This window comes from Trinickia sp. HAY1-2D, assembly GCF_056754935.1.
Window position 1 is genome coordinate 1,700,516 of record NZ_JBPGWX010000002.1, and the last position, 455,022, is coordinate 2,155,537.

The 455,022-nt window shown below is 63.2% G+C and carries 403 protein-coding genes, 8 tRNA genes and 17 pseudogenes (2 of these 428 only partly in view); 275 read left to right on the top strand and 153 right to left on the bottom strand.

Features of this window, described 5'->3' with window-relative positions:
- Window positions 1-140 (bottom strand): annotated as a pseudogene (locus tag ACR9ZC_RS15075) (lysophospholipid transporter LplT) (its annotated part extends 23 nt beyond the left edge of the window); the annotation flags it as partial.
- A gap of 31 nt (window positions 141-171) precedes the next feature.
- A complete protein-coding gene (locus ACR9ZC_RS15080; protein ID WP_331574198.1) occupies window positions 172-972 on the bottom strand; it encodes an inositol monophosphatase family protein in 801 nt (266 codons plus the stop codon).
- 345 nt (window positions 973-1,317) lie between these two features.
- Between ACR9ZC_RS15080 and ACR9ZC_RS15085 the strand changes: the two genes are divergently transcribed.
- Window positions 1,318-2,130 (top strand): RNA methyltransferase, encoded by an 813-nt coding sequence (locus ACR9ZC_RS15085; RefSeq protein ID WP_481580919.1) that lies wholly within the window; start codon window positions 1,318-1,320, stop codon window positions 2,128-2,130.
- 225 nt (window positions 2,131-2,355) lie between these two features.
- On the top strand, window positions 2,356-3,135 hold the full coding sequence (cysE, locus tag ACR9ZC_RS15090) for a serine O-acetyltransferase (RefSeq protein WP_481580920.1): 780 nt from the start codon (window positions 2,356-2,358) through the stop codon (window positions 3,133-3,135).
- A gap of 27 nt (window positions 3,136-3,162) precedes the next feature.
- Here cysE and ACR9ZC_RS15095 read toward each other — a convergent pair whose 3' ends face one another.
- The 4 genes from ACR9ZC_RS15095 to ACR9ZC_RS15110 are packed head-to-tail and all read right to left on the bottom strand — an operon-like array spanning window position 3,163 to window position 5,867.
- Window positions 3,163-4,002: a UDP-2,3-diacylglucosamine diphosphatase gene (locus ACR9ZC_RS15095; protein WP_481580921.1), complete on the bottom strand. Its 840-nt coding sequence runs from the start codon at window positions 4,000-4,002 to the stop codon at window positions 3,163-3,165.
- A complete protein-coding gene (locus ACR9ZC_RS15100) occupies window positions 3,999-4,493 on the bottom strand; it encodes a peptidylprolyl isomerase (RefSeq protein ID WP_331574201.1) in 495 nt (164 codons plus the stop codon). The genes ACR9ZC_RS15095 and ACR9ZC_RS15100 overlap by 4 nt, the downstream gene beginning before the upstream one ends.
- 58 nt (window positions 4,494-4,551) lie before the next feature.
- Window positions 4,552-5,133 carry a peptidylprolyl isomerase gene (locus tag ACR9ZC_RS15105; RefSeq protein WP_481580922.1) on the bottom strand — a complete coding sequence of 194 codons (582 nt, stop codon included), beginning with the start codon at window positions 5,131-5,133 and terminating at the stop codon, window positions 4,552-4,554.
- A gap of 35 nt (window positions 5,134-5,168) precedes the next feature.
- Window positions 5,169-5,867 (bottom strand): tetratricopeptide repeat protein, encoded by a 699-nt coding sequence (locus ACR9ZC_RS15110; RefSeq protein ID WP_331574204.1) that lies wholly within the window; start codon window positions 5,865-5,867, stop codon window positions 5,169-5,171.
- 204 nt (window positions 5,868-6,071) lie between these two features.
- On the opposite strand from ACR9ZC_RS15110, the gene cysS reads away from it, so the two are divergent.
- The 10 genes from cysS to ACR9ZC_RS15160 all read left to right on the top strand — a co-directional run bounded on the left by cysS (window position 6,072) and on the right by ACR9ZC_RS15160 (window position 14,934).
- Window positions 6,072-7,466, top strand: coding sequence for a cysteine--tRNA ligase (gene cysS / locus ACR9ZC_RS15115; protein ID WP_481580923.1), 1,395 nt, complete (start codon window positions 6,072-6,074; stop codon window positions 7,464-7,466).
- A 44-nt stretch (window positions 7,467-7,510) separates the two neighbouring features.
- Complete coding sequence (locus tag ACR9ZC_RS15120; protein WP_440562646.1) at window positions 7,511-8,395, top strand: DNA-3-methyladenine glycosylase family protein; 885 nt, start codon at window positions 7,511-7,513, stop codon at window positions 8,393-8,395.
- 99 nt (window positions 8,396-8,494) lie between these two features.
- The gene (locus ACR9ZC_RS15125) at window positions 8,495-9,466 is read left to right on the top strand and encodes an acetyl-CoA carboxylase carboxyltransferase subunit alpha (RefSeq protein WP_331574208.1); all 972 of its coding nucleotides are present in this window, start codon (window positions 8,495-8,497) and stop codon (window positions 9,464-9,466) included.
- A 65-nt stretch (window positions 9,467-9,531) separates the two neighbouring features.
- Window positions 9,532-10,983 carry a tRNA lysidine(34) synthetase TilS gene (tilS, locus tag ACR9ZC_RS15130; RefSeq protein WP_481580924.1) on the top strand — a complete coding sequence of 484 codons (1,452 nt, stop codon included), beginning with the start codon at window positions 9,532-9,534 and terminating at the stop codon, window positions 10,981-10,983.
- 337 nt (window positions 10,984-11,320) lie between these two features.
- Entirely contained in the window at window positions 11,321-12,571 is a 1,251-nt protein-coding gene (locus tag ACR9ZC_RS15135; protein ID WP_481580925.1) for an aspartate kinase, read from the top strand.
- Window positions 12,572-12,756: 185 nt separating this feature from the next.
- A tRNA-Ser gene (locus ACR9ZC_RS15140) sits at window positions 12,757-12,850 on the top strand.
- A 490-nt stretch (window positions 12,851-13,340) separates the two neighbouring features.
- Window positions 13,341-14,180: a hypothetical protein gene (locus ACR9ZC_RS15145; RefSeq protein WP_481580926.1), complete on the top strand. Its 840-nt coding sequence runs from the start codon at window positions 13,341-13,343 to the stop codon at window positions 14,178-14,180.
- Window positions 14,177-14,368, top strand: coding sequence for a hypothetical protein (locus tag ACR9ZC_RS15150; RefSeq protein ID WP_481580927.1), 192 nt, complete (start codon window positions 14,177-14,179; stop codon window positions 14,366-14,368). The genes ACR9ZC_RS15145 and ACR9ZC_RS15150 overlap by 4 nt, the downstream gene beginning before the upstream one ends.
- On the top strand, window positions 14,358-14,687 hold the full coding sequence (locus ACR9ZC_RS15155) for a hypothetical protein (protein WP_481580928.1): 330 nt from the start codon (window positions 14,358-14,360) through the stop codon (window positions 14,685-14,687). Before ACR9ZC_RS15150 ends, ACR9ZC_RS15155 begins: the two co-directional genes overlap by 11 nt.
- Window positions 14,677-14,934, top strand: a complete 258-nt coding sequence (locus ACR9ZC_RS15160; RefSeq protein ID WP_481580929.1) for a hypothetical protein — start codon at window positions 14,677-14,679, stop codon at window positions 14,932-14,934. The genes ACR9ZC_RS15155 and ACR9ZC_RS15160 overlap by 11 nt, the downstream gene beginning before the upstream one ends.
- Before the next feature lie 165 nt (window positions 14,935-15,099).
- Here the strand turns inward: ACR9ZC_RS15160 and ACR9ZC_RS15165 are convergent, their stop codons facing one another.
- Window positions 15,100-15,921, bottom strand: coding sequence for a helix-turn-helix transcriptional regulator (locus ACR9ZC_RS15165; protein ID WP_481580930.1), 822 nt, complete (start codon window positions 15,919-15,921; stop codon window positions 15,100-15,102).
- A 216-nt stretch (window positions 15,922-16,137) separates the two neighbouring features.
- Here ACR9ZC_RS15165 and ACR9ZC_RS15170 point away from each other — a divergent pair, with 216 nt between their 5' ends.
- The 4 genes from ACR9ZC_RS15170 to ACR9ZC_RS15185 are packed head-to-tail and all read left to right on the top strand — an operon-like array spanning window position 16,138 to window position 22,560.
- On the top strand, window positions 16,138-19,857 hold the full coding sequence (locus ACR9ZC_RS15170) for an ATP-binding protein (protein WP_481580931.1): 3,720 nt from the start codon (window positions 16,138-16,140) through the stop codon (window positions 19,855-19,857).
- Window positions 19,847-20,473 carry a condensin complex protein MksE gene (locus ACR9ZC_RS15175; RefSeq protein ID WP_481580932.1) on the top strand — a complete coding sequence of 209 codons (627 nt, stop codon included), beginning with the start codon at window positions 19,847-19,849 and terminating at the stop codon, window positions 20,471-20,473. Before ACR9ZC_RS15170 ends, ACR9ZC_RS15175 begins: the two co-directional genes overlap by 11 nt.
- 9 nt (window positions 20,474-20,482) lie before the next feature.
- Window positions 20,483-21,718, top strand: coding sequence for a hypothetical protein (locus tag ACR9ZC_RS15180; RefSeq protein WP_481580933.1), 1,236 nt, complete (start codon window positions 20,483-20,485; stop codon window positions 21,716-21,718).
- Window positions 21,715-22,560, top strand: coding sequence for a DUF7281 domain-containing protein (locus ACR9ZC_RS15185; protein ID WP_481580934.1), 846 nt, complete (start codon window positions 21,715-21,717; stop codon window positions 22,558-22,560). Before ACR9ZC_RS15180 ends, ACR9ZC_RS15185 begins: the two co-directional genes overlap by 4 nt.
- 410 nt (window positions 22,561-22,970) lie before the next feature.
- Here the strand turns inward: ACR9ZC_RS15185 and ACR9ZC_RS15190 are convergent.
- From ACR9ZC_RS15190 to ACR9ZC_RS15200, 3 genes and pseudogenes are all read right to left on the bottom strand, one after another.
- A pseudogene (locus ACR9ZC_RS15190) lies at window positions 22,971-23,228 on the bottom strand (nucleotidyl transferase AbiEii/AbiGii toxin family protein); the annotation flags it as partial.
- Window positions 23,221-23,817 carry a DUF6088 family protein gene (locus ACR9ZC_RS15195; protein WP_481580935.1) on the bottom strand — a complete coding sequence of 199 codons (597 nt, stop codon included), beginning with the start codon at window positions 23,815-23,817 and terminating at the stop codon, window positions 23,221-23,223. The pseudogene ACR9ZC_RS15190 and the gene ACR9ZC_RS15195, both read right to left, overlap by 8 nt.
- Before the next feature lie 346 nt (window positions 23,818-24,163).
- Window positions 24,164-25,624: an efflux transporter outer membrane subunit gene (locus ACR9ZC_RS15200; protein ID WP_481580936.1), complete on the bottom strand. Its 1,461-nt coding sequence runs from the start codon at window positions 25,622-25,624 to the stop codon at window positions 24,164-24,166.
- Window positions 25,625-25,713: 89 nt separating this feature from the next.
- Here ACR9ZC_RS15200 and ACR9ZC_RS15205 point away from each other — a divergent pair, with 89 nt between their 5' ends.
- The 5 genes from ACR9ZC_RS15205 (at window position 25,714) to ACR9ZC_RS15225 (ending at window position 32,549) form a co-directional block, all read left to right on the top strand.
- On the top strand, window positions 25,714-26,325 hold the full coding sequence (locus ACR9ZC_RS15205) for a TetR/AcrR family transcriptional regulator (RefSeq protein ID WP_481580937.1): 612 nt from the start codon (window positions 25,714-25,716) through the stop codon (window positions 26,323-26,325).
- A 78-nt stretch (window positions 26,326-26,403) separates the two neighbouring features.
- Window positions 26,404-27,516 carry an efflux RND transporter periplasmic adaptor subunit gene (locus ACR9ZC_RS15210; protein WP_481580938.1) on the top strand — a complete coding sequence of 371 codons (1,113 nt, stop codon included), beginning with the start codon at window positions 26,404-26,406 and terminating at the stop codon, window positions 27,514-27,516.
- Window positions 27,513-30,653, top strand: coding sequence for an efflux RND transporter permease subunit (locus ACR9ZC_RS15215; RefSeq protein WP_481580939.1), 3,141 nt, complete (start codon window positions 27,513-27,515; stop codon window positions 30,651-30,653). The genes ACR9ZC_RS15210 and ACR9ZC_RS15215 overlap by 4 nt, the downstream gene beginning before the upstream one ends.
- Before the next feature lie 73 nt (window positions 30,654-30,726).
- Window positions 30,727-31,530 (top strand): oxidoreductase, encoded by an 804-nt coding sequence (locus ACR9ZC_RS15220; protein WP_481580940.1) that lies wholly within the window; start codon window positions 30,727-30,729, stop codon window positions 31,528-31,530.
- A 266-nt stretch (window positions 31,531-31,796) separates the two neighbouring features.
- Window positions 31,797-32,549 carry an FRG domain-containing protein gene (locus ACR9ZC_RS15225; protein ID WP_481580941.1) on the top strand — a complete coding sequence of 251 codons (753 nt, stop codon included), beginning with the start codon at window positions 31,797-31,799 and terminating at the stop codon, window positions 32,547-32,549.
- A 60-nt stretch (window positions 32,550-32,609) separates the two neighbouring features.
- On the opposite strand, the gene ACR9ZC_RS15230 is transcribed toward ACR9ZC_RS15225, so the two are convergent.
- Entirely contained in the window at window positions 32,610-32,891 is a 282-nt protein-coding gene (locus ACR9ZC_RS15230; RefSeq protein ID WP_481580942.1) for a DUF3303 domain-containing protein, read from the bottom strand.
- A 313-nt stretch (window positions 32,892-33,204) separates the two neighbouring features.
- The gene (locus tag ACR9ZC_RS15235; RefSeq protein WP_481580943.1) at window positions 33,205-33,867 is read right to left on the bottom strand and encodes a DUF3313 domain-containing protein; all 663 of its coding nucleotides are present in this window, start codon (window positions 33,865-33,867) and stop codon (window positions 33,205-33,207) included.
- A 205-nt stretch (window positions 33,868-34,072) separates the two neighbouring features.
- On the opposite strand from ACR9ZC_RS15235, the gene ACR9ZC_RS15240 reads away from it, so the two are divergent.
- Window positions 34,073-34,672 carry a TetR/AcrR family transcriptional regulator gene (locus tag ACR9ZC_RS15240; RefSeq protein WP_481580944.1) on the top strand — a complete coding sequence of 200 codons (600 nt, stop codon included), beginning with the start codon at window positions 34,073-34,075 and terminating at the stop codon, window positions 34,670-34,672.
- On the opposite strand, the gene ACR9ZC_RS15245 is transcribed toward ACR9ZC_RS15240, so the two are convergent.
- Both ACR9ZC_RS15245 and ACR9ZC_RS15250 read right to left on the bottom strand, forming a co-directional pair.
- Complete coding sequence (locus tag ACR9ZC_RS15245) at window positions 34,664-35,980, bottom strand: MFS transporter (protein WP_481580945.1); 1,317 nt, start codon at window positions 35,978-35,980, stop codon at window positions 34,664-34,666. The genes ACR9ZC_RS15240 and ACR9ZC_RS15245 overlap by 9 nt on opposite strands.
- Window positions 35,981-36,062: 82 nt before the next feature.
- Window positions 36,063-37,145: a tartrate dehydrogenase gene (locus ACR9ZC_RS15250; RefSeq protein ID WP_481580946.1), complete on the bottom strand. Its 1,083-nt coding sequence runs from the start codon at window positions 37,143-37,145 to the stop codon at window positions 36,063-36,065.
- Between the two features lie 109 nt (window positions 37,146-37,254).
- On the opposite strand from ACR9ZC_RS15250, the gene ACR9ZC_RS15255 reads away from it, so the two are divergent.
- Window positions 37,255-38,181 (top strand): LysR substrate-binding domain-containing protein, encoded by a 927-nt coding sequence (locus ACR9ZC_RS15255; RefSeq protein WP_481580947.1) that lies wholly within the window; start codon window positions 37,255-37,257, stop codon window positions 38,179-38,181.
- 128 nt (window positions 38,182-38,309) lie between these two features.
- Here ACR9ZC_RS15255 and ACR9ZC_RS15260 read toward each other — a convergent pair whose 3' ends face one another.
- Together ACR9ZC_RS15260 and ACR9ZC_RS15265 are read right to left on the bottom strand one after the other, a co-directional pair.
- Window positions 38,310-38,594 carry an XRE family transcriptional regulator gene (locus tag ACR9ZC_RS15260; protein ID WP_107151575.1) on the bottom strand — a complete coding sequence of 95 codons (285 nt, stop codon included), beginning with the start codon at window positions 38,592-38,594 and terminating at the stop codon, window positions 38,310-38,312.
- Window positions 38,569-39,120, bottom strand: coding sequence for a type II toxin-antitoxin system RelE/ParE family toxin (locus ACR9ZC_RS15265; RefSeq protein ID WP_481580948.1), 552 nt, complete (start codon window positions 39,118-39,120; stop codon window positions 38,569-38,571). Before ACR9ZC_RS15265 ends, ACR9ZC_RS15260 begins: the two co-directional genes overlap by 26 nt.
- A gap of 203 nt (window positions 39,121-39,323) precedes the next feature.
- On the opposite strand from ACR9ZC_RS15265, the gene ACR9ZC_RS15270 reads away from it, so the two are divergent.
- The 3 genes and pseudogenes from ACR9ZC_RS15270 (at window position 39,324) to ACR9ZC_RS15280 (ending at window position 42,157) form a co-directional block, all read left to right on the top strand.
- Complete coding sequence (locus ACR9ZC_RS15270; RefSeq protein WP_481580949.1) at window positions 39,324-40,958, top strand: DUF4236 domain-containing protein; 1,635 nt, start codon at window positions 39,324-39,326, stop codon at window positions 40,956-40,958.
- A 33-nt stretch (window positions 40,959-40,991) separates the two neighbouring features.
- Window positions 40,992-41,383 (top strand): annotated as a pseudogene (locus tag ACR9ZC_RS15275) (NAD(P)/FAD-dependent oxidoreductase); the annotation flags it as partial.
- A gap of 171 nt (window positions 41,384-41,554) precedes the next feature.
- Entirely contained in the window at window positions 41,555-42,157 is a 603-nt protein-coding gene (locus ACR9ZC_RS15280; protein WP_481580950.1) for a dimethylsulfonioproprionate lyase family protein, read from the top strand.
- A gap of 1 nt (window position 42,158) precedes the next feature.
- On the opposite strand, the gene ACR9ZC_RS15285 is transcribed toward ACR9ZC_RS15280, so the two are convergent.
- Window positions 42,159-42,848: a TetR family transcriptional regulator C-terminal domain-containing protein gene (locus ACR9ZC_RS15285; RefSeq protein WP_481582676.1), complete on the bottom strand. Its 690-nt coding sequence runs from the start codon at window positions 42,846-42,848 to the stop codon at window positions 42,159-42,161.
- Between the two features lie 244 nt (window positions 42,849-43,092).
- Here ACR9ZC_RS15285 and ACR9ZC_RS15290 point away from each other — a divergent pair, with 244 nt between their 5' ends.
- From ACR9ZC_RS15290 to hydA, 5 genes are all read left to right on the top strand, one after another.
- A complete protein-coding gene (locus ACR9ZC_RS15290) occupies window positions 43,093-44,364 on the top strand; it encodes an allantoate amidohydrolase (RefSeq protein WP_481580951.1) in 1,272 nt (423 codons plus the stop codon).
- Between the two features lie 69 nt (window positions 44,365-44,433).
- Window positions 44,434-45,807 (top strand): NAD(P)-dependent oxidoreductase, encoded by a 1,374-nt coding sequence (locus ACR9ZC_RS15295; RefSeq protein ID WP_481580952.1) that lies wholly within the window; start codon window positions 44,434-44,436, stop codon window positions 45,805-45,807.
- 47 nt (window positions 45,808-45,854) lie between these two features.
- Entirely contained in the window at window positions 45,855-47,147 is a 1,293-nt protein-coding gene (preA, locus tag ACR9ZC_RS15300; protein WP_481580953.1) for an NAD-dependent dihydropyrimidine dehydrogenase subunit PreA, read from the top strand.
- Window positions 47,148-47,238: 91 nt separating this feature from the next.
- Window positions 47,239-48,750 (top strand): NCS1 family nucleobase:cation symporter-1, encoded by a 1,512-nt coding sequence (locus ACR9ZC_RS15305; protein WP_481580954.1) that lies wholly within the window; start codon window positions 47,239-47,241, stop codon window positions 48,748-48,750.
- A 62-nt stretch (window positions 48,751-48,812) separates the two neighbouring features.
- Window positions 48,813-50,264 carry a dihydropyrimidinase gene (hydA, locus tag ACR9ZC_RS15310; RefSeq protein ID WP_481580955.1) on the top strand — a complete coding sequence of 484 codons (1,452 nt, stop codon included), beginning with the start codon at window positions 48,813-48,815 and terminating at the stop codon, window positions 50,262-50,264.
- A 75-nt stretch (window positions 50,265-50,339) separates the two neighbouring features.
- On the opposite strand, the gene ACR9ZC_RS15315 is transcribed toward hydA, so the two are convergent.
- Window positions 50,340-51,236, bottom strand: a complete 897-nt coding sequence (locus ACR9ZC_RS15315; protein ID WP_481580956.1) for a LysR family transcriptional regulator — start codon at window positions 51,234-51,236, stop codon at window positions 50,340-50,342.
- Between the two features lie 124 nt (window positions 51,237-51,360).
- On the opposite strand from ACR9ZC_RS15315, the pseudogene ACR9ZC_RS15320 reads away from it, so the two are divergent.
- Both ACR9ZC_RS15320 and ACR9ZC_RS15325 read left to right on the top strand, forming a co-directional pair.
- Window positions 51,361-52,107, top strand: a pseudogene (locus tag ACR9ZC_RS15320) (MalY/PatB family protein); the annotation flags it as partial.
- A gap of 79 nt (window positions 52,108-52,186) precedes the next feature.
- The gene (locus ACR9ZC_RS15325; protein WP_481580957.1) at window positions 52,187-52,882 is read left to right on the top strand and encodes an amino acid ABC transporter ATP-binding protein; all 696 of its coding nucleotides are present in this window, start codon (window positions 52,187-52,189) and stop codon (window positions 52,880-52,882) included.
- A gap of 57 nt (window positions 52,883-52,939) precedes the next feature.
- On the opposite strand, the gene ACR9ZC_RS15330 is transcribed toward ACR9ZC_RS15325, so the two are convergent.
- Together ACR9ZC_RS15330 and ACR9ZC_RS15335 are read right to left on the bottom strand one after the other, a co-directional pair.
- The gene (locus ACR9ZC_RS15330) at window positions 52,940-55,672 is read right to left on the bottom strand and encodes a hypothetical protein (RefSeq protein WP_481580958.1); all 2,733 of its coding nucleotides are present in this window, start codon (window positions 55,670-55,672) and stop codon (window positions 52,940-52,942) included.
- Window positions 55,673-56,271: 599 nt separating this feature from the next.
- The gene (locus ACR9ZC_RS15335; protein WP_481580959.1) at window positions 56,272-57,837 is read right to left on the bottom strand and encodes a Na+/H+ antiporter; all 1,566 of its coding nucleotides are present in this window, start codon (window positions 57,835-57,837) and stop codon (window positions 56,272-56,274) included.
- A gap of 432 nt (window positions 57,838-58,269) precedes the next feature.
- On the opposite strand from ACR9ZC_RS15335, the gene ACR9ZC_RS15340 reads away from it, so the two are divergent.
- On the top strand, window positions 58,270-58,575 hold the full coding sequence (locus tag ACR9ZC_RS15340; protein WP_481582677.1) for a YcgJ family protein: 306 nt from the start codon (window positions 58,270-58,272) through the stop codon (window positions 58,573-58,575).
- Window positions 58,576-58,652: 77 nt separating this feature from the next.
- Here the strand turns inward: ACR9ZC_RS15340 and ACR9ZC_RS15345 are convergent, their stop codons facing one another.
- From ACR9ZC_RS15345 to ACR9ZC_RS15360, 4 genes are read right to left on the bottom strand one after another with little or no spacing between them, the layout of a single operon-like run.
- A complete protein-coding gene (locus ACR9ZC_RS15345) occupies window positions 58,653-59,309 on the bottom strand; it encodes a hypothetical protein (protein ID WP_481580960.1) in 657 nt (218 codons plus the stop codon).
- A 29-nt stretch (window positions 59,310-59,338) separates the two neighbouring features.
- Window positions 59,339-61,600, bottom strand: a complete 2,262-nt coding sequence (locus ACR9ZC_RS15350; RefSeq protein WP_481580961.1) for a xanthine dehydrogenase family protein molybdopterin-binding subunit — start codon at window positions 61,598-61,600, stop codon at window positions 59,339-59,341.
- Window positions 61,597-62,052 (bottom strand): (2Fe-2S)-binding protein, encoded by a 456-nt coding sequence (locus tag ACR9ZC_RS15355; RefSeq protein ID WP_481580962.1) that lies wholly within the window; start codon window positions 62,050-62,052, stop codon window positions 61,597-61,599. The genes ACR9ZC_RS15350 and ACR9ZC_RS15355 overlap by 4 nt, the downstream gene beginning before the upstream one ends.
- Entirely contained in the window at window positions 62,049-63,317 is a 1,269-nt protein-coding gene (locus ACR9ZC_RS15360) for a c-type cytochrome (protein ID WP_481580963.1), read from the bottom strand. Before ACR9ZC_RS15360 ends, ACR9ZC_RS15355 begins: the two co-directional genes overlap by 4 nt.
- 245 nt (window positions 63,318-63,562) lie before the next feature.
- Between ACR9ZC_RS15360 and ACR9ZC_RS15365 the strand changes: the two genes are divergently transcribed.
- Together ACR9ZC_RS15365 and ACR9ZC_RS15370 are read left to right on the top strand one after the other, a co-directional pair.
- Window positions 63,563-64,498 carry a hypothetical protein gene (locus ACR9ZC_RS15365; protein WP_481580964.1) on the top strand — a complete coding sequence of 312 codons (936 nt, stop codon included), beginning with the start codon at window positions 63,563-63,565 and terminating at the stop codon, window positions 64,496-64,498.
- A gap of 112 nt (window positions 64,499-64,610) precedes the next feature.
- Window positions 64,611-64,958 carry a hypothetical protein gene (locus ACR9ZC_RS15370; RefSeq protein ID WP_481580965.1) on the top strand — a complete coding sequence of 116 codons (348 nt, stop codon included), beginning with the start codon at window positions 64,611-64,613 and terminating at the stop codon, window positions 64,956-64,958.
- A gap of 132 nt (window positions 64,959-65,090) precedes the next feature.
- Here ACR9ZC_RS15370 and fabI read toward each other — a convergent pair whose 3' ends face one another.
- Window positions 65,091-65,885 (bottom strand): enoyl-ACP reductase FabI, encoded by a 795-nt coding sequence (gene fabI / locus ACR9ZC_RS15375; protein ID WP_481580966.1) that lies wholly within the window; start codon window positions 65,883-65,885, stop codon window positions 65,091-65,093.
- Window positions 65,886-66,011: 126 nt separating this feature from the next.
- Between fabI and ACR9ZC_RS15380 the strand changes: the two genes are divergently transcribed.
- The 5 genes from ACR9ZC_RS15380 (at window position 66,012) to ACR9ZC_RS15400 (ending at window position 72,567) form a co-directional block, all read left to right on the top strand.
- Window positions 66,012-67,901: an extracellular solute-binding protein gene (locus ACR9ZC_RS15380; protein ID WP_481580967.1), complete on the top strand. Its 1,890-nt coding sequence runs from the start codon at window positions 66,012-66,014 to the stop codon at window positions 67,899-67,901.
- A 51-nt stretch (window positions 67,902-67,952) separates the two neighbouring features.
- The gene (locus ACR9ZC_RS15385; protein WP_331566124.1) at window positions 67,953-68,999 is read left to right on the top strand and encodes a microcin C ABC transporter permease YejB; all 1,047 of its coding nucleotides are present in this window, start codon (window positions 67,953-67,955) and stop codon (window positions 68,997-68,999) included.
- Window positions 69,000-69,081: 82 nt separating this feature from the next.
- Window positions 69,082-70,113, top strand: coding sequence for an ABC transporter permease (locus ACR9ZC_RS15390; RefSeq protein ID WP_481582678.1), 1,032 nt, complete (start codon window positions 69,082-69,084; stop codon window positions 70,111-70,113).
- Window positions 70,110-71,744, top strand: coding sequence for an ABC transporter ATP-binding protein (locus ACR9ZC_RS15395; RefSeq protein WP_481580968.1), 1,635 nt, complete (start codon window positions 70,110-70,112; stop codon window positions 71,742-71,744). The genes ACR9ZC_RS15390 and ACR9ZC_RS15395 overlap by 4 nt, the downstream gene beginning before the upstream one ends.
- A gap of 136 nt (window positions 71,745-71,880) precedes the next feature.
- The gene (locus ACR9ZC_RS15400; protein WP_331566120.1) at window positions 71,881-72,567 is read left to right on the top strand and encodes a C40 family peptidase; all 687 of its coding nucleotides are present in this window, start codon (window positions 71,881-71,883) and stop codon (window positions 72,565-72,567) included.
- A 123-nt stretch (window positions 72,568-72,690) separates the two neighbouring features.
- Here the strand turns inward: ACR9ZC_RS15400 and ACR9ZC_RS15405 are convergent, their stop codons facing one another.
- Window positions 72,691-73,662, bottom strand: a complete 972-nt coding sequence (locus tag ACR9ZC_RS15405) for a patatin-like phospholipase family protein (protein WP_481580969.1) — start codon at window positions 73,660-73,662, stop codon at window positions 72,691-72,693.
- Window positions 73,663-73,872: 210 nt separating this feature from the next.
- Here ACR9ZC_RS15405 and gltX point away from each other — a divergent pair, with 210 nt between their 5' ends.
- The 4 genes from gltX to ACR9ZC_RS15425 all read left to right on the top strand — a co-directional run bounded on the left by gltX (window position 73,873) and on the right by ACR9ZC_RS15425 (window position 77,940).
- Window positions 73,873-75,276, top strand: a complete 1,404-nt coding sequence (gltX, locus tag ACR9ZC_RS15410; protein WP_481580970.1) for a glutamate--tRNA ligase — start codon at window positions 73,873-73,875, stop codon at window positions 75,274-75,276.
- A gap of 113 nt (window positions 75,277-75,389) precedes the next feature.
- Window positions 75,390-75,465: transfer RNA gene (locus ACR9ZC_RS15415), tRNA-Ala, on the top strand.
- 365 nt (window positions 75,466-75,830) lie between these two features.
- Window positions 75,831-77,132, top strand: a complete 1,302-nt coding sequence (gene tcuC, locus ACR9ZC_RS15420) for a tricarballylate/proton symporter TcuC (protein ID WP_481580971.1) — start codon at window positions 75,831-75,833, stop codon at window positions 77,130-77,132.
- Between the two features lie 16 nt (window positions 77,133-77,148).
- Window positions 77,149-77,940, top strand: coding sequence for a substrate-binding domain-containing protein (locus ACR9ZC_RS15425; RefSeq protein WP_481580972.1), 792 nt, complete (start codon window positions 77,149-77,151; stop codon window positions 77,938-77,940).
- 36 nt (window positions 77,941-77,976) lie between these two features.
- Here ACR9ZC_RS15425 and ACR9ZC_RS15430 read toward each other — a convergent pair whose 3' ends face one another.
- From ACR9ZC_RS15430 to ACR9ZC_RS15445, 4 genes are all read right to left on the bottom strand, one after another.
- Window positions 77,977-78,918: a LysR family transcriptional regulator gene (locus tag ACR9ZC_RS15430; protein ID WP_481580973.1), complete on the bottom strand. Its 942-nt coding sequence runs from the start codon at window positions 78,916-78,918 to the stop codon at window positions 77,977-77,979.
- A 138-nt stretch (window positions 78,919-79,056) separates the two neighbouring features.
- Window positions 79,057-80,373 (bottom strand): aspartate aminotransferase family protein, encoded by a 1,317-nt coding sequence (locus tag ACR9ZC_RS15435; protein ID WP_481582679.1) that lies wholly within the window; start codon window positions 80,371-80,373, stop codon window positions 79,057-79,059.
- Window positions 80,374-80,499: 126 nt separating this feature from the next.
- Entirely contained in the window at window positions 80,500-81,714 is a 1,215-nt protein-coding gene (locus ACR9ZC_RS15440; RefSeq protein WP_481582680.1) for a phosphotransferase, read from the bottom strand.
- 22 nt (window positions 81,715-81,736) lie between these two features.
- On the bottom strand, window positions 81,737-82,405 hold the full coding sequence (locus ACR9ZC_RS15445; protein WP_481580974.1) for a haloacid dehalogenase type II: 669 nt from the start codon (window positions 82,403-82,405) through the stop codon (window positions 81,737-81,739).
- Between the two features lie 320 nt (window positions 82,406-82,725).
- On the opposite strand from ACR9ZC_RS15445, the gene ACR9ZC_RS15450 reads away from it, so the two are divergent.
- Window positions 82,726-83,217 (top strand): Lrp/AsnC family transcriptional regulator, encoded by a 492-nt coding sequence (locus tag ACR9ZC_RS15450; RefSeq protein ID WP_481580975.1) that lies wholly within the window; start codon window positions 82,726-82,728, stop codon window positions 83,215-83,217.
- Between the two features lie 33 nt (window positions 83,218-83,250).
- Here ACR9ZC_RS15450 and ACR9ZC_RS15455 read toward each other — a convergent pair.
- The 4 genes and pseudogenes from ACR9ZC_RS15455 to ACR9ZC_RS15470 all read right to left on the bottom strand — a co-directional run bounded on the left by ACR9ZC_RS15455 (window position 83,251) and on the right by ACR9ZC_RS15470 (window position 86,754).
- Window positions 83,251-84,557: pseudogene (locus ACR9ZC_RS15455) on the bottom strand (NAD(P)/FAD-dependent oxidoreductase).
- Entirely contained in the window at window positions 84,554-85,315 is a 762-nt protein-coding gene (locus ACR9ZC_RS15460; protein ID WP_481580976.1) for an amino acid ABC transporter ATP-binding protein, read from the bottom strand. Before ACR9ZC_RS15460 ends, ACR9ZC_RS15455 begins: the two are co-directional and overlap by 4 nt.
- Complete coding sequence (ehuD, locus tag ACR9ZC_RS15465) at window positions 85,312-85,983, bottom strand: ectoine/hydroxyectoine ABC transporter permease subunit EhuD (RefSeq protein WP_481580977.1); 672 nt, start codon at window positions 85,981-85,983, stop codon at window positions 85,312-85,314. The genes ACR9ZC_RS15460 and ehuD overlap by 4 nt, the downstream gene beginning before the upstream one ends.
- Before the next feature lie 6 nt (window positions 85,984-85,989).
- Window positions 85,990-86,754: an ABC transporter substrate-binding protein gene (locus ACR9ZC_RS15470; RefSeq protein ID WP_481580978.1), complete on the bottom strand. Its 765-nt coding sequence runs from the start codon at window positions 86,752-86,754 to the stop codon at window positions 85,990-85,992.
- 156 nt (window positions 86,755-86,910) lie between these two features.
- On the opposite strand from ACR9ZC_RS15470, the gene ACR9ZC_RS15475 reads away from it, so the two are divergent.
- The gene (locus ACR9ZC_RS15475; RefSeq protein WP_481580979.1) at window positions 86,911-87,699 is read left to right on the top strand and encodes an IclR family transcriptional regulator; all 789 of its coding nucleotides are present in this window, start codon (window positions 86,911-86,913) and stop codon (window positions 87,697-87,699) included.
- A gap of 64 nt (window positions 87,700-87,763) precedes the next feature.
- Here ACR9ZC_RS15475 and ACR9ZC_RS15480 read toward each other — a convergent pair whose 3' ends face one another.
- Window positions 87,764-89,077, bottom strand: a complete 1,314-nt coding sequence (locus tag ACR9ZC_RS15480; RefSeq protein ID WP_481580980.1) for an MFS transporter — start codon at window positions 89,075-89,077, stop codon at window positions 87,764-87,766.
- Entirely contained in the window at window positions 89,074-90,273 is a 1,200-nt protein-coding gene (locus ACR9ZC_RS15485) for a M20 aminoacylase family protein (RefSeq protein ID WP_481580981.1), read from the bottom strand. The genes ACR9ZC_RS15480 and ACR9ZC_RS15485 overlap by 4 nt, the downstream gene beginning before the upstream one ends.
- Before the next feature lie 175 nt (window positions 90,274-90,448).
- Between ACR9ZC_RS15485 and ACR9ZC_RS15490 the strand changes: the two genes are divergently transcribed.
- The gene (locus ACR9ZC_RS15490) at window positions 90,449-91,363 is read left to right on the top strand and encodes a LysR family transcriptional regulator (RefSeq protein WP_481580982.1); all 915 of its coding nucleotides are present in this window, start codon (window positions 90,449-90,451) and stop codon (window positions 91,361-91,363) included.
- A gap of 16 nt (window positions 91,364-91,379) precedes the next feature.
- On the opposite strand, the pseudogene ACR9ZC_RS15495 reads toward ACR9ZC_RS15490, so the two are convergent.
- Window positions 91,380-92,372: pseudogene (locus tag ACR9ZC_RS15495) on the bottom strand (pyridoxamine 5'-phosphate oxidase family protein); the annotation flags it as partial.
- Window positions 92,373-92,390: 18 nt separating this feature from the next.
- Window positions 92,391-93,056, bottom strand: coding sequence for a glutathione S-transferase family protein (locus ACR9ZC_RS15500; protein ID WP_481580983.1), 666 nt, complete (start codon window positions 93,054-93,056; stop codon window positions 92,391-92,393).
- A gap of 121 nt (window positions 93,057-93,177) precedes the next feature.
- Here ACR9ZC_RS15500 and ACR9ZC_RS15505 point away from each other — a divergent pair, with 121 nt between their 5' ends.
- Entirely contained in the window at window positions 93,178-94,080 is a 903-nt protein-coding gene (locus ACR9ZC_RS15505) for a LysR family transcriptional regulator (RefSeq protein WP_481580984.1), read from the top strand.
- Between the two features lie 3 nt (window positions 94,081-94,083).
- On the opposite strand, the gene ACR9ZC_RS15510 is transcribed toward ACR9ZC_RS15505, so the two are convergent.
- The gene (locus ACR9ZC_RS15510; RefSeq protein ID WP_481580985.1) at window positions 94,084-95,088 is read right to left on the bottom strand and encodes a LysR substrate-binding domain-containing protein; all 1,005 of its coding nucleotides are present in this window, start codon (window positions 95,086-95,088) and stop codon (window positions 94,084-94,086) included.
- 193 nt (window positions 95,089-95,281) lie between these two features.
- Here ACR9ZC_RS15510 and ACR9ZC_RS15515 point away from each other — a divergent pair, with 193 nt between their 5' ends.
- The 7 genes from ACR9ZC_RS15515 (at window position 95,282) to benD (ending at window position 101,450) form a co-directional block, all read left to right on the top strand.
- Complete coding sequence (locus tag ACR9ZC_RS15515) at window positions 95,282-96,424, top strand: muconate/chloromuconate family cycloisomerase (protein WP_481580986.1); 1,143 nt, start codon at window positions 95,282-95,284, stop codon at window positions 96,422-96,424.
- 30 nt (window positions 96,425-96,454) lie between these two features.
- Window positions 96,455-96,745: a muconolactone Delta-isomerase gene (gene catC, locus ACR9ZC_RS15520; RefSeq protein WP_331574290.1), complete on the top strand. Its 291-nt coding sequence runs from the start codon at window positions 96,455-96,457 to the stop codon at window positions 96,743-96,745.
- 70 nt (window positions 96,746-96,815) lie between these two features.
- Window positions 96,816-97,751 carry a catechol 1,2-dioxygenase gene (gene catA, locus ACR9ZC_RS15525; protein ID WP_481580987.1) on the top strand — a complete coding sequence of 312 codons (936 nt, stop codon included), beginning with the start codon at window positions 96,816-96,818 and terminating at the stop codon, window positions 97,749-97,751.
- 17 nt (window positions 97,752-97,768) lie between these two features.
- Entirely contained in the window at window positions 97,769-99,127 is a 1,359-nt protein-coding gene (locus tag ACR9ZC_RS15530; protein ID WP_481580988.1) for a Rieske 2Fe-2S domain-containing protein, read from the top strand.
- Window positions 99,124-99,612: a benzoate 1,2-dioxygenase small subunit gene (gene benB / locus ACR9ZC_RS15535; RefSeq protein ID WP_481580989.1), complete on the top strand. Its 489-nt coding sequence runs from the start codon at window positions 99,124-99,126 to the stop codon at window positions 99,610-99,612. The genes ACR9ZC_RS15530 and benB overlap by 4 nt, the downstream gene beginning before the upstream one ends.
- A gap of 42 nt (window positions 99,613-99,654) precedes the next feature.
- On the top strand, window positions 99,655-100,677 hold the full coding sequence (gene benC / locus ACR9ZC_RS15540; protein WP_481580990.1) for a benzoate 1,2-dioxygenase electron transfer component BenC: 1,023 nt from the start codon (window positions 99,655-99,657) through the stop codon (window positions 100,675-100,677).
- The gene (gene benD, locus ACR9ZC_RS15545; RefSeq protein ID WP_331574280.1) at window positions 100,674-101,450 is read left to right on the top strand and encodes a benzoate diol dehydrogenase BenD; all 777 of its coding nucleotides are present in this window, start codon (window positions 100,674-100,676) and stop codon (window positions 101,448-101,450) included. The genes benC and benD overlap by 4 nt, the downstream gene beginning before the upstream one ends.
- A gap of 23 nt (window positions 101,451-101,473) precedes the next feature.
- Here benD and ACR9ZC_RS15550 read toward each other — a convergent pair whose 3' ends face one another.
- The gene (locus tag ACR9ZC_RS15550) at window positions 101,474-101,776 is read right to left on the bottom strand and encodes a hypothetical protein (RefSeq protein WP_440561512.1); all 303 of its coding nucleotides are present in this window, start codon (window positions 101,774-101,776) and stop codon (window positions 101,474-101,476) included.
- Between the two features lie 292 nt (window positions 101,777-102,068).
- On the opposite strand from ACR9ZC_RS15550, the gene ACR9ZC_RS15555 reads away from it, so the two are divergent.
- From ACR9ZC_RS15555 to ACR9ZC_RS15590, 8 genes are all read left to right on the top strand, one after another.
- Complete coding sequence (locus tag ACR9ZC_RS15555) at window positions 102,069-103,001, top strand: HPP family protein (RefSeq protein WP_481580991.1); 933 nt, start codon at window positions 102,069-102,071, stop codon at window positions 102,999-103,001.
- Between the two features lie 204 nt (window positions 103,002-103,205).
- The gene (locus ACR9ZC_RS15560) at window positions 103,206-103,736 is read left to right on the top strand and encodes an NAD(P)H-dependent oxidoreductase subunit E (protein ID WP_481580992.1); all 531 of its coding nucleotides are present in this window, start codon (window positions 103,206-103,208) and stop codon (window positions 103,734-103,736) included.
- The gene (locus ACR9ZC_RS15565; RefSeq protein ID WP_481580993.1) at window positions 103,733-105,322 is read left to right on the top strand and encodes a formate dehydrogenase beta subunit; all 1,590 of its coding nucleotides are present in this window, start codon (window positions 103,733-103,735) and stop codon (window positions 105,320-105,322) included. Before ACR9ZC_RS15560 ends, ACR9ZC_RS15565 begins: the two co-directional genes overlap by 4 nt.
- Before the next feature lie 38 nt (window positions 105,323-105,360).
- Complete coding sequence (gene fdhF, locus ACR9ZC_RS15570) at window positions 105,361-108,306, top strand: formate dehydrogenase subunit alpha (RefSeq protein WP_481580994.1); 2,946 nt, start codon at window positions 105,361-105,363, stop codon at window positions 108,304-108,306.
- 19 nt (window positions 108,307-108,325) lie between these two features.
- Window positions 108,326-108,580: a formate dehydrogenase subunit delta gene (locus ACR9ZC_RS15575; RefSeq protein WP_481580995.1), complete on the top strand. Its 255-nt coding sequence runs from the start codon at window positions 108,326-108,328 to the stop codon at window positions 108,578-108,580.
- Between the two features lie 9 nt (window positions 108,581-108,589).
- Window positions 108,590-109,630, top strand: coding sequence for a 2-dehydropantoate 2-reductase (locus tag ACR9ZC_RS15580; RefSeq protein ID WP_331572698.1), 1,041 nt, complete (start codon window positions 108,590-108,592; stop codon window positions 109,628-109,630).
- A 337-nt stretch (window positions 109,631-109,967) separates the two neighbouring features.
- A complete protein-coding gene (locus tag ACR9ZC_RS15585; RefSeq protein ID WP_414720315.1) occupies window positions 109,968-110,198 on the top strand; it encodes a hypothetical protein in 231 nt (76 codons plus the stop codon).
- A complete protein-coding gene (locus ACR9ZC_RS15590; protein WP_331572700.1) occupies window positions 110,176-110,895 on the top strand; it encodes a GntR family transcriptional regulator in 720 nt (239 codons plus the stop codon). The genes ACR9ZC_RS15585 and ACR9ZC_RS15590 overlap by 23 nt, the downstream gene beginning before the upstream one ends.
- 15 nt (window positions 110,896-110,910) lie before the next feature.
- Here ACR9ZC_RS15590 and ACR9ZC_RS15595 read toward each other — a convergent pair whose 3' ends face one another.
- Complete coding sequence (locus ACR9ZC_RS15595) at window positions 110,911-111,858, bottom strand: LysR family transcriptional regulator (RefSeq protein WP_331572702.1); 948 nt, start codon at window positions 111,856-111,858, stop codon at window positions 110,911-110,913.
- A gap of 543 nt (window positions 111,859-112,401) precedes the next feature.
- Between ACR9ZC_RS15595 and oxlT the strand changes: the two genes are divergently transcribed.
- The gene (gene oxlT, locus ACR9ZC_RS15600) at window positions 112,402-113,700 is read left to right on the top strand and encodes an oxalate/formate MFS antiporter (protein WP_481580996.1); all 1,299 of its coding nucleotides are present in this window, start codon (window positions 112,402-112,404) and stop codon (window positions 113,698-113,700) included.
- A 246-nt stretch (window positions 113,701-113,946) separates the two neighbouring features.
- On the opposite strand, the gene ACR9ZC_RS15605 is transcribed toward oxlT, so the two are convergent.
- Entirely contained in the window at window positions 113,947-114,330 is a 384-nt protein-coding gene (locus tag ACR9ZC_RS15605) for a hypothetical protein (protein ID WP_331572706.1), read from the bottom strand.
- Between the two features lie 263 nt (window positions 114,331-114,593).
- Here ACR9ZC_RS15605 and ACR9ZC_RS15610 point away from each other — a divergent pair, with 263 nt between their 5' ends.
- The 14 genes from ACR9ZC_RS15610 to ACR9ZC_RS15675 all read left to right on the top strand — a co-directional run bounded on the left by ACR9ZC_RS15610 (window position 114,594) and on the right by ACR9ZC_RS15675 (window position 125,954).
- Window positions 114,594-115,307: a GntR family transcriptional regulator gene (locus ACR9ZC_RS15610; protein ID WP_331572708.1), complete on the top strand. Its 714-nt coding sequence runs from the start codon at window positions 114,594-114,596 to the stop codon at window positions 115,305-115,307.
- Window positions 115,308-115,527: 220 nt separating this feature from the next.
- Window positions 115,528-117,270 carry an oxalyl-CoA decarboxylase gene (gene oxc, locus ACR9ZC_RS15615; RefSeq protein WP_481580997.1) on the top strand — a complete coding sequence of 581 codons (1,743 nt, stop codon included), beginning with the start codon at window positions 115,528-115,530 and terminating at the stop codon, window positions 117,268-117,270.
- A gap of 32 nt (window positions 117,271-117,302) precedes the next feature.
- Window positions 117,303-118,553 carry a formyl-CoA transferase gene (frc, locus tag ACR9ZC_RS15620; RefSeq protein ID WP_331572712.1) on the top strand — a complete coding sequence of 417 codons (1,251 nt, stop codon included), beginning with the start codon at window positions 117,303-117,305 and terminating at the stop codon, window positions 118,551-118,553.
- A 67-nt stretch (window positions 118,554-118,620) separates the two neighbouring features.
- Entirely contained in the window at window positions 118,621-119,052 is a 432-nt protein-coding gene (locus ACR9ZC_RS15625; protein ID WP_331572714.1) for a PAS domain-containing protein, read from the top strand.
- Between the two features lie 29 nt (window positions 119,053-119,081).
- Window positions 119,082-119,357 (top strand): hypothetical protein, encoded by a 276-nt coding sequence (locus ACR9ZC_RS15630; RefSeq protein ID WP_481580998.1) that lies wholly within the window; start codon window positions 119,082-119,084, stop codon window positions 119,355-119,357.
- Between the two features lie 92 nt (window positions 119,358-119,449).
- Complete coding sequence (frc, locus tag ACR9ZC_RS15635; RefSeq protein WP_331572830.1) at window positions 119,450-120,697, top strand: formyl-CoA transferase; 1,248 nt, start codon at window positions 119,450-119,452, stop codon at window positions 120,695-120,697.
- A gap of 128 nt (window positions 120,698-120,825) precedes the next feature.
- Window positions 120,826-121,605: a fumarylacetoacetate hydrolase family protein gene (locus ACR9ZC_RS15640; protein WP_481580999.1), complete on the top strand. Its 780-nt coding sequence runs from the start codon at window positions 120,826-120,828 to the stop codon at window positions 121,603-121,605.
- A 1-nt stretch (window position 121,606) separates the two neighbouring features.
- Window positions 121,607-123,202, top strand: a complete 1,596-nt coding sequence (locus ACR9ZC_RS15645; RefSeq protein WP_481581000.1) for a Re/Si-specific NAD(P)(+) transhydrogenase subunit alpha — start codon at window positions 121,607-121,609, stop codon at window positions 123,200-123,202.
- A gap of 13 nt (window positions 123,203-123,215) precedes the next feature.
- Window positions 123,216-124,607 carry an NAD(P)(+) transhydrogenase (Re/Si-specific) subunit beta gene (locus ACR9ZC_RS15650; protein WP_481581001.1) on the top strand — a complete coding sequence of 464 codons (1,392 nt, stop codon included), beginning with the start codon at window positions 123,216-123,218 and terminating at the stop codon, window positions 124,605-124,607.
- 204 nt (window positions 124,608-124,811) lie between these two features.
- Window positions 124,812-124,887 (top strand) — tRNA-Glu (locus ACR9ZC_RS15655).
- 77 nt (window positions 124,888-124,964) lie between these two features.
- A tRNA-Asp gene (locus ACR9ZC_RS15660) sits at window positions 124,965-125,041 on the top strand.
- A 62-nt stretch (window positions 125,042-125,103) separates the two neighbouring features.
- A tRNA-Glu gene (locus tag ACR9ZC_RS15665) sits at window positions 125,104-125,179 on the top strand.
- A gap of 77 nt (window positions 125,180-125,256) precedes the next feature.
- A tRNA-Asp gene (locus tag ACR9ZC_RS15670) sits at window positions 125,257-125,333 on the top strand.
- Between the two features lie 156 nt (window positions 125,334-125,489).
- Window positions 125,490-125,954, top strand: a complete 465-nt coding sequence (locus ACR9ZC_RS15675; RefSeq protein WP_440563483.1) for a GNAT family N-acetyltransferase — start codon at window positions 125,490-125,492, stop codon at window positions 125,952-125,954.
- Window positions 125,955-125,984: 30 nt separating this feature from the next.
- Here ACR9ZC_RS15675 and ACR9ZC_RS15680 read toward each other — a convergent pair whose 3' ends face one another.
- Window positions 125,985-126,863 (bottom strand): AraC family transcriptional regulator, encoded by an 879-nt coding sequence (locus ACR9ZC_RS15680; RefSeq protein ID WP_481581002.1) that lies wholly within the window; start codon window positions 126,861-126,863, stop codon window positions 125,985-125,987.
- 117 nt (window positions 126,864-126,980) lie between these two features.
- On the opposite strand from ACR9ZC_RS15680, the gene ACR9ZC_RS15685 reads away from it, so the two are divergent.
- Window positions 126,981-127,412, top strand: coding sequence for a gamma-glutamylcyclotransferase family protein (locus ACR9ZC_RS15685; protein WP_481582681.1), 432 nt, complete (start codon window positions 126,981-126,983; stop codon window positions 127,410-127,412).
- Between the two features lie 44 nt (window positions 127,413-127,456).
- Here ACR9ZC_RS15685 and aceB read toward each other — a convergent pair whose 3' ends face one another.
- Window positions 127,457-129,049 carry a malate synthase A gene (aceB, locus tag ACR9ZC_RS15690; RefSeq protein WP_481581003.1) on the bottom strand — a complete coding sequence of 531 codons (1,593 nt, stop codon included), beginning with the start codon at window positions 129,047-129,049 and terminating at the stop codon, window positions 127,457-127,459.
- Between the two features lie 141 nt (window positions 129,050-129,190).
- Here aceB and ACR9ZC_RS15695 point away from each other — a divergent pair, with 141 nt between their 5' ends.
- Together ACR9ZC_RS15695 and ACR9ZC_RS15700 are read left to right on the top strand one after the other, a co-directional pair.
- Window positions 129,191-130,093 carry a LysR family transcriptional regulator gene (locus ACR9ZC_RS15695; RefSeq protein WP_481581004.1) on the top strand — a complete coding sequence of 301 codons (903 nt, stop codon included), beginning with the start codon at window positions 129,191-129,193 and terminating at the stop codon, window positions 130,091-130,093.
- 151 nt (window positions 130,094-130,244) lie between these two features.
- Window positions 130,245-130,679 carry a universal stress protein gene (locus ACR9ZC_RS15700; RefSeq protein WP_331572731.1) on the top strand — a complete coding sequence of 145 codons (435 nt, stop codon included), beginning with the start codon at window positions 130,245-130,247 and terminating at the stop codon, window positions 130,677-130,679.
- A gap of 94 nt (window positions 130,680-130,773) precedes the next feature.
- Here ACR9ZC_RS15700 and aceA read toward each other — a convergent pair whose 3' ends face one another.
- From aceA to ACR9ZC_RS15715, 3 genes are all read right to left on the bottom strand, one after another.
- Window positions 130,774-132,081: an isocitrate lyase gene (gene aceA, locus ACR9ZC_RS15705; protein ID WP_481581005.1), complete on the bottom strand. Its 1,308-nt coding sequence runs from the start codon at window positions 132,079-132,081 to the stop codon at window positions 130,774-130,776.
- A gap of 410 nt (window positions 132,082-132,491) precedes the next feature.
- Window positions 132,492-134,033 carry a DEAD/DEAH box helicase gene (locus tag ACR9ZC_RS15710; RefSeq protein WP_481581006.1) on the bottom strand — a complete coding sequence of 514 codons (1,542 nt, stop codon included), beginning with the start codon at window positions 134,031-134,033 and terminating at the stop codon, window positions 132,492-132,494.
- Between the two features lie 375 nt (window positions 134,034-134,408).
- Window positions 134,409-134,678, bottom strand: a complete 270-nt coding sequence (locus ACR9ZC_RS15715; RefSeq protein ID WP_331572737.1) for an acyl-CoA-binding protein — start codon at window positions 134,676-134,678, stop codon at window positions 134,409-134,411.
- A 173-nt stretch (window positions 134,679-134,851) separates the two neighbouring features.
- On the opposite strand from ACR9ZC_RS15715, the gene tsaB reads away from it, so the two are divergent.
- The 4 genes and pseudogenes from tsaB (at window position 134,852) to ACR9ZC_RS15735 (ending at window position 137,859) form a co-directional block, all read left to right on the top strand.
- The gene (gene tsaB / locus ACR9ZC_RS15720) at window positions 134,852-135,616 is read left to right on the top strand and encodes a tRNA (adenosine(37)-N6)-threonylcarbamoyltransferase complex dimerization subunit type 1 TsaB (RefSeq protein WP_481581007.1); all 765 of its coding nucleotides are present in this window, start codon (window positions 134,852-134,854) and stop codon (window positions 135,614-135,616) included.
- The gene (rimI, locus tag ACR9ZC_RS15725; protein ID WP_481581008.1) at window positions 135,613-136,107 is read left to right on the top strand and encodes a ribosomal protein S18-alanine N-acetyltransferase; all 495 of its coding nucleotides are present in this window, start codon (window positions 135,613-135,615) and stop codon (window positions 136,105-136,107) included. The genes tsaB and rimI overlap by 4 nt, the downstream gene beginning before the upstream one ends.
- Before the next feature lie 130 nt (window positions 136,108-136,237).
- Window positions 136,238-136,864, top strand: a pseudogene (locus ACR9ZC_RS15730) (uracil-DNA glycosylase); the annotation flags it as partial.
- A complete protein-coding gene (locus ACR9ZC_RS15735) occupies window positions 136,861-137,859 on the top strand; it encodes a DUF1853 family protein (RefSeq protein ID WP_481581009.1) in 999 nt (332 codons plus the stop codon). The pseudogene ACR9ZC_RS15730 and the gene ACR9ZC_RS15735, both read left to right, overlap by 4 nt.
- On the opposite strand, the gene thiD is transcribed toward ACR9ZC_RS15735, so the two are convergent.
- Complete coding sequence (gene thiD, locus ACR9ZC_RS15740) at window positions 137,844-138,650, bottom strand: bifunctional hydroxymethylpyrimidine kinase/phosphomethylpyrimidine kinase (RefSeq protein WP_481581010.1); 807 nt, start codon at window positions 138,648-138,650, stop codon at window positions 137,844-137,846. The two genes, ACR9ZC_RS15735 and thiD, sit on opposite strands and share 16 nt — an antisense overlap.
- Before the next feature lie 37 nt (window positions 138,651-138,687).
- Entirely contained in the window at window positions 138,688-139,995 is a 1,308-nt protein-coding gene (gene lplT / locus ACR9ZC_RS15745) for a lysophospholipid transporter LplT (protein WP_331572747.1), read from the bottom strand.
- A gap of 236 nt (window positions 139,996-140,231) precedes the next feature.
- On the opposite strand from lplT, the gene alr reads away from it, so the two are divergent.
- Together alr and radA are read left to right on the top strand one after the other, a co-directional pair.
- Window positions 140,232-141,302: an alanine racemase gene (gene alr / locus ACR9ZC_RS15750; protein ID WP_481581011.1), complete on the top strand. Its 1,071-nt coding sequence runs from the start codon at window positions 140,232-140,234 to the stop codon at window positions 141,300-141,302.
- A gap of 90 nt (window positions 141,303-141,392) precedes the next feature.
- On the top strand, window positions 141,393-142,769 hold the full coding sequence (radA, locus tag ACR9ZC_RS15755) for a DNA repair protein RadA (RefSeq protein WP_481581012.1): 1,377 nt from the start codon (window positions 141,393-141,395) through the stop codon (window positions 142,767-142,769).
- A gap of 65 nt (window positions 142,770-142,834) precedes the next feature.
- On the opposite strand, the gene ACR9ZC_RS15760 is transcribed toward radA, so the two are convergent.
- Window positions 142,835-143,887, bottom strand: coding sequence for a CaiB/BaiF CoA transferase family protein (locus tag ACR9ZC_RS15760; RefSeq protein WP_481581013.1), 1,053 nt, complete (start codon window positions 143,885-143,887; stop codon window positions 142,835-142,837).
- Window positions 143,888-143,924: 37 nt separating this feature from the next.
- On the bottom strand, window positions 143,925-145,883 hold the full coding sequence (locus ACR9ZC_RS15765) for an ATP-binding cassette domain-containing protein (RefSeq protein ID WP_481581014.1): 1,959 nt from the start codon (window positions 145,881-145,883) through the stop codon (window positions 143,925-143,927).
- 126 nt (window positions 145,884-146,009) lie between these two features.
- Between ACR9ZC_RS15765 and ACR9ZC_RS15770 the strand changes: the two genes are divergently transcribed.
- The gene (locus ACR9ZC_RS15770; RefSeq protein WP_440558701.1) at window positions 146,010-146,489 is read left to right on the top strand and encodes a glutathione peroxidase; all 480 of its coding nucleotides are present in this window, start codon (window positions 146,010-146,012) and stop codon (window positions 146,487-146,489) included.
- A gap of 32 nt (window positions 146,490-146,521) precedes the next feature.
- On the opposite strand, the gene cls is transcribed toward ACR9ZC_RS15770, so the two are convergent.
- From cls to dapC, 6 genes and pseudogenes are all read right to left on the bottom strand, one after another.
- Complete coding sequence (cls, locus tag ACR9ZC_RS15775; protein WP_481581015.1) at window positions 146,522-147,973, bottom strand: cardiolipin synthase; 1,452 nt, start codon at window positions 147,971-147,973, stop codon at window positions 146,522-146,524.
- Window positions 147,974-148,064: 91 nt separating this feature from the next.
- Window positions 148,065-148,952, bottom strand: coding sequence for a 50S ribosomal protein L3 N(5)-glutamine methyltransferase (prmB, locus tag ACR9ZC_RS15780; protein ID WP_481581016.1), 888 nt, complete (start codon window positions 148,950-148,952; stop codon window positions 148,065-148,067).
- A gap of 20 nt (window positions 148,953-148,972) precedes the next feature.
- Window positions 148,973-150,111, bottom strand: a pseudogene (dapE, locus tag ACR9ZC_RS15785) (succinyl-diaminopimelate desuccinylase).
- 123 nt (window positions 150,112-150,234) lie between these two features.
- Window positions 150,235-150,597: a Spx/MgsR family RNA polymerase-binding regulatory protein gene (locus tag ACR9ZC_RS15790; RefSeq protein WP_481581017.1), complete on the bottom strand. Its 363-nt coding sequence runs from the start codon at window positions 150,595-150,597 to the stop codon at window positions 150,235-150,237.
- The gene (gene dapD, locus ACR9ZC_RS15795) at window positions 150,597-151,424 is read right to left on the bottom strand and encodes a 2,3,4,5-tetrahydropyridine-2,6-dicarboxylate N-succinyltransferase (RefSeq protein ID WP_331572767.1); all 828 of its coding nucleotides are present in this window, start codon (window positions 151,422-151,424) and stop codon (window positions 150,597-150,599) included. Before dapD ends, ACR9ZC_RS15790 begins: the two co-directional genes overlap by 1 nt.
- Before the next feature lie 98 nt (window positions 151,425-151,522).
- Entirely contained in the window at window positions 151,523-152,728 is a 1,206-nt protein-coding gene (gene dapC, locus ACR9ZC_RS15800; protein ID WP_481581018.1) for a succinyldiaminopimelate transaminase, read from the bottom strand.
- A 284-nt stretch (window positions 152,729-153,012) separates the two neighbouring features.
- Between dapC and smc the strand changes: the two genes are divergently transcribed.
- The 4 genes from smc to def all read left to right on the top strand — a co-directional run bounded on the left by smc (window position 153,013) and on the right by def (window position 160,490).
- Window positions 153,013-156,531, top strand: a complete 3,519-nt coding sequence (gene smc, locus ACR9ZC_RS15805; RefSeq protein ID WP_481582682.1) for a chromosome segregation protein SMC — start codon at window positions 153,013-153,015, stop codon at window positions 156,529-156,531.
- 70 nt (window positions 156,532-156,601) lie between these two features.
- Window positions 156,602-157,834 carry a cell division protein ZipA C-terminal FtsZ-binding domain-containing protein gene (locus tag ACR9ZC_RS15810; RefSeq protein ID WP_481581019.1) on the top strand — a complete coding sequence of 411 codons (1,233 nt, stop codon included), beginning with the start codon at window positions 156,602-156,604 and terminating at the stop codon, window positions 157,832-157,834.
- 77 nt (window positions 157,835-157,911) lie between these two features.
- Window positions 157,912-159,960, top strand: coding sequence for an NAD-dependent DNA ligase LigA (gene ligA / locus ACR9ZC_RS15815; RefSeq protein ID WP_440558707.1), 2,049 nt, complete (start codon window positions 157,912-157,914; stop codon window positions 159,958-159,960).
- Window positions 159,957-160,490 (top strand): peptide deformylase, encoded by a 534-nt coding sequence (gene def, locus ACR9ZC_RS15820; RefSeq protein ID WP_173259048.1) that lies wholly within the window; start codon window positions 159,957-159,959, stop codon window positions 160,488-160,490. The genes ligA and def overlap by 4 nt, the downstream gene beginning before the upstream one ends.
- A gap of 60 nt (window positions 160,491-160,550) precedes the next feature.
- On the opposite strand, the gene ACR9ZC_RS15825 is transcribed toward def, so the two are convergent.
- From ACR9ZC_RS15825 to map, 3 genes are all read right to left on the bottom strand, one after another.
- Window positions 160,551-161,597: a pseudouridine synthase gene (locus tag ACR9ZC_RS15825; RefSeq protein WP_481581020.1), complete on the bottom strand. Its 1,047-nt coding sequence runs from the start codon at window positions 161,595-161,597 to the stop codon at window positions 160,551-160,553.
- Between the two features lie 678 nt (window positions 161,598-162,275).
- Window positions 162,276-164,846 (bottom strand): [protein-PII] uridylyltransferase, encoded by a 2,571-nt coding sequence (locus ACR9ZC_RS15830; protein ID WP_481581021.1) that lies wholly within the window; start codon window positions 164,844-164,846, stop codon window positions 162,276-162,278.
- Window positions 164,847-164,959: 113 nt separating this feature from the next.
- Window positions 164,960-165,766: a type I methionyl aminopeptidase gene (map, locus tag ACR9ZC_RS15835; protein WP_331572781.1), complete on the bottom strand. Its 807-nt coding sequence runs from the start codon at window positions 165,764-165,766 to the stop codon at window positions 164,960-164,962.
- A 339-nt stretch (window positions 165,767-166,105) separates the two neighbouring features.
- Between map and rpsB the strand changes: the two genes are divergently transcribed.
- The 16 genes from rpsB to ACR9ZC_RS15915 all read left to right on the top strand — a co-directional run bounded on the left by rpsB (window position 166,106) and on the right by ACR9ZC_RS15915 (window position 182,078).
- Window positions 166,106-166,861, top strand: coding sequence for a 30S ribosomal protein S2 (rpsB, locus tag ACR9ZC_RS15840; protein WP_481581022.1), 756 nt, complete (start codon window positions 166,106-166,108; stop codon window positions 166,859-166,861).
- 173 nt (window positions 166,862-167,034) lie between these two features.
- Window positions 167,035-167,916 (top strand): translation elongation factor Ts, encoded by an 882-nt coding sequence (gene tsf, locus ACR9ZC_RS15845; RefSeq protein ID WP_481582683.1) that lies wholly within the window; start codon window positions 167,035-167,037, stop codon window positions 167,914-167,916.
- A 275-nt stretch (window positions 167,917-168,191) separates the two neighbouring features.
- Window positions 168,192-168,905, top strand: coding sequence for a UMP kinase (pyrH, locus tag ACR9ZC_RS15850; RefSeq protein ID WP_173259036.1), 714 nt, complete (start codon window positions 168,192-168,194; stop codon window positions 168,903-168,905).
- Window positions 168,906-169,007: 102 nt separating this feature from the next.
- On the top strand, window positions 169,008-169,568 hold the full coding sequence (frr, locus tag ACR9ZC_RS15855) for a ribosome recycling factor (RefSeq protein ID WP_331572785.1): 561 nt from the start codon (window positions 169,008-169,010) through the stop codon (window positions 169,566-169,568).
- Window positions 169,569-169,634: 66 nt separating this feature from the next.
- Window positions 169,635-170,417 (top strand): polyprenyl diphosphate synthase, encoded by a 783-nt coding sequence (uppS, locus tag ACR9ZC_RS15860; protein WP_481581023.1) that lies wholly within the window; start codon window positions 169,635-169,637, stop codon window positions 170,415-170,417.
- Window positions 170,411-171,232, top strand: coding sequence for a phosphatidate cytidylyltransferase (locus ACR9ZC_RS15865; protein WP_481581024.1), 822 nt, complete (start codon window positions 170,411-170,413; stop codon window positions 171,230-171,232). The genes uppS and ACR9ZC_RS15865 overlap by 7 nt, the downstream gene beginning before the upstream one ends.
- Before the next feature lie 29 nt (window positions 171,233-171,261).
- The gene (locus ACR9ZC_RS15870) at window positions 171,262-172,485 is read left to right on the top strand and encodes a 1-deoxy-D-xylulose-5-phosphate reductoisomerase (RefSeq protein WP_440563779.1); all 1,224 of its coding nucleotides are present in this window, start codon (window positions 171,262-171,264) and stop codon (window positions 172,483-172,485) included.
- 7 nt (window positions 172,486-172,492) lie between these two features.
- Window positions 172,493-173,869 carry an RIP metalloprotease RseP gene (rseP, locus tag ACR9ZC_RS15875; RefSeq protein WP_481581025.1) on the top strand — a complete coding sequence of 459 codons (1,377 nt, stop codon included), beginning with the start codon at window positions 172,493-172,495 and terminating at the stop codon, window positions 173,867-173,869.
- 68 nt (window positions 173,870-173,937) lie between these two features.
- On the top strand, window positions 173,938-176,241 hold the full coding sequence (bamA, locus tag ACR9ZC_RS15880) for an outer membrane protein assembly factor BamA (RefSeq protein ID WP_481581026.1): 2,304 nt from the start codon (window positions 173,938-173,940) through the stop codon (window positions 176,239-176,241).
- 34 nt (window positions 176,242-176,275) lie between these two features.
- On the top strand, window positions 176,276-176,806 hold the full coding sequence (locus ACR9ZC_RS15885; protein ID WP_173259022.1) for an OmpH/Skp family outer membrane protein: 531 nt from the start codon (window positions 176,276-176,278) through the stop codon (window positions 176,804-176,806).
- Between the two features lie 20 nt (window positions 176,807-176,826).
- Entirely contained in the window at window positions 176,827-177,900 is a 1,074-nt protein-coding gene (gene lpxD, locus ACR9ZC_RS15890; RefSeq protein WP_481581027.1) for a UDP-3-O-(3-hydroxymyristoyl)glucosamine N-acyltransferase, read from the top strand.
- A 130-nt stretch (window positions 177,901-178,030) separates the two neighbouring features.
- On the top strand, window positions 178,031-178,489 hold the full coding sequence (gene fabZ / locus ACR9ZC_RS15895) for a 3-hydroxyacyl-ACP dehydratase FabZ (RefSeq protein ID WP_440563773.1): 459 nt from the start codon (window positions 178,031-178,033) through the stop codon (window positions 178,487-178,489).
- 33 nt (window positions 178,490-178,522) lie between these two features.
- Window positions 178,523-179,311: an acyl-ACP--UDP-N-acetylglucosamine O-acyltransferase gene (gene lpxA, locus ACR9ZC_RS15900; protein WP_331572803.1), complete on the top strand. Its 789-nt coding sequence runs from the start codon at window positions 178,523-178,525 to the stop codon at window positions 179,309-179,311.
- Window positions 179,312-180,481: a lipid-A-disaccharide synthase gene (gene lpxB / locus ACR9ZC_RS15905; protein ID WP_481581028.1), complete on the top strand. Its 1,170-nt coding sequence runs from the start codon at window positions 179,312-179,314 to the stop codon at window positions 180,479-180,481. It begins immediately after the preceding gene.
- On the top strand, window positions 180,478-181,302 hold the full coding sequence (gene rnhB / locus ACR9ZC_RS15910) for a ribonuclease HII (protein WP_481581029.1): 825 nt from the start codon (window positions 180,478-180,480) through the stop codon (window positions 181,300-181,302). Before lpxB ends, rnhB begins: the two co-directional genes overlap by 4 nt.
- Window positions 181,299-182,078, top strand: a complete 780-nt coding sequence (locus ACR9ZC_RS15915) for a TrmH family RNA methyltransferase (RefSeq protein ID WP_481581030.1) — start codon at window positions 181,299-181,301, stop codon at window positions 182,076-182,078. The genes rnhB and ACR9ZC_RS15915 overlap by 4 nt, the downstream gene beginning before the upstream one ends.
- Before the next feature lie 69 nt (window positions 182,079-182,147).
- Here ACR9ZC_RS15915 and ppsR read toward each other — a convergent pair whose 3' ends face one another.
- Entirely contained in the window at window positions 182,148-182,963 is an 816-nt protein-coding gene (gene ppsR / locus ACR9ZC_RS15920; protein ID WP_331572811.1) for a posphoenolpyruvate synthetase regulatory kinase/phosphorylase PpsR, read from the bottom strand.
- A 344-nt stretch (window positions 182,964-183,307) separates the two neighbouring features.
- On the opposite strand from ppsR, the gene ppsA reads away from it, so the two are divergent.
- The 3 genes from ppsA to ACR9ZC_RS15935 all read left to right on the top strand — a co-directional run bounded on the left by ppsA (window position 183,308) and on the right by ACR9ZC_RS15935 (window position 187,299).
- Window positions 183,308-185,713 carry a phosphoenolpyruvate synthase gene (gene ppsA / locus ACR9ZC_RS15925; RefSeq protein ID WP_440563767.1) on the top strand — a complete coding sequence of 802 codons (2,406 nt, stop codon included), beginning with the start codon at window positions 183,308-183,310 and terminating at the stop codon, window positions 185,711-185,713.
- Between the two features lie 164 nt (window positions 185,714-185,877).
- Window positions 185,878-186,357, top strand: coding sequence for an NfeD family protein (locus ACR9ZC_RS15930; protein ID WP_481581031.1), 480 nt, complete (start codon window positions 185,878-185,880; stop codon window positions 186,355-186,357).
- Window positions 186,358-186,360: 3 nt separating this feature from the next.
- Window positions 186,361-187,299, top strand: coding sequence for an SPFH domain-containing protein (locus ACR9ZC_RS15935; RefSeq protein WP_173259002.1), 939 nt, complete (start codon window positions 186,361-186,363; stop codon window positions 187,297-187,299).
- A gap of 102 nt (window positions 187,300-187,401) precedes the next feature.
- On the opposite strand, the gene smpB is transcribed toward ACR9ZC_RS15935, so the two are convergent.
- Entirely contained in the window at window positions 187,402-187,848 is a 447-nt protein-coding gene (smpB, locus tag ACR9ZC_RS15940) for an SsrA-binding protein SmpB (protein ID WP_331572817.1), read from the bottom strand.
- Between the two features lie 99 nt (window positions 187,849-187,947).
- Between smpB and ACR9ZC_RS15945 the strand changes: the two genes are divergently transcribed.
- Both ACR9ZC_RS15945 and ACR9ZC_RS15950 read left to right on the top strand, forming a co-directional pair.
- Complete coding sequence (locus ACR9ZC_RS15945; protein WP_331572818.1) at window positions 187,948-188,385, top strand: type II toxin-antitoxin system RatA family toxin; 438 nt, start codon at window positions 187,948-187,950, stop codon at window positions 188,383-188,385.
- A complete protein-coding gene (locus ACR9ZC_RS15950; protein ID WP_481581032.1) occupies window positions 188,382-188,714 on the top strand; it encodes an RnfH family protein in 333 nt (110 codons plus the stop codon). The genes ACR9ZC_RS15945 and ACR9ZC_RS15950 overlap by 4 nt, the downstream gene beginning before the upstream one ends.
- On the opposite strand, the gene ACR9ZC_RS15955 is transcribed toward ACR9ZC_RS15950, so the two are convergent.
- On the bottom strand, window positions 188,614-189,684 hold the full coding sequence (locus ACR9ZC_RS15955; RefSeq protein WP_481581033.1) for a DMT family transporter: 1,071 nt from the start codon (window positions 189,682-189,684) through the stop codon (window positions 188,614-188,616). The genes ACR9ZC_RS15950 and ACR9ZC_RS15955 overlap by 101 nt on opposite strands.
- Window positions 189,685-189,972: 288 nt before the next feature.
- Between ACR9ZC_RS15955 and guaB the strand changes: the two genes are divergently transcribed.
- The 13 genes from guaB to ACR9ZC_RS16020 all read left to right on the top strand — a co-directional run bounded on the left by guaB (window position 189,973) and on the right by ACR9ZC_RS16020 (window position 202,283).
- Window positions 189,973-191,433, top strand: coding sequence for an IMP dehydrogenase (guaB, locus tag ACR9ZC_RS15960; RefSeq protein WP_331572822.1), 1,461 nt, complete (start codon window positions 189,973-189,975; stop codon window positions 191,431-191,433).
- A gap of 246 nt (window positions 191,434-191,679) precedes the next feature.
- The gene (gene guaA / locus ACR9ZC_RS15965) at window positions 191,680-193,263 is read left to right on the top strand and encodes a glutamine-hydrolyzing GMP synthase (protein WP_481581034.1); all 1,584 of its coding nucleotides are present in this window, start codon (window positions 191,680-191,682) and stop codon (window positions 193,261-193,263) included.
- A gap of 220 nt (window positions 193,264-193,483) precedes the next feature.
- Window positions 193,484-194,827, top strand: a complete 1,344-nt coding sequence (locus ACR9ZC_RS15970; RefSeq protein ID WP_481581035.1) for a tyrosine-type recombinase/integrase — start codon at window positions 193,484-193,486, stop codon at window positions 194,825-194,827.
- 424 nt (window positions 194,828-195,251) lie between these two features.
- A complete protein-coding gene (locus ACR9ZC_RS15975; protein WP_481581036.1) occupies window positions 195,252-195,557 on the top strand; it encodes a hypothetical protein in 306 nt (101 codons plus the stop codon).
- 119 nt (window positions 195,558-195,676) lie between these two features.
- Entirely contained in the window at window positions 195,677-197,710 is a 2,034-nt protein-coding gene (locus ACR9ZC_RS15980; RefSeq protein WP_481581037.1) for a phage/plasmid primase, P4 family, read from the top strand.
- A 791-nt stretch (window positions 197,711-198,501) separates the two neighbouring features.
- Entirely contained in the window at window positions 198,502-199,422 is a 921-nt protein-coding gene (locus tag ACR9ZC_RS15985) for a hypothetical protein (RefSeq protein ID WP_481581038.1), read from the top strand.
- Window positions 199,422-199,775, top strand: coding sequence for a hypothetical protein (locus tag ACR9ZC_RS15990; protein ID WP_481581039.1), 354 nt, complete (start codon window positions 199,422-199,424; stop codon window positions 199,773-199,775). Before ACR9ZC_RS15985 ends, ACR9ZC_RS15990 begins: the two co-directional genes overlap by 1 nt.
- A gap of 2 nt (window positions 199,776-199,777) precedes the next feature.
- Window positions 199,778-199,957, top strand: a complete 180-nt coding sequence (locus ACR9ZC_RS15995) for a hypothetical protein (protein WP_481581040.1) — start codon at window positions 199,778-199,780, stop codon at window positions 199,955-199,957.
- Window positions 199,958-200,540: 583 nt separating this feature from the next.
- A complete protein-coding gene (locus tag ACR9ZC_RS16000; protein ID WP_481581041.1) occupies window positions 200,541-200,735 on the top strand; it encodes a hypothetical protein in 195 nt (64 codons plus the stop codon).
- A 4-nt stretch (window positions 200,736-200,739) separates the two neighbouring features.
- Window positions 200,740-201,240 (top strand): hypothetical protein, encoded by a 501-nt coding sequence (locus ACR9ZC_RS16005; RefSeq protein ID WP_481581042.1) that lies wholly within the window; start codon window positions 200,740-200,742, stop codon window positions 201,238-201,240.
- Window positions 201,218-201,424, top strand: coding sequence for a hypothetical protein (locus ACR9ZC_RS16010; protein WP_481581043.1), 207 nt, complete (start codon window positions 201,218-201,220; stop codon window positions 201,422-201,424). The genes ACR9ZC_RS16005 and ACR9ZC_RS16010 overlap by 23 nt, the downstream gene beginning before the upstream one ends.
- Window positions 201,421-201,624, top strand: coding sequence for a hypothetical protein (locus ACR9ZC_RS16015; protein ID WP_481581044.1), 204 nt, complete (start codon window positions 201,421-201,423; stop codon window positions 201,622-201,624). The genes ACR9ZC_RS16010 and ACR9ZC_RS16015 overlap by 4 nt, the downstream gene beginning before the upstream one ends.
- 50 nt (window positions 201,625-201,674) lie before the next feature.
- On the top strand, window positions 201,675-202,283 hold the full coding sequence (locus ACR9ZC_RS16020) for a hypothetical protein (RefSeq protein ID WP_481581045.1): 609 nt from the start codon (window positions 201,675-201,677) through the stop codon (window positions 202,281-202,283).
- Here ACR9ZC_RS16020 and ACR9ZC_RS16025 read toward each other — a convergent pair.
- A complete protein-coding gene (locus ACR9ZC_RS16025; RefSeq protein ID WP_481581046.1) occupies window positions 202,280-202,612 on the bottom strand; it encodes a helix-turn-helix domain-containing protein in 333 nt (110 codons plus the stop codon). The two genes, ACR9ZC_RS16020 and ACR9ZC_RS16025, sit on opposite strands and share 4 nt — an antisense overlap.
- 102 nt (window positions 202,613-202,714) lie before the next feature.
- On the opposite strand from ACR9ZC_RS16025, the gene ACR9ZC_RS16030 reads away from it, so the two are divergent.
- From ACR9ZC_RS16030 to ACR9ZC_RS16100, 15 genes and pseudogenes are all read left to right on the top strand, one after another.
- Window positions 202,715-203,170: a hypothetical protein gene (locus ACR9ZC_RS16030; RefSeq protein ID WP_481581047.1), complete on the top strand. Its 456-nt coding sequence runs from the start codon at window positions 202,715-202,717 to the stop codon at window positions 203,168-203,170.
- A 718-nt stretch (window positions 203,171-203,888) separates the two neighbouring features.
- A complete protein-coding gene (locus ACR9ZC_RS16035; RefSeq protein ID WP_481581048.1) occupies window positions 203,889-204,971 on the top strand; it encodes a RelA/SpoT domain-containing protein in 1,083 nt (360 codons plus the stop codon).
- A 176-nt stretch (window positions 204,972-205,147) separates the two neighbouring features.
- A complete protein-coding gene (locus ACR9ZC_RS16040; RefSeq protein WP_481581049.1) occupies window positions 205,148-206,020 on the top strand; it encodes a hypothetical protein in 873 nt (290 codons plus the stop codon).
- Between the two features lie 679 nt (window positions 206,021-206,699).
- Window positions 206,700-207,035, top strand: a complete 336-nt coding sequence (locus ACR9ZC_RS16045) for a helix-turn-helix domain-containing protein (RefSeq protein WP_481581050.1) — start codon at window positions 206,700-206,702, stop codon at window positions 207,033-207,035.
- A complete protein-coding gene (locus ACR9ZC_RS16050; RefSeq protein WP_481581051.1) occupies window positions 207,028-208,275 on the top strand; it encodes a type II toxin-antitoxin system HipA family toxin in 1,248 nt (415 codons plus the stop codon). Before ACR9ZC_RS16045 ends, ACR9ZC_RS16050 begins: the two co-directional genes overlap by 8 nt.
- A 207-nt stretch (window positions 208,276-208,482) precedes the next feature.
- A complete protein-coding gene (locus ACR9ZC_RS16055; protein ID WP_481581052.1) occupies window positions 208,483-208,905 on the top strand; it encodes an Arm DNA-binding domain-containing protein in 423 nt (140 codons plus the stop codon).
- A 110-nt stretch (window positions 208,906-209,015) separates the two neighbouring features.
- Window positions 209,016-209,579: pseudogene (locus ACR9ZC_RS16060) on the top strand (nucleotidyl transferase AbiEii/AbiGii toxin family protein); the annotation flags it as partial.
- A gap of 289 nt (window positions 209,580-209,868) precedes the next feature.
- Window positions 209,869-210,507, top strand: a complete 639-nt coding sequence (locus ACR9ZC_RS16065; RefSeq protein WP_481581053.1) for a cytochrome b/b6 domain-containing protein — start codon at window positions 209,869-209,871, stop codon at window positions 210,505-210,507.
- Window positions 210,508-210,545: 38 nt separating this feature from the next.
- On the top strand, window positions 210,546-211,340 hold the full coding sequence (locus ACR9ZC_RS16070; RefSeq protein ID WP_481581054.1) for a molybdopterin-dependent oxidoreductase: 795 nt from the start codon (window positions 210,546-210,548) through the stop codon (window positions 211,338-211,340).
- A 140-nt stretch (window positions 211,341-211,480) separates the two neighbouring features.
- Window positions 211,481-211,699, top strand: coding sequence for a pentapeptide MXKDX repeat protein (locus ACR9ZC_RS16075; protein WP_481581055.1), 219 nt, complete (start codon window positions 211,481-211,483; stop codon window positions 211,697-211,699).
- A gap of 170 nt (window positions 211,700-211,869) precedes the next feature.
- Entirely contained in the window at window positions 211,870-215,325 is a 3,456-nt protein-coding gene (locus ACR9ZC_RS16080) for an AAA family ATPase (protein ID WP_481581056.1), read from the top strand.
- Window positions 215,326-215,417: 92 nt separating this feature from the next.
- On the top strand, window positions 215,418-216,467 hold the full coding sequence (locus ACR9ZC_RS16085; protein WP_481581057.1) for a patatin-like phospholipase family protein: 1,050 nt from the start codon (window positions 215,418-215,420) through the stop codon (window positions 216,465-216,467).
- 136 nt (window positions 216,468-216,603) lie between these two features.
- Window positions 216,604-217,143, top strand: coding sequence for an HD domain-containing protein (locus ACR9ZC_RS16090; RefSeq protein WP_481582684.1), 540 nt, complete (start codon window positions 216,604-216,606; stop codon window positions 217,141-217,143).
- Window positions 217,144-217,337: 194 nt separating this feature from the next.
- A pseudogene (locus tag ACR9ZC_RS16095) lies at window positions 217,338-217,583 on the top strand (hydroxymethylglutaryl-CoA lyase); the annotation flags it as partial.
- A pseudogene (locus ACR9ZC_RS16100) lies at window positions 217,569-217,751 on the top strand (CoA transferase); the annotation flags it as partial. The pseudogenes ACR9ZC_RS16095 and ACR9ZC_RS16100, both read left to right, overlap by 15 nt.
- A 141-nt stretch (window positions 217,752-217,892) precedes the next feature.
- Here the strand turns inward: ACR9ZC_RS16100 and ACR9ZC_RS16105 are convergent.
- Window positions 217,893-219,023 (bottom strand): DSD1 family PLP-dependent enzyme, encoded by a 1,131-nt coding sequence (locus ACR9ZC_RS16105; RefSeq protein WP_481581058.1) that lies wholly within the window; start codon window positions 219,021-219,023, stop codon window positions 217,893-217,895.
- A 179-nt stretch (window positions 219,024-219,202) separates the two neighbouring features.
- A complete protein-coding gene (locus ACR9ZC_RS16110) occupies window positions 219,203-220,123 on the bottom strand; it encodes a LysR substrate-binding domain-containing protein (RefSeq protein WP_481581059.1) in 921 nt (306 codons plus the stop codon).
- A gap of 265 nt (window positions 220,124-220,388) precedes the next feature.
- On the opposite strand from ACR9ZC_RS16110, the gene ACR9ZC_RS16115 reads away from it, so the two are divergent.
- The 4 genes from ACR9ZC_RS16115 (at window position 220,389) to ACR9ZC_RS16130 (ending at window position 225,168) form a co-directional block, all read left to right on the top strand.
- Window positions 220,389-221,192 (top strand): GNAT family N-acetyltransferase, encoded by an 804-nt coding sequence (locus ACR9ZC_RS16115; RefSeq protein WP_481582685.1) that lies wholly within the window; start codon window positions 220,389-220,391, stop codon window positions 221,190-221,192.
- An 83-nt stretch (window positions 221,193-221,275) separates the two neighbouring features.
- Window positions 221,276-222,550, top strand: coding sequence for an NAD(P)/FAD-dependent oxidoreductase (locus ACR9ZC_RS16120; protein WP_481581060.1), 1,275 nt, complete (start codon window positions 221,276-221,278; stop codon window positions 222,548-222,550).
- On the top strand, window positions 222,547-224,004 hold the full coding sequence (locus ACR9ZC_RS16125) for an aldehyde dehydrogenase family protein (protein ID WP_481581061.1): 1,458 nt from the start codon (window positions 222,547-222,549) through the stop codon (window positions 224,002-224,004). The genes ACR9ZC_RS16120 and ACR9ZC_RS16125 overlap by 4 nt, the downstream gene beginning before the upstream one ends.
- Before the next feature lie 69 nt (window positions 224,005-224,073).
- A complete protein-coding gene (locus tag ACR9ZC_RS16130; protein WP_481581062.1) occupies window positions 224,074-225,168 on the top strand; it encodes an amidohydrolase in 1,095 nt (364 codons plus the stop codon).
- On the opposite strand, the gene ACR9ZC_RS16135 is transcribed toward ACR9ZC_RS16130, so the two are convergent.
- A complete protein-coding gene (locus ACR9ZC_RS16135) occupies window positions 225,150-225,845 on the bottom strand; it encodes an aminotransferase-like domain-containing protein (protein ID WP_481581063.1) in 696 nt (231 codons plus the stop codon). The two genes, ACR9ZC_RS16130 and ACR9ZC_RS16135, sit on opposite strands and share 19 nt — an antisense overlap.
- A 61-nt stretch (window positions 225,846-225,906) precedes the next feature.
- Here ACR9ZC_RS16135 and ACR9ZC_RS16140 point away from each other — a divergent pair.
- Together ACR9ZC_RS16140 and ACR9ZC_RS16145 are read left to right on the top strand one after the other, a co-directional pair.
- A pseudogene (locus ACR9ZC_RS16140) lies at window positions 225,907-226,443 on the top strand (PdxA family dehydrogenase); the annotation flags it as partial.
- A 1-nt stretch (window position 226,444) separates the two neighbouring features.
- Window positions 226,445-227,122, top strand: coding sequence for a 4-hydroxythreonine-4-phosphate dehydrogenase (locus tag ACR9ZC_RS16145; RefSeq protein WP_481581064.1), 678 nt, complete (start codon window positions 226,445-226,447; stop codon window positions 227,120-227,122).
- A 23-nt stretch (window positions 227,123-227,145) separates the two neighbouring features.
- On the opposite strand, the gene ACR9ZC_RS16150 is transcribed toward ACR9ZC_RS16145, so the two are convergent.
- On the bottom strand, window positions 227,146-228,393 hold the full coding sequence (locus tag ACR9ZC_RS16150; RefSeq protein WP_481581065.1) for a citrate/2-methylcitrate synthase: 1,248 nt from the start codon (window positions 228,391-228,393) through the stop codon (window positions 227,146-227,148).
- A gap of 85 nt (window positions 228,394-228,478) precedes the next feature.
- Window positions 228,479-229,765, bottom strand: coding sequence for an MFS transporter (locus ACR9ZC_RS16155; RefSeq protein WP_481582686.1), 1,287 nt, complete (start codon window positions 229,763-229,765; stop codon window positions 228,479-228,481).
- A gap of 462 nt (window positions 229,766-230,227) precedes the next feature.
- On the opposite strand from ACR9ZC_RS16155, the gene ACR9ZC_RS16160 reads away from it, so the two are divergent.
- The 3 genes from ACR9ZC_RS16160 (at window position 230,228) to ACR9ZC_RS16170 (ending at window position 233,001) form a co-directional block, all read left to right on the top strand.
- Window positions 230,228-231,190: a 2-hydroxyacid dehydrogenase gene (locus ACR9ZC_RS16160; protein WP_481581066.1), complete on the top strand. Its 963-nt coding sequence runs from the start codon at window positions 230,228-230,230 to the stop codon at window positions 231,188-231,190.
- A gap of 591 nt (window positions 231,191-231,781) precedes the next feature.
- Window positions 231,782-232,228 (top strand): NlpC/P60 family protein, encoded by a 447-nt coding sequence (locus ACR9ZC_RS16165; RefSeq protein WP_481581067.1) that lies wholly within the window; start codon window positions 231,782-231,784, stop codon window positions 232,226-232,228.
- A gap of 215 nt (window positions 232,229-232,443) precedes the next feature.
- Window positions 232,444-233,001, top strand: a complete 558-nt coding sequence (locus ACR9ZC_RS16170) for a sugar O-acetyltransferase (protein ID WP_481581068.1) — start codon at window positions 232,444-232,446, stop codon at window positions 232,999-233,001.
- A gap of 375 nt (window positions 233,002-233,376) precedes the next feature.
- Here ACR9ZC_RS16170 and ACR9ZC_RS16175 read toward each other — a convergent pair whose 3' ends face one another.
- The gene (locus ACR9ZC_RS16175; protein WP_481581069.1) at window positions 233,377-233,718 is read right to left on the bottom strand and encodes a hypothetical protein; all 342 of its coding nucleotides are present in this window, start codon (window positions 233,716-233,718) and stop codon (window positions 233,377-233,379) included.
- 3 nt (window positions 233,719-233,721) lie between these two features.
- Window positions 233,722-234,519 carry an alpha/beta hydrolase gene (locus tag ACR9ZC_RS16180; RefSeq protein ID WP_481581070.1) on the bottom strand — a complete coding sequence of 266 codons (798 nt, stop codon included), beginning with the start codon at window positions 234,517-234,519 and terminating at the stop codon, window positions 233,722-233,724.
- A 213-nt stretch (window positions 234,520-234,732) separates the two neighbouring features.
- Between ACR9ZC_RS16180 and ACR9ZC_RS16185 the strand changes: the two genes are divergently transcribed.
- Window positions 234,733-235,680 carry a pseudouridine-5'-phosphate glycosidase gene (locus ACR9ZC_RS16185; protein WP_481581071.1) on the top strand — a complete coding sequence of 316 codons (948 nt, stop codon included), beginning with the start codon at window positions 234,733-234,735 and terminating at the stop codon, window positions 235,678-235,680.
- Between the two features lie 1,021 nt (window positions 235,681-236,701).
- Here ACR9ZC_RS16185 and ACR9ZC_RS16190 read toward each other — a convergent pair.
- Complete coding sequence (locus tag ACR9ZC_RS16190) at window positions 236,702-237,241, bottom strand: STM3941 family protein (RefSeq protein ID WP_481581072.1); 540 nt, start codon at window positions 237,239-237,241, stop codon at window positions 236,702-236,704.
- Between the two features lie 467 nt (window positions 237,242-237,708).
- Here ACR9ZC_RS16190 and ACR9ZC_RS16195 point away from each other — a divergent pair, with 467 nt between their 5' ends.
- Entirely contained in the window at window positions 237,709-238,299 is a 591-nt protein-coding gene (locus tag ACR9ZC_RS16195; protein ID WP_481581073.1) for a class I SAM-dependent methyltransferase, read from the top strand.
- A gap of 91 nt (window positions 238,300-238,390) precedes the next feature.
- Here the strand turns inward: ACR9ZC_RS16195 and ACR9ZC_RS16200 are convergent, their stop codons facing one another.
- Window positions 238,391-239,296: a LysR family transcriptional regulator gene (locus tag ACR9ZC_RS16200; protein WP_331568977.1), complete on the bottom strand. Its 906-nt coding sequence runs from the start codon at window positions 239,294-239,296 to the stop codon at window positions 238,391-238,393.
- A gap of 109 nt (window positions 239,297-239,405) precedes the next feature.
- Between ACR9ZC_RS16200 and ACR9ZC_RS16205 the strand changes: the two genes are divergently transcribed.
- Window positions 239,406-240,140, top strand: a complete 735-nt coding sequence (locus ACR9ZC_RS16205; protein ID WP_481581074.1) for an SDR family oxidoreductase — start codon at window positions 239,406-239,408, stop codon at window positions 240,138-240,140.
- A gap of 220 nt (window positions 240,141-240,360) precedes the next feature.
- On the opposite strand, the gene ACR9ZC_RS16210 is transcribed toward ACR9ZC_RS16205, so the two are convergent.
- The 3 genes and pseudogenes from ACR9ZC_RS16210 to ACR9ZC_RS16220 all read right to left on the bottom strand — a co-directional run.
- Window positions 240,361-240,960, bottom strand: coding sequence for an NADPH-dependent F420 reductase (locus ACR9ZC_RS16210; RefSeq protein WP_481581075.1), 600 nt, complete (start codon window positions 240,958-240,960; stop codon window positions 240,361-240,363).
- Between the two features lie 27 nt (window positions 240,961-240,987).
- Window positions 240,988-241,104 (bottom strand): annotated as a pseudogene (locus ACR9ZC_RS16215) (SDR family oxidoreductase); the annotation flags it as partial.
- Between the two features lie 40 nt (window positions 241,105-241,144).
- Window positions 241,145-241,276 (bottom strand): annotated as a pseudogene (locus ACR9ZC_RS16220) (SDR family NAD(P)-dependent oxidoreductase); the annotation flags it as partial.
- A gap of 106 nt (window positions 241,277-241,382) precedes the next feature.
- Between ACR9ZC_RS16220 and ACR9ZC_RS16225 the strand changes: the two are divergent.
- On the top strand, window positions 241,383-242,309 hold the full coding sequence (locus ACR9ZC_RS16225) for a LysR family transcriptional regulator (protein ID WP_481581076.1): 927 nt from the start codon (window positions 241,383-241,385) through the stop codon (window positions 242,307-242,309).
- Between the two features lie 85 nt (window positions 242,310-242,394).
- Here ACR9ZC_RS16225 and ACR9ZC_RS16230 read toward each other — a convergent pair whose 3' ends face one another.
- Entirely contained in the window at window positions 242,395-243,327 is a 933-nt protein-coding gene (locus ACR9ZC_RS16230) for a LysR family transcriptional regulator (protein ID WP_481581077.1), read from the bottom strand.
- A gap of 158 nt (window positions 243,328-243,485) precedes the next feature.
- Here ACR9ZC_RS16230 and ACR9ZC_RS16235 point away from each other — a divergent pair, with 158 nt between their 5' ends.
- The 3 genes from ACR9ZC_RS16235 to ACR9ZC_RS16245 all read left to right on the top strand — a co-directional run bounded on the left by ACR9ZC_RS16235 (window position 243,486) and on the right by ACR9ZC_RS16245 (window position 245,442).
- Complete coding sequence (locus ACR9ZC_RS16235) at window positions 243,486-243,989, top strand: SRPBCC domain-containing protein (RefSeq protein ID WP_481581078.1); 504 nt, start codon at window positions 243,486-243,488, stop codon at window positions 243,987-243,989.
- A 76-nt stretch (window positions 243,990-244,065) separates the two neighbouring features.
- Window positions 244,066-244,860 (top strand): SDR family NAD(P)-dependent oxidoreductase, encoded by a 795-nt coding sequence (locus tag ACR9ZC_RS16240; protein WP_481582687.1) that lies wholly within the window; start codon window positions 244,066-244,068, stop codon window positions 244,858-244,860.
- 42 nt (window positions 244,861-244,902) lie between these two features.
- Complete coding sequence (locus ACR9ZC_RS16245; RefSeq protein ID WP_481581079.1) at window positions 244,903-245,442, top strand: SRPBCC domain-containing protein; 540 nt, start codon at window positions 244,903-244,905, stop codon at window positions 245,440-245,442.
- 144 nt (window positions 245,443-245,586) lie between these two features.
- On the opposite strand, the gene ACR9ZC_RS16250 is transcribed toward ACR9ZC_RS16245, so the two are convergent.
- Complete coding sequence (locus ACR9ZC_RS16250) at window positions 245,587-246,468, bottom strand: LysR family transcriptional regulator (RefSeq protein ID WP_481581080.1); 882 nt, start codon at window positions 246,466-246,468, stop codon at window positions 245,587-245,589.
- 113 nt (window positions 246,469-246,581) lie between these two features.
- On the opposite strand from ACR9ZC_RS16250, the gene ACR9ZC_RS16255 reads away from it, so the two are divergent.
- Entirely contained in the window at window positions 246,582-247,460 is an 879-nt protein-coding gene (locus tag ACR9ZC_RS16255) for an SDR family oxidoreductase (RefSeq protein WP_481581081.1), read from the top strand.
- Window position 247,461: 1 nt separating this feature from the next.
- Here ACR9ZC_RS16255 and ACR9ZC_RS16260 read toward each other — a convergent pair whose 3' ends face one another.
- Window positions 247,462-248,391: a LysR family transcriptional regulator gene (locus ACR9ZC_RS16260; RefSeq protein WP_481582688.1), complete on the bottom strand. Its 930-nt coding sequence runs from the start codon at window positions 248,389-248,391 to the stop codon at window positions 247,462-247,464.
- A 97-nt stretch (window positions 248,392-248,488) separates the two neighbouring features.
- Here ACR9ZC_RS16260 and ACR9ZC_RS16265 point away from each other — a divergent pair, with 97 nt between their 5' ends.
- Entirely contained in the window at window positions 248,489-249,502 is a 1,014-nt protein-coding gene (locus tag ACR9ZC_RS16265; RefSeq protein WP_481581082.1) for a zinc-binding alcohol dehydrogenase family protein, read from the top strand.
- 28 nt (window positions 249,503-249,530) lie between these two features.
- Window positions 249,531-249,956, top strand: coding sequence for a GlcG/HbpS family heme-binding protein (locus ACR9ZC_RS16270; protein WP_440563512.1), 426 nt, complete (start codon window positions 249,531-249,533; stop codon window positions 249,954-249,956).
- Window positions 249,957-250,014: 58 nt separating this feature from the next.
- On the opposite strand, the gene ACR9ZC_RS16275 is transcribed toward ACR9ZC_RS16270, so the two are convergent.
- Together ACR9ZC_RS16275 and ACR9ZC_RS16280 are read right to left on the bottom strand one after the other, a co-directional pair.
- Window positions 250,015-251,016 (bottom strand): NADP-dependent oxidoreductase, encoded by a 1,002-nt coding sequence (locus ACR9ZC_RS16275; protein WP_481581083.1) that lies wholly within the window; start codon window positions 251,014-251,016, stop codon window positions 250,015-250,017.
- 54 nt (window positions 251,017-251,070) lie between these two features.
- A complete protein-coding gene (locus ACR9ZC_RS16280) occupies window positions 251,071-251,859 on the bottom strand; it encodes an SDR family NAD(P)-dependent oxidoreductase (RefSeq protein ID WP_481581084.1) in 789 nt (262 codons plus the stop codon).
- Window positions 251,860-252,023: 164 nt separating this feature from the next.
- On the opposite strand from ACR9ZC_RS16280, the gene ACR9ZC_RS16285 reads away from it, so the two are divergent.
- From ACR9ZC_RS16285 to ACR9ZC_RS16295, 3 genes are all read left to right on the top strand, one after another.
- The gene (locus ACR9ZC_RS16285) at window positions 252,024-252,716 is read left to right on the top strand and encodes a TetR/AcrR family transcriptional regulator (RefSeq protein WP_481581085.1); all 693 of its coding nucleotides are present in this window, start codon (window positions 252,024-252,026) and stop codon (window positions 252,714-252,716) included.
- Window positions 252,717-253,170: 454 nt separating this feature from the next.
- On the top strand, window positions 253,171-254,844 hold the full coding sequence (pgm, locus tag ACR9ZC_RS16290; protein WP_481581086.1) for a phosphoglucomutase (alpha-D-glucose-1,6-bisphosphate-dependent): 1,674 nt from the start codon (window positions 253,171-253,173) through the stop codon (window positions 254,842-254,844).
- Window positions 254,845-254,917: 73 nt separating this feature from the next.
- Window positions 254,918-263,665, top strand: coding sequence for a glycoside hydrolase family 94 protein (locus tag ACR9ZC_RS16295; RefSeq protein WP_481581087.1), 8,748 nt, complete (start codon window positions 254,918-254,920; stop codon window positions 263,663-263,665).
- A 25-nt stretch (window positions 263,666-263,690) separates the two neighbouring features.
- Here ACR9ZC_RS16295 and ACR9ZC_RS16300 read toward each other — a convergent pair whose 3' ends face one another.
- Together ACR9ZC_RS16300 and ACR9ZC_RS16305 are read right to left on the bottom strand one after the other, a co-directional pair.
- Window positions 263,691-263,846, bottom strand: coding sequence for a DUF3309 family protein (locus tag ACR9ZC_RS16300; protein WP_173260446.1), 156 nt, complete (start codon window positions 263,844-263,846; stop codon window positions 263,691-263,693).
- 279 nt (window positions 263,847-264,125) lie between these two features.
- Window positions 264,126-266,138 (bottom strand): AI-2E family transporter, encoded by a 2,013-nt coding sequence (locus tag ACR9ZC_RS16305; protein ID WP_481582689.1) that lies wholly within the window; start codon window positions 266,136-266,138, stop codon window positions 264,126-264,128.
- 276 nt (window positions 266,139-266,414) lie between these two features.
- Here ACR9ZC_RS16305 and ACR9ZC_RS16310 point away from each other — a divergent pair, with 276 nt between their 5' ends.
- The 5 genes from ACR9ZC_RS16310 (at window position 266,415) to ACR9ZC_RS16330 (ending at window position 268,887) form a co-directional block, all read left to right on the top strand.
- Window positions 266,415-267,134 carry a Crp/Fnr family transcriptional regulator gene (locus tag ACR9ZC_RS16310; protein ID WP_481581088.1) on the top strand — a complete coding sequence of 240 codons (720 nt, stop codon included), beginning with the start codon at window positions 266,415-266,417 and terminating at the stop codon, window positions 267,132-267,134.
- Window positions 267,135-267,209: 75 nt separating this feature from the next.
- Window positions 267,210-267,662 (top strand): hypothetical protein, encoded by a 453-nt coding sequence (locus ACR9ZC_RS16315; RefSeq protein WP_481581089.1) that lies wholly within the window; start codon window positions 267,210-267,212, stop codon window positions 267,660-267,662.
- A 253-nt stretch (window positions 267,663-267,915) separates the two neighbouring features.
- Entirely contained in the window at window positions 267,916-268,188 is a 273-nt protein-coding gene (locus ACR9ZC_RS16320; protein WP_481581090.1) for a hypothetical protein, read from the top strand.
- 47 nt (window positions 268,189-268,235) lie between these two features.
- Window positions 268,236-268,631 (top strand): type II toxin-antitoxin system HicB family antitoxin, encoded by a 396-nt coding sequence (locus ACR9ZC_RS16325; RefSeq protein WP_481581091.1) that lies wholly within the window; start codon window positions 268,236-268,238, stop codon window positions 268,629-268,631.
- Between the two features lie 49 nt (window positions 268,632-268,680).
- Complete coding sequence (locus ACR9ZC_RS16330; protein ID WP_481581092.1) at window positions 268,681-268,887, top strand: hypothetical protein; 207 nt, start codon at window positions 268,681-268,683, stop codon at window positions 268,885-268,887.
- Between the two features lie 33 nt (window positions 268,888-268,920).
- On the opposite strand, the gene ACR9ZC_RS16335 is transcribed toward ACR9ZC_RS16330, so the two are convergent.
- The gene (locus ACR9ZC_RS16335; protein ID WP_173260452.1) at window positions 268,921-269,640 is read right to left on the bottom strand and encodes a Crp/Fnr family transcriptional regulator; all 720 of its coding nucleotides are present in this window, start codon (window positions 269,638-269,640) and stop codon (window positions 268,921-268,923) included.
- 149 nt (window positions 269,641-269,789) lie between these two features.
- On the opposite strand from ACR9ZC_RS16335, the pseudogene ACR9ZC_RS16340 reads away from it, so the two are divergent.
- A pseudogene (locus ACR9ZC_RS16340) lies at window positions 269,790-270,086 on the top strand (SPFH domain-containing protein); the annotation flags it as partial.
- A gap of 19 nt (window positions 270,087-270,105) precedes the next feature.
- On the opposite strand, the gene ACR9ZC_RS16345 reads toward ACR9ZC_RS16340, so the two are convergent.
- The gene (locus tag ACR9ZC_RS16345; RefSeq protein ID WP_481581093.1) at window positions 270,106-270,342 is read right to left on the bottom strand and encodes a hypothetical protein; all 237 of its coding nucleotides are present in this window, start codon (window positions 270,340-270,342) and stop codon (window positions 270,106-270,108) included.
- A 221-nt stretch (window positions 270,343-270,563) separates the two neighbouring features.
- A complete protein-coding gene (locus tag ACR9ZC_RS16350; RefSeq protein WP_481581094.1) occupies window positions 270,564-271,295 on the bottom strand; it encodes a GntR family transcriptional regulator in 732 nt (243 codons plus the stop codon).
- Between the two features lie 383 nt (window positions 271,296-271,678).
- Here ACR9ZC_RS16350 and ACR9ZC_RS16355 point away from each other — a divergent pair, with 383 nt between their 5' ends.
- From ACR9ZC_RS16355 to ACR9ZC_RS16380, 6 genes are all read left to right on the top strand, one after another.
- A complete protein-coding gene (locus tag ACR9ZC_RS16355) occupies window positions 271,679-272,995 on the top strand; it encodes a Rieske 2Fe-2S domain-containing protein (protein WP_481581095.1) in 1,317 nt (438 codons plus the stop codon).
- A gap of 58 nt (window positions 272,996-273,053) precedes the next feature.
- Entirely contained in the window at window positions 273,054-274,490 is a 1,437-nt protein-coding gene (locus ACR9ZC_RS16360; RefSeq protein ID WP_481581096.1) for a glutamine synthetase family protein, read from the top strand.
- Window positions 274,491-274,516: 26 nt separating this feature from the next.
- Window positions 274,517-274,840 (top strand): 2Fe-2S iron-sulfur cluster-binding protein, encoded by a 324-nt coding sequence (locus tag ACR9ZC_RS16365; RefSeq protein WP_481581097.1) that lies wholly within the window; start codon window positions 274,517-274,519, stop codon window positions 274,838-274,840.
- 4 nt (window positions 274,841-274,844) lie between these two features.
- The gene (locus ACR9ZC_RS16370) at window positions 274,845-276,104 is read left to right on the top strand and encodes an NAD(P)/FAD-dependent oxidoreductase (RefSeq protein WP_481581098.1); all 1,260 of its coding nucleotides are present in this window, start codon (window positions 274,845-274,847) and stop codon (window positions 276,102-276,104) included.
- A 73-nt stretch (window positions 276,105-276,177) separates the two neighbouring features.
- A complete protein-coding gene (locus tag ACR9ZC_RS16375) occupies window positions 276,178-277,539 on the top strand; it encodes an MFS transporter (protein WP_481581099.1) in 1,362 nt (453 codons plus the stop codon).
- Between the two features lie 350 nt (window positions 277,540-277,889).
- Complete coding sequence (locus ACR9ZC_RS16380; RefSeq protein ID WP_481581100.1) at window positions 277,890-278,612, top strand: hypothetical protein; 723 nt, start codon at window positions 277,890-277,892, stop codon at window positions 278,610-278,612.
- A 46-nt stretch (window positions 278,613-278,658) separates the two neighbouring features.
- Here ACR9ZC_RS16380 and ACR9ZC_RS16385 read toward each other — a convergent pair whose 3' ends face one another.
- The 4 genes from ACR9ZC_RS16385 to ACR9ZC_RS16400 form a co-directional block, all read right to left on the bottom strand.
- Complete coding sequence (locus ACR9ZC_RS16385) at window positions 278,659-278,952, bottom strand: DUF971 domain-containing protein (RefSeq protein WP_481581101.1); 294 nt, start codon at window positions 278,950-278,952, stop codon at window positions 278,659-278,661.
- A 6-nt stretch (window positions 278,953-278,958) separates the two neighbouring features.
- Entirely contained in the window at window positions 278,959-279,204 is a 246-nt protein-coding gene (locus ACR9ZC_RS16390) for a 4Fe-4S dicluster domain-containing protein (RefSeq protein WP_331572109.1), read from the bottom strand.
- A gap of 15 nt (window positions 279,205-279,219) precedes the next feature.
- The gene (locus ACR9ZC_RS16395) at window positions 279,220-280,986 is read right to left on the bottom strand and encodes a fumarate reductase/succinate dehydrogenase flavoprotein subunit (RefSeq protein ID WP_481581102.1); all 1,767 of its coding nucleotides are present in this window, start codon (window positions 280,984-280,986) and stop codon (window positions 279,220-279,222) included.
- Between the two features lie 111 nt (window positions 280,987-281,097).
- Window positions 281,098-282,762, bottom strand: a complete 1,665-nt coding sequence (locus ACR9ZC_RS16400) for an alpha-amylase family protein (RefSeq protein WP_481581103.1) — start codon at window positions 282,760-282,762, stop codon at window positions 281,098-281,100.
- A gap of 39 nt (window positions 282,763-282,801) precedes the next feature.
- On the opposite strand from ACR9ZC_RS16400, the gene ACR9ZC_RS16405 reads away from it, so the two are divergent.
- The gene (locus ACR9ZC_RS16405) at window positions 282,802-284,376 is read left to right on the top strand and encodes an alpha-amylase family glycosyl hydrolase (protein WP_481581104.1); all 1,575 of its coding nucleotides are present in this window, start codon (window positions 282,802-282,804) and stop codon (window positions 284,374-284,376) included.
- A gap of 97 nt (window positions 284,377-284,473) precedes the next feature.
- The gene (locus tag ACR9ZC_RS16410) at window positions 284,474-284,956 is read left to right on the top strand and encodes an NUDIX domain-containing protein (protein WP_481581105.1); all 483 of its coding nucleotides are present in this window, start codon (window positions 284,474-284,476) and stop codon (window positions 284,954-284,956) included.
- Window positions 284,957-285,030: 74 nt separating this feature from the next.
- Here ACR9ZC_RS16410 and ACR9ZC_RS16415 read toward each other — a convergent pair whose 3' ends face one another.
- From ACR9ZC_RS16415 to ACR9ZC_RS16435, 5 genes are all read right to left on the bottom strand, one after another.
- On the bottom strand, window positions 285,031-286,029 hold the full coding sequence (locus tag ACR9ZC_RS16415) for a transketolase family protein (protein WP_481581106.1): 999 nt from the start codon (window positions 286,027-286,029) through the stop codon (window positions 285,031-285,033).
- A complete protein-coding gene (locus ACR9ZC_RS16420; RefSeq protein WP_481581107.1) occupies window positions 286,026-286,871 on the bottom strand; it encodes a transketolase in 846 nt (281 codons plus the stop codon). The genes ACR9ZC_RS16415 and ACR9ZC_RS16420 overlap by 4 nt, the downstream gene beginning before the upstream one ends.
- A 39-nt stretch (window positions 286,872-286,910) precedes the next feature.
- A complete protein-coding gene (locus ACR9ZC_RS16425) occupies window positions 286,911-288,236 on the bottom strand; it encodes an MFS transporter (protein ID WP_481581108.1) in 1,326 nt (441 codons plus the stop codon).
- Between the two features lie 61 nt (window positions 288,237-288,297).
- The gene (locus ACR9ZC_RS16430) at window positions 288,298-289,047 is read right to left on the bottom strand and encodes an SDR family NAD(P)-dependent oxidoreductase (RefSeq protein WP_481581109.1); all 750 of its coding nucleotides are present in this window, start codon (window positions 289,045-289,047) and stop codon (window positions 288,298-288,300) included.
- 179 nt (window positions 289,048-289,226) lie between these two features.
- Entirely contained in the window at window positions 289,227-290,135 is a 909-nt protein-coding gene (locus ACR9ZC_RS16435; RefSeq protein WP_481581110.1) for a LysR substrate-binding domain-containing protein, read from the bottom strand.
- 173 nt (window positions 290,136-290,308) lie between these two features.
- Here ACR9ZC_RS16435 and ACR9ZC_RS16440 point away from each other — a divergent pair, with 173 nt between their 5' ends.
- The 5 genes from ACR9ZC_RS16440 (at window position 290,309) to ACR9ZC_RS16460 (ending at window position 296,383) form a co-directional block, all read left to right on the top strand.
- Window positions 290,309-291,871, top strand: a complete 1,563-nt coding sequence (locus tag ACR9ZC_RS16440) for an ATP-binding cassette domain-containing protein (RefSeq protein WP_481581111.1) — start codon at window positions 290,309-290,311, stop codon at window positions 291,869-291,871.
- A 41-nt stretch (window positions 291,872-291,912) separates the two neighbouring features.
- The gene (locus ACR9ZC_RS16445; protein ID WP_481581112.1) at window positions 291,913-292,908 is read left to right on the top strand and encodes an ABC transporter permease; all 996 of its coding nucleotides are present in this window, start codon (window positions 291,913-291,915) and stop codon (window positions 292,906-292,908) included.
- A 26-nt stretch (window positions 292,909-292,934) separates the two neighbouring features.
- Complete coding sequence (locus tag ACR9ZC_RS16450) at window positions 292,935-293,960, top strand: substrate-binding domain-containing protein (RefSeq protein WP_481581113.1); 1,026 nt, start codon at window positions 292,935-292,937, stop codon at window positions 293,958-293,960.
- An 87-nt stretch (window positions 293,961-294,047) separates the two neighbouring features.
- Window positions 294,048-294,935 carry an amidohydrolase family protein gene (locus ACR9ZC_RS16455; protein ID WP_481582690.1) on the top strand — a complete coding sequence of 296 codons (888 nt, stop codon included), beginning with the start codon at window positions 294,048-294,050 and terminating at the stop codon, window positions 294,933-294,935.
- Between the two features lie 305 nt (window positions 294,936-295,240).
- Window positions 295,241-296,383 (top strand): sensor histidine kinase, encoded by a 1,143-nt coding sequence (locus ACR9ZC_RS16460; RefSeq protein ID WP_481582691.1) that lies wholly within the window; start codon window positions 295,241-295,243, stop codon window positions 296,381-296,383.
- 120 nt (window positions 296,384-296,503) lie between these two features.
- Here ACR9ZC_RS16460 and ACR9ZC_RS16465 read toward each other — a convergent pair whose 3' ends face one another.
- The 4 genes from ACR9ZC_RS16465 to ACR9ZC_RS16480 form a co-directional block, all read right to left on the bottom strand.
- Window positions 296,504-296,707 carry a LysR substrate-binding domain-containing protein gene (locus ACR9ZC_RS16465; protein WP_481581114.1) on the bottom strand — a complete coding sequence of 68 codons (204 nt, stop codon included), beginning with the start codon at window positions 296,705-296,707 and terminating at the stop codon, window positions 296,504-296,506.
- 319 nt (window positions 296,708-297,026) lie between these two features.
- The gene (gene flhC, locus ACR9ZC_RS16470; RefSeq protein ID WP_481581115.1) at window positions 297,027-297,551 is read right to left on the bottom strand and encodes a flagellar transcriptional regulator FlhC; all 525 of its coding nucleotides are present in this window, start codon (window positions 297,549-297,551) and stop codon (window positions 297,027-297,029) included.
- A 19-nt stretch (window positions 297,552-297,570) separates the two neighbouring features.
- A complete protein-coding gene (flhD, locus tag ACR9ZC_RS16475) occupies window positions 297,571-297,888 on the bottom strand; it encodes a flagellar transcriptional regulator FlhD (RefSeq protein ID WP_173258091.1) in 318 nt (105 codons plus the stop codon).
- Between the two features lie 186 nt (window positions 297,889-298,074).
- The gene (locus tag ACR9ZC_RS16480) at window positions 298,075-298,593 is read right to left on the bottom strand and encodes a metal-dependent hydrolase (protein ID WP_481581116.1); all 519 of its coding nucleotides are present in this window, start codon (window positions 298,591-298,593) and stop codon (window positions 298,075-298,077) included.
- Between the two features lie 164 nt (window positions 298,594-298,757).
- Here ACR9ZC_RS16480 and ACR9ZC_RS16485 point away from each other — a divergent pair, with 164 nt between their 5' ends.
- Window positions 298,758-299,852, top strand: coding sequence for a glycosyltransferase family 4 protein (locus ACR9ZC_RS16485; protein WP_481581117.1), 1,095 nt, complete (start codon window positions 298,758-298,760; stop codon window positions 299,850-299,852).
- 12 nt (window positions 299,853-299,864) lie between these two features.
- Here ACR9ZC_RS16485 and ACR9ZC_RS16490 read toward each other — a convergent pair whose 3' ends face one another.
- The gene (locus ACR9ZC_RS16490) at window positions 299,865-300,734 is read right to left on the bottom strand and encodes a manganese catalase family protein (RefSeq protein ID WP_481581118.1); all 870 of its coding nucleotides are present in this window, start codon (window positions 300,732-300,734) and stop codon (window positions 299,865-299,867) included.
- Between the two features lie 157 nt (window positions 300,735-300,891).
- On the opposite strand from ACR9ZC_RS16490, the gene ACR9ZC_RS16495 reads away from it, so the two are divergent.
- From ACR9ZC_RS16495 to ACR9ZC_RS16575, 17 genes and pseudogenes are all read left to right on the top strand, one after another.
- The gene (locus ACR9ZC_RS16495; RefSeq protein ID WP_481581119.1) at window positions 300,892-302,166 is read left to right on the top strand and encodes a phophatidylserine decarboxylase associated domain-containing protein; all 1,275 of its coding nucleotides are present in this window, start codon (window positions 300,892-300,894) and stop codon (window positions 302,164-302,166) included.
- Window positions 302,167-302,374: 208 nt separating this feature from the next.
- Complete coding sequence (locus tag ACR9ZC_RS16500) at window positions 302,375-302,641, top strand: hypothetical protein (RefSeq protein ID WP_173258101.1); 267 nt, start codon at window positions 302,375-302,377, stop codon at window positions 302,639-302,641.
- A gap of 124 nt (window positions 302,642-302,765) precedes the next feature.
- Window positions 302,766-303,182 carry a DnaJ family domain-containing protein gene (locus tag ACR9ZC_RS16505; RefSeq protein ID WP_331572148.1) on the top strand — a complete coding sequence of 139 codons (417 nt, stop codon included), beginning with the start codon at window positions 302,766-302,768 and terminating at the stop codon, window positions 303,180-303,182.
- Window positions 303,179-303,808 (top strand): tRNA adenosine(34) deaminase TadA, encoded by a 630-nt coding sequence (gene tadA, locus ACR9ZC_RS16510; protein ID WP_481581120.1) that lies wholly within the window; start codon window positions 303,179-303,181, stop codon window positions 303,806-303,808. Before ACR9ZC_RS16505 ends, tadA begins: the two co-directional genes overlap by 4 nt.
- A 44-nt stretch (window positions 303,809-303,852) precedes the next feature.
- Window positions 303,853-304,779, top strand: a complete 927-nt coding sequence (gene ldcA, locus ACR9ZC_RS16515) for a muramoyltetrapeptide carboxypeptidase (protein ID WP_481581121.1) — start codon at window positions 303,853-303,855, stop codon at window positions 304,777-304,779.
- A 215-nt stretch (window positions 304,780-304,994) separates the two neighbouring features.
- Window positions 304,995-305,687 carry a GntR family transcriptional regulator gene (locus ACR9ZC_RS16520; protein ID WP_481581122.1) on the top strand — a complete coding sequence of 231 codons (693 nt, stop codon included), beginning with the start codon at window positions 304,995-304,997 and terminating at the stop codon, window positions 305,685-305,687.
- A gap of 173 nt (window positions 305,688-305,860) precedes the next feature.
- Window positions 305,861-307,345, top strand: a complete 1,485-nt coding sequence (locus ACR9ZC_RS16525; protein ID WP_481581123.1) for an NCS1 family nucleobase:cation symporter-1 — start codon at window positions 305,861-305,863, stop codon at window positions 307,343-307,345.
- Between the two features lie 42 nt (window positions 307,346-307,387).
- The gene (locus tag ACR9ZC_RS16530) at window positions 307,388-308,131 is read left to right on the top strand and encodes an aspartate/glutamate racemase family protein (RefSeq protein ID WP_331572158.1); all 744 of its coding nucleotides are present in this window, start codon (window positions 307,388-307,390) and stop codon (window positions 308,129-308,131) included.
- A gap of 202 nt (window positions 308,132-308,333) precedes the next feature.
- Complete coding sequence (gene puuE, locus ACR9ZC_RS16535) at window positions 308,334-309,284, top strand: allantoinase PuuE (protein WP_481581124.1); 951 nt, start codon at window positions 308,334-308,336, stop codon at window positions 309,282-309,284.
- Window positions 309,281-309,808, top strand: coding sequence for a 2-oxo-4-hydroxy-4-carboxy-5-ureidoimidazoline decarboxylase (gene uraD, locus ACR9ZC_RS16540; protein WP_481581125.1), 528 nt, complete (start codon window positions 309,281-309,283; stop codon window positions 309,806-309,808). Before puuE ends, uraD begins: the two co-directional genes overlap by 4 nt.
- Window positions 309,809-309,862: 54 nt before the next feature.
- A pseudogene (gene alc, locus ACR9ZC_RS16545) lies at window positions 309,863-310,875 on the top strand (allantoicase).
- Between the two features lie 7 nt (window positions 310,876-310,882).
- Window positions 310,883-311,395 (top strand): ureidoglycolate lyase, encoded by a 513-nt coding sequence (locus ACR9ZC_RS16550; RefSeq protein ID WP_481581126.1) that lies wholly within the window; start codon window positions 310,883-310,885, stop codon window positions 311,393-311,395.
- A 211-nt stretch (window positions 311,396-311,606) separates the two neighbouring features.
- A complete protein-coding gene (locus ACR9ZC_RS16555) occupies window positions 311,607-312,851 on the top strand; it encodes a Crp/Fnr family transcriptional regulator (RefSeq protein WP_331572168.1) in 1,245 nt (414 codons plus the stop codon).
- A 92-nt stretch (window positions 312,852-312,943) separates the two neighbouring features.
- Window positions 312,944-313,707, top strand: a pseudogene (locus ACR9ZC_RS16560) (flagellar motor protein).
- Window positions 313,708-313,774: 67 nt separating this feature from the next.
- Window positions 313,775-314,476, top strand: coding sequence for an OmpA/MotB family protein (locus ACR9ZC_RS16565; protein WP_481581127.1), 702 nt, complete (start codon window positions 313,775-313,777; stop codon window positions 314,474-314,476).
- A 252-nt stretch (window positions 314,477-314,728) separates the two neighbouring features.
- Window positions 314,729-314,869, top strand: a complete 141-nt coding sequence (locus ACR9ZC_RS16570; protein WP_481581128.1) for a hypothetical protein — start codon at window positions 314,729-314,731, stop codon at window positions 314,867-314,869.
- Between the two features lie 148 nt (window positions 314,870-315,017).
- Window positions 315,018-315,311 carry a flagellar transcriptional regulator FlhD gene (locus tag ACR9ZC_RS16575; RefSeq protein WP_481581129.1) on the top strand — a complete coding sequence of 98 codons (294 nt, stop codon included), beginning with the start codon at window positions 315,018-315,020 and terminating at the stop codon, window positions 315,309-315,311.
- 132 nt (window positions 315,312-315,443) lie between these two features.
- Here the strand turns inward: ACR9ZC_RS16575 and ACR9ZC_RS16580 are convergent, their stop codons facing one another.
- Entirely contained in the window at window positions 315,444-316,637 is a 1,194-nt protein-coding gene (locus ACR9ZC_RS16580; protein WP_481581130.1) for a urate hydroxylase PuuD, read from the bottom strand.
- 39 nt (window positions 316,638-316,676) lie between these two features.
- A complete protein-coding gene (gene uraH, locus ACR9ZC_RS16585) occupies window positions 316,677-317,033 on the bottom strand; it encodes a hydroxyisourate hydrolase (RefSeq protein ID WP_481581131.1) in 357 nt (118 codons plus the stop codon).
- Window positions 317,034-317,262: 229 nt separating this feature from the next.
- Here uraH and ACR9ZC_RS16590 point away from each other — a divergent pair, with 229 nt between their 5' ends.
- Window positions 317,263-318,660 carry an 8-oxoguanine deaminase gene (locus ACR9ZC_RS16590; protein ID WP_481581132.1) on the top strand — a complete coding sequence of 466 codons (1,398 nt, stop codon included), beginning with the start codon at window positions 317,263-317,265 and terminating at the stop codon, window positions 318,658-318,660.
- Between the two features lie 37 nt (window positions 318,661-318,697).
- Here the strand turns inward: ACR9ZC_RS16590 and ACR9ZC_RS16595 are convergent, their stop codons facing one another.
- Window positions 318,698-319,633, bottom strand: a complete 936-nt coding sequence (locus ACR9ZC_RS16595; RefSeq protein WP_331572182.1) for a LysR substrate-binding domain-containing protein — start codon at window positions 319,631-319,633, stop codon at window positions 318,698-318,700.
- A gap of 200 nt (window positions 319,634-319,833) precedes the next feature.
- Between ACR9ZC_RS16595 and ACR9ZC_RS16600 the strand changes: the two genes are divergently transcribed.
- The 4 genes from ACR9ZC_RS16600 to ACR9ZC_RS16615 all read left to right on the top strand — a co-directional run bounded on the left by ACR9ZC_RS16600 (window position 319,834) and on the right by ACR9ZC_RS16615 (window position 324,743).
- Window positions 319,834-321,429: an ABC transporter ATP-binding protein gene (locus tag ACR9ZC_RS16600; RefSeq protein WP_481581133.1), complete on the top strand. Its 1,596-nt coding sequence runs from the start codon at window positions 319,834-319,836 to the stop codon at window positions 321,427-321,429.
- Between the two features lie 73 nt (window positions 321,430-321,502).
- Window positions 321,503-322,606 (top strand): ABC transporter permease, encoded by a 1,104-nt coding sequence (locus tag ACR9ZC_RS16605; protein ID WP_331572186.1) that lies wholly within the window; start codon window positions 321,503-321,505, stop codon window positions 322,604-322,606.
- A gap of 46 nt (window positions 322,607-322,652) precedes the next feature.
- A complete protein-coding gene (locus ACR9ZC_RS16610) occupies window positions 322,653-323,582 on the top strand; it encodes an ABC transporter permease (protein WP_440559370.1) in 930 nt (309 codons plus the stop codon).
- A gap of 72 nt (window positions 323,583-323,654) precedes the next feature.
- Window positions 323,655-324,743, top strand: a complete 1,089-nt coding sequence (locus tag ACR9ZC_RS16615) for a BMP family ABC transporter substrate-binding protein (RefSeq protein WP_481581134.1) — start codon at window positions 323,655-323,657, stop codon at window positions 324,741-324,743.
- Window positions 324,744-324,818: 75 nt separating this feature from the next.
- On the opposite strand, the gene ACR9ZC_RS16620 is transcribed toward ACR9ZC_RS16615, so the two are convergent.
- Window positions 324,819-325,028 (bottom strand): dodecin, encoded by a 210-nt coding sequence (locus ACR9ZC_RS16620; protein WP_173258142.1) that lies wholly within the window; start codon window positions 325,026-325,028, stop codon window positions 324,819-324,821.
- Window positions 325,029-325,209: 181 nt separating this feature from the next.
- Between ACR9ZC_RS16620 and ACR9ZC_RS16625 the strand changes: the two genes are divergently transcribed.
- On the top strand, window positions 325,210-326,097 hold the full coding sequence (locus ACR9ZC_RS16625) for an NAD(P)-dependent oxidoreductase (protein WP_481581135.1): 888 nt from the start codon (window positions 325,210-325,212) through the stop codon (window positions 326,095-326,097).
- Window positions 326,098-326,132: 35 nt separating this feature from the next.
- Here the strand turns inward: ACR9ZC_RS16625 and ACR9ZC_RS16630 are convergent, their stop codons facing one another.
- Window positions 326,133-326,615: a hypothetical protein gene (locus ACR9ZC_RS16630; protein ID WP_331572195.1), complete on the bottom strand. Its 483-nt coding sequence runs from the start codon at window positions 326,613-326,615 to the stop codon at window positions 326,133-326,135.
- Window positions 326,616-326,999: 384 nt separating this feature from the next.
- Between ACR9ZC_RS16630 and ACR9ZC_RS16635 the strand changes: the two genes are divergently transcribed.
- Complete coding sequence (locus ACR9ZC_RS16635; RefSeq protein WP_481581136.1) at window positions 327,000-328,604, top strand: sensor histidine kinase; 1,605 nt, start codon at window positions 327,000-327,002, stop codon at window positions 328,602-328,604.
- A 44-nt stretch (window positions 328,605-328,648) separates the two neighbouring features.
- Window positions 328,649-330,640: a hybrid sensor histidine kinase/response regulator gene (locus ACR9ZC_RS16640; protein ID WP_481581137.1), complete on the top strand. Its 1,992-nt coding sequence runs from the start codon at window positions 328,649-328,651 to the stop codon at window positions 330,638-330,640.
- Window positions 330,641-330,708: 68 nt separating this feature from the next.
- Here the strand turns inward: ACR9ZC_RS16640 and mscL are convergent, their stop codons facing one another.
- Both mscL and ACR9ZC_RS16650 read right to left on the bottom strand, forming a co-directional pair.
- Entirely contained in the window at window positions 330,709-331,155 is a 447-nt protein-coding gene (mscL, locus tag ACR9ZC_RS16645; protein WP_481581138.1) for a large conductance mechanosensitive channel protein MscL, read from the bottom strand.
- Window positions 331,156-331,295: 140 nt separating this feature from the next.
- Window positions 331,296-332,702, bottom strand: coding sequence for a methyl-accepting chemotaxis protein (locus ACR9ZC_RS16650; protein WP_481581139.1), 1,407 nt, complete (start codon window positions 332,700-332,702; stop codon window positions 331,296-331,298).
- A 392-nt stretch (window positions 332,703-333,094) separates the two neighbouring features.
- Between ACR9ZC_RS16650 and ACR9ZC_RS16655 the strand changes: the two genes are divergently transcribed.
- Entirely contained in the window at window positions 333,095-334,747 is a 1,653-nt protein-coding gene (locus ACR9ZC_RS16655; protein ID WP_481581140.1) for a methyl-accepting chemotaxis protein, read from the top strand.
- An 11-nt stretch (window positions 334,748-334,758) separates the two neighbouring features.
- Here ACR9ZC_RS16655 and ACR9ZC_RS16660 read toward each other — a convergent pair whose 3' ends face one another.
- From ACR9ZC_RS16660 to ACR9ZC_RS16675, 4 genes are all read right to left on the bottom strand, one after another.
- Complete coding sequence (locus ACR9ZC_RS16660) at window positions 334,759-336,240, bottom strand: flavin-containing monooxygenase (protein ID WP_481581141.1); 1,482 nt, start codon at window positions 336,238-336,240, stop codon at window positions 334,759-334,761.
- 76 nt (window positions 336,241-336,316) lie between these two features.
- Window positions 336,317-337,477, bottom strand: coding sequence for a tetratricopeptide repeat protein (locus ACR9ZC_RS16665; protein WP_481581142.1), 1,161 nt, complete (start codon window positions 337,475-337,477; stop codon window positions 336,317-336,319).
- A gap of 142 nt (window positions 337,478-337,619) precedes the next feature.
- Window positions 337,620-338,300: a PspA/IM30 family protein gene (locus ACR9ZC_RS16670; protein WP_481581143.1), complete on the bottom strand. Its 681-nt coding sequence runs from the start codon at window positions 338,298-338,300 to the stop codon at window positions 337,620-337,622.
- A gap of 244 nt (window positions 338,301-338,544) precedes the next feature.
- A complete protein-coding gene (locus ACR9ZC_RS16675) occupies window positions 338,545-339,111 on the bottom strand; it encodes a plasmid mobilization protein (protein WP_481581144.1) in 567 nt (188 codons plus the stop codon).
- Window positions 339,112-339,506: 395 nt separating this feature from the next.
- On the opposite strand from ACR9ZC_RS16675, the gene ACR9ZC_RS16680 reads away from it, so the two are divergent.
- The gene (locus ACR9ZC_RS16680) at window positions 339,507-341,990 is read left to right on the top strand and encodes a penicillin-binding protein 1A (protein ID WP_481581145.1); all 2,484 of its coding nucleotides are present in this window, start codon (window positions 339,507-339,509) and stop codon (window positions 341,988-341,990) included.
- Window positions 341,991-342,050: 60 nt separating this feature from the next.
- Here ACR9ZC_RS16680 and ACR9ZC_RS16685 read toward each other — a convergent pair whose 3' ends face one another.
- The 3 genes from ACR9ZC_RS16685 to mfd all read right to left on the bottom strand — a co-directional run bounded on the left by ACR9ZC_RS16685 (window position 342,051) and on the right by mfd (window position 347,986).
- Window positions 342,051-343,070, bottom strand: a complete 1,020-nt coding sequence (locus tag ACR9ZC_RS16685) for a threonine/serine dehydratase family protein (RefSeq protein WP_331572215.1) — start codon at window positions 343,068-343,070, stop codon at window positions 342,051-342,053.
- A gap of 47 nt (window positions 343,071-343,117) precedes the next feature.
- Window positions 343,118-344,392: an acetylornithine deacetylase gene (argE, locus tag ACR9ZC_RS16690; RefSeq protein ID WP_481581146.1), complete on the bottom strand. Its 1,275-nt coding sequence runs from the start codon at window positions 344,390-344,392 to the stop codon at window positions 343,118-343,120.
- 117 nt (window positions 344,393-344,509) lie between these two features.
- Window positions 344,510-347,986 carry a transcription-repair coupling factor gene (gene mfd / locus ACR9ZC_RS16695; protein WP_440562467.1) on the bottom strand — a complete coding sequence of 1,159 codons (3,477 nt, stop codon included), beginning with the start codon at window positions 347,984-347,986 and terminating at the stop codon, window positions 344,510-344,512.
- A 169-nt stretch (window positions 347,987-348,155) separates the two neighbouring features.
- On the opposite strand from mfd, the gene ispD reads away from it, so the two are divergent.
- Together ispD and ispF are read left to right on the top strand one after the other, a co-directional pair.
- Complete coding sequence (gene ispD / locus ACR9ZC_RS16700; protein ID WP_440562463.1) at window positions 348,156-348,866, top strand: 2-C-methyl-D-erythritol 4-phosphate cytidylyltransferase; 711 nt, start codon at window positions 348,156-348,158, stop codon at window positions 348,864-348,866.
- An 85-nt stretch (window positions 348,867-348,951) separates the two neighbouring features.
- Complete coding sequence (ispF, locus tag ACR9ZC_RS16705) at window positions 348,952-349,431, top strand: 2-C-methyl-D-erythritol 2,4-cyclodiphosphate synthase (RefSeq protein ID WP_481581147.1); 480 nt, start codon at window positions 348,952-348,954, stop codon at window positions 349,429-349,431.
- Between the two features lie 22 nt (window positions 349,432-349,453).
- Here the strand turns inward: ispF and ACR9ZC_RS16710 are convergent, their stop codons facing one another.
- From ACR9ZC_RS16710 to ompR, 4 genes are all read right to left on the bottom strand, one after another.
- Entirely contained in the window at window positions 349,454-349,981 is a 528-nt protein-coding gene (locus ACR9ZC_RS16710) for a carboxymuconolactone decarboxylase family protein (protein ID WP_481581148.1), read from the bottom strand.
- Between the two features lie 90 nt (window positions 349,982-350,071).
- Window positions 350,072-350,620 carry a peroxiredoxin gene (locus tag ACR9ZC_RS16715; protein ID WP_440562461.1) on the bottom strand — a complete coding sequence of 183 codons (549 nt, stop codon included), beginning with the start codon at window positions 350,618-350,620 and terminating at the stop codon, window positions 350,072-350,074.
- A 196-nt stretch (window positions 350,621-350,816) separates the two neighbouring features.
- Window positions 350,817-352,166, bottom strand: a complete 1,350-nt coding sequence (locus ACR9ZC_RS16720; RefSeq protein ID WP_331572226.1) for an ATP-binding protein — start codon at window positions 352,164-352,166, stop codon at window positions 350,817-350,819.
- A 49-nt stretch (window positions 352,167-352,215) separates the two neighbouring features.
- Window positions 352,216-352,950 (bottom strand): osmolarity response regulator transcription factor OmpR, encoded by a 735-nt coding sequence (gene ompR / locus ACR9ZC_RS16725; protein ID WP_481581149.1) that lies wholly within the window; start codon window positions 352,948-352,950, stop codon window positions 352,216-352,218.
- Window positions 352,951-353,180: 230 nt separating this feature from the next.
- On the opposite strand from ompR, the gene ACR9ZC_RS16730 reads away from it, so the two are divergent.
- Window positions 353,181-353,510 carry a hypothetical protein gene (locus ACR9ZC_RS16730; RefSeq protein ID WP_481581150.1) on the top strand — a complete coding sequence of 110 codons (330 nt, stop codon included), beginning with the start codon at window positions 353,181-353,183 and terminating at the stop codon, window positions 353,508-353,510.
- Window positions 353,511-353,551: 41 nt separating this feature from the next.
- On the opposite strand, the gene ACR9ZC_RS16735 is transcribed toward ACR9ZC_RS16730, so the two are convergent.
- Window positions 353,552-354,412: a squalene/phytoene synthase family protein gene (locus ACR9ZC_RS16735; protein WP_481581151.1), complete on the bottom strand. Its 861-nt coding sequence runs from the start codon at window positions 354,410-354,412 to the stop codon at window positions 353,552-353,554.
- Between the two features lie 68 nt (window positions 354,413-354,480).
- The gene (locus tag ACR9ZC_RS16740) at window positions 354,481-355,335 is read right to left on the bottom strand and encodes an alpha/beta hydrolase (RefSeq protein ID WP_481581152.1); all 855 of its coding nucleotides are present in this window, start codon (window positions 355,333-355,335) and stop codon (window positions 354,481-354,483) included.
- Between the two features lie 422 nt (window positions 355,336-355,757).
- On the opposite strand from ACR9ZC_RS16740, the gene ACR9ZC_RS16745 reads away from it, so the two are divergent.
- The 12 genes from ACR9ZC_RS16745 to ACR9ZC_RS16800 all read left to right on the top strand — a co-directional run bounded on the left by ACR9ZC_RS16745 (window position 355,758) and on the right by ACR9ZC_RS16800 (window position 364,734).
- Window positions 355,758-356,969 carry an NnrS family protein gene (locus tag ACR9ZC_RS16745; protein ID WP_481581153.1) on the top strand — a complete coding sequence of 404 codons (1,212 nt, stop codon included), beginning with the start codon at window positions 355,758-355,760 and terminating at the stop codon, window positions 356,967-356,969.
- Between the two features lie 93 nt (window positions 356,970-357,062).
- Window positions 357,063-357,485 (top strand): hypothetical protein, encoded by a 423-nt coding sequence (locus ACR9ZC_RS16750; protein ID WP_481581154.1) that lies wholly within the window; start codon window positions 357,063-357,065, stop codon window positions 357,483-357,485.
- Window positions 357,482-357,985, top strand: coding sequence for an OsmC family protein (locus tag ACR9ZC_RS16755; RefSeq protein ID WP_481582692.1), 504 nt, complete (start codon window positions 357,482-357,484; stop codon window positions 357,983-357,985). Before ACR9ZC_RS16750 ends, ACR9ZC_RS16755 begins: the two co-directional genes overlap by 4 nt.
- Before the next feature lie 79 nt (window positions 357,986-358,064).
- Window positions 358,065-358,676, top strand: a complete 612-nt coding sequence (locus tag ACR9ZC_RS16760) for a LysE family translocator (protein ID WP_481581155.1) — start codon at window positions 358,065-358,067, stop codon at window positions 358,674-358,676.
- A 328-nt stretch (window positions 358,677-359,004) separates the two neighbouring features.
- The gene (locus ACR9ZC_RS16765; RefSeq protein ID WP_481581156.1) at window positions 359,005-359,271 is read left to right on the top strand and encodes a phosphopantetheine-binding protein; all 267 of its coding nucleotides are present in this window, start codon (window positions 359,005-359,007) and stop codon (window positions 359,269-359,271) included.
- A 29-nt stretch (window positions 359,272-359,300) separates the two neighbouring features.
- Window positions 359,301-359,627, top strand: coding sequence for an ApeI family dehydratase (locus ACR9ZC_RS16770; protein ID WP_481581157.1), 327 nt, complete (start codon window positions 359,301-359,303; stop codon window positions 359,625-359,627).
- Window positions 359,628-359,644: 17 nt separating this feature from the next.
- Complete coding sequence (locus tag ACR9ZC_RS16775; protein ID WP_481582693.1) at window positions 359,645-360,832, top strand: beta-ketoacyl-ACP synthase; 1,188 nt, start codon at window positions 359,645-359,647, stop codon at window positions 360,830-360,832.
- Window positions 360,829-361,632, top strand: a complete 804-nt coding sequence (locus ACR9ZC_RS16780; protein WP_481581158.1) for a beta-ketoacyl synthase chain length factor — start codon at window positions 360,829-360,831, stop codon at window positions 361,630-361,632. Before ACR9ZC_RS16775 ends, ACR9ZC_RS16780 begins: the two co-directional genes overlap by 4 nt.
- Window positions 361,616-362,083 carry an ApeP family dehydratase gene (locus tag ACR9ZC_RS16785; protein WP_481581159.1) on the top strand — a complete coding sequence of 156 codons (468 nt, stop codon included), beginning with the start codon at window positions 361,616-361,618 and terminating at the stop codon, window positions 362,081-362,083. The genes ACR9ZC_RS16780 and ACR9ZC_RS16785 overlap by 17 nt, the downstream gene beginning before the upstream one ends.
- A 23-nt stretch (window positions 362,084-362,106) precedes the next feature.
- Complete coding sequence (locus ACR9ZC_RS16790) at window positions 362,107-362,931, top strand: ferritin-like domain-containing protein (RefSeq protein WP_481581160.1); 825 nt, start codon at window positions 362,107-362,109, stop codon at window positions 362,929-362,931.
- Window positions 362,921-364,324, top strand: coding sequence for a carotenoid oxygenase family protein (locus ACR9ZC_RS16795; RefSeq protein WP_481581161.1), 1,404 nt, complete (start codon window positions 362,921-362,923; stop codon window positions 364,322-364,324). Before ACR9ZC_RS16790 ends, ACR9ZC_RS16795 begins: the two co-directional genes overlap by 11 nt.
- Complete coding sequence (locus ACR9ZC_RS16800; protein ID WP_481581162.1) at window positions 364,315-364,734, top strand: DUF3291 domain-containing protein; 420 nt, start codon at window positions 364,315-364,317, stop codon at window positions 364,732-364,734. The genes ACR9ZC_RS16795 and ACR9ZC_RS16800 overlap by 10 nt, the downstream gene beginning before the upstream one ends.
- Here ACR9ZC_RS16800 and ACR9ZC_RS16805 read toward each other — a convergent pair.
- Window positions 364,727-365,410, bottom strand: coding sequence for an alpha/beta fold hydrolase (locus ACR9ZC_RS16805; protein ID WP_481581163.1), 684 nt, complete (start codon window positions 365,408-365,410; stop codon window positions 364,727-364,729). The genes ACR9ZC_RS16800 and ACR9ZC_RS16805 overlap by 8 nt on opposite strands.
- 319 nt (window positions 365,411-365,729) lie before the next feature.
- Between ACR9ZC_RS16805 and ACR9ZC_RS16810 the strand changes: the two genes are divergently transcribed.
- Window positions 365,730-367,022, top strand: a complete 1,293-nt coding sequence (locus ACR9ZC_RS16810) for a hypothetical protein (RefSeq protein WP_481581164.1) — start codon at window positions 365,730-365,732, stop codon at window positions 367,020-367,022.
- On the opposite strand, the gene ACR9ZC_RS16815 is transcribed toward ACR9ZC_RS16810, so the two are convergent.
- From ACR9ZC_RS16815 to ACR9ZC_RS16845, 7 genes are all read right to left on the bottom strand, one after another.
- Window positions 367,023-369,299: an ATP-dependent DNA helicase gene (locus ACR9ZC_RS16815; protein ID WP_481581165.1), complete on the bottom strand. Its 2,277-nt coding sequence runs from the start codon at window positions 369,297-369,299 to the stop codon at window positions 367,023-367,025.
- Complete coding sequence (locus ACR9ZC_RS16820) at window positions 369,296-371,083, bottom strand: VRR-NUC domain-containing protein (protein ID WP_481581166.1); 1,788 nt, start codon at window positions 371,081-371,083, stop codon at window positions 369,296-369,298. The genes ACR9ZC_RS16815 and ACR9ZC_RS16820 overlap by 4 nt, the downstream gene beginning before the upstream one ends.
- 28 nt (window positions 371,084-371,111) lie before the next feature.
- Complete coding sequence (gene uxuA, locus ACR9ZC_RS16825; RefSeq protein ID WP_481581167.1) at window positions 371,112-372,188, bottom strand: mannonate dehydratase; 1,077 nt, start codon at window positions 372,186-372,188, stop codon at window positions 371,112-371,114.
- 76 nt (window positions 372,189-372,264) lie between these two features.
- On the bottom strand, window positions 372,265-373,812 hold the full coding sequence (locus tag ACR9ZC_RS16830) for a UxaA family hydrolase (RefSeq protein ID WP_481581168.1): 1,548 nt from the start codon (window positions 373,810-373,812) through the stop codon (window positions 372,265-372,267).
- Between the two features lie 40 nt (window positions 373,813-373,852).
- Window positions 373,853-375,136 carry an MFS transporter gene (locus ACR9ZC_RS16835; RefSeq protein WP_481581169.1) on the bottom strand — a complete coding sequence of 428 codons (1,284 nt, stop codon included), beginning with the start codon at window positions 375,134-375,136 and terminating at the stop codon, window positions 373,853-373,855.
- A gap of 91 nt (window positions 375,137-375,227) precedes the next feature.
- Entirely contained in the window at window positions 375,228-376,358 is a 1,131-nt protein-coding gene (locus tag ACR9ZC_RS16840; protein WP_481581170.1) for a mannitol dehydrogenase family protein, read from the bottom strand.
- A 19-nt stretch (window positions 376,359-376,377) separates the two neighbouring features.
- Window positions 376,378-377,400, bottom strand: coding sequence for a zinc-binding alcohol dehydrogenase family protein (locus ACR9ZC_RS16845; RefSeq protein WP_481581171.1), 1,023 nt, complete (start codon window positions 377,398-377,400; stop codon window positions 376,378-376,380).
- Window positions 377,401-377,663: 263 nt separating this feature from the next.
- On the opposite strand from ACR9ZC_RS16845, the gene ACR9ZC_RS16850 reads away from it, so the two are divergent.
- Window positions 377,664-378,371, top strand: a complete 708-nt coding sequence (locus tag ACR9ZC_RS16850) for a FadR/GntR family transcriptional regulator (protein ID WP_481581172.1) — start codon at window positions 377,664-377,666, stop codon at window positions 378,369-378,371.
- 432 nt (window positions 378,372-378,803) lie between these two features.
- Window positions 378,804-379,340, top strand: a complete 537-nt coding sequence (locus ACR9ZC_RS16855; protein ID WP_481581173.1) for a hypothetical protein — start codon at window positions 378,804-378,806, stop codon at window positions 379,338-379,340.
- A 100-nt stretch (window positions 379,341-379,440) separates the two neighbouring features.
- On the opposite strand, the gene ACR9ZC_RS16860 is transcribed toward ACR9ZC_RS16855, so the two are convergent.
- Window positions 379,441-380,166: a pirin family protein gene (locus ACR9ZC_RS16860; RefSeq protein ID WP_481581174.1), complete on the bottom strand. Its 726-nt coding sequence runs from the start codon at window positions 380,164-380,166 to the stop codon at window positions 379,441-379,443.
- 134 nt (window positions 380,167-380,300) lie between these two features.
- Between ACR9ZC_RS16860 and ACR9ZC_RS16865 the strand changes: the two genes are divergently transcribed.
- The 4 genes from ACR9ZC_RS16865 to ACR9ZC_RS16880 all read left to right on the top strand — a co-directional run bounded on the left by ACR9ZC_RS16865 (window position 380,301) and on the right by ACR9ZC_RS16880 (window position 383,944).
- Window positions 380,301-381,194 carry a LysR family transcriptional regulator gene (locus tag ACR9ZC_RS16865; protein ID WP_481581175.1) on the top strand — a complete coding sequence of 298 codons (894 nt, stop codon included), beginning with the start codon at window positions 380,301-380,303 and terminating at the stop codon, window positions 381,192-381,194.
- Window positions 381,195-381,354: 160 nt separating this feature from the next.
- Window positions 381,355-382,509: a tRNA 2-selenouridine(34) synthase MnmH gene (mnmH, locus tag ACR9ZC_RS16870; protein ID WP_481581176.1), complete on the top strand. Its 1,155-nt coding sequence runs from the start codon at window positions 381,355-381,357 to the stop codon at window positions 382,507-382,509.
- 248 nt (window positions 382,510-382,757) lie between these two features.
- Window positions 382,758-382,844 (top strand) — tRNA-Leu (locus ACR9ZC_RS16875).
- 83 nt (window positions 382,845-382,927) lie between these two features.
- Window positions 382,928-383,944: a 2-dehydropantoate 2-reductase gene (locus ACR9ZC_RS16880; RefSeq protein WP_481582694.1), complete on the top strand. Its 1,017-nt coding sequence runs from the start codon at window positions 382,928-382,930 to the stop codon at window positions 383,942-383,944.
- A gap of 84 nt (window positions 383,945-384,028) precedes the next feature.
- On the opposite strand, the gene ACR9ZC_RS16885 is transcribed toward ACR9ZC_RS16880, so the two are convergent.
- Window positions 384,029-384,481, bottom strand: a complete 453-nt coding sequence (locus ACR9ZC_RS16885) for a MarR family winged helix-turn-helix transcriptional regulator (protein WP_331572286.1) — start codon at window positions 384,479-384,481, stop codon at window positions 384,029-384,031.
- Window positions 384,482-384,542: 61 nt separating this feature from the next.
- Window positions 384,543-385,685, bottom strand: a complete 1,143-nt coding sequence (locus ACR9ZC_RS16890) for a glycerate kinase (RefSeq protein WP_481581177.1) — start codon at window positions 385,683-385,685, stop codon at window positions 384,543-384,545.
- Between the two features lie 383 nt (window positions 385,686-386,068).
- Here ACR9ZC_RS16890 and tig point away from each other — a divergent pair, with 383 nt between their 5' ends.
- From tig to ACR9ZC_RS16925, 7 genes are all read left to right on the top strand, one after another.
- Window positions 386,069-387,415: a trigger factor gene (gene tig, locus ACR9ZC_RS16895; RefSeq protein ID WP_331572290.1), complete on the top strand. Its 1,347-nt coding sequence runs from the start codon at window positions 386,069-386,071 to the stop codon at window positions 387,413-387,415.
- A 119-nt stretch (window positions 387,416-387,534) separates the two neighbouring features.
- Window positions 387,535-388,188, top strand: coding sequence for an ATP-dependent Clp endopeptidase proteolytic subunit ClpP (gene clpP / locus ACR9ZC_RS16900; RefSeq protein ID WP_173260088.1), 654 nt, complete (start codon window positions 387,535-387,537; stop codon window positions 388,186-388,188).
- A 210-nt stretch (window positions 388,189-388,398) separates the two neighbouring features.
- Window positions 388,399-389,670, top strand: a complete 1,272-nt coding sequence (gene clpX / locus ACR9ZC_RS16905; protein WP_481581178.1) for an ATP-dependent Clp protease ATP-binding subunit ClpX — start codon at window positions 388,399-388,401, stop codon at window positions 389,668-389,670.
- A gap of 199 nt (window positions 389,671-389,869) precedes the next feature.
- Entirely contained in the window at window positions 389,870-392,287 is a 2,418-nt protein-coding gene (gene lon / locus ACR9ZC_RS16910; RefSeq protein ID WP_481581179.1) for an endopeptidase La, read from the top strand.
- 109 nt (window positions 392,288-392,396) lie between these two features.
- Window positions 392,397-392,963, top strand: a complete 567-nt coding sequence (locus ACR9ZC_RS16915; protein WP_481581180.1) for a hypothetical protein — start codon at window positions 392,397-392,399, stop codon at window positions 392,961-392,963.
- Between the two features lie 147 nt (window positions 392,964-393,110).
- Complete coding sequence (locus tag ACR9ZC_RS16920; protein ID WP_173260119.1) at window positions 393,111-393,383, top strand: HU family DNA-binding protein; 273 nt, start codon at window positions 393,111-393,113, stop codon at window positions 393,381-393,383.
- A 62-nt stretch (window positions 393,384-393,445) separates the two neighbouring features.
- A tRNA-Val gene (locus tag ACR9ZC_RS16925) sits at window positions 393,446-393,521 on the top strand.
- A gap of 282 nt (window positions 393,522-393,803) precedes the next feature.
- Here ACR9ZC_RS16925 and ACR9ZC_RS16930 read toward each other — a convergent pair.
- From ACR9ZC_RS16930 to ACR9ZC_RS16950, 5 genes are all read right to left on the bottom strand, one after another.
- Window positions 393,804-396,005 carry an HrpF/NolX family T3SS translocon protein gene (locus tag ACR9ZC_RS16930; RefSeq protein ID WP_481581181.1) on the bottom strand — a complete coding sequence of 734 codons (2,202 nt, stop codon included), beginning with the start codon at window positions 396,003-396,005 and terminating at the stop codon, window positions 393,804-393,806.
- A 268-nt stretch (window positions 396,006-396,273) separates the two neighbouring features.
- A complete protein-coding gene (locus tag ACR9ZC_RS16935; protein WP_481581182.1) occupies window positions 396,274-396,918 on the bottom strand; it encodes a PqiC family protein in 645 nt (214 codons plus the stop codon).
- Window positions 396,915-398,210: an MlaD family protein gene (locus ACR9ZC_RS16940; protein ID WP_481581183.1), complete on the bottom strand. Its 1,296-nt coding sequence runs from the start codon at window positions 398,208-398,210 to the stop codon at window positions 396,915-396,917. Before ACR9ZC_RS16940 ends, ACR9ZC_RS16935 begins: the two co-directional genes overlap by 4 nt.
- Window positions 398,207-399,412 carry a paraquat-inducible protein A gene (locus ACR9ZC_RS16945; protein WP_481581184.1) on the bottom strand — a complete coding sequence of 402 codons (1,206 nt, stop codon included), beginning with the start codon at window positions 399,410-399,412 and terminating at the stop codon, window positions 398,207-398,209. The genes ACR9ZC_RS16940 and ACR9ZC_RS16945 overlap by 4 nt, the downstream gene beginning before the upstream one ends.
- Before the next feature lie 160 nt (window positions 399,413-399,572).
- On the bottom strand, window positions 399,573-400,517 hold the full coding sequence (locus tag ACR9ZC_RS16950) for a LysR family transcriptional regulator (RefSeq protein ID WP_331572318.1): 945 nt from the start codon (window positions 400,515-400,517) through the stop codon (window positions 399,573-399,575).
- Between the two features lie 187 nt (window positions 400,518-400,704).
- Here ACR9ZC_RS16950 and ACR9ZC_RS16955 point away from each other — a divergent pair, with 187 nt between their 5' ends.
- On the top strand, window positions 400,705-401,040 hold the full coding sequence (locus tag ACR9ZC_RS16955; RefSeq protein WP_481581185.1) for a DUF4148 domain-containing protein: 336 nt from the start codon (window positions 400,705-400,707) through the stop codon (window positions 401,038-401,040).
- Window positions 401,041-401,113: 73 nt separating this feature from the next.
- On the opposite strand, the gene ACR9ZC_RS16960 is transcribed toward ACR9ZC_RS16955, so the two are convergent.
- Window positions 401,114-401,977 carry an IclR family transcriptional regulator gene (locus ACR9ZC_RS16960; RefSeq protein WP_481582695.1) on the bottom strand — a complete coding sequence of 288 codons (864 nt, stop codon included), beginning with the start codon at window positions 401,975-401,977 and terminating at the stop codon, window positions 401,114-401,116.
- Window positions 401,978-402,162: 185 nt separating this feature from the next.
- On the opposite strand from ACR9ZC_RS16960, the gene ACR9ZC_RS16965 reads away from it, so the two are divergent.
- From ACR9ZC_RS16965 to ACR9ZC_RS17000, 8 genes are all read left to right on the top strand, one after another.
- Window positions 402,163-403,764: a sugar ABC transporter ATP-binding protein gene (locus tag ACR9ZC_RS16965; RefSeq protein ID WP_481581186.1), complete on the top strand. Its 1,602-nt coding sequence runs from the start codon at window positions 402,163-402,165 to the stop codon at window positions 403,762-403,764.
- The gene (locus tag ACR9ZC_RS16970) at window positions 403,754-404,794 is read left to right on the top strand and encodes an ABC transporter permease (protein ID WP_481581187.1); all 1,041 of its coding nucleotides are present in this window, start codon (window positions 403,754-403,756) and stop codon (window positions 404,792-404,794) included. The genes ACR9ZC_RS16965 and ACR9ZC_RS16970 overlap by 11 nt, the downstream gene beginning before the upstream one ends.
- A 5-nt stretch (window positions 404,795-404,799) precedes the next feature.
- Complete coding sequence (locus ACR9ZC_RS16975) at window positions 404,800-405,129, top strand: UxaA family hydrolase (RefSeq protein ID WP_481582696.1); 330 nt, start codon at window positions 404,800-404,802, stop codon at window positions 405,127-405,129.
- 29 nt (window positions 405,130-405,158) lie between these two features.
- The gene (locus ACR9ZC_RS16980; protein WP_481581188.1) at window positions 405,159-406,487 is read left to right on the top strand and encodes a UxaA family hydrolase; all 1,329 of its coding nucleotides are present in this window, start codon (window positions 405,159-405,161) and stop codon (window positions 406,485-406,487) included.
- Window positions 406,484-407,260, top strand: coding sequence for an SDR family oxidoreductase (locus tag ACR9ZC_RS16985; protein WP_331572589.1), 777 nt, complete (start codon window positions 406,484-406,486; stop codon window positions 407,258-407,260). The genes ACR9ZC_RS16980 and ACR9ZC_RS16985 overlap by 4 nt, the downstream gene beginning before the upstream one ends.
- A gap of 34 nt (window positions 407,261-407,294) precedes the next feature.
- On the top strand, window positions 407,295-408,143 hold the full coding sequence (locus ACR9ZC_RS16990; RefSeq protein WP_481581189.1) for an ureidoglycolate lyase: 849 nt from the start codon (window positions 407,295-407,297) through the stop codon (window positions 408,141-408,143).
- Window positions 408,144-408,292: 149 nt separating this feature from the next.
- Complete coding sequence (locus tag ACR9ZC_RS16995) at window positions 408,293-408,571, top strand: DUF1488 family protein (RefSeq protein WP_331572585.1); 279 nt, start codon at window positions 408,293-408,295, stop codon at window positions 408,569-408,571.
- 21 nt (window positions 408,572-408,592) lie between these two features.
- On the top strand, window positions 408,593-409,582 hold the full coding sequence (locus tag ACR9ZC_RS17000) for a zinc-dependent alcohol dehydrogenase family protein (RefSeq protein ID WP_481581190.1): 990 nt from the start codon (window positions 408,593-408,595) through the stop codon (window positions 409,580-409,582).
- Between the two features lie 28 nt (window positions 409,583-409,610).
- On the opposite strand, the gene fnr is transcribed toward ACR9ZC_RS17000, so the two are convergent.
- The gene (gene fnr, locus ACR9ZC_RS17005; RefSeq protein WP_481581191.1) at window positions 409,611-410,390 is read right to left on the bottom strand and encodes a fumarate/nitrate reduction transcriptional regulator Fnr; all 780 of its coding nucleotides are present in this window, start codon (window positions 410,388-410,390) and stop codon (window positions 409,611-409,613) included.
- Window positions 410,391-410,676: 286 nt separating this feature from the next.
- Here fnr and ACR9ZC_RS17010 point away from each other — a divergent pair, with 286 nt between their 5' ends.
- A complete protein-coding gene (locus tag ACR9ZC_RS17010; RefSeq protein ID WP_481581192.1) occupies window positions 410,677-411,153 on the top strand; it encodes a universal stress protein in 477 nt (158 codons plus the stop codon).
- 67 nt (window positions 411,154-411,220) lie between these two features.
- On the opposite strand, the gene ACR9ZC_RS17015 is transcribed toward ACR9ZC_RS17010, so the two are convergent.
- Together ACR9ZC_RS17015 and phaZ are read right to left on the bottom strand one after the other, a co-directional pair.
- Window positions 411,221-411,688, bottom strand: a complete 468-nt coding sequence (locus ACR9ZC_RS17015) for a universal stress protein (protein WP_481581193.1) — start codon at window positions 411,686-411,688, stop codon at window positions 411,221-411,223.
- Window positions 411,689-411,724: 36 nt separating this feature from the next.
- Window positions 411,725-413,029, bottom strand: a complete 1,305-nt coding sequence (gene phaZ, locus ACR9ZC_RS17020) for a polyhydroxyalkanoate depolymerase (RefSeq protein WP_481581194.1) — start codon at window positions 413,027-413,029, stop codon at window positions 411,725-411,727.
- Between the two features lie 183 nt (window positions 413,030-413,212).
- Between phaZ and ACR9ZC_RS17025 the strand changes: the two genes are divergently transcribed.
- The gene (locus ACR9ZC_RS17025) at window positions 413,213-415,147 is read left to right on the top strand and encodes a SurA N-terminal domain-containing protein (protein WP_481581195.1); all 1,935 of its coding nucleotides are present in this window, start codon (window positions 413,213-413,215) and stop codon (window positions 415,145-415,147) included.
- A gap of 21 nt (window positions 415,148-415,168) precedes the next feature.
- On the opposite strand, the gene ACR9ZC_RS17030 is transcribed toward ACR9ZC_RS17025, so the two are convergent.
- Window positions 415,169-415,858 (bottom strand): arylesterase, encoded by a 690-nt coding sequence (locus ACR9ZC_RS17030; protein WP_481581196.1) that lies wholly within the window; start codon window positions 415,856-415,858, stop codon window positions 415,169-415,171.
- Between ACR9ZC_RS17030 and ACR9ZC_RS17035 the strand changes: the two genes are divergently transcribed.
- On the top strand, window positions 415,857-416,549 hold the full coding sequence (locus ACR9ZC_RS17035; RefSeq protein WP_481581197.1) for an ABC transporter ATP-binding protein: 693 nt from the start codon (window positions 415,857-415,859) through the stop codon (window positions 416,547-416,549). The two genes, ACR9ZC_RS17030 and ACR9ZC_RS17035, sit on opposite strands and share 2 nt — an antisense overlap.
- Window positions 416,550-416,588: 39 nt before the next feature.
- Here ACR9ZC_RS17035 and pgi read toward each other — a convergent pair whose 3' ends face one another.
- The 3 genes from pgi to ACR9ZC_RS17050 all read right to left on the bottom strand — a co-directional run bounded on the left by pgi (window position 416,589) and on the right by ACR9ZC_RS17050 (window position 421,393).
- Window positions 416,589-418,205, bottom strand: coding sequence for a glucose-6-phosphate isomerase (gene pgi / locus ACR9ZC_RS17040; RefSeq protein WP_481581198.1), 1,617 nt, complete (start codon window positions 418,203-418,205; stop codon window positions 416,589-416,591).
- A gap of 183 nt (window positions 418,206-418,388) precedes the next feature.
- Window positions 418,389-419,975: an NAD(P)H-hydrate dehydratase gene (locus ACR9ZC_RS17045; RefSeq protein ID WP_481581199.1), complete on the bottom strand. Its 1,587-nt coding sequence runs from the start codon at window positions 419,973-419,975 to the stop codon at window positions 418,389-418,391.
- A 116-nt stretch (window positions 419,976-420,091) separates the two neighbouring features.
- A complete protein-coding gene (locus ACR9ZC_RS17050; RefSeq protein WP_481581200.1) occupies window positions 420,092-421,393 on the bottom strand; it encodes an FAD-dependent oxidoreductase in 1,302 nt (433 codons plus the stop codon).
- A gap of 293 nt (window positions 421,394-421,686) precedes the next feature.
- Between ACR9ZC_RS17050 and purL the strand changes: the two genes are divergently transcribed.
- Window positions 421,687-425,769, top strand: a complete 4,083-nt coding sequence (purL, locus tag ACR9ZC_RS17055; RefSeq protein WP_481581201.1) for a phosphoribosylformylglycinamidine synthase — start codon at window positions 421,687-421,689, stop codon at window positions 425,767-425,769.
- Window positions 425,770-425,874: 105 nt separating this feature from the next.
- Here the strand turns inward: purL and ACR9ZC_RS17060 are convergent, their stop codons facing one another.
- From ACR9ZC_RS17060 to ACR9ZC_RS17080, 5 genes are all read right to left on the bottom strand, one after another.
- Window positions 425,875-426,654: a peptidylprolyl isomerase gene (locus ACR9ZC_RS17060; protein WP_481581202.1), complete on the bottom strand. Its 780-nt coding sequence runs from the start codon at window positions 426,652-426,654 to the stop codon at window positions 425,875-425,877.
- Window positions 426,655-426,761: 107 nt separating this feature from the next.
- The gene (locus ACR9ZC_RS17065) at window positions 426,762-427,100 is read right to left on the bottom strand and encodes a BolA family protein (protein WP_331572559.1); all 339 of its coding nucleotides are present in this window, start codon (window positions 427,098-427,100) and stop codon (window positions 426,762-426,764) included.
- 3 nt (window positions 427,101-427,103) lie between these two features.
- Complete coding sequence (locus ACR9ZC_RS17070; protein WP_481581203.1) at window positions 427,104-427,634, bottom strand: septation protein A; 531 nt, start codon at window positions 427,632-427,634, stop codon at window positions 427,104-427,106.
- A 99-nt stretch (window positions 427,635-427,733) separates the two neighbouring features.
- Window positions 427,734-428,183 carry a peptide-methionine (R)-S-oxide reductase MsrB gene (gene msrB / locus ACR9ZC_RS17075; protein ID WP_440562111.1) on the bottom strand — a complete coding sequence of 150 codons (450 nt, stop codon included), beginning with the start codon at window positions 428,181-428,183 and terminating at the stop codon, window positions 427,734-427,736.
- A 62-nt stretch (window positions 428,184-428,245) separates the two neighbouring features.
- Window positions 428,246-429,802, bottom strand: a complete 1,557-nt coding sequence (locus tag ACR9ZC_RS17080) for a protein adenylyltransferase SelO (protein WP_481581204.1) — start codon at window positions 429,800-429,802, stop codon at window positions 428,246-428,248.
- A 138-nt stretch (window positions 429,803-429,940) separates the two neighbouring features.
- Between ACR9ZC_RS17080 and ACR9ZC_RS17085 the strand changes: the two genes are divergently transcribed.
- From ACR9ZC_RS17085 to ACR9ZC_RS17110, 6 genes are all read left to right on the top strand, one after another.
- Window positions 429,941-431,587 (top strand): 3-(methylthio)propionyl-CoA ligase, encoded by a 1,647-nt coding sequence (locus tag ACR9ZC_RS17085; RefSeq protein ID WP_481581205.1) that lies wholly within the window; start codon window positions 429,941-429,943, stop codon window positions 431,585-431,587.
- Window positions 431,584-432,210: a bifunctional nicotinamidase/pyrazinamidase gene (gene pncA, locus ACR9ZC_RS17090; RefSeq protein WP_481581206.1), complete on the top strand. Its 627-nt coding sequence runs from the start codon at window positions 431,584-431,586 to the stop codon at window positions 432,208-432,210. The genes ACR9ZC_RS17085 and pncA overlap by 4 nt, the downstream gene beginning before the upstream one ends.
- 107 nt (window positions 432,211-432,317) lie before the next feature.
- Entirely contained in the window at window positions 432,318-432,620 is a 303-nt protein-coding gene (locus tag ACR9ZC_RS17095; protein WP_481581207.1) for a Dabb family protein, read from the top strand.
- A gap of 28 nt (window positions 432,621-432,648) precedes the next feature.
- Window positions 432,649-433,131 (top strand): PaaI family thioesterase, encoded by a 483-nt coding sequence (locus ACR9ZC_RS17100; RefSeq protein ID WP_331572544.1) that lies wholly within the window; start codon window positions 432,649-432,651, stop codon window positions 433,129-433,131.
- Between the two features lie 112 nt (window positions 433,132-433,243).
- Window positions 433,244-434,242: an NADP-dependent oxidoreductase gene (locus ACR9ZC_RS17105; protein ID WP_481581208.1), complete on the top strand. Its 999-nt coding sequence runs from the start codon at window positions 433,244-433,246 to the stop codon at window positions 434,240-434,242.
- Window positions 434,243-434,258: 16 nt separating this feature from the next.
- Complete coding sequence (locus ACR9ZC_RS17110; protein ID WP_481581209.1) at window positions 434,259-435,107, top strand: SDR family oxidoreductase; 849 nt, start codon at window positions 434,259-434,261, stop codon at window positions 435,105-435,107.
- 4 nt (window positions 435,108-435,111) lie between these two features.
- On the opposite strand, the gene ACR9ZC_RS17115 is transcribed toward ACR9ZC_RS17110, so the two are convergent.
- Both ACR9ZC_RS17115 and ygfZ read right to left on the bottom strand, forming a co-directional pair.
- On the bottom strand, window positions 435,112-435,948 hold the full coding sequence (locus tag ACR9ZC_RS17115) for an NRDE family protein (RefSeq protein WP_481581210.1): 837 nt from the start codon (window positions 435,946-435,948) through the stop codon (window positions 435,112-435,114).
- 8 nt (window positions 435,949-435,956) lie between these two features.
- Window positions 435,957-436,994 carry a CAF17-like 4Fe-4S cluster assembly/insertion protein YgfZ gene (gene ygfZ, locus ACR9ZC_RS17120; RefSeq protein WP_481581211.1) on the bottom strand — a complete coding sequence of 346 codons (1,038 nt, stop codon included), beginning with the start codon at window positions 436,992-436,994 and terminating at the stop codon, window positions 435,957-435,959.
- Window positions 436,995-437,073: 79 nt separating this feature from the next.
- Between ygfZ and mltG the strand changes: the two genes are divergently transcribed.
- The 8 genes from mltG (at window position 437,074) to ACR9ZC_RS17160 (ending at window position 443,754) form a co-directional block, all read left to right on the top strand.
- Window positions 437,074-438,087, top strand: a complete 1,014-nt coding sequence (mltG, locus tag ACR9ZC_RS17125; RefSeq protein WP_481581212.1) for an endolytic transglycosylase MltG — start codon at window positions 437,074-437,076, stop codon at window positions 438,085-438,087.
- The gene (tmk, locus tag ACR9ZC_RS17130) at window positions 438,088-438,708 is read left to right on the top strand and encodes a dTMP kinase (protein ID WP_481581213.1); all 621 of its coding nucleotides are present in this window, start codon (window positions 438,088-438,090) and stop codon (window positions 438,706-438,708) included. It abuts the gene before it with no gap.
- 72 nt (window positions 438,709-438,780) lie between these two features.
- On the top strand, window positions 438,781-439,830 hold the full coding sequence (locus tag ACR9ZC_RS17135; RefSeq protein WP_481581214.1) for a DNA polymerase III subunit delta': 1,050 nt from the start codon (window positions 438,781-438,783) through the stop codon (window positions 439,828-439,830).
- A 14-nt stretch (window positions 439,831-439,844) separates the two neighbouring features.
- Entirely contained in the window at window positions 439,845-440,366 is a 522-nt protein-coding gene (locus ACR9ZC_RS17140; protein ID WP_481581215.1) for an N-acetyltransferase family protein, read from the top strand.
- Between the two features lie 35 nt (window positions 440,367-440,401).
- Window positions 440,402-441,193, top strand: a complete 792-nt coding sequence (locus ACR9ZC_RS17145; RefSeq protein ID WP_481581216.1) for a TatD family hydrolase — start codon at window positions 440,402-440,404, stop codon at window positions 441,191-441,193.
- 49 nt (window positions 441,194-441,242) lie between these two features.
- Window positions 441,243-442,016 (top strand): ankyrin repeat domain-containing protein, encoded by a 774-nt coding sequence (locus ACR9ZC_RS17150; protein WP_481581217.1) that lies wholly within the window; start codon window positions 441,243-441,245, stop codon window positions 442,014-442,016.
- 107 nt (window positions 442,017-442,123) lie between these two features.
- On the top strand, window positions 442,124-442,477 hold the full coding sequence (locus ACR9ZC_RS17155) for a Rap1a/Tai family immunity protein (protein WP_331572522.1): 354 nt from the start codon (window positions 442,124-442,126) through the stop codon (window positions 442,475-442,477).
- A gap of 209 nt (window positions 442,478-442,686) precedes the next feature.
- On the top strand, window positions 442,687-443,754 hold the full coding sequence (locus ACR9ZC_RS17160; protein WP_440560536.1) for a glycosyltransferase family 4 protein: 1,068 nt from the start codon (window positions 442,687-442,689) through the stop codon (window positions 443,752-443,754).
- Window positions 443,755-443,821: 67 nt separating this feature from the next.
- Here ACR9ZC_RS17160 and ACR9ZC_RS17165 read toward each other — a convergent pair whose 3' ends face one another.
- The gene (locus tag ACR9ZC_RS17165) at window positions 443,822-444,424 is read right to left on the bottom strand and encodes a BPSL1445 family SYLF domain-containing lipoprotein (protein WP_331572518.1); all 603 of its coding nucleotides are present in this window, start codon (window positions 444,422-444,424) and stop codon (window positions 443,822-443,824) included.
- Between the two features lie 130 nt (window positions 444,425-444,554).
- On the bottom strand, window positions 444,555-444,998 hold the full coding sequence (locus tag ACR9ZC_RS17170; protein ID WP_481581218.1) for a hypothetical protein: 444 nt from the start codon (window positions 444,996-444,998) through the stop codon (window positions 444,555-444,557).
- Between the two features lie 342 nt (window positions 444,999-445,340).
- Here ACR9ZC_RS17170 and ACR9ZC_RS17175 point away from each other — a divergent pair, with 342 nt between their 5' ends.
- The 8 genes from ACR9ZC_RS17175 to ACR9ZC_RS17210 form a co-directional block, all read left to right on the top strand.
- Window positions 445,341-445,622 (top strand): hypothetical protein, encoded by a 282-nt coding sequence (locus tag ACR9ZC_RS17175; protein WP_173258626.1) that lies wholly within the window; start codon window positions 445,341-445,343, stop codon window positions 445,620-445,622.
- Between the two features lie 222 nt (window positions 445,623-445,844).
- Entirely contained in the window at window positions 445,845-446,828 is a 984-nt protein-coding gene (locus tag ACR9ZC_RS17180; protein WP_440560534.1) for a sugar ABC transporter substrate-binding protein, read from the top strand.
- A gap of 170 nt (window positions 446,829-446,998) precedes the next feature.
- On the top strand, window positions 446,999-448,582 hold the full coding sequence (locus tag ACR9ZC_RS17185; RefSeq protein WP_481581219.1) for a sugar ABC transporter ATP-binding protein: 1,584 nt from the start codon (window positions 446,999-447,001) through the stop codon (window positions 448,580-448,582).
- Entirely contained in the window at window positions 448,579-449,586 is a 1,008-nt protein-coding gene (locus ACR9ZC_RS17190) for an ABC transporter permease (protein WP_331572510.1), read from the top strand. The genes ACR9ZC_RS17185 and ACR9ZC_RS17190 overlap by 4 nt, the downstream gene beginning before the upstream one ends.
- Window positions 449,587-449,692: 106 nt before the next feature.
- The gene (locus ACR9ZC_RS17195) at window positions 449,693-450,712 is read left to right on the top strand and encodes a LacI family DNA-binding transcriptional regulator (RefSeq protein WP_481581220.1); all 1,020 of its coding nucleotides are present in this window, start codon (window positions 449,693-449,695) and stop codon (window positions 450,710-450,712) included.
- A gap of 28 nt (window positions 450,713-450,740) precedes the next feature.
- A complete protein-coding gene (rbsK, locus tag ACR9ZC_RS17200) occupies window positions 450,741-451,715 on the top strand; it encodes a ribokinase (RefSeq protein WP_481581221.1) in 975 nt (324 codons plus the stop codon).
- Window positions 451,716-452,215: 500 nt separating this feature from the next.
- Window positions 452,216-454,138 carry a PrkA family serine protein kinase gene (locus ACR9ZC_RS17205; RefSeq protein WP_481581222.1) on the top strand — a complete coding sequence of 641 codons (1,923 nt, stop codon included), beginning with the start codon at window positions 452,216-452,218 and terminating at the stop codon, window positions 454,136-454,138.
- Window positions 454,139-454,263: 125 nt separating this feature from the next.
- Window positions 454,264-455,022 carry the 5' portion of a YeaH/YhbH family protein gene (locus ACR9ZC_RS17210; RefSeq protein WP_481581223.1) on the top strand. The gene runs 516 nt beyond the window's last position, so the window shows 759 of its 1,275 coding nt (coding positions 1-759); it begins with the start codon at window positions 454,264-454,266; its stop codon lies off the right edge, out of view.

Below are 455,022 nucleotides of genomic sequence, written 5' to 3' on the forward strand. Positions count from 1 at the left end.
ATGGCCTTGGCCGCATTGGCCGTGAACATGATATGGCGTTTTTGCAGGGCATCGGCGAATGCGCCGACGAACGGGGCAAGCAGCACGTAGGACGCCGTGAAGAAGATCTGCAGCAAAGGCGTGACCCAACTCGCGGCACGCATGGCGGCGGACCGGCGCCCTCCGTCGCCGTCAGTCTTGCTGTGCTCGCCGGCTATACGGCGAGAGAATGGGCACCATTTGAGCGTAGATCTTCGGGTTGCCCGCGACGATCTCGCCGACATGGAGGAACTCCGAATCGCCCGTGTAATTGCCGACGAGCCCGCCCGCCTCCGTGATGAGCAGGCTGCCTGCTGCCATGTCCCAGGCACTGATGCCCTGCTCGAAAAAGCCGTCCAGCCGACCCGCCGCGACGTTCGCGAGATCGAGCGCTGCCGCGCCCGGCCGGCGCAGCCCCGTGCACGAGCGCGTCATTTCCGCGAACAGGCGGCAGTAGGCTTCGAGCCGATCGTTCTCGCGAAACGGGAACCCCGTACCGATCAACGCATCGGCGAGCCGGTCGCGGCGGCCGACGCGAATGCGCCGGTCGTTCAGATAGGCGCCGCGGCCGCGCGAGGCGGTGTAAAGATCGTTGCGAGTGGGGTCGTACACACACGCCTGTGTAACGATGCCCTTGTGGGCCAACGCGATCGATACACAGTAGTAGGGCAGCCCGTGAATGAAATTCGTCGTGCCGTCGAGCGGATCGATGATCCATTGGAAATCGGATTCGTTTTCCGAGCGGCCCGATTCCTCGGCGAGGATCGCGTGATCGGGGTAGGCGGTCTTCAGCGTATCGATGATCGCTGCTTCCGCCGCCTTGTCGACCTCCGTGACGAAATCGTTGTGCTGTTTTTTGCTGACCTGGATGAGGTCGAGATCGAGCGATGCCCGGTTGATGATCTGCCCGGCGCGGCGAGCGGCCTTGACAGCGATATTGAGCATAGGATGCATGAACAGATTCCTTTTACCGCGAGGCGCCGACGCCGCCGCGGATGGGGCCAAAACCGCCCGGAATGCGCGCCGGGCGCGGATTCCGTCGACGAAGACGAATTGAAGAAGAGCGGAGCGCACGCGGCCGATCGCACTATGTTCGGCCCGCCGCGCGCGAATGGACGTGATTTTACCAGGAAGCGGCCGCGGCGCGGCGCCCCGGCGAGGACAGCGAACGCGTGCACGGCCGTCTTGGGACATTCGCCGCGACCCGGGTCCTCACATGGCGATACCATATAGCGCATCTGTCGGGCGGGCACGATGCCGCGTGTGCCGCTCGTCTCACTGGGAATCGATCGACTCATCTTGAACTTATCCAATCATCGTTCGTTGCAGACGCCGGACATAGACCCCGCCACGGCGGGGCCGCACGGCGGCTTTACCTCTACTCTCTTCGTGCTCGTCGAGCCGAGCCATCCCGGTAACGTGGGCGCGGCGGCGCGCGCCCTGAAAACCATGGGTTTTTCGCGGCTGGTGCTCGTGGCGCCTCGCGTCGGTCACGTGAAGACGGATGCCGAAGCCATCGCGATGGCGAGCGGCGCGGACGACGTGCTCGCCTGCGCAACCATCGTTCCGACGCTTGGCGAGGCCTTGGCCGGCGTGCAGTGGTCGGTGGCGCTGACGGCGCGCATGCGCGAGTACGGACCGCCGCAGATGGCGCCGCGTATCGCGGCAAGCGAGGCATGTCGCCATACCGCGCAAGGCGATGTCGCATTCGTTTTCGGTAACGAGCGCACCGGGCTGTCGAACGAACACGTCGAGCGCTGCAGTGCGCTGGCACATATCCCGGCGAATCCCGCCTACAGCTCGCTCAATCTTGCCCAGGCGGTTCAGGTGCTCGCCTACGAGCTGCGGCTCGCCTATCTTGGCGAGACCGTCGACGTACCGTCGGGCGAGGGGCTCGGTCCGCGCGCGCCGAGCGAGGAAATCGAGCGGATGTTCGTGCATCTGGAGAATGCGCTGATTGCGCTGGAGTTTCTCGATCCGTCGAATCCCAAGAAGCTGATGTCGCGGCTGCGGCGGCTTTTTGCACGCGCAGGCCTCGAGCGCGAGGAGGTCAACATCGTGCGCGGCATCGCCAAACACATCTTGCTCAAGACGTCCGGCCCGGGCGACTGACAGCCGCGATCCGACGGGCTCGCGCGAGGCGAGCGTCTACCGGGGCGCCCCCGCGGGGCCCGCGGTGTTTCGACAATCCCCCTGAAACGAACAGGGCGAAAAAGCGCCTCGGGCAAAAAGCGTCGGTTCACTCTACAATCGGCCGGTCGGTCATATGCAAATCGCCGCCGGTCATATGCGCGCCTCCGCGCGCCGCAGCCGCGGCTTTTCGAGCGAGCCATTCATATGTTCACGAGACTTCGCGAAGACATTGCCTCCATTCGGGAGCGGGATCCGGCCGCGCGCAGTGCCTGGGAAGTCCTCACCTGTTATCCGGGCTTGCATGCGATCGTGCTGCACCGGGTCGCGCACGTCTGCTGGCAAGCGGGACGCCGCTGGCTCGCGCGCGCCATCTCGCAGTTCGCCCGCTTTCTGACCGGCATCGAGATTCATCCAGGTGCGACGATCGGTCGACGCGTTTTCATCGACCACGGGATGGGCGTCGTCATCGGCGAGACGGCCGAGGTAGGGGACGATTGCACGATCTATCAGGGCGTCACGCTCGGCGGCACGATGCTGACCCGCGGTGCAAAACGGCATCCGACGCTCGAGCGGGGCGTCATCGTGGGCGCCGGTGCCAAGGTGCTGGGTGGGTTCACCGTGGGTGCCGAAGCCAAGATCGGCTCGAATGCGGTCGTCGTCAAACCGGTGCCGGCCGGCGGTACGGCGGTTGGCAATCCGGCCCGCATCGTCGTGGCGGCCGATGCAAGACCTACGGGCGCAAGCACGCCTGAGCGCACCGCGTTTTGTGCCTACGGCATTACGCCGAACGCCGAGGATCCCTACTCGCTCGCGCTGCATGGGCTCATCGACCATGCCGCCAAAGAAAGCCAGCGCGTCGATGAAGTCGTCGCGGCGCTCGAACGTTTGGGCGAGCGTCTGCAAGCGCTCGATGGCGCCGATGGCGCGCTATCGGAACTGCGCCGCATCTCCGAGGCGATCGAAGGCAAGGTCGCCCAACCTTGAGCGAAAGGCGGGCGCGGCCGGACGGGGTCAGTCGAGCGGCAATGCCCGAATGCCCTCGGCGTCGACGCGCAGGTATCCGCCGCGCCGCTCGCCGTGGTCGAGATCCCAGTCGGGCAGCACCCAGCGGGTGCCTTCTGTTCCCTGATGGCACGCGGGCTTGTGCGTATGGCCATGGATCATCGTGGTTGTCCCGCTAGCCTTGAAAAGCGCCGCCACGCCCTTCGTCGTGACGTCGTAAAGCGGTGAGGGCGGGCGCGTGCGGCCTGCTTCGCTCGACACGCGCATCCGTTCGGCGAGCGCCTGCCGCCATCTGAGCGGCCAGGCCAGGAACAGCAATTGCGCGGCGCGCCAACGCGCGAGCCGACGGAACGTCTGATACTTGTGGTCGGCGGTGCACAGCGCATCGCCATGGGCGAGCACGATGCGCGCGCCGAAAGCCGTCATCACGAACGGATCGGGCAGCCAGATCGCGCCGGCGGCGCGCATGAAGCGCTTGCCGAGCAGAAAATCCCGATTCCCATGCATGATGTAAAGCGCGATCCCCCGCTCCGAGAGCGTATGCAGCACCTCGGCGATGCGCGCGGCGAAAGGATCGACCCTGAGCATATCGTCGCCAATCCAATACTCGAACAGATCGCCGAGCACGAAGACGGAATCCGCACTGTCCGCGGTCATGAGAATGAAGTGCTCGAAGGCGGCGACCGTACGCGGAATGTGCGGACTCAGATGCAGATCGGAGATGAACAGCAGCGGACGCGGCGCATGGCCGCGCGTATGCACGTGCTCGGCCGGCACGGTCGATTCATTGCTGCGGGGCGGCCCGTCTTGACGCGACGAAACGCCCGCACGGATGACGCTCGTGTTCAATCGACGACGACTGCTTTTTCGATGATGACATCGTCGACGGGGACGTCCTGATGGAAGCCCTTCGAACTCGTCTTCACCTTTTTGATCTTCTCGACGATGTCGAGTCCTTCGACCACCCGCCCGAACACCGCGTAACCCCAGCCTTGCGGCGTCGGCGACGAGTGGTTGAGGAAGTCGTTATCGTTGACGTTGATGAAGAACTGCGCAGTGGCTGAGTGCGGATCGTTCGTCCGAGCCATCGCGACGGACCCCGTCACGTTCTTCAGGCCGTTGTTCGCCTCGTTGGCGATCGGCGCATCGGTCGGCTTTTGCTTCATGCCCGGTTCGAAGCCGCCGCCCTGGATCATGAATCCGTCGATTACGCGGTGAAAGACCGTGTTGTCGTAGTGTCCCTTCTTCACGTAGTTGAGAAAGTTCTCGACACTCTTCGGCGCTTTTTCGGCATCGAGTTCGAGCTTGATGACGCCGTGGTTCGTATGCAGTTCGACCATGATGAATTCCTTCGCTTGAGAAATGCCGCGCGGCGACCTGCCGGCGGCGGGTGGAGCGTTATTTCGAAACGACGCTTGCCGATTCGATCACGATCGGTTTTTGCGGCACATCGGCCATCGGGCCTCGCGTCGTGGTGGGGGTGGCCTCGATTTTCTTCACGACATCCATGCCCGAGACGACCTTGCCAAAGACAGCGTAGCCGTTGCCATCCGGTTTCGGATAGTCGAGCCCGTCGTTGTCGACCGTATTGATGAAGAACTGGGCGGTAGCCGAGTTCGGATCGCTCGTGCGCGCCATCGCGATCGTTCCCGCTACGTTCTTCAGACCGTTGCGGCTTTCGAGCGGGATCGGCGCACGCGTCGGTTTTTCCTGATAGCCGGTGGTGAAGCCGCCGCCTTGAATCATGAAGCCGCGAATCACGCGGTGGAAGATCGTGCCGCTGTACTGGCCGGATTTGACGTAGTCGAGAAAGTTCGTGACCGTCTTCGGCGCTTTGTCGGGATAGAGCTCGACGCGGATATCGCCCTCGCTCGTCTTCAACAGCACTTGCGGGTGCGCGGCGGAAGAAGCCGTTTGCGCGAGCGCGGGCGCACTCGCGATCAGAGCGGCGCTGCCTAGCGCCAACCAGAAGCGTTTCATGAGCATCCTCATGCGTGGAAAAAGAAAAACCGCGCTCAGTTCGACGGCGCGATGTAAGGGGCGGGCGCAAACGGACTCGGGGAACCTGTCGTGAGCGGAGGGGCGTCGGGCGCCGCGACCGTCGACGCGGGGGCCGCCGTTGCCGCGGCGCGTGCTAGCGGCTTTTTCGCGGCGCGCGGGGCGACGATGCGTTCGATATCGGCAAGGCGCGCGTTCGTTGCGCCGCTCGTGCGGCCGAGCCGTTGCGCGCGCTTGTAGGCTTCGGCCGACATCCGCAGATAAAGATCGCCCAGATTCTCGTAGGCAAGGCCATACCCGGGATTCGCCTTGACCGCCGTTTCAAGCGCGACGCGCGCGTCGTCGTAGCGACCAGCTTTCGCGTAGAGCGCCGCGAGATTGTTGTAAGGCTCGGGCAGTTCGGGGTACGCCTGAGTGAGTTCGACGAATTGTTCGATGGCCTCGCTATCGCGATTCAAATGTGCGAGTACGGTGCCGCGTTTGAATTTTGCTTGCGCGTCGCGCGGGTTCGATGCGATTCGCGCATCGAGCTCGGAGAGGGCCGCATTCCAATTTTGCGCAGCGATGGACGAGTCGGCTTGCGGCGTCTCGTCGCGCGTCGCGTGCGTGGTTTGCGCATGCGACGCCGTGGCCGGCAATACCGCGAGAGCAACGCCGAAGAGGGCGATGGCGGCGAGGGCCGCGATGCGCTCGGTGCGGCCGCTTGAAGGTTTCATAGGCTGAGGTCGAGATGTTATACTCCGGCCCATTCTAACAAAACGTTTGCTCGTTTCATCGAACGGGCGAACGGTCTTCCGCCAGTCGTGGTCGTCCTTGCCCCGATCGCAGTCTGATCGCGGCGCCGAGCGGTCACCCGCCCGCCGCGCCGCCTGCGCGTCGCCCATCTCGCGGGGATGGCTCGGGGCTCGCTCATCGTCTCTATGGAATCACTGCGCATCTACAACACGCTCGCGCGTGACAAGCAAGCTTTCGTGCCGCGCCGTGCAGGCGAAGTACGGATGTACGTCTGCGGGATGACGGTCTACGACTACTGTCATGTCGGACACGCGCGCGTGATGGTGGTGTTCGATATCGTGCAACGCTGGCTGCGCACGCTCGGATTTCGCGTGACTTATGTGCGCAACATCACCGACATCGACGACAAAATCATTCGGCGCGCAGTCGAAAACGGCGAACCGATCAAAGCATTGACCGACCGCTTCATCGCGGCGATGCACGAGGATGCCGATGCACTTGGCGTCGCGCGTCCCGATCTGGAGCCGCGCGCGACCGACCACATTGCGCAGATGCTCGGCATGATCGAGAAGCTCGAGGCCAATGGCTATGCTTATCGCGCGAAGGATGGCGACGTCAATTACGCGGTGCGCAAATTCGCACGTTACGGTGCGTTGTCGGGCAAGTCTCTCGAGGATCTGCGCGCGGGCGAGCGCGTTGCCGCGAACGAAGCGAAAGACGATCCGCTCGATTTCGCGCTGTGGAAACGTGCGAAGCCCGAAGAGCCGGCGGATTCCAGCTGGGATTCGGCGTACGGGCGCGGGCGCCCCGGCTGGCACATCGAATGTTCGGCCATGAGTTGCACGCTGCTCGGCGAACACTTCGATCTGCACGGCGGCGGTCAGGATCTGCAGTTTCCGCACCACGAGAACGAAATCGCACAAAGCGAGGGCGCGACGGGGCAGACGTTCGTCAACTACTGGATGCACAACGGGTTCGTTCAGATCGACAACGAGAAGATGTCGAAGTCCCTCGGCAACTTCTTTACGATTCGCGATGTTTTGGCGAAGTACGATCCCGAAGTCGTACGGTTTTTCATCGTGCGCGCGCACTATCGCTCGCCGCTGAATTACAGCGATGTCCACCTCGACGATGCGCGTGCCGCGCTCACGCGCCTTTACACAGCATTGAAGGACGTGGGTCCGGACGGGGCACCGCTCGACTGGCATGAAGATCATGCCGTGCGGTTCCGTGCGGCCATGAATGACGACTTCAATACGCCGGTGGCCGTTGCGGTGCTCTTCGAGCTTGCGAACGTCGTCAATCGCACGCGCGACGCGGCGCTTGCACGGCAATTGCGTGAGCTCGCGCAAACGGTCGGGCTGCTTGCCCGCGAACCGCGCGTGTTCCTGCAGCAGGCGCAGGGCGGTGTTGGACTTGATTTAGACGAAGCGGCAATCGCGGCGAAAATCGCCGAACGTGCCGCTGCGAAGCAGGCGAAAAAGTATGCCGAGGCAGACCGGATTCGGGCCGAGTTGCTCGACGCCGGCGTTGCGCTTGAGGACAAACCGGGCGGGATCACCGAGTGGCGCCGCGTATGAACGTGCATTGCGCGAAGCGCTAACCGACTCGTCAGGCAGGAGGCATGATGACAACGGCCAGGAAGGCGCCGGTCAAACGCGGCGTGACAGTGAAGCGCGCGTCGAAAGATGTGTCGAAGGCGGCGGCGAAGCCGAAGGCGCCCGCTGCGCGCGGCGCGCGCGCTAAACCGAACGGTGCGTTGACCGAGGAAGGCGGCATTCAGGCTTTCGAGCGTGGCATCGACGACGGCGGTGAGGTCGTGCGCAAGACGCGCGCGGGCACGAGCGCTCAGGCGTCGGTGCCGGTCCAGATAGCCGGGCTCGAACCCGCTGTGACTCGCCCCGCGTATTGGGACCGCGCGTGTGCCGATCTCGTCAAGCGCGATCGGATTCTCAAGCGCTTGATTCCGAAATTCGGTCCGGTGCATTTGATCAACGGCAGCGATCCGTTCGTCACGCTCGCACGTGCCGTCGTCGGGCAGCAAATTTCGGTGCCCGCCGCTCAAGCCGTGTGGCGACGCATCGAACTCGCATGCCCGAAACTCGCTCCGCAACAGTTCACCCGTCTCGGGCACGAAAAGCTGACCGGATGCGGGCTGTCGAAGCGCAAATCCGAATATCTGATCGACCTCGCTCAGCACTTCGTGTCCGGTGCCCTGCACGTCGACAAATGGATGTCGATGGAGGACGAAGCCGTCATTGCGGAGCTCACGCAGATCCGTGGCATCGGCCGATGGACCGCCGAGATGTTTCTCATCTTCAACTTATCGCGCCCGGACGTTTTGCCGCTCGACGACCTCGGGCTCATTCGCGCGATCAGCGTCAATTATTTCAGCGGCGAGCCCGTCACGCGCAGCGAAGCGCGCGAAGTGGCGGCCAATTGGGAGCCGTGGCGTACCGTCGCGACCTGGTACATGTGGCGCAGCCTCGATGCTACGCCTGAGTCATAAAAAAACTATCGACGGTTCATTTCGATAGATTCGAACGATTTTGACGTGGACGGTGGCGGTTAGAATACGCGCTGCCGAAAGCCCCCAGGATTGAGACCTATGAAAACGACGTTTCTGGATTTCGAACAGCCCATCGCAGAGCTCGAAGCCAAGATTGAAGAATTACGCTTCGTGCAGGACGATTCGGCTGTCGACATCTCGGAAGAAATCGAGCGGCTCTCGAAAAAGAGCCAGCAACTGACCAAAGACCTCTACGCCAATCTGACGCCCTGGCAGGTTTCGCAGATCGCGCGGCATCCGCAGCGTCCTTACACGCTCGATTACGTCAACGAGCTTTTCACCGATTTTCACGAACTGCACGGCGATCGCGCGTTCGCGGACGATCAATCGATCGTGGGTGGTCTGGCGCGTTTCAACGGTCACCCATGCATGATCATCGGCCATCAGAAGGGGCGCGATACGAAGGAGCGCGCCGCGCGCAACTTCGGTATGCCGCGGCCCGAAGGCTATCGCAAGGCCGAACGGCTGATGCGTCTTGCCGAGAAGTTCGGACTCCCGCTTTTCACGTTCATCGATACACCGGGCGCTTATCCCGGCGTCGGTGCCGAAGAGCGAGGACAGTCCGAAGCGATCGGCCGCAATCTGTATGTGATGGCGGAGCTGAAGGTGCCCGTGATCGCAACGGTGATTGGGGAAGGCGGCTCGGGCGGCGCGTTGGCGATCGCCGTTGCCGACAGCGTACTCATGCTGCAGTTCTCGACCTATTCCGTCATTTCGCCGGAAGGTTGCGCATCGATCCTGTGGAAGAGCGCGGCGAAGGCGCCCGAGGCGGCCGAAGCGCTCGGCTTGACGGCGCACCGGCTCAAAGCGCTCGGGCTCATCGACAAAATCGTCAACGAGCCGCTGGGCGGCGCGCATCGCGACGTGAAGGGCATGGCGGCATTCCTGCGCCGCGCGCTCGCCGATTCGCTGCGGCAGTTCCAGGGCATGAGCGTTCAGGACCTGCGCGAGCGCCGCTACGATCGGCTGATGGCGTATGGCAAATTCAAGGAGACGACGCCCGGCGCTTGAGTCGCGCATCGTCATGACATCCGATTTCGAGCGCGTGCGAGCCGCGCGCCTTTCCGACTGAGCCCGTGACTTCTCTCGTCGATCCCGCCGCCGAGCGCATCGTTCTGGATGCGCTCGGCGGTGTGCTTTCGACCGTGCCGGGCGATGCGGCGATCGGTATCGCATTCAGCGGAGGCCTCGATTCCACCGTACTGCTGGATGCGGCGGTGCGTGTGGCCGGTCCGCAGCGCTGCATTGCGTTGCATGTTCATCACGGCCTGAGCCCGAATGCGAATCGGTGGCTGGCACATTGCGAGAGCACCGCGCGCGCGCTCGGTGTCGGTTTCGACGCCACCTATGTCGAAGTGCGCCGGCGGCCCGGAGAGAGTCTCGAAGCGGCTGCGCGCGATGCGCGCTATCGCGCGCTCGACGCCCTGTGTGTGCTGCATCGCGTGTCCATGTTGTGGCTTGCGCATCATGCCGACGATCAGGCGGAGACGGTGCTGCTGCAGTTGTTGCGGGGCGCGGGAGTCGCGGGGCTGGCGGCGATGGCGCCGCATCGCCTTGAAGGGACGGCGACGATTGGGCGTGCGCGTCCTTTTCTTGCATTGCTGCGCGCGCAGCTCGAGCGCTATGCGCGTTCGCGCGAACTACGCTGGGTCGAGGACGAATCGAATGCGGACACCCGCTATGCGCGCAATGCGCTGCGTCACGATGTCATTCCCGCGCTGACCGTACATTTCCCGGGTTTTCGCGATGCGCTCGCGAGAACGGCTTCGCACGCGGCGAGTGCGCAACGTCTGCTCGACGATCTCGCGCAGATCGATCTGAAGACAATCGGAAAGGACGACGGGCGTTCGCTTTCGAGGCGCGCACTGCTGGCGCTCGACGGTGCCCGCGCAGCGAATGCGATGCGCTGGTGGATGCGTGCGAACGGGCTGCCGGTACCGTCGGCGGCGCGGTTGAGCGAAATGTTGCGGCAAGTGCGCGAGGCGCGTGCCGAGCATGCCATGCGCATCGACCATGCGGGCGCGCGATTGCGGCTTTACCGCGATGCCATCTACTGGGAAAGCGGCGAACCGGGCGTCCATGTCGAGGGGCAGGCGAGCGCATCGATCAAAGAGGCGTGCGAGCTCGTGTGGCGAAACGACGAAGTCTGGCGTTTGCCTCAGTGGCGGGGCTCGCTTGTTTTCGAGCCGGTTCCTGCGGGAGAGGCGGGAATCGACACCGTGCCCGAGGCGCTGCTCGCCAGCGCGCCGCTGACGGCCCGGCCGCGCACCGGTGGCGAGCGCATGCGCCGTGCACCCGGCGCGCCCGCCCGTACGCTCAAGAATCTCTTTCAAGAGGCGGGCGTGCCGGCCTGGCAACGCGACGTGCCGCTCATTTATCTCGGTGAGCGGCTGTTGTTCGTCCCGAACCTCGGCATCAACGGCGCATTCGCGACGGCGCCCGGCACGTCGGCGCCCGGCGCGTCGGCGAGCGAGCGCGGTGGGCCGCGCCGGCGGCTCGAGTGGCGCGCCGATCTGCTCATTGCCTAAGCGCAGCGGGCCGCCGCCGCGGTCGAGCTTGTCTTTTATGCCCTGATCTAGTACGCTCGAACGCTTGTCCGCCCCGCTTTTGCACCCGCTTTTTGCAGTCAGTGCGCTTTTACGCGAACGCTGCATTTTGCCGTGCGGCGGCGCGCGCGGCGCGTCGTGCCCCCCGTCCGGTGTGTGCACTTCGCGTCCGCCGCGCGGCCCGGCGTACAACAACGCCACTCTCCACCGCCATCTTTCGTCGTCGTCGAGCGCTCACGAGGCCGCGTGACCGAACGGCATGTTCGCGGATGCATTTTGGGGCGCGTCGGCGCGATTACTCTCCTAGTTCAGAACGACAATGGCACTCATCGTACATAAATACGGCGGCACTTCGATGGGCTCGGTGGAGCGCATCAAGAACGTTGCCAAGCGCGTCGCGAAATGGCGGCAGGCGGGCCACAAGTTGGTCGTCGTGCCTTCGGCCATGTCCGGCGAAACGAATCGCCTCCTTGGGCTTGCCAAGGAAATCTCGAGCCAGCCCGATCCGCGCGAGCTCGACGTCATCGCCGCGACTGGCGAGCAAGTCAGCGTGGGACTGTTGTCGATCGCGCTTCAGGACGCGGGCGTCGACGCCGTCAGTTATGCGGGCTGGCAGGTTCCTGTCAAAACGGACAGTGCGTTCACGAAGGCTCGCATCAGCGAGATCGACAGCGAGCGCATCATGCGCGATCTCGATGCCGGCAAGGTCGTCGTGATCACGGGCTTTCAGGGCGTCGATCCGGAAGGTCATATCACGACGCTCGGCCGTGGCGGTTCGGACACCTCGGCCGTGGCGATTGCCGCGGCGCTGGAAGCCGACGAGTGCCTGATTTTCACGGATGTGGACGGGGTCTATACGACGGATCCGCGCGTGGTCGAGGAAGCGCGCCGTCTCGACCGTGTGACGTTCGAAGAAATGCTGGAAATGGCGAGCCTGGGCTCGAAGGTGCTGCAGATCCGCTCGGTCGAGTTCGCCGGCAAGTACCGTGTCAAGACGCGCGTACTGTCCAGCCTGACCGATCCGATGATCGCGCTCGAAGAGGAAATGAACTCGGGCACGCTGATTACTTTTGAAGAAGACGAGACCATGGAAAAAGCAGTCATCTCCGGAATCGCGTTTCAGCGCGATGAGGCCCGCATTGCGGTGAGGGGTGTGCCCGACAAGCCGGGCATCGCGTATCAGATTCTCGGCCCGGTGGCGGATGCGAACATCGACGTCGACATGATCATTCAGAACCAGAGCGTGCAGGGCAAGACCGACTTCACGTTCACGGTGCCGCGCAACGAGTATCAACGCGCGATGGATATCCTCACCAATAGTGTGAAGGGACATATAAGCGCGGAGGAAGTCGTCGGCGATCCGAAGGTGTCGAAGGTTTCGGTGGTGGGCGTGGGCATGCGCTCGCACGTCGGCATCGCGAGCAAGATGTTCCGTACGCTGGCGGAAGAGGGCATCAATATCCAGATGATCGCGACGTCCGAAATCAAGATTTCGGTGCTCATCGACGAGAAGTACATGGAACTCGCCGTGCGCGCGCTTCATAAGGCGTTCGAACTCGATCAAGCCTGAGGGCGTGCTGTGCGAATGAGCCCGGTTGCGGCCGGGCGGCGACGCGTTGTTGGATCGTCATGGGCTGCGGTGGCAGGATCAAAAGCGATGCGGAAAAAAGTGCATCGTAAAAATTGACCGATTCCGCTGTTCCCGCTATCATCTTGGACTCGTTGCGCTGCCTCCCGGCGCTAACGAACAGTTTGGGAGACGTGGCCGAGAGGTCGAAGGCACTCCCCTGCTAAGGGAGCATCTGGGCTAAAACCTGGATCGAGGGTTCGAATCCCTCCGTCTCCGCCAGAAGTTTGGCGGAACAAAACCCCGTAAGTTCAAGGACTTACGGGGTTTTTCTTATTGTGTTTCGATCTCTCGGTGGACCGCCTCTACCCACGCGACTACCCACGGTAGCGGGGATTTTTGTTCCAAAAATAATCGCTGTCCACGGAACGTGGACAAATAGAATTCTTGGACAAGTACGGAGCTGGGAGGGGCGCTCTCTCGTTTCTATCTGTCGCAAGGAGGGGGTAGGCGATGCAGTTGCCTGCGCCGGACCCCGGTGTGAAGTGAATCGAGACTGGCAAAGCAGTAGTGGCCCGATCGCCGAGGCTATCGACGATCTCACGCGCGATCTGAGAGCGCTGATGGGGGACAAGCCGGCGCCGTAACGACAAGTCGGCGCGCCCCGAGGCAGCGGCGAGACTGACGATGTGCGGGACGCGTAAAGAACCCCTCGGTAAACCAACGCCTGCTATCGACGCAGCGCGGCGCGCACGTCCCCTCCGGCGCTAGAATGCGGTTCCCCCTGTCTATCGTGTTTCCCATGCCGCTCCCAACGACCGACTTCTTCGAGCGCGTCCTACGTGCACCATACGAAGCGCTGTGCCATACGCCGCAGGCAACGGCGTACATTTCTGGCGTCTTCCGCTACGACGGACAGGCGCTCGAAGAGGGCGACGCCTTTGATCTGGACGGGGTGACGATGACGAGCCAAGAGGCTGCGCAACTGCTCATGACATTCAACGGTTCACGCGTGCATGAACAGGCCCAGTATGAGTTCGGCGACGACGAGTCGCCCCCCGGCACCTACTTTACGACGGTTCACCCGGGGTTGATCCGCGAGGGCCACAAGAACCGAGTTGGCATCTACGAGGAAGAAGGTGAGGCGCAGGCGCTGTTTCTCGACGATGTGTCCGGGGACGACGCGCTCGAGGCCGATGTGGATCTGGAGGGCGAGGAGCGAGCGCGTGCGATGCACGTCGACCACTTTTTCCTGCGACGGCAGGCCCCGGATTGGCTCGGTACAGTCGCGTTCGCGCTCTGCGCGATGGTGGCGCACCGTCTCGCCTACTCACATATCTCGCTAGTGGCCGGTGGCGGCATCGGGCACGACGCCCACATGATTGGTTATTTCTTTTGGCCCAAGCTGGGTTTCGATGCGCAGCTCGGCGATGGCGAAGTCGATGGCTTTCCGCGCCTTGCTGCATGTCGGACCGTTCAGGACGTACTCGCGATTGACGAAGCCTGGTGGCGGCGGCACGGCTCGCAGCGCTGGATGGAATTCGACCTGGCAGGGGACAGCCCCGCGTGGGGAAAGCTGCTAGACTATCTGCGTGAGAAGGAGTTGATATGAGCCAGGCACTGAAAAAAGCGAAGGATCCGGCGGCGACCATCAAGTCGGCGAAGGTCGTCGTTCGCCTGACGCGCTCCAAGAAAGTGCCGGCAGTCACGCCGGCAATGAAAGAGAGGCTGCGCGCGAGGGCGAAAAACTCGAAACGGAGTGCGTTCCCCGAGCTGCCAGAGTGGCGGCTTGAGGGATAAACGCGACAGCGGGCCGCAAGGCCCGTTTTTCATTTTCGGATCGGGCAGTCGCGACGTCGGCCTGATTCGCCCGCGGTCTCAGCAATTGGAAGGCGCCGAAGAAACAAGTATAAAAATCGAGCGTATAGCTGATAAAAAGGGTCGCATCGTGATTTGGGCCTATGACTGGGATCTGTCGGTGAATCCGGCGGGAACGATGAGCCGCAAGGTTCTCGGCTACGAACACAGCCGGTCAAGCCCGATGCCGCAACTCAGCAATCGCGCGAGGCCATCTGCTGGTCGTACGGGCGGATGCTGGCGATATCGCTGTGTTCAGTGAAGCCGTGCTCGGGACGTTTCCGGATCAGAAGGGCGACGACGCGATCCTCGCTTGCGACATCGTGAGCCAAACTCAGTTCTCCCGCGTTCACTATGAACTGTGCACGCCGGTCAACACTCATTCGCTGATGCGCTGCTACGACGCAAAAATCGAGTGCCATAGGTTTTTGAAATCCAACGTACGGCTGGCGTTCTGGCTGCCGGTTGTTGTTGCTGTGATCGTGATCGCAAGTCCCGGAGAAGGCTAGCGCCGAAATCACGACGAATCCACTATGAAATCGTTTCGTTGCTTGCCGGCCATAACGGCAAGCGATGAATTCGAGTCAAGCGAGGATTTCAGCTTTATTGGCACTTAATCGGTAACGCCTCAATTTGATGCCGCTTCGCGCGAGACCATCGGCCAGGTAAGTTTTCTACCGCAACTGCGCGACGAATAGCTGGTGTGCGGCAGGATCGTCGTTGATCGGCGGGTCGAATTTCGCCTTCACATAGAACAGCATCGACTGTCTCAGGTTCAGCGTCGCTTCCATGGTCTTCGTCGGCAAATCGTATTCCGCCGCGATCGCCTGTCGCTTTTCCTCTTCCAGGCCGGGATTGGGTGTCACAAGTATCTTCACGACCGTATTCCAGTCGTGGTCGCTCGCTGAATCAATGTTGGATGCCTTGGCGTGGCGGGTCGCAAGGATCCGGCCCAGAACGAAGTCCCGAAATTCGGCGCGCGTGTGGCAGTACGCGCGAACGTGCCAGCGTTCACCATCGGATGCGAACGCGTGAGGCGAAAGCCACCGCCACGCTGGCTTCTCTCCCGTCATAGACTGGTATTGAACCTCGATCTTTTGCCGCTCACGTACAGCGGTCACCATCGCTTGTAGTACCTGCGGCGTAGCGCGGCGCTTTGGTAGCGGCCAGTTGGCGACAGGGACGAGTGGCGACGGAACGTCAGCGAATTCATCGAGCGTCGTCGGCTCAATCAGTTTGGGCATGAACCCAGACAACGGGAGATAGCGTCGACGTGACTTGCTGTACTCCATGTTGTTCGGATACCGCTCCATGTACAGGCGGAAGTCCTTCGCGGCCTGTATCGGGTTGATTCCGAATGCATCGATCAGGTCAGCTCGCTGCAACTCCCCTCGCCAAAACAGGCAGCGCTCAATGTGCATCAACCTCTGAATGACTGTCAGTGGCAGGTCATAGGGGGTGTTCGCGGAAACTGGTTTGGCGGTGTTCTGAGGCACGGGACTGTCCAACCCCTGTATGCCCGAGGCGCGGAGCCCCAGAATCCCCGAGGCGCGGGTGATGCGCTGGATTCACAGATTAGGAACCCCATGTGAATCTATCCACCATTGACAAATCCTAACACCAACCGTTACCTTATGCTATAGGTAGCAATACGCTACGTATAGCGATAGGCGATCTACGGCGTCAAACACGGGCGGCACGGAGGTTTCAAGTTGAGCGACCAAGCGAGTATTCACGGAGAACATTTAGTGCCACGCTTTGAACTGCAGCGGGTGATCCTGATCGACTCGTACACCGAGGGGCGAATCACAGAATTGCCGGTGGCCGGCGGCACGGCGATCACGGGTCGCAACGGCCGTGGCAAGACCACGTTGCTGCGCCTCATTCCGGCGTTCTATGGTGCACTCCCGAATCGGATCGTCAAGCCAGCTAGCAACCGCAAGAATTTCGCCCCGTACTACCTCCCGAGATCCACGTCGTATATCGTTTATGAATACCGACGCGGCGACGTTCTATGCTGCGCCATCCTGTCTTCGGACCAGTCCGGCGACGGCGTGGAGTATCGCTTCGTCCGAAGTGGCTACCAGCGCGCGTGGTTCGTGCACGATGACGAGCGCACGCTGGTCGCAAGCCAGAACCTGCCGGAGCGTCTCAAGTTGAGCGGCGTCCCCTGCACGGGCAAGATGCGGCTCGACCAGTACCGCGCGATCATCCAGGGCAAGCGAACGCACGGAACCGACCTAAAGCTGCACCGCCGATACGTCCAAGAATACGCGTGCTGCCCGCAGGGGCAGTCGCTGCTGCACATCGAGAGCATCGTGCTGGGCATGTTCATGCGCAAGACAAACTTCACGGATTTGCAGCGCATGATCGTTTCGAGCGTCGAAGGCGCGCGTGAGAATGCGGGCGGACAAATCGCACTCGGTGCGGAACGCAAGAAGATCGAGGACTGGCCCGACGCATTCGAGGGCTACTCGGCCGTGATGGAGGAGGAAAGCCGCATGGAGTCGGTCCAGAAGGCCTATGACGCGCTGCTCGCAGCTGAACAGGAGCTTCGGAGCATCCATGCGCGATTCCTGGCGTTTGACCGGGCGCTTGCCACCGAGGAGGCAAGCAAGAGCCAGGTTCGCGATACGGCCGAGCAGGATCTCAAGCGCGTCGAGCAGGAGCACGGAGACGCCAAGCGGGAACTGATCGCGAAGATCGGTAGCGCCAGTCGCGCCATAGCGGACACAGAGCGCGACCTCAAGCAGTTGACCGACACGCAGAGCGAGTTCCGGCGTAACGACGTCGAGAAGAAAGCCGCGCTGCAGGAGCGCGAACAGGAGATCGAGCAGGCCAAGAAGAATCTCGGCGATCGCCGGGTGGCAATGCTCAGCGAGCAGAAGAACATCGCGGACGAATACGACAAGCTCCTAGCCCAGTTGAGGCTTGAGCACGCCGAGCGCGTGCCGGAGTTCGCTCGTCAGCGCACGGAAGTCCACGAGGTATATCGCCAGCGCGGTGAAGAATTGACCGCCGAGTTCGAGCGGCAGGAGCGCGAGGCTCGGGCCGCATCCGATGCCTGCCTGCAACCCCTGCAGGACGCCCTGAGCCACGCCAACGAAGCGAAGGGCGCAGCCAATGCGCAGTTGGCGAATCCCCAGGCTGACGCCGCCGTTGTGGAAAAGCTCGAGCAGCAGCGGGTGGTGGTGCAAGAGGCTCATGCTCGATACGACGAAGCGAAGGAGCGAGAAATCGAGGCACGCAAGTCGCTCGATCAGGCCAAGGCGGCGTTCGCCGATGTCGAGAGAAAGTTCGGTACGTTGCGGGCTGACGTCGAGAAGCTGAACCGAACGCTCGCGACGCACCTTATGCACGCCTCGCCCGACGAGAACAGCGTGCTATACCTCCTGCGCAGCGAACGTCCGGACTGGACGCAGGACATTGCGAAGGTCTTACGCGAGGACCTTCTCGAGCGCACCGATCTGTCGCCCGCCATTGCCGCCATACAGGACAGCGTGTACGGCCTGCAACTCGATCTGGATTTGCTCGATACGCCGTTGGTCGCGGACGAGTCGGCACTGCAGCGCCAGATCGAGGAGACCCGCGAGGCGATCCAGGAACTGCAGGAGCGCATCGAGCAACAGGAAACCTTGCTCTCACAGCGGGGCAACGAGCGGACTGTGGCCGACGCCGCGCTGGACCGGCGCAAAGCCGAAGTGGCCACGGCCAAGGTCGCACTGGAATCGGCTCAGCAGCAGGAAAAGCATGCCAAGACCGAGGTCGAGCGCAGCCGCAATGCTGCCAAGGAACAGGCGCAAGCTGCCTACAACGACGCCGACCGTGCCGTCACTGAAGCCGCTCAGGCAATCACTCGTCATCGCAACCGCCTCGAGCAGGAACTGAAGACCCTTCGCGCAAGGCAGGACGAGCGTCGCAAAGAAAGCCAGCGCACCCTTGACCAGTCGCTCGTGGACATTGGCGGGAAGGAGGCGGCGGCCAAGAGGCGCTTCGAGGACGCCTGTGCCGAACTCGAGCGTGACCGTACCGCGCGGCTCAAGGAGCAGGGCGTCGATACGGATGCACTGCGATCGCTCGAGCAGAAAATCGCTGTCGCCGACCAGGACCTGAAAACGATCCAGCAGTCTCGGGACCTGATCGCGCAGTGGCGAAACTGGCTTGTCTCGCATTGGAGCCGAAAGCCCGTGCTCGAGGACACGCTGGCGCGTGTGATTCGCGAAAGGGCCGATCAGGAGGAAAGGAGCGCCGCGCTCACCAAGGTATTTTCCGAGGATCGAGCTCGTCGTGAGGGTGTGATCAAGGGCCTCAACCAACGAATTGCAGAGATCCGGACGCAGCGCAGCCGGGTAACGGAACATCGAAGGGGCCTCGATGCGTACCCGGTGGACGCAAGCGACGTACCTCAGTACGACGAGACATGGACGCTCGTGGTGCTCGTGGGGCAGTCGACTGAGCAGATCCGTGCGGCCAAGAATCACGAGAACCGGCTGCGCGAGGATATCGAAGCATTGAAGCGCAAGTTCTACGCCAATAGCGGATCTCCGCCCGAGCAATACTATTCCCTGCAGCGTAGCATCATGGGCCCAGACCGCGCGGAGAAACCGCGCGAGTGGGTGCCTCACTTCAAGGCGTGGTATGCGACCGAACACGAGCAGTATCGGAACCTGCTGCGCGTCGACGCCCGAACCATCGCCGACGCGGTGGGGGACTTCCGCGACCGGATGGACACCTTCCACCGCAAGGTCCAGCAGTTCAACCGGGAGTTACAGGAAAACCTGAACTCGAACCTGGCGTTCGAGAGCATCGGCAGCCTGAGCGTCCAAATCGCGTCTTCCATTCGCGAGCTCGAATACTGGAGCACTATCGACAAGGTTGCGGAATCGCGTCGGGAATGGCTCGCGGGCGAACTCGTTGACTTGCCGCCGCCCGCGTTTGCCTTGGCGTTGAAGGAATTGCTGCAGCACTGGCAACTGAAGGAGGGCATCCAGGCCGAACTGACCCATCTGGTGCGTATTCAGGGCGAGGTCGTGGAAAATGGCAATCGCCGCCACTTCCGCAAGGCCGAGGACCTCGACACGATCTCATCCAACGGGCTGTCCTATATTGTGATGGTGCTCATCTTCGTGGGCTTTATCAACCGCGTGCGCGGCAAAGCCTCGGTCAACGTGGTGTGGGCGCTCGACGAAATCAAGGATCTCGATATCGGCAACGTCGAACTGCTCATGGACATCCTTGAACGCAATAACATCACGCTGGTATCGGCCTGCCCGGACCCCGACCCGGATGTGCTGGCCCTGTTCCGAAACAGGCGCTCGATCCGCGCCGACCGGTGCATCTACGATCCGTCCGACGTGATGCGAGCGGGCGACGATTCGTCTGCCGACGAAGCCGTGGTAGACGAAGCCACGACGGGGGACGATGATGTTTGAACAAGCCATGTCGCTGTTGCTTTCTGGCGAGTTCATCTGCGAGGTTCGATACCCGGACGCCTACCGCTTCCTGCAGGCCGACTCGAACCAGAAGGACGCCAACGCTTACCTGACCCGCATCGGCCGAACGCTGGTGGCCACCGAGCAGGGTGGCGCATGGTATGCCGCCTACGGGCGCATCGACCAGGACGAGAAGCGGGCGATTCGCGAGGAATTTGCGCGCATCAAGCAGAAGATTCGCTTCCTTGTGGAGTTCTTGGTGAAGGCTATGCGGGCGACGAACCGCGAGGCCTTCTTTTCGCGCGGGGATGTGATCGAGGCTCATGCGCTCATGGCCGCGATCGATGGCAATCCAGGCTTGCGGGCGGAATTCCAGGCCCTCGGCAATGTGGGGCGTGGCGGCGCGACGGATGGCAAGCTGAAGGGCAGCCTCGATCGCCAACTGCGCGTGCTTGTGGACGAGGGGTACCTCATCATCGCCAATGCCGAGCGTGAAATCTATTCGGTCACGGGCAAGATTGAGTACCTGACCGAGATCGTGCAGTTCCTGATGACGACGGACAACATCACCGACGACATCACGGAAGAGCCTGATACGACGGCACCTCTCTTCTGACCTGACGCCATGGCCGACAAAGCTGACCTCGTTATCAACCACCTGTCCGAGCTCTACAAGCACAAGGAATTGGTGGCGGCAGCCTACCACCGCGGTTCGGTCGATAAATCGGACGATCCTGATGATGGGCGCGGGCTCTACCGGCTCAATCAGGCGCGCATTCTCGTGCCCTACCACGAGGGCACATACCGCCTCGCCACGTCGTTGGCGAAGCATCTCGATGAGGTGCTGCAGATCGAGCGGCTCTATTCGGTCGTGGGCGCCAACGTCGCGGAACTCGCGGAGCGTCTGCCGGCGATTGCCAACGACGTGGCGCACGCAGTGTTTGAGGCTCGAACAGATGATGTGGATCGGTACATCGACGAGTTCGATCGCGCAGTATTCGAATTGGCCGACAGCGTCACTGGGGCGCTGCAGTATCTGCGCATCCTCGCCGACAACAACTTCGCGAACGTGAGTACGTACGCCGAGAAGCGCCGCCAGAACGAATACTATCTGGAGCGGGTGGAGCGGATTAGCCAGGCGCTCGGCGCCCTGCAGTCGAACAACCTGATTCATGTGCTCGAGTCGACGCCCGAAGGCGAGCGGCTTCTGGATGCCTACCGGTCCCAGATCGCAAACCATCTGTCTGAATGGCGGGCGCAGTTGCTCGACATCACAGCCATCCTGCGTGATTACCTGTTCCGCACCCGGCAGATCGAACTGATCGCGCGGCGAATGCGCGCCTTCGAACATTTCCTGCGCCGCACGCCGTCCTATGACCCGGCCGATCTCGAGGTGGACGGCGATGCCCCCACCTGGGCGCGACACGCGACTGGGTTCTCGCTCGCTGCACACCCGTGCGTGCAGGAGACGGCACACGACGAGATCCTGCTCGACATTGCGCGAGCGATCCCGGCTGTGATTCCGCCCACCGTCGTGCCTCCCAGACTGGGCACACTGTTACCGGACGCGCCCATCTCGCTTGACGACGCTGAAGAGCAGGCAAAGCCTTGGCAGGAGGCGATGGCGATCTTGCTCGAAAGCGTGGGGCCGACCCCTATCTCGGTACTCAAATGGAAGGCCAGGCGTCCCGAGCTCGCCACGCTTGCTGACGACATTTGGCTGCTGTGCGTGTTGCATGAGGAAGCACTGCACCGCAAGCGCAGTGCAGCCGTGCATTTTGAGCCGGTGATGCTTGAGACCGAACGTCTATCCGGCATGATCCGCATCACTGATATTCACATATCGAAGGCGGCGCAATGATCGAGAAGGGCCTTGCGTTCATTCTGCTTCGCGTCGTCCAGAGCGAACCCGAAACCGATAAGTTCAATGCTTCGGCCACGCTGCGCGAATTCGCGGCCGACAGCGGGATCGGCGTCGTGCAGGGCAGAAGCATTTTTTTTAGCGCCAGCCACAAGCAACGCATCCGGGACTGGCTTGCCGCCGAGAACATCGATCCGAACACCTCACCGACTGCGTGGCAGAGGCGTGGCCGCGCCGAAGCGCTTGCCATTGGACCTGACGAGAAGTGGGCCGGCGAGGCCGTGCGCGCAGATCGAATCTCGGTCAAGACGCTGAAGGGCCTGCCCCTGCTCGTCGACGGCCAGCCTGTATATCTCCCACCGCTCGCGAACCTGGAGTGGCGTTGCCAACAAGCCCTTGAATCTCTTCGGCACGATGCGGTTGTTGTCGTGGAAAACTGGGAGACGTTTGAGCGAATCGACGATTTTCAAGTGGATATGAGCCACGCTTCGTTCAATCCGCTAATTTTGTGGCGCGGGGGCGCATCGGGTACGTCAGTCGGTGCGGTAGTGCGATTCATCGAAGCCTATCGACGCCCGGTATGGTCGGCACCCGACTACGATCCGGAGGGGTTGGCAATCGCATCGCGTCTGCCACATCTCGTTGGTGTCATCGCACCTCAGGACGACGTGCTGCAGCAACTGCTGCGTGAATCTAAATTGCATCGTCGCTACAGCGAGCAACTCCCCGGCGCTCAGGCTACGCTTGAGCGAGCCACGAACCCAGACGTGAAGCGATTGTGGGCGCTTGTTCGCGCAAGTGCCAATGCTCTTCCGCAAGAACGCTTATGTCTGAAACGCTGATTTTTGCCGTGCTTGTACACGGTCGATGGAGTGTTCAATGAAACCTCTGGACTTGCATATCGGCCTTGAATTCCTCTGCGGCCCGTTCTCGTAGCGATCATGCAGAGAAGCACCTAGGTGGTAAGTCCTACTATCCAGCGCTGCTGGGGCAAATCGCCGATCGTGGCGCGAGTTCCGGTCCGGAACTCGGGTTGTCCCCTGGTCTCATGAACCCCGTCGGCACTGGAGCGAGAAGAGCGCTTCGAGTATCGTGTTAATCAGTCACACGTCTGTTCTGTTTATCTTGCCTTCGATGTCGGCGCATACCTGCATGAGCTGATCGAAGGTTGCAGGGTCGCCGAGCAATATTGCGTCATCCAACATGGCGCCGTAGTCGTCGGCAAGGGCTTTGCGCGCATCTCCTTCGGGAACGGTATCAGCTTGCGAATGTCGTAGGTCAGGTCAATGTCTTCGGAGAAGCGATCGATGATCTTGTAGGCCTTGGACAGGGAGGTACCGCCTTTGAAGGTGAGGTCGGCGGACAAGGGCGACTCGAAGAGCGCGCGCAGTGTCCACACGACCCATACATCCTTTTCAAGCAGGTGCGCAGGACGTCCCGTTTGATCGCGCGCGTATTCCAGTGCTTCGCGCCGATCGTCCGCGCTAAGACCGAAGAAGTACTCAGCCATGCGCAGCTTCCTGACCGATGGCCTGAGCCATCCACGACGGCAGGATAGCCCGGGCAGACGTCAGCGTTTGCCATTCCGTTGCCGGAAGGGTGCGGTGCAGTGCCGCTAGAGATCTGCCGGCATGTGTCGGCCCCATCCAGGCCAGCGCGCGCACCGCGGCGCCGGCGGGCCCGTTACCCAGCGCCAGCATCCAGCGGGGGGCGTGTTTGACCAGCAACTCCGAGCGTCCGAGTTTCAGCTTCCGGGTACGCCCCGACGTCACGTAGACCTCCCGCGTCGGCACCTGCTGGGTCAGGCCGAGTGCGTTCGCAGCACTGGCGCCGTGCGGGGCGATGATTTCGCCGCTTTGCTCGGCCATGGCTTTCACGACCTTCCCCGGCGCAGGGGCGCGCGAGCCGAACCGGCTGGAGACGGGGGCGACATAGGTGCCGCGCGCCACGCGCATAAGCTTGCCGGCCTTGCTGAGGCGCGAAAACGCCTGGTCGACCGCAACGCGGCTTCCCAGATGCAGGAATTCCTTCGGCGACAGCACGCCGCCCTCGGGGAGAGACCGGGCGTGGAGCAGGATGGTTTCGGGGAGCGTGTTCATGGATACCTCACGTGTAAGGAATTATACACGGTTTCTGACATCAGGCATCAAGGCCGCGGCGCAGGCTGGGGCAACGGCCCAGGCGCTTTTCGCCGGGCTTCGATGCGACGGGCGATTAAAATTTGTTGACGATATCAACGATGGGTTGATGCCATCGCGGCTTCGTAGCAGTCTCGTGGGAACAATGGCGCCAGCCGCCTGGATCTGCCGATCCACCCAAGCTGGTGGGATCGCCACGGTGGCCAAATTCGCGTTCGGCCGCGAGAGACATCCATGCGCGCGTCTGTTCGTCAGGGAGTCCGGTGGACGCAGGGTTGGCGATGCCAGGTTTTGAGCGATGCGATGACTACTTGCTGGCTACGGCCTCGGAGCCACGAGATTGCCAACCGCCGCCGAGTGCCTTGAAGGCCGCGACTGCTGCACGTGCTGATTCCGTCTGCGCCTGTGCTCGCTCATCGGAGGCGCGCAGCAAGCTTTCATCGGCTTGCAGGACTTCGATCAGGCTGACGACGCCTTTCTGATAGGCCGCGAACGAGGCAGTTCGCGCGCGGCCCAGCGAGTCGACGCCCTGAGCCAGGATAGCCGCCTGATCTTCGCGCTTGACGAGCGCCGAAAACGCATTCTCCACGTCCTCAGTAGCGTGGAGTGCGGCAAGCCGATACGCCGCCAACATCTCGGCCTCCTGGCCCTTGGCCTGGTCGATCTGCGCATTGATGCGGCCGAAGTCGAACAGCCGCCAGCGCAGGCCGAACACGCCGGCCGCTTGATTGGCGCCGCTCGTGAACAGATTGCCACTGGCCACGGAGGTCGCGCTGCCGATCAGCCCACTCAGCGAGAGCTTGGGGTAGTACTCGGCGATGGCGGCGCCAATGCGCGCATTGGATGCGGCGAGGCGGCGCTCGGCAACGATGAGGTCGGGGCGGCGTCTGAGCAATTCGCCCGGCGACCCCGTGGCCGCAATCTGCGGGGCGACCGGGATGTCGCGCGTTTCCATCAATTCCGCGCGGTGCGTGCCGGGTTGCGCGCCCACCATGACGTCGAGTGCGTTCATCGCTGCGTCCAGGCCCGTTTCGAGCACCGGGACGGAGGCCCGCACCTGAGCAAGCGCGCCTTCAGCCTGCCTGACCTGGAGTTCGGCCGCCAACCCTTTGCCATACAGAAGATTGATCGTCGAAAGCAGATCCTGCTGAGTTTGCACTTGCCGCTGCGCCACGTTCAGACGGGCTTGCAGGCCACGGATGGTGATATAGATGTCGGCGGTTTGGGCGGCCACCGCCAATCGAGTGGCCGCTGCGCCGGCTTCCGAAGCCTGGTAGTCGGCAAGCGCCGCTTCCCGTCCGCGACGCAGGCCCCCGAACACGTCCACCTCCCAACTGGCGGTGAGATCGGCTTCGTATTGGTTGCCGTGGCGATCAAAACCGGGCGTCGAATTCAAGATCCGGCCCAGCGGCGTTTCGACGGATTGGTAAACTCTCGCGGCCTGACCGCTGACATTGGCGGAGGGAAGCAACGCGGCATTCGCCGCGCCAAGTCCGGCGCGTGCCTGCGCGACGCGAGCGGAGGCCTGCGCGAGGTCGAGATTCTGTTCCAATGCAAGCGCAACGAATCGCGTCAGTTGCGGATCCCCGAACCCGGTCCACCATGTGGTCAGGTCGGCACTCGCAGCCGCGTGCCGGTGATCGACCGCGGCCTGGCCTTGGAACTGCTCGGGCATGGATACGTCAGGCCGGACGTAATCAGGGCCGACCGCGCACCCCGTCAAGAGGCCGGCGGCGATGTACAAAGCAACGATGTGTCTGGTCAGCATGAGGATTTCGCTCGCAATGATGTGTTAGTGACTATAATACAAAAAAGTCACTAGTTGTTACTTCTTGACGTTGGCAATAAGCTGGAGCTATGAAAAAAGCAATTCCTTCCCCCGTTCGCGGCCCGGCCGATCACGAGGTGCGCAATCAGATCGTGGCGGCCGCCACCGAGCACTTCAGCCGGTATGGCTACGAGAAAACGACCGTCTCCGACCTCGCCAAGGCGATCGGCTTCTCGAAGGCGTACATCTACAAGTTCTTCGAGTCCAAGCAGGCGATCGGCGAAATGATCTGTGCGAACTGCCTGAGCCAGATCGAAGCCGAGGTCAGGGCGGCTGTGGCGGAGGCCGAGCTGCCGCCCGAGAAGCTGCGGCGCATGTTCAAGGTCTTCACGCAGGCGAGCCTTCGCCTGTTTTTCCAGGACCGCAAGCTTTACGAGATCGCGGCATCGGCGGCCACTGAACAGTGGCAGGCCGTGCGTGCGTATGAGGAGCGCGTCCAGCAGTTGCTTCAGGACGTCCTGCAAGAGGGCAGGCAGAGTGGGGACTTCGAGCGCAAAACGCCCCTGGATGAGACTGCCATGGCGATTTACCTCGTTCTGCGACCGTACCTCAATCCGCTACTGCTGCAGCACAGTTTCGATTACACCGATACGGCGCCGGCGCACCTGTCGAGCCTCGTCCTTCGCAGCCTGTCCCCTTGAAATTTTATTGTGACTATTGACTAATTTGGTCACTAGAACAATAATGAAAGCCGTCATCACTTCGCCGATGAGACTTTCATGCGCTCCCGCCGCCTGGTTTCCTTTGTCATTTGTGCCTTGCCGTTTGCGCTCGTCGCTTGCGGCGGTAAGGCCCCCTCCGATCCGCGCACCGAGGTGCCGCTCGTGCGTTCCGCGATCGTTCAGAACGCGACCGCTGCATCGCGTTCGTTTACGGGAACCGTAGCCGCACGAGTGCAGAGCGACCTCGGGTTCCGGGTGTCGGGCAAGGTGCTCGAGCGGCTGGTGGATGCGGGGCAGACCGTCAAACGTGGTCAGCCGCTCATGCGCATCGATCCCGTCGATCTGAAGCTGGCCGCGCAGGCTCAGCAGGAGGCGGTTGCAGCCGCACGAGCACGGGCGCTGCAGACGGCGGGCGATGAAGCTCGCTACCGAGACCTGCGCGGCACCGGCGCGATATCGGCTTCGGCCTACGACCAGGTCAAGTCGGCGGCGGATGCGGCCAAAGCCCAGCTCAGTGCCGCGGAAGCGCAAGCCGATGTGGCCCGTAACGCGACCCGATATGCCGAGCTGGTAGCGGACGCGGATGGTGTCGTCATGGAAACGCTGGCTGAACCGGGCCAGGTCATCAGCGCCGGACAGACGGTGGTGCGCCTGGCCCACGCCGGGCGTCGCGAGGCCGTCATCCAGTTGCCTGAAACGCTGCGCCCCGAGATCGGTTCGGTGGCACAAGCGACACTCTTCGGCACGCAAGGCGCAAGCGTCCCGGCCACGCTTCGCCAACTCTCCGATACTGCGGATCGCCTCACGCGCACGTTCGAAGCGCGGTATGTCCTGCAAGGAGATCTGGCCAACGCCCCGTTGGGCGCCACGGTGACGATCCAGATGCCGGACGCGCGCTCCTCAGTGCAAGGTGCGTTGCAAGTGCCGATGGGGGCACTGCTCGACACGGGCAAGGGCCCCGGGGTATGGGTCATCGACGGCGAGCCGGCCAAGGTGTCCTGGCGGCCGGTTTCGATTCAGCATCTGGATGACGACAGCGCACGCATCGTCGCTCGACTCCAACCAGGCGACCGGGTCGTCGCGCTCGGCGCACATCTGCTGCACGAGGGCGAGCGTGTTCGGGTGGCGGGCCAAACCGTTGCCGCGGCGACCGAAGGAGTCCGTCCGTGAGCACAGGCCGTTTCAACCTATCGGCGCTTGCCGTGCGCGAGCGCGCCATCACCTTGTTCCTGATCTGCCTGATTTCGCTGGCGGGACTCGTTTCGTTCTTCAAGCTGGGGCGCGCGGAGGATCCGGCCTTTACGGTCAAGGTGATGACGATCATCACCGCGTGGCCGGGTGCGACCGCGCAGGAAATGCAGGATCAGGTTGCGGAGAAGATCGAAAAGCGCATGCAGGAGTTGCGCTGGTACGACCGGACCGAAACCTACACGCGACCGGGGCTGGCCTTCACGACCTTGACGTTGCTCGACAGCACGCCGCCTTCGCAAGTGCAGGAGGAGTTCTACCAAGCCCGGAAAAAAGTCGGCGACGAGCTCGCCAATCTTCCGCCTGGCGTGATCGGCCCCATGGTCAACGACGAATACGCCGATGTCACCTTTGGGCTGTTCGCGCTCAAGGCCAAGGGCGAACCGCAGCGCTTGATGGTGCGCGATGCCGAGAGGTTGCGCCAACGGTTGTTGCATGTTCCGGGCGTGAAGAAGGTCAACATCATCGGCGAGCAGGCGGAGCGAATCTACGTTCAGTTCTCGCATGAGCGTCTGGCCACTTTGGGTGTCAGTCCGCAGGACGTGTTCGCCGCGCTCAACGGTCAGAACGCCTTGACGCCGGCCGGCTCGATAGAGACCAAGGGCCCCGATGTGGTTGTTCGTTTGGACGGCGCCTTCGACGCATTGCAGAAGATTCGCGACACACCGGTCATGGCGCAAGGTCGCACGCTGAAGCTGTCGGATATTGCCACCGTCAGCCGTGGCTACGAAGATCCCGCGACATTCATGATCCGCAACAACGGCGAGCCGGCCTTGCTATTGGGCATCGTCATGCGCGACGGCTGGAACGGACTCGATCTCGGCAAGGCACTGGACTCGGAGGTGGGTACGATCAACGCCGAGTTGCCGCTCGGCATGAGCCTGAGCAAGGTGACGGACCAGGCCGTCAACATCAAGTCGGCGGTTGACGAGTTCATGATCAAATTCTTCGCCGCGTTGCTGGTGGTGATGCTGGTCAGCTTCATCAGCATGGGCTGGCGCGTGGGCGTCGTCGTCGCCGCGGCGGTACCGCTGACGCTGGCGGCCGTCTTCATGGTGATGGCGGCGACGGGCAAAAATTTCGATCGCATCACGCTCGGGTCCCTGATTCTTGCGCTGGGTCTGCTGGTGGACGACGCGATCATCGCCATTGAAATGATGGTGGTGAAAATGGAGGAGGGTTACGACCGCGTGGCCGCTTCCGCCTATGCGTGGAGCCATACCGCGGCACCGATGCTATCGGGCACGCTCGTGACGGCCGTCGGCTTCATGCCCAACGGCTTCGCCCGATCCACGGCTGGGGAGTACACCAGCAATATGTTCTGGATCGTTGGCATTGCACTGATCGCGTCATGGGTCGTCGCCGTGGTCTTCACACCCTACTTGGGTGTGAAGCTGCTGCCCGACTTCAAGAAAGTCGAAGGAGGCCACAACGCGATCTACGACACGCCGCGCTACAACCGTTTCCGTCGGTTGCTGGGGCGGGTGATTGCGCGCAAGTGGCTGGTCGCCGGTTCGGTCGTGGGCCTCTTCGTTTTGGCTATCGGCGGTATGGCGGTAGTGAAAAAGCAGTTCTTCCCGATTTCCGATCGCCCCGAAGTGCTCGTCGAAGTGCAGATGCCCTATGGCACGTCGATCGTGCAAACGAGCGCCGCCACCGCGAAGGTGGAAGCCTGGCTTGCCAAACAAAAGGAAGCCAAGATCGTCACAGCCTACGTGGGTCAGGGTGCGCCACGCTTCTATTTGGCGATGGGTCCGGAGTTGCCCGATCCGTCGTTTGCCAAGATCGTGGTGCGCACGGACAGTCAGGATGAGCGCGACGCGTTGAAGCAGCGGTTGCGACAAGCCGTCGCCGACGGTCTGGCCTCCGAAGCGCGCGTGCGCGTGACGCAACTCGTATTCGGTCCGTATTCGCCGTTCCCCGTTGAATACCGCATCACGGGTCCCGATCCGGACAAGCTGCGCGATATTGCAGCTCGAGTTGAGCACGTGATGAATGCCAGCCCGATGATGCGCACGGTCAACACCGACTGGGGTACGCGCACTCCCAGCCTGCACTTCACGTTGCAGCAGGACCGATTGCAGGCAGTGGGACTGAGCTCCAGCGCCGTGGCGCAGCAGCTGCAATTCCTGCTGACCGGCGTCCCTGTCACTACGGTACGTGAGGACATTCGTACGGTGCAAGTTATCGCACGCTCGGCCGGCGACACCCGCTTGGACCCGGCCAAAATAGGCGACTTCACATTGGCGGGCGCCAACGGGCAGCGCATCCCGCTGTCGCAAGTGGGCAAGATCGAGGTGCGCATGGAGGAGCCGATCATGCGGCGGCGCGACCGTATGCCGACGATCACCGTGCGCGGCGATATCGCCGATGGCTTGCAGCCCCCGGATGTGTCGGCGGCGATCACCAAACAGCTTCAGCCCATCGTCGACAAGCTGCCGAGCGGGTATCGCATCGAGCAGGCCGGCTCGATCGAGGAGTCGGGCAAAGCGACGAAAGCCATGTTGCCGCTCTTTCCGATCATGCTGGCGATTACGTTGCTCATCATCATCTTTCAGGTGCGCTCCATCTCCGCGATGGTCATGGTGTTCCTGACCAGCCCGCTGGGTCTGATCGGTGTGGTGCCGACGCTGATTCTGTTCCGCCAACCGTTCGGCATCAATGCGTTGGTTGGCTTGATTGCGCTCTCGGGCATCCTGATGCGCAACACACTGATTCTGATCGGTCAGATTCGCGAGAACGAACGGGCGGGATTGGATCCGTTTCACGCGCTCGTCGAAGCCACCGTGCAGCGTGCGCGACCGGTGGTCCTGACCGCGTTGGCAGCGATTTTTGCCTTTATCCCGCTGACTCATTCGGTGTTCTGGGGAACCCTCGCGTACACATTGATCGGCGGTACGTTGGCTGGAACGATCTTGACGCTGATGTTCCTGCCGGCCATGTATTCGATCTGGTTCAAGATCAGGCCGGGCGGTACGAACGATCGGGGGATAGGCCCGCACGAACACGCGCAGTCCGTGAAAGAGATTCTCGATGACGAGTTCGCCGCCAAGTCATGAACCTCGAGTGAAAGACCCGGCGGGGCGGCTCATCCGCTCTTTATCCTCATTCATCTGCTAGAAGAGAACTGCTATGTCGAATTCCAAAGTGGTCGTTGTGACCGGCGTGTCATCGGGTATCGGGCGCGCCACCGCAGAGAAGTTCGTCAAACGAGGTTGCCAGGTATTCGGCACGGTACGTAACCCTGCAAACGCACAGCCCATACCTGGCGTTGTGCTGATCGAAATGGATATCCGTGACGAGACTTCGGTTCAACGCGGATTCGAGGCCGTCATCGCTCGAGCCGGGCGCATCGACGTGCTGATCAATAGCGCGGGCGTGACCTTGCTCGGCGCGACCGAGGAAACGTCGGTTGCGGAGGCCCAGGCACTGTTCGATACCAACGTTTTTGGGGTTTTGCGAACGATACAAGCGGTGCTGCCGCATATGCGCGCGCAGCGTGCGGGAAGAATCGTCAACATAAGTTCCGTGCTCGGCTTCCTTCCGGCTCCGTACATGGGGCTCTATTCGGCTTCCAAGCATGCCGTCGAAGGGATGTCCGAGACCCTGGATCATGAGGTGCGCAAGTTCGGAGTCCGCGTGGTGCTGGTCGAGCCTTCCTATACCAAGACCAATCTGGATCTCAATGCACCCCATGCTGCTTCCAAGATCGCAGCCTACGACGATGAGCGCGCAGTCGTTTCTCGCGCCATTCAAAAAAGTGTCAGCGAGGCACCAGAGCCAGATGGCGTCGCAACCACGATCGTCGATGCCGCGTTGGGCGAATGGAAAATGCGGCGCGCGCCGAAAGGTCAAGCCTCTTTGCTGAGTAAATTGCGTCGTTTCATGCCTGCCGGCCCCGTCGATGCAAGCCTGAGAAAAACGTTCGGACTCTAAAACGCCTCATCTTCGCCGAATAAACGGTCGAACTAGGAGCCGTCCAGCCGACTCGATCGATGACGCGCAGTACCGCTCTCCGGATCTGAAGACCACGTACGTCACGGTGCCGGTAACAGAGTCGAAGAACGCTTGAACGATGGGCTGCATGGAATCTTTCATGGGCACTACTGCCGGGCTTTATAGTGAGCGCATTGGCACTCATCGGCTAGTTACTATCGGAAGACGATATGAAAACGACGGTTCTATCCAGTTGGAATCAGTTTATGGAATTGACATCCGGGCTCGATGGATGGGCGTTTCGCGGTCAGCAGAGCGCCGCTTGGCATCTCGAGAGTTCGCTGTCACGGTACATGCGCGCCTATGTGCATGACAAAAGCGAATGGCGCGCCCGTGAGGAGCGCGCCATTCGCGTGTTTCGGCGCAAGGCACACAATTTTCTCGACCATCCGGCGCTGCTGGTCAATGACTTGCGCTGTCTTGCGCTCATGCAGCACCACGGCGCACCGACGCGCCTCCTCGATTTCACGAAGAGCCCATTCGTGGCGGCATTTTTTGCGCTCGAGCGTGCCGTCGACGATTCGGCGATTTTCGCGCTCAACACGCCGGCCCTCTGGAATAACCGGGCGCTGCCGAGAGCAAACCCGGGTCTCACGCGAGACGTCATCGATCCTCGCGTTGAGGGCCGCTTCGATCAGTACTTCTTTTGCAACTGCAACGAAGTGATCTGGTTCGGTGAGCCGACCGAAATGGACGATCGGCTGATCGCGCAGTCCGGCACGTTCGTTGTGCCTGGCGTCATCGACAAGCCGTTGCAGGAGATTCTCGACGGCTACGATGCCAGCGAGGAGCTGCTGCATAAAATCGTGCTTCCCGCTAGTGTGCGCGTGGATGCGATGAAATGGCTGTATCGGATGAATATCACCAACGCTTCGCTGTTTCCTGGCCTCGATGGGCTGGCCCGTTCGATCGCATTGGAACTGGAAATCGTCTGGCCCGGCATGGTTGCGCCGCGCTGAACCAAGCTAGGGCGATTGCGTTCCCCGCGTATCGCATCGATGCGGGGAACAACGGACGCTTTACCTCAATGCACGTCCGAAAACCTCTCCCAGCTCGGCATCTTCGACGATCGGCGCGATGTCGAGCTGCATCAAGTCGCTCCACATATACGCGAATTCGGTCAGCGCCTTCACATCGTCGGTCTCCAGCAAGTCGAACCCGCCGTTGAGGTCCGCGCGCGTCCATCGGCCGAGCAATTTGACGCCGGCCGGCGGGAGTCCACCGGTGTTCTGAAATCGTTCGATGGCTTCGGCCCGGGATTGCGTGTTCGGGGCCCAGGTAAACGTCAGCATGAATTTCATGATAGCCCCCTCGCTTTCGACGCCGATCAAATTCCGATGTCCGTGTGTGTTGGATGATCGGATGCGTGGCGCCGTCGTCCGCTGATGTCCGATACGGGTGACGACGTTCAATTTATTGTAGTCAACGCCACGCGCTTGTTCGCCGAGCGGGGGCGGCAGGTAACGAAGTTTTGTCGGCAGATGCTCGATATTCGGCGATTTGCCAAAAAAAAAGAAAGACTGTAACTGCTATGGGTTGCCGCCCCCTTTTCAACGATCTTATTCATCAATGGGGCCCTGGCGGTGTTCCAGGCTCACGGACCCCATGAAGGGTCTAGCGAAGCTCGGTGACGAGCGCGTCAGCCCCCTTGTCGACGCCGGTCTTCGCGGCGCCCAACGATCCGAAGGCTGCCACGAGGTTCATGGCATTCGGATATTGCTTCGACACATAGGCCTTCAATAAGTGGCCGTTGCTGCTGTCATAGACCTCCACGGCGTACGACACCGAGCCGCTGAATGCGCCCTGGCCGCCACGCACGGACTGCACGCCGTTATAGAGATTGCCCGCCAGATCGAAATGCATGAACTGTCCAACCAGCAGTTTTGTTTTTTCCGCGCCGGTCAAGGTCAACTTGATGCGCAGCGTGTTGGGGCCCGGCTGTTGCACGATTTGAAAGCGAGTGGCCAGTTTTTCCGAAAACTTGTTACCCATGTAGTCGGCAAGCAAAGCGCGGTCGTCGGCCTTCAGGTCGCCGAATTGGTTGTCACTGCCCTGATACACCACGACTGGTTCCAGCAGAACCTGCGTGTATCGCGACCAAGCCGTGGCGGCCGTGTATTTGTACGGCACTTTCGCGGCATCCTCGTCGTGGTTTTGCCGCAATTGTGCGGATGAGGAGATGCCAGAGTAGGGAACGGGCTGCACGCCGGCGCATGCTGACAAGACCAGAATAGTAGTGGCGGCGACAAGAAGCGGGACGACTTTCTTTTTGAGCATTTGCTTTCCTCGAGGGCAGTGGGAGCCGGGGAACCCTTTGGTTCCGGGCGGAATCGACGAGACCGAACGGTAGCACCGCAACGTTTCGATGTAAACCGTCTAGACGGATTGTGTTTGTGGCGGATGCGACGGTACAATGGCGCGGGCCGGCTTGAATAGCCCTCACGTCCCCGCCGCAATCGTCGCGGCGTAATTGATATCGACCATGGATAATCAGACACGCTCGGAGATATCCCGCAGGAAAGCAATCGAAGCTGCGCTCACCATCCTTGCGCGGGATGGTGTTGGAGGACTGACGTTCGATTCATTGTCGCGTGAAAGCGGCATCAGCAAGGGTGGCCTTCTGCATCAGTTCAAAACGCGGCATGGCGTGTTATGCGCGCTTCTCGACTATCAGCGGCAGCAGTTCGAGCAGATCGCGACTGACTATCTGGCGAAGGAGGGCTCCACCAAGGACGAACCGATCCTCGCGGCCCAGATAGCGATTTACAGGGAGGCCATCAAACAGCCATCTTCCGTGGCCCGTGCAGGGCTTGCCGCCCTGATCGAAAGCCCAACCCTCCGTGAAGAACTCAAGACCTCGGACAAGGCGGTCATGCAAGCCTTGCGAGATGACGCGGCCGACCCGGATTTGTCGATGTTGCGATACTTCGCGGCCAGCGGCATCGCTTTTCATGCCTTGCTGGGCATGTCGGCATTGAGCGAGTCGGTACGCAAGCGATTGTTCGACCGGCTTCTCGACGAAAAGCAGTGGGGGGCTTCGACATCGCAACCGATGCGCCGCACCCCTCGACGCTCAGACTGACTCGCTGCTGCGGGTCGATCGTCTGCCTCGAGTTGGGTTGCCTTTACGGCTGAGCAACAGGGTAACGATCGCGGATACGGCGAGCGTTGCACCCACGAAGTAGAGGCCTGCCGCATAGCCGCCCGTCGCAACCTTTAGCCAACCGATCACGAAAGGACCGACGAACCCGCCGAGATTGCCGATCGAGTTGATCATCGCGATGCCGGCTGCCGCGCCGGCGCCGGAAAGAAACATGCTCGGGATTGCCCACAGCGGCGCCTTGGCGGCGCTGATCCCGACGTTGACGACGACGAGCGCGAGCACGACGAAAAATGCCGTGCTGGCCTGCCCCGCGAAGACGAAGCCGAGGCAGCCGAGCGCGCAGGGTATGACGACATGCCAGGTGCGCTCTTGCGTTTTGTCGGAGTGCCTCGCCCAGACGATCATCGCGATGACGGCAAGTACGCTCGGAATGGCGTTGATCAGCCCAGTCTCCAGCGGTGTGAAGCCGAACTGGCGAATCATCAGCGGCGCCCACAATCCGAGGGTGTAGAGTCCAGCCGACGTTCCGAAATAGATCAAAGCGAGCGCGAGGACGCGCGGATTGCGCAACGCGCCAATTGCGCCGGCGGTATGGCCGGACTGCGCCCTCGTCACGCCGCTTTCGGCGTCGAGCTTCGCAATCAGCCAACGGCGTTCGTCGGGGCTCAGCCACTGCGCTTGCGCGGGTGCATCCGTCAGGAACTTCATCACGACGAAGCCGAGGACGATAGCCGGCATCGCTTCCAGAACGTAGAGCATCTGCCAGTCGGCCAGCCCCCACATCGACGGCAACTGCATGATGGCGCCCGAAACGGGGGAGCCGATCGCCGTCGAGATCGGCGCGGCGGCCATGAACCATGCCGCCGCTACCGCACGCTGCTTCGCCGGGAACCAGAGGCTCAGATAGAGGATGATGCCCGGAAAGAAGCCGGCCTCGGCGACGCCCAAAAGAAAACGCATGGCGTAGAAGCTCGCGGGGCCCACGACGAAGGCGGAAGCGGCGGATACGAAGCCCCAGCTGATCATCACGCGCGCAATCCAGATACGGGCGCCCACGCGGTGAAGGATGAGGTTGGATGGGACTTCGAACAGGAAGTAGCCGATGAAGAACAGGCCGCCTCCGAAACCGAATGCGCTCGGCGAGAGACCGATGGCCTTGTTCATCGTCATTGCTGCGAATCCGACGTTGACGCGATCGAGAAAACTGACGAAGTAGAGCAGCATCACGAACGGGATGATGCGCAACATCAGTTTCCGCGTGACCCGATGCTCGAGGTCGATGCTCATGTCTCCTCCTTAGGTACAACTTTTCATGGCGCGCCGCTGCATACGGCGCGCTCTGTCCTGCATCTGCGGCTGGGCTTTTGCCCTAGGCTGTCGCCTCGCTGACCGCGACGATTGTGCAGATCGCCTCGGTGACTTGCGCCGTGGTCGCACTGCCTCCGAGGTCCCCGGTGTGGAGCTTTGGATTCGCCGTGACGGCTTCGATTGCGTGCATCAAGCGCTTCGCGGCATCGAACTCGCCGAGATGCTCGAGCATCATGACGGCGGACCAAAAAGTGCCGATGGGATTGGCCAGGCCTTTGCCCATGATGTCGAATGCCGAGCCGTGGATCGGCTCGAACATCGACGGGTAGCGGCGCTCGGGATCGATGTTGCCTGTCGGCGCGATACCGAGGCTGCCGGCCAGCGCGGCAGCGAGATCGCTGAGAATATCCGCGTGCAGGTTCGTCGCGACGATCGTATCGAGCGAGGCGGGACGATTGATCATGCGTGCCGTCGAAGCGTCGACGAGTTCCTTATCCCACTTGACGTCTGGAAACTCTGTCGAAATCTGAAGCGCCACCTCGTCCCACATGACCATCGCGTGTCGCTGCGCGTTGCTTTTGGTAATGACGGTGAGTTGCTTGCGCGGGCGCGACTGGGCGAGCCGAAAAGCGAACCGCATGATGCGCTCGACGCCGGCGCGCGTCAGAATCGATACATCCGTCGCCGTCTCGATCGGATGACCTTGATGCACGCGCCCCCCGATGCCCGAGTACTCGCCTTCGGAGTTCTCCCGCACGATGACCCAATCGAGGTCTTCCGGCCTGCATCGTTTGAGCGGGGCATCGATGCCGGGCAAAATGCGCGTGGGCCGTACGTTCGCGTATTGATCGAGCCCCTGGCAGATTTTCAGGCGTAGCCCCCACAGCGTGATGTGATCGGGAACGTCGGGATCTCCCGCGGAGCCGAACAGGATGGCATCCTTGCCGCGCAGCGCGTCAAGACCGTCGGGCGGCATCATGACGCCGTGCTTGCGATAGTAGTCGGCGCCCCAATCGAAGTCCTTGAATTCGAATGCGAACCGCTCGGCGGTCTTCGCGAGTGCTTCGAGCACTTGTTTGCCGGCGGGAATCACTTCCTTGCCAATGCCGTCGCCGGGAATCGCCGCGATACGGTACGTCTTCATGTTGCATCCTCGAAACGTTGTGTTCAGGACGCCAAACTTAACCCAACCTCCGGTGCAGTAGCCGATGCTAAACTCAAAGCATTCTTAACTTGAATTCACAAGTCGTGCCATGTCGGAAACCGTTCTTCCGTCCGATCTCAGCTTCTTTTCGACGCTCGCGGCTTCGGGGAGCCTCAGTGCCGCTGCGCGTGAGCTCGGACTGACAGCGGCTGCCGTCAGCAAGCGGCTCACTCAGATGGAGCGGCGCGCCGGTGTCGCGCTCGTCAATCGCACGACCCGGCGCATGATGCTGACGCCGGAAGGCGAACTCTATCTCGCGCATGCGCGCCGCATTCTCGACGAGATAGGCGAGCTCTCGGAATTGCTCGGTAGCGTCAAGAAGACGCCGAAGGGATTGCTGCGCGTCAATGCGACGCTCGGTTTTGGGCGAAGCCACATCGGGCCGGCGATATCGCGCTTCGTCACGCAGTACCCGCAGGTATCGGTGCAGCTTCAGCTCTCGGTAACGCCGCCGCCGCTGACAGAGGACACTTTCGATGTTTGCATCCGCTTCGGTGAGCCGCCCGATACACGCGTGGTGGCCCGCAGGCTCGCGCTGAATCGCAGGCTTCTATGCGCAGCGCCGTCTTATATCGCCTCGCACGGTATGCCGGCGAGCGCGCGCGATCTGGCGAAGCACAACTGTATCGGCATTCGCCAGGGCGACGAAGCTTACGGTGTATGGCGGCTCACGTCGGGGAGAGGGGCTGCGCGCAAGACGGAAACGGTGAGAATCAACGGCAACCTGACGACAAACGATGGCGAGATTGCCGTGAAGTGGGCGCTCGACGGTCACGGCATCCTCATGCGCGCCGAGTGGGACATCGATGAGTATCTGGCCGATGGACGGCTCGTGGCCGTTTTGCCGGGGTATGACACGCCGAGCGCTGACATCTACGCTGTCTATGCGCAGCGGTTTCAGATGTCTACCAGGATTCGCGCATTTGTCGATTTTCTGGCGCTGCACTTGGAGGGTGCGCGTAACGCCCGTCGCTGATCAGCTGCGCTTATGGGCGATTAAAGCGGTGCTGACGCTCGTACGGTGATCGAATAGGTCAGATACGACAAAGCTTGTACCAGGCGGGCTTATGTCCGGGTCGTCGAAGAGCTTGCTGTGCGACGTGGTCAGGCTGCGAGCTTGAATTCCATTCGCTTGCCTAGCGCCGTAAGGGCGCTCGCCAGAGTCGTCAGCGTAAGGCTTGTATCTTCCTCGTCCAGCAAGCGATTCAATGCTGCCCGGCTCGTGTGCATGCGTTCCGCCATCGCTGTTTTGGACAACTTTTGAGCTTTCATCTCCTGCGCGATCTGCCACGCGATGATTCTTTTCATGGCGGTGGCTGTGGCTTCTTCGAGCCGACCTTCCTCGGCGAGGAAGTCGTCGAAGCTACTTCCGACGTGCTTGTTTGCCATGGGGTGACTCCTTCGATTGCTTCGCACTTGCCGCGTCGTGAGCTTGCCGCATTCTTGTTCGGGCGAGTTTCAGATCAGACGTAGGCGTTTGCTGCGACTTCTTAATGAAGCCGTGGAGCAAAACCATCTTGTCGTCAATGACCGTGAAGAGTACCCGAGCAATCCGCTGCCGCAAGTCAACTCGGACCTCCCAGATTTCTGCTTCCATCTTTCGGACCAAAGGCATCCCGATCGGCCAGCCAAGCTCGACGGTTTTGATGTCGTCACCGATAGACTTTCGATCTTCGATGTCCAGCCCGCGAAGCCATTCACGAACGGGCTCATTGCCATTTTCTGACCGATAGAAGTAGACAAAGAGCACGCGATCGGGAGGGGCCATGCGGGAAGCAGTATCTGAGAACGCCACCATCGTACCAATTTTGGTACGTTTGTCAAGGGGGGGCGTGGGTTGCGGTTGCGCGAAACGGCGACGGATCGGCAACCTCTCCGCTTGCTGTCGGGGCTGGATACGCTCGTTTTCTGCCACCGAGTCTCCGCAAAGGTCGGAATGATCGAGCGTTGCGGGACGACTAGATCTTTCGTCGAGCGTCTCGCGGAGAAGGGGCTGTTGGCGGCTGGTGTCGATGGCCAGTGCAGGGTTCTTCCGTGCTACGATTTCCGACAGACCCGACCTGGTATTCCAGGGGCTATCTATTCTTTTCCAAGAACGAACAAAAGACGGGGGACGATATGGGTTGGGGATTCAGAAGAACGTTTAAGATCGCGCCGGGAGTACGCGTCAATCTCAGCAAGAGCGGCGTGAGCGCATCGATTGGTGGCCGCGGGCTCACTTATAACACGCGGGGTAAGTTGACGGTTAGCATTCCCGGCGCAGGCATCCGATACACGGAGAATCTAAATGCGCGCAGGACTGCTGCTCCGATCGGAGCCGCTGTCGCAGCGAGCAGGAGACTCGATTCGTCGAGAGAGGGCGTGCTTTCAAAAAGAGAGCAGGCCACCCGTGATTTCGTTGTCTTGATAAAGGATCGAACGACCAAGGCACTCCAGAGTTACTTCATTTCTCATGGTATCTACGTCGCCGTCGACGATCTTCCACAAGCTGTGACTCTCGAGGAGCATCAGAGCTTTCTTGGCCGCCTTGCGCCCTCATTAGAGGTCACGACTCGGGCGATTAAACTCGCTATGGATATCGGATCGCTATCTCTGGCCGAAAAAGAGAAAGCGATGTCGGCGTTGTACAAGATCGAGGAATTGTGCGGCGAAAGTCATGGAGACCGAGGAGAGCTGAGCGACGCGGCCATTTCTTTATATGAACGAACGCAAGCCTGGCCTTTGCCGCCGAGTCTGGGCGCGCCGTTTTTGGTTGCGTTGGTAGCGTGCCCATTGCTTCTCACGGGTCTGTCCGTTGTCGCCCTCGTTTTGATCGTCCTCCCGGTCATCTATGTGGCGTTCAGGCTGAAAGCGTTCGAGACTGCAAAAGCTACGGCGGGGGAAGCAATTGACGAGGCTGAAATCAAGTTCGAGGCTCTGTTGAACATTGAAGTGTCACCGCGCCCCACGGTGCCGAAGCGGACCGACAATACCCGTGCGAATGCCCTCATGTTGGGAGCGGTAGTGATCGCATTTGCCGTTGCTGCCGTTGCCTTTCGCGCGGTCAGTGATAAGGCGTTAGTGCCATCTACGGGGGCTTCGGCGCAAGCGCTATTGCCACGGCCCGGAGGCAACGCTGATGGACCGGTGACTAACGCTTCGACAGCGACCGCGACCGTAGTTGCATACAAGACCAGCTTCAACTGCGCCAAGGCGCGCTCCGACTCGGAACGCATAATTTGTAGCGATGCTGAGTTGGCCGCTGATGATGTGGAACTGGCTGCGATTTATGCCGAGGCGAAAGCGGTCGCGACACACCAAGCCGCATTCAAGGACCATGTGCGCCAACAGTGGAACTATCGCCAGCGCAAGTGTCACGACCGAGATTGTGTTTCCCAGTGGTACGCAGACCAAAAGCAATGGCTCATGAACATCGTGAACGGGAAGGGGGGCAGTGTGAGCCAGCCGCAAGCCAATGGACCGTCATCGGTGTCGACGTTTCAAACGAGCTTTGATTGTTCGTCAGCGACATTCCTCGACGATCAGGCGATTTGTCACGATCCCGGTCTTGCTGCGATGGATCTCGAGATGGCGCACGATTATGCCGCGGCGGTGCAGCGCGGGTCACCGGACAAGCTCGCAGACAGCCAGCACGACTGGGTTATGCAGCGGCGCAATTGCGCGGGTGAATTGAACTGTCTGCGGCATGCTTACGGCGTGCGTATCGACCAAATTCAGCGCTGGCCGGGAGCGCCCGCGCTCGAATCGGAGTGACTACGCCAATCAGAGTGATTTGGCGAGTTCCGTCAGCTCGGTATGGAGCTGCACGCGAAGTACACGCTTTTTTGCGAAGGCGCGCGCGGGCACCTCGGCCGCCAGCTCATGGAGAAGTGGGAACTCAATAAAGACGCCGACCCGCAGGTCTACGGCATCGGCATCAAGGAACTGTGGGAGGGTGATCCGGCCGAGCACCAGCCGGGGCTCGTCATCCATACGGCCGGCTGGCAGCTCGAGCGGCATGCTGGCGGCGCAGGCCGCTTTCGAAGCCGTGCAGGCCGGGCGCAGCAGTGACGAGCTGGCCGCCTACCCGGAGGCATTCAAATCCTCATGGTTGCACGAAGAAGTCAATCGCGCGCGCAACTTCAAGCAGTGGATGAGCAAGGGGCTCTACCTCGGCACGCTGATGGGTCGGCATCGAGTAAAAGCTCCTCGGCGGCAACGTGCCGTGGACGCTCCATCTGGGTTACGCCTGAAGGCAATGGTGGGCCAAACTATGCGAACATGTAATGCCCGAACTCGACGGAGCGCGCTTCAGCCGCGACCGTGGGGTGAAGAGGGCTGATACGGTTGCTCAGCGTTTGGCAATGACCATGGATATCCGATCACATTCGCGTCCCAAAGAAATACAAGACTTCATAGACGGAGCCAGGGTGCTCTTCACGGCCGAGACGCTGACAAAAGAGGCCCGCGCATTGACGGTTCAGATATTCGCGCTGCTCGAGCGACATGGCGAGATTCGCTTGGAGACACGCGAGCGCTTTCCCGCTTGCGATTGGCTCGATAGCACGCTCGAGCCGTATCTGGGCGCGGACAATGCATTCGGCCAAGTGGCGCGAAGCATCAAAGCGCTCGAACCGTATATCGGCTGGTCCCGGCGGATGACCGTCGCGAATGCGAGCGAGAATTTTCTGGAGGGCCATGCGAACGGCACGATCTGCGGCCCAGGCGGCACCGAGGAACGGTCCGATCTTCAGCTTGGCTTTACGATCATGAAGCCTGACGTCCGCTACCCCGATCACAGTCATCCGCCTGAAGAAGCGTATGTGCTGATGACCGCCGGGCAATTTCGCAAGGACCGGGGGCCATGGCTTTCGCCAGGGATTGGTTGCGGCATCCACAATGTCCCCGGCGCGATTCACGCTGTGCGCTCGGACGACAATCCATTCCTGGCTTTGTGGTGTCTTAAGGTCTGACCTATGGCGCTCTCGCCCCACATGCACGGATCACCAGGGCCACGACATCGTCGGTCAGCGCTGCAAACGCTTTTTTCGACAGCGCACGTTTGCCTGAAAGCGCCTTGATCTGCGCATCGAAATCAGCGTAGTGCTGCGTGACAGCCCAGATCAAATAAAGCAGTGCACGCGCATCGATCGGTGCGAGCAGCCCGCGCGCAATCCAATCGTTGATGACGACGACGCGCGTTTCCATCCACGGCTTGACGCGTTCCGAAAGAATATCCTTCATGTGCGTGGCGCCTTGAATGATCTCGCTGGCCCAGACCTTCGATCCGAGTGGGCGGCGTTGCGAGAGCGCCATCTTCGCTCGCACATATCCTTCTATCGCTTCGACAGGGTTGTCGCTCGAATCGAACGTATTGGCCGCGCAATGCCATTCCTCGAATACGTCGTCCAGCACGCGGCGATAGAGCGCTAGTTTCGTCGGAAAGTAGTAGTGCACGTTGGCTTTCGGCACACCAGCGCGCTCGGCGATCATGGCCGTGCTCGCCCCCTCGAGGCCTCGCTCGGCAAACACGGCCTCGGCGCAAGCGAGCAAATGCGCTTCGTTGGACAGCCGGATATGTGCCTTGCGGCGTCGCAATATCGGTGGGTCCGATTGCGCGTCGGAGTGTTCGGCCATCGCCGCTCGTCGGTCGTCGATCTTCATGTAAGCGCCTTGTTCGATCATATGCCGCGTCCGGTCCCATTGTAGTCGTCAGCGGTCTCGTCATCGCCCGAATAAAGAAAAGATTGCAAAGTCGAGGCCAATGTTCTAAAACCTGTCCAATCGGACAGGATTCGATCCGCATTGAAACGATGAAATCGATGAAGCACGTACTTCAATGCAATGCGCGATTCCCATGCGATCGTCAGGCATGCCAATCGTCCGATTTCGATAAGGAGCGCGTCCGATGAGCACGAGTGCAATGACAGAGCGCGGCATCGATACGTCGATGAGGGTCAACGGCCAGCGCCTGTGGGACAGCCTGATGACGATGGCGAAGATCGGCGCGACAGCGAAAGGCGGTGTATGCCGCCTTGCGTTGACCGATCTCGATCGGCAAGGGCGCGATCTGATCGTCAGTTGGGCGAAGGAAGCCGGCTGTACGGTCAGCGTCGATCAGATGGGCAATGTCTTCATGCGGCGCGCGGGCCGTCATCCCGACGCCGCCCCGGTCATGACGGGCTCGCATGCCGATTCGCAGCCCACCGGCGGCCGGTTCGACGGCATTTACGGCGTGCTCGGCGGGCTCGAGGTGATTCGCACGCTCAACGATCATCGCATCGAAACGGAGCATCCGGTCGAGGCCGTCATCTGGACCAATGAGGAAGGCTCGCGCTTTGCCCCGGCGATGGTGGCCTCAGGCGTGTTCGCCGGCGTTTTTACGCTCGAATACGGGCTTTCGCGTAAGGACATCGAAGGAAAGACGATCGGCGAGGAATTGCAGCGGATCGGTTACGCAGGCGACGTGCCCTGCGGCGGCAGGCCGATCCACGCGGCGTTCGAACTGCATATCGAGCAGGGGCCGATTCTCGAGGCGGAGGACAAGACGATCGGTGTCGTCACCGATGCGCAAGGGCAGCGATGGTACGAAATCGTGCTGACCGGACAGGAGGCACATGCGGGCCCTACGCCGATGCCGCGTCGCCGCGATGCGCTGCTCGGGGCCGCACGCGTCGTCGATCTCGTCAACCGGATCGGGCTGGCTCATGCACCGCTTGCCTGCGCAACGGTCGGCATGATGCAGGTTCATCCGAACTCGCGCAACGTCATTCCCGGGCGCGTCTTTTTCACTGTCGACTTTCGCCATCCCGACGATGCCGTACTCGCGCAAATGGACGCCGAGCTGCGCCAGGGCGTAGCCGACATCGCCAACCGTATCGGTCTCGAAACCGCGCTCGACCAGATCTTTTATTACGCACCCATTGCGTTCGATCGTGCCTGCGTCGAATCGGTCAGGCGTGCCGCACAGCGCTTCGGCTATTCGCATCGCGACATGGTGTCGGGAGCCGGACACGACGCCTGCTATCTCGCACAGGTGGCCCCGACATCGATGGTGTTCGTGCCCTGCGTCGACGGCATCAGCCATAACGAAATCGAGGATGCCACGCCCGAATGGATCGAGGCGGGAGCGAACGTGCTGTTGCACGCGATGCTCGAGCGCGCATGCGAGCCCGTCTGACGCGCGCGGTTTGATCGGCTGCTGTTTCACGTCGTCCAGTCCTGTCGTCCCTCTTGCGAAGGAGCACGCATGACCATCAAGAAGACCGGCGATATTGCCGCCGGGCGGCTTGACGCGGCTCGGTTGGCTTGCGAGTTTGCCGATATCGCGCCACTCATGAACGCCACGGAGGCAGCGATTGCGGCCAGCCGCTGCCACTATTGCTACGACGCGCCATGCGTGCATGCCTGTCCGACGCAAATCGATATCCCCGGATTCATTCGCAAGATCGGCAATGGGAACCTGAAGGGCGCGGCGCGCGATATTCTGTCGGCCAATCCGCTCGGCGGCATGTGCGCGCGGGTCTGCCCGACCGAAATTCTGTGCGAAGGCGCGTGCGTTCGAAACGATCAGGACAACGAACCGGTACGGATTGGCGCGTTGCAGCGGCATGCGACGGACTGGGCCATGGCCCGCGGCGAGCCGCTCTTTGCGCGCGCACCCGATACGGGGCGCCGCATCGCCGTGGTCGGTGCGGGACCGGCCGGGCTCGCCTGTGCGCATCGTCTTGCACTGTCGGGCCATCGCGTAACGATTTTCGATGCGCATGCGTTGCCAGGCGGCCTCAATGAATACGGCATTGCCGCCTATAAAACAGTCGACGACTTCGCGCAGCGCGAGGTGCAATGGCTGCTGTCGGTCGGGGGCATCGAATGGCGCTCCGGTGCAGCGCTTGGGCGTGACATCGACCTGGCGGAGTTGCGTCAGCAGCATGACGCGGTCTTTCTGGCAGTTGGGCTCGCGGGGGTCAAGGCGGTCGGTATCGAGGGCGAAAGGCTGGCCGGCGTCGAAGACGCTATCGCGTTCATCGCGCGGCTGCGCCAGGCAAAGGACAAATCGACCTTACCCGTCGGCCGTCGCGTGGTCGTCATCGGCGGCGGCAATACGGCTGTCGACGCCGCCGTGCAAAGCCGCAAGCTCGGTGCCGAGAGCGTGACGATGGTCTACCGGCGTGGGGTGGAGGCGATGAGTGCGACGTGGGCCGAGCGCGAATTCGCGCAAAAGCAAGGCGTAACGATCGTGCTGTGCGCGCGGCCGCTGCGCCTCATTGCAGACGGCGACGGACGCTATGTGACCGGCGTGGAATTCGAGCGCACCCGCGAAGACGAATCGCACCGCCTCATCGACACGGGCGAGCGTTTCGCCATCGAGGCCGACATGGTACTGAAGGCGATCGGGCAGAAGCTTGTCGCTGACGGCATCGATCGCGAGATTCTCGGGCTCGATGGCGGGCGCATCGTCGTCGACGACGAACGCCGTACCTCGCTTGCGCAGGTCTGGGCCGGCGGCGACTGCGCCGCACGTGAAGGCCTCGATCTGACGGTCCAGGCCGTGCAGGACGGCAAGCTCGCGGCCGAATCGATGGACCGGCATTTCGCCCGCACGGCCAAGCACGCGGCCTGACGCGCTCAGCCCGATTCTTTCCCAGCCTTCGCCCCACGGAGCCGACCATGGCCGATCTTCGCTGCACCGTTGCCGGCATTTCATCGCCGAATCCGTTCTGGCTCGCTTCGGCTCCGCCAACCGACAAGGCCTACAACGTCAACCGCGCCTTCGAGGCGGGCTGGGGCGGTGTGGTCTGGAAGACGCTCGGTCTCGATCCGCATGTCGTCAACGTCAGCTCGCGCTACGGCGCTGTGCAATGGAACGGGCAGCGCATCGCGGGGCTCAACAATATCGAGTTGATCACCGATCGCCCGCTCGACGTCAATCTGCGCGAAATCGAGCAGGTCAAACGCGATTGGCCCGATCGCGCGCTGATCGTTTCGTTGATGGTGCCTTGCAACGAGCAGGACTGGAAATGGATTCTGCCGCGTGTCGAAGATACCGGCGCCGATGCCGTGGAACTCAATTTCGGGTGCCCGCATGGCATGAGTGAACGCGGCATGGGCTCCGCCGTCGGTCAGGTGCCCGAATACATCGAAATGGTCACGCGCTGGGTCAAGGAGGGTACGCGGCTGCCGTGCCTCGTGAAGCTCACGCCCAACATCACCGACATCCGGCTCGGCTCGCGCGCCGCATTCAAGGGCGGTGCCGATGGCGTATCGCTGATCAACACGATCAATTCGATTGTCGCCGTCGATCTCGATCAGATGGCACCCATGCCGACCGTCGACGGCAAAGGCACGCACGGCGGCTATTGCGGCCCGGCTGTGAAACCGATTGCGCTCAACATGGTGGCCGAAATCGCGCGCGACAGCGAGACGCCGGGTTTGCCGATTTCTGGCATCGGCGGTATCACGACATGGCGCGACGCGGCCGAGTTCATCGTGCTGGGCGCCGGCAGTGTGCAAGTCTGCACCGCCGCGATGCATTACGGCTTTCGGATCGTTTCGGATCTTGCCGATGGGCTCTCGAACTGGATGGATGAAAAGGGCTACGCGACGCTCGACGACATCCGCGGCCGTGCGGTGCCGAACGTGACGGATTGGAAGTACCTGAACATGAGCTACGACATCAAGGCGCGCATCGATCAGTCGCGCTGCATCCAATGCGGGCTCTGCCATATCGCCTGTGAAGACACTTCGCATCAGGCCATTACACGAGAAAAGGACGGCGTGCGCCATTTCGAGGTGATCGACGACCAGTGCGTCGGGTGCAATCTTTGCATGCACGTCTGCCCGGTCGATCAATGCATCACGATGGAGCGCGTCGACAGTGGCGCCTATTCCAATTGGACCACGCATCCGAACAACCCGGCGCGCACGCAGGACGAGGCCGGCGTTCCTGCGCAAGCGGCCTGACGCGAGCCCGGACGCGCCGCATGAGACGGCGCGCCGGTCATTTGATAGTCGGTGCGTGCACATGGCACGCAGGCGACGACGGGAGAACCCAATGAATCAGTCCGTAGGAAGCAGCGATGCCGTCATGCAGCCGAGCTTGGCTGCGAGCCCGCTCTACAACGACGACCTCGCGCCCACCGACCCGGCTCGCCGAACCTGGAAGTGGTATCACTTCGCGGCGCTATGGGTTGGCATGGTGATGAACATCGCCTCGTACATGCTGGCGGCCGGGTTGACCGATCAGGGCATGTCGCCGTGGCAAGCCGTGCTGACCGTACTGCTCGGCAACGTGATCGTCCTCGTGCCGATGCTGCTGATCGGCCATGCGGGTGCGAAGCACGGAATTCCCTACGCCGTGCTGGTGCGCGCCTCGTTCGGTACACAAGGCGCCAAACTGCCTGCGTTATTGCGGGCGATCGTCGCCTGCGGCTGGTATGGGATTCAGACCTGGCTCGGCGGCAGCGCGATCTATACGCTGCTCAACATCCTGACCGGCAACGGCTTGCAAGGCGCGCCGATCGCGGTGCTCGGCATTTCGGCCGGGCAGGCGGCCTGCTTTCTGTTTTTCTGGGGCATCCAGATCTACTTCATCGTCAACGGCACCGATTCGATCCGCTGGCTCGAAAGTTGGTCCGCGCCGATCAAGGTCGTGATGTGCGTGGCGCTCGTCTGGTGGGCGACGTCCAAAGCGGGCGGTGTCGGCTCGATGTTGTCGACGCCATCCCAGTTCGTGGCGGGCGGCAAGAAGGCCGGGCAATTCTGGGCGACGTTCTGGCCGAGCCTGACTGCGATGGTCGGGTTCTGGGCCACGCTGGCGCTGAACATTCCCGATTTCACACGCTTTGCGCGCACACAGCGCGACCAGATGGTGGGGCAGGCAATTGGCCTGCCGTTACCGATGGCTTTGCTCTCCGTCATCTCCGTGGTGGTGACCTCGGCCACGGTCGTCATCTACGGCAAGGCGATCTGGGACCCGATCGATCTGACGAGCCGCATGACCGGTATCGGCGTCGGGCTCGCGCTGATCATCCTCACGCTCGATACGATGTGCTGCAATCTCGCAGCCAACCTCGTCGGTCCGGCGTACGATTTCTCGAGTCTTTGGCCGCGAGCAGTGTCATATAAGACCGGTGGCCTGATCACCGCAACGATTGCAATCGTCATGATGCCTTGGAAGATTCTCGCGACCACGCAGGGCTACATTTTCACGTGGCTGGTCGGATACTCGGCGCTGCTCGGTCCGGTGGCGGGCATCATGATGGTCGACTACTTTCTCGTGCGACGCACCCGGCTCGATCACGGCGAGCTGTTCGACGAGCATGGCGAATATTCGTACACGGGCGGATGGAACCCCGCGGCTGTCGCGGCACTGCTGATCGGCGTGCTGCCGAACCTGCCTGGCTTTCTCAATACCGCATTTCCCTCGGCATTCCCGAATGTGCCCGATATGTTCAAGGAACTGTATACGTATGCGTGGTTCGTCGGGCTCGTGTTGGCCGCGCTCGTATACGGCGTGTGGATGCGGCTCGGCGATCGGGCGAATCCTCGTATCGCCCGGGCGTAGCGGCACGAAGACATCAGCGTCAACTTCCATTGACGACATGGCATGGAATAGGAGACATCGAAATGGCAATCCTGATTCGCGGTGGCACCGTGGTCGACGCGAACGACACTTATCGGGCCGATGTGCTGTGCCACGACAGTGCGGCGGGCGGCACGATCGCGCAGATTGGGCTCGATCTCGATGTGCCGGCTGACGCGACCGTCATCGATGCGGGCGGGCAGTATGTGATGCCAGGTGGCATCGATCCGCACACGCATATGGAGTTGCCGTTCATGGGCACGCGGGCCAGCGACGACTTCTTCACGGGCACGGCAGCCGGTCTGGCGGGCGGCACGACGAGCATCATCGATTTCGTGATTCCGAATCCGCGGCAGCCCCTCATGAGCGCGTTCGAGGATTGGCGCGGCTGGGCCGGGAAGGCCGCGGCCGATTACGGCTTTCATGTCGCGGTGACGTGGTGGGACGAATCGGTTCATCGCGACATGGGCACGCTCGTGCATGAGCATGGTGTCTCGAGTTTCAAGCACTTCATGGCCTACAAGAACGCGATCATGGCCGACGACGAAGTGCTCGTGAACAGTTTTATGCGCGCGCTCGAGCTCGGGGCGCTGCCGACGGTGCATGCGGAGAACGGCGAACTCGTGTTCCGGCTGCAGCGCGAATTGCTCGCTCGCGGCTTCACCGGACCGGAGGCCCATCCGCTTTCGCGTCCACCCGAGGTCGAAGGCGAGGCGGCCAACCGAGCGATACGGATCGCGCAGGTACTGGGCGTGCCGGTCTACATCGTGCACGTGTCGGCGAAAGATGCGCTCGATGCAATCATCCGCGCGCGCAGCGAAGGCCAGCGCGTATTCGGCGAAGTGCTCGCGGGGCATCTCGTCATCGACGAATCGGTCTACCGGGATACCGACTGGGGACGTGCGGCCGCGCACGTCATGAGCCCGCCGTTTCGCACGCAGGCGCATCGCGATGCGCTCTGGCATGGATTGCAGGCCGGTCATCTGCAGACGACTGCGACCGATCATTGCGTGTTCTGTGCGTCGCAAAAGGCGATGGGGCGGGACGATTTCACAAAAATTCCGAACGGATGCGGCGGCGTGGAAGACCGCATGTCGGTGCTCTGGCATTACGGCGTCAACATGGGGCGCCTCACGCCGAACGAGTTCGTGCGTGTGACGTCGACGAACGCCGCGCAGATTTTCAATCTTTATCCGCGCAAAGGCGCGGTGGTGCAGGGCGCCGATGCCGATCTCGTGGTCTGGGACCCGCGGGGGAGCCGAACGATTTCAGTGGCCACGCACCATCAGAACGTCGATTTCAACGTATTCGAAGGAATCACGGTCAAAGGCGTGGCTACGCATACGATCGCGCGCGGCGAGCTGGCGTGGGCCGATGGCGATTTGCGCGCGCGGCGCGGGCAGGGCCGTTATCTGAAACGGCCGCCGAATCCCGCCTATTTCGACGCCATACGTGTGGCGAACCGGCTCAAGGAACCGGCACCGGTGGCGCGCTGAGGACTGACGCGCAGGCGGTGTTGCCGTGTTGACGTGCGTCAAACCTCGGATGCGGCGACGGAACACGCCGGGCGATCAAGCTCGACTGACGCGCATCTCGCGCGCGATCGCCACGAAGCCGGCGATATATCCGATTTCCTCTTCTCCGCGGCGGATACCCAAATTGATGCTCTTGCCGATGCCGCGCTTGCCAAGCCGCACGGCTCGAATCGGGAAATCGGCGCCCTCTTCGTGAACGAGCCAGTCGGGCAGCACCGAAACGCCGCGCCCGGCGGCGACGAGCTGGAGCATAAGATCGGTCGCTTCCGCGCTTCTACGGTTCCTCGGCTTGCAATGAGCCGGGATGAGAAAGCGCGTATAGATGTCCAGCCGGTCTTCGCTGACGGGAACGGTGATCAGTTCTTCGTCGCGCAGGTCGCGAGGCTGAACGAAGGCACGCGCAGCCAACGGATGCGCTTCGTGCACGACCAGGACGAGCTCGTAGTCGATGACAGGCGTGAAGCGAATATCCGGTAAATCGATGGGATCGGGCGTAACGAGCAGGTCGATCTCATGGCCGGCAAGTGCCGCAACGCCGTCGAAGCGGAACGCTGTGCGTACGTCGAAGTCGACGTCCGGCCAGGCGGCAAGGTAACGGGGCGTGAGCCGCGATAGCCACTTTTGGCAGGGATGGCACTCCATGCCGACGCGCAGTGCGCCGCGCCGACCTTCGGCGAAATCCACCAACACGCGCTCGGCGTGATCGATTTGGGGCAACACGCGCTGCGCCAAAGCGAGCAGATACTCCCCGGCCTGAGAAAAGCGCAGCCCGCGCCCGCTCTTCGTCCAGATCTTGACGCCGTGCTGCTCTTCCATCTTTCGGATCGTGTGCGACAGCGCGGACTGCGTGACGTTGAGCCGTTCCGCGGCTGCGGTGACGCTGCCTAGCCGATCGACTTCCAGCAGGATAGCGAGCTGTTGGCGGTCTAGCATCCATGATCTCCATTCATTGTTCCATGAAAACATACCATTTCTGCTCATGGACGTGCGTTGCTATTCTGACCGAAATTCATGGCCGCGTGACCGCGTGCCGTCATATTGAAACGAGGAAGAAATAGTGAAGGCATGTTCCAGAGAGATCACAGACGACGCTTCGACGGAAAACCTTGCTTGCATATTCGATCAAGTTGCCGATCGCAAGAAGTCGAACTCGATGAAATGGGCGATTGCCGAAAAGCTGCTTTCAGCAGATGAATTCGCTGCGGATTCGTTGCCCATGTGGGTTGCCGATATGGATTTCCGCGCGCCCCACCCTGTGATCGAGGCGCTTCACGAAGCGGTCGAGCACGGCATCTTCGGCTATCCGGGCGGCGCCACCGACAGCTATGTCGAGGCGGTGGTCGGCTGGCAGGCCAAGCGTTTCGACTGGGACGTCCCCAAAGAATGGGTGGTGCAGACGTCCGGCATCATCACCACGCTGAAGACTGCGGTGCAGGCGTTTTCGTCGCCGGGCGACACAGTGCTGATTCAGCCGCCGGTCTATGCGCATTTCCACAACGACGTCCTGATGAACGGACGCCATCTGGCTTTCGCGCCGCTCGAACGAACGGACACGGGCTATCGCTTCAACGAAAAGACGTTCGAAGCGGCGATCCGCGATAACACGAAGCTCTTCATCCTTAGCCATCCCCATAATCCGACCGGGAATGTGTGGTCCGAGGACGATCTGCGCGTCATGGGAGAAATTTGCCTTCGGCATGGCGTGCTCGTCGTCTCCGACGAAATCCATCAGGACCTGATCGTCAACCCCGCGAAAAAGCACATTCCGTTTGCTTCGCTCGGCGAAACGTTCGCGCAGAACAGCTTCTGGCCTGGATGGACTGCCGAGGGTTGGAAATGGACGCCGACGCGCTCGATAAATTCATGCTGACCAAGGCGAGGCTTTGGGCCAGCATCGCGTACTCGATAGCTGCACGACGCGAGTTCAAAAAGGCGAGGTCGTGGTCGTCTGCGGGCCTTCGGGATCGGGAAAGTCGACGCTCATCAAGACCATCAATGGGCTGGAGGTTTTCCAGCAAGGTTCCATCACCGTCGACGGCGTCAGCGTGGGACATTCGAAAGCGGATCTGGCGTCACTGCGTACCCGGGTCGGAATGGTCTTTCAGCATTTCGAGCTGTTCCCGCATATGAGCATTTTGGACAACCTCACATTGGCGCAGATGAAGGTGCTCCGGCGATCCCGCGAAGAAGCCGACGTGAAGGCGATGATGCTGCTCGATCGGGTGGGGCTCGAGTCGTACGCCCGAAAGTTTCCGGGGCAAATGTCGGGCGGACAGCAGCAGCGTGTTGCCATCGCCCGCGCATTGTCGATGGACCCCGCGGCGATTCTGTTCGACGAGCCGACGTCGGCCCTCGATCCGGAGATGATCAACGAGGTCCTGGACGTGATGATCGAGCTCGCACAAGAGGGTATGACGATGGTCTGTGTGACGCATGAAATGGGTTTTGCGCGCAAGGTCGCCGATCGCGTGCTTTTCATGGACGCCGGCGTAATCGTCGAGGACTGCGTCAAGGACAGCTTCTTCGATACGCCTCGATCGGAGCGCGCTCGGGACTTTCTTGCGAAGGTCCTGCATTGATACTCTCCGTGCGGTCTGCCGATCGGCGGCAACGTTCGGATGCATACTCCGCTCGCCTCAGCGACGCTTCCCCTTACCGCTCGCTTTCTTGTTGCGGCTATCGGCCCGGGAGGTTCCCGTGCCGGAAGCGGGCCGCGAGGGCGGCGCCGGACGCTGCTCCGGAGCGGTCCGTGCGCTGGGCGGCAGACGTTTCAACTGCTCACGGCACGCTTTCACTTCACCTCTGATTTCATTGTTGTCCCGCAGCGCGTCTGTGATCTGACGTTTTTCCACGTCTTCCATGCGGGAGGCGGCGATCATGAGAATCTTCGTGCCGGCCGCGAGGTGTTGGTCGATCATATCGAGCAGCGGCGCCGCGCCGAACGGAACGGTGCCGGCCGGATCCTCGAGCCGCTCGGCGAGCGCACGCACGGTCGCTCGAAGCCATTGACGCTTCGCTGTATCGAAGTCGGCGACGTAGCGCCATTCGAGACGGATGGTGAACGATTGAATTTGGTCGATTTCGCGTTCGGCGGTCGTCGCGGCATCCACGCTGGGGTGCCGAGTGCCGACGTCCTCGATCAGTTGGTTGCGAGTCGCGTCGATATCCTTCGCGGCACGCGACACGTCGTCGGACAGTTGATCGGATAGTTGTTGAAAGCGCAACGGGTCGAGTGTCGGCTCGCGGCTGAGCTCCGCCGCGTTTCGGTACCCGTGCGAGAGGTCGGCGAGCACACTCAGCGTGTACTGAACCGATTTGGCCGTGCGGGCCACACGCCGCGTGAATTGCAACGTACGTTGAGCACGTTCGCCGGCGACACCGCGAGTCAGACGTTTGCTCCGGCCCGCGGACGGCACGGCGGCGGCCTGCTCGCGCACCTGCCTCACCGTCTCGGCCAGCAACCGGAGCTTCGCCGTGCAATCGGCCGTAGCGCCATCGTGGATCGCACGACGGGCCTCGCCGTAGCATTCGACCAGCTCGGCGACCGAGCGCATAGCCACGGTCAGGGCGTTCAGGTTCAACTGCAGATTGGCGTGGTTGTCCGCGATGATCTCGGCTGCATCCGCCGGTGGCGAAGGCATTTGCGCAAGATGCGCCTCGATGCGCTGCACGGCTTCGCGCGTGGTCGCGATCAGCGCTTCGTTGGCAGTTTCCTCTTCTCGCGCCGCGGCGCGGTCTTCGGGGGAAGCACCGAACCGCACGATCGGAAGCGATTGCCGAAGGTCGTACATGCATTTCAGCGCCGGCCCCATTGCGGCGGACTCTTCGATGGTGAACGCGACGGTCGCGGCGTGAGCCTTCTGAAAGGCGCCGTTGAGGAGTCTCGTTCGCTGTCGGGCACACGCGCTCGTGAATTGGCGAAGGGCGGGGCCCAGGGCCCGACCATAAGCGGGTGCCGCGGCCCCGGCCGCCACGGCGGCCTTGCGCACCCGATCCGCTGCGTCGAGCAGGTTCGTCTCCCGATCGAGCATCGCTTCCACGTACTGTTCCAACGCGGCGAAAGGCGCCGCCAGGCGGGCGGCATCGATATCCGCCGCGTCACGCGGGAACGGCGTCGCTTCCAGCTTGGCCCGCAGTGTCTGGCAATGCCAGCGCACATCCGAACCGATCAATATTTCGGCGGCCGTCACACTCGTGCTCGCCGCGGTCGGATCGGCATCCTCGTCATGCGGCTCATGCGTCGTGGCCGACATCGCCGAGAACAGCTCGACGAGCGCCTCGTTCATTTGACCGACAGCCGCGTTGCGGGACTCGCCGAGCTCTGCGGACAGTTGCCGCGCTTTGGGAGAAGAGCGTGCCGCTTCGGGCCAAGATGCCGTGGAATCATCGAACGTGTGAAGCGCATCGTCGTAGGCGCGCGCAGTCTGATACCAGGACTCGAACGTATCGACCAGGCTGTCGAGGGAACGCGACGGGTCGTTGCGACGCGCTTGTGCCGCGACCAGAAGACCGCCGGCTTGAACCAGCGGAGCTTCGAGGGCCGAGTGCAACGCGGCCAGCAGCGCCGGTACGTTCGGCTCGCCTCGCAGGACGAGCGGCAGCGCGCTCAGGACGTACTCGAGTTCCGATAAAACGTTCTTGCGGTTCCCCGCCGGGGCCATCGCGGGATTCTGTGCCGCGGCGGCCGACAACTGCCCGAAAGCGTCGACGACCACGCGCAGCTCGGCGTCGAAGGCCTCGATCGGTGCCACATCGAGCGGCAGCGCGCGAAGCGAATCCGCCTCGCAGTGTTCGAGCGCGGTGCGCAATGGTTTCAGCACCGCGTCCAGGGCTCGCGGATTGCCCACTGCGAAAGCATGCCGGTTTCGCTTGAAGTGGGTCATGGCGGTCAGCAGCGAAGCCTTGACGATCAGTCGCGCTGTCTGAGCCTCGCAATGCGCGGCCGCTCCGTCGAGCTTCGCGACGTCTGCGCCGGCTGCGCCGACCTTGCGCGCCAAATCGATTGCGGCGCGGTATTGATCGGCCGCGGTCTGCCAGGCTCGTGCCGCGTCCTCGCATTCGAATACCGTTTTGGGCAACTGCTCCAGGGGGTGGAAGGCCCGCAGGGCATCGCTGAAGTCCGTGGCGAACGTGATCGGATGAAGCGTCTCCGCCTGCCTGCGCAATTCTTCCGCGCCGGCGGCGAGCGCGTGTGCATCGGCCGGAATGCTCGATAGTGCCACCCACTCCGACAACATCTGCTGCCGTTCGGCGCGACGCGCGCCGCCGGACCAGAAGTTCGGCGTGCCGTTGAGTGCGGAGTCGGCCAACACGAGAAAATCGTCGTCCGCATCGTCTGTGTTGCGCTCGGATCGCCGGCTCGACGTCATTGAGCCGCTCGATGACGAATGCGCGCCGTCGGTATCGCGAGATGCTGAAATGGCTGCGCGGTCCTGCAGCCTCAACCTGTCGAATTGCCGAGTCAGCGCTCGCTGAAAGCGCGGGCCGCGCGCGATCGGTTGCAGCTCAGGGTGCGAACCAACATTGCCGCTGCCGAATGTGCCGCCGCCTTGATGCCCGCCCGGGGTAGCGTGCGCCTCGCGCGGGCGCGTACGCAGCACGGCCAGCGGTCCGCTCGGCGGCGTGCGGTTGCCGGATGGCCCGGATGGTCTGGATGGTCTGGATGTAGGGCGGTCGTCGCTATGAGAGCCGTGAGCGGAGGGCGAATCCATGGGTGCCGTTGTCGTCGGTAGGGTCGGGCGGTCGATGGGCATTACGATTGTCTATGCGGGCCGACTCATACCAAAGGAGCCGATCGCCGCGCACTTGGCGGCGGGAGGAGCACGGTTCGAAGTAGATCTTCGGTGCCGCCAGCGTAGTGCCCGAGGCTGCGCCGCGGTAGGCAGCCGGCGAAAAGCCGCGGCACTCGGCGAACGCTGTACGCCGTACTTGCGAGGATGGCGCGGGTGCGAACGTCGAGCGCGTGTCTCTACCCGTTGCCGCCGGCCGACAGTTCGGCCCAATCGAGCTCTTGCACGAGCGTGCGGTAGGCCTGGTCGCCGATGACTTCTTCATTGCGCAGCGCGATAACCTTGCGGCGCGCAGCGTCGATCGCCTTGCGCCTCAGTGGGCCACCGGGCACCTCGTTCAGCGGTTTGCCGTGATCGTGGCTCGCGTTGAGCTCGACGACGGCTTGATACTCCTTTCTGAGCAATTTCGCGTGCATGGAGTCGTCCGCTTCGATCGAATCGAGCAGTGCCTGATAGATCAAGGTCCGGCCGGTTCGCACCTCTTTTGCAACGGGATCGTCGTCGGACAGCTTCAGCAGCCGGATGATCGGTTTCATCGTGAGGCCTTGAAGCACGAGGGTCCCGAAGACGACCACGAACGCACACAGCAAGATGATGTCGCGGTAGGGAAACGGCGAACCGTTGGGCAGCGTCTGCGGAACCGCGAATGCCGCGGCAAGCGTCACGATGCCTCTCATCCCCGCCCATGAGACAACGAGCCCGGCTCCCCACGAGCGGTTCTTGCGCGTCACGGGATTGGCCTTCCGGTTCTGAAACATTACGAGCGCGCTGTAGCCCATGACCCACAGGAACCGCGTCGCGATGGCCACGCCGAGTACGACGATCGCGGCAACGACGGCCTCGATGCGCGGGGTGCCCGTCCCGCTGCCCAGGCGCTCCCAGATCGGTCGCAGCTGCATGCCGATCAATACGAATGCGAGTGCATTCAAGACGAAGACCACAGCCTCCCAGACTGCAAGGATGGGCACACGCATGCGCGCAGGGATGCGCGGACCGCCCCCGCGCGCCATGGTCATCGCGAACGCCACCATCGTTAAAATGCCGGAGAGGCCGACCTTTTCCGCGAGTATCCAAACGGCGAAGGTGAAAGCGAACTGCAGGATCAAAGAGATGGCCACATGGTCCGAGGCGGTCGTGATCGGTCGCAAGACGATTGCCAAAACGATCCCGGCCGCAATACTGCCGAATACCGTCAGCAGGAACATCGGCATGTAATCGCCGAAGCTCAGCGGCCCGGCAACAAGGGTGGTCAGCGCGAGTCGGTAGATGAACAGAGCGCTTGCATCGTTGAGCAGGCTCTCGCCTTCGAGCACATTCAGCACTCGTTGCGGCAGTCCCACCTGGCGCATGACGGCAGTTGCGGCTGCCGCGTCGGGCGGCGCCACGATGGCGCCCACGGCAACCGCGATGGCCCACGGCATGCCCGGCATCAGCCAGTGACAGGCCAGCGCCACGCCGACCACGGTTGTACCCACCGCGGCAATCACGAGCCCGGCCACCGGGCGCCAGTTCGCACGAAGGTCCCGAAGCGATGTGTCATAGGCGGCGTCCAGCAGAACTGGGGCAACGAACAGGGCCAGCGCCAGTTGCGGGTCGAGCGTCCATCTCGGGCTGGCGGGCAGGAATGCCACGCCCGCGCCCCCGAGCGCGAGCAGTGTCGGGTACGGTGCACCGATTCTGCGAGCCAGTTCCGCCAAAAACGCCGCCGCGATCAGCAGCACGATGATCCATTCAAACGTTTCCACGACTCAATCCCTGTTATCGGCCGAATCGAAGTCTAGCGCGAGCACGAGTGGGTTCGTAAAGAAAGGTTCGTCAGATTGCCCGAGCGGCGGAAAACGGTGAACATGGCGGGAAGGTCGCCATTCATGCGGACAGAACGATCGAGGTGGCCCAGATTGTGGAACCGTTCTAGACACGGAATGTGTGCAGCGTTGCCGCTTGCTCTGGGTAGTCCAGAAAACCTATAAATATCCATGGGTCGGCGCGCGCATGCGCATCGTTAGAATCGAGACGTTCTCATTCGCCGGGCCATCGGATATGAAACGCATCGTTGCCCTGCTGATGGTGTCCTTTGTTTCCCTGAGCGGGATCGGTATAGCAAGACGAGGGCGGTCGTCCTTATGAACAAACGAATTCATCTCGCCTGCCTGGCGCCGTTATGGTTTGCAGGGGCAATGTGCGCGAATGCGGGCACGTCCGGCTCGGTACAACTGCGGGCACCAGGCGTGCTCTGCGATCGATTCATGTGTGCGGACGACAAGGGCATCTCACGCTCGCTGACCGAGCGCTACCTGGGTGCGCACGCCGCGGCGAGGCTTTTTTCGCAGGGCGATTTCAGCCTCACCGAATTCACGTTCGCCAACGGTATTTTCTGCGATGTAAAGGAGCGTGTCTGCCGCATCAATCGCTACTACGGCGAAAATGGCAAGCGCAGCGGCGCGATATCGAAAAAATACACGGCGCTGTTATTTGGCAAGTGACGTCCCATTCGCGGGTGCCGGAACGGAGCGGGCGCACGGCGCCCACTCGCATTCAAACGAACGATGACGTGCGTGCGTCAGGATCCTTCGAGGGGCACCGTCGGCTTGCGGACGATGGAGTGATGATGGACTGCCGTCCTGGTGGCCTTGCCATGATGCGGCGAGGTCGCGGTCGATCGAGCGGTATCCCCGACCCGATCCGCCTGGGTATCGGAACGATCGGCGGCACGAGCGAGGCCCTTGTCGCGATCGCCCGAAATCGGGCTGTTGGAATTCTTGATTCCTTCCGCGCTCATATGGCTGGCCGACAAGCCGCCGACATTGCCGGCCGCGCTGCCCATCGCGCTGCCCATTCCGGCACCATGTCCGCCACCAGCGCCGCCGCCACCACCCGAACCACCGCCGCCGCCGCCACCGCCACCGCCACCGCCACCGCCCGCACCACCACCGGCAGCGAACGAGACGGACGATACGGCCAAAGCAATACTGGTGACGGCGAAAAGCGCCCAACGTTTAGTTTTCATTTGAATCCCCCTGATCGAGTGCCTGCGCTCGCATTGTGCGATTTCCCGTCCCCAAATCAATGCAATGTCGTTACCGTTTGTATCCGGAAGCAAACAGGCGGGAGGCCGCGATCGGCGTGCGCCCGCCGAGCCGCGGCCGCGATGCGGTTTCGGGCGGTGCGCCAGCGGCGAGAGCATTCGATACAAATTGCAGTGCAGCATCGGCCGCATGAGCCGACCGCATCGCTGCAAGCGGCCGCTCATACGCGCGCTTCGAGCGCGGCGCGCAGCCGCGCCGGGGACATCGGCAGCGCTCTGAACCGGACTCCCGTTGCATGAGCGATCGCATTGGCGAGGGCTGCTGCCATCGGCCCTTGCGCGGCCTCGCCCACGCCGAGGAACGGTTGCCCCGGGCGGTCGATCAATTCGACATCGACCGCGCGCGGAGCGGACTCGAACCGCAGGATGGGATAGGTGCTCCAATCGAAGCTCGTGATCGTGTGTCGATCGAACGTCGTCTCCTCGAACAGGGTCCAGCTTGCCGATTGCACGATGCCGCCTTCGATCTGGTTACGCACGCCGTCGGGATTCACGATCTGCCCGCAATCGACGGCGCTCACGATCCGTTCGATCGTGACACGCCCGGTGTCGGGCTCGACGCTCACCTCGGCGGCAATCGCACAATACGCCATGAGGTTTTTGTACTGGGCGAACGAGAAGCCTCGGCCCCGCCAGCGCGTCGAGGCGGGCTGGCGTTCCCAACCGAACCGTTGGGCGGCCCGACGAATGACGTCTTGCGCGCGCGGATCGTCGAGATGGCGAAGCCGGAACTCGACTGGATCTGCGCCGGCAGCGGCTGCCAGTTCGTCGATGAAGCTCTCGATGGAAAACAGGTTGTGATAGGCGCCGAGCGAGCGCATCGCCGAGACACGGATCGGCATCTCGGGCAGAAAATGATGCTGCACGTAGACGTTCGGGATGCGATAGAGCGGAATGCTGTTGCGGTCGCCGCCGCCTTCCGGCATCGGGATGGGTTTCGGCGGAGCCGGTGTGAACGGTTTGGCTAGAAACCAGGTTGGCATCAGACGTCCGGCGTTTTCGATGCGGTTATTGTGCGTGTTACTCCAGATCTCGAATCGCCAGTCGACGATATGTCCCGTATCGTCGAGCGATGCTGCGACGTCGGTGATCATCGCAGGCCCGAACGGCTCCCACATGTGTTCCTGTTCCCGCATCCATTGGACGCGTACGGGGCGCCCCCGCAACGCGTGTGCAATCAGTGCGGCATCGGCTGCGACATCGTCGGCACCGTTGTGCCCATAACAACCGGCCCCTTCCACATGGACGCAGCGAACGTGCTCCGGTTTCATCGAAAGCATTTCGGCGATGCCCTTTCGCAGCGGGAAGACGCCTTGTGTATGGGTCCAGACGGTCATCTGCGTTCCATCGAATTGCGCCAGCGCACACGAAGGCCCCATGGAGCCGTGCGTCAGATAGGGCTTCGTAAACCGTGCGTGCAGGGTCTTTGCGGCGATCGTTGAAGTCGATTTCCGGTTCGCGACGGAAATTTCCTGAGCGGGCAGCTTTCGCAGCGTGTCGTAGAGCGTCGCTGGATCGGGCAACGGCGGCCCGGCGGTCCACGTGGCGCTGGCCGACAGCTCACGCATCGCAACGATGGCTTGCCATTCGTCTTCGGCGGCGACAGCCAGATAGCTGCGGTCACGAATGACGGCGACCACGCCGGGCAGCGACCGGATGCGCGCAAGATCGACCGAGGCAAGGGTCGCGCCATATGACGGTGGCCGGACCACACGGGCGTGGACCATCGCTGGCAGCCGCATGTCCTGCACGTAGCTCGCGCCGCCTGTGACCTTGCCGGGGATGTCGACGCGCGGATAGGGCCGCCCCACGATCCCGAACGATCCCGGATCCTTCGTGGGCTGTCCGGGCATCGCATGGCGATGCAGATCGGTGCCGCTCACGGCTTCGCCGAACGACAACCGCCGCCCGTCAGCCGCTACGATTTCGCCTTGTTCGACGACGAGCGAGGCGGCGTCCGCATCCAGCCTGGTCGCGGCCGCTTGAATGAGCAGTTGCCGTACTTGGGCCGCGGCATGGGCGATGGCGGTACCGCTGTCGGCCGTCGAATGACTGCCGGCCGTGTATCCCTCGTTGGGCGTGAGCGAAGTGTCGGCCGTCACGAGCGTGAGGCGCTCGGGGGACACGCCGAGCTCTTCGGCGGCGATCTGCAAGAACGCCGTTCGGATGCCGGTGCCGAGTTCGGCTTTGCCGGTGAATACCGTGATACGGCTGTCGGCGTCGACTTTGATCCAGGCGTCGAGCACGGGGGTCGTCTTGAGACTGCCAGGCAAATCCGGTTCGGACGCATTGAAAGTCCCGGCTTCGGTCGTGGTCTGCGCCCATATGCTGGCGGCGGGCAGCAGCGTGAAGCCGACGGTGATGCTGCCCGCCGCGAGAAACCGTCGGCGCGACGGACTTTCAATGACGACGCGGCCGCTCATGGCCTGTGTCCCGCGTCGCGGATCGCCGCGAGAATGCGCATATGCGTGCCGCAACGGCATAGGTTCGGCGCCATATGCGCGCGAATCTGTGCCTCGGTGGGCGAGGGGATGCGATCGAGCAAGGCCTGCGCCCGCATGATCATGCCGGCGATGCAATACCCGCATTGAGCGGCTTGCCGATCGATGAAGGCTTGCTGCAGCCGGCTTGGATGCTTTGCATCGCCGAGACCCTCGACGGTCCGCACATTGCGTTCGCTTACTGCCGCGACAGGCAGCAAGCATGAGAACACCGGCTCGTCTCCCACGATGACGGTGCACGCGCCGCATTGTCCGAGACCGCAACCGAACTTCGCTCCGTTCAGCTCGAGCGAATTGCGCAGCGCATAGAGCAGCGGCATCGCGGGGTCGATGTCGAGCGTGTGACGCTCGCCGTTCACCGTCAGATCGATCATGGCTCGCTCTTCTCCTTGCGAAGCTTGGCGACGTAGCTTTCGTCGATGCGCCATGGGGCGCCCGTACTGAAGCGTGCCCGCAGAAATGCCGTTACGTCGGCGATTTGCGCATTCGTCAATGTCGCGGAATAAGCCGGCATGTAAAGGGCTGCCGCGCTGTCCTGGTCGCGGATGCCGTGCAACACGAAGCGGACCGCATTGCGTGGACTTTGCGCATTGACCGCCGTGCCGAGCGAAAGCGATGGGCGGCCGCCATACGCGGACATGGGGGCGGCATTATCGTGACACGATGCGCACGCCGCTGCATAGAGGGTACTGCCGCGCTGCAGCTGAGCGGAATCGGCTTGTTCGGCGACGGTCGCCACCGTTCGTGTGGGTGCACTGGCTATTTGTAACGTCATCAGATACGAGGCCATCGCCCGCACATCGGCCGGATCCGCGAAGGCCAGGGCATGCGTCACATCGCGCATCGGGCCGGCCGCCATACCGTGCTCGCTCGCGAGCCCTGTACGCAGGTAAGCGCTCAATTGATCGACGCTCCACGGTTTCGGTCTGTGCAGCAATGCCGTCAATGCCGGCGCTTCCCAGCCTTCGACGACAGCGCCTTGGAACGCATGGCCCGCTTTTTCCGCACCGAGGGCGTTCAAAGGCGTATGGCAGGCGGCGCAATGTCCGAGAGTATCGACGAGATATTTGCCGCGTCGTTCGTCGGGGCGGTCGGGAATGCGCTTCGGCTCGGCCGGACGGCGAAGAAACAGGAGGTTCCACCCTGCCATCAGTGGACGAAGCCGGAGCGGAAACACCAGATGGTTTGGCGGCGGGGTGGCCCTGACAGCCTCGCGCGTCATCAGGAAGCGATAGACGGATTCGAGATCGACGTCGGTCATGCCCTGAAAATGCGGATAGGGAAACGCCGGATAAAGACGATGTCCATCTCGGGAGACACCGCTTTTCATGGCGCGCGAGAAATCGCCAAACGACCACCGGCCGAGGCCCGTTTCGGGGTCGGGGGTGATGTTGGTCGAATAAAGGGTGCCGAATTGCGTATGGAAGGGGCGGCCGCCCGCAAATGGGGCGCCGCCCGCCGCGGTATGGCAGACCGCGCAATTGCCGAGGGCGGCGAGCCGTGCGCCCGCCACAACAGCGTTGGCGGGCAATGGTGCGGCTAGCGGCGAATCGGACGAGCCGACTTCGGCGAAGCCCACGGGAGGAGCGACCGCCGTCGCGCACGCAATTGCCGCCGCTGCGAGGGCCTTTTCGCGCATCGTCTCTCCTTGCCGATAGACCGCTCGCTCAGTCTAGACCTCTTACCGCGGGCCTGCATCGATGGCTTCGCCAAGCGCCGCATTGTCATAGGCGGCTGCTGCGCTCGAATCGGCGTACGCGCCCGTCGCGATCGGTTCGATTGAGAAAAATCGTATGGCGACGACGCTCCCGCATGCGCATAGTGGCGAGCCCACGCGTGCCGCAATACGCCGCACCGTTCCGCTTCCGTGCAGGAGTTTCGCTCATGACTTGCAGTTCCGACCTCAGCCCCTCGATCCGGACTCATTCGCATTTCCATGTCCATCGCGGGCGCCTGCTCGTGGCGTTTTGCCTGACCGCGGTCCTGTCGCTCAGCGTTCATGCCGTCATGCTTCAGGCGTTCGATGTGCCGTATCCATCGGCACAGATCTCGAGTCCGCTGCCCGATATCGTCAATAACGCCATTGCAGTGTGGGTAGCCATCTGGTTGTTCGCGCACATGAGGCGGACCTGGCCGCATCGTTCACGGTCCGTTCATGCCGGCATTATTTTTCTGCTTTTGTGCGGGCTCAACGAGACGCTGCGAGGCTGGTTCATGAACGGCTATTGCACGAGCGCGCGAGGCTGGCTGTTTTTCGCAATCATGGCGGTACCCGCGATGGTCTTCTATGCGGCGACCGCAGTGGCTGCGGCGCTCGTGGAGCGCTTCGCCAAGCCGCGGCGCATGTTTCATTGCGCCGCGCTCGCTGTGTCGGTCCTGATGGGCCTGGTCGCGTTCCCGTTGGTGTCGTGGGGGAAGGGCGCGGTGTTCGGAGTGTTCGGCGAAATGGTATCTGGCGGTGGATGGTGCCAGCTTCCCTACGGGATCAACGTCTTGGCACCGGCTTATCTGACGTTCGTCGAGCCGGCGTTCGCTTGTCTGATGTGTTGCGCCTTGGCCTCGCCGTTTTTATGCAAGAACGGCGCGGGGCGAATTGCGCAATTCACATTGTTGACGCTCGCGCTGAAAAAGCAACTGCTGATGGCGTTGTTCTACGCCATATACGCTCCGCTGCCTTTCGGCGCCGCGCTTCTGAGCATGGGACAGTTTTCCCTTGAAGCGGCTGTATTGGGAGCCGCCACAGCGCTGAGCTGGGCGTACGCGAGCAACGGCATCGCTACCACGAAGCCGGCATCGAGCGGGGTCGCACCGGCGCCTTGATTCGGGCGGCACATATCGTGCAGCAACAGTTACAAGTATGAAATATGCGGCGGCAAGCCCTGCGGTATAGTCCCCCTCATCGAATTACCGTATGACGGACAGGGGTTATGTCATGACTATCAAAAGAACAAGCATTGTTTCATGTGTTGCGGTTGCGCTGGTTGCAGGCGCGTCGAGCGCCGCAATAGCCGCGGATGTAAGCGTGGGGGTGAACATCGGGGTGCCGGCGCCCGTTTATGTCGCCCCCGCGCCGGTTTATGCGCCGCCCCCGCCACCGCCTGTCGTATATGCGCCGGCGCCGGCGATCGTGATGGGATGGCATGGCGATCGTTACTGGGACGGGCGCCGCTATTGGGATCGCGACGACTGGTATCGCCATCATGGCCGCGGCCGCGGTTGGGATGACGACCACTGGCATGGCCCTGGTCGAGGTCACGGTCACGGTCGTGGCCATGACTGATCGCGCCTGTTGATCGGCTGAAAGGCGGTCCCCGCACCGCACCCATATGAAAAAACCGCCCACCGTGACTCTCCGGTGGGCGGTTTTTCATTGTGGCAATGCTGGGGGCCGAAAGGCTCTCGGCCGGCGAACTTATTCGGCCGGCAAAGATGCCATTCCGCCCACGACGGCATGAAAACCGCTATCGACATGCATGATCTCGGCCGTGACGCCGCTTGCGAGATCGGACAGCAGAAAGGCCGCGGTATTGCCGACCTGCTCGATCGTCACATTGCGCTTGAGCGGTGCGTTTTCCGCGACGAACTCGAGGATCTTGCCGAAGCCTTTGATCCCGCTTGCCGCGAGCGTCTTGATCGGGCCGGCGGAAATGGCATTCACGCGCACGCCGCGCGCGCCGAGCGAACCGGCCATATAGCGCACCGATGCTTCGAGCGCGGCTTTGGCGACACCCATCGTGTTGTAGTTCGGAATCACCTTTTCGGCGCCGAGATAGGACAGCGTCAGCAGCGAGGCATCCTGCGACAGCATCGGCAACGCGGCCTTTGCGAGCGCGGGGAAGCTGTAAGCCGAAATGTCATGCGCGATGCGGAAGTTTTCGCGCGTCATACCATCGAGAAAATCGCCGGCGATTGCCTCGCGCGGGGCGAAGCCGATCGAATGCACGAGACCGTCGATACTCGGCCAGTGTTGCTTCAGCGATGAGAAGAGCGCTTCGATTTGCGCATCGTCGGCCACATCGCAAGGGAACACGAGTTCGCTGCCGAATTCGGTGGCGAACTCGGTAATGCGATCCTTGAAGCGCTCGCCGACGTAGGTGAAAGCGAGCTCGGCGCCTTCGCGCTTGCAGGCTTGCGCGATGCCGTAGGCGATCGAGCGGTTCGACAGCAGACCGGTCAGCAAAATGCGTTTTCCAGCGAGAAAGCCCATGAATTCTCCTATATCAGGTGTGCCTTGCACGGCGGCGCGTAAGCGATCGGGCGGCCGGCGAATGGTTTTTCAGTACAATTTGCGCAATTCTCTCATATCGCCATCCCCGCTCGACCATAGGTGCTTATGACGACAGGTTTGCGACGGACCGCCGCGCTGCGTTGGCTGTTGGTCTTGTTCGGGTTCGCATGCGCGCTCGGTGTGTCCGCCCCGGTCGAGGCAGCCTATGCCATCGCCCAATTCGGTACGCCCAAGTATCCCCAGGGCTTTACGCACTTCGACTACGTCAACCCCGATGCACCCAAAGGCGGCACGCTCGAGCTTGCCAATCCCAGCCGTCTCACGAGCTTCGACAAGTTCAATCCCTTCACGATGCGCGGCAACGCGGCTCCCGGCATCGGCATGCTGTTCGAGAGCCTGACCACGGGCAGCCTCGATGAGCCGGCTTCGGCATATGGCTTGCTGGCCGACGATATCCGCATCGCGCCCGACCGCCGCTCGGTGACATTTCACATCGATGCGCGAGCGCACTTTTCGAATGGCGATCCGGTGACCGCCGATGACGTCAAGTATTCGTTCGATACGCTCAAGAGCCGGCAAGCCGCTCCGCAGTTCGCCGCCTTCTACGCCGACATCGCGCGCGCGATCGTCGTCGATCGGTCGACCGTTCGCTTCGAATTCAAACAGGCGAACCGCGAATTGCCGCTGATCGCAGGCGGCGTGCCCGTGTTTTCGCACAAGTGGGGCCTGCGCGCCGACGGCACGCACATACCGTTCGATCAACTCGCGTTCGACAAACCGATCGGCAGCGGACCGTATCTTATCGAGCAGTACGATGGCGGCCATACGATTACCTATCGGCGCGATCCGTCGTATTGGGGTGCGGCGTTGCCGGTCCGGGTCGGAACGAACAACTTCGAGCGCATCATCTATAAGCTCTACGCCGACAGCGTGGCGAGGCTCGAAGCCTTCAAGGCCGGCGAATACGACGCGCTCGTCGAATACATCGCGCGCAACTGGGCGCGGCGCGATGTCGGCAAACGCTTCGACGACGGCGAACTCATCAAGCGCGAATTCCGGCAGCACAACGGCGCGGGGATGCAGGGTTTCGTGTTGAACCTGCGTCGGCCCTTGTTCCAGGACTTGCGCGTACGCAAGGCGCTCGACCTTGCATTCGACTTCGAATGGCTCAACGAGCGCCTTTTCTTCGGCGCGTACACGCGGCTCGACAGCTACTTCGCCGATAGCGAGCTGCAGGCGAGGGGAGTGCCTGGCCCCGGCGAACTCGAGCTGCTGGAACCGTTGCGCGCACAACTCGATCCCGCTGTGTTCGCGCCGATGCCGGTGCAGCCCAGCACGGACCCGCCGAACTCGTTGCGCGGCAACTTGCGCAAGGCGCGCGAATTGCTCGCGCAAGCGGGCTGGACTTATCGCGACGGCGCCTTGCGCAATGCCAAGGGCGAGCCGTTCGTCTTCGAGATCCTCGAGGATTCGGGGCAGGGGGCGTCGATGGAGCCCGTCATTGCCGCCTATATCCGCAACCTCGCGAAGCTCGGCATTCGCGCCATCTATCGAACAGTCGATTTCGCGCTGATCCAAAAACGCTATGACGCCTTCGATTTCGATGTCACGATCGTGCGTTATCCGGGCACGCAGATTCCCGGCGTCGAACAGGTCTCGCGCTTCGGCAGCCGTTCGGCCGACGAGCAGGGCTCGGACAATATGGGCGGACTCAAATCGCCCGCCGTCGATGCGATTCTCAATGCGCTCGTGCATGCGCAGACCAAGGACGAACTCGTGAATGCGGCGCATGCGCTGGACCGGGTGCTCATGCACGGTTATTACATCATTCCCCAATGGTTCAGCACCACGCATCGGATCGCCTACCGGCGCGACCTGCATTATCCGCGGACGCTGCCGCTGTACTATTCCGCCGAGGACTGGATCGTATCGACGTGGTGGCGCGAGCCCGACAAGCAGGCAGGCGCCAAATCGAGTGCCGATAGCGCGCGCTGAATGCGCCGCTAAAACGCGTTGATGTGCATACATGCTGACGGATAACCGATTATGTGGGCCTATATTCTCAAGCGGTTGCTGTTGATGATTCCGACGCTCGTCGGGGTGCTCACCGTCACGTTCGCCGTGATTCAATTCGTGCCGGGCGGGCCCGTCGAGCAGGCGGCCTATGAATTGCGCAAGGGAGCGGCCCAGGAGGGGCAGCCGCCGCCGTTCGGCTTGCGCGCGCACAACGGCGTCGACGCGCAGCAGATCGCGCAGCTGAAGGCGCTATACGGTTTCGACAAGCCGCCTTTGACGCGCTACTGGCTGATGCTCTCGCGGTTTGCGCGCTTCGATCTCGGGCAGAGTTACTTCCATCACCGTAGTGTCTGGTCGCTCGTCATTTCGAAGCTGCCCGTATCGATCAGCATCGGTCTCTGGACATTTTTTCTGACCTATCTGATTTCCGTGCCGCTCGGCATCGCGAAGGCCGTCCGCAACGGTTCGCCGTTCGATGTCGTGTCGAGCCTGATCGTGCTGGTCGGATATGCGATCCCGGGGTTCGTGCTCGGCGTGCTGCTGCTCGTGCTGTTCGGAGGCGGCTCGTTCTGGCAGTTCTTCCCTCTGCGGGGATTGGTCTCTGACGATTTCGCCCAGCTCTCGTTCGGCGCGAAGATCGCGGATTATCTTTGGCACATCGCGCTGCCCGTCACGGCATCGGTGGTCGGCAGCTTCGCCGTCGTCACGATGCTGACCAAGAATGCGTTTCTCGACGAAATCAAGAAACAATACGTGTTGACCGCACGGGCGAAAGGCCTCAGCGAGAAACGCGTGCTCTGGAAACACGTGTTCCGCAATGCGATGCTGCCGCTCGTCGTCGGCTTTCCCGCCGCATTCATCGGTGCGTTTTTCACGGGCAGCTTGCTGATCGAAACGCTTTTTTCGCTCGACGGACTGGGTCTGCTGTCGTACGAGTCTGTCGTGCGGCGCGATTATCCCGTCGTGCTCGGTACGCTTTACGTCTTCACGCTGATCGGGCTTGCAACCAAGCTGATCTCCGACCTCTGCTACGTCTGGGTCGATCCGCGTATTCAATTCGAACAACTGGAGCGTTGACGTGGGCCGAGTCCGTCCTCACATCGCGCAAGACGCGCAGCCGCGCAGCGAGATCGCCGAAGCCTTCGTTTCGCCCACGCCGATGCGGCGCCTTTGGCGGCGCTTCAAAGCGCAACGGCTCGGCTACTGGAGCTTGATCGTATTTTGTATCGCGTTCGTCGCGAGCCTGGCCGGGCCGCTGTGGTCGAACGACAAACCGCTCGTCGTGCGCTATCAGGGCCAATTCTATTTTCCGCTCGCGAAGACCTATGCCGAGACGACGTTCGGCGGCGACTTTCCGACGCCCGCAGATTATCTCGACCCGTACGTGCGCCGCCGCTTCGATCTGCCCGGCAATTTCGCGATCTATCCGCCGAACCATTACTACTACGACACGCTCAATTATTTTTCGAAGGAGCCGAATCCCGCACCGCCGTCGCGCGAGAACTGGCTCGGTACGGATCAGCAAGGGCGCGACGTGTTCGCGCGACTGCTTTACGGGTTTCGCATTTCGGTCGAGTTCGGGTTGATACTGACGCTGATCGGCAGTGTGCTCGGCATCCTGGCCGGCGCGGTCCAGGGATATTTCGGAGGCCGAACCGATATCCTCGGCCAACGGCTCATCGAGATATGGAGCGCGCTGCCCGAGCTCTATTTGCTGATCATCTTCGCGTCGATCTTCGAGCCGAGCTTCGTGCTGCTCATCGTGCTGCTTTCGCTTTTCGGCTGGATCGGGCTGTCGGATTACGTGCGCGCCGAGTTTCTGCGTAACCGTACGCAGGACTACGTGCGCGCGGCGCGCGCCATGGGCCTGAGCAACCGGCAGATCATCTGGCGTCACATACTCCCGAACAGCCTGACGCCCGTCATCACGTTTTTGCCGTTCCGGATGAGCGGCTCGATTCTCGCGCTGACGAGCCTCGACTTTCTCGGCCTGGGGGTGCCCCCGCCGACGCCCAGCCTTGGCGAGTTGCTGGCGGAGGGCAAAGCGAATCTCGACGCCTGGTGGATCTCGTTATCGACATTCGGCGTGCTCGTCGCCACGCTGCTGCTGTTGACGTTCATGGGCGATGCGCTGCGCAACGCGCTCGACACGCGGCTCGCCGATGCCATGCGAGCGGGAGGCAACCAATGAGCGCGGCGCATAGCAACCAAGCCATGGATGCGAACGGGGCGCCGCTGTTGTCGATCGAAGGACTCAGCATCGCTTTCGGCGAGACCGTCGCTGTGAACGACATCACGCTTGCGATCGGCCGCGGCGAGCGCGTCGCGCTCGTAGGCGAATCGGGCTCGGGCAAGACCATCACGGCGCTTGCCATCCTGCGACTGCTGCGCGATGCGCAAGTGAGCGGCGCCATCCGGTTCGCCGGGGCCGATCTCAACGCAAAGAGCGAACGCGACATGCGCGCGCTGCGCGGCTCCGATATCGCGATGATCTTTCAGGAGCCGATGACGGCGCTCAATCCGCTTTACACGATCGGCGAGCAGATTGCCGAGACGATCGTCGCGCATGACGGCGTGGCGCCCGCCGAAGCGCGGCGACGCGCCGTGGCATTGCTTGCGCGCACCGGCATTGCCGAGCCGAACAAGCGCGTTCTCAGTTATCCGCACCAATTATCGGGCGGGCAGCGGCAGCGCGCGATGATCGCCATGGCACTCGCGTGCCGTCCGCGCCTGCTGCTCGCGGACGAACCGACGACAGCGCTCGACGTCACGATTCGCGCGCAGATCGTCGATCTGCTGCTCGAGTTGCAGCGCGAGGAAGCGGCCAAGCGCGGGATGGCCGTGCTGTTGATCACGCACGATCTGAACCTCGTGCGGCGGTTCGCCGAGCGGGTTGCCGTCATGGAGCACGGCGTGCTCGTCGAATGCGGCCCCGTCGAGCGGATCTTCGAAGCACCTCAGCACGCCTACACGCGCCGCCTCATCGAAAGCCGCCCGCGTCGTTCGGTGCAACCCGTACTGCCGATCTCGCCCGCGGTGCTCGAAGCGCGCGACGTATCGGTGGCATTCCGGACCCCCTTGCCCGGCATGAGAGGCTGGTTTCATTCGGGCAGCTTTGCGGCGGTATCGAATGCGAGCGTGGCGGTGCGCCAGGGGGAGACGCTCGGCATCGTCGGCGAATCGGGTTCGGGCAAATCGACGCTTGCGATGGCGTTGCTCGGCTTGCAACGCACCGCGTTCGGGACGATCGAATTTCAAGGCCAGCCGCTCGCAAGCTACCGAGGGCGGGCAAAGACGGCGCTGCGCTCCAATATGCAGGTCGTCTTTCAGGATCCATTCAGTTCGCTTTCGCCGCGCCATACGATCGAACGCATCGTGGGCGAAGGGCTCGCGCTCCATCGGCCGGAGCTCGGCGCCGCCGCGCGACGCGAAAAGGTCGTGGCGATATTGCGGGAAGTGGGGATGGACCGGACCGTGCTCGCGCGTTATCCGCACGAGTTCTCGGGCGGTCAGCGGCAACGGATCGCAATTGCTCGCGCCCTCGTACTGGAGCCGCGGCTTCTGGTACTCGACGAGCCGACGAGCGCGCTCGACGTATCCATTCAGCAGCAGGTGTTGGCGCTGCTGAGCGCCTTGCAACAGAAATACAACCTTGCATTTATTTTTATCAGCCACGATCTGGCCGTCATCGGTGCGATGGCCCATCGCGTGGCGGTCATGCAGGACGGCGCGATCGTCGAGACGGCGGACGTCGAAAAGATATTCTCGAAACCGCGGCATCCGTATACGCAAAAGCTCCTCGCGGCCAGCATGCAAGGATGATCGCGGCAATTATGACGGTACCCCGATTGTTTTTTTTAATTTGTTTTGACAACTGGTTACATCCTGGCTAGTATCGTCCAAACTTTCCGCAGAACCCCTCGCAGATCCCTGATTCTTAAGCAAATTCTACCGACCGATGCAGCACCGATACTTTGCCCAGGCTTGCGCGCGCGTCGTCACCGGAATGTTCGTTGGCGTCTTGATGAGCGCAGCAGCCGGTGCGTTCGCGGACGAAGCGAACACGTTGTCGCAAAGCACCGCCTACCCGATTCGCGCAGAATCGACCTCGCTTTCCTCAGTTTCGTCCCCCGATTCCCAAGCAGCAGAGCCCACGACCCGTGCCGGCCGCGCCAAAGCCTTTTTCTCCGGCATGGCGGGCAAGGCGGGTGATGTCGTCGTCGGCGCGCTGAACATGATCGGCGTACGTTACCGCTGGGGCGGCGATTCCCCGGATTCCGGGCTCGATTGCAGCGGATTCGTCCGCTACGTATTCCAGGATACCCTCGGTCTCGCGCTGCCGCGCCGGGCCGAAGAAATGAGCCGTGTCGGCGAAAAGGTCCGCATCAGCGACCTCAAGCCCGGCGATCTGGTGTTCTTCAATACGATGCGTCGCACGTTCTCCCACGTCGGCATCTATATTGGCGACAACAAGTTCGTGCATTCGCCGTCCACCGGCAGCACGATCCGCGTCGACGATCTGGACGACCGTTACTGGGAAAAGCGCTTCACCGGTGCTCGCCGCATCGAATCGCGCTTCCCGGTCAAGGCCGACGAGTTGCGTCAGCGCGTGAGCGCGACGATGGACGCGACGGCCGGCAACTGAGTACGATCGGCCCGCGCTGCCGCAGCTGAGGCGGGCGCGCTCTTCGATTGTCCAAAACACCGCTGCAGGTGTAAGCCGGCAGCGGTTTTTGTCGTTCGGTTCGAGCCCTGTGCGCCGCGCGTTTTATGATGCGGGCACGGAAACGGCCCGGACGTGGCCCGCTGCGAGCCTTTGCTCCAGTTGCGAAAAGACCTTGGCGACCGCTTCCTCGCCCGCGAGGATCGCCGCGTTGCGCTGTCCGAAATCGCTGCCGCTCATCGCGGCCAGATTCGGACGAATCACGAAATCCGCGTATTTTTCGAGTTCGTAGGTTTTGATCGTCTGCCCCATGATCGTGAAGGTCTGAAGCAGGACGTCGAACGAGTTCTGCGTAAGCGCACTCTCCGGGTTGGCGGAAATATCGACGGCAATCACGAAATCGGCCCCCATTCTCCGCGCGAACGAGGCGGGCACAGGGCTGACGAGTCCGCCATCCACGTACTCGTGGCCACCGATCTTGACCGGTTCGAAAATCGACGGAACGCTGCATGAAGCGCGTACGGCCACACCTGTGTTGCCGCGCTGGAAGAGAATCGGCTGGCCCGTGCGCAAATCGGTGGCGACGATGCCGAGCGGGCGTGCCATTTTCTCGATCGGCCGGTTGGCGAGCGTCGTGTTGACGTAGTTCTGCAATGCAACGCCTTGCAAGAAGCCGCGCGTACGAAACGGCATCGCCCAATCGCTGATCGAAGCCTGATCCATCGTCAACGCGAGCTTGTTGATCGCGATGCCATTCATACCCGAAGCATAGAGCGCGGCGACGACCGAGCCCGCGCTCGTTCCGCACAGCAGATCGGGCGTCACGCCGCGCGCTTCGAGCGCCTTGATGACGCCGATATGGGCGAAGCCGCGCGCGGCGCCGCCGCCGAGCGCGAGACCGATGCGAAGCGGCCGCTCGGGCGCCGATGCGACGGGCGGGTTCTCGTTTGTTTTCGGCGGTGCCGATGCGCAAGCGCCGACGAGCATGGAGGCGCAGGCCAGCGAGAAGTTGCGCCGTGACAAGCCGGACGATTGCGGTGGTTGCGGCAAAGTAGAGCGGGGGGAAGCGGGTTTCAACGATATCTCCTGCGGCCATGATGCGCACCGTGCGCGACGTGAGGCGCGGTGTGCGCAATGTCGTGCGCGGGCACATCATAAGGCAAAGCGCGGCTCGTGGCGGCACGTCCCGGCGAAGCGCGCCGCTGCGGGGCTTCGGTATCGCCGGGTATAATCGCGGTCTCTTTCCGTTTGCTCGCAATGCGTGTATCCATCGCGCGAAATCCGCCCATGTCCAACGTCCGTACCCGTTTCGCTCCCAGCCCCACCGGTTTCATCCACCTTGGCAACATCCGCTCGGCGCTCTATCCATGGGCCTTTGCGCGCAAGGTGAAGGGGACCTTCGTGCTGCGGATCGAAGACACCGATGTCGAGCGTTCGACGTCGGCTTCCGTCAATGCCATTCTCGAAGGCATGGCGTGGCTCGGCCTCGATTACGACGAAGGGCCGATCTATCAGATGCAGCGCATGGACCGCTATCGCGAAGTGGTCACGCAAATGCTCGAGCAGGGTCTCGCTTATCCGTGCTACATGTCGACGGAAGAACTCGATGCGTTGCGCGAACGTCAGCGCGAGGCCGGCGAGAAGCCGCGCTACGACGGCACCTGGCGGCCGGAACCCGGCAAGACTTTGCCGACGCCGCCTGCCGGTGTGGCACCCGTCATCCGTTTCCGGAATCCGCTCACCGGTATGGTGGCCTGGGACGATGCCGTGAAGGGCCGGGTCGAAATTTCGAACGAGGAACTCGACGACCTCGTGATCGCGCGCCCCGACGGGACGCCGACTTACAACTTCTGCGTTGTCGTCGACGATCTCGACATGCGCATCACGCATGTGATTCGCGGCGACGATCACGTGAACAACACGCCGCGTCAGATCAACATTCTGCGTGCGTTGGGGGCGGAGCCGCCGGTCTATGCGCACTTGCCGACCGTGCTCAACGAGGCCGGCGAGAAGATGAGCAAGCGCCACGGTGCGATGAGCGTCATGGGTTATCGCGATGCCGGTTATCTGCCGGAGGCCGTGCTCAACTATCTCGCGCGTCTGGGCTGGTCGCATGGCGACGCGGAGATCTTTTCGCGCGAGCAGTTCGTCGAGTGGTTCGATCTCGAACACCTTGGCAAGTCGCCGGCGCAATACGATCACAACAAGCTCAACTGGCTCAACAACCACTACATCAAGGAAGCCGACAACGCCCGGCTTGCCGGACTCGCGCTGCCGTTTTTTGCGGAGTTCGGCGTCGATGACGCGACGCTGGCGAAAGGGCCGTTGCTTGCGAGCGTGATCGCGCTGATGAAGGATCGGGCAACGACGATCAAGGAGATCGTCGAAAACGCGCTCATGTTTTATCGCGAGCCGGCGCCCGAGGCCGAGGCGCTCGCGCAGCATCTGACCGATACGGTGCGTCCGGCGCTTGCCGATCTGGCGGCTGCGCTGCGTGCGGCGGAGTGGACGAAAGAGGGTATCGCGGCCGCGTTGAAGGCGACGCTCGGCGCGCACAAACTCAAGATGCCGCAGCTCGCGATGCCGCTGCGGCTGGTTGTTGTCGGGACGACGCATACGCCGTCGATCGACGCGGTGTTGGCGCTGTTCGATCGCGACGTCGTGGTGAGCCGGATCGAAAAGCACGTGTGAGCGTGACGTCTGGCTGGCGTGCTCGAGCGCTGCGATAAAAAATTGCGCGTCGGTTCGCGAAGGGTATTTACAAACCAGGAATTGACCTCTAAAATCTCGTTTCTGTTCTGCAAGGGGGTATAGCTCAGCTGGGAGAGCGCTTGCATGGCATGCAAGAGGTCAGCGGTTCGATCCCGCTTACCTCCACCAAAACATGGTCCGCAGACAGCCGCAGTAGTCAGAAAAGCCCTGAGCAATCGGGGCTTTATCTTTTTCTACGGTCCGTAGAGAAGCCCGCCAGCGCGTCGTGCAACGTCAGCGCGGCACCTATCCCCAAGCCCACTGCAAAGACCGCTGTTGCCATGGCGGTCGTTCCGCTCGCGAGCATCGCCGATGGATGGGGACGACAGACAGGATGACTCCCTCGATTGATCGACGCCACGCATCAATCGATCCAAAAGTTGCACTTCACATCGGAGACGGTTCCGAAGAACAATGCGCGATCGCCCTGCAGCTCGAACACATGACCCGCGAGCGGCGTATCGACTAGAACCGAACCATCCGGAGACACCTCCATGCCACAAGCAGCCGTCGCTTCCAATCGACGCAGCACAAGCGCAACCGTACTGCGCGTGACCGCCGGCAACTTCCTCGAGCAGTTCGACTTTTTCCTGTTCGGCTTCTATGCCACGCAAATCGCCGCGGTTTTCTTTCCGTCGTCGAGCGAGTTCGCCTCCTTGATGATGACCTTCGCGGTGTTCGGCGCCGGCTTTCTGATGCGGCCGATCGGGGCGATCGTCCTCGGCGCCTATATCGACGATGTCGGCCGCCGCAAAGGCTTGATCGTCACGCTTTCGCTGATGGCGCTCGGCACGCTTCTCATCGCCTTCGTGCCCGGTTACGCCAGCATCGGTCTCGCCGCGCCCGCTCTCGTGCTGCTGGGCCGTCTGCTTCAGGGTTTCTCGGCCGGTGCCGAGCTCGGCGGTGTCTCCGTCTACCTCGCCGAGATGGCGACGCCGGGTCGTAAAGGCTTCTATACCAGCTGGCAATCGGCAAGTCAGCAGGTCGCGATCGTCGTGGCGGCCACGCTAGGCTTCACGCTGAACCAGTGGCTCAGCAAAGGCATGATCGCCGCATGGGGATGGCGGGTGCCGTTCTTCGTCGGCTGCCTGATCGTGCCTTTCATCTTCGCGCTGCGCCGTAACCTCGCCGAAACGCAAGCGTTCCAGCAGCGGCAGCATCGGCCCCATCTGCGCGAGGTGTTCCTCACGTTGGCTCGCCACTGGGCGACCGTGCTCGCCGGCATGATGCTGGTCGCGATGACGACCACGAGCTTCTATCTCATCACCGTCTATGCGCCCACCTTCGGCAAAACGGTGCTGCACCTGAGCACGGCCGACAGCCTGCTTGTCACGCTGTGTGTCGGCGTGTCGAATTTTATCTGGTTGCCCATCGGCGGTGTGCTGTCGGACCGCTTCGGCCGCCGTCCGCTGCTGGTCGGCATGAGTATGCTCACCGTGCTGACCGCGTATCCGGTGCTGTCCTGGCTCGCGCACGCGCCGAGCTTCGGGAGCATGCTCGGTGTGCTGCTGTGGCTGTCGTTCATGTACGGCGTCTATAACGGGGCGATGGTGGTCGCGCTCACGGAGATCATGCCAGCCGAGGTCCGCGTGGCCGGTTTCTCGCTCGCATACAGTTTGGCAACCGCCGTATTCGGCGGGTTCACGCCCGCGGTTTCCACGGCGCTGATTCATTGGACGGGCGACAAGGCCGCACCGGGGTACTGGCTGAGCGTCGCCGCCGCCTGCGCATGCTGTGCAACGTTCGTGCCGTACCGTCGCTTACCGGCCGCGTTCGGCGCAGTCCAATCCCAATAAGAGGCGCCGTCCGATCATGCGCACCCTTCGATCCGTTTTGCGGAAGTTCGTTACTGCCGCGTTTTTGGCCGGCACGTTTGCAGCGGCGAACGTGCAAAGCGCGGAACTGCATGTAATGACCTCTGGCGGCTTCACGGCGGCCTATCAGTTGCTCGGCCCGCGCTTTGCCGCGGCAACCGGAAACACGCTCGAAACCGTCCAGGGCCCGTCGATGGGCAAGTCCGCCGCCGCCATACCGAATCGGCTTGCGCGCGGCGAGCCCGCCGACGTCGTGATCATGGTCGGCTATGCACTCGACGATCTGATCAAGCAGGGCAAGGTCATCCCCGGCTCGCGCGTGGAGCTCGCCGATTCGCGCATCGGCATGGTGGTACGCGCAGGTGCGCCGAAACCGGACATCGGTTCGCTCGACGCGTTGCGGCAAACCCTGTTGCAGGCGAGGTCGATTGCCTATTCAGACAGTGCAAGCGGCGTATATATCGAACGCGAGCTTTTCAAGAAACTGGGCATCGAAGACGACGTCAAGCCGAAGGCGAAGATGATCCCACGGATTCCGGTTGCATCGGTGGTCGCCACCGGTGACTACGAAGTCGGTTTTCAACAGGTCAGCGAGTTGCTGCCTGTGAACGGCGTCACCTTCGTCGGCACGATTCCCGAATCGGTGCAGTCCGTCACGCGCTTTGCCGCGGGCATCCCGGCCGCCGCATCGCATCCTCGGGAAGCCAGGCAGCTTCTCGACTATCTCGCGTCGCCCGACGCGCGGCCGGCGGTCGAATCGACAGGGCTACAGCCGGTCGGCGAACACTGAGCCGGTCTTCAGCCGGGCAGGGCCGTGCTGAGAGGTTCACGATTTCCGTTGCGCGGTTCGTTTCGTGGCGCCGCGTGCGGCGCGCGTGCGCTGCGTGTCGACGACCATGCGGTAGAACTCTTGTGCCGCAGGTGTCATCTGGCGGCCGCGCCGGTGTACGAGACCGACGCGCCGCGTGACGACCGGGTCGACGAGCGGTACGCTCGTCAGCAACGGATGCTCTGACTGCGGCATCGCCATCGACGGCACGGCAGCGACGCCGAGCCCGGCTTCGACGAGCCCAAGCGCCGTCGTTACGTGGCGCGTCTCGCAGACGCTCGGTGCGCGCGGTGCGACGGCCGCGAGCGCCTGGTCGAGCAGCAGGCGGTTTCCGGACGTCTTGTCGACCGATACATACTCGTGTTCGTAGAACTCGCTCCACGAAACGCGCTTCTTGCCCGCGAGCGGATGATCGCGCCGGCACGCCACGACAAAGCGATCTTGCAGGAGCAGCTTGAATTCGACGTCAGCGTCCTGACTGCCGACGAAACCGACGCCGAAATCGGCTTCGCCATTCTTGACCGCGTTCAACACTTCGTTCGAGCTTGCATCGAAGAGCTTGACGCGGATACGTGGATAGCGGCTGCGATATTGCGCAATGACAGCCGGCAGAAAATAGTGCGCAGCCGACGGCACGCACGCGATCGTCACATGCCCGAGTCGGCTCGAAGACACTTCGCGGATGCTGAGCAGCGCCGCATCGAGATCGTCCAGCAACTGCTCGGCGCTCGGCGCGAAGGCTTGGCCAACCGTCGTCAGATACACACGGCGCGTGGTGCGCTCGAACAGCCGGGCGCCAAGCGCTTCTTCGAGCTTGTCGATGCGTCGGCTCAGGGCCGGCTGCGAGATGTTGATCGATTCGGCGGCCTTGCGGAAGCTGCCCAGCTTGACCACCGCGGTGAAGGCCTGCAGATCGTTGAGATCCAAGTGGATGGCCACCGTACGCGCTCACTGTGTCGAAAACGCCATTGTGCATGAGGCGGGCCGCCTTCGCCCCTGGGACGATCGCGCTCAGCCAGACTTGTCTAGGGCCGCCGGCCGATGAACGGATACGTTCGCGCGGCCGTTCGCAGGCGATCACAGTGCGGCGAGCACCCTATCCAGCTCCGTCAACAGGCGGTCGGCATCGTGCGCGCCAAAGACCAGCGGCGGTCGGATCTTCAGCACGCTCGCGTCGGGCCCCGTCGCGGAGATCAGCACGCGTCGCTGACGCAAGCCGTTGACGACCTTGAGCGCGGTCGCGATGTCGGTGTCTTTCTTCGCGCGATCACGCACTATCTCGACGCCGAAATACAGACCCGCGCCGCGTACATCGCCGATGCACTCGTATTTCCGCGCCAATGCGTTCAACCCCTCGAGCACGATGGCCCCGACGCGTTGCGCGTTCTCCGGCACGCGTTCGTCGCGCAACACGTCGAGCGTGGCCTGCGCGGCAGCGATCGCCACCGAATTGCCGCCGAAAGTATTGAAGTAGCGCATGTCCTGGCCGAAACCCGCGACGGCCTCGCGGCGCACCACGAGCCCCGCCACCGGATAGCCGTTGCCCATCGGTTTGCCTAGTGTGACGATGTCAGGCACGACCGAGTGGCGCTCATGCCCCCACATATGTGTGCCGCTGCGTCCAAAGCCCGACTGCACCTCGTCCGCGATGAACAGGCCGCCGGCGCGGCGGACCACCTCGGCCACCGGCGCGAGCACATCGGTCGGCTGGGCGAATACGCCATCCGACGAAAAGAACGAATCGGCGATGAACGCGGCCAGGCCCCCGCCGTGACGTCGGATGTCCTCGATTTGCAGCGCGACTTGCTCGGCCATGCGCTGACCGATTTCGGACGGCGTCATGCGATAGGAGTCGGGGGCCGGCACCGTTCGCACGTAAGGGCCTAGCAGGGCCTTGCGACCGAGCGAAGGCGAGAAGCTCGAGGTCAGGTGCGAGTTGCCGTGATACGCCTCGCTCGTGACGATCACGCCTGTTTTGCCGGTGTAGTGCATCGCGATGCGCATGGCGAGGTCGTTGGCCTCCGAACCTGTGCAGGTGAACATCACCTGGCCTTCGCGCATCGATGTATTGAACGTCGCCAGCAGCGCCTCGGCATAGTCGAGGATCGGCTCCTGCATGTAGCGGGTGTGCGTGCAGAGCGTCGAGAGCTGCCGGGTAACGGCATCGACGATGCGCGGATTGGCGTGCCCGACGCAGACGACGTTGTTGTAGGCATCCAGATAGTCTTTGCCTTGATCGTCGTACAGATAGACTTTCTCGCCGCGCACGATTTTGACGGGCTCGGCGTAGAACAATCGATACGACGGACTGAGCAGCCGGAGGCGGCGCGCAATATGCCTTTGCGCGATGGGGTCGAGGTGGGCAATCGCCGACGGATCGAAGCCGTTCGGCATATCGCCGCGCAGTGCGTCGTGGAGTTTGCTCGTATCGGCGGCGTCGGTCGGGGTGGCCGGCTGCGACGTGGGAGTGGCATTCATAGGGCGGTCCGAATCGGTGAGTTGAGCAGTACGATGGAAGAACTAGAGCAAGGCATGGGAAACAGTCTCATGGTCGCGCTGCATGAACCAGCGCAGATGCTCCCAGCCGGGCCGAGTGAAACGCAGGATGTAGGCTTCGTTGTCCGGGAACAGTATTGCGCGCCATGAAGTGAGTAAGGCCCGCGCCGCGACGCGCGCCATGGCGAGGTGCGGGATCAGGCGCAATTCGTCGGTGCCCAGTTGCGCATGCGCGAGATAGCCGCGCAGGAGTTCGCGTGCTTGAACGAAGAGGTCGTGCGGGCCGTTCGCGTCGAAGTCGAGCGGAAACTGGTTCATCACCGCCGTGGCGACGTCGATGGCTACTGCGGTGTGTACGGTGTCGCCGAAGTCGATGATCCCGCTGACGAAGTTCGGGGCGCCGGGGTTGGCGACGATGTTCGAGCGGTTGAAGTTGTTGTGCACGACCTGAGCGGGACAGTGCCGCAGGGCCGGCTCGATCGCGGTGAAGCGCGCGAACGCCTCCTCGATGAGGGTGCGATGCGCGGGGTCGGTGATATGTGCTTGCAAGCCCGTCAGATTCGTCAAATGCTTTACGTCCCAGGCCAGTACCCGGTGCTCGTGCGGATGGCGAAAGCCGGCCATGGCCCGCTGCAGTTGCGCGAGCACCTCACCGATCGCGTAATGATCGACCGCGCTCGCGTGCAAGGTGTCCAGCGGCATGCCTTCGAGGTAGCTGTAGAGCCTCGCCGTGCGATCCGGCTCAGGCGGTGACGCCACAGGTGCGACGAATCGTCCGTCCTTGCTCGGCAGCACGCGCGGCACCGGCAAGTCCGGTGCGACGGCAGCGACGTGGCGCATCGCGGCGACCTGCAAGTCGAGCTCTTCGGCCGTTTCGCCTGGGTTCGAGACCTTCAGTACGTATCGCGCGCCGTCGCTGGCGTCGATGCGGAAGGTGTCGTCCTTCTCGGTCGAAAACCGCGTAGCCGTGCCATCGATGCCGTATATGCGGCGCGTGATCGCGATCGCATCGCACGTATTCAAGCGTGGAAAGCTGACCGAGAGGCCGCTGGCCAACAGGGTCTCGAGCGCCAGGTCGGACGTGGCGCATCGGCTTGCGAAAGGACTGGGCGTGAGCATGAGCAACGCGGCGTGAGAAGAGTGGGCGGCAGTAAAGCGGGATGTTTTCGACGCGCGGTCGGCCTTGGGGTAGACATCGAGGCAATCGTGCGATGCGATTCCTTGACCGCCGTCGAACATGGCGGTCAAGGGCGAAAATCGCTTACAGGCCAAGCTGTTCGGCCAATTCGATGATGGTCTTGACGGGCGTATAACCGTATTCCGGTGCTTCCGGTTCGTGGCCGCGCAGCACATGCGCCTTATGCACGATGCCGAGATCGTGCGCGGTCATCAGGTCGTAGCGCGGGCTCGAGGAGACGTGCAGGATCTCGTGAGGCTGCACGTCGAGCTTTTTGAACATATATTCGAAGCCTTGCATGCGCGGCTTATAGGCCTGGGCATCTTCGGCCGTGATGACGGCATGAAACGGCGCCCCGAGCTTCTCGATGTTGCTCATGATCTGCGAGTTGTCCGCGTTGCTCAGGCCGACCAGCTTGTATTTCTTCGCAAGCCGCGAGAGGCCTTCGGGGACATCCGGATGCGGCCCCCATGTCGGCACTGCCAGATAGAATTTTTCGGCCTCGCCTTCGATGTAGGGCACGCCGGTGCGTTCGCAGGTGCGGCGCACGGCGTTCAGGACGACCTGACGGTAGGGTTTCCAGGCCCCGAGCACTTCGTCGCGACGATAGGCGGCGAACAGCTTGACGAAACGTTCCAGCTCTTGCCCGTGGAGGCGGTTGCCATAGATCTCTCGCGCCGTTTCGGCCATGCGAAAGTTGACCAGGGTGCCGTAGCAATCGAACGTGATGAATTTCGGCTCGAAGTCGATCATGTCTTCAGTCTCGATGAGTGACGAATCCCAAGGGACTCTTGAACGAAGGGCTTGCCGCACACCACGTCGGGCAAGCACCGATGGAAAGGTCGGTAGATGAAATTTAAGCGGGGACGACTTCGCGACTACACCGAATTGAAGAGGCCAAAAAACGAGTTTCACCCGTTTTCGGGAGGATTCGCGGCAGTTCCTGCGGCAGGAAATGACACGCTGCAACATCGACGCAAAACAGCAAAATCGTCTTATCGTCGTTCGTGCTTGTAGGACTACTATTGATCCCGTGGCGCACGCGACGGCACTCGTATGGAGGCGGGGCGGGGATGAAAACGGATTGCACGCTTGACCGGCTGGACTTGCGCATTCTCAGCGAGCTGCAAATGCGCGGCCGCATGACCAACGTGGAACTGTCCGACGCCGTTGGACTGTCGCCCAGCCCGTGTCTGACGCGCGTCAAGCGGCTCGAGGCGGCGGGGTTCATCGCGGGCTACGGCGCGATATTGAAGATCGAGAAGCTCGGGGACGTCCAGATCGTGTTCGCCAAGATCACGCTCGCGGATCACCGCCGCGAAGACTTCGTGCGCTTCATCGACGCGATTCGCGGCATCGACGAGATCATGGAGTGCCATCACGCGACGGGCGGCTACGACTTTCTGCTGAAGTTCGTCACGCGCGACATCGCGCACTACCACAGCCTGATCGAGGGGCTGCTCGAGCGCGACATTGGGATCCACACGTACTTCAGCTACGTGATCATCGAATCGCCCATCGTCAAGAGGCGCTATCGTCTCGATGCCCTCCTTACGGCGAAGTGAGGCGGTCGTCGGCCATACGGTCGGGTGATCCGCTCATCCAACCTTGTCGAGCAGGCTGTACCATGCGACCCCCGCCGCAATATAAAAGCGCTGAAGCCCATGCAGCGGAATCGGAGTGATCGGCGATTGCGGATACGGAAACCGGTTGACGTTGCCGGCGAGCCGCGCCGCGATGTGCCGACCGAGACTGGTACAGAGCGCAATGCCGCGCCCATTGCACCCGAGCGCCATCGTCACGCCCGGCGCCGGCTCGTGGATATGCGGCATGAAATCCCGTGTAATGGCAATTCGCCCGGCCCAGCGATACTCGTAATCGAGCGGTCCCAACTGCGGGAACAGCAATTCGAGCGAGCGCTCGAGATGCGCAAAATCGCTCGGCCCGCGCGGCTCGGTAAAGAAACCGCGTCCACCCATCAACAAGCGGCCCGCCGCATCTTTACGGAAATACAGCAGCAGCCGCTGTGAGGTCGAGGCGGTCTCGCCGCGAGCGAGGATGGCTTGCGCATGCGCTGCGCTCAGCGGCCGCGTGGCGACGATGAAACTGTTGGCGCTCAGGACGGTCTGCGCCAAGCCCGGCCATAACGAGCCGGTGTAGCCGTTCGTGGCGATCACGACACGCTCGGCGCGCACTTCGTGGCCATCCAAAGTGGTCGCGATCCAGCGCGTGCCTTGCCGCTCCAGCTTGGCGACGGTCGTTCGCGCATGCACAGCGCCCCCGGCTTTTTGCACCGCACGCGCGAGCCCGCGTGCGTACGCCAATGGCTGAATGGCGCCTGCGCGGCCATCGAGCCAACCGCCCGCAAACGCTTCGGTGCCCACGCGCCGAGCCACGGCGGCCCGGTCGAGCAACTCGATGGGCACACCGCGCCGCCCCCATTGCCGCGCCCGCGCATGCATGGCCGGAACGCCTTTCTCCGAATAGGACAGTTGCAGCCAGCCCGCGCGTACGGGCTGACAGTCGATGGCATGCCGGTCGATCAGATCGAAGACGAGATCCGCCGAACGCGATATCGCATCGATCAACGGTTCGGCGCGCTCGGCACCCAACATGCGCACGAGATCGTCCGGGTCGTGCTTCAGTGTCGGGTTCACCTGTCCGCCATTGCGGCCCGACGCGCCCCAGCCGGGTTCATTGGCCTCCAGCACCGTCACTCCGACACCGCGTTCGGCCAGGTGCAACGCCGTGGAAAGGCCGGTATAACCGCCGCCGATGACGAGCACGTCCGTGGCCGTCGATTCGAGCAACGGGGGGCAGCCGGCGCTGCAGGGGCCGTGGCGGCCCACAGCGAAGGCGGCAGCGGCTCGCTCGTCTTTTCCGAGTCGGTGCGCGGTACGGTCATAGACCTGCATCCCCCGTTGCGACGTCAGCGGGCCGGTGCAGCACGCGGCGCAGGAAATCCTGCGTCCGCGGCTCGCGCGGCGCGCCCAGTACTTGTGCCGCGGTGCCCGCCTCGACGATGGTGCCGCTATGGAGGAAGCAGACGCGATCGGCCACCTCGCGCGCAAAGCCCATCTCATGCGTCACCACGATCATCGTCATGCCTTCGCTTGCGAGCCTGCGCATGACTTCGAGCACATCGCCCACGAGCTCGGGATCCAACGCGGAGGTGGGCTCGTCGAACAGCATGGCCTCGGGTTCCATCGCCAGCGCCCGCGCAATGGCGACGCGTTGTTGCTGACCGCCGGAGAGTTGATTGGGATAAGCCTGCGCCTTGGTGGCGAGTCCAACTTTGTCGAGCAGCGCCATCGCCTTCGCGCGCGCAGCGCCGGGCTGTTCGCGCTTCACATAGACGGGGCCTTCCATCACATTTGCGAGGACGGTGCGGTGGGGGAACAGGTTGAACCGCTGGAACACCATACCCATGCGGCTTCGCAGCGTATGAATCGTCTTGCTGGTCTGGTCTACGCGTTCGCCGAATGCCACGATCTCGCCGCCGTCGTACGACTCGAGCCCGTTGATGCACCGCAGGACCGTGGACTTGCCCGAGCCGGACGGGCCGATGAGACAGACCACTTCGCCCTTGTCGACCGCGAGGTTCACGCCGCGCAGCACATGGTGATCGCCGAAATGTTTGTGCAACCCGCGAATCTCGATCATGGTTTATTCCTGCCGGCGCCCATACGGCGCTCGAGCCTGCGCAGTCCATATACCAGCGGCAAACTCATCAACAGATACAGCAACGCGACGAGCGTATAAACGGTCATGTTCTGGAAAGTGGAGGAGGCGATCAGCTGCCCGGCGCGCGTCATTTCCGCCACCGTAATGGTGGAAACGAGCGACGAATCCTTGAGCATCATCACCAGCGTATTGCCATAGGGCGGCAACGCGATACGGAAGGCCTGCGGCAGGATCACGCGGCGCATGACGAGCGCGCCGCGCATACCGAGCGCTCGAGCGGCTTCGTGCTGGCCGGCGTCCACGGCCTCGATGCCGGCGCGGAAGTTTTCGGCCTGATAGGCGGAGTACGCGATCCCCAGCCCGATGACGCCGGCCTGAAACGCGCTCAGTTGAATCCCAATGTCAGGCAGTACGAAATAAATATAGAAGAGCTGGACGATGATCGGCAGCCCGCGGATGACATTGACGATGCTCGCGCCTATGGTCGACACGGCACGCACGGGCGAGAGCCGCATCAGTGCGAGGGCGAGTCCGATCACGCTGCTCAACACGAACGACAACACGGTCACTTGCACCGTGACCACCGCGCCCTTTAACAGAATCGGCAGGAACGCTATCGCTTGCTGGAGGAACGCCGCGGCACTCATGGCGAATCAGATGCCCCACTTCTGCACGATCGACGACAACGTGCCATCGCTCTTGATCTTGGCGATGGCCTTGTTGATACGACCGAGCAGCTCGCTATCGCCCTTGCGGACGACCAGGCAGACATCGCCCACATTGACGGGCTTGTAGCTCGACACGAGCTTGACGCCGTGCAGCGTGTTCTGGCGGATCTGGTAAGCGACGATGGGTTGATCGCCGAGGCCGGCCTTGATGCGCCCGAGCGCCAAGTCGCGCGTCATGTCGGCGATGGAGTCGTAGCTGCGCACTTCCTTGAAAATGCCTTTTTTGTTGAGCATGTCGAGGAACACAGTGCCGACTTGCGCACCCACTACTTCGCCCTTCAAGTCGTCTAGCGAGGTATAGGCCTTGTTGTCGTCGGCCTTGACGAGCAAGCCTTCTCCGTACGAATAGACCGGATCGGAAAAGTCCACCACCTGTGCGCGCGCCGGTGTCTTCAGCATGGCAGCCGAAATGATGTCGATCTTGTTGGACGTGAGCGAGGGAATGAGCGCGGAAAACACGGTTTGCTGCACGTTCACGTTGAAGCCGCCCGCCTTGCCGACGGCGGTGACGGTATCGACCATCATCCCTTGAATCGAATTGCTTTTGACGTCGAGGAAGGTGAACGGCACACCGGTCGCCGTGGCGCCGACGTTGTAGGTGGCTGAGCCGCCTTGCGCCCACGCAACGGCTGCGGTGCCGAGCAGGGCCAGCGCCAATGCGGCGCGACGCGAAAAAGAGACGAGAGACATCGGACACCTCCTTGCAGAAAAGCAGTTCGCCTGGTTAGGTCCGATCATCGATTGTAAAAAATCGATAAACCATAATGGAAAACCATATATCGACTCAGTCGAATCGATATGCGATTCTTTGTCCTTAGTAGAGCCGAACGAACATTTTCTTCAGACATGACTGCATCCGACGACGCGCCCAACCTGCTGTTCAATCAGTCTTTGGAAAAGGGGCTGGCCGTATTGAGCAGCTTCGACGCACAGCGCCGCACGATGACGATTGCCGAGGTGGCTGCCGCGGTGGGCATCAACAAGAGCTCGGCTCAGCGGATGATCTTCACGCTGGAGCAGCTTGGCTATCTGCGTAAGCATCCGCAAACGCGCCGCTACCAGCTCACTCCCGCAGTGATGAAGATCGGCTTCAATTATCTGGCCGCCGACACGCTCATCGACGTGGCGAATCCCTTCTTGGCCGAATTGACCAAGCTCACCACGGAAACATCGTGCTTGACCGAACCGGATCAAGGGGAGATGGTGTACGTCGCACGCTTCGTGAGCGCGCACTTCGTGCCGGTGCATATGCCGATCGGCAGCCGCATTCCGATGTATTGCACGGCATCGGGACGTGCCTATCTTTCCGCGCTGGCCGAGCCCGAAGCACGCTCGATCGTCGAGGCGTCGGACCGCATCGCGCATACGACCCATACCCGGACCGAAGTGGCCGACATCATGCAGGCGCTGCGCGAGGCACGCCAGCGAGGCTACGCTACGAATCGCGAAGAACTTTTCCTGGGCGACATGACCATCGCGGCGCCGATCGTCAGTGCCAACGGTCGCCCGCTAGGTGCTGTTCACCTCGTCGCACCGACGGGGCGGTGGAGCCTGGAGGAGATGGAAGCCAAACTCGGGCCGCCGCTGTTGCAATGCGCGCGGGCGATCAGTTCTTCAGTGCGGGCTTTGGGCTGAAAAAGACCTGATCGCCGCGCTGGGAGCGAGCACGATGAGCAGGCCGGGCCGCGGCGCTTGCGCGTCAGTCGTCGAGCGCCTTGCCGCCCGTTTCCTCGAACATCGATACGGCGATCAACGAAATCAGCACGCAGCCGATCATGTACCAGGCCGGCGCCATCTTGTTGCCCGTCGAACGAATCAGCCATGCGGCGACGAGTTGCGCCGTGCCGCCGAAAACCGAGACCGCGATCGCATAGGCGCTCGACATGTAACCCGCGCGCAGATGCTTCGGGAAGTTCTCGGGCATCAGCGCGTAGGCGGGCGCGGAGCCCATCGTGTAGCAGAGCATCAGCGCGATCAGCGCGGCCAGCACGACCGGCAGCGACGGAAAGTGCGTCATGACCCAGAACGCGGGATACAAGAGCACGATCAGCGCGATGCGGCCGATCTGTGTCAGCGGCTTGCGCTTGCCCATGCGATCGGACAATGCGCCATAGATCGGACACATCACGAGCGAGATGACGCTCGACGCGACGCCCGCCAGCATCGACATTTTCGGCGGCAGACCCAGATACTGGATGCAGTACGTCGGCATGTAATACATCATCACGTAGGTCGAGACGGACATGCCCATGATCGCGAAGATCGTCAAGAACCAGTTGCGCACGTAGAGGCCGCGCTTCGGATCGTCGCGGCTCGCCATGGCTTTCGCGGCGGGCGCTTCTTCGCGGATATGCCGGCGCAGATAGATGCCGACCGGCGCGATCAGCGTACCCATGAGAAACGGGATGCGCCAGCCCCAGTTGTGCATGGTTGCGTCGGAGAGCAGGAAGCCCAGACTCGCCGCGAGACCGGAGCCCAGCAGGGCCGCCGCGCCTTGGCTCGCCAACTGCCAGCTCGCGCGAAAACCGCGGCTGCGCGCGCCGCCCATTTCCAGCAAGGTCGCGGTAGCCGAGCCGAACTCGCCGCCCTGCGCGAAGCCCTGGACCAGCCGCGCGACGATGATCAGCAGCGGCGCTGCCACTCCGATCTGCGCGTACGTCGGCGCGATACCGATGGCAGCCGAACCCACCGCCATCAGCAGAATGGTCAACGTCAGCGCGGGCTTGCGGCCCGCCCGATCGGCGTACCGGCCGAGCACGAAGCCACCGAGCGGGCGCATCACGAAACCGACGGCGAATACCGCGAATGCGAGCAGCGACGACATGATCGGATCGCTCGATGGAAAGAACTGCTTGCCGATCGTCAGCGCGAAATAGCTGTAGACGGTGAAGTCGAAGAATTCGAGCAGATTGCCGATGACTGCCGCGAATACGATCTTGCGCTGCTGCGCGGGCGTCATTTGCGCATCGTTGCGTGCGCTTGCTTGGGAAACGGATTGCGCGGTGGTGTTCATGCCCGGTCCTTGCTCAGGAAGCGCTCGACGAGACGCGTCCAGAAGGCTGCGCCGATCGTGAGATTGTCATCGTTGAAGTCGTAGTGCGCGTTGTGCAGCATCGGGCGGCCTTCGCCGTTGCCGAGGCGGATGAAGCAGCCGGGGACTTTGTGCAGGTAGTAGGCGAAGTCTTCGCTGCCGGCGATGGCCGGAAACGGGAAAATCACGTGTTCCGGACCGACGAGTTCCTCCGCGATCCGGCGGGCGAATACCGTTTCGTTCTCGCTGTTGATCAGCACGGGGTAGCCGCGAATGAAGTCGATCTCGGCCGTCGCGCCGTAAGCCTGCGCCTGAGAGGCGATCAGCCCCCGGATCCGTTCCTCCAACGTTTCGCGCACCGTCGGCGAGAACGAGCGCACGCTCATTTCCAGCACGGCATCTTCGGGAATCACGTTCGGCGCATGGCCTGAGCGGAACGATCCGACTGTGATGACGGCGGCCTCGGTCGGATCGACGTTGCGCGACACGATCGATTGCAACGCCATGACGATGCTGCTGCCGACCACCACCGGGTCGATTGCGAGGTGCGGCCGAGCCGCGTGTCCCCCACGCCCGACGATGCGCACCTTGACCGTGTCGCACGCGGCCATCAGCGGGCCGGTGCGCAAACCGAACGTGCCCGCCGGCACGCCGGGATGATTGTGCAGACCGAAGATCGCTTCGCAAGGAAACCGCTCGAACAGTCCATCGGCAATCATGCGTTGCGCGCCGCTGTCGGAGCCGGCCTCTTCGGCCGGCTGAAAGATCAAGTGCACGGTGCCGTCGAAGTTGCGCGTCTTCGCAAGCTGCTGCGCGGCGCCGAGCAGCACCGTCGTATGACCGTCGTGACCGCAGGCGTGCATCTTGCCGTCGTGGATGCTTGCATAGGGCAGGCCAGTCAGTTCCTTAATCGGCAACGCATCCATGTCGGCGCGCACGCCCACGGTACGCGGGCTGCTTCCCGCACTCAGCGATGCCACGACGCCGTGTCCGCCGACATTGCGCGTCACGACGTAGCCCCACGCTTCGAGCTTTTCGGCGACAAGGCGCGACGTTGCCGCTTCCTCGTACGTCAGCTCGGGATGCCGGTGAATGTGATGGCGGATTTCGTCGAGTTGCGGTCTCGCATCGGCGAGGTCGGCCAGCTCACAGTATCGGGATGGTTGCGTTTCACGCATCGGTCGTTCTCCTCGCTCTTAGGCACCTGCACCCGGGCACGCCGGCACGCGACCCGCGTCGCTGTGCGCGTTCGGTCTTGTCGTGCCCCAGCCGGCATTATCCCAAGGCAATAAAAGCGATCCATGCGCTCAGACGTGCGAAACTGTTGCATTCGATGCAACGGAGGATCCTGCGATGGGCGCTCTCGAACCCGCCATCAGCGACCGGACGATGTCCTATCTCGAGGCGATCGATGTCCACGGGACAATGCGGGGGGCGGCGGAATCGCTGGACGTGAACGTATTGACGATCAGCCGGCAGATCGCTTCGATGCAGCGCGAGTTGCAGCTCGCCCTGGTATCGCGCAAGGGGCGCGCAGTGACGTTGACCGAAGCGGGGCATGCGGTAGTCGACTACTTTCGCGAATGCGAGCGTAATGCGCGCCGTTTCAGATCGCAGCTCGAGGAGTATCGGGAATTGCGCCGCGGCCGTCTGACGCTCGGCATCGCCGAAGGGTTCGTCAATGATTTCGTGGCGGGCGTGCTCAAGCGGTTCAACGCGCAATTCCCGCAGATCACGGTGGAACTATGCAGTCCGATCTTGCCCGACATGCTGCGCATGGTTCGGGACGACGAGGTCGATATCTGCTTGATGGCCGGAATAGAGAAGGACCCTTCGCTCGTGATGCGGCGGCTGCAAAGCGAACCGTTATGCGCGATCGTCTCTCCCACCCACCCGCTAGCCGGCCTCGGGACTGTCTCGCCCGCTCAACTGGTGGACGAAAACCTCGTTTTCATGCCGGATACCTTCGCCGTACAGCGGTACATCGATGCGATCTTCCACGATATCCGCCCGATGCTCGTACCTCGGTTCAAATGCGATCGGTTCGTGACCGCATTGACGATGGCCGCCGAGGGGCTGGCCATCGCGTTCATGACACGGCGGGCAGCCGCCAGACCGATCGCCAACGGCGAGGTCCGCGCGATTCCGATCGATCATCCGATCGCGCGTTCGTTGGACCGGTTCATCGTGATGCGCGCTGGTCGCCGTCTTCCTCCCGCCGGAAACTTTCTTTGGAAGGAAATCGTGCGTGTCATGTCGTCGGTCTGACCGGCTGAACGCGATTGGCCGTGCCAGCCGTGGCAGTACCGAATTGCGGTGCGTACTGCGGAGGCGTCCAGCGAAACGGCAGCACGCCGAGGCTGCGCCTCGTTTCTCTCACGTGAAAGCGGATGACTCGCTGCGCGCCCTCGAATTCGTTCAGCACCGCGCCTTCCCAAACGATCTCGGCTTCAGCCGCGATATAGAGCAAATCGCCGGATTCGAAGTCGGGAACGAGCAGTCCCGCGAGCGGCGAAGCTGTCAGATTGCCGATCGTGTTCAAAAGTCGATTGCCGGCATAGTCCGGAATGCAGAACGTCACGGGGCTCTCGACGCGAACGAAGCCCGGCATTCCGCCGCGATGCGAAACGTCCACGCCGCGCGCAGCGCCGGCGTTCGGTGATGTATGCGCCGACGCGATGAATAGCGTGTCGGCACGTTCGAGCAACGCGCGGTCCGCGTCCGAAAGTGCAGAGCCCTTCGTTTGAACGGCCGCTTGCCCCGGCGGTGAGTTGCCGATATCGATTCGTTCAGGTGTGCGAGCCTGGATGAATCGGGCGCAGTTTCCAAAGCTTTGACCGACGCTCACGGTCAACGCAACGTCTGCCAATGCGACAACGACGCCATTGATCCGATTGCGACGGCGCGTCGGCAGTTCGATGCCCAGGCCGCCGAAGAAGGCACCGGGGTACCACGCGCCGTCCAGCGGATCGCCGGGGAGGGTGGTTCCCGCCAGGCGAAGCGTCCGAGGATCCGGTGACGACACGAAGCCGGGGTGCCCGATTCGCATCGTCGCCCACGGTTGCCCGAACTGATCGATGCCACCGACGATCATGAAGGGCAACTGCTCGTAGAACTGACGGTGTTGGTCGGGCATATGATCGCGGATGCCGCGTCGGCCGGCAGCATCCGCTGCCTCGCGAACGCCGGCGCGGCTTTGAGCCGCGAGCTCACCTTCGTGAAACGGCGACCCGCCGCCGGATCCGCCTGGCGCCGCAGCGCTATCGATTGCAGTCATCGCTCGGCTCCAAGGTAATCACGAACGCTCGGGCGCCGCGTTCGCCAACAGCCCCGCCCGCGTCGTTGGCATCGGAACGAATCCTGGCAATGCCTCGATGCGGCGTAGCCAGGCGCGTAGATGCGGATACGGATCGAGCGACACGCCGCCTTCCGGCGCATGCGCGATATACGAATAGGCCGCGATGTCGGCGATCGTTCGGTGATCGCCAATTGCGAAGGGCTTCGACGCCATTTCGTTTTCGATGACATCGAATAGTTTGACGGCGACCGCTTTTGCGGCTTCCCAATCCAGCTTCGCGTCGAACACCGTGACCAGACGCGCGGCGCATGGCCCGTAGGCGAGCTGTCCCGCAGCCAGCGAAAGCCACCGTTGCACGGCCGCGGCGCCTTTCGGGTCGCTGGGGAGCCACGACTCGTCGCCGTAGGTCTTCGCGAGGTAGACGAGGATCGCGTTCGAATCGAACAGAACGAACTCGCCGTCCTCGATCACCGGCACTTGCCCAAAGGGGTTTTTTGCAAGAAATTCCGGGCGACGGTTTTCGCCGGCCGACATGTCGATCTCGATCGGGTCGTACGGCAAACCGAGTAGTTCGAGAAAGAGACGGACTCGGTGCCCATGGCCTGAAAGCCAGGTCGTGTAAAGCCGAATGGGCCGCTCGGGATGCGGTTGCGCAGAGGACATGTGAATTCACTCCATTTCGTATTGACGTCGGCTTCGACGGAATATGCCCAGCGTAACGCAGCCGACTTTTCCAGATAAGATGGATAATCACGGTTTCTCTGTCCACTTAAAGCGAACGTCGATGGCGAATCTTCGTGAAGTGAACTTGAACCGCCTCGTCGTCTTCGTGGCGGTAGTCAATGCCAAGTCGCTGACGGGGGCTGCGGCACGCCTGGGCATGGCAAAGACGATGGTCAGTACGCACGTTCAGCGGCTGGAGGCCGAGCTCGGCGTCAGTCTGTTGACGCGTACGACCCGCAGCCTGAACCTCACCGAGGCGGGCCGCCGCTTTTACGACGCCGCTCGCGACATCCTTCGCGCAACCGAGACGGCGATCGACGAGATCGCAAGCGACAACGCCGCATTACGAGGGACGTTGCGCGTCAGTGCGCCTGTCGACTATGGCGCGTTGGTGGTCGCGCCCGCTCTGGTCGCGCTGCGGCGCGCCCACCCGCAGCTCGGTATTCAACTGCTCAGCGATGACCGCTATGTCGATCTGGTTGCGGAGAACATCGATGTCGCCATTCGGCTCGGAAAGCTGGCGGATTCGAGTTACCGATCGATCCGGGTCGGCAGTTATGTATGCTGGCCCGTTGCCTCGCCGGAATTCGTGGCGGAGCACGGCCCGGTACGAAAACCCGAGGATCTCGCAGGATTGCCGTTGATCGCGGCGTCGGCGCTGAGGCGGCCATTGACGTTCGACCTCGTCAATAGCCACGGCGTGAAAAAGCATATCCGCTGCCGAAGTGCGATCGCCGCCAATACGGCACCGGCCTGCCGAGCCGCAACGTTGGCGGGTGGCGGTTTCGCGGTGCTGACGGATTTCTCGATCGGGGCCGACATCAACGCGGGCAGGCTCGTGCGGCTGTTGCCGGGTTGGCAGACGCCGACGGCCGACATTCGCGCGGTTTTTCCGCCTTCGGACCGCATCTCCGCGAAAGCGCTCGCGCTCGGGCAGATGCTGAGACAAGCGAACGATCTGTAACCGTCAGGGCTTCGCGGTGCGCCGTGGCCGCTTGCGCTTGACGGTGTGTTCCTGTTCCTGGCCGTTGCCGTCATTCAGTCCTTCCGCCGTCGTGGGCAGGTTATGGGCATCCAGCCATGACGGACGTTCGGCATACATTTCCTCGATCAATTGTTTGACGAGAACGAGGTATTTCGAGTTGTCGTTGACGCGGTGATTGAAAATGACGGGCGAGGTTGCGCGATCGCTGTCCAACAGCCGGTAATGCACGTCGCGGCGCATTTGTCGCGCCGACGAGGGAATCACGCAAATACCGAATTCAGCTGCGACGAGCCCCAGCGCGGTCTGGATTTCGCGCACCTCCAGCACTTCCCCAAGCTGGACGCCGTGACCGTTCAGCGTGCTCAATACCTGGTCCGCAAAGCTCGGGCGCGGCTCTTTCGGATAGACGATCAGCTTTTGTCCATCGAGTTCCGTGGGGGGCAGCGGCATCGACGTGTGCGCCATGGGTGAGCCCATCGGTAGCGCCACCGCCAGACGCTCCTCGCGCAGCACGATGCCCGTCACGTTCGGATCGCTGTGGCGCACGCGACCGAAGCCGATATCAATGCGGCCTTCCTTCAACGCCTGGATCTGCTGGACCGACATCAGTTCGACCACCTGTATGTCGAGCTCGGGTGCGTGTTCGCGCAGCTTGCGCATCAGGGTGGGCAACCCGCCGTAAAGTGTGGAGGCGACAAAGCCGATCGACAAAACGCTGCGCTGATTGAGACCCACACGTCTTGTCGCGGCCTGCATCTGCTCGACACGTCCCAGCACCTGCATCGCTTGCTCGTAGAACAGACGGCCGGCCTCGGTCATCTGCACCGGGCGGCTATGGCGAATCAACAGTGAAACGCCCAGCTCTTCCTCGAGCAATTGAATTTGCCGGCTCAATGGAGGCTGCGCGATATGCAGTTGTTCCGAGGCACGCGTGAAATTGCGCTCGCGCGCAACGGCAATGAAATAACGGAGCTGGCGCAGGTCCATGGTGCAGCCTCAAAGTCGGTCCAACTTGTCCATACCGATCGGGTATGTTGCGCCGCAATACACAGAATTAAATAGCCCGCAGCGCATGTTCCATATCTTAAAGGTATCGAACTCGATAAAAAAGGTGTTGGACGCTGGCGAGAGGCGGGGCGTATAAAACGACTCCATGAACTCCACTCGCACCGCATCCGCCATGTCTGTTCCGACGATCCAACGCATCGAAACCCGCCTTGTCGATCTGCCGACGATTCGCCCCCACAAGCTCTCGGTTGCCACGATGTATGGGCAGACGCTGATGCTCGTCAAGCTCTATTGCAGCGATGACGTGGTGGGCATCGGGGAGGGGACGACCATTGCCGGAATGGCCTATGGCCCCGAAAGCCCGGAGTCGATGAAACTGGCCATCGATGCTTATCTGGCGCCCGCGATGATCGGGAAGGACGCGACCCGCATCGAGGCGCTGATGGCGTATCTCGGCAAGCTCGTCAAAGGCAACCATTTCGCCAAAAGCGCGCTCGAAACGGCGCTGCTCGACGCGCATGGCAAACGTCTCGGTGTATCCGTGGGCGATTTGCTCGGCGGACGTCGGCGCGATCGCCTGCCGATCGCATGGACGCTGGCATCGGGCGACACCGCGCGCGACATCGACGAAGCGCACAAGATGCTGGACATGCGTCGGCACAGGGTCTTCAAACTGAAGATCGGTGCGCAGGCGATCGACGCTGACATCGAGCACGTCGCCGAAATCAAGCGGGCACTGGGCGAGCGCGCCGCGGTACGCGTCGACGTCAATATGGCCTGGAGCGAAACGCAAGCGGCGCGCGCCATTCCTGCACTTGCCGACGCCGGTTGCGAACTCGTCGAACAGCCGGTGTCTTCCGCCGCTGCGCTGGCGCGTCTCACGCGCCGGTTCCCCGTCGCACTGATGGCCGACGAAATCGTCCAGGGGCCGAAAAGCGCGTTCGATATTGCCAAACACGATGGCGCGGATGTGTTCGCCATCAAGATCGAGCAATGCGGTGGGCTCTTCGCGGCACAGCGCGTGGCCGCGATCGCCGATGCCGCGGGCATCGAGCTTTATGGCGGCACGATGCTCGAAGGTGCGTTCAGCACGATCGCATCGGCCCATCTCTTCGCGAGCTTCGACAATCTGCAGTGGGGAACCGAGCTGTTCGGACCGCTGTTGCTGACCGAAGAGATCCTGCGGCAACCGCTCGATTACAGCGACTACGAACTGACCGTGCCCACCGGTCCGGGCCTCGGCATCGAATTGGACGAAGCCGCGATTCAGCGCTTCACGCGCGACGGGTTGATGAAAGTCACGAAATCATCCTGACACCACACATCTGGCAAGAGGACGTTGAACATGCTTTTTCATGTACGAATGGACGTGAGTCTGCCCGTCGATATGCCGGCCGATGTGGCCGGCGAACTCAAAGCCCGCGAGAAGGCGTATTCGCAGACGTTGCAATCGAGCGGTAAATGGCGGCACATCTGGCGCCTCGCCGGCGAGTACGCGAACTACAGCGTTTTCGATGTCGAGAGCAACGCCGAGCTGCACGACATCCTGATCGGCCTGCCGCTTTTCCCCTACATGAAGATTTGCGTGACACCGTTGTGCCGGCATCCGTCGTCGATTCGCGACGGCGACGCTTGACGTTTTTTTCAAGGGCGGGCGCGTGCGAAACCGGGCTTACCCGAAACCTATCTGGATGGAGACAACCGTCATGACCACCAAAGTGTTCGATACGAAGGAAGTACAGGACTTGCTGCGAGCCGCGGCCAACGTGGACGGCAAGAACGGCGATGCCCGTTTCAAGCAAATCTTCCAGCGCCTGCTCAGCGATTTGTTCAAGGCCATCGACGACCTCGATATCACGCCCGACGAAGTGTGGGCCGGCGTCAACTATCTGAACAAGCTCGGGCAGGACGGCGAAGCGGCGTTGCTCGCCGCGGGCATCGGCCTCGAGAAGTATCTCGACATCCGCATGGACGCGGCGGACAAGGCGGTGGGCATCGCGGGCGGCACACCCCGTACGATCGAGGGCCCGCTTTATGTTGCGGGTGCTCCGGTGCGCGATGGCGTTGCCCGAATCGACATCGATCCCGATTCGGGCGCGGGCCCGCTCGTCATCCGAGGCACGGTCAGCGGCGCCGACGGCAAGCCGGTGGCAGGTGCGTTGGTCGAATGCTGGCACGCCAACTCGAAGGGCTTTTACTCTCACTTCGACCCGACCGGCGAGCAAAGCGAGTTCAACCTGCGCGGCGCGGTCAGAACGGGCGCCGACGGCAAGTACGAAATCCGCACGCTGATGCCGGTGGGCTACGGCTGTCCGCCGCACGGTGCGACGCAGCAGTTGTTGAATGCGTTGGCACGGCACGGTAACCGTCCGGCCCATGTGCACTTTTTCGTGACCTCGGAGCACTGCCGCAAATTGACGACGCAGTTCAACATCGAGGGCGACCCGCTGATCTGGGACGACTTCGCCTATGCCACGCGCGAGGAGTTGATTCCTCACGTCGTCGAAAGAACAGGCGGGCTCGCGTTGGGGCTGAAGGCCGACCCATACAAGGAAATCGAGTTCGATTTCGTGCTCACCCCGCTGGTGAGCGGCAAGGACAATCAGATCGTCCAACGCCCGCGGGCCGCGGCCACGGCGTGAACGCAGGGAGAGCCAATATGTCCGCCATCGTCGATACCGCCAACGAACTCGATTGCCTGCTGTCCACCGCCGTACAGGACGACAAGCAGGCCGGCATTTTCCGCTGCCGCCGCGATATCTTCACCCACGCCGGTTTGTTCGAACTGGAGATGAAGCATATCTTCGAAAACAACTGGGTCTATCTGGCTCATGAAAGCCAGATCCCGAACAGCAACGATTACTACACCACCTGGATGGGCCGACAGCCCATCGTCATCACACGCGACAAGAATGGCGAGCTGAACGCAGTCATCAACGCGTGCGCACACAAGGGTGCAATGCTGTGCCGGCGCAAGCACGGCAACAAGGGCAGCTTTACCTGTCCGTTTCACGGTTGGACTTTCTCGAACACAGGCAAGCTGCTGAAGGTGAAGGATGAGAAGACCACGCAATATCCGCCGCAGTTCAACACCGCAGGATCCCACGACCTGAAAAAGGTGGCGCGGCTCGAGAGCTATCGCGGTTTTCTGTTCGGCAGCCTCAACGCGGACGTTCAGCCACTCGCGGATTACCTCGGAGCGGCCACGGTCATCATCGATCAGATCGTCGATCAGGCGCCGAACGGTTTGGAGGTCTTGCGCGGCAATTCGTCCTACATCTACGAAGGCAACTGGAAGATGCAGATGGAGAACGGTTGCGACGGCTATCACGTCAGCACCGTGCACTGGAATTACGCGGCGACGATGGGGCGGCGCAAGGAGGGTGGCACGCAGGCCGTCGATGCAAACAGCTGGTGCAAATCCATTGCAGGTGTGTACGGGTTCGACCATGGCCATATTCTGCTGTGGACCAGAACGATGAATCCGGAGGTACGCCCCGTCTATCGGCACCGCGACGAGATCAAGGCGCGCGTCGGCGAAGCGAAGGCCGAGTTCATCGTCAATCAGACGAGAAATCTCTGCCTGTATCCGAACGTTTTCCTGATGGATCAGTTCAGTACGCAGATCCGTGTGGTCCGGCCAATCAGCGTGGACAAGACCGAGGTCACGATCTTCTGCTTCGCACCGAAGGGCGAGGACTCGACCGATCGCGCAACGCGCATTCGCCAGTACGAGGATTTCTTCAACGTCACCGGCATGGGCACCGCCGACGATCTCGAAGAGTTTCGTGCCTGCCAGACAGCTTATGCGGGTACAACTGCGAAATGGAACGACCTTTCGCGCGGCGCGCCGTTGTGGGTGGAAGGCCCCGACGAAAACGCGAAGAAGATGGGATTGATGCCGCGTATCTCGGGCGAGCGCAGCGAAGACGAGGGGCTCTTTGTCTGTCAGCACGAATACTGGGTGCGGGTCATGCGCGATGCATCGAACAAGGAACGAGAGGAGGCATCGGTATGAGCTTCGACTACCGTACCGTCTGCGACGTGCTTTACCGCGAGGCGCGCTTGCTCGACGACCGCCAGTGGGACGAGTGGCTCGCTTGCTATACCGGCGACGTGACCTACTGGATGCCGGCATGGGACGATGACGATCAGATCACGGACGACCCCGAGCGTCAGATTTCGTTGATGTATTACGGGAACCGCGGCGGTCTGGAAGACCGCGTGTTCCGCATCAAGACCGAGCGCAGCGGTGCGTCGACACCCGAACCGCGGACCAGCCATTACGTTGCCAACGTGGAAGTGCTGGCCGAGCGCGGCGATGAATTGGACGTGCGCTACAACTTTCACACGCTCAGCCATCGCTATAAGGTCACCGATCAGTTCTTCGGCACGATGTTCGTCACGTTGAGACAGGTCGACGGGCAACTGTTGATCTCGTCCAAGAAGATCGTATTGAAGAACGACTATATCCGTCAGGTGCTCGACGTCTATCACGTCTGAGATTCAGAGCCTGGCGAACAACATGGGAGTGAAGGAGGTTCCATGTCAAGCTATAACATTGCGCTTAACTTCGAAGACGGCGTAACGCGCTTCATCGAATGCAAGGCCGGCGAGAAAGTCCTCGATGCCGCCTTTCGCGCGAAGATCAATCTGCCGATGGACTGCGCGGACGGGGTATGCGGCACCTGTAAATGCCGCGCTGAAAGCGGCCGTTACGACCTCGGTGACGACTACATCGAAGACGCGTTGAGCGAGGACGAAAAGCGCAATGGGCTCGTGCTGGCTTGCCAGATGGTGCCCGAGAGCGATTGTGTGATCGCGGTGCCCGCGTCTTCCTCGGGATGCAAGACCGAGCAGAGCCGGTTCACCGCGACCGTGGCGAAGGTCGAGCCTCACAACGATGCCGCGGTCGTACTGGAACTCGATGCGGGCGTGAGCGCGCCAGTGTTTCTCCCGGGGCAGTACGTCAATATCGACGTGCCGGGTAGTGGGCAGAACCGTTCCTATTCATTCTCGTCGGCTCCGGGCCAATCGACGATCAGCTTTTTGATCAAAAAGATTCCCGGTGGAGTGATGAGCACGTGGCTCGAATCCGCACGGGCGGGCGACAGACTGGATCTGATCGGGCCGTTCGGCAGCTTTTATCTGCGGGAGCCGCAGCGGCCGCTGCTCTTCCTTGCCGGCGGCACGGGCCTCGCACCGTTTCTCTCGATGCTGGAGGTGCTGGCGCGCGGCGATTCACAGCGCAAGGTACATATGGTCTACGGGGTCACGCGGGATCTCGATCTGGTGAAGGTGGACGCGATCGAGGCGTACACGGCAAGACTGCCGCATTTCAGCTATGCGACCGTGGTGGCCGATGCGGTGTCGAGCCATCCGCGCAAGGGATGGGTGACGCAACACATTCCGGCCGACGCGCTCAACGGCGGCGACGTCGACGTCTATCTATGCGGGCCGCCGCCGATGGTCGACGCGGTACGCAAGCACTTCGACGATAACGGCGTGAGGCCCAGCAGCTTCCATTACGAGAAGTTCACGCCCAACGCGAGCGCGAGGGCAGTATGACCATGCAGCGATTCGCAGGCAAAGTGGTGGTCGTGACGGGCGCGGCGCAGGGTATCGGTCGGGGTGTCGCGCTGCGTGTGGCTGCCGAAGGCGGCAAAGTCGTCCTGGTCGATCGCGCCGATTTCGTTGCGGAAGTCGCTGCGCAAGCGCCCGAGGCGAGCGCGGCCGGCTTCGTCGCGGATCTGGAGACCTACGAGGGCGCTCGAGCGGCGATGGCGTTTGCGGCGCAACGGTTCGGCGGGATCGACGTGCTCGTCAACGGTGTGGGCGGGGCCATCCGCATGCGTCCGTTTGCGCAGTTCGAGCCGGCGCAGATCGATGCGGAAATCCGTCGTTCGTTGATGCCCACACTGTACGCGTGCCATGCAGTGTTGCCGCATCTGCTTCGGCGCGGTCGAGGCACCATCGTCAACGTTTCGTCGAATGCGACGCGTGGCATTCGACGCGTGCCGTATTCGGCCGCGAAGGGCGGCGTCAATGCGCTGACTCAGTCACTGGCAATGGAATATGCGGAGCACGACATACGGGTGGTGGCGACGGCGCCCGGCGGGACCGAGGCACCCGCGCGGCGCGTCGCCCGCAATCCGGAAGGCGATAGTGCGCAGGAACGCATCTGGATGAGCGAGGCCGTGCGGCAGGTCAACGAATCCACGTTTCTCAAGCGCTACGGCACGATAGAAGAACAGGTCGCGCCGATTCTGTTTCTGGCTTCGGATGAGGCCAGCTATATCACCGGCACCGTTTTGCCCGTTGCCGGCGGCGATACCGGTTGAGCGGCGGCCGGCGGCAGCGGCGCTTATCGGTGGTTCCTGTAGTACTCCCGATTGTAGTACTGGCGGTTGTAGTACTGCCTGTTGTAGTACTGACGGTTGTAAAGCTGGTTGTTATAACGCTGGTTCTCGTATTGCCGGTCGTAGTACTGGCGGTTGTAGTAATCCCGGTCGGCATCCTCGCGGCTGCGAACCTGGTCCGCGGTAACGGCGTTCGTGTACCAGTCGACGGGCTGCATACCGGCAGCGGAGACGGGCTGCGCCGGTGCGAGCGAAGCCGACGTTGCAAGGAGCGCGACCAAGGCAGCTTTGGGAAGCACGTGGGGCATGGGCTCGTGGATGTTGCCGTCGAGTGAGATGAAGCTCCATGATCGCGCGGCAGCGAATGGGCCGGATGCACCAATGCGAAGTCATGGTTCGTCGTGCGACGCACGAACCCGCAATCGACCAGGCCCTGAATGCGACGATTTTGCCTCGCCGAGGGCTTCGCCCACGATAACCAAAGTGTTATCGATATCCAAAGAAATATTGACTGTCGGGTTTGGTGCGTCCGCCCGTATTCTCGCCACACATTGGTGCATGAGATGCCCCGAAATATTGTGTCGATAGCGAGCGATACGGATGAAAAACGGAGACGGGCAAGGTAAGCGCATTCGGTCGTGTCTGGGTGCGTTGTTCGGCATCGCCTTTACGGGCTGGGCGGCGCATGCCGTCCTCGGTATGGACATGGAAACACCGTTGCTCGTTGCGCCGATGGGCGCGTCGGCGGTATTGCTGTTCGCCGTGCCGGAAAGCCCGCTTGCCCAACCGTGGTCGATCATGGGCGGCAATATCTGCGCGGCGATCGTTGGCGTGGTATGTGCGAAGTTGATCGGCACGCCGATCGTTGCGGCCGCAACGGCGGTGGCCTTGGCCATCAGTGTCATGCTGGCATTTCGCTGCGTACATCCGCCTTCAGGCGCCGTTGCCCTGACTGCCGTACTCGGCGGCCCCGCGGTTCACGAGCTCGGTTATGGCTTCGTCCTGGTGCCGATCGCACTGCAATCGGCGGCACTCCTGAGCGCCGCGCTCGCGTTTCACCTGACGATGGGGCACCGCTATCCGCGCTCGTTCAGCGGCGACGCCAGCCATGCGGCGGCCGGACGCTGGGCGAGCCTCTGGCAACGTCTGTCGTCGGTCGCTCAGCGGCGCGGCGGGGCCGAGGATGCCTCGATGCCGGGCGCGAGTGCGCACCGCCATTCGCCCGGAATTGAAGCGTTACTGCACGGCGACGGAGACCGCTTCGCCCTTTCCCGCGGGTGCGGGGAACTCACCTGCGCGGACATCATGTCCGCCCTGCCGCATTCGCCCAGGGTGCCGAACCCGAGTCACTATGACTGTACCGTCCGCACCGATACACCGATCAGCGAATTGGCGCCGCACTTCAAGGATCACGCGTGCGATCGCGTGGGCGTGCTCGACGGCGGCGGCCGGCTCGTCGGGGCGATCAGCCAACTCGATTTGATCTGGGGGCTCTACCGCCAAATGCGAACGCCAGAGGGCATCGCTGCATGACGGAGCAGCTTTGGGCGTCCCTGCCGACCCATTCATCATCATCAATGTTGACGATAAAAAACTTTAACTTTTCCTAATAGATCGACTCCCGCACTATTTGTCCATGCAAGCGGCCTGCAATGCGTGAGCTGCAGGAATCAGAAGCTAGCTGACGAAGTGCCACGCTCGGGCAGCCCGCCCTGGCACTCCAACAAAACGTACCGCTTGAAGGAGACACGCGTGTTCGACGCCGATCGATTGATCGCGCGGCACTGCTGCGAAGGGCGTTCGCTCCTCGCGGTGCTGCACGCGATACAGGACGAAGCCGGTTTCATCCCGCCCGAAGTGGTGACGCCGCTGGCGCGGGCGATGAACCTCTCGCGCGCCGAAGTGCATGGCGTGCTGACGTACTACCACCATTTCCGCACGAGCGCGCCGCCGCGCGTGGGCGTGGCACTGTGCCGGGCCGAATCGTGCCGCAGCATGGGCACCGAAGCGCTGGCCGCGCATATCGAAGCACGCACCGGTTGCCGCTTCGATGCCAAGCATGCCGACGGCACGAATAACGGCCACCCTGCCGAAGGCGCGCCGGTCGAACTCGAATCGGTCTACTGCCTGGGCCAATGCGCGCTGTCGCCGGCCATGACGATCAACGGCACGCTGCACGCGAAGGTGACGCCGGCCAAATTCGATGCGCTGTTCGAGGCGGCCTGCACGCAGGCCGGCATCGCACCCGCTCATAAGGAGTCCGTATGAATTTGCAGGCCGGGACACCCCTGTCGGCGGTGCGCATCTTCGTGCCGCGCGATTCGTCGGCGCTCGCGCTGGGCGCCGATGCACTGGCCGCGGCGATCGAGGCCGAAGCCGCGCGGCGCGGCGTGGCCATCGAGCTCGTGCGCAACGGCTCGCGCGGGCTCTTGTGGCTCGAGCCGCTCGTGGAAGTGCAAACGAGCGCGGGCCGCGTGGGCTACGGCAACGTCGAGGCGGCCGATGTCGCCGCGCTGTTCGACGCGGGCTGGCTCGATGGCGGCGGCACGCACGCGCGGGCGGTGGGCCTCGTCGAGGAGATTCCGTATCTGAAGCGCCAGCAGCGGCTCACGTTCGCGCGCCTGGGGCTCACCGATCCGCTGTCGATCGACGATTACCTGGCCCACGAAGGCCTCGTGGGCCTCAAAGCGGCGCTGGCGATGGACGGCGACGCGGCCGTCGAGGCGCTGATCGAATCGGGCCTGCGCGGGCGCGGCGGCGCGGCGTTTCCGGCCGGCATCAAATGGCGCACGGTGCGCGCGGCCCAGGCCGCCCAGAAGTACATCGTGTGCAATGCCGACGAGGGCGACTCCGGCACGTTCTCGGACCGCTTGTCGATGGAGGGCGATCCGTACGGGCTGATCGAAGGCATGATCATCGCGGGCGTGGTCACGGGCGCCACGCGCGGCTACATCTACGTGCGCAGCGAATACCCGCATGCGATCGCCATGCTGAACGCGGCGATCGAACGCGCGCGCGAGGCAGGCTGGCTCGGCGCGAGCGTGCTCGGCTCGGGCCGCGCGTTCGAGCTGGAGGTGGCCAAGGGCGCGGGCTCGTACGTGTGCGGCGAGGAAACGGCGCTGCTCGAGTCGCTCGAGGGCAAGCGCGGCATCGTGCGGGCCAAGCCGCCGGTGCCGGCGCTCGCGGGCCTGTATGGCCAGCCCACGGTGATCAACAACGTCATCACGCTGGCCACGGTGCCGGTGATCTTCGCGCGCGGCGCGGCGTACTACCGCGACTTCGGCATGGGCCGCTCGCGCGGCACGCTGCCGTTTCAGCTGGCGGGCAACATCTTGCGCGGCGGGCTCGTGGAGCTGGCCTTCGGCGTGACGCTGCGCGAGCTGCTCGAGGAGTACGGCGGCGGCACGGCCAGCGGGCGGCCCGCGCGGGCGGTGCAAGTGGGCGGGCCGCTGGGCACGTACTTGCCGGAGAGCCAGTGGGACATTCCGCTGGACTACGAAGCGTATGCGGCCGTGGGCGCGGTGGTGGGCCACGGCGGGCTGGTGGTGCACGACGACACGTCGAACCTGGCGGAGCTGGCGCAATACGCGATGCACTTCTGTGCGATCGAGTCGTGCGGCAAGTGCACGCCGTGCCGTATCGGCTCCACGCGCGGCGTCGAGGTGATCCAGCGCATGCGCAATGGCGACACCTCGGACAAGCAGGTGCAACTGCTGCGCGATCTGTGCGACACGATGGTGTCGGGCTCGCTGTGCGCGATGGGCGGCATGACGCCGTATCCGGTGCGCTCCGCGCTCGATCATTTCCCGGAAGATTTCGGTCTGCGTGCCGAGCCCAAAGCGGCCGCGGCTTGAGCCGCTGGCGCGCACGCAAACCTCAGGAGTACTGATTCATGTCCGACGCACTTGTTTCCCCGAAGACCGGTGGTTGCGGCTCAGGCAATTGCGCCTGCAAGAGCGCCGCGCAGAACCTGAACCCGCTCGATGACATCGACTACGGCACGCCGCGCCGGCACGCCGACACGGACGTGACGCTCACGATCGACGATCGCGAGGTGACGGTGGCCGCGGGCACCTCGGTGATGCGCGCGGCGATCGAAGCGGGCGTGAACGTGCCCAAGCTGTGTGCGACCGATTCGCTGGAGCCGTTCGGCTCGTGCCGGCTGTGCCTGGTGGAGATCGAAGGCCGGCGCGGTTATCCGGCCTCGTGCACGACGCCGGTCGAAGCGGGCATGCGCGTGGCCACGCAAACGCCGCGGCTGCAGGATTTGCGGCGCAACGTGATGGAGCTGTACATCTCGGACCATCCGCTCGATTGTCTGACGTGTCCGGCCAACGGCAACTGCGAGCTGCAGGACATGGCGGGCGTGGTGGGCTTGCGCGAGGTGCGCTATGGCTTTGACGGGGCCAATCACCTCAAGGACCAAAAGGACGAATCGAACCCGTACTTCACCTACGATCCGTCCAAGTGCATCGTGTGCAATCGCTGCGTGCGCGCGTGCGAGGAGACGCAGGGCACGTTCGCGCTGACGATCGCCGCGCGCGGGTTCGATTCGCGCGTGGCGGCCAGCGAGAACGTGCCGTTCATGGACTCGGAGTGCGTCTCGTGCGGCGCGTGCGTGGCGGCGTGCCCGACGGCCACCTTGATGGAAAAGTCCGTCACGGTGCTCGGTCAGGCGGAGCATTCGGTGGTGACGACGTGCGCGTACTGCGGTGTGGGCTGCGCGTTCAAGGCGGAGATGAAGGGCAGCCAGGTGGTGCGCATGGTGCCGTACCGCAACGGGCAGGCCAACGAGGGCCACGCCTGCGTGAAGGGGCGCTTTGCGTGGGGCTACGCGACGCACAAGGACCGCATCACCAAGCCGATGATCCGCGCGAAGATCACGGACCCGTGGCGCGAGGTGAGCTGGGACGAGGCGATCGCGTATGCGGCCTCGGAGTTCAAGCGCATCCAGGCCAAGTACGGGCGCGATTCGATCGGCGGGATCACCTCGTCGCGCTGCACGAACGAGGAGACGTATCTCGTGCAAAAGCTCGTGCGCGCGGCGTTCGGCAACAACAACGTGGACACGTGCGCGCGGGTGTGCCATTCGCCCACGGGCTACGGGCTGAAGACGACGCTGGGCGAATCGGCGGGCACGCAGACGTTTGCCTCGGTGGCGCACTCGGACGTGATCGTGGTGATCGGGGCGAACCCGACGGACGGGCATCCGGTGTTCGCCTCGCGCTTGAAGCGGCGCGTGCGCGAGGGCGCCAAGCTGATCGTGGCCGATCCGCGGCGCATCGATCTGGTGGACGGCCCGCACCTGAAGGCCGATTACCACTTGCCGCTGCGCCCGGGCACGAACGTGGCGCTGATCAATGCGCTGGCGCACGTGGTGGTCACGGAAAACCTGGTGGCCGAGGCGTTCGTGGCCGAGCGCTGCGAGCCGGTGTCGTTTGCGCAGTGGCGCGAGTTCGTGGCGCGCGAGGAGAACTCGCCCGAGGCCACCGAGGCGGTCACGGGCGTGCCGGCCGCCGATGTGCGCGCGGCCGCCCGCCTGTACGCGACGGGCGGCAACGCGGCGATCTACTACGGGCTCGGGGTGACCGAGCATGCGCAGGGCTCGACGATGGTGATGGGCATCGCGAACCTGGCGATGGCCACGGGCAACGTCGGGCGCGAGGGCGTGGGCGTGAATCCGCTGCGCGGGCAGAACAATGTGCAAGGCTCGTGCGACATGGGCTCGTTTCCGCACGAGCTGCCGGGCTACCGGCACGTGGGCGGCGACGCGGTGCGCACGCAGTTCGAGGCGGCCTGGCACGTGGCGCTGCAAGCGGAGCCGGGGCTGCGCATTCCGAACATGTTCGATGCGGCGCTGGACGGCACGTTCCTGGGGCTGTACTGCCAGGGCGAGGACATCGTGCAGTCGGACCCGGACACGCAGCATGTGGCCGCGGCGCTCTCGGCGATGGAGTGCATCGTGGTGCAGGACATCTTCCTGAACGAGACGGCCAAGTATGCGCACGTGTTCCTGCCGGGCTCGTCGTTCCTGGAGAAGGACGGCACGTTCACGAACGCGGAGCGGCGCATCTCGCGGGTGCGGCGCGTGATGCCGCCGATGGCGGGCTTCGCGGACTGGGAGGTGACGCTCAAGCTGTCGAAGGCGCTGGGCTACGAGATGGACTACGCGCATCCGGGCGAGATCATGGACGAGATCGCGCGGCTCACGCCGACGTTCGAGGGGGTCTCGTATGCGCTGATCGACGAGCTGGGCAGCGTGCAGTGGCCGTGCAACGCGCAGGCGCCCGAGGGCACGCCGACGATGCACGTGGACGAGTTCGTGCGGGGCAAGGGCAAGTTCGTGATCACGAAGTTCGTGGCGTCCGACGAGAAGGTGACGCGGCGCTTCCCGCTGCTGTTGACGACGGGGCGGATTCTGTCGCAGTACAACGTGGGGGCGCAGACGCGGCGCACGGAGAACGTGCGCTGGCACGACGAGGACCGGCTCGAGCTGCATCCGCACGATGCCGAGGAGCGCGGCGTGAAGACGGGCGACTGGGTGGGCATCGAATCGCGCGCGGGCACGACCGTGCTGCGCGCGCTGGTGACCGAGCGCATGCAGCCCGGGGTGGTCTACACGACGTTCCACTTCCCCGAGTCGGGGGCGAACGTGATCACCACGGACAGCTCGGACTGGGCGACCAACTGCCCCGAGTACAAGGTGACGGCGGTGCAGGTGATGCCGGTGCAGCAGCCTTCGGCGTGGCAGCAGGCGTACTCGCGCTTTACCGACGAGCAGCTCACGCTGCTCAACGAGCGCGAGCGCGGCGCGGCCCATGCGGGCACGGGCAAATGAGCACAGTGAGAGACCGACGATGAACGAGCACCACCTGATCGAGATGGCCAACCGCATCGGCGAGTTCTTCGAGTCGATGCCCGATCGCGACGAGGCCCTCGCCGGCATCGCCGAGCATATCCGCTCCTTTTGGGAGCCGCGCATGCGACGCGTCCTACTGAGCGCGCTCGACGAGGCCAGTGCGTCCACGATGCGCGAGATCGTTCGCGAGGCGCTTTCGCTGCGCCGCGCCGAACTCGAGCCGCGCGCCACCGCTTTCGTGACTTCACTTTAGGGAACCCATATGAAGATCTGTGTATATGGCGCCGGCGCGATCGGCGCTTACATGGGCGCACAGCTTGCGCTGGCCGGTGCCGATGTGAGCTTCATCGCGCGCGGCCCTCATCTCGCGGCCATGCAGAAGAATGGCGTCCGGCTTCAAACGGAAGAGGGCGAGCGTGTGGTCAACGTGCGGTGCACGTCCGATCCGCGCGAGCTTGGCGAGCAGGACTACGTCATCGTCGCACTCAAGGCGCATTCCGTGGCCGGCGTCGTCGACGCAATGCAGCCGTTGCTGGGCCCGAATACCGCGATCGTGACGGCCATCAACGGCATCCCGTATTGGTACTTCTATCGCCATGGGGGCGTATTCGCCGGCACCATGCTCGACAGCGTGGATCCGGGCGGCACGCAATGGAAACGCCTCGGGCCCGAACGCGCGATCGGCTGTGTGCTGTATCCGGCTGCGGAGATCGTCGAGCCCGGTGTCGTACGCCATGTCTACGGCAAGAAGTTTCCGATAGGCGAGCCGAGCGGCGAGAAAACCGAGCGTATCCTCGCGTTGCAGGAAATGATGGTGGCGGCCGGCTTCGATGCGCCGATCCGTGACGACATCCGCGATGAAATCTGGCTCAAGCTCTGGGGCAATCTCTGCTTCAACCCGATCAGCGCATTGACGCATGCGACGCTCGACGTCATCACGAGCAACCCCGGCACGCGTGCCGTGTCCCGAACGATGATGCTCGAGGCAAAGTCGATTGCGGATCGCTTCGGGGTGCATTTCCGCGTCGATGTGGAGCGGCGCATCGACGGTGCGGGCGCCGTTGGGGCGCACAAGACTTCGATGCTTCAGGATCTCGAGTCCGGTCGTCCGATGGAAATCGATCCGTTGCTGACCGTCGTGCAGGAGATGGGCCGCCTCGTTGGCCAGGCGACCCCGATCATCGACACCGTTCTCGCGTTGATCAAGCTCCGGGAGCAAACGGCGCAGCACGCGCTTGCGCAGACGGCTGCCCGGGCCGCCTCGCAGCCTCCCGGCGTCACGCAAGGGGCTCGCGCGGCGTAAGGCATCGTAGGGGGAACTGCTTCCCGGCCGATTCCCGCCAGCCTTTTTTCTCTCCCGCACACCGTTGCCGCGCCTGCGGCGACGGTGTCCGCATCCCGAAGTCCGCCTGATTCCCCTTTTGGTCCAAGCGATTACCCGCTGACATCCGTGCGGCGCGGTATCCTGTCGGTCGTGCGTCGCCCGCTACTCCGCGTGCGTGGGGCTCCTCCACGTACGCGTGTCGCTGAAACAACGGATCGCGGCGATTCCGTGAAATATCACATACAAAATATTGACGGCTGCCGCGTCGCAGCATTACCATGGCTACCATCTGATCAAACTTCTCCTGGAGTGGGAAATGGAACTGGTGGAACTTCCGAACTTGTCGTTGCTTTCGCTCGCGGCCGTCGGTCTTGGCAGCCTCGCTACCTACTTGATTTCGCAATGGCTGCCCGCATCGGTCGCGGATCTCGCGGCCAAACACGGGCGTTTCGTCGGCCTGGGCGAAGTGGAGGGCGCCGGCGTGCACGCTGGGGCACGCCCGGGGCGGACTCGTGAGGCACTGAATGTCGTCAGAACTGCTAACTAAAACTACCGCTTCGCCGCTCACGCTTTCGCTGAAATCGATCGGCGCGAGCGTCAGCTTGCGCGATCAGGCTTATGCGATGCTGCGCAAGGCGATTGCGGACGCCGATATCTACGCGACGCGGGAGCCCGTGCGGCTCGATGAGCGCATGCTGAGCGAAACGCTCGGCGTGAGCCGAACGCCGATTCGGGAAGCGATGACGCTGCTCGAACAGGAGGGTTTTTTACGCACGGTTCCGCGCCGCGGGATTTACATCGTGCGAAAGAGCCGGCGCGAGATCGTCGAAATGATCCAGATGTGGGCCGCACTCGAGAGCATGGCGGCGCGCCAGGCGACGCTGCACGCGACGGACGAGGAAATCGCCCGCTTGCGCCGCATGTTCGACAACTTCCGCGATACGACTCCCGCCGAGCATATCGAAGAGTATTCGGATGCGAACATCGCGTTCCATCAGGCGATCGTCGAACTGTCGAAATCGCAGATCATCCTCGAAACGATCAAGAACATCTTCGTGCACGTCCGGGCGATCCGGCGAATGACGATTTCGCAAAGCGACCGTGCCGCTCGCTCGATCGTCGACCATCTGCGCATCATCGAAGCGCTCGAAAAACGCGATACCGAGCTGGCGGAGCGACTCGTCCGTCAACATTCACTCGATTTGGCCGATTACGTCGACGCGCATTGCGATTTTCTCGACTGATCGCGCGGCCCGGGTTCAGGCGTGCTTCGCGGTCAGCGCGCCAACCCGGGTAATCTGCTCGAGCAACGCCGCGCCTTCGTCGATCAGGAAACGCTTGAAGGCTTCCGCAACGGGAGGCAGGCGTTTGTTCTTGCGGTGCACGACATACCAGTTGAGCATGACGGGGAAGCCCTCGACGTCGAGCACGACGAGATTGCCGACTTGCAACTCGAGACTGATCGTGTGAGCCGACAGAAAAGCGATGCCCATACCCGCGATCACGGCTTGCTTGATCGTCTCGGTGCTCTTGATCTCCATGGCCACTTTCGGGTGCTCGAGCCGGCCGGCGAGTCCCTCCTGCATCGAATTCCAGGTGTCCGAGCCGCGCTCGCGCACAATGAACGGCTCGTCGGCCAGTTGTGCCATGGTGATGAAGCGTTTCGACGCGAGCGGATGCGTCGGTGCCGCGACGATGACATAGGGATGGGGCGCGAACGGCTCGGTCGTGACGTCCATATTGACCGGCGGGCGGACCATGACCGCTAAATCGGTCTGATTCGTCGATAACTGCTGAAGCAATTCCTCGCGGTTGTGGACCGCGAGATTGAATGTCACCCCGGAATAGCGGCGTGTGAACTCGGCGAGCAAACGTGGAAAGAAATAATCGCCCGCGCTGATGACGGCGACATTGAGCGTACCGCCGGAGATACCCTTGAGCTGGCTCATCGCTTCGTCCTCCTGCTGGAATTGCTGAAGGATCGTGCGGCTGAACTGCAGCATTTCGGTGCCGGCCGGCGTCAGGTAGATTTTTTTCCCAAGCTGTTCGAAAAGAGGCAACCCCGCGTGCTCTTCGAGTTGAGCAACCTGCGTGGAGACCGCCGGCTGCGTCAGATGAAGCTCCTCTGCGGCACGTGAAAAGCTCAGGAGGCGGGCAACCGTTTCGAAGACCTTCAGCTGCCGAAGCGTTGCATTTCTGATAGTCATGGCCGAAGCGGGTCCATAAGCAAAACTGGATCGTCATCGTAACAAACTTCAGGTTTTCCTAACTTAGCAAAGACCCTATGCGTCCGCCCCTTTTGCCGACGAAGCGCACTTTGCGCGCATTAGGGATAACACCCGGCAGGAGCGACCTGACTTGAGTTGGCGAGAAACCGGCAATCCCGCAACGTGTTGCGCCGTGGGCTCCGAGCCGTGCTCGGCCGGTCCATAAACGAAAGTGAATCGAGACGGTAACAAACTTTGATTATCGGTAATTCATCGCTGCCCCTAGCATGCGTCTATGCAATCAGGCTTTGTCATCGAACAGGAAAGCGCGCATCGGCGCCGCGCCGCGCAGCAAGGCGGCTGGAGCCCAGGCGCGAGCCCGTCACGTCGATGCCGTCGGCCGGTTGCCTTTTCACTCATCGCATTCAAGGGCTCAGGCACTCACTCGATTTTAAAAATGATTCATAAAGAATGAATGAATTAAGAGTGTAGGCCCGTTGCGCCTCTCGCTTTTCAATAATTAGATGGATGGAGACGAAGCAAATGGACGGAAACGCTGCATTTTGGAAGGGCAGGTGGTCTCAGCTGTTCATCGGCATGCTCTGTATGGCACTCGTGGCCAACCTTCAGTACGCGTGGACACTGTTTGTCGCACCGATGCAGGCGCGGCACCATTGGGAACCTGCGTCGATCCAGCTGGCCTTCTCGATCTTCATTCTGACCGAGACCTGGCTCGTTCCCGTGGAAGGGTGGCTCGTGGACCGCTTCGGCCCACGGCCGGTGGTGGCGCTCGGCGCGGTTTGCGCGGGCCTCGCATGGGTCATTTATTCGTTTGCCACCACGCTGCCTGAGCTCTATGCAGCCTCGGTCATCGCCGGAGTTGGGGCGGGATGCGTCTATGGTACGTGTGTCGGCAATGCGCTGAAGTGGTTCCCCGATCGCCGCGGTCTCGCGGCGGGGCTCACTGCCGCTGGTTTCGGTGCGGGCGCGGCCGTCACCGTGATTCCGATCGCCAACATGATCACGCGCTCGGGCTACGAACACACGTTCTTCTTCTTCGGCATTCTGCAAGGAGCCTCCATCTTCGTGCTCGCCATGCTGCTCGCCAAACCGACGGGCCGCGGCGCGGTCGCGCCCAAGCGCAAGTTCGCGGTCACGAAGGTCGACTACACGCCTGGCCAGATGGCTCGTACGCCGGTCTTCTGGGCGATTTATATCTCGTTCGTCGCTGTGGCGGCCGGCGGGTTGATGGCAACGGCGCAGATCGGGCCGATCGCCAAGGATATGGGCCTGGCGCGCTTGCCGATGACGCTCTTCGGGCTGACGTTGCCGCTGCTGACGATGACGCTCTCGATCGACAACATCTGCAACGGGTTCACGCGGCCGCTGTGCGGCTTCGTCTCGGACAAGATCGGCCGTGAAAACACGATGTTCATCGTCTTCATCGGCGAAGGCCTCGCGCTGCTCGGCCTCATGCAGTACGGCACGAACCCCTATGCGTTCATGACGTTCGCGGCGCTGATCTTCCTGTGCTGGGGCGAAATCTTCTCGATCTTCCCCGCCATCTGCGCGGACACGTTCGGCAGCAAATTCGCCGCGGGCAATGCGGGGCTGCTCTATACAGCCAAAGGTACCGCGTCGCTGCTCGTGCCGCTCGCATCGATCCTGGCCTCCGCCGGCGGATGGAACGCGGTGTTCCTGGTGTCGGCCGCCATCACGATCACTGCGGGGGTCGCGGCGAAATTCCTGCTCGCCCCCATGCGCTCGCGTTGGATCGAGTCGCAGGGGGAGGGTGAGTCGTTCGTTGCGGCACCTCGTTCGTCGTCGTCGCTGACGCATTGATCGCAGGCTAATGGGCGCCTTGCTCGGTTTCGGGCAAGGCGCCCAATGTTTTTGGGCGGACGGATTGCGCGAGCTCGACTCGCGCGCAGCACCAACAAGACACGGCAAGCCTCGGCAAGTAACAAGCCTCGACAAGTAACAAGCCTCGACAAGTAACAAGCCCCGGCAAGTAACAAGCAACAAAAACGCCGCGCGATGTATGCGCGGCGTTACGAGAGAAGATTAGGAGTACTGATGAATACCGGATCAGGCACCAGCGAGCATGGGCAAGCTGTAATCGGTCTGGACCTGCGTATCGCGCGCGCGGACCTGCACGACGGAGGGGCGGTTCGTTTCCATGTGGATCGCCGTGTCGAGAATCGGCAGCGGCTCGGGGCGCTGCGCGTTTTTCCTCGTCAAGATGGCGTGGCTCAGGAATTCCGGGCTGTAGGCCTTGAGCAGATGCGGATGGTGAGTCTCGATGTACGTCACGATCCGCATCGCTTCGTCCTCGATGCAGGCAAGCGATGCAAGCGTGCGCGCATCCCACCGAAAGCGCAGTCCCAACTCCTCGAACGCCATGTTGTAGGCGCACACATGCGCGTGCAGATCGGCCTCGGCCTCGCGCCCCTCGATGAATGCCTGGCTCATAGCCCTTTCCTCCGGATCGATGAATCGGTGAATCGATGATTTGACTAGAGCATAAAGCGCCGATTGGATAGTCGATAGTTAAAGTTTTATTGGAAAATCATAAGGCAATATCTATGGATGCCCACGCCAGCCGCGCTGCGGCGGTCTCGCTGCAACGACCAGCCCCTCTTTCCTCGCACAGCCACTGCATCGGAACGCTTGGGTCTTGGAGATATCTGATATACAGTATTGAGAATATCGAAGAGGCGAGGGGACAGAGAGCCATGGAGAGGGAAGCTGAGAGCCGCGGTGTACCGGCGGCATTGACGTTGGCGCCGATCGGCGCCTCGGCGTCACTGCGCGACCAGGCTTACGCGAGCCTGAAGCGTGCGATTGCCGAGACGGACATTTACCGTTCGCGCGAGGCGGTCCGCCTCGACGAGAAGGAGCTGGCCGAGGCGCTCGGTGTAAGTCGTACGCCCGTGCGCGAGGCCATGACGTTGCTCGAACAGGAAGGGTTCTTGCGGACCGTGCCGCGGCGCGGCGTCTACATCCTGCGCAAGACCAAGCGCGAGATCGTCGAGATGATCCACATGTGGGCGGCGCTCGAAAGCATGGCCGCGCGTCTCGCGACGCTGAGGGCGACCGACGACGACCTCGCGCGGCTGCGGCGGCTCTTCGACGACTTCGGCGAGACGGCGCCCGCGGACCAGGTCGAGGAGTACTCCGAGGCGAACATCGCGTTTCATCAATCGCTCGTCGAGTTGTCGGACTCGCCGGTTCTCATCGAAACGGTCAAGAACATCTTCATGCATGTGCGCGCGATCAGGCGCATGACGATCGCGCGCAGCGATCGCGCCTCGCGCTCGATCGGCGATCACATGCGAATCATCGAAGCCCTCGAGGCGCGCGATACCGAGCGCGCCGAGCGCCTCGTAAGACAGCATTCGCTCGATCTCGCGGCGTTCGTCGAGGCGCATTGCGACTTCCTCGATTGAAGCAGCGGTATCGGTAAAGCAACGGAATCAGGGCGAGCTCGAGAGGCGGCTCGCTTGTGCACCGCAACCGAAAAACGGTCAGCGGTAGGTCGCGTCGAGCGCTGAGGGGAATCGCAGTGCAGCAGCGTTCAACGGGGCCAAAAAAAGCCTTGACTAATACTGTGTGTGGAATATTGTATATCACAAGAAACACCAAACATCTGCGCCAAGGAGGCAAGACATGGCAGAAGTTGTTGGGACGATCGAGCCGGAGACGATCCCCGCTACCGAAACACCGCCGATGACCGACGGCTTTCATCTCGTCATCGACGCATTCAAGCTGAACGGCATCGAGACGATCTACGGGTTGCCGGGCATTCCCGTGACCGACCTTGCGCGTCTCGCGCAAGCCGAGGGCATGCGGGTCATCAGCTTCCGACATGAGCAAAACGCAGGCAACGCCGCGGCAGCCGCGGGTTATCTCACGCAAAAGCCCGGGCTTTGCCTGACGGTTTCGGCGCCTGGCTTTTTGAACGGATTGACCGCACTCGCCAATGCGACGACGAACTGCTTTCCGATGATTCTCGTGAGCGGCTCGAGCGAGCGCGAAATCGTCGATCTGCAGCAGGGCGATTACGAGGAGATGGACCAGCTCAATATCGCGAAGCCGCACGCCAAGGCTGCATTCCGCGTGCTGCATGCGGAAGACATCGGCATCGGCGTGGCCCGCGCGATTCGAGCGGCCGTGTCCGGCCGTCCCGGCGGTGTTTATCTCGATCTGCCCGCCAAGCTGCTGGCGCAGACGATGGATGCCGCGGCCGGCCGGAAATCGCTCGTGCGCGTGGTCGATGCCGCGCCGCGCCAATTGCCCGCGCCGGAATCGGTGAGCCGGGCGCTCGAATTGCTCAAGCGCGCCAAGCGTCCGCTGATTCTGCTCGGCAAGGGCGCGGCCTATGCGCAGGCCGACGCCGCCGTTCGAGAGCTCGTCGAGAAATCGGGCATTCCCTATCTGCCGATGTCGATGGCCAAGGGCCTGTTGCCTGACAATCATCCGCAATCGGCGTCCGCGGCGCGTTCTTTCGTGCTCGCCGAATCGGACGTGGTCATGTTGATCGGCGCGCGCTTGAACTGGCTGCTTTCGCACGGCAAGGGCAAGACCTGGGGCAGCCCGAAACAGTTCATTCAGATCGATATCGCTCCGACCGAGATCGACAGCAACGTGGCCATCGCGGCACCGGTGATCGGCGATATCGGCTCATGCGTCGCGGCGCTCGCCGAAGGCATCGGCGCGGACTTCCCGAAGCCGGCGGCCGATTGGCTCGCAGCCGTGGCCGAACGCAAGAACAAGAACCTGACGAAGATGGCGGCCACGCTCGCGGCCGATCCCACGCCGATGAACTTCCACAGCGCGCTGAGCGTGCTGCGCGACGTCGTCAAGGCCAACCCCGACATCACGATCGTCAATGAAGGCGCCAATACGCTCGATTACGCGCGCAGCATCATCGACATGTACCAGCCTCGCAAGCGGCTCGACTGCGGCACGTGGGGAATCATGGGTATCGGCATGGGCTTCGCCGTGGGCGCTGCCGTCGAAACCGGCAAGCAGGTCATCGCGATCGAGGGCGACAGCGCCTTCGGCTTCAGCGGCATGGAAGTCGAGACGATCTGCCGCTACGACCTGCCCGTGTGCATCGTCGTGTTCAACAACAACGGCGTTTATCGCGGCACGGACGTCAACCCGTCGGGTGGAAAAGACGTCGCGCCGACAGTGTTCGTCAAGGGTGCGCGCTACGACAAGATGATGGAAGCGTTCGGTGGCAAGGGCTATCACGTGACGACCACGAAAGCGCTCCAACAGGCACTCGACGAAGCGATCGCGCTCGGCAAGCCGGTGCTCATCAACGCCGTCATCGACGAATCGGCGGGCACCGAAAGCGGCCGGCTCACCAACCTCAATCCGCAAAGCGCGGCAAGCAAGAAATAACGCTCGAGATTCCCATACATCAGGAGAAAACAATGAGCCTTCCGTTAGACGGCATCAAGATCATCGATTTCACGCATGTTCAGGCCGGCCCCGCCTGCACGCAGCTGCTCGCCTGGTTCGGTGCGGACGTGATCAAGGTCGAGCGCCCGGGCGCCGGCGACGTGACGCGCAATCAGCTGCGCGACATTCCCGACGCCGACGCGCTGTACTTCACGATGCTCAACAGCAACAAGCGTTCGCTGACGCTCGACACCAAGAAGCCCGAGGGCAAGGCGGTGCTCGAAAAGCTGATCCGCGAATCGGACGTTCTCGTCGAGAACTTCGGCCCCGGCGCGCTCGATCGCATGGGCTTTTCGTGGGAGCGCATCAAGGAGCTCAATCCGAAGATGATCGTGGCATCGGTGAAAGGCTTCTCGGAGGGGCATCACTATTCCGATCTGAAAGTGTATGAGAACGTCGCCCAGTGTGCGGGCGGCGCCGCCTCGACGACCGGCTTCTGGGACGGCCCGCCGACGATCAGCGCGGCCGCGCTCGGCGATACCAACACCGGTATGCATCTTGCGATCGGCATCCTGACGGCGATCATCGGCCGCCAGAAGACGGGCAAGGGGCAAAAGGTGGCAGTCGCGATGCAGGATGCGGTGCTGAACCTGTGCCGCGTCAAACTGCGCGATCAACAGCGTCTCGAGCGCGTGGGCTTCCTGAAGGAGTACCCGCAGTATCCGCACGGCACGTTCACCGACGTCGTACCGCGCGGCGGCAATGCGGGCGGCGGTGGGCAGCCGGGCTGGGTGCTCAAGTGCAAGGGCTGGGAGACGGATCCGAACGCCTATATCTACTTCACGGTCCAGGACCATGCGTGGGAACCGATTTGCCGCGCCCTCGGCCGTCCGGAATGGATCAACGATCCCGACTACATGACGCCCGAGGCCCGTCAGCCGCATATCTTCGACATCTTCGGCAAGATCGAAGAGTGGCTTGGCGACAAGACGAAGTTCGAAGCGGTCGACATCCTGCGCAAGTTCGACATTCCGTGCGCGCCGGTGCTCAGCATGAAAGAGCTGGCTTATGACGAATCGATGCGCAAGACGGGCTCGATCGTCGAAGTGCCGCACAAGGTACGCGGCACCTACCTGACGGTTGGCAGCCCGATCAAGTTCTCGGATCTCAAGCCCGAGATCACCTCTTCCCCGCTGCTCGGCGAGCACACGGAGGAGGTTCTGCAACAGCTTGGCTATACCCAGGAACAGATCTCCCAAATGAAGGAGATCGGTGCCGTCTGACGGTCCGCGCGAAAGCGGCGGGGGCGGTCGATATACTGCCCCCGTCAATACGAATGGGATATGCGCCATGAAAACGACAGTCGATTTGCAGCAGTTGCTTTCGGTTATCGGCGATGCGGTCGTCGTCTCGGACGCCGAGGGCAGCATCACGTTGTGGAACCCCGCGGCCGAACGCATGTTCGGCTTCACGGAGCAAGAGGCGCTCGGCCAGTCGCTCGATCTGATCATCCCTCAACGCTTGCAGCAGCGTCATTGGGACGGCTATCGGAAGACGATGGAGACGGGCCAGACGCGCTACGGCAACGACGTGTTGAAGGTACCGGCCGTGCACAAGGATGGTCGTGCGCTGTCGATCGCGTTTACGGTCGCGCTGCTTCATTCGGCTGACGGCGCATTGACGGGGATCGTCGCGGTGATTCGCGACGAGACGAGCCGCTTCCAGGAAGATCGCAATTTGCGCAAAAGGCTCGCGGAGCTCGAAGCGCGCGCTGGCGCGTGAAGCGCGGCGCGGCCGGCAAGCCGCACGCGATGCGGGAGAGCACAAAGAAGGGGCGTGTGATGCAGGTGGAAATACTGGGCCGGTTTCGGCTCGAGCTGTCGGCGAGGCAACTGATCGACAACGGCGGATGGACAGCCTTCGCGGCGGTGCGCGATGCGGCGGACGGCGAGCCGCAGGAGCACGTGAGCCTGCTGCCGTTTCAGCGGGTCGTCGACGATGCGGTCTTCGCGAGCGAAGCCGCCGCGCTCGCGGCGGCGCGCCGGGCCGCGATGGCGCTCGTCGTCTCGGCCGGATCGTCGCGCTGACGGACTCGCACACCGCCGACCGACTGGGGATGCGGCACCTTGCGCCATCGCAATCGGCGCTGATCGATACGAATGAATATTGGAGACAGGAAGTGGGCAAGGCATTGAAGGGGGTGCGTGTCCTCGATTTCACGCATGTGCAGTCCGGGCCAACCTGCACGCAGCTACTGGCCTGGTTTGGCGCGGACGTCATCAAGGTCGAGCGGGCAGGAGCGGGCGACGTTACGCGCGAACAACTGCGCGACATTCCCGATGCCGACAGTCTTTACTTCACGATGCTCAATCACAACAAGCGTTCGGTGACCATCGACGCGAAGCATCCCGAGGGCAAGAAAGTGCTCGAGGCATTGATCCGGAAATGCGACGTGCTCGTCGAGAACTTCGCGCCGGGCGCGCTCGAGCGCATGGGCTTCGGCTGGGAGCGCATACAGGAGTTGAATCCGCGCATGATCCTCGCTTCGGTCAAGGGCTTCGGGCCGGGACCGTACGAGGACTGCAAGGTCTATGAAAACGTCGCCCAGTGCGTGGGCGGCGCGGCATCGACTACGGGTTTCGACGATGGGCCACCCGTCGTCAGCGGAGCGCAGATCGGCGATAGCGGCACCGGGCTGCATCTCGCGCTCGGCATCGTGACGGCGCTTTACCAGCGCACCGTGACGGGCCGCGGACAGTACGTGCTGGCGGCCATGCAAGACGCTGTGCTCAATCTTTGCCGCGTGAAGCTGCGCGATCAGCAGCGCCTGGATCGCACCGGTGTGCTGCGCGAGTATCCGCAGCATCCCGCGGGCACCTTCGGTCCGGCCGTGCCGCGTGCGGGCAATGCGTCGGGCGGCGGCCAACCGGGCTGGATCCTGCGCTGCAAGAACTGGGAGTGGGATTACAACGCCTACATCTATTTCATTGCGCAGGCGCCCGTGTGGGGCAAGATCTGCAATGTCATCGGCAAGGAGGAGTGGGTCACCGATCCCGACTACGCGACCCCCGATGCGCGGTTGCCGCGACTCAAGGATATCTTCGCCGAGATCGAACGGTGGACCATGAGCAAGACCAAGGTCGAGGCGATGCAGATTCTGAACCGCTACGACATCCCGTGCGGTCCGGTGCTGTCGATGAAGGAGATCGCTGAGGACGAGTCGTTGCGCAAGACGGGCACGATCGTCGAGGTCGATCATCCGGTGCGCGGGTCGTACCTGAGCGTCGGTAACCCGATCAAGCTCTCCGACAGCCCGACCGTCGTCACGCGCTCGCCACTGCTTGGCGAGCATACGGACGAGGTCATGGCGGAGCTCGGATTTTCTGCCGATCAGATTGCGGAGCTGCGCGCGGCAGGCGCGATCTGAGCGGAACCGCACCGGCGAAATGCGGCGGCCCGCTCGGCGGGCTGCGCGTCGCGCTGCGTTGCGACGGGCGGGCATTGCATCGCATCGGCTCGCCCGACAAGCCCAATTCAACTTCAGGAGATATCCCGATGAGTTCGTGGATACGCTTTCACTCGTCCGACGGAAGCGTCGGCTTCGGTGTACTCGAAGACGATTGCGTGGCCGAGTACGAGGGCGATATGTTTGGCGCGGCTCGTGCGACCGGGTCCCGGCGGCGGCTCGAGGACGTGCGGCTCGTGAGCCCGTGCGCGCCGACCAAGGTCATCGCTTTATGGAACAACTTTTACGCGCTGGCCGAAAAGCTCGGCAAGGCGGCGCCTTCCCATCCGCTGTTTCTGATCAAGCCGCCGATGTCCGTGATCGGCCCGGCGCAGCCGATCCGGCGGCCGACCGGCTACGGCGGCAAGATCGCTTATGAGGGCGAACTCGGCATCGTGATCGGCAGACAATGCCGCGACGTGTCCGTCGACGAGGCCGCTGCCTGCATCTTCGGCTACACCTGCATCAACGATGTCACGGCTGTCGAGTTGCTCAACGAGGATCCCAACTTCGCCCAATGGTGCCGGGCGAAGGGGTTCGACACGTTCAGCTGTATCGGCCCGGCCATCCGCACCGATTTCGACTGGCGCAACGCACATGTCGTGACGCGCCTCGACGATGTCGAGCGGCAGAATTATCCGCTGGCGGACATGATTTTTTCGCCCGAGGCACAGGTGAGCATGATCTCGCACGACATGACACTGATGCCGGGCGATGTCATCGCGTGCGGCACCTCTGTCGGCGTGGGTTCCATCAAGGATGGTGCCGAGGTCAGTGTGTCGATCGAGGGCATCGGCGTCCTGTCCAACGTGCTTGGCGCGAGGGGCTGATATGGCGATGACCATTGCGGTGCCGAAAGAAGTGCATCCGGGCGAGCGGCGCGTCGCCGCCACGCCCGAGACGGTCGCACAATTGCGCAAGCTCGGCTATGAAGTGAGCGTCGAAACGGGAGCGGGTGCGGCGGCCGCGTTCGATGATGAAGCGTATCGCGCGGCGGGTGCTCGGATCGTCACCGATGCGCGCGCCCTGTGGAACGAGGCCGATGTCGTCATCAAGGTTCGGCCGCCCGCGCACCATCCGGCGCTTGGGGTCGACGAGGCCACGCTCCTCGGACCGGGCGGGACGCTGATCGGCTTTCTCTGGCCTGCGCAGCATCCCTCGCTCGTCGATGCGCTGGCCGCTCGCGGCGCCAATGCGCTCTCGATGGATTGCGTGCCGCGTATTTCGCGCGCGCAAAAGCTCGATGCGCTGAGTTCGATGGCGAACATGGCCGGCTATCGCGCGGTGATCGAAGCCGCGTATCGCTTCGGCCGGCTTTTTACCGGTCAGATCACGGCCGCGGGCAAGATGCCGCCCGCGAAAGTCATGGTCATCGGCGCCGGCGTGGCGGGTCTCGCCGCGATCGGTGCGGCGCGCGGACTCGGCGCGATCGTGCGCGCTTTCGATACGCGCCCCGAGGTCGAGCAACAGGTGCAGAGTCTCGGTGCCGAGTTTCTGACCGTCGACATCGACGAGGAGGGCAGCGGCGCAGGCGGTTACGCGAAAGAGATGAGTGCGCGCTTCATCGAAGCGGAGATGGCACTGTTCGCGGCGCAGGCCAAGGAAATCGACATCATCGTCACGACCGCGTTGATTCCGGGCAAGCCGGCACCCAAGCTGATCACCCGGCAGATGGTCGAATCGATGCGCCCCGGCAGCGTGATCGTCGATATGGCGGCCGAGCAGGGCGGCAACTGCGAGCTGACGAAGCCGGGCGAGGCCGTCGTCGAACACGGTGTGACCATCGTCGGCTATACCGATTTGCCGAGCCGCATGGCAACCCAATCGAGCCAGCTTTATGCCACCAACGTTCGGCATTTGCTGACCGATCTGACGCCGCAAAAAGACGGCACGTTGCGAATCGATATGGACGACGAGGTCGTGCGCGGCGCCACGGTGGTCCATGCGGGCAAGCTCACCTGGCCGCCGCCCGCGCCGAAGCAACCCGCCGTCGCGCTGCATCGGCCCGCGCGGGGCGCGGTACCGCATGCGGTGGCTGGGATGGCCGACAAGGGCGAAGCCGGGGCGGGCGCGCGTGCGTCGGGCGCAGCTTCGGCCGTCCTGCTGGGCATCGCCGTGCTGGCGCTTCTGGCGTTGGGCGCACTCGCCCCGCCTTCGTTCGTCTCGCATCTGACCGTGTTCGTGCTGGCCGTGTTCGTGGGCTATCAGGTCATCTGGAACGTGACGCCTGCGCTGCATACGCCGTTGATGAGCGTGACCAATGCGATCAGCGGAATCATCGTCATTGGCGCACTCCTGCAGCTCGGCACCGGCAATGCGCTCGTGACCGTGCTGGGCGGCATTGCACTCTTTGTCGCGACGATCAACATCGCTGGCGGGTTCCTGGTCACACAACGCATGCTGAAGATGTTTCAGCGCAATTCATAAGGAGTCCTGAGCGATGCTCAATGGAATCGGCAATATCGCGTATCTGGGCGCGAGCACGCTGTTCATCCTGAGCCTGCGCGGGCTCAGCAATCCGGTTAGCGCTCGGCGCGGCAATCTCTATGGGATGCTCGGCATGCTCGTCGCGATTGCCGCGACGCTCTTGATTGCGCCGGGCGTGAGCCTCGCGGTCGTGCTCGTTTGCGCGGCAGCGGGCGCCACACTGGGGGCGCTGCTCGCCAAGCGCGTCGAAATGACGCAAATGCCGCAGCTCGTGGCCGTGCTGCACAGCTTCGTGGGGCTGGCCGCCGTCGTGACGGCCGTCAACAGCTATTTGGCACCGCTCGCTGGGCTCGCGGGCGCCGCGCGCGTCATCCACGAATGCGAGATCTATCTCGGCGCGCTGATCGGGATGGTCACGTTCACAGGCTCGATCGTGGCGTTCCTGAAACTGCAAGGCACGCTCGGCGGCAAGCCGCTCATCTTGCCGGGGCGACATGCACTGAACCTCGGCATCGTGGCTGTCGCGCTTGCGCTCGGTTACCGGTTTCTCACGGCCCCGTCGGCCGATGCGGGTTTGTTCGCACTGCTGACGATGATCGTCTTTGCAGGGGCGCTGGGTGTCCACCTCGTCATGGCCATCGGCGGCGCCGACATGCCTGTCGTCGTATCGATGCTCAACAGCTATTCGGGGTGGGCCGCGGCGGCCACGGGCTTCATGCTCGATAACGATCTGCTCATCACGACGGGGGCGTTCGTGGGATCGAGCGGTGCGATTCTCAGCTACATCATGTGCCGCGCGATGAATCGGAGTTTCATCTCGGTGATTCTCGGGGGCTTCGGCACGACGAGCGCCGTGAGCAGTACACAGGCCGCCGGCGAAGTCGTGGCCGCGACGGTGGACGAAGTGGGCGCGTTGCTGCGCGACGCGTCGGATGTCATCATCGTGCCCGGCTATGGCATGGCGGTCGCGCAGGCGCAATCGACCATCAGCGAAATCACGCGCAAGCTGGCTTCGATGGGCGTGAAAGTGCGCTTCGGTATTCATCCCGTTGCCGGTCGTTTGCCGGGACATATGAACGTGCTGCTTGCCGAGGCCAAGGTCCCGTACGACATCGTGCTCGAGATGGATGAAATCAACGACGATTTCGCGCACGCCGACGTGGTGCTCGTGATTGGCGCGAACGACATCGTCAATCCCGGCGCGCTCGAAGATCCCGCCAGTCCGATCGCGGGCATGCCCGTGCTCGAAGTCTGGAAAGCGCGCACGGTCGTCGTTTCCAAGCGCAGTATGGCTTCGGGGTACGCGGGAGTCGACAATCCGCTCTTTTACAAGGACAACACACGCATGTTGTTCGGCGACGCCAAAGCCAGCGTCGATGCGTTGCTGCAAGCGCTCGCGGCCTGAAGAGAGTCCGCCGGCGCGCCCAAAAGCGCTTGCGAACAGGCAAAATGGGTGCGTATAATCGCGGGCTTCGCTCTTGCGCGAGTTGCGCTGGGCGGTGAAGAAGAAAATACTTCACAAACGCGGCACGCGAAGATAGAATGGCGATCTTCGCTTTTGACGAAAAGTCGATCGCGGCAGTAAGTCGAGCAGTAACGTGAGAATTTTGTCCCCTTCGTCTAGAGGCCTAGGACATCACCCTTTCACGGTGAGTACAGGGGTTCGAATCCCCTAGGGGACGCCAGACATCGCGGTGCAGCTGAAAAGCGCGCCGCAGCGCCAGAGACAAGACCAACACTCTGGCGTCACGATGCCAAGACTGGAGTGGTAGTTCAGTTGGTTAGAATACCGGCCTGTCACGCCGGGGGTCGCGGGTTCGAGTCCCGTCCACTCCGCCAGACAAAGCCCGTTCAGTTCATGCTTGAACGGGCTTTTTTAATAGAAGTGCAAGCTGTACGTTGTCCCCTTCGTCTAGAGGCCTAGGACATCACCCTTTCACGGTGAGTACAGGGGTTCGAATCCCCTAGGGGACGCCAAACATCGCGGTGCTGCTGAAAAGCGCGCCGCAGCGCCAGAGACAAGACCGACACTCTGGCGCCACGATGCCAAGACTGGAGTGGTAGTTCAGTCGGTTAGAATACCGGCCTGTCACGCCGGGGGTCGCGGGTTCGAGTCCCGTCCACTCCGCCAAAAATGAAGAAAGCCCGTTCGAGCATGCGTTCGAACGGGCTTTTTTTTAGCCGCTCGGCCAATCTACGGCGAGAGCGCAGCGCCGGGGAAATTCTCGGTTGCCAGCCGCGTCGCCCTGGCTTACCGTGTCTGGGATTGCTCCTCGTTCCGGCTGCGATGTTCGACCCCTCCGATGCCCCGTTGCCGTTTCATCTGCGCGAAGCCGTGCCCGACGACTTCGTCTTTGCGGAAGCGCTGACCCGTTCGAACATGAACGGTTACTACGAGCGCCATCACCTCGTCTGGCGGGCCGATCTGTTCTACGCGAGCTGGTGCGAGTCGGAGAACTTCGTTCTCGAGTCGGACGGCGAGCCGATCGGCGTGCTGCGGATGACGGAAGAGGGCGATTCGCTTCATATTCGCGACGTGCAGATCGCCGCTGACCACCGGCGTCAGGGCGCCGGCACCTTCTTGCTGAGAACTTGCCACCGATGGGCACGCGAACGCGGCTTGCAGGAACTGCAATTGCGTGTATTCGTCGATAACCCGGCCGCGCGGCTCTATCTGCGTATGGGTTACCGGAGCGCTGGCCCTCGGTTGGCGCAGTTCGGCGCAATCCGGCATATGACGCGGCGCGTCTGAGCGGCCGTTTCTCCGGCGCCAGCGTAATGCTCAGCGGTGCGACATGGCTTCGGCAGCACCCTCGATTTCGTCGTCGGCGTCCCCGGGAGGGGCCTCGGTGCGTTCATGGCCGCGCACCATGAACGCGCGCGGGCTCTCGCCGAACGCGCGCCGGAACATCGCCGAAAACGCGCTTTGGCTCTGATAACCGAGTTCGCGCGCGATCCGCGAAAGCGCGAGCCCTTGGTTGAGCAAAGGAATGGCGCGTGCAAGGACCGCTTGCTGTCGCCACTGGGAGAAGCTCATGCCGAGCTCCTGCCGAAAAAGACGCGCGATCGTGCGGGTGCTGGCGCCCACGCTCGCCGCCCAGTATTCGAGCGAATCGGTATTGCCCGGATCCGCGAGCAGCGCTTCGCATAATGCACGGAGCCGTTTTTCCCGCGGCATCGGGACCGACAGCGGCAACGGGGCAGCGCGGGCAAGCTCGTCGAGCGCGAGCGCGCCGAGCAGCTTCTCGCGAGCCGGCGCGAGATCGGCCATATCCATCGCCGCAATGACTTCGCGCAACAGACACGAGACCTCCATGACACGGCAGCTCTCGAGCCCGGCCGGAACCGCGGACTCGTCGATATAAAGCGTGCGCATGTAGGCCTCCTCGACGACGACCACTTCATGCGGTACATGCGGCGGCACCCAGATTGCTCTCGACGGCGGCACGATCCAGCTACTGCTCTCGATCGCGAGCCGCAACACGCCGCGCGGGGCGTAGGCCAGCTGTGCCCACGCGTGCATGTGCATGGTGATGCGTTCGCCGGCCGGCATGGGCCGCGAACGGACACGGATCGGATGGGCGCGCGTCGGTGCGAATTCGGGCGGAATATCGACGAAATGCACGCGTGCGGCGGGCGGTGCCAAGGCTCGTAAGGTCATGGTTGCGTTAGCATACTATCGCTCTCGGGGGACCGGCATGCATGATGCATGTCCGGCGCGAGCGGCGACCGGGCACCGGCGTATGAACGAGTAAGGCACCGGAACAGTGGGGTGGAGATGCTACACGTTTTCGTATATGGCACTTTGCGCGAAGGCGAAGTGAACGACATCGGCCAGGCCGCCGCGCGTCACGGGCTGCCGGCCCCCCGGCTCCTCGGCGCGGCTTCGGTGCAGGGGCGGCTATACGATTTCGGCAGCTATCCAGGACTTGTGCCGGACCGCGAGGCTCCCGCAGTGCGCGGCGATGTCTACGAGATCGACGATGCGCTCCTGCCGGTGCTCAACGAGATCGAGGAAGTCTATCCCGGCGTCGAGGGCCTGTTTCGCTTGCGCGAGATCGGCGCCAACGTTGCTGGACGGGAACTGCGGTGTTTGTTCTATCCGGTGGCGGCGGAGTCCGTCGCCGAGCGCTTGCCGATCCGCGCGGGCGACTGGGTCCGCTACCGCATCGCACGCGATGCGGTAGCCGAGCTCCGCTATGGCAGCTGAACTTAGCTGATAGCAAAGGTCCCGGGCGCGGCGCGATCGCCGGATCAGATTTCCTCGTAGAGCGGCAAGGTCAGGAATTCGGTGAACTGCTCCGATGTCGACATCTGCTCGAAGATCTGCGCCGCACGCTCATAAGGCGCTGCTTCCCCGTCAACGGCCTGCTTTACTTTTTCCAACTCTTGTTGCGCCAGCGCGCGGACCAGCTCGGCCGTGACCTTGCGGCCGTCGTCGAGCGTGCCCTTCGGCGAGCGGATCCATTGCCAGACCTGCGAGCGCGAGATCTCGGCGGTTGCCGCGTCTTCCATCAGGTTGTGAATCGGCACGCAGCCGTTCCCCGTGAGCCACGAACCGAGGTAATGGATGCCGACGTTGATGTTGTTGCGCAGACCCGCCTCGGTGATCGGGGCTTCGGGGCGAAAGTCGAGCAGGTCCTTGGCGGTGACCTGTACATCGTCGCGTCGTTTGCCGATCTGATTCGGCTTGTCGCCGAGCACCTTGACGAATTCTTCCATCGCGAGCGGCACGAGGCCGGGATGCGCGACCCAGCCGCCGTCGTAACCGTCGGTTGCATCGCGCGCCTTATCGGCGCGCACCCCCGCCATCGCTTTCTCGTTCGCCGCTGCGTCGCTCTTGATCGGAATCAACGCACTCATGCCGCCGATCGCGGGCGCATTGCGTCGGTGGCACGTCTTCAGCAACTGCAGCGCGTAGGCGCGCATGAACGGCACGGTCATCGTGATCTGAGCGCGGTCCGCGAGGCAAAACGCCTCGTCGTTCTTGAACTTCTTGATGGCCGAGAAGATGTAATCCCAGCGGCCGGCGTTGAGCCCCGAGCTGTGCTCGCGCAACTCGTAGAGAATTTCGTCCATCTCGAAGGCGGCGAGGATCGTTTCGATGAGCACCGTTGCCCGGATCGTCCCGCGCGCGAGTCCGATCGCTTCCTGCGCCGCGATGAAGACATCGTTCCACAGGCGCGCTTCGAGATGGCTTTCGATTTTCGGCAGGTAGAAGTAGGGGCCGCTACCTCGCGCGATCAATTCTTGTGCGTTGTGAAAGAGGTAGAGCGCGAAATCGAAGATGCCGCCCGAGACGCGCTGGCCGTCGACCTTGACGTGTTTTTCGTCGAGATGCCAGCCGCGCGGACGCACGATCAGTGTGGCGACCTTGTCGTTGAGCCGATATTGCTTGCCGTTCTGTTCGAGCGAGATCGTCCGGCGCACGGCATCCTTGAGGTTCAATTGCCCGGCGATCTGGTTGTGCCAGTTCGGGGTATTCGAATCCTCGAAGTCGGTCATATAGGCGTCCGCACCCGAGTTCAGCGCATTGATGATCATCTTGCGCTCGACCGGGCCCGTGATTTCGACACGTCGGCATGCCAGATCGTCGGGCAGCGGCGCAATGCTCCAATCGCCGTCGCGCACCGACTGCGTTTCGGCCAGGAAGTCGGGACGCTCCCCCGCGTCCAGCCGCCGCGTGCGCGCCGCGCGCCGCTCGAGCAATTCGCGCCGGCGCGGCTCGAACCGACGATGCAGCTTCGCGACGAGCTCAAGCGCGTCGGGGCTCAGGATGGTTTCGAAACCGGGCTCGATCGGGCCGGTGATCTCCATGCCTTGCGGCAGCGACAACGTGTTCGCCATGTGTTTCTCCTTGGTCGGTCAAATGGCAAAATCGCTCATTCTATTGGTGATGATTTGGTATAAAAAAGCGTCTGGAAGTTAATTGATCTTTGACTTTTTGATACATAATCTGCGGTTGTTCGAATCTCTACATCCCCGGTCATGGCGCGCTTCAAGCAAATCGAGACCTTCGTCGCCGTGGCGGCGAAAGGCAGTCTTTCCGCGGCCGCCCAGGCCGAAGGCGTGGCGCCCGCCGTCATCGGGCGCCGGCTCGACGCACTCGAAGAGCGGCTCGGCGTGAGGCTTGTCGTGCGGACGACGCGCAAACTGACGCTCACGTTCGAGGGGGCGGCGTTTCTCGAGGATTGTCAGCGGATCGTCGGCGATCTCGCGGATGCGGAGGCGAGCGTGTCGGCCGGCGGCGTCAAGGCGAGCGGCCATCTGCGCGTATCGGCACCGGCCGGCTTTGGCCGCAAGCACGTGGCGCCGCTCGTGCCCGAGTTCGCGGCGGCTCATCCCGACGTTTCCGTCACGCTCGACCTGTCGGATCGGCTCGTCGATCTCGTGAACGAGGGCTTCGACTGCGCCGTGCGGCTCGGGGACCTGTCCGACTCCTCGCTCGTCTCGCTCAAGCTCGGCGAAAACCGGCGCGTCTGTGTGGCCGCGCCCGCCTATCTCGCGCGTCACGGCGCGCCGGATACGCTCGCCGCGCTTGCGAGCCACAACTGCCTCACGCTGGCGGCGAACGCGAACCAGCAGCGAGTCTGGACCTTCCAGCAGGCGGGCGAGGTCGTGTCGATCAAGGTCGGCGGCTCGGTGGAGTGCTCCGATGGCGCGGTCCTGCATGAGTGGTGCCTCGCCGGCCACGGGCTCGCCTGGCGCTCCTGGTGGGAGGTCGGTGGCGATATCGCGGCGGGGCGCCTCGTCACGGTGCTCGACCGCTTCGCGGCGCCGCCCATCGGCATTCAGGCGGTGTTCGCGCAACGGCGGCATTTGCCGCTGCGCGTCCGTCTTTTCCTCGATTTCCTCAAGCACACCTACGCTCAGCCCGGCTACTGGCAATAGTGTCAGGCGGGTTTTCGATATGCGGACTGTCCCGTAGCCGCGCGAAAGCGGTGCGGTGCGGGCACTACAATCGACTTCAGGCACCCGGCGCAAGGCGCGCAAAAGACGCTGCGGGTGTCCCTGCGCGATGTCGCCAGTATTGGAGAGGGCCATGTTCAAGCACATCCTGGTTCCGACCGACGGTTCGGACTTGTCGCAAAAAGCGATCGACGGGGCGATCGATCTTGCGCGAACGGTCGGTGCGCGGGTGACTGCCTACACCTGCTTGCCGCAGTACCCGTATTCGCCCTACGCCGAGGTGGTGATCGAGCCGCCTGAAGACTTTCAGTCCCGCAGCGAGCGCGAAGCGCGCGTGCTTCTGCACGAGATCGAAGCGGCTGCCGAGCGCGTCGGAGTGAGCTGCAGGAGCGAGACGAGCGCGCATCCTTCTCCGTATCTCGGGATCATCGATGCGGCCGAGCGCGGCGGCTGCGACGTCATTTTCATGGCGTCGCATGGGCGCCGTGGGCTGGGCAGTCTCCTGATCGGTAGCGAGACGCAGCGCGTGCTCACGCACACCACGATTCCCGTGATCGTCTATCGCTGAGCCGGCGTCCGGCGCGTCGGCGTTGCCGGGCCAGAGGTTCGGCTGCGCCGGGCCGTTGGGCCGCGGCGCAGCGACTGCGACTTGCCGACCTGCTTTAAGCGACCTTCTTGCTATCGAAGAACTGTTCGTCTTCGGTCGAGCCGTGCAACGCCGTCGTCGACGCGTCGCTTTCGACCGTTTGCGTGACGGCATCGAAGTAGCCGGTGCCGACTTCGCGCTGATGCTTGACCGCCGTAAAGCCCTTCTCGGCCGCTTCGAATTCGGCTTGCTGCAACTCGACGAAGGCGCTCATCTGCGTGCGGGCATAGCCGTGCGCGAGGTGGAACATCGAGTAGTTCAGCGCATGGAAGCCGGCGAGCGTGATGAACTGGAACTTGTAGCCCATCGCACCCAGTTCCTTCTGGAACTTGGCAATCGTCGCGTCGTCGAGATTCTTCTTCCAGTTGAACGACGGGGAGCAGTTGTACGACAGCAGCTTGTCGGGGAAGACCTTGTGGATCGCTTCGGCGAATTTCTTGGCGTATTCGAGGTCCGGCTTGCCAGTCTCGCACCAGATCATATCGGCGTAGGGCGCATAGGCCAGGCCGCGCGACACGGCTTGCGCCAGGCCCGGCTTCGTCCTGTAAAAACCCTCCACAGTCCGCTCACCGGTCAGAAACGGGCGGTCGTTTTCGTCGATATCCGAGGTCACGAGATCCGCCGCTTCGGCGTCGGTGCGCGCGATGAGAACGGTCGGCACCCCGCATACGTCCGCCGCGAGCCGCGCCGCGGTCAGCTTGGCAATGTTTTCGCGCGTCGGCACGAGCACTTTACCGCCCATGTGGCCACATTTCTTGACCGAAGCGAGCTGGTCCTCGAAATGCACGCCGGCGGCGCCCGCCTCGATCATGGCTTTCATGAGCTCGAATGCGTTGAGCACGCCGCCGAAACCGGCTTCGGCATCCGCAACGATCGGCGCGAAGAAATCGATATAGCCTTCATCGCCGGGATTCTTGCCCTCGGACCATTGGATCTGGTCTGCGCGCGACAACGTATTGTTGATGCGCTTCACTACGAGCGGCACCGAATTGGCGGGGTAGAGCGACTGATCGGGATACATCTCGCCGGCAACGTTCGCGTCGCCGGCCACCTGCCAGCCCGACAGATAAATCGCTCTCAGGCCGGCTTTGATCTGCTGCATGGCTTGATTGCCCGTCAGCGCGCCGAGCGCATTGACGAACGGTTCGGTATTGACGCCCTTCCAGAGCTTTTCGGCTCCCACGCGGGCGAGCGTATGTTCCGCTTGCAGGGAGCCGCGCAGACGGACGACATCTTCGGCGGTATAGCTGCGCTTGATGCCTTTCCAGCGTGCGTCCGTTTCCCACTGGCGTTGAAGTTCCTGAGCCTGCTGCTGACGTGACATGGTGTGCTCCTGGTTTGCGTATGAGGGAAAAACCGATTCATCTGCCGCGTGCCACCGACGTGGCGAAGTCTTATATAAGAGTCTAGGCAAACCCAATACTTAGCAACAGCCATGCTACCCGCTTTTTTGGACAAAAATTCTATTTAATTATCAAATGGTTACGTCAATATATCACGATGTGAAAGATGGTTTTCTATGCTGCAATGACTGACGTTGTGCCACGCAGCACGATTTTTTACGACGCAAAAAAATTTTCCATATTGTGAAATGCTCTCGGTCTCCGGGTTGGATGGCTGCATGCGCTGAAGGCTCGACGCAGCCGGCAAAAAAAACCGGCGTCCATGGACACCGGTCTCGAGGGAACCCGCTTTGCGGGGCCGTCGGCCTCACAAAGCGCGATACATCAGTCGTTAGCTGCTGCGGCGTGCGCCGCCGCGTGCCGAATCGCCACGCCGACCCTGATAGCCGTCGCGCGAACCGCCGTTGGGACGCCCGCCGGCTGGGGCGCCACGGCCCTCGCCGTGGCTGTACGAGCCGCTGCCGCTGCGCGCACCGCCGTTTGCGTTCGAGCCGAACCGGCGAGGAGCGCTGCTGCTGCCGGGCCGGCCGCGGCCACCGAAACCGCCGCGATTGTTCGTCGGCGGTGCCTTGCGCGGCTCGAAGCCTACGACCACGTTGACGGGCAGCGTCGTACGCACGAACCGCTCGATGCGCTTGAGCGCACCGAATTCGGCGTGATTGACGAGGCTGACGGCCGTGCCGGTCCGTCCGGCCCGGCCGGTACGGCCGATCCGGTGCACGTAGTCTTCCGCGAACTTCGGCAGGTCGTAGTTGAACACGTGCGTGACGCCGGGGATATCGATGCCGCGCGCAGCCACATCGGTCGCGACGAGCACGCGTACACGGCGCTCGCGCAGCGCGCGGATCGTGCGATTGCGGGCGCCTTGCGGCAGATCGCCATGCAGCGCCGCCGAAGCGAAGCCTGCATCGGCGAGACGGCCGGCCAACTGGTCGGCTTCGCTTTTCGTTGCGGTGAAGACGATCGCTTGGTCGAGCGCCGTGTCGCGCAGCAAATGCTCGAGCAGGCGGTCTTTGTGGTCGCGGTCGTCGACGTAGTGAATCGCTTGCGCGATGTTGTCGCGCGATTCGGGGCGATGCTCGATTTCGATGCGCTCGGGGTTGCGCAGCAGCCGGTTCGTCAGCGAGCCGATCTTGCCGTCGAGCGTAGCGGAGAAGAACATCGTCTGGCGCGTGGCCGGCGTGGCCGCGACGATCGTTTCGATATCCTCGATGAAGCCCATGTCGAGCATGCGGTCCGCTTCATCGATCACGAGGATTTGCAGCAGCGACAAATCGATGCGGCCGCGCTCGAGGTGATCGAGCAAACGTCCCGGCGTGGCAACGAGGATCTCGGGGTTTTTCGCCAGCAGCGTCAACTGCTGACCGTAGGCGACGCCGCCCAGAATGCTGACCGTACGCAGACGCCTCAGGTGCTTGCCGTACGTCGATGCGGCCGTTGTCACCTGCATGGCCAGCTCACGCGTCGGGGTCAGCACGAGCAGGCTTGGCTGTGCCACGGGCGGGCCGCGGCGCGGGCGGCGGTCGCCCGCTGCCTCGCGCGGCTCGGCGGTTTTCGTCTTTTGCAACTGAGCGAAACGCTCGATCGCCGGCAGCATGAACGCCGCCGTCTTGCCCGAACCGGTCGGGCTCGAGACGAGCAGGTCACGCCCGGCGATGGCGGCGGGGATCGCGCGTTCTTGCACCGGGGTGGGCTTGACGTAGCCCGCGGCCATCAGCGCCGAAACGATCTCGGACGACAGACCCAGCGCGGCGAAGCCGGAACCGGCCGTCTCGACGGAGTCGGCGGCGGGTGCGGCGGGCGCGGTATCGATGTCGAGACCGAGTGCTTGATCGGCGATGGCGGTCATGGGAGAGGTGAAGCTCGAGGTCATGAGAATCCTTAACAACTGTGGGAAGGAACGTCGGCGCCAATCGGCATCACCCAAGTCGTCGGATTCAGCATGCAATACTTCAGCGAGCAAATCGAAAAACGGGGGCAGCCCGCAAGTTACGGCGAGCTTTTCGTTAGAAGCTGTATCGAGTGCGGGATGCCGGTGTGGCATCGCCGCCAGCCTGATCGAGGCGGCCCGCAGGGGCCTGGGCAGGAGGGGACAGTTTCTAAACTGGATTGGAGCAAAACGCTACGCAGCGCTGCACCGCGGGAAAGGCCGAAAACACCTTTGGCACATTTGTGTGGCGAAGCGCAGGCCGCAGTATAAGGGTTTTTGCTGCGCTGCGCCACCCACGACTCCAAAAACTGGCGGTTGCTACGATGCCGTGCCGTTTTTGAGCGACTCGACCAGTTCGACATACTGTTGCTTCGCCTGGTCCTGCGCGGTTCCTTTCAGTGAAGCCCACGCGTCGTGTTTGTACTTGCCGACGATATCGGCGAAACCCGGTTTTTCGCCTTGCACGTCACCCTCCGTGGCCTGCTTGAAAAGCGCGTAAAGGCGAAGCAGCGTCATGTTGCCCGGTTTCTCCGGTAGCGCCTTGACGTCCGTCTGTGCCTGCTCGAAGCGCGCATCGAGTGTGCTCATTGGATTCTCCCTGTGGAGCGATTGGGCGGCCGATCATAGCAAGCTCCGTCTCCGAAAACATCGAGCAAACCTTCCAAACGCTTGGGCCGCACAGGTCGGGCCGCACAGGCGGGGCCGTGCGGCCTGCCGGTTTGCGATCCGGAACCGACGGGCGCCGCATTACAATAGCGGCCATGACCCGAACCGTTCTGCTTGCTCTCGATACCTCGACCGAATATTGCTCGGTGGCGCTGCTCGACGCCGATGCCCGCGCCGGCCAGCCGCCCGCCGTGGCGCCGCGCGTGCTGGCTCGGCATGAGAAAACGGGCGCGGTATCCAGCGCGCGCGTGCTGCCCGCCGTGAAGGAGTTGTTCGACGAAGCCGGTTTGACGTTGCGCGATTGCAATGCGATCGCCTTTGGCGCCGGCCCCGGTTCGTTCACGGGGCTACGCACCGCGGCAGGCGTCGCGCAAGGCCTGGCCTTCGGTCTCGCGCTACCGGTGGTCCCCGTAAGCACGCTGCTCGCCTGCGCGGAAAGCGCGCGTTTGCGCGACCCCGCGGCCACGCGAGTGCTCGCCGTGCTCGATGCGCGCATGGGCGAGGTCTACTGGGCCGATTACGCGTGGAGCGCGGATTCCGCCGAATGGCGCATCGTTTCGGCACCCGCCCTCGGCGATCCCGGCGCGCTCGCCATTCCTTCCGAGCCGTTCACGCTGGCCGGCAATGCGGCGGCCGCGTTCAGGGACCGGCTCGCCGCGGCTGGCGCTGCGCGGACAGTGGATGGCGAAGCGGTGCCGCATGCCGTGCCGCTCGCGCATGCGGCGTGGCGAGCCTATCGCGCCGGGCGTGTCGTGTCGGCCGAGCAGGCCGCCCCCGAGTACATTCGCGACAAGGTGGCTCAAACGAGCGCCGAACGCGAAGCGGTCCGCGCGGTGCGCGAGGAGGGGCGCGGGCAATGAGTGGCGTGTTGCTGGCCGATCGGTATATCTCGCCGATGACCGATGCCGATCTCGACGAGGTGGCTTATGTCGAGCGCGAAGCCTACGAGTTCCCCTGGTCACGCGGCAATTTCGAAGACTCGCTGCGCAATGGTTACTTCGGCGTTTGCATGCGCCACGTCACCGGCACGCTCATCGGGTACTGCGTGCTGATGCCTGTCGTCGACGAAATGCACCTGCTCAATTTATGCGTCGCGCCGCAGGCGCAGCGCACGGGCGCGGGCCTCGCGTTGTTGCGCGAAGCTGCGCGTCTCGCGCACAGCAAGGGCCTGACGGGCCTGCTGCTCGAGGTCCGGCCGTCCAACGTCCGGGCCGTGAAGCTGTACGAACGCTTCGGCTTCTCGACGATCGGGCGCCGCAAGCACTACTATCCGGCGCGGCATCGCGGCCGCGAGGACGCACTCGTCATGCGGTTCACATTTCCGAAGGAGGACGCGCATGCCGCTCGATGAAGCCGCGCTGGACATGCTGGGGCTTGCACCGCTTTGGGCTCGGCGCGGCAGTGGCACGGCGCCGCGTGCCGATTTACCCGACCCACCCGAGCACGAAGCCGATGCGTTGCTCGAAGCATTCGGTGATGTTGCGGTGCCACCGTCTCAGCCGACGCCGACGGTCGATCGCGCCGATGTCGCGGCGCTCGACTGGGAGGCGCTCGAAGCCCGCGTGGCCGGCTGCGAGCAGTGCCGCCTGTGCGAGAAACGCACGCGCACCGTGTTCGGGGTCGGCGATCGCGAGGCCGATTGGATGCTGATCGGCGAGGCGCCGGGCGAAAACGAGGACAAGCAAGGCGAACCGTTCGTCGGCCAGGCCGGCAAGCTGCTCGACAGCATGCTGCGCGCGCTGACGCTCGCGCGCGGCGAGAACGTCTATATCGCCAACGTCGTCAAATGCCGGCCGCCCGGCAACCGCAATCCGGAGCCCGACGAGGTGGCGCGCTGCGAACCGTACCTCCAGCGACAAGTTGCGCTCCTCAAGCCAAAACTGATCGTCGCACTGGGGCGCGTCGCGGCGCAAAACCTGTTGAAGACGGATGCGAGCATTTCGTCGCTGCGCCAACGCGTGCACCGTTACGAGGGCGTGCCCGTCGTCGTCACCTATCACCCCGCTTATCTGCTGCGCAGTCTGCCGGACAAGGCGAAAGCGTGGGCTGACCTATGTCTCGCGGCCGACACCTATCGGCAAGCGCTTTCCGAACGGGCGGGTGAATGAGCGCGTTCGAGCCGGCAGCCGAGGCGGCCGCGCTCGATGCGTTGCTCGACCGGTTCCATGAGCCGTCCGTCCGGGATCTCGCATGGCTGCTTTTGAGCCCGTCGCTTTTGCGGCCGCAGCCACCGCTCGGCATGCTTGCCGAGCCTTTCGACAGTCCGGCCGACGCGGCGGCGAGTGTCGCGTGGCTCCTGACGCTCGAGCGCGACCCGGCGCCGCTGCGCGAGTGCCTTGCCGCATCGCGATTCACCCGGTTGGGCCGCTACGCAGAATGCCTGCTCGCATTTTTCCTCGAGCACGGCCCTTCGCTGAGGCTCGTTGCGGCCAACGTGGCGTTGCGCCGGGCAGGCCGCACGCTCGGCGAATGCGACTTTCTGATCCGGACACCGGACGGATCCCGTCTGCATTGGGAGCTCGCGGTCAAATGCTATTTGCATGCGGGCGGCACGGATGCCTCGCTGGCCGACTACGTGGGCCCGAGCTTGCAAGACCGCTTCGACCTGAAGCTCGCGCATCTCGTCGAGCACCAACTGCCGCTTTCCGCGCGCGACGAGTTCGCGTCGCTCGGTCATGCGGGTCCGTGGGACGCGCGGATGTTCGTAAAAGGCTGGCTTTTCTATCGATGGAACGAAGCGTCGGGCGGGCTCGAACTGCCGCCGATGCCGGCGGCGATCGATCCGCGGCACGCGCGGGGGTTCTGGCTCGAGCGCACGGCGTTGCCGCGTTTTGCCGCGGGCCGTGCCGACGCCTGGGCCGTGCTACCGCGCCTTGCGTGGCTCGCCCCCCGATCCGAGCGTGCGGTGCAAGCGGGGGAATTCGTATCGGCCGATGCGCTCGCCGCGCGCCTGGCCTCGCAGAGCGGACCCACGATGGTGGCCGCCTTCAGCCGTTGCGCCTCGGGCGACCCTTGGATCGAGCAGGCGCGCGGCTTCGTCGTCCCGGACGGCTGGCCGCGGGCGGCGGCCGTCTTCGCCCGGCAGTCCTACCACCAGCGATAGAAGTGATGGAGCGGGCCGGTACCGGTACCCACGTCGAGTCGTACGCTTTCGCGCATCGCATGGAGCAAATAGGCCTTGGCACCCGCGATTGCGTCGCCGAGATCGCTATGCCGCGGCATCAGCGCGGCGATGGCGGAGGAGAGCGTGCAGCCTGTGCCGTGTGTATTCGGTACTGTCAGCCGCGCCGCGCCGAAACGCCTCGTGTTCGTGGCTTCGACGAGCCAATCCGGGCTTTGGGCGCCGCCCAGGTGACCGCCCTTCATCAGTACGGCTTGGGCGCCCAGCGCCCGCAGCGCCTGCGCCTGATCGAGCATGGCCGCCTCGTCGGTGGCCTCGGGGCCGCCGAGGAGCGCCGCCGCTTCGGGCAGATTGGGCGTCACGAGGCTCGCGAGCGGTACGAGCTCGTCGCGCATGGCGGCCACGGCGTCGGGGGCGAGAAGAGGGTGCCGGCTCGATGAAAGGATGACGGTGTCGAGTACGACGAACTGCGGTCGGTACTGGCGCAGCGCACCGGCTACGGCGCGCACGATATCGATGTTGGCAAGCATGCCGATCTTGACCGCATCGATGCGAATGTCGCTGAAAACCGCATCGAGTTGGGCGCCGACGAATGCCGCGTCGGGCGCATGCACGGCGAAGACGCCGCGCGTGTTCTGGGCGGTCAGCGCCGTGACGACGCTCGCGCCGTAGGCACCGAGCGCCGAGAACGTCTTGAGGTCGGCCTGGATTCCCGCGCCGCCGCCCGAGTCGGAGCCGGCGATCGAAAGGACGTTCGGTATGGCATGCGACATGGCGACTCCCCGGCCCGGTGCCGGCTTCGTGCTCGACTCAGTGTTTGACTTCGCCGATCAGCGCGACTGCATCGAAAGCGCGCTGATTGGCTTGGTGGCGCCGCATGACCACCCACATCATCAGACAGACGAACGTACCGAACAGCACGATCACGATCGATACCGGCACGTCGAGCCAGACGAGCACCGCATAAAGGCAGAGCATGATCAGCACGGACAGATTCTCGTTGAAATTCTGCACGGCGATCGAATGTCCCGCGGAAAGCAGCACGTGCCCACGGTGCTGGAGCAGCGCATTCATCGGCACCACGAAAAAGCCCGACAGGGCGCCGACGACCATCAGGAACAAGTAAGCAATGATCAGATAGCCGGGCACATGCACGCGCCCGAAGTAAAGGCCCCAGTTCGCGGGAATCAGATGGCGGGTGTAAAAGGCCATGAGCATGACGGCGATGCCCATGAGCACGCCGACGGGCAGTACGGTAAGCGACTTCTTGAGCGGCACTTTGGCTGCGGCTGCCATTGCGCCGAAGGCTACCCCGAGGGCGACGACGGCCTGCAGAATCGCGCCTTCGGACAGCGACATGCCGAGCGAGACTTCGGCCCATTTCAGCACGATGAACTGAAGCGTCGCGCCCGCGCCCCAGAACAGCGTCGTGACCGCCAGCGAGATCTGGCCGAGCTTGTCGCGCCACAGTGTCAGGAAGCACTCGGCGAAATCGGTGACGAGCTTGATCGGACCGTGTTCCTGCCGCGGATACCGTGCGCCGGTATCGGGGATGCGCAGGTTGAAGAGCGCCGCAATGAAGTAGATGCCGACGATGACGAGCATCGCGGCTTCGGCCGGCGTGGCGACGAACGGAATATGGTGCCGAAGGATGTGCACGGCGATATGGGGGCTGATGAGCGCGCCTCCGAGCACGGTACCGAGGATGATCGATGCGACCGTGGTCCCTTCGATCCACCCGTTTGCCGCGACGAGCCGCTCGGGCGGCAGCAGTTCGGTGAGGATGCCGTATTTGGCGGGCGAATAGGCCGCCGCGCCGAACCCGACGATGCCGTAGGCGAGCAGCGGATGCGCTCCGACCATCATGACGATGCAGCCGACGATCTTGATCGTGTTGGTGACGAACATGACGCGCCCTTTGGGGCGGGAATCGGCAAACGCACCGACGAACGCTGCAAGCACCACATACGAGAGGACGAAAAACAGCTTGAGCAGCGGCGTCATCCAGTTCTGGGCATGCAGGTCTTTGAGCAGAGCGATGGCGGCAATCAGAAGGGCACTATCGGCCAGCGACGAAAAAAACTGCGCGGCCATGATGGAATAAAAACCTTTTTTCATCAGATGCGATGCTGTCCTCGTCGTTGTGCCTTGTCCTGGCTCCTCGCGAGCGACGCGTTTGGGCCTATGCCGTTCGAAATGGGTTGTGCGCACGGCTTTATATCACGAAAATAGGTGCCTTCGGACGGCTGCTCGCGTTGCCCAGGCGGCGCCAGCGGCCATTCACCCGCGCGAAAGGAGCGCCACGAGCGCCCGATAGCGCCTGCTTGCGCCCTTAAGTTCTTACGAAAACACCCATGCCGCGCCCGCTTCTCGCCACGATCCATACCGCCGCCCTGGCCAACAACCTCGCTGTCGCCCGCCGCCACGCGCCGAACTCCAAGGTCTGGGCAGTCGTCAAAGCCAATGCCTATGGCCACGGATTGGCCCGTGCGTTCCCGGGCCTGCGGGCAACCGACGGTTTCGGTCTGCTCGATCTCGAAGAGGCGGCCAAGTTGCGCGAGCTCGGCTGGGCCGGTCCGATTCTCCTGCTCGAGGGTTTTTTCCGGCCTACCGACATCGACGTGATCGACCGGTACAGCCTCACGACGACGGTGCACTGCGACGAGCAGTTGCGCATGCTCGAAATGGCGAGGCTCTCGAAGCCCGTCAACATTCAACTCAAGATGAATACGGGGATGAACCGGCTCGGGTATACGCCCGAGAAGTTCCGGGCCGCCTGGGAACGGGCGCGCGCGTGCCCCGGAGTCGGTCAGATCGCGTTGATGACGCATTTTGCCGATGCGGACGGCGAGCGCGGCATCGAAGAGCAACTCGCAGCATTCGAGCGCGGTGCCGAAGGAATCGCGGGCGCGCGCAGTCTTGCGAACTCGGCCGCCACGCTCTGGCACCCTGGCGCGCATTTCGACTGGGTGCGCCCCGGCATCATCCTTTACGGCGCATCGCCCTCGGGCGTCACCGCCGCGATCGAAGGCACCGGCCTGCAGCCGGCCATGACGCTCGCCTCGGAGCTGATCGCCGTCCAAACGCTGAGCGCCGGGCAGACCGTCGGCTACGGCTCGGCGTTCTCGGCACCGGGCCCGATGCGCATCGGGGTCGTGGCTTGCGGCTACGCCGACGGCTATCCGCGCTGTGCGCCCGACGGCACGCCGATCGTGGTCGACGGCATTCGCACGCGCGTGATCGGACGTGTTTCGATGGATATGCTGACCGTCGATCTCACGCCGTGCTCGGCGGCCAATGTCGGCTCGCGCGTGGAGCTCTGGGGTGCGCAGGTGCCGATCGACGACGTCGCGCGCGCCTGCGGCACGATCGGCTACGAACTCATGTGCGCTGTGGCGCAACGCGTGCCCGTGCGCGCGGAATAGCTTCGCACCTGTTGCGTTGTGCCCGTCGAGCACCATTGAAACCATCTAGAACGGCCGAACCGGCACCGCCGGATAGCGGGCCCATAGCGCGTGGCAAAACAAAAAACGACGTATAGCTGTACCGAGTGCGGCGGACAATCTCCCAAATGGCAAGGGCAGTGCCCGGCCTGCGGAGCATGGAACACGCTCGTCGAGACGGTCGCACCGGCCGCCGGCGCACATCGCTTCCAATCGCTCGCGAAAACCGCCCCCGTGCAACGGCTCGCCGATATCGAAGCGGCCGACGTGCCGCGGTTTTCCACCGGCATCGGGGAGTTCGACCGCGTGCTGGGGGGCGGCTTCGTCGCAGGTGCGGTTGTGTTGATCGGCGGCGATCCCGGCATCGGCAAATCGACGCTGCTCCTGCAGTCGCTCGCCGCGCTGGCCGAAGAGCGCCGCGCACTCTATATCAGCGGTGAGGAATCGGCGGCCCAGATCGGCTTGCGTGCGCAGCGGCTGGCGCTTGTCGAGCCAGGCTCGAAGGCGGCCGAGCTGAGGCTGCTCGCCGAGATTCAGCTCGAAAAGATCCAGGCGGCGATCGAGGCGGAGCGGCCCGATGTCGCCGTAGTCGATTCGATTCAAACGATCTATTCCGACGCGCTGAGCTCGGCGCCGGGCTCGGTCGCCCAGGTGCGCGAGTGTGCGGCACAGCTCACGCGGCTCGCCAAGCAATCGGGGACGACCGTCGTCATGGTCGGCCACGTGACGAAGGAGGGCAGTCTTGCCGGCCCACGCGTGCTGGAGCATATCGTCGACACGGTGCTTTACTTCGAAGGCGATACGCATTCGTCGTTCAGGCTCGTGCGTGCGTTCAAGAACCGTTTTGGCGCCGTCAACGAACTCGGCGTTTTTGCGATGACGGAACGCGGGCTGCGCGGCGTGGCGAACCCCTCGGCGCTTTTTCTCTCGCAGCACGAGCAGATCGTACCGGGCTCGTGCGTGCTCGTGACGCAAGAGGGGTCGCGGCCACTGCTGGTCGAAATTCAGGCGCTCGTCGATACGGCGCATGTGCCGAACCCGCGCCGTCTGGCCGTCGGGCTCGAGCAAAACCGGCTCGCGATGCTGCTTGCCGTGCTGCATCGGCATGCCGGCATCGCCTGTTTCGATCAGGATGTGTTCCTCAACGCGGTGGGCGGCGTGAAGATCGCAGAGCCGGCCGCGGATCTGGCTGTCTTGCTTGCGATCCACTCGTCGATGCGCAACAAGCCGCTGCCGAAGGGGCTGATCGTGTTTGGCGAAGTCGGTCTGGCCGGTGAAATCCGGCCGTCGCCGCGGGGCCAGGAACGGCTCAAGGAAGCGGCCAAGCTTGGTTTCACGGCGGCGCTGATTCCGAAGGCGAATGCACCGAAGCAGAGGATCGACGGATTGCAGGTATTGGCCGTCGAGCGAATCGACGAGGCGATCGGCCGCGTCAAGGAGCTGGAGTAGCCGCTAGTTGCATAGCGCCCTGCGCAGCGAGCGCCTATTCCAGGCGCGGGCGCGCGAAGTACGCGCTACGAGTCCGCGTCCGTTGTCGTGAACAAAAGGTGTTGGCGGGCTTCCTCGACGGTCAATACGGGGCTCACACAGCAATCGAGCGGCTCGAGCAATGCGAGCCAGGCCGCAAGCGGCTGGCTGGCGATGCGCGCGGCCAGCTCGCGCGTCAGCGATGCAGCGTCGGCGCCGCCCGCCGCCTGACCGAGGCTCCAGTGGCGACTCGTCCAATCCTCGCGCCCCAATGCGCGGCACAGCTTCTCCCAGAATTTGAGCTCCAGCGCGCCGATGGCCAGCCAGCGTCCGTCCGCCGTCTTGTAGACGTTGTAGCAAGGCGCGCCGCCGTTCATCAGTCCGTGTCCGGCGGCGAGGTCCGCCGATGCGGCGTGCTGCCCGCCGGCATTCTCGAGTGTGGCGTGGGCCACGACGTTGCAGGCGCGGATGGCATGCGTCATCGATATGTCGAGAAACGAGCCGCCGCCTCCCTGCGTGACCTGCCATAGCGCGGCAAGAATCTGGGTGAGCGCCGTCGATGCGCCGCCGAGAATATCGGCGATCTGAATGTTGGGAATGACGGGCGTGCCGTCCGCCCCTCGGATTTGATCGAGGACACCGGCGTAAGCCAGATAGTTGATGTCGTGTCCGGGCCGATGCGCAAAGGGCCCATTTGCACCATAGCCGGTGATCGCGCAGTAGACCAGTTTGGGATTGATTTTGGCGAGGCTCGCGTAATCGAGCCCCAGGCGGGCCATCACGCCGGGCCGGAAGCTCTCGACGAGTACATGCGATTCGCGTACGAGCGCGCGCAACACCGTGCGGCCCGTCTCGCTCTTCAGGTCCAGCCGCGTTTCACGCTTGCCGCGATTGACGAGCCGGTAAAACGCGCTCGGCCGGCCCGCGGACCGGTCCGCCGCGCTTTGCAGCATCGCCCGCGCGCCGTCGCCCGCTCCGGGCTCTTCGAGCTTGAGTACGTCGGCGCCGAGCTCCGCCAGCCGCAAGGTGGCGAGCGGTCCGGGCAGCAAACGGGTAAGGTCCAGCACGCGCAGACCTCGCAACGGGGCAGTCAAGAGCACACCTCCTCTCGGTCGAATGAGCGCCCGCACCCGGGCGCTAGCCTATCTGTTCGAGTTCCTCCTGCGCTTCGAGCCACTGAGCTTCGAGCGTCTCCAGGCGCGATTGGACATCGGCTTGCTGCCTGAGCGTCTCGGTCAGCCGGGCCTTCATGGCGGGCTCATAGCTGGCCGCATCCGCGACGAACGCGTCTAGCGCTGCCTTTTGCGCGTTCAATGTGTCCATCTCCTTCTCGATTCTGGCAATCCTCGTTTGCAACGGCTTTTTCAGTTGCGCGAGCTTCTGTCGAACCTGCGCCTCCTGGCGGCGCTGATCTTTGCGGTTGGCCGCGCCGGCCGTGAGGCCATCCACCGCGTCGCCAGCCTCGGCATGCGCCGCTCGGGCCGCGCTGCGCGCTTGCGCGGCGTGTTCGAGGAGCCAGTCGCGATAGTCGTCGAGATCGCCATCGAACGGCTCGACACGGTGATGCGCGACGAGCATGAACTGATCGGTGCTCGCTCGCAGCAGATGCCGGTCGTGCGAAACGAGGATCAGTGTCCCCTCGAACTGCGCAAGCGCCATGGTCAATGCGTGCCGTGTTTCGAGATCGAGGTGATTCGTGGGCTCGTCGAGCAACAGCAGATTCGGTTTTTGCCAGATGATGAGCGCCAGCGCAAGCCGCGCCTTTTCGCCGCCCGAGAACGGTGCGATCGGCGCGCTCGCCATGTCGCCGGAAAAGTTGAAGCCGCCCAGGAAGTCGCGCAGCACTTGTTCGCGGGCATCGGGGGCGATGCGCGCCAGATGGGCGAGCGGCGAATCGTCGGGCCGCAGTGTTTCGAGCTGGTGCTGGGCAAAGTAGCCGATCACGAGCCCGCGGCCTTGATGCATCGAGCCCGCGAGCGGTTCGAGCGTGCCGGCCAGTGTCTTGACGAGCGTCGACTTGCCTTGGCCGTTCGCGCCCAGCAGCCCGATGCGCTGACCGTTCTGGATGGACAGCGTCACGCCTTCGAGGATCGGAATGTCGATGTCGCCGCCATCGCCGCCATCGCCACGGTAACCGCACCGTACGTCCTCCATGACGAGCATCGGATTCGGCGCGGCATCGGGCTCGCGAAACTCGAACGTGAAAGGCGACGCCACGTGAGCCGGTGCGATGAGCTCCATTTTCTCGAGCGCCTTCATGCGGCTTTGCGCCTGCCGGGCCTTGGTGGCCTTGGCCTTGAAGCGATCGATGAAGCTTTGCAGATGGGCGACCGTTTTTTGCTGCTTCTCGTAGGCGCTTTGCTGCAACGCAAGCTGCTGCGCGCGAAGGATCTCGAACTGCGAGTAGTTGCCGCCGTAGCGCGTCACCCGTCGATTCTCCAGATGCAGCGTGACGTTGCACACCGAGTCCAGGAACTCGCGGTCATGCGAAATCACGAGCAGCGTGCCGGGGTAGCGGTGCAGCCAGTCCTCGAGCCAGACGATCGCGTCGAGATCGAGGTGATTCGTCGGCTCGTCGAGCAGCAGCAAATCGGAGCGGCACATCAGTGCCTGCGCGAGGTTCAGCCGCATGCGCCAGCCGCCCGAAAAGCTCGCGACGCTTTCGCGCGTTTGCGCGAGCGTAAAGCCCAACCCGAGCAGCAGCGCCTCGGCGCGGGCGGGCGCCGTATAGCCATCCGCATCGGCGAAGGCTGCATGCTCGTGGGCGAGAACCTCGCCGTCATGGGCGCGTTCGGCTGCGGCGATGCGCGCTTCGACCTCGCGCAAATCGGCGTCGCCGTCGAGCGTATATTCGAGCGCCGATTTCTCGGCGGCCGGTGTGTCTTGCGCCACATGCGCGATGCGCCAGGTGGGCGGCAGCGAAACATCGCCGGCGTCGGCATGCAGTTCGCCGCGCAAGACGGCAAAGAGCGTCGACTTGCCCGCGCCGTTTGCGCCGACGAGTCCGGCTTTCTCGCCCGGATTGAGGGCGAACGACGTGGCTTCGAAAAGGGGCTTGACGCCACGCGAGAGGCTGAATTGGTTGAAACGGATCACGACGGAATTTGACGGCTCGAAAAACGCTATTTTAGACGGGGCTGCCGTGATCGGGCGCGCTCAGTTTGGCCCCGATATCGCATAGACTGCCGGTTCGTCGGGAACGATAACGCAGGAGAGGGCACGATGACATCGCTTTATGAATTTACCGCACGCGAACTCGGCGGCGAGCCGGTGAGCTTGGAACGCTACCGGGACAAGGTGCTGTTGATCGTGAACACGGCCAGCGAGTGCGGGTTCACGCCGCAGTATGCCGGCTTGCAACGCCTGCATGACCGTTATGCCGCGCGCGGCTTCGAAGTGCTGGGCTTTCCGTGCAATCAATTCGGCAAGCAGGAGCCCGGGGACGCGGCCCAGATCGGCAGCTTTTGCGAGAAGCAGTACGGTGTTGCCTTTCCGATGTTCGAAAAAATAGATGTCAAGGGACCGAACGCGCACCCGCTGTATCGCTATCTGACGCGGCAGGCGCCAGGAGTGCTCGGCACGCGCTGGATCAAATGGAATTTCACGAAGTTTCTGGTCGATCGTAGCGGCCGCGTCGTCAAGCGCTATGCGCCGGCCACGAAGCCCGAGGAACTCGAGGGCGATATCGAGGCGTTGCTGTAAAGAGGCACCCTGCTTGCCCCTGCGCCGGTGCATCACAGAATCGGCGAAAAAAGCCGCGCCACATGCATCAGAATTCGCCGCAGCGTGGGGGCATCGTGGTATTCGCTGCGCTCGACTTCGTAGGACTGTTCGAAGTCGTCAAGCAACATGGTCTCGACTTCGCGGGCAAAGCCAGGATCGATTGTCAGCACCATGATTTCGAAATTGAGGCGAAACGAGCGATTGTCGAGATTTGCGCTACCGATCGCGGCGGCGATATCGTCGATCAGCACGACCTTCTGGTGAAGGAAGCCCGGCCGATACCTGAAAATGCGTACGCCCGCCCGCAGCAGATCGTAGGCATACAGCTTCGATGCCTCGAACACCACGTAGTGATCGCGGCGGCTCGGGATCAGGATCCTGACATCGACGCCGCGCATCACGGCGAGCCGCAACGCCGAGAACACCGCCTCGTCGGGAATCAGATAGGGCGACGTTATCCAGACGCGCGTCTGGGCGGCATTGATCGCCTCCACGAAAAACAGCGAGCCGGTTTCGAACTTGTCGGCGGGGCCCGGTGCGACGACGAGACAGTGCATGTCGCCCACCGCCTGGGGTTGCTCGGCCTGCGACGGCGGCAGTTGGGGCAGATCCTGCGTGGCCCAGTGCCAATCCTCGATGAACACGAACTGCACGCTTGCCACCACAGGTCCGCGCAAGTCGACGTGCGTATCGCGCCAGGGCGAGAGGCGCGGATTGCCGCCGAGATACTCCACGCCGACGTTGTGGCCGCCGACGAATGCGCGTTCGCCGTCCACCACGACGATCTTGCGGTGATTGCGGAAATTCAACTGGAAGCGGTTGACGAAGCGCCGGTTCGTCGCAAACGGATGGATGTCGATGCCGGCCGCGCGCAGCGCCAGGACATAGTGCTGCGGCAGATCGAACGAACCGATGCTGTCGTAGAGAAACGACACGCGAACGCCCGCGGCCGCTTTGGCGATGAGCAGGTCCCTCAGCATTCTTCCGAGCGCGTCGTCGCGCACGATGAAAAACTGAACGAGCACGTAGCGTTGTGCGTGCTCGATGGCGTCGAGGATGGCGGCGAACGTCGCGTCGCCGTTGACGAGCGTGCGTGCGCTGTTGCCGGGCAGAAACGGCATGCCGCTCAGGCTTGCCAGCGAGCGCACGACATGGTGACCGAGCGCCTCGGCGGGCGCGCCGGCCGTCGAGGCGCTCGTATCCCACGTCTGCGGGTGGGCGCGCGAGCGTACCAGCTCGTTCTCGACCCGGCGCGCGTCGACATAGCCGGCGAACTTGCTGCGTCCGAGAAAAAGATACGGAACGACCGTCAAATACGGCATCGCCACGAGCGAGACGGCCCAGGCGATAGCGCCTTGCGAGGTGCGCGTGTGCAAGATCGCATGGCAAGCGGCGACGGCGCCGAGCACGTGCGCCGCAAAGATGAGACTGCCGAGCGAAAGCCAGTTGAATTCGAAGTGCATGAGACAGCCTGTTCCGTCCGCGATGACACGCGCATCGCCCGTGCGCATCTTACCGAAACGCAGGCGGAAGATGATGAGGCCGAAGCGTGCCTCAGGGTGCCGGCAAATCCCTCGCCGAAAGGAGGAACACGCTGTCTTCGCCTGCGCTCGTCGGCAGCCAGACGAGATCGAGCCCGCCGAATGCCGCTTCGACATGTGCGCGCTCGTTGCCGATCTCGACGATGAGCACGCCTTCTTCGGTCAGCCAGTTGCGCGCCTCCCCGACGATGCGGCGAACGATATCCATGCCGTCGTCGCCGCCCGCAAGCGCGAGGGCCGGCTCGTGGCGATACTCGGCCGGCAGTTCCGCCATCGATGCACTGTTGACGTAGGGCGGGTTGGCAATGACGACGTCGTAGCGGCGTTCGGGCAGCGGCGCGAAAAGGTCGCCTTCGAACAGCGCAATGCGGTCCTCGAGCCCGTACTCCGTCACGTTGAGCGCGGCGACTTCGAGCGCCGGCGCGGAGATGTCGACCGCATCCACGTCCGCATTCGGAAACGCGTGGGCGGCGAGGATGGCGAGCGATGCCGAACCGGTACAGAGTTCGAGCACCGCGCCGACTTCGTCGGGGTCCGCGACGTAGGGCTGCAGGCCGTCTTCGAGCAACTCGCCGATGAATGAACGCGGCACGATGACGCGTTCGTCGACGTAAAAGCGCCGGCCGTGCATCCAGGCTTCGTGCGTGATGTAGGCGGCGGGCAGCCGTTCGTCGGCACGGCGAGCGATCACGGCGAGCACTTCTTCGATCTCGCTGGCGAGCAGCCGGGCGTCGAAAAACGGTTCGAGCGTATCGAGCGGCAGGTGCAGCGTATGCAGGATCAGATACGCAGCCTCGTCGTAGGCGTTGTCGCTGCCATGGCCGTAAGCAAGCCCCGACGCGTTGAAGCGCGAGACCGCATAACGGAGCAGGTCGCGAACGGTGATGAACGGCGTCGTCATTGCTGCAGCTCCTTCGCGCATCAGGCGATCAGCGCTTCAAGCACGCGCCGATAGATGTTTTTGAGGGGCTCGATGAAAGCGAGCTCGATGTGTTCGTCGATCTTGTGAATGCTGCCGTTCGGCGGGCCGAACTCCACGATCTGCTTGCAGATTCGCGCGATGAAGCGTCCGTCCGAGGTGCCCCCTGTCGTCGAGAGCTCGGCGCTCACGCCGGTCTCCTGCCCGATGGCCGCGACGACCGCGTTCGACAGCTCGCCGCGCGGCGTGAGAAACGGCAACCCGCTGACGGTCCAGTCGAGTTCGTAATCGAGGCCGTGTTTATCGAGGATGGCATGCACGCGCTGTTGCAGCCCCTCGACGGTGCTCGCGGTCGAGAAGCGGAAGTTGAACGTCAACTCGGCCCGCCCCGGAATCACATTGCTCGCGCCGGTGCCGCTGTGCAGATTCGAGACCTGCCAGGTCGTGGGGGGAAGTATTCGTTGCCGGCGTCCCAGTGTTCGGCAACCAACTCCGTCAGCGCGGGCGCCAGGAGATGAACGGGATTCTTCGCGAGATGCGGATAGGCGATATGGCCTTGCACCCCTTTGACCGTGAGCTTGCCCGACATCGAGCCGCGCCGGCCGTTTTTGACGACGTCGCCGAGTGTCGCGTCCGACGTGGGTTCGCCGACGATGCAGTAATCCAGCGTCTCGCCGCGTGCTTTGAGCGCCTCGACGACTTTCACCGTGCCGTACGTGGCGGGCCCTTCCTCGTCGCTCGTGATCAAGAAGGCGATCGAGCCGCTGTGATCGGGATGAGCGGCGACGAACTCCTCGGTCGCGACGACGAAGCCCGCGATCGATGTCTTCATGTCAGCCGCGCCGCGGCCGTAGAGCTTGCCGTCCCGCTGCGTGGGCACGAACGGCGGCGAACTCCATTGTTCGAGCGGGCCCGTCGGCACGACATCGGTATGGCCGGCGAACGCGAGCAGCTTTCCGCCTGCGCCGCTGCGGCCGCGCTTGACGGCCCACAAGTTCGTGACACCGTGCGCTTCGATCGTCTCGCACGTGAAGCCGATGGCTTGCAGGCGTTCGATCAGCAACTGCTGGCAATCCTGGTCGTCGGGCGTGACGGATGCACGCGCGATCAGCTGTTCGGTAAGGGCGAGGGTGCCGGACATGGATTCGAATCCGTATCAACAAAAAATGCCGGCCGCACGGCGGCCGGCAGTTGCGTTCGAGGCGTTGTCCCGTGCGACGCACGCCGCGCCGGTGCGCGGCAGGCAGTGCACCGGGGCACCGGGCTACGCGAAAAGCGTTTCGTAGGCTTCGACGGAAAAGCCGAGCGTCTTCACGCGCCCGTCGACCACCACCACGGGGCGCTTGACGACGGAAGGCTTGTCGACCATGAGCGCAACGGCGCCGTCTCGCGTCTCGGCGGCCGCCTTGGCGGCATCCGGGAGGCCCCGCCACGTCGTGCCGCGGCGATTCAGCAGCAGTTCCAACGGTACGTCGGCGAGCCACGCGGTCACGAGCGAAGCGGTCAGCCCCGCCTTCTTGAAATCGTGAAACTCGAACGGCACGCCGCGCGCTTCGAGCCAGGTGCGCGCCTTCTTCACGGTATCGCAGTTGGGAATGCCGTAGACGACGGTATGCGCGGTCGACATCAATCGCCCCGCAGCAGCTCGTTGAGGCCCACTTTGGCACGCGTCTTGGCATCGACCTTCTTGACGATCACCGCGCAGTAAAGACTATGCGACCCGTCCTTCGAGGGCAGATTGCCCGCGACGACGACCGAGCCCGGCGGCACGTAGCCGTAGCTGACTTCGCCCGTTTCGCGATCGTAGATCTTGGTGCTCTGGCCGAGGTACACACCCATCGAGATGACCGAATTCTCGCCGACGATCACACCCTCGACCACCTCCGAGCGCGCGCCGATGAAACAGTTGTCTTCGATGATGACGGGATTGGCCTGCAGCGGTTCGAGCACGCCGCCGATCCCGACGCCGCCCGACAGATGCACGTTCTTGCCGATCTGCGCGCACGAGCCGACCGTGGCCCAGGTATCGACCATCGAGCCTTCGTCGACATAAGCGCCGATGTTGGTGTACGAAGGCATCAGTACGACGTTTTTCGCGATGAACGAACCGCGGCGCGCGATGGCGGGGGGCACGACGCGAAAGCCGCCCGCCGCGAAGTCTTCGGCCGTGTAATGGGCGAACTTCGAAGGCACCTTGTCGTAGAACTGCGAGTAGCCGCCTGCCGGCATCGGGGCATTGTCCTCGAGCCGGAACGACAACAGCACGGCCTTTTTCAGCCATTGGTTGACGACCCATTGACCGTCTTTCTTTTCGGCGACGCGCAGCGCGCCGCGATCGAGTTCGCCGATCGCATGTGCGACGGCTTCGCGCACTTCGGCCGGCGCGGCCTTCGGCGAGAGCTCGGCACGGTTGTCCCAGGCGGTGTCGATGATTTGCTGAAGTTGTTGCGACATGGTCTCGATTTGGCTAAGTGGATATCGGATGGGCAGTTCCGGCCCGGCTGAGCGGTGCGGCAATCAGGCGGCGGCGAGCCGCCGCGCGGGCGCGACCGCTACCGAGCGAGCGAACGGCAGAAATCGACGATGCGCCGGGCGCCTTCGACGCACTCGCTCTCGTTCGCGACGAGCGCCAGGCGGATGAAATCCCGGCCGGGGTTGACGCCATGCGCGGTGCGCGCGAGATACGAGCCCGGCAAAACGGTCACATTATAGTCGGCGTGAAGACGCCGGGCGAATTCGGTGTCCGAGAGCCCGGTGCGTGCGACGTTGGCCCAGAGGTAGAACGCGGCGTCGGGCAGCTTCACGTCGAGCACCTCGGCAAGCATCGGCGTGACCGCCGAAAATTTGCTCACGTATTTCGCGCGGTTTTCGCGCACGTGCGCTTCGTCGCTCCAGGCGGCAATGCTCGCGCTCTGGTAGACAGGCGAAAGCGCGGCGCCGTGATAGGTCCGATAGAGCAAGAAGCGTTGAAGCAATCGGGCATCGCCCGCCACGAAGCCCGAGCGCATGCCGGGCACGTTCGAGCGCTTCGACAGGCTCGACAGCATGACGAGACGCTCGAAGCCGCGGCCGAGCCGGTGAGCTGCCTCCAGGCTGCCGAGTGGCGGTTTGGCTTCGTCGAAATAGATCTCGGAGTAGCACTCGTCCGAGGCGATGACGAAACCGTGCTCGTCCGAGAGCGCGAACAGTTCGCGCCAATCGTCGAGCGTCAGCACCGCTCCGGTCGGATTGCCCGGCGAGCAGACATACAGCAACTGCGTGCGCGACCAGACGTCTCGCGGCACGGCGCGGTAGTCGCACGCGAAGTTGCGTGCCGGGTCGCTGTTCGCGAAGTACGGTTGCGCGCCGGCCAGCAGGGCCGCGCCCTCATAGATCTGATAAAACGGGTTGGGGCAGAGCACGACCGCATCCGAGCGCGAGCCGTCCACCACCGCTTGCGCAAGCGAAAAAAGCGCTTCGCGCGAACCCGACACGGGCAGCACTTCGGTTGCGGGATCGAGCGCGGGCAGACCATAGCGCCGGGAGGCCCAGCGCGCGATCGCCTCGCGCAGCGCGGGCGAGCCCGCCGTCGCGGGATAGTTCGACAGCGTGTCGAGCGATGCCACGACAGCATCGGTGACGACCTTCGGCGTGGCGTGCTTGGGCTCGCCGATGCCGAAGCTGATGTGAGGCAGCGCGCTCGGCGGTGCCGAGTCCTTGAGCAGGGCGCGCAGCTTTTCGAACGGATAAGGCTGGAGGCTGTCGAGTCGAGGGTTCACGTTGGGCTTCGGCGTTGACGAAATCGAAAGCGGCTGTGCTCGCCCGCTACCATGCCGAATCCGGCGACGCCTACGGGGCCAAGCCCGCCAGCGCGCTCCAGGCTCGGCCGCGGTGCGGCGACGATCGAGAAGGCGGCCATTATAGCCGCCCTGGCTCGCCCCGTTGCGCTGCGTCGCTCGATGGGCCGGGACGCGATTGGGGCGATGGTATGATTGCCACTTGCCCGCGGGCCGTGCGGCTCGCGGCCCGTTCGACCTTCCCCTATTCAATCAGCGATATCGCCGTGCGTCTGACCTCGATCAAACTCGCTGGCTTCAAGTCCTTCGTCGATCCCACCCACTTCCAGGTCCCCGGCCAACTGGTCGGTGTCGTCGGGCCCAACGGTTGCGGAAAATCGAACATCATCGATGCCGTGCGCTGGGTGCTGGGCGAGTCGCGCGCCTCCGAGCTGCGCGGCGAGTCGATGCAGGACGTGATCTTCAACGGCTCGACTGCGCGCAAGCCCGGCAGCCGCGCGAGCGTCGAGCTCGTATTCGACAATGCCGACGGCCGCGCGGCCGGCCAATGGGGGCAGTACGCCGAAATCGCGGTGAAGCGCGTGCTCACGCGCGACGGCACGTCGAGCTACTACATCAACAACCTGCCCGCGCGCCGGCGCGACATTCAGGACATCTTCCTCGGCACCGGCCTGGGGCCGCGCGCTTACGCGATCATCGGGCAGGGCATGATCTCCCGGATCATCGAGGCCAAGCCCGAAGATCTGCGGGTCTTTCTCGAGGAAGCCGCCGGCGTGTCGAAGTACAAAGAGCGGCGCCGCGAGACGGAGAACCGCCTGCACGACACGCGCGAGAATCTGACGCGCGTGGAGGACATCGTCCGCGAACTGAGCGCCAACCTCGAAAAGCTCGAGGCGCAGGCCGTCGTCGCGACCGAGTTCAAGACGCTGCAGGCGCAAGGCGAGGAAAAACAGCGGCTGCTGTGGCTCTTGCGCAAGAACGAGGCCGCTGCCGAGCAGGCGCGGCAACAGCGCGCCATTTCCGAGGCGCAGATCGATCTCGAGGCGCAGACCGCGCGCCTGCGCGAAGTCGAAGCCGAACTGGAGACGTTGCGCGTCGCGCACTATGCCGCGAGCGACGCAATGCAGGGTGCGCAGGGCGCTCTATACGAAGCGAATTCCGAGGTGAGCCGGCTCGAAGCGCAAATCAAGTTCATCGTCGAGTCGCGCAATCGCGTGCAGGCCCAGATCGCGGCGCTGACGGCGCAGCGCGAGCAATGGCAGGCGCAGGCCGAAAAGGCGCGCGGCGAGCTCGAGGATGCCGATGCACAGCTCGCCATCGCCGAAGAAAAGGCCGCGCTGGCGGAAGACGCGGCGGCGGCGAAGCACGATGCATTGCCGGCGCTCGAGGCGCAATGGCGCGATGCGCAGGCGCGGCTGAACGACGAGCGCGGCGAGATCGCCCAGACCGAACAGGCGCTCAAGCTCGAGGCAGCGCATCAGCGCAATGCCGATCAACAGTTGCAGCAGTTGCAACAGCGCCACGAGCGCCTGAAGGCGGAGGCGGGTGGCCTCGACGCGCCGGACGAGGTGCAGCTCGAGGAAGGGCGCATGCAGCTTGCCGAGCATGAGGAGATCCAACGCGATGCGCAGGCGCGTCTGGCCGAGGCCGAGGGCGCGCTGCCGGCGCTCGACGCGGCGCGGCGCGAGGCGCACGAGCGCACGCAAACGGAAACGGCGCGCATCCATCAGCTCGAAGCGCGGCTCGTCGCGCTCAAGCATTTGCAGGAAAACGTACAGACCGACGGCAAGATTCAGCCCTGGCTCGACAAACACGAACTGGGAAGTTTGCCGCGTCTGTGGAAGAAGCTGCATGTCGAAACGGGCTGGGAAACGGCGCTCGAATCGGTGCTGCGCGAACGGCTCGCCGCGCTCGAGATCTCCAATCTCGACTGGGTCAAGGCGTTCGCGAGCGATGCGCCCCCGGCCAAGCTTGCGTTCTACGCGCCGCCTTCGGCTGGCGTGCCGCGCGAGCAGGCCCCGGGCCTGCGGCCGTTGCTCTCGCTCATGCGCATCGACGACGCGGGGCTGCGCGCGGTGCTGGCCGACTGGCTCGGTCATGTGTACGTCGCCGACGATCTGGGCTCGGCGCTCGCCCAGCGCACGCAGTTGCCGGAGGGGGCGGCTTTCGTCGTCAAGGCGGGGCACGTACTCACGCGTGTAGGCGTTCAGCTTTACGCGGCGGATTCCGAGCAGGCCGGCATGTTGGCCCGCGAGCAGGAGATCGAGAACCTCACACGCCAATTGCGCGCGCAGACTTTGTTGGCGGACGAGGCGAAGACCGCGGCGATTCGCGCCGATGCGGCGCACACCCAGGCGACGCAAGCTCTGGCCGACGCGCGCGCGCAGCTCGAGCGGGCGACCCAGCGCGTGCATGCGCTGCAGCTCGACGTGCTGAAGCTCACGCAAGCGCACGAGCGCTATACCCAGCGCAGCACGCAGATTCGCGAGGAACTGGACGAAATCGGCGCGCAGATCGAGGATCAGCGTGCGCAGCGCGCCGAATCCGAGGCGAACTTCGAGCGCCACGACGGCGAGCTTGCCGCGTTGCAGGCCCGTTTCGAGGACGATCAGCTCGCGTTCGAAGCACTCGACGAAACGCTGAGCGCGGCGCGCACGGAGGCCCGCGATCTCGACCGGGCGGCCACCGACGCGCGCTTCGCCGCGCGCAACATGGCCAATCGGATCGAGGAGCTCAAGCGCGGCATTCAAATCGCGCAAGAACAGAGCGAACGCGTCGCGGCCTCTCTCGAGGACGCCCGCGCGGAACTCGAATCGATCAACGAGCAGACCGCGCATACGGGCCTCCAGGACGCGCTCGCTGTGCGCGCCGAAAAGGAAGCCGCGCTCGGCGCCGCGCGCATCGAGCTCGACGACCTGACGGCGAAGCTGCGTCATGCCGACGAAATGCGGTTGACGACCGAGCGTTCGCTGCAGCCGCTGCGCGAGCGCATCACCGAGCTGCAGTTGAAGGAGCAAGCGGCGCGCATCGCCGGCGAGCAGTTCGTCGAGCAACTCGCCGAGGCGGGTGTCGACGAAGCCGAGCTGCAGCAAAAGCTGACGCCGGATATGAAGCCGTCGTACCTGCAAGGGGAAGTGACGCGCATCAACAACGCGATCAATGCGTTGGGGCCCGTCAATATGGCGGCGCTCGACGAGCTGGCGGCCGCGACCGAGCGCAAGACGTTCCTCGACGCACAATCGGCCGACCTGACGGCCGCCATCGATACGCTCGAAGACGCCATCCGCAAGATCGACCAGGAGACCCGTACGCTGCTGCAAGGCACGTTCGACGAAGTCAACCGGCATTTCGGCGAGCTCTTCCCGCGGCTTTTCGGCGGCGGGCAGGCGAAGCTCATCATGACCGGCGACGAGATTCTCGATGCGGGCGTGCAGGTGATGGCCCAGCCGCCCGGCAAGAAAAATTCGACCATCCACTTGCTGTCGGGCGGCGAGAAGGCGCTGACGGCCACGGCGCTCGTCTTCGCGATGTTCCAGCTCAATCCCGCGCCGTTCTGCCTGCTCGACGAGGTCGATGCGCCGCTCGACGACGCGAACACGGAACGCTTTGCCAATCTCGTGCGTGCCATGTCCGAAAAGACGCAGTTCCTCTTCATTTCGCACAACAAGATCGCGATGGAGATGGCGCAGCAACTGATCGGCGTGACGATGCAGGAGCAAGGTGTCTCGCGCATCGTGGCGGTCGACATGGAAACCGCGGCCGGTTTCGCACAGAATACGGCTTGAACGAACGACAGCGGCGGTCGGCACACTGCACGGCCGCCCTCGACGAAAGAACGTGCTTCATGGAGCGTGCATGGACGAGTTGACACTCGGGTTGATCGGCGCGGGCGCCGTGGTGGTGGCGGGAGTGGTCGGATACAACGCATGGCAGGGGGCGAAAGTGCGCCGCAGGATGCCAAGACCGATGCCGCCCGACGCCGCCGAAGCACTTGCGCGTCACGATTCCGAGGAGGAGCGGCCGTTTATCGAGCCCGCGCGCGCAAACGTTCGCCGCGAGCCGGCGCTCTCCGATGCGCCGGCCGCAGCCGAGGCGGCCAGGATCGAACCGAGCTTTGGTGCCGCACCGCTCGACACGCCGGCCGATCTTCAAGCGGACGCGACGGTGCCCGACGGCGATCTGTCGCGCGACGTGCCCGGAGCGCGGCACGCGGAGCAGATGTCCGATGCGCCCGTCGCGCCGGCTGCCACGACGATTTCCTCGGCGCCGCCGCATGTCGTCGATCGCCGCATCGACTGCGTGGTGCCGATCAAACTCGGCGGCTCCGTTGCCGGCGATAAAGCGGTGCCGTTCGCGCAGCGATTGCGCCGAGCCGGCAGCAAGCCCGTCTATATCGAGGGCAAGGCCGAAGGCGCCGGCGCCTGGGAGCTGCTGCAAAACGGGCAACGTTATGACGAACTGCGCGCGGCTGTCCAGCTGGCGAACCGCGGCGGTGCGTTGAACGAGCTCGAGTTCTCGGAATTCGTCTCCGGTGTGCAGCAGTTCGCCGACGCGGTCGACGGCGCACCCGAATTTCCGGACATGCTCGAAACGGTGTCGATGGCGCGCGAACTCGACAGCTTCGCGGCGCAGTGCGACGCGCAGTTGTCGATCAACGTGCTCTCGGACGGGGCGCCCTGGTCGGCCAACTACGTGCAGGCCGTGGCTTCCCAGGACGGATTGCTGCTCTCGCGCGACGGTACGCGCTTCGTCAAGCTCGATGCGAGGCAAAGCCCCGTTTTCATGCTGCAGTTCGGCGACACCAACTTCCTGCGCGATGACCTGACCTACAAGGGCGGGCAGATGATCACGCTGATTCTCGATGTGCCGGTGGCCGACGAGGATATTCTGCCGTTCAGGCTCATGTGCGACTACGCGAAGTCGCTGGCCGAGCGCATCGGCGGGCGTGTCGTCGACGATCAGCGTCGGCCGCTTCCCGAGTCCGCGCTGCTGGCGATCGAAAAACAACTGATGACGCTTTACGCCAAGCTCGAGGAGGCCGGCATTCCCGCCGGCTCCGCGGCGACGCGCCGGTTATTCAGTCAATGACGCCGGACGGCTTGCGCGCATGACGGGCGCTGCGATAATGCCGGGGTGAACTCGAAATCGAACAAGAGCGCCCCGGCATGGCCCCACACACTGCACAAGCACCGACAGACCAACCCGCCGAGCGCGCAGCATGGCTGCGTGCGGAGCTCGATCGCGCCAACTATCAGTACTACGTGCTCGATCAGCCCGAGCTGCCCGATGCCGAATACGACCGGCTCTTTCTCGAACTGCAGCGCATCGAAAGCGAACATCCCGATCTGATCACGCCCGAGTCGCCGACGCAGCGTGTCGGCGGCCAGGCGTCGAGCGGCTTCGCGCCCGTGCACCATGCGGTGCCGATGCTCTCGCTGAACAACGGCTTTACCGACGAAGATATCGTCGCCTTCGACAAACGCGTTGCCGACGTGCTCCACAGCGAATCGGTCGAATACGCGTGCGAGCTGAAGTTCGACGGCCTCGCGATCGCGCTGCGCTACGAGAACGGCCGGCTCGTGCAGGCAGCGACGCGCGGCGATGGCGCGACGGGCGAGGATGTGACCCAGAACGTGCGTACGATCCGTTCCATTCCGCTCAAGCTGAAGGGCGATCGCGTGCCGCGCCTCGTCGAGGTGCGAGGCGAGGTGCTGATGTTCAAGCGCGACTTCGAGCGGCTCAACGCGCGTCAACGCGAAGCCGAGCAACGCGAATTCGCGAATCCGCGCAATGCGGCGGCGGGCAGTCTGAGGCAGCTCGATCCGAGAATCACCGCTCATCGGCCGCTTTCCTTTTTTTCATACGGCATCGGCGAGCTCGACGGTATCGAGATGCCCGGTACCCATAGCGCGCTGCTCGACTGGTACGGCGAGCTCGGGTTGCCGGTGTGCGCCGAACGCGCCACGGTCAACGGCGCGCAAGGGCTCCTCGAATTCTTCCGACGTATCGGCGAAAAACGCAAGTCGTTGCCTTACGAGATCGACGGCGTGGTCTACAAGGTCAATCGGCGAGAGGAGCAGGACCGGCTCGGATTCGTTTCGAGAGCGCCGCGTTTCGCGCTCGCGCATAAATTCCCCGCCGAAGAGGCCATGACGGAGCTGCTCGACATCTACGTCAACGTCGGGCGCACGGGCGCGATTACGCCGGTGGCGCGGCTGAAGCCGGTCTTCGTCGGCGGCGTGACCGTCACGAACGCCACCTTGCACAACGAAGACGAGGTACGCCGCAAGGACGCCCGCATTGGCGACACCGTCGTCGTACGACGCGCGGGCGATGTGATTCCCGAGCTCGTGTCCGTCATGCTCGAGCGCCGGCCCGAGAACGCACGCGAGTTCGTGATGCCCACGCACTGCCCGGTCTGCGGTTCGCGCATCGAGCGGCTGCCGGACGAAGCCGTCGCACGATGCACCGGTGGGCTGTTCTGTCCTGCGCAGCGCAAGCAGGCCATCTGGCATTTTGCGCAGCGCCGCGCGCTCGATATCGATGGCCTCGGTGAAAAGATCATCGACCAGCTCGTCGAGCAGCAGCTCGTGCGTACACCGGCCGATCTTTTCAATCTGGGCTTTGCGACGCTGGCCCAACTCGACCGCTTTGCCGAAAAATCGGCGCAGAATCTGCTTGATTCGCTCGAAAAGGCCAAGCACACGACGCTTGCCCGCTTCATCTATGCGCTCGGTATTCGCCATGTGGGCGAATCGACGGCGAAGGACCTCGCGCGGCATTTCGGCTCGCTCGATCCGTTGATGAACGCGTCGATGGAGGAATTGCTCGAAGTCAACGATGTCGGCCCCGTCGTGGCCGAGTCGATTCATCAGTTCTTCGCAGAAGAGCACAATCGGACTGTCATCGAACAGTTGCGGGCGCCCGGCAAAGTGAGCTGGCCCGAAGGGCCGCCGGCGCCGCGCGCGCCGCAAGGCGCGCTGGCCGGCAAGACCGTCGTGTTGACCGGTACGCTGCCGACATACTCGCGCGAAGACGCGAAGGAACTGTTGGAGGCGGCCGGCGCAAAGGTGTCCGGCTCCGTATCGAAGAAAACCGATTATGTGGTGGCGGGAAGCGAGGCGGGCAGCAAGCTTGCGAAAGCCGAGGAACTCGGCATTCCCGTGCTCGACGAAGACGGTATGCGCAAGCTTCTGGAGGGTCACAATCCATGATTCGCGAAATTCTCAAGATGGGCGATCCGCGCCTTTTGCGCATTGCCCAGCCCGTCGATCATTTCGACACCCCCGAGCTTCATGCACTCATCGCGGACATGTTCGAGACGATGCATGCCGCCAACGGCGCGGGGCTTGCCGCACCGCAGATCGGTGTCGATCAGCAGGTGGTCATCTTCGGCTTCGGACACAACGAACGCTATCCCGAGGCACCGCCGGTGCCTGAGACGGTGCTCATCAACCCGACCATCACACCGGTATCGCAAGATACGGAAGAGGGCTGGGAAGGGTGCCTGTCAGTGCCGGGCATGCGCGGGATCGTCGGACGATTTTCGATGATCCGCTACCACGGGTTCGATCAGTATGGGCAGCCGATCGACCGCGTGGCGGAAGGCTTTCATGCGCGCGTCGTGCAGCACGAATGCGATCATCTGATCGGCAAGCTCTATCCGATGCGGATAACCGATTTCTCGAATTTCGGCTTCACCGAGGTGCTCTTCCCCGATCTCGACCCCAACAGCGACGACTGACGCGCGCTTGCCGTTCGTCCGGGCGAGCTCGCGAGAGCGAGCCCCGGACGGCGTCGCTGTTCAAAACGCCTCGTCCGCCAGCAGATAACGCCATTTTCCCTGCGGCAGTGCGCCCAGCGCCACGCGGCCCATGCGGACACGCTTCAGTCCGACGACGTGCAAGCCGACGAGTTCGCACATGCGACGGATTTGCCGCTTCTTTCCTTCGCGCAGGGCAAAGCGTAGCTGTTCGCCGTTTTGCCAACTGACCTTGGCCGGTTTCAGCGCCGCGTCATCGAGCGACAAACCGAACCGCAGCAACGCGAGTTTGTCGGCGGGAAAGTGCTGATCGACATCGGTCGTGTGCTCGCCGTAGGTCACACGTACGAGATATTCCTTTTCCACGCTCGAATGCTCGCCGATCAGTTGCTTTGCGACGCGGCCGTCCTGTGTCAGCACGAGCAGCCCCGTCGAATCGATATCGAGGCGGCCAGCGGGCGCCAGCGCGCGCAGATGACTCGGGGAGAAGCGCACGGGCGAACGGTCCCCGTCCCAGCGATTGGCCGCGGTGACGAGCGTGACGGCGGGTTCGTAGCCGTCTTCGGCCTGTCCCGACACGTAGCCGACGGGCTTGTGCAGAAGGATCGTGACTTGCCGCGATTGCGCGGCGTGCGCATCGCGCGTGATGTCTATCTTCTGATCGGGGCGTACGCGAGCGCCGAGCGTATCGATTCGTTCGCCATCGACGCGCACCCAGCCATTCGCAATCCACTCATCGGCTTCCCGGCGCGAACACAGCCCGAGTTCCGACATGCGTTTCGATAGGCGCATCGTCCCCGCCGTTTCGGGGTTCGCCGGGGCCTTTACTGCGGCGGCGCTGCGCGGGCGGTGCTCAGGACGCCCGGCACGCTCCGGACGTTCGGCACGTTCCGCACGTTCCGTCGGCTGGCGCTTGACCGGCGAGCCGGTCAAGCGCTCGGGCCGCGCTTGCACGGCGGCGCCCGAGCGTTTGCCCGTGCCCGCTGCGCTCCGGTGGAGCGCGCGCGTTCCGCTTTCGTTCGCGGTGGCGCCTCCACGTTTGCCGCTGCCCGTTGCGGTCCTCGGCGTGCGGGTGTCACTCCGACTCACGTCGCCAGCGGCAGCCGTGCGTTTGCCGCTGCCCGTTCCGGTCCTCGGCGTGCGGGTTCCGCTTTCGTTGAAGCCAGCCCCCGTGCGTCTGTCGTGGCTTGCCGCAGCCCGGGGCGCGCGGGCGTCACTCCGACTCACGTCGCCGGCGGCAGCCGTGCGTTTGCCGATGCCCGTTCCGGTTCGCGGCGTGCGGCTTCCCGTTTCGTTTGCGACGGCTCCCGTGCGCTTATCGTTGCTTGCCGCAGCCCTGCGAGTTCCCGCTGCGCTGTCGCGCTCACGGCTGCGCGGCACGCCGGCCGGCGCGCCTGCCGGCGAACCGCCGGACGCGGTTGCCCTGCGGGCGCCCGGTGCTGCCGGTCGCCGGCTTCTTTCACCGGGCGACGAGCCCGGCTTGTCCTCGCGCGTGCGACGCGCGAGTGCCGTGCCTGCGTCCCGCGCGCCGCCTGTGGCTTTCGCGGCGGGGGCGCGTGGCGCCGGCGCTGCCTTGCCGGGCGCTGTGCCCGCTGCACGCGGTGCTGCGGCACCTCGCGCCGGCTTGCGTGCCGACGGGCTGCCGGAACGAACGGGAGCGCGATCCGGTGTGTCCGGTCGCGGATGCTTGGCTGTCAGTTTGACGCGCATAGATTCTCTAAAAAACGGGACCGCGGGCGTAGGGCCAGCGCGGCGATGAAACTGCGCCTATAGCGCGATGGCTCGCAGCAGTTCGGTTTCCAGCTGAATTTGCAGCCGGCTGTCGGACAGACCGCGGCCATCGAGCAGAAAGACGTCTTCGACGCGTTCGCCGAGCGTATTGATGCGAGCGGCATGCACGCCGACACAATGGTCGGCGAGCACACGCGCGATCGAATAAAGCAGACCCAGCCGGTCGTTTGCCGAGACCGAGAGAATGTAGTACTGGCCGCGCTCGTCGGCCCGCAAATCGACGCGCGGCGTGATCGGGAACGTGCGCGAAAGGCGCGACAGCCGGCCCTTGGACGGCTCGGGCAACGGCTCGCCCGATGAAAGCCAGGCACTGAGCTGCTGCTCCACGAGATTCGCGATATCGCGATACTGCACGTCTTGCTCCGGATGCGCGACGATGAAGTTGTCGAGCGCATAGCCGTGGCGGGTCGTGCTGATGCGGGCGTCGAGCACGGACAATCCGTTGCGCTCGAAGTAGGCGCAAATGCCGGCGAACAGATCCGGGCGATCGCGCACATAGACGAGCACTTGCAGCGCTTCGCCGATGGGCGCCGGGCGTGCGCGTACGATGGGCGCCTCGGCTTCGACGTGGCGATACAGCACGCGCGTTTGCCAGGCGATATCGGCGGCGTCGTGCCGCAGGAAGTAGCCGACGTCGAGCTGCTCCCAAAGCGCGCGCTGGGCGTTCTCCGGCACGGTCTCGAGCCGCAGCAGCGCGAGCGCTTCCTCCTTGCGCGTCTTGAGCTCGGAGTGCTCGTCGGGGCGTGCGCCGCCGAGCACGGCGAGTGTCATGCGGTAAAGGTCCTCGAGCAGCTTGCCTTTCCAGGTGTTCCAGACCTTGGGGCTCGTGCCGCGGATATCGGCTACCGTCAGCAGATATAGCGCGGTGAGCCGCCGTTCGGTGCCGACGAGTTCGGCGAATTGCTTGATGACAGCCGGGTCGCTGGTGTCTTGCTTTTGCGCAACCTGACTCATCGTCAGATGCTGCTGCACGAGCCAGACGATCAGCGAGGCGTCGTCTCCCGTGATGCCGTGCTCGCGGCAAAAGCGTCGCGCGTCGGCCATGCCGAGCGTCGAATGATCGCCTCCGCGGCCTTTCGCGATGTCATGAAAAAGCGCGGCCACGTAGAGCACCCAGTGGTGCTCGAAATTGGCCATCAACTGACTGCAAAACGGGTACTCGTGCGCATGCTCGGCCAGGGCGAAACGGCGCAGATTGCGCAGCACCATCAGAATGTGCTGATCGACCGTATAGACGTGATAGAGGTCGTGCTGCATCTGGCCGACGATGCGACGAAAATTCAGTAAATACCGGCCGAGCACGCTCGTTTGATTCATGAGGCGCAGTGCATGGGTGATGCCCTGCGGCTCTTTGAGGATCTGCATGAAGAGGCGCCGGTTCTCGGGCGCCTTGCGCCAGCGCGAATCCATGATCTCGCGGGCGTTGTAAAGCGCTCGCAGCGTGCGTGCCGACAGCCCCTTGGTGCCAGGCGTGGCCTCGTAGAGCACGAACGCCTCGAGAATGGCGGACGGCGCGCGCTCGAACACGTCGTCGCTGACGATCTCGATCATGCCTTGCTTCTCGACGAAGCGATCCGATAGCACGCGCGTAATGCCGCTCGTGCGCGGGAAGAGCTGCGCCTCGACATTCTGAATCAGGATCGTCGCGAGCTGCGTCACGGCTTTCGCTGCCCAGTAATAGCGGCGCATGAGCTGCTCGCTCGCCCGCCGCGCCTGCGTCGAGTGGTAGCCGAAGCTCTCGGCGGCAGCGGTTTGCAGATCGAAAACGAGCACATCCTGGCGGCGCCCCGCGATCAGATGCAAACGGGCACGCAGCATCTTCAGGAAGCCTTCGTTGCGGCGCAGCTCACGCGCTTCGCGCGCCGTAATGAGACCGCGCTGGTCGAGCTCGCGCCAACTGCTGCCGAAGCCGGCGGCGCGGGCGATCCAAAGAATCAGCTGCAAGTCGCGCAGCCCGCCGGGACTTTCCTTGACATTGGGTTCGAGGCTATACGGCGAGTCCTGGAATTTCGCGTGGCGCTGACGCATTTCGAGGACCTTCGCCTGGAAAAATGCGCGCGCGTCGAGCGTTTCGTTAAAGCGCAGTGCGAAACGCTGAAAGAGCGCCGTGCTGCCCGTGATGCGTCGCGCTTCGAGCAAGGATGTGCGCACCGTGATGTCGCGCTCTCCTTCGTCGATGCATTCGTCGACGGTGCGCACGCTGCTACCCAGTTCGAGCCCGAGGTCCCACGCCATGCCGATGAACCGCTCGATGCGCGCTTCGAGCTCGGGCCCGGGGGTTTCGTGCAACAGCACGAGAATGTCGATGTCGGAATAGGGCGAAAGCTCGCCGCGACCGTACCCGCCGACGGCGACGAGCGCGAGCGAGGCCGGCATTTCGCAGGCGAGCCACGCGCGGCGCAACGCGTCGTCCGTGGCGCGCGCGAGCGCGCGCATGGCCGCATCGACATTGCCGGCGGTTTTGAAGCGATCGAGAAGCGCCGTCTTGGCGACGCGGTAATCCGCTTTGAGCGACATGGAGTGGGGCGGGGCGGCGGGGACGCTCATGTGACGACGAAGATGCGGCTGACGGTGGCAACAAACGGTGGCCAGGCAGCGGGCGCCGCCGCTCGCGCGCGATGCGCGCCGCGGCCCGCCAACTGACCGGATGCGCGCCGCCGCTAGGCGGCGACGGACAGACGGGGCCGTTCGGGCGTTCCGGCCGAAACGGTCAGCACGTCGAAGCCCGTATCGGTGACGAGCACCGTATGCTCCCACTGCGCCGACAGACTGCGGTCGCGCGTCTTGACGGTCCATTGATCGGGCATCGTGCGAATCTCGCGGCGCCCGGCATTGATCATCGGCTCGATCGTGAAGATCATGCCCTTTTGGAGCTCGAGACCGGTGCCGGGGCGGCCGTAATGAAGCACCTGGGGATCTTCATGGAAGACCTTGCCGATACCGTGGCCGCAGTATTCGCGCACGACACTGTAGCCGTGTGCCTCGGCGTGCTTCTGAATGGCATGGCCGATATCGCCGAGCCGCGCGCCCGGGCGCACCTGCTCGATTCCGAGCCACATGCACTCGTAGGTCGTCTGGGCGAGCCGCCTGGCGAGAATCGAGCCTTCGCCGGCGATGAACATTCGGCTCGTATCGCCGAAATAGCCGTTCTTGATGACCGTGATATCGATATTCAGGGCGTCGCCGTTCTTGACGATCTTGTCGCCCGGAATGCCGTGACAGATGACGTCGTTCACCGAAATGCACGTTGCCTTCGGATAGGGCGGGTAGCCGGGCGGCTGATAATTGAGCGGCGCCGGGATCGTGCCTTGCACGTCGAGCATGTAGTTGTGGCAGAGCCGGTCGAGCTCGCCCGTCGACACGCCCGGTTTGACAAAGGGCGTGATGTAGTCGAGCACTTCGCTCGCAAGTCGGCACGCGATGCGCATTTGCTCGACGTCGTATTCGTTTTTGATCGTGATAGCCATTGGAGTGCCAGCATGGGACGCGGATTGCCGGATTATCGCACCATATAGAGCCGCCGGCTGAAACCAAGGTCGGTGTTGAGGCGGACGCCGCGAGCGTGATATACTTTCTGGCTAGTCGTCAATGGTGCCCGGCGGAATTCGTGTTTCATTCCGTGTTTGATTCGCTCGGGGCTTCGGCGGCTGGAAGTCAAAGAGTCAAATTTTGAGTAAATCGCAAGCCGGCGCACCCAGGGTGCCGGGTGCGCATGATACGCGAGCATCGGCGAGATCGTCCGTGCACGCCTGTCGCGCATCCGTTACTGCAGCCGGCTTAAGGCCCAACCCTCGCGGAGAATTTCAATGGCAGTCACCATGCGTCAAATGCTGGAAGCCGGTGTCCACTTCGGTCACCAGACCCGCTTCTGGAACCCCAAGATGGCCCCGTTCATCTTCGGTCATCGCAACAAGATTCACATCATCAACCTCGAAAAGACGCTGCCGATGTACAACAACGCGCTGAAGTACGTGCGTCAGCTGGCGGCGAATCGGGGCACGATCCTTTTCGTGGGTACGAAGCGTCAGTCGCGCGACACCATCGCCGAAGAGGCGCAGCGCTGCGGCATGCCTTACGTGAACGCCCGCTGGCTCGGCGGCATGCTGACCAACTTCAAGACGCTGAAGGTTTCGATCAAGCGCTTGAAGGACATGGAGACGGCCGTCGAGGCAGGCGAGACCGAGCGCATGAGCAAGAAGGAAGCCCTGTTGTTCGAACGTGAAATCGCGAAGCTCCAGAAGTCGATCGGTGGCGTGAAGGACATGGGCGGCATTCCCGATGCGATCTTCGTCGTGGACGTCGGCTATCACAAGATCGCCGTGACGGAAGCCAACAAGCTGGGCGTTCCGGTCATCGCCGTGGTCGACACGAACCACTCGCCGGAAGGGATCGACTACGTGATCCCCGGTAACGACGACGCGAGCAAGGCTGTGGCGCTCTACGCGGCTGGCGTGGCGGACGCGATTCTCGAAGGCCGCGCGAATGCGGTGAACGAAGTCGTCCAGGCAGTGCGCGGCGAAGGCGACGGCGACGAATTCGTCGAGGTCAACGGGGAGGCGTAAAGCAACCCTGGGGCCGGCAAAAAAGGGGGCTTTCAGGGGCCCCCTTTTTTGAGTTTCGGCCGCGGCGACGGCCGTTGATGCGGCGCGGCGGTTTTGGCGCGTGCCGCGAACGAATGCCTGCCGTTCGCATCGAAAGCGGGCGGCCTATGAAAGACAGACTCAAGGAGCGAATGATGGCGGCAATTACCGCAAGCATGGTGGCAGAACTGCGCGCGAAGACCGACGCGCCCATGATGGAGTGCAAGAAGGCGCTGACGGAAGCCGAAGGCGACATGTCCCGCGCGGAAGAGCTGCTGCGCGTGAAGCTCGGCAACAAGGCCAGCAAGGCCGCCTCGCGCGTGACGGCCGAGGGCATCATCGTCTCGTCCATCAGCGGCAACGCGGGCGCGCTCATCGAATTGAACTGCGAGACGGACTTCGTCGCGAAGAACGACGATTTCAACGCGTTCGCCAAGCAAGTCGCGGAACTCGTCGTGGCGCACAAGCCGGCCGATGTGGCCGCGCTGTCGGCGCTGACGCTGAATGGCCAGACGGTCGACGCCGTGCGCCTCGCGCTCGTCGGCAAGATCGGCGAAAACCTGTCGATCCGCCGCTTCATGCGCTTCGAGACGACCAACAAGCTCGCGGCCTACCTGCACGGCACGCGCATCGGCGTGCTCGTGGAGTACACGGGCGCCGACGAGCAAGTCGGCAAGGACGTCGCCATGCACGTGGCCGCCATGAAGCCGGTGTCGCTCTCCGCGAGCGAAGTGCCGGCCGAGCTGATCGCGAAAGAGCGCAGCATCGCCGAGCAAAAGGCTGCCGAATCGGGCAAGCCGGCCGAGATCGTCGCGAAGATGGTCGAAGGCAGCGTGCAAAAGTATCTGAAGGAAGTGTCGCTGCTGAATCAGCCGTTCGTGAAGAACGACAAGCAGACGATCGAGCAGATGCTGAAGGCGGCCAATGCGTCGGTCCAGCAGTTCGCGCTCTTCGTCGTCGGCGAAGGGATCGAAAAGCGGCAGGACGATTTCGCGGCGGAAGTGGCCGCGCAGGTCGCAGCCGCCAAGCAACAGTAAGTACCTGCCTCGAAAGCGTCCGGGTGCCGGTGCATTCGGGCGGCGAGGCGAGCCTCGATGCGGAGTTCGGTACGAACCCGCTTCGCGGCATCGGCGGCACCGACTATTGACTAGGGGTTTTTACCTAGTCATCGCGCGCAAGCTTTGCCGGGTGGCGGTTTTGCCAGTTGCCCGGCGAGCGCGCGGCGCGGCGTGGGCGGTGCTTGCTCGAATTTATGTTTCACCCCTACAGTTCCACATTGTCGTCACTCCCTTCGGCGCGATCGGATACCGCTATGCCCACAGCCTATAAACGCGTTCTTCTCAAACTCTCCGGCGAAGCTTTGATGGGCGACGATGCCTTCGGCATCAACCGCGCGACGATCGAAAGAATGGTGGCGGACATCGCCGAGGTGGTTGGCCTCGGCACGCAGCTCGCGGTCGTGATCGGCGGCGGCAACATCTTTCGCGGCGTGGCCGGCGGTGCGGCGGGCATGGATCGCGCAACGGCCGACTACATGGGCATGCTCGCGACGATGATGAACGCGCTTGCGCTGCAAGACGCGATGCGGCACGCGGGCATCGAGGCGCGCGTGCAATCGGCGCTGCGCATGGACCAGGTGGTCGAGCCGTACATCCGTCCGCGTGCGATCCGGCAACTCGAGGAAGGCAAGGTCGTGATCTTCGCGGCCGGTACGGGCAACCCGTTCTTCACGACCGATACGGCTGCGGCGTTGCGCGGCTCGGAAATCGGCGCCGAGGTGGTGCTCAAGGCGACGAAGGTCGACGGCGTATACTCCGCGGACCCGAACAAGGATGCGTCGGCAACGCGCTATGCGACGATCAGCTTCGACGAGGCGATCGGCCGCAACCTCCAGGTCATGGATGCGACGGCGTTTGCGCTGTGCCGCGATCAGAAGCTGCCGATCCGCGTTTTTTCGATCGTCAAGCCCGGCGCACTGAAGCGCATCATTCAGGGGGAGGACGAGGGTACGCTGGTCCACGTGTAAACTCTCGCACAACGCGGAAAACGCCCGCCGCGGCTTGTCCGTGGTCATGCGCGCCGCTGGCGCGCGGGCGATCCGCACTGTTATGAAGGTTCGGAGGTTTAAATGAGTCTGGCAGACATAAAAAAGGGCGCCGATCAGAAGATGCAGCGTTCGATCGAGGCGTTCAAGAGCGATCTGGCGAAGATCCGCACCGGGCGCGCCCATACGGGCCTGCTCGATCATATCCAGGTCGACTACTACGGATCGAACGTGCCTATTTCGCAGGTCGCCAACCTGACGCTCATCGATGCGCGCACGATCGGCGTGCAGCCTTGGGAAAAGAAGATGGTCGCCGTGGTCGAAAAGGCGATCCGCGAGTCGGATCTCGGGCTGAATCCCGCCACGCAGGGCGACTTGATCCGGGTGCCGATGCCGGCGCTGACCGAGGAGCGCCGCCGCGAGCTGACGAAAGTCGTCAAGAGCGAAGGCGAGACGGCGAAGATCGCCGTGCGCAATCTGCGCCGCGACGCCAACGAGCAGCTCAAGAAACTCGTCAAGGACAAGGAAATCTCCGAAGACGACGAACGCCGCGCCAGTGACGAAGTCCAAAAGCTCACCGACAAGTACGTCGCCGAGATCGAGAAACTCGTGCATACGAAAGAAGCCGAGATCATGACGGTCTGAGGCCACGCGCTTCCCGACGTCTTCCCGGTCTTACTTCGTTCAAAGCAGTTATCTGTCCCGGCGGCCATGACTTATACCAGCTCAACTGTTCGCGTACCCGATGTCGCAGCCGTTCCGCGCCACGTCGCGATCATCATGGACGGCAACGGCCGCTGGGCGACGCAACGACGTTTGCCGCGCGTAGCGGGCCATACGCGCGGCGTCGATGCGGTGCGTGCGACCGTCGAGGCGTGCGCACGCGCGGGCGTCGAATATCTGACGCTTTTCGCGTTCAGCTCCGAAAACTGGCGCCGGCCCGTGGAAGAAGTGTCGTTCCTCATGCGGCTTTTCGTGACCGCGCTCGAGCGCGAGGTCGGCAAGCTGCACGCCAACGGCATCCGCTTGCGCGTCGTGGGCGATCTGTCGCAGTTCGATACGCGCATTCAAGACCTCATTCGCCGCGCGGAAACCAAAACGGCACGCAATGAACGGCTGACGCTGACGATTGCCGCCAATTACGGCGGGCGCTGGGATATCCTCCAGGCGGCCCGCAAGGCGGCCGAGGAGGCCGCGCAGCAAGGCCAGCCGGCGAATTTCGACGAGGACGCGTTTTCCCGGCATCTGGCGATGGCTTACGCGCCGGAGCCCGATCTGTTCATCCGCACAGGCGGCGAGACGCGCATCAGCAACTTCCTGCTCTGGCAACTCGCGTACACCGAGCTCTATTTCACCGAGACGTTCTGGCCCGATTTCGACGCCAATACGCTCGCCGATGCCATTGCCTCTTATGGACGCCGGGAGCGGCGTTTCGGCCGCACCAGTGCACAGCTCGAGCCGCAATCGCAGGACGTCGATTCCCTCCCATGCTGAAGACTCGCGTCGTCACGGCCATCGTTTTGCTGGCCGTGTTTGTTCCGGTCACGCTTTATGCGCCGGCAAGCGCGTTCGGTGCGTTGATTGGACTGGTCGTGGTCCTGGCGGCATGGGAATGGGGGCGCCTTCTGGGTTTGCCGGCCATCGCTTCGTATGGCTACGCCGCGCTGGCCGCGGTGGCGCTGCTGGCGAGCCTGCGGCTCGGCCCCGGCATGCGGGCCACGCGCCCGCTTTTCGAGGCGGCCGCGATATTCTGGCTCCTGGCGGGTCCGTTCGCGCTTGCCCGCAAGCCGCAGCTTGCACACGGTGCGTGGCGCGCGTTCCTCGTCCTGGCGGGGCTTGTCGTCTTCGTCGCCTGCTGGCATGCGCTGGTGCTCGCGCGCACGATTGGCGTCGCGTTCGTGCTTTCGGTGCTGATCGTCGTCTGGCTTGCGGACATCGGCGCATACTTCTCCGGCAAGGCTTTCGGCAAGCACAAGCTCGCGGTGACCATCAGCCCGGGTAAAACCTGGGAAGGCGCCGTGGGAGGCTGGATCGCCGTGCTCGTCGTGGGCGGCGTGGCGATGGCAAGCGAAGCGTTCGCGCCTACGCTATTTTCGACGTTGCCGACCAAGCTCGGCGCAGTACGGGCGCTCCTGGCGCTCACCGGCCTCGTCGCCTTCAGCGTCGTCGGCGATCTGTTCGAGTCGCTGCTCAAGCGCCAGGCGGGCGTGAAGGATTCGAGCGCGCTGTTGCCGGGGCATGGCGGGGTGCTGGATCGCATCGACGCATTGCTGCCGGTGTTGCCGCTCGTGATGTTGCTCGTGGCGTAAGGCGCCTTCGGCGCCCAGGAAATGAACTTATGACAAAACGTTTGACACTGCTGGGTTCCACGGGCTCGATCGGCGAGAGCACCCTGGACGTCGTCGCTCGCCATCCGGAGCGCTTCTCGGTCTATGCCTTAAGTGCGCATCGCAATGGCGATAAGCTCGTCGAGCAATGCCTGCGCTTTGTGCCGGAGGTCGCCGTGGTCGGCGATGCCGACACGGCAGCCCGAGTCGAGGCGCAATTGCGTGCGGCCGGCTGCGCCACGCAGGTGACTTATGGCCCGCAGGCACTCGTCGATGTGGCCAAAAGCGATGACTGCGACACTGTGGTGGCGGCGATCGTCGGCGCGGCGGGGCTGGCGCCGAGCTTGGCCGCGGCCGTTGCCGGCAAGCGCATTTTGCTCGCGAACAAGGAAGCGCTCGTCATGTCGGGTGCAATCTTCATGGATGCCGTGCGCGACCACGGCGCCACGCTGTTGCCCGTCGATAGCGAGCACAACGCGATCTTCCAGTGCCTGCCGCGCGACGCATCGCCGCGCGGCGGCGTCGCCAAGATCATCCTGACGGCGTCGGGCGGCCCGTTTCGCACGCGCGAACCGGCCACGCTCGTCGATGTCACGCCCGAGGAAGCCTGCAAGCATCCGAACTGGGTCATGGGCCGCAAGATCTCCGTCGATTCCGCCACGATGATGAACAAGGGGCTGGAAGTGATCGAGGCGCATTGGCTGTTCGATCTGCCCGGCGAGCGCATCGACGTGCTGATCCACCCGCAAAGCGTCATCCATTCTCTCGTTTCGTACGCCGATGGATCGGTGCTGGCCCAGCTCGGCAATCCGGACATGCGTACACCGATAGCGCACGCGCTCGCTTATCCCGAGCGCGTCGATTCGGGCGTCGCTCAACTGGATCTGGTACAGGTCGCGTCGCTGAGCTTCGAAAAACCCGACTACGAACGTTTCCCGTGTCTGGCGCTCGCCATGCAGGCGCTGAGCGCGGGCGGAATTGCGAGCGCGGCGCTGAATGCGGCCAACGAGGTCGCGGTCGAGGCTTTCCTCGAGCGCCGCATCGGTTTCACCGATATCGCGCAAACGGTGGCGGCCGTGCTGGATGCGGTGCCGAACCAACGCCCCGACGAGCTCGCTACCGTGCTCGAAGCCGATGCCGCTGCGCGGCGCGCCGCCATCGATTTCATCGCGCGGCGCCCCATCGCGGGGCGCACTGCCGTTCACCGCGACCGGGCGAACCGCGCGTTGCAGTGAGACGTAGATGAACCTGCTGATCGAAATTGCCGCCTTCGCCGTTGCGATCGGCGTGCTCGTCGTCGTTCATGAATTCGGGCATTTCGCTGTCGCGCGATTGTGCGGCGTCAAGGTGTTGCGGTTTTCGATCGGTTTCGGTCGCCCGCTGCTGACCTGGGTCGGTAAACGAAGCGGCACCGAGTGGACCATCTCGGCGCTGCCGCTCGGCGGCTACGTGAAGATGCTCGACGAGCGGGATCCCGGGGCGGGCATTGCCCGCGCCGACCTGCCTTTCGCGTTCAATCGCCAGCACGTTGCCAAGCGCATCGCGATCGTGCTGGCCGGGCCGCTGGCCAATTTCGCGCTTGCCATCGTCCTTTTCGCAGCCGTTTTCGCGACCGGTGTCGTGGAGCCGGCGGCCACGCTTGCCACGCCGCCGGCCGACAGCGTAGCGGCGCATGCGGGCTTCGAAGGCGGGGAGACGATCGTCGCGATCGGCGACGTGCACGGTGCAGACATCGAGCCTGTGCGCTCCTGGTCCGATTTGCGCTGGAAGCTGCTCGATGCGGCGTTCGATCATCGGCGCATCGTCATGCGCGCGCACGACGGGCACGGCACGTATGACTTCCAAGTCGACCTCAGCCGTGTCTCGGACCGCGACGTCGACGACGACTTCATGTCGAAGCTGGGTTTCGACGAAGGCGGCGCGCTCTCGGTGGCTGCCGTGGAGCCCGGCAGCGCGGCCCAAGAGGCCGGCCTCGCAGCGGGCGATGTGTTACGCACGGTCGACGGCCGACGCATCGACGGCGCCGAGGCGTTCATCGCTTATGTGAAGTCTCACGCCGGACATCCGATCGAGCTCAAGGTGGAGCGGCCCAACGCCGCAAGCGGCCCGCTCGCCGTGGCCATCACACCCATTGCCCAGGAAGACTCCGCCACTGGGCGCGAGGTGGGCCGCATCGGGGCCGCGCTCGCCACCAAGGTGGCTACGGTGCACGTGCGTTACGGCCCGCTCGAAAGCGTCGCACGCGGTGCGAGGCGCACATGGGAGATCGGCGTGTATTCGCTGCGCATGTTCGGGCGCATGCTGATCGGCGAGGCCTCGATCAAGAATCTGTCCGGGCCGGTGACGATCGCCGATTATGCCGGCAAGAGCGCGCGGCTCGGCTGGGTGCCTTTCCTGTCCTTTCTCTCGCTCGTCAGCATCAGCCTCGGCGTGTTGAACTTGTTGCCAATTCCGGTATTGGACGGGGGGCATCTGTTATATTATTTGGTTGAAGCTGCGACCGGCAAGGCCGTATCGGAGCGTTGGCAGCTTGTTCTGCAAAGAGCCGGACTCGTTTGCATCGTCGCGTTGTCGGCGATCGCGCTCTTTAACGATCTGGCTCGTTTAATCCACTTCTAAAGCGTCCCGCGGCATGCGCTCGGCAGGCCGCTGCGGACTGATGCAGCTAAAAACATTGGGGAAGCACGTTGTTGAAACCTCATCGCTTTGTTCCTAAGACTGTCGCAGCCACGGCCATCGCCGTCCACGGGCTCGTCGCTCATGCCGCGGCGCCTTTCGTGGTGAAGGACATCAAGATCAACGGGCTGCAACAGGTCGAACCGGCCACGGTGTTCGCCTACCTGCCGATCAAGCAAGGCGATACGTTCACGGACGACAAAGCATCGGAGGCGATCCGCGCGCTCTACGCAACGGGGTTCTTCAACGACGTTCAGATTTCGACGGAAGGCCAGACGGTCATCGTCAATGTCGTCGAGCGATCGGCCATTGCTTCGATCGACTTCTCCGGGTTGCACGAATTCGAAAAGGATGCCTTGCTCAAGGCGCTCAAGAGCGTTGGCCTCTCGCAGGGGCGCTACTACGACAAGTCGCTCGTCGACCGCTCGGAGCAGGAACTGAAGCGCCAGTATTTGACGCGCGGTTTTTACGCGGCCGAAATCAAGACCACGGTGACGCCTGTCGACCGCAACCGCGTGTCGATTCTGTTCTCGGTGACGGAAGGCCCAAGTGCGAAGATCCGCCAGGTCAATTTCATCGGCAACAAGGCGTTCAGCACGAGCACGCTGCGCAACGAGATGCAGCTGTCGACACCGAACTGGTTCTCCTGGTACACGAAGAACGACCTCTATTCGAAAGACAAGCTGACGACCGACCTCGAGAACGTCCGCAAGTACTATCTGAACCACGGCTATCTCGAGTTCAACATCGAATCGACGCAGGTGTCGATCTCGCCCGACAAGAAAGACATGTACCTCACGCTGACGGTACACGAGGGCGAGCCCTACAAGATTTCGAGTATCAAGCTGGCCGGCAATCTGCTCGATCGTCAGGCCGAGCTGCAAAAGCTCATCAAGATCAAGCCGGGCGAGCGGTTCTCGGCCGACAAGCTGCAAGCCACGACGAAAGCGATCGTCGACAAGCTCGGCGAATACGGTTACGCGTTCGCAACCGTCAACGCGCAGCCCGAAATCGATCAGCAGCATCACACCGTTGCGATGACGCTGCAGGTGGACCCGAGCCGCCGCGTCTATGTCCGGCGCATCAATATCGTCGGTAACACGCGCACGCGCGACGAAGTCGTGCGCCGCGAAATGCGCCAGCTCGAAAGCTCGTGGTTCGATTCGAGCCGTCTCGCACTATCGAAGGATCGCGTCAACCGGCTCGGCTATTTCACCGATGTCGATGTGACGACGGTGCCTGTCGAAGGGACGGCGGATCAGGTCGATGTGGACGTCAAGGTCACCGAAAAGCCGACCGGCGCGATTACGCTCGGCGCCGGTTTTTCGTCGACGGACAAGGTCGTGCTGTCGGCCGGCGTATCGCAGGACAACGTCTTCGGTTCCGGCACGAGCCTCGCGGTCAACGTCAACACGGCGCGCACCTATCGCACGCTGACGGTGACGCAGGTGGACCCGTACTTCACCGTCGACGGCATCAAGCGGATCACCGACGTCTATTACCGTACCACCGAGCCGCTTTACTACTCGACGAGCTCGAGCTTCCGGATCATCACGGCCGGTGGCGATCTGAAGTTCGGCATTCCCTTCTCGGAAGTGGATACCGTCTATTTCGGCGCGGGCTTCGAGCAAAACCGGCTCGATATCGACAGCAACACGCCCAAGAGCTACCGCGATTACGTGACCGACTTCGGCCGCGTATCGAACAACATCCCCGTGACGGTGGCATGGTCGCGCGACGCGCGAGACAGCGCGCTCGTGCCGAGCCGCGGCTACTTCACGCAGGCGAACGCCGAGTACGGCACGCCGGCCGGCGCGACCCAGTATTACAAGGCCGACCTGCAGGCGCAGTATTACTACTCGTTCGCGCGCGGCTTCGTGCTTGGCCTGAACTTGCAGGGCGGTTACGGCCGCGGTCTGGCGGGCAAGCCTTTCCCGATCTTCAAGAACTACTACGCGGGCGGTATCGGCTCCGTGCGCGGATATGAACCGAGCTCGCTCGGCCCACGCGATGCGACGACGGGAGATCCGATCGGCGGCTCGAAGATGGTCGTCGGCAACATCGAGTTGACGTTCCCGCTGCCGGGTACCGGCTACGACCGGACGCTGCGCGTCTTCACGTTCCTCGACGGCGGTAACGTCTGGGGCGAGCTCGGCAACAGTGTCGGCGCGAACGGCTTGCGGTATGGTGCCGGTGTCGGTCTCGCATGGATTTCGCCGATCGGGCCGCTCAAGCTGAGCCTCGGTTTCCCCGTGACGAAGCACGAAGGCGACAAATATCAGAAATTCCAGTTCCAGATCGGGACGGCATTCTGACGAACGCGCCCCAAACAGCATCGAGAGGAAGATTTTGCTAACCGGTACGTTTTCGAAACGCTTGATTTGCGCGACGGCGCTGGCGGTCGCGCTAGGCGCCAGCGTCGGCGAGGCGTGTGCTCAGGAAGCCCGCATCGCGGCCGTCAACTCCGATCGCATTCTGCGCGAATCCGCCGCGGCGCAAGCGGCGCAGAAAAAGCTGGAGGCCGAATTCGCGAAGCGCGACAGCGACTTGCGCGATATGACTCAGCGTCTGAAGGCGATGTCCGATGCGCTCGACAAGAACGGTCCGAAGATGTCGAGCGTCGAGCGCGCGGAAAAGCAGCGCGAGCTGTCGAACCTCGACAGCGACTTTCAGCGCAAGCGTCGCGAGTTCAACGAGGATCTCAATCAGCGCCGCAATGAAGAGCTGGCCGCTGTGCTCGACCGCGCGAACAAAGTCATCAAGCAGATCGCCGAGCAGCAGCACTACGATCTGATCGTGCAAGAGGCGGTCTATGTGAGCCCGCGCATCGACATCACCGACCAGGTGCTCAAGGCACTTGCGGCGAACGCAGCGAACTGAACACGCGGGGTAGCAAGCGAATGGCATTGACGCTCGGTGAAATTGCGCAGCGTTTCGGCGGCGACATCGTCGGCGACGCGACGACGCGCGTTGGCGGCCTCGCGCCGCTCGATCAGGCGGGCTCGGATCAGCTCGCCTTTTTAGCCAATCCCAAATATCTGTCGCAAGTCGAGGCGACGCAAGCAGGCGCCGTGCTGATCTCGCCGGCCGACCTCGCGAAGCTCGGATCGCGCGAGGGGCGTAACTTCATCGTCACACCGAATCCTTACGCTTATTTCGCCCGCGTGGCGCAGATGTTCATCGACCTGGCTGCGCCCAAGGCGGCGGCGGGCGTGCATCCGAGCGCAGTGGTCGATCCGGGCGCGCAGGTTGCGGCAAGCGCGGTCATCGGCCCGCATGCGGTGATCGAGGCCGGCGCCGTCATTGGCGAAGGCGTGCGGCTCGATGCGAACGTCACGATCGGCCGCGGCACGCACGTGGGCGAGGGCGCGCACCTTTATCCGCACGTCACCGTCTATCACGGCTGCAAGATCGGCCCGCGCGCGATCATTCACGCGGGCGCCGTCGTCGGGTCGGACGGTTTCGGCTTTGCGCCGGACTTCGTCGGCGAGGGCGATGCGCGGACGGGGACCTGGGTCAAGATTCCGCAGGTCGGTGGCGTGACGATCGGCCCGGACGTCGAAATCGGCGCCAACACGACGATCGATCGCGGTGCGATGGCCGATACGGTCATCGAGGAGTGCGTGAAGATCGATAATCTCGTGCAGATCGGTCACAACTGCCGGATCGGCGCTTATACGGTCATCGCGGGCTGTGCCGGCATCGCGGGCAGCACCACGATCGGACGCCACTGCATGATCGGCGGGGCCGTTGGCGTCGCGGGGCACGTGACGCTGGGCGACTACGTGATCGTCACGGCCAAATCGGGGGTCTCGAAATCATTGCCCAAGCCGGGCATCTACACGAGCGCATTTCCGGCGGTCGAGCACGGCGAGTGGAACAGGAGCGCCGCGTTGATGCGTAATCTCGACAAGCTGCGGGAGCGGATCAAAGCGTTGGAGGCCGCTGCCGCCGCGCGCGACAGCGGAGCATGAAGAGCGCCTGAAGTGCGCGAATGGCGGTGCCGCGCATGAACGGCGGACGCCGCGGGCGCAGGCAGCACGAACGCTTCGAACGAAGCACAGCAGTTATCATCCGCGCAACCGAGCGTGGAGCAGACACACCATGAGCACTGAAAAAATCAACCTCGACATCCATAAGATTCTGACGCTGCTGCCGCATCGCTACCCGATCCTGCTCGTCGACAGGGTGCTCGAGCTGGAACCGCACAAAAGTATCAAGGCACTGAAGAACGTGTCGATCAACGAACCCTATTTCGTCGGCCACTTCCCGAAGCGGCCCGTGATGCCGGGCGTCCTGATCATCGAGGCGCTGGCGCAGACCGCGGCGCTGCTGACGTTCACCGAAGAGGCGCACGATCCCGCGACGGCGCTGTATTACTTCGTCGGCATCGATGGGGCACGTTTCAAACGCGTCGTCGAGCCGGGCGATCAGTTGATTCTGAACGTGGCGTTCGAACGCTGCATGCGCGGTATCTGGAAATTCAAAGCGCGCGCCGAGGTCGATGGCGCGACGGCAGCCGAGGCTGATCTGATGTGCACGATCAAGCATACCGATCAGTGAACGCATTGACGTATTGAAGAAGGGCGAAGGCGCATGAGCAGGATTCATCCCACCGCGATCATCGAATCGGGCGCAGAGCTGGCCGACGAGGTCGAAATCGGGCCGTACGCGATCGTCGGCCCGAACGTCGCGATCGGCGCGGGAACGGTCATCGGTTCGCATAGCGTGATCGAAGGCCATACCACTATTGGCGCTGCCAACCGGATCGGGCATTACGCCTCGATCGGCGGGCGCCCCCAGGACATGAAGTACCAGGGCGAACCGACGCGGCTCGTCATCGGCGAGCGCAACACGATTCGCGAATTCACGACGATTCATACCGGCACCGTGCAAGACGGCGGCGTGACGACGATCGGCGACGACAACTGGATCATGGCGTACGTGCACATCGGGCACGATTGCCACGTCGGCAGCAACACGATCCTGTCGAGCAATGCGCAGATGGCCGGCCATGTGATCGTCGGCGACTGGGCGATCGTCGGCGGCATGTCGGGCGTTCATCAATTCGTGCGGATCGGCGAGCATTCGATGCTCGGCGGCGCGTCGGCGCTCGTGCAGGACGTTCCGCCGTTCGTGATCGCGGCCGGCAACAAGGCGGAGCCGCACGGTATCAACGTCGAAGGCCTGCGCCGGCGCGGTTTTTCCGCCGAGGCGATCTCCGCGCTGCGCGGCGCTTACCGTCTGCTCTACAAGAACGGGCTGTCGCTCGAGGACGCGAAGGCCCAGCTGGGCGAACTCGCTGCGGCGGGCGGCGACGGAGACGAGCACGTGCGCAAGCTGATCGCCTTCATCGACGCGTCGCAGCGCGGCATCATCCGCTAAATGGTGCTCCCGACCCACTCGCTGCGCGTGGCAATGGTAGCGGGCGAGCCGTCGGGCGATCTGCTCGGCGCGGCGCTCGTGGGCGGCCTCGTGCGCCGGTTGCCGGCCGGCACGCGCTACTACGGCATTGGCGGCCCGCGCATGATCGCGCACGGCTTCGACGCGCATTGGCCGATGGAGAAGCTGACGGTGCGCGGCTATGTGGAAGCGCTACGTCACATCCCCGAGATTTTGCGAATCCGGCGCGACCTCAAGCATCAACTGCTGGCAGAGCGGCCGCACGCATTCATTGGCGTGGACGCGCCCGACTTCAACTTCGGGCTCGAGGAGCCGTTGCGCGCAGCGGGCATTCCGACCATTCACTTCGTCTGTCCGTCCATTTGGGCGTGGCGCGGTGGCCGCATCAAGAAGATTGCGCGGTCGGTCGACCATATGCTCTGCGTCTTCCCGTTCGAGATCGAGCTGCTCGAGAAGGCCGGTGTTCCGGCCACTTACGTGGGTCACCCGCTTGCCGACGAGATTCCGCTCGTGCCCGACATGGCGGGTGCGCGTCAGGCATTGGGCCTGCCCGCGGGCGGTCCGGTGATTGCGGTGCTGCCGGGCTCCCGACGCTCGGAGATCGAGTTGATCGGGCCGACGTTCTTTGCCGCCATGGCGCTCATGCACGAGCGCGAGCCTGACGTGCGCTTCGTCATGCCGGCCGCGACGCCGGCCTTGCGCGCGCAACTGCAGCCGCTCGCCGACGCTCATCCGGGGCTGCCGCTGACGATCACCCCAGGCGATGCGCAGCGCGCCATGACAGCGGCCGACGCGGTGCTCGTCAAGAGTGGCACCGTCACGCTGGAAGCCGCACTGCTGAAAAAGCCGATGGTGATTTCGTACAAGGTGCCATGGTTGACGGGACAGATCATGCGCCGCCAGGGTTATCTGCCGTACGTCGGTTTGCCCAACATCCTCGCGGGCCGCTTCGTCGTCCCCGAAATCCTGCAGCATTTCGCCACGCCGCAAGCACTCGCGGATGCAACGCTGACCCAGTTGCACGACGAAGCGAATCGGCGCACGCTCACCGAAGTGTTCACGCGCATGCATGAGACGCTCAAACGCAACACGGCCGAGCGCGCGGCGGAGGCGGTCGAGCGGGTCATCGAATCGAGAAGGGTACGAACATGACGGCCTCCGGTCCAACGCGCCGCGCCGGCGCGGCGAGTGGTGCGGCAGCATCGAAGGCAGCGGGCAAACCGGCTGGCGACGCGCCGCAATCGGCGCTCGATTTCAGCTCGCCGCTCGATATCGTCTGCGGTGTCGACGAGGCGGGGCGCGGACCGCTGGCCGGTCCAGTCGTGGCGGCGGCCGTCATCCTCAATCCGAAACGACGTATTCGCGGTCTCGACGATTCGAAGGTGCTCAACGCGAAAACGCGCGAAGCGCTTTACGAGAAAATCGTCGAACGCTCGATTGCTTATTGCGTGGCCTCGGCCAGCGTCGAGGAAATCGATACGCTCAATATCCTTCACGCGACGATGCTGGCGATGAAACGCGCCGTCGAGGGACTGGCGATCACGCCGACACTGGCCAGAATCGACGGCAATCGTTGCCCCATGCTGTCGATCCGAAGCGAAGCGATCATTGGCGGCGATGCCCTCGTGCCGGCGATTTCGGCGGCGTCGATTCTTGCCAAGGTAACGCGCGACCGAATGCTGCACGAGCTGCACGAACGTTTTCCGGTGTACGGGTTCAACGCGCATGTCGGCTACAGCACACCGCAGCACCTGGCCGCGCTGGCCGAGCACGGCCCGTGCGAGCACCATCGGCGCTCGTTTGCGCCGGTGCGCGAGGCATACGCGCAGCGCGGCGTGCGCGTCAGCCTGCCTGCCGGCGCCCAGGTCGTGGTTCCATCGACGCTCGAGGAGGCATTCGCGCTCGTGGACGTTGTCGCGCCCGCGGCAACGCCAGGCGAGGACGCCGCGCCCACGCCTCCCCCGATGCCGTGAAAGCCATTACTTCGCGCGACAATCCGCTCTATAAGCGTCTGAAGGCGCTGGCCGGCTCGACGCACCAGCAGCGCAAAAGCGGCCATGCGCTGCTCGAAGGCTTTCACCTCGCAAGCGCCTACCTCGATGTTGCGGGGCAACCCGAGACTTGCGTGGTCACCGACGAGGCATTGCATCATCCGGAAGCGCAGGAGATCGTCGCGCGCGTCGATCCGGCACATGTCGTGTTGTTGCCGCAAGCACTGTTCGGGCAGCTATCGAATGTCGTCAACGGCGTTGGCATGCTCTTCGTCGTGCCGAAACTCGTGCGGGCGCTACCGGAGCGCATCGACGAGACCTGCGTCGTGCTCGACGGTGTGCAAGATGCGGGCAATGTGGGTTCGGTTCTGCGCAGCGCGGCTGCTGCTGGCATCAAGCGTGTATTTTGTGCGCCCGGAACTGCCTATGCCTGGTCGTCCAAGGTCCTGCGCTCCGCGATGGGCGCGCATTTTCTGCTCGATGTCCACGAAGATGCCGCGGCCGAGACGTTGATTCCACGTCTTGCCGTGCCGGTGGCGATCACCGATTCGCACGCGGCCTCACCGCTTTACGATTGCGATCTGTCGGGGCCCATCGCGTGGGTATTCGGTAACGAGGGTACCGGCGTGTCACCCGCGTGGCGCGTCGCCGTTTCGTACCGGTTGAGCATTCCTCAGCCGGGCGGGATGGAATCGCTCAACGTGGCCGCGGCCGCCGCCATTTGCCTGTTCGAACAGTGCCGTCAGCAGCGGGCTTGAGGCCGCAGCCTCGGCGTCATGCCCCGTTGAGCGGCTCTGCCTGAACCATGCGGCGTCGCATTCGCACCTTCAATAGCCAGGCCGTTCCAGTTTGATTTCCTGGAGGATCGTGGTTGCGATTTCTTCGATCGACTTGTGCGTCGACGACAACCACTTGATCCCCTCGCGCCGCATCATCGCTTCGGCTTCGTTGATCTCATAGCGGCAGTTTTCGAGCGCCGCGTATTTGCTGCCGGGACGCCGCTCGTTGCGAATTTCGGACAGGCGCTGCGGGTCGATGGACAGGCCGAACAGTTTGTCGCGGTGATCGCCGAGCGCGCCGGGCAGCTTGCCGCGTTCGAAATCTTCGGGAATCAGCGGATAGTTCGCCGCTTTCACGCCGTATTGCATGGCGAGATAAAGGCTTGTCGGCGTTTTGCCGCTTCGCGATACGCCGATCAGGATCACGTCGGCTTCGGTCAGATTGCGATTCGATTGACCGTCGTCGTGCGCGAGCGAGAAGTTGATCGCCTCGATACGCGTCTTGTATTCCTCGGTGTCCGCATTCTGGTGGCCGCGGCCGACAGCGTGCGTCGACTTCATATCGAGTTCCTGCTCGAGCGGCTCCACGAACTGCTGGAAGATGTCGAGCACGAGCGCGTTGGAATTCTTGACGATGGCGTTCGATGCACTGTCGACGAGCGTCGTGAAAACGATCGGGCGGCGGCCGTCGAGCAGGGCGGATTCGCTGATCTTTTCGACCGTCGCATACGCCTTGTCGGCCGAATCGACGAATGGGACGCGCACGAGACGGAACTTCTGGTCGAACTGGGAAAGAATCGAGTGCGCGAAGGTTTCGGCAGTGATTCCAGTACCGTCGGAAACGATGAATACGGTTGGCGGCATCGAGAAAAACTCTGAAGGTAGCGGCGCTGCGGGGTGGGAACTGGCTCGAAAACAGACGGCATTGCCCGCGGAAAAACGGAGGAGCGATGCCTTTCAGGCGCCCCGGCGCACGTTCTGCCGGCGCTTTTTCGCTTCGAGCGCCCCGATTATCGCGCGGCGGCCACTATTTGGCGAGGCAGCACGGTAAAATAGCGACAACCTGTTGGATAAGCAATTGCTATCGAAACACGAATGCGATTGTTTCTCCAACAGGTTGCGCATGATGCGCGCCGTCTTCCAATGGGATGGCGCGCGTCCAAGCCCGCGTGCGCAGCCGTGCATTTTTTTCACACTTAGGGGCTTGTATGACTAACGTAGCAAACGTCGCAAAGGACCAGGCGTATGTAGTTCCGTTCGAACAATTGCGAATGACCGATGTCGAGATCGTGGGCGGCAAGAACGCCTCGCTCGGCGAGATGATCAGCCAGCTGGCCGAGGCAGGCGTGCGCGTGCCGACCGGCTTCGCCACGACCGCGCTGGCTTTTCGCGATTTCCTCGCGCACAACAACCTGACCGAGCGCATTGCGGCGCGCCTTGCGACGCTCGACGTCGACGACGTCAAGGCGCTCGCCGCCGCCGGTGCCGAAATTCGGCAATGGATCGTCGAGGCGCCGATGCAGGCACGCCTCGAGCAGGAGATTCGCGCGCAGTTCGAGACCCTCCAAAACGGCTCGCCCGACGAGCTGTCGTTCGCCGTGCGTTCGTCGGCCACGGCCGAGGATTTGCCCGACGCATCGTTCGCTGGCCAGCAGGAAAGCTACCTCAACGTCGTCGGCATCGACGAGGTGCTGGACCGGATGAAGCACGTTTTCGCCTCGCTCTACAACGATCGTGCGATCTCGTACCGCGTTCACAAGGGCTTCACGCATGCGGAAGTGGCGCTTTCGGCCGGCGTGCAGCGCATGGTGCGCTCGGACGTGGGCGCGGCAGGCGTCATGTTCACGCTCGATACGGAATCGGGCTTCAAGGATGCGGTGTTCATCACCTCGAGTTACGGTCTCGGTGAAACCATCGTGCAAGGCGCGGTGAATCCGGACGAGTTCTACGTCTTCAAGACGACGCTCGAGCAGGGCAAATATCCGATCATCCGCCGCTCGATCGGCTCGAAGCTGATCAAGATGGAGTTCACGAAGCCGGGCGAGCCGGGGCGCGTGAAGACGGTCGACGTGCCGCACGAGCAGCGCAACCGTTTCTCGATCACCGATGAGGATGTGATCGAGCTGGCGAAGTACGCCGTCATCATCGAAAAGCACTACCAGCGTCCGATGGACATCGAGTGGGGCAAGGATGGCCGCGACGGCAAGATCTTCATCCTTCAGGCGCGCCCGGAGACGGTCAAGAGCCAGAGTGCCGGCAAGATCGAGCAGCGTTTCAAGCTGAAGGGCCAGTCGACCGTGCTTACCACCGGCCGTGCGATCGGTCAGAAGATCGGCGCGGGACGTGTCCGCGTCATTCACGATCCGTCGGAAATGGAGCGTGTGCAGCCGGGTGACGTGCTCGTGGCCGACATGACCGATCCGAACTGGGAGCCGGTGATGAAGCGCGCGTCGGCGATCGTCACGAATCGCGGCGGACGTACCTGCCATGCGGCGATCATCGCGCGCGAACTCGGTGTGCCGGCCGTCGTCGGTTGCGGAGACGCCACCGATGTCCTGAAGGACGGCACGCTCGTCACCGTGTCGTGCGCCGAGGGCGACGAAGGCAAGATCTATGACGGCTTGCTCGAAACGGAAGTAACCGAGATCGCGCGTGGCGAGCTGCCCGAAATTCCGGTCAAGATCATGATGAACGTCGGCAATCCGCAACTTGCGTTCGATTTCGCGCAGTTGCCGAACGCCGGTGTCGGCCTTGCGCGGCTCGAGTTCATCATCAACAACAACATTGGGGTGCATCCGAAGGCGATCCTCGAGTATCCGAATGTCGATCAGGATCTCAAGAAGGCTGTCGAAAGCGTTGCGCGCGGCCATGCATCGCCGCGTGCGTTCTACGTCGACAAGCTGACCGAGGGCATCGCCACGATTGCCGCGGCGTTCTATCCGCGCCCCGTCATCGTGCGGCTTTCGGACTTCAAGTCGAATGAGTACAAGAAGCTGATCGGCGGTTCGCGCTACGAGCCCGATGAAGAAAACCCGATGCTGGGTTTCCGCGGTGCTTCGCGCTATATCGCGCAGGACTTCGCTCAGGCGTTCGAAATGGAATGCGTGGCGCTCAAGCGCGTGCGCGAGGACATGGGTCTTTCGAACGTCGAAATCATGGTGCCGTTCGTGCGTACGCTCAAGCAGGCGGAGCGCGTGGTGGGTCTGCTCGCGAAGTTCGGATTGAAACGCGGCGAGAACGGCCTGCGTCTCATCATGATGTGCGAAATTCCGTCGAACGCGATTCTGGCCGAGCAGTTCCTCGAATACTTCGATGGCTTCTCGATCGGCTCGAACGACCTCACGCAGCTCACGCTCGGTCTGGACCGTGATTCCGGCATGGAGCTGCTCGCGGCCGACTTCGACGAGCGCGACGAGGCGGTCAAGTTCCTGCTGAAGCGCGCGATCGATACGTGCCGGCGCCTGGACAAGTACGTCGGTATCTGCGGCCAGGGGCCGTCCGATCACCCCGATTTCGCGCAATGGCTCAGCGATGAAGGCATCGCGTCCATCTCGCTGAATCCGGATTCGATCATCGAGACCTGGCAGGCGCTTGCCAAGGCCGCCGCGAAGTAACGAGCGAACCCGCCCGATATCGGTGCGGGTCCATCGTGCAAGCCACGGCATTCGTGCTATAACGCCCCGGTAACCCCGGGGCGTTTTTATACTGGGCAATTCAATTCAGTACTCAGGATTCGGAATTCGGTACTCGGGGTGAGCCGGATTCGAGGAGACCGGAGATGAATCCGAACGACTATATCTGGTGGATCGGCGCGGGTGTGCTTGTCGTCGCCGAGCTGTTGACGGGGACGTTCTATCTATTGATGATCGCGCTCGGTTTTCTGGCCGGCGCGCTCGTTCATCTGGCCGGTGCGGCGCCGGCCGTTCAATACGCGGTGGCGGCGCTCGTTGCGCTGGCGGCCGTCATCACGTTGCGGCGCAGCCGCTTCGGTCACCGCAAGGCGCGGCGCGATGCTGCGTCGAATCCCGACGTCCATCCCGATATCGGCGCCGCGATCGAGGTCCTCGAGTGGCGCGACGGCCATGCGCGTGTGCCGTATCGCGGCGCGCTCTGGGATGTGGATCTTGCGCCCGGGGCCCGCGCCGACGCGCGCCGCTATGAGATCACCGCGGTACACGGCAACCGTCTGGTCGTCGCCGAAAAGAAGCCGTCGGGGCCGGGCGCGGCGCATCATCCGCTGTCAACAACCAAGGAGTGAACAATGGATATGACCATCGTGGGGGCCGTGCTGCTCGTCGTCGTGATCGTCCTCGTGGCGCAGACGATCAAGATCGTGCCGCAGCAGCATGCGTGGGTGGTCGAGCGGTTCGGTCGCTATCATGCGACGCTCGCGCCGGGGCTCAACATGGTGCTGCCGTTCGTCGATCGCGTCGCCTATAAGCACGTACTCAAGGAAATCCCGCTCGAGGTACCCGCGCAAATCTGCATCACGCGCGATAACACGCAACTGCAGGTGGACGGGGTGCTGTACTTCCAGGTGACCGATGCGATGAAGGCATCGTACGGATCGACCAATTTCGTGTTCGCGATCACGCAGCTCTCGCAGACGACGCTGCGCTCGGTCATCGGCCGGCTTGAACTCGACAAGACCTTCGAAGAGCGCGATCTCATCAACCGCAGCGTGGTGTCGGCGCTCGACGAGGCCGCGTCGGGCTGGGGCGTGAAAGTGCTGCGCTACGAGATCAAGGATTTGACGCCGCCGAAGGAAATCCTGCATGCGATGCAGGCACAGATCACCGCTGAACGGGAAAAGCGCGCGCTGATCGCGGCCTCCGAAGGGCGCAAGCAAGAACAAATCAACATCGCGGCCGGCCAGCGCGAGGCGGCCATCCAGCGCTCGGAAGGCGAGCGTCAGGCGGCGATCAACCAGGCGCAGGGCGAAGCAGCGGCGATTCTGGCGGTGGCCGAAGCGAATTCGGAGGCGATCCGAAAGATCGCGGGCGCGATTCAATCGACCGGGGGCATGGACGCCGTCAACCTGAAAGTGGCCGAGCAATACGTCAACGCGTTCTCGAATCTGGCGAAGGCGGGCAATACGCTGATCGTGCCCGGCAACCTGTCCGACTTGAGCACGATGATTGCCTCGGCGCTGACGATCGTGAGCCGCGGCAAAAACGCACAGGTGGCCGAGGCGCGCTGAAACCGTCGGCCATTTCGCGACCGAGGCCGCCGGCGCTGGCCTCGGTGTTTGACGGAGCCCTCAGCGCTCGGTTTGCAGCCTTTCTCCGCCTTGGCCGGACGCTCAGCCGGCCGAGCGCATGAGCCGTGCCTTTTCGCGTTCCCAATCGCGCTTTTTCTCGGTCTCGCGTTTGTCGTGCTGCTTTTTGCCCTTGGCGAGGCCGATTTCGCACTTGACGCGGCCGCCTTTGTAGTGAAAGTTGAGCGGCACGAGCGTATAACCGCGTTGTTCGACCTTGCCGATCAGTTTTTTGATCTGGTCCGCATGTAAAAGCAGTTTGCGCGTGCGCACGGGGTCGGGCTTGATGTGGGTCGACGCTTCGGGCAGCGGACTGATGTGCGCCCCGATCAGGAACATCTCGCCGTCGCGCACGACGACGTAACCTTCCTTGATCTGGCCGCGCCCGGCGCGCAGTGACTTGACCTCCCATCCCTCGAGCACGAGCCCTGCTTCGTAGCGCTCCTCGATGAAGTAATCGAAGAAGGCTTTTCTGTTGTCGATGATGCTCATGAATGGAGGATGCCCATCTCGTTTAAAATCGCAATTTTAGCAAAGCGGGACCTACCGAGGCTCCGCTCCGCCCACTTTCGCCCGCGCGCCGTCAAATGTATGGCTGATGTCCAGAAAACCGTATTGATCCGGCACTCGGCCGAGGAGATGTTCGATCTCGTCACCGATGTCGCCGATTATCCCAACTTCCTGCCCTGGTGCGGCGGCGTCGAAATCCGGCGGCAGGACGAGCACGGCATGGAAGCCCGCATCGACATCAACTTCAAAGGCATCAAGCAACACTTCGCGACACACAACTCGCAGTCGCGTCCGACCCGCATCGACATGGAATTCGCCGAGGGACCGTTTCGCAAGTTCACCGGCTACTGGCGGTTCACCCCGCTGCGCACGGACGCCTGCAAAATCGAATTCGCACTGCATTACGAGTTTGCGAGCATCATCCTCGAGAAACTCATCGGCCCGGTATTCACGCATATCGCGAACACGTTCGTCGAGTCGTTCGTCAAACGCGCCGATCAGCGCTACGGCCGGCCATGAGCGCGCCGTTGTCGATCTGCGTCTGCTATGCGCAGCCCGGGACGCAAACCGTGATCGAGGTCCGTTTGCCGGTGGGCGCGACGGTTCGCGACGCGATCGACGCGAGCCGCATCGTCGAGCGGCATCCGGAGATCGAGCTCTCGACCGCGAAAGTCGGTGTCTACGGCAAGCTCCGGCCGCTCGACGCGCCGCTTGCGGATCACGACAGAGTCGAGATCTACCGTCCGCTCATTGTGGACCCGAAGCTTGCTCGGCAGCGGCGCGTGGACAAGACACGCCGCGAGGGCTCGATCGAGGGCCGCAAATGGTTGTCGAAGGATTCGCGCTGAGCGGGGAGGCGGGCCGGGACTGCGCGCCGCTATGCCGCTTGACCGACCATACCACACCGGCCAACAGCAGCGCGATGGCTGCGATTTCCAGCGGGCGCGGCATGCGCGCGTCGTAGATGAATCCGTAGAGCAGGGCGAAGAGCGTCTCGAAGACGATCAACTGGCCCGATAACGTGAGCGGCAAGCGGGTTGCGGCCGCGTTCCAAAGGCCGTTGCCGAGCCAGGAAGCCCCTATCGCCAAACCCAGATTGAGCAGCCAGAACGTTTGCCAGCGCGCACCGCTCAGGGCGTCGAAGCTGTCCGCCGCGCCATGCGCGTGGACGAATGCGAGGGCGGGCAACCACGTCAGCGCGCCGAAGAAGCCCGTCGCCACGCCGAGCAGGACGGACCATTCGTTGCTGTCGAAGCGGGCATTGCCGCGCAGCGTGCGCGCGTTGACCACGGCGAACCAGGTCCATGTGGCGAGCGCGCCCACCGCGCAGGCGACGCCGGCGAGCTTGCCGGCCACTGCTGTCGCGCTGGCGGCCGCCTGCGAGGCGTCGCCCGTGAAGACATCCACATTGATGCAGGCGATGCCGGCCGCCACGAGCCCGAGCGGAAAGATCAGACGAAGCAGCGGCACGGCGCCATGGTCGTGTCGGCCGGCGAGCGTGACCGTGACGGGGAGTACGCCGACGATCAGCGAGGTCGGCCCAATACCGATCCGATGCACGGCCGCGGTCAGGAAAAGGTAATAAACGAGATTGCCGATCAACGCGAGCCCCGCGAGCGCGCCGAGATCGGCACGTGTCAGCTTGCCGGCCACTCGGCGCGCGATCGGTACCGCAGCGGCGAGCGAAACGAGCCCGTACATCATGCAGCGCGCAGAGGCGAGCAACGCCGGCGGGAAGTCGCCCAACAGCCTCGGCACGAGAAACACGGTGCCCCATAGGGCGCCAGCCATGATGCCGTAACTCACGCCCTGCCGCATGCCGTGATCCTCGTTCGATGGGTTGCACTGTGCCGCACTGTAGGACCGCGGGGAGCCCTCGTCTTGTTCATTTCTGCACTCGCGGCAGCTTGGGCTCGATCGCGCGCTTTTTTTCTGTTGGTTCGATTCGTGCGTGTCACGCAAACGAAAAACGAGCGAACCGGGCTCGAACGCAAAACCGAAATCGCGTCGGCCCGAGGGGCACAAAAATGCGCTAACTTGCTGTTCGCGCAGTGAAAACCGGGGAGGTATCGCGTATAATTCGCTTTTGCGCCTATAGGATTTGCCATGCGTCTGATCCAGAAAGCACTCACGTTCGATGACGTGCTCCTCGTCCCGGCTTTCTCCGAAGTGTTGCCGCGCGACACCAGCCTCAAGACCAAGCTGACCCGCAATATTTCCCTGCATATGCCGCTCGTGTCGGCCGCGATGGACACGGTCACCGAGGCACGGCTCGCGATCGCCATGGCGCAGCAGGGCGGCGTCGGCATCATCCACAAGAATCTGACGGCTGCCGAGCAGGCGCGTGAAGTGGCGAAGGTCAAGCGGTTCGAATCGGGTGTCGTGCGCGATCCGATCACGATCCCGCCCGACATGAAGGTGCGCGACGTCATTGCGTTGTCGCAGCAGCACGGCATTTCCGGCTTTCCCGTCGTGGAGGGCGCGAAGCTCGTCGGTATCGTGACGAACCGCGACTTGCGCTTCGAGACGCGCTTCGACGAGCCCGTACGCAGCATCATGACGCCGCGCGAGCGGCTCGTGACGGTCAAGGAAGGGACGCCGCTTGCGGAAGCGAAGGCCTTGATGCACTCGCACCGTCTCGAACGCGTGCTCGTCGTGAACGATGCATTCGAACTGCGCGGGCTCATGACCGTGAAGGACATCACGAAGCAGACCGAGCACCCCGATGCGTGCAAGGACGAGCACGGCAAGCTGCGCGTGGGCGCGGCCGTCGGCGTCGGTCCCGATAACGAAGAGCGCGTGACGCTGCTTGCGGCGGCGGGGGTCGATGTCATCGTCGTCGATACCGCGCATGGTCACAGCAAGGGCGTGCTCGAGCGTGTGCGCTGGGTCAAGAAGCAATACCCGCACGTGGAAGTCATCGGCGGCAATATCGCGACGGCCGATGCGGCGCGTGCACTCGTCGAATACGGCGCGGACGGAGTGAAGGTCGGCATCGGCCCCGGTTCGATCTGCACGACGCGTATCGTGGCCGGCGTGGGCGTGCCGCAGATCACGGCGATCGCAAACGTCTCCGAGGCGCTCAAGGGCACCGGTGTTCCGGTGATCGCCGATGGCGGTGTCCGTTACTCCGGCGATGTCAGCAAGGCGCTTGCCGCCGGTGCCGACGCAGTCATGATGGGCAGCATGTTCGCCGGTACGGAAGAAGCGCCGGGCGATGTGTTCCTTTATCAAGGCCGGCAGTACAAGTCGTATCGCGGCATGGGCTCGGTCGGCGCGATGAAGGACGGCGCGGCGGACCGCTACTTCCAGGACAATTCGGCCAATATCGACAAGCTCGTACCCGAGGGGATCGAGGGCCGCGTTGCATACAAGGGCTCGGTCAACGCCATTCTGTTTCAGCTGATCGGCGGTGTGCGGGCCAGCATGGGTTATTGCGGTTGCAGCACGATTGCCGAGATGCACGAGAAAGCGCAGTTCGTGGAGATCTCGTCGGCAGGCATGCGCGAATCGCACGTGCACGACGTCCAGATCACGAAGGAAGCACCGAACTATCACGTGGACTGACGCGTGTGGGCGTCGCGGGGCGGGTCGGCTTGGTTCGGCTTGCCCTGCACGCCGACCGTCCGGTTTTCGCGATCGTCGTCAGCTTTTTTGGGTGATGGCTGCTGCCACTCGCTGCCTGCCAGCTGTTGCGCCTGCGTGCCGGTGTTGTTTGCCGGCCGCTCGGCGCAATTTGTTTATCGGCGCGGCCAATCGCCTGTTCTGACGCATTCGTTTTCTATTTTTCCTCATTGAGTTTCGTGCCCAGCCATGCATGACAAGATCCTGATCCTCGACTTCGGCTCGCAAGTCACCCAACTGATCGCCCGCCGTATTCGCGAAGCGCATGTGTATTCGGAGATTCATCCCTACGATGTCGACGACGCGTTCATCCGTGAGTTCGCCCCGAAAGGCGTGATTCTGTCGGGCGGGCCGAGTTCGGTGACCGAATCCGATACGCCGCGCGCGCCGCAGGCCGTGTTCGAACTGGGCGTGCCGGTGCTCGGCATCTGTTATGGCATGCAGACGATGGCGGAACAACTGGGCGGCAAGGTCGACGGCGGGCACGTGCGCGAATTCGGCTATGCCGAAGTGCGTGCGCGTAACCATACGAGCCTCCTCGAAGGTATCGAAGATTTCCGCACGCCGGAAGGACACGGCATGCTGAAAGTCTGGATGAGCCACGGCGACAAGGTGACCGAGATGCCGGAAGGCTTCGCTCTGATGGCTTCCACGGAATCGTGCCCGATTGCGGCAATGGCCGATGAAAAGCGGCATTTCTATGGTCTCCAATGGCATCCGGAAGTCACGCATACGGTTCAAGGCCGTGCGATGCTCGAGCGCTTCGTGTTGCAGATTTGCGGCGCGAAGGCCGATTGGGAGATGGGGCATTACATCGACGAGGCTGTCGACAAGATTCGCGCGCAGGTGGGCGACGAGCATGTGATTCTCGGCTTGTCGGGTGGTGTCGATTCATCGGTGGCGGCGGCGCTCCTGCATCGCGCCATTGGCGATCAGCTGACGTGTGTCTTCGTCGATCATGGGTTGCTGCGGCTGAACGAGGCGGAGCAGGTGATGGCGACGTTTGCCGATCATCTCGGGGTGCGCGTGATCCATGTCGATGCGAGCGAAGCGTTTCTCTCGAAGCTTGCCGGCGTGACGGATCCGGAGCACAAGCGCAAGATCATCGGCGCGGAGTTCGTTGAAGTGTTTCAGACGGAAGCGGGCAAGCTGCGCGATGCGAAATGGCTGGCGCAGGGCACCATTTATCCGGATGTGATCGAATCGGCCGGAAAGGGTAAGAAGGCCGCGCATACGATCAAAAGCCATCACAACGTTGGTGGGTTGCCTGAGACGTTGAATCTCAAGTTGCTGGAGCCGCTGCGCGAACTGTTCAAGGACGAGGTACGCGAACTCGGCGTGAAGCTCGGATTGCCGTATGAGATGGTCTACCGGCATCCGTTTCCGGGGCCGGGGCTCGGTGTGCGGATTCTTGGCGAGGTGCGGCGCGACTTTGCGGATCTACTGCGGCGAGCTGATGCGATTTTTATCGAGACGCTGCGTAACACGATCGACAAGGAGAGCGGGAAGTCGTGGTACGACCTTACCAGCCAGGCGTTTGCGGTGTTTTTGCCCGTGAAAAGCGTTGGCGTGATGGGCGATGGGCGGACTTATGAATATGTCGTCGCACTGCGTGCGGTGCAGACGCTCGATTTCATGACGGCGCATTGGGCCCATTTGCCGCACGAGTTGCTCGGGCAGGTTTCCAATCGGATTATCAACGAGGTCCGCGGGATCAATCGGGTTGTTTATGATATTTCGGGGAAGCCGCCGGCTACGATTGAATGGGAATAATTCTTAGAGACTGAGTGAGACGGTATGATCCGGTCAAAATGCCGGATAAACCCTGTAACACAAGGGTTTGAGCCAAACATGCCGTCTCACCTCACATCGCCCAATCTCGCCTGATTTGCTGGTACGGGCGATGGCACGTTTTTAGGGTATCTGTTCTGTCCGGTTCTGTACCATTCAGGTACCATGATGGTATCTAGCGGTGAACCGAACGGAGGGTACCTTGCTGACAGATACAGGGCTGCAGAAGCTCAAGCCCGCAGAGACGATTTACAAAAAGGGCGACCGCGATGGCCTGTATGTCGCCGTGCTGCCGAGCGGCACGCTATCGTTCCGCTACAACTACCGTTTAAACGGCCGAGGCGAGACGCTAGTCGTTGGCAGATACGACAAGAAACTCGCGAGCAAGCCGACGCGCGAACCCGATGCGCTCGAATACGGCATGGACGTGTCGCTGGCGGAAGCGCGCACCCTGCTGGACCGCGCCAGGCGCGACGTGGAGCGGGGCGTGTCACCATCGCGAGGGAAGGCAGAGAAGCGCACGGCTGAGGCCGATGCGCTCACGTTCGGCGGCTGGGCCGAAAACTATTTCGCGCACAAGGCTGATCCCAAGAGCGGCGCCGAGCAGCTGGCGGACAGCACCCTGGCGATGCGAAAGTCTGTCTACAAGCGCGCAATCGAACCGGTACTGTCAAAGCTACGGCTGGATGAGATAACGCCCGCTCGCTTGAAAGCGCTCTGCGACGACGTGAAGGACAAGCGCGGCCCCGCTGTGGCGATCCATGTCCGCGAGGTAACGCGAGCCATATTCGCGCACGCGCGCGCGAGTGGGCAGTCCGTCGAGAATCCGGCCGAAGCGATACGCGCATCCGCCATCGCAACGTTTGAGGCGCGCGACCGCGCATTGTCGCCGGCCGAAATTCGCACGTTCATGACGGCGCTGGAGCAGGTGGCCACGACGCCAACACTGCGGCTGGCGCTGAAGTTCGTTTTGCTGACTGGCGTTCGAAAAAGCGAATTCATCGACGCCGTGTGGGGCGAAGTCGATTTCGACGCCGAGCGATGGACCATTCCGGCCGAACGCATGAAGGCCGGCAAGGCTCACGTCGTGCCGTTGAGTGACCAGGCGCTGGACATTCTGACGACGCTTCGTTCGTGCTTCGGGGCGAGCAAATATCTGCATCCCGGCCGTTACGACCACGACCAGCCAATCAGTAACGCGACGCTAAATCGCGTCATCGACGCAGCCGTGGAGCGCATTCGAAAGGATGACCCGGAATTCAAGACGTTCGGCGTGCACGACCTGCGGCGGACATTCTCCACCGGCCTGAACCGTGCTAAGTTCGACGAGCGGTGGATTGAAATGTCCCTGGCGCACGCGCCACGAAACCGCATTGCAGCCGTCTATAACGTGAACCGCTACTTGTCAGAGCGGAAGATCATGCTGCAGTGCTGGGCCGACATGGTCGATGCATGGATGCGGGGCGAGTCTGCGCGCGAGATGATCGCCGACGCCAAGCGCCGTGCAGCCGAAGTCCACGAAGATGACCTGGACGACGACCTGTAAGCTGCGCACCCCCACATCAGAACCCGGCTTCGGTCGGGTTTTTTTATGCGGTTTCGTCTCTATCGTGAGTTCGCGTGATTCACGATGACGAGTTTGGAAATTCCGCATGGAGAAGTGAGCGACCCACTTCGAGAGAATCGACTCATGCAATCAAACTTAGTGGAGTCGCAAATCATGCGAAACGAAGTTCTCTCAGATGCGGAGCTTGGCCTGGAGGGTTTCATCCGTCAACGAAAGCTGCTTGGCGACCGAATTTTCCCGGCGTCGGCTGCAACCCTGTGGCGGCACGTAAAAGAAGGGAAGTTTCCGGCCCCCGTGAAACTTTCAATTGGCATCACAGCGTGGCGTGTCGCAGACGTGGTCGCGTGGCAGCGTGCGCGGTTGGAAAGCGCTGGCGCAAAATAAAGGGAGCGTCCACCTAACGATGAAAGCTCCCGAAAAGATACTGCGTGACGGCAGACAGTTTAGCACTCCTAAACAACGTGGGCGAAAGATTTCACGCGTCTCGCCGCGTAGCGATTACCCACTGTTCTGGCGTTTCGCATGCGCTCGAACTGCGGCGGATTTTTATCCTGCCGCCATCGCCCTCGCCGGCAAGCTGCTGAAGCGCGGCCAGGACGCCGCCGATATTGCTAGCGATATGGAGTTTCTGGCGCGTCGTGCTGGGTTCTCCGGCTTCGTGCTGCCTGTAGTGGCCGACTTGTCGCTTACGACGCGGGGCGCAGCATGAGCGCGCGCCACGAATACGCCGGCTGCATGCCGCAAGTCGCTACGCTGCTGCTGGGCGATCCGACCGAACGCAAGGCGCACGAACTGCGTTACGGCACGCGCGGCAGCCTATCCATCGACTTGGAAAGCGGCGTCTGGCACGACCACGAAGCCAACGCGGGCGGCGGCGTGCTGACGCTGATCGAACGCGAAACGGGCAAGGTAGGCCGCGCCGCCGTCGCATGGATGGAAGAAAACGGCATCGTCGCCGTAAATGACAACACGCCAGCGCCGCGTAAGCGCATCGTCGCGACATACGACTACGTGGACGCGGACGGCGTGCTGTTGTTCCAGGTGTGCCGCATGGAGCCGAAGGATTTCCGGCAGCGTCGCCCCGATGGCAGCGGCTGGTCCTGGTCGGTAAGGGGCGTTGAGCAAGTGCCCTATCGACTGCCGCAGATGCTGGAGCGCGCCGACGAAACCATTTTCATCGTGGAAGGCGAGAAAGACGCCGACAACCTTGCGGCGCGTGGCCTGTTGGCGACGTGTAACGCGGGCGGCGCGAATAAGTGGCGCGACGAACTGACGACGCACTTCAAGGGCCGTCACGTTGTGATCCTGCCCGACAATGACCACGCCGGCCGTGCGCATGCGCAGCTGGTGACAAGCAAGCTGCAGGGCATCGCAGCGTCCGCGCGCGTGCTGACGCTGCCGAATCTGCCGCACAAGGGCGACGTATCGGATTGGCTGGAAGCCGGCCACGGCGCCGACGAACTGCGCGCGATGGCCGAGCAGGCAAACGCGCTTGTTCCGGCGAACGATGACGCGCCGATACTCGATCCCAGCCAGATTAGCGAGGACGCGCTCGCACTGGTTTTCGAGCATCGCCACGCCGATGCGCTGCGCTACTGCCACACGGCGGGCGCGTGGTACGCGTGGACCGGTACCCGTTGGCAGAAGGAATCGACGCAGCTTGCCTTCGCCTGGGCGCGGCAAATCTGCCGCGACTTCGGCAACGCGCCGAAATTCGCTACGGCCCGCACGGCATCCGCTGTAGAGAAATTCGCCGCATCGTCGCGCCGCCTCGCTGTCACGTCCGAAGTGTGGGACAGTACGCCGTGGCTGATGGGCACGCCTGGCGGCACGGTGGACCTGCGCACCGGCGATCTGCGCCGAGCGATCCAGGACGACCACATTACGCGCCAGACGGCTACCGCGCCCGCTGCAACGGGCACTGTGCCACGCCGTTGGCTGGCGTTCCTGGAAGATGCCACGCGATGCGATGCAGACCTGATCCGATTCCTGCAGCAGATGGCCGGCTATTCCTTGACAGGCGACACGTCCGCACACGCGCTGTTCTTCATCTACGGCGCAGGCGGCAACGGAAAATCCGTTTTCCTCAATACGCTGACAGGCATCCTGGGCGAATACGCGCAAACGGCCGCAATGGACACGTTCACCGCTTCCGCGCACGACAAGCACCCCACTGACCTGGCGGGATTGAAGGGTGCGCGCCTTGTGAGTGCCAGCGAAACCGAGGACGGCCGCGCATGGGCCGAAACGCGGATCAAAAACATGACTGGTGGCGACCCGATCACTGCCCGTTTCATGCGGCGTGACTTCTTCACGTATCGCCCTGAATTCAAGCTGGTCATCGTGGGCAATCACAAGCCGCGCCTAAACAACGTGGACGATGCAACGAAGCGCCGTTTCAACATCATTCCGTTCATCCACAAACCGACTGCGCCGAACCCGGAGCTTGAGAAAGAGCTTCGCGACGAGTGGCCGGCCATTCTGCGATGGGCGATTGATGGCTGCCTAGACTGGCAGACCAACGGCCTAGTGCGCCCCGCCGTCGTCGTGGACGCCACGCGCGAATACTTCGAAGATCAGGACGTACTCGGGCAGTGGCTGGATGAATGCTGCGAACGTGAGCCACGACACAAGGACACAAGCGCCGAGCTATTCGCGAGCTGGAAGCGTTACGCGGAAGCGGCCGGGGAAAAGGCCGGCAACACCAAGACGTTCGGCGAAGCTATGCGCAAGCGTGGATTTGCGACCTGGCGGACGAATAGCTCGCGAGGATTTGAAGGTATCCGCGCGATCCCGCGTGCCGCCCCACATGACCCGCGTTTCCCCAACGATTGGGACACCGATTCAGGCCGACCGTTCTAGCGGCCAGCAAGCCCCACGCGTCCCGGCCTAGCGTCGGGTTTTCGCTTTAGTGACGGAAGTGACGCATCGGTGACGCATTCTCCAACTAATGCGTCACGCCGCGAAGCCTTATGCAGAAAGGGTTTCATGGATGCAGTGACGGATGTGACGGATGTTTGGGGGTATCCATACATACCGGGCGCACACGCGCACGCGCGCAGCAGCCGTCATATGGTAGAACCCGTCATATCCGTCACGTTTGCCCGTAGCATCGACCGGAAAGCCTTATCTGGATTGGGTTTGCGGGCGGTGACGCATGAGTGACGGATAGCCTGGCTGCCTGTCCGTGCGTCGCGTCGCGCGTCGTGACTGATCCGCCGTCGCATCGGCGAATCACGCAATAAAAAATCATGGCACGCGCGTGCCAAGCGTCGAATATGCGACGCAACGCCGGCAGTGTAATCAATTCCGTCTATGGGGCGAGGCGCTCACGGCGCAGCGCCCGGCTGCCTGGTCGGCTGGCTGCGTGACCGTGCATCGTCTGGCGTGGTACGACGACGGCGGCGTGATGTACGTGGGATGGCGACCTGCGTCTTGGTGGCTGGCGAGCACCCCCACCCCCCCATCGCGGGTCCCATTCGGGCCGTGCCGCCTGCGGGGGCAGCGTTCCCGCCCCGCCGGACAACTGCGTGCCCCAAAAATCACTTTCCAATTCCAATTCGTTGATAGCGCAACGAATGCAGAACCCACAAGAGGAAAATTGAGCGCGAACGCCGCAGAATTCTTCTAAACAACCGCAAACGAGCTAATACATGCAATCGAACCCTCTCCGTGAAATCTCCGAGGCCGCGAGCCGCGCGCTTGGCTGGCATGACCACTTTAGCGCTGGCATTGAAACGCCGCGCCGTACGCCGACGCCAGCCGTAGCATCTGGCGGAGTCGATCTGCTGCGCGCGCTTGACCTGGGCACAACGCCGGAGGGAGTCTATCGCCTGGATGCGCGCAAGGCTGGCGAGTCGCAGGCGCTTGATCCGCGCGCCGTCATCGAAGCCCACAGCCGATGCGTGGCCGCTGGTGCGAGGTTAATCGTAGCCGCACCCGCTCCAACGCCGCCGCTTGGCGATGGGATCGCGCTGTACCGGCAGGAAGCCCTTGTGCGCAGCACTGATCCGGCCGCTTTCGCAACGGTGGCTGACGGCGCAGCAGCAACCGATTCAGCACTGCCGTTTCACGACGCATCTTTCCAATGGCAAGACGCGCCGTCCATCGCGTTCAGCGCGACCATCACGCGCCCCCAGCACCGCGCTGTCGGCGGCGACCAGCTGCTGGACGATTTGATGATTTCCATCCTGGCGGGCCTCGGCGAAGCCGCAGACAAGGCTCTGCTGGCTGCCATTGCCGCGACCGCGCCTGCGGCGTTCTCGTTCGGCCTGGCTGCGGCGCGACACCTTACCTACGACAGCCTTCGAGCGCTCATCGGAACAAACGGAACTGGCGCAATCATCGCTGGTGACGGTTCGTTCCGCGCCAGCCCTGGCGTAAAGGCAGAGCTTACAGCCGTACACACCGACACGTTCATCGGCGCGTTCGGTCGAAGCGCCGTCGCTATTCGGCCGGAACTGCAGGTTCATTTTAAGCGGCTCGATGTGAACGGCTCGCAAGAAGTGACCGTGTTCGCGAACGTCCAGGCAATTATTCCCGATTCGGGCAGCTTCTGGACTGCTGCAGCCTGATGATCGGCCGCCTGCGCGGCCTGCTGGGCGGCCGAAAGCCCAGCGCAAGGCAGGCTAGCGACGAGCTGCCAGTCGAAGCCGCAACCGTGATCGCCGCCGCAGCCGTCGTGGATCGCGGCTCGGATGACGAAGGAAACCCGCGCGTGTTGGTGATGACGGCGCACGGGACGTTCCGCTATTCGTTCGATGGTGCGCGCGACTGGCTGCGGCAAACATTCCCCGCGCTGACGGACGCACAGATGGCTCGCGCCGTGAAGCTGCTGACCAGCCGCGTCACTGAACTTCAACGCGACGCCATCGCGGCGCCTGCTAAGCGCAGCGACTGGGCTAGTTGGAAGCCCTTGGAGATTTGAATATGGAACAGCAGAAAGTCTCACTGACAATCCCGCGCGACGTGCGCGAAAAGATCGAAGCCGAACGACGACAAATGAGCGAGCGGTTCGGCGCGGACCTTTCATTCAATCAATGCGCTACCGCTCTGCTGCGTCGCGCGCTGATGAGCGAGAAAACCGATTTCCTACCCGCTGCGGGTTAGCAGACGGCGCCACTCGCGGCGCGCCGGTTGGGGAAGTTCGCGAGCGTGGGGATGGGCACGCACCACGTCGATAAAACGCGGCCTGTTTCATTCGCCCTGGCAGACGGCCGGCAATGGTCTGCCGATACACACACAAACACGAACATGAGCACACGCACGACACTTACTGAAGTCGCCGACCAAGTTGGCGAAGCATCCGCGCTGCTGGCCCGCTATCGCACGCTACTGGCCGGTGCCGCAAACATCGACTCGCCGGTAGTTGCGCACGCAATCACTGACCTACGACGCACAGCGGCCGCCCTGGAATGCTCCGCAATCGGGCTGGCAACAGCACGGCGAGGTATGAGCCAATGAAAGCACTTCTTACCAAGCTATTTCGACGCCGCGCCAAGCCTGCGCAAGTACCCGAAACCGCAGTGCTGCCGGCGTCGGCACCAGCACCGCAACCGGCGTCGCCTGGCGGAAAACGCAAACGGAAATATAGCGGCTGCAAGCGGCGTCGCCCAGGACCGCCTGGCACAACGCGCATCGACCCTAACGGCCCGCTGCTCGAACAGGCCCGAGAAGCGAGAGGCATCAAGTAATGAGCGCCATCGATTCGGACAAGATTTTCGACCTGTTGGTGGCGGCAGCCAATACGGCCGATGCAATCGCCAGTGACAAACGGCTGTCGACAAATGACCGCGCGGTGGCGGCGTCGATTCGCGATGCTGCTAAAGCCTGGCGGCGGCCTGCGTTCGACAGATTCAGCGATTGGACACCACAACAGCAAGGGTGACGGCGTGAGCGCAATTCTCGATATGGAAGTATCGGACGCTGATCTGGCGGCTATGTTCAATATGACAACGCGCTGGGTGCGCCAGCGCGCCGAGGAAGGCGTGATTGTTCGCATCGGCCGTAACCGCTACGCGCTGGGCGACTCGGTGCAGGCGCTGATTGCCTACCAGACTGGCGGCGATATTGGCGAGGAAATCAATAAGGCGCGGCTGCGGAAGCTGAACGCCGATGCTACGCGCGCCGAACTGGAGCTGGCGAAGGAACGCGGCGCGGTCGCCCTAATTAGCGAATTCGAGCGCGCGCAGTCGGCGAGGTGCGCGGTTATCCAGCGGAACGTCCTTAACGTCGCCCAGCGAGCCGTGCTGCAGCTACTCGGCGAAACCAACGAAATGACTTTCAAGCAGAAGATGCGCGAAGAATTGACGCTTGCACTTAAGACCGCTGCCGAAACCGAACTAGACCTGACCGACGAGACCGACGACCATGCAGACACCGACGACGAATGAAGTCCTGGCATCCGCTAAGCGCGCCATACTGTTCCTGACGCCGCCGCGCGATACCGAAGTCGAGCGCACAGCCGCGCAATCAGCTGCCGAACGCGCCTTGCTGGATGCCGTTGTTCAGTTCATCCGCGCCGGCCGCGATGACCTGGCGCACCGTGCCGCCGAACTCGCAGCCGACTCACGATGAGTGCGGTACGTCTTCCGTTTGCTGTCGAGCACGGCGGCCGTGACGTGACGCGGCGTGATGGCGATGCGACGGACTGGGACGGCGTTGTGAAGCGGCTGCTGGGGCCTGTCGTGACGCCGGCCGACCGCGAGCGACGGCGGGCGGATGCGCTGGCGCTGGCGGCGGCTGCCATGCGGGCCGCTGGGGAGAAGCAGGGATAGGCCTTGTGCCGGCCTAGTCGCAACCCCCGGTGTAGTGGTATCAACCGGGGATGCTTGACGCAAAATGGCTTGATTTTTTCAAACTGCCGCTCAAGGCGACAATCGCGATTGCCATAACGAGCGGCGCGCTGCTTGCCCTGGTCCTTACTCACGTTCTGGACCTGGGTCCGATTGGTCCATTCGCGCTCCCCGTCCTCATTATCGTGGCGGTGGCTTCGGTGTCTTTGGGCATAGTGGGGGGCGTAGATGCGTTGCTTGCTCCCTACCGCGATAAGCGAAAACTGTCAGTACTGGAGCAGCGGCGCGCGATTCGGAAGAAAGAGGAAGACGAGCGGCAGGAGCACAGGCGCGTTAGCGTGCTGGGCAGGCTGAACCACCTGTCAAAGGAAGAAATCGACGTGGTGGCCGATGCGCTTCGCAAGGGCTCGCCAACGTTCTACACCTACGTGTTCAGCCCGCCCGTGGGCATCATGCAGGGCAAGGGTCTGGTATGGTCACCTGGCGGCACTCACCACCAGGATTACTACCCGTTCAGCTTCCATGACTTCGTTTGGGATGCGCTGCTGGAGCGCAAAGACGAGTTCTTAGCGAAGGACGCGGAGCACAAAAAAGCCGAGGAAGAACGGAAGAAAGCCGAGCGCCAACGTCGCGGCTACTAGCCGGCCATCGCCGCCGCTGCGCGTCGAATCCGTTTCCTGGCAGCGTCCGCCGCACGCAGCACTGGCGCGCCGTTCACGACGCGCGCCGGCAGGGCATACAGGCCGCCTTCGATCCGCTCCAATACGCCGCGCCTGGCGAGCGCCCGCAGTTTCCTGATGACGGTTGGCCGCGGCATGCCCGCATAGTCCGCCAGCTTACTGGCGTTCATCGGCCGCCCTTCCGCTTGGCCGACGAACACGGCGGCGAGCAATACCAGTTCATCTGCGCGTGCGCCGAACCGTTTGTGCCCCAGGTACGCCGCGCCGAACGCTCGCAGCACGTCGAGCATGGCGACCGCGATTACCGCACGGTGGTGCGCCTGATGGATTTTTTGCGTCACGTATTCACGTCCGTGAATTAAGTCTTTGATTTTTCAAGGAAATTTGTTGATATGGGCTGCGTCGGCTTGTATCATGTCGTCTCATTAGGGCGATGCGAACAGACCATGCAACTACCGAACAGCGTTCAGGAGATAGCCGAAGTGATAGGGCGTGAACGCGCGTTGTATCTCATTGGGCAACTGCCGCGATACGTCGGCGGTGCGAACGGCAAGAAATCGTCACGCGTCATCTTGTACGTGCCGACGGTGCAGCGCCTGCGGAACGATCATGATCTGGTGCGCATCTTGGGACGCGACGACGCCGAAGCGCTTTGCCGCGAGTTCGGCGGCCAAAACCTGAACCCACCAAACTGCAGCGAGGTTTACCGCCGATACCGCGACCAGCAAATGGCGCGCATGGTCGGCGATATGGTGGGCGAGGGATTGCCAAACGGGTACGCCGTCGCGCAGGTAGCAAGCCTGTTCGATGTGTCAGGACGCACGGTGCGCAACGCCATCGGGGCCTGATGGTATATCTGATGGTATGGCGATGCGCGACACTTAGGAAACCCAATAGCCACGCGGGTTTTCAGGTCCAATTCATTATCGAATGGGAGTAGGGGCTCTTGAAATTCACTTTTGAATCAAGTACTTATGATGGTCGATAAATCACGCGTGCCCGATTCTAAATTGCCGGGCGTGGTCGGTAAGTCATTGCCTTATATGGGAATTATTTGCCTTCATCTGCGCCAGCGTGGAGCCCGAGTAACCGCGATTTGACGGTATTCCTGACGGTATACGCGGGCGACATGCGTAGAGGCTTGTTTGATACCGGCAGCGGCGTTGACGGTATTTGTGACGGTATCGGTAAGCGGTGGGATAGACGCTGGGTGCCGCGTTCGGGAGACTGCAGAAGAGTTGAATTGCCGTGGTGCCCGGACCCCGGGCTGGATGTCAACCGGCGGGCGGTCAGGATTGCTATGCAATGGGGACTTCTCGCGCGCGCCGCGTGTAAACGGTGTTTGGGCGCAGGCGGAAACCGGCCAGAAGGCGACCTTCGTTCGCTGCGTCGCTATGACATTCAGGCGGCAGTTCCACTTCGCAAGCGGTCATTCGAACGCCGAGAGCCTGTTTCGTGTTATCGGCCGACTGCGATCACTGGGCTGAGCGCTGGCGAAAGGCCGCAATAGGTTGCGCTGAAGTCGTTTATCATTTCGAGCTTTTGTGTAAATCGAAGAGATCAGCGATGGCCAACTACGCACGACCACTGAACAACGCGGCAGAAGTCAACCGTGCGGCTAGGGTTCTCGTCGCCAATGAGGATCAGGGTCTTCCATACGACCAACAAGCTTTGGCCATCGTCAACAATTGGCGGAGCGCGCACGACTATCCGCTCAACAGCATTCACATGACCATGAAGGGTCGAGCAAAGCGAATCTTAGGTGGCAACGCTCAGGTGCTTTCCGCGCAGCGCATCAAACGGCTCGATTCGATCTTGCTGAAGTTGCACGACCGAGAGCAAATGAAGATGTCGCAAATGCAAGACATCGGAGGCTGCCGCGTGATCCTCCCGAACATTAGGCATGTATACGAACTGCGAGACAAGTATCTGAACGATCCGGTCGTGCACGATTTGCTAACGCCGAAAGATTACGTCGCCGAGCCGGTCCCGGACACCGGCTATCGGAGCGTGCACCTCAAGTTCCGCTTTCAAGGCCGTGGAGCGTCGGAATCTTGGAACGGCCTGAAGGTTGAGCTGCAGATCAGAACGCTCGCGCAGCACCGCTGGGCTACAGCAGTTGAGGCCGCAGGAACGTTGCGCGGGCAGCTTTTCAAATCGCGTCGCGGCGATCAAGCCTGGCTTCGCTTCTTTCATCTAGCAAGCGCGGCGTATGCGCATCGAGAGCGGACGGCGCCGGTGCCGAACGCGCCCGAGGAACCGGACCGCATCATTGAAGAACTCGGCGCCCTTGACGCTGAACATCATATTATTCGAACGATGGGCGGTTACTCACAACTTATCCGGCAGTTCGACAAGAAGCGCGGCGCCTATTACTACGTGATGCATCTCGACCCACAGAACAACAGCATTAACGTATGGGAGTATCGGAAAGATGAAGCCGGAGAATCAGCGGAGCACTTGGAACGACTTGAGCAAGAAGTAGCCAAGCCCGCGCAAGTCGTGCGAGTGTCCGTATCTTCTTTGTCTCATCTGAAGCGGGCCTACCCAAATTACTTCCTCGACACGAGTAATTTCCTCAGAGACGTGCAGGCGACCATCAACGGTGAAGCGGTCACGAAGCGCGTTAGGACGCGGGCGGCAAGTTAGCGACTTTCGGACCTAGCACCGGCGCGAGCCGAAGCTTAGCAGTAGCTCCTGATAAAATCGCTCGGAGATGAAAAGGATTGTCAATGTCTAGCTTACTGTTGGCGAAACCGACGCAAGTCGCACGGCAAGGTCGTGCCCAGAACCCTATCAATGGTAGCGACTCCGAATCGTACGCTATGGCGAAGATCATCTTGGCTTGTCGTGGAGAGGGACATTGGGCTTCAAGAGAGGAAGATAATTCGAAGATCGATATGTTCTTCTCGGCGACGCATCCTTGGTACCCAAGAGAGCGTCTCGTTGTTCTCTCGCAAGTCAAATCCGGGCCAACCTATGGTGAGCCCCTTCATCAGGGCTTTAAGCTGAAAACTGCGGCAAAAATTGCAGCGATCAGGACCAGTCACGGAGTTTGCGTCGCGTGGGTTGATCGAGATGCCAATCAGATTTATTGGGCATATGTCCACCCCACGACGACGATTCGCTCACAAGAATATGGAGCCTACCATCGCGTTACCCCAGCGATGATTTACGACTTGGCTAGATGTGCTTCCGTCAAGCGGCCGGGGAACACAGGCGGGCGTGGAATTATTGTGCGGCGGAGAAATTCGTCGTTACCGGAGCGGCGAAAACGCGTGCATGCTGCCTATCGGCAGTTTGCAAAAATTCTCAGTCCAGCAATTGGAACGATAGAGCTGACGCGGCTCGGTTGGCGGCACATGTTTCGAAGCGGAAGGCGAAATGAAAGTAAATCAACAAGTATGGACATCATTCCATACCTCGGAAAGCTCTTAAAGCAATCTCCATCTACACATGCCATCACTGAACATAAAACTTTCAATTCGGGTGGCTACACGTATCGGGTCTGCGAGCATTTGATGAAGTACAATCAAGTAAAGATTCAGGACGCGCCCGCATCACCACTTGAAGATGTTGTTACACATATTCGTGCGATAGAGGAGATTCGCTATCCGGAAAACTGGGAAAGCAACGTCATGCTTTCTCAACTCATCGAGCGACGCGTTGTCCTGCGTTCCGCTTATTACAAGCGGTGAAGTGGCGACGGGCTGCCAGCACCTGCTTCAACGATCTGCCGATAAATCGATCATCTGATTTCGGCACGTCTTAGACGTTGCTGATAGCGTACTGGGCGCGGACTTGCATGATTTATACATTTCGTTGCACACAACCCGCCGCCGCCGACATTTGAGCGCAAAATCGAACACCTCGCAAGACCAAATTGCGAGTGACCGCTGTCCGTGCCTAGATTTGCAGCCGCCCCCGCAGATTCCGCCCCCGATCGACCGTCGGCTAGGAGGCCGACTACCTGTCCGCGACGAACTCCCGGGGAGCGACCGCGGTACTTCGAAACTCGACAGTCGGGCCGCTAGCGGCTAACCGGCCGCTTCGGGTCGATAAGACCCGTCCGTCTTTCGACTGAGCGGTCCGTTTCCTCAATTCCGGCGCACTAGCGGTCTTTGCTGTGCAAAAGACGGCAGGCGAGGCATCGGCGGGCGCCCCTGCGGCCTCGTGAGGGCGGCGGGTCAACGGCGATCCCGCTGCGGCGCTCCTGCCCGTTGACTGCACGCGGCTCGTGATCAAACGCGCACTCGCCGTGATCTCCGATCCTCGTCCGCACTGCGTCGCGCCGCTCAGCAATTCGGATGGGCTGGTGACCACTAATGTCATCTTCATGGTACATTAACGGCGGTAGCGACTTACGAAGATAGCAAGATGCCAACCCCTCACGCTCCTTCCATCGGCGTCCGACGGGCGCTCCGCAAATTGGGTGCCGATATTCACGACGCGCGTCGTCGCCGCAGGCTGACCATGGCGGTGATTGCCGAGCGGGCTTTCACGTCGAGAGCGACTCTGCAGCGCGTCGAGGCGGGTGATCCGAGCGTGAGCATCGGTATCTATGCAGCCGTGCTGTTGGCACTTGGGCTTCTAGGTGGACTAGAGGAGGTCGCCGACACTGCCCACGATACGGTGGGGCAGTCGCTGGCGACCGCGGCGTTGCCTCAGCGCGTCCGGCTGCCCCGTGGCAGGGGGAAGGGTAACCATGGCTGATGTCGAGGTATATATCGATCTCGACGGCACGCCGCGGCCGGTGGGGCTGCTCAGGCGCCATGCGTCGCGTCGAGAAGAAACAGTCACGTTCGAATATGACGAGACCTGGCTGGCGGACGTTGAGCGCTTTTCGATCGAGCCGGCGCTGACGTTGACGCGTGGTGTCTTTCCGCCGCCGCCTGACCAACCTGTTTTTGGTTCGATCGGCGATTCGGCTCCGGATACCTGGGGGCGCCGCCTCATGCAGCGTGCGGAGCGTCGCCAAGCCGAACGGGAAGGGCGGCGCGTGCGGACGCTCGGCGAACTCGACTATCTGCTGGGCGTAGCTGATGAAACTCGCCTTGGCGCGCTGCGGTTCCGCTGGAGCGGAGAAGACAACTTCCGATCGCCCGTCCCCGCAGGGGTCCCCGCCCTGGTCGAATTGGGGCGCCTGCTGCAGATCACCGATCGAATCCTGCGTGACGAAGAAACCGATGAGGACTTACAACTGATCTTCGCTCCCGGGTCATCGCTCGGTGGCGCGCGTCCCAAGGCATCGGTCATCGACCAGCACGGCCATCTGTCGATTGCCAAGTTTCCGAAGGAGACCGACGACTACAGCATCGAGACCTGGGAGGAAATCGCTCTGCGATTGGCTGAGCGCGCCGGTATTCCCACCCCGCATCACGAGCTGCTCGAAATAGCGGGCAACGCCGTTCTGCTGTCGCGTCGCTTCGATCGTGCAGGGGGAATTCGGATCCCCTTTCTCTCGGCCATGTCGATGACGGGATCGCGGGACGGCCAACGCGGTAGCTATCCAGAACTGGTTGACGCACTGACACAACACGGAGCGAACGCGCGGGCCGATGCTGCGCAGTTGTATCGCCGCGTGTCCTTCAATGTACTGGTCTCAAACGTCGATGATCATCTGAGGAACCACGGCTTCCTGTGGGCGGGACACGATGGCTGGATATTGTCACCGGCCTATGACCTCAATCCCACGCCAACCGATGTCAAGGCGCGCATCCTCACGACCAATATCGATCTCGACGAGGGAACGTGTTCGGTTGGCCTCTTGGAAAACGCCGCGGAGTTTTTTGGTTTGTCGCTGAAACAGGCTCGGGCGACGATCCGGGAAGTGGCCAACGTGACCAGGACGTGGCAATCGGTTGCTGAGGAAGTCGGTTGCAGGCGCGCAGAGATCGCTCGCATGGCAAGTGCTTTTGAGCACGACGACCTTTGCGCTGCATTACGGTTGTGACGGTATCGAGGGGCGCGTTCGAACGAGCCTGACGGTATCAGCGACGGTACAGCGTTCACAAATCGTCCTGAGACAGCTAGTGCTCGCGATTTTTTCAAACAAGGCGGGCGCTGATCCTCTGGTGTGTTCCGACAACAGCCGTCAACTGCATCGAGGGCTCGTGGTTGGTGACGGTAAAAAGTGTACCGACCACGAGCACGAGAAACGATGCTCACCGAATTTGTACTCCGCAACCTTAAACCCCGCACCGCCCCGTACAAGATCCCCGACCGCGACGGCATGTACGTCGGAGTCTCTCCGGCGGGCACCATTTCCTTTCGATACGACTATCGCATTAACGGGCGGCGCGAAACGCTGATAATTGGCCGCTATGGTCGAGGTGGCATCTCGGTTGGCGTTGGCGCGGGAAAAACCGATGGACGCCCTGTCGTGCCGTCCGTGAAGGCAGGTCTCCGCCAGTGGAAAAACAGAGGGAAAAGCAGTAGCGCGCCGTGGCAAAGACCTTTGGTGAACCGGCTGCCAGCTGGCTTGACAGCGCCAGAATGGCGGACACGACGCGGTCCGTGCGCAAGGGCATCGTTGTGCGCGATATCCTGCCGGCCTTTAAAGGAAGGCTGCTTTGTGAGGTGACCGCTGATGATCTGCGAGCGCTGCGTGCGAGTTAAAAGGCGTGGTGTGACATTTCAGTGAGAAGTGGCATTTCAGCGTTCGCTGAAACTGGCGGGTTTATTGAAATTACACTCGGCAACGGCGAGTACGCCACCTTGATCGGCGCGCTTCAAGGCCATGGATACGCCCAGCGCGAGGGGCTTCGGCGTTTCCAACTGTTACGTCAGGTTGCCGCACGAGATGGCGGGGAAGCAATCGACGTCGTAGTCGATTTTTTGATGCCCCGCGACGCCGAAATCGTCAAGAACGATCCGCCCCTGATCAGCGACTTTGCTGTGCAGCGGGCGGATGGCGCCGATCTGGCGATGCGGTTCTATCAGCTTGTGGCAGTGGCAGGGCCGATGCCGGACGGAGGGACGAACCGTGTAGAGATCGCGGTGTGCTCGATCCCTGCTTTGCTCGCGATGAAGGGCCATGCACTGGCGGGCCGTTACAAGCAGAAGGACGCCTACGATATCTATTACTGCGTGCGGAACTACCCCGATGGGATCGACGCGCTGGCACGGGAATGCCGGCCGCTGCTGGGGCATGCAAGCGGCGAAACCGGCTTCCGGTACATCGGCGAGAAGTTCGACACCTTCGAGGGATACGGGCCTACCTGCGTGAGATGCAACGTCACACGACAGCGCGCTTTGATGAAATAGCGAAGCGGGCATTGATCCTCTATTCTGATGACATCTTCCCTGCGCTGATTACGTGGCGGCGATAGAAGCGGCGATATCGCATCCAAAAGAGAACTCTGCGCGTATAGCGCCTAAAAGCAGCACGCACAGACAGCGCGTGTCCGTGCTAAGGCTCAGTGCCGGTCGAGCCGACCTCGAAAAGGAGCGGTTCGGCGAAGAGTTTTTCGCTGCCTGCCTAAATGGTGCGCTTGGCTCGAGCGAGGCCGGCATACCGTTGCAGCACACGATGGAGGTCCGCATCATGGCAACCTCGCAAGCCCGTGGCAAGCCGCAGCGGGCGCCCGTGCAACGGGGCACGCTCGTGCATCCGCTTTGGGTCCGCGTCACTCATTGGCTGAATGCCATCGCGGCAATCCTCATGATGCTCTCAGGATGGCAAATCTACGATGCGTCACCGGTCTTTTCGGGGTTCATGTTCCCGATGCCCGTCACGCTCGGCGGCTGGCTCGCGGGCGCGTTGCAGTGGCACTTCGCCGCGATGTGGCTCCTCCTCGCCAACGGCATCGTCTATCTCGCCCTCGGCATCGTCACCGGGCGTTTTTTCTCAAAATTCTTCCCCCTATCGCCGCGCGCCGTCTTTGGCGATCTCGTGCTGGCGCTCAAGGGCAGACTCTCCCATGCGGACCTCTCTCGATACAACGCGGTGCAGAGGCTCGCCTACGTCGCCGTCATTGTGGACCTCGTCGTTCTCGTCCTTTCAGGTCTCGCGATCTGGAAATCGGTGCAGTTTCCATTGCTACGCGACATGATGGGCGGCTACGACTCCGCGCGCGTCGTACATTTTTGTGCGATGGCCTTCCTGGCGGCGTTTCTCGTCGTCCATATCGTGATGGTTGCACTTGTGCCACGCTCGCTGATTGCAATGCTCCGCGGCCGATAGAGCGTGATCGTCTCGACGCTACTGAACCGGAGGCATCAGTGAAACGCTCCCGAATTCCTATTCATCCCGAGCTTCCAGCGCTTGCGCTCGATTCCAAAACGATCCTCGCCGACGCGCGCCGTGAGTTGGCCCTATCCTCGCGACGCGAATTCGGCAAACGCATACTGTCCCTCGGCGGCCTGCTGATGCTGACCGGTTGCTCGCTCACGGACGACAAATCGGTCAACGCATTCCTCATGAGCGTCTCGCGCATGAACGATCGGATCCAGGCATGGCTCTTCGACCCGAAGCGGCTTGCACCGACCTACAGCGAACGAGACCTCACACGCCCGTTCCCGTTTAACGCGTATTACGACATCGACGACGTACCCAAGGTCGACGCCGCCGCGTTCACGCTAAAGCTGAGCGGGCTCGTCAACGGTAAGCGCTCCTGGACTCTGGCGGAGCTTTACGCGCTGCCGCATGCGGAGCAAATCACGCGGCACATCTGCGTCGAAGGATGGAGTGCAATCGGACGCTGGGGCGGCACACCGTTCGGGGACTTCCTGCGCCGCGTGGGTGCAGACACGAGTGCAAGGTATGTCGGCTTCAAGTGCGCCGACGACTACTATGAAAGCATCGACATGCCGACGGCGCTCCATCCGCAAACGCTGCTTGCCCTTCAATATGATGGCGAGACCCTACCGCCGAAATATGGCTTCCCAATGAAGCTACGCATTCCGACAAAGCTGGGTTACAAGAATCCGAAGCACATCATGGAACTCTTCGTGACGAACACGTTTCCGGGCGGCTATTGGAGCGACCAGGGGTACAACTGGTTCGGAGGGTCCTGACGCCCAGGCTTGTTTTCCGCGCTCAGGCGGGAGTAACGGTTCACGTCCCGTCCTCGTGGTACCTGTCTCTGCAATCCATAAACGAGCAATCGGCTTTCAAAAGCCGTCTTTTCAACCTTCACCGCTAATGGAGGTAATTCATGAGCAAGAAGGCAATCGTGGCGCTCGGCGCTTCGCTCGCCGTCGGCATTTCATACGTGTCAGCCCAGCAGGCCAGCGGCACGATGTCTGAAACCGAGATGGCAAGTGGCACCATGGCAAAACCCTCGATGAAAGAGGGGAAGATGAAGCACACGCCCCGGAAGAAGGGCAATTCGATGGGCATGAAGCACGAAGCGTCGGGTGCGACGGGACAATAATGACAACCTGATGCGGCAACTGCCCTGCTCGCACCGTTAACGCGCGGTGTGCTCATGCTCGCGCATCTCGGTCGATCGGTTGGGCGCACTGCGTCTACTAAGGACCTGAATTCCCGCAACGGGCGGCGCATAATATCGTGAGGTCGACCCTTGGCAGGAAGAGGGTTTTTATGCGCTGCACAATCTGCGGATCCGAGAATCCTCCCGATGCGAGGTTCTGCCAGGAATGTCAGGCTGTGCTCTCCCGCGTGTGTCCGCATTGCGGACATGAGGCAGCGCCAGCGGCCCGCTTCTGCAGCAACTGCGGAACGCCGCTGACTGCGCCCGCCGCTGCGCCGCCGTTTTCCCGACCATTGGGCCGCGAACCGCCTCCGACGCCCATCCACTACACGCCCGATCATCTCGCCGAACGAATCCGAGCCGAACACGCGGCGATGGAAGCGCGTGGCGAACCTGCCGGCGAACGCAAGACCGTGACCGCGCTGTTCGCCGACATGGCCGGGTCGACTGCGTTGATTCACGATCTCGATCCTGAAGTCGCGCATCGCCTGATCGTGCCCGTGGTCGAGCTGATGATGGAAGCGGTTCATTACTACGAAGGGTACGTCGCAAAATCGCTCGGCGATGGCATCCTTGCGCTGTTCGGCGCACCAATCGCGCACGAAGACCATGCGCAGCGCGCGCTTTTCGCTGCATTGCGCATGCAGCAGGCGATGCGGCAGCACGGCGACCGCATTCGTCTGCAGGAAGGCGTTCCTCTGCAGATTCGCGTCGGCGTTCACACGGGCGAGGTCGTCGTCCGTTCGATCCGCACCGACGACCTGCATACCGATTACGATCCGCTCGGGCATACGATCCACATCGCATCGCGGATCGAGGGAATCGCTGCACCCACGTCGATTCTCGTCAGCGAATCGACGCACAAGCTGGCCGAAGGCTATTTCGAATTCAAGGCGCTCGGGGCAACGCAGCTCAAGGGCATTCCCGCGCCGCTGTGCGTATACGAGTTGCTTGGCCTGGGGGCATTACGCACGCGCCTGCAACTGGCCGCGCACCGCGGTCTCGCGCGATTCGTCGGCCGCGAAACGGAAATGGACCACCTGAACCGCGCGCTGGAAGCCATGAGGGCCGGGCATGGCCGCGTGGTCGGCGTGGTGGGGGAGGCCGGCGTCGGGAAGTCTCGCCTTTTCCACGAATTCAAGGAGCGTTCGCGACGCGGCGCGCTGGTGCTCGAGACGTTTTCCGTATCGCACGGCAAGGCGTTTTCCAATCTGCCGCTCATCGAGCTCCTGAAGAACTATTTCCAGATCACGGTGCAGGACGACGAGCGGCGCTGTCGCGAAAAGGTCATCGGCAAGGCACTCGCTCTGGAGCGCAGTTTCGAGGATCTCGTCCCATACGTGCTCTATCTGCTCGGCATCGGAGAAGGCGGGCCGGTACTCGTCGAGATGGATCCACAGATCCGGCGCGACCGCACGTTCGATGCGATCCGGCAACTTCTTGCGCGCGAGAGCGAGAATCAGCCGGTCCATTTGCTGTTCGAGGACCTGCAATGGCTGGACCGTGAAACGGAAGCGTTCCTCGCCTACCTGATCGACCACCTGCCGGACACGCGCATCCTGCTTCTGGTGAACTACCGGCCCGAGTATCAGCCCGCGTGGACGCGCGCCGCTCACTGGAGCGCCATCCGGCTTGAACCGCTTGGTCCCGCCGACGCGCAAGGACTGCTGGCGGCGCTGCTCGGCGAGGACCGCACGCTCGTACCGCTGAAGCAGCGCATTCTGGAGAAGACGGAGGGCAATCCGTTCTTCATGGAGGAAGTGGTCCAGACGCTCGTCGAGGAACAGTCGCTGCTCGGCGAAGCGGGACGCTACCGCATCGTCGAGACGCCGGCGACGCTGCACATTCCCACCACCGTTCAGGGTGTGCTCGCGGCACGGATCGACCGGCTTCCGATCGACGAAAAGGAGTTGCTGCAGGCGCTAGCAGTGATCGGCCACGAGTTTCCGTTCAGCCTGATCCGGCGAATTTGCGGCGAGGAGTCGGTGCGGGACGACGAACTGCGTCGGCTGCTCGCCCATCTGGAAGCAGCGGAGTTCATCTACGAGCGGCCCGCGTTTCCCGAGGTCACTTATTCGTTCAAGCACGCACTGACGCAGGAAGTGGCAGGGCGCTCGTTGCTCACCGAGCGACGCACCACGCTGCACGAGCGCACCGCGCAGGCGATCGAGATGCTGTTCCCGACGCGCATCGCCGATTACTGCAGCGAACTGGCACATCACTACAGTCAGAGCGGCAACATTCCAAAGGCCGTCGAATACCTGCATCGTGCGGCTCAGCAGGCGCTGCGCCATGCCGCCCATCACGATGCAATGAATCACCTCGGCGCGGCGCTTGCATTGCTGAAAGGCCTGCCCGACACCGCGATGCGCGCGCATTGGGAACTGACGCTGCTGCTTTCCCTTGGGCCAGTCCTGATGGACGTGCGCGGGTATGGCGCACCGGAGGTCGGCGCGACCTATACGCGCGCGCTCGAATTGTGCGAGCGGACGGGGGAGGCATCGCAACGCTTTGCGACGCAGCTGGGACTGCGGATACATCACCTGGTGCGCGGCGAATATGCGCTCGCGACCGACCTGGGCCAGCAGATGCTCGGCACGGCGCGGGATGCGAACGATGCTGGCTTCCTCGTCGAGGCACATGGTGCATTGGGTTCGTGCTTTTTCCTACAGGGCGATTTCGACGCTGCACGCAGGCATGTCGAAGAGGCCCTGGCGATCTATGATCCGGAACAGCATCAGGCTCACGTGTTTGCACATGGCGTCGAGCCCGGCGTCCGGGCACTCAGCTACCTCGGGTTGACCTTATGGTTTCAGGGGTATCCCGACCAGGCGCTCAAACGTAGCGCCGACGCGCTCGCGCTGGCACAGGCTCTTGCCTATGGCCCCTCTCTGGCGTTCGCTCTGACCTACACCGCGCACTTGCATCAACTACGGGGGGAGCGCGCGCTTGTCGCCGAGCGCGCGGAAGCCGTCATCGCGGTATCTGTGGAGCACGGATTGCCCTACTGGCTCGCGTGCGGGACGCTGTTGCAAGGCTGGGCGATGAGCGCGCAAGGCAACATCGAGGGCGGCATTGCGCAGATGCGTCGAGGGCTCGATGCGCATCGGGCCGCCGGCGGCGAAGATCAGCGGCCTTATTTTCTTGCGTTGCTTGCCGACAGTTACCAGCGTTCGGGTGGCAAGCGCGCAGCACTGCGCATGTTGGACGACGCGATGGCGATCGTCGAGAAATCCGGCGAACATTGCTACGAGGCTGAGCTGTACCGGCTCAGGGGCGTCTATCAGGGCGGAAGCGCGGACGAGGCGGGGACAGCCGCCGCATGCGACGACGAGGCCGCCGACTGTTTTTACCGGGCGATCGCGCGCGCACGCGAGCAGGGTGCGAGGGCGCTGGAATTGAGGGCAGCGTCGGATTTGGCTCGTCTATTGCAACGGCGGGGAAGGACCGTGGAAGCGAAGCAAGCGCTGTCCGACGTGTACACGAGCTTCACGGAAGGCTTCGCTACGAGCGATCTGCGAGAGGCGAAGGCGCTGCTGGATGCATGGAGCGTGAGTGCAGGTTGAATGGAGCCGAGTCGCACGGCGGCGTATCGCGTGACGAAGTGCGTTCCACGACCTGAGGCTGCTCCGCAGGATGGGGAGTCGAGGGAACGGGCATGGCAACCACGCACACGAGGCGCCGCGACGATGTCCCGCGCAAACCGATCGCGCTCGCGTTGCAGGGCGGCGGCATGCATGGTGCTTTCACCTGGGGCGTGCTCGACCGGCTGCTCGAGGACGGCAGGCTCGAGATCGAAGGCGTCAGCGCGACGAGCGCCGGCGCGATGAACGCTGCGGTACTCGCATACGGTCTGCAAAAGGGCGGCGCGGACGGTGCGCGTCAGGGACTGCACGATTTCTGGCACGCGATCGCGCAATCGGCAGAGCGCTACAACCCGCTGCGCTGGGTGCCATGGTTGAAGGGAACGCACAGCTTCGGGCTCGATCACTCGCCGCTTTATGCATTCGCCGACATGATGCTGCGCGTCTTTTCACCTTATCAGTTCAATCCGAACAACCTGAATCCGCTGCGCGAAGTGCTCGACAGTCACGTCGACTTCGACGCGCTGCGCAAGCACTGTCCGATTCGGTTGTACCTGTGCGCGACCAACGTCGAGACGGGGAAAATACGCCTGTTCGCGCGAGAGGATGTCTGTGCCGACGCGGTACTTGCATCCGCATGCGTGCCGACGCTGTTCCAGGCAGTTTCGATCGACGGCGAGTACTACTGGGATGGCGGCTACATGGGCAATCCGGCCATCTATCCGCTTATCTACAATTGCGCGACGCGCGACGTCGTGATCGTGCACATCAATCCGCTCGTGCGTCGCGGTGTACCGATCACGGCCGCGGAGATTCTCAACCGCATCAGCGAGATCAGTTTCAACTCGTCGCTGATGCGCGAGATGCGTGCCATCGCGTTCGTCACCGACCTGATCCAGCAAGGCACGATCAAACAAGGCGACATGAAGGAAATGCTGATCCATTCGATTCGCGCCGACGACGCGCTGAGCGCGTTGAGCGTATCGAGCAAGTACAACGCAGATTGGGGATTTCTGAGCGAGCTGCGTGACCATGGGCGGCGCGAAGCGGATGCATGGCTCGCGCATCACTACGCAAACATCGGACAGCGCTCGAGTATCGACATCCGCACGGAATTTCTGTGAACGCCTCGCGCTGATGTCGGCGTCGGGCGATCGCGCTGGCCCCACGGCCCAAGGAGCGAACGTGAACCGAACGCAGGCGCGGTTTGTCGCGTTGTGGTCGTGTAGCGGCGGGACGGATGCCGGCGAGGTCTATCGCCTGCTCGCGCGCTGTTATAGGGAGCCGGCGCGCCATTACCATACGCTCGTGCATGTGCGGCGATGCTTGCGTCACTTCGACTTGGCGCGTGATGCGATTCGGGCACCGGATGCGGTCGAACTCGCGCTCTGGTTCCATGACGTGATCTTCGTTCCGGGCGCGCAAGACAACGAGCAGCGTAGTGCGGAGTGGTTTCGAGAGCAGGCGCGCGGCCGAATCCGTGCGTGCGATCGCATCTGCGCGATGATTCTCGCGACGACCCACGCGGGCACTGCCGCGGAACCGGATACCCGCTTCGTGTGCGACATCGATCTGGCGGTGCTGGGCGCCGCTCGCAGCCGGTTTCGCGACGACGGCCGGCGCCTGCGGGCAGAGCGCCCCGATCTCGACGACCGGGCTTACGACCTTCACGAACGGACGATTCTCGGCGCGCTGCTCGTACGGCCGCGCATCTATCTGACCGATTTCTTCTATGCACGCTGCGAGGCGCAGGCACGCAGAAATCTGAACTGGCGGCTGGGCCTACCGATTCCAGAATGACGACGACATCGAAAAATCGTCCTGACGTGTGACTACTAGCGTCTCAGTTAGCCAATACGCTCGAGGTTCTCACGATGGCTCTTCGCGGACGTCCCGGAAAACGAGGCAATGCTTGCATCGTACCTCGCGCCTTTTCCGCCCAGTCCCACCGTTGCCTGTTTCGCTCCCTCGAGCAAGCGTTCCGATAGAACTTTATGAAGGAGCGAATCGTGAGTGCCCCCAGAATCTTGATTAGCGAGGTCGGCCCGCGTGACGGCTTGCAAAGCATCAAAAACGTCATGCCGACTGCGGCAAAGCTGCGTTCGATTTCCGCGCTCGCCGCTGCCGGATTGAAGGAGATCGAGGTGGGGTCGTTTGTGCCGCCCAAGCTGCTACCGCAAATGGCGGACATACGTGAGGTCGTGCTTCACGCTCTCTCGATTCCCGGTCTTCAGTACGCGCCAATCACGAAGCCCCACGACTTGTTCGACGATCCTCATTTACTTTCTACCGGTGGCCTTGTTGACGTCATCTTGCCTGCGGACGCAAGCACTGCCGGCCACACCGTGATCACGAAGACAGCGTTGTTGCCGCTAACGCTCGGTGGAGAGCGTCTGAAGTTGCGTGCGCATCAATGGCTTTGACTTCGAGAAGGGGGAACGTCCGCCATCTTCGGTTGACCTTGCCCAAGCATGGAAACCCTGGATGGAATCTTGCATTGAGATACTTCATAACGAGGCTACCTCTCATGGATTCGAATTCGGCGCTCGTTACCAGCCATAGAACCGCGGCCAGGTTTCGACATTGCCGTCGAGGCCGACGGCCTGATAGGCGGGATGCTGTGCGCCGGTGGCGCACGCATGATTGGGCAGTATCCGAAGGCGCGTCCCGATCGGAAAACGTTTCTCGATCTCGTGATCCGGCGTACCCGACCGGGAGACGATTCCGTGCTCCTGGTTCGCACCGCTCATCACATACTCGCCAAGCACCTCTCCGTTTTCGCTGCACACGAGCCCGTAACCAAAGTCGCGCTTCTGGCGCTGAGTGCCACGGTCGCGGCTCATGGCCATCCACCCCGCATCGACGATGGCCCAGCCTTTCTCGCTCTGATGCCCGATGACGGTAGTCAACACGCTCAATGCGATCTCGGACGCGTCGTTCACGCCGATGTTGTGCATGACGAGATCGAACATGACGTAGACGCCTGCGCGAACTTCGGTCACGCCCTCCAGATGTTCGGCGGCCAACGCTGTCGGTGTCGATCCGATGCTCACGACGTCGCACCGCAGGCCCGCTGCCCGAATGCGTTCAGCGGCACGCACGCAGCGCGAGCGTTCCTGCTCCGCGATCTGCACGAGCTCGTCACGGGTATCGTAATCGTAGCTCGAACCGGCATGGGCCAACACGCCGCCAAGATGCATGCCGCCATTCGATAGGGTCGCTGCGACAGCGAGAAGCGCGTCGTCATCGGGTTTGATACCTGAGCGATGACCATCCACGTCGATCTCGATCCAGACCTCGAAGGGCTCTTCGTACGCTCGACCGAACGCGGCGATGGCCTCGGCGCAGGCGACGCTGTCGGCAACGATCTTCAGATCGCAGCCTTGTCGGCGAAGTGCCAGCGCCCGCGCGAGTTTTGCCGGCGCCATGCCCACCGCGTAGACGATGTCGCGAATGCCGCTTGCGAAGAATTGTTCGGCTTCCTTGAGTGTGGATACGGTGATGCCGCGTGCTCCGGCATCCATTTGTGCCCGGACTACCTGCTCGCATTTAGTCGTCTTGACGTGCGGACGGAACCTCACGCCGAGCGCATTCATGCGTTGCTGCATCCGTTCGATGTTGCGGTGCATCCGCGCGACATCGATCACTGCAGCGGGTGTATTCAACGACTCCAAATTCATCAGTGGCTCCTGGCAACTCTTGGCGCGGTCGGTGTCGATGCCGTGTGGCGCATGAGGAGAAGCCACTATAGAAGTTAGCCGAGAATTTGTGCTTAACGGAGAATAAACTGGCCGTTAAGCCGCGTTGAATGTCGGTGCGAGAAGGTCGCACCGCCCCCCAGCATTAAATGGGCTTTGATTCAACCGCGCCAGGGCACGGGGTTGAAGGCTCGCTTCGCGGCTTCCAGGAACACACGCTGACGAATGGTCAGGCCCTGGCGCGTGGGCGTCAGGGCCATCACCGGTGCAGGTTCGAGGTGCCATGCCGGCAAAATGCGCTTCAGCTTCCCCTCCGCGATCAGCCGCGCGCAATCCCATTCGGATCGCGCGACAACGCCGAGGCCGTCGACGGCCCAGTCCCTGACGACGGTGCCGTCGTTCGAAGACAACGCGCTGCTCAAGCGGACCGTCACGCCCTTGCCGATGCGTTTGCCTGCAGCATCGTGCTGAGCAAAACGCAGACGCGTCACGTCTTCATCGTTTTCTCGCAAGGTCAGGTAAGGGTGCCGGGTCAGTTCGGAGGGATGCTTGAGCTTTGACAGCGAACGCGCCAGGGCAGGGCCTGCGCAAAGAATGCGGTCGTTTGGCGCCAGGAAATGTCCCACCCAGGAAGAGCCTTTGATGTGGCCGATCGAAACGACCGCGTCGGCGCCCGACGCAGACGCGAGCGGACTTTCGACCAAAATTAGCGAAATCGCCAGATTGGGGTGTGAGCGATGCAGGCCGCGGACGAGCGGCGCGACATATTCCCTGCCGAATCCGAATGGAGCCACGACGCGCAAATGACCACTTACACCAGCGGACGCTCCGGAGACGCGTGACGGAATAGACTCGATCCGCTCCAGGATCTCGATGGCTTCCTGAACAAGGCGCTGTCCTTCGTCAGTGAGCGAGATACCTCTGGCTGCGCGCGTGGCAAGACGCACCCCCATCCGCTCCTCGATGCGCTGAAGACGTACCGTGACCGCGGGCGGCGTCAGATCTAACAACCTCGCTGCTGCGGCAAGCGAGTGAGATACGCCGAGCGCGCGCAGCAGCTGCATGTCTTCAAGTTGAAGCATTAAGGGCCCGTTAACGATGGATTCATTGGAGATTAAACACGATAAAGATAATTTTTTCTATAGTACGTGGCACCGGCTTGCCAACAGCGTCACTCGATGGTTGCTGCAGTGTCGCCCCGAGTGGTTGCGCTTCAGGCGAAACGGAAACATTCAGTAGGGGAGATTAGTGAAACACGATTCGTTCGCGAACAGCTCGGCCTCGGCCGCGGGTCTTCGGTATCGCAAGTTCGCTCCGGGCGACGTACCCGCGGCTCACGCGCTCTCGATGGCACTGGGCTGGCCATATAGAGCGGAAGACTGGCAGTTTTCCGCCAATACGGCGATAGCGTTCGTGGCCGAAGAGCGGGGTGTCGTCATTGGTACTGCGATGTGCTGGAAGTTCGGCGCCGACCGTGCCTCGCTCGGTCACGTCATCGTGTCGTCGGCGCACCAGGGCCGCGGTATCGGCCGCGAGCTGATGGAGATCGTCCTCGAAGAGTTAGGGCCACGCATCACATTCCTGCACGCGACGCTGGCCGGTCGGCCGCTCTACGAAAAGCTCGGCTTCAGCGTATGTGGATCGTTGGAGCAACATCAAGGGAATGTCGGTAAACCTCTCTCCGTCGCGTTGCTCGACGGCGAGCGACTGCGCACTGGGATCCCTGCCGACTTTCCCTGCCTCGTTGAAATGGCTTCGCGCGCCTCGGGCCTCGAGCGCCATGCGCTGTTGTCCGCAGTGCTCGAGCGCGGGGAAAGCGTCGTACTCGAACGCGATGGCGAGATCGTCGGATTCTCGGTGTTGCGGCGCTTTGGCCGGGGGCACGTGATCGGCCCTGTGGTCGCGATTCGTTCGCATGACGACGCGCGCGCAAAAGCCTTGATCGCCTACTGGCTGACCGGACGAGAGGGCGAATTCGTCCGTATCGACGTGCCCTCGGAAACAGGTTTGAGCGATTGGCTGAGCGAACAGGGACTGCAGCGCGTGGACATCTGCTCGAAGATGGTTCTCAATGCGCCTGCCCGCGAACATGTTGGCGCACCCGATCCCGCTTGCCGCTTCTACGCATTGGTCAGTCAAGCCATGCTTTAGACGTTCAGTACGGACCGGCTTATCTGCCGCTTGCACGCATAGTGTCGGGTATGAGCACGCGCCCGGCCGCTTTGGAGTTTGTCATGCATTTCGGTTCTTACTGGCTCGATACGTCCGAGCCATTCGTCAGCAACTCGCCTGACATGGACGGCGGAAGTTGCGACGTGGTCGTGGTGGGCGGCGGCATCACCGGCTCGGCGGCGGCCCTGGCGCTCACCAAAAAAGGCGCGCGCGTCATCGTCTGCGAAGCAGGTACCGTGGGACAGGCCGCGTCGGGCCGCAACGGCGGCATGTGCAACAACGGCTTCGCGCAGGATTACGCTTCACTCTCGCAGCGGATCGGTACGGAATTGGCCAACCGGCTCTATCTCGCGTTCGACTCGGGTGTCGACATGGTCGAGAGGCTGGTCAGCGAAGAGTCGATCGATTGCGATTTCGTTCGCAGAGGAAAGCTGAAGCTCGCGGCGAAGCCGGAGCACTTCGATAAGCTTGCGAGAAGTCAGGCGTTGCTTGCCGCGAGCGTGGACCCTGATACGCGCCTTGTGACAAAGGCGCAGCTTCGTGACGAGATTGGCTCCGACCGTTATCACGGCGGGTTGATCTTCGAGAAGAGCGCCGGGATGCACGTCGGTCGTTATGTTCGTGGTCTCGCGAGAGCTGCGCAAGCGCGTGGCGCCCATGTTCTCGAGCGGGCGCCAGTACTGGGATTGCAGCGGGAACCTCGGGGCTACATCGTGCGGACGCCGCGCGCATCGATCCGCGCACCGCAGGTGCTCCTGGCGAGCGGCATCTCGCAGGTGGGACCGTTCGCGTGGATTCGGCGAAGAATCGTGCCGGTCGGGGCGTTCATCATCGTCACCGAGCCTTTGCCGGTGGACCTGATCGACCGCTTGCTGCCCACGCGCCGGATGGCGACCGACACCAAGAACTTCGTCAATTTCTTTCGTGTAACGCCCGATAACCGGATGCTCTTTGGCGGACGCGCACGTTTCGCGACATCGAACCCGCGCTCCGACGAAAAAAGCGGGCTGATCTTGCGACAGCAGATGGCCACGGTGTTCCCCGAATTGGCGAACGCGCGCATCGACTATTGCTGGGGCGGCATGGTGGACATGACCGCCAACCGCCTGCCGCGCGCGGGCCAGCGTGACGGTATCTATTACTCGATGGGCTATAGTGGCCATGGCACGCACATGGCCACGTTGATGGGCACGCTGATGGCGGAGATCATGGACGGACGCCTCGATCTGAATCCGTGGAAAGACTTCGACTGGCCTGCCATCCCCGGCCACTTTGGCAAGCCGTGGTTTTTGCCGTTCGTTGGGGCATGGTATCGAATCAAGGACACGCTGCAATGACTTCACCTGTTCGTCATCTGATGCAGGCAGGACGGCTCGACCGGTTGTACATCGACGGCGAGTGGACTGCCTCCGATCGTAGCGATCGAATCGCCGTTATCTCGCCGTCCACCGAGGACGCAGTGTGCGAGATCGCACTTGGCAACGCGCGCGACGCCGAGCGGGCAGTGCTCGCCGCGCGTAAGGCTTTCGCGGCTTGGTCGGCAAGTTCGCCGCAAGAACGTGCTGTGCTGCTCGACCGGGTTCATGCGCTGATGCTGGAGCGCGCCGAACTGTTCGCCGCTGCGTTGTCGACGGAAATGGGCGCGCCCATCAGCTATGCGCGCGCCGCACATGTGCCGCTTGCAGCCGAACATATTCGCGTCGCGCGCGACAATCTGGCCAGTTATCCGTTCAGCAAGCAAAGGGGGACGACCGCGGTCGTACGCGAGCCGATCGGCGTCTGCGCGCTGATCACGCCCTGGAACTGGCCGATCTATCAGATTACGGCGAAGGTCGGGCCGGCACTCGCAGCCGGCTGCACAGTGGTACTGAAACCTAGTGAATTCTCGCCGCTGAGCGCATTGCTATTTGCTGAAGTCATCGCGGACGCTGGTGTTCCAGCGGGCGTTTTTAACCTCGTGAGCGGCACCGGCCCGGAGGTGGGTACGTTACTGGCGTCACACCCGCAAGTCGATATGGTGTCGATCACCGGCTCGACGCGTGCGGGCATCCTGGTTGCGCAGGCAGCTGCGCCGACGGTCAAACGTGTGGCGCAGGAGCTCGGCGGCAAGTCGCCGAACGTCGTGCTGCCCGATGCGGATCTGCCACGTGCTGTCTCGCTGGGCGTTGCTGCCGCGTTTCGGAACATGGGTCAGTCGTGCAGCGCGCCGACGCGGATGATCGTGCCGCGTGGCGTGTTGCGACAGGTCGAAGCGTTGGCTGTCGCGGCAACGGAACAGATGATCGTTGGCGATCCGTTCGCCGACGCGACGACACACGGTCCGTTGGCCAATCGTGCGCAGTTCGGCAGGGTGCAGGAGATGATCGAAGCCGGCATCGACGAACGCGCTCTGTTGCTCGTCGGTGGACCAGGGAGGCCGGCCGGCCTGAGCAGGGGGTTCTACGCACAGCCAACGATCTTTTCCGAAGTGGGTACAAAGATGAGGATTGCGCAGGAGGAGATCTTCGGCCCGGTCCTTGCCATCCTTCCCTACGACTCGGTCGAAGAAGCGATCTCGGTCGCGAACGACACGGTTTATGGGCTCGGCGCACATGTTCAAGGCGCAGACAAGGCACTGTTGCAAGCGGTCGCAGCGCGCATTCGTTCGGGCCAGGTGCATCTGAACTATCCGGCTTGGGACCCGCAAGCGCCATTCGGCGGGTACAAGCAGTCCGGCAATGGTCGAGAGTACGGGATGGAAGGCATGGAAGAGTACATGGAAGTGAAGTCGATCCTCGGGTTCTACGATTGAAACGGCTGCGATACCCGACGCGATAACACGCCAGCGTCGACTCTATTTCGCTTTCCAAAGGTGCCGAAATTGAATACGTCCGCAACGGTCGAGACTTCGTTGGACGCGCATCATGAGCATTGGGCGAAGTTGCGCCGCGACCTGCATGCCCATCCCGAACTGCGATTCGAGGAACGCAGGACGGCAGACGTCGTCGCACGTGAGCTCGAATCGCTCGGCTATGCAGTGTTGCGCGGGCTGGGCGGGACCGGCGTGGTCGGTAGCCTGCCCGGCGCCGACCCGGGCCGTGGCATCGTGCTGCGCGCGGACCTCGATGCGTTGCCGATCCAGGAGGCCAATGACTTCGCGCACGCCTCGTGTGCGAACGGAGTCATGCATGCCTGCGGACACGACGGGCATACCGTGATGCTGCTGGGCGCCGCCCGTGTCCTGAAGCAATTGCCGCAGTTGGCCGGCACGGTTCATTTCGTGTTTCAGCCTGGAGAGGAAGGGGGCGCGGGCGCACGGAAGATGATCGATGACGGCCTGTTCGAGCGATGTCCGACGGAAGCGGTATTCGGCATGCACAAAGGGGCGCATGCGGCTCAACCGCACCTGGGTCTCGATCCGATACCGCTCGCCTGTTCGATGGTGCTCCAATGTCAGACCATCGCAGCGCGGCACAAGGATCCTGTCGATCCCGCTGTGATTTCGGTCTGCATGTTCCACGCAGGCGATACAGACAACGTCATTCCGGACAGCGCCGAATTGCGCGGCACGATTCGCACGCTCTCGTCGACTCTGCAACAAAGGCTACAGCGCGACATCGAGCTGATGTGCCACGGACTGGCTTCGGCCTATGGCGCCCAAGTCGAGGTGACGTTTTTCCAATACTACCCGGCAACGATCAACACGCCGGCCGAGACCGCGCTCTGTGAAACGGTTATTCGCGAGACGTTCGGCAGCGAGCGCCTCGACAATCACATTCCTTCGAACATGACATCGGAAGACTTCGGCTTCATGCTCGAAGAACGGCCGGGCGCTTATGTGTTGATCGGTAACGCTCCGCCGGGCGCGGCCGCCCGATCGCTACATCACCCGAAGTACGACTTCAACGACGACATCATTCCTGCCGGCGTCCGATATTGGGTTGCTTTGGCGCAGCATTATTTCGGTGCGGTATAGCGCCTGGCACTCTTTCGCAAATGACGGCGACGTCCGATTTGCTTGATACAGATTTCGAGCAGATTCAGCGATTCTGTCAGCGCTTCCCAGTCCATATGCCCATATCCGAGCAGAAAACCGCGCGCATTGGGTTCGAGCTTCGTGAAATCGCGAACGTCGTCGAACACGACGCCCTTCGATCGCAGCGCGGCTTGCAAATCACGGTCGAACGTGTCGTTCTCTCCTGACACGATCACATGCAGGCCTCCCTCGTCGCCCCCTAGGGTGACCACGTCGGCGTATGGGGTCAACCGTTCGCGTATGGCATCGCGCATCGCCCCATAATGCCGCCGCACCCTGCGCAAATGCCGATCCAGCTCGCCCGATAGGAGCAACGTTTCGACGATCTTCTGCACGGGCCACGATACATGCGTGCGCTCGCGCTCGACGCGCGCAACCAGCGCGGCGGCTGCGCACGGCGGCGCGACGATGAACCCGAGCCGAAGGGAAGGGCTGACCGCCTTCGCGAAAGTATTGACCAGCAACGTGCTTTCCGGCGCATGGCTGAAAATCGGCGGATGATTCGTTCCCGCGTAGTGGAACTCGCAGTCGTATTCGTTCTCGATCATCAGCATCCCGCGCTTGCGCGCGAGTTCGACCAGCGCCCGGCGCCTTGGCCCCGACAGACGTCCTCCCATCGGGTACTGATGGGCCGGGGTGAGATGAACGAGGGCGGGGACTGCGTCGTCTTCGACAATCCGTACGATCCTCGTGACGGTTCACTGCTCCATGCTCGATGCTGTCGCGAAGCTGTCCGTCGAAACCGAACTGCGCATCATCCGGCTCGCCGATCGCGCGATGCGTGAGCTCGGCATCGAGCGTCCCCGCGTGGCGGTCGCCGGCCTCAACCCGCACGCGGGTGAAGGAGGCCTTTTCGGGCGCGAGGATATCGACATCATCGCGCCCGCGATCGAACTTGCGCGGAAGGAAGGCATCGACGCCAGCGGCCCGTGGCCCGGCGACACCGTGTTCATGAACGCCCGCCGCGGCCGGTTCGACATCGTGGTAGCGCAGTATCACGACCAGGGCCTCATACCGGTCAAGCTCGCCGGCGTGGAGGACGGCGTGAACATCACCGTCGGCCTGCCTTTCGTGCGTACGAGCCCCGACCACGGCACGGCCTTCGACATTGCAGGACAGGGCATTGCCGATCCAGCCAGCCTACAGATTGCCCTCCAGACCGCTCACCAGTTCGTCCAATCGCGGGCGAAGCACCCATTGTCTACCGGAGCTTGACGTGTCCCACTTCATTCTGATGTTGACCGAAAACGACGCGACCGTCAGCGACGCGATCGCAACCTACGACAGCCTGCGTGACAGCCCCGTCCGCTATGTCGGGTTCAAGGATGTCGGCTTGCCCATAAGAGACTTGAAGGAGCTCGCCCGACGCATCCGCGCCGATGGCCGCAAGGTCATGCTGGAAGTCGTCGCAACGAGCCGCGAAGCAGAGCTGGAATCGATCGACGCGTCGCTCGAGATCGGAGTCGACTACCTCCTTGGCGGCCGCCACGTTGAAGACGCGCTGCCGCTACTGCGTGGCTCGGCAATCCGGTATTTTCCGTTCGCCGGCCGCACTGTTGGTCATCCGACCGTGCTCGAAGGGACGATGAACGAAATTGTCGAGGATGCGCGCCGCATCGCATCGATGCCCGGTGTGCATGGTCTTGACTTGCTTGCGTACCGGTTTGCCGGCAAGGACGATCCGGCCGAGCTAACAAAACGTGTTGTCGACGCGGTCGCCGGGCCCGTGATTGCCGCAGGCAGCATCGACCGCGAAACACGTGTGAAAGCGATGATTCACGCGAACACGTGGGGCTTCACTGTCGGCAGCGCGCTTTTTCAGCAAGCCTTCGTCGACCGACGCCTGTCGGCGCAGATCGACGCGATCTTCCAGATCGAAGGCGTGACCGCGTAGCGGTCGAGCGGGGCTAGATAGTGTTACTCCACTATCTTGAACAGCCGATTCTTCTCGATCACACTGGCTTTCGGCAATTTGCCGTCGCCCTCCGCGTCGGGCCGCAGATGCCGATCGTCGAGCGCCGGCCCCGTATAGCGGCTGCGCGGTCGGATCACCTTGCCCACGCGCAGTTGCTCGATGCAGTGTGCGAGAAGCCCGACGCTTCGCGCGATCGCGAACAATCCGAACGCCGCATCGCGCGGCAACTGAAGTTGCACCGACAGCATCGCCAGGGCGACATCGATGGTCGGCCGCTGGCCAGTGAGCGTCGTGACCTTGTCGATGAAGTGCGCCAGTTCCGCCGGTGGATCGAGCCGCGCGAGCAACGCGGCCGCGCGCGGATCGCCGTCGGGGTAAAGATGATGGCCGAAACCGGGAATCGGGATCGCGGACTTCAGGTGATGATCGACCACACACGCGGCGCCTAATCGTTGCACGTCGTCGAATACCGCGCGCACGCGTCCCGACGCGTCGCCGTGCAGCGGGCCCGACAACGTTGCGAGTCCCGTCAGCAGACAGCCCGCGAGTGACGCGCCGGTCGATGCGGTGATGCGCGCGGCGAATGCCGAACTCGTGATCTCGTGATCGGTGACCAGCACCATCGCGCGGCGCAGCAGGTCCGCACTACGGCTGTCGAGGCCCCAGCCGGCCGCGAGCCGCTGATGGATCCGGAGCGGGCTTGCACTGGCATCGTCGTGCGCGCCGAACGCGCGCGACACGATCGCGACGAGCTGTCCGGCCTCGGTGTGCAACGCGCGGTCGAGTCGGCCGAGCGTCGAGTGGCCGTGCGCGGCCAGCATCGCGAGTATCGTGAACGCGCATTGCCGATCGCGCTCGCCGGGCGGCAGCGCGACCGCGGGCGCGTCGAACGACACGGGCGTTGTGGCCTGCCAGAGCAGGGCAGCCGTTTCCTCGAGCGTCGCCGTATCGGCAAGCTGAATGCTGTCGCGGCCGCGATACCAGGCGCGGCCTTTGGAGAACGTGGTGATGCCGCTGTAAATACACGGCTCGGCGCCGAAGATCGTGCTGGCTGCCAGCGCCGCGCGCTTGCGGCCGACCTGTTTCTTGCGGCACAGCGCGATCACGTCCTCCGCGCGATACAGGCTCTTGCGCGGATCGTCGGGATCCTGCATCACGGCGATGCTGCCGCGGCTCGCGTACGCATAGATGGTCTGCGCCCGCACGCCGAGCCGCCGCGCCGCCTCCGTCAGGGTGATCCAGTTCTGCATGGTGAGTTGCGATGGCGATGCGGTCGGCGCCCGGCCGCTTGCGCCGACTATAGACCGGGTTCGGTTGAATGTCACGGCGAGCGGCTCAGAGCTCGATACGCGATAGTTTGCCGAGCAGCACCGAGTACGACAGTGTGCCGAGGAGGCAGATCGCACCCATCAGGTTCAGCGCCCAGAAAAAGTTGCCGGTACGCTGCGTGACGTAGCCAATCATCAGCGGCGTAGTGATCGCTGCGATATTCGCGGCGAGGCTCGTGATGCTGCTGGTGAGCCCGACATAGCGTTTCGGCGCGATCTCTGACACGGCCGCCCAAGACATCGAACCAATGCCCTGTGCAAAGAACGCGACGGTCAGGATAGCAATCACCAGCGCATTCGAATGCACGCAGTTGACGAGCACGATGGATGCGCCGAGGAAGGTGCCGATCACGAGCGGCGCCTTGCGCGACGACGACATGGACACCCCGCGCCGGATGCAAAGATCGGACAGATAGCCGGCGATCAGGATTCCCAACGTCGCGCCGATGAAAGGCATCGCTTGGAAGAAACCGACCTTGATCATCGACATGTGCCGCTCCTCCACCAGATAGGTCATGAACCAGGTCGTGAAGAACACCAGTAGCGTGTTGTTGCAGAACTTGCCGAGACAGATTGCGAGGATCTGCCGGTAGCCGAGCAGGCGCAGCGCCATGCGCCAGTCGAATCGATCGCGCGCGGTCACCACGGGACGCCCTTCGGTGATGTACTGCAGCTCGGCCGCATTGACGTTGCAATGCCGCGACGGATCGCGATAAAGGCGATACCAGACGACGCTGAGCACGATGCCGAACGTGCCCGTCGCGAAGAAGACGGCACGCCAGCCGAACGCCGACGAAATCCATAGCAGCAGTCCGGTGAAGAGCGGCGTGCCCACGTATTGGCCCATCACGTACACGCTCGTCGCGAAGCCGCGTTCCTGGACCGGGAACCACATCGTCACCGCGCGCGCGTTCGACGGAAACGCGGGCGCCTCGAGCGCCCCCATCGCCAGGCGCGATCCAAGCAGCATGTGATAGCCGTGCGCGAGCCCTTGCGTCAGCGTCGCCAGCGACCAGCCGACGAGCGACAGCGCATACGCGACGCGTGATCCGAGCATGTCGGCGAGCACGCCTGCCGGCAGTAGTGCGAGCGAGTAGGCGAGGCCGAACACGGCGAACAGCTCGCCCATCTGCACGCGGGTGAGCGCGAGATCCTTCGATAGCGCGGGCGCGACGATGCCGAGCGCCGAGCGGTCGACGTAGTTGAGGATCGTAGCCACCAGCAGCATCGAGAGCACGCCGTAGCGCACCCTCGATCTTCTTGCGATACTTGCGTGCGCGTCGAGCTCGCGCATGACCGAAACGTGCTCTTCTGCGGTTTTCAATGTCGTCTCCTATCTCCTGATTGATGGGCCCGCGCGGTTGCCGTGTGCGCGGACGTTCGTCGGGTCAGCCGCGTCTGCCGGCGCCCGTCACCGCCGCGACTGTTTTCTCTGCCTGCATTTTCCCGACCTCGTCTTCAGTTCGTTGAACATGCAAAGAGCATTGCGCGGCGGCGATTCGCAAGCAATCTTGATTCTTTCAATCAATATCAAAGTCCCCGTCCGGACTGGGACGCGTGAGGGTTTTCCTGAGTTCGCGGATGCGTCGGTCGCGCGCTCGTACGGCGTCGCAGATGACAGACGACAGAATTGGAACCGTTCGGCAAATCCGGCGGTGCAACGCCGCGCGAATATGTTGATCGAACCAATCAATATTGACCCGCGCCGACTGCGCTTCGTAGGCTGTGTTCCGTTTTCCGATCCAAGGACGAGACCATGCCTGACAAGAATCGCCCCCGCCTGCTGGTTGCGCGACGCGTTCCCGCCGCGGTGGGCGCACGCGCGCAATCAGAGTTCAACGCGTATGTAACGCACGCCGACATGGATGCGGCGTCCGTCGTAGAGTTCTGCAACCGCTACCAGACGCCGGCATTGCTGATCGGCAAGAGATCGGGGCTGCAGGCCGAGCACATCGAGGCGTTGCCGTCGTGTGTAAAGATCGTCGCGAACGCGAGTGCGGGTAGCGACCACATGGATGTCGCCGCCGCGCACGCTCGGGGAATCGTGGTCAGCAACGCTCCGGACGCGCTGACCGACTGCACGGCCGATTTCACGCTGCTGCTGATTCTGGCCGCATGCCGACGTGCGTCGGAGTACGAGCGCATCGTGCGCGCGGGGTGGGGCAAGTCGTTCGGCATGACCGACCTGCTCGGTACGCGCGTGAACGGCAAGACGCTCGGGATCGTCGGTTTCGGCAGGATCGGTCGGGCGGTCGCGCAGCGTGCGCGAGGCTTCGGAATGAAGATCGTCTACACCGACCGGCGGCCCGCACCGCCCGAGATCGAGGCGGGTGCCCGCTATTGTGCGGATCTGGACACGCTGCTGCCGCAGTGCGACATCCTCTCGCTGCACGTGCCGGGCGGCGGCACGCCATTGATGACGCGCCGCGAGTTCCGCTTGCTGCGCGACGGTGCAGTATTCGTGAATGCCGCGCGCGGCAGTCTCGTCGACGAGGATGCGCTGTACGATGCGTTGGCGTCGCGTCGGTTGTTCGGTGCGGGGCTCGACGTCTATCGGAACGAGCCCAATATCGATCCGCGCTTTACCGCGCTCGACAATGTGTTTCTGTCGCCGCACATGGCGAGCGCGACGATCGAGACGCGCGACCAGATGGGGTTCACCGCGCTCGACAACGTCGCTGCGGTGCTTGATGGGAGGGCGGCGCCGAACGCGCTGTGAAGGCAGGGTAACAGCGCGCTCTGCAACGACTTCGGCCTCGACAAACGGAGCGCTGCCGCATGCGATTACTGACGCGGCAGTGGCTCTGGAGGAAACCTCGCGAAAATCGGCTGATTTTCAGTGCTTCGTCTGCGCGGTGCGGGCAGAGGTCGCCTGTGTTATGTCCTATTCGCTCGTCGCTTGCGAAGCGTATCGCGGATACCGCCGCGCGGGCGGTCCGAAGTTTCAGGCAACGTTGCACTGGAAAAGCTGGACGACTCATTGTCGAGTGCTGGGCGAACGCTTCGCGTCACCGGGCATCGTGACCAGACCGGAGTCCATCACGTAGCTGCAATTCGCCGCCTGGCGACGGGCCGGTAAGAACTATCGATCGGACGCTCAGCTCATAAAATCGGATGGTCCCTTCGGGGGCGACCTCTGCCGTCGGCGGCCACGCCCTCCAACGATGCGTGGCGGCTTTTGTCGTAGGTCCGGGTTCGGCCAAGAGCGGACACTCGACAGTAGAACGCAGATCGTTGACACTTTCGTTTTTTCGGGAGCGCGAAACGCGCTTGACGAATCGGCGGAAGAGGATCGGTAAGGAAGACGCAGATGAGAGAAACGTCACCAGCAACGAATCTTGACGCACCTGTCTGGCTGAGCGTCGCGCTCCAGGAGCAAGGCATCAGACGTTACGGTATGGGAGATTGCAATCCTCGAATCGCCGAATACAATAATTGCACTCAGCTTGCTGGCTACGACGACAAAATCTCATGGTGCTCATCGTTCCTGAACTGGTGCATGAAGCAATCGGGCGTTCGCGGCACCGGCTCTGCTTTAGCTCGGTCCTGGCTCACCTGGGGACAGCCGCTTGAACAACCGAGATATGGATGTGTTGCGGTTCTGACCGCCGATGAAGCGGTCGATTGGAAGGGACATGTCGGGCTATTTCTTCGAATTGACGCAGACAACGTCTACCTGTTCGGAGGCAACCAGCTCGAAGAGGTTCGGGAACTTGCATACCCGCGCGACCGTGTGCTCTCGTATCGCTGGCCTTAGACCTCCGCGCTCGTCCATTCGCATGAGGCCTGAATTGCTGTTACCGGCCAGAAGCCGACGGTCGACACGGGTGGTTAGATAGTCGTCAATCAGACTGACTGCTTGGGTACCGAAGCCATTAGCCTTTGACTTGGCTGAATACCTGGAAACACATAGGGCTTTCCGCGCCATTTTTCGCTCAAGGTCACTGAATAGCAACTGGAGGAAAACAGCGAATGGCGAAAAACGATCGCATCAGGATCATTTCCAGGCGAACGCCGGAATCAGCGGCGATGTCCGCGAACGTCAAACGAGCGATGACGATCACCGCCGCTCTCAACCGGTTGACATACGACGATCTGAGCGAAGTTCGAGCCTTGTTCAGTGAGCTCATCGGCAAGCAGCTCGACGACAGTTTTTCATTGATACCGCCCTTCTACACAACCGGCGGGGTCGATATCAGCGTCGGGCGCAATGTCTTCATCAATCAGAATTGCACTTTCTATGACCTTGGCGGGCTCGACATTGCCGACGATGTGATGATCGGGCCGAATGTGAACATCATCACGTCCGGTCATCCCATGGAACCTTCCCGGCGACGCGAGGGCGTAATCGCAAAGCCCATCGTGATTGAGAGAAACGTCTGGATCGCAGCTGCAGCCACCATTATAGGCGGCGTAACGGTAGGCGAAAACTCGGTTGTCGCGGCCGGTTCGGTCGTCACCAAGGACGTTCCCCCGAACACGCTCGTCGGTGGAAATCCGGCGAGAGTCATTCGATCGATTGCCGAATAAGGACCCGCGACAAGGGGGCGAGGCGAGTCCAATGCGACCGGCACTGTCGCCTGTACGAGGAACGCGAGTTACGGCGGATGCACGGACCGGTGACCGCTTTGAGGTCCTTCGAGAGACCGCTCCGGGGCGACCACGGGCAATTGCACCCAGTCGCCGCCGATCTTCTTCAATCGCCTGTTCTGCGCCTGGGTTGTTACGTTGGGCTGCAGCCATACGGACGAGATGTAGCGCGCCAATGACATCTCCGAGTTCACGATCGAAAGGCCTAGTCCTCAATCAGACAGATAGTCACTTCGGGCGGACGCCCGGGCTGACAATGTCGTCCCCCCGCGCGGGGCATGGTTATGGTTGCGGAGAATCGTTGCGCTGTGGCGATCACCGCCTGGTCAGCGTCCGGAGGATTTTCTGCACGGTGAGCTCATGCTGCTCCAGCGCCTCATCGAGCGTACGTGCTCCGTAGCTCCTGTTGTCTCGTGCTTCCATTCCGGCGACGCGCGTCACGAACAGCGAAGCATCCCCGGTTTTCGGTTCGGATACACCGCGGAAGCGGGTCGTGACCGTCACACCGTATTCGTCCAGCAGCGTGCGGCGGAAGATCAGTTCGTTCTCAGTCATCCAGCGTGACCACTCGCCGCGGTCGAACACCTCGACAGGCCTGTTCTTCTCATCGAGGACATAGAAGCGTTCCGAGCTGGACGGGATGGAGCGAGCTTTCATATTTCAATGCGAAGGCGTGAGAAGGAAGCCGATCGCCCCCCGCCACCAGGATTCGTCGACGCGGCCAATCCAGTCGTTATGTTCAGCCGCCTTCACCACCATCAGTTGTCTCGGTTCGGCCAGCGAGTTGTAGAGCGCTTCGCCGAGCCGCGGGGGGACGATGCTGTCGCGTTCCGCAACCACGACCAGAACAGGGCGGCCGAACGACGCCAGGTGGATCACGCTGTCGTATCGGTCGCGCAGCAGCCACTTCACGGGCAGCCACGGATAGTGGTAAGCGGCGACGTGCTCAAGCTGATCCCATGGCGTGATGAGCAGCAAGCCAGCGGTCTTGTCGCGTTCACGCGAGCCGGCCGCAGCCGCCACGCCAGCCCCGAGCGATTCGCCGATGAGCAGCAGCGGCGCGCCATAGAGGCGATGCGCCAGCGCGATGGTCTGTTGGGCATCAGCGACCAGACTCTCTTCGCCCAGAGTGCCGTCGCGCGGCCCGTAGCCTGGATATTCGGCGAGGATCACGCGCAACCCGAGCCGGGTGAGCGCTGCGGCGTAGAACGAACGGTGTCCGGCATGCCCTGCATTGCCATGAAAGACGATGGCGGTCGCGCGCGCGGATCCGGCCGGTTCGGCCACCAGGCCCCGGAACGCCTCAGGTGTCGGCCAAGCGCGAAGTCCGCCGGAAACGACGTCCCCGATTGCAGCCTTCTCAGGGAAGTAGATAAAACGATCCTGCAAGATGGCGACTCCTGCGAACACAATCAGGCACACAACGGTGAGACGCAGCGTCAACCCGTTGAATTTCATCGCCTTGAGCCCGATCCATCGATCTTTTCCGTTGCGCACCCGGTTTAGTTTAGCGTGCATTCGCCACCGCTTATATCCATGCGCGTCGTCAGGGTAGATCTGGTCCGCCGGGCGGTCGTTCGCTGCGAGACCACGGCCCCCCGCGCTTGCACAACGAACCGTGGACCAGCCCCGTGCTGCATACTTGTGAATCACGCCGCCGAAAGAATCGACATGATTACCGATCTTGCACACGCCTGGTTGACCTGCAGTGCGCCTGTGGCCGCTGCACAGGCCGCCGGCCGCCCGCTCGTGGCGCTGGAATCGACCATCATCGCCCACGGCATGCCCTACCCAGAGAACGTTCGCACTGCGCGCGAAGTGGAGGCCTTGATCCGGGACGTGGGAGCCGAGCCCGCCACTATCGCGCTGGTCGGCGGGCGAATCCACATCGGCCTTACGGACGACGAGCTGGAACTGCTCGGCCGCTCGGACCAGGTACACAAGGTCAGCCGCCGCGACCTGCCGGCCGTGCTGGCCGGCGGCGGGCTCGGCGCCACGACAGTGGCCGGCACGATGATATGTGCCGCCCTGGCCGGCATCGAGGTATTCGTCACCGGAGGCATTGGCGGCGTGCACCGGGGGGCGCCGGAAACCTTTGACATCTCGGCCGACCTGCAGGAACTGGCGAAGACCTCGGTGGCGGTGGTCTGTGCCGGTGCGAAGTCCATCCTGGATATCGGGCTCACGTTGGAATACCTGGAAACGCACGGCGTGCCGGTGCTCAGTTGCGAGCAAGACAATTTCGCTGCGTTCTACACGCGCGATAGCGGCTTTTGCGCGGACTTCAGGCTGGACGACGCGGCGGAACAGGCACGCTTCATCCGCACCAAGTGGGACCTGGGCCTCGTGGGCGGTGTTGTGTTGAGCACTCCGGTGCCTGAAGCGGCAGCGATAGCGTTCGACGACATCGACGCGCTGACCCGGCAGGCGCTCGCCGAGGCCACGGCGCAAGGAATCACCGGTAAGGCCGTGACACCTTTCCTGCTGGCTCGCATCAAGGCGCTGACGGGTGGACGCAGCTTGGCGACAAACATCGCGCTCGTGAAACACAATGCCGAGGTGGGGGCAAGGCTGGCGCTGGCATTGGCACACGCGGGGCGCGGGCCGGGCTCGGCGTAGCGGCCGGGACGTCCGCTCTCCACCAAGCTTCGCTTCAGCTTGCTGACGACTGCTTGTGGCGTGCGCCGTGCAAAGGCGGCGCCTTCCAGCATGCATCCCGCCCGGCAACCGCCAGCTTGCGACGGTCACAGTTCGGGGCGACGGCGAGCGGCTTTGCCGTTTCATCATCGGACCGGACTCGCCGCCAGTTTCGGTCATTCGCGGCTACACCGCGCGATATGGGGATTGCAGTTCGTCGATTCTTGACGGAGTGTTGTGCGCAGGCCGTGTCTTTTCCTGGCCAAGGACTAACTGCCGAACTCTCTGTTGGCGTTACCGTTGGTGACTCAGCGCAGTTTGTAGCTTCGATTGACCTGACGAGTGATGACTTGTCAATGATGGGCACTCTAGGCCTAAGCCTGAATGTCTCGGCATACCCTACCTCCGGCGAATTAAATGCTGCTGCTAATGGCGATGCGTGAGTGCTGACTTCCAACCACTTGGGAGGTCCTGCATCAGCCCGACCTCGGCCAGGAGCAGCCGCTGGGTTGCGTCAGCACAATCCGGATGCGCGCCTGGGAAATGGGGGATAGTGTTTATCTTGCGTACCTGCTGATGAAGGCCGCGCGCGGAGGATGTCATGTATAGAAGTACGGACATCAATAATTTTCGCTCGCCATCGGCGGCCGAGAGAGAACTGATCTCCGAATTGACGGCCGCAAAGACAGTGGGGCAGTCGTTGGCTAGCGCGGCGTTGCCTCAGCGCGTCCGGCTGCCACGTGGCAAAGGGAAGGGCGATCATGGCTGGTCACAGCAGTGCGAGCATTGATCCTCCAGTGCTGTCCAACAACGGTCGTCAACTGCTGAGCATGACATTCGGTATCGCTGGCGGTACCGACGCACCGTTATCCGCGAGAAGCCGTCCCCGTAAGGGGGGCCACGCACTGGATTGACAATCGAGAGGGAACGGGGCCTCAAATTTCCCGAGGGTTGAAATCATAAATAAATCACGCGCGCGCAATTCTAAATTGCCCGGTGCGCCTTATTTAGAATGATTCTCGTGGCCGCCGCGCTGCTGAAGATAAAACTCCATGTGTGCCAAGACTACGTCGAGCCCTACAGACAAAGCCGCCTGCGGAATATTCACAACGTATCCACTAAGGCGTACGTTTGCCCGCAAGATTGCCCTAGCCAACGGACCGCACTTTGCCAAATAGTCGTCCGGATTGCGCAGCGAGACACCCAGATACTTTTGTCGCGAACTGCGGGAGGTCAAAGAAATAATCCTCGCGTCTGTAATATCGGCCCATCGAATTAATCCTACTGACGCAGCTGAAGCCTGGTCTGCGAGCCCTTCATTGTTGATGATAATTGCGGGTTTTCTCCACAGTAGCCGGGATAGGTAGAACAAACCGCATGCGCTAAAAAACGGGATGCCGGTAGCTACCGCTAACGTCGAACTGACATTCATCGAGGCTGGATTTCGCGCCAGCAATAGTACGCACAAGACAGCGAGGAGAAATGAGCCGAATAGCAAGGCGATGAGCTTTCCGCGGCTTTGGTAAACGATAATGGGTCGCATCAATGAGTCTAATGCGCGCTCGTGAATGTGATCCGGAAGCCCGGGTAAGTTCGTTTAAGGGCAGAACGCATCGCCCACACGCTCGCGGGGATCGCGCATGCCATACCGACTAGTACGACGTGCGCTGGGTGACGTCCAACACCCAGCGCGCCTTCCACGACGCCGACGAGAAAGCCGACAAAGAATGCGAGAAAAAAACCAACGAGCACCGCTCGCCAAGTAAAAGCCCACCAAACACGCGTTGCCGCACCCCACGTCCAGTCGCCTTGCCTCACGTACCGCTCCTCGTCGGCTTTTATGTATTGAATATCGGCAGATTTGCCTATGGCTTTAGACTTCGTCGATGGCCGTCACACGACGCACTGACTCGTGACGCAGTGCAAACATCGTCCGTTGCGCGAACGCTGCGCAAGCCCGCAGCGATTCGTCCGGCCTCAATTGTCACAACTTGATCCGGGGCCCTTGCCATGGACGAACAGACCGCCGAAGCCTACTCCGCAGGCGCGAGCCGATTTGCGGCTGAGTGGCGCGATCAGCCCCCGCCGACTGACATGTACGCGCTGTTGCATCGCTACTTCACCTTGGGCGGCACAACTGCCGACATCGGTTGTGGCGGTGGCCGCGACGTTGCGTGGCTAAACGATCACGGCTTCCCCGCCGTTGGCTTTGAGGCCGCCGAAGGGCTACTTGCGCAAGCCACCGCCGATTATCCGTCGCTGGTTTTCAAGCGTGCTGCGCTTCCCGCGCTGGACGCCATCGGCAGAGAAACATACGACAACGTATTGTGCGAAACCGTCATCATGCATTTGCCACCAGATGAAGTTACCCAAGCCTGCGCACGCCTATTCAGTATTCTCAGGCCGGCGGGGACGCTGTATCTAAGCTGGCGAGTGGCACAAACGCCTTCAACTCGCGACCCCGCTGGCCGACAGTACGCTGGCTTCGACGCGGCACTGGTCAGGGATGGCCTTGGCGATGCCGAATTCTTGCTTGATGCCGAAACAGTGAACCTCTCTTCGGGCAGGCGGGTGCATCGACTCATTGTGCGGCGGCGGTGATTGACGCTGCGGCGACCAGACCCGCCATCCAGGCCGTCACAGAAACTCGCTGCTGAGTAGCTAAAGGCCGCTTTCCCATAACATGGCCAGTCTATGTTCCGCTGTCGTGCCCCAACGTTTCCTGGAGGAAGGCGATAAAACTGGCCAGCTTCGGTGGCATGCGCGCATCGGGCAAATGCACCACATGGATGGGCCAGGTCTGCGCCGGCCAGTCGGGAAAAAGACGAACGAGCCGCCCCGCATCAAGATCTTCCTGCAGCATTACCTGAGGTTGAAAAACCACCCCCAGTCCCGCGAGCGCGGCTTCGCGAAGCGCGAGTCCGCCATTGACATCGAGACGGCCACGCACTGCGACGCGCTCCACGCCATTGCCGCCCGGACGTAGGAAACGCCATTCACGTTCAGGTCCACTCGCGACCATGAAAGCCAGGCAGTTGTGCTGCGCCAGATCGGCGGGCACCTGCGGCCGCCCGTGGCGCGCCAGATAGGCCGGTGATGCGCAGGCGATACGCGGCGAATGGCTCAACGGCCGCGCAATCAAGCCCGAGTCCGGCAGTACCCCGGCGCGGATGGCGGCGTCGAAACCTTCTTCCGCCAGATCGACGAAACGATCGCTAAGGGACAGCTCGACCTGAACCTCGGGGTAGCGGTCGAGGTACGTGGAAAGCGCCGGTACGAGCACACGCGTGCCATAGATCACCGGGCAACTCACCCGCAACCGGCCACGCGGGTTGCTCTGCATTTCTCGCGCGTCCATCTCGGCGGAGTCCACCAGCGCCAGAATCTCGAGGCATCGCGAGTGATAGCGCTTGCCGAGTTCGGTCAGGCTTTGACGCCGCGTCGTGCGATTCAGCAGCCGGCCTGCGAGTCGTCGCTCCAACTCGCGGATATGGTTGCCGACCATCGTGGGCGTCATACCGCTGCCTTCGGCCGCGGCGGTAAAGCTGCCGCGCTCGACCACGCGTGCAAATATCGCCATGCTGGAAAATCGATCCATTCGCAAGCTCTATTAAGGAGTGTTCGAAGAAATACGGCATTTATCAAGAAAGGCTAAAGAATAATACTCGGGTGATGGCTTCACTCACAATCCACAGCGAGGACTCACCATGACTATTGCAAGCACGAACCTTCAGCACCAACACGTCGTCCTGCTGGGCGGCACCTCGGGAATCGGCCTTGCCACGGCCCAGGCCGCGCTGGCAGCCGGCTCCTCGGTGAGCGTTGTTTCATCGCGCAGTGAGCGAGTCGCGGAAGCCGTCGCGAGACTCGGCGACCGGGTCAAGGGATACACGGTCGATCTGAGTAACGAGTCCGCCGTGCGCGCGTTGTTCGGGCAAGTCGGCGCTTTCGACCATCTGGTCTACAGCGCGGGGGATTCGTTGAAAATCGGGGCGCTCGCCGACATGGACCTCGCTACGGTCCGACAGATTTTCGAAGTGCGAGTATTCGGCGCAATTGCCGCCGTCAAACATGCGGCGCCGTATCTCCGTCCCGGCGGCTCAGTGGTGTTGACCAGCGGTATTGCGAGCTTGCGGCCACAAAACGGTTGGGTGGCGCTGGCCAGCGTCTGCAGCGCCATGGAAGGTCTCACACGGGCACTCGCGGTGGAATTGGCGCCTATTCGCGTCAACCTTGTGAGTCCCGGCTTGGTGCGCACGCCGCTTTGGGATAACTTGCCGGAATTCGAGCGCGAAGCGCTCTACGCCGCGAGCAGCGCGGCCTTGCCAGTCGGTCGCGTCGGCGAGGCGGAGGACCTTGCGCAAACGTACGTCTATTTGATGTCCAATCGCTATGCTACGGGGCAGACCATCATTGTGGACGGCGGTGGCGTGCTGGTCTGATTAGCAACGGGCTCTAAGAAAGCGATAGCCGCTATACCCTGAAAGCTGCCGAAGACGTCACGCTTCGTCGAACGACGCCAGCGGGTCGACTTCGGTCCGTCGTCATGGACCGTGTTCGGCCATGAGACGTCATTCCGGCGACTTGTCGTTCGGACATTAGAACGTCGGCTGCGCCCGGCTATCGGCCATTCGACGCAGCGAAACATCCGGAGACGCTCGTTCATCGGTCGAACGCGATCAAGTCCTTGAAGATCAGGTGACCCCAGCTTTTCCCGCGCGCATGCACAAGCAGTCCGCCTTCAGAAAGCCCGCCGAGTTGGATGGGCGCGAAACCGAGCTCTTGCGCAAGCGCACCAATTTCCGCTGCGGCGCTGTCATCGTCGCTCGCCAGAAACACGACCCTCCTGCCACCGTGTACGGCCGGATCCTGGTCAAGGACGGCAGCGACCAGATGGTTGAAGCCTTTCACCAGCCTGGCTCCGGTGAACGCCTTCGCGATGAAAGTAGAGGACGGGAGACCGCCCAGTTCCTCGAGCGGGGCCTGCGTGTTCATCGCGTCGATGACTGTCTTCCCCTTCCAGTCGGGCAGTACTTTTACCACCTCCCGGTGCGATTCAAAACGGACTGCCAAAAAGATGATGTCCGCCTTGACGGCTTCCGCCAGGGTTTTGGGAATAATCGTGGGTCCGATCGCGGCCGCATCGGCTGCAAAGCTTTCCGGGTCGCGCGTGGTTGCAACGGCCACTTCGATACCGTTGCGGGCGAACGCCTTGGCAAGTGCGCGGCCGATCTTCCCGAAGCCAATGATGGCGTAATTCATATGTTTCTCCTTCGTGTCTCGGCGCGGTCAGAGCTTGTAGCCGCCGCTCGCTTCAATCGTTTGGCCGGTCACCCAATGGCCTTCATCGGAGGCCAGGAACGCCACGACGGCGGCGATTTCCGAGGGCTCGCCAAAGCGGCCTGTTTTGCCCTTTAGTGATTGTGTCATTTGATTTTTCTCCTCAGAGTGGTGCCAAGCCACCGTCAACGGCGACCTCGCTGGCGGCGCCTTCCTCGATGAAGCGCTGTGCCGCGGCGCGGCCGATGCCGGTAGCGCCGCCGGTGATCACCGCGGTCTTTCCAGTCAATCTGTTCACGTCATGCATCCTTCGAAAGAAAAGTGACGAACACGATTCTGGACCTCTTGATTCATGAATCCAATTGACAGAATATCTATAAGTACCATCTACTTTCTAGATATCTATGCTCGACAACGTCACCATCAATCAACTTCGGGCGTTCGTCGCCGTGTGTGACGAAGGAAGCTTTTCCGGGGCTGCTCGGGAGCTCAGGCGCGCACAGTCGGCGATCAGTCACGCGATCAACGCGCTCGAGAGTGCCTTTGATGTGGTGCTGTTCGAGCGCAACACCCGCAAAGCGACGCTTACGGCTGCGGGCCGCAGTCTCCTGCCTGATGCTCGTGGGGTGATCTCGCGCACCGACGAAATGAAGATGCGCGCGGTTTCGATTGCTGAAGCCGGGGTTCCACAGGTCTCGATTGCCGTGGATACCTATTTCCCGCGTGCGCACCTGATTGAATGCCTGCGCACCGTGCAGGCGGACTTTCCAACCGTTGCAATCAATCTGCGCATGACGACCATGCAGGACGGCGAGCGTTTGGTTCTCGAAGCTACCTGCGCATTGGCAGTGACAATCGCGGACGTGCCGGAGCTGAGCGCCGGTAGCATAGAACGGCAGTATTTATGTGAAGCGCAAATGGTGACCGTCTGTGCGCCATCGCATCCGCTGGCCGCAATCGCGGGGCCGATCCCGCGGGAGGAATTTGGCCGGCACATCCAGCTCGTCGTCACCGACAATCAGCCCGATGCGGAAAAGACACAACATGGGGTCGTCAGTGAACGCCAGTGGCGGGTGAATGACCTCGGCGCGAAGCACGATCTGCTCAGGGGAAGCTTGTGCTGGGGGCACATGCCGCATCATATGGTGGCGGTCGACCTCGCGAATGGAACACTTGTCGAACTCCAAAGGCGCGCCTGGCACATGCGTGCCCTCACGTTCATGATCTCGCACCGGCGCGGGTATTCGTTTTCCAAATGCGAGACACGGCTCGTCGAGCTCCTTGGCAATCGTCATCCTTCGCACGGGGTGGGAAGACCAACGCCGGCGTAGTGCGCGGTCGCTGATTCGAAAGGGCGAGTGACCCGCGCTCCTCACGTTGGGGCTGCTTCTACTGCCTCGCTCACTGTCATCAGGTTCACCTGGTTGAAAAGGGCATTGGTACGGCGTCAGATCGCTCCCACAGGGTCTTCAGATGGTCGACGAACCATTTACCCGCAGGTCCCGGCGGCTGCGACGGCTGGTGATACACCGACATGGTCAGCATCCAGCCGCTGGGCGGCATGTCGTCCACGTCCAGCACCACAAGCGTACCTGCCGCGATGTCCTTCTCGACCATGTGCAAGGGCATCCCTCCCCATCCCACGCAGTCTTTAAGAAACGCATATTTTGTGGACAGGTCCGCGAGACGCCAAGTCGAAGCCGAAGCAACCCCGAAGTCACGGCCAGCGGTGAGATCGGACCGGTCCGTCAGCACCAGTTGGACATGTTTAGCCAACTCGCGCCGCGGGATTCGATGGCCCACGCTCGCGAGCGGATGGCATGCCGCAGCAACGGCGACCAGTGGCAGTTCGCCAATTCGCTCGCTGACCAATGATGGAAAGGACTGTGGCAGGGGCGGCAGGATGCCCAAACTACATCGCCCATCGAGAACGGGTTGATAAGCCGCTCCCAAGCCTTCGACGAAAAGCCGGAGCGGCGTCAACGGAAACCGCTCTGCGAATGCCTTCGCGACGGCACTGACCACTGCCGTCGGGAAGAAAACATCGACTACCACCGATAGTTCCGCCTCCACGCCCGAAGTCATCAGCCTAGCGCGTGCCTTCAGCGTGTCTACGCCGGCAACGATGTTGCGGGCGTCGGCGAGCAACTGCACGCCCTGCGGCGTGAGCTTCGGGAATCGGCCCGTGCGGTCGAATAGCACGACGTCCAGTTGATCTTCCAGGCCGCCGACCCAGCCGCTCACCGCTGACTGCACACGGTTGAGCTTGCGGGCGGCCGCCGAGAAACTGCCCTCATCCACGGCGGCGATGAAGGTTCTGAGTTGATCCAGCGAGATCCCATCCAGCATTGGTGCGCCATCCATCTCTGAGGTAGATGGATTGTATCTCGATATCCCGGCTTCCCAGATGCGTGGCGTGCTGCGATGATTTTCTCCCAACGCAGCGACGTTCTGTGAAGCGCATCAGTCCAGGAGTTCTTATGACCTGTAAGAAGGAGCAATAAACCATGTACGACCATGTCATCTGGCCGGAACGCTACGACCCGAAAACGTCGGCCATCTACGCGCTCAACGATATCGACGTGAAAGCGCCGCCCGAAGTGGTGTGGAAACTGCTCGTCGACGCGAAAAACTGGGCGAGCTATTTCCCATCCGAAGACCAGGTTGAGATCCTGTCCGGCGAGTCGGAACTGGCTTTGGGAACTCATTACCGCCGCGTGACGGTTGGCTTCCCGATGAGCCTCGAGGTGACCGAATGCGTGCCGAACCGAAGGCTCGCCTGGGCGACCACCGTCGACGGCGACGAGACCGGTTCTAGCGCTTACCACGGCTGGGTAATCACGCCGACCGACGATGGCTGCCACGTGCTGACGGAAGAGACGCAGCGAGGGCCGTGGTTTCTCGATGTGCTCGGAAGACAGCATCCCGGTGGGCTCTATCGCTATCACCAGGATTGGGTCGAGCGGTTCGCGCGTCGCGCGGAGGCGGAAGTCGCGAAGAACGCCGGGTGATCGTGCGACTGCCCGTGTCGATAAACCGGATCGGCGGAACGATTGCTCGGCCGTCCTCATCCAGAGAAAAACATCTATGAAGATCGAACTCAAAGGCCGCAGGGCCATCGTGACTGGCTCGACTGCGGGCATCGGCCGCGCGATCGCCGAGGGCCTTGCCCGTGCGGGTGCGTTGGTCGTGATCAACGGACGCACCGAAGCGCGAGTCGCGACCGCACTGCAGGAGATCCGGGCCGTCGTGCCCGATGCCGAATTGACCGGCATCGCGGCTGATCTTTCGACCTCGGAAGGATCGGCCGTGCTTGTCGCGCAAGCGGCGGATGCCGACATTCTCGTGAATAACCTCGGCACGGCTCATCCGAATGATTTCTTCAAGCAGCACGATAGCGAATGGCTTGACCTGTTCCAGCTCAATGTGATGAGCGGGGTGCGCGCTGCACGGCATTATCTGCCGGGCATGGTCCAGCGCGGCTGGGGACGGGTCGTGTTCATCAGCAGCGAATCCGCGATCATGATCCCCAAAGAGATGATCGACTACGGCATGACCAAGACGGCGCAACTCGCGGTATCGAGGGGACTTGCAGAATTGGTGAGCGGCAGTGGGGTGACGGTCAACGCAGTGCTGCCGGGGCCGACCCGCTCGGAAATTCTCGGCAACTGGATGAAAGCTACCGCGCTGGAGCAGGGCATCACGCAGGATGACGCGGAGCAGAACTTCCTGAAAACGATGCGACCGACCACGCTGCTCAACCGGTTCACATCGACCGAAGAAGTCGCCAACATGGTGGTGTATGTCTGTTCCGAGCAGGCCTCCGGCACCACGGGCGCGGCATTGCGCGTCGATGGCGGTGTCATCCGCGCGATCATCTGAACCGATGCCCGGGAAACTTCAAATCAAACCTGAACCCCAATCATGAAAAACAATCTGTTCGAAGTGATCCGTTGGCCAGCGGACATGACGCCAAGCCGCTCGCCCATCCATTTCACGAATGAGCTCGAGGTTGCCGTTTCGCCCGAAACCATCTGGTCTCTTCTCGTTGATCCCAAGGCGTGGTCTCGTTTCTATCCTGGCGTCAAGAACGTCGAACTGCTGGACGGACACGAACTGTTGCGAGCCGGCACGCGTTTCGAAACGAATCTTGCTGGCCAGGACGTCGCTGCATCGGTACAGGAGTTCGATCCCATCTCCCGCATCGCCTGGGGCGGCGGTCCGACGACTTCGAGAGACTCCACGGCCTATCACGCGTGGATCATCACGCCGACATCCGACGGTTGTCACCTCTGGACTGAAGAGACGATGCAAGGGCCGCTCTGGATCGAGTTGGCGAAGGAAGCACCGGATATCTTTTGGCGCACCCATGAAAGGCTTCTGGCAGACCTTGCGAAGGTAGCGCTCGAGTTCGAGGCACAGGGAAACGAGAGACGCCCTCATTTCAAGTCGGCTGCGCAATAGCTGAAAAAGATGACCTATATCCACCTCATCGACGCCGTCACGTCGATGTCGGCAATGGCCGAGCTCTCATCTTTCGATGAGACTAAGCGAAGGTCCGTTGTGCCTTGAAAGCCGCCCTCTACCGTCGCACGCCGCCACGTTTTCTCACGCTCGCGCGGGTAAATCCTGAAGCGCATCCAGGAATGCTCGGACCTTGAGGCTCAGCAGCCGGCGAGAATGGTAAAGGGCCCATATCTCCACCGGCGAATCCTCTTCTTTACCCCAGCAGACGAGTCGTCCGGCCATCACATCTTCTTCGACTAGCAGTCTTGGCAACATCGCCGATCCCACGCCGGCGAGAACGGCCTCGCGCACCATCAGTAGCGACGATAGCCGGAGGACCGGCATCGGCTCAAATGTCTTGGTACCTTTGGATTTCGTCCGTATGCTCCAGATCGCTTCCGATGGCGCAGCCACCGACAGGACCGCCGGGACCGGAAACGGGCTCACATCCTGTTTGCGCATCGCAGGAATCGATAGGGCCGGCGTTGCCACAAGCCATCGCTCATCGTCAAGAATGCGCCTTCCCACGAGTAGCTCGTCTCGCGGCGGATTGACACGAATCACTAGGTCATAGCCGTCTTCCACCGGATCCACGACACGATCTTCCGCGACAATCTCGACCTCGACCTGCGGGTAGGCCAACGCGAAGCGCGCAGCGATCCTGCACAGCACGACGTGCGCGAAAACGATGGGAGCACTGATGCGCAGCCGTCCACGGGCGACGGGCGCACGCGAGGCCACCGCGTCGCCCGCCTCCTCGAGCTCTGCCAGAAGGCCTCGAGTGCGCTCATGGAGTGCGATGCCATCTTCCGTCAGGCGCATTCGTCTCGAGCCGCGCTCGATCAACCTCACCCCGAGTTCGTCTTCCAACTCGGCTACATGCCGCGATAGCGTGGCCTTGGGCCGGTCCAGCGCGCGGCCAGCTGGGCCGAAGCCGCCGTGAACGGCGACCGCATTGAAATCAGCAAGCGCCATTAAATTCATGAAAGTTCTATTTTTGAGACGAGGTGTTTTGATTCTATATCTATCGAATCAAATTCGGAACGAATAACCTGTCTTCACCGGGCCGCTTTGGGCCTTTCATTTGAGAGACAGTCATGACAATTCTTGTTACTGGAAGTACGGGCACAGTGGGTAAGGAAGTTCTTGAACACCTGCAAGGCCGTGGGGTTCAAGTGCACGCCCTAACGCGTTCGCCCGACAAAGCCCAATTTGCTGACGGCATCAGGGCAATCAAAGGCGACTTGTCCGATGTGGATTCGGTACGGCAAGCCATGAAGGGCATCAGCACGTTGTTCCTGCTGGCGCCAAACGCCGCAGACGAACTGACTCAGGCGCTGCAGGCCTTGAGCATCGCGCGAGAGTCGCATGTGAATGGCGTGGTGTATCTGTCCGTATTCAAGGGCGCAGAGTATGTCGACGTGCCACACTTCACGGGCAAGCACGCAGTCGAGCGCATGATCGAGCAGTGCGACATGCCGGCGACTGTGCTTCGTCCCGCGTACTTCATTCAGAACGATGTGCGGCAGAAAGATGCGTTGCTGGAGCACGGCATCTATGGGATGCCGATTGGCGAGAAGGGCATTTCCATGGTGGACGTTCGCGATATCGGAGAGGCGGCAGCCAAAGAGTTGCTGCGGCGCGAGCTCGCTGCCAACCCGCTACCGCGAGAAACGTACGAACTGGTCGGCCCGGACACGCTGACTGCGGAATCCATTGTCCGTATCTGGGCGGATGCACTCGGACGCCAGGTTCGCTATGGCGGTGACGATCTCGATATTCTCGAGCAGCGTTTGAAGTCAGTCGCGCCGGCGTGGCTGGCGTATGACATGCGCTTGATGATGCTGCGATACCAGCAAGACGGTGCCGTGGCTTCGACCGAACAGATCGGGCGCTTGTCGACCCTACTGGGACGCCCGCCTAGGTCTTATCGCGATTTTGCGGTTGCCATGGCCGCTGCCTGGGCGAAGGATTGATTCACGCACTGCAGGGCGGTTCATCAGGACGGCTGCCAAGCAATGCAGCGCAGCGCTCGCGCAGGAAGCCATGCAACTGGTTGATCGCCGGCGATAGTTGCGTACGGTGAGCACAGATCAGGTGCAGCGGCGCAGGCTCGCAATACGCCGAGGGAAATAACTCCACCAGTCGACCTGCCTTCAAATCGTCGATCAAGTCCAGTCGCGACTTGTAGACAATGCCTTCCCCCGCAACGGCCCAGCGGCGAACGGCGTCCGCGTCATCGCTGATGCGATTGCCTGTGACCGCCACGGTGCGCTCACCGCCCGGCGGCGTAAAGCGCCAGCGTTCATGAACCTGTTCACTCCAGACGTACCGCAGGCAGTTGTGTCGCCGTAAATCCTCGACCTTTGACGGCGCGCCATGCCGTTCAAGGTACGAGGGCGCGGCGCACACTGCACGTCGGTTGTTGTCGACCAGCTTCATGGCCACGAGAGACGAATCAGGCAGCGCTCCGTAGCGTACGACGGCATCCAGCGGCTGGCGGACGAGGTCGGCCGCACGATCGCTCATTCTCACGTGCAGCGATAAGCCGGGGTGCAAGTGCTGAAAGTCATCCAGCCAGGGCAACAGCAGGTTTCGACCAAAGTCAGACGGAGCGGACAGCCGCAGCGGGCCGGACAGCGCCTCCCGGCCGTTTGCCAGGGCCTGCTCGCCTTGCTCCAGTGCACCAATCATGACCCGCGCGTGCGGTAGATAACGCTCTCCAGCTTCCGATAGCTGCATGCTGCGCGTCGAACGGGTGAACAGGCGCGTGTCCAGCGCCTTTTCGAGCCGCTGCACTGACGCACTCGCCTGTGCGGGCGCAATATTCAGCTGGCGCGCCGCCTCCGAGAAGCTGCCGTAGTCGACCGTGTGCACGAAGATCTGAACGTCATCGAGTCGAATCATTTTCATTGAAATGCCGAAAGTGTTTGGGCTCCGCGGGCATTTATCCGTATTTCGACGAAAGATAACATGCTCTCACTCACTCTTGGAGGACACGTCAATGAAAGCCATCGGCTTCTATCAGAACCATCCCATCAGCCACCCTCAGGCGCTGCAGGACATTGAGCTGCCGACGCCGGAGTTGCGCGACCATGATCTGTTGGTGGAAGTGAAAGCGGTGTCGGTGAACCCGGTCGATACCAAAATCCGTCGCGGTGGAGATATTCCCGAGGGCGGTGTGCGCATCGCTGGCTGGGACGCGGCGGGCATCGTCCGTGCAACCGGTCCGCTGGCCACGCACTTCAAGCCGGGCGACCGCGTCTGGTACGCCGGTGACATCACGCGGCCCGGCAGCAACAGCGAACTGCACGCCGTGGACGAACGCATCGTCGGCCCCATGCCGGCATCCCTCGACTTCGCGGAGGCCGCGTCGTTGCCGCTGACGACGATCACTGCGTGGGAGCTGCTGTTCGACCGCCTGCGTGTTCAGACGGCGGACCCGACCGACAACAACGTGTTGCTGGTCATTGGCGCGGCGGGCGGCGTCGGCTCGATTCTGACCCAACTGGCGCGCGAGTTGACTGGCATGACCGTCATCGGCACGGCCTCGCGGCCGGAAACCCGCGAGTGGGTGCTGGCCCATGGCGCGCATCACGTCCTCGATCACAATCAGGCTTGGGAGCCCCAGTTGGCCGCGCTCGGCATCGAGCACGTCACCCACGTTGCAGGGTTGAACAACAGCTCCGCCTATGTGCCTCAAATTGCCGCGGTGCTGCGCCCGGAGGGCCAGTTCGCGCTCGTCGACGACCCGGTGGATCTGGACATCGGTCCGTTCAAGGGGAAATCCATCTCGATTCACTGGGAGCTGATGTTCACCCGCGCAATGTTCACCACGGACACCCTCGCACGGCAGCACGCCTTGCTGCGTCGCGCGGCGCAGCTGGTCGACCAGGGCCGCCTCAAGCACACCCTGACCCGACGCATCGACGGCATCAACGCCGCAAGTCTGATCGAAGCGCATGCGCTGGTCGAGGCAGGCAACATGATCGGCAAGGTCGTCCTTGCCAACCACTGAACCCTTTTGACAACGGCCGGACATCATCATGACATCGCAAATCATCAACACGACTGCAATCAGCCTGGACGCCGCACAAGCATTGATAGCCGAAGCGCGCCGCGCGTGCGCCGCGCGAGGATTCGCCGCGACGATCGCAATTACCGATGCAGGCGGTCACCTGCGCGCTTTCGAGCGCGCGGATACGGCGCCATTCCTGACTGTCGACGTCGCCATCGACAAGGCATGGACCGCCGCGTCATTCGGCATGGCCACGCACCAATGGAATCAGTACATGGCCGAACCTACCGTTGCCCCGCTGGCGCACCATCCGCGGCTGATGGCGGTCGGCGGTGGCGTACCGATCTTCCACGAAGGGCGTCTGGTCGGCGGCATCGGTATTTCTGGGGGAACGTCGGCTCAAGATCATGAGGCCGCCGAGGAGGCACTGCGTCAGGCAGGATTTATACAGTGAGTCGAACTGCCGATACCGGGGGGCCGCTACGCTTTTGCACGGCCACCCGGTTGCCAGCTCACCTGACGCTCACGACGACTTTGCCCTTGGCGCGTCCCTGGGCCAAGTATTCGAGCGCTTCCTTCGCCTGCTCGAACGGAAAGACCTTGTCGATGATGGGACGAATGCGTTCCGATTCGAGCAATTCGCCAATTTCGGCGAGCTGCGCACCGTCGGGGCGCACGAAGAGAAACGAGTAACTGACGTTCTGCCTTCTTGCCATGCGCATGATCTTGCGGCTCATCAAGGCGAACAGGAACCCAAAAACGAAATTCAGACGCCGTGCCCGTGCGAACGCAGCGTCCAACGGGCCAATGAGCGAGACGATCTTGCTGCCCGGTTTGAGAATACCGACAGCCTTCTCGATCGCGTCGCCCCGCAGCGTGCCGAGCACGACATCATAGCCGCCGAGCACTTTCTCGAAGTCCTGCTTCTTATAGTCGATTACCTCGTTTGCGCCCAACGCCGTGACCAATTCGACATTGCCCGTGCTGGTGGTCGTTCCCACCTTCGCGCCAAAATACTTCGCCAGTTGGATCGCGAACGTGCCAATACCGCCGGAGCCGGCCGGAATGAAGACTTTCTGATCCGCACGGACGCCAGCGCGCTCCTTCAGTGCTTGCCAGGAGGTGAGGCCGACCATCGGAACGGAAGCCGCCTGCACGAAATCGAGCTTCGCCGGCTTCGGTGCGGCAACGCTTTCCGGCACCGCCGCGAACTCGGCGATCGAGCCCCTGCCAAGATCGAAGACGCTGGCAAACACGGCATCGCCCGGCTTGAAACGCGTCACGCGGCTGCCGACTTCAACCACGACGCCGGCAATATCGCTGCCCAGTGTCGCCGGCAATTCGAACTTGAGAATGGGTTTGAACGTTCCGGCCGGAATCATGTTGTCGATCGGGTTCAACCCCGCCGCGTGCACTTCGACCAGCAGCTCATCGGGCTTTGGCGTGGGACGCGGAACATCGGCGAACCCTATCTCGGGCGACTTGCCGTAGCGCTTGAATGTGAGTGCCTTCATGTCGTTCTAATTCCAATGTCGGGTGTGGGCAGCGCAGCGGGCCATCAGCAGCGATCAGACTTGCGGCCGGTAGCGATCGGCCGCGTGCGCTTGTCGAACGTCCGACAAAAGCCCTTGACGGGCGCCATCCAATGCGTCCCAGCGCGCGGCCACGTGCAGCGGTGGGATGGTGACGAGTTCGCGGCGATCGAAGCCGACCAATGCCGCATCGACCAGTTCGTCGACCTCCATGACTTCGTTCAACGTATCGACGTCGATGCCGGCGCGCCCCCAGATTTCGGTGCGGGTCGCCGCCGGCAGCACCGCCTGCACATAAATGCCGCTCGGCGACAACTCGAGATTCAATCCCTGCGAGAGAAACAGCACAAAGGCCTTGGTGGCGCCATAAATCGACATCCCGAACTCGGGCGCGAAACCCACCACGGAGCCAATGTTGACGATCGCGCCGGTACCTACGCGCGCAAAGCGTGGAGCGACCGCGGCGGCGAGCCGCGTCAGCGCCGTCGTGTTGAGCGCGATCAGACGCTCGATGCTATCGGCGCTCTGCTGTACGAAGCTGCCCGATTGAGCTATCCCGGCGTTGTTGATCAGGATGCCTATGCGTGCGTCGTCGCGCAGGCGAGCCTCGACTGCGTCCAGATCCGCGGGTTGGGTCAGGTCGGCCTGCTGCACCTCGACGGCCACGCCGTTTTCTTCACGCAGGCGCGCGGCCAACGCATCGAGGCGCGCCTTGTCGCGAGCAACCAGCACAAGGTCATGGCCGCGGGCCGCGAAGCGCGCGGCGTAGGTAGCGCCGATGCCGGACGAGGCACCGGTGACGAGAACGGTCGGAAGCGTGGTCATGAGTCATTTCCTTTGCAAGGGTGGCGCGGACGGGGACGGAAGCCTTATCGGTCAGGCATGGATTCAATGATGATGGTCATAATCTAAATTGTCAACTTTTTGATTATGATCGACATCAATGTATGATGGAGCCTTCGCAGACATGAACCGACCGTGGTCAGGAAATGAAGATCACCAAGGCACAGGCACAGGCCAACCGGGAGCACGTGGTCGAGACGGCGTCCCGGCTGTTTCGGGAGCGCGGCTACGATGGCGTTGGCGTTGCGGATCTGATGGCCGCCGCCGGCTTCACCCATGGCGGCTTTTACAAACAGTTTCGCTCGAAGTCAGACTTGATGGCGGAATCGGCGGCGTGCGGCTTGGCGCAGTCGGCGGCGCTCAGTGCCGGCGTGGGGGCACCGGAGTTCGTGCGGTATTACCTTTCCCGCGAGCATCGCGATGGGCGCGCCACCGGTTGCACGATGGCCGCGCTGAGCGGTGACGCCGCGCGCCAGCCGGAGGCGGTTCGGGCCGCGTTTGCGGCAGGCATCGAGAATCAACTGGCTCTGCTGAGTTCCGAGGGCGCTGCGTCGGACGGCGCCGACCGGGGGCGGGCGCGAGCCCGATGCCTCGGCATACTCGCGCAGGCGGTGGGCGCCATTGTCCTGTCGCGCGCATGTCCGGACGACTCGCCGCTGGCCGATGAAATCCTGGCGGTTTGCCGTGACGAGATTCTTGCGTCGTTGGGCGAAGCTCAGGCAGCAAGCGCACCTTCGCGTGACCGGCCTGCCTCTGAAGCCGGACAACCGGCCGTTCCCCGGAATACAAGGGAGAGCAGGCGCAAATTGTCCGCTGGGACGGTAAAGAAGTCGAATTAGAGCGTTTCAGTGTGCGCCGAGTCGATCTCGAGGGCAGGGGGCGCGCGGCCCGCGAAACAGTCCTTTAGCGTACAGACCTGCGGCCAGGTTGATCGGATGATGGCTGGAAGATATCCAACCTGATGCAAGCGATCGACAAGAGGCGCTATGCGATACCAACGCGATGTAAATCAACCTCCGCGGGACCGACGAGTGGAATACGGCTTGGCCGACCAAGCACGGGAGGACAAGCGCAAGCAGGATGACACTCATATCGACTCTGCAGCCACCAAGTGGCGGTATCGGCCCCAGCCCACCCCGAAGAAAGACACGTGATGCACGGCAGCCGGCCCGCGGCGAAGATAACGCCATCCGCATAAGCGATTGGGTAAGTGATCGCGACACATCGTGATTCCGGATGATTGCCGTTCGCAGGCCGAGCCGCCTCGCGTTTCGACTGGAAATGGAGGCGGCAATGAACATCAATCCTCTCGCCGGCAAGCTCGCGTCGAACGCGATGCTGGTCAACGTTGCGCGGCTGGTCACGGCGTACTACACCGATGTACCGGACCCCTCGATTCCCGAGCAACGGATCGCATTCGGCACGTCCGGGCATCGCGGCTCGGCGTTCGAGCGTAGCTTCAACGAGTGGCATGTACTCGCCATTACCCAGGCCATTTGCCGTTATCGAAAGCACCAGAGCATCGACGGCCCGCTATTTCTCGGAATCGATACCCATGCGCTCTCGGAACCTGCTGGCGCGAGCGCGCTCGAGGTACTGGCCGCCAACGGCGTCGACGTCATGATTGCGCAGATCGGCGAATACACACCCGCGCCGGCCGTGTCACACGCGATCCTGGCTTACAACCGCGGCCGCGCTGCGGGCCTGGCGGATGGCATCGTGATGACGCCTTCGCACAACCCGCCGGAAAGCGGCGGGCTCAAATACAACCCGCCGAACGGCGGACCGGCGGACGAGACCGTCACCCGCTGGGTCGAGGCAGCGGCGAACACCTTGCTCGAAGCCAAGCTCGACGGCGTGCTGCGCGTACCGCTGTCGAAGGCGCTGCGCGCCACGACGACGCACCGGCATGACTTTCTCAACGCATACGTCGGCGACCTCGTCAATGTCATCGATATGGATGTGGTGCGCGGCGCGCCGATCCGCCTGGGAGTGGATCCGCTCGGCGGTGCCGGCGTGCACTACTGGGGGCCGATTGCAGCACGCTACGGCTTGAATCTGATTTCGGTCAATGACGAGGTCGATCAGACGTTCCGCTTCGTGAGCCTCGATTGGGACGGGCGGATTCGCATGGACCCGTCGTCGCCCTATGCGATGCAAACGCTGCTCGACCAGAAGGACCGCTTCGATGTGGCGTTTGCGTGCGACACCGACCACGACCGGCATGGTGTCGTCACGCGCAACGCGGGGCTGCTGCCGCCGAATCACTATCTCACGGTCCTCGTCGATTACCTGTACTTGCATCGTCCGAAGTGGCCCGCTGACGCCGCGGTGGGCAAGACCATCGTCAGCAGCCAGATGATCGATCGCGTGAGCGCGAAGCTCGGCCGTGGGCTTTACGAAGTGCCCGTGGGATTCAAATGGTTTGTCGGCGGCTTGCTTAACGGTTCGCTCGGCTTTGCCGGAGAAGAGAGCGCAGGCGCGAGCTGTCTGAGGCTGGACGGCACGACGTGGACGACGGACAAGGATGGGATCGTGCCCGCGTTGCTCGCAGCCGAAATAACGACTCGAACAGGCCGCGATCCCGCCGAGATTTACCGTGATCTGAGCCAGAGATTGGGCGAGCCGACCGAACGTCGCGTGCAAGCCGTGGCGACAGCGCAGCAGCGTGCACAGCTGGCGCGGCTTTCGCCTACTCACTTTACCCATACCGAACTGGCCGGCGAAAAGATCGAGCAGGTGCTCGATCGCGCGCCAGGCAATTACGCCGCCATTGGCGGCATCAAGGTCATCACGAAGAACGGATGGTTTGCCGTGCGTCCGTCAGGAACGGAAGACATGTACAAGATCTATGCGGAGAGCTTTCGCGATGAGGTTCACCTGACACGCATCGTCGACGAGGCTCAGGCATGGATCGACGACATGTTGGAGACACAGACGGCCGAGCGTGACGGCGCCGTGCAGTGAAGCGCAAAAGCGAGCGCATTGCATGGGACCGATCGCGATGAAATACACAACTGGACGTGGACGAGGTTACGCGATGGGCCGACGTCGCAGATCGTCGTCGCCATGGAACAGCACGGAGCCGGTTCGCGAAGAGCTCTTCGGCGAAGAACGGCTGGCGCAGCATGCTCGCAGTCTCGCCGAAGCACAGCAAATCTCGAAGAGATCGTTTGCCGGGCCGTCGCTTGCAACGCGACTCAAGGATAACGCGGACCAGCTGTTGCACGCCTACGAAGCGACCGTGGCCGCCGCCGCGCACGATGAAGCGATCACGCCGGCAGCAGAGTGGCTGCTCGACAACTACTACATGGTCGAAGAGCAGGTTCGGCAAATTCGCGACGACCTGCCGCCCAGCTACTATCGGCAACTGCCCAAGCTGAACGGCGGCCCGTTCGCCGGCTATCCTCGAGTATTCGGTCTCGCCTGGGCCTTCGTCGCCCATACCGACAGCCGCTTCGACCCCGATCTGCTGTGCCGGTTCGTGCTGGCCTACCAAACGGTGCAGCCGCTGACGATCGGCGAACTCTGGGCGGTCGCGATCACGCTGCGCATCGTGCTGATAGAGAATCTGCGGCGCCTCGCGGACCAGATCACCGACGAGCGATCAGGTCGATTGGAAGCCGACGCGATGGCCGACCGCCTTCTCGGCGCGCGTGGGCAACCGCCGGAGCCGGTTGCCGCATTCGTCGCGCGCTACGAATCCTCGGCCTTACGCGACACTTTTGCGGTGCAGTTGTTGCAACGGCTGCACGACCAGGACCCTGAGGTGACGCCCGCGGTTGCCTGGCTTCGCGAGCGACTCCTGACCCAGCACACCACGGCGGAGGGGATCGTGGCTGCTGTGCATCAGCGGCAGGGCGCGGCCAGTCTGACGGTGCGCAATGTGATTACGAGCATGCGCTCGATTTCCGACGCCGACTGGACGCAAATGTTCGAGCGTGTCAGCCCAGTCGACGAAATCTTGCGGACGCATCCCGGTTTCGTCGAGATGGATTTCGCGACGCGTAATTTATATCGCGGCGCCATCGAGGCGCTGGCACGCGGCTCGGGGGGCAGCGAGACCGATATCGCGCGCCGTGCCGTTGCGGCCGCAGAGCAGGCGGCACAACAAGCCAATGCGGAGCATGCCACGGCAGGAAACAACGGCGCGCAGGCTGCCGACACGGCGGCGCGCCGCACGACCGATCCCGGTTATTACCTGCTGGCGGGCGGTCGCCGTTCGCTAGAGGCCGCGATCGGCTATCGCGCTCCAGTTGCTGTGTGGCTGCATCGCTTCACGCGCCGCGCCGGGATCGGCGGCTATATCGGCCGTATCGTGTTGCTTTGCGCGCTGATGCTGGCGGGCGTGCTGGCGCTGCTGGCCGGCCTCGTCCCGCACGCGGGTTGGCTGGTTTGGCTGGGCTTCGCCGGGTTGCTGCCGGCGGTGGATGTGGCGGTGGCAATCGTCAACCGTGGCGTCATGCGTGACGTCGGCGCAATCGTGCTTCCAGGCCTTGCTTTGCGCGACGGTATCCCGGCCGCCTTGCGCACGGTAATCGCCGTGCCGACGCTGCTGACGACACCGGCGGCAGTGGCCGAACAGGTCGAGCGGCTCGAAGTTCATCACCTCGCAAGCCCGGAAGGCGAGCTTTACTATGCGCTGCTATCCGACTGGACCGATTCGCCGACCGCCGAGGCCGATGGCGACGACGCGCTGCTGGCGGCCGCGGCAGCGGGCATCGCCCGACTGAACCGCCTCTATGCGGGCGGACTGGATGGCGAGCGCTTCCTCCTGCTGCATCGACGACGCACCTGGAATGCCGCCGAACGGCAATGGATGGGTTGGGAACGCAAGCGGGGCAAATTGCATGAGCTGAACCGGCTGTTGCGTGGCGCGCTCGATACCTCGTTCATCGGCATCGATGGGCAACCGCCCGCCGTGCCGTCTCAGGTGCGTTACGTAATCACGCTCGATGCGGATACCCGCTTGCCGCGCGACACGGTTCGCCGGCTGATCGGCAAGATGGCTCATCCGCTGAACCGCGCGGTGTTCGATGATGCAAGCCGGCGCATCGTCGACGGCTACGGCGTGCTGCAGCCGCGCGTGACGCCGTCGCTGCCGGTGGGCGCCGAGGGCTCGCTGTTCCAGCGCGTGTCCTCGAGTCCGAGCGGCATCGATCCGTATGTGGCCGCGGTGTCGGACGTCTATCAGGACCTCTTCGACGAAGGCTCATACGCGGGCAAGGGGATCTACGATGTGGACGCCTTCGAGACCGCCTTGGCAGGACGCGTGCCGGATAACACGATGCTCAGTCACGATCTGTTCGAAGGTATTTTTGCGCGCGCCGGCCTGGCGTCCGATGTCGAGGTCGTCGAAGCGTTTCCGGCCCGTTACGACGTCTGCGCAGCACGCCAGCATCGCTGGGCGCGCGGCGACTGGCAACTGCTGCCGTGGTTGGCCATGGCGCCCCGACGCGCAGATAGCGCGCTGGGAGCGACGGGCCGCTGGAAGGTACTCGATAACCTGCGCCGCACGCTGACGGCGCCCGCTGCATTTGTCGCACTGCTGGCAGGCTGGAGCTTGCCGTTGCCGGTTGCGCTCGGCTGGACCGGCTTCGTGACGGCAACCATCGCCTTGCCGGTGCTGCTACCCCCGCTGAGCGCGCTCGTGCCGCGTTGGCAACGCGCGCACGTGAAAATGACGGCGCGCAGCCTGCTGTTCGTGTGGCTGGACGATCTGCGGCTCGCGCTCGCGCGGCTTGGATTGTCCATCTTCTTCCTGCCGCAGCAGACGTGGTCGATGATCGATGCGATCGCCCGTACGCTGTTCCGCGTGCTGATCAGTCACCGGCACCTGCTTGAATGGACGACCGCGGCCGAAGCCGGTATACGCGATCGGCTCACACTTGCCGCGACATTCCTGCGCATGCGCGGCGGCCTCGTGCTCGCGCTCTTGGGCATCGCGGCGAGCGCGTGGGCAGCGTGGCGCTTCGGTAATGACGGTGCGTGGGCGGGCGTTCCATTCGCGTTTGCCTGGATCGCGTCGCCTGCCATCGCGTACTGGACGAGCCTGGCACCCTGGCCGGCCGGCGAACTTGTCGTGTGCCCCGAAGACGCGCGGCAACTGCGGTTCCATGCACGACGTACGTGGCGCTATTTCGAAACCTTCGTCACGGCCGCCGACCAGATGCTGCCTCCGGACAACTTCCAGGAGGATCCACGGCCGGTCGTCGCGCATCGGACGTCGCCGACCAACCTCGGGCTCTATCTGCTTTCCACAGTCAGCGCGCGGGAGTTTGGTTGGGTCGGCACGCTCGACACCGTCACGCGGCTCGAAGCGACACTCGCCACGATGCAGCGCTTGCCGCGCTACCGCGGACACTTCTACAACTGGTACGACACCCAGGATCTGCGGCCGCTCGAACCGAAGTATGTGTCGTCGGTCGACAGCGGCAATCTTGCCGGGCATCTGATCGCGCTGGGCAATGCCTGCCGCACGTGGGCGACACAGGCTGCCCACGCAGGGCGGGTGGTGGTGTTCGCAGGCATCCGCGACACATTGGCGTTACTGTGCGACACCGTGCGCGCGAGCCGGAGCGCGAGCACGCGGAGCCCTTTGCATGGCGAGTTCGACCAAGCCGTGGGCGCGCTGCAGGCAGTGCTCGTCGTCGAGGGACCGGACGCGCCAGCAGCGGACGGCAGCACACCAACAGAGCTCGCACCGGCGTGGCCGGCAATCGCGCTGCTCGCCGCCACGGTGGCCGATATCGCGCGCGCCCTGGTCGATGAAAAGCATCGCGATCGAGACGGCCCGCTCGACGACGTGCTGTTTTGGGCCGACGCGCTCGAACTTGCGGTTCGCAGTCATCGCAGCGATAGCGCTTGCGCCCCGGACGGTTTGGCCGCACTGCACGCACGCTTGCGCACACTGACCGATACCGCATTGCAGATGGCGAATGCGATGGAGTTCGGTTTCCTGCTGGACCCGACGCGCCATTTGTTGTCGATCGGCTACGCGGTCAGCGAGGGTCGGCTCGATCCCAGCAGCTACGATCTGCTGGCGTCGGAGGCGCGGCTCGCGAGCTTCGTTGCGATCGCCAAAGGCGACATTCCCGCGCGCCACTGGTTCCGGCTGGGCCGCGTCGCGACCCCTGTCGCGGGCGGCGCCGCGCTGGTCTCATGGTCGGGTTCGATGTTCGAATACCTGATGCCTTCGCTCGTGATGCGCGCGCCGGCGAGCAGCCTGCTCGCGCGAACCAACGGCTTGGCCGTGCGCAGGCAGATCAGTTACGGCGCGACGCTGGGCTTGCCGTGGGGAATCTCCGAATCCGCCTATAACGCACGGGATCTCGAATTCACGTATCAATACTCGAGCTTCGGCATCCCGGATCTCGGGCTCAAGCGCGGTCTCGGTCACGATGCCGTCATTGCGCCGTATGCGACCGCGCTTGCCGCGATGGTCGTGCCATCGGCGGCCATGCGCAACTTCGAACGCCTGAGCGCCGCGGGAGCGGGCGGGCGCTTCGGCTTCTACGAAGCGCTCGACTATACGCCCGCGCGCGTACCCGAGGGGCAACAGGTCGCGCTGGTACGCGCTTTCATGGCGCATCACCAGGGCATGTCGATCGTATCCATCGCCAATGCGCTGCTGGGCGGACGCATCCGCACCTTTTTCCATGCGGAACCGGCCGTCAAGGCAACCGAGCTGCTCTTGCAGGAACGCATGCCGGGCAGGGTGGCCGTCGCACATCTGCGGGTCGACGAGAACCGCAGCACAGGCCCGATGCGCGACGTCGAGCCGGCTGTCGCACGGCGACTGCTGTCGGCGAATGACCCATCGCCCGCGACCCATCTGCTCTCGAATGGCCGTTACGCCGTGATGCTTACGGCGGCCGGCTCCGGGTACAGCCGCTGGAACGATCTGGCCGTCACGCGCTGGCGGGAGGATGCGACGCGCGACGACTGGGGCAGCTACGTGTATCTGCGCGACGTGGCAAGCGGTGAGCTCTGGTCGGCCGCATGGCAGCCGACGGGGGTGGTGCCCGACAGCTACGACGTGACGTTCGCGGAAGACCGCGCGGAGTTTGTCCGGCGCGACGGGGCGCTGACCACCTCGCTCGATGTGGTGGTATCCGCGGAAGACGACGCGGAGGTGCGGCGGGTATCGGTGGCCAACGGCGGGTCGCGCGCACGCACCATCGAACTCACGTCCTACGCTGAGATCGTGCTTGCACCGCCGGCCAGCGATGAGGCGCATCCGGCGTTCTCCAAGCTGTTCATCGAGACCGAGTATCTGCCTGAGCCGGGTGTCATTCTGGCGACGCGGCGCCGTCGCGAACCGAGCGAACCGGAGGTCTGGGCCGCCCATCTTGCGGTGGTCGAAGGCGATGCTCTCGGGCGCGTCGAAGTCGAAACGGATCGCGCCCGCTTTATCGGGCGAGGCCGGAACGTCCGTTCACCACTGGGGCTCGCAGACGAGCGGACCCTCGGCAATTCGGCAGGCGCTGTACTCGATGCCGCGTTCACGATGCGGCGGCGTCTCGTCATCGAGCCGGGCGCGACCGCGAGCGTTGCCTTCTGGACTATCGTCGCCGAGTCGCGCGCGCAACTTCTGAATCTGGTGGACAAACATCGCGACAGTGCTTCGTTCGCGCGGGCGGCGATGCTCGCCTGGACGCAGGCCCAAGTCCAGTTGCGCCATAACGGGGTGAGCCCGGACGAAGCCAGCCTGTTCCAACGGATGGCGGGCGCCATGCTGTATGGCGATCCTTCGCTGCGGCCGAACTCCGCCGCACTGGTGCGCGGGATGGCGGCGGTTGCCGCGGCGGGTGGTATGGGCGCCGCGCCGCTATGGGCGCATGGCGTGTCGGGCAATCTGCCCATCCTGCTGGTGCGGATCGACGACGCCGAGCATATGGCATTGGTGCGGCAGCTGGTGCACGCCCACGAATACTGGCGCATGAAGCGGCTCGCGGTCGATCTGGTCATCGTCAACGAGCGCGCGTCGTCGTACGTGCAGGATTTGCAGGGCGCGCTCGAAACGCTGGTGCGCTCGGGACCCCCACGGCAGCGCTCAGGCGGCGCCGCGCGCGGCGAGATCTTCGTGTTGCGTGCGGACCTGATGTCGAGCGACGCGCGTGCCCTCTTTCCCGTTGCCGCGCGCGTGGTGCTGGCAGCGCGCAACGGCCGCTTGCTCGATCAGTTGCAGCGGTTGGCGAGCGTGGCCCCTCGTCTGCCACTGGTACAGCCCCGCGTCAGGCGCTCGCCTTCGGCGTCTGTACCGGCGCCGGTCACGAGCATTCAGACGGGGGCCGGACTTGAATACTTCAACGGTCTCGGCGGGTTTGAGAACGATGGTCGCGAATACGTGACGGTCCTCGCGCCGGGTCAATGCACGCCGATGCCGTGGGTCAATGTCGTCGCGAATCCGGGTTGCGGCTTTCTGGTGTCGGCCGAGGGTAGCGGCTACACGTGGGCATCGAACAGTCGAGAGCACCAACTGACGCCTTGGTCGAACGATCCGGTCAGCGACCCGCCAGCAGAAGCGTTTTACGTTCGTGACGACGAGACAGGCATGCTCTGGGGGCCCCAGGCGAGCGCCGCGCGCGACAACACGCCCGGTGCCGCACCGTACATCGCGCGTCACGGCCAGGGCTATAGCCGCTTCGCGCATACCGCTGAAGGGATCGCGCTCGAGCTGCTGCAATTCGTGCCGCTCGAGGATCCGCTCAAGATCTCCCGTCTGACGCTGCGCAATCTGTCGAACCGTCCCCGCCGGCTTTCGGTGACGGCCTACGCCGAATGGGCATTGGGTGCGTCGCGCAGCGTTGCCGCGCCACATACCATCAGCGAGATCGACGCGGCCACGGGGGCGATGTTCGCCCGCAATGGTTGGACTCAGGCTTATCGCGGCCGCGTCGCGTTCGCGGATCTGGGTGGCGAACAGACCGCATGGAGCGCCGACAGGTGCGAATTCGTTGGCCGCAATGGTACCTTGAACGACCCTGCGGGGCTCGCCACTGGCGCGGGTGCCTTGCCGCTGTCCGGGAGGGTCGGGGCGGGTCTCGATCCATGTGCGGCGTTGCAGTGCTCGATCGAACTGGAGCCCGGCGGGAGCGCCGAAGTGGTATTTCTGCTCGGCGAGACGGACGCACCCGAGGCGGCACGGCGATTGATTGCACGTTATCGCAAAGCGGATCTCGATGCGGTACTCGCCGCCGTGACCGCGTTCTGGGACGAGACGCTCGGAGTCGTTCAGGTGTCCACGCCGGATCGCGCGATGGACCTGATGCTCAACCGTTGGCTGCTCTATCAGACGCTCGCCTGTCGCCTCTGGGCGCGCGCTGGCTTTTATCAGGCGAGTGGCGCTTACGGTTTTCGCGATCAGTTGCAAGACGGTATGGCACTCGCCGTTGCACGCCCGGCGCTGACCCGCGAGCACCTGCTGCGCGCGGCGGCGCGACAGTTTCCGGAGGGCGACGTGCAGCATTGGTGGCTGCCTCAGGACGGCGCCGGCGTGCGCACGCGTATCTCGGACGATCGGGCGTGGCTTGCCTACACGGTGGCCCACTATGTTGACGTGACCGGGGACCGGGCAATTCTCGACGTCGCTGTGCCGTTTATCGAGGGCAGACCACTGGCCGCCGGCGAGCATGACGCTTACTTCGTGCCGACTGTTTCTGAGCTCAGCGCGCCGCTGTATGAGCATTGCGTACGTGGTCTGGAGCAAAGCCTGGGGCTCTTCGGAGCGCACGGCTTGCCACTGATCGGCACGGGCGACTGGAACGACGGCATGAATCGGGTCGGCGAGAAAGGGCGGGGAGAAAGTGTCTGGCTCGGCTGGTTCCTCTACGCCGCGCTCATGGCGTTCGCACCGATCGCGCGTACACGTGGCGATGGCGAACGGGCGGACCGCTGGCTCGAGCGTGCCGAAGCGCTGCGCAACGCGCTCGAGGGCGCGGGTTGGGACGGCGAATGGTACCTGCGCGGCTACTTCGACGACGGCACGCCCCTTGGGGCGGCCAGCAACGATGAGTGCGCGATCGATGCGATTGCGCAATCGTGGAGCGTGCTATCGGGTGCGGCGGGCGCGGCGCGGGCCGAACGCGCAATGGCCGCGCTGGATAACCGGCTGATTCGCCGCGAGGACGGCTTGGCGTTGCTGTTCGCGCCGCCGTTCGATCGCACGTCTCTCGAACCGGGGTATATCAAGGGTTATCCGCCCGGCGTTCGGGAAAATGGCGGGCAATACACGCATGCCGCCGTATGGTCGGTGCTGGCCTTCGCGCAATTGGGCGACGGCGATCGCGCTGCGGAGCTGTTCGCGCTGCTCAACCCGATCAATCGCACGCGTACGCGAAGCGGGGGGAGGCGCTATAAGGTGGAACCGTACGTCCTGGCCGCCGACGTTTATTCGGTCGCGCCGCATGTAGGGCGCGGCGGATGGACGTGGTATACGGGTTCGGCGGGATGGATGTATCGGGCCGGCATCGAGGGGCTGCTTGGCATCCGCAAGCACGGCGAGGAGCTGTCGATCGAACCCTGTGTGCCGAAGGGCTGGCCTGGCTTCACTGCCGTGTTCCGCCATGGCGCCGCGCGATACGACATCACTGTCGAGAACCCGTGCGGCGTCAGCCGAGGCGTGAGCAGCATGGAAGTGGACGGTACGGTGCTCGAATTCGGCAAGACAACGGTGCGATTGGTGGACGACGGTCAACGCCACAGTGTGACCGTGACCCTCGGCGTAGATGTCGCGTCATGGCCGAGGGCGTCGTCCGGCGAGGCAGAGAGCCTTAAACAGTCGTGAACGAGCTTCGTTCGGTGTTCGCCGCTCATATCCTGCCAACAAGCAGCAGCACGACGACGATGAGCAACAGCACGCCGAGCACGCCGCTGGGCATGTACCCCCATGAACGGCTGTGCGGCCACGTCGGCGCGGCCCCAATCAAAAGGAGCACCAGTAGTACGACCAATACGGTTCCTAACATGATGCTTCTCCATGAGCCTTGTTTTGCCTGGCGCTTCGGTGTGTTTGTCGCCGCGCATCGCGCAGTGCGTGCGGAGTCTGTTTGGATTCTCATGCGACATGCCTGCCGATGCTCGTTGCCCGCAAGTGGTGGAGCATGCCGTTCGAATCAAACCGAAACCGCTAGCGTGAGGTTGGCACTGATTGGCGACGCAGTCGGTACGGCGGCGGACAGGGAGACCGCAAATACGCATGCATGAGCCAAGGGCACCCCGGCACGCCAAGTCATTCCGGCGCTCGGTCAACTCGGAGGCGGTCGCATCCGCTGCATAATGCGGCTTTCATCTCCAGGCTCGGGATCCATTGCCCTGAGCATATTCCGCGAGGTAAGGCGTGCATCGATCATCTCCCGAACTGAAGTAGCGTAGTGGTCGGCGCCGATGGCGCTCTGCAGGTCTTTGCTCCACTGATCGGTTCCACCCGCAGGCCACAGGCCCACGACGATCGATGTGTCCGGCAAGCGCTGCCGCAGGCGCCGCAGCAGGTAGCGCAAATGTGACGGGATGCCGTCTATGTCGAGATAAAAGATGCATATCGTCGTCGCCGCAGTGAGGTCGAGGCTGCCGATCCGCACGCGAGAGACCGCGTCATGCGGGATCACCCGGCAGTCGCGATTGTGCTTTCCCAAAAGTTGAACGAGGATGGCCGATGCCAATTCGTCGAGCGGGCCCCGTCCTGCTATGCAAACGATGGGATTGTCGGCGCGCTCGGCCATTGAAGCTTGCGCGTCCGTTGGTACGATGGGATGCATCAGTTCGAGCGGCACGTTTTGTCCGGCGCGCGAGGGCGTCAGAGCGCTCGAACTGTCGTTGGCCGCCACCGGTGCCGGATCCATATCGGCGAAGCCATCCAGACCTTCTATGAGATCGTTCGTCGTGTCATGGATTCGCGTCAGCTGTACGGCTGTTACACCGCCGCGTGCAACATCGTTGGCGGCGAGTTGCAATCCCTTGAGCGCGACCTCGTCGTAATAGGCGGAGAGCGCTCGGTCGCGCAGCAGGATTTCCGCCTGCTCCAGTATTTCATCCGGGTCGCCCGCGAGCGCTCGCTGGTAGAGATTTTCGATCGGAGTCAGCGCCGGCTGATCACCGAGCAGCACGTCGAGAAATTCGAGCCGGGCAACGTGGCGGCCTAGAACCAGAACGCAAAGCGTCAGCGGCGTGGACAGGATGAGCCCGACAGGCCCCCACATCCAACTCCAGAAAATCGCGGCAACGACGACCGAAAACGGGGAAAGACCGGTGCTATGGCCATATAACAAGGGTTCGACGGCTTGACCGACCAGCAGTTCGACCGTCAAAAAAAGTGCCAGCGACCAGATCGCCATCGACCATCCGGGACTGACTGCTGCGGCAAGTGCGATAGCCAGGAGCGCGGATATCCAGATGCCAACGTAGGGCACGAGGCGCAACAGCGCGGCCAGAATGCCCCAAAGTACGGGGTTGGGGACGCCAATGAAAAACAGGCCTGTCCCGATCACGACGCCCACGCCGGCATTCACTCCGAGTTGCGCGAGGAAATACCGGCTGAGGCGGCGCGCGGCCTCGTCCATGGCGGTCGTCGTCCGATGCAGATCCCTGGAGCCGAACAACCGGATCGCGCGATTCCGCAAATCGTCTCGCTGAAGCAAAATGACAACGGTAACGACGAACACGATAAAAGTCGTTTCAAGCGGGCTGACGACGGGGGACAGCACGCGCCGTATAAGCTGGAAGGCGGTGGGAACGGGCTCGCGCACCTCGACCGGAAGCGCGGCGGGCGAGGGCGATGCGTTCAACGCGGAGGTGGACTCGGGCTCGCGAACGGTTTGCGGGTGACCGATCGTCGCGTGTTGAAGCGCTTCGCCAACGGCGCCCGTCAGGTCGTTCAATTTCGAAAACGTGAGGGTGCGCGCGGCATCGATCTTCGCTTCTATCGTAGCCTGATACCGAGGAATGCCGACAGCGAGATTGGTCAACTGGGTTGCGATCACTGCGCCAAGCAGGATGATCACTGAGAGCGAAAGCAATACAGCGACGAGAACCGAAGCAATATGTCCGAGCCTGACGCGGACCAGCATATTGACCAGAGGCGAGATGAGGAAGCTCAATAAAACAGCGACTGTGACCGGAATCAGAACCTCGCGCGCGAAATAAAGGCCGGCGACGATGGCTACGCCTGCGGCGATGGGGACCAATGCCCGTACGCCGGGCGCTTCGGGTGACTCGGCTTGCGTTGCCGGCGTCGCGCAATGCGGTTCGATTAATTTGGACATGACTGCTGGTGCTCGCAATGCGTTCGCACAGCGACACCCCTCACGAATTCGTGGAATCGAATCCGAAGCTACGCCATGAAAGCTGCGGATGCGGTACGACAGCGTACAGAGAAGACGCGCGCAAGCTCTGGAGCATTCGTTTACAGTCCGATGGAAGCGGTCATTTTTGCGTTCCACCACTTTGTCGTATTCTCGAATGCGCTCGCAGCGGTCATCCAATGACGCTCGGCGTCACGTCCTGTTAATCTCGACTCGTCGAACCTCCAGGAGTCTTCCGTGCCAGACGCAAATCAATCTCTTGGAAACCACCTGCTTTCGGTTTTGCCGGAAGCCGAGTGGGAACGCATCGGTCCGCATATCGTGGAGGTGGATATGCCGCTGGGACAGGTCGTCTACGAATCCGGCGACCGCCTCCATCACGTCTATTTCCCGTCGACCGCAATCGTCTCGCTGCTCTATGTGATGGAGAACGGGGCGTCGGGCGAGATCGCGATCGTCGGCAATGAAGGCGTGGTCGGCATTGCGCTCTTCATGGGAGGGGAAACCACGCCGAGTCGAGCGGTCGTGCAGAGCGCGGGCAAGGCCTACCGGCTCGAGGCACGCCTCTTGAAGGAGGAATTCCATAGAGCGGGCCCTACGCAGCGGTTACTGCTGCGGTACACGCAAGCCCTCATCACGCAGATGGCGCAGACCGCGGTGTGCAACCGGCATCATTCGATCGATCAGCAATTGTGCCGCTGGCTCCTGCTGAGCATCGACCGGCTGCCGTCCAACGAGTTGAAGATGACTCAGGAACTGATCGCCAACATGCTCGGCGTGCGCAGGCCCGGCGTCACCGAAGCCGCGATGAAGCTTCAGGACGCGGGCCTCATCCGCTATAGCTACGGTCACATCGAGGTACTCGATCGACCAGGCCTGGAAAAGCGTGTCTGCGAATGCTATGCGGTGGTGAAGCGCGAATTCGATCGACTGTTGCCCGACCTCAGGGCGTTATAGCGCAAATGGAAGCGCTGAAGAACCGCTGTACATCCGCCGGGAAAGGTATAGAGTGGGCGTTGGTGCGGCGCAGCATTGACAGTGCTGGGCCGCTCCGACCTGCTGGTCTTTAGCGAGACGCTCGCCTCCGAAATCCTTTGGACGCACGTGCCGGGTCAATTCGGGAGCATTCATACAATGAACATCGCTGCTATTGAGCAATCCGCTGACTTCGGCCAGCGTGCGTTACCGGTAATTTTCGGCTTGCAGAACGAAGCGTTCGAGCGTTTGCAGACGCTGACGCATCTCAATCTCGACGTCTTGAAGGCAATGATGGAGCAAGGACAAGTCGTCTTGTCATCGATGCCATTCGGACGAGCGCCATCCACTGACGCGGGGGGCCTGCCGCAGCAATTTCTCGAGCACGCCCAGACGTATGCGGAGCAGGTCCGACAACTTGTGATGCGCTCCCAGGGAATGATGCAGGAAGCTATCGAGCACGCGGCCGGCGTGCGCAGGCCTGGAAACGCAGTATCTGACGTCGCATAGAGCATAGCGATGCGCGGGCTTGCCGCGCAAGCACGGAACGACGCCCTGCACGAGCGGGCCGTTGGGCGCTTTAGCCCCCTGGTGGGGAGCCGGCAAGACGCCGGCTCCCCCTTTTTTTGCCGTCAAAATAAGTTTGCTTTGCAATGGCATTGAGCGCATTGTGAAGTGATCCAGATGTACCTGGCCGCCCTTTTTTCGCATCCGGATAGGCCCTGTCCAATGACGGTCAGCATCGCTCGAGGAGCACGTCATCATGTCCATTCCGACCGTCGAATACAAAGGGTACGTGCTCAGCGCCTACCCCCATCAGGAATTTCCGCTGCATCGCGATCCCTATGCCAAAGGTCCAAGGCAGTTCTCGTGCGTCGTGAGAATTGATCCGAGTGCGGCCGCCTGGGTCCAGGCCGGCCGCTATCGAACGCTATTCGGCGCAGCGAGCCCCACCAACGAGGACGACGCCATCGTCCTCGCGATGCAATATGGCAAAGACATCATAGACGGCAAGGTTCAGGCGACCGAGCTCTGATACACCGAATGAATGCTCGTTGGTCGACCGTTCTAGGGGAGCAGGCCATGGAATATCCACTTTACGTCCGCCGAGATGGCGACGGTGGTTTTCGCGCGAGTTTGCCCGATTTTCCCCGCGCCGATGTGCGCGGCGATTCGTTCGGCGAACTGAAGCGCAACGCGCAAGAAATAGTCGAGTTGATGTACGACCGCAGCGAACAACTCATACCTGTCCCCACCGGCAGCACTTCGGAATTGCATGCGCTCGATATGGACGACGGAGAAGGGCTCTGGATGTTTATCGACATCGACTTGGCGCGGGTTACCTCGAGGGCAGTCGGCGTTCAATTCAGCCTGCTCGAGAGTCTGCTGAAGCAAGTCGATGCGGCGGCGAAAGAACGTCATATGACGCGCTCCACGTTTTTCACGTTGGCTACCGTGCATGAACTCGAGAGCCGATAACCCCAGCCGTTTGCTGGCGAACCAGTTTGTCTCACAGCAGGAGTGGACCATGATCGACGACCAAGTGAACCCGGAAGAACTAGCGGAAAGCAGGACACGCAGAGAAGCCGCCGATAATGCGACGGACGATGGCATGCCTATGGCGCCCGAACATATCGAGAGCGACGTTGAGCAAGCTGAATTTAAAACGCCGAAGCAATGGATAAGGCACGCGAGAAAATGGCTGGGTTCGGGACGAAGCTTTATGCAATTCTGAGCACCGTCGATTCATCGTCGCACATGGCTACAGTCACAGCGCCTTCAAATCGGGCAGTAGACGATCGAATTCACGCTTCACCACGGCGTAGCATTCGCAGACATGCCGCTCGAGCCCTGGCCGGTCAAGCACCTCGATGTGCCCATGACTGTAGCGGATCAATCCGGCGCTCTGCAGTTTCAATGCGGCTTCGGTGACCCCCGATCTGCGCACGCCAAGCATGTTGGCGATGAGTTCCTGTGTCATCTTCAACTCGTTCGACGACAGGCGATCGATGCTCAGCAGCAGCCACCGACACAATTGCTGATCGATCGAGTGATGCCGGTTGCAGACCGCGGTCTGTGCCATCTGCGTGATAAGTGCCTGCGTGTAGCGAAGTAACAAGCGCTGCACGGGCCCACCGCGGCTGAATTCGTCTTTCAGAATTCGCGCACTGAGCCGATATGCGTGGCCGGCACTTTGAACGATCGCGCGGCTCGGGGTGGTTTCTCCACCCATGAAGATCGCGATACCGACGATTCCCTCCTTGCCCACGATCGCGATTTCGGCAGACGCGCCGTCTTCCATCACGTATAGCAGCGAGACGATCGACGTGGTCGGAAAGTAGACGTGTTCGAGCTGCCCGCCCGACTCGTAGATGACCTGCCCGAGCGGCATATCCACGTCAACGAGGTGGGGGGCAAGGCGCGCCCACTCCGCCTCGGGTAGCACCGCCAGCAACTGGTTCGCGTTTCGATCCTTAATATCTGGCATTGACGACCCCTTGAGCCGCTGTGGCGCACGTGTGCGTCGACGTTACGACGAGGCAAAAGCCGCCTTTCGCGTGGAATCCTATTATCTTATGAGCGTCGTGCCGTGAAAAGAGCGGAAAACGCTCGCCTTGCGCCGAGCCGAAGGCTTCGGATGCTATGTCGCGGCAAGCGCAGGCCGAACGCGAAAAGCAGGCGCGCGTGATTCCGGGTTCCGCGGAAGCCGAGATTGCCGCGAAGTTCGTCGAAGCGGCGCAAGTCTACGAAAACCATCCGGGAGCGCTTCAATTGCGGGCGATGAATATCATCTATGAAACGACCAAGGAACGCGGTGCGACGATCCTTATTCCGAGTTCGATGGTCGACAGTCTGAATCCGCCGCTAGCGCTGGCAATTGCGGGGCATGACGTGGCCGGGGCTGCGTTGACGCCAGTCAAGACCGCAGCGTAGGTCGTCCTGAAGTGTTCACCTATTCGGCGGGCCCGAGGATTACATCGATAGCGGCCTGCCCTGCGATCTCCGCAACGAGGTAGGCCCAGCGTCGGGAAAACGGACCACCCCGGATCTTGATGCGCTCGCCGAGCGCTGCCACACCCGGAGGATTGATGGGTGCTTTGATGCGAAACCAGACATCGAACATATCCGTCGATGTGGAAACGAGATCAATGTGAACCTCGAATCCGCGATATTCGACTGTTCGTTGCATGATGAACCTCAGGTTGCCGCAGGGCGAGAACACACGAGGGCCCATGCTAAACCTATTTGTCTCCTGCGTACGCTTTTGCCGGGCCTTTCCATTGCCGCTCGGAGAGGGCCGCGTCAGCGACCTGGCCGGTTGGCGTGTGGTGGACCTCGGTGCCGTCGCGTCGATGCTGACGATTGCACTGCCGCTTTGGTGGAGGCTACCGGCATTGGCCGGACGGACGCTTATAAAACCGCCTCCGCGACGAGCTGCAACGCAGGTGCGAGTTTCAGATAAACCTCCGGGCGTTCGAGCGCATAGGTCAGATTTCGTTGCGCGATTTGCACGTGCTCCGTGGCCAACAACTGCGCGCGTGTGCCTTCGCCGCGCTCCATCGCTTGCACGAGGCCGTGATGCTGCTGATGCGCCATGAAAAGCCATTGTCGGCCTTCGTCGATGGCCGATTGCATGGGCAGCATCGCGCTTGCCGCGGCGAACGGTAGACGGTTGTTCATTTCGATCGCGCGGATCAGCGCTGCGTTGCCCGAGCCTTCGACGACCAGCTTGTGAAACCGGTTGTTCATGTCCGTGTACGTGGCGTAGTCGTCGAGGTCGAGCTCGGGCTTCGCGAGCAGCCGGTCACCCGCGCGCAGGCATTCGTTCAGCGCATTCGACAACTGGCGCGGTACGCCGTGTTCGGCCACGAGGCGCGCAGCCATGCCTTCGAGATGCCCGCGTACCGCAATGGCATCTGCGATTTCGGCAGCAGTGATGCGCCGCATCACATAGCCGCCCGCCGGAGACGGTTCGACGAGGCCTTCCTGCTCGAGCGTGGTCAGCGCGAGCCGGACGGGCGTGCGCGATGCCTGAAGACGCTCGGCGAGCGCGACTTCCCCGAGGCGCTCGCCGGGGGCGAATTCGCCCTTGAGGATCAGGTCGCGCAGATACACCAACACACGTTCTTGCTGAGATTCCATTTCGTTCTCCTAGGCCCGCCGGGCGATGCCCAGGGGCAGGCATGTGCCACTGATTTTAGAGCAAGTTAGACGAAAGCGGGATCAAAAAAATGGCGCTTTCTTGTTCAATGTTCTTCAATGTATGCAGGATGAAGGAAGGCTCAAGTAAGAGTGCTTGCGAGACATGTAGGTGAAAATCCTATGCGCACATAGATTTTAGATAAAAATCAACTGGTTGAGTAGAGCTTCGGCCGGCGATTGCACAGAAAAACCACCTCCGACCAAGGCATAGATGTATGCAATGATTGCGAAAATGGATTCTCTAGTCTACGATTCGGCATCAAGAAGTGAGGTGCTGTATGCATACATCAGCCTCATGAATTCATGTCAATCGGAGACACGCCATGATGAGTTCCCAGCAAAACGACACGATCACGCGCGTCGGCAAAGGCACGCCAGCCGGCCAGCTTCTGCGCAACTACTGGCAACCGGTGGCGCTCGTGGAGGAGTTGCCCGCGCAGCGCCCGGTCCGCGCAGTGCGGCTGATGGGTCAGGATTTCGTCGTCTTCAAGGACGAGCAGGGCCGCTACGGCATGCTAGATCGCGACTGCCCGCATCGCGGCGCGGATTTGGCGGCGGGGCGCCTGGAGGCGGGCGGTCTGCGCTGCGCGTTTCACGGCTGGCTCTTCGACGTCAACGGAAGCTGTCTGTCGACCCCCGGCGAACCCATTGGCAGCACGCTCTGCAAGAAAGTGCGCCAAAGCGCGTATCCGGTGGTCGAGCGCAGCGGCATCCTGTTCGCCTACATCGGCACCGGCGAACCGCCGGCGTTCCCGAACTTCGATTGCTTCGCCGCGCCGGGCGAATACACGTTCGCTTTCAAAGGGCTGTTCGAATGCAACTGGCTGCAAGCGCTCGAAGTGGGCATCGATCCCGCCCACGCATCGTTCCTGCATCGTTTCTTCGAAGACGAGGACGTGAGCGACAGCTACGGCAAGCAGTTTCGCGGCGCGTCGGCGGATTCGGACTTGCCGATCACGAAGGTGCTGCGCGAATACGAGTCGCCCGAGATTCTCGTCAGTCCGGCTGACTATGGGCTTCGGCTGATCGCGAAGCGTCCGCTCGACGACACGCGCACGCACGTTCGCGTGACCAATGTCGTGTTTCCGCAGGCGTTCGTGATTCCAATGAGCGCGGAGATGACGATCACGCAATGGCATGTGCCCGTGGACGACGAGAACTGTTACTGGTACGCGATCTTCACGAGCTTCGGCGCGCCGACCGACAAGGCACAGATGCGCGCGCAACGGCTCGAGCTGTACGAGCTGCCCGATTACACATCGCGCAAGAACAAACGCAATCACTACGGCTTCGACATCGACGAGCAACAGACCCAGACCTACACGGGCATGGGCTTCGACATCAATGTCCACGACCAGTGGGCCGTCGAATCGCAGGGGCCGATCCAAGACCGCACGCGTGAGCATCTGGGCACGACCGACAAGGGGATCATCGCCTACCGGCGTCTGCTCGTCGACGCGATCGAGAAGACGCGCGCCGGCGAAAAGACGCTGATGATGATCGACGAACAGGAGGCGGCCCACCTGACGGGACCCGCATCGATCGACGGTATTGGCCCTGCCGATGGCTGGGACGACTACTGGAAGGCATCCGACGCGAAACGCCGCGATGCCGCACCGTGGCCCGCGCCGAAAGCTTGAGGACGGTCCGCTCAATCACGATGGAGGGCGCGGCCATTCAACTGCCGCGTGAAGCACGATGTCTTTCATTGAAAACCACGGTTTGTGGACGGATGCGCAGCATGCCGCATACGCCGAACTGCTCGACCGGCTGAAAAAAAGCGACGTGCAAGTGGTCCGCTTCTCGTTTCCCGATCAGCATGGACTGCTGCGCGGCAAGACGCTCGTCGTCGACGAGGCGATCAGCGCATTCAAGAGCGGTGTCACGCTGACTAGCACGCTGCTCGCCAAAGATACTTCGCACCGCACGGTGTTTCCCGTTTTCACCGCTGGCGGCGGCTTCGACATGCCTGAAATGCAAGGTGCGTGCGATACGTTGATGGTCGCCGATCCGGAAACCTTCCGGATTCTGCCGTGGGCACCGCATACCGGATGGGTGCTCTGCGATGTCTATTTCCCGAACGGCAGACCGGTGCCGTTCGCCACGCGTCATCTGTTTCGTCATGCGCTGGAACAGCTCGGCAATCAAGGGTTCGAATTCGTGTCCGGTCTCGAAGTCGAGTTTCATGTCTTCAAGGTCACCGATGCGAACATGAGGCCCGAGCATTCGGGGCAACCAGGCATTCCGCCCGATGTCGAGCTGCTGTCGCATGGTTATCAGTATCTGACGGAACTGCGCTACGACGCCGTCGATCACGTGATGGAAATGCTCAGGCGCGGCATCGACGGGCTCGAGTTGCCCGTGCGCTCGCTCGAAGTCGAATACGGCCCGAGTCAGTTCGAGTTCACGTTCGCGCCGAGCCGGGGCATGAAAAGTGCCGACGACATGATCCTGTTTCGCAGCGCGGTCAAGCAGATCTGTCAGCGTAACGGTTATCACGCGACGTTCATGTGCCGCCCGCGCATCCCGAATGTCGTGTCGAGTGGATGGCATCTGCATCAGTCTCTCGTGCATAGCGCGGACGGCGGCAACGCGTTCATGCCGGCGAATGCGGACGCGCCGCTCTCGATAGTCGGGCAGCGGTATCTCGCAGGCCTGCTCGCGCACGCGCAAGGGGCCGCCGCACTGTCGACGCCGACCATCAACGGATATCGCCGCTATCGGCCGTATTCGAATGCGCCCGATCGCGCGAACTGGGGTTGCGATAACCGCGGCGTAATGCTGCGCGTGCTGGGCGGACAAAACGATCCTGCGACGCGCATCGAGAACCGCGTCGGCGAACCGGCCGCGAATCCATATCTGTACTTCGGCTCGCAGGTGCTCTCGGGACTGGACGGACTTGGACGCAAGCTCGAACTGCCCGCATCTGCGGACACCCCTTACGAAACGCAGGCCGATTCGTTGCCGCGCACGTTGAGCGATGCGATCGCCGCGCTGCGTGCCGACGAATCGCTGCGCGAAGGATTCGGCAGCGCATTCATCGATTACTTCTGCAAGCTGAAGGAGGCGGAGATCAACCGCTTCAATCTGGAAGTCACCGAGTGGGAACACCGCGAGTATTTCGAAACGTTCTGATGGCGTTCCCATCGAGGAGAAATGTCATGCCTATCGTCACCTATATTCTGCGCGACGGTGATCGCCGCGAGATCGACGTACCCGCCGGCACGAGCGTGATGGAGGCCGCGATTCACGGCAACGTGCGCGGCATCGACGCGGAGTGCGGCGGCTGCCTCTCGTGCGCAACATGTCACGTTTATATCGATGCCGCGTCGACGGCGGCTTTGCCGTTGCCCGATGATTCCGAACTGGCATTGCTCGATGGCGTCGCCGGAGAGCGGCGTCCCGAAAGCCGCCTGAGCTGCCAGCTCGTCGTCACGGCCGCGATGGAAGGACTTGTCGTCCGTATTCCGCCGCGGCAAGGGTGACATCATGAACAGCACGCTTGTGGTGATTGGGGCGTCGTATGCGGGCGTGCAGCTCGCCGCGTCGGCGCGCGAACTCGGCTTTGACGGCCGTATCGTGCTGCTCGGCGACGAGCCTGACGCGCCTTACCAACGTCCGCCGTTATCGAAGGGATTTTTAATGGGCAGCTTTGCGGAGCAGCGTTTACCGCTGCGTTCGCAGGCGTTTTTCGATGAAGCGAATATCGAATGGATGCCGTCGATGCGCGCCACGGAGATCGACCGCGCGCGTCGAGAGATCGAACTGCACGACGGGTCGCGCATTGCGTACCGGCACCTTGCGCTGACGACGGGCGCGCGTGTGCGCAAGCTCGACTGTCCCGGCGCGACACTTGACGCCGTCCATTACTTGCGCGATCTGCGCGACGCAAGGCGTCTTGCGCAGGCTGTGCGCGCGACGCAGCGCGCGGTCGTGATCGGAGGCGGCTATATCGGTCTCGAAGCGGCGGCGGCACTGCGTCAGCAAGGGCTCGACGTGACGGTGGTGGAAACGCAGCCGCGTCTGCTTGCACGCGTCGCGTCGCCGTGGTTGTCGGCCTTCATGCTGCGGGCTCACACGGAGCAGGGCGTCGCATTCGAGTTCGGACGCAAGGTGGTGGCGCTGCATGAGACGCGTGAGGGCATATCGGTTGAACTCGATGACCGGCAGCGGCTCGGTTGCGACCTCGTAGTGGTCGGTATCGGCGTGGTTCCAAATGCGGAGCTCGCCGCCGACTGCGGACTGAGCGTGGCGGACGGCGTCATGGTGGACGCGTGCGCTCGTACCAGCGACCCGTCGATCGTCGCCGCGGGCGATTGCGCTTCGTACGTTCCTCATTGGGCGCCGCCTGGGGCGCGCCCATGCCGAATCGAATCCGTGCAGAACGCAAACGACATGGCGAAAACGGCGGCGGCAACGATTGTCGGGCGGCCGCAGCCGTATCGCGCGCTGCCCTGGTTTTGGTCCGATCAATACGACCTGAAGCTGCAGATGGCCGGCGTGAACACGGGCTTCACCGACTACGCGATGCTCGGTTCCGTCGAAGAACGACGTTTCTCGCTGTTCTACTTTCGCGATGACACGTTGATCGCCGTCGATAGCATCAACCGGCCGCAACACCATATGTTCGCGCGAAAGCTTCTCGCGAGCGGCGCGCGCGTCACGCCGGAGGCGGTACGCGATCCCGCATTCGATCTGAAAGCGCTCGCGAGCAGCGATGCGCATGCGACCAACCGCCATGAGGGTTAGCGGATCGCATCGAGCCGAACAGCACGCGCTGACATGGCAACGCCGGCAATTCAATCCCATCAGTGAGGATGCAATGCAAGAGACCCGGACTGTCGATATACAAACGCTCATCAACGAGCACCCTTTCTCCCTATTTCAGTGGCTCGTATTTGCAATGTGCTTCGTCGTCGTGCTGATGGATGGCTTCGATACGGCCGCGATCGGTTTTATCGCCCCTTCGTTGTTGTCGGAGTGGCATATCGGCAAGGCGGCGCTTGGCCCTGTGCTGAGTGCCGCGTTGTTCGGGCTCGCTTGCGGCGCTTTGCTTTCGGGGCCCGTGTCGGACAGGTGCGGACGGCGCCTCGTGCTCACGTTGTCCGTACTGCTATTCGGCGCGGCATGTTTCGCTTCGGCGTACGCGCAGAATTTGACCGCACTGACGACGCTGCGTTTCGTCACAGGCGTCGGACTCGGTGCCGCGATGCCGAACGCCGTCACGCTGATGAGCGAATACTGCCCTGACGGCCGGCGCGCGACAATTGTCAACCTGATGTTCTGCGGATTCCCCGTAGGCGCCGCCGTGGGTGGATTTCTCGCTGCGTGGATGATTCCGCAGTTCGGCTGGCGCAGCGTTCTGCTGCTCGGCGGTGCAGTGCCGTTGCTGCTCGTCATCGTGCTTGCGTTCAGGTTGCCGGAGTCGATCCGTTACATGGGGGTGCGCCAGCAACGGGTCGAGAAGATTCGCAACGCGATGGCGCGCATCAGTGCGCACGCGCGCTTTGCCGATGCTTTCGTCATGCATGAATCGTTCAGCCGGGCAGCGGGACGCGGCGGCATTCGCATCGTTCTGTCGCGTTCATTCATTCTCGGCACTGTGATGTTGTGGCTGTGCTACTTCATGGGGCTCGTCATCTTCTACGGACTGATCAACTGGATGCCGGTTCTGCTCAAGGAAGCGGGACTGAGCCCGCAGCGCGCTGCGCTCGTATCCGCGCTGTTTCCGCTCGGCGGCTTGGGTACGGTGCTGTGCGGCATGCTGATGGACCGCTTCGATGCCAATCGTGTCGTCGCCGCCGCTTATGCATTCACTGCGATCAGCGTGTGTGCGATCGGCCTGGCAGTCGGCAATATTGGCCTGTTGACGTGCGCGGTGTTCATTGCCGGCGTGCTGATGAATACGGCCCAGGCGTCGATGCCCGCTCTCGCGGCTGCGTTCTATCCGACGGCCGGACGCGGCACGGGTGTCGCGTGGATGCTTGGCGTCGGGCGCTTCGGCGGCATCGCGGGATCGTTCCTGGTCGCGGAGTTGGCGCGGCGGCAGGTCAGTCTGCCGGGCATATTTGCGATCGTTGCCGTGGCAGGCGCGCTGGCCTGTGTGGCCCTGCTGCTCAAGCAGGCGACGTGTTCGAGCGCGGGTGCACAGGACATTGTGGAAGGCGAATCGCTTGCGCACTAAGGGCGTACATGCGGGTTCCTGGCAAGCAATCGTTGCGCATTGGAGGGGATTGCTTCGCAGTGCATTGCGATCGTCGTCACGACATTTCCTATAGTCGCGTTATCGTCATATTTGTATGGAAGGGGCTTGTGATGAGGGGTGTCAGTGACAGCACGCCGGCCGGTTCGGGAGGTTTGCCGGATCCGGGCGGCGCGGACGGTGGAGGCAAAGCGCCTCGACCTATCGATCCCGTCGTTCGCGCGCAATCTCCGCTGACAGACGGCTTGCAGCCGCGGGGAGAATCCGATAGGCCTCGGACCGCATCGTTTGGAACGACCGATCGCGCGGCGCCGTCAGTCAGCGAGGGCAAGATGCGCAAGATTATCGCGACTCTCGAATCGGAGCGAGCCGGACTCCGCCACCCTGGGCAAAGCGTGAGCGACATGATGTCCGACTTGGTTTCGGATGGATTTTCCACGGATGACGTTGCCGACATTATCAAAATGCGTCCAAACGACGCATTTGCGACGTTAACCGTGCTGGCATCGGGCGACCTCGATTTCGACGCATTCACGCATGAACAGTGGCTCACGATCGCGAAAAACTGCGGCGCGGCGGCACTTAAGGGAGTCGGGGTGTACAGCAATGAGTTGCAGCGCTGGCCCGATGAACACAAAGAGCGATTGATGGTTGAACTGGCGAGACGCGCGAACGATGACGGGCCGCTACCGTACAGGCCCGCAAAGCTCGTCGTAATTGCTCACATGCATGGCATCGAGGCGCTGGATGCGCTGCGCAGCCATGCTGAGGCGCTCGAGGGATGGGGCCATACACCGTATCAGATCTCTGAGATCGTGAACCACCATGGCGCCGCGGGATTGCAGGCACTGACCGATTTCTACAAATCGGAAACGGGGCAGCAGACGCGCGGTGTATTGACGCCCGAGATGATGACCGAAATTGTTAATTCGGAGATTGGCCTTTCCAACCTGGAAACGCTCACCAGGGATTGGGAAAAGCTAAAGAGCCTGCACCCCAACGCAATTTGTACGAGGGTTTTGGGAGATTGCCTGCCTCCTCCATCCGGTTGGTAGTGAAATCAGGCGCGGGGCCGCAGCGTGTGATCGCAGCTTGCCCACGTCACATCGAACTGAGAGCGAAGCGGGACAACGCGGCCACGTAGGCCCATGGAAAGATACCCCGCGCATGATTGTCGCTGAATACCAACTGCATGCCGTAACCGGCCGACCGAATCTCCAGAACGGCGATATCGCGCGGCACGACAGGCGTTGCTCCGCGTAGGCGAAGTCGTCGGCACTCGGCGCATGGGCACTGCATCCGCAGCGCATGCGCCGAAATCTGTTGTGCCGGTCCGCCGTTCCAATGCAGCGTCAACGCATCGGCATTGAACTCGATCGACAGTGGACTCTTCATGGCTCGCTAGCGCAGCAGGTACGGGATATCGACCTTGACCGCGCCGGTCGGGCAGTCCTGTTCGCACGGCATGCAGTACCAGCATTCGTCGAATTGCATATATGCCTTGCCCTTGCTGACGTCTATCGCGAGCAAATCGAGCGGGCAGACATCGACGCAGACTGTGCAGCCCTTGTCGGCGATGCATTTGCTTTCATCGATCGTGACGGGCGCCGTGCTTCGGTGAAGGATGTCATGCGGGATGTACGACATGGGACTTTTCTCCGGTCAGGCACTGGCGTCGGCCAACGCGCCCGTATGTGTCCGTTGGCTCTTCTCATCCGCATGGATGCGAAGGTTGCGGTATGAACCGATGTCCCGCTCGTCGAGCGGGACGATATAGGGTTCGACGGCGCGCTTCTCGCTGACCATGCGGCCCTGCGTGTCCTTGCGCAGATGTGTATGGCAGAACCAATGCGCGTCGTCACGCAGCGGGTAGTCGACACGATGGTGATAGAGTCCCCAGCGACTTTCCGTGCGAAACAGCGACGCGCGCGCGGCCATTTCCGCGCAATCTCGGATCGCGCGCACTTCGGCCGCGCGCATCAGTTCATGCGGATGCGTGGCCTTGATCGACGCGATGTCCGCGGCGATTTCCTCGAAGCGTTGCAGGCCGATTTCCATCTTGCGGGTGACCTTCGGCGGCTGCAGATAATCGTTGACCATGCGGCGCAGCTTGTATTCGACCTGCGCCGGCGCAAGCCCGTGTTCGCGTTCGAGCGGTGCAAACACGCGTGCGCGCTCGGCATCGATCTGCTGCTGATCGAGCGGGGCATGCTCGCGGTCCGCGACGAAGGCCGCCGCATTCTGCCCCGCGAACCAGCCGTACGTGAAGGCGCCGAGCATGTAGTTGTGCGGCACGGCGGCCATGTCACCCGCGGCATAAAGGCCGCCAACCGTGGTTTCGGCCCGTTCGTTGACATACACGCCCGAGGCGCTGTGTCCGCTGCAAAAGCCGATCTCGGAGATGTGCATCTCGACCAGCTGATGCCGATAGTCGGTTCGGCGCCCCGTATGAAAGCGCCCGCGGCTCGGGCGTTCGTTGGTGTGCAGAATCTTTTCGATGGTCTGGATCGTTTCTTCGGCGAGATGGTCGAGTTTGAGAAACACGGGACCATTGCCGCTTTGGAGTTCCTGGTAGAACTCCCACATCATCTGTCCGCTCCAGTAGTCGCATTCGATGAACCTTTCGCCCTTGCCGTTCGCCGTATAGCCGCCGAGCGGCCCCGTCACGTAGGCGCAAGCGGGGCCGTTGTAGTCCTTGATCAGCGGATTGATCTGAAAACATTCGAGGTTCGCGAGCGCAGCGCCCGCGTGATACGCCATGGCGTAGCCGTCGCCCGCGTTGGTCGGGTTCTCGTAGGTGCCCATCAGATAGCCGGAAGCGGGCAGGCCCAGTCGTCCCGCCGCGCCGCATGACAGGATTACGGCCTTCGCGCGAACGACGTAGAAATCGGCCGTCCGGCAATCGAAGCCCAGAACGCCACTGACGTTGCCATGCACGTCCGTCAAAAGGCGCGTGGCGACGATGCGGTTCGTGATCGCGACGCGAGCGCGTTTTAGCTGCCGATACAGCATCTTCTTGATGTCATGACCTTCCGGCATCGGCAGCACGTAAGAGCCCATGTGATGCACTTTCTTGACCGCGTAATCGCCGTTGCCGTCCTTTTCGAATTTGACGCCCCAACGGTCTAGTTCTTCGATCGTCTTGAAGCTGTGTTTGGCGTACGCATAGACGGCCGACTGATCGACGATGCCGTCGTTTGCGATCGTGATCTCGCGCGTATATTGTTCGGGTGTCGCGTGGCCCGGGATGACGGCATTGTTCAAGCCGTCCATCCCCATCGAAATGGCGCCGCTGCGTTTGACGTTGGCTTTTTCGAGTAGCAGGACCTTCAGGCTGGGGTCACGCTCCTTCGCCTTGACGGCAGCCATCGGGCCGGCTGTGCCGCCGCCAACCACGACAATGTCGTATTCGAGTACATGCGTGTTCATCTGCGTTCCGACTCGTTATGACAAGATGAGTCGAGTCTAACGAGCGGCTACATGAGGTCCAACCAACGATTTCTGCTTTGCATTTTCCTCGCGAGCGACACTCGAGCGCCGCTAGACCTCGGTACGCCTGAGCAGGTAATCGAGTCCGCCGACCCGGTACCACCGGTACCCGTAAGGCTCGAGCACGACCGCATGTCGGCCGTCGTCGCCCGCCTGGCTGTGGTCATCGGACAGAAGGTTGATCAGCCGGTCGTCGTCGGGCCGGTCGCAGCCGGAGCGAAATCTCACGGTGCACGCCTCGGCGGTGAAGTTATGCAGGCATAGGACCGAGTTGTTGCGCCAGTCATAGCGCAGCGCAAGCACATCGTTTCGCGATGTGCGCAGCACCTCGAAATCGCCCCAGCCGATTTCGGGCATTTCGCGGCGCATGCGGATCATCCGTTCCGTCCAGTTCAGAAACGACTCGGGGTCGCGGCGCTGCTGCGCCACATTGATGCGCTCGAAACCATAAGGTCCGCCTGAAATGACCGGCACAGGCGGCTTAGGATGTTTCGTGAAGCCGCCTTGGGGCTCGACCGACCATTGCATCGGCGTACGCATGCTTTCGCGCTCGGGCCGGCTCAGGTCGTCGCCCATGCCGATCTCGTCGCCGTAACGGATCACCGGTGTGCCCGGCAAAGTCAGCATCAGACTGTAGGCGAGTTCGAGCCGGCGCCTATCGCCCGACAGCATCGGCGCGAGCCGGCGGCGAATGCCGCGCTGGTACAACTGCATGTCCGGTTCCGGGCCGAATGCGGCGAACACCGCATCGCGCATTTCAGGTGGCAGCCGGCCCAGGTCGAGCTCGTCGTGATTGCGCAGGAATACGCCCCATTGCGCACTCGCGGGGCGCGGCTTCGTTGCGATAAGTGCCTTCTTGAGCGGTTTGGTGTCGCCCGTCGCAAGGGTGTAAAACGTATTCTGGTTCAGTTGAAAATTGAACATCATGGGCAAGCGCTCGCCCGCATCGCCGAAATACTGGAAATCCGTGTCGGGCAGGACATTCGCCTCCGCGAGAATGATTGCGTTGCCCTCGCGCCATTGCAAAAATTCTCGAAAGGCGCGCAACATCCCGTATTGCTCGATATGTTCGCGCACCGCGGCACCCTTCTCGGCAATCACGAACGGCACGGCATCCATCCGAAAGCCCGATACGCCAAGCTGAACCCAGAAGCCCATGATTTTCAGCAGCTCGGCGTGAACCCAGGGATTGGACGTATTCAGGTCCGGTTGAAAATCGTAGAAGCGGTGGAAATACCAGCGCTTCGCCTGCTTGTCGAAACTCCACGTCGATTTTTGCACGCCGGGGAACACCACGCCGCCTTTCGCATTGGGGGGCTTCTTGTCGGACCACACGTACCAGTCGCGATAGCGCGAACCGGGATCGCTACGTGCTGACTGGAACCAGGGATGCTGGTCGGACGTGTGGTTCACCACTAGATCGATGATGACGCGCAAGCCCCGCTCGTCGCATGCATGCGTGAATTCGGAGAAGTCGCCGAGCGTGCCGTATTTCGGATCGACGTTGTAATAGTCCGTGATGTCGTACCCGTTATCGCGTCCCGGCGACGGCTGAAACGGCATCAGCCAGATCGTCGTCACGCCCAGCCCCTGCAGGTAATCGAGCCGCCGCATGAGACCCTGGAAGTCGCCGATGCCGTCGCCATTGGCGTCGAGGAACCGGCCTACCGAAAGGCAATAGATGATGGCATTTTTATACCAGAGGTCGTTGAACATGCGGGGCGTCGAAACGATGAATCGTTGAGAGGAACGGCTATGTCGGAGCTGAAATGGTGGCAACGTGGTGTCATTTACCAGATTTATCCGCGCTCGTTTCAAGACAGCAACGGCGACGGCATAGGCGATCTGCCGGGCATCGCCGCGCGCTTGGGATATATCACCGCGCTCGGGGCCGATGCTGTGTGGATTTCGCCTATCTATCCGTCTCCTATGGCCGACTTCGGTTACGACGTCGCCAATTACTGCGATATCGACCCCATGTTCGGCACGCTTGCCGAGTTCCAGCAATTGGTGGACCACGCCCATCGTCTCGGTCTCGAGGTCCTGCTCGACTTCGTGCCGAATCACACCTCGAACCAGCATCCCTGGTTCGTGCTGAGCCGCTCGTCGCGCGATAATCCGAAGCGCGGCTGGTACCTTTGGCGCGATCCGGCACCCGACGGAGGGCCGCCAAACAACTGGTTGAGCAGAATGGGCGGCTCGGCGTGGGAGTGGGACGAATCGACAGGACAGTACTACTATCACGCGTTTTTGCGCGAGCAGCCCGATCTGAATTGGCGCAATCCGGAAGTGCGCCGCGCCATGGACGACGTGCTGCGTTTCTGGCTCGATCGCGGCGTGGACGGTTTCCGTGTCGATGTACTTTGGTTGCTGATCAAGGACGCCCAGTTTCGCGACAATCCGCCGAACCCCGGCTACCGGCCCGGTGAGCCCGAACATCACCGGCTATTGCAGACTTACACCGAGGATCAGCCGGAAGTGCACGACATCGTGCGCTCGATGCGTGCCACGCTCAGCGAATATGGCCAGAAGGTGTTGATTGGCGAAATCTATCTGCCCATTGCTCAACTGATGACGTATTACGGGCCGAACGGCGACGGTGCCGATATGCCGTTCAACTTTCAGTTGCTCAACGCGGCGTGGCGCGCGGGTGATATCGCCCGCTCGATACGGAATTACAACAGCGCGTTGCCCGAACATGCCTGGCCGAACTGGGTGCTCGGCAACCACGACAATCCCCGTATCGCATCGCGCATCGGTGCGGAGCAGGCGCGCGTGGCGGCCGTGTTGCTGCTGACACTGCGCGGCACCCCGACACTGTATTACGGTGATGAAATCGGCATGACCGACGGTCGTATTCCGGCCGATGCGATTCGTGATCCGGCGGAGCTGCGGCAACCCGGAATCGGGCAGGGGCGAGATCCGGAGCGTACGCCGATGCAGTGGGACGGTTCGCTGCCGAACGGCGGCTTTACGACCGGTCGGCCCTGGTTGCCGGTCGGCACGACGACGAGTGTTCGAGCGCAAGAGGGCGACGCGTCGAGCCTGTTGTCGCTCTATCGTCGCCTGCTCGAGTTGCGACGCAGCCACGCCGCGCTCGTGCGGGGCACGATAGCGAACGTGGCTGCACAGGGCGACGTGCTGACTTACGAACGGTGCCTCGGCGATGAGCGGCTCTTGATCGCGTTGAATATGGGCCGCGAAGATGCCACGGTATCCGCACACGGTGGTGTCGTGTTGCTATCCACGCTTGCCGGCCGAGACGGTCAGCCGCTTCAAGAAGGCGTCAATCGGCTTTCGGCCGGCGAAGCATTTGTCGCGACTATGTGAACGCTTGAATTGCAACCGCTATCCGGCTCCACATATCATTCATCATTCGCCAGCCGTCCCGTGAGAGTGATCGACCAATGGAAAAAAGAGAAACCTGATGCCGAGCCTCGAGCGAACGCGATCGACCCGGGTCGTCGATGCTGTCTGGCGCGTGGTGCTTCGCCTCGGATTCCGGCTGGCTCGTATCTGGTGGCACGTTCGACGGCCTCATCACGAGGGGGCGCTCGTAGCGGTCTACGTCGGCAGGGCGCTCCTGCTCGTGAAGCCATCGTACCGGGCCGAGTGGGGCTTTCCCGGCGGCAGTCTCGACCCAGGCGAGGCGCCCGACGCGGCGGCGCGGCGCGAAATGCAGGAGGAGCTGGGCCTCTCGGTGGACGCATTGTCGCCCGCGGGCACCGTCCGCGGTACGTGGGACGGGCGAATAGACCACGTGCATTTTTTTGAACTGCACCTCGATCGCCTACCCGCGCTGCGGCTCGATAACCGTGAGATCGTCGCCGCGCAACTGGCGTCCCCGGAGGAATTGACTGGCATCGCGCTGACAGGAGCAGTCGCTGCATTTATCGGCAGCAGCCGATGAAGGTGCTTTCGAACCGTGTTCGGGCCGCATTGCCGCGAAGCCGGAGCGGTGTCTGAACACGGTATGGGCTTACATCATTTCAACCAACCCTTGATGCGTTCAACCATGACGTTCGTCGATATCCCGTAGCGGTCATGCAGCGTTGGCAGCGCCCCGGCATCGAGGAACGCGTCCGGAAGCGCGATCTGCCGGAATGGGCACGATACGCCGGCTCGCATCAGTTCCGCCGCCACCGCTTCCCCAAGTCCACCGACGACGGTATGGTTCTCAGCCACGACAACCATGCGTCCACTGCGCCGGGCTTCCCGCACGATGGTCTCGGTGTCGAGCGGCTTGATGGTCGGCACATGCAGCACGGCGGCACCGATGTTGTCCTTCTCGAGTGCGCGAGCGACCTCGAGCGAGCGCATCGTCAGAATGCCGGAGGCGATCAGCAGCACATCGTTGCCGTCGCGGAGCATTTTCGCCTTGCCGAGCTCGAACCGGTAACCGTATTCGTCGAGCACGGCCGGCACGTTGCCTCGTAGCAGACGCGCATAGACAGGCCCCTTATGCGCGGCGATCGCGGGCACCATTTGCTCGATATCCAACGCGTCGCAAGGATCGATGACCGTCATATTGGGCATCGCGCGCATGAGCGCGAGATCTTCGGCCGCCTGATGACTCGGACCGTAGCCCGTGGTCAAACCCGGCAGGGCGCAGACCAGCTTCACATCGAGGTTGTCCTCGGCGATCGTCTGATGGATGAAGTCGTAGGCGCGGCGCGTCGCGAAGACGGCATACGTCGTCACGAACGGCTGTGCGCCTTCGTGCGCGAACCCCGCGGCCGCCCCCATCAGCAACTGTTCCGCCATCCCAATTTGGTAATAGCGCTCGGGAAACGCCTTGGCGAAGAGGTGCAGATCGGTGTATTTGCCGAGATCGGCCGTCATACCGATCACATTCGCCTTGTCGCGCGCCAGTTCGACGAGCGCATGCCCGAACGGCGCCGAGCGCGTCACCTGTCCCTCGCCCGCGATGGACGCAATCATCGCCGACGTCTTCAGACGCGGCTTGTCTGCCACGGTGTTCATGCTTTTCTCCCTGCGTCGAGTGCCTGAAGCGCGAGCTTCCACTCATGCTCGTCGACGCGAATGAAATGGTTCTTCTCCCGTTGCTCGAGAAACGGCACGCCGCACCCCATGCGCGTATCGCAGACGATGATGCGCGGTTGCGGTTCGGCATGCGCGCGGGCATTGTCGAATGCGCGCTTCACGGCGTCGATGTCGTTACCGTCGATTCGTTGCACGTACCAACCGAACGCCTCGAGTTTGTCGACGAGCGGCTCGAATGCCATGATCTGCGTGGACGGGCCGTCTGCCTGCTGGTTGTTGACGTCGACGATCGCGATCAGGTTGTCGAGCTTCCAATGCGCGGCGGACATGATGCCTTCCCAGATCGCGCCTTCATCGAGTTCGCCATCCGAGAAAAGCGTATAGACGACGGCATCCGAACCCTTGCGCTTCAACCCGAGGCAGCGTCCGACCGCAATCGTCAGGCCTTGTCCGAGCGAGCCGCCCGACATTTCCATGCCGGGTGTATAGCTCGCCATTCCCGACATCGGCAGGCGGCTGTCGTCGCTTCCGTAGCTCTCGAGCTCATGAGCGGGCAAGATGCCGGCTTCGAAAAGCGCAGCGTAGAGCGCGATCGCATAGTGCCCGTTGGAGAGCAGGAAGCGGTCTCGTCCTTCCCAATCGGGATCGTCGGCGCGGTAGCGCATCGCGCCGAAGTAGGCGACTGCGAGGACATCGGCGATATCCAGTGCCTGGCCGATGTAGCCTTGACCTTGGACCTCGCCCATCAACAGCGCATTTCTGCGGATCCGCCAGGCGCGTTCCGCGAGCGGCACGGCCTCCGGTGTAATTTGACTGCTCATGTTCTCTCCTGTGATCAGCCGATGAAATGACAAGATGGCTCAGCGATTGACGGATCGGGGCACGAGGAAAACCAGCAAGGCGCCGAGCGTCACGGCCAGCGAAATGAAAACGAGACCAGCCGTGGACTTGCCTGTCAAATCGTTGAGCCAGCCTACGATCGCAGGCGAAAAGAAGCCCGCGAGATTGGCAAAGCAGTTGACCGCGGCAATCCCCGCGGCGGCGGATACGCCGCCCAGCATCGCGGTGGGCAACGACCAGAATTGGGACGACGCCGCGAGAATGCCCGCGGATGCAACGCACAGGCAGACGATCGACGCGCCCACACTGCCGAGCAGCGGCAGCGACGCGAAGCCGGCCGCCGCGATCAGCATTGGGACGGCGAGGTGAAAGCGGCGTTCTCTGAAACGGTCCGCGCTGGCGCCGATCAACGGCAACGCGACGATCGCGCAAAGGTAAGGGACCGCGGTGAAGAGTCCCACCCACAGCGGATCGGCCACGCCGGCTTTACGAATGATGGTCGGCAGCCAGAACGTGAGCCCGTACTGACCGAGCACGACGCAGAAGTAGATCGCGGCCATGAGCCACAAGCGGCGATCGCGAACGAATGCACGGATCGAGAGGTGGGCGACTTTTTGCGCGTTATCGCTCGATACGTTGCGAGCGAGCACGGCCTTTTCCGTGTCGGTCAGCCACTTCGCTTGCTGGATACCATCGTCGAGATAGAAGAGGATCGCGATCCCGAGCACGAGCGACGGCAGTGCCTCGAGCAGGAACAGCCATTTCCAGCCGGACATCGCAAGCGAGCCCTGCAACGAATGCAGGATCCAGCCCGAAATCGGGCCGCCGAGAATGCCGGCCAGCGGGATCGCCATGAAGAACAACGACAGTGCCTTCGCCCGCCGCTCGGAGGGGAACCAGTACGTCATATAGAGAATGACGCCGGGTGCGAACCCCGCTTCTGCAACGCCGAGCAGGAACCGGAGCCCGTAGAACGCCGCGGGCGACTTAACGAAGACGAAGCTCGCGGAAATGACCGCCCAGGTCAGCATGATGCGCGCGAGCCATTTGCGGGCACCGACGCGGTGAAGGATCAGATTGCTCGGCACCTCGAATAGAAAGTATCCGAGGAAGAAGATCCCCGCGCCCATGCCGTAGATCGTTTCGCTGAAGCGGAGCTCGTTGAGCATCTGCAGTTTGGCGAACCCTACATTGACGCGATCCAGGTACGCGCCGAGATAACACAGCATCAGGAACGGTATCAGGCGACGACCCACTTTCGCGTAGGTCTTCGCTTCGAAATCTCGCGCGTCGTAACGCGGCGCTATGCCGTCCGTGACGGACGCGTCGGTGTACTTCATTCTCATGTTCTGTCTCCTGCCATGGCTCCGGTTCATCCGGATGTCGGCGGTTCGATATAGGCTTGGCTCAGTGAATCAGCATGCCGCCGTTCACATCGAGCGTGATGCCGGTCAAGTAGCTCGACAGGTCGCTGATCAGAAAAAGGCACGCATTGGCGACATCCGCAGCGTCGCCGAGCCGGCCCAACGGAATGCCCTTGATGATTTCCGCGCGCATGTCGGGCGTGAGCTTGTCGCCTGTTATGTCGGTTTGTATGAGGCCCGGCGTGATCGAATTGACGCGAATGCGGTCCCCACCAAATTCGCGGGCCATCGCTTTGGCGAGACCGAGCACGCCCGCTTTGGCTGCGCTGTAGTGAGGGCCGCCAAAGATGCCGCCGCCGCGTTGCGCGGACACGGACGACATGCAGACGATGCTGCCGCCGCCTTGTTCCTTCATTGCGGGGATCACGGCCTGCGACATGTAGAGCGTGCCGCGCAGATTGACGTCCACGATTGCGTCGAAGTTCTCGGACGAGATATCGAGCGTGCGTACCGGCTGCGTGATGCCCGCGTTGTTCACGAGCCCGTCGATCCGGCCGTAATGTTCGAGCGTCGCACGCGCGGCCGATACGCACGCCGCCTTGTCCGTCACATCGCATGCCAGGCCGAGATGTCCGTCACCGAGTTCGCGCGCCGCGGATTTGGCATCTTCCTCGCGCAGATCCAGTATGACGATATGTGCCCCTTGCGCCGCGAGCACGCGCGCAGTGGCTTTGCCGATGCCGCGCGGAGAGGCCGCGCCGGTCACCATGACGATCTTGTTCTCGAGCAACATCGTTTGTCTCCGATTGGTTAGTGGCTCGAGTGTCGGGGCTGGCGCCGCTCGCATCAACGCGGTATCGCTCAACATCGATTGAGAAATATTCAGGCGGGGCGATGGTGCGCCGCGTCAAGCGTCATACGTCATGATGGATCGTCATCGCGTGGGCAGCACGAAGGGGACAGTACGCGCTGTTACGGGGACGTGCGGCGCGTGCCGCGATCGGCGGTACGCTCGGCTTCCATCCACGTCAGGAACCGTTCGACGCGCGGCAGATCCGCATTCTGCGCGGGATAGACGAGATGATGCGCGCCGACCTCGACGGCGAAGCTATCGTCGAATACCGGCACGAGTGCGCCTTCCCTGATTCGCACCGACGCAAGCATCAGCGATTCGAGCGCGATGCCGAGACCCATCGCGGCGGTCTCGAGAGACATGTACGAACGGTCATACGAAAAGTCGAAAGTCTTGTGCGCCGCTGAAACGCCGGTTCTCCCGAACCATTGATTCCATTGCACGAGCGGCGTTTCGGAATAGATCAGTCTGCACTTCAAAAGATCGTCCGGCGTGGAGACCGGATGCTGTTCGAGATATCGGGGCGACGCCAGCGGCGCGATGAATTCCCCGCGCAATGTCTTGATTTCGAGGTTGGTCCAATTGCCGTAACCATGCCGGATGTCGACATCGTAGTAGCCGTTCGAGAACGAGACGTTCTCATACGAGCACGCGAGATTGAGCTGAATATCGCCGTTGGCTTCCTGGAACGATGCTAGGCGGGGCAGCAGCCACATCAGCCCGAAGCTGGGGCTCGAATGCACGCGTAATATCTCGACCCCCTTGACGTTCGATGCCCGTTCCGTGGCGCGGCTCAAATCGGCGAGCGAGCCGGTGACGTCGGACAGATAGCGTTTGCCCGTAGGGGTCAATACCAGGCCTCGCCCTGACCTGACGAACAGGTCGCGGCCGATGATCGATTCGAGGTTGCCGATCTGATGGCTGACGGCCGACGCGGTCAATCCGAGCTCTTCGGCGGCGCGATTCACGCTGCCCGTGCGAGCGACGCTTTCGAAGGCGAGGATGGCCTTCAGAGGTGGGATACGCATAGTCAAATTTTTTTCAATCGCAGTTGAATGAAACCGCCTTGTCCGGGCCGCATGGGCACTGCCATGCTGCCGACAAATCGCATCAATTCATGCAGCCTCGCAATCCCCGGAAGTCGACCGCACCGAATCGGCAGTTACGACGAATATAGCGCGCTCGAGGGACGGCAGGATGCATGACTGCGAAAACAATAGAAGTCACGGAGACACGCATGCCGGAATACCTGCTGTCCGCACGTTCGATCGCGAAGCGCTTCGGACCGACGAACGTCCTGCGCGGTTTCGATTTGTCGATAGCGCGCGGCGAGGTCCATGCATTCCTCGGTGGTAACGGCGCCGGCAAGTCGACCTTCATCAAGATCGTCTCGGGCCAATATGAACGCGATGACGGCGCGATCGAGTTCGAAGGCAAAGCCATCGGAACATCGATCGCATCGGATATCGATCCGGGCGCGATTGCGGTCGTCAATCAGGAACTGGCCTTGTTGCCGCATCTTTCCGTCGCGGAAAACATTGCGATGCCGCGCCTGCGACGCGGCGTGCAAACGTATAGCAGCCGCTTGGCGAGGGCGACGGCGGTGGACGCCTTATCGCTCATCGATCCGCAATTCGCCGATCGGTCGGTCGGCCGTCTCGTCGGCGAGTTGACGCTGCACGAGCGCCAACTCGTGGAAATAGCGCGCGCGCTGGGCTCGGGCGCGAAGCTGCTGCTGCTTGACGAACCCACGGCGAACTTGACCGCTGCGGAGACGACGCGGCTCTTTGCGGTTGTGCGTCGCCTCGTTGCCGACACCGGCCTCGCTGTGTTGTTCGTCTCGCACCGCATGCGAGAGATCCGGCAAGTCGCCGATGTTTGCACGATCATCCGCGATGGCAAGACGGCCGTCGACCGTGCCCGGATCGAGTCGATCAGCGATCGTGAAATCGTCGAGTACATGGGCCAGTGCGCCGCAATGGACGACCAAGCGCAAACCGCCGGCGCACTGGGGTCGTATACCCGTTCAGGTGCGCGCCGGACGCCGGCAAGTGAGCGCGCCGATCTACCGAAGCTCAGCGTAAGAAGGGCGGGTATCCATGTCGACGTGAAGCCCGGCATGATCCTCGGTCTGGCCGGTGCGCCGACCGGCCCGTCAGGATTGATCGAAACATTGACAGGCCTTGCCGCTCGAGGCGAATGGGAATTGTCGCGCGGTGGAAAGCCGCTGCGATATGCAACTACCGCTGCGGCCGCGCGCGATGGCGTCGGCTTCATTTCGGGCGACCGTGCCGAGAAGGGGATTTTGCATAGCCTGTCCATCCTCGACAATTTGAGCGCAGCGGAGCGCGTGGTGCGCCGCCGATACGTAGCGCGGCGAGCGGAGGCGGCTCGCGCTGCCTGGCTTCTCGAAACGTTGGATATCCGCGTGGGCTCCCTTTCGGATCTTCCCGCCACCCTGAGCGGCGGCACGCAGCAAAAGCTGCTCGTCGCCCGCTGGCTCGCGCTCGATCCGCAACTCCTGGTTCTCGAAGAGCCGACCCGTGGCGTGGACATCCGCACCAAGCGCGAGATCTACGGGCTGGTCCGTCAATTGGCCGAACGCGGCTGCGCCATCGTATGGTGGTCGACCGAGTATTGGGAGCTCGTCGAGCTTTGCGACGCAGTACTTGCATTCGATCTCGGCGGAGAGCCGACGAGGGTACTTCCACGCGCCGAGATCGATGAATCGACGCTCGCCGACGCCACCGGCATGGCCGCATGAGATCGAACCGTAAACATGGCATTTCCAATCCGGAGACATTGATGAAGACCCTGCCACAAGCGATCGTGAGCGAGCGCGAATCGCCTTCGAAAGCCAAGCGATGGATGCTTTCCAGCTACCGGACGGAAATCGCGATAGCGATTGCGATCGTGATCATCGAACTGGCGGTCGGCACGGTCGTTCCCGCGGCGCTGTCCGTCGGAAACCTCGCAAACGTTACACAAGCCGCTGCGCCGCTCGCGATCATGTCGTTCGGTGTGCTGCTCGTGATCATCACAGGCGGCATCGACCTTTCCGTGGGGTCGGTCTTCTCGTTGACCGGGATGGTCACGGGGCTGGCCATGGCGCACGGGTACGGCGCGGTCCTCAGCAGTCTCGCCGGTCTCGGCGTTGGCGTGGCCGTGGGTCTCGTCAATGGTGCGCTGGTCACGTTCGTCGGCCTTGCTCCATTCGTCGTGACGCTGAGCACCTATGCGATTGCGGGCAGCTTGTCGTTCATCGTCACCGACGGCCATTCGTTGCCGATCACCGATCCCAACTACTGGCTCCTGAATTCGGGAACGCTGATTCCAGGCATGCCGAACTACGCGCTGTGGTGCGTGCTGCTACTGGCGCTCATCGAACTGGGATTGAACAAGCTCGTTGCGGGCCGCTGGCTCTATGCAATCGGCAGCAGCAGCTCGTCCGCACGTGCGATCGGCATTCCCGTCAAACGCGTGCGTCTTTGCGCCTATCTGCTCTCTGGCTTGCTCGCGTCATGCGCCGGCATCGTCAGCATTTCATACATCAGCAACGCCGAGGCGACGGCGGGATCGAGCCTCATGCTGCAAGCGATCGCTGCGGTCGTGATCGGCGGAGCGAGCCTTTTCGGCGGAACGGGCTCGGCGATCGGCGCGTTGCTGGGCTCGTTGATGATCACGATCATCCAGAACGGCGCCAATCTGATCGGCGTCAACAGCTTTTGGCAGGGCACCGTCACTGGAATCGTGATTCTCGTTGCAGTCCTCGTCGACCGGGTGACCAAAGCCCGGCGCTAAGCCCAACAGTATTAATCGAAGGAGACATGATGTATAAACCCGACTGGAATTCGAAAATGGCGGACCGCGCCCCTCGGTTCGTCAATCGCCTGATGCTGGCTGCATCGATTGCCTTGGCATCCGCCTGGCCGTACTCGGCCATTGCGCAAAGCAAGCCGACAGTTGCCTATATTGCACCGTCGCTCGATATTTCGTATTGGCAATGGGTCGCATATGGCGTGAAGCAGCGCGCGCAGGAGCTCGGCATGAACTACGTCGAGTTCACCTCGGAAAACTCGCCCGCGAAACAGATGGACAATGTACGCACTGCTTTGACGCGCGGCGTCAGTGCGATCGTGATGGGCCCGGTCAGTTCCACCAGTACGCCGCCCGTGCTGCGCCTGCTCAAGTCTCGATCGGTGCCGGTGGCGTTTGCCGGTATCGGACCGGAGTCAGGACAGACCGACTATACGTCGGCCGTCACCGCGAACAACTTCGAGACCGGCAAGGCGGAGGGGGCTTATGTATGCAAGCTCGCAAAGGAGCGAGGCGGCAACAAAATCGCCATGCTCTCGTTGCCGCAGGACCGCGAGAACGCGCAGAAATACATGAAAGGTGCGCAGCTCTCGTTCAAGGCCGACGGATGCGAACTCGTACAAGTGCTCGAAACGCACGGCCTCACCGTCAACGAGGCGGTGGCCCAGGCCAACGATATTCTGACCGCGCATCCTGACGTCAAAGCGATCTACGGGATGTACGACGAAGCGGCGACCGGTGCGGCAAAGGCCTTGCAAACCCGCGGTTTGACGGGCAAGGTCGCCGTGGTGACCGCGGACGGCAGTCCGACCACGATCCGCCTGCTGCGCGATGGCGCCATCCAGGGAATCTTCCTGCAGGAGGCGGTGGGCCAGGGCATCGACGCAACCTCTCAGGTATTCAATGCGCTCAACCACAAACCGACGACGCAGGACCTCGCGCTGAAGGAGCCGCTCGTCACGCGCGAGACGATCGACGATCCCGATGTTCGAGCGACGGTGAAACGTGTGTACCCACCGTCCGCGGGAAACTATTAGGCTTCGAAGCTCGATCGCCTGCCGGCCGATGCAGGGCGGGCGAAATGCTTTCAACGATTCTTCACATCGGAATGCGCCATGGACGATCTGCCCATCATCGATCCGCATCATCATCTCTACGACCTCAAAACTGGCAACTATCCCTGGCTGCAGGGACCGATGCTCAAACGTGTTTTCGGCGACTACTCGGCAATCCGCCGGGACTACCTGATCGAAGATTTTCTCGCCGATATCCGGAATCAGAATGTCGTGAAGAGCGTACATCTCCAGGTGGAGTACGACCATAACGACCCGGTGGCCGAAACGCGCTGGTTGCAGAGCGTCGCCGACCGATACGGATACCCGCACGGGATCGTCGGCTTCGCCGACCTCGCTTCGCCGGACGTCGAGTCGGTCATCGCGGCGCACTGCGCGTTCGAGAACATCCGAGGTATCCGCCAATGCTTGAATTTTCATCGCGACCCGGTCAAGACCTTCATCGATAGCCCGCATTTGATGAGCGACAGCCAGTGGCGCCGCGGATACGGCTTGCTCAGGCAGTACGGGCTTTCTTTCGACCTACAGTTGTATTACACCCAAATGGAAGAAGCGACGGCGCTCGCACGCGATTTTCCCGATACGCCGATCGTGCTGAATCACACTGGCATGCCGGTAGATCGCGAGCGAGACGAAATCGAAGCGTGGAAGAAGGCGATGAAGATGCTGGCGTCGGCGCCGAACGTCTCTTGCAAGATTTCGGGGTTAGGCATGGGCGATTGGAATTGGACCGTGGATTCCATTCGCCCGTTCGTGCTCGATGCGATCGAGGCATTCGGCGTCGAGCGCTGCATGTTTGCGTCCAACTTCCCGGTGGACAAGCTGTTCAGCAGTTATGACGAGCTGTTCAATGCCTTCAAGGCGATTACGCGCGACTTCTCTGCGGCCGAGCGTGCCGCGCTGTTCCATGACAACGCTGCGCGCGTATACCGTCTCTGACCACTGATCGCGCAAGCTTACGGCTGTGCCAACAGCCAATCGCGAAACGTGGCAACCGATGGCTGCTCCGCTGAAAGCCGCTCGGTGATGGCGCCCCGCAGGAATACATGAAGCGAGTAAGATGTATCTACGCGAAAGTGCGGACGGTAACCATTGCCGGAAAACGGACCATCGCGCCGACTCCGGCGCAGAAATATTTCGCCCCGAGATTCCGAGACGAAAGAGACCGCATGGCTGCCGGCGGCGTGTGGCCGCGATAGCTGGCCGCCAGCGAAGTGCAGCAGACCGACGTCAAGGGATCCATCATGATGCATGTTTTCCTGGCCAACAATCGCGACGAACTCATCGAGCGGTGCCGGGCCAAGGTCGCGCAGCGGCCCGCTCGGGCAGCAACCGCCCAGCAGCTCCGGAACGGTGTGCCGATGTTCCTGGATCAGCTCATCAGAACGCTGCGCATGGAACAAACGTCGAAGCCGATGGGTAGCCGCCGCATTTCGGGGCCTTCGGGCGGCGGGCCGTCGTTATCGGAGATTGGCGCAACTGCTGCCGAACATGGACGGGCCCTTTTGGCGCTCGGGTTTTCGGTCGATCAGGTCGTCCATGACTATGGCGACATGTGTCAGGCCATCACCGACCTTGCGTATGAGCGCGATGCGCCGTTTCAGATCGACGAATTTCGCACCCTCAATCGCTGTCTGGACAACGCGATTGCCGATGCGGTAACCGAATTCAGCTACCAGCGGGATTTTGTCATGGCAGACCGACAGGCCGTCGAGCTGCACGAACGCCTCGGATTTTTCGCCCATGAACTCCGCAACCTGCTGCACACTGCCACGCTCGCGTTTACCGCCGCCAAAACCGGAAGCTTAAGTCTGTCAGGGGCAACGGGGGCCGTGCTCGAGCGAAGCCTTGACGGGCTGCGCGATCTGATCGCGCAATCGCTGGAAGATGTCCGGGAAGCAACGGGCATTACGGCGCAATCCAGAATGATTCCGGTTGCCGAGCTCATTGCGGAAGTCAAACAAGCTGCGGATCTCGCGGCTCAGGTTCGTGGATGCGTATTGACGGTGTCCGCAGTGGACCCGAGACTAGCTATCATTGGAGATCGCGACCAGCTTTACTCAGCGTTGGCCAACCTGCTGCAGAACGCCTTCAAGTTTACGCATCTCCACGGCGAGGTGACGCTCGACACGTATGCCGTGTCGGATCGCATCCTGATCGACGTGAGCGACGAGTGCGGCGGTCTTCCGCCTGGCGACGCGGAACGGATGTTTCTGCCGTTTACGCAAAGCGCGAAAGACCGAACTGGCCTTGGGCTGGGGCTATCCATTGCGCGGCGCAGCGTAGAGGCGAACAACGGGACTCTGAGCGTGCGCGACGTACCTGGCACAGGCTGCGTGTTCACGATCAGCCTGCCCCGGCATGCGGCGCCAGAACACGCTCGGTAGGGCCGTCGCGCCCCGGGGGCACAGGTTGCCGGCTGTCGATCCGGCCTCGGTTCGTACCAACGCAGAGAGCACTGTCGACGTTGCGTACCTATATCGTTTCTAACCACTCATCGGGCACGCTTACGGCCGTGCCAACAGCCAATCGCGAAACGCAGCCACCGATGGCTGCTCCGCTTTCTGAGCGGGATAGCCAAAGTAATAGCTCATCCCGCTGGCATACGGCAAATCGAAGGGCATGAGGAGTTTGCCCGACGCCAGCTCGTCCTCGATCAGGCATCGAGGAACGAGGCCGACCCCGCTGAAACCTACGTCCTGCTCACGCATTGCACCGAGCGGACGAACGCGGCGAGCGCAATCGATGACTGGAAACGCGTTTTCACGGCTTTCGGCGCACGATTGAACGTTCCGCGGGCAGGCTGCTGCGGCATGTCGGGTACCTACGGGCACGAGGCAGGGAACCGCGCGACGTCGGAGACGATTTACGGCATGAGCTGCGCGCCGGCTGTGGCGCGACATCGCGACGGGGGCAGGTTGATGGCGAGCGGCTACTCGTGCCGCTGCCAGGTGAGGGCGATCGATGCAACGGATCTACCGCATCCGCTGCAAGTACTGCTCAGCTTGCTCGACAGGAAATCGAGCCCTGTCAGTTCAACGACTTCGATTTCTTGCCTGCGCGCGACGGCGGCTGACACATGACGCACGCGCGGGCGCGGGGCAGATCGTGCTTATAGGAGACGAACTTGCCTTTGCACCGGCAGCACGGATGCATATCGAGGATGCCGCCCTTGAAAAAGCGTACGAGCGTCCAGGCGCGCGTCAAGTCGAGATGCACATCGAGTCCGCCGCGCGTGCAATGCTCGCGGTAGAGGCGGTACCCCTTAGTGAGCGCATCGACGTGCGAACAGCTCGCTTCGTTTCTAAGAAAGGTGTACGTGTGGTAGAAGAGCGACGAATGAATGTTGGCCTGCCACGTCATATACCAGTCGGCAGAGGAGGGCAGCATGCCCTTCGGCGGCGACTCGTCCTTGACCTCGCGATAAATGCGAATCAGTCGGTCGCGCGAGAGCGTCAGTTCCGATTCGAGCACCTGCATGCGGGCGCCCAGCTCAATCAACGCGACGGCGCGCGACACTTCCCGCGCTTCTTCGATCAGGCTCATCTTCGGCATGGCGTGCTCCGTTGGTCGGTCAGCTGAATTGCCTGGCAGGCTGTGCGGCCAGCAAAATGGCCGCATGCATCGCGCTCAGATCGCGGCCGGTATCGGTTGTTGCCAGAGCCGAGAGCATCGCGGCGTCATCGAACCGGATGTCGCAGACCAGGTCTTCGCTCTGGGCAAGCCTGACCGTTTGTGAAGGCGACAGCATCTGGATCAGGTTGGCCATCTGCGCCGACAAGCCCAGCCGAAACATGCCCTCGGCGAAATCATCGTTGAGCATGTGCTGCGCGAGCATCAGATACGAGATGTTGAATTCGCGCATCGATTCGAGCGTTTCGCGATCGTTCACTGTTTGCCTCTTCAGCGGGGGGCGGGTCGCACGACATTTGCCTGCACTGCTTCGAGGGAGCTTCGGGCCGTGCGTGCGGTGAACGGAAGTATTGTTCAGATCGTTCGCGCTACCAATCAGCCGCGGCGGAAGATTCTGTCGTCCGGACTACGCCCGCTGTCGGCGTTTTCCTACGTGGGCCGCTGCTCAGTGCGCGAGCACGCGCAGTCCATGCGCCAGATGTCCCACGGGCGCGGCCAGGAGCGGCCGGGCGACCCAACAGGCTGCCGCCCACGCCAGTGCGACCACGAGCAGATCGCAGCGCCCGCTCTTCCACCAGTTCAGCGAATGGCGCCTGAATATCCACGGCACGCCGAGCGGATTGGGCCAGTCCGCAACGAGATGCATGAGGCCGCCGCAGGCGAACCCGAACAGCGGCGCGGCGAACGGGTGCGCATGGCCCAGCGAGCGATAGGCCAGGACGAGGGCGGCAATCCATCCGACCCCCCAATGCGTGGCGCTGCGATGCGCGATCCAAAGCCGCCGGCTGCGGCTCCACCACGCGATTTCGAGCCAATCGGGCGCGGTGCCGCCCGCGACGCCCGCCAGGCACGCGGCCAAGCTGCCGATATACCAGGGGCCCGCCGCGCCCGCTTGCGCGACGAGCACCGCTGCGATCACACCTGCTGCCCAACCGGTCAGATGGTGCGCACTGCGAGATGCCATAACGAGGACCTGCTCGGAAGCTAAAAGGAATGGGACGCTATCACGGATGGGGCGTGGCCGTCGACGGTGACGCGCCGGGGCGCCACGCAAGCGGAGAGTGCCAACCGCCGGCGCAGGCATGCTCGATGCGCGGCCGCCTGCATGCCGCCGCCGGAGTCCCTACCATGCGTATCGCCCAGATCGCGCCGTTGTACGAAAGCGTCCCCCCTCACGCATATGGCGCGACCGAGCGCATCGTCCATTACCTGACCGAAGCGCTCGTCGCGCGCGGCCACGATGTGACCCTTTTCGCGAGCGGCGACTCGCGCACGTCGGCCCACCTCGTGCCGAGCTGCGAGCGCGCGTTGTGGCGCGATCGCAATGTCTGGGATACCCAGGCTCAACATCTTCATCAACTGGGGCAATTGGCCCGCCGCGCGCACGATTTCGATATCGTGCATTTTCATGGCGAGCCGCTGCACTTTCCGCTCGCGCGTTATCTGCCTTGCCGCCATATCACGACGCTGCACGGCTTACTATTGCCCAACGACCATGGCCCGCTGCTGCGTACCTTTGCCGACGTTCCGCTGGTCTCCATTTCGCGTTCGCAGCGCACTGCGTTGCCCTGGGCTCGCTGGCAGCGCACGGTCCACCACGGCATACCGCCCGACGAACTGCCGTATGCGGAGCGTGCCGGCGAATATCTGTTGTTTATGGGCCGGATAACGCCCGGCAAGCGTCCCGATCTGGCAATCGAAATCGCCTGTCGCGCGGACGTCCCGCTTAAAATCGCCGCGGTGGTTCACGAAGGCGAGCGAGCCTATTTCCACGAGACGATCGAACCGCTCATCGCACGACATCGCCGCCATGTCGAATTCCTCGGCGAAGTCGGTGGCGAAGCGCGGGCCCGTCTGCTTTCCGAAGCCCGCGCGCTGCTGATGCCGATCGATTGGGAGGAACCGTTCGGTCTTGTGATCATCGAGGCGATGGCCTGCGGCACGCCTACGATCGCGTTCCGTCGCGGTGCCATCCCCGAGATTGTCGAAGACGGCCTGAACGGCCGCGTGGTCGACGACGTCGAAAGCGCCGTCGCCGCCGTTCACGCGATGGGCGACATCGACCGCCGCGCGTGCCGTTGCGTATTCGACGAGCGTTTCACGGCACAGCGGATGACCGGCGATTATCTGAGCGTCTATGAAAGCCTGCTCGCCCGGCAGCCTTACGCTCCCGCGAGCCCCGATTACGCCGGAGCCAGGGTGATGAGGCGGCCCGCCGGATAGGCGGGCCTTCGGTTATTTTTTCTGGCTACCGAGCTCCGCGCCCGTGGTGGGATCCACGGTGCGGTCTGACTGCTGGCGCTGCGCCATGGCCTCGAGCGCCGTACGCTCCGCATGGGACAGCACGACCGATGCCTTGCCATCGCCCCCATCCGCTGCCGCAGGCGGATTCGCGACGAGCCGCAGGCCATCGCCCCGATTCCACGGGCCTTCGATAGGCGCGTCGCCTTGCGACATCTTGTAGTAGACCTGCGCGAACTCGCTCGAGGGCGGACGTTTTCCCGGCGGGAAATTGCCCGTGATCGAATACAGCGCTTTCTCGAACGACTTCTGATGCGAGACTTCGCGCGTCATGAGAAAGCCCAGAGCATCGCGCACGCCCGGATCGTCGGTCACGTTCATGAGGCGTTCGTAGATAATTTTTGCGCGCGCCTCGGCGGCAATGTTCGAGCGCAGATCGGCGGTCGGTTCTCCGATCGTGTCGATGTAGGCCGCACTCCAGGGCACGCCGCCCGAATTCGTGAGCGCCGGACCCCCGCCGTAAAGCAGTTGCGTCACGTGGCTGTCGTTGCCGGCGCCGTGGAGCTTGCGATAGCTCTCGGCTTGCGCATCGATGTTCTCGGCGAGCTCGCCTTTCGCACCGCGGTTCAGCATCGCGACGATCGAACCGATGATCTCGAGGTGGCTCAGCTCTTCGGTCGCGATGTCGTAAAGCATATCCTTGCGCCCCGAATCCTCTTCGCCAACGGCTTGCGTGAAATAGCGCATGGCGGCGGCGAGCTCGCCCTGCGGCCCGCCGAATTGCTCGAGCAGCAGATTGGCGAGACCGGGGTCGGTCGCGCCGACGCGCACGGTGTATTGCAGACGCTTGTTGTGAATGAACATGGGAACTCCTTCGAGAAGACGAGAGTGGATGCCTCCGGCCAGGTATCGGTGCCCGCTCGGCCTGTCCGGATACGCAACGGCTATTCCCGCCGGCCCACGTCGGCTCATTGCCGGTGTGGCAGGCAAATTGCTGGGTGCAGGCGCAAAGGAGGGCGCCATGAGCGACCATCGACAAGGACCATTGAAAGAGCGGCGCCGTCTCGGCCGTTGGATGCCGGCGCAGGAAGAACGCACCGCGGCATTTCGCTGCGAGATTGCCGCGCGGGCGCGGGCAAGGGCCGAATGCGCGGGGCAGGCATGGTCACCCGCAAGCGTGGTTCGCGACCTGTCGAATCTCGTGCACGGCGATCCCGTGCTTCGGATGAACCTGACCCGCGCAATCGACGATGCGCGAGACGCCGGCTACGAGCTGGGCTACGGATCGATCGACGAGTTGATTCGCATCATCGACTATCTGGTAACGTTTGCGCCGCCGTTCGACGCGTCGGCGCCGGTGGCGACGCCGCTGAATGCGGTCCTCGATTGGCCGATGTGCATGCCGTCGGGATATGCCGCGTTTCGCGATCCCGCCTTCAATGCGCAGATGAGGCGCGTACTCGATTACTGGTGCGGGTTTCTGAGCGGTCCGCATTCGCGTGCGCACCTGAACGCCGATTCGCCGGACGGCTGGTTCTGCGAAGAGGCGCGCCGCAAGATCGATATGGATGCATTCCTTTGCGACCCCGCCAAGCCGTATTGGGGCTTCGCCTCGTGGAACGCATTCTTCACGCGCGAATTGCGCCCCGGCGCGAGACCCGTGGCGAATCCCGGCGATCACGGCATCATCGTCAGTGCCTGCGAGGCATCTCCATATAACGTGCGCGAAAACGCGCAGCTCTACGACCATTTCTGGCTCAAGGCACAGCCGTATTCACTGCGTGAAATGCTGGCTTGCACACCGCAAGAACGTGTGCAGCGCTTCGTCGGTGGGACCGTCTATCAGGGCTATTTGAGCGCGTTCAATTACCACCGCTGGCATGCGCCCGTCGCGGGACGGATCTGCGAAGCGTACAACGTCGACGGAACGTATTACTCGAATACCGAGGCACAGGGTGCCGACCCTGGCGGGCTCAACCATTCCCAGGGCTACACGACAGCGGTCGCGGCGCGCGCGGTCATCGTCATCGATTGCGACGATCCGGCGATCGGGGAGGTGGCCTGCGTCTTCGTCGGTATGGCGGAGGTGTCCTCGTGCCGGATCGTGGCGCTGCCCGGACAGCACGTCGAAAAAGGCGATGAACTCGGTTACTTCCAGTACGGCGGCAGCACCTGGTGCGCGGTATTCCGGCCGGGGGTCATCGATACGTTCGTGCCGCAGCCGCCGTACCGCGACGATGGCCCGCCGATCCGCGTCAATGCGCATCTTGCGACGGCGAAGCGTTCGAGGCGTTGATCGAAGCCGAATCTTGGCGGGTGATTTACCCAGTGCCCGCTACCTATTGCACGACCTTTCGCGGACGTTGCGTGCGGCGGCGCAAGCACACCGGGTGGACGTAAGCGCGCAGCGGGTATATAAGAACCGCACGGGGTCTCGACCGGCGGTGCGTTTGCGGAGCACGGCGGCCGGCGCAGGACCCGCCGAATGTGAGGAAATGACCGTCATGATGTCCGATCCGTCGAACAAACCCAGTGAAGACCGACCCTCCAAACCGCTCGAACTAGGCGAGTTCGAATCGGCGCTCAGTCACGTCGACAAGCAGCTCAGTACCGGTAACATCGCCGTCAGCGCCGCAAAAGGCATCGTATACAGCTTGATCGAGACGCTTGGCGCGCTCGTGGGCGATCCCGACCTCCCTGAGCATAGCCGGGCAGGCTACGAAGGATTGCTCGAGACGGCCCGGGAACTACGAGCGAAGATCGGCATGTAGCGCGGCGCCGATTCGCAAGCATCGGCCGCCGGCCCGACCCACCGAGGACGGCGTCTAGCGCCGAATCGGCGACGCCCGGCTGCGGCCTGCTAAAATGCCCGCGCCGCCATGTAGTGGATCGCAGATGAAATTGCTTGATGCTTTGGTCGAACAGCGCATCGCCGCCGCGGCAGCGCGTGGGGAGTTCGACGATTTGCCCGGCGCCGGAGCGCCGCAGGAACTCGACGACGACTTGCTCGTGCCCGAGGAAGTGCGCGTCGCCAATCGTATACTGAAGAACGCGGGTTTCGTGCCGCCGGCCGTAGAGCAACTGCGCTCGCTGCGTCATCTGCAAGACGAACTGAACGCCGCAGGCGACCAGGCGGCGCGTTGCCGCCTCCAAGCCAAGCTGCTCGCCCTCGATATGGCACTGGAATCGCTGCGCGGCGAGCCAACGGTCGTGCCGCGCGAATACTGCCGCCGTATTGCCGAGCGGCTCTCCGAGCGCGTTCAGAGCGACGCGCAAGATGCGGCCCAGCCGCAGCAGGTTGGGCTTTCGTGAACGAACGCGATACGCGCTCCGTTGCGCCCGGTTCCGAGCAGAACGGTGCGAGCGCCAATGCGCAGGCCGCGGCGGAGCGCGATCGCCGTTACATGGCACAAGCGCTGCAAGCCGCCGAGTCCGCGCGCGCAGCGGGTGAAGTGCCGGTCGGCGCGGTGCTGGTGCAAGGCGAACGCGTGCTCGCAACCGGCTTCAATCATCCCATCGGCGCTCACGACCCCTCGGCTCATGCCGAAATGGTTGCGTTGCGCGCGGCCGCCCAAACGCTGCAAAACTATCGGCTACCCGGCTGCGAGCTTTATGTGACGCTCGAGCCGTGTCTCATGTGCGCGGGCGCCATCATGCATGCGCGGATCGCTCGCGTCGTGTTCGGCGCGCACGATCCAAAGACGGGGGCATGCGGCAGTGTCGTCGATGCCTTCGCCAATTCCCAGCTCAACCACCATACCCACGTTAGCGGCGGCGTGCTCGAAACCGAGTGCAGCGACGCGCTGAAGTCATTTTTTGCGCATCGGCGCGGGGCCATTCGCGCCGCGCGTGTCGCGGCAACCGCGCGTGCCGCCGGCGCGGCTGGTGCCGCCGATACCGCCGATGAGCAGGCCTGCATGCCCCGTCAGCCGGTGTAAGTAACATTGGCGAGGCGACACGTTCACCCGTTTCGAAATCGACCATGACCCGTTCGCACACCATCGAGATCGTCGCTCCCTCCGGCTACCCGCCCGATATGGCCGCCGTCGAGCGCGGCGTTGCGCGACTGCGCGCGCAAGGTCACCGCGTGAGCGGCGAGGAGGTGGCGCAGCGCCGTTACCTGCGCTTTGGCGGCACCGACGCGCAACGTGCGGGCGATCTCAACCGGCTTGCCGATCCGGCCCATCCGCTGCCCGACATCGTGCTGGCCTTGCGCGGCAGCTACGGGGCGGTGCGCATTCTCGACTTGCTCGATTATGCGGGTCTCGCGGGGCGCCTTGCGGGGGTCCCGATCGCGATCTGCGGGCACAGCGATTTCACCGCGATTCAATTGGCGCTCTTTGCGCGTGCGGGTCTCGTGACGTTCGGCGCGCCGATGCTCACGGCCAATTTTGGCGCCGAGGCCATCAGCGCCTTCACCGACGAATGTTTCTGGACGGCGCTCGAATCGAGCGAATTCACCGTGCGCGAACCCGTCGCGCAGCGCGTTGAAATCGACGTGAGCGGCACGCTCTGGGGCGGCAATCTCGCGATGATCGCGGCGCTCGTCGGCACGCCTTACATGCCGCATATCGACGGCGGGATTTTGTTTGTCGAAGACGTCAACGAGCACCCGTACCGCGTCGAGCGCATGCTCTATCAGCTTCATCACGCCGGCATTCTCGCGCGCCAGCGGGCCCTGATACTCGGCGATTTCATCGGCGGGAAGCTGGCGCCCATCGACAATGGTTACGACTTTTCCGCCATGCTCGAGCACATGCGCACCGTCACCGGCGTACCGATCGTAACCGGCCTGCGCTTCGGCCATGGCAGCGAACTCGTCACGCTGCCGTTCGGTGCCCGGGCGCGGCTCCAAGCCGACGGCGACGGATTCTCGCTGACTGTCGGCGGGCATCCCACGCTCGCCTGAACCGCGCTTCCCGTCGCGCAGTGCGCGATAAATTGTTGACAATCTGACGCTCGATTTCGCGCCCGGATGCGGTGCGCACCTTTCTCGGGAATGCACGCGGCTGGCGCGTCCATGCACCAAATAGCGGATTTTTAAGTGAAAACCCGCAATGAAGGGTGGGGCTCGTGCCCGAGAAAATTGTTGACAATCTTTATGTCCAACCTACTATACCGATCATGCCGACGCCGAAATCATCCGACGCCGCAATACCCTCGGCGATTGCCGAGCGCATTCGCGACGCGATCCTCGAACACCGGTTGAAGCCCGGCGCGAAGCTCACCGAGGCTCAGCTTTGCGAGGTGTTCGATGTCAAGCGCGGAACGGTGCGGCAAGCGCTCTCGCAGCTCGCCGGCGAGCATCTCGTCGATCTCGAGCCGAATCGCGGCGCGTTCGTGGCCAGCCCGTCGCTGCGCGAGGTGCACGAGGTGTTCGAGATGCGCCGCATCGTCGAGGCCGCGGTGATCGAGCGCGTTTGCGGCAATCAAGACGGGAAGGGGGCGGCGCATTTAAAGGCGATCGCCAAGATGATCGAGCGCGAACGCGCTGCGTTCGAGCATCGCGATTTCCGCTCGTGGATCCGTCTATCGGGCGAGTTCCATACGGCGCTCGCGGAGCTCACGGGTAATCGCGTGCTCTGCAATTGTCTTGCGGGGCTCGTTGCGCGCTCGACGTTGATCTCGGCACTCTACGAATCGCTGGGGCGCAGTCCGTGCTCGTTCGACGAACACGCACAAATCGTCGACGCAATCGGCGCCGGCGACACCGCGCGCGCCGCGGAATTGATGGTGCGTCATTTGCAGACGGTCGAATTGAAGATGCTCGATCGGCCCGCGCGCGGGGAAGCGGATTTACGCGAGGTATTCGGCTAACACGCGCATGCGCCGTGGCCCTGGCAAGGCGGGTCCGCTTCAACTGATTAGTACAACTAAATAACTTTCAGCCGCGAATCGCGCCGACCGCGGCTGCCGTTCGACAGGCGCTCGGTCTTGCGCGGGTATCCGACACGCCGCGCAGCAACGTTGTTCCTTTACCGGAGACGCTTATGCCTGACCTGACCGTACCCACCGATGCCGGCGCTGTCGGCCCATCGTCCTCCCATGCCGATAAGGGTGTGCCCGCGGGCTATAGCGAACGTCTGTGCAACGCGGATCTCGCGCCGCTGCGCGATCAACACTGGGGCGCGTACAACATCTTCGCGTTCTGGATGTCGGACGTGCATAGCGTGGGGGGCTATGTGTTCGCGGGCAGCTTGTTCGCGCTCGGTCTGACGAGTTGGCAAGTGCTGATTGCACTGCTGGTCGGCATCGGGATCGTGAATGTCTTCGCAAACCTGATCGCCAAGTCGAGCCAGCAAAACGGCGTGCCGTACCCGGTCATTTGCCGCGCCACGTTCGGCGTGCTCGGCGCCAATATCCCGGCCGTGATTCGCGGCCTCATCGCCGTTGCCTGGTACGGGATTCAGACCTATCTCGCATCGAGCGCGTTCGTCATCGTCCTGCTCAAGTTCGCCCCGCAACTGATGCCCTATGCCGACGTTCATCACCATGGCTGGCTCGGATTGTCGACGCTCGGCTGGGCCGGCTTCATGGTGCTCTGGGTCTTGCAGGCACTCGTGTTCTGGAACGGGATGGAGACGATCAAGAAGTTCATCGATTTCGCGGGCCCCGCGGTCTACGTGGTCATGTTCATCCTGGCCGGCTACATGGTTGCGCGCGCAGGCATATCGAACATCCATCTGAATCTGGGAACCGTGAAGTACCACGGCTGGGAGGCATTGCCTGTCACGATCACGGCGATTTCGCTCGTCGTCTCGTACTTCTCCGGGCCGATGCTGAACTTCGGCGACTTTTCGCGCTACTGCAAGAGCTATGCGAGCGTCAAACGCGGCAATTTCTGGGGGCTGCCGGTCAACTTCCTGGCGTTCTCGCTGGTCACGGTCGTGACGACCTCGGCGACGCTGCCCGTATTCGGCGAGCTCATCACGGATCCGGTCTCCACGGTCGGGCGCATCGATCAGCCGTTCGCCGTCGTGCTGGGCGCGCTGACGTTCATGATCGCGACGATCGGTATCAACATCGTCGCGAATTTCGTCTCGCCGGCGTTCGACTTCTCGAACGTGGCGCCGAAGCATATCAGCTGGCGAGCGGGCGGCATGCTGGCCGCGACGGCGTCGGTGTTCATCACGCCGTGGAACCTGTTCAACAATCCGGCCGTGATCCACTACACGCTCGATGTGCTCGGCTCGTTCATCGGCCCGTTATATGGCGTTTTGATCGTCGATTACTTCATCGTGAAGCGGCAGCATGTCGTGCTCGACGATCTCTATTCGATGTCGGAACACGGAACCTACTGGTACCGAGGCGGTGTGAACTGGCGCGCCGTCGCGGCCGTGCTGCCGGCTGCGGCGCTTGCCGTGGCCTGCGTCATGACGCCCGCGCTCGCAACGCTTGCGAACTTTTCGTGGTTCATCGGCGTCGGGCTTGCCGCCTTGTTCTATTGGCTCGCCACACGCGGGCTGCGCGGCTGATCGTCCGACGACATACTCAACGCTCGCGGGAACCACCAGGCCATGAAGATCAAACTCATCAATCCGAATACGACCGCACGCATGACCGATACGATGGCGGCATGCGCGCGCAGCATCGCAGCGCCGGGCACCGAGGTCATTGCCGCCACCTCGAGCATGGGGCCGCCATCGATCGAGAGCTGGTACGACGAGTCGCTCGCGCTGCCGGGGTTGTTGGCCGAAGTGGCGGCCGGCGAGCGCGACGGAATCGACGCTTACGTCATCGGTTGTTTCGGCGATCCGGGCTTGTTCGCGGCGCGCGAGCTTGCGCGCGGACCCGTCATTGGCATTGCCGAGGCCGCGATGCATGCGGCGAGCGTCATCGCACCGGGCTTCACGGTCGTCACCACGCTCGCCCGTACGACGGGCATGGCATGGCATCTGGCGGAGCGCTATGGCATGAAGCGGTTTTGCCGCAACGTGCGCGCGACCGAGGTTGCCGTACTCGATCTTGATCGGCCCGGCAGCGGGGCGCGTCGAGTCATCGTGGATGAATGCCGCCGCGCGCTGGCGGACGATGGCGCCGACGCCATCGTGCTCGGCTGCGCCGGCATGGTCGACCTTTGCCGCGCGATCGAGGACGCGATCGGCGCGCCCGTCGTCGAAGGTGTCACCGCGGCGCTCAAATGGGCGGAGGCGCTCGCCTCGCTCGGGCTCGCCACGGCCAAACGCGGCGAGTATGCTCGTCCGCTCGCGAAGCGCTATGACGGTCCATTGGCCGAGTTCAGCCCGCGCGAGACGCCATAGGGCACCGCACAGCCGGTCCGCGGCATCCGCGCTGCCGGCGCGGGACATATGCGCGCGGTGAGCTTCGCTATCGGCGCGCCCGTATGGGCGCCCGAGGGCGTTTTCTATACACTGATCCGACTGATTCGAACCTTTGCCGTGCCTCGCACGCATGCCGCTGCGCCGCACGGACGGTCAACCTCTTTCTGGCAGGAACTTTGCCATGACATTCGAGCCTCGCTATCCGCGCGACCTGATCGGCTATGGCCGGCAACCCGTCCAGGCCGATTGGCCCGGTGGGGCGCGTATCGCTGTGCAGTTCGTTCTCAATTACGAGGAGGGCGGCGAAAACTGCGTACTGCACGGCGATCCCGCATCCGAGCAGTTTCTGTCGGAAATCGTCGGCGCTGCCGCTTATCCGGCGCGGCACATGAGCATGGAGTCGATGTACGAGTACGGCTCGCGCGCGGGCATCTGGCGCATCTTGCGCGAGTTCGACAAACGCGGCCTGCCGCTTACGATCTTCGGCGTCGGCATGGCGATCGAGCGCAACCCCGAAGTGGCACGCGCGTTCGTCGAAGCGGGGCACGAGATCGCCTGTCACGGATGGCGCTGGATCCACTATCAGGACATGCCGCCCGAGCGTGAAGCCGAGCACATGCGGCTCGGCATGGAGGCGATCGAGCGCGTGACGGGCGTGCGTCCGCTCGGCTGGTATACAGGACGCGACAGCCCGAACACGCGGCGGCTCGTGGCCGAGTACGGTGGCTTCCTTTACGACTCCGACTACTACGGCGACGATTTGCCGTTTTGGACGGAAGTCGAGGTGACAGGCGGCGAAAAGCGGCCGCAACTGATCGTTCCGTATACGCTCGATACGAATGACATGCGGTTTGCGACGCCGCAAGGCTTCAACACGGCCGATCATTTCTTCACCTACCTGCGCGATGCCTTCGACGTGCTTTACGAGGAAGGCGGTGAAGCACCGAAAATGCTGTCGATCGGCATGCATTGCCGTCTGCTCGGCCGGCCCGGGCGTTTTCGCGCGCTGCAGCGGTTCCTCGACCATATCGAAGGCAGGGATCGCGTATGGGTGGCGCGCCGCGTCGACATTGCGCGCCATTGGCATACGCGCCATCCCTATCGGCCAAACAAGGATGGCGCGCGCGCGTGAAGCCCATGCAATACCGATACACGCTGGAACAACTGAACACGATGCCGCGCGACGCATTCGAGGCCGCGCTATCGGGCATCTTCGAGCACTCTCCCTGGGTGGCGCGGCAGGCGGCCGAGGCAAGACCGTTCTCGAGTATCGATGCGCTTCATGCGGCGATGTGCGGCATCGTGGCCAACGCGGGCCCGGCGCGGCAATTGGCGCTCATCAATGCCCATCCGGAACTCGCCGGCAAAGCTGCGGTGCGCGGCGAGTTGACGGCGGAATCGACACGCGAGCAAAGCGGTGCGGGTCTTGCGCAATGCACGCAGGAAGAGTTCGATAAACTGCAGCGCCTGAATCGAGCCTACCGCGAGAGATTCGGTTTTCCGTTTATTCTCGCCGTGCGCGGCTACGACCGGGCGGGCATCATCGCGAATTTCGAAGCGCGTTTGAACAACGCGCGCGACGAGGAACTGCACACGAGCCTGGAGCAGATCTATCGCATCGCGCGGTTTCGCATCGACGATCTCGTGACGGCATGAACGCATTGATGCATCGATGGATCGACATTTCGAACGATACAAAGGACGACAACGATGGCCCTCCCGATTCTCGACCCGAACGCGCCCGAGTTCACGCGCCGCTACGTCAATCTGGCCGACCCCCGCCTGGGCGCGCAGGCACTGGTGGCGAGCGACGAATTTTTCGCGCCCAAGGATCGCATGCTGAGCCCCGAGCCTGCCGTATTCGTTCCGGGAAAGTACGACGAGCACGGCAAATGGATGGACGGGTGGGAGACGCGCCGTAAGCGCACGACGGGGTACGACTGGTGCATCGTGAAACTGGCGCGGGCCGGTATCGTCAAGGGCGTCGACATCGACACGAGCCATTTCACCGGCAACTTTCCGCCGGCGGCCTCGATCGAGGCCGCGTTCGTGCCCGGCGGCGGTCAGCCCGACGATGCAACGCAATGGGCGCAGATCGCGCCTTCCACGACGTTGCAGGGCAATAGCCATCACTACCTGGAGACGAACGACACGCAGGCATACACGCACGTGCGCCTGAATCTGTATCCCGACGGCGGCGTCGCGCGCCTTCGCGTGTATGGCCAGCCGCAAGTCGATTGGGCCGATGTGAGCCGCGGCGCCGCGCTCGATCTGGCCGCGATGGAAAACGGCGCGTATATCGTCGCGGCGAACAACGAACACTTCGGCGCGGCCTCGACGCTATTGATGCCGGGCCGCGGTATCAATATGGGCGATGGCTGGGAGACGCGGCGGCGCCGCGAACCCGGCAACAACTGGGCGATCGTCGCGCTTGCGCATGCGGGCACTGTCGAGAGAATCGAAGTGGATACCGCGCATTTCAAGGGCAACTTTCCCGATCGCTGTTCGCTGCAAGCGGCTTGCGTCTCGGGGGGACCGATCGCTCGATCGTCACGCAGTCGATGTTCTGGCCGGTGCTGCTCGACGAGCAGAAGCTGCGCATGGATGCCCAGCATGTGTTCGACACCGGTCTCGCCGCGCTCGGACCCGTGACCCACGTGCGCTTCAATATCTTCCCGGACGGCGGCGTCTCGCGCTTGCGTGTCTGGGGCCGCATCGAGTGAGCGCGGTATGAGAGAGCTTCTTATCGAACCGCTCACGCGCGCCGCGTTCGCGCCGTTCGGCGATGTCATCGAGCTCGAAGGCGCGCGCCAAATCCCGATCAACCTCGGGACGACGATGCGCTACCACGACCTCGCCCATATCGATGTTGCCGAAGGTGGAGGGCGGCCGCTCTTGAACGTCTTTCGCGGCGAGCCGCGTGCGTTGCCGTTCGAAGTGCGGATGCTCGAGCGGCATCCGCTCGGCAGCCAGGCGTTCGTCCCGCTGACGGACGCGCCCTATTTGATCGTTGTGGCCCCGAAGGGCGAACTCGCGCCGGCCTCGATGCGCGCTTTCGTGTCGCGCGGCTGGCAGGGCGTCAACTACGCCAAGGGCGTCTGGCACCATCCGCTCATTGCGCTCGATCGAGTCAGCGATTTCGTCGTCATCGACCGCGGCGGCGAAGGCCACAACTGCGACGAGCAGACGCTGCTCGAGTCCGTGTGGCTCACCCAGGACGGCATGTGGCGGGCGCTCTCATGAGCGTTCGCGCCCGCTGTCGCCCGAAATGGCGAGGCGGGCAAGCATAATATTGCACTGCCGCAATCATCGAATACCCTGCCCACGTTTCGGCTCTTCCACGCTAAAGACGACGAAATTCGTGTCGTTATCAGAGCTAACGGATTAGAAGCTGGAAGCGCTGCCTACAAGAAGCAGCGCAAACCGTCGAAGAGCGAATACAACGGGGTGTGTCGTGAATCAAAAACGATCGACCTGGACGCGCACGGCCGCGCCGGGAGAAGTCATCTATTCGGAAGGTTTCGCGGGCGAGCCCGTTATCTATGTGATTACGGAAGGCCGAGTCGAGATTTCCACACACTGCGACGAAAAGAAGGTCGTTCTCGCGACGGTCGGCAAGGGCGAATTCTTCGGCGAAGCGGCGCTGCTGCCGAGCGAGCCCCGCGCGCAGACAGCGAAGGCGTTGAGTTTTTGCCAATTGACCGTCGTGCCGTCGAGCATGGTCGATGAAGAGCTCGAGCGTGCTTCGCCGCTGCTGAAGCATTTGCTCAGAACGACCATTCGCCGCGGGAAAAAGAAAGACGACCTGCTCGCTACCTACACACATGCCGATTTCCTGCCGGGCGTGGTCTCGTACGCCCATGTACTGGCCCTGATGGCGAGTGGGGAAGGCACGGAAGCCTCGGATGGCTGGGGACGCCGTTCGCAGCCCGATGAGGTCGCGGTCACGTTGCCCAGTGTCATCGCGAAATGCCGTGCCATCGCCGGCCATTCTCGCCCGCACGTGATGACGATGCTCCGGCGCATGGAAAAGCTCAATCTCGTCGCCATGGAGTTGGGCCGGACCGAGCATCTCGCCAACAACGGCCGGCACTCGACGAACGATGGCGCGACGGCCCGCCAAGTCGTGCGATTCGATCCGGCTCGGATTATCGAGCGCGCACAACAGGTCGCCGACCACGATCTCGATGTCGCGATCAACAGCGAGCTCGAACTGATCGAGCTCTCGGATCTCGAAGCGTTGATCGGCGTCGAGCGCAAGGTGCTCATGAACAAGCTGTCGCACTCGGAGATTGCGGAAGACCTGTTCGCATTTCGCAAGACGAACGTACTCAGCTACGTCGAGCAAAAGGGCATCAGCTATTTCACGAAGCGCAGTGCCCGGCCTGGCGGCGAAGTGGCCTCGCTCGAGGATCTCGAGTACGTCGATCAACGCACGCTGTTCGAAGCGGTCAGCGCGACCGACACATACGATCTCGCCAAGATGCTTGCCGCGATGACGGACGAGGCTGTCGCCGAGCGGCTCCAATCGGTCATGACCGAAGCGCGCAAGAAAGAGGTCTCCTGGGTGATGCGTCGCGAGATCAAGCTCGATCCGCTCGAAGTGAGCGATATCGAGCAGCGGTTCATCGAATCCGTCAGGGCGATCAAATTGGCGGCGGCTGGTGCGCCGGCCGAGCCGGTCAGACGCGAAGCCTGAACGGTAACCCGCGGGCATGACGGGGCGGCCGCGACGGTCATGCCGCGCATGAGGCGGTGAAGCGAGCCGCGCGGCGCGCAAAGGAACACACTATGGACTTGCTGACGATATTCGGCGCGCTGCTGGGCACGGCCGCGATTGGTACGGGTTTTTGGCTGGAAGGCGGGCATTTTTCGACGCTCTTTCAGCTCGAGGCCTTCGTCATCGTGCTCGGCGGTACGCTGAGCGCGGTGATGATCCAGAATACCTGGGCCCGCTTTTTCGACGGCATCAAGCAACTGCATCTCGCGTTCATGAAACCGCGGACCGTCGATCGCGAGAGCCTGTCGGTCCTGCTCGCATGGGGGATCAGGCCAAGCTCAACGGCATGCTGGCTTTCGAGTCGCTCGATACGAGCGGCATCAACCCGTTTGCGCGGCGCGGCCTCGAGCTGCTGGCGAACGGTGTCTCGACTGCGGTGCTCGAAGACGCGTTGCAACGCGAACTCGCCGCCTACGAGCGTAATCGAATGGCCGCGGCACGCATCTGGCAGCAGGCCGGCGGTTATGCGCCGACGTTCGGCATCCTCGGTGCCGTGCTCGGGCTGGTGCATGTCACGGGCCATCTGCTCGAACCCGCTCAGCTCGGGGCCGGCATTGCCGCGGCCTTTACCGCGACGCTCTACGGACTGGCGATCGCCAATATCGTGTTCCTGCCGCTTTACGGCAAGATCAAGGCGCAAGTCGAAAGCGAGCTGCGCTTCAGGCGGCTTTACCTCGATGGTTTGCTCGCAATCTCGCGCAAGGAATCGCCTCAGACGATCGAAACGCGTCTTGCCGGCGAAGTCCGCGAGCGCTCCGCCGAGCTTTTGGCCTGATCGGCCGTCCGTGCCGGCTTTTCCCGGTTGTCGGGCAGCCGGACCGCTTTGACGAGGTTTTCGTGCCATGAACATTTTCACGGGGGGCAAGCGCCTGGCGTCCGACATCGGCGGGCACGAGCGAGGGGAGGACAGCGACGAGCACTCGGAGCGCTGGCTCATTTCCTACGCCGATCTCATCACCACCTTGATGGTGTTTTTCCTGGCGCTGTACGTGCTGCAGCTTGCCCGGTACCGCGAGCTCGAAAGCAAGGCGTTCGAACAGCGCATCGTGAAACAACACGAGCAGGCGGCCGCGGCCAATGCGGCCAATGCCCGCGACGGCGTGCGCGAGGGCGCAAAAAAGACGTTGATGGCATTGCTGAAGCCTTTCGGCGATAGCGGTCAGATCGCCATGGTCGATACGCCGCAAGGGCTCGAAATCGCAATCAACGCCCGGGTTCTGTTCAATTCGGGCGATGCACGGTTGTTGCCCGATTCGTTCGCGGTGCTGACCGAGGTTGCCCACGTGCTGGCCGATCATTCCACCCGCAACGTGCTCGTCGAGGGGCACAGCGACAGCGTTCCGATTTCCAACGCGAAGTACGCGTCGAATTGGGAGCTGTCATCGGCTCGCGCCGGAGCCGTCGTGCGTTTTCTCGTCGACAAGGGCGTCGCACCGCATCGATTGTCCGCCGTCGGCCGGGCCGACAACGATCCCCTCGTGCTCGGCAGCGACGAGGCGGCCCGCGCGGCCAACCGGCGCGTGACGATTCTCGTTCAATACTGAAGCGGCGCGCGCGGTAGGTTTTGCCGCCTCGATCGATCCGGCCCCACTCGATGCCCGCGCTTTGCCGCGGGCATCGTAGTTCTAGCGGCCCCCAAGCGTAGGAAAGCGCTGACAAGGTTGCCTCCACATATTACGTGCGGTTCAGAGTTGGCTGATTTGCTTCGGGGTTTGTCTGACCGATACTTAAGTCACAGGAAATCGGTTTAATTTGCAGCCGATCTGATTGGAAGGCATCCGCCCCAGGAGATTCAAATGAGCCTCATTGCCAAAGACCTGCTCGAACTCAAGCGCCTCACGCAGGGCGGCGCTGGTGCATTGACGCAGCATCTGCTGCGCGAAGTGGCCGCGAATCTGATCGCATTTGGAGTAGCCGACCAACGCAGCGGCGGTTGACACGCGCAGGTCGACGACGCAAACGTTTGCGTGCTGCGCCGCGTCGTGCAAAAGGACATTGGAACATCCCGCGTCAGGCGGGGAAGAACCAGGCAATCAGGGAATCTAACAACAGAGCAGCAAACCCGGATAGAAGCAGAGGAAAGCTATGAACGCGTTTAATAACCACGAATCGATCCGCGAAATCAATCTGTCGTATTTGACGCTCGTGCAGCGGTTGCTGCGCGAGGACCGTAACGAAGGGATGGCGAAGCTGGGCTTGACGGCTTCATTGGCGGAAGTGCTGTCGGGGCTTTCGCCGGAGCAAACCTTGAAGCTCGCGTCGCGCGATCAACTCGTATGCTTCTTCCGCTTGAACGGAGATGCCATGCTGGGCGCCCTCGGTACGCCCGCGGCAGCCAAGCCCATCGCTCAAGAGCCGGCGCAAGCGCTCGCTGCCTGAGCGAGCCGGTGTGAATCCTCTGGTCCGTCGTGGAGGTTGGTAGCCGAGCATTTCAGCGCTCGCTCGGAAACCGCGGTACCGTGCGACGGACTCTACCTGCCCGCCCTTGTCGGCGGGTTTTTTTTCGGCCGCTCACTGTTGCGCGCCGGACTCGAACCATGCCGCTAGCTTCGCTCGCTCGTCGTCGGTCATGTGGGTGACATTGCCGAGCGGCATCGACTTCAACTGAACGGCCTGTTGGTAGATACGCTGCGCGTTTTGCTCGATCTGCTCGTGGGTATCGAACATGACGCCCGCGGGCGCGCTACCCATCAAACTTGGATGCGCCGAGTGGCAGGCCACGCACCGGCCCTGCAGGATGGGTGCGATATCGGCAACGCGCAGCGCGCTAGCCTGAGCCGCCTGGGCTTGCGGCGCGACCGATCGCGGCATCGTCCATACGAGCGCGATCGATACGAGCGCAATGCCGGAGGCCGGCAGATACCAGCGTGCCTCGCCGCGATGACGCATCACGAAGAACTGCCGGATCAATGCCCCCGCGAGCATGATGAGTGCGAGCACGGCCCAGTTATAAGGATGGGCGTAGGTCATCGCGTAGTGGTTCGATAGCATCGCGAAAACGACGGGCAGTGTGAAATAGGTGTTGTGCACCGAGCGCTGTTTGCCGCGCTTGCCGTAGATCGGGTCGGGGGTCTGCCGCTTCAGCATGGCGTCGACCATCTTGCGTTGCCCCGGGATGATCACGAAGATCACGTTGGCCGACATGATCGTCGCCAGCATCGCGCCGACGATGAGATAGGCGGCGCGGCCGGCGAAGACGTGGCAGGCGAGCCAGATCGCCGCGAGCACATACGCGCCTACGCATAGGGCGAGCAGCCGATCGTTCGAGCCGAGTACACGGCACAGCGAATCGTAGACGGTCCAGCCGGCGGCGAGAAAACCGAGCGCCGAAGCGATCGCCACCACCGGCCCCATGTCGAGCACATTGCGATCGATCAGATAGGTGTCCGGTGCAAACAGATAGAGCACGGTAAAAAGCGCGAAGCCTGACATCCACGTGGTGTAGGACGGCCACTTCGACCAATGCAGATGGTCGGGCAACGCCGGGGGGGCGACCATGTATTTCTGCATGTTGTAAAAGCCGCCGCCATGCACGTGCCAGAGCTCGCCCGATACGCCGCGTGCGGCGAGGGCCGCGTCTTTCGGTTTTTTGAGGCTGTTGTCGAGTGCCACGAAGTAAAACGACTCGCCGATCCAGGCGATCGCGGCAACAACATGAAACCAGCGGATCGCGAGGTTGAGCCAATCGGTTACGAAACCTGCCATGAAGTGTCTCCAGCATTCGATTGCGATCGTCGCGGCGCGTCAACTGCCGCGATAGGTGCTGTACGCCCACGGCGAAACGAGGAGCGGCACGTGATAGTGAGCCGCCGCATCCGCCACGCCGAAGCGCAGTACGACGCGATCGACGAAGCGCGGTTGCGGTAGGGCAACGCCGGCCGCGGCGAAGTAATCGCCTGCATGAAAGACGAGCTCGTACTCGCCTGTCGCGAACGCGCTGCCTTCGACGAGCGGCGCATCGCAGCGGCCGTCCGAATTGGTGACAGCGGTGGCGACGAGCGCGCGGCTATCGTCGCCGCCGAGCGCGAACAGTTCGATCCTGATGCCGGCGCCCGGCCGGCCGTGCGCGGTGTCGAGCACGTGGGTGGTGAGTTTTCCCATCGCATGCGGTCCTGAGTTCGTATGTCGGCATTCTAAAAAGTCGAAACGCTGCGTGCGCGACCGATAGGAAAGATAATGGCGCTCGCATGACGCGCGGCAGGGATGGAGCCGGACTCGCGCCGGCGAGGACGACTATATCGTAGCCGTGAAGGTGGGTATCGCAGGTGGACCCATTGCCACCGCTATTTTGGCCCTCGATCGTTAGGGCCTGTCTACATAGGGAGCGTACATGCCCGATCAGTCAGGCGCCGGAGCACCTGCGCCGCGGCCCGCAACGCTGCTCGTCAAGCATGCCGACGTGCTCGTGACGATGGACGGGGCGCGCCGCGAACTGCGCGATGCGGGGCTTTTTATCGAAGGCAACCGGATCGCCGCCGTCGGGCCGACGAGCGAATTGCCGGGCGGCGCGGACGTAGTGCTCGATTTGGCCGGCCATCTCGTGATGCCTGGTCTCGTCAACACTCACCACCACATGTATCAGAGCTTGACCCGAGCAGTCCCCGCGGCGCAAAACGCGGAACTGTTCGGTTGGCTCAAGAGCCTTTACCGCATCTGGGCGCATCTGACACCGGAGATGATCGAAGTCTCGGCGCTGACGGCAATGGCGGAGCTCGTGCTCTCGGGATGCACGACATCGAGCGATCATCTTTATTTGTACCCGAACGGCAGCCGGCTCGACGACAGCATTGCGGCGGCGGCACGCATCGGCATGCGCTTTCACGCGAGCCGCGGCAGCATGAGCGTGGGCGAGAAGGACGGCGGCCTGCCGCCCGATGCCCTCGTGGAGGACGAGGGCGCGATTCTGACGGATACGCAGCGCCTCATCGAGACCTATCACGACGCCGGCCGCTACGCGATGCTGCGTATCGCGGTCGCCCCGTGCTCGCCGTTTTCGGTGAGCCGCGATCTGATGCGCGAATCGGCGGCGCTCGCGCGGGCATACGGCGTCTCGCTGCATACGCATCTGGCCGAAAACGTCGACGACGTGGCCTATACACGCGAACGCTTCGGCATGACGCCCGCCGAGTATGCCGAGGACCTCGGCTGGGTCGGCCCGGACGTGTGGCATGCGCACTGCGTGCAACTCGACGAGGCAGGTATCGGGCGCTTCGCACACACACGGACGGGCGTTGCCCATTGCCCGTGCTCGAACATGCGGCTTGCATCGGGTATCGCCCCGATCCGGGCCATGCGCGACGCCGGCGTGCCGGTGGGACTGGGCGTCGATGGTTCGGCCTCGAACGACGGCGCACAGATGGTGGCCGAGGCCCGGCAGGCCATGCTGCTTCAGCGCGTGGGCTTCGGCCCCGATGCAATGAGTGCGCGGGAGGCGCTGGAACTCGCCACGCTCGGTGGGGCCGCCGTGCTCGGCCGAGACGATATTGGCGCACTCGCCCCCGGCATGGCGGCCGATTTCGTGGCCTTCGACCTGCGTCAACCAGGCTTCGCGGGCGGGCTGCACGACCCCGTGGCCGCACTGGTTTTTTGCGCTCCGTCTCCCGCTGCCTGGAGCGTGATCGACGGGAAGGTGGTCGTGCGCGAAGGCCGGCTCGAAACGCTCGAACTGGCACCGCTTATCGCGCGGCACAACGCGCTCGCGCGCAGCCTCGCGCAAGCGGCGCGCTGAATGCGCGCGGCGTTGCGCGAAGCGGCGTTGCGCCGTATCAAGCCGCATCGCCGACGAGCGAGCGCGTGGCGTCGGCGACTACGCTGCGCAACCAGCGCACTTCGTCGGAGTAGTGCGAGCGTTCGTGCCAGAGCTGGTAGTACTGCATCGGCGGAAAGTCGAGCGGCGCCGGCAGCACGGTGAGCGGCAGAAACTTCGCGTAGTGATCGGCGAAGAGCCGCGTGGTCGTGAAGATCAGATCGGACTTCACGAGCACGTAGGGCGCGAGATTGAAGTAAGGCAGCGTGACGACGACGTGGCGTTTGAGCCGCTCGCGCGCGAGATGCACGTCGATGGCGCCGCGCTGTCCGACCGAATAGGGCGACGGCGCGAGATGCGGGGCGTTCAGGTATTGGTCGAGTGTCAGCGCGCCGCGCTTGGCAAACGGATGGGTCTTGCTCATGACGCAGACGATCTCGTCGATGAACAGATTCGAGAGATGCAATTGCTCGGGCGGCTCAGGCCAGTTGCCGACGACGACGTCGAGCTTGCCCTCCTCGAGCGCGAGTTCGTAATCGAAAGCGGGGCCGAGCGAATGGAACTCGAGCTGCGCGTTCGGCGCGGCTTGCCGGAAGCGCTCGACGACGGTCGGGACGAACAGCACGTTCAGGTAGTCGGGGCAGCCGATGCGGTAGCAACGAATGGAGGTGGCCGGATCGAAATTATGTTGCTGAAAGCGGATTCGCTCGATTTCGCGTAGCGCGTTCTGCACGGGCTCGAGCAGCTTCAGGCCGTATTCGGTCGGCACCATGCCGGATTTGCCGCGCACGAGCAGCGGATCGCCTGTGATGTCGCGCAAGCGGCGCAGCGCGGCGCTGATCGCGGGCTGGGACTGATTGAGCTTGACGGCGGCGCGCGTCACGCTGCGCTCCATCAAGAGGGTATGCAGGACGCGCAGCAGGTAAGTGTCGATCGCCTCGCGTTGCTGACTCATGTTCTCTCCGTTTTCCGTATATTGAGCGGCTGATCGATCGGGGGCGGGGATATCAGGCTTTTAATATGTGCATAAATTCGCGTCAAGCGAGGAATGCGTCGGGTTCGCCTTCGATTTTGTCGGCTCGACGGTACGCCGGGATTTGGGTATCGTCGGACCACGGCGATGCACGCGGGCCGCGGCGGCAAGGCGATTAACTTATGAGCGATCTTTCCTTTTCAGAGAACGGATTCGACGATGCGGCGGCGCCGCGCACACCGCGCCTCGCACTTCACGGTATCAGCAAGCAGTATCCGGGCGTGCGTGCCAACGACGGCGTGGATCTCGTCGTCGCGCCGGGCGAGATCCACGCGGTGCTCGGCGAAAACGGCGCGGGCAAGAGCACGCTGATGAAGATCATCTATGGCGCGGTGCGGCCCGATGCCGGGGAAATCCGCTGGGAGGGGGCGGCGGTCGAGATCGCGAGCCCCGCGGCGGCGCGCAAGCTCGGTATCGGGATGGTGTTCCAGCACTTCTCGCTGTTCGAAACGCTGACCGTGGCCGAAAACATCGCGCTCGCGCTCGACGAACCGTTCGACCTGGCGGCGCTCGCGAAACGGATTCGCGACGTGTCGCACGAGTACGGGCTCGACATCGATCCCGCGCGGCATGTGGCGAGCCTGGCAGTCGGCGAGCGGCAACGTGTCGAGATCGTCCGGTGCCTGTTACAGCGTCCGCGCCTGCTGATCATGGACGAGCCGACTTCGGTGTTGACGCCGCAGGCGGTCCAGAAACTGTTCGAAACGCTGCGGCGTCTTGCCGCTCAGGGCTGCAGCATTCTCTATATCAGCCACAAACTCGACGAAATCCAGGCGCTCTGCGATACGGCGACCGTGATGCGCGGCGGCCGCGTGACCGGTCGCGTGCGGCCGCGCGACGAAACACATGCGTCGCTCGCGCAGTTGATGGTCGGCCATTCGCTGCCGGACTACACGCGCCGGCCCCATACGCCGGGGGCGGTGCTGCTCTCGGTCAGGGACCTGTCGGTTGCGAGCAACGATCCGTTCGGCACGTCGCTCGCCGGCGTCTCGTTCGACGTGCACGAGGGCGAGATTTTCGGCATCGCCGGCGTGTCGGGCAACGGGCAGGCCGAGCTGCTCGCGGCGCTGTCCGGCGAGGGCAATGGCGCGGTCGCTGCCGACGCGGTGATGCTGTGCGGCAAACCCGCGGGGCGGCTTTCGCCCGCCGCGCGCCGGCGGCTCGGTTTCGCGTTCGTCCCGGAAGAGCGGCTCGGGCGCGGCGCGGTACCCGCCATGTCGTTGGCGGAAAACGCGTTGCTGACGGCGCATCGCGACGCGCGCATGGTGCGGCATGGCTGGATTCGCGCCCGGGCGATGCGCGCCTTCGCCAAGCGGTGCATCGAGATGTTCGACGTCCGATGCGGCGGGCCTGATGCGCTCGCGCAATCGCTCTCCGGCGGCAATCTGCAAAAGTTCATCGTCGGACGCGAGATTCTGCTTTCGCCGAGGGTGCTCGTCGTGGCGCAGCCGACCTGGGGCGTCGATGTCGGCGCGTCGGCGTTCATCCGTCAGCAGTTGCTCGATCTGTCGGCGAGGGGCGTCGCCGTGCTCGTCGTATCGGAGGAACTCGACGAGCTCTTCGATATCTGCGATCGCATCGCGGTATTGGCGGGCGGGCGGCTGTCGCCGGCGCGTAAATCCGACGAGACGCACGCCGAAGAGATCGGCCGCTGGATGGCGGGCCTGTTCGGCGATCGGGGCGCAGCGCCGTCGGAGCCGCAGCCGGCGCATAGCTGAGTCCAATAGCCGTCGCCGGCGCATAGCGCTCGCAACCGATACGACAAACGATACCGACCACGACCGTTCGACCATGCCATTTCCTTACCGACTCGAAGCCCGCACAGCGCCTTCCCATACGATGCGGCTTGCGGTGCCGCTCATCGCGGCGGCGCTGACGCTCGTTATCGGATTCGCCATCTTCGGGCTCGTCGGCCGCGATCCGGCCGTCGCCATGCGCGCCTTTTTCATCGATCCGCTCTCGAGCGTCAACGGCTGGTCCGAACTCTTTCTCAAAGCGTCGCCGCTTTGTCTGATCGGCCTGGGACTCGCGCTCGGCTACCGAGCCAACGTCTGGAATATCGGCGCGGAAGGACAAATGCTGGCGGGCGGCATCGCCGCAAGCGGCGTGGCGATCCATTTCGATCAGGCGAGCGGCGCGTGGATCCTGCCTCTCATGATGGCGGCAGGCGTGCTTGGCGGCATGGCTTGGGCGGCGATACCGGCTTTCCTCAAAAGCCGGTTCAACACGAGCGAAATTCTCACGAGTCTCATGCTGACCTATGTCGCCACCCAGTTGCTGATCTTCCTGGTGAGCGGTCCCTGGCGCGACCCGCAAGGCATGAACTTTCCGATCTCGGAGATGTTTTCGGGCGATGCGCTCTATCCGACGTTCGGCGGGGATTGGCATTGGAAGTTCATGCGCGGCACGCGTCTGAATGCGTCGATCTTCATAACGGCCGCGGCGGTTCCGCTCGTCTGGCTTTTCATGCGCAAGAGCTTTGCGGGGTTCCGCATGAACGTGGGCGGGCTCGCGCCGCTGGCGGCGCGCTATGCGGGGTTTTCGGAGGGCCGCACGATCTGGACCTCGCTGCTCGTGAGCGGCGCGCTTGCCGGTCTGGCCGGCATGGGCGAAATCGCCGGACCGATCGGTCAATTGCAGGCGAGCTGGTCGCCGGGCTACGGGTTCACGGCCATCATCGTCGTCTTCGTCGGGCGGCTTCATCCGGTCGGCATCGTTTTCGCGAGCCTCTTGATGGCGTTGCTTTATCTCGGCGGCGAGGCCGTCCAGACCTCACTGCAACTGCCGCAGGCGCTCAGCGGCGTGTTTCAGGGGCTGCTGCTCTTTTGCCTGCTCGGAGCCGATTTGTTCGTGAACTACCGCGTGCGGCGCGTCGCGCTTGCCGGGCAAACCTGAGTCCCTCACCGAACCGTCAGCCCATCAACCGATCAACGATTCAACGATGAACATCGATCAAATCAGTAATCTCGCCGCGAGCGCGGTCGTGGCCGCGATTCCATTGATGTATGCGGGGCTCGGCGAGCTCGTGACCGAAAAGTCGGGGGTGCTGAACCTCGGCGTCGAAGGCATGATGCTGATGGGCGCGGTAAGCGGTTATGCCGTGACGGCGACGACGGGCAACGCGTGGCTCGGGGTGGCCGCCGCGATCGGTGCCGGCGCCGCCATGGCACTGCTGTTCGCCTTTCTCACGCTGACGATGCTGGCCAATCAAGTGGCGACGGGACTCTCGCTGACGATCTTCGGTATCGGGCTGTCGGCCTACGTGGGCAAGCCCTACACGTCGGCGGCGGCGCACACGACGATCGCGGCATGGCCGATTCCCGGCCTCGCGCATGTGCCGGTGCTGGGGCCGTCGGTCTTTACACTGACGCCCCTCGGCTACCTTGCGTTCGCCCTGTTTGGCGCCGTTGCGTGGTTCCTCTACCGCACGCGTGCGGGGCTCGTATTGCGTTCGGTCGGCGAATCGCCGCAAGTGGCCCACTCGGTCGGCTTTTCGGTCGTTGGCGTGCGCTACGGCGCGACCGTTTTCGGCGGCGGCATGGCCGGGCTCGCGGGCGGCTATTACTCGATCGTCTATTTGCAGCTCTGGCAGGAGCAATTGACTTCGGGGCGCGGCTGGATCGCGCTGGCGCTCGTGGTGTTCGCCACCTGGCGGCCTTGGCGGCTACTGGTCGGCGCGCTGCTCTTCGGCGCCGTGACCGGTCTTCAGTTTTACGCGCAAGGTGCGGGCGTGCCGGTGCCGACACAGTTTCTCGCGATGTTGCCCTACCTGGCGACGATCGTCGTGCTCGCCGTGATCTCGCGCAATCCGAACACGATCAAGCTCAATGCGCCAGCGTCGCTCGGCAAGCCGTTCTTCGCCGCGGGCTGAAGGCCGCGTTTCGCTGGGCGCACGAACCTGTCGCATGAAAACCGCTTCAATCCACACAAACGGAGAAATTCGATGAGAAGAAAAATGTCGACCACGCTCGCCGGTGCATTCGCGCTCGCGCTGGCCTGTGCCTTCGGCACAACGGCGCAGGCCGCGGATGCACCGGGCGTGGCGTTCGTCTACCTCGGCAATCCCGGCGACGCGGGATGGACCTATGCGCACGATCAAGGTTCGAAGGAAGCCGAAGCCAAGTTCGGAAGCAAGATCAAAGTGACCCGTGTCGAGAACGTGCCCGAATCGGCCGATTCCGAACGCGTTTTTCGCGACCTGGCGAACAAGGGCAATAAGATCATCATCGGCACGAGCTTCGGCTATCAGGACTTCGAGCTGAAAGTCGCGAAAGATTTCCCCGATACCGTCTTTCTCCACGCCACCGGTTACAAAAAGGCGCCCAATTTCGGCACCTATGATGTGCGAATGTACCAGGGCGCCTACCTGGCCGGCGTGGTCGCCGGCTATGTGACCAAAACGAATACGCTCGGCTTCGTCGCCTCGGTGCCCATTCCGGAAGTGGTCCGCAACATCAATGCTTACACGCTCGGTGCCCGCTCAGTGAATCCGAAGATCCATACGAAGGTCATCTGGATCAACAGCTGGTTCGATCCGGGCAAGGAAAAGCAGGCGGCCGAAACGCTGATCGGTCAAGGGGCCGATGTGCTGCTGCAAAACACGGATTCGAGCGCGACGCTTGCAACGGCGGAGGCCCGGAAAGTCCATGCCTTCGGTTGGGACTCGGACATGAAGAAGTTCGGACCCGATGCGCATCTGGGTTCGGTGGTCGCGCACTGGGGTGTCTATTACTCGGCCGCGATTGCGCAGGTACTCGACGGCAAGTGGAAGAACGAGCCTGTCTGGTGGGGCATTCCGCAGAAGGCGGTCAATCTCGAAGACCTCAATACCGCGGCGATCCCGGCCGAGGCGCAAAAGAAAGTCGAGGCCAAGCGCGGCGAAATCGCCGGCGGCAAATGGGACGTCTTCAGCGGGCCGATCAAGGATCAGTCCGGGGCGGTGAAAGTCCCGGCGGGCAAGGCGCTTGCCGATACCGAACTGCAGCGGCTCAATTGGTATGTCGAAGGCGTCGAGGGTGCGCTGCCGAAATAAGAAGGCTCACCGGGGGCGTGCCGTTGCCGCGCGGCCCCCGGGTGACCCGGCGGTATCGGGCGCTGAAGCCGAGCGTCAATCGTCCAGACGCATGCCGACCTTGAGCGAGACTTGCCAGTGCGCAATGGCGCCATTCGACAGATGCCCCCGAATCTCGGTCACCTGAAACCAGTCGAGGTTGCGCAGGGTCTTCGTGGCCCGTTCAAGGGCGCAACGGATGGCATCGTCGCTCGATTTCGTCGACGAGCCCGTGAGCTCGATCTGCTTGTAGACGTGGTCGTTCATGAGAGACTCCGTTCTTGGCGGGAAAAGAAAGTATAGGCAGCGCTGACGCGCGCCATGCGACTGAATCCGGCGACAGCGCGCAAGCGAACACATGGTGCAGGCATGCGCCGAGCGCGAGACGCGGCCACCATGGCCGAAGGCGCAGGGTTCGTTCCAAGGCTCTGGAGGGAAAGGGGGAACGATGGATATCGGATTTTGCGGCGCGGGTCTCATGGGAGGCCCGATGGTGCGCCGCCTGTTGCAGGCGGGTCACCGGGTCTGGGTCTGGAATCGCACGCCCGGGAAGGCGCAGGCACTGCTGGCTGCCGGCGCGCACCGTGTGGAGACACCGCGCGAGCTGACGGATCGCGTGGATGCCGTTTTCCTGTGCGTATCGGACGCGCATGCCGTCGACGAAGTCGTCTTCGGTCTCGGCGGCATACTCGGCGAAGACTGTGCCGACGCCGGGGCGGGCCGGATCCGGCATATCGTCGACCATTCGAGCATCCCACCGGCCGCCACGCGCGACTATGCGGCCCGCGCAGCCCGGTTCGGCGTGGCCTGGATCGACGCACCGGTCTCCGGCGGCGTGCCCGGTGCCGAAGCCGGAACGCTCGCCGTCATGGCGGGAGGCGCGGCGGATGACATCGATTTACTGACGCCCGTGATCGCTGCCTATGCGGCACGCGTGACGCGGATGGGCGAGGTCGGAGCCGGGCAGACGACGAAGCTGTGCAATCAGGCCATCGTCTGCGCAACCGTCGCGGCGATCGCGGAAGCCGTGGGATTGGCCGAGCGCAGCGGCATCGATGCGGCGCGGCTGCCCGAAGCGCTCGCGGGGGGCTGGGCCGATTCGGTGCTGCTACGCACGTTCGTGCCGCGCATGACCGGGACGGGACATACGCCGCTCGGTTCGTTGAAAACCTTTCAGAAAGATATCGACACCATAGCCGATGCCGCCCGCGATGCCGGTGCCGTGATGCCGGTGGTAAGCGAAGTGCAGCAGATCGTGCGGCTCGGCGCCGCGATGGGGCTGGCCAACGCCGATCTCGCGGCGTTCATCGACGTGGTCCACCCACGCCGGGCGTAGGCCACGAGACGCGAGCGCCGCGAGCGTCGGCGCTGTCAGCGCAGCGATCGCGGGGTGGCGTCCCCGGCGTTCTGGCGGCGCGGGCCGCGCTCCGTCACGGCGGCGCCGAACTCCGGAAGAATGCGAGCACGGGCACGGCTCGCGAACACGAGAAAGCCGAAGCCGTTGGCTTCATACCAGTAGCCACCGTTCTCGAGACCGTCGAGCGGCTGTTCGAGCGCGTTTGCGATCGACTCGATGCAGCGGCGCCGCAAATCGTCGACTGCGGGATAGGGCGGTTGCGCGCCGCGGACGCTGCAAAGCAGGACATCGAGCCCGGGTAGCACATGAGCATAGAGCACGGGCTCGTCCTGGGCGCGTGCGCGTGCGATCTTCGTGTCGAGCTGACAGAAAGGTTTGAACTGCCGCAACACGGCAAGAAAGGACTCCTCGCTCGGGGCGCTCGCGCGCCGGCGCTTTCTCGGGAAGGACATAAACATTCGCCTGAAAAAGAATTGCAAGAAAGACAGCGTCCTCATGCGACCACTCCCGGCTCTCGCGCGCCGCACGTCGATCTTTTATAGCATACGGATACGGCGTCTTCACGATCGGCGCATGCTTCATGCAAATCGTGCCCCGTATGCAGTGGCGCAAGCGTGCGAGACTCGCGTCCCCACACTCGCCCGACATCTATGCCAATAATAGGCCCGTGTATCGTGCGCGTGCTCATCGAATTGAGAAAAAATGGCGATTTTGCGTACGCTCGCGCCTCTTCGGGCGCGTTGAAATATCGAACGGCAGCGACGATAATGGGGCGGTTCACGTTCCTCTCGGCCGCAAGGGCCGTGCCGCGGCGCAGCCACGATCGATTTACGGCGCGCGGTTCGGAGCAAGAGGAGACAGGAGAGGGCCGCTAAGGACACATGAAACTGTTCACGAAGGGGCTGCTGCTGATCGCGGTGCCGAGCGTCGTCGAACTGGCATTGCTCGGCATGTTGTCGAAGACTCAGGAGCAGACGTCGCAGGCCGCGCAGTGGGCAGCGCACAGTAAGCAGGTTCTCTATCAGGCGTCGGTGATCGCCGATCCGCTCTTGCGCGCGGCGTCCCGCGTGCGCGCGGGGCTCATCGCAGGCGACCCCGCGTTTATCGACCGTCGCACGGTCTGGGTCGACCTGGGCGATCGGCTGGCGCAACTCGAGCGGTTCGTTGGCGACGATCCGCTTCAGGTGGAGCGCGTGCGGCGCATGCGCGAAGCGGTCAATGCCTATCGCGCGCAGGCCGACGCAGTCTACGCCGCACTGCGCAGCGGGCAGCGGATCCGGCTGGCGTCGGTCGAAGACTCGCCGCTGCCGGAGCCCATCCGGGTATTTCGCGACGAACTCGATGCGTTCGTCGATGCCGAATCGCGGCTGGATGCGCAGCGCAGCGCCGAGCTTGCCGCCACACGCGACGAGCAGCGTCATGCGCTCGTGGCCGCGATTGCCGGCTCGATGCTGATTTGGGCTGTTGCGGCGCTGGGCTTCGCGGGCAATATCGGCCGCCGGCTGGCCACGCTGACTGCCAACGCCGAGCGGTTGGGCCGCGCGCAGTCGCTCGGCGCACCGCTCGCGGGTAACGACGAACTGGCGGAGCTCGACGCCGTGCTCCATCGGACCAGCGCCCGGCTGGCGGCCGCGGACCAGGAACAGATCGCGTTGCAGCGCACGCTGGAGGCGCGCGCGCGGGAACTGACCGAGGTGAATGACAATCTGCGCCAGCAAAAGCAGGACAACGATATGTTCATCTATAGCGTCTCGCACGATTTGCGCTCGCCGCTCGTCAATTTGCAGGGCTTTTCGCGGGAGCTGCAGGTATCGTGCGATGAATTGCGCGGGATGCTGGACGACGCGCGTTTGCCCGGACCCGAGCGAGCGCGCATCTCCCACGTGCTGGATGGTAATTTGAGCGAGGCATTGCATTTTTTGCGGACCGCCGTCTCGCGCTCGGCGTCGATCATCGACGCACTATTGCGCATTTCGCGAGCGGGCCGCCTCGAGTATCAGTGGCAGCGGGTGAGTGTGGCGCGGGCCGTGGCGCGTGTGGTGGAATCGCTGCATGCGCAGATCAGCGAGCGCGGTGTCGCGATCTCGGTCGGTGAGTTGCCCCCGGTATGGGGCGACCCGACGGCGATCGAGCAGATTTTCGGCAACCTCATCGGTAACGCCGTCAATTATCTGGACCCGACGCGAACCGGCCGCATTGAAATCGGCGCGCTCGAGCAGCCGCCCGCCGAGCCCGGCGAGCGTGCGACACGCATGCGCACTTATTATGTGCGTGACAACGGGCTCGGTATCCCCAAGGCCTATATGTCGAAGATGTTCAGTGCGTTCCAGCGGCTGCATGGCGATCGAACCAAGGGCGACGGCATCGGGCTCGCGCTCGTGCGGCGCGTGACCGAACGGCACGGCGGCCGCACCTGGGTCGAATCCGAGGAAGGCGTGGGGTCCACGTTTTTTGTGACACTGCCGGAACAACCAGTCCGTTCGTAATCTGTCAAAGAAAACGACAAACCAATCGAGAGGCGAACACCCGTATGAACGACGCCGCGCCTGGCCCGGCAACTGCCCGCGTGCTCGTCGTCGACGACGACGAGGGCATCTTGCGCCTCGCGCGAAAATCGCTCGAGCGCGCGGGTTGTCGCGTGTTTTCGAGTTCGAACGTCGTGGCGGCGCGCGCGAGCATCGAGGGCGACCGGCCCGATCTGCTCGTGCTCGACTATCAACTCGGGTGCGCTGAAACAGGGCTTGATTTCTTTCGCCGGCTGCGGCGGGAGGGCATCGCGCTGCCTGCCATCCTCGTTACCGGGTTCACCGACGAATCGCGAGTCATCGAGGCGCTGCGCGCCGGCATATCGGACGTGGTGCCGAAGTCGGAAGGCTACCTCGACTATCTGCCGGAAGCCGTCGAACGCGTGCTCGCGCAGGTTCGCCTGCAGCGTGCGTCGGCGGAGGCCCTGCTGCTGCGCGACCGCGAGGCACATTACCGGAGTCTTTCGGAGACCTTGCCGCACCTCGTTTTTACGAGCAACTCGCGCGGCGAGTGCGACTTCTTCTCCAAACAGTGGTACGCCTATACTGGGCTCGACGAGGCGGCGTCGCGCGGCCTCGGCTGGCTCGACGCGGTGCATCCAGACGATCGGGAAGCGCTGCGCCGCAACTGGCTCGACGCGGTCCGAGGCGATGCGGCCGATCATCGGCACGAGCTGCGCATTCGGGGCAGCGATGGGAGATACCGCTGGTTCGACATGCGCATCGCACCGGTGCGCGACGCGAATGGCGGCATCGCCAAATGGTTCGCGAGTTGCACGGACATCCAATCGCAGCGCGAGGCGATCGACGAGCGCGAGCGCCTGCTCGCTGCCGAACAAAGCGCGCGCCAAACGGCCGAGGAAGCGAATCGCGCGAAGGATCGTTTCCTCGCCATGCTCTCGCACGAGCTGCGCACGCCGTTGACCCCGGTGCTCGCGGGGACGCGCGTGCTCGAGGTGATGCCGGGCCTGCCCGATGCCGCGCAAGCAACCGTCAAGATGATCCGGCGCAACATCGAACTGGAGGCGCGGCTCATCGACGACCTTCTGGATCTCACGCGCGTTGCCAACGGAAAATTGCGGCTCTCGCTCGAAGCGGTCGACGTACACGAAGTGATCGACAGTGTGCTCGAACTCTTTCACAGCGAGATCCAGGTCAAGCAGCTCGACGTCAATGTCGAGAAAATGGCGAGCAACCGCTATGTGCTGGCGGATCGCGCCCGGCTGCAGCAAATGCTCTGGAATCTCGTGCGTAACGCGGCGAAGTTCACGCCCGACGGCGGCCATATCTATGTGCGCACGCGCGACGCGCGCATGCAGATCGAAATCTCGATCGAGGATACGGGAATCGGCATTGCTCCCGATCAGATCGGCAAGCTTTTCAATGCGTTTGAACAGGGCAGTCAACGGATGACCCAGCAGTTCGGCGGGTTGGGTCTGGGGCTGGCCATCACGAAGGCACTGACCGACGCCCATGGCGGCACTGTCAGCGCCCACAGCCCCGGGCCGCATTGCGGTGCGACCTTCGCGATTGCTCTGCCGACCGTTGCCGCGCCCGCGGCGGCGCCCGAGGTGACCGACGCCGCCGCGGGCGGCGCCGACGAGCGGTTGGCGATACTGCTCGTCGAGGATCACGCCGATACGGCCGAAGTCATGGCGCAGCTGATGCGCGGGCTAGGCCATGAGGTGACGGTCGCGTCCTCAGTGGCAAGCGCGCTGTCCGCATCGCAGGGGGCTTCGTTCGACCTCATCGTCAGCGACATCGGCTTGCCCGATGGCACGGGCATCGATTTCATCGGCGCGTTCCGTCAGCGCTCGCAAGTCCCGGCCGTCGCGCTGACGGGCTTTGGCACGGACGAGGATGTGCGGCGCTGCCTGGCGGCCGGGTTCACTTCGCACCTCACGAAGCCCGTCAATTTCGCTCAACTCGAAGAGCTCATCCAGCGCACCGCGGCGGAAAAAGCCGGCGGCGGCGGCGCGCGCGCAGCGGTGGCGTGAGGCGATGCGCGACTGCGCAAGACGTCCTTCGCGCGTCGCCCGAGATCGGCCTCTGAGCGCTCGGTCGCTCAGCGCTTGAGCGAATCGCGTATCTCGCGCAGCAGTACGGTGTCTTCGGACGGGGGCGGCGGCTCCGCCGGCGCGGCGGGCTCGGCGGCTTCGCGCTCGCGCAGCTTGTTGATGAACTTCACCATTCCAAAGACGATGACCGCGAGGATCAGGAAGTTGATGACCACGGTGATGAACGAGCCATAACCGAACACGGCGACGCCTGCCGTCTGCAGATCCTTGAACGAATCGGGGTTGCCCTTGAACGAGGGAGGGATGTCGCCCAGGCGAATGAACTTGTTCGAGAAATCGAGCCCACCCGTTGCCACGCCCACGAGCGGCATGATGAGATCCTTGACGATCGAATTGACGATCGTCGAGAAGGCGCCCCCGATGATGACGCCGATCGCGAGATCCATCACGTTGCCCTTGACGGCGAATTCCTTGAACTCCTTCACGATGCTCATGTTTTCTTCCCTCCTTGTGAAGGGCGCGCGGCAATGAATGGCGCCCGCGGCCATGATAGCGAACGGGTGCGCCGAGCGCGCGTTTTTTCGTTCGTTGCGCGGCACGTCTTCGGCCGTCGCGTCGATCTCGCCGTGCTTGCTCAGATCCGATAGGCGAGGCGCAGTCCGCCCCAATGCCGTGCTGCGACGAAGATCGGTGCCGATGCGTCTTTCATCGTCACGAACTGGCCGCCGCCCATGTCGCGGCGGTACGTCTGCAGCAGGAACGGTTTCGTATGCGTGGCGCACGCGAGTCCCGTTCGGTCGTTGAAAATCCTGCGATTGCGACAGTGCGCGGCGTTCCAGGCGGGCTCGCCAGGACGCTGCGGCTCCGAGAACTTCCTGTTATGCGTCGGCAGGTAGCCTCGGACGTCGACGGCAGCGCAAAACGCGACCCGCTCGTCGAGCGCGAGCAGCGGCTCCTGGAACGCCGGCAACACCCGGTCGGTGAATTGCGTGAAGCGCGTCATGAACTGCTGCGGATCGGAACCGGGGATCGGCACATAGTTGGCGTCGAAGAGGTCATCGAGCCGGATATCGCCGCGCGCGATGGCGGCCTCGAACGCCTTGCCGATCGCCGCGGCGGTGCGCTGCACGGCCTCGATGAAACGCGTATCGGGCGTCTCGACGCCCGTTGCGGCGGTCAGTTCGATCAGCGTCTCCGAGACGCTGACGAGGTTGGAAAGGCGGTCTTTCGCTTGAAGGAAGTTTTCGCCCGATTGCTCGACGTCGTTCGCGATGGCGGCCACCGCCTGTTCGAGCGTATGGCATTGCGTTTCGATTTCGGTCGTGAGCGTCGCGATCTCTTCGGCTTCGCCGTGCAGTTTGGTCACGGCGTTGCCGGTGGACGCGACGATTTCGCCGATCGCGCGCGTACCGTCCTTCACGCGATTGGCGCGTGCGGTGTTCTCTGTGCCGTCGGCAATCAATTGCTCGGTTTGTGAGGTCAGGCGCGCGAGCGTGGCTTCGATCTGCGAGGTCGCTTGAGCCGTCTTGCTCGAGAGGTTTTTGACCTCGGCGGCTACGACGGCGAAGCTCTTGCCCGATTCGCCCGCGCGCGCCGCTTCGATCGCAGCGTTGATCGCGAGCAGATGCGTTTGCCGGGCGATGAGCGAAATCTCTTCGGATACGCTGCTGACATGAGCGAGTGCTTCGCGCAAGGCGTCGATCTGCGTGGCGATGCCCGTCACACCTCGCACGAGCCCATGAATATCCTCGAGCGATGCGTCGAGCGTGATGCGCGATTCGTCGACGGCTTGCGAGGCTTCGGCGCTGACGACACGCACCTGGCGCGCCGCTTCGGCGATACGGTGGTTGCCGGCCATCGTCACGGCGGCGGACTCGCGCAACTGCCGGCACACGTGCGCCTGAGTCGCGACGCGGTTGGCGACCTCTTCGACGTGGCCGGATACATCGCAGATTTCGACGCCGAGCTTGCCCGCGTGCTCGGCGATATCGCCGACGAGCGAGTGCGCGGAGCGGGGCCGGCGCTTGACGAAGCGCATCATGAAGGTCTCCTGACGGAGCTCGGCTCCGGTCGTTTTTCTTCCCGGCCAACGCCGGTGCGAATCAGTTCTATCGAATCTGGCTTACGCAGGCCTTACGCGCGAGTGCATCGAAGGCGTCGCGAACGACACGGCCGCCGCATGCTCGACCCATGTGTTTACGGCGCGACAGCGTTCCGACTTGAGGTTTGCGGAGTAGTGAATTTCCGCCATTGCGCGTGCGCGAACAAGTCTTTAGATTGAGCGGCGGCTTTGCACGCACGACGCGCCCGATGAGACCCCTCGCAGCAGCCCCGGGCTAGTTCCCACGCTCCGTCAGAGAGCCCATTCGTGCGTGCGTCACACATTACGGGAGAAACCGTGCGCGTTCCTTTTGCGGCGCGCATGCCGATATCATGTTCAATCGCTTGACGATACGCGGCGGGCTGACGCTCACCATCGCGGGTTACACACTCGCCCTCATTGCAACGATGGTAGTGGCGATGCTTGGGCTCAATCAAAGCAACGATGCGCTTCGCCAGATGTATGCGACCGATACGGCTGCGCTCACGCATCTGAAAACGAGTTCCGAGCGCATGCTGCAACTGCGGCTGGCGCTGGCCAGCTACGAGACGCTGTTTGCGATGGGCGAGGCCTCGGACGACATGCTGCCGAAAGCGCATGACGTGCTCAAGCAGAGCGACACGGAATGGACCGAGTATCTGCGCAAACCGCGCGACGCCGAAGAAACCACGCTGGCGAACAATGTTGGCGAGGCCCGCAAGGCGCTCATCGACCAGGGCATCGAGCCCGAGTTCAAGGCATTGACGGATAACGATTTCAACGCATTCCGCAATATCCAGGGACGCACAGCCAATCAGCTCTACGCGCGCTACGATGCCGCGATCACGGCGCTCGAAGCGTTGCAGGTCCGGCATCAGCAGGCGCGCTACGATCGGGCGCAGCAGGCGTTCCACACGCTGGCGCTTGCCGCCGCCGCAATGGCGTTCGTTGCCTTCGTCATCGGCATCATCGCGCGTACGGCGCTCGTCGCGGCGGTCGTGCGGCCGATCGACAGCGTCATTCGTCACTTCGAGCGGATTGCCTCGGGCGACCTGACCGGTGCGATCGATACGAGCCGCAACAACGAGATGGGGCGTCTCGTGACGGCGCTCAAGCAGATGCAGACCGCGTTGGCCTCGACCGTGGGCCGGGTGCGCAGCGGCTCGGAGGCCATCATGCACGGCGCGCGCGAGATCGCGTCAGGCAATGCCGACCTCTCGCAGCGCACCGAAGAGCAGGCGTCTTCGCTGCAGCAGACGGCCTCGAACATGGAAGAGCTGACCGCGACGGTCAGACAGAACGCGGATCATGCGCGCGAAGCCAATGCGCTGGCCGACGAGGCATCGCTCACGGCGACGCGCGGCGGCGAGGTCGTCAGCGATGTCGTGCGGACGATGGAAGACATCGCATCGAGTTCGAATCAGATCGGCGACATCAGCGGCGTGATCGAGGGCATCGCTTTCCAGACCAACATTCTCGCGCTCAACGCGGCCGTCGAGGCGGCACGCGCGGGCGAGCAGGGCCGGGGCTTCGCCGTGGTGGCCGGGGAAGTGCGCTCGCTCGCGCAGCGCAGCGCGAGCGCCGCCAAGGAGATCAAGGCGTTGATCGCGCAGTCGGCCGATAAGGTGCAGGCGGGCACGACACTCGTTGCGCGTGCCGGGACGACGATGCAGGAAGTCGTGGGCGCCGTGCAGCGCGTGACCGATATCATCGGCAAGATCAGCACGGCTTCGGTCGAGCAATCCAACGGCATCGATCAGATCGGCCAGGCCGTCATGCAGATGGACACGGTGACGCAGCAAAACGCGGCACTCGTCGAAGAAGCCGCCGCCGCGGCGGCGTCGCTCGAAGAGCAAGCGGCACAACTCGAAGCTGCCGTTGCGGCGTTTCGTGTCGACGCGCATGCGGGCGCTGCCGCCACCGCAAATGCACGCGCGGCCGTCTCTCATGCGCCGGCATCACACACACGGCGCGAGCCTGCCACGGCTGCCGCATTGCCGGTCTGACGCGCAGCGGGTTAGGCGAACGTGTAATCGCGAACCCGCACGCGGCGCGTGCGGTGTTTGAAAACGAACGAGAAGCCCGGCCACAGCGCGGTATTTTTTCCGCTGGCGCTCAGATACCAGCTGCGGCATCCGGTCTGCCAGACCGAACGGCGCAGCGTGTGCTGCAGGCGCTCGTTGAACGCGCGCTGAGCGGCGTCCGTCACCGTCATCGTTCGGGCGCCGCGGCGAGCGAGCGTGCGCAGACAATCGGCGATGTAGTCGATCTGCGACTCGATCATATAAACCATCGAGTTGTGGCCGAGCCCCGTATTGGGGCCGACGATCATGAAAAAATTCGGAAAGCCGGCCACGCTCGTGCCGAGATAGGCTTCGGGGCCGTCTCGGCGCCAACGCGCATCGAGATCGGCCCCGTTCGCGCCGATGACCGTAAAGGGCGCTCCCACATCGTTGACCTGAAAGCCCGTTGCGCAGACGATCGCGTCGAGCGCGCGATGCTTGCCGTCCGTCGTGACGATGCCGTCCGTGACGATCTCGCCGATGGCGTTCGTCACGAGTTCGACGTTCGGCTGCGCGAGCGCCGGGTAGTAATCGCTCGAAAGCAGTACGCGCTTGCAGCCGAACCGGTAGTCCGGTGTCAGCTTCTCACGCAAATGAGCGTCGGGCACCCGTCGCGCCAGATAGGCGAGGCTGAATGCCGTGGGCCCCTTCATCAACCGCGGATGGAAGACGAACGCGACGGCCCGGGTTTCGTGCTGCCAATAAAGCGCATGGCGCAACAGACGTTGCGACAACGGTAGACGCCGGAAGAGCCGCTGTGCGCGCTCGCTGATCGGCCGATCCGGTCGGGGCATGATCCATGGCGGCGTGCGCTGGAACAGGTGAAGCTGCGCGACGCGCGGCTGGATGCGCGGCACGAACTGTATCGCGCTCGCACCCGTCCCGATCACGGCAACCGTTTTTCCTTCGAGCGCATAGTCATGGTCCCACGCCGCCGAGTGAAAGAGCTTGCCCGCGAAGCGCTCGATGCCCGGGATGGCCGGTAGCGCCGGCCGCGACAGTGCACCGTTGGCCGCGATGACGATATCGGCTTCGACGCGCTCGCGCGAGCCGCCGCGCACGATGTCGAGCTGCCAGACGCGCGTGGCGGTGTCGAAGCGGGCCGCGCTCACGCGCGCGCCGAAGCGGATGGATGGCCCGAGGCCGTACTTGTCGGCACAGTGCTGCAAATACGCGAGAATTTCGGACTGCGAAGCAAACGTGCGGGTCCAGGATGGATTCGGCTCGAACGAAAACGAATAGAGATGCGAGGGAATGTCGCACGCAGCGCCGGGATAGACATTGTCCCGCCAGGTGCCGCCGACGTCGTGGGCGGCCTCGTAGATCACGAACGAGGCGATGCCCATGCGTTTCAAGCGGATGGCCATGCCGATACCGGCAAAACCGCTGCCGACGATTGCGATGCGAGGCGTGCTCGCGGGCCGTGCGGCCGGCATCGTCAGTGCCCAACGACAGAGGCTCCCGCGCGGGGAGCCTCTGTCGAATACAGCGGGCGGAGTGCGATGCGCGCGCTCAACTGTCGTTCCAGTCGCCGCCGCCCGAATCGTTGCTGCCGTAATCGACGCCGCCGCCACCGTCGTTCCAGTCGTTCGAGCCCTGACCGAAGTCGACACCGCCGTTGTCGCCCCCGGCGGCGCGACGGCGCGCTTCGTCATCGTCGACATAGACATCGCGTTCGATCACACGGTCGCGCCCATGCGACAGCGCTTCGCCAAGCAGCACGCCCGTCAGCAAGCCGCCCATTCCGCCGCCGAAGCCGCCGCCTTGCTGGACGACGACGGTCGGCTGTTGCTGCACCGGCTGCTGCGGCGCCTGTTGCTGAAGGCGCTCGGCCTCCTGCGCATACGGGGACGCCGATGCGCCGGCGGCCGGCGCGGCATGCGGATCGGGCCTGCCTTCGGCGCGCGCTTTCAAGCTTTCGAGCTGACGATCGAGCTCGTCGAGCCGATAGCCCGGGACGGGATTGCTACCGCTCGAGAGCGTCTCGACGAGCTCGCGCAATTGGGTTTCGGCACCCTCGACTTCGCTTGCCAGCGCCTCATGCCCCGGCGTGGCTGAAAGCCGCGTATCGAGCTTCAACGCGCGTGCCGCGTTGAGGAGTTCGGTGGCCCGCTTCAATTGCGCGCGACGCTCTTCGTCGGCGCGACCGTCTTCGGTCGTGCGCGCGCGGCGCAGCGTCCAGCGCAGCACGAGCGCGATCACGACGACGAGCAATACGATGCCGATCCACATGCCCATAGACGGTCCGCGGTGGGCGAGGGCGCCCGGTACAGCTTGCGCCGGTGCGAACATGTTGGCCGCCGCGTGCTGCGCGGGTGCGGATGGCGGAATCGTCGCGTTGGCACGGTTTGCAGCCGCGCGCACGCGTGCCTCGACTTGCGCGAAGCGTGCCGGGTCCGTGAACTTCAGTTGCGGATCGAGCGTTTTGGCCTGCTCGATCTGTGCGAGCCCGTCGGCGTAGCGGCCCTCGCGGGCGAGCACTTGTCCGTACAGATAGTGAGCGTGCGCATTGTTCGGGTGGGCTTGCAGAACCTGCGTGAGCTCGGTGTCGGCCTGCTGCCAGTTGCCTTGCGCCATCGCGCGCTCGACTTGCTGCGCGCTCGGTACGGCGGCGAATGCGGCACTCGCGGTCAGTGCAAGTACCGCTGCCACGACTGCGACAAATTTCTTCATGAGCTCAACCGGGCGCGTTGCGCCCGTCTCCATGCCATGGGTCCGATACCGATGCGACGGGCGCCATTGCAGCGAAGCGCGTGCGACGGCGGCCCGTTTGCCACTGATGTTTTGCCGTATCGGTCCTGAGCACCGCGCGTTTTTATTGCGCCGGCGCGTTCAACTGCTTCTTCAACGCGGCCAGCCGCTCGTCGACCGACGGGCCTTTGTCGAGCGCCGCGAGTTTGTCCTCGAGAGCGTTGCCGCTCGAGACGTCCGCCGAATTGAGGCGCGCATCCGAGCGCGCATTCGAGAGCGCGACTTTCTCTTCGAGCTTGTTGAAGTCTTCGGACAGGTTCTTGCCGCCAATGCCGCCCAATGCCGTCGCGGCGGTGTCCTTGGCCTGGGCGATCTGCTGTTTCGCCTGCAGGATGTTCGAACGCGAGTTCAGATCGTTGCGGCGCCCGCGCATGTCGGCAATCTGGCTCTTCAATTGCTCGACCGAGGGCTCCAGCGTGGCGAGCTCGCGTGCGAGCGCGTCGCGCTCGGCTTCCGCGGTGGCCTGCGCCGCCAGCGCTTCGCGCGCAAGGTCTTCGTTGCCCGATTGGAGCGCGCGTTTTGCGCCGTCTTCGTACTTGCGGGCCTTTTCGGCGGCCGCATCGCGCTTGCTTTGCTGCGTGGCGACCTGCGCTTCGATTTCGATCAGCGAATTCTCGGCTTTGGCGATGCTGTCGTCGAGCTCGCGCACGATTTGACGCGCATCGCGCGACGGATCCTGTACGGATTCAGCCGCGTCATTCAAGAGCCCCTTGACGGTGCGCGAAATAGTGTCGAATAGCGACATGTAGTTCTCCTCAGTTGACTCGGCGCCGAACGAAAGATTGCGAGTGTCCGGTTCATCCTCTACTTTACGCCGCGTTGCCGGGCCGCGGCGGCAAGCGTACGCAGCGGATATCGGGGCGCGTGGCGGCTTTGCAAGAGCGCGCAGGTGCCGCGCGCCGTCCGAACCCTCGTCCGCTGGCGGATATTACAACAAGGGATCGTTAACTCCCGCTTAAATGCGGCTTGCGGCGGGGCGTGCGCCCGACTCAGGCAAGACGCGGCGTGAAACGCTTGCGTGGGGGGCGCGAGGGGCTGTCGGCCGGGTTGTCGGCGGATGTTTCGGACCAGCGCGACGTCAGACGCGTGACCGTTTCGAGATCGAGTGCGGGAGGCGGTTCGCTGTCTTGCATACGGGCCTCCTCGACCGGCTCGCAGGCAAGCGCTCGCGCGACGGCCGCCGCAACGGGTATGGCCTCAGGCCGTACGGCGGCGGCCTCGTCCCATTCTCCGCCGGCCCCCATGGCCTCGGACTCGGCTGGCGTTTCGGCGGGCGGCTCGCACGGCGATATCCGATGGCCGGTGGTCGATTCCCGAGCGGGCGCCGCATCGGCGATGCGCCGCAGCGTCTCATTGAGCGAATCGGGGGCGGCCGGCGCTCTCCAGCTGTCCACGATCCGTGCCGCACGCACGTCCTCGGCCGTTTCCTCGAAAGCGAGCACGGCGCGGCGCACGAGTTCGCTGATGCTGATACCAAGGCTGTGCGCCTTGGTCGCCAGGGCGCGCTTTTGCGCCGGTGTCACGAAGACGGCGATACGTTCGCTGCGGTGATTCATGGTCGGCTCGCTGGCGTAAGGAGACGGTAAGGCCGATCGGTTGCCTCGGCACGAGAACGGCGGTCGGCCTCCATCATAGAATGTCGGCCGCTGCCGCAAAATGTGCGCGTTGCGCATAATGAGTGTCCGATCAAGGACTTGACTCGCTTGTAGGCGGCTTGTCCACAGACCTTTCAACATTTTCTGTTGATAACCCGGCGGCGGCTGTGCGCCAGCCAACGTGGGGAATTCTTACAAAAAAACTTCGTTGCCGGCCAGGCGATTTCATTAAAATGCGCTGTTGCGTCGCCGGGCCGCGGGCGTTGGCCAGTCGCGGCACCGTTATAATTACGATTTCGAGCGCCGCCCGGCGGGCGAGCGCGCAACGGCGCGGCAAGCCGCGCTGACCATGCGTCATGCCTATCATTAAACGACCCCGATCCTCCGAGTCTCCGGCCGACGGCCGACAACCTTCCCGAGTGAGTCCCGAACGCCAGCATGGCTCGTTCGGCAGCGGCCTGCTGCTGACATTGGGCGGCCTCGTCGCAACCGTTGCCGTCGTCTTCGCGCTGATTATCGGCTATGCATTGATCGTGATGGCGCCGCAATTGCCGTCGCTCGATGCGCTGACCGACTATCGCCCGAAGGTGCCATTGCGCGTCTATACGGCCGACCACGTACTGATCGGCGAGTTCGGCGAGGAGCGGCGCTCTCTCGTGCGTTTCGCCGATATTCCCGATTCGATGAAAAAAGCGGTGCTCGCGATCGAGGACTATCGCTTCTACGAGCATGGCGGCGTGGATTTCCTCGGCATCCTGCGTGCCGGTATGGCGGACATTCTCCATGGCGGCGCGTCGCAAGGCGCGAGCACGATCACGATGCAGGTGGCGCGCAACTTCTTCCTCTCGAGCGAGAAGACCTACACGCGCAAGATCTACGAAATGATGCTCGCGTACAAGATCGAGCGCGCGCTGACGAAAGATCAGATCCTCGAGCTCTACATGAACCAGATCTATCTGGGCGAGCGCGCGTATGGTTTCGCGGCGGCCGCCCGGGTGTATTTCGGCAAGGATCTCAAGGACATCACGCTGGCTCAGGCGGCGATGCTGGCCGGGCTGCCCAAGGCGCCCTCGGCATACAATCCGATCGTCAATCCGAAGCGCGCGAAGATCCGGCAGGAGTACATCCTCAAGCGCATGCTCGATCTGCGCTATATCACGCAGGCGCAATACGATCAGGCCGTCAAGGAAGACATTCACACGAAGGTGTCGGGCAACGAATACAGCGTGCATGCGGAGTATGTCGCCGAGATGGTGCGACAGATGATGTACGCGCAATACAAGGAAGAAACGTATACGCGGGGCTTGTCGGTCGTGACGACCCTCGACTCCGCGTACCAGGATGCGGCTTACCGCGCCGTGCGCAAGGGTGTCATGGACTACGAGCGCCGGCACGGCTATCGCGGACCGGAAGGCTTCGTCGAGCTGCCGGCCGGCCGCGACGAACGCGACGAGGCAATCGACGATGCGCTCGCCGATCATCCGGACGACGGCGAACTGGTGGCCGGTGTCGTCACCGCAGCGAGCCCGAAGCAGCTGACCGTGCAATTCGTCGACGGCAATACGGCCAACGTGACCGGCGAAGGACTGCGTTTCGCGGCGACTGCGCTGAGCGCGCGCGCCAGCGCGGCGCAGCGGATCAAGCCTGGTTCGATCGTCCGGTTGATGCCCGATGCGAAGGGCAACTGGCAGATCACCCAGCTGCCGCAGGTGGAAGGCGCGCTCGTTTCGCTCTCGCCGCAAGATGGCGCGCTCCGTGCGCTCGTCGGCGGGTTCGACTTCAACAAGAACAAGTTCAATCACGTGACGCAAGCCTGGCGTCAGCCCGGTTCGAGCTTCAAGCCGTTCATCTATTCGGCGTCGCTCGAAAAGGGCCTCGCCCCGGCGACGATCATCAACGATGCGCCGCTTTACTTCCCCCCGAGCACGCCGGGCGGGGAGGCGTGGGAGCCGAAGGACGACGATCAGCCCGATGGCCCGATGTCGATGCGCGTGGCGCTCGAGAAGTCGAAGAACCTCGTCTCGATCCGGATTCTTTCCTATATCGGTACCAAGTATGCGCAGGACTATGTGACGCAGCGCTTCGGTTTCGACGCGGACAAGACACCTCCTTACTTGCCGATGGCGCTGGGCGCCGGGCTCGTCACGCCGCTGCAGTCGGCCGCGGCCTACGCGGTGTTCGCGAACGGCGGCTATCGCGTCAATCCTTATCTGATCGCGGAAGTCGATGACGCGCACGGTCAGCCGATCTCCAAGGCGCAGCCGATCGTGGCAGGGCGGGACGCGCCGCGTACGATCAGCGCGGCCAACGCCTTCATCATGAACTCTCTGCTGCATTCGGTGGCAACGGCAGGTACCGGTGCGGGCACGAACGTCTTGCATCGCTCGGACCTCTCCGGCAAAACCGGTACGACGAACGACGCCAAGGACGGATGGTTCGCGGGTTACCAGCCGACGCTGGTCGCGGTGGCCTGGATGGGCTACGACCAACCGAAGAGTCTCGGCAGCCGCGAATTCGGTGCGCAGCTCGCGCTGCCGATCTGGGTCGACTACATGGGCCAGGCGCTGCGTGGCGTACCGCAGGTGCAAATGCCGATGCCCGAAGGTGTGACGACGATCGGCGGCGAGCTTTACTACGCGGACATGACGCCCGGCAATGGCTTCGTTGCGAGCATCGGCACAGGCGGCGAACCCGGGACTGCGCTGGCTGGCGCCGGCGCGAGCGAAGCGGTCGGCAGCATCGGACCGGCGGGGCTCGCGGCGCCTGCGGCACCGCCGCCCAGTGTGTCGTCGCAGGAGAAGAAACAGATTCTCAATCTGTTCAATGACAACCGGCCCTGAGCGGTCGCCATCGCGCGATCAATTACTCGAATGGCCTGGGAGTCGCGCTAGGCCGACGCGCTAAGTCGACGCGCGCGCCCGTTCGAGATGGGCGGACAACGTGGCCGGGTCGGTATTCGTTCCGCACAAGATGACGCCCACGCGCTTGCCTTGCAGCGTTTCGCGCAGCGGCCCCAAGAGCGCGGCCGTTGCCGCGGCGCACGCCGGCTCGACGGCGAGCTTGAGCTGGACGAACAGCTTGAGCATCGCTGCGCGCAACTCATCGTCCGAAACGGTGACGATCCGATCGATGTGGCGCCGGCACAGCTCGTAGCTATATTGCTCGGTGTGCGGTGCCATCAGGGAATCGGCGATGGTGTGCATCGCGCCCATCTTCACGGTGTGATTGGCGGCGAAACTGCGCGACATTGCATCGGCGCCCTCCGGTTCGACACCGAACACATGCACGCGCGGATTGGCGAGGCGCAATGCGGTCGAGACGCCGGCTGCCAAGCCGCCGCCGCCGATGGGGACGATCACCGCATCGAGATCGGGCGTCTGCGTCGCCCATTCGTAGCCGAGCGTTGCCGTGCCCAGCACCGTGCGATAGCCATTGAACGGGTGAACGAAAAAGCGGCCTTCCTCGGCTTCGATTCGGCGCACGACATCGAATGCTTCGGCCGGCGAGTCGGCCATGACGACCTCGGCCCGATACTGTTTGCACAGTGCGATGCGCGCAGGGCTTGCCGTGCGGAACATCACCACTTTCGCGCTCGTACCGAGCCGCATGGCCGCATAGGCGACCGCCGCCGCATGATTGCCGCCCGATACGCAGGTCACGCCGACGCTGCGTTGCGATGCGTCGAGCGCGAGCAGATTCGTGAATGCGCCCCTCACCTTGAAGCTGCCGCTCGACTGCAGCAATTCGAACTTGAAATTGATGTTCGTGCCTTCGAGCGTCGGAAAGTCATGCCGTTCGAAGACCGGCGTCCGCACGACCCAGGGCGTGAGCGCGAAATGCTGTGACGCGATGGCATCCAGCGTGGGAACCGGCTCGGCGTCGATCGTATGGTCGGTATGCTGCGATGAAGCGGTGGACATGAGCGAAGCCATCGTAAAGGACAAGTGAGGGACCCGCGCTACTGTTGCTACTGTTGCTGCTGTTGCGTATCGACCGACATGCTGCGAATGAATTTGCGCAAGAAGCTTTCACAGGCGTCGAGCTGCGCGAGCTCGACATACTCGTTCGGCTTGTGCGCCTGCTCGATGTCGCCCGGCCCGCAGACGACGCTCGGCACGCCGGCCAGCGCGAACAGCCCCGCTTCCGTGCCATAGGCGACCTTGCGCGTATCGTGATCGCCCGTCAAGGCGCGCACGAGTTGCGTGATGGCCGCCTGCTCGGTGGCGTCGAGACCCGGCGCCGCGGCGATGCGCGTGAACTCGATGGCGGCGTTCGGATGCTCTCGCTGCATCTGCGGCAGCAGCGTTTCGTTCGCGTAGCGCTCGATGCGCGCGAATACGACGGCCGGATCGAGCGTCGGCAGGTTGCGAAACTCGAAAGCGAAGCGGCACTCGGCCGGCACCGTGTTGATCGCATTGCCGCCTTCGATCGTGCTCGTCTGCGCCGTGGTGAACGGCACGTCGTAGCTCGTATCGAACGGACCGTCGCGCCGCATTTGGTCGGCCACGTCGCGAATGTGGCAGATGAGGCGGGCCGCATATTCGATCGCGTTGAGGCCCTTGGGCGTCAGCGACGAATGGGCCGCATGACCGCGCACGCAGCAGCGATACGCGTTGATGCCTTTATGCGCCACGATCGGACGCATGCTGGTGGGCTCGCCCACGATGCAGCCGTCCGGCTTGATGCCACGCTTTTGCAGGTCTGCGATCATCAGCGGTGCACCGGCACAGCCGATTTCCTCGTCGAACGAGAAAGCCAGGTGAATCGGCTTCGCGAGCCGTGCCGATTGCATTTCGGGCACGAGCGCGAGCGCCGCGCCGATGAAGCCCTTCATATCGCAGGTGCCGCGGCCATACAGCCGGCCGTCGCGAATCTCGGGTGAAAACGGATCGCTGTCCCACTGTTGTCCATCGACGGGCACGACGTCCGTGTGACCGGACAGCACGACGCCGCCTTGCGTAGAACCGTCGTGCGCGGGGATCGTGGCGAACAGGTTGGCCCATTCGCCGCGCTCGCCGCGCGCATCGCGCGTCAGCAGGGAAGAAATGCCTCGTGCCGCCAACGATTCGCACACGAGTTCGATCAGTTCGATATTCGGTACACGGCTCGTCGTATCGATCGAGACGAGCCGTTCGACCCATTGCAAACTGAGCGGAACCGGTGAAGCGGAGGAGGGGGCCGAAGCCAGCGAGTGGGGAGAGGACGTGGAGGATCGGTGCGCCGTTTCAGCGTCTTGAGACATGACAAGCTCCAGCTCGAGAGTGCCTCCGATCATACCGAAAAACCGCGTGCAACCCAAATAGTGCGAGCGACAGCGGCATGCTGCGGCGCCGCAATCGAGCGCCGCAGCATGCTTTTTTCATCGCGCGGCGGCGGCCGGTTGGCGCGCGGGCGCGCCCAGCGCACGCAGCGTCTCCTTGGCGGTCGCGACACGCACGGCCAGATCGGGGCTGCGCGTTTCGATGCGCAGCTTGTCCTGTCCCGCCAGCTTGATGTGCTTGTTCTTGTGGACCATCTCGATGATGCGCATGCCGTCGATGGGCGGATTCGGCACGAACTGAAGGCTGATCGCGGCTTCGCCAGCATCGATCTTCGAGACGCCGAGCGGCTTCGCCGCAAGCCGCAGCCGGTGCGTCTCGACGAGCGCGTGGGCTTGCGTCGGCAGCTTGCCGAAGCGGTCGATCAGTTCTTCCTGGATATCGTCGATGGCGTCGCTGGTCTCGCAATTGGCGAGGCGTTTGTAGATCGACAGGCGCTCTTGCACGTCGCCGCAATAGTCTGCGGGAAGGATGGCGGGCGTATGCAGATTGATCTCGGTCGTCGCCGCGAGGGGCGCGGTCAGATCGGGCTCCTGGCCGTTCTTGAGCGCTTTCACGGCATCGCTGAGCATCTCCGAATACAGCTGAAAGCCGATCTCGTGGATTTCGCCCGATTGCTTGTCGCCCAGTACCTCGCCGGTGCCGCGAATCTCGAGATCGTGCATCGCCAGATAAAAACCGGAACCGAGTTCCTCCATCTGCTGAATGGCTTCGAGGCGGCGCTGCGCCTGCTTCGTCAATCCTTGCGGATCGTGCACGAGCAGGTAGGCATAAGCCTGGTGGTGCGAGCGCCCGACGCGTCCGCGCAATTGATGCAGCTGCGCGAGGCCGAACTTGTCGGCGCGATGAATGAGAATCGTATTCGAACTCGGGACGTCGATGCCGGTTTCGATGATGGTCGTGCACAGCAGGACGTTGGCCCGCTGAGAGACGAAGTCGCGCATGACGCGCTCGAGCTCGCGTTCATGCATCTGCCCGTGTGCCACCGCGATCCGCGCCTCGGGCACGAGCGCTTCGAGCATGGCGCGCCGGTTTTCGATCGTCTCCACTTCGTTGTGGAGGAAGTAGACTTGCCCGCCGCGTTTGAGCTCGCGCAACATCGCTTCGCGAATGACGCTGTCTTCCTCGCGCCGCACGAATGTCTTGATCGCCAGCCGTTTTTGCGGCGCGGTGGCGATGACGGAAAAGTCGCGCAGGCCTTCGAGCGCCATGCCCAGTGTTCGCGGAATGGGCGTGGCGGTCAGGGTCAGCACGTCGACCTCGGCGCGCAACGCCTTTAGCGCCTCCTTTTGCCGTACGCCGAAGCGATGCTCTTCGTCGATGATGACGAGGCCGAGCCGCTTGAAGCGCACGTCCGACGACAGCAGCTTGTGCGTGCCGATGACGATGTCGATCGAGCCGTCGTTGATCTGCTCGATGGCCGCGTTGACCTCCTTCGTCGACTTGAAGCGCGAGAGCTCCGCAATGCGCACGGGCCATTCGGCGAAGCGATCGGTAAAGGTCTGCGTGTGCTGTTCGGCGAGCAGCGTGGTGGGCGCGAGCAGCGCGACCTGCTTGCCGGCCATCACCGCGATGAACGCGGCCCGCAATGCCACCTCGGTCTTGCCGAAGCCCACGTCGCCGCATACGAGTCGGTCCATCGGGCGACCCGTCGTCATGTCGCCGATAACGGCGGCGATCGCGGCGGCCTGATCCGGCGTTTCCTCGAAACCGAAACTCTCGGCGAATTTGCCGTAATCGCGCGGATCGAACCGGAAGGCATGGCCCTCGCGCGCGGCGCGCCGCGCATAGAGGTTGAGCAGCTCGGCGGCCGTGTCGCGAATCTGCTGTGCCGCGCGGCGCTTGGCCCGTTCCCATTGGCCGGAGCCGAGCGCGTGCAACGGGGCGGTGTCCGGGTCGGCGCCGCTGTAGCGGGAAATCACGTGCAGTTGCGCGACGGGGACGTAGAGCTTGCTGTCGCCGGCGTACTCGAGATGGAGGAACTCGGTTTCGCCTTCGCCGAGGTCCATCGTCACGAGTCCCATATAGCGGCCGATACCATGCTGCGCGTGCACGACAGGATCGCCGACCTTGAGCTCCGAGAGGTCGCGCACCATCGAATCGACGTTGCTGGCCTGCTCCTGACGCCGGCGGCCGGCGCGCCGGGCCAGCGGGCCGTAGAGCTCGGTCTCGGTGACGACGGCCCAACCTTCCGCCGGCAGCGAGAAGCCCGTCGAGAGCGGCGCCACCCCGAGCGCAAACGCGGCGTCGCCTTGCAGCCAGCTCTCGAAGCTCTCGCCCGCTTGCGGCTTGAGGCCGTTTTCGGCGAGGAACTGGGCGATCGTTTCGCGGCGGCCGGCCGACTCCGCGGCGATCAGCACACGCCGGCCGCTCGTGGCGAGGTAGGCGCGCAGCGCGGCGACCGGATCGTCGGCACGACGATCGACGGCCAGCGACGGCAGCGGCGTGCTCCAGCCTCCGCCGCCGTCGGTGGGCACCACCAGACGCGCGAACGGCTTGGCCAGCGTATAGAAATCCTCATCGGAAAGGAACAGCCGCTGCGGCTCGAGAATCGGCCGCTCGCGGTCGTGCGACAAAAACGCGTGGCGTTGCTTCGTGTCGGCCGTGAAGCGCCGGATGGCGTTCTCGAGATCGCCGACGAACGCAAGGTGGGCGTTTGCCGGCAGGTAGTGGAACAGGGTGGCCGTCTGCTCGAAAAAGAGCGGCAAGTAGTACTCGATGCCGGCGGAGGGCACGCCGTTGCCGATGTCCTTGTAGATCGACGAACGGCTCGGGTCGCCTTCGAATACCTCGCGCCAGCGGCTACGAAACGCGGTGCGGGCCGCTTCGTCGAACGGAAACTCGCGGCCCGGCAGCAGGCGCACGTCGCGCACGGGGTACAGGCTGCGTTGCGTGTCCGGATCGAATGCCCGGATCGAATCGACCTGGTCGTCGAAAAGATCGATCCGGTACGGCAACGCGGAGCCCATCGGATAGAGGTCGATCAGCGAGCCCCGCACGCAGTACTCACCGGGGCGCACGACCTGGCTCACGTGCTCGTAGCCCGCGAGCGTGAGCTGCGCTTTGAGTTTGGCTTCGTCGAGCCTGGCCCCTTGCGAGAACGAGAACGTGTAGGCCGCGAGGAACGAGGCCGGCGGCATCCGGTAGAGCGCCGTCGTGGCGGGTACCAGCAGTACGTCGCAACGACCCTCGCCGAGGTCGTGCAGCGTCGCCAGGCGCTCGGACACGAGATCCTGGTGCGGCGAGAACGTGTCGTAGGGCAGCGTCTCCCAGTCCGGCAGCCGCCGCACGCGGGCGCCGGGTGCGAACCAGGCGAGCTCCTGCGAAAGCCGTTGCGCGTCGACGGCGCTCGCGCAGACCACGGCGAGCAGCGGCACCGCCGCGCCCGCCGCCTGCAGATATCGGGCGATCAGCAGCGCGTCGGCCGAGCCATGCGCCCCATCGAACGCGAAGCGCTGGCCCGGCTTGACGAGCGGAAACGGTAAAAGCGGCGAAAAGGGTGTTGCGGCAGTCTGCATGACGGGAATGTAGGCCGTTTCAATGAACGGCACGTGCGCAAAAAACGGACGCAGCACGGGCCGGAAGGGGTTGAGCGCGAGCACGGACCCGGGTCGGCCGAATCGGACCCGCCTCGCGCGAAGCACCTATTATAAAATCCGTCCTTTATTTTGACCCGCGGCCCGCTCCTTGACTTCTCGTCTTTTTGCCCTGATCCCCTGCGCCGGCACCGGCAGCCGTTCCGGCGCACCGATGCCCAAACAATACCGCACGGTCGCCGGCCGGCCGTTGCTCCACTTTACGCTGGCCGCTTTCGACGCTTGCAGCGAGTTTGCGCAGACGCTCGTCGTGCTGGCGCCCGACGACACGCACTTCGATGCGCGTCGTTTCAGCGGCCTGCGCTTCGCCGTGCGGCGCTGCGGCGGCGCGACGCGGCAGGCGTCGGTGATGAACGGGCTCGCGGCGCTCGCGGAGTTCGGCGCCGCCGCCGACGACTGGGTGCTCGTCCATGACGCAGCGCGCCCCGGCATCACCCCCGCGCTGATCCGTTCGCTCGTCGCAGCGCTCAAGGACGACCCCGTCGGGGGCATCATGGCGTTGCCGGTGGCCGACACGCTCAAACGCATGGATGCTGAGCGCGGCGGCCACATCGCGCGCACCGAGCCGCGCGACGGGCTGTGGCAGGCGCAAACACCGCAGATGTTCCGCATCGGCATGCTGCGCGAAGCGATCGAACGCGCGCAGCATGATGGCCATGATTTGACCGACGAGGCAAGCGCGATCGAATGGCTCGGCCACGCGCCGCGGCTCGTTCAGGGCAGCCTGCGCAATTTCAAGGTGACTTACCCCGAGGACTTCGAGCTCGTCGACGCGATTCTCAGGCATTCCCCGGCCGGCTGAGCGCTTCGCCGGAGGCGGCGGCGGCCCGCTCAGCCAGTGGCGCCGACACTTGGACCTATTTATTCAATCGAAACCGGAAGCACGGATGGACTACAGAATCGGACAAGGCTACGACGTACACGCGCTCGTGCCAGGGCGGCCGCTCGTGATTGGCGGCGTGACCGTGCCATACGAGCGCGGGCTGTTGGGGCACTCGGATGCCGACGTGCTGCTGCATGCGATCACCGACGCACTTTTCGGGGCGGCGGCGCTGGGCGATATCGGCCGGCACTTTCCGGACACCGACGAACGCTTTGCCGGCGCCAACAGCCGCGTGCTGCTGCGCGAGTGCGCCGCCCGGCTCGCGCAAGCCGGCTTTGCGATTCAGAACGTCGACAGCACGGTCATCGCGCAAGCCCCGAAGCTCGCCCCGCATATCGATGCGATGCGAACCAATATCGCCGACGATCTGAGCCTGCCGCTCGCGCGCGTGAACGTGAAGGCCAAGACCAACGAAAAGCTCGGCTATCTTGGCCGCGGCGACGGGATAGAGGCGCAGGCGGCCGTTTTGCTGCGCGCGCTCTAGCGCCTGTCCCGCTGATCGCGGGCTAGTTGCCCTCGATCGCGAGCACATTGGCGGCGGCGCTGACGACGGCCGCGATGCGCCCGACATCGCGCAGTTGCTGCGCCGACATGCCTTGCTCGTTTTTCAGCAGCGCGTAGTGCGAGCTTACGCAGAAATGGCACTTGCCGACGATCGAGGCGGCGAGCGCATACATTTCGAAGCGGCGCTTGTCGACGCCGCCATGGGTGGCGTACGCGGTCATCCGCAGCTCGGGCCGCTGGGTTTTGAGGTCCTCGTCGTTCGCCATTTCGACGTACGGATACCAGACATTGTTCATGCCCATCATGGCGGCCGCCGTCAGCGCGCCCGTGACCTGCTCGGGCGGCAGGGCCCCGGACGAACGGATTGCATCCACGATCGTGGTGCATTTCGCGGCGAAGGCAGCGGCCAGCGCCACACCCGCCGCATCGGCGCCTTCCAGCGACGAGCGCGCGATCGTGCCGTCGAGGTTCAGGCGGATGTCCTTCGCGTAATCGGGGATCTTTTCCTTGATCGCAGACAAGAATTCCATTGAAGACTCCTATCGAGTGACCGATAAAAAAGCCCGCCGGCCTTGTCGAGCACAGCGGGCTCGGTGCTTGACCGAAGCGCCTGCCGCAGCTTAAAGCGTTGCCCCGCCGACCGTGCGGTTGCACGGGCACAGTTCGTCGGTTTGCAAGCCGTCGAGAATACGCAGGACTTCCTGCGGGCTGCGGCCCACGTTCAAGTTGTTCACCGACACGTGTTGAATCGTGTTGTCCGGATCGACGATGAACGTTGCGCGCAGGGCCACGCCGGCTTCCTTGTCGCGCACGCCGAGCTGATCGATCAGCTCGCCCTTCACGTCGCCGAACGCGTAGTGGTTCAGGCGATTGAGGTCCTTGTGCTCGCGACGCCATGCCAGCTTCACAAACTCGTTGTCCACGCTACCGCCCAACAGCACGGCATCGCGTTCCTCGAAGTCCTTTTGCAGCTTCCCGAACTCGACGATCTCCGTCGGGCACACGAACGTGAAGTCCTTCGGATAGAAATAGATGATCTTCCACTTGCCCGGGAACGATTGTTCGGTGATCTCTTCGAACGCCGATTGACCGTTTTCTTCATGGTTGTTGAAGCCCGGTTTCGCGGCAGTGACGGTGAAGGCTTCCAGCTTATCGCCCACGGTTTTCATGCAGTGACTCCTCATCGGGTTGAAAAAACGCACTTCAAAAATACGCGCCCGCTGTAACGGATGCGTTACACGCCCCAACTATAACGCTATTGGAAAATAGTTGCAATAGATTTTATCTAATCAAACCGATAGCCTGCCGCGTTGCGGCATACGAGGCGAGGGGGGGCGAGCGCTGCGCAACAGCCGGTCCGCGGCATCAAGCGCTTTTTCCCAGGGGGAACTCGATCGTGACTTCGAGACCCGGGCCCGGCGTTCGGTTGCGCAAGCGCAACGAGCCGCGGTAGCGGCTCACGAGCCGCTGGACGATGGCCATGCCAAGGCCCGTGCCGTTGGCCTGGCTGCGCGCCGAGTCGACCCGATAAAAGGGACGCGTCACGAGCGCGAGTTGGTCCTCGGGAATGCCGGGGCCCTCGTCCAGCACGGCGAGCTCGACGCGTGAATGCGCGACTCGCGTCTCGAGCATGATGTGCGGAATCCCATCCATCTCGCTGTGGCCGTACTTCTTTGCGTTTTCGAGCAAATTGCCGACCACGCGTCGGACGTCGGTTTCGTCGGCTTCGATGATCGCGGACGGTGCGAGCCGCGTAATGAGCCGCACGCCGTCCTCGCAGGCCATGCGGGCGGCCATCTCGCCCGCGACCTGCGAAAGATCGACCGACTCGGACGTACGCTGAACCGGCCGCGCATAGTCGAGAAAGCGGCCGATGATCATGTCCATTTGCTCGATGTCGTCGATCATCGCGTCTTTCGTTACCTGATCCGACGGGCTCATCTCGGTCTCGAGCCGCAGCCGTGCGAGCGGGGTGCGCAAGTCGTGCGAGATGCCGGCGAGCATCAGCGCACGATCGGCTTCGAGCTGCTCGAGATCCCGCACCATCTGGTTGAAGCTGCGATTCGTATCCGCCGCGACACCGAGACCGCGCTCGGGCAGCGGCTCGGGGGCCTGACCGGAGCCGACCTTGCGCGCGGCAACGGCAAGCCGCGCAAACGGCCGGTTCACGAGGCTCGTGATGAATGCGGCGCCGAACAGCGACAGCGCGAGCGCGAAGATGCCCCAGCCGGCCCATTGCAGACCCGTGACGTTATCGAGCTGTTCCCGGTCGAGCGCGACCCAGTAGTCGTCCTCGTCGATCTTGAAGCTGATCCATACACCGGGAATGTCGTTGACCGATTGAGCGATGACGGTATCGTCGCCAAGCCGGCCGCGGATGTCATGTTCGATGAGCCGGTTGAGCGACTCGTCGGGCTGCAGCGTGTATTTGTCCGTCGTCTCGCGCGGATAGACGCGCACGCCCTCGTTGCTTTCGAGATCTTGCAAGAGCGCCCGCCGCAGGTCCGGATCCGAGTAGAGCAGCGCCGTGCGCGTGAGCTTGACGATCGCCACGAGCTGCAGTGCCACCCGTTGAGCGCGTGGCTCGCGCTCGATCACGCGAAAGCTCTGGAACCACGCGGCGAGACTCACCGCGATCAGCAGAGCGATCAGCAAGAAGGTGCGCCAGAACAGGCCCCCGAAGACGTGCGTGAGAATACGCCGGTCGATGCGCATGGGGCCTACTGACACAAAAGGAAAGGGACGGGCGACGGCAACCCGCCGATCACGCCGATCCGTCGGGGATGAAGACGTAGCCGAGCCCCCAGACGGTCTGGATGAAGCGCGGGCTGCTCGGATCGACTTCGATCAGCTTGCGCAAGCGTGAAATTTGCACGTCGAGGCTGCGATCGAATACTTCGTATTCGCGGCCCCGCGCCAGTTCCATCAGTTTTTCGCGCGAAAGCGGCTGGCGCGGATGGCGTGCGAACACCTTGAGCACGGAGAACTCCCCCGTGGTCAATGGGATTTCCTGGCCGGCTTTGGTCAGCGTACGCGTGGCGAGATTGAGCGCGAAGTCGCCGAACTCGAAGACCTCGGCCGTTTCGGACGGCGCACCGGGCAACTCGGAGGGCGACTGTCGCCGCAGCACGGCGTGAATACGCGCAACCAGTTCGCGCGGATTGAAGGGCTTCGGCAGGTAGTCGTCGGCGCCCATTTCGAGCCCGACGATACGGTCCACGTCTTCTCCCTTGGCGGTCAGCATGATGATCGGCGTACGGTTGTTGCTGCCGCGCAGTCGGCGGCAAATGGACAAGCCGTCCTCGCCCGGCAACATCAGGTCGAGCACGAGCAGATCGAAGCGCTCGCGCACCCAGAGCTTGTTCATTGCCGGCGCGTTTTCCGCGACGTAGACATTGAAGCCTTGTTCGCCGAGGTAGCGGCGCAGGAGATCGCGCAGGCGCGGGTCGTCGTCGACGACGAGAATTTTCGAGGGGTTTTTCGTTTCCATGGTCGGCATCTTAGCGCGATTGCAAACAGGGACGGGAAAGTACGAATTCTCGCGTTACAGTCAGTTACAAAATTTACCCCGCTTCGAGGGGGTGCGTAAACAGCGCACACGTAAACTTCTTCACCGAAAGCGGCTCTTCGGTGGATACTTCATCCGATACATTTTCATGCCCGCCACTCGCTCGGGCTCAAGCACACGTAATTCGAGGTCGCCGGTTGCCGCACAACGAAGGGAACAAGATGATGGACAGCGCGTGGCCGCGTATGCGCGCTCGGATCCTGGCGATCGCCGTTGCGGGCGCCATCGTCGGCGCTGCGGCTCCGCTCGAGGCCTACGCCCAGCCGCAGCGCCGAGGTGACGGCGAGGCGCAGCCCTCGTCCTCCTTTCGCCGCCACTCGTCCCATTCTCAACATCCCCGCGCGGCCAGCGCCGCTTCAGCGCCTATCGTGCGCACGAATACGCCGTTCGACTTCGGCACTCAGCAACGGGACGGACACCTGACACCGGAAGAGCGTCGCTTGCTGCGTCAGCACATCGAAGACGCCGTGCGCGAACTGTACAAGCGCTGAGGCCGAGCGACGACGGCGCGGCTCGCGCACGCCGGCCGCTTTCAACGCGAGCGGGCCGCGCGCCAGGCGATCCAGAGCTTGCGAATGGGTGTCAGCGCGATGCGCTGATGAAGCACGCGATAGCCGTCTCGTTCGATTTCGTCGAGCAGCGCGAGCGCCATGGCCGATTGAGCCCGCAGCGTACGCTGAGTCTTGCGTTCCGGTTGCGGGATGCCGGCAAGCGCGGCCACGATGGCCTCGCGCGCACGCCGCGTCTGAAAGCGCATGAGCTCGTCGAACGCGGGCGTGTACTTGCGGTTGATGAGTTCAGCCGCGCTGACCTGGAACCGCTGCAGTTCGTCGATCGGAATATAGATGCGGCCGTGGCGCGCGTTGTTGCCGAGTTCCTGCACGAGCTGAGCCAGCATCAACGCGTTGCCGAGCGGCGGCGCCCATTGCGCGGCCGCCGCCGTGTCGCGGGCGGTGACGCGCGCCACGGCAAGCGCGAATGCGCCGCCGACCTGCTCGATATAGCTGCGCAGGTTGGGGTAGTCGAGATAGCGCGCCTGGTTCAGATCCATCTCGAAGCCGTCGACGAGCGCCTGCAGCGTGGCCGCTTCGCCGCCGATGTCCGCGCGGTGCGTGGCAAGTGCAACCGATACCGGGTGCGTCGGCTGTCCGGCCGCTAGCGAGGCGAGCTCTTGTTGCCACCACGCGAGCTTGGTTCTGCCGATGGCGGGATCGCTCGTCTCCCTTGCCGCTTGTTCGAGTTCACGGCGCAGCGCGAAGAGCGCGGTCAGCAGCGGCTGCTTCGCAAGCGGTGCCTGGCGCAGCGCGTAGTAGACGCTGGAGCCCGGCGGGGCGGCTTTTTGCGCACAGTACTCGTCGAAGTGACCCTGGATGGAACTGGATTCTTGTGACACGTCCGTAAAACTGATGAGAGGCGGCAGGAGCGGAGTGCGGATACTACCTCATCCCGACACGCCGCTCGTCACGCGGGCTCGCTTGCGCGAGCTCGCGCCGCCGGCGATCGGATATCGGTCTCGTCGAGAAAGCGGAGCACATGGCCGGCTCCCCCTTTCGTCCAGACATCGACATGGTCTGCGCCATCGACCACGGCGAGCCGGCGCGGCGCACGCACTCCCGCGTAGAGCTGCGCGAACTGCCGCGGGGGAATGACACCGTCCGCGTTGCCGCCGTAGATCAACACCGGCACGCGGACCGCGCCGATCTTGCGCAGGTTGTCGTAGCGATCGCGCACGAGCCAGCGTACCGGCAGCCGCGGGAAACGGGTAACAGCGACATCGGCGATGCAGGTAAAGGGGGCCTCGAGAACGAGCGCCTCGATCGCGAACTCGGTGGCGAGCTGGACGGCGACGCCCGAACCGAGGGAATAGCCGTGCAGCACGACGCGCGGAGTCTGCCGCATGGCGAACTCGATTGCCGCTCGACCGTCGGCATAAAGGCCAGCTTCGCGCGGCTTGCCCCCGTTGCCCCCGTAGCCGCGATACTCGGCGAGCAGGACGCCGTAGCCGGCGGCGATCAGATCGTGTGCGATATGCACGCGCTGCGAAAGATCCTCGCCGTTGCCGTGAAAGAGCACGACGACGCGGCCGTCGGCTCGCTCAGGCGGCTTATAGCGAACGCTAAGCGCGAGTCCGTCCTGCGTTCTCAGCGTGACGCGTTCGAGCCGGTCCGCGGCAGGGTTGGGCGCGAGCCCGCGAATCTTTTCGAGTGGATAAATGAGCCGGCCCTGGAGCCAGAGCACGGCTGCCAAGGCGGAACCGACGCCGAGCCCGGCAACGCCGGCAGCCGACAACAGCGCGAGACGCGATGGGCGCTTCATCAATGCGAACCTCCCGACGGGAATTCTCTCGGTCTCCGGCGCGACATCGGTACTCGCGCAGGTGTGCACTCGATGACAAAGAGAGTAGCGCGGAGGGCGAAACTGCGCAGCACGAATTCACGATGAGCGAGCGGTAGCGCGCGATGCTCGAGGCGAAAGTAGCGCTTCGAAGCAGGCCGCCGCATCGAACGCTGTGCAATGTTCGGGCCTGGCAGAGGGGGCGGGAAGGCAGGGATCGACTCGCGCATAGGCGTGCATTGCCGACGAATCGGTATAAACCTTGATCCTGCTCAGACATTCGATCCGGGACTGTGCTTATATCACGCTATGAGGTAAGTGCGCGCACGTCACCGTTGCCCTGGCGGATACGGCCTTTGTGATCTGCGGCTGCACCATGATCGACCACACGCGAGAAGCGGCATATGGAAACCAAGATGAAGATCGGCGAACCGGAGCAACGTATCACTGACCAACGAACGGCCGGCTGGCCGGTGCTGAGGCTCGGATTCAGGCCTTTTTATCTGGGAGGTACCGCTTTCGGTCTCCTTGCCGTCGGGCTCTGGCTCGCCAGCTTGCATGGCTATCCGGTCGCCGGGCGCGAGCCGACGATGACGGGCGTGATCTGGCATGTTCACGAGATGCTTTTCGGGTTCGTGGCGGCCATCGTCGTCGGCTTTTTGCTGACCGCGGTGCGTGCGTGGACCTCGCGCGAAACGCCGCACGGCATACCGCTCGCGCTTATTTGGCTGCTCTGGGCCGCGGGACGCATCCTCGTCTGGACCGGGCCGCCGCTCGTAGCCGCCGTCGTGGACTGCGTCTTTTTGCCGCTGGTGGCGTTCGTGCTTGCGCGTGTATTGCTGCGTGCGGGCAACCGGCACAACGTTTTTCTACCCCTCGCGTTGGGACTGCTCGGGATTTTGAATGTGCTGTTTCAGATGTGGGCCTGGCAGGGACGATTCGATCTCGCGCTCCGTACGGCGTATGCGGCGACCGGGCTCATCATCCTGTTCGTCGCCGTCATTACCGGCCGCGTCGTCCCGATGTTTACGATGAACGCCATTCCCGGGTTCACAGTGCGCCGTTGGAAGTGGATCGACGCGCTCGCCTACCCTGTTCCCCTCATCGCGCTCGTGCTCGATGCCGTGAATGCGCCGGCCGTCGCGGTCTTCGTCTTCGCACTGGCTGCCGCGGTGATTCACGCCGTCCGTATGATCGGTTGGCGCTCCTGGCGCGTCGGAGCGCGCCCAATACTCTGGATCCTGCATGCGGCTTGTCTCTGGATACCGATCGGCTTCGTGCTGCTGGCCTGCTCCGCGCTCGGTCGCGCGCCGCATTCGCTCGCGATCCACGCGTTGACGGTGGGCGCGGTTGGCGGCGCGATCATCGCAATGGTGACGCGCACCGCGCTTGGCCATACCGGACGGATGCTCGTGGCCAAGCGGCACGAAGTGCTGAGCTATTGGCTGATGATGGCCGCCGCGGCATTGCGCGTCCTTGGACCGCTGGCCGCGCCTGGCGCGACGGGCGTTTGGATCGATGCGGCCGGCGTATGCTGGTGCCTGTCGCTGTTCGTCTATCTGATCAAGTACGGACCGTTTCTCACGGCGCCGAGGGTGGACGGAAAGGCCGGATGATGTCACGCACGTTTTCCCTTTTGCTGAACCATTGAATGCAGCGTTGCGGATATAGTCGCGCCAAGACCAACCAGCATGATATGGAGAACGGCAATGAACGACCTGTGTATCGAACTCGATCATCGGCCCGGCGCCTTGGCGCGCATGGGGGAAGTGCTCGGCGCGAAAGGCCTGAGCGTGGAGGGCGGCGGCGTATGGAGCGTCGACGGACGTGCGACCGCGCATTTCCTCTTTGAAGATGGCGCGGCTGCGGCGCATGCGTTGCGGGAGGCGGGCATGGTCGTCCATGCTGTCAATGACGTGCTCGTCCAGCGGCTGAAGCAGGACGTCCCGGGCCAACTCGGCAAGATTGCCCGGCGCATGGCGGATGCCGGCGTCAACATCGAAGCGATGTATAGCGATCACGACCATCGACTGATCCTGGTGGTCGACAACTATGCGGCGGGACGAGAGGTTTCGGAGGCGTGGGAGCGTGAACGTGCCGAGCATGAGAACAACAAGGGAGGAGGGCACTGATGAGTCAGCACCGATACGCGTTGACGGTGGAATGGACCGGAAACCTCGGCGTGGGTACGCGCAGCTACCAGGCCTACAGCCGGGATCACGTGGTCCATGTTTCGGGTAAGCCGTCGATCGACGGATCGAGCGATCCGACATTTCGCGGCGACGCCACGCGGCACAACCCGGAGGACCTTTTTGTCGCCAGTTTGAGCGCGTGCCACATGCTCTGGTATTTGCATCTTTGCTCGGCCAACGGGCTTGTCGTCAACCGTTATCGCGACGCTGCATCAGGCACGCTTTCGTTGAGGGCCGACGGTTCCGGCGCATTCTCGAACGTGACACTGGCACCGGAGGTCGTGCTCGCCGCCGGCATCGACGAGCACGCGCGGCAACGCGCGATCGAGTTGCATGAGGCGGCACACCACATGTGCTTCCTGGCCAATTCGGTTACGTTCGACATGATCGTCGAGCCCACGGTCCGTTTCGAAGACGAAGCGGCGGATACGGGTAGCTGAACGGTCCTTCGCGGCCATGGCGGCGTGACAGACGTGGCCTCGCTAGAATTGGCGGCAATCCGGGAGGAAGGAGGATGCGATGACTGCTTCAGGTTTGTCCGTATTCGCGCTGGCGCTGGTCGTGACGGCAGGCTCGCCCGGCCCAAGCGTCGCGGCACTCGTCGCGCGCGTGCTGACCAACGGCGTGCGCGACGTGCTGCCGTTTCTCGTAGCGATGTGGTTCGGTGAAGCGTTGTGGCTGACGTGTGCCGTGACGGGACTTGCGGTGCTCGCGCGCACGTTCGAGGCAGTCTTTGTCGTCATCAAACTTGCCGGCGTCGCCTATCTGCTGTTTCTTGCCTGGAAAATGTGGTTCGCGCCGGCACAGGTTCGTGAAGATGCATTGCCGAGCGCCAGGTCGCCCGTTCGCATGTTCACTGCCGGCCTGACGGTCACCCTCGGCAATCCGAAGATCATGATTTTCTATCTGGCGCTGTTGCCGACGATCGTCGATCTCTCTCGCGTGAGCCTGCATGCATGGCTCGAACTCGTGGCGACGATGCTCGTCGTGCTCGCGAGCACCGATTCCTTCTGGGTCCTCGTCGCGGCCCGTGCGCGCAAGCTGTTGACGAGCCGGCGCGCCGTGAAGATCTCGAATCGCGCGAGCGCGACCATGATGGCCGGCGCTGCCGTCGTGATTGCGACACGCTGATTCTCGTAGTTCGCGCAAGTTTCCGTAGTTCACCGTTACGCCCCGGCTAAACGAATATCGCGCGTTGCACGCGTTGATACTCGAGTCTGCGTCGCTCGACGCATTCGCAGCCGATGCGGCGAGCTGCCAGATCCCGTAGTCGCTCTTGCGGCGATCCATCTGCTGGCGTACGCATGCAGGCCTTGTCCGATAAGCATCATGGGGCTTTCGCCCGTGCGTTCAGGCGAAAGTGGAGTCTACGAAATCTAGCGCCGATCTGCCTCCGTTCCCGCGCTAACCTGAAGCTATGCAGTTTCGGTGACCGATCTTCGAGGGAGACGTTGACGTCATGGATGAAATCGAACGCGAGCTGGCCAAGCTGATCACCGAGGGACTCGATCTGGATATCGACCCGCAGAGCATCGACCCCGAGACGCCCATTTTCGGCGAAGGCCTCGGTCTCGATTCGATCGATGCGCTCGAGCTTGGTCTGCTGTTGTCGTCGACCTATCAGATCACCATCACGCCGGGCGACCAGAAGAACCACGAGATATTCCGCTCGCTGAGGGCGCTCGGCCGTCATGTCGAGCAGCATCGGGCAGCACAGACTCATTGATGCCAGCCGTCACGAGGGCAGAAGGCTCCATGACGACGGTGACGGGAGGGGCGAGATGCGTGATTCGCGATACCGTGGGTGCCAGCCATGCGGCGATACCCGGCCATTTTCCCGGCCATCCGGTCGTGCCGGCCGTCGTCCTGCTCGAGCGCGTCAGCCGTGCCGTCGCGCAATCATATGCCGGCGCCGCGATTACGCGCATCGAGCACGTGAAATTCCTGGAGGTACTGCGCCCCGGCGAACCGTTCGAGATCGTGCTGTCGATCGATGACGACGTCGTCTCTTTTCAATGCGTGAAGGACGCCGGTTCGCTTTTCGCGGTCGGCAGGCTCCGCGCGGAGGTCAATGCAGCATGACGAACGCATCGGCGCCGATCGCGCCGCTTTACGTGAACGCCTATACCCTGACCAGTGCGCTCGGTGCGGGCAACGACGCTGCGTTGGCCGCGTTGCGCTCGGGTCGGGGCGGGCTGCGCGAACTCGAGTTGCGCACCGGCCGCAAGACATGGCTCGGTCTCGTGGATGACGAGGCCATCGGCGGTTCGCTCGGAGGCGAGTTTGCGCGCTTCGATTGCCGCGCGCATCGCATGCTTGGCCGGGGCGTCGAGCGCGACGGCTTCGCGCTCGCCGTGGCCGGTGCCCGCGAGCGGTATGGCGCCGAGCGTGTCGGATGTTTCGTCGGTACGATCGCGTCGGGACTGGCACATCTCGAAGCGTGCTATGTCCGTCACGCCCCGAGCACGGACGATCTCGGCTCGGATGTCCGCGTGCGTCATACCGCGCACCTTTTCTCGGCAACGGAATACGTCATGCGTGTGCTCGGTCTCGACGGGCCGTCGGCCACGATCTCGACGGCATGCTCGTCGAGCGCCAAGGTGTTCGCTACCGCATACCGTCATATCGCGGCGGGTCTGTGCGATGCGGCGGTCGTGGCAGGCATCGATTGCGCGAACGAAGGATTCATTTACGGTTTTCACTCCTTGGGCTTGCTGTCGGCGCAGCCGTGCCGGCCGTGGGACCGCAATCGCGACGGTATCAGCATCGGCGAAGCAGCCGGCTTCGCCTTGCTCGAACGCGCGCCGCGCGGCCATGGCGCCGTGGCGTTGACGGGCTTCGGGGAGAGTAGCGACGCCTACCATATGACAGCGCCTCACCCGGAAGGCGAAGGCGCGCGCGTCGCGATCGAGCAGGCGTTGCGCCGCGCCGGCCTCGCTCCGGCCGACATCGACTACGTCAATCTTCACGGCAGCGGAACGCCCTCGAACGATCGGTCCGAAGATGCCGCGATCGCCTCGGTGTTCGGCGGCGCATGCGCTAGCAGCTCGACCAAGGGCTGGACCGGTCATACCCAGGGGGCTGCCGGTATCACCGAAGCGGTGCTGTCGTTTCTGTGCATGCGCGCGAACCTCGTGCCATCGACACTGAACACGACCGATCCCGATCCGGAACTGCGAACGGACGTCGCGCTCGAGAACGAGGAGAGGCCGTTGCGCCGCGTGCTCAGCAATTCATTCGGCTTTGGCGGCAACAACTGCGCGCTCATTTTCGAGGCTGTCCAATGAAGACACTCTTCGTCGAAGCGCTCGAGGTACTGGGCCCCGGGCTGCCCGGCTGGAACGAGGCTGCCGCCACGCTGCGGGGCGAGAAGCGCTATGCCCCGTGCGAATTCGAGGCCGGCGAACCGGAAATGCTGGCGCCGAACGAAAGGCGGCGCGCGACAGCCGCTATTCGTCTTGCGTTGCGTGTCACCGAACAACTCGCGAAGCGCTCGTCGCTCGATCTGGCCGCGCTGCCTTCGGTGTTCGCGTCTTCAGCGGGCGATCTTCACGTGACCGATCGCGTTTGCGTTGCGCTGGGTCGACCAGGCGTACCTGTGTCTCCGTTCCATTTCCACAACATCGTGCACAACGCGAGCGCCGGCTATTGGTCTATCGGAGCGCACGCGTGCGGCGGCTCGACGAGCCTCAGCGCGGGCGAGACAACGTTTGTCGCGGGTCTGCTCGAGGCCGGCTGCCTGGTACTGGCCGAGCGTGCACCCGTGCTCTTCGTCTGCTACGAGCAGCCGGCGCCTGCGCCGATCGGAGTGCATCTGCCCATCGTCGCACCGTTCGCGGCGGCGATGACGATTCATCGCGAGCGCGCCGGCCCCGATTGTTTCGCGATGCATATCGAGCATGTCGCGAGGCGCGACGATACCGCTATGGCGGACGACGCGCTCGAACGCTTGCGCAGCGGTAATGCAGCCGCTCGCGCATTGCCGCTGCTCGCCCGGCTCGCATGTCGCAGCGACGAGCGAGTCTTTCTCGCAACGGCGCCGGAAGGCGCGCGAACGAGCGTGGCCATTCATGTCGAACCGGCCTGACGGTCCAGACATCTATCGCCGGATTCCCCATGCGGGAGCCATGTGCCTGCTGGCGGCCGTTCGGGAGTGGGATGCGAGCGGAATTGTCTGCACGGCGCATTCGCATGCGCAGGCCGACCACCCGCTGCGCGAAGACGGCAGATTGAGCAGCATGCATGCGATCGAGTATGCGGCGCAGGCCGCGGCACTTCACGCGAGTCTTGCCGGCGAGACCGTCAGGACCCTCAAGACCGGCGAGGCTCGCGCGCTGCGGCGCGCGTACATTGCTGCGCTGCATGCAGTCGAGCTCTGTTCACACTCGCTCGACCACGATGAAATGATTCGGAGTCCTCTGGAGATTCGAGCGCAATTGACTGCGGCGGGCGCGACAGCCGCGCGCTATGGGTTTTCCGTGGTGTGCGGCGCAGTCTGTATCGCTCGCGGCACGATGACCGTTGCGATGCCAGAGTGAATTTTTTCGATGGAGCGCAAACGATGGCATTTCAGATCGACGACCTCAGTAACCAGCTCGGCTATTTCCGCCTGCTCGAGACATCGGAAAAGGCGCGCTGGATCTTCCGCGACCAGCGGTGGGACGAGATCGACGAGAGCAAGGTGAGCGCCGAGTTGATCGAGGATGTAAAGATCGCGGCCTATGCCGAGCTGACGACGTTCTCCGCGACGGAAGCATTCATGAAGCTGCTGCACGACGATGTCGACTTTACTCAATGGCTTTCCGTGTGGTTCTTCGAAGAGACCAAGCATCCGCTCGCGCTGATTCGCTGGCTCGGCAAACTCGGCGTGCCGACCGCGCAGGATTTCATCCATCGCGGCAGGAAGATCGAGCCGATGACCCACTCGCGCGTGGAAATGCTGACATCCAATATCTGCTCCGAGATCGCGGCCAACACCGCATACAACCAGTTCGCGAAGACCGTGGAAGAGCCGGTGCTCGTCGAAATCGTGAAGCACCTCGCGCGCGACGAAATGCGGCATTCGGTCGGCTTCGAATACTACTGTCGGCAAGCGATCGAGCGATCCGACGACCCCGAGCGGGACCGCCTCGTCGCACTGCGCACGGCGTGGTTCCTCTTGCAGCCGGCAAGCGACGGCGTCACGCGGCATCCCGTTTTCCTGACATTGCTCAAGATGAAGTGTCTCGACATGAAGGAAGTGGAGCGGCGCTACCGCGAACATATCGTGAGCCGGATTGCGAAGATGCTCGATCTCGAGATCCCGGGCGTCGACGCGTTCTATGAGGTCTACGCCGGCATGAAAAAGCGCTACCGCGCCGCACGGCGTTCCGCGCATGTTGCGTGAGGCGACGCGCCGCGCGCTCGCCGATATCGCGGGTTACGGCGCGAACGGCGTGTTCGTCCCACTCGACGACGAGCGGGAGGCCACCGATCTGCCTGTGCGCGGTGTCATTCCGCCTCAGCTGGACGGCTTGTATCTGCGCAACAGCTTCAATTCGCATCCGTCTCGCCGTACACCGCAGCCGCACGTGTTTCTCGAAGATGGCATGGTGCACGGTGTGAGGATCGCGCAAGGCCGTGCACTCTGGTATCGCAATCGCTGGGTATCGACCGATGGCCTTGCGCAGGTAGCGAACCGCACGCCACCGGGCGGTCCCGCCGATCGTCGCTGGAGCTCCGGGAACGCGGCCAATGTCAGCGTCGTCGCGCATGCGGGGCGATTGTTGGTACTGGGCGAGACAGGGCTGCCCTATGAGCTGAACGAACAGTTGGAGACTGTGGGGCGCTGCGATTTCGGCGGCGGCCTGGCTCGTAGCATGACCGCACATCCCAAGCGCGATCCCGCCACCGGCGCCTTGCACGGCTTCGGCTATTGGCCACGGCGTCCCTATGTGACCTATTTTCGCGTGGACCCCGATGGACGAATGGCGCGCGCCGAACCGGTCGATGTGGCGGGCGCCACGGTCATGCACGATTTCGCCGTTTCCGAGCGCTTCGCCGTTTTCATCGACCAGCCTTTATTGTTCGAGAGGCCACCGCGCCCGGGAGGCGGCTTGCCGTTTCGCTGGGCACCCGAGTACGGTTCGCGTCTCGGCTTGCTCGATTTGCACCGTGAAGGCGTGCCGGTGAGGTGGTTCGCGATCGATACGTGCTTCATCTCGCATGTGCTCAATGCATTCGACGACGGCGAGCAAGTCGTGCTGCGCGCGGTTGTCAGTCACCCTTACTACCTGACCGGTATGCCGCGGCCGCACGCGGCTTCGTTATCGATGCATGAGTGGCGGATCGACACATTGACAGGGCGCGTCTCGAGCACCTGCATCGCCGATTCGCCGGGCGAGTTTCCGCGGTTCGACGACCGGTTGACGGGCCGCCCGCATCGGTACGGCTATTCGACGGAGATTGTGCTTCGTCACGGTTGGCTCGCCTGTGGCGGCCTTTTCAAATACGACTTCGCGATCGGCGCCGTCGAACATCATCGCTTCAGCGAGTATGAAGCGGCGTCCGAGGCGCAGTTCGTGCCGGCGAGCGAGGACAGCGCGGAAGACGAAGGCTGGGTGTTGTGTCTCGTCTATGACGCGCGCGTCGATCGCAGCCGGCTGGTCGTGCTCGATGCTCAGCGGTTCTCCGGCGAGGAAGTGGCGTCGATCGAGCTGCCGCAGCGCGTGCCGTATGGCGCGCATGGAACATGGGTTGAACGGCAGGCGCTCGAGCGCGCCACGTCGCCATGCCGGTGATTTCGGTGACGCGCTTGCATGTGCGCGCCTGGCGGCACATCCCATCCGTGCTGGCCGCGACGATGGCCGCCGCCTGGCAGGCGCGCGCGGCACCTGGCAACCTCGCGGTATCGGTGCTCAGCGCGAGTTGCGATACCTATTGGACGCGAACCGTGTGGCAGGACGAGCCCGCCATGATGGCCTACGTGCATGCGGGGGTCCATCGCCGGATCATGCGGCATCTGCTGAGATGGTGCGACGAAAGCTCGGTCGTTCATTGGCACGACAGCGTGGCGCGGCTGCCGGCCTGGGACGAGGCCCATCGGCGCTTGAGCGACGAAGGACGTCATTTTCCGCCGCCCGGGGCGGGGTTGCCGCCCGCGTTTGCGTTGCCGCGCCGTAGATTTTGGCGCGAGCTTCGCATCAGATAGCCCGCGCCGTTTTTGCCTCGAAAGGGTCCTGGTCGAGAACGCTTGCCCATAGCGCGGACCAGGTCGGCCAATCGTGGGTGCCGGCAATGTCGATGCTGCGTTGGGCCGGCAACAGCGCTTGCAGCAGCGTGCTGCCCAGCGCGAAAGGATCGCTGCGTCCATAACCGAGATGCACGCGCAGGCCGCTCGACGCGTCCCGTACTTCACGGCGCAACCAGTCGAGCACGCGCCATTCCATATCGCCCGGCTCGTTGGCTTCGGGGCGCCATGCGTCGAGCCCGCCCGCTTTGGCGATCTGCAAGAGCATCCGCCGACTGGCGAGATAGGGGGCGAGCAGGACGATGCCCTCCGTGCTGCCAGGGTGCGCACGGCAATACATCAGGGCGCCCATGGCGCCGAGCGAGGTGCCGACGAACCAGAGCCGTTCGATGCCGCGTTGATGAGCGATCCGATCGATCTCGCCGTGCAATCGGGGCAGTAGCGAGCCATCGGCATAGGCTGGGAAATCGACGTCGATACCGAGCGCATCGACGGGCAGTCGGCGCTCACGCAGCGCCTGCACGATCCCGTTCGAAAAAAAGGAAGCGGCGCGGTCGTTGACGCCAGGGAGCATGACGAGCAAGACGCGCCCGGCTGCCGCATCGGGCGATGGATCGAACAGAGCGTTGATTGACATGCGATGGTCCGTTCTCGCAGAGGGACGGAAAAGCAGTACCCATTATGGGACAACTTTGGGGTTGCGCATTCGTCCCGATGGTCGAATTTTCGTAGTAGTGGCAAACCATGCTGCATATCGGCTTACTGTTTCGCCGAGAGGACAGGCGGGCGAGGCAATGAGCAATCGTATTTCACAGCACGATCCGGACGGAGCGAGGCATTCACCCTGCGCCGTCGAGCCTCAGTGCGGCAACCAGGCGAATTTGCCACGACCGACGGCTGCGTCTGCCGGCAGCGCTGCGCTGCGCGGACTCCCCCCGCGCTTGCCGACGAGGCGCATGCACGTCGATATCGAGGGAACGTACGGCGCATTGCGCGATCGGGCGCGCGAAGTCATCGGTCCCGACGCATTCGACGAAGCCGCATTCGCAGCGCACCTGCGTGGCGCGAGGACAGGGAGGATCGATCTATCGGGCGGACTCGAGAATCGCCTGCATGAAGCGGATCATTGGACGTTGATGCATGTGGATCCACTGGCCGGCGGGCCGTTGAAGCTGATCGGTCACGGCACCGATCATGCCGTCTACCGCGATCCGAGCCGGCCGGGCCAAGTGACGAAAATCAGTGTCGAGACGCTCGGCCGTCTGATCAGGTGGCTCATGCTGTTCGGCCGTGGCGAGGATCTGAAAACACCGCAAGCCATTCGTGCCGTCGGGCAGAGACTGGCTCGCAGTGAGATCGGGCGCGACGGGCGGCTGCGCGCGAAGTTTCCCGCACGAGCCGTGCCGCGCCAGTCCATCGGGATCGACGAAATCTCTGTGCGTGGCGTAGTGGCGCAATTTCTGTTGCAAGGCGGCTTGCTCGTCGATCCGCATCGATCGATTCCCACGCTCAACCCCAATGCGATCTACCGGCTGCCTGCACTCGTGAGGCACCAGGATTTTCTGCCGCAGCTATCGGATTCCGACACGATGCACTTCAGCCTCAGTCTGCATTACATCGAGCAGTTCGACGAGCGGCCGCCCGACGACCGCTATGCCGATATCAACAACAGTTTGGTGCTGAATCGTCCCGGCACTTTCAATAAGGACCATTTCGATTATTGCTTCGCGGGGACGAAGCTGAGCGAACTGTACGACGCCAGCAAGACCGATAGGAGATTGCGCGAGAGCATTTGCGATTTCCTGCCGCACGGTATCGACTTCATGAACAAGACGCGGGAGGTGATCGACATCGCAGGCGACGGCAACGTCATCTTCAACGCAGGAGAGTACTACCTTCCCGACGCGCTGGTCTCACCCAACTTCGAAGGCGCACTTGGCTTGTCGGGCGATACGCTGCGCCGGCTCAAGCGAGGCAAGCAAATCGCGGGCAGCGACGCATGGATGCTGACCTTCACGCTCAGCATCGTGCGGGCCATGAACGCGATGGCGCAAGCGCGAGGCATCGAGGAGCGGGTGCACTTGTTGCGCCCTGACGAGGAGTCCGAACCCATCGACTGGGCAAGCGTGTTGACGGAGTTACGCGACAAGCGGACGGTGGGCATGCCGCATTCGCTCGAGCGCGAACCGCTGCTGATGCCGATCGAATCGTTCCCCTGGGGCGTCAATACGCAAGACCTCGCCGCTTGATCACTGCACGCGCCACCAGCGTGGCAAGAGTCGCCGCACCTCCGGGCGGCGATACCGATCGTCGATCAAATGAAGTACGCCGACATCCTGTTCGGTGCGCACGACACGGCCAGCGGCCTGGACGACTTTTTGCAGGCCCGGAAAGAGGTATGCATAGTCGTACCCATTGCCGAACTTGGCTTGCATCGCCAGGCGCATTTGCTCGTTGACGTCGTTGACCTGGGGTAGCCCGAGCGTGGCGATGAACACGCCAATGAGACGATCGCCCACGAGGTCCACGCCCTCGGAAAACGCCCCGCCCAGTACCGCGAGGCCCACGCCGCATTCGCCGCTTCGGAACCGGGTTAAAAACGCGTCCCGTTGCGACTCGCTCATTCCGGGAGATTGCATCCAGAGTGGCAGACCGGGATGTTGCGCGCGCAACAATGCCCCGACACGCTCCAGATAGTCGAAGCTGCTCACGAAGCCCAGATAGTTGCCTGGCAATGTTTCGTATTGTTTGGCAATGAGTTCGACTATCGGTGCAAGCGATCTTTCCCGGTCGCGCCACCGGGTCGAGACCTGCGCGCATACACGCACCGTCAATTGCTCGGGCCGGAACGGCCCCTCGACATCGAGCACGCGCGTTGCGTCGGGCAGCCCCAACGTGTCGCGATAGAAATGCGTCGGGCTCAGCGTGCCGGAAAACATCACCGTCGCGTGCGCGGCGGCGTGGCGTTGCGCTAAAAACGCGGCAGGTACGACGTTGCGCACGCACAGCGTCGACGTCGTTCCTGCACGCCGCCCTGAGGCGTGCGGCTCGCTCGAAAACGTGCTGTCGAAGATCGAGTGGTCGTCGAACTGTTCGGCCAGCGTCACGAAATGCAGCACGTCGAAGAAAAATCGCCGCATTGCGTCGTCGATCGCGGACGCATCCTCGGCAAGCTGATCGGTCACTGCGCCAATGAGGCTTTGCGCTGCAAACACCAGCTTGGGCGGGATCTCGGCATGAACCGTATAGCGTTGCTCTTGCGTGCGATCGAGCGCGTTCCATTCGCGTTGGAGTCGCTGAAGCGGCTTTTTCAGGCTGTCCGGTGCCACCTTCAATGCGCCGCGCAGCGCCGGCCGCTCGAGCGAGGCCGTGTACATCTTGCGGCCGCGCTCGAGCAGGTTGTGCGCTTCGTCGACGAGTACGGCCACGCGCCATTCCTGGGCGCGGGTGAGCGCATAAAGCAGTGCGCTGCTGTCGTAGTAGTAGTTGTAGTCGCCCACGACGATGTCGACCCATCGCGCAAGCTCCTGCGCGAGGTAATACGGGCACACGTCGTGAGCCAGTGCGACCTCGCGCACGCTCTGGCGGTCCAGCCTGCGCTCGGTCAGCGCGGCCTCGCGTGCCGCCGGCAGGCGATCGTAGAATCCGCGCGCAAGCGGACAGGACTCGCCGTGGCAGGCTTTGTCGGGATGCTCGCACGCTTTGTCGCGCGCGACGAGCTCGAGCGTGCGCAGCGGTAACGTTTCGACGCCGGTATTCGAGCGCAACGCATCGATCGCGTCCAATGCAAGTGCGCGGCCCGGCGTTTTCGCCGTCAAAAAGAACAGGCGATCGACATGCTGTTCGGCGCAGGCTTTCAGCACAGGAAAAATCGTCGCCAGCGTCTTGCCGATGCCGGTCGGTGCCTGAGCCATCAGAACCGCGCCATCGCGCGCCGCGCGATAGACGGCGACGGCCAGCTCGCGCTGCCCGCTCCGAAAGGTGCCGTGGGGAAATTGAAGCGCGCGCAGCGCCGCGTCGCGGGCCGTGCGATGCGCGTGCTCCTGTGCCGCCCACTGCATGAAGCGTTCGCACTGCTCGTTGAAAAATGCCTCGAGCGACGAGGCGTCATGCGTCTCGGTCAGCACCGTCTCCTTCTGGCTGCCGATGTCGAAATAGACGAGGGCGACCTCGATCCGCTCGAGCCCGCGGGCCTGACAGAGCAGATGCCCGTATAGGCGCGCCTGAGCCCAGTGGAGTGCGCGATGATTGCCAGGCATGGCATCGAGCTCGCCCCGGTAGGTCTTTACTTCCTCGAGCCGATTGAGCGAGGCATCGTATCCGTCGGCTCGCCCGCGCACGGTCAGCTCGCCATGGGCGCCGACGAGCGCGATTTCGGCTTCGTAGCCGGCGCCGCGCCGTTTGGCAACGACGGCATGCCCTTCGATGCCTTCGAGCGCGCTCGGCGCTGGCGTGAAGCGCAAATCGAGGTCGCCGCATTTCGCGGTGAACTCGCACAGCGCTCGAACGGCGACGACGAAGCTCACGGGGCGACTCCGGCGCCCGGTGTCGTGACGCCGGCCACGGCGCGGTCTGAGCCATCGATACCGCCCTCGCCATCGACCTCGGCCTCGACTTCGCCCTCCCAACGCACGTCGAGCACGCGTGCCGGCATGCCATGTTGCGCGCAATAGGCGAGCCACCGGATCTGGTTGTCCTGCAGGCGGTCGCCGGGGCCCTTGACTTCGATCAACTCGTAGCGCCGGTCGGTGGGCCAGAACCGAATGAGATCGGGAAGGCCCGACCGATTCGCTCGAATATCGCTGACAAGCCGTGCGAACCAGAGCTTCAAATGCCTGGCAGGCAGACAGTCGAGTGCCAGCGTCATCAGTGAGCTCGTCAGTGCGCCCCAAAAGACGAAGGGCGATTGCATACCGGCTTTGTGCTCGTAGTGGCGCCAAATGGTGTCGTGATAGGCGCCGCTATCGAGTTGCGCGAAGCAGCGTGCGAACGTTTCGGCGCGGCGAGCCAGGAAGTCGGGTGCGTGAAGATCGGCGGGCCCCCGCTGGAATGGGTGAAAGAACGAGCCCGGCACGGGTTCGAACACGGCTTCCCAGCACAGCAGCCCGAACAGCGAATTGATCAATGTGTTCTCGACATAGAACACGGGCGCCTGCGGCGCATCCAGATGATCTTGTACGACATATTCGACCGCGACGGGCACGGCCGGGCGCATCAGGGTGAGCGTCGAGCGTGCGAAACCGGCCGGCTCGGCCGCACGGCGGACGGGCTGCCCGAGCCGGCGCGCAAGGCGGGGCATCATGCGTGCGGCGCGCTGGTACTCCGCCTCGTTTTCGGGCGCCTCGAGCGCGCGCGTGACGAGCGCGAACGCATCGCCGAAGCGTGCGCAACGTTCGAGTACACGCGTGCGCCGGTGACGGGCTTCGGGCCATTGGCTGCGCTCGTAGACTTCGAGCGCGAATTCCCAATCCCGCATTTGTTCGGCGCGATAGCCGATTCGATAGAACAATTTGGCGCGCCGCATTTCAAGCCAGGCGTTGTCGATCGGCATGGCAAGCACCGCGCCGAACAGCTCGCGCAGTGCCGCGATCCTCTCGACCCCGTCGATGCCGTCGAGCGCTTCGCGGCATGCCTGCAGCGCGAGGTAGGCGTCGACATCCGAGCGACGTTGAAATGCACGGGCGGAAGGTTCGAACGACACGGCCTCGTATCGATAGACGCCAAGATCCGCCAACACGAACTCCGACCAGCTCTGATGCAGATTGCCAAAAAACATGAGCCTCACCCGATCGCAAACGGGCGTGATTTCAAGTTCGAACACCTGTTCGTCGCTCGTGGCGTCCCATGCTCGATACGGCCGCGTCTGGGCGCCATACTCTGCGCGCAACAGCTCGCGCAATTCCGACTTGCTGCATCGGCGTAACGCAACGGCTTCGGAAAAAATCCGCTCCAGCTCCGGGCGGGTCGCGAGCGCGAAGAGATCGTCGATCGAAAGGTGCGGCTCGGGATCGATCCAGCCCAGTGCGATCAGCGGCGCGGCCGCGGCAAGGGGGCAGCCGATCTCCGCGTAATTCAGTTTGCTCGTGCGAAAGCGCGGGCCGTTGCGCATCAGCATACGAACGAGCAAGGCGCGCGAGGCGAGGGGCAAGCGAGCGAATGCGGATGCGAATTCGCGCTCGATGGCGTCGAGCAGATCGTCGTAGCGTTCCGATACCCACGCGAGCGCACGCTCGAAGTTCAGCAGGTAGTAGAGGGGCGATGGGGAAGAGGGGGAGGGCTCCACGGCATTGCGATCGACCTGTATATCCATACAGGATGATAGCAGAGTCGCTCCAGCCTCATTTCGCGGGCGGCCGCCGCGTTTCCCACGTCGTTTCCCTGGTTTTCTGCACGCCTTCCCACAGGCCGTTCAGATAGACCGCTCCGAGGGCACGATCGTAGAGGCCGTAGCCCGCGCGGCCGGTTTCGCCCCAGATCATGCGTCCATGGTCCGGTCGTGCATACCCGTCGAAACCGACTTCGAAATACGCCTTGACGATCTCGGCCATATCGAGCGAACCGTCGGCCGACCGGTGAGACGTTTCGTGAAAATCGCCGGCCGCGTTCGTATGAACGTTGCGCAGGTGGGCGAAATGAATGCGTCCCCGGGCACCGAACTCGCGCACGAGCGAAGGGATATCGTTGCGGGCGTCGGCGCCGAGCGAGCCCGAACACAGTGTCAAGCCGTTGGCCGGGTCGTCGACGATTGCGAGCACGCGTGCGAGATCGTCGCGGTTCTTGACGATGCGAGGCAGACCAAAAATCGGGCGCGGGGGGTCGTCGGGATGGATGGCCATCTTGATGCCGGCCTCCTTCGCGACGGGCACGACCGCGCGCAGGAAATAGGCGAGATTGGCCCACAAGCCCGACTCGTCGAGTGCGGCATACTCGGCCAGCAGCGCCTTCAGTTCGTCGGGCCGGTAGCTCGTATCCCAGCCCGGCAGTGCGATACCTTGGCCGATGTCGAGCGCGTCGACCTGCCGCGCGTCGAAAGCGAGCGTCGTGGAGCCGTCGGGCAACCGCATGTCGAGCGACGTGCGTGTCCAGTCGAAAACGGGCATGAAGTTGTAACAGACCACCTCGATGCCGCAAGCGGCAAGATTGCGCAAGCTCTGGCCGTAGTTCTCGATGAGCCGGTCGCGCGACGGCTTGCCGAGCTTGATGTCCTCGTGAACCGGCACGCTCTCGATGACTTCGAGCTTAAGGCCGTGCGCCTCGATCGTGTCTTTCAGCGCGCGGATCTTTTCGAGGGGCCAGATCTCGCCGACCGGAACGTCGTAGATCGCCGAGACGACCCCATACATCCCGGGAATCTGGCGAATGTAGGCGAGCGGCACGGGATCGCTCTCGCCGTACCAGCGAAACGTCATCTTCATGTTGGTTAGGAATCCTGGCTATTTCGAAACGAGCGGCAGTTCCTGCGCTCGTCACACTGGCAACGGCAAGTGCGGCTCAGGTAATGACGCCGACTTGCCAGGGCACGAATTCGTTTTGCCCATAACCCAAAAGCTCGCTCTTCGAACGCGTGCCCGACGCGCAGTCGAGCATCATGCGAAAGATCTTCTCGCCGAGTGCGTCGATCGTATCGGTGCCGTCCACGACACCTCCGCAGTTGATATCCATATCGTCCTCCTGCCGCTCCCAGAGGGCCGTGTTGGTCGCGAGCTTCAGCGACGGTGCGGGCGAACAGCCGTAGGCCGAGCCGCGTCCCGTCGTGAAGCAGATCAGGTTCGCACCCGAGGCCACCTGCCCGGTCGCCGAGACGGGGTCGTAGCCGGGCGAATCCATGAAGACGAAGCCCTTCGCGGTAATCGGCTCGCCATACTCATAGACTTCGACGAGGTTCGTCGTGCCGCCTTTCGCGACCGCGCCCAATGATTTTTCGAGGATCGTCGTCAATCCGCCCGCCTTGTTGCCGGCCGAGGGATTGTTGTCGAGCGCGGCGTGGTTGCGCGCGCAATACTCCTGCCACCACGCAATACGCGCCAGGAGCTTTTCTCCGACTTCCCGGCTCACCGCGCGGCGCGTCAGCAAATGTTCTGCGCCGTAGATCTCCGGTGTTTCCGAGAGGATCGCCGTCCCGCCGTGCCGCACGAGACGATCGACGGCCGCACCCAGGGCAGGGTTCGCGGAAATGCCGGAGTAGCCGTCCGAGCCACCGCATTGAAGCCCGACGACGAGATGCGCTGCCGGCACGCTCACACGCGTGGCCCGATTCGCGTCGCCGAGCATCTCGCGCACCATCGCAATGCCGCGTTCGACCGTCTTGCGGGTGCCCCCGCTGTCCTGGATCGTGAAGCTGCGCAGCTTGGGCGCATCGCCGCGCAGACCACCGGCTTGCAGTACGCCCTCGATCTGGTTCGTCTCGCAACCGAGTCCCACGAAGAGCACCGATGCGAAGTTCGGATGGAGAGCGTAGCCCGCCAATGTGCGCCGCAAGATGCCGATGCCTTCGCCATGCATATCGATGCCGCAGCCGAGCCCGTGCGTGAGCGCGACCACGCCGTCGACGTTGGGATAGTCGGCCAGTGCCTCGGGATGGACGTCGCGCCGGAAATGGTCGGCGATGGCGCGGGCCACCGTGGCCGAGCAGTTGACGCTCGTCAGGATGCCGATGTAGTTGCGCGTGGCAACGCGGCCGTCGTCCCGGCGAATGCCCATGAAGCTGGCGGGTTCGGGGACATAGGCGGTCGGATGGACATCTGCGCCGAATGCGTGCTCGCGCGCGAATTCGGCCATGCCGAGGTTATGGACATGCACATGCTGCCCGCGCGCGATGTCCTCGCGCGCCACGCCGATGACCTGGTTGTAGCGTTTGACCGGCGCGCCCGCGGCGATGGCGCGCGTGGCGATCTTGTGGCCGGGCGGGATCAGCCCCGACACCACGAGGTCTTCGCTCGCGATGCGCGCGCCGGACATCAGCTGACGCGTGGCGATGACGACATCGTCGTTCGGATGAAGGCGGATCACGAGGTGATCCTGAGAAGCGAGTGAAGACATGGCATGCCTCGAATGACGAATGACCGGTGCGCGTGCGAGCTCAAACCGCGGAGCGCGCGCCGGCGTCGACGCTGCGTGCGTCGGGTTCGACCGGCAGCGGCTCGATTTTGCCGACGATCACCAGATAGCTGAATGCGCCGAGAAAGCAGAATCCGCCGGCCACGACGAGCGGGATCGTGAACGAGCCCTTGGTCATCGCGACCATCACGCCTGTGAACGTCGTGATGACGATGCCGGCCAGGTTCGATGCGAAGTTCTGGATCCCGCCGATCGAAGCGACGTGTCGCGGAGTGGGCGCGACGTCGGCCGGCAGGGACCAGATGCTGGCCGCGGCGAAGGCCAGGCTGCCGTATGCGATGCCGAAGAACGCAAGCATCAGATAGACGTTCGATGTGAGCGTCGAAAGCGTGATGACCGACGACATCAGCATACCGCCGACCATGCAGGTCTTGCGCGCCGCCGTGAGGCTCCAGCCGCGGCGATAGAGCGCGTCGGACACGAGGCCGCCGATCCAGCCGCCCGGAATTGCCATCAGCGCCGGGATCATCCCCAGCGTGCCGAGCGACTTGAGCGAGAAGCCCCGCGTTTGCACGAGGTAGCTCGGAAACCAGGTGATGAAGAAGTAGATGACGAAGTTCAAGCAGAAAAAGCCGAGCATCATGCCCCAGAGCGTGCGGTGCTTGAACAGCGACGCCCAGGTGACCTCGTTGCCCGTCTGGGCCGGCGCTTCGTAGACGGCGTCATGTTCGCCCGTCATGTCGGCATGCGCGGGGCTGCGATAGATGACGAACCAGCCCACGATCCAGAGTGCGCCGAGCGCGCCCGTGATGACGAACGCGGCTTTCCAACCGAGCGTGCCGATGATGAGCGCGACGACGGGGATCGACAGTGCCGATCCCACGCGCGAGCCGCTATCGAAGATGCTCGTGGCGAGCGCCCGCTCGCTGGGCCGGAACCATTGGCTCACGAGTTTGGCGCACGAAGGGTAGGCGCCGGCTTCACCGATGCCGAGCAGCAGGCGGCAGCCGAACATGCCGGCCACGCTCGTGACGCCCGCCGTCGCGGCGGTGAAAATCGACCACCAGCCGACCGCGAGCGGCAAGGCGATGCGCGCGCCGACGCGATCGACGAACCAGCCGAACGGAATTTGCATCAATGCGTAGGTCCAGAAAAATCCGCTCAGAATGAGCCCCATCTGTGCCGGTCCGATGCCGAGCGCCTTTTCGATTTCAGGCGCGGCGACCGCAAGATTGGCGCGATCGATGTAATTCACGGCGATCGCTAGAAAGCACAACAAAATCACGACCCAACGCATTTTCCTCATTGCTTGTCTCCTGGTTGCTTGCCGGAGCGGGTGCTTTGTGCCCGCTCCAGTGATATGAATACTGGCTTTGAAACGAGACGGCGGCGGCGACTCAAACTGCGGTGGCCGTACGCAGTGCTTCGTTGAGCCGCGGTTGCGCCAGCCCGAGGCCGAGTTCGGCGGCCATCGCGACGACGGGGCGCAAGCGCCGCTCCTTCTTTTCGCCGTGATTGCGGGCGATATCGGCGAGCCGGTGGTCGAGAAACGGATTCAGGAACCGCTCGCGCACGTCCTCCAGATACCGGCGTGCCGCTTCGCCCTGGCCCTGCGCATCGAACACCGGCAGCACTTCGTCACGCCAGACGGATTCGAGATCGGCGCGCAAGGCGGCGTCGCGCATCGCATGCAGCGTGTTTTCGTCGGCGGGGCGCCCGTCGGTTTGCCAACGCTCGGCGAGATAGGTATGCCCGAGGTTCAGCAGGAACAACTTCAAGCTCTCGTAGCGGTGCAACTCGTCAGTGACGATCATGGCGTCGTGCTCGCACGGCAGTACCATGCCCGCGCGCCGCTCGATCGCCCAAAGGGCGTAAGGTTCGGCGATGGCGCCGACGGGCCGGATCGGCTCGGAGACGATGCGGTCGACGAGTGAATTCACCCAGACGCAAGTCTCTTCGATATAGCGCACGAATGCGGCATCGGCATGCCATTGCCGCGCGAGGCCGGCGACGAGCGCGCGCAGCGTATCGCCGTTCTGGCTGACGAGCTCGCACGGGAGCAATGTGAGCGGCGCGCCTGAGGCCGCGAAGCGCGCATGCAGCAGCACGGCGAGTTTGGCCGCGAAACCGCGCGGCACGCGAGTCTCGTCGTGCAGCAGTTCCGCTGTGTCCTCGTCGTCGCATCGATAGCCGCTGTCGCCGGTGTTCGAGATCACGACGCGCGCATCGCGGACGAAGCGCTCGCGCACCGTCGCCCAGTCGCTATTGGCATCGAGCGCTTCGTCGACGGCATCGCATTCGATCGTCGTGTCGACGACGGTCTCGCGTTGCAGCCCGCGCACTCGAACGGGATAGCGCTTCGCGGCGCGCAACGCTTCGATTCGTGCACGGCTTTCGGGATTGCTCGTCGTCTGGACCACGGTGACATGGCCCAGTGCACGACCCGTTTTCAACGCCTCGGAGATGAACAGATCGGCATGCGCTTGCAAAAAGCGACTCGTGCCGAATTGAAGAATCGGATTACCCATTATCGATGACGGTGGAGTTTCAGCAGGCAACGAGGGCTTTGATGACGCCGGCGTTCGGATCGAGCAGCTTCGGAAACGTCTCCGGCAGCTCGGCAAGCGTCAGCCGGTGCGTGTTGAGGGCTTCCGTCGGAATCTTGCCCGCGCGCATGGCGTCGAGCACAGTCTCGAAATCGGCCGGCGTCGCGTTGCGGCTTGCCAACAGCGTTGTCTCGCGCTTATGGAATTCAGGATCCGAGAAAGAAATCCGATCCCGCACGATCGAGATCAACACATACTTGCCGCCGTGCGCGACGAATTCGAGCCCGCGCTCCATGGCTTTGATATTGCCCGTCGCGTCGAAGACGACGTCGAAGAACTCATCGCCGGTGACCTGCGCGAGCGCCTTTGCGTCCGTAGCCGCCTCGCTCGTATCGAGCAGCACCGTGTGGTCCGCGTGCAGCGCCTTCGAACAGACCTCGAGCCGGTCTGCGCGGCCATCGAGCACGGTGACTTGCGCGCCGCGAAGCTTGGCGAAAATCGATGCGGCCATGCCGATCGGCCCCGCGCCGACGACGAGGACGCGTTGTCCGTGCTTCACCTCGGCACGCGCCGCGGCATGGGCGCCGATCGCGAGAAATTCGAGCATCGCGGCCTGATCGAGCGTCACGCCGTCGGCCTTGAAGACGAAGCCCTGGGGCACGGCGAGATATTCGGTCATCCCGCCGTCCGCATGAACCCCGAGCACACGGATGTTCACGCAGCAGTTGGTCTTGCCTGCACGGCACGCGACGCAGTGGCCGCAGGACAGATAAGGCATCACATAGACCTGGTCGCCGGCCTTGACCGACGCGCTCGCAGGCGCGGATTCGACGATGCCGGCCAATTCGTGGCCCATCACGCGCGGATAGGCGAGGTAAGGCTGGTTGCCGGTAAAGATGTGCAGGTCGGTACCGCACACGCCCACTCGCTTGATACGGATCAGGACGTCGTCCGGGCCGGCTTCGGGCCGCGGGCGCTCGGAAACTGTAAGCTTGCCCGGTTGTTCGCAAATGACGGTTTTCATCGAAGGCAGAAGGGTTAGGGGACGGATTGCCGCCGAACTCGGCGGGCTGTGCGGCGACCTGCTAAGAGACATTTGGCCTTACCAGCGTGCAAAATATAAAAATTGAATGAATTGGTCAAGCCAATTTTGCGGGGACGCCTTTCGTCTGTTAAATACTCCGAGGTGCCCGTCGAGGGTATGTGCCGAGGTGCGGCTTCGATTTACAATCGCGGCTCGTTGGCGGGCGCTGGAGTCCGCCGGGGTCTCATCGACAGGATGTACACGTGGCAGCCAAACCCGCCGAGACGCGTCGTCTTTATCTTCAGATTGCCGACAAGCTGCGTGCATTGATGGAGCAGCCTGATTTCGCGCGCAATGGGCGATTGCCGCCCGAGCGGGAACTGGCCGAGCGGCTCGGTGTATCGCGCCCCACGGTACGCGAGGCGCTCGTCGCGCTGGAACTCGAGGGGCGCGTCGAGATTCGCATGGGCTCGGGCGTCTACGTTTGCGCAACACAGGGCGAAGCACCGAGCGCCGTACCGAACGAGGATGAGCTCGGCGACAGCCTCGTCGACAACATGGCGGCTCGCTCGCTCATCGAGGGGGCGATCGTCGCGAGCGTGGCGCCGTTTGCGAAGCCGAAAGCACTCAAGGCGCTGCGGGCCATTTACGACGACATGGCGCGCGAGGTCGCTGCGGGGCAAATACCGATCGGCCCCGATCGTGCGTTTCATGCGGCAATCGCGCAAATGTCCGGCAACGAGGTGTTGATTCGACTGATTGCATCGCTCTTCGACGAGCGGCACAGTCCGCTTTCGACGAAATTGCGGGATCACTTCGAAAACGACGGCACATGGCGCGCGGCGCTGGGCGAGCACAAGGAGATTCTCGAAGCGCTCGAGGCGCGCGACCCGGTACAGGCGCAAGCAGCGATGCAACGCCATATCAAAGCATCGCTCGAGCGCGTGATGGCGCAGCGCAAGCAGGGGTGATATCGCCTGGGCGGCATCGCCTGTGCGGGCGGCGATTTTGCGCGGGACGCTCGTCGCGCGGCGCACACGGATATGCATGCCGTGCGCGTGCATTCGGTTTGCGGATTGCTTCTTCGTACATTCGATTCTTCGGATGCGGCCGATCGCTATGCTGCATGTACTTGTTCGCGCTTCAGGAGAATCGTTATGTCTTCGCTGTTCGTTTCTGCGGAATCCACCGGATCTCATCCGTGCTCCGGTCAAGATGAGTCTGGCGTGAACCGACCGCGGACAACCCCGGTGGGAGCGCGCGAATTGGCGGCTTTCGGTAGATTGGCCCCTCTGTACCGATTTGCCGTTACGCGTTCCGGTGAAGTAGTTGATTGCGAGGCTGAACGCTCCGCGGGTCTTGTGTGTGTGCCGCTTCGTTCACATGTGCCGACGACGAGCTTCGTGACAACGGAAGCCATCGACTATCGCGCGTTGCTGCATTCGGTCAGGCAACACGGTAAGGAGCCCGGTCCCGCCATGAGCGAAGAGTTTTCGACGGTGATGAGGGTCGTGCGGGCGCTCATGACGGAGCAAGACGGCAAGCCTCCATCCCCGGGGCAGCGCGAGCAATGCGCCTTGCTGTTGGACGCCGTCAGCTCATGGTCGAAGCAGCCCCCCGACATGATGCACGCCAATATCGAGCGGGCGCTCATGGAGTGTTCAACGCTGCCCTACGATGCTCGCGCGATGCTGTTGGGCGCGATCGTGAAGTGGGACCTGTCACGTCTCCCAGAGGCCGTCCAGGCCGGCGACTATTATCGCCTGGACCGGATGATCGACTCGCTGACGGGCAACGCGCGGTTCGAATTGTCGGGGCGCCTCTGCGTGCCTCTCCGAACGTTCGACGCTGAAGCACGACGGCGCTCATGGGTAGGCGTTTCTGGATCGACGCTTGGCATCCCGCCTCGCGAAACAGCCCCGAAAGCGATATCCCGATAGCCGTCGCCAGAAAAGCGGAGCGGCAGATGGTAAGGAATCCGAACGACCGAAATGCCGACGCGGGCGCGCGACCACACGTCAGCATTCGCGCCGCTGCCGCTTACTGCCAGAACTCCGACATTTCGATATTGCGCAAATCGAAGACGAGCACTTCGGCATCGCGCCCGTTGCTGAAGCTCAGATTGCGCTCATCGCGCAAACGCATCCCGTCGCCTTCGCCGAGCACTTGTCCGTTGACCGTTACGCTGCCGCGCGCGACATGGACGTAAGCGAAGCGGTGCTCGTCCAACGTCAGTTGCGCCGCTTCGTCGCCGTCGAAGAGCCCGGCATAAACACGCGCATCCTGGCGTAGCTCCAGGGATTCCTGCGCGCCGTCGGGCGAGAGGATCAACCGCAGCTTGCCGCGTTTTTCCGCCGGCTCGAACGTGCGCTGTTGATAGCGCGGCTCGGCGCCGTTGCGCGCGGTGGCGATCCAAACCTGCAGAAAATGCACCCGCTCCGAGGGCGAGGGATTGAACTCGCTGTGCAGCACGCCGGTACCCGCGCTCATCAATTGGACATCGCCGGGGCGAATGACCGACCCCGTGCCCAGCGAATCCTGATGTTCGAGCGCGCCCTCCAGGACATACGAGAAGATCTCGACATCGCGGTGCGGATGCTTGCCGAAGCCCCGGCCGGGCATCACGCGATCGTCGTTGATGACGAGGAGATCGGAGAAGCCCATCTGCTCGGGATCGTAATAGCCGGCGAACGAGAATGAGTGGCGCGAGCTGAGCCATCCGTGTTCGGCGCGTCCGCGCTCGTTGGCATTTCTGATTTCAACCATGTCGACCTCCGTCAAATCGTTAGTCCGGCAGCGGACGCTCCGCCGCCGTTCACCGTAACGACAGTCTAGGTCAACCTGGATATGCAAAATCATGTGAAAATGAGACTCACTGTCACGTCATGGTGGACATTTGCATGCAATTCGATGACCTCCGCATTTTTGTTGCCACCGTCGATGCGCGGAACTTCACGTCGGCGGCCAATCGCCTACAGCTTTCGAAGCAGTTCGTGAGCCGCCGGGTCATGGCGCTGGAGTCGTCGCTCGGCGTGCGGTTGCTCGTGCGCAACACGCGCAAGCTGGCAGTGACGGATCTCGGCCAGGACTTGTACGAACGCGCGAAACGGATTCTTGCCGAAGTGGCGGATGCGCAAGCGGCGCTGTCGCTCGGGCGAACGCGGCCGCGCGGTCTCCTGCGCGTGAGCGCGCCGCTGTCGTTCAGCACCGCCCACCTATCGCCGCTCGTCGCGGACTTCATGCGCGCGAACCCCGATGTGCGCATTGATATCGAGCTGAGCGACCGCACGGTCGACGTGATCGGCGACGGCTTCGATATGGCCCTGCGCATCGGCACGTTGTCGGATTCGACGCTGATCGCTCAGCAGCTTGCCGAAATACGGATGATCGCCTGCTGCTCGCCACGCTATCGCCCGGCCGAGCGTTTGCCGGCGACCCCCGCCGATCTCGCCCGTCATGCCTGTCTGCTTTATGGGCGGGAAGGGGGGACCGGATGGACGCTGACCGTCGGCGGCGAAAAGCGCGTTTTCGAGGTCAGTGGACCGTTGCGTGCCGACAATGGCGAAGTCGTTCGCGATGCGGCCATTGCCGGCCTCGGGATTGCACTGTTGCCGGCGTTCATCGTTTCCCCGGCGCTGGCGAGCGGGGCACTCGTGGAAGTCCTTTCCGAATTCGCCGCGCCCTCGCTCGCGCTCTATGCGGTCTACCCGCGGCATCGCGAGCACTCGATCACGGTGCGCTCGTTCACGCAGTTCCTGCGTCAGCGTTTCGCGCGCGGGTTGGGGCAGCAATAAGCCCGTGCGCCGCATGCGATGTGTCAGCCAGCGGCAAGCGCGCTCGCGAGCGGCCCATGCGATAATGCCGCACATCTCTTTCCAGCCGGGCCGCGCAGTCGATCGAACCGCAACGTTTTTCGTCGCTGTCTCCTCGTGCTCATCCGGCCTCGCAGCCCTCGTGAAAAATTTCGTTGTCCCAATCGATGCGCTCGCTTCGTTCGACGAGATCGTCGACGTGCGAACGCCGCTCGAATTCGCCGAAGACCATATCCCGGGCGCAGTGAGCGCGCCCGTGTTGAGCAATGAAGAGCGCGTCATCGTCGGGACGCTGTACAAACAATCTCCATTCGAAGCGACGCGGCTCGGCGCCGCCATGGTCGCGCGCAACATCGCCCATCATCTGGAAACGACGTTCGCCGATCGTCCGCGCAACTGGCGTCCGCTCGTCTATTGCTGGCGCGGAGGCAAACGCTCGGGGTCGATGACGACATGGTTCAACCTGATCGGCTGGCAGGCGCGGCAGCTCGACGGCGGCTACAAGGCTTACCGTCAGCGGGTGCTCGACGATCTGGAACGATGGCCGTCGCGCTTTCGCTATGTTGCGTTGACGGGGCACACCGGTACGGGCAAGACGCGGCTGCTGCATGCGCTTGCCGAGGCGGGTGCGCAGGTGCTCGATCTCGAAGGCCTGGCGCGGCATCGCGGCTCTTTGCTCGGCGCGCTGCCGGGCGAGCCCCAGCCGACCCAGAAGGCGTTCGATACGGCGCTCGTGGCGGCGTTCTCGCGCTTGAGTCCGGAGCGGCCTGTGTTCATCGAGGCGGAAAGCCGCCGCATCGGTCAGATCACGTTGCCGAGTTCGCTGCTCGATGCGTTTCACGCGGGGCGATGTGTGCGCGTGTGCACGCCGTTGCCGATCCGAGTGAAATTCCTGCTGGAGGATTACGGACATCTCTTCGATACGCCGCAATACTTCAAGGACCAACTCGTGCGTCTCGTCGGACTCCACAGCCGTCAGACGGTCGAGCATTGGCATGCGCTCGTCGATGCGAACGAACGCGAGCGGCTTTTCACCGAACTGGTCGAGGCGCACTACGATCCGGCCTATGCACGCAGCAGCCTGCGTTCGTTCGGCAATATCGATCATGCGCTCCCGTTTTCATTCGATCCTTGCTCGTCGACGCAAGTGGAACAGGCGCGCGAACTGATTTCGCGTATCGACGCGGAACCGCTGCCCGCGGGCTCGCCGGCGCCAACCCCCGATGCGCGGACCGAGCGGACCGACGCCGCGCGCAACCCGCGGCACGGCGCGCCGGCCAATCTTGCCGACAGTTGAGGAGCGCCGGGGACGGCGCCCGTCCGCGTGTGTCGCTTGGACGGATGGCCTGCGCATGTTGAGACGGTGCGGAACAGCCGCCGTCCGAATCGTGAATCGTCATGCAGGGAAAGACATCCGCGGGCGAATCGGTTAAAATCCCGCGCTTACGCTTCGGGGCGTTCGCACCGTGTGCATCGTGCACACACCACGGGTGCGATGCCTCGGTGTGCCGGATATCGGAGCACGCATCGCGCGCGCGTCCGGCTGCGAGGATGGCGAAATTGGTAGACGCACCAGGTTTAGGTCCTGACGCCCGCAAGGGTGTAGGGGTTCGAGTCCCCTTCCTCGCACCACTTCTTTTTCGTTCACCGGCCAGGCTTTTGCCACAGGCACCCGGCCTCGGCTCGACGCCTTCACTCGGCGAGACATGAACACCATCCACGACACGATGCACGGCACCGATCGGCCCGTACGCACGGCTATCGTCGGTGCCGGCGCGATCGGCGGAGCCCTTGCGATCGCACTGGCCCAGGCGGGGCACGCGGTCAGCGTGCTTGCGCGCGGTGCGACGCTTGCGGCTATTCGCCAACATGGCATCCGCATGGTGGACGCCGCCGCCGCGAGCGACACCGGGCGGGCCGCAACGGTCCGCGCGAGCGACGACCCGAGCGAGCTCGGCGAGCAGGATTTCGTCGTCATCGCGCTCAAGGCGCAGGCATTGCCTGCCGCGGCGGCAGCGCTTGCGCCGCTCGTTGGCGCGTGCACGGCCGTGGTGAGTGCGACCAACGGATTGCCGTGGTGGTTTCTCGACGGTATGGATACGCCGCTTGCCGACAGCCGCCTCGAAGCCGTCGATCCGAGTGGTTGCATCGGTCGTATCTTGCCCGCGGCACGCTCGATCGGCTGCGTCGTCCACCTCTCGGCGTCGACCGACGCGCCCGGCATCGTCCGGCGCGCAAAAGGCAACCGTCTCATCGTCGGTGCCGCTCAGGCGGCGCTCGGCCCGAGCGCCGCCGCCTTCGCGCAAGCGCTGCGCGAAGGCGGGTTCGACGCCGAATGCACCGATAGGATCCGCGGCGACATCTGGGCGAAACTCTGGGGCAACATGAATATGAACCCGTTGAGCGCGCTGACCGGCTCGACGGCCGATCGTCTGCTCGACGATCCCTACACGCACGCGCTCACCGTGCGCATGATGGAGGAAGCCGCCGCGATCGGCGGCAAATTGGGCTTGTCGAGCGGCATGACGATCGAAGCGCGTCTCGCCGTCACGCGCGAGCTCGGCGCATTCAAGACTTCGATGTTGCAGGACATGGAGGCGGGCAGGCCGCTCGAGATCGGCCCGATTCTAGGGGTGTTTCCCGAACTGGGCCGCAAGCTCGGCGTGCCGACGCCGTTTTGCGACGCTGTGCTCGGCTTGCTGCGTCAGCGCGCCGCATCGAGCGGCCTCTGAAGTTCCCGGCCGGCGTCGTTCGCCGCGTCCGCCCCGATTCGTTCCGTCTGCTTTCAGCGCTTTGCAGCCTGTCGCTCGCCGCGGTCATTCACGCTCGGCGAGCGCATTCGCGATCACCTTGTCGAGCACACGGCCGAGGCTGGCTTTTTCCGCATCGTCGAGACATGCGAAAAGCTCCGCGTTCCATTTGCGCGCAATCGGCATGACCTTGCGATACAGCGCCCGGCCTTCGCTCGTCAGAGAAACGAGCACGACGCGCCCGTCCTCGCTGCTGGCCTCCCGCCGAACGAGTCCGCGCTGGATTAGCGCTTCCGCGGCGCGGCTCGCCTGACTTTTGTCGAGATTGGCGCGCCGCGCGAGATCCATGATCGAAAACGGACCGAAGGAGCCGACCGCCGCGATGACGCGCGCCTCGGGCAGCGTGATATCGAGCTTGGCATGGTAGCGTTCGCTGATGCCGCGATCGGACAGTTTGTTGAGCACGTGCATGCGGTAGGTCAAAAACTGCTCGAGCCCGAGTTTGGCGGCGGCCTTCATAGCGGTCCTTTTGGTTATCGGCACAGTGAGGCGAAGCCCGCGCGGGCACCGCGCGCGAGGTTCATGCGCCGTATTTTATGCGCGTCAGTTGTTCGGCCGCGTTGGCGAGCAGCATTGCGGCATCGCGGATCGCCGCTTCCAGCGTGATCGGGCCGGGTGCCGGCGAGAAGCAGCCATCGAAATGCGCGGACAAGTGCGCGAGCGCCGACGGATCGACGGCGCCCGACAGCAGCGAGGCGGGCACCCCCGCGGCGCGCGCGTGCTGGCAGGCGATGAACGGCGCTTTGCCCCGCAACGTTTGCGTATCGGAACGGCCTTCGCCGGTAATGAGCCAGTTCGCTCCGTTCAGCGCCGCATCGAGTCCCTGTTGAACCGCCACGACTTCCGCGCCGGGTTGGAACTGTGCGCCGAGCATATGCAGCGCGAAGCCGAGGCCGCCTGCCGCACCGGCGCCGGGCAGCGCGCGTGCGGTCCGGCCCAGAGCCGTTTCGAGCATCGCCGCGAAGCGTTCGAGCACGGCATCGAGCGGCGCGACCTGAGCGGGCGCGACGCCTTTTTGCGGACCGAAGACGGCCGTGGCACCTTGCTCGCCCGAGAGCGGATTGTCGACGTCGGACATGGCGACGAACGAGACTTCGCGAAGCCGCGCATCGAGCCCGGTCACATCGATGCGCGCGAGGCGTGCGAGCGATTCGGGCGTCGGCTCGAGCTCGCGCCCCTCGGCGTCGAGCAGGACCAGCCCAAGGCCCACGAGCAGGCCTGCGCCGGCGTCGTTGGTGCTGCTGCCGCCGAGCGCGACGAAAAACCGGCGCACGCCGAGGTCGAGCAGCGAACGAATCGCCTCACCCATGCCGCGCGTGCTGCGCGCCTCGACGGGCGTGCGCATCGCGACCGCATCGGTGATGCCGACGATCTCCGCGGTCTCGACGATCGCGCTGCCGTCGGGCAAGAGCCCGAGCGCCGCCTCGCGCACTGCGCCGGCTGCGCCGCTCACTTGCACGACGCGGCGTTCGCCGCCGTGAGCGAGCATGGCGTCGAGCGTGCCTTCACCGCCATCGGCCATCGGCGCGAGGCGAACGACGGCGTCGGGTCGTGCGCGCTTGATGCCGGCGGCGATGGCTGCGGCCACGGCCTGCGCGCTCAGCGATCCTTTGAACGAATCGGGCGCGATGACGACGACCGGGGCGGGCGAGAGGTTGGGCATGACGTCTCCTGTCAGTTTTTTTCATGTGCCGGGCGAGCGGGCCGCCAGCGTCGGTCGACAGCATATCAGCGCCCCGGCGCCGACGGGTAGCCGGCGGCGGACGCGGGACATTCGAAGCGGCGCGCGCGAGCAGACGCGATATATCCTGAAATGTGCCTTGAAAAACCGCGATTCGGGGCTTGCTTGACCAATAATTTGCTAGAATGCTCGATTCTTCCGATCCAACCCGTGCCGTCGCCTCCCTGCAGGCATGCGGGCACGGAGCAGGGCGACGCGCGCGTCGGGCCGAAAAGGTGATGCGGCGCCTTTTTGCGAGAGATGCGCCGCCCCTGGCACGGAGAAGGTAACCCGATTCGCTAGATCAATTTAGGACGATTGAAGCCATGGCTAACGTTGTTGAAAACCTCGGCAAGCTGGAACGCCGCGTGACCATTTCCCTGCCGAAGGAAGCGGTGCAAAAGGAAATCGAGTCGCGTATCCGTCAGATTGCGAAGAACGTGCGCATGCCGGGCTTTCGCCCCGGCAAGGTGCCGCTCAAGATGGTGACGCAGCAGTATGCGGGGCAGGTCGAGGCGGAAGTGTTGAGCGACAAGGTCGGCAAGCAGTTCTTCGACATCAGCCGTGCCGAGAATCTGCGCGTCGCGGGCCAGCCGAGCTTCAGCCCGAAAGAGGGCACGGGCGAGGAGGCCTACGCGTTCGATGCGACGTTCGAGGTCTACCCGGAAGTGAAGCTCGGCGATTTGTCGACCGCGAAGGTCGAACGCTCGGTCACGACGATCGCGGACGCGGAAGTCGACCGCACGCTCGACATTCTGCGCAAGCAGCGCGTGCACTACCATGCGCGTGGCGAGGCGGGCGAGCACGGTGACGGCGGCGGCGATCAAGCTGCCCAAACCGGCGACCGGGTGACTGTCGATTTCGTCGGCAAGCTCGATGGCGAGCCGTTCCAGGGCGGCAGTGCCGAAGACTTTGCGTTCGTGCTGGGCGAGGGCCGCATGCTGCCCGAATTCGAGCAGGCCGCAACGGGCTTGAAAGTCGGCGAAACGCGCGAATTCGACTTGAAATTCCCGGACGACTATCACGGCAAGGAAGTGGCCGGCAAGACGGCGCAGTTCACGATCACGATGAAAAAGGTCGAATGGCCGCATCAGCCGGAAGTCGACGCGGAATTCGCCAAATCGCTCGGCATTGCCGACGGCGATTTGACGAAGATGCGCGCCGAGATCAAGGAGAACCTCGAGCGCGAGGCCAAGCGCCGGACGCAGGCCATCGTCAAGAATCAGGTGATGGACGCGCTGCTCTCCATTTCCGAACTCGAAGTTCCGAAGGCACTGATCGAGCAGGATCAAGAGCGGCTCGTCGAAATGGCGCGCCAGGACTTGACGCAGCGCGGCGTGCCGAATGCGGCGAACGCCCCGATCCCGGCGGAAATGTTCAAGGAGCAGGCCGAGCGTCGCGTCAAGCTGGGCCTCGTGCTGGCGGAACTCGTGAAGGCCAACGGCCTCGAGGCGAAGCCCGAGCAGATCCGCGCCGAGGTCGAGGAATTCGCCAAGAGCTACGAGGACCCGAAAGAAGTCATCCGCTGGTATTATTCGAACCAGCAGCGTCTGGCCGAAATGGAAGCGTACGTCGTGGAAAGCAACGTCGTCGAATTCGTGCTCGGCAAGGCGCAGGTGACGGACAAGGAAGTTAGCTTCGAAGCACTGGCAAGCGCCTCGGCGCAAGCGTAAGGTCTCGCCGCGAACGGCGTGCGGGCTGTCGGAGCGACGGCCGCACGCCGTTTTTGCTGACGGGTGCGCGTTCCCGGTGCCGTTGCCATCCAAGACCTATTCCGAAAAGGAACCATTGCATGACCTTTCGCGCTCAATTGCTGGACACCTTGGCCTCGAACGCGCCGCGGGATCTCGAGACGCAGGCGCTCGGCCTCGTCCCGATCGTCGTGGAAACGAGCGGCCGGGGCGAGCGTTCGTACGACATCTATTCGCGGCTGCTGAAGGAGCGTGTCGTCTTCATGGTCGGCGAAGTCAACGATCAGACGGCGAATCTGGTGGTCGCACAGCTGCTGTTCCTCGAAAGCGAAAACCCGGATAAGGACATCAGCCTCTACATCAACAGTCCGGGTGGGTCGGTGTCGGCCGGCATGGCGATCTACGATACGATGCAGTTCATCAAGCCGGACGTTTCGACGCTGTGCATGGGTCTTGCGGCGAGCATGGGCGCATTCCTGCTGGCCTCCGGTGCCAAGGGCAAGCGCTTCGCGCTGCCGAACGCACGGGTCATGATCCATCAGCCGCTCGGCGGCGCGCGCGGCCAGGCTTCCGATATCGAAATCCAGGCACGCGAAATTCTTTACCTGAAAGACCGGTTGAATCATTTGCTCGCGCACCACACCGGTCAGCCCGTGGAACGTATCGCCCGCGACACCGACCGTGACAATTTCATGTCGGGGGAGGACGCCCAGGCTTACGGCCTCGTCGACCAGGTGCTGCAAAAGCGCCCCTAAATCGTGACGGACCATCTCGCGGCAGCCGGCATTCTTTCGCTCGTAGGTGCGGATGCCGGCTCAAGCGATGCTATAAATGGTCGATAATAAAGTTCAGGGCGTCGACGGCGGAGACGCCGCCCCATGTTTCGTCTGTAGAATCCGACCCTAAAGTCGAAAGCCGACGAACAGCGTACCTAGTTTTTCGAGTGTCCGGAGGCTCGTATATCCATGGCGGACAAAAAAGGTTCGAACAGCGAAAAGCTGTTGTATTGCTCGTTTTGCGGCAAAAGCCAGCATGAGGTGAAAAAGCTCATTGCGGGCCCGTCGGTGTTCATCTGCGATGAGTGCATCGACCTGTGCAACGAGATCATTCGCGACGAAGCCGCGGGCGCAGGCACGGACGCAGGCTTGTCCAGATCCGACCTGCCGAGTCCGCAAGAAATTCGCGATATTCTCGATCAATACGTGATTGGTCAGGAACGGGCGAAAAAGATCCTGGCCGTGGCGGTGTACAACCACTACAAGCGGCTCAAGCACCTCGACAAGAAGGACGACATCGAGCTCTCGAAGAGCAATATCCTGCTGATCGGGCCCACGGGCTCGGGCAAGACGTTGCTCGCCCAGACGCTCGCGCGGCTGCTGAACGTACCGTTCGTCATTGCGGACGCGACGACGCTGACCGAAGCGGGCTACGTCGGCGAGGATGTCGAGAACATCATTCAAAAGTTGCTGCAAAACTGCAACTACGAAGTCGAGAAGGCTCAGCGCGGCATCGTTTATATCGACGAGATCGACAAGATCAGCCGTAAGTCCGACAACCCGTCCATCACGCGCGACGTGTCTGGCGAGGGCGTGCAGCAGGCATTGCTCAAGCTCGTCGAGGGCACGATGGCATCGGTGCCGCCGCAGGGCGGCCGCAAGCACCCGAACCAGGATTTCATCCAGGTCGATACGACCAACATCCTGTTCGTTTGCGGTGGCGCCTTCGACGGACTCGAGAAAGTCATCACGGACCGTACCGAAAAGACCGGTATCGGTTTCGGCGCGACCGTCAAGAGCAAGCAGGAGCGCGACGCGGGCGAGGTGCTGCGCGAAGTCGAGCCCGAGGATCTGATCAAATTCGGGTTGATTCCCGAGTTGATCGGCCGTCTGCCCGTCGTAGCGACGCTCGGCAAACTCGACGAAACGGCGCTGATGAAGATTCTCGTCGAACCGAAGAATGCGCTCGTCAAGCAGTACAACAAGCTTTTCGCGATGGAACGCGTTGAACTCGAGATTCGTCCCGCAGCGTTGCAAGCCGTGGCGCGCAAGGCAATCCGCCGCAAGACCGGCGCGCGTGGCCTTCGCTCGATTTTGGAACAGGCGTTGCTCGACGTGATGTACGAATTGCCGGCAATGAAAGGGGTCAGCAAGGTGATTATCGACGACAACGTAATCGAGGGCGACGGAAAGCCGCTGCTGATTTACGAGGAAGCCCCGAAGGTAGCGGGTTCCAACTGAGCGATGGACCTGCTGGGCCTAGGGTTTTCTTTGACATAGGCCGTTCATGGCGACGTGAACGGCTTTTTTCGTTTATCTTGTGGGTTAGCACTGACGACTTCGACACTTTCACTGAACTTTTTCCCACGCGCGAAGGCTTGCAATCGATGTAGCGGGCCTCAACTACCGAACGTTCTGAATCCACTAATGGGGAAATGAAATGTCAGGAACCCAACTCCTCCCTTCTGAGCGCACGACGCTCCCGCTGTTGCCCTTGCGAGATGTGGTTGTTTTCCCACATATGGTGATCCCCCTTTTCGTGGGGCGCCCGAAATCGATCAAGGCGCTCGAAGTGGCGATGGAGGGTGGCAAGCACATCATGCTTGTCGCACAAAAAACGGCGGCCAAGGACGAGCCGACCGAAAAGGACATGTACGAAGTAGGGTGTATCGCAAACATCCTGCAAATGCTCAAGCTGCCCGACGGCACCGTAAAAGTGCTCGTGGAGGGTTTGCAGCGTGCCAAGACGTTGACGATCGAAGAGCAGGAGACGCAGTTTTCCTGCGAAGTCATGCCGCTCGAACCCGACCATGCGGACAGCGCCGAGACGGAGGCGCTGCGCCGTGCGATCGTGTCGCAGTTCGACCAGTACGTGAAACTCAACAAAAAGATTCCGCCCGAGATTCTCACGTCGCTTGCCGGTATCGATGAAGCGGGGCGTCTGGCCGATACGATTGCCGCGCACTTGCCGCTCAAGCTCGATCAAAAGCAGCACATTCTCGAGATGTTCCCGGTCGTGGAACGGCTCGAGCACCTGCTTGCCCAGCTCGAAGCTGAAATCGACATCCTTCAGGTCGAAAAGCGCATCCGTGGGCGCGTCAAGCGTCAGATGGAGAAGAGCCAGCGCGAGTACTACCTGAACGAACAGGTCAAGGCGATCCAGAAGGAACTTGGCGAAGGCGAAGAGGGTGCCGATCTCGAAGAGCTGGAAAAGCGCATCGAAGCCGCACGCATGCCGAAGGAAGCCAAGAAGAAGGCCGATTCGGAACTCAAGAAGCTCAAGCTGATGTCGCCGATGTCGGCCGAAGCGACGGTGGTGCGCAACTACATCGATACGCTCATCGGGCTGCCGTGGCGCAAGAAGAGCAAGGTCAACAATGACCTCTCGAACGCAGAGCGCGTGCTCGATGAAGATCACTTCGGCCTCGAAAAGGTCAAAGAGCGGATTCTCGAGTATCTCGCGGTCCAACAGCGCGTCGACAAGGTGAAAGCGCCGATCCTGTGCCTCGTGGGGCCGCCGGGGGTAGGTAAGACTTCGCTCGGTCAGTCGATCGCGCGTGCGACGAACCGTAAGTTCGTGCGCATGGCGCTGGGCGGCGTGCGTGACGAAGCCGAGATCCGCGGCCATCGCCGTACTTATATCGGTTCGATGCCGGGCAAGATTCTGCAGAGCTTGACGAAGGTCGGCGTGCGCAATCCGCTCTTCCTGCTCGACGAAGTCGACAAGATGGGCATGGATTTCCGCGGCGATCCGTCGTCGGCGTTGCTGGAAGTGCTCGACCCCGAGCAGAACCACACGTTCGCAGATCACTATGTCGAAGTGGACTTCGATCTGTCGGATGTGATGTTCGTGGCGACATCGAACTCGCTCAATATTCCGCCTCCGTTGCTCGACCGGATGGAAGTGATCCGCTTGTCGGGTTACACCGAGGACGAAAAAGTCAGCATCGCGCAGCGTTATCTGCTGCCGAAGCAAAAGAAGAACAACGGCTTGAAGGAAGGCGAGATCGAGGTTGCGGAGCAGGCGATTCGCGACATCATTCGTTACTACACGCGCGAAGCGGGCGTGCGTTCGCTCGAGCGTGAAATATCGAAGATCTGCCGCAAAGTCGTGAAGATGCTGCTGCTGAAAAAGGCGGAGGGTGCGGTCAAGGTCGAGGGCAGCAACCTCGATACGTTCCTCGGCGTGCGCAAGTACGACTTCGGTTTGGCGGCCAAGCAGAATCAGACTGGCCAGGTGACGGGTCTGGCTTGGACGGAAGTCGGTGGCGATCTGCTGACGATCGAAGCCGCGGTCATGCCCGGCAAGGGCAACGTCATTCGCACGGGTTCGCTCGGCGATGTGATGAAGGAGTCGGTCGAGGCTGCGCGTTCGGTGGTCCGCTCTCGCTCGCGGCGTCTCGGGGTCAAGGACGAGGCGTTCGAGAAGCAGGATATCCACATCCACGTGCCGGAAGGCGCGACACCGAAGGACGGTCCGTCCGCCGGTATCGCGATGACGACGGCGCTGGTGTCGGTGCTCACGGGTATCCCGGTGCGGGCCGATGTCGCGATGACGGGCGAGATCACGCTGCGTGGCGAAGTACTGCCGATCGGCGGGCTCAAGGAGAAGATGCTGGCGGCACACCGCGGTGGCATCAAGCTCGTGTTGATCCCCGAGGAAAACGTCAAGGATCTGACCGAGATTCCCGACAACGTGAAGAACTCGATCGAGATCGTGCCGGTCAGGTGGATCGACAAGGTGTTGGAGCTTGCGCTGGAGCGGGTGCCTGAGGCCCTGCCGGAAGAAGAGCCGAAGGCTGAGCCCGTTGCCGAAGCGGCGAAGGATGCGGCTACGACGGAAGTCGTCAAGCATTGAAAGATGACGGCCGCAGATAAGCGGCTGTGAAAAGCCGCGAGAGGCGTGCAATGCGCTTCTCGCGGCTTTTTGCGCCCGGTAGGGCGCATCAACCTGGAGGTGAGAACCTTTGAAAGTTTCTCGTCTTGTTATCTTCTCATTGCTGCTGGGACATCAAGTAGCGTTTTCACAGAGCATCGATTGCACGTCGAATCAGCTTGATATCCGGCAAATCGCGGGCGATGCCCCCGGTATGAGCAAATCCAATGCTTTTTTTGCCATCCTGAATGTTGGGAAAAAGCCTTGCAGGCTCAGTGCGCAACTTGTCAGGGTGGGTGAAGAAGCGTTGAGGGTAAGCTTTCACGACAACACCCCGGTTGATTTCGTCCTTCCTCCTGTGCGCGAGAAACGCTTTATTCATGCCAAAGACGTGATTGGCTTCAACGTCAGTAACGATAGCGCCAGCGGCCCGACAAGACATATCGGTGCGCTTCATTTTGAATTTCAAAACGGAGATTCCTTTACTGCCGACTATGCCGGATACGACACAGCGCCTTTCACTCCTCAGGCGCAAATCATTCCGTTTTTCGCCTGGCAGGTTTTTCAGGGCGATCAATGCCTGACGCCGCAAGGCAAAGCTCTTTCCTTTGTCGAAAACCCGGAAATCGACACACGGAAACGGCTGTCGTGCGGCTAGCAAAACCTTCCGCATCCGGCGCAACCCTGGTTGACACTCCAGTTTCGGCCATCTTTAATGGGCCAGCGCAGCATCGCCTGTGCTTTCTTTCGAGCACTTTACGGTGCTCTCACAACTGCAGCCCAACAATCATCATCGGGGACTCGGATGAACAAGACGGAATTGATCGACCACATTGCAGAACAAGCAGACCTGTCGAAGGCGGCGGCCGGACGGGCGCTCGAGGCCGTGATCGGCGGCGTCAAAAGCGTGTTGAAAAAGGGCGGCTCGGTGACGTTGGTCGGTTTTGGCACGTTCGCCGTCGGCAAGCGCACGGCGCGCACGGGCCGCAACCCGCGCACGGGCGCAGCCATCAAGATCAAGGCAGCTAAGGTTCCGAAATTCAAGCCTGGCAAAGCGCTGAAAGATGCGCTAAACTAGCGGGCTCGTTGGCTGGCAAGCGTTGAGTCGTACGGCTACCAGTCGACGGATGTAGCGCGAACGGGTGCTTAGCTCAGTTGGTAGAGCGGCGCCCTTACAAGGCGTAGGTCGGGAGTTCGAGCCTCTCAGCACCCACCATTTTCCGTTTCGCGATTCGCTTTCAGGCAGTTCCGCAGTGACCTACCGCGGTGGCCTGCCGCAGTAGCCTGTGTAATACCGAAGACCCGCACAGCTTTTAGCTCTGCGGGTTTTTTGTCGTCCTTCAGGCGCCCGGGCACGTCCGCCGGCTGCCTCCTGTATCTGGGCTCTTGTCGTTCAATCTCGTCGCCAGGGGGACGAGTCGGAGCGCCTCGTAGCGTCAACCGCCCTCGGCGCACCGAGGGCGAACGGTATAACGCTCGGTGAGCGTCGACACTGAGCTCAAACCGGTGCTGTCTGAGTGGGCACGACGGTAGGCTGAATCGGCTCCGCGGTCGGCTGCGCGGGACCCGCTCCCACTTGCGCTTGCACATTGCCTAAGTAGCTACCGGCATACCCCTTCGCCAGGGTCAGCGGCGCATTGACGGTTGCCGTCGTCGCCTTTTCCATCACCTTCTTGGCGATGCCGTCGGACATCGAGTCGAACTTGACCTTATGCCCTCCGATGCCGTCCAATGCTTCGCCCAAGCTGCCGAGTCCGCCTTCGGCCATCGACTGCGTGAAGTTGAAGATGCCCGGCGTCGGATTGCCTTCCAATCTCGACTTCATATTGTTCATCGCGCTAACGGCATAGTATTGCGCTGCCTGAACGGGCATGTTCATGCCTGCGGTCGCCGCTTTTTCAATCAGCGTCTTGGCGAGACCGTCGCGCATGGCAATCTTCGCCTCCGGCCCGGCGATGTCGCCCACGGCTTGGGCCGCCATACTCAGGCCCGCTTCTTCGAGCGCCTTCTTCAGGTTACCTCCGTCGAGCACCGTGCGGGCAATGTTCATCGCTTGCGATTCGCCCTCGAGTACCGCCGATCCCATGTCCGCCAACTCGCCGATACCCGGAATGAAGCTGAGTGCGCCAAGCGCCGTCGCGCCCCAGTCGAGCACCATCGATCCGATCTTCAGCCCTTCGTCGAGTGCATGCATCAGTGCGCCGCCGTTGTGTTTCGGCGTCTTGATGTTCGGCTGATCGGCGGTTCCCATCATCATGTCGGCCACGGCATCCTGATCGGCGGCCGTTTTCGGTGCATGCGTCACCGGCTTTTGCACTGTCCGGTTGGCCGCGGACATGTTGTCGTAGAAGTGCTTGAAGTCATCGTTGCTGATGTTGCCCGAATCGACCGTATGCCCGCCGCCGAAATTGAAGAACCCGTGATGGGTTTTGTAGCCCGTGATCGAGTTGTTGAGCACGCCGAACAGCAATGGGTCCGAAAGCAACTGAGACGCGGCTTGCTTGACCTTCGGATCGAGGCTCTTGTCGTTGACCATGCTCGTGAGTTTGTCGCGCGTGAGGTCGCCGTCGCCGAAGAAGGCCTTCTGATTCTTGTTGATGGTGTCGAGCGTATTCAATTCGTCCTGCGTCATGTGCATCGACGATGACGCGGCTTGCAGAAAATCAGCCGTGCTCATCTCGTCGTTGCCGCCGGACACCTGCTTCCATTGATCCGGGTGGTCGATGAAGTATTTGGCGGCCGCAATGACCTGGGGCGGCGTCTTTCCGGTCTTCGCGTCGCCGTCCACGATCTGCTTGAAATCGGCCAAGCCCAGATTCTTCGGCAAATTGTCGGAATAGCGATAGAGCTCTCGCATGGCATCGCTTTCCGTCATTTCCGACGGTTGAACGTTTCCGGTGGCGTCGGATGGGATGTAATTCTGCTCGTAACTGCTCGCCTGATCCTCTTTGAACGACGCGACCTGCGGGTGGTTGGCCGAGAAACTCGAGAGGTCGCCAGCCTTGATTTTTCCGCCGCACCGGCCATCGCCTTGCGAACCGATCGCATAGAACAGCTGGGGGTCGTTCTGCAATCCCTGGATCGCGGCCTTCAGGTCCGGAGGGGTGGAAGGATCGTTGGCCTTGTCCTGCAGCGATCCCCAGCTCAGTGGGCATTGATCCTTGTGACGGTCGAGCACGGATACGATTTGCAACTCGGTGTTGCTCAGCGTCCCGCTGTTCCAGGTCAGATTCGAAGACCCGGGTGGCGCGTTTTCCATGATCTTCTGTGCGGACAGGCCGCCGAAAACACCGCCGCCGTGCCCGGATGCAATGTTGTCCAGCAACGCCTTGTAGGCCGCATTCGAGTCGCCTTGCGGATTGGCTGACGGGTCGGCCGGCATCTGGCCGTTGGGCTGTGCCGCCTGGCTGTCTTGGCCGCGTGACTTTTTGTCGTCGGATTCGGTATCGCTGCCTACGAGCGTGCCCAGGGAGTTGGACAGCATCTTCTCCAACTCCGTGTAGACGTTTTGCAGCACGGGATCCGATACTTGGCCGGCAACGCCGGCGCCGACGAACGCAGCGCCGCCGGCGGCCGCCCCGGCGGCCCCCGAGCCGAGCAGTCCTTGGCCCGGAAGGCGTCGCTTCGTCGTGCCGTCAGGGGCGGGCGACGTTGGAAGCTCGGATGTTCGATTCGACGAGGAGGTATGACTCAAGGGCATGGGGAGCCTCTTCTGTTCAAGATTGAGACCGTGACGGAAATCCGCGCGCGTGGCGCTCATGCGGGTCGCAGCGCGTAGCCCGCGGAAACGTAATCGGCGTGGACAGACAACAACTCGTTCAGCAAGAGCGTAGAGCGCGCTTGCGCGTTTTCAGGCAAATGTTGACGAAAACGAGTCGCCGCCCACGAAATGAACGAGTGCTGCCGTTGTGACCGGCGAGAGGACGGCCTTGATCAGGGGACGACGCGCAGCATGGAGAACATGCCCATCACCGCGATGGAATCGACGCAGCAATGCGGTCGGCCAACTGCCCGAGAGCGCGGCTCAACGATGCCGCCTGGCCCGCGGCGTTGCTGTCCGGCATCTCTACGGAAAGCGTGGCCTGCCGTGTCAGCACCACGCGATCGGGGCGCCCCGTCGATAACGTCCAGGCGGCCTGCATCCTCAATGTCTTGCTCGTATCGATTTCGAGATCGAGGACGGTCACTACGAGCGCGCGTGTCTCGGTGGGTGCGGGCGAGTCCGGCAGCACGAACGAGCCTTCGGGCAAGCGCGATAGAAGATCCTCCGCGAGCGTGCGGCGCATCATGCGCGCAAGCGGCGCGCCCCAACGCGTACCTTCATCGACCGACAACTGGTTCCCCGAGATCTGCGTGACGACTTCGGGCCGGTCGAGTTCGCCGGGAATATGCAGGGCGGTGAGCTGCACCGGCTCGATTCGGCCGGTGGCGAGCGGCGTCGCTGCTGGCGCTGCGCTCAGCGTCACGTAGCGCATGGGCGGGCCATGACTGCAGCCGGCGATCGTCATGGCGATGGCGCCCGCGTGCAACGAACCGATGACGATCGCCGCCAGCCGCATCGCGTTCGTCCGCGGCAAGCGGCGCCTCGTCCGGTTTCCGGCAGTGCGTGTCATGGTGTTTTCTCCTGCCTGCCCCGAACGAGCGCCTCGGGATGCCGATCGAGATAATCGGCCAATGCGCGAATCGAGCGTGCGGCGTCGGTGAGCTCGCGCAATGCCGCCGGCAGATCGTTCTGGCTCGTCGCATCGCCTCCGAGCGTATGGTTGGCCGCGGCGGCGGCCTGATCGGCGGAATTCGCCACATCGCGCAGCTGCGCCACCAGGGGAGCGACTTGCGGCGATACCTGCTGCAACGTGCGATCGATCTGCGTGACCGCGCGATCGATATGCTCGAGCGAGTCGCCGATGCGCGGCGATGAACTCAGGGCATCGATGTGCGCCGCGATGCTGCGCACGCGCTCGCCCGTTTCCTTGATGGGAAGGCTGTCCATTTTGTCGACGATGTCATTCGCTTTGGACGCGATCGTATCCATGTCGGCGGACGCGACACTCGGTATCACGGGTGTGCCGTTATCGAGCGCCAGTGTGGCGGCGGGCGCGTTCGCCACGAAATCGAGGCCGACCTTGCGAGGTCCGACGAGCGGTGGGTCCTGTGTGAGCCGTGCACGCAAGCCCTGGGCGATGAGTCGTCGCAGCATGCCGTCCACCGCGGGTCGCCAATCGCCGTTGGCCGGCGGCGGAGAACCGACGATGCCGAGCGCGGACGGATCGAGTGCGATCTGCACCGGTGTATCCAATGCACCGGTCGCGGCGTCGTAGCGCAAGTGCACATCGACGACCGTCCCCACCTGGAAGCCGCGCAACTCAACGGCGGCCCCGTCTTTGAGCGCACCCGCCGCACCTTCGAAGCGAACGGCGTAGGTGACGATGGGGCCGTGCCGCGGGGGCAGGGCAGGCCGACTATCGTCGCCGACGAAGTGAGTCGTTGGTTTGCCAGGCCCGGGCTCCATGACGATTTCAGGCCCGGCCAAAAGCGCCTTGAGCGAGGCGAGATCGTCGATATCGGGTTTCGCACCGCGCAGAAAAAATCGGGTGCCGCTGAGCAGATACCGCTTTTCGGCGTGATCGATCTTGAGCGTCGCTTCGACGTGCTGCCCGTCAGGTGCGAGGGTGACATCCGAGACGTTGCCGACTTTGACGCCTCGTAGCGTGACGTCCGTATCGTCCGCCTTCATTCCATAAGCATTGGCGAATGTCACCGTGACGGTCTCGCCTTCCTGAATCAGTGCACGGACGCCGAGCCAGATCGATACGCCCAGCGCGGCGATCGGCACTGCCCAGATCCAACCGGGCCAAGCGCTGCGCCGGACGTCGGCCTGTGTACGCCTCGATTTCGGCCTGTTCACGGACGCTTCCTATCGCGAACATCCCACATCATCCGCGGATCGAACGCGCGCGATGCCGCCATCGTCAACAGCACGACGAGCGCGAAGGCCGTGGCGCCTATCGCGGGACTCGACGAGGCAATGCCATCGAAGTGAATCAACGGAACGAACGCCGCGATCGTGAAGACGTCGACGTTCGACCATCGTCCCAACTCGTCGATCCAGTGATAGATGTGGGTCTTCAGACGCAGATGCTTATGCGAGCGGCGTCTCACCGAACCGATGAACCAGGCCATTCCCGCGACTTTCGCGACCGGAATGACGATGCTCGTGCAAAAGATCAAAATGCCGAACGGCCAAAGGCCGACATGAAAGAGTTGGTAGACGCCGTCGATGATTCGATGGGACATGTGCCGGCCGAATTGCGTCGAAGCTGTCATCGGATAGAGATTCGCCGGCACTGTCAGGACCAGCGCGGCCAACGATAGCGCGCTTGCCCGCACGAGCGCATCCGTTTTGCGCGTATTGAGCTTCAATCCGCATCGGGGACACCGGTGGCCGACCTGTGAAGCCGGTTGAACGAGGTCGCATGCAAGGCAGGACACCACGGGCCCATCCCCGGCCGGTTCGCGTTCCGGGGCGATGGCTCGCCAGACGGTTCTCCGATCGAGCAGCGCGCGCGTGACCATCGACAAGAGGGCGGCGGCAATGAAACAGTAGCCGCCGGCGCCGATTCTGCCGGTCAGATCCTGTGTCACGCGGGCGTATCCGACGAAGCAGCCAACGAGGTAGACGTCGGGCATGGCCCAGACGTCGAGCGCCAACGTCCAACGGAAAAGCCGGCCAATGCCCTTGAAGCGCCGTCCCGCGTACACCGCAGCGAGCACGAGCGCGAGACCGCCGAAACGCACGAACGGCAAAACGATGCCGAACATGCCGAGCAACAGGGCGAGCAACACCCAACCGTCGTCCCACATTGCCGCGATGCCGGACGCAAGAACGGAAGAGTGCTGAGTACCGAGTATTTGGACGGTCATCAGCGGCGCGAAATTGGCGGGCAGTAACAGAATAAACGTGGTCGCGGTGCAAGCCAGCGCTGCTTGCGTGCTACGTCCGCTGCGACGCTCGAGCGGATAATGGCAGACTCTGCACCGTGCGACCGAGCGCGCGTCGAGCGGCGAGAGATCCGCGAGCGTGCCGCATTCCGGGCAACCGATCGTCATGGCATTTCGCCCTCACTCTACGTCTCCGGGGTCCGGGAGAAAATAACAATGGCTCCCACGTGAGTAGCATGGTTCGTTCCCGGTGCGGATGTGAGGGCGCACGCGAGGCCCGGCGCGCCGATAGCGCGTTTTGCGCGCAACTATTGCGGCGGCGTAGCGCTCAATCGGCGATCGCCTTCGCCTCGATATCGGCCTCTTGCGTTTGCAGCAGCGGGGTGCGCGCGAATACATCGGCGACCCAGTCGGCAAAGATCCTGATCTTGCGCGGCAGATGCCGATTGCGCGGATACATGATCGAGATGGGCCGGGGCGGACAGGGGTAGTCTTTAAGAATTTCGCATAGCGCGCCGCTCTGGATATAAGGCCAAAGCGGGAAGACCGCGCCTTTGAGAATACCCAAACCATGCAGGCCGCATGTCACGTACGCATCGACTTCATTGACTGCGATCATACTGCGCATGTCGATCGTCTCGATCCTGTCTCCAACGAGGAAATCCCAGCTTCTTATGCGGCCGGTGTTGCTCGAGACATAGTTGACGGCGACATGTTCGCGTAGCGCTTCCAGCGTTTTCGGCTCGCCGAATTTCTCGAGATACGACGGCGCCGCACAGGTGATGCGCGGCAGATTGCCGAGGCGCCTCGCGACGAGTCCTGAATCCTCGAGCTCGCCGGTGCGAATCACACAGTCCACACCTTCTTCAATGACATCGACTTGCCGATCGCTGAGTCCCATTTCCACCTGGATGTCGGGATAGAGCGCAAAGAACTCGGGCAGTGCCGGAATGATCGCAGTCTTCGCGATCAACGACGGCAGATTGACCTTGATCCTGCCTTGCGGATTGAGCTTCGCGTGCGTGAGTTCGGCCTCCATTTCGTCGACTTCGGCCAGCACGCGCAGGCAACGTTCGTAATAAGCCTCGCCGTCTTCGGTGAGGCTGATGCTGCGCGTCGTGCGATTGAGAAGCCGTGCGCCGAGATGCGCTTCGAGCGCCGCGACCATTCTCGATACTTGCGGGGTGGCAAGCTGCAGCGATTCCCCTGCTTTGACGAAACTGCGCGATTCGACCACGCGCGTAAACACTTTCATTGCCGCGAAGCGATCCATGGCGGCATCCTCCGATCGTTGTTGGAACAGCGAAACCGTTGCCCGCCCGGCGGTCATTGTTCTGTCAGGCGCACCAGTGAATTCTGGAATCGACTATTTATCCGCTGATTGAGCCCTTCTAAACTGATTCTACCTGCTGCAGATCGACATTCGCAGCGACGTATCGCACAACTTTTTGGAGTTCATCATGAAAGCATTGATCAAGGCAGCCGCGGTTGCCCTCGCATTGGCCGTACCGGCCCTTTCGTTCGCGCAATCGGACAATCAACCGCTCACGCGCGCTCAAGTACGCGCCGACCTCGAACGCGCCATGAAGGCCGGCTTCAACCCGTCGGACCGTATGCATTATCCGGAGAATATTCAGGCTGCGCAGGCGCGTATCGCCGCCGAGAATGCCTCGCGGCAAGCGGCTGCCCAAGCCGATACGAGCGGCGTCGGCGGCGCAGGCAATGCCGCGGAATCGGGCCGTGCCGCGGAAGGATCCGTGAGCTCGTATTCGCCGCCGATCTACAAACGGTATTGAGCTGTCGCGTGCGGCGCCGAGCCGCTGAATTGCCCGGTGGTTTTTGCCCAGACGTTCGTCTGGGCTTTTTTCTTCATGGGCGGCGAGACATCGAGAGTTTGCTTGCCGTAGCCGCAAGCATCGCGGTGACCTCGTCGAGCGAAGGGGCGACGTAGCTGTCGATACGACGCATATAGGGACTCGTCAGCGAGGCGATGGCCTGACCCGACGGTCCGAGAATCGGAAACGTGACGTCCGTTACACCGAACGTCTGAGCGCTCTCCTTACGCAGATGCCCCTGCGCGCGGATCGCTTCGAACATCGTTGCGAGTTCGTTCGACGAGCGTGCGATCTCGCCTTTTACGCGAGTGTGCTCGGCAAGCATGCGCGCGCGTTCATCCTCGGTTTGAAAGGCAAGCATGACTTGCCCCGATGCCGTATCGACGAGACCGACGCGCGAGCCCAGGCGAATCGACAATCCCCATGTGCCCGGACCGTCCACTTGCGCGATGACGAGCAGATTGCCCCGATCGTAGACGGTCAAATGACACGACTGCTCGGCGGTATCGGCGAAGCGCTGCATTTCGGGCACGGCCTCGGTCAGGAAGCGGTGCATCGGAGGGTGGCGGTGCGCCAGCGCGAACAGCTTCAGGCTCAGCGTATAGCGGTCGCCGCCCGGCGAGCGCATGACGTATTGGCGGGCGACGAGGCGTTCGAGCATCCGGTAAATCTCGCTCGCATTGCGGCCCAGCGCTTTCATGATCTCGGCCCGCGTCAGTCCCTCTTTTTGTTCCGACAGCAGCTCGAGTATGTCCAGGCCCTTGTCGAGCGCAGGCGCACGGTAGCGCTCGGCTTCGTCGGCGGCTGAAATATCGGAGGCCTCGTCGGCCGCGGTCGCGTTTTTCTCGGACTTCAATTGATCTGCCCTCGGGCGAAGGTTAGGGAAAACACCGGTCATCGCGGTGCTTGCGGTCAATCATCCGTATATGAATAATACATTCATCAATGAACTTGGTGACGCGGACCGGTAACGGTGCGCGCGGCTGCCTCCGCAGGATAACCAAGCCGCCGACGAGCGGAGCAAAAGATGCCGGTCGATCTGCCGGCTGTTGCGTCGTACCGACGCTCAACGAGGAGGAGACGATGGCGTACGGTCCGGCGTTGGCGCGAGGCGGCGATGTGCAAGGCCATTCGCTGCACCTCGGGAGCACGGCTGCTGGCGTCGCTGCCGTGCCCGTCGTGGACGTGCGCGGTGTGGTCAAGCGCTTCGGTGCCACGACGGCGCTGGCCGGCGTGGACCTTGCCGTCATGCCGGGCGAAGTGCACGCGCTCGTTGGCCGCAACGGCGCGGGCAAATCGACGCTCGTTTCGCTGCTCGCGGGGCTGGCGCGGCCAGACGCCGGGCAGATCCGTTTCACGGGCGAGCCTGCGGCCGGCCTCGTCGGGCGCAGCCCGGGTTGCCCGAGCGTCGCTTGCGTTCACCAGCACTCGACGGCAATTCGCGAGCTGTCCATCGCTGAAAACCTGTTCCTCAATCGGCAGCCGCACGCGCGCGGCGCGATCGACTGGCGCACGATGCGGTGCGAGGCCCGAGCATTGCTCGACCGCTGGCATATCGATGTGCACGAGGACACCCGCTGCGCGGAGCTCGACGCACCGGCGCTTCAACTCGTCGAAATCGCACGGGCTTTGTCGCAGGGCGCCCGTCTGATCGTGCTCGACGAGCCGACCGCCCAGCTCGATCGGGGCGAGATCCGGCGGCTGTTCAGTCGCATCGAGGCGATGCGGCGCGAAGGTGCGACGTTTCTGTTCATCTCGCATCGATTGCAGGAGGTCTACGACATCTGCCAGATGGTGACGGTATTGCGCGATGGGCGGCGTGTGCTGACGGCGCCAGTCGAGGGACTGCCGCGCGAGACACTCATCGACGCGATGACAGGCGAGACAGGAGGCGATGGCATCGCCGACATCGGCATGCGGAAGATGCCGACTGCCGAACCGCTCGCGTTGGAAGTGGCGGGGCTGGCGGGCACGGATTTCGATGCTGTTTCGTTCGCGGTTCGACGCGGTGAGGTCGTCGGTCTGGTCGGAGCGTCGACGAGCGGGCGCGTGGAACTCGCCGAGGCGATCGCCGGCCTGCGCAAGCCGCGCTCGGGCGCGGTCCGCGTTCACGCACGAGGCGGGACGGCCGCAATCACGCTTCCCTACGGCGATGTGGAGGCCGCGCTCGATGCGGGTGTGGGCTGCGTGCCGAAGGCGCGCCACCGCGAAGGTCTCGTGCCGGGCCAATCGATCGCCGAGAACGTGACGATGACACTGGCTCGACGGCTCGGCCCCTGGGGCATCGTGCGCGATGCCGTCAAAAGCCGGCTGGGCGCCGAGGCCATGGCGTCGCTCGGCATCGTTGCGCGCGGGCCGCAGGTGCGAGTGGCGACGCTCTCCAGCGGCAACCGGCAAAAAGTCGTCATGGCGCGCGCGCTGGCGACGAATCCCGATGTGCTCGTACTCGTCGATCCGACGCTTGGCGTCGACGTGAAGTCGAAAGAGATATTGCTCGCCCAGATCGACCTCGCCCGCGACGCCGGCCGCGCGGTGATCGTCTCGAGCGGCGAGCTCGACGATCTGCGCAGCTGCGACCGCGTATTCGCGATGTTCCGTGGCCGCATCGTCAAAACGTTTCCGGCCTTCTGGGCCGACCGTGAACTGATTGCAGCAATCGAAGGAGTCGATCTTGATGAAGCCTAGTCTGTCCGGCGCCGCCGTCGAAGTTCGCGCGGCCGGGTTCCCGTTTTCGACTGGGCAGCCCCGCCCGTCGCCCGTACGCTGGGAAGTGGCGCGTCGGCGCGAAGTGGCGCGCTTCTCAGCGCTTGCGCTGCTCGTCGCGATAGGCTCGCTCCTCAATCCCGATTTCCTCACGCGCGCGAATCTCGTCAACGTGCTCGGTGCAACGTCAGCCTTGGCGCTCGTCGTGCTTGCCGAGTCGCTGATCGTGCTCGTCGGCCAGTTCGACTTGTCGCTCGAGTCGACCTTCGGACTGGCCCCGGCGGTGGGCGTCATGCTCGTCATCTCAGCCGGTTCCGGCGGCCCGGGCTGGGCGTGGCCCGCGGCGGCGCTTGCGGTGATTGTGGCCGTGGGTGCCATGATCGGCTGGATCAACGGACTGCTCGTCGTCAGACTGCGCCTGAACGCTTTCGTCGCGACGCTTGCGATGCTGATCGTATTGCGCGGCGTGCTGGCCGGTGTGACGCGAGGGGGGGCCACGTTCGCGCTGCCCCCGTCGCTTCGCACGCTCGCGGCGGCGAGTGCGCTCGGGCTGCCAATTTCGGTCTGGTTCGCCGCCGCATCGTTCGCCGCGGCTGCGTTCATACTGCGCTATCACCGGCTGGGGCGCGCCCTTTACGCGATAGGCGGCAGCCGCGAGGCGGCGCGCGCGGCGGGCATTCGCGTCGAGCGTATCGTATGGGGTGTGTTCGTGATCGGCGGGGTCCTTGCGGCCGTCGGCGGTATGGCGGCCGTGGGCTACGGCGGTGCGATCGACGCGAGCGGTGGCGGCGGCATGATCTTCACCGTCGTCGCCGCCGCGGTCATTGGCGGGATCTCGCTCGATGGTGGCAAAGGATCGATACTGGGTGCGCTCGCGGGCGCAATGCTGCTGGGCGTAGCGCAGAATCTCCTGATGCTCGCGCACGTGCCGTCGTTCTGGGTTCAAGCGATTTACGGTGCGGTGATCCTTGCAGCGCTGATGTTGACGAAACGGGCCGGCGGTGACGCATGACGACGATGACTTCTCCGACATTCGATCCGCGCCTGATTCTGCTCGCGCCGGAGGACAACTGCGTGATCGCCGCGACGACGCTCGAAGCCGGTACGGCGCTCGCCATCGACGGTGAAACCGTCGTGCTCGCGACGACGATCCCGCTCGCGCACAAGCTCGCGCGCCGTCCGCTCGCAGCTGGCGAGAAGGTCATCCGCTACGGCGCGCCGATCGGCCATGTGACGGCGAGCGTCGCACGCGGCGAGCATCTGCACATGCACAATCTCGTGAGCGACTATCTGCCCACGTACACCCACGACGAAGGCCACAGTTTCGTCTCCCACGACAAGCGTTGAGCACCTGTCCCTTTTCGACGGATACTTCGATGAACGAGCTCTCTTCCCAACCGGCCCCGCTTCGCGGTTACTTGCGCAGTGACGGCCGCAAGGGCATTCGCAACGTGATCGCAGTCGCGTATCTCGTCGAATGCGCCCATCACGTGGCACGCGAAATCGTCACGCGCTTCGGGCCACGCTACGACGAGTCCGACGCCGACGCCGTGGCGGGCGACTTCGACGTCGCCAACGCCCACGACGAACAACCCGATGTCCATCTGATCGGCTTTCCCGGCTGCTATCCGAACGCCTACGCGGAGAAAATGCTCGCGCGTATCGCCACACATCCGAACGTCGGCGCGGTGTTGTTCGTCTCGCTCGGCTGCGAAAGCATGAACAAGCACTATCTGGCCGATCTCGTGCGCGAAAGCGGACGGCCGGTCGAGGTGTTGACGATCCAGGAAACGGGCGGCACGCGCAGCACGGTGATGCGCGGCGTCGACTGGGTGAAGCGCACGCGGCAGGCTTTGCGCGCGCAGGGCACCGTGCCGATGCAGCTTTCCGAACTCGTCGTCGGCACGGTCTGCGGCGGTTCGGATGGCACGAGCGGCATGACGGCCAACCCGGCCGTGGGGCGCGCGTTCGATGCGCTCATCGAGCGCGGCGCGACCTGCGTCTTCGAAGAGACGGGCGAACTCGTCGGGTGCGAATACCATATGAAGTCGCGCGCGGCGCGGCCAGAGCTCGGCGACGCGATCGTCGAATGCGTGGCGAAAGCGGCGCGCTATTACACGATCATGGGACACGGCAGCTTCGCGGTCGGCAATGCCGACGGCGGGCTCACGACGCAGGAGGAGAAGTCGCTCGGCGCTTATGCGAAAAGCGGGGCATCGCCGATCGTCGGCATCGTCAAGCCGGGCGACGTGCCGCCGACGGGCGGCCTTTACCTGCTCGATGTCGTGCCCGACGGGGAGCCGCGCTTCGGTTTTCCGAACATCAGCGACAATGCCGAAATCGGCGAGCTGATCGCCTGCGGCTGCCACCTGATCTTGTTCACGACGGGCCGCGGTTCGGTCGTCGGCTCGGCGGTGTCGCCGGTCATCAAGGTTTGCGCCAATCCAGACACCTACCGCAAACTATCGGGCGACATGGACGTCGATGCGGGGCGCATCCTCGAGGGACGCGGCACGCTCGACGAGCTCGGGAGCGAAGTATTCGATTTGACCGTCGATGTCGCCAACGGCGCGCGGTCGAAGTCGGAGATGCTCGGCCACCAGGAATTCATTCTGACCTACAAGGCATTCGAGCCGGTTGGGCCGGCCTGTTTGCCGATCATGCCCGCGGCGCACGCTGGCGGACATCAAACGGAGCGTTTATGAATCCCACGGCAACATCACCGGAGCATCCGCTCGCGGGCAGGCTCGCCGGCAAAGTCGCGGTCGTGACCGCGGCCGCGCAGGGCATTGGCCGCGCGTGCGCGGAGCGATTCGCGCGTGAGGGCGCGCGCGTCGTCGCGACCGATATCCGGCTCGATCTGTTCGGCGACGTACCGTTCGAGGCGCGCCCGCTCGACGTGCGCGATACGGCCGCGATCGCGGCGCTCGCGAGCGAGCTCGGCGGCATCGATATCCTGCTCAATTGCGCCGGTTTCGTGCATGCGGGCAGCGTGCTCGAATGCGAAGAGCACGACTGGGATTTCTCGTTCGATCTGAACGTGAAGTCGATGTACCGGACGATCCGCGCGTTTTTACCGGGGATGCTCGAGCGCGGCGGCGGCTCGATCGTCAATATGGCGTCGGCGGCTTCGAGCGTCAAAGGCGTGCCGAACCGCTTCGTCTACGGCGCGTCGAAAGCCGCGGTGATCGGGCTCACGAAGTCGGTCGCCGCGGACTTCGTGACTCGCGGCGTGCGATGCAACGCGATCTGCCCGGGAACCGTGGCTTCGCCCTCGTTGACGGCTCGCATTGCCGAGCAGGCGGGCACGCAAGGCAAGTCGGTCGCCGAAGTCGAGGCGGCATTCGTCGCGCGTCAGCCCATGGGCCGCATCGGCAAACCCGAAGAGATCGCCGCGCTCGCCGCCTATCTCGCATCGGACGAAGCGGGGTTCACGACAGGGCAGGTGCATCTCATCGACGGCGGCTGGTCCAATTGATCCTTCCCACTTTCTCTTATCGCAATCCACTGATATGAAACTGCTTCGTTATGGGCCGAAAGGTCAGGAAAAGCCGGGCCTCGTCGATGCCGAGGGCAACATTCGAGACTTGTCGACGCACGTCGACGACCTCGCTGGCGATGCGCTCTCCGATGCGAGCCTTGCGCGGCTGCGGGCGATCGATCCGGCGACACTGCCGGTCGTGCGGGGCGAACCGCGGATCGGTGCCTGCGTCGGCCGGGTCGGGAAGATGGTATGTATCGGTTTGAACTATGCGGATCACGCGTCGGAATCGAACATGCCGATTCCGAGCGAACCTGTGGTCTTCAATAAATGGACGAGCGCGATCGTCGGCCCGAACGACGATATCGAGATCCCGCGTGGATCGAAAAAGACCGACTGGGAGGTGGAACTCGGTGTCGTCATCGGGCGGCCATGCAAGTATGTCGACGAAGCGAACGCCCTCGATTACGTGGCCGGTTTTTGCGTCATCAACGATGTGTCCGAGCGCGAGTGGCAAATCGAGCGCGGCGGGCAGTGGGACAAGGGCAAGGGCTTCGACACGTTCGGCCCCCTGGGCCCGTGGCTGGTCACGCGCGACGAAATCGCCGATCCGCAGCAGCTTCATCTTTGGCTCGAAGTCGACGGGCACCGCTATCAGAACGGCAATACGCGCACGATGATCTTTACGGTCGCGAAGCTCGTCTCGTATCTTTCGCAGTGCATGAGCCTGCAGCCTGGCGATGTGATTTCGACCGGCACGCCGCCGGGCGTCGGTCTGGGCATCAAGCCGGAGCCCGTTTACTTGAAAGCGGGCCAGACGATCCGCCTCGGCATCGAGGGGCTCGGCGAGCAGCGGCAACGCACGGTCGCCGCGGAGTGATCCGAGCCCCGCAAGCGTTGATCCAAGTCAAGCAGGACGACGCTTGCCATCGACTATCCTGATGGCAAGGGCGCGTGGCACGTCTGCGCCTTTTGTCGTAAGGTTGCCGGATGGATTCGCCGCGGCACGGTTGCCGCAAAGGGGGCGCTATGCATATCTCTTTTCCGATCGAGGCTCCCGAGTACTGCGGCCGCGACCTGGTGCTCGCGTTCCCGGCGCTCGTCGATGGCGAGCGCGTCCAATGCGCAATTACCGCTGAGGCGCTCGAAGACCACTTTGGCGCCCAGTCGCTCCGGGAAGAGGATGTCCTTGCGGCGTTCGAAAAGCATCGGCACGCCATCGAACGAGCCGCTCGCGAATTGTTGCAAGAACTCGGCAAGAAGCCGGTGCTGCTGCATAGCGGGTTTTTCCGTTTTCACGACGCTTGACTCGCACCGGGAGACAACGACGTGCGCGCGATGGTATTCGACGGCCGGTCCCCGCACTTGAGCGAGCGCGAGTTGCCGGATCCGACGCCCGGCCCCGGGCAATTGTCGATCCGCATTCGCGCATGCGGGGTGTGCCGCACCGATTTGCATGTGGTCGACGGGGAATTGGCCCATCCCAAGACGCCCGTCATACCGGGGCACGAAATCGTCGGTGTCGTCGCGGGCCTGGGTGAGGGCGTCACCGAATTCCGGCTGGGCGAGCGCGTCGGGGTGCCCTGGCTCGGCCATACGTGCGGGCAATGCAGCTACTGCCGCGGCGGCCGCGAAAACCTGTGCGATCGGCCGGCGTTCACGGGCTACACGCTCGATGGTGGGTATGCCGAGTGGGTTACCGCGGATAGCCGCTATTGTCTGCCCATACCGGCTCGTTACTCCGACGCGGAAGCGGCGCCGCTATTGTGCGCGGGCCTCATCGGATATCGCACGCTCTCGATGGCCGGCGACGCCCGGCGTATCGGCATCTACGGCTTCGGAGCGGCCGCACACATCGTGGCGCAAGTGGCCAGCCATCAGCAGCGGATCGTCTATGCGTTCACGCGGCCCGGCGACACGGCCGCGCAGCAGCTCGCTCGCCGACTCGGCGCACGTTGGGCCGGCGGCAGCGATGCCGCACCGCCCGAACCGCTCGATGCGGCACTTATTTTTGCACCGGTCGGCGCGCTCGTGCCCGCCGCACTGGCCGCCGTCGTCAAAGGTGGCATCGTGGTCTGCGGCGGCATCCACATGAGCGCGATTCCGTCCTTTCCGTACGACCTGCTCTGGGGTGAACGGCGCCTTGTATCGGTCGCAAATCTGACGCGCGAAGATGGACACGCGTTCATGCGGATCGCGGGCCAGGTGCCGCTGCGCATCGAGACGACGCTCTATCCGTTGCGCGAGGCCAACCGGGCACTGTCCGACTTGCGCGAGGGCCGCCTCACCGGCGCCGCGGTGTTGACGACCGGCGATTGACGCAACTCGAGGGCGTATATCGGCGGGCTCAAACCGCTTCGAGCGCGGTCAGATCGACGATGCGGATTTTTTTGCCGTGGGTTTCGAGCAGCCCGTCGCGCTGGAATTTGGAGAACATACGGCTGACTGTCTCGAGCTTCATGCCGAGGTAATTGCCCATTTCCTCGCGCGTCATGCGCAAGTTGAATTCGGCGGCCGAGTAGCCGCGCGCCTTCATGCGGCTCGATAGATTGAGCAGGAACGTGGCGACGCGCTGCTCGGCGCTCATCGTGCCGAGCAGCATCATGAGCGACGATTCGCGCACGATTTCGCTGCTCATCGTGCGCAGCATTTGCCGCTGCAACTGCTTCGATTCCGTGCACATCGATTCGAGTAGCGAATAAGGCATGATGCATACGCTGCTGTCTTCGAGGGCTATCGCATCGCTGCTGTGTCGTTCGGCACAGACACCGTCGAGCCCGAGCACTTCGCCCGCAAGGTGAAAACCCGTGACCTGCTCTCGGCCATCGCGGTGCATGACGACGGTCTTGAACGAACCGGCCCGCACGGCATAAATGCTCTCGAACGGATCGTGGGTACGGTACAGCGCTTCGCCGCGCTTGATGGTCCGCGTCGTGTTGACGATCGCATCGAAGCGCGCGATTTCCTGAGCGGTCAACCCATCCGGGACGCAGGCCGAGCGCAGCGAGCAGGTCGAGCAACCCTCCTTGGCAGACGACGGTAGCTTTCGACTGTAGGCATCCCAGGACGTCTCCTGCGGGGCCGGGGATGGGCCTTCTTGTCGGGGGAAATCCAGTTCGAGCAACATGGTGGCCTCCGCCAGTGACGCGCGCGGCAGCACGCACGTGATCTTTCATGGCAGTGAGTATGGCCAGCGCCCCGCGAAAAAAATATCAGCGCGATACGAAACTGGGGTAGGTATCGACGGCGCTTTGTAAGCATTTTCCTACGGTCGCGCAGGAATCGGCTCATTCGTCAGGCATGGCGGCGCCCCCGATCGCTCGTTGATCGGCATCAAGCCGCGCAGGCCTCGCGGGTCGCACACTTATTGCATCAATGATCGATGCAGTGGGCCGGTGCCCCGGAGAACCATCATGTACACACGTATTCTGGCTGCCATTGACGGCAGCCGCGCAGCGCGTCTTGCGCTCGACGAGGCCGTAAAGATCGCCAGCGCTTCGGGCGCGTCGATCGTCGCGGTCTGCGTCGTGGAGCACGCCCCGCAACTGGTGGACGTTGGTGCGGTCTATCAGGGCGGTGAGGGCGCGAGCCCCGAGGCGATCGAGGCGGCGACGGCGGCGCTCGAGGAAGCCGAAGAAGTCTTCAAGGCGGGAGGGGTCGAGGGCACGCCGCGTGTCGTCGACGCGTACGGCGAAAGCGTAGCCTCGGTCATCGCTCGCGTCGCCGCGGAATGTGGGGCGGAACTCATCGTCATTGGAACGCATGGTCGCCATGGCGTGCGCCGCGTGTTGCTGGGCAGCGTTGCCGAATCGTTGCTGCGCTCGGTGGATTTGCCGGTGTTGCTCGTGCGCCACGATGAAGTGGCCCGCGGCGCAACGGGCAAACTCTGACGGGAGTCCGCGGCTCGTCCGGGCCTCGGCGTGCCGGATCGATGCCGCCGTGTCGTCGGGCCGGCACTCAACTTTCACCGGACGCCGCATCGCTGGCCGGGACGAGGAGAACCGGACAGCACGAAATGCGCAGGAAGCGTTCCGCTACGCTGCCGAGCATGAGCCGTTGGAATCCGCGCCGCCCGTGGGTACCCATGACGATCAGATCGGCCGGCCACTCCTCGGCGACGCGCAGAATCGTATGCGCAATATCGTCGCGAAGCGGGTTGGTCTCGACCACGCGCGGCGTGCCGGTAACGTCGGCGGCTTTCATTTTCTCGATCGCTTCGTCGACCACGCGCGCTCCCTGCTCGAAAAGCGCATCGCGCACCAGGTTGGGATCGTAGCCAGGCGCCTCCGAGCCGATGACCGGCACGTCCACGACATAAAGTGCAAGCAATTCGGCGCCGGAACCGCTGGCGAACCGGAGCGCGGCCTCGAGCGCGCGCGTGGACGTGGCACTACCGTCGATAGGGGCGAGGATGTGTCGATACATTTGGGCCTTCCGCGAAGTCGATCCGTTTTCCGGGCATCATCGGCGCACGCTCATCGTTGCAGCCTGATCTGAATCAAGTGCGCGCGATCTGGCCGTCGGGGGTGGCCGGACCGGGGAGCCACGCCGCCGCGCGGACGCCGAGCGCCAGAAACGGGCCAGCTCGGGGTGGATCGCTTCGCGCCAGCGGGCTCCGGTAAAAAGACCGTAGTGATCGCAATCGGCGATCGTCAGGCGCATTCTCGAGCGCTTTGGCACGGACGTGAGAACGGTATGGGCGGCATGCGTCTGGCCCGCGCCGGTGATATCGTCGCAATCGCCCTCGACCGTACAAAGGGCGGTGCGAGCAAGCGCCGAGCCATCGATGCGGCGTCCGGCAATCTGCCAAATACCGTGCGCGAGCCGGTGCTCGCGAAAGAGGACCCGCAAGGTATCGAGGAAATAGTCCTCGGTCATGTCGAGCACGGCGGCGTACTCGTCGAGCGCGCGTCGGCTTTCCGCGGCTTTTGTCTTGTCTGCGCGCCACCGGTGCGCCCAGTACCGCGATTCGAGTGCGAGCTGGCGGTCCGGATGCACGGCCATCAGCGCCGCATGTTGAATATAGCCTGGATAGACCCGTCGGCCTGCCCCAGCGTAACCGGGCGGGACGATATCGATGAGGGTGTCTCGGAACCAGCCGATGCTGTGCGCGAGCGCGAAGCGGCCGACCGCCGTCGGATTGATGCGTGCATCGATGGGACCGCCCATCAGCGTGAGGCTGAGCGGAGCCGGCTCGCCGCACGCGGCGAGGAGGGCGGCCGCGGCAGCGGCGGGTGCGGTGGCCTGGCATACGGCCAGGACATGCAGTCCGGCGCCGCCGAGCATGCGCAAAAACCGTTCGATGGTCTGGACGTAGTCGTCGAGGCCGAACCTGCCGGCCGTTATCGGAACGTCTCGCGCGTTGGCCCAATCGGTCACATAGACGTCGGTGTCCTCCAGCAGCGTCTCGACCGTCTCGCGCATCATGACGGCGTGATGGCCGGCCAGCGGCGCGCAGACCAGAACGGGACACGGGGATGAGCGAAGGACCATGCCTTCGCGGGCGAAGTGACGCAGTGCGCAAAACGGCGTTGCCGCGACGACGGTTTCTTTCACGCTCACCTGGCGTTCGCCGATCGTCACCGAATGAATATCGAAGCCCGGCGCTTGGGCGGCGGTCTGAATGAAGCGGCCGAACCAGTCGCTGCCCGGAACGCCGATATCGCCAGGCGCTACCGGTAACCCGAAAAGGCGCCCGGCATATTCGGTCCACGCGCCAACGGAGCGCGCCAGCGCGCGCTGCGCTTCCAGCCAGTCGTAGAGCATGACCGCCTCCCGCGGCACGCCGCGCTCGCCAGCGTGCGGCCCGCGCAGCGCGACAGTGCCCGGCTATTGTGCCGACGCGGCATGCCGGCTGGCAAGCCCGTCTTTCCGCCAGAACCGGATTTGTCGCCGCCGGTTGCAGCTGTTGTACTATTGGACGTTTTTGTCCAACGTAACCAGTCACGCATGCTCGATTTCTTTCGCAACCACAAGCGCCTGATGATGTTCATGCTCGTCCTCGTCATCGTGCCGGGGCTGGGCTTCATCGGTATCCAGGGTTTCCGCGGGTTCTTCGACGAAAGCGCCAATGTGGCGAGCGTCAACGGCCACAAAATCACCCGTGCCGAATTCGACGACGCGATGCGTCGGCAGCTCGATCAGGCGCGGCAGGTGCTCGGCGCGCGCTTCGACGCGAAGATGTTCGATACGCCCGAGCGGCGCCGCGAATTGCTCGACAGCCTGATTCAGCAGCGCGTGCTGGCCGACGAGGCGCAGCGCGAGCACCTGAGCGCATCGGATGACGCGGTGCGTCGAGCGCTCTTGGCCGATCCGGTGATTGCGTCGCTGCGCAAACCCGATGGGGCGATCGACGTCGATCGCTATACCCAGTTGCTCGCGATGCAGGGCATGACACCCGATCAATACCAGGAGCGTGTCCGTTACGGCCTGGCGATGGACCAGATCCCCGATAGCATCCAGGCGAGCGCGTTCGTGCCCAAGAGCGTTGCCGAGCACCTGGCCCAGCTTGCCGAGCAACAGCGCGCGGTGCAGCCGCTGGTGCTGCACGCCAGCGATTACGCCTCGAAGGTCAAGGTGGACGATGCGCAGCTCGCCGCGTACTACGATGCGCATCGCGCCGATTTCGCGACGCCGCCGACGGCATCCATCCAATACGTCGTGTTCTCTCCGGCTACGCTCGGCGCCGGGATCAACCCGACCGAAGCCGATGCGAAGAAGTACTACGACGACAACACGGCGCGTTTTACGACACCGCGCGAAGTGCGCGTGAGCCAGATTCTGATTCCGTCGCCGAGCGGTGCGAAGCCCGACGAGGACGCGGCCGCCAAAAAAACGGCGCAGGACGCACTGGCGCAGGTGAAGGCGCATCCCGATCAGTTCGCGCAGATCGCTCAGAAAGAATCGAAGGACCCGGGCTCCGCATCGAAGGGCGGTGACCTCGGCTGGTCGACCGGTGGCGTGATCACGGGCGACAAGGCGTTCGACGCGGCCGCGCTCGCGTTGAAGAAAAAGGGCGATGTCAGCGATGTGGTGCGTTCGGCGTTCGGCTACCACGTGATCATGCTGACCGACGAAAAGCCGCCCGTCGCCAAGCCGTTCGCCAGCGTGAAGGACCAGATCGAGAAGGAACTGAAATCGCAGCAGGCCGCCAAGGCTTTCAGCGACGGCTCCGACGCATTCACGTCGACAGTCTACGAACAGGCGAAGAGCCTGCAGCCGGTTGCCGACAAGTTCAAGCTGACGCTGCAAACGGCCACGGTCACCAACAAGCCCAGCGCGTCGCTGCCGCCCGACAGCCCGCTCAACAATCCCAAGTTCCTGGCTGCTGTCTTCGCCAACGATGCGGTCAAGGACCATAACAACACGCAGGCAATCGACGTCGGCAATAACACGCTGATCTCGGCTCGCGTGACCGACTTCAAACCGGCTGCCACGCCGCCGCTGGCATCGATCAAGGATGCCGTGCGCGCCCGCTACGTGGCCGAGCAGGCTGCCGAGCTCGCCCGCAAGGACGGCGCCGCCAAGCTTGCGGACTTGCAAAAGTCGAAGTCGACCGCGGGCTTCGGCGCCGAGATGAAGCTCTCGCGCACGGATGCGCAAAGCGTCCCGCCCGCAGCGTTGAGCGCGATCTTCAAAGCCGATGCCAGCAAGCCGCCCGTCTACGCCGGCGTCGATCTTGGCGAGGCCGGTTACGCCATCTATCGTGTGAATGCCGTGCTGCCCGGTGCGCCGATCGACCCGGCCCGCCTTGCGGGAGCGCAACAGCAACTTTCGCAGATGAGCGGACAGACCGATATGCAGGCTTATATCGATGCGCTGCGCGCGCGCTCGAAGGTGAAGTTCTACGGAGCGGTGGACGGCAAGTCAGGCAGTACCGATTGAGCGATTGCCGGCAGGTCCGACTTAGCGGACTTGCCGGCGCTGAAGGAGCGGCGCGAGAACCGGCCAGACATTATCGAGCAGTACCGGCTGCGCCTGCTCGGTCGGGTGCATCTGATCGCTCTGGAACATGTCCGGCTTGTTTTCGATGCCGGCGAGCAGAAAAGGGACGAGCCGTACATCGAGTTCCTTGGCGAGCGAGCCGTAGATTCGATGGAACTGCTCAGTATAGGCGGGGCCGTAATTGGCCGGCACATACATCCCGACGAGCACCACTTTCGCCTTGATCTGCTGCGCGTCCTTGACGATCGTGCGCAGGTTGTCTTCCGTCGTCGAGAGCGGGACACCGCGCAACGCGTCGTTGGCGCCCAGCTCGACGATCACGATCGACGGCTTGAGGCGCGATATCAATTCGGGCAGGCGCGCGCGGCCGCCGCTCGTCGTGTCTCCGCTGATGCTTGCATTGGCGACGCTATAATCGATGCGCTCGTTCGCCAGGCGGCGCCTCAGCAGCGCGACCCATCCCGAATCTCTGGGCAGGCCGTACTCGGCCGAAAGACTGTCGCCGAGCACGACGATGACCGGCTTGGCCGGCGCGGCGGCGTCCGCCGTCGCGCCGGCCGAGATCGCGACCACGGCGAGCGCGATAGCCAGCAACGCTCGGCGAAGATTGCCGGCGAGCGCACCCACTTTCGAGCGACGCGCCTTCCTCATGCAGAAAAATACCGATCCCATCATCGAAGTACGCAATTTATCCAAGCGGGTCAAGAACGCAACGGGCGAGCTGACGATACTCGAGGACATCACACTCGAGGTCACGCCCGGCAGCAGCGTGGCAATCGTCGGTGCCTCCGGCTCGGGTAAGTCGACGCTGCTGGGCTTGCTCGCCGGATTGGACAATGCCACGTCGGGCTCGGTTCGATTGTTCGGCAAGGCGCTCGAAACGTTGTCGGAGGATGAACGGGCGAATCTCCGAAACGGCATGGTCGGGTTCGTCTTTCAATCGTTTCAGCTGATGCCGCATTTGACCGCTCTCGAGAACGTGCGCTTGCCGCTCGAGTTGCAAGGCGGCGTCACGTCGCACGAGGCCACGGGCCGTGCCCGCGCGCTGCTCGATCAAGTCGGCCTCGCGGCGCGCACTGGACACTATCCGAAGGTCCTGTCCGGCGGCGAGCAGCAGCGTGTCGCGCTCGCGCGTGCCTTCGTCACCCACCCGGCGATCCTGTTCGCAGACGAGCCGACAGGCAGTCTCGATGCCGCGACCGGGCACGCGGTCATCGATCTCATGTTCGAGATGAACGCGGCACACGGGGCCACGCTCGTGCTCGTCACGCACGATCTCGAACTTGCGCATCGTTGCGCGCGCATCGTGACGCTCGACGCGGGACGGGTGGCGCATCGGTAGGCGAGCGCCGCCAACAAGCCGGGCCCGCCCAGTGTAGCGTCAACGCTTGCTGGCTTCGCGCGCTCGCGCGATCAGCGCGGAAGTGGATGAATCGTGCTTCGATGGGTCGAACTGCGCTGCGACGAGGTCCGCCTCCACGACTTTGCCGAGTATCTTGCCGAGCTCCACGCCCCATTGATCGAACGGGTTGATGTTCCAGATCGTGGCTTGTACGAGCACCTTGTGCTCATAAAGTGCAATGAGCGCACCCAGCGAGTGGGGCGTCAAGGCGTCGACAAGCAGTGTCGTCGATGGCCGGTTGCCCGGGAAGACGAGGTGCGGCACGAGCTCCGGCTTGTCGGGGCCGGCGACCTTGCGTGCTTCCTCGACCGTCCGCCCGAGCATGAGCGCTTCGCTCTGCGCGAAGCAATTGGCGAGCAGCTTCGGATGATGGCTCGCGAGCGGATGCTCCGGCGTGAGCACCGCGATGAAGTCGATCGGCACGATGGTCGGGCCTTGATGCAGCATCTGAAAGAACGCGTGCTGCCCGTTCGTGCCCGGTTCGCCCCACGTGACGGCCGCAGTCGCGTAGTCGACGAATTGTCCGTCGAGCCGCGCGGACTTGCCGTTGCTCTCCATTTCGAGCTGCTGTAAATACGACGGCAAGTAGTGCAGCGCCTCGGAATACGGTGCGACGAGATAGCTTTGCGAGCCGAAGAAATTGCGGTACCAGATGCCGACGAGTCCCATCAGGACGGGCAGGTTGCGCTCGAGCGGGGCTTGCCGGAAGTGGGTGTCCATGGCGTCGGCGCCGGCTAGCAGCGCGTCGAAATGCTCGGGCCCGACGGCGATCATGATCGAAAGACCGACCGCCGACCACAGCGAATAGCGCCCGCCCACCCAGTCCCACATTTCAAAGACGTTCTTTTCATCGATGCCGAACTTGACGACTTCGCCCGGATTGGCAGACACGCCGACGAAATGCTTGGCGAGCGCCTGCTCGGGGCAGCCTCGTTGCACGAACCAGTCGCGCAGCGAGCGCGCGTTCGTCATGGTCTCGAGCGTCGTGAAGGTCTTCGAAACGACGATCGCGAGCGTCTCCTCGGGATCGATGCGGGCAAGGACGCGAGCGAGGTCGGCACCGTCGACGTTGGAAACGAAGTAGCTGGCGATCTCGGGATGCGCGAGATGATCGAGTGCATGGACGACCATTTTCGGACCGAGATCCGAACCGCCGATCCCGATATTGACGACATGACGGATGCGCTTGCCGGAGTAGCCGGTCCACGCCCCGCTCCTCACGCGTTCGGCAAAGGCGGCCATCTTGGCGCGCTCGGCGCGGATTTGCGCGTGGTAGGGGGCATCGGCGCGCGTGGCTCGCAACGCGGTATGCAACGCCGCACGGCCCTCCGTGGGGTTGACGATGGCGCCTTCGAACATGGCGTCGCGACGCGCTTCGACGCCCGCTTCGCGCGCGAGCGCAACGAGCAGGCGCAGTGTGTCGTCGGTGATCCGGTTTTTCGAGAAGTCGGCGGCGAGGCCGCCCCCTTCGAAGGTGAAGCGCTCGGCGCGGGTGGGGCTGGTGTCGGCGGCGAACCAGTCGCGCAGCCGCGCTTCGCGAATCGTGTCGTAATGCGCTTGCAGCGCGGACCAGGAGGAAAGCGAGTTCGTCGTCATGGCTGTCGGTCGATCGTTGGGGGCTCGAACGAAGGCCGCGGCACAGGTGGCCGGGCCGGCTTTCGCTTGCTGCTGCGACCCGCTGTGCGCCGCCGGCCGCGATGGCGGCGGCGCCTCTCGAGAAATGCGGCGGGGTCGAACAGTATAGCGGCGTTGGAGGGTGGCCCGCATTACCAGCACGCGTCACTCGCGCGCCGGATAAATCAGCCGATTGATGGAAGCGCGCACCGTCGGGGCGAGCTCTCCCGCCGTCAACCCGGCCGGCCCGATCCCGTGGGCCGTCAGTGTATCCGCGGCAAGACCATGGAAGTAGACGCCCGCGAGCGCGGCCTCGAAGGCCGGCAGGCGCTGAGCGAGCAACGCGCCGATGAGGCCGCCGAGAACGTCCCCCGTGCCTCCGGTGGCCAACGCCGCGCCGCCGGTCGGGTTGATCGCCACGCGCGCATCGGGAGCGGCAATGACGGTCCCTGCGCCTTTCAGGACGACAACTGCACCGAACCTGGAAGCGAGTGTTCGCGCGGCTGTGACGCGATCGCGCTGCACCGTCGCCGCGTCACAGCCCATCAGGCGCGCCGCCTCGAGCGGATGCGGCGTCAGGACAGTCGCTGCGCCCGCCGCGCCGCGCTCGACGAGCGCTTGCGCGAGACGAGCCTGCTGCGCCAGCAAATTGAGCGCGTCCGCATCCAGCAGTTTGGGCATATCGAGCGCGATAGCGTCGGCAAGCACATCGGCCGCGCGTTCGCTTGTCCCCATGCCGCAGCCGATCGCCAGCGCGTCCATGCTCGCGAGGCGAAGCGTATCCAGCGGATGCAGCATCAATTCGGGGTAGGGCGGATCGTAAGGCGGCGCGCCGCTGCCGAGAAAGGCGACATGCACTTTGCCCGCCCCGGCATGCAGCGCGGCCCGCGCCGCGAGAATCGGTGCGCCGCACATACCGGTGTCGCCACCGACCACCGCAAGGCTGCCGAACGTGCCTTTATGCGATGCGAATGTGCGCGCGGGAAAAACGTCGGTGAAGAGATCTGGCGCGTTCAACCGAGCGACAGGCGTCGACAGCTCGATGACGTCAGCGTCGATGTCGAGCGGCGCAACCCATAGAGTGCCGGTCAAATCGCGGCCGTGGCCCATGTAAAGGCCCGGTTTCGCGCCGATGAACGTGATCGTGTGCGAAGCGCAAGCGGCGACGGCGCCGCCGACGATGGTGCCCGAGTCACTGTCCAGCCCGCTCGGCACATCGAGCGCGAGCACGCGGCCGCATCGGCGGGCGTGCGCGCCGATGCGGCCGGCCAGCTCGGCGAACATGCCCTCTAGCGGACGCGCGAGCCCGATCCCGAACAGACCGTCGACGATCCAACCGTAGCGCTCGAACGAGGCCGGCGGCACATGCGAGATCGGCACGCCGGCCGAGCGCGCCGTACCGAGCGCCCACCGCGCATCGTCGGGTTTGACCTCCACCGGCATGCACACTTCGACAGGCACGCCGGCCTGGTGCAGCCCCGTTGCGCACATGAGCGCGTCGCCGCCGTTGTTACCGGGACCTGCCGCGAGCCAGACGGGCCATCCGCCCGCCAGGGAACCGTCGTGTCCCGCCTGCTCGAGCAGGCATCGCGCCGCTGCCGCACCGGCGCGCGCCATCAGCGTGTTGGCCGGCAAGCCTGCCGCCGCACGATGCTCGATTTCGCGCACTTGCGCCACCGAATAAAGCGGCAGCGGCCGCTCCTGCGGATGGACAAAACTGGAACGCGGCGGGGGCGAGGCGGCTTCTGTCATGGGTCTCGGATATCCGGGAGCGTCGCAGCGGCAACGGGCACGAGACCGATCGCTCGCCACCCGTGGCGTGCCTCGGCGGTGGGTGGCCGCACGCTTGCGGCCATGCGGTGGTTCGCTCAGCTCGCGAAACGATCGGCGCGCAACGCGGCAAGCGTATCGGGCGGAACACTGGGCTCGGTGCCGCTGATGATTTCAGCAAGCACTTTAGCAGACCCGCAGGCGAGCCCCCAACCGGCCGGCCCGTGCGCGAGATTGACGAAGAGCCGCGGATGCGACGCCCGGCCGACGACGGGCAACCCGTCCGGCGAAAGCAACTGGACGCCATCCCATGAGTGCGCGGCCGAAATCTTGGCGGCGCCCGGTATCCAGTCATGCGTGGCTTGCGCCAGCAGCGCCGTTGCGGCCGTGGCAAGCGGTTCCGGGGCCGGTTTTGCGATTTCGCGCTCCGGCTGCACGAGTGCCGCACCCGCCACGCGCACCCTCTGATTCACGCGCGTCATCGTAATGCGCCGGACCGTATCGACGACCGCGACATGCGGCACACACTCCTCGTAGGCGATCGGTGCCGTCAATGCGAAAAAGCGGGCTGGGTGCAAGGGCAGATTCGTTGTGGCCCGTTCGATGAGGGGGAGGCTGCCGGCGCCCGCGGCAACGACGATCGCGTCGGCCGATACGACATCGACTTCCCGTGCGCTCGCGCGTTCGCTCGGCGCAGGCGCGAGTTCCACCGCCGCGCGCTGCTCGTCGAGCCGCAAGGCTTCGACCGCGCGGCCGAACATGAACCGGACACCGGCTTGCTCCTCGAGCACTTGTTTGACGAGCTTCGTGAACAGCGGGCAGTTGCCTAGGCGCTCATGCTCGAAGAACACGCCGCCCGCAAACTCGGGATCGGTGGGTATCGAATGCTCGAGATCGGCACATTCGCGTGCCGTGAGCACCTGATGCTGGACTTCGAACTCGCGCAGCAAATCGAGCGCGCTTTGCGCAAGCTCCCACTCGCGCGGGTGCCGCACCACGTGAAGCATTCCGCTGCGCTGCTCGAATTCGAAATCGAAGCGCGTCTCGAGCGCCTCGAGCGTCTCGCGCGACAGATCGACGAGCGGCCCGAGGCGCCGATACTGGTCTCGAAACGCATCCGGCTCCTGAAAGGCGGCGAGCCGCTGCATGAAGCGCCGCGTGCTGCCGTTGAAGCCGGGCTTGTAGACGAGACCGCTGCGCGGTATCCGCGCATTGGGCACGAATGTGGGGCCGAACCATACATCGAGCGGCGTGGGCAGGAGCGCGCCGCCGTGCCCATAGGTGGCCCCCTGCGCAACGGTTGCATGGCGCTCGATGACGCAGACGCGGTGTCCGGCCAAATGCAGCTGATATGCGGTGGCGACGCCGACGACCCCGCCGCCTATGACGATGACATCCATTGAATGATTGCTCGGAGCCGTGCAAACCGCGAGGCGCGCTCGCATTGCGCCTTCGCGTCGAGGAAGCAAACCGCGGATGATAGCGCCAATCGTGCCTGCACGCCTCACCCGCGCGAGCGAAACCGGTCCCGAGCCAGCGCCGCGGCTCCGCCGTGGCGGCATTGCGGCCTGGATCGGAGCGGCTTATTGGGGGCCGACTTCCGGGTATAATCCTGGTCTTCCTTTCGCTTCATGTCGTCCGCACGCGTGGCCAGTGACGCGCGTGCCCGACCCATCGACGCCCACGTCCTTTCATGGCTCACTTCTCGTGCTTTCCCGGTGCTTCGGCGCTCTCCGACTTCCGTCAATCCCGTCTCATCGACACGCTCGGCCGCATCGACGCGAACATCGTCGATGTCCGCGGGCAATACCTGCACTTCGTCAGTTCGGCCGAGCCGCTCTCGCGCGAGGATAACGAGCGCATCGAGGCGCTCCTCCACTATGGCGCGCCGTTCGCTGCCGGCGAAGGGCGCGGCGCGGGCGAAACGTTTCTCGTCGTGCCCCGCTTCGGCACGATTTCGCCGTGGGCCAGCAAGGCGACCGACATCGCTCATCACTGCGGTCTCGATCACGTGCGGCGTATCGAGCGCGGAATCGAGTACACGGTGACGCTCAAAGCGGGCTTTCTGGGAGTGGGGACCAAAAAAGGACTTTCGGACGAGGCGCGCGCCGCGGTCGCGGCGGCGCTGCACGACAGGATGACCGAAAGTATCGTGGGCTCGCGCGGGGATGCGCACCATCTGTTCGACGAATTGCCCGCCAAGCCGCTTTCGACGGTCGATGTCCTCGCCGCGGGCCGGGCCGCGCTCGAGCAGGCCAATAGCGAGCTGGGCCTCGCGCTGGCGGATGACGAGATCGACTATCTCGTCGATGCCTTCACGAAGCTCGCGCGCAATCCGAGCGACGTCGAGCTGATGATGTTCGCACAGGCGAACAGCGAGCACTGCCGGCACAAGATCTTCAACGCGCAATGGACGATCGACGGCGAGCCGCAAGACATGTCGCTTTTCGCGATGATCAAGAACACGGAAAAGCTGAATCCCCAAGGCACGATCGTCGCCTACTCGGACAATTCGGCGATCATGGCGGGCGGCCCGGCCGAGCGCTGGTTCCCGCGGCAGGCCGCCGATGCCGGTGACGGCGCGGGCATGTTCGACGAGCGGTACGGCCGCCACGTCGAGCTCACGCACACGCTGATGAAGGTCGAAACGCATAACCACCCGACCGCCATCTCGCCGTTCGCGGGCGCCGCGACGGGCGTGGGCGGCGAAATTCGCGATGAAGGCGCGACGGGACGCGGCGCGCGGCCGAAGGCGGGGCTCACCGGATTCTCGGTGTCGAACCTGGCACTGCCGGATGCGCTCGAACCTTGGGAAAGCGCCCGTGACGCCGCCGTGCCGCTCGCCGAGCGCAATCCCGCGGACACGTACGGCGCCTACGGCCGCCCCGATCGCATCGCATCGCCGTTGCAGATCATGATCGACGGTCCGCTCGGCGGCGCCGCGTTCAATAACGAATTCGGGCGGCCGAATCTTGGCGGCTATTTCCGCGTCTACGAGCAAAACGTCGGCGGCCAGGTACGGGGCTACCACAAGCCGATCATGATCGCGGGCGGCATCGGCAACATCTCGGATGCCCACACGCACAAGCACGACCTGCCGGCAGGCTCGCTGCTGATTCAGATCGGCGGCCCCGGCATGCGCATCGGCATGGGCGGTGGCGCCGCGAGTTCGATGGCAACGGGCGCGAACACGGCGGAACTCGATTTCGACTCGGTCCAACGCGGCAATCCGGAAATCGAGCGTCGTGCGCAGGAAGTCATCAACGCCTGCTGGCAGTTGGGCGCCGGCAACCCGATTCTCAGCATTCACGACGTCGGCGCGGGCGGTCTGTCCAACGCGTTCCCCGAGCTCGTCGATGGCGCGGGCAAAGGCGCGCGCTTCGAACTGCGCCGCGTGCCGCTCGAAGAGAGTGGACTGTCGCCGCGCGAAATCTGGTCGAACGAAGCGCAAGAGCGCTATGTGCTGGCGATTGCGCCGGCCGATCTGCCGCGTTTCGAAGCCATCTGCGTCCGCGAGCGCTGCCCGCTCGCCGTCGTCGGTGTCGCGACCGAGGCGCGCCAGCTCCAACTGATCGACACGCAAGGCGAGGGCCCGGCGCAGCATCCCGTCGATATGCCGATGGATGTGCTGCTGGGCAAGCCCCCGCGCATGCACCGCGATGTCGCGCGCGTGGGTGCTGCGCGGGTACCGGTCGACGTGACCGGTTTGTCGCTCGCCGAGATGGCGGTGGCGGTGCTCAAGCATCCGAGCGTGGCAAGCAAGTCCTTCCTGATCACGATCGGCGACCGTACGGTCGGCGGCACGAGCGTGCGCGACCAGATGGTCGGCCCGTGGCAAGTACCGGTGGCGGACTGCGCGATCACGGCGCTCGACTACGCGGGTTTTCGCGGCGAAGCCATGACCATGGCGGAGCGCGCGCCGCTGGCCGTCATTGATGCACCGGCGTCCGGCCGGATGGCCGTCGGCGAGGCCATCACGAACATCGCCGCTGCGCCCATCGCTTCGCTCGACAAGCTCAAGCTGTCGGCCAACTGGATGGCCGCTTGCGGTAGCCCTGGCGAGGATGCGGCGCTGTTCGATACCGTCAAGGCGATCGGCATGGAACTGTGCCCGGCGCTCGGTATCAGCATTCCGGTCGGCAAGGATTCGCTGTCGATGAAAACGAAATGGGACGAGCGCGGGGTGGCAAAGGAAGTCACGGCGCCCGTCTCGCTGATCATTTCGGCATTTGCGCCTGTCGACGACGTTCGCCGGCATCTGACGCCGCAGTTGCGGCGTGCGGCCGAGGTTGGCGACAGTGTCCTGATCGCAATCGATTTGGGGCGCGGCAAGCATCGGCTCGGCGGCAGCATCCTCGCGCAGGTCACGCAGCAAGTCGGCGACACTGTGCCGGACGTCGACGATCCCGAAGATCTCAAGCGCTTTTTCACGGCAATTCAAACGCTCAATGCCGACGGCTTGCTGCTGGCCTATCACGATCGCTCCGATGGCGGACTGTGGGCCACGGTTTGCGAAATGGCATTTGCCGGGCATGTGGGCGCCTCGTTGAACGTGGACATGCTCGCGCTCGATGCCGGTCATGAGTTCGATTACGGGGACGCCAAGGATTGGGCGAAGCAAACGAGCGGGCGTCGCGACGACCGCACGCTGCATGCGCTGTTCAACGAGGAACTCGGCGCCGTCGTGCAAGTGCGTGCGAGCGAGCGCGACACCGTGCTCGCGCTGTTGCGCCAGCATGGACTGGGTGCCTGCTCGCATGTGATCGGCAAGCCGAACGAGCGCGACATCGTGGAAATCTACCGCGACGCCAGGAAGATCTATGACGCGCCGCGCACCGAGCTGCAGCGGGCGTGGACCGAGGTGAGCTGGCGCATCGCACGGCTGCGCGACAATCCCGCCTGCGCCGACGCCGAGTACGAGACGTTGCTCGATGCGGCGGACCCGGGAATCGCGCCGCATGTGACGTTCGATCCGAGCGGGGACATTGCCGCGCCGTTCATCGGCACGGGCGCACGCCCCCGCGTGGCGATCCTGCGCGAGCAGGGCGTGAACTCGCATCTCGAAACGGCCTACGCATTCGATCGCGCCGGTTTCGATGCTTATGACGTCCACATGAGCGATCTGCTCTCGGGCCGCACGACGCTTGCCGACTTCGCGGGTGCCGTGGCATGCGGCGGCTTTTCGTATGGCGATGTGCTGGGCGCCGGCGAAGGCTGGGCAAAGACGATCCGCTTCAATCCGCGGCTCGCGGACATGTTCGCCGCGTTTTTCGGCCGTCGCGAGACGTTCGCGCTCGGTATCTGCAACGGCTGCCAGATGCTCAGCAGTCTCGCTTCGATGATCCCCGGCGCCGAAGCGTGGCCAAAGTTCACGCGCAACAAGTCCGAGCAGTTCGAAGCGCGCTTTTCGCTCGTGTGCGTCGACTCTTCGCCGTCGATTTTCTTTGCGGGCATGGAAGGATCGCGCCTTCCGGTTGCCGTCGCACACGGCGAAGGCTTTGCTGACTTCTCCCAGCAAGGCGATGCGTCCCGCGTAAGCGTCGCGATGCGCTATATCGATCATCGCGGCGAGGCCACGGAGCGGTATCCGTTCAATCCCAACGGATCGCCGAACGGCATCACTTCGGTGACGACGCCCGATGGCCGCTTCACCGTGCTGATGCCGCACATGGAGCGCGTGCATCGCACGGTGCAGATGAGCTGGCACCCCGAGGGCTGGGGCGAGGCGAGTCCGTGGATGCGCGTGTTCCGTAACGCACGGCGCTGGCTCGGCTGAGCGCAAGGCGCCGCCTCCCCGCCTCGCTGCGGCACGCTGGCTCCAGAAACGACAAAGCCGCCCGATGAAGAAGGGCGGCTTTGTCGCTTGAGGGGCGGCCTGCGATTACTGGATCTTGGCCTGGGCGCGCAGGTTCTGCTCGAACGCCTGCAGTTTTTCCTGCTGCATCTGCTGAACGATCTGCGGCTTGACCTGATCGAGCGGCGGCGGGGCGATGGCTCGCGTATCGTCGAGCCGGATGATGTGCCAGCCGAACTGCGTATGGACGGGCGCGTCCGTCATCTGGCCTTTCTTCAGGTGTTCCGCGGCCTGCGCGAATTCCGGCACATAGGCCTTCGGATTCGACCAATCGAGGTCCCCGCCGTTTTTCGCCGAACCGGGGTCTTTCGAATACTGCTTCGCGAGGTCTTCGAAATTTGCACCGCCCTTGATCTTGGCGATCAGGTCTTTTGCCTGCTGTTCGTTCTCGACGAGGATGTGATGCAAGTGCAGTTCGTTGCCGGCGGCTTGTTTGACGAGCTCGTCATAGCGCGCCTTGACCTCGGCATCGCTCGGCGCGTGCTTCTTGACGAAGTCCTCGATGAGCGCACGCAGGACGACCGTCTGCTGAGCGACGGCGATCTGGGCCTTGACGTCGGGGTGTGACGGGATCCCTTCGCGCACGGCTTCCTGCATCAGAATTTCGCGATTGATCAGTTCATCGCGTACAGCTTGTTGCAATTGCGGCGAATCCTGCTGCCCCTGCTTGACGAGCTGACCCACGAGCGCATCCGCGCGCGATTTCGGAATCGGCGTTCCGTTCACGACGGCAACATTTTGCGCAAAAGCCGGGGCGGCGGCGAACGCAGCCAGCAGCACCCAAAGACGGGGTTGGTTAAAGGTCATCGAGAGTTCCTAACGTTTCCTAACGGGAAGGGTTCGGTCAATCGTTGCGCCGCGAAGGCTCCGCACGGGTTCGACACGATGCGTGTTTATCGTTCGGAGCGTCGCATTCAGGACGTCGAAGACGGCGCATCGCCGAGCCGCGTGAATTCTTCGGGCGTATAGGCCGTGATGGCGAGCGCGTGAATGCCGCGCTGCATCACGTCGGCCAGCGCATCATACACCAGGCGATGCCGCGCCAGCCGGGGTTTGCCCGCAAACGCGGACGACACGAGCGTGACCGCGTAGTGTCCGCCGGCGGCCGCACCGGCATGGCCCGCATGCAGCGCGCTGTCATCGCGGACCGAGAGCGACGAGACGGGCAGCGCCGCATTCAGGCGCGCCTCGATGAAGGCAATACGTGCCGCGGGTCCCGCTTCGACGAAAGCGCTGCTCGACAGTTCACTCATCGCTCACTCCTCCTTCAAATACTTCGCGAGCCACAAACTTTGCGCGACGATGAAGACGACCATCGCCCCCGTCGTGCCGAACAGCTTGAAGTTGACCCACTGCGACTCCGTGAAATTGCCGACCACATAGAGGTTGGCCACACCGAGCGCCACGAAGAAGAGCGCCCATGCGACGTTGAGCTTGTCCCAGACGCCGTCGGGCAGGCTCAACTGTTTGCCCATCATGGTCTCGATCAGGTTTTTGCGAAAGCCATAGCGCGCGACAAGCAGGCCCGACGCGAAGAGCCAGTAAAGCGCGGTCGGTTTCCACTGAATGAATTTCTGATCGTGCAAGACGAGCGTCGCACCCCCAAAGACGACGATGACGCCGAGACTGACCCACAGCATCGTATCGACCTTGCGATGGCGAAACGCGACCCAGGCAACTTGCAGCAAGGTCGCGGCAATGGCGACGGCGGTCGCCGTGAAGATGCCCCAGACCTTGAATGCGACGAAAAAGAGGATGATCGGGAAAAGGTCGAAGAGAAATTTCATGAATGGCCGAGGGTGTCGGAAGAAGGCGACGAAATGTCGGCGAACGCGGCCGCCCCGGTTCGGCCCCGCTCGAGAACCAGGGACAGCACGCCGGCGGCGCTACTTGGGGTCGAATTGTAGCGCAGCCGAATTGATGCAGTAACGCAGGCCCGTCGGTGCCGGGCCGTCTTCGAATACGTGGCCCAGATGTGCGCCGCAGTGCTTGCAACGCACTTCGATGCGCAGCATGCCATGAGAGCGATCGGTACGTTCTTCGATGACCTCGCCGTCGATGGGCTTGAAATAGCTGGGCCAGCCGCAGCCTGCGTCGAATTTCGTCGACGACTCGAAAAGCGGCGTTCCGCAGCACACGCAATCGTAAATGCCGCGTTCCCAGTGATCCCAGTACCGGCCCGTGAAAGGGCGCTCGGTGGCGGCGTGGCGTGTAACCTCGTACTCGGTTTCAGAAAGCTGACCGCGCCACGCCTCGTCGGGTTTGCCCAGCGGATAGTCTTCGTCGGTGGGGGCCGGGGAGGCGAGCGGATCGTGAGGATCGGTATGACGGTTCATGGGAAGATGTCTCCATCGAATGGCGCCCGCTTGGCGGGCGCTCGTTGCGAGCGTGAAGAGGGCTAAGACGAGCAGCTCACCGAGAGCGTGCCCGCCCACTCCGGCGGCAGCGCCGCGTAGTCCTCGAATTCCGGCTGCTCGTCGAATGGCCGCGAGAGCACCGCGGCAAGGCGCGCCACTTCGGAAAAGTCCTTTTCCATCGCCCGCCTGATCGCGGTTTCGGCCAGATGATTGCGCAGCACGTACTTCGGGTTGATGCGATTCATCGCCTCGCGCCGCGTGGCGTCGTCGCGCGGGTCCAACGCAAGCCGCGCGCGATAGTCCGCGGCCCATCGGTCGAACGCCTCCCGATCGAGGAACATGTCGCGCACCGGAGCATCGCCGCGCGCATCGTCCTTCGAAACCTGCGCGAGGCGGCGGAACGTCAGCGTGAAATCGGCACGGCCGGCATGCATGAGTTCGAGCAGTCGGTCGACGAGCTTGTCGTCGCCCGGTCGCACGTCCGACAAGCCGAGCTTCTCGCACATCCGGCGCTCGAACGCCGGCGCAAAGCGGGCCTTGAATCCTTCGAGCGCCTCTTGCGCGTCGGCGACCGAGCGCTCGGCGCGCACGCTCTCCTCGTAATGTGCGCCGATGAGCGGCAGCAGCGCCTGGGCCAGGCAAAAGCAGTTCCAATAGGCGATCTGCGGCTGCATACGATAGGCGTAGCGGCCCTGCGTATCCGAATGGTTGCAGATGTGGTTGGCGTCGAAGGCATCGAGAAAACCGAACGGACCGTAGTCGATGGTGAGGCCCAGTACCGACATGTTGTCCGTGTTCATGACGCCGTGGCAAAAGCCCACTGCCTGCCACTGCGCAACCATGTCGGCGGTACGGGCGACTATCTGTGGGAGCATGGCCAGATAGGGGTCCGACGTTTCCCTGCACTGCGGGTAAAAGCGATCGATCACATGATCCGCGAGCGCGCGCAGCGCGTCGATCTTCTCGCCCGCATAGAAATGCTCGAAATGTCCGAAGCGCACGAAGCTCGGCGCCACCCGTGTGACGACAGCCGCCGTTTCGATCTCCTCGCGGCGCACGGGTTGATCGGATCCGATCACGCATAGAGCACGCGTCGTCGGAATGCCGAGATGATGCATGGCCTCCGAGCAGAGAAATTCCCGGATCGAAGAGCGCAGGACGGCGCGTCCATCCCCCATACGCGAGTAGGGGGTGCGGCCGCTGCCTTTCAGCTGCAGCTCGTTGCGCAGACCGCCGTGCTCGAGTTCGCCGAGCGAGAGCGCGCGACCGTCGCCAAGCTGTCCCGCCCAGACGCCGAATTGGTGCCCCGAGTAGACAGATGCGTACGGCAACGCCGCCTGCGGCCATTCGCGCGTGGCGTTGCCGCTGAAAAGCTCGACGAAGCCGGGCGTCTCGGCAATGCGCGGCTCGAGCCCGAGGAGCGCTGCCGCGTCGGCCGAAAACGCCACCAGATAAGGGGCGGGTAGCGGGGCCGCGGGCAGCCGCGTGAAAAACGCGGTGCCTAGCTCGGCGAACGAACCGCTGCGCGCGGTGCCCAGCGCGCTCGCGAGTTCATCGGCGGTGTCGAGCGGTGCTGCGATGCTTGGGGAAAACGACATATTGAGGTGCCTTTGAGTTACCCGCTATTGTAAGGCGCCGGCCGAGGGCGCGTCGCAAGCCGCGCGAGCCCGGGCTGCGGGCACTCGAGCGCACCGGACGCGATCGCGGGACGACAACGAAAATAGGAGGGCGCCGCCATGACCGAGCCTCTGCTGGGCCAGATGATGGACATACCGCTCAACGTTTCGATGCTGCTGCGGCACGCCGCGCGTTATGCGGGGGATACGGAGATCGTTTCCCGGCGCATCGAGGGCGATATTCACCGCTACACCTATCGCGATTGCGAAAAGCGCGCCCGGCAACTCGCCCAGGCGCTGATCCGGCTGGGCGTCCAGCCCGGAGAGCGCGTCGGCACACTGGCGTGGAACGGCTACCGTCACCTCGAAGCCTATTATGGGACGACGGGGTTCGGTGCCGTTTGCCATACGATCAATCCGCGGCTTTTTCCAGAGCAGATCGCCTATATCGTCGCGCATGCCGACGATCGATACATCCTGTTCGATACGACGTTCGCGCCGCTCGTGGCCGAGCTCGCACCGCGCTGCCCGAACGTGAAGGGCTGGATCGCGCTCGCGGATGCCCCGAAGGAAAGCCCCCCGGGCAGTGTGCCTTTGCTGTACTACGAGCCGCTGCTCGCGGCCGAGGACGGTGAGTTCGAGTGGCCCGAACTCGACGAGCGGCTCGCCTCGTACCTTTGCTATACCTCGGGTACGACGGGGCATCCGAAAGGCGCGCTGTACTCGCACCGATCCGTGGTGCTGCATGCCTACGGCGCATCGCTGACCGGCGCGATGGGAATTTCGGCGCGCGATTCGGTGCTCCCCGTCGTGCCCATGTTCCATGTCAACGCCTGGGGCATCCCTCACGCGGCGCCGCTGAACGGGGCAAAGCTCGTGCTGCCGGGCAAGGACCTCGACGGCAAATCGCTTTACGAGCTGATGGAGGCGGAGCGGGTCACCTTTTCGGCTGGCGTGCCCACGGTCTGGATGGGCTTGCTCGCGCACGTGCGCGAAGGCGGCAAGCGCTTTTCGTCGCTCGAACGCACGGTCATCGGCGGCTCCAGCTGTCCCCCGGCGATGCTGCGCAGCTTCGAAGACGATTATGGCGTGCGCGTGATCCATGCCTGGGGCATGACCGAGCTTTCGCCGCTCGGCACGCTTGCGCGACTCAACTGGGAGCAATCGCAGCGCCCGCGCGAAGAACAGCGGCGGTTGCTTGAAAAGCAGGGCACGGTCATCTTCGGCGTCGACATGAAGATCGTCGATGCGAACGGCGCGGAATTGCCGCGCGACGGCGTGGCGTTCGGCGATCTATACGTACGCGGCCCATGGGTGATCGACCGCTACTTCGCGACCGAGACATCCGCGCTCGTCGACGGTTGGTTCCCGACGGGCGACGTGGCGACGATCGACAGCGAAGGCTTCCTGCATATCACCGATCGCAGCAAGGACGTCGTCAAATCCGGCGGCGAATGGATCAGCTCGAGCGAGGTGGAGAATATCGCCGTCGCCCATCCCGACGTCGCCGAGGCAGCGTGCATCGCGTGCCCGCATCCGAAATGGGGCGAACGTCCGCTGCTCGTCGTCGTCAAACGGCCGACCGGCGATGGCCTGACTCGCGAGGCGCTGCGCGCGTTTTACGAAGGCAAACTGGCGAAGTGGTGGATTCCCGACGACATCGTTTTCGTACCCGAATTGCCCCATACGGCGACGGGCAAACTGTCGAAGATGAAGCTGCGCGATATGTTCCGGGATCATGTGTGGCCGACGAAGGAGCGAACATGAAAGGGCAAGACGAGGCCCTCCTCGTAATCGATCTGCAAAACGACTTCATGCCGGGCGGTGCCCTGGCCGTCGCGCGCGGTGACGAAGTCGTGCCCGTGGCGAACCGGCTCGCACGCGCGTTCGAGCATGTGATCGTGACCCAGGACTGGCATCCGCGGGACCACATCTCGTTCGCCGCCAGCCATGCGGACAAGTCACCGTTCGAGCGCATCGCGTTGCCGTACGGCGAGCAGGTGCTGTGGCCCGTGCACTGCGTGCAGGGCACGGCGGGCGCGGCGCTGCACGAGGCGCTCGACATCGCCCATGCGAGGCTCGTCATTCGCAAGGGCTATCGCCGCACGATCGACAGTTACTCGGCCTTCGTCGAGGCGGATCGCGAAACGCCGACCGGACTGGCCGGCTATTTGCGGGACTCGGGCGTCAAGCGGGTCTGGTGCTGCGGTCTCGCAACCGACTACTGCGTGGCATGGACCGCGCTCGATGCGCGGGCCGCGGGGTTCGAAGCCCTCGTCGTGGAAGACGCCTGCCGAGCCATCGACCTCGAGGGCTCGCTCGAACGCGCGTGGCGAGACATGGATGCGGCTGGCATTGCGCGCGCTCGCGCCGAGGACGCATTGCGGTAGTCGGCCTCGAACGGGCTCGAAACGAAACGGGTATCATCCGTCGCTGACATCTGACAGGCCGACCGTCGGCGCGACAGCCGGCCGAACGCAAACGAACGGAGCTCAGCGTGATTCGACACATCGTAATGTGGAAATTGAAGGACACGGCGGAAGGTGCAACACGCGCGGAAAACGCATTGAAGCTGAAGGAAAAGCTCGAAGGCTGCCGCGATATCGTGCCGGGCATCCTGCGCATCGAAGTCGGCATTGCGAAGCCGGAACTCGAATCGACCTACGACGTCGTGCTCCTGTCCGATTTCGCCGACAAGACCGCGCTCGACGCGTATCAGGCTCACCCCACGCACGAAGCGCTCAAGTCGTTCGTCGGCGCCGTACGCGAAGCGCGCCAGTGCATCGACTACGAAATCTGAGACCCATCAGCCCCCCGCAAAAACCGCGATGCCGCACACTCCGCCTCCCGCCGGTCATGCCAATGTGATCGAAAGCCCCTTCGTCGATCACCTCGGTGTGCGTCTCGTATCGGCCGCCGACGGTGTCAGCGAGGTCGAACTGCCGCTCGACGCAACCCTTATGAACACGTGGCAGGTCGCGCACGGCGGCGTCACCATGACGCTGGCCGATGTCGCGCTCGCGACGGCCGCGCGCAGCCTGGCCGGCGACGGCATGGGCGTCGTCACGGTCGAAATGAAGGTCAATTTCATGCAGCCCGGGCGCGGCGAGTTGCGCGCGTTCGGCCGCGTGCTGCATCGTTCGACGACGATGGCGTACTGCGAAGGCGAAGTGCGCGACAGCGAGGGCCATTTCGTCGCCAAGGCACTCGGGACGTTCAAATACATGCGGCGCCTGGCCGTCGGCCGGGACATCGTCGAGCAGCGAACCCGGCGCATACCGACGGGCAAACCAGGCCCCAGCGACGGCTGATCCTCTCGCCTGCCGCTCGGGCGGCCACGGCCCCCGGGCTCCCGCCGTCCACAGGGATTTTTTCGTTTTCGGCTTTGCGCTTGCCGGACGCTTATCGAAGGAGAAAATCGCCATGACTCAGATGAACCGCCGCGTGCTGCTCGTCTCGCGTCCACAGGGTGCCATGACGGCCGACAACTTCCAGCTCGTCGCAACGCCGCTCGAGCCGCTTGCCGACGGGCAGTTTCGCGTCCGCAATCATTGGCTGTCGATCGACCCGTACATGCGCGGCCGGATGAACGAAACGAAGTCGTACGCCGCGCCGCAACCGCTCGGCGAAGTGATGATCGGCGCAACGGCCGGAGAAGTCGTGGAATCGCGCAACACCCGCTTTGCGGTGGGCGACAAGGTCACGGGCGTATTCGGTTGGCAGGAATTCGGCACATCGGACGGCACAGGCGTGACGAAGGTCGACGATACGGCGATCCCGCTCTCGGCTTATCTCGGCGTCGCGGGAATGCCGGGCGTGACGGCGTGGTACGGGCTCAACGAGATCATTGCGCCGCAGGCAGGGCAGACGATCGTCGTCAGCGCGGCCAGCGGTGCCGTCGGCAGCGTCGTGGGCCAGTTGGCGAAGCTGGCCGGATGCCGTGCCGTAGGGATTGCGGGCGGCGCCGAGAAGTGCCGCTACGTGACGCAGACACTCGGCTTCGATGCCTGTGTCGACTATAAGGCCGGCAAGCTCCAGGAGGACCTGGAGGCTGCCACGCCCGAGGGCGTCGACGGCTGCTTCGAAAACGTGGGCGGCGCCTCGCTCGATGCGACGCTCACGCGGATGAACCCGTTTGGGCGCATCGCGTTATGCGGCATGATCGCGGGTTACGACGGGGCGCCCCAGCCGCTTCGGCAGCCCGCGCTGATCCTGACGATGCGCCTGACATTGCAGGGTTTCATCGTGACCGAGCATCTGGATATCTGGCCGCGGGCGTTGGCCGAGCTCGCCTCGCTCGTTGCGCAAAAGAAGCTTAACTACCGCGAAAGCGTAATGGAGGGGCTCGAGCATGCGCCCGACGCTTTGATGGGGCTTCTAAAGGGACGCAACTTCGGCAAGCAACTCGTCAAGCTCGTTTGAGGAATCGGAGTCCGTCATGCAGGTGTTCGAAGGCAAGGTTGCCGTGATTACCGGCGCGGCGAGCGGATTGGGCCGCGCGTTTGCCGAACAGGGCGCCGCGCTCGGCATGAGACTCGTGCTCGCGGATATCGATTCCGATGCTCTGGCCGATACGGCAGCGACGCTGAGGGCCGCCGGTGCAGAGGTCGTTGCTGTGCCCACCGATGTCTCGGACGCCGGCGCGGTCGAAGCGCTCGCCCGCAAGACGCTCGATAGCTATGGCAAAGCGCATCTGCTGTTCAACAATGCGGGCGTGGGTGCAAGCGGCCTCGCCTGGGAGATGAGCGCGAACGATTGGGCGTGGGTCTTCGGCGTGAACGTGATGGGTGTGGCGCACGGTGTGCGCGTATTCGCACCAATCATGATCGGGCAGAACGAGCCCGCGCATATCGTGAATACCGCGTCCGTCGCGGGATTCCTCGCGCCGCCATTGATGAGCGTCTACAACGCCTCGAAGCATGCCGTCGTCGGACTGACCGAAACGCTTTATCACGATTTGCGCAAGGTCGGCGCCCCGGTGGGGTGCTCTCTGCTGAGTCCGGCGTTCGCACCGACAAACATCGCTGATGCCGAGCGCGCGCGCCCCGCGCGCTGGCGCAACGACACGGCACCGACGGCATCGCAGATCCTCGCTGCGCGCGAGTTGCGCAAAGCCGTGCGTGCCGGACGGCTCACGGCCGCCGATATCGCCAACGCGACGTTCGACGCGATACGCGACGAACGCTTTTATGTGTTTACGCATCCGGCCATTGTTCCGAGCATCCGCTTGCGGCACGAAGATATCGAAAGGCAGCGTCAGCCCAGCGATCCGAGCAGTCCGGCGTGAGTCGTCAGCCCCCGGTGTTCGAGGCGCCGCCGTCGATCCAGAAATCGAAGATGCGTTCGACGTCGCCCGGGCGGCGCACGCGATGCGATCCGTCATCGTCGCTGCGCTCGGCGAGATGGACCCGGAGGCCCGTGCTCCCCATATCGACGCGCAAGGCCGTCGTGCCGCGGGTCCCGTAATCGGGCGTCTCGATGAACGCCGCGGACAGCGCGCGTTCGCGTTCGAGCGGGATGCCGGTGCAAGGCAGCGTGTCGTCGGGTGCGATCTGTCTGTCGAGCATCAGTTCGATAAGGGCCGCAAGCGGGGCTTGCCCGTTGCCAGCACTCGTCAGCGCAGCCAGTGCGGCGCGCTTTCTCGCGAGCTTGGGCCAAGGCGTGTCGAGCACCGCATTCGAAATACCGTGTGTGCCGGGCGGGAGTAGGACGGGCGGCGCTTCGCCGCGGTTGCAGTACCACGCGAGCTCGCGCCGGACAAAATCGCCTGCCAGCAGATTGAAGCCGTTGTAGATTGCGCCGCGCTCGGCCACCCGCGCGAGGTAGTCGAGCGGGGCAAGACGCTCGCCGGCGAGATACTCCGCGACGAGCATCCCGCGCGTCGGTGCATCGGGCCGTGTGTCGAGCGGGGCGCGGTAATTCGTGAGCGCGGCGAAGCGTCCGTCGCGCGATACACCCAGCCAAGTCCCGCCGCCCGCCAGATCGCGGCCGGCCAGTACTTGCGGAAGATCGGTCCACCATCCGAGGGGAGCGGTCTCGCGGCGAAAATATTCGTCGCGATTGGCGGCGAGCGTGAACAGAGGGCCGTGTGCCGCATCGGGCCGCCAGTCGAAAACGATGAGGCACATCTGGCGCGTCAGACTTCCGTGGGCAATGCGTACGGCAACGGCTCGAACGCCAGTTCGGGCCCCTCGGCGGTACCGACTCGAACGACGCCTTCGTCGAGCGATGCAAGCTTGATCTCGACGAGCGCGTCGAAACCGCCTCGTGGCGCGGCCGCGACATTGACGATCATCCCGCACGGCTGGCCAGGATCGGCCGAATGGAAGAGTTCCGCGCCGGCGCGCACCGGGTCGCTATCGGTGGCGATATGCGCGAGTGCCACGCGCCGCTTGATCGTGCCGCGGTACTGGCTGCGTGCAACGACCTCCTGGCCCGGATAGCAGCCTTTACGAAAGTTGACGGCGCCCAACGCGTCGAAATTGACCATTTGCGGCACGAACTGTTCGACCACGTCCGCTGTAATGCGCGGCTCGCCCGCGCGGATGTCCAGCCAATCCCAAACGGCCGACGAAACGTGCGCGAGACGGGCTTCGAGCCCCGGCAGGCAGGCCTCGACCTCGGCTTTCGGGCCGATCCACAAATAGCGGGCGCGGCCGTTGGCGTCGGGCACACGCACGAGCGAGCCCAACGGGCCGGCGACCTGCACGTTCACGCCGTCCGGCAGCGCTTCGAATACGCTCGAAAGCGCTTCGCGCACATCGCCCGCGAAGCCGATCACGGCGACCGCGTCCGTGATATCGACAAGCTTCGCCTTTGCGCGCAACACGAACATCGACAGCCGCTTTTGAACATTCGCGCAAACGGTTCGCGCGACGAGCAGCCGAATCGATTGCCCGGCGCGCCACGTGAGCATGGAGGCGATGAGGCGGCCTTTTGGCGAACAGTAGCCGGCCAGCCGCGCACTCGCGGCGTCCAGATGCTGGACGTCGTTCGTCAGCTGGCCATGAAGGAAGCTCGCGGCGTCGTCCCCCGTGGCCTCGATCACACCGAACTGATCGAGCGCCATGAAAGCGCCGCGCGCGAGGACCGCGTCGAATTCGCCCGCAGGCGGGCGGAATAGGCCCGGTGCGGGCGAAGCGGGGGGCAAATCGGGTGCGTGGGGGGCATTCATGGATTCGATATCCGGTCAATCCTGACTTTGGCTGATGCGAGCAAGCTATTATATGGGGTCTACCCGAGCCTTGTTTCGCATGTCCCTTCTGAAGAAATGCTTCGCCCTCGGTGCAGTTGCCGTCGTTTTGCTTGCCGCCGCCGCGGGCGGCGGATATTTCTGGGCCACGAGCCCCGTCACGCTCTCGGCTCCCGTGGTCGATGTCACGATCAAGCCGCACAGCAGCGTGCGCAGCGTCGCGTTGCAACTCGTGCGGGCGGGCGTGGCGCTCGCCCCCGAACCGTTCGTTCTGATGACGCGCGCGCTGGGCCTGCAAACGCGGCTGAAATCCGGCAACTATGAGTTCAAGAGTGGCGTGACGCCGTACGAAGTGCTGCAAAAGCTGGCGCTCGGCGACACGAACGAGGACGTCGTCACGATCATCGAAGGCTGGTCGTTCAAGCGCATGCGCGCCGAAATCGACGCCGACCCGTCACTCAAGCACGACACCGTGGGGATGACGGACACCCAGTTGCTGGCTGCGATCGGGGCGCAGGAAAAGGACCTCGCGAATGCCGAGGGGCTCTTCTTCCCGGATACGTACCTGTTCGACAAGGGATCGAGCGATATCGACGTGTACCGGCGCGCGTACCGGTTGATGCAGCAGCAGCTCGCGCGCGTCTGGATCGAGCGCGCACCCGGGTTGCCTTACCAGACGCCGTATGAGGCGCTGACGATGGCGTCGCTCGTCGAGAAGGAGACGGGCAGGGCTGCGGACCGTCCGCTGGTCGCGGCGGTGTTCGCCAACCGGTTGCGTATCGGCATGCCGTTGCAAACCGATCCGTCGGTGATCTACGGTCTGGGCGACGCGTATACCGGCAGGCTGCGCAAGCGGGACTTGCAAACGGATACCCCGTATAACACCTATATGCGGCGCGGTCTGCCGCCGACGCCTATTGCGCTCGCAGGCGCGGCATCGCTCGAGGCGGCGACGAAGCCGGCGCCCACGGGCGCGCTCTATTTCGTTTCGCGCGGCGACGGCACCAGTGTCTTCTCCGATACGCTCGGCGATCACAACAAGGCGGTCGATAAATATATTCGAGGTCAACCCTAAATGGCGCGCGGCAAATTCATCACCTTCGAAGGCATCGACGGCGCAGGCAAAACGACGCATCTGGCATGGTTTCGGGAACGTCTCGAAGACAAGCTGAGCCCTGCGGGCAGCGCTGTCGTGACGACGCGCGAGCCCGGCGGCACACCGCTCGGCGAAGCCTTGCGCGAGCTGCTGCTGCACGAGCGGATGGACCTCGAGACCGAGGCGCTCCTGATGTTCGCGGCACGCCGGGAGCATCTCGCGCAGGTCATCGAGCCGGCGCTCGCACGCGGCGACTGGGTCTTGAGCGACCGATTCACCGATGCGACGTTCGCCTATCAGGGCGGCGGCCGCGGCTTGCCGCGCGATAAGCTCGAGGCGCTCGAACGCTGGGTGCAGGGCGGATTCCAGCCGGATCTGACCGTGCTTTTCGATGTGCCGCCGCGAACCGCCAGCGAGCGGCGCGGCGCGGTGCGCTCGCCCGACAAGTTCGAGAGCGAGACGCTCGCGTTTTTCGAGCGCACCCGCGCCGAGTATCTGCGGCGCGCGCAAGAAGCCCCGCATCGGTTCTTGGTTGTCGATGCGACGCTCGGCATCGACGAAATCCGACACCAGCTCGCGCGGCTTGTGTCGACGCTTTGAGGCGAATCGCCGCGACGAACGCGGCACCGCGCCCCGCTTCTCATTTAAACGCAACGTCTGGACGATTCGACGATGATTCATCCTTGGCAACTGGACGACTGGAACCGCTTGCAATCGTTGCGCGGGCAGTGGCCGCACGCCCTTTTGCTGCACGGCCAAGCCGGTATCGGCAAACTCCGTTTCGCGCAACACGTCGTGCAAGGCCTGCTGTGCGAGGCCCCGCGCGCCAACGGCGAGCCTTGCGGGGCCTGCGCGGCCTGCAATTGGTTCGTTCAGGGCAACCACCCCGACTACCGGGCCCTGTTCCCGGAAGCGCTGGCTTCGGAGCTGGGCTCGTCGGCGCCTGCCGCTGAGCACGACGAGAAAGCGGACAGCGAAGACGGCAAAAAGACGCGCACGCTGAGCAAGGAAATCAAGATCGAGCAGGTGCGGGCGCTGCTCGATTTCTGCGGCGTGGGCGCCCATCGCGGCGGCGCGCGCGTGGTGCTCGTCTATCCGGCGGAAGCGCTCAATGCGGCGGCGGCCAACGCGCTCCTGAAGACATTGGAGGAGCCGCCGGCCGGCGTCGTCTTTTTGCTCGTCTCGGCACGCCTCGACAGGCTTTTGCCGACGATCGTCAGCCGGTGCCGCCAATGGCCGATGCCGACGCCCGCGCCCGAACTCGCGCGCGAATGGCTGGCGCAGCAAGGCGTGGCGGACGCCGATGCGCTACTGGCCATGGCGGGTGGCGCGCCGCTTGCCGCACTCGCGCTCGCCGCGGACGAAAACCGGCCGCTGCGTGAGTTCACGCTCAAGCAGCTCGCGGCCGGCCCCCAATGCGACGCGTTCGCTTGCGCCGAGGCGCTGCAAAAGCTTCCCGTGCCCATCGTGCTCGGTTGGCTGCAGCGCTGGCTTTACGACTTGCTCGCCGAGCGCACCGCCCATCGGCCGCGCTACTTTCCAGCGGCGGCCCGCGATCTCGCGCACTGCGCGCAGCGCGTCGACGCCAATGCGTTCGCGCGCTATATGAAGACCGTTGCACGTGAACGTGCGGTCGAAAACCATCCTCTCAATGCGCGTCTCGTCTTCGAGGCGCTGTTTCTCGGTTACCGCGAGCTCTTCGTCCAGTCCGCGCACGCTTGATACGAGCCCACGCCATGTCGATACACATTCGGGATGCAACCCTCGACGATCTTGCCTCGATCGTCGCCATTTACAATTCGACGATCGCCTCGCGCAGCGTCACGGCCGACCTCGAACCCGTGACGGTCGAGAGCCGCCTGCGGTGGTTCCACGCCCACGGCGCGGCGCGTCGGCCATTGTGGGTCGCCGAGCAGACGGAGCGCGACGATCGCGATGACGCGGGGCGCGTGATCGGCTGGCTGAGCTTTTCCGACTTCTATGGGCGCCCGGCCTATGCGCGCACCGCCGAGCTCAGCATTTACCTCGACGAGTGCGCACGCGGCCGTGGACTTGGCAGGCAACTGCTGGAGCAAGCGCTCGAAGCGGCGCCCGGCCTTCGGATCGATACCGCGCTTGGATTCATCTTCGGCCACAATGCGCCCAGTCTGGCCTTGTTTCGCCGGGCAGGCTTCGAAGACTGGGGCATGCTGCCCCGTGTCGCGGTGCTGGACGGCGTGGAGCGCGATCTCGTCATTCTCGGCAAGCGAATCGCATAGCGAATTCGTTCGCCCGTTGCGCAAAGGAACCCAGGATGTTTGTCGATTCTCATTGCCATATCAACTTCGAAGGACTGGCCGATCGCCTGCCCGACGTGCTCGAGAATATGCGAGCTCAGCAAGTGACGCACGCGCTTTGCGTCAGCGTCGATCTGGAGACGCTGCCGGCCGTGCTCGACATTGCTTCGGCGTATGACAACGTCTTTGCGTCGGTCGGCGTGCATCCCGACCATGAAGACGCGCGCGAGCCCACCGTGTCGGAACTCGTCGAGCTCGCGAAGCATCCGAAGGTCGTGGCGATCGGCGAGACCGGACTGGATTACTACCGGCTCGAAGGCCGCTCGATCGCCGACATGGAATGGCAGCGCGAGCGCTTTCGTACGCACATCCGCGCCGCGCGCGCGACGATGAAGCCGCTCATCGTCCACACGCGAGCGTCGGCCGACGATACGCTGAGGATCATGGAGGAAGAAGCGGCTCACGTACCGGGCGGCGTCATGCATTGCTTCACGGAGCCGTGGCCGATCGCCGAGCGCGCGCTCGCGCAGAACTTCCACATTTCGCTGTCCGGCATCGTCACGTTCAAGAGCGCGGCCGACGTGCAGGACGTCGCACGGCGTGTGCCGCTCGAGCGTTTGCTGATCGAAACCGATTCGCCGTACCTCGCACCGGTTCCCTACCGTGGCAAACCCAATGAACCTGCGTACGTCAGCCATGTCGGAGCTTTCATCGCACAGATACGCGATATGCCCAAGGAAGCGCTCGCCGAGGCGACGACCCGGAATTTCTTCCGGTTATTCGCCTCGGCCGCGCGATCCTCGAGCTGAACGACACGTTCGCCTTTGTCAGGCAACAGAAAGGAAAACCATATTGCCTATGAACACGCTCACCCTGCCGCTCATCCAACGCCCCGGCCGCGCCGCCCCCCGCCTGAGAACCGCCAGTGGCCTGCGCCGGGCGCTTGCCGCGTGTGCAACCGCGCTCGTGGCTGCGGCCGCGGTCGCGCCGGCCTACGGGGCCGACACCGACAGCATCGTGAAAGCCGTCAAATTCGACGACGACAAACGCATTGCCAAGCTGCTCGCGCAAGGCGTCGATCCGAACATGACGACGCCAGACAAGCTGCACATGCCGCTCATCGTCCTCGCCGCACGCGAGAAGTCGGACAAGGTGGCCAAAGTGCTCGCCTCGAATCCCAAGACCGATCTGGACAAGGTCGATAGCGCCGATGAAAACGCCATGATGCTCGCCGCATTGAACGGCGATCTCGATCTCGTGAAGCTGCTGATCGACAAGGACGCCGAAGTCAACAAAAAAGGCTGGGCGCCGTTGCACTATGCTGCGGCGAACGGTCACGACGATATCGTCCAACTGCTGATCGACCATTCCGCCTATCTGGACACGCCATCGCCGAACGGCACGACGCCGCTCATGATGGCCGCGCGCGGCAATCACATCACGACGATGAAAGTGCTGCTCGATGCGGGGGCGGACCCGCGGGTCAAGAACCAGATCGGCATGACCGCGCTCGACTTCGCGAAGCAATACCACGCGAAGGACGCAACCGAAGGGCTGGAGGCCATGTTCGCCCGCGACGCCGCGAGTGCGTCCGCTGTGGCCCCTGCAAGCGGGCAAAACGGTGCAAAATAAGCGTTTTTTGGCACGGCTGGCGCCGTGCCTGCCTGACGGGTCGACCGGTCGCGAAGTACGGGACCGGTTCGCAGCCCGCGGATTTACCGCTGGAGAAAAGGATAACCATGTTGCGGGCTTTGATTGGCCTTGGGGCACTCGCCATGCCGGTGGCGGCGTTCGCGTTTTCGGGGAGCGAACTCAGCGGATTGTGCGGCCGAACCGATACGGTCTCGCGCGCGGCATGCAAGGCGTACGTACTCGGCGTCGCCGACGGCGTCTACAACACGATCGACGCGATCGGCGGCACGACGGGACCGCGAGTGGGCCAGTATTTTTGCCTGCCGAGCGGCGTGAAGCCCCAGCAGCTCGTCGACGCGGTCCGTAAATACGTGGCCGAAAACCCGAAACTGGCCGATTACAACGCCAGTACGAGTGTTTCGCTCGGGCTCGGCAAGGCTTTTCCCTGCAAACACGATTGAAACAGTCGCCGAACGCATGTTTCCCGACTGTAACAGCCGGGAATAAGTGAAAATGGCGCGTTTCCTTCCGAGAGCCGTACTCAATAATGAAGGCTCGAGTGCCGGCGCGATGCGAACGGCCCGGGTCTCGCCCTGATCGGTCGAACTGACGCGGCGCGCCTGGGCGGCGCCTTGTCCGGAACCTCGCCCGCTTGCATGGAGTTCACCGAATGAAGATTGCGCAGATCGCACCTTTGACCGAATCCGTTCCGCCGAAGCTTTACGGCGGCACGGAACGCGTCGTCTCATACATCACCGAGGCGCTCGTGGATTTGGGCCACGACGTCACGCTTTTCGCGAGCGGCGATTCCAAAACGAGTGCGAAGCTCGAGGCCGTCTGGCCGCGAGCGCTGCGGCTCGACCCGGCTATTCGCGACCGCATTGCGCCGCATATGCTGTTGATGGAGCTCGTGAGACGTCGCGCGGACGAGTTCGACGTCCTGCATTTCCATATGGACTACTACTCGTTTTCGCTGTTCAACCGGCAGGACACGCCGTTCGTCACGACGCTGCACGGCCGTCTCGATCTGCCCGAGCAGCAGCCCGTTTTCGATACGTTCGATACGGCACCCGTCATCTCGATCTCCAATGCCCAGCGCCATCCGATGCCGCAGGCGAAATGGCTGAGGACGGTCTACCACGGTCTGCCGCGCACGCTTTATGAGCCGCAGCCGGTCGAACAGCGGTACCTCGCATTTTTGGGCCGTATTTCACCCGAAAAGCGCGTCGACACGGCGATACGGATCGCCTCGCATTGCGGCTTGCCCATTCGCATCGCGGCCAAGATCGACTCGGCCGACCGCGAGTATTTCGAGCGGGAGATCAAGCCGCTTTTCGACTTGCCGCACGTCGAATTCATCGGCGAAATCGCCGATGACGAGAAGGCGACGTTTCTGTCGGGTGCGCACGCGTTGCTGTTCCCGGTCGATTGGCCGGAGCCGTTCGGTCTCGTCATGATCGAGGCCATGGCCTGTGGCACGCCCGTGATCGCGTTCAATCGCGGCTCGGTGCCCGAGGTGGTCGACGAAGGGGTGTCGGGATTCATCGTCGAAGACGAGATCAGCGCCGTCGCCGCGGTCAACCGGCTGCACACGGTTTCCCGCGCGGGAGTGCGCAGACGCTTCGAGGAACGCTTCACCTCGCATTTCATGGCCAGGCAATATCTGGACGCTTATCAGACGGTCATCCGGGCGCAGAAGCGCTCGCGCTTCAAGGTGATCGATTCGAAAACAAGCTGAGCGCAAAAGTTGGCGAGGGCCGGACAAGCGCGGCGCGAGTGCGCCGCGCCAGGGCAAAACGCCTGCTTCAGAGGTTGATGCGGGAAATCTTCATGCCCTGCAGGGAGAGATCGCCCATGAGGCCTGCATTGGTCATGACGATGACCTGCACGGGCTTGGTGGCCGTGGTGGTATCGACAGCGCCGTTGGCCCCCATCTTCAGGAGGGCGACCGAGGCGTCGCCTCCTACGGACCATCCCTGGCGCTGCTGGAACGCCTTGAGCGCGTCATCGGTCATGAAGAGAAACACGACAGTTTTCGATTGAGCCCCGGCCTGTAGCCCGAACGAACCCGACACCAGGTTGTAGTAGCCCTGGGTCGTACCGCCGGTGCGCAACGCTCCTTCGCCGAATTCGCCGCCGACCACGAAGCCTGCTTGCAGGACCTTCGGGAATACCAGGACGCCGCGCGCCCGCGAAACCAGATCACGAGAGCCGGGTACCTGCGCGTACATCCGCGACAACGCCGCATCGACGCCGCTATTGATCTCCTGGCGCTTCGACGACGTGCTGCCTGGACTTTGCGCCGTCGGGCTGCCGTTGTTCGTGGTCGTGGTACAGCCCGCGAGGGCAAGGCCGCCGGCCACCACCGCGGTTGCCGCCTTCAGCATGAAGCGTTGTTGTTTGTTCATGGCTCTTTCTCCGTATTGATCCGTCGGTCAAACCTTCGACGGCAGGTTTGGACGAAGCGTCGATCCCACGCATTCCGCGCGTGTCGAGGTAACAAGCACGGTGCATGCCCGTACCTGTCCCGATTTCACGTCAGTGAGCCACCGGGCGTTTGGGCACCGGCGGACGGCGCAGTGCGCGCCTGACGCCGGCCACCACGAGACCCAATGCGAAGAGAAAGGCTGCCGGCACGACCCAGTAGCCGACGAAAGCGTGCCAAAGATAACTGGCAAGCGTGTTGCGCCGCACGATATATTCGTCGATCGCGGCTTGCTGGCGCGGCGCGTTGGCCGCCAGGACGTCGCTCGGGCAGCCGGCGGCACGCGCCTCGTCCGGCGTGCCGCGACAGCGGGCCGCAGCGCCGGCCGCGCGTTGCGCGTCGTCGAGCACCCAGGTGGTCAGCGCACGGTCGCGATCGACGACGTTGTAAGCCATCTCCTCGCGAATCTCGTGTACTGCCACGAGCGCCACCGGTACGGCCCAAATCAGGATCGTGACGACCCAGCGCTTGAGCCACCGGTTCTGTCTCCATGCCATTCGTTGCCTCCGCTATGCTTTACGCATCAACGACGAGACGTCGGCCCATGGCGTCTTTATCGATGTAGGGTGTAGCGGGCCGTCTTGGCAGCCATCATAGAAGAAATGCGACGAATCGTCGCGGGAGTCGAACCGCTTCGCGAAAGGGTGCGTAATTTCTTCAAATTCTCTGTCATTTACCGCTTGAGGGACGCAGTCATCGGGGCGCCGCCCACAGCCCAGCCTTCACCGACACGCGGAACGGCTTTTGCGTAGGGCCTACACTGGAAGCCTGCGCGACGGTTCGCGGGCTCGGCGGGCAGTCGCCCTTAACCTATGTGCATCCGCACGGGGGTTCGGTCCATGTCGGAACCATTCACAGAACAGTACAAAGGGTTTTCGATCGGCGTGCAGGCATTGCGGCGTGCAAAAGAGCCGGACGAGGCGCCAAGCGCGCCGCGACATTTCGATATCGTCGTGATGATTTCTCGCAATGCGAGCGGGGAGCGCGGCAAATCCGAAATGTTCGGCGTGCCGGAGCACGAACCGCTCGACGATCAGATCGCCGCCCACAAGATCGGCTTGCAATATGCCCGCGACATCATCGATGGCAAAGTCGAGGGCTCTTCCGTCGATAAGCTTTAACGAAGCTTCGACTTTAACGAGGCTTCTTTCCCTTTCTCCTTGCGCGCGCCCGCGGAACGGTCCAGCATATGGGGTCCGGATCGCGTGGTGCGCGCGGTATTTAGCGCAAAATATCATCGCCCGCGTATCGCACGGCGATACCGGTGATCTCGAGCGTACGTTCGAATCGTAAATTCAGGCTTTAGCGAGCCCGATCACAATATGCGAAAAAAGGAGAAGCTCATGGTTCATCGCACCCGTCGCCGCATGCTCGCCGTCGCGGCCAGCCTCGTTGCTGTCGCCGCCGCGCCGTTCGCTGCCACCGATGCAGCCGCGCAAACGGCCCATAAGCCGAAAGTGGCGCTCGTGATGAAATCGCTCGCGAACGAGTTCTTCCTGACCATGGAAACTGGCGCGAAGGACTATCAAAAGCACAACGCCGGCAAGTTCGAGCTCATTACGAACGGTATCAAGAACGAGACCGATACGGCGGCGCAGATCAACATCGTGGAGCAGATGATCAATTCGAAGGTCGATGCGATCGTGCTCGCACCGGCCGACTCGAAGGCGCTCGTGCCGGTTGTCAAAAAGGCCGTCGACGCGGGAATCATCGTCGTCAATATCGATAATCGGCTCGACCCCGACGTACTGAAGTCCAAGGACCTGAATGTACCGTTCGTCGGTCCGGACAACGCGAAGGGCGCCGAGAAGGTCGGCGACGAACTCGCGAAGAAACTCAAGGCGGGTGACGAAGTCGGCATCGTCGAAGGCGTTTCGACGACCACCAACGCTCAGCAACGCACCGCAGGGTTCAAGGCCGCGATGCAAAAAGTGGGCGCCAAGGTCGTCTCGGTCCAGTCCGGCGAATGGGAGATCGACAAGGGCAATGCCATCGCGTCGGCCATGCTGAATCAGTATCCGAATCTTAAGGCGCTGCTGTGCGGCAACGACAACATGGCGATCGGGGCCGTCTCGGCCGTGCGCGCCGCAGGCAAGCAAGGCAAGGTCTACGTGGTGGGCTACGACAACATCGGCGCCATCAAGCCGATGCTCAAGGATGGCCGGATCCTCGCGACTGCCGACCAATACGCCGCCAAGCAGGCCGTGTTCGGCATCGACACGGCGCTCAAGGCGATTGCCGAGCACAAGAAGCAGGCCGACCTGTCGAGCGTCGTCGAAACCCCGGTCGACCTCGTGACCAAAGCCGGCGTCGTCAAGTCAAAGTAAAGCAGCGCAAGCCTCAGCGGGCCGCCGTCGCGGCCCGGCCCACTCCTCAGTCGAATATTCAAGTATCGCGCGCCGGTGCCGTTATCCGTGAGAATAGGCGTGATGCGACAGGCCAACGCGGCGCGCGATGTCGCCGGAATGGGATGGGCGGCCTCGAGAACAGGATCGCGATGGATTCGACCGACGCAGACGATACGGACGCAGTGCTTGCGGTGAGCGGCATCGGCAAGACCTATGCCGAGCCGGTGCTGTCCGATGTGACGCTTGCGCTTCGCTCAGGCGAGGTCTTGGCCTTGACGGGCGAGAACGGTGCCGGTAAAAGCACGCTCTCGAAAATCATCGGTGGGCTCGTCGCCCCGACGGGCGGAGCCATGCGGCTCGGCGGCAAGCCCTATGCGCCGGCAAGCCGGGGCGAAGCCGAGGCGCTCGGCGTGCGTATGGTCATGCAGGAGTTGAACCTGTTGCCGACGCTGACGGTTGCCGAGAACCTCTTTTTCGACAACTTGCCGCGCCGCGGGCCGCGTGCCCTCGGCTGGATCGACCGCCGGCGCCTGGCTCGGGACGCACACCGCGCGATGGCGCGAGTCGGACTCGATTCGATCGATCCCGACACGCCTGTGGGCGCGCTCGGCATCGGCCACCAGCAAATGGTCGAGATCGCGCGCAATCTGATCGGCGACACGCGTGTGCTGATCTTCGACGAGCCGACCGCCATGCTGACGGATCGCGAAGTCGACCTGCTGTTCGATCAGATTGCGCGCCTGAAGGCGAACGGCGTCGCGATCGTCTACATTTCGCATAGGCTCGAAGAGCTCGCGCGCATTGCCGATCGCGTGGCGGTGCTGCGCGATGGCAGACTTGTCCATACCGCCCGGATGGCCGACGTCTCGAGCGAGCGGCTCGTGACGCTGATGGTCGGGCGGGTCATCGGCGAGCGCATCGACCTCGGCGAGCGCCGGATCGGCGCGCCGCTCTTGAAGGTGCAAGGGCTCGGACGCGGCGATGTCGTGCACGACGTGTCGTTCGAGGTCCGGGAAGGCGAGATCCTGGGCGTGAGCGGCCTGATCGGTGCGGGCCGGACAGAGCTCATGCGGCTCATCTACGGCGCAGACCGGGCCGATTCCGGCACGATCGCCGTGGGGCGGCCCCCGACACCCGTGCATATCGGTTCGCCAGCCGATGCGGTACGGCACGGCATTGCGCTGATCACCGAGGACCGCAAGGGCGAGGGCCTGCTGCTGCCGCATTCCATCGCCGCCAATGTGTCGCTCGGCAACATTGGAAGCGTGGCACGCTGGGGTTTCATCGACGCGCGGCGCGAGCAGGCGCTCGCGCGCACCCAGATGGACGCGCTTCGCGTGCGCGCGAGCGGGCCGACGCAGCCCGTGGGCGAGCTCTCGGGCGGCAATCAGCAAAAAGTCGTGATCGGGCGCTGGCTCGCGCGCGAGGCGGATGTGCTGCTTTTCGACGAACCGACGCGGGGCATCGACGTCGGCGCGAAGTTCGATATCTACGGCTTGATGGGGGCGCTCGCGCGCGAAGGTCGCGCGCTCGTCGTCGTTTCGAGCGATCTGCGCGAATTGATGCTGATCTGCGACCGCATCGCCGTCATGTCGGCGGGGCGCTTGACCGGCGTGTTCGAGCGCGACGAATGGAGCCAGGACGCGCTGCTCGCCGCAGCGTTCGCAGGACATATGAAGGGGACTCGTCCAACGGCCCCCGATCATGAACGAAACGCACGGAGTGCTTCATGACCGATCCATCCGCGCGCCCCGATGGTGCGCCTGTCCTTGCCGACGAGACGCCGAGCGTGAAGCCGGGCGGCACTCGGCTCGGACTTTCGAATTACCTCGGCCTGGCGGGTGCGCTGGCCGTGATGGTTGCGCTCTTTTCGCTGCTGAGCTCGCACTTCCTGACATACGATACGTTCAGCACGATCGCCAACCAGATTCCCGATCTCGTCGTCATGTCGGTCGGGATGACGTTCGTGCTGATCGTCGCGGGCATCGATTTGTCGGTGGGCTCGGTGCTAGCGCTGTCCGCATCGGTCGTCAGCGTCGCCGCGCTCCAATGGCACTGGCCGCCAGTGCCGGCCGCGCTCGCCGGTATGGCGGCCGCGGCATTGACAGGCGCGGTCACCGGCGGCGTGACGGTCGGCTGGCGGATTCCGTCGTTCATCGTCTCGCTCGGCGTGCTGGAAGCGGCGCGCGGCCTGGCTTATCAGATGACGAATTCGCGCACGGCGTATATCGGCGATGCGTTCGACTTCCTGTCGAACCCGATCGCCGTCGGCATATCGCCGGCGTTCCTGATCGCGGTGGCTGTGATGATCGCCGCGCAGGTCGTGCTCACGCGCACTGTTTTCGGCCGCCACCTCGTGGGCATCGGCACGAACGAGGAGGCGGTGCGGCTGGCCGGCGTCGATCCGCGGCCCTACAAGGTCGCGGTGTTTGCGCTGATGGGCGCACTTTCCGGACTGGCCGCGCTCTTTCAGGTGTCCCGGCTGGAAGCGGCCGATCCCAATGCGGGCGCCGGCGCGGAGTTGCAGGTCATCGCGGCCGTGGTGATAGGCGGCACGAGCCTGATGGGCGGACGCGGTTCCGTTATCAGCACGTTCTTCGGCGTGCTGATCATTTCGGTGCTGGCGGCCGGTCTCGCGCAAGTGGGTGCCAACGAGCCGACGAAGCGGATCATCACGGGGGCCGTCATCGTGGTTGCGGTCGTGCTCGACACCTACCGAAGCCGCAAACGCAGTTGAGAGCGCGTGTTCTGCCGCGGCAGGCGATGCGCGGCGGAGCGAACGGAACAGGGCACAAAGGCGGTTTCGCCGCGGCGAAGAAAAACAAGCGAGAGAGAAACGGGTTATGGCAACGATCAAGGATGTGGCGGCCATCGCCGGCGTGTCGTTCACCACGGTGTCGCACGTGGTCAACAACACGCGGCCGGTGTCCGCGGATGTGCGCGCGAAAGTGGAGCGCGCGATCAGCCAACTCAACTACGTGCCCTCTGCGGTGGCGCGTTCCCTGAAAGCCAAGACCACCGCCACGATCGGGCTCGTCGTGCCCAACAGCAGCGATCCGTACTTTGCCGAACTGGCGCGCGGAATACAGGACGGCTGCGCCCGCGAGGGCTACTGCATGTTCTTCTGCAATTCGGACGACGATCCGGCCAAACAGCGCAACTATCTGCGCGTGTTGCAGGAAAAGCGCATCGACGGACTCATCATCGCATCGGCCGGCGAAGATGCGGTGCTGGCGGCGAGCCTTGCCGACGCGCGCGAGCCGCTCGTCATCGTCGATCGGAACATCCAGGGGCTCGCCGCCGATCTCGTCCAGATCGATCACGAACGCGGTGCCTATCTCGCGACCCGCCACTTGCTCGAACTCGGACACGTCAGGATTGGATGCATCTCGGGGCCGGTTTCGACGGCGGTCAGCGCCATGCGTGTGCATGGCTTCATTCGGGCGATGTCCGAGCGCGGTATCGATATCGAGCCTTCGGCCATCGTCGAAAGCGATTTCTCGGGCCCGGGCGGCCAAGATGCGGCGGGGCGGCTTTTCGATACCGTGCGGCCGAGCGCGATCTTCGCCTGTAATGACATGATGGGTATTGGAGCGTTGCGTGTCGCGGCGGAACGCGGCATTGCGGTGCCGCGGCAATGCTCGATCATCGGCTTCGATGATATCGAACTCGCCGCTTATACTTATCCGTCGCTGTCGACGGTGGGGCATTCGGTGCGTGCGCTCGGCGAGGCCGCGTCCAAAATGCTGATTGCTCGAATCAACGGTTCGATGTCGGGGCCGATTCAGCGTTGCGTCGTTTCGCCTCGCCTCGTGCTGCGAGAATCGACCGCGGTCTATGCGGGCGCGGCGCAGTACGTATAGCCCCGCCATCTCGACGGAGAACAACAGGATGACAGCAGCGAACGGGCCGGCGAGCGCAGGCGTTTTGGCGGGCCAGGCGCGCGCCACGGCGCGCGTGGCGGTGGTCGGCAGCCTCAATATGGATCTGGTCGCGCGGGTTGCGCGCATGCCGCTCCCGGGCGAAACGCTCGCCGGACAGACGTTCGCGCAGGTCCCGGGCGGCAAGGGCGGCAACCAGGCCGTCGCGGCGGCACGACTCGGCGCGCAGGTTTCGATGATCGGGCGAATCGGCGACGATTCGAATGGCGCCACGCTGCGCGCGGGCCTCGAATCCGAAGGAATCGACTGCGCCGCACTTGCCGAGACGCCTTCGACGCCTACCGGCGTCGCGCTGATTCTGGTCGACGATGACGGCCGCAATTCGATCGTCATCGTGGCCGGCAGCAACGGCGCGCTGACGCCCGACGATATCGCCCGGCACGAAGCGGTGCTGGCCCAGGCGGATGTCGTCATGTGCCAGCTCGAAACTCCGCCCGCGACAGTCCTGGCCGCCCTTGCGGCAGCTCGCCGGCTCGGCAAGACTGTCATTCTGAATCCCGCGCCCGTCACCGGGCCTTTGCCGGCGCAGTGGCTGCCACTCGTCGATTACCTCGTTCCGAACGAGCTGGAGGCGGCAACCCTCACGGGCTTGCCGATCGGCTCGCCCCGAGACGCGGTCGTGGCGGCGCAGGCGCTCGTGGCGCAAGGTGCGCGCAATGTATTGATCACCCTGGGTTCCGCGGGCGTGGTGGCGGCAGTCGGCGGCGAGGAGCCGGTGCACGTACCGGCGCCGCGGGTGGCCGCGGTCGACACCACGGCGGCGGGCGACACATTCATCGGCGCATTCGCCGCGCAGCTCGCGCAAGGCGCCAGCACGGATGCAGCACTGCGTTTTGCCCAACGCGCCGCTGCGATCTCCGTGACACGCGCGGGCGCCCAGCCGTCGATTCCAACGCGCGCCGAGCTCGACGCAGCGGCTTGCTGACTCCCCCTCGCAATACCGCCCCGCCGCGGGTTTCCTCCGGGGGGCGCGTCCTCGGAAATCGCTCAAGCGCTAGTTCGCGCCGGCCGTTAAATCAGATAGAGCAGCGCACGCGGAGGCAGCACGAAACGTGTTGGCTCACACCTGCCCACGACGCGTTCGCATTTCGCGTCCGCTCTAAATGGGGACGCAAGCATCGCGGCGCTGTCCGCCATTTTTGCGGACGGTGCTCCAACGCGAAAAGTTGTAACGGAAGCGTACATGTGTCGACGAACGTGACACCTGCAACGTATACGAAGGTGGGGGCGAAAGAGGAGCGAGAGGGACGCACATCGCGGACGTAGATTGTAGGCGAGCGCGGTCGCATCTCCAAGTTAGTAGTCACGTGAACAACGTAAGCCGTGAAAAATAATTTAAAAGGGTTTAGGATGAATTCGAGCGAGGTCGTTTCGGTATAGTGGCCTGGAGACGACATCGACCGCATACTTGGGCGAGGAGGGAGCATGGATATTTACAGCAGTTTCGCGAACCGCTTCGAAAAAACGCGAGAGGAAGAGTTCTCGCTTGAGGAGTACCTCGCGCTCTGCAAAGACAATCCCGCCGCGTACGCCACTGCCAGCGAACGCATGTTGACGGCTATCGGGGAGCCGGAGCAGGTCGATACACGCAACAACCCGCGGCTGTCGCGGATCTTCGCGAACAAGGTCATCAAGGTCTATCCGGCATTCCGGGAGTTCTACGGGATGGAGGATGTGATCGAGCAAGTCGTCGCGTACTTCCGTCACGCGGCACAAGGCCTCGAAGAGAAAAAGCAGATTCTGTACTTGCTCGGGCCGGTGGGCGGCGGCAAATCGTCCATCGCCGAGCGGCTCAAGCAACTGATGGAACGCGTGCCGTTCTATTCGATCAAGGGCTCGCCGGTTAACGAGTCGCCACTCGGGCTCTTCGACTACGACGAGGACGGCCCGATCCTCGAAGAGCAGTACGGCATTCCTCGCCGCTACCTCAAAAGCATTCTGAGCCCATGGGCGGTCAAGCGCCTGCACGAGTACAACGGCGACATCCGCAAGTTCCGCGTCGTGCGCCGGTATCCGTCGGTGCTCCGCCAGATCGGCATCGCGAAGACCGAGCCGGGCGACGAGAACAACCAGGATATCTCCTCGCTCGTCGGTAAAGTGGACATCCGCAAGCTCGAACAGTATGCGCAGGACGATGCAGACGCCTACAGCTACTCGGGCGGCCTGTGTCTCGCGAATCAAGGGTTGCTTGAATTCGTCGAAATGTTCAAGGCGCCGATCAAAGTGCTGCACCCGCTGCTGACTGCGACCCAGGAAGGCAACTTCAAGGGTACGGAAGGCTTCGGGGCGATACCGTTCGACGGCATCATTCTGGCGCACTCGAACGAGTCGGAATGGAAGGCGTTCAGGAACAACCGCAACAACGAGGCATTGCTCGACCGGATTTTCGTCGTGAAGGTGCCGTATTGCCTGCGGGTGTCGGAAGAGATCAAGATTTACGAGAAGCTGATTCGCAACTCCTCCCTGGCCGACGCCGTGTGCGCGCCCGGCACGCTGAAGATGATGGCGCAGTTCTCCGTGCTGACGCGCTTGCAGGAGCCCGAGAACTCGAATCTCTTCTCGAAGATGCAGGTCTACGACGGCGAAAACCTGAAGGACACCGACCCGAAGGCGAAGTCCTATCAGGAATACCGGGACTACGCCGGGGTCGACGAAGGGATGACAGGGGTGTCCACGCGCTTTGCATTCAAGATTCTCTCGCGCGTGTTCAACTTCGACACGACCGAGGTCGCGGCGAACCCCGTTCACCTCATGTACGTGCTCGAGCAGCAGGTCGAGCGGGAGCAGTTCCCACCGGAGACCGAACAGAAATATCTGTCGTTCGTGAAGGACGTGCTGGCGTCGCGCTACGCGGAATTCATCGGCAAAGAGATTCAGACCGCATACCTCGAATCGTATTCGGAGTACGGTCAGAACATCTTCGACCGCTACGTCACGTATGCCGACTTCTGGATTCAGGATCAGGAATTCCGCGATCACGACACGGGCGAAAGCTTCGATCGCGCCGCGCTGAACGCCGAACTGGAAAAGATCGAAAAGCCGGCCGGCATCAGCAATCCGAAAGATTTCCGCAACGAAATCGTCAATTTCGTGTTGCGGGCACGGGCGGCAAACGGCGGCAAGAATCCGGCGTGGATCAGCTACGAGAAGCTGCGCGTGGTGATCGAGAAGAAAATGTTCTCGAACACCGAGGAACTGTTGCCGGTCATTTCGTTCAATGCAAAGGGCTCGGCCGAGGAGCAGCGCAAGCACGAAGACTTCGTCAATCGGATGGTTGCGAAAGGCTATACGCCGAAACAAGTACGCCTGTTGTGCGACTGGTACTTGCGGGTGCGCAAGTCCTCGTAACGAAGGGCGCAGCGCCCGGCGGCCCGACGCCGGCCGGGCGTTTCGCGGTACGCGCGGTGGGCAGGCATGCGGTCTGCCCGGCGGCTGCGCGCACCGCTTTGAGGAATTGAAGCGGGAGACTGGATGTGCTTCACCAAATCATCGACCGCAGGCTGGCAGGAAAGAACAAGAGCATTGCGAACCGCGAACGCTTTTTGCGCCGTGTAAAGAACTACATTCGGCGGGCTGTTTCGGAGGCGGTGCGCGATCGCAGCATCAAGGATATTCAAAGCACGCAGAGCATCACGATTCCGCGCAAGGATATCGCCGAACCCATGTTCCGGCACGGCTCGGCCGGCAAGCGCGAGCTCGTGCATCCCGGCAATGAAGACTATGTGCGCGGCGACAAGATTCCGCGCCCGAACGGCGGCAGCGGAGGCGGTGGCAGCCAGGCCAGCAACGAGGGCGAAGGGCAGGACGACTTCGTCTTCGAGCTTTCGCGAGAAGAATTCATGCAGTACTTCTTCGACGATCTCGAGCTGCCGCGGCTCGTCAAAACGCATCTGCTTGCCGTGCCCACGTGGAAGAACATCCGCGCGGGCTGGGCGGCGGAGGGAACGCCGAACAACATCGATGTCGTTCGCTCGCTGCGCAGTGCGCTCGGGCGCCGCATTGCCCTTGGCGCACCGCTCGTCAATCAGCTACGTGAGCTCGAGCAGCAGCTCGAAGCGCTGAAGAACGAGCCGGGAGACAACGGCGAGGAAATCCGGCTCCTCGAGGAAGAGGTCCATCATTTGCGGGGCCGCATCTGGCGCATCCCGTTCATCGATCCGTTCGACCTGCGTTATATCAATCGCGTCAAACAGCCGCAGCCCTCGAGTCAGGCGGTCATGTTTTGCCTCATG

What these genes read in the sequence shown, in the direction of transcription:
- ACR9ZC_RS15345 (WP_481580960.1), bottom strand. Translation starts at nt 59,309, where the DNA reads ATGCGGCCGATGCTGCACTGCAATTTGTATCGAATGCTCTCGCCGCTG.
- ppsA (WP_440563767.1), top strand. Translation starts at nt 183,308, where the DNA reads ATGACTAACGTAGCAAACGTCGCAAAGGACCAGGCGTATGTAGTTCCG.
- ACR9ZC_RS17115 (WP_481581210.1), bottom strand. Translation starts at nt 435,948, where the DNA reads ATGTGCCTCATCGTTTTCGACTGGCGGCCCGATGCGGCACACGGCCCT.
- ACR9ZC_RS16840 (WP_481581170.1), bottom strand. Translation starts at nt 376,358, where the DNA reads ATGGGTAATCCGATTCTTCAATTCGGCACGAGTCGCTTTTTGCAAGCG.
- ACR9ZC_RS15590 (WP_331572700.1), top strand. Translation starts at nt 110,176, where the DNA reads ATGTCGTCAGAACTGCTAACTAAAACTACCGCTTCGCCGCTCACGCTT.
- ACR9ZC_RS15605 (WP_331572706.1), bottom strand. Translation starts at nt 114,330, where the DNA reads ATGAGCCAGGCATTCATCGAGGGGCGCGAGGCCGAGGCCGATCTGCAC.
- ACR9ZC_RS15250 (WP_481580946.1), bottom strand. Translation starts at nt 37,145, where the DNA reads ATGAAGACGTACCGTATCGCGGCGATTCCCGGCGACGGCATTGGCAAG.
- ACR9ZC_RS16490 (WP_481581118.1), bottom strand. Translation starts at nt 300,734, where the DNA reads ATGTTCATTCACAACAAGCGTCTGCAATACACCGTGCGCGTCGGCGCG.
- ACR9ZC_RS15180 (WP_481580933.1), top strand. Translation starts at nt 20,483, where the DNA reads ATGGCCGACAAAGCTGACCTCGTTATCAACCACCTGTCCGAGCTCTAC.
- ACR9ZC_RS15100 (WP_331574201.1), bottom strand. Translation starts at nt 4,493, where the DNA reads ATGGTCGAACTGCATACGAACCACGGCGTCATCAAGCTCGAACTCGAT.
- ACR9ZC_RS16010 (WP_481581043.1), top strand. Translation starts at nt 201,218, where the DNA reads ATGCAGACACCGACGACGAATGAAGTCCTGGCATCCGCTAAGCGCGCC.
- purL (WP_481581201.1), top strand. Translation starts at nt 421,687, where the DNA reads ATGGCTCACTTCTCGTGCTTTCCCGGTGCTTCGGCGCTCTCCGACTTC.
- ACR9ZC_RS16530 (WP_331572158.1), top strand. Translation starts at nt 307,388, where the DNA reads ATGAAGATCAAACTCATCAATCCGAATACGACCGCACGCATGACCGAT.
- ACR9ZC_RS16460 (WP_481582691.1), top strand. Translation starts at nt 295,241, where the DNA reads ATGATGCATGTTTTCCTGGCCAACAATCGCGACGAACTCATCGAGCGG.
- ACR9ZC_RS16570 (WP_481581128.1), top strand. Translation starts at nt 314,729, where the DNA reads ATGAGCCTCATTGCCAAAGACCTGCTCGAACTCAAGCGCCTCACGCAG.
- ACR9ZC_RS16820 (WP_481581166.1), bottom strand. Translation starts at nt 371,083, where the DNA reads ATGGATATACAGGTCGATCGCAATGCCGTGGAGCCCTCCCCCTCTTCC.
- ACR9ZC_RS15790 (WP_481581017.1), bottom strand. Translation starts at nt 150,597, where the DNA reads ATGTCGACCGCGCATACCGTCGTCTACGGCATTCCCAACTGCGATACC.
- ACR9ZC_RS16255 (WP_481581081.1), top strand. Translation starts at nt 246,582, where the DNA reads ATGACAATTCTTGTTACTGGAAGTACGGGCACAGTGGGTAAGGAAGTT.
- ACR9ZC_RS16945 (WP_481581184.1), bottom strand. Translation starts at nt 399,412, where the DNA reads ATGACGATCGGTTGCCCGGAATGCGGCACGCTCGCGGATCTCTCGCCG.
- ACR9ZC_RS15500 (WP_481580983.1), bottom strand. Translation starts at nt 93,056, where the DNA reads ATGTCCTCTGCGCAACCGCATCCCGAGCGGCCCATTCGGCTTTACACG.
- ACR9ZC_RS17190 (WP_331572510.1), top strand. Translation starts at nt 448,579, where the DNA reads ATGACCGATCCATCCGCGCGCCCCGATGGTGCGCCTGTCCTTGCCGAC.
- ACR9ZC_RS16000 (WP_481581041.1), top strand. Translation starts at nt 200,541, where the DNA reads ATGAGCGCCATCGATTCGGACAAGATTTTCGACCTGTTGGTGGCGGCA.
- ACR9ZC_RS16480 (WP_481581116.1), bottom strand. Translation starts at nt 298,593, where the DNA reads ATGGCATCTCGCAGTGCGCACCATCTGACCGGTTGGGCAGCAGGTGTG.
- ACR9ZC_RS16225 (WP_481581076.1), top strand. Translation starts at nt 241,383, where the DNA reads ATGCTCGACAACGTCACCATCAATCAACTTCGGGCGTTCGTCGCCGTG.
- ACR9ZC_RS16190 (WP_481581072.1), bottom strand. Translation starts at nt 237,241, where the DNA reads ATGCGACCCATTATCGTTTACCAAAGCCGCGGAAAGCTCATCGCCTTG.
- rimI (WP_481581008.1), top strand. Translation starts at nt 135,613, where the DNA reads ATGAGTGGCGTGTTGCTGGCCGATCGGTATATCTCGCCGATGACCGAT.
- ACR9ZC_RS15125 (WP_331574208.1), top strand. Translation starts at nt 8,495, where the DNA reads ATGAAAACGACGTTTCTGGATTTCGAACAGCCCATCGCAGAGCTCGAA.
- ACR9ZC_RS15510 (WP_481580985.1), bottom strand. Translation starts at nt 95,088, where the DNA reads ATGGACCTGCGCCAGCTCCGTTATTTCATTGCCGTTGCGCGCGAGCGC.
- ACR9ZC_RS16055 (WP_481581052.1), top strand. Translation starts at nt 208,483, where the DNA reads ATGCTCACCGAATTTGTACTCCGCAACCTTAAACCCCGCACCGCCCCG.
- ACR9ZC_RS16250 (WP_481581080.1), bottom strand. Translation starts at nt 246,468, where the DNA reads ATGAATTTAATGGCGCTTGCTGATTTCAATGCGGTCGCCGTTCACGGC.
- ACR9ZC_RS15120 (WP_440562646.1), top strand. Translation starts at nt 7,511, where the DNA reads ATGATGACAACGGCCAGGAAGGCGCCGGTCAAACGCGGCGTGACAGTG.
- ACR9ZC_RS15470 (WP_481580978.1), bottom strand. Translation starts at nt 86,754, where the DNA reads ATGTCTCTCGTCTCTTTTTCGCGTCGCGCCGCATTGGCGCTGGCCCTG.
- ACR9ZC_RS15185 (WP_481580934.1), top strand. Translation starts at nt 21,715, where the DNA reads ATGATCGAGAAGGGCCTTGCGTTCATTCTGCTTCGCGTCGTCCAGAGC.
- ACR9ZC_RS17085 (WP_481581205.1), top strand. Translation starts at nt 429,941, where the DNA reads ATGACCGAGCCTCTGCTGGGCCAGATGATGGACATACCGCTCAACGTT.
- ACR9ZC_RS16065 (WP_481581053.1), top strand. Translation starts at nt 209,869, where the DNA reads ATGGCAACCTCGCAAGCCCGTGGCAAGCCGCAGCGGGCGCCCGTGCAA.
- ACR9ZC_RS17205 (WP_481581222.1), top strand. Translation starts at nt 452,216, where the DNA reads ATGGATATTTACAGCAGTTTCGCGAACCGCTTCGAAAAAACGCGAGAG.
- ACR9ZC_RS15355 (WP_481580962.1), bottom strand. Translation starts at nt 62,052, where the DNA reads ATGATCGATCTGACGGTGAACGGCGAGCGTCACACGCTCGACATCGAC.
- argE (WP_481581146.1), bottom strand. Translation starts at nt 344,392, where the DNA reads ATGTCTCAAGACGCTGAAACGGCGCACCGATCCTCCACGTCCTCTCCC.
- ACR9ZC_RS15245 (WP_481580945.1), bottom strand. Translation starts at nt 35,980, where the DNA reads ATGAGCATCGACCTCGAGCATCGGGTCACGCGGAAACTGATGTTGCGC.
- ACR9ZC_RS15315 (WP_481580956.1), bottom strand. Translation starts at nt 51,236, where the DNA reads ATGCTAGACCGCCAACAGCTCGCTATCCTGCTGGAAGTCGATCGGCTA.
- ACR9ZC_RS16505 (WP_331572148.1), top strand. Translation starts at nt 302,766, where the DNA reads ATGAAATTGCTTGATGCTTTGGTCGAACAGCGCATCGCCGCCGCGGCA.
- ACR9ZC_RS15675 (WP_440563483.1), top strand. Translation starts at nt 125,490, where the DNA reads ATGTTCGACCCCTCCGATGCCCCGTTGCCGTTTCATCTGCGCGAAGCC.
- ACR9ZC_RS15435 (WP_481582679.1), bottom strand. Translation starts at nt 80,373, where the DNA reads ATGCCGAACGGCTTCGATCCGTCGGCGATTGCCCACCTCGACCCCATC.
- ACR9ZC_RS17155 (WP_331572522.1), top strand. Translation starts at nt 442,124, where the DNA reads ATGTTGCGGGCTTTGATTGGCCTTGGGGCACTCGCCATGCCGGTGGCG.
- ACR9ZC_RS15280 (WP_481580950.1), top strand. Translation starts at nt 41,555, where the DNA reads ATGGATATCCGATCACATTCGCGTCCCAAAGAAATACAAGACTTCATA.
- ACR9ZC_RS16485 (WP_481581117.1), top strand. Translation starts at nt 298,758, where the DNA reads ATGCGTATCGCCCAGATCGCGCCGTTGTACGAAAGCGTCCCCCCTCAC.
- ACR9ZC_RS15865 (WP_481581024.1), top strand. Translation starts at nt 170,411, where the DNA reads ATGCTGAAGACTCGCGTCGTCACGGCCATCGTTTTGCTGGCCGTGTTT.
- oxc (WP_481580997.1), top strand. Translation starts at nt 115,528, where the DNA reads ATGGCAGAAGTTGTTGGGACGATCGAGCCGGAGACGATCCCCGCTACC.
- mscL (WP_481581138.1), bottom strand. Translation starts at nt 331,155, where the DNA reads ATGAGCATCGTGAAGGAGTTCAAGGAATTCGCCGTCAAGGGCAACGTG.
- ACR9ZC_RS16590 (WP_481581132.1), top strand. Translation starts at nt 317,263, where the DNA reads ATGCCCGATCAGTCAGGCGCCGGAGCACCTGCGCCGCGGCCCGCAACG.
- ACR9ZC_RS15425 (WP_481580972.1), top strand. Translation starts at nt 77,149, where the DNA reads ATGCGCACCCTTCGATCCGTTTTGCGGAAGTTCGTTACTGCCGCGTTT.
- ACR9ZC_RS16040 (WP_481581049.1), top strand. Translation starts at nt 205,148, where the DNA reads ATGGCGAAGATCATCTTGGCTTGTCGTGGAGAGGGACATTGGGCTTCA.
- ACR9ZC_RS16390 (WP_331572109.1), bottom strand. Translation starts at nt 279,204, where the DNA reads ATGTCGTACATCCCGCATGACATCCTTCACCGAAGCACGGCGCCCGTC.
- ACR9ZC_RS16890 (WP_481581177.1), bottom strand. Translation starts at nt 385,685, where the DNA reads ATGCCCAACCTCTCGCCCGCCCCGGTCGTCGTCATCGCGCCCGATTCG.
- ACR9ZC_RS17100 (WP_331572544.1), top strand. Translation starts at nt 432,649, where the DNA reads ATGCCGCACACTCCGCCTCCCGCCGGTCATGCCAATGTGATCGAAAGC.
- ACR9ZC_RS15830 (WP_481581021.1), bottom strand. Translation starts at nt 164,846, where the DNA reads ATGAGCGTCCCCGCCGCCCCGCCCCACTCCATGTCGCTCAAAGCGGAT.
- ACR9ZC_RS15680 (WP_481581002.1), bottom strand. Translation starts at nt 126,863, where the DNA reads ATGACCTTACGAGCCTTGGCACCGCCCGCCGCACGCGTGCATTTCGTC.
- map (WP_331572781.1), bottom strand. Translation starts at nt 165,766, where the DNA reads ATGGCTATCACGATCAAAAACGAATACGACGTCGAGCAAATGCGCATC.
- ACR9ZC_RS16975 (WP_481582696.1), top strand. Translation starts at nt 404,800, where the DNA reads ATGACTTCTCCGACATTCGATCCGCGCCTGATTCTGCTCGCGCCGGAG.
- ACR9ZC_RS16610 (WP_440559370.1), top strand. Translation starts at nt 322,653, where the DNA reads ATGAACATCGATCAAATCAGTAATCTCGCCGCGAGCGCGGTCGTGGCC.
- fnr (WP_481581191.1), bottom strand. Translation starts at nt 410,390, where the DNA reads ATGTTGCTCGAACTGGATTTCCCCCGACAAGAAGGCCCATCCCCGGCC.
- alr (WP_481581011.1), top strand. Translation starts at nt 140,232, where the DNA reads ATGCCGCGCCCGCTTCTCGCCACGATCCATACCGCCGCCCTGGCCAAC.
- ACR9ZC_RS16295 (WP_481581087.1), top strand. Translation starts at nt 254,918, where the DNA reads ATGGGCCGACGTCGCAGATCGTCGTCGCCATGGAACAGCACGGAGCCG.
- ACR9ZC_RS16980 (WP_481581188.1), top strand. Translation starts at nt 405,159, where the DNA reads ATGAACGAGCTCTCTTCCCAACCGGCCCCGCTTCGCGGTTACTTGCGC.
- ACR9ZC_RS15175 (WP_481580932.1), top strand. Translation starts at nt 19,847, where the DNA reads ATGATGTTTGAACAAGCCATGTCGCTGTTGCTTTCTGGCGAGTTCATC.
- ACR9ZC_RS15235 (WP_481580943.1), bottom strand. Translation starts at nt 33,867, where the DNA reads ATGCTCAAAAAGAAAGTCGTCCCGCTTCTTGTCGCCGCCACTACTATT.
- ACR9ZC_RS17045 (WP_481581199.1), bottom strand. Translation starts at nt 419,975, where the DNA reads ATGACAGAAGCCGCCTCGCCCCCGCCGCGTTCCAGTTTTGTCCATCCG.
- ACR9ZC_RS17105 (WP_481581208.1), top strand. Translation starts at nt 433,244, where the DNA reads ATGACTCAGATGAACCGCCGCGTGCTGCTCGTCTCGCGTCCACAGGGT.
- ACR9ZC_RS15585 (WP_414720315.1), top strand. Translation starts at nt 109,968, where the DNA reads ATGGAACTGGTGGAACTTCCGAACTTGTCGTTGCTTTCGCTCGCGGCC.
- ACR9ZC_RS17030 (WP_481581196.1), bottom strand. Translation starts at nt 415,858, where the DNA reads ATGAGGAAGGCGCGTCGCTCGAAAGTGGGTGCGCTCGCCGGCAATCTT.
- ACR9ZC_RS16640 (WP_481581137.1), top strand. Translation starts at nt 328,649, where the DNA reads ATGAACGACGCCGCGCCTGGCCCGGCAACTGCCCGCGTGCTCGTCGTC.
- ACR9ZC_RS16230 (WP_481581077.1), bottom strand. Translation starts at nt 243,327, where the DNA reads ATGCTGGATGGGATCTCGCTGGATCAACTCAGAACCTTCATCGCCGCC.
- ACR9ZC_RS15710 (WP_481581006.1), bottom strand. Translation starts at nt 134,033, where the DNA reads ATGACCTCGAGCTTCACCTCTCCCATGACCGCCATCGCCGATCAAGCA.
- ACR9ZC_RS15810 (WP_481581019.1), top strand. Translation starts at nt 156,602, where the DNA reads ATGGACGAGTTGACACTCGGGTTGATCGGCGCGGGCGCCGTGGTGGTG.
- ACR9ZC_RS16830 (WP_481581168.1), bottom strand. Translation starts at nt 373,812, where the DNA reads ATGTCTTCACTCGCTTCTCAGGATCACCTCGTGATCCGCCTTCATCCG.
- ACR9ZC_RS17070 (WP_481581203.1), bottom strand. Translation starts at nt 427,634, where the DNA reads ATGAAATTTCTCTTCGACCTTTTCCCGATCATCCTCTTTTTCGTCGCA.
- ACR9ZC_RS16710 (WP_481581148.1), bottom strand. Translation starts at nt 349,981, where the DNA reads ATGGAATTCTTGTCTGCGATCAAGGAAAAGATCCCCGATTACGCGAAG.
- ACR9ZC_RS16935 (WP_481581182.1), bottom strand. Translation starts at nt 396,918, where the DNA reads ATGACACGCACTGCCGGAAACCGGACGAGGCGCCGCTTGCCGCGGACG.
- ACR9ZC_RS16955 (WP_481581185.1), top strand. Translation starts at nt 400,705, where the DNA reads ATGAAAGCATTGATCAAGGCAGCCGCGGTTGCCCTCGCATTGGCCGTA.
- ACR9ZC_RS17140 (WP_481581215.1), top strand. Translation starts at nt 439,845, where the DNA reads ATGTCGATACACATTCGGGATGCAACCCTCGACGATCTTGCCTCGATC.
- ACR9ZC_RS16445 (WP_481581112.1), top strand. Translation starts at nt 291,913, where the DNA reads ATGAAGACCCTGCCACAAGCGATCGTGAGCGAGCGCGAATCGCCTTCG.
- ACR9ZC_RS16085 (WP_481581057.1), top strand. Translation starts at nt 215,418, where the DNA reads ATGGCAACCACGCACACGAGGCGCCGCGACGATGTCCCGCGCAAACCG.
- ACR9ZC_RS16395 (WP_481581102.1), bottom strand. Translation starts at nt 280,986, where the DNA reads ATGAACACGCATGTACTCGAATACGACATTGTCGTGGTTGGCGGCGGC.
- ACR9ZC_RS17050 (WP_481581200.1), bottom strand. Translation starts at nt 421,393, where the DNA reads ATGGATGTCATCGTCATAGGCGGCGGGGTCGTCGGCGTCGCCACCGCA.
- ACR9ZC_RS16920 (WP_173260119.1), top strand. Translation starts at nt 393,111, where the DNA reads ATGAACAAGACGGAATTGATCGACCACATTGCAGAACAAGCAGACCTG.
- ACR9ZC_RS17160 (WP_440560536.1), top strand. Translation starts at nt 442,687, where the DNA reads ATGAAGATTGCGCAGATCGCACCTTTGACCGAATCCGTTCCGCCGAAG.
- benC (WP_481580990.1), top strand. Translation starts at nt 99,655, where the DNA reads ATGTCAAGCTATAACATTGCGCTTAACTTCGAAGACGGCGTAACGCGC.
- ACR9ZC_RS15685 (WP_481582681.1), top strand. Translation starts at nt 126,981, where the DNA reads ATGCTACACGTTTTCGTATATGGCACTTTGCGCGAAGGCGAAGTGAAC.
- ACR9ZC_RS16760 (WP_481581155.1), top strand. Translation starts at nt 358,065, where the DNA reads ATGACTGCTTCAGGTTTGTCCGTATTCGCGCTGGCGCTGGTCGTGACG.
- aceB (WP_481581003.1), bottom strand. Translation starts at nt 129,049, where the DNA reads ATGGCGAACACGTTGTCGCTGCCGCAAGGCATGGAGATCACCGGCCCG.
- phaZ (WP_481581194.1), bottom strand. Translation starts at nt 413,029, where the DNA reads ATGCTCTACGACTGGCTGGAAGCGCAGCGCGCGCTGGCGCGCTCCGTT.
- ACR9ZC_RS16195 (WP_481581073.1), top strand. Translation starts at nt 237,709, where the DNA reads ATGGACGAACAGACCGCCGAAGCCTACTCCGCAGGCGCGAGCCGATTT.
- ACR9ZC_RS15255 (WP_481580947.1), top strand. Translation starts at nt 37,255, where the DNA reads ATGTCGGAAACCGTTCTTCCGTCCGATCTCAGCTTCTTTTCGACGCTC.
- ACR9ZC_RS15715 (WP_331572737.1), bottom strand. Translation starts at nt 134,678, where the DNA reads ATGAGCACACTCGATGCGCGCTTCGAGCAGGCACAGACGGACGTCAAG.
- frc (WP_331572712.1), top strand. Translation starts at nt 117,303, where the DNA reads ATGAGCCTTCCGTTAGACGGCATCAAGATCATCGATTTCACGCATGTT.
- ACR9ZC_RS15995 (WP_481581040.1), top strand. Translation starts at nt 199,778, where the DNA reads ATGGAACAGCAGAAAGTCTCACTGACAATCCCGCGCGACGTGCGCGAA.
- ACR9ZC_RS16970 (WP_481581187.1), top strand. Translation starts at nt 403,754, where the DNA reads ATGAAGCCTAGTCTGTCCGGCGCCGCCGTCGAAGTTCGCGCGGCCGGG.
- fabI (WP_481580966.1), bottom strand. Translation starts at nt 65,885, where the DNA reads ATGGGCTTTCTCGCTGGAAAACGCATTTTGCTGACCGGTCTGCTGTCG.
- ACR9ZC_RS15580 (WP_331572698.1), top strand. Translation starts at nt 108,590, where the DNA reads ATGAAGATCTGTGTATATGGCGCCGGCGCGATCGGCGCTTACATGGGC.
- rseP (WP_481581025.1), top strand. Translation starts at nt 172,493, where the DNA reads ATGAACCTGCTGATCGAAATTGCCGCCTTCGCCGTTGCGATCGGCGTG.
- ACR9ZC_RS16740 (WP_481581152.1), bottom strand. Translation starts at nt 355,335, where the DNA reads ATGAAGCGCCCATCGCGTCTCGCGCTGTTGTCGGCTGCCGGCGTTGCC.
- ACR9ZC_RS16800 (WP_481581162.1), top strand. Translation starts at nt 364,315, where the DNA reads ATGCCGGTGATTTCGGTGACGCGCTTGCATGTGCGCGCCTGGCGGCAC.
- mltG (WP_481581212.1), top strand. Translation starts at nt 437,074, where the DNA reads ATGTCCCTTCTGAAGAAATGCTTCGCCCTCGGTGCAGTTGCCGTCGTT.
- ACR9ZC_RS16020 (WP_481581045.1), top strand. Translation starts at nt 201,675, where the DNA reads ATGCTTGACGCAAAATGGCTTGATTTTTTCAAACTGCCGCTCAAGGCG.
- msrB (WP_440562111.1), bottom strand. Translation starts at nt 428,183, where the DNA reads ATGAACCGTCATACCGATCCTCACGATCCGCTCGCCTCCCCGGCCCCC.
- ACR9ZC_RS15950 (WP_481581032.1), top strand. Translation starts at nt 188,382, where the DNA reads ATGAGCGCGCCGTTGTCGATCTGCGTCTGCTATGCGCAGCCCGGGACG.
- benB (WP_481580989.1), top strand. Translation starts at nt 99,124, where the DNA reads ATGAGCTTCGACTACCGTACCGTCTGCGACGTGCTTTACCGCGAGGCG.
- tmk (WP_481581213.1), top strand. Translation starts at nt 438,088, where the DNA reads ATGGCGCGCGGCAAATTCATCACCTTCGAAGGCATCGACGGCGCAGGC.
- lpxA (WP_331572803.1), top strand. Translation starts at nt 178,523, where the DNA reads ATGAGCAGGATTCATCCCACCGCGATCATCGAATCGGGCGCAGAGCTG.
- ACR9ZC_RS15480 (WP_481580980.1), bottom strand. Translation starts at nt 89,077, where the DNA reads ATGAACACCACCGCGCAATCCGTTTCCCAAGCAAGCGCACGCAACGAT.
- clpX (WP_481581178.1), top strand. Translation starts at nt 388,399, where the DNA reads ATGGCGGACAAAAAAGGTTCGAACAGCGAAAAGCTGTTGTATTGCTCG.
- ACR9ZC_RS16630 (WP_331572195.1), bottom strand. Translation starts at nt 326,615, where the DNA reads ATGAGGACGCTGTCTTTCTTGCAATTCTTTTTCAGGCGAATGTTTATG.
- ACR9ZC_RS16500 (WP_173258101.1), top strand. Translation starts at nt 302,375, where the DNA reads ATGATGTCCGATCCGTCGAACAAACCCAGTGAAGACCGACCCTCCAAA.
- ACR9ZC_RS16620 (WP_173258142.1), bottom strand. Translation starts at nt 325,028, where the DNA reads ATGAACGACCACGTCTACAAGCAGATCGAGCTCACGGGCTCGTCGACG.
- ACR9ZC_RS16210 (WP_481581075.1), bottom strand. Translation starts at nt 240,960, where the DNA reads ATGAATTACGCCATCATTGGCTTCGGGAAGATCGGCCGCGCACTTGCC.
- ACR9ZC_RS16260 (WP_481582688.1), bottom strand. Translation starts at nt 248,391, where the DNA reads ATGATTCGACTCGATGACGTTCAGATCTTCGTGCACACGGTCGACTAC.
- ACR9ZC_RS16045 (WP_481581050.1), top strand. Translation starts at nt 206,700, where the DNA reads ATGCCAACCCCTCACGCTCCTTCCATCGGCGTCCGACGGGCGCTCCGC.
- ACR9ZC_RS15230 (WP_481580942.1), bottom strand. Translation starts at nt 32,891, where the DNA reads ATGAAATTCATGCTGACGTTTACCTGGGCCCCGAACACGCAATCCCGG.
- ACR9ZC_RS16360 (WP_481581096.1), top strand. Translation starts at nt 273,054, where the DNA reads ATGTCTTTCATTGAAAACCACGGTTTGTGGACGGATGCGCAGCATGCC.
- ACR9ZC_RS15330 (WP_481580958.1), bottom strand. Translation starts at nt 55,672, where the DNA reads ATGACGTCGAGCCGGCGATCCGAGCGCAACACAGACGATGCGGACGAC.
- dapD (WP_331572767.1), bottom strand. Translation starts at nt 151,424, where the DNA reads ATGTCGCAACAACTTCAGCAAATCATCGACACCGCCTGGGACAACCGT.
- ACR9ZC_RS15985 (WP_481581038.1), top strand. Translation starts at nt 198,502, where the DNA reads ATGCAATCGAACCCTCTCCGTGAAATCTCCGAGGCCGCGAGCCGCGCG.
- ACR9ZC_RS16320 (WP_481581090.1), top strand. Translation starts at nt 267,916, where the DNA reads ATGTCCATTCCGACCGTCGAATACAAAGGGTACGTGCTCAGCGCCTAC.
- ACR9ZC_RS16730 (WP_481581150.1), top strand. Translation starts at nt 353,181, where the DNA reads ATGATGGACAGCGCGTGGCCGCGTATGCGCGCTCGGATCCTGGCGATC.
- ACR9ZC_RS15640 (WP_481580999.1), top strand. Translation starts at nt 120,826, where the DNA reads ATGAGTTCGTGGATACGCTTTCACTCGTCCGACGGAAGCGTCGGCTTC.
- ACR9ZC_RS15945 (WP_331572818.1), top strand. Translation starts at nt 187,948, where the DNA reads ATGGCTGATGTCCAGAAAACCGTATTGATCCGGCACTCGGCCGAGGAG.
- ACR9ZC_RS16170 (WP_481581068.1), top strand. Translation starts at nt 232,444, where the DNA reads ATGGCGAAAAACGATCGCATCAGGATCATTTCCAGGCGAACGCCGGAA.
- ACR9ZC_RS16605 (WP_331572186.1), top strand. Translation starts at nt 321,503, where the DNA reads ATGCCATTTCCTTACCGACTCGAAGCCCGCACAGCGCCTTCCCATACG.
- ACR9ZC_RS16180 (WP_481581070.1), bottom strand. Translation starts at nt 234,519, where the DNA reads ATGAAATTCAACGGGTTGACGCTGCGTCTCACCGTTGTGTGCCTGATT.
- ACR9ZC_RS15225 (WP_481580941.1), top strand. Translation starts at nt 31,797, where the DNA reads ATGGAATTGACATCCGGGCTCGATGGATGGGCGTTTCGCGGTCAGCAG.
- ACR9ZC_RS16240 (WP_481582687.1), top strand. Translation starts at nt 244,066, where the DNA reads ATGAAGATCGAACTCAAAGGCCGCAGGGCCATCGTGACTGGCTCGACT.
- ACR9ZC_RS16450 (WP_481581113.1), top strand. Translation starts at nt 292,935, where the DNA reads ATGATGTATAAACCCGACTGGAATTCGAAAATGGCGGACCGCGCCCCT.
- ACR9ZC_RS16355 (WP_481581095.1), top strand. Translation starts at nt 271,679, where the DNA reads ATGATGAGTTCCCAGCAAAACGACACGATCACGCGCGTCGGCAAAGGC.
- ACR9ZC_RS15870 (WP_440563779.1), top strand. Translation starts at nt 171,262, where the DNA reads ATGACAAAACGTTTGACACTGCTGGGTTCCACGGGCTCGATCGGCGAG.
- ACR9ZC_RS16385 (WP_481581101.1), bottom strand. Translation starts at nt 278,952, where the DNA reads ATGAAGAGTCCACTGTCGATCGAGTTCAATGCCGATGCGTTGACGCTG.
- ACR9ZC_RS17150 (WP_481581217.1), top strand. Translation starts at nt 441,243, where the DNA reads ATGAACACGCTCACCCTGCCGCTCATCCAACGCCCCGGCCGCGCCGCC.
- preA (WP_481580953.1), top strand. Translation starts at nt 45,855, where the DNA reads ATGGCCGATCTTCGCTGCACCGTTGCCGGCATTTCATCGCCGAATCCG.
- ACR9ZC_RS15735 (WP_481581009.1), top strand. Translation starts at nt 136,861, where the DNA reads ATGAGCGCGTTCGAGCCGGCAGCCGAGGCGGCCGCGCTCGATGCGTTG.
- ACR9ZC_RS16015 (WP_481581044.1), top strand. Translation starts at nt 201,421, where the DNA reads ATGAGTGCGGTACGTCTTCCGTTTGCTGTCGAGCACGGCGGCCGTGAC.
- ACR9ZC_RS17025 (WP_481581195.1), top strand. Translation starts at nt 413,213, where the DNA reads ATGCTCGATTTCTTTCGCAACCACAAGCGCCTGATGATGTTCATGCTC.
- ACR9ZC_RS16835 (WP_481581169.1), bottom strand. Translation starts at nt 375,136, where the DNA reads ATGAGGAAAATGCGTTGGGTCGTGATTTTGTTGTGCTTTCTAGCGATC.
- ACR9ZC_RS15210 (WP_481580938.1), top strand. Translation starts at nt 26,404, where the DNA reads ATGCGCTCCCGCCGCCTGGTTTCCTTTGTCATTTGTGCCTTGCCGTTT.
- ACR9ZC_RS16810 (WP_481581164.1), top strand. Translation starts at nt 365,730, where the DNA reads ATGCACGTCGATATCGAGGGAACGTACGGCGCATTGCGCGATCGGGCG.
- ACR9ZC_RS16885 (WP_331572286.1), bottom strand. Translation starts at nt 384,481, where the DNA reads ATGAAGGCCGCCGCCAAACTCGGGCTCGAGCAGTTTTTGACCTACCGC.
- ACR9ZC_RS16600 (WP_481581133.1), top strand. Translation starts at nt 319,834, where the DNA reads ATGAGCGATCTTTCCTTTTCAGAGAACGGATTCGACGATGCGGCGGCG.
- ldcA (WP_481581121.1), top strand. Translation starts at nt 303,853, where the DNA reads ATGACCCGTTCGCACACCATCGAGATCGTCGCTCCCTCCGGCTACCCG.
- ACR9ZC_RS15485 (WP_481580981.1), bottom strand. Translation starts at nt 90,273, where the DNA reads ATGCGTGAAACGCAACCATCCCGATACTGTGAGCTGGCCGACCTCGCC.
- ACR9ZC_RS16300 (WP_173260446.1), bottom strand. Translation starts at nt 263,846, where the DNA reads ATGTTAGGAACCGTATTGGTCGTACTACTGGTGCTCCTTTTGATTGGG.
- ACR9ZC_RS16235 (WP_481581078.1), top strand. Translation starts at nt 243,486, where the DNA reads ATGTACGACCATGTCATCTGGCCGGAACGCTACGACCCGAAAACGTCG.
- ACR9ZC_RS16930 (WP_481581181.1), bottom strand. Translation starts at nt 396,005, where the DNA reads ATGCCCTTGAGTCATACCTCCTCGTCGAATCGAACATCCGAGCTTCCA.
- ACR9ZC_RS16960 (WP_481582695.1), bottom strand. Translation starts at nt 401,977, where the DNA reads ATGACCGGTGTTTTCCCTAACCTTCGCCCGAGGGCAGATCAATTGAAG.
- guaA (WP_481581034.1), top strand. Translation starts at nt 191,680, where the DNA reads ATGCATGACAAGATCCTGATCCTCGACTTCGGCTCGCAAGTCACCCAA.
- ACR9ZC_RS16580 (WP_481581130.1), bottom strand. Translation starts at nt 316,637, where the DNA reads ATGGCAGGTTTCGTAACCGATTGGCTCAACCTCGCGATCCGCTGGTTT.
- ACR9ZC_RS15490 (WP_481580982.1), top strand. Translation starts at nt 90,449, where the DNA reads ATGGGCGCTCTCGAACCCGCCATCAGCGACCGGACGATGTCCTATCTC.
- ACR9ZC_RS16325 (WP_481581091.1), top strand. Translation starts at nt 268,236, where the DNA reads ATGGAATATCCACTTTACGTCCGCCGAGATGGCGACGGTGGTTTTCGC.
- ACR9ZC_RS15610 (WP_331572708.1), top strand. Translation starts at nt 114,594, where the DNA reads ATGGAGAGGGAAGCTGAGAGCCGCGGTGTACCGGCGGCATTGACGTTG.
- lpxB (WP_481581028.1), top strand. Translation starts at nt 179,312, where the DNA reads ATGGTGCTCCCGACCCACTCGCTGCGCGTGGCAATGGTAGCGGGCGAG.
- ispF (WP_481581147.1), top strand. Translation starts at nt 348,952, where the DNA reads ATGGACTACAGAATCGGACAAGGCTACGACGTACACGCGCTCGTGCCA.
- ACR9ZC_RS16410 (WP_481581105.1), top strand. Translation starts at nt 284,474, where the DNA reads ATGCCGAGCCTCGAGCGAACGCGATCGACCCGGGTCGTCGATGCTGTC.
- ACR9ZC_RS16565 (WP_481581127.1), top strand. Translation starts at nt 313,775, where the DNA reads ATGAACATTTTCACGGGGGGCAAGCGCCTGGCGTCCGACATCGGCGGG.
- ACR9ZC_RS15565 (WP_481580993.1), top strand. Translation starts at nt 103,733, where the DNA reads ATGAATTTGCAGGCCGGGACACCCCTGTCGGCGGTGCGCATCTTCGTG.
- ACR9ZC_RS15770 (WP_440558701.1), top strand. Translation starts at nt 146,010, where the DNA reads ATGACATCGCTTTATGAATTTACCGCACGCGAACTCGGCGGCGAGCCG.
- ACR9ZC_RS16670 (WP_481581143.1), bottom strand. Translation starts at nt 338,300, where the DNA reads ATGTCGCTATTCGACACTATTTCGCGCACCGTCAAGGGGCTCTTGAAT.
- ACR9ZC_RS15360 (WP_481580963.1), bottom strand. Translation starts at nt 63,317, where the DNA reads ATGCGCGAAAAGGCCCTCGCAGCGGCGGCAATTGCGTGCGCGACGGCG.
- ACR9ZC_RS16420 (WP_481581107.1), bottom strand. Translation starts at nt 286,871, where the DNA reads ATGAGCAGTCAAATTACACCGGAGGCCGTGCCGCTCGCGGAACGCGCC.
- cysS (WP_481580923.1), top strand. Translation starts at nt 6,072, where the DNA reads ATGGAATCACTGCGCATCTACAACACGCTCGCGCGTGACAAGCAAGCT.
- ACR9ZC_RS16790 (WP_481581160.1), top strand. Translation starts at nt 362,107, where the DNA reads ATGGCATTTCAGATCGACGACCTCAGTAACCAGCTCGGCTATTTCCGC.
- ACR9ZC_RS15205 (WP_481580937.1), top strand. Translation starts at nt 25,714, where the DNA reads ATGAAAAAAGCAATTCCTTCCCCCGTTCGCGGCCCGGCCGATCACGAG.
- ACR9ZC_RS15695 (WP_481581004.1), top strand. Translation starts at nt 129,191, where the DNA reads ATGGCGCGCTTCAAGCAAATCGAGACCTTCGTCGCCGTGGCGGCGAAA.
- ACR9ZC_RS15305 (WP_481580954.1), top strand. Translation starts at nt 47,239, where the DNA reads ATGAATCAGTCCGTAGGAAGCAGCGATGCCGTCATGCAGCCGAGCTTG.
- ACR9ZC_RS17175 (WP_173258626.1), top strand. Translation starts at nt 445,341, where the DNA reads ATGTCGGAACCATTCACAGAACAGTACAAAGGGTTTTCGATCGGCGTG.
- ACR9ZC_RS16330 (WP_481581092.1), top strand. Translation starts at nt 268,681, where the DNA reads ATGATCGACGACCAAGTGAACCCGGAAGAACTAGCGGAAAGCAGGACA.
- ACR9ZC_RS16435 (WP_481581110.1), bottom strand. Translation starts at nt 290,135, where the DNA reads ATGCGTATCCCACCTCTGAAGGCCATCCTCGCCTTCGAAAGCGTCGCT.
- ACR9ZC_RS15515 (WP_481580986.1), top strand. Translation starts at nt 95,282, where the DNA reads ATGTCTGTTCCGACGATCCAACGCATCGAAACCCGCCTTGTCGATCTG.
- ACR9ZC_RS16425 (WP_481581108.1), bottom strand. Translation starts at nt 288,236, where the DNA reads ATGAGAATGAAGTACACCGACGCGTCCGTCACGGACGGCATAGCGCCG.
- ACR9ZC_RS15105 (WP_481580922.1), bottom strand. Translation starts at nt 5,133, where the DNA reads ATGAAACGCTTCTGGTTGGCGCTAGGCAGCGCCGCTCTGATCGCGAGT.
- ACR9ZC_RS16205 (WP_481581074.1), top strand. Translation starts at nt 239,406, where the DNA reads ATGACTATTGCAAGCACGAACCTTCAGCACCAACACGTCGTCCTGCTG.
- ACR9ZC_RS15475 (WP_481580979.1), top strand. Translation starts at nt 86,911, where the DNA reads ATGACTGCATCCGACGACGCGCCCAACCTGCTGTTCAATCAGTCTTTG.
- fabZ (WP_440563773.1), top strand. Translation starts at nt 178,031, where the DNA reads ATGAGCACTGAAAAAATCAACCTCGACATCCATAAGATTCTGACGCTG.
- ppsR (WP_331572811.1), bottom strand. Translation starts at nt 182,963, where the DNA reads ATGCCGCCAACCGTATTCATCGTTTCCGACGGTACTGGAATCACTGCC.
- ACR9ZC_RS16785 (WP_481581159.1), top strand. Translation starts at nt 361,616, where the DNA reads ATGTCGAACCGGCCTGACGGTCCAGACATCTATCGCCGGATTCCCCAT.
- ACR9ZC_RS16280 (WP_481581084.1), bottom strand. Translation starts at nt 251,859, where the DNA reads ATGACCACGCTTCCGACCGTTCTCGTCACCGGTGCCTCGTCCGGCATC.
- catC (WP_331574290.1), top strand. Translation starts at nt 96,455, where the DNA reads ATGCTTTTTCATGTACGAATGGACGTGAGTCTGCCCGTCGATATGCCG.
- ACR9ZC_RS16175 (WP_481581069.1), bottom strand. Translation starts at nt 233,718, where the DNA reads ATGAAAGCTCGCTCCATCCCGTCCAGCTCGGAACGCTTCTATGTCCTC.
- ACR9ZC_RS15460 (WP_481580976.1), bottom strand. Translation starts at nt 85,315, where the DNA reads ATGATCGAGATTCGCGGGTTGCACAAACATTTCGGCGATCACCATGTG.
- smpB (WP_331572817.1), bottom strand. Translation starts at nt 187,848, where the DNA reads ATGAGCATCATCGACAACAGAAAAGCCTTCTTCGATTACTTCATCGAG.
- ACR9ZC_RS15270 (WP_481580949.1), top strand. Translation starts at nt 39,324, where the DNA reads ATGGGTTGGGGATTCAGAAGAACGTTTAAGATCGCGCCGGGAGTACGC.
- ACR9ZC_RS15200 (WP_481580936.1), bottom strand. Translation starts at nt 25,624, where the DNA reads ATGCTGACCAGACACATCGTTGCTTTGTACATCGCCGCCGGCCTCTTG.
- ACR9ZC_RS15550 (WP_440561512.1), bottom strand. Translation starts at nt 101,776, where the DNA reads ATGCCCCACGTGCTTCCCAAAGCTGCCTTGGTCGCGCTCCTTGCAACG.
- ACR9ZC_RS16335 (WP_173260452.1), bottom strand. Translation starts at nt 269,640, where the DNA reads ATGCCAGATATTAAGGATCGAAACGCGAACCAGTTGCTGGCGGTGCTA.
- ACR9ZC_RS16120 (WP_481581060.1), top strand. Translation starts at nt 221,276, where the DNA reads ATGCATTTCGGTTCTTACTGGCTCGATACGTCCGAGCCATTCGTCAGC.
- ACR9ZC_RS16050 (WP_481581051.1), top strand. Translation starts at nt 207,028, where the DNA reads ATGGCTGATGTCGAGGTATATATCGATCTCGACGGCACGCCGCGGCCG.
- ACR9ZC_RS15450 (WP_481580975.1), top strand. Translation starts at nt 82,726, where the DNA reads ATGAAAACGGATTGCACGCTTGACCGGCTGGACTTGCGCATTCTCAGC.
- clpP (WP_173260088.1), top strand. Translation starts at nt 387,535, where the DNA reads ATGACCTTTCGCGCTCAATTGCTGGACACCTTGGCCTCGAACGCGCCG.
- ACR9ZC_RS17135 (WP_481581214.1), top strand. Translation starts at nt 438,781, where the DNA reads ATGATTCATCCTTGGCAACTGGACGACTGGAACCGCTTGCAATCGTTG.
- lplT (WP_331572747.1), bottom strand. Translation starts at nt 139,995, where the DNA reads ATGAAAAAAGGTTTTTATTCCATCATGGCCGCGCAGTTTTTTTCGTCG.
- cls (WP_481581015.1), bottom strand. Translation starts at nt 147,973, where the DNA reads ATGCACTTCGAATTCAACTGGCTTTCGCTCGGCAGTCTCATCTTTGCG.
- ACR9ZC_RS16860 (WP_481581174.1), bottom strand. Translation starts at nt 380,166, where the DNA reads ATGGTTGAAATCAGAAATGCCAACGAGCGCGGACGCGCCGAACACGGA.
- ACR9ZC_RS15625 (WP_331572714.1), top strand. Translation starts at nt 118,621, where the DNA reads ATGAAAACGACAGTCGATTTGCAGCAGTTGCTTTCGGTTATCGGCGAT.
- ACR9ZC_RS16275 (WP_481581083.1), bottom strand. Translation starts at nt 251,016, where the DNA reads ATGAAGGCACTCACATTCAAGCGCTACGGCAAGTCGCCCGAGATAGGG.
- ACR9ZC_RS16110 (WP_481581059.1), bottom strand. Translation starts at nt 220,123, where the DNA reads ATGCTTCAACTTGAAGACATGCAGCTGCTGCGCGCGCTCGGCGTATCT.
- ACR9ZC_RS16080 (WP_481581056.1), top strand. Translation starts at nt 211,870, where the DNA reads ATGCGCTGCACAATCTGCGGATCCGAGAATCCTCCCGATGCGAGGTTC.
- rnhB (WP_481581029.1), top strand. Translation starts at nt 180,478, where the DNA reads ATGACGGCCTCCGGTCCAACGCGCCGCGCCGGCGCGGCGAGTGGTGCG.
- ACR9ZC_RS16415 (WP_481581106.1), bottom strand. Translation starts at nt 286,029, where the DNA reads ATGAACACCGTGGCAGACAAGCCGCGTCTGAAGACGTCGGCGATGATT.
- ACR9ZC_RS16350 (WP_481581094.1), bottom strand. Translation starts at nt 271,295, where the DNA reads ATGGAATCTCAGCAAGAACGTGTGTTGGTGTATCTGCGCGACCTGATC.
- ACR9ZC_RS16985 (WP_331572589.1), top strand. Translation starts at nt 406,484, where the DNA reads ATGAATCCCACGGCAACATCACCGGAGCATCCGCTCGCGGGCAGGCTC.
- thiD (WP_481581010.1), bottom strand. Translation starts at nt 138,650, where the DNA reads ATGTCGCATGCCATACCGAACGTCCTTTCGATCGCCGGCTCCGACTCG.
- ACR9ZC_RS15390 (WP_481582678.1), top strand. Translation starts at nt 69,082, where the DNA reads ATGCGGCGCCTTTGGCGGCGCTTCAAAGCGCAACGGCTCGGCTACTGG.
- tsf (WP_481582683.1), top strand. Translation starts at nt 167,035, where the DNA reads ATGGCGGCAATTACCGCAAGCATGGTGGCAGAACTGCGCGCGAAGACC.
- ACR9ZC_RS16380 (WP_481581100.1), top strand. Translation starts at nt 277,890, where the DNA reads ATGCGCAAGATTATCGCGACTCTCGAATCGGAGCGAGCCGGACTCCGC.
- ACR9ZC_RS16865 (WP_481581175.1), top strand. Translation starts at nt 380,301, where the DNA reads ATGCAATTCGATGACCTCCGCATTTTTGTTGCCACCGTCGATGCGCGG.
- ACR9ZC_RS17035 (WP_481581197.1), top strand. Translation starts at nt 415,857, where the DNA reads ATGCAGAAAAATACCGATCCCATCATCGAAGTACGCAATTTATCCAAG.
- ACR9ZC_RS16660 (WP_481581141.1), bottom strand. Translation starts at nt 336,240, where the DNA reads ATGCCGGCCGCACGGCCCGCGAGCACGCCTCGCATCGCAATCGTCGGC.
- ACR9ZC_RS16780 (WP_481581158.1), top strand. Translation starts at nt 360,829, where the DNA reads ATGAAGACACTCTTCGTCGAAGCGCTCGAGGTACTGGGCCCCGGGCTG.
- ACR9ZC_RS15395 (WP_481580968.1), top strand. Translation starts at nt 70,110, where the DNA reads ATGAGCGCGGCGCATAGCAACCAAGCCATGGATGCGAACGGGGCGCCG.
- ACR9ZC_RS16745 (WP_481581153.1), top strand. Translation starts at nt 355,758, where the DNA reads ATGGAAACCAAGATGAAGATCGGCGAACCGGAGCAACGTATCACTGAC.
- ACR9ZC_RS16305 (WP_481582689.1), bottom strand. Translation starts at nt 266,138, where the DNA reads ATGTCCAAATTAATCGAACCGCATTGCGCGACGCCGGCAACGCAAGCC.
- ACR9ZC_RS16125 (WP_481581061.1), top strand. Translation starts at nt 222,547, where the DNA reads ATGACTTCACCTGTTCGTCATCTGATGCAGGCAGGACGGCTCGACCGG.
- ACR9ZC_RS17145 (WP_481581216.1), top strand. Translation starts at nt 440,402, where the DNA reads ATGTTTGTCGATTCTCATTGCCATATCAACTTCGAAGGACTGGCCGAT.
- ACR9ZC_RS16965 (WP_481581186.1), top strand. Translation starts at nt 402,163, where the DNA reads ATGGCGTACGGTCCGGCGTTGGCGCGAGGCGGCGATGTGCAAGGCCAT.
- ACR9ZC_RS17080 (WP_481581204.1), bottom strand. Translation starts at nt 429,802, where the DNA reads ATGTCGTTTTCCCCAAGCATCGCAGCACCGCTCGACACCGCCGATGAA.
- ACR9ZC_RS15260 (WP_107151575.1), bottom strand. Translation starts at nt 38,594, where the DNA reads ATGGCAAACAAGCACGTCGGAAGTAGCTTCGACGACTTCCTCGCCGAG.
- ACR9ZC_RS16440 (WP_481581111.1), top strand. Translation starts at nt 290,309, where the DNA reads ATGACTGCGAAAACAATAGAAGTCACGGAGACACGCATGCCGGAATAC.
- prmB (WP_481581016.1), bottom strand. Translation starts at nt 148,952, where the DNA reads ATGACGACGCCGTTCATCACCGTTCGCGACCTGCTCCGTTATGCGGTC.
- ACR9ZC_RS16715 (WP_440562461.1), bottom strand. Translation starts at nt 350,620, where the DNA reads ATGAAAACCGTGGGCGATAAGCTGGAAGCCTTCACCGTCACTGCCGCG.
- ACR9ZC_RS16265 (WP_481581082.1), top strand. Translation starts at nt 248,489, where the DNA reads ATGAAAGCCATCGGCTTCTATCAGAACCATCCCATCAGCCACCCTCAG.
- pncA (WP_481581206.1), top strand. Translation starts at nt 431,584, where the DNA reads ATGAAAGGGCAAGACGAGGCCCTCCTCGTAATCGATCTGCAAAACGAC.
- pgi (WP_481581198.1), bottom strand. Translation starts at nt 418,205, where the DNA reads ATGACGACGAACTCGCTTTCCTCCTGGTCCGCGCTGCAAGCGCATTAC.
- lpxD (WP_481581027.1), top strand. Translation starts at nt 176,827, where the DNA reads ATGGCATTGACGCTCGGTGAAATTGCGCAGCGTTTCGGCGGCGACATC.
- ACR9ZC_RS16675 (WP_481581144.1), bottom strand. Translation starts at nt 339,111, where the DNA reads ATGAATCACCGCAGCGAACGTATCGCCGTCTTCGTGACACCGGCGCAA.
- ACR9ZC_RS15195 (WP_481580935.1), bottom strand. Translation starts at nt 23,817, where the DNA reads ATGAACACGCTCCCCGAAACCATCCTGCTCCACGCCCGGTCTCTCCCC.
- ACR9ZC_RS17180 (WP_440560534.1), top strand. Translation starts at nt 445,845, where the DNA reads ATGGTTCATCGCACCCGTCGCCGCATGCTCGCCGTCGCGGCCAGCCTC.
- ompR (WP_481581149.1), bottom strand. Translation starts at nt 352,950, where the DNA reads ATGCCGACCATGGAAACGAAAAACCCCTCGAAAATTCTCGTCGTCGAC.
- ACR9ZC_RS16285 (WP_481581085.1), top strand. Translation starts at nt 252,024, where the DNA reads ATGAAGATCACCAAGGCACAGGCACAGGCCAACCGGGAGCACGTGGTC.
- ACR9ZC_RS15505 (WP_481580984.1), top strand. Translation starts at nt 93,178, where the DNA reads ATGGCGAATCTTCGTGAAGTGAACTTGAACCGCCTCGTCGTCTTCGTG.
- ACR9ZC_RS15240 (WP_481580944.1), top strand. Translation starts at nt 34,073, where the DNA reads ATGGATAATCAGACACGCTCGGAGATATCCCGCAGGAAAGCAATCGAA.
- ACR9ZC_RS15370 (WP_481580965.1), top strand. Translation starts at nt 64,611, where the DNA reads ATGACTATCAAAAGAACAAGCATTGTTTCATGTGTTGCGGTTGCGCTG.
- ACR9ZC_RS15285 (WP_481582676.1), bottom strand. Translation starts at nt 42,848, where the DNA reads ATGAAGATCGACGACCGACGAGCGGCGATGGCCGAACACTCCGACGCG.
- ACR9ZC_RS15445 (WP_481580974.1), bottom strand. Translation starts at nt 82,405, where the DNA reads ATGATCGACTTCGAGCCGAAATTCATCACGTTCGATTGCTACGGCACC.
- tcuC (WP_481580971.1), top strand. Translation starts at nt 75,831, where the DNA reads ATGCCACAAGCAGCCGTCGCTTCCAATCGACGCAGCACAAGCGCAACC.
- ACR9ZC_RS16370 (WP_481581098.1), top strand. Translation starts at nt 274,845, where the DNA reads ATGAACAGCACGCTTGTGGTGATTGGGGCGTCGTATGCGGGCGTGCAG.
- ACR9ZC_RS15955 (WP_481581033.1), bottom strand. Translation starts at nt 189,684, where the DNA reads ATGCGGCAGGGCGTGAGTTACGGCATCATGGCTGGCGCCCTATGGGGC.
- ACR9ZC_RS15400 (WP_331566120.1), top strand. Translation starts at nt 71,881, where the DNA reads ATGCAGCACCGATACTTTGCCCAGGCTTGCGCGCGCGTCGTCACCGGA.
- ACR9ZC_RS16075 (WP_481581055.1), top strand. Translation starts at nt 211,481, where the DNA reads ATGAGCAAGAAGGCAATCGTGGCGCTCGGCGCTTCGCTCGCCGTCGGC.
- aceA (WP_481581005.1), bottom strand. Translation starts at nt 132,081, where the DNA reads ATGTCACGTCAGCAGCAGGCTCAGGAACTTCAACGCCAGTGGGAAACG.
- ACR9ZC_RS15555 (WP_481580991.1), top strand. Translation starts at nt 102,069, where the DNA reads ATGAAAAACGGAGACGGGCAAGGTAAGCGCATTCGGTCGTGTCTGGGT.
- ACR9ZC_RS15530 (WP_481580988.1), top strand. Translation starts at nt 97,769, where the DNA reads ATGTCCGCCATCGTCGATACCGCCAACGAACTCGATTGCCTGCTGTCC.
- ACR9ZC_RS16680 (WP_481581145.1), top strand. Translation starts at nt 339,507, where the DNA reads ATGCCTATCATTAAACGACCCCGATCCTCCGAGTCTCCGGCCGACGGC.
- ACR9ZC_RS15220 (WP_481580940.1), top strand. Translation starts at nt 30,727, where the DNA reads ATGTCGAATTCCAAAGTGGTCGTTGTGACCGGCGTGTCATCGGGTATC.
- ACR9ZC_RS16115 (WP_481582685.1), top strand. Translation starts at nt 220,389, where the DNA reads ATGGCACTGGGCTGGCCATATAGAGCGGAAGACTGGCAGTTTTCCGCC.
- ACR9ZC_RS15630 (WP_481580998.1), top strand. Translation starts at nt 119,082, where the DNA reads ATGCGGGAGAGCACAAAGAAGGGGCGTGTGATGCAGGTGGAAATACTG.
- ACR9ZC_RS15990 (WP_481581039.1), top strand. Translation starts at nt 199,422, where the DNA reads ATGATCGGCCGCCTGCGCGGCCTGCTGGGCGGCCGAAAGCCCAGCGCA.
- ACR9ZC_RS15145 (WP_481580926.1), top strand. Translation starts at nt 13,341, where the DNA reads ATGCGGTTCCCCCTGTCTATCGTGTTTCCCATGCCGCTCCCAACGACC.
- ACR9ZC_RS17195 (WP_481581220.1), top strand. Translation starts at nt 449,693, where the DNA reads ATGGCAACGATCAAGGATGTGGCGGCCATCGCCGGCGTGTCGTTCACC.
- ACR9ZC_RS16520 (WP_481581122.1), top strand. Translation starts at nt 304,995, where the DNA reads ATGCCGACGCCGAAATCATCCGACGCCGCAATACCCTCGGCGATTGCC.
- ygfZ (WP_481581211.1), bottom strand. Translation starts at nt 436,994, where the DNA reads ATGAATGCCCCCCACGCACCCGATTTGCCCCCCGCTTCGCCCGCACCG.
- ACR9ZC_RS17165 (WP_331572518.1), bottom strand. Translation starts at nt 444,424, where the DNA reads ATGAACAAACAACAACGCTTCATGCTGAAGGCGGCAACCGCGGTGGTG.
- mfd (WP_440562467.1), bottom strand. Translation starts at nt 347,986, where the DNA reads ATGCAGACTGCCGCAACACCCTTTTCGCCGCTTTTACCGTTTCCGCTC.
- ACR9ZC_RS16655 (WP_481581140.1), top strand. Translation starts at nt 333,095, where the DNA reads ATGTTCAATCGCTTGACGATACGCGGCGGGCTGACGCTCACCATCGCG.
- ACR9ZC_RS16795 (WP_481581161.1), top strand. Translation starts at nt 362,921, where the DNA reads ATGTTGCGTGAGGCGACGCGCCGCGCGCTCGCCGATATCGCGGGTTAC.
- ACR9ZC_RS16805 (WP_481581163.1), bottom strand. Translation starts at nt 365,410, where the DNA reads ATGTCAATCAACGCTCTGTTCGATCCATCGCCCGATGCGGCAGCCGGG.
- guaB (WP_331572822.1), top strand. Translation starts at nt 189,973, where the DNA reads ATGCGTCTGATCCAGAAAGCACTCACGTTCGATGACGTGCTCCTCGTC.
- ACR9ZC_RS16635 (WP_481581136.1), top strand. Translation starts at nt 327,000, where the DNA reads ATGAAACTGTTCACGAAGGGGCTGCTGCTGATCGCGGTGCCGAGCGTC.
- ACR9ZC_RS15350 (WP_481580961.1), bottom strand. Translation starts at nt 61,600, where the DNA reads ATGAGCGGCCGCGTCGTCATTGAAAGTCCGTCGCGCCGACGGTTTCTC.
- ACR9ZC_RS16030 (WP_481581047.1), top strand. Translation starts at nt 202,715, where the DNA reads ATGGGCTGCGTCGGCTTGTATCATGTCGTCTCATTAGGGCGATGCGAA.
- ACR9ZC_RS15290 (WP_481580951.1), top strand. Translation starts at nt 43,093, where the DNA reads ATGAGCACGAGTGCAATGACAGAGCGCGGCATCGATACGTCGATGAGG.
- ACR9ZC_RS16495 (WP_481581119.1), top strand. Translation starts at nt 300,892, where the DNA reads ATGAGCGACCATCGACAAGGACCATTGAAAGAGCGGCGCCGTCTCGGC.
- uxuA (WP_481581167.1), bottom strand. Translation starts at nt 372,188, where the DNA reads ATGAAGATGACGTTTCGCTGGTACGGCGAGAGCGATCCCGTGCCGCTC.
- lon (WP_481581179.1), top strand. Translation starts at nt 389,870, where the DNA reads ATGTCAGGAACCCAACTCCTCCCTTCTGAGCGCACGACGCTCCCGCTG.
- pgm (WP_481581086.1), top strand. Translation starts at nt 253,171, where the DNA reads ATGAACATCAATCCTCTCGCCGGCAAGCTCGCGTCGAACGCGATGCTG.
- uppS (WP_481581023.1), top strand. Translation starts at nt 169,635, where the DNA reads ATGACTTATACCAGCTCAACTGTTCGCGTACCCGATGTCGCAGCCGTT.
- ACR9ZC_RS16405 (WP_481581104.1), top strand. Translation starts at nt 282,802, where the DNA reads ATGTCGGAGCTGAAATGGTGGCAACGTGGTGTCATTTACCAGATTTAT.
- flhC (WP_481581115.1), bottom strand. Translation starts at nt 297,551, where the DNA reads ATGCCGAAGATGAGCCTGATCGAAGAAGCGCGGGAAGTGTCGCGCGCC.
- ACR9ZC_RS16650 (WP_481581139.1), bottom strand. Translation starts at nt 332,702, where the DNA reads ATGATGCGCTTCGTCAAGCGCCGGCCCCGCTCCGCGCACTCGCTCGTC.
- ACR9ZC_RS15135 (WP_481580925.1), top strand. Translation starts at nt 11,321, where the DNA reads ATGGCACTCATCGTACATAAATACGGCGGCACTTCGATGGGCTCGGTG.
- ACR9ZC_RS17110 (WP_481581209.1), top strand. Translation starts at nt 434,259, where the DNA reads ATGCAGGTGTTCGAAGGCAAGGTTGCCGTGATTACCGGCGCGGCGAGC.
- ACR9ZC_RS16595 (WP_331572182.1), bottom strand. Translation starts at nt 319,633, where the DNA reads ATGAGTCAGCAACGCGAGGCGATCGACACTTACCTGCTGCGCGTCCTG.
- ACR9ZC_RS15575 (WP_481580995.1), top strand. Translation starts at nt 108,326, where the DNA reads ATGAACGAGCACCACCTGATCGAGATGGCCAACCGCATCGGCGAGTTC.
- rpsB (WP_481581022.1), top strand. Translation starts at nt 166,106, where the DNA reads ATGGCAGTCACCATGCGTCAAATGCTGGAAGCCGGTGTCCACTTCGGT.
- ACR9ZC_RS16155 (WP_481582686.1), bottom strand. Translation starts at nt 229,765, where the DNA reads ATGCGCGAGCTCGACGCGCACGCAAGTATCGCAAGAAGATCGAGGGTG.
- ACR9ZC_RS15700 (WP_331572731.1), top strand. Translation starts at nt 130,245, where the DNA reads ATGTTCAAGCACATCCTGGTTCCGACCGACGGTTCGGACTTGTCGCAA.
- oxlT (WP_481580996.1), top strand. Translation starts at nt 112,402, where the DNA reads ATGGACGGAAACGCTGCATTTTGGAAGGGCAGGTGGTCTCAGCTGTTC.
- ACR9ZC_RS16135 (WP_481581063.1), bottom strand. Translation starts at nt 225,845, where the DNA reads ATGGGAGGACGTCTGTCGGGGCCAAGGCGCCGGGCGCTGGTCGAACTC.
- ACR9ZC_RS17065 (WP_331572559.1), bottom strand. Translation starts at nt 427,100, where the DNA reads ATGAGTGAACTGTCGAGCAGCGCTTTCGTCGAAGCGGGACCCGCGGCA.
- ACR9ZC_RS15080 (WP_331574198.1), bottom strand. Translation starts at nt 972, where the DNA reads ATGCATCCTATGCTCAATATCGCTGTCAAGGCCGCTCGCCGCGCCGGG.
- ACR9ZC_RS16990 (WP_481581189.1), top strand. Translation starts at nt 407,295, where the DNA reads ATGAAACTGCTTCGTTATGGGCCGAAAGGTCAGGAAAAGCCGGGCCTC.
- catA (WP_481580987.1), top strand. Translation starts at nt 96,816, where the DNA reads ATGACCACCAAAGTGTTCGATACGAAGGAAGTACAGGACTTGCTGCGA.
- ACR9ZC_RS17060 (WP_481581202.1), bottom strand. Translation starts at nt 426,654, where the DNA reads ATGACCTTTAACCAACCCCGTCTTTGGGTGCTGCTGGCTGCGTTCGCC.
- ACR9ZC_RS17015 (WP_481581193.1), bottom strand. Translation starts at nt 411,688, where the DNA reads ATGTATCGACACATCCTCGCCCCTATCGACGGTAGTGCCACGTCCACG.
- ACR9ZC_RS16375 (WP_481581099.1), top strand. Translation starts at nt 276,178, where the DNA reads ATGCAAGAGACCCGGACTGTCGATATACAAACGCTCATCAACGAGCAC.
- ACR9ZC_RS16105 (WP_481581058.1), bottom strand. Translation starts at nt 219,023, where the DNA reads ATGAATTTGGAGTCGTTGAATACACCCGCTGCAGTGATCGATGTCGCG.
- ACR9ZC_RS16525 (WP_481581123.1), top strand. Translation starts at nt 305,861, where the DNA reads ATGCCTGACCTGACCGTACCCACCGATGCCGGCGCTGTCGGCCCATCG.
- ACR9ZC_RS17170 (WP_481581218.1), bottom strand. Translation starts at nt 444,998, where the DNA reads ATGGCATGGAGACAGAACCGGTGGCTCAAGCGCTGGGTCGTCACGATC.
- ACR9ZC_RS16665 (WP_481581142.1), bottom strand. Translation starts at nt 337,477, where the DNA reads ATGAAGAAATTTGTCGCAGTCGTGGCAGCGGTACTTGCACTGACCGCG.
- ACR9ZC_RS15650 (WP_481581001.1), top strand. Translation starts at nt 123,216, where the DNA reads ATGCTCAATGGAATCGGCAATATCGCGTATCTGGGCGCGAGCACGCTG.
- ACR9ZC_RS16625 (WP_481581135.1), top strand. Translation starts at nt 325,210, where the DNA reads ATGGATATCGGATTTTGCGGCGCGGGTCTCATGGGAGGCCCGATGGTG.
- ACR9ZC_RS16025 (WP_481581046.1), bottom strand. Translation starts at nt 202,612, where the DNA reads ATGCTCGACGTGCTGCGAGCGTTCGGCGCGGCGTACCTGGGGCACAAA.
- ACR9ZC_RS16270 (WP_440563512.1), top strand. Translation starts at nt 249,531, where the DNA reads ATGACATCGCAAATCATCAACACGACTGCAATCAGCCTGGACGCCGCA.
- fdhF (WP_481580994.1), top strand. Translation starts at nt 105,361, where the DNA reads ATGTCCGACGCACTTGTTTCCCCGAAGACCGGTGGTTGCGGCTCAGGC.
- ACR9ZC_RS16615 (WP_481581134.1), top strand. Translation starts at nt 323,655, where the DNA reads ATGAGAAGAAAAATGTCGACCACGCTCGCCGGTGCATTCGCGCTCGCG.
- ACR9ZC_RS16995 (WP_331572585.1), top strand. Translation starts at nt 408,293, where the DNA reads ATGCATATCTCTTTTCCGATCGAGGCTCCCGAGTACTGCGGCCGCGAC.
- gltX (WP_481580970.1), top strand. Translation starts at nt 73,873, where the DNA reads ATGTCCAACGTCCGTACCCGTTTCGCTCCCAGCCCCACCGGTTTCATC.
- ACR9ZC_RS16550 (WP_481581126.1), top strand. Translation starts at nt 310,883, where the DNA reads ATGAGAGAGCTTCTTATCGAACCGCTCACGCGCGCCGCGTTCGCGCCG.
- ACR9ZC_RS16465 (WP_481581114.1), bottom strand. Translation starts at nt 296,707, where the DNA reads ATGCGTGAGCAGGACGTAGGTTTCAGCGGGGTCGGCCTCGTTCCTCGA.
- ACR9ZC_RS15440 (WP_481582680.1), bottom strand. Translation starts at nt 81,714, where the DNA reads ATGTTCGACGGCGGTCAAGGAATCGCATCGCACGATTGCCTCGATGTC.
- ACR9ZC_RS16365 (WP_481581097.1), top strand. Translation starts at nt 274,517, where the DNA reads ATGCCTATCGTCACCTATATTCTGCGCGACGGTGATCGCCGCGAGATC.
- puuE (WP_481581124.1), top strand. Translation starts at nt 308,334, where the DNA reads ATGACATTCGAGCCTCGCTATCCGCGCGACCTGATCGGCTATGGCCGG.
- ACR9ZC_RS16345 (WP_481581093.1), bottom strand. Translation starts at nt 270,342, where the DNA reads ATGCAACGAACAGTCGAATATCGCGGATTCGAGGTTCACATTGATCTC.
- pyrH (WP_173259036.1), top strand. Translation starts at nt 168,192, where the DNA reads ATGCCCACAGCCTATAAACGCGTTCTTCTCAAACTCTCCGGCGAAGCT.
- ACR9ZC_RS16765 (WP_481581156.1), top strand. Translation starts at nt 359,005, where the DNA reads ATGGATGAAATCGAACGCGAGCTGGCCAAGCTGATCACCGAGGGACTC.
- ACR9ZC_RS15645 (WP_481581000.1), top strand. Translation starts at nt 121,607, where the DNA reads ATGGCGATGACCATTGCGGTGCCGAAAGAAGTGCATCCGGGCGAGCGG.
- ACR9ZC_RS16950 (WP_331572318.1), bottom strand. Translation starts at nt 400,517, where the DNA reads ATGGATCGCTTCGCGGCAATGAAAGTGTTTACGCGCGTGGTCGAATCG.
- ACR9ZC_RS15365 (WP_481580964.1), top strand. Translation starts at nt 63,563, where the DNA reads ATGACTTGCAGTTCCGACCTCAGCCCCTCGATCCGGACTCATTCGCAT.
- ACR9ZC_RS16165 (WP_481581067.1), top strand. Translation starts at nt 231,782, where the DNA reads ATGAGAGAAACGTCACCAGCAACGAATCTTGACGCACCTGTCTGGCTG.
- def (WP_173259048.1), top strand. Translation starts at nt 159,957, where the DNA reads ATGATTCGCGAAATTCTCAAGATGGGCGATCCGCGCCTTTTGCGCATT.
- ACR9ZC_RS15380 (WP_481580967.1), top strand. Translation starts at nt 66,012, where the DNA reads ATGACGACAGGTTTGCGACGGACCGCCGCGCTGCGTTGGCTGTTGGTC.
- ACR9ZC_RS16160 (WP_481581066.1), top strand. Translation starts at nt 230,228, where the DNA reads ATGCCTGACAAGAATCGCCCCCGCCTGCTGGTTGCGCGACGCGTTCCC.
- ACR9ZC_RS16200 (WP_331568977.1), bottom strand. Translation starts at nt 239,296, where the DNA reads ATGGATCGATTTTCCAGCATGGCGATATTTGCACGCGTGGTCGAGCGC.
- uraH (WP_481581131.1), bottom strand. Translation starts at nt 317,033, where the DNA reads ATGGGAAAACTCACCACCCACGTGCTCGACACCGCGCACGGCCGGCCG.
- ACR9ZC_RS15930 (WP_481581031.1), top strand. Translation starts at nt 185,878, where the DNA reads ATGAATCCGAACGACTATATCTGGTGGATCGGCGCGGGTGTGCTTGTC.
- ACR9ZC_RS16245 (WP_481581079.1), top strand. Translation starts at nt 244,903, where the DNA reads ATGAAAAACAATCTGTTCGAAGTGATCCGTTGGCCAGCGGACATGACG.
- benD (WP_331574280.1), top strand. Translation starts at nt 100,674, where the DNA reads ATGACCATGCAGCGATTCGCAGGCAAAGTGGTGGTCGTGACGGGCGCG.
- cysE (WP_481580920.1), top strand. Translation starts at nt 2,356, where the DNA reads ATGTTCACGAGACTTCGCGAAGACATTGCCTCCATTCGGGAGCGGGAT.
- ACR9ZC_RS16185 (WP_481581071.1), top strand. Translation starts at nt 234,733, where the DNA reads ATGATTACCGATCTTGCACACGCCTGGTTGACCTGCAGTGCGCCTGTG.
- ACR9ZC_RS16150 (WP_481581065.1), bottom strand. Translation starts at nt 228,393, where the DNA reads ATGCAGAACTGGATCACCCTGACGGAGGCGGCGCGGCGGCTCGGCGTG.
- ACR9ZC_RS15110 (WP_331574204.1), bottom strand. Translation starts at nt 5,867, where the DNA reads ATGAAACCTTCAAGCGGCCGCACCGAGCGCATCGCGGCCCTCGCCGCC.
- ACR9ZC_RS15385 (WP_331566124.1), top strand. Translation starts at nt 67,953, where the DNA reads ATGTGGGCCTATATTCTCAAGCGGTTGCTGTTGATGATTCCGACGCTC.
- ACR9ZC_RS17185 (WP_481581219.1), top strand. Translation starts at nt 446,999, where the DNA reads ATGGATTCGACCGACGCAGACGATACGGACGCAGTGCTTGCGGTGAGC.
- ACR9ZC_RS17010 (WP_481581192.1), top strand. Translation starts at nt 410,677, where the DNA reads ATGTACACACGTATTCTGGCTGCCATTGACGGCAGCCGCGCAGCGCGT.
- ACR9ZC_RS15935 (WP_173259002.1), top strand. Translation starts at nt 186,361, where the DNA reads ATGGATATGACCATCGTGGGGGCCGTGCTGCTCGTCGTCGTGATCGTC.
- ACR9ZC_RS15295 (WP_481580952.1), top strand. Translation starts at nt 44,434, where the DNA reads ATGACCATCAAGAAGACCGGCGATATTGCCGCCGGGCGGCTTGACGCG.
- hydA (WP_481580955.1), top strand. Translation starts at nt 48,813, where the DNA reads ATGGCAATCCTGATTCGCGGTGGCACCGTGGTCGACGCGAACGACACT.
- ehuD (WP_481580977.1), bottom strand. Translation starts at nt 85,983, where the DNA reads ATGAGTGCCGCGGCGTTCCTCCAGCAAGCGATAGCGTTCCTGCCGATT.
- tig (WP_331572290.1), top strand. Translation starts at nt 386,069, where the DNA reads ATGGCTAACGTTGTTGAAAACCTCGGCAAGCTGGAACGCCGCGTGACC.
- ACR9ZC_RS16035 (WP_481581048.1), top strand. Translation starts at nt 203,889, where the DNA reads ATGGCCAACTACGCACGACCACTGAACAACGCGGCAGAAGTCAACCGT.
- ACR9ZC_RS16750 (WP_481581154.1), top strand. Translation starts at nt 357,063, where the DNA reads ATGAACGACCTGTGTATCGAACTCGATCATCGGCCCGGCGCCTTGGCG.
- ACR9ZC_RS15340 (WP_481582677.1), top strand. Translation starts at nt 58,270, where the DNA reads ATGTGCGCGAATGCGGGCACGTCCGGCTCGGTACAACTGCGGGCACCA.
- ACR9ZC_RS16430 (WP_481581109.1), bottom strand. Translation starts at nt 289,047, where the DNA reads ATGTTGCTCGAGAACAAGATCGTCATGGTGACCGGCGCGGCCTCTCCG.
- ACR9ZC_RS15595 (WP_331572702.1), bottom strand. Translation starts at nt 111,858, where the DNA reads ATGACTATCAGAAATGCAACGCTTCGGCAGCTGAAGGTCTTCGAAACG.
- ACR9ZC_RS16845 (WP_481581171.1), bottom strand. Translation starts at nt 377,400, where the DNA reads ATGAAAACCGTCATTTGCGAACAACCGGGCAAGCTTACAGTTTCCGAG.
- ACR9ZC_RS15975 (WP_481581036.1), top strand. Translation starts at nt 195,252, where the DNA reads ATGAAAGCTCCCGAAAAGATACTGCGTGACGGCAGACAGTTTAGCACT.
- ACR9ZC_RS16400 (WP_481581103.1), bottom strand. Translation starts at nt 282,762, where the DNA reads ATGTTCAACGACCTCTGGTATAAAAATGCCATCATCTATTGCCTTTCG.
- rbsK (WP_481581221.1), top strand. Translation starts at nt 450,741, where the DNA reads ATGACAGCAGCGAACGGGCCGGCGAGCGCAGGCGTTTTGGCGGGCCAG.
- ACR9ZC_RS16575 (WP_481581129.1), top strand. Translation starts at nt 315,018, where the DNA reads ATGAACGCGTTTAATAACCACGAATCGATCCGCGAAATCAATCTGTCG.
- tsaB (WP_481581007.1), top strand. Translation starts at nt 134,852, where the DNA reads ATGACCCGAACCGTTCTGCTTGCTCTCGATACCTCGACCGAATATTGC.
- ACR9ZC_RS15150 (WP_481580927.1), top strand. Translation starts at nt 14,177, where the DNA reads ATGAGCCAGGCACTGAAAAAAGCGAAGGATCCGGCGGCGACCATCAAG.
- ACR9ZC_RS16720 (WP_331572226.1), bottom strand. Translation starts at nt 352,166, where the DNA reads ATGCGCATCGACCGGCGTATTCTCACGCACGTCTTCGGGGGCCTGTTC.
- ACR9ZC_RS16770 (WP_481581157.1), top strand. Translation starts at nt 359,301, where the DNA reads ATGACGACGGTGACGGGAGGGGCGAGATGCGTGATTCGCGATACCGTG.
- frr (WP_331572785.1), top strand. Translation starts at nt 169,008, where the DNA reads ATGAGTCTGGCAGACATAAAAAAGGGCGCCGATCAGAAGATGCAGCGT.
- ACR9ZC_RS16685 (WP_331572215.1), bottom strand. Translation starts at nt 343,070, where the DNA reads ATGTCCACCGCTTCATCGCAGCATACCGACCATACGATCGACGCCGAG.
- ligA (WP_440558707.1), top strand. Translation starts at nt 157,912, where the DNA reads ATGGCCCCACACACTGCACAAGCACCGACAGACCAACCCGCCGAGCGC.